This is a genomic window from Streptomyces sp. NBC_01257, from assembly GCF_035917255.1.
Lineage (GTDB): Bacteria > Actinomycetota > Actinomycetes > Streptomycetales > Streptomycetaceae > Streptomyces.
Window position 1 is genome coordinate 6209082 of the sequence record NZ_CP108472.1, and the last position, 461373, is coordinate 6670454.

Annotated in this window: 396 protein-coding genes, 7 tRNA genes, 3 pseudogenes and 1 riboswitch (2 of these 407 running past the window's edge); of the genes and pseudogenes, 279 read left to right on the forward strand and 127 right to left on the reverse strand. The window is 70.9% G+C overall.

Features of this window, described 5'->3' with window-relative positions:
• A protein-coding gene (locus tag OG408_RS27180; protein WP_326672453.1) for a hypothetical protein crosses the window boundary here: on the reverse strand, positions 1-933 show its 5' portion. It extends 567 nt beyond the left edge of the window; only the first 933 of its 1500 coding nucleotides appear in the window; it begins with the start codon at positions 931-933; the stop codon falls past the left edge of the window.
• 727 nt (positions 934-1660) lie between these two features.
• Here OG408_RS27180 and glyA (OG408_RS27185) point away from each other — a divergent pair.
• Positions 1661-2905 carry a serine hydroxymethyltransferase gene (glyA, locus tag OG408_RS27185; RefSeq protein ID WP_326674600.1) on the forward strand — a complete coding sequence of 415 codons (1245 nt, stop codon included), beginning with the start codon at positions 1661-1663 and terminating at the stop codon, positions 2903-2905.
• 15 nt (positions 2906-2920) lie between these two features.
• On the opposite strand, the gene OG408_RS27190 is transcribed toward glyA (OG408_RS27185), so the two are convergent.
• Positions 2921-3124, reverse strand: a complete 204-nt coding sequence (locus OG408_RS27190; protein ID WP_326672456.1) for a DUF397 domain-containing protein — start codon at positions 3122-3124, stop codon at positions 2921-2923.
• Positions 3121-4005 carry a helix-turn-helix domain-containing protein gene (locus OG408_RS27195; protein WP_326672458.1) on the reverse strand — a complete coding sequence of 295 codons (885 nt, stop codon included), beginning with the start codon at positions 4003-4005 and terminating at the stop codon, positions 3121-3123. The genes OG408_RS27190 and OG408_RS27195 overlap by 4 nt, the downstream gene beginning before the upstream one ends.
• A gap of 217 nt (positions 4006-4222) precedes the next feature.
• Between OG408_RS27195 and OG408_RS27200 the strand changes: the two genes are divergently transcribed.
• From OG408_RS27200 to OG408_RS27210, 3 genes are read left to right on the forward strand one after another with little or no spacing between them, the layout of a single operon-like run.
• Positions 4223-4873, forward strand: a complete 651-nt coding sequence (locus OG408_RS27200) for an ATP-binding protein (protein ID WP_326672460.1) — start codon at positions 4223-4225, stop codon at positions 4871-4873.
• On the forward strand, positions 4870-5127 hold the full coding sequence (locus tag OG408_RS27205; protein WP_326672462.1) for a type II toxin-antitoxin system Phd/YefM family antitoxin: 258 nt from the start codon (positions 4870-4872) through the stop codon (positions 5125-5127). Before OG408_RS27200 ends, OG408_RS27205 begins: the two co-directional genes overlap by 4 nt.
• On the forward strand, positions 5127-5501 hold the full coding sequence (locus OG408_RS27210) for a type II toxin-antitoxin system VapC family toxin (RefSeq protein WP_326672463.1): 375 nt from the start codon (positions 5127-5129) through the stop codon (positions 5499-5501). Before OG408_RS27205 ends, OG408_RS27210 begins: the two co-directional genes overlap by 1 nt.
• A 657-nt stretch (positions 5502-6158) precedes the next feature.
• On the opposite strand, the gene OG408_RS27215 is transcribed toward OG408_RS27210, so the two are convergent.
• Together OG408_RS27215 and OG408_RS27220 are read right to left on the reverse strand one after the other, a co-directional pair.
• Positions 6159-6356, reverse strand: coding sequence for a DUF397 domain-containing protein (locus tag OG408_RS27215; protein WP_326672465.1), 198 nt, complete (start codon positions 6354-6356; stop codon positions 6159-6161).
• 10 nt (positions 6357-6366) lie between these two features.
• Positions 6367-7220 (reverse strand): annotated as a pseudogene (locus OG408_RS27220) (helix-turn-helix domain-containing protein).
• Positions 7221-7347: 127 nt separating this feature from the next.
• Between OG408_RS27220 and OG408_RS27225 the strand changes: the two are divergent.
• Together OG408_RS27225 and OG408_RS27230 are read left to right on the forward strand one after the other, a co-directional pair.
• A complete protein-coding gene (locus OG408_RS27225) occupies positions 7348-7800 on the forward strand; it encodes an ATP-binding protein (protein ID WP_326672467.1) in 453 nt (150 codons plus the stop codon).
• A gap of 772 nt (positions 7801-8572) precedes the next feature.
• Positions 8573-9619 (forward strand): beta family protein, encoded by a 1047-nt coding sequence (locus OG408_RS27230; protein WP_326672469.1) that lies wholly within the window; start codon positions 8573-8575, stop codon positions 9617-9619.
• Between the two features lie 561 nt (positions 9620-10180).
• Here OG408_RS27230 and OG408_RS27235 read toward each other — a convergent pair.
• Positions 10181-10909: a CBS domain-containing protein gene (locus OG408_RS27235; protein ID WP_326674601.1), complete on the reverse strand. Its 729-nt coding sequence runs from the start codon at positions 10907-10909 to the stop codon at positions 10181-10183.
• A gap of 209 nt (positions 10910-11118) precedes the next feature.
• Between OG408_RS27235 and OG408_RS27240 the strand changes: the two are divergent.
• Positions 11119-12050, forward strand: a pseudogene (locus OG408_RS27240) (IS5 family transposase).
• Here the strand turns inward: OG408_RS27240 and OG408_RS27245 are convergent.
• Together OG408_RS27245 and OG408_RS27250 are read right to left on the reverse strand one after the other, a co-directional pair.
• Complete coding sequence (locus tag OG408_RS27245; RefSeq protein ID WP_326672471.1) at positions 11999-12646, reverse strand: restriction endonuclease; 648 nt, start codon at positions 12644-12646, stop codon at positions 11999-12001. The pseudogene OG408_RS27240 and the gene OG408_RS27245 overlap by 52 nt on opposite strands.
• Positions 12647-13211: 565 nt before the next feature.
• Positions 13212-13352, reverse strand: coding sequence for a hypothetical protein (locus tag OG408_RS27250; RefSeq protein ID WP_326672473.1), 141 nt, complete (start codon positions 13350-13352; stop codon positions 13212-13214).
• Between the two features lie 478 nt (positions 13353-13830).
• On the opposite strand from OG408_RS27250, the gene OG408_RS27255 reads away from it, so the two are divergent.
• The 5 genes from OG408_RS27255 (at position 13831) to OG408_RS27275 (ending at position 22359) form a co-directional block, all read left to right on the forward strand.
• A complete protein-coding gene (locus OG408_RS27255) occupies positions 13831-14505 on the forward strand; it encodes a restriction endonuclease subunit S (protein ID WP_326672475.1) in 675 nt (224 codons plus the stop codon).
• A 73-nt stretch (positions 14506-14578) separates the two neighbouring features.
• Positions 14579-17035: a type I restriction-modification system subunit M gene (locus OG408_RS27260; protein ID WP_326672477.1), complete on the forward strand. Its 2457-nt coding sequence runs from the start codon at positions 14579-14581 to the stop codon at positions 17033-17035.
• On the forward strand, positions 17028-18221 hold the full coding sequence (locus OG408_RS27265) for a restriction endonuclease subunit S (protein WP_326672479.1): 1194 nt from the start codon (positions 17028-17030) through the stop codon (positions 18219-18221). The genes OG408_RS27260 and OG408_RS27265 overlap by 8 nt, the downstream gene beginning before the upstream one ends.
• A gap of 75 nt (positions 18222-18296) precedes the next feature.
• Entirely contained in the window at positions 18297-21647 is a 3351-nt protein-coding gene (locus tag OG408_RS27270; protein WP_326672481.1) for a type I restriction endonuclease subunit R, read from the forward strand.
• The gene (locus OG408_RS27275; RefSeq protein ID WP_326672483.1) at positions 21640-22359 is read left to right on the forward strand and encodes a M48 family metallopeptidase; all 720 of its coding nucleotides are present in this window, start codon (positions 21640-21642) and stop codon (positions 22357-22359) included. Before OG408_RS27270 ends, OG408_RS27275 begins: the two co-directional genes overlap by 8 nt.
• Before the next feature lie 286 nt (positions 22360-22645).
• Here OG408_RS27275 and OG408_RS27280 read toward each other — a convergent pair.
• Positions 22646-23808 (reverse strand): IS3 family transposase gene (locus OG408_RS27280; protein ID WP_326672485.1). Its coding sequence is split into 2 segments (ribosomal slippage): positions 22646-23521 and positions 23524-23808, totalling 1161 coding nucleotides; the frame shifts between segments, so codons are not numbered across the junction.
• 203 nt (positions 23809-24011) lie between these two features.
• Between OG408_RS27280 and OG408_RS27285 the strand changes: the two genes are divergently transcribed.
• Both OG408_RS27285 and OG408_RS27290 read left to right on the forward strand, forming a co-directional pair.
• Positions 24012-24140, forward strand: coding sequence for a hypothetical protein (locus tag OG408_RS27285; protein ID WP_326672487.1), 129 nt, complete (start codon positions 24012-24014; stop codon positions 24138-24140).
• Positions 24141-24371: 231 nt separating this feature from the next.
• Positions 24372-25208: a recombinase family protein gene (locus OG408_RS27290; RefSeq protein WP_326672489.1), complete on the forward strand. Its 837-nt coding sequence runs from the start codon at positions 24372-24374 to the stop codon at positions 25206-25208.
• A gap of 8 nt (positions 25209-25216) precedes the next feature.
• Here the strand turns inward: OG408_RS27290 and OG408_RS27295 are convergent, their stop codons facing one another.
• Positions 25217-25831 (reverse strand): hypothetical protein, encoded by a 615-nt coding sequence (locus tag OG408_RS27295; RefSeq protein ID WP_326672490.1) that lies wholly within the window; start codon positions 25829-25831, stop codon positions 25217-25219.
• 273 nt (positions 25832-26104) lie between these two features.
• A tRNA-Arg gene (locus tag OG408_RS27300) sits at positions 26105-26176 on the reverse strand.
• A 228-nt stretch (positions 26177-26404) separates the two neighbouring features.
• On the opposite strand from OG408_RS27300, the gene OG408_RS27305 reads away from it, so the two are divergent.
• The 27 genes from OG408_RS27305 (at position 26405) to OG408_RS27435 (ending at position 53501) form a co-directional block, all read left to right on the forward strand.
• Entirely contained in the window at positions 26405-26818 is a 414-nt protein-coding gene (locus OG408_RS27305; RefSeq protein ID WP_266782852.1) for a response regulator, read from the forward strand.
• 55 nt (positions 26819-26873) lie between these two features.
• A complete protein-coding gene (gene nrtL / locus OG408_RS27310) occupies positions 26874-28004 on the forward strand; it encodes an ArgS-related anticodon-binding protein NrtL (RefSeq protein ID WP_326672492.1) in 1131 nt (376 codons plus the stop codon).
• Between the two features lie 26 nt (positions 28005-28030).
• Positions 28031-29422 carry a diaminopimelate decarboxylase gene (lysA, locus tag OG408_RS27315; RefSeq protein ID WP_266782856.1) on the forward strand — a complete coding sequence of 464 codons (1392 nt, stop codon included), beginning with the start codon at positions 28031-28033 and terminating at the stop codon, positions 29420-29422.
• A gap of 125 nt (positions 29423-29547) precedes the next feature.
• Entirely contained in the window at positions 29548-30849 is a 1302-nt protein-coding gene (locus tag OG408_RS27320; protein WP_266782858.1) for a homoserine dehydrogenase, read from the forward strand.
• A gap of 6 nt (positions 30850-30855) precedes the next feature.
• Entirely contained in the window at positions 30856-31926 is a 1071-nt protein-coding gene (thrC, locus tag OG408_RS27325) for a threonine synthase (protein WP_266782860.1), read from the forward strand.
• A 426-nt stretch (positions 31927-32352) separates the two neighbouring features.
• Complete coding sequence (thrB, locus tag OG408_RS27330) at positions 32353-33270, forward strand: homoserine kinase (protein ID WP_266782862.1); 918 nt, start codon at positions 32353-32355, stop codon at positions 33268-33270.
• Between the two features lie 387 nt (positions 33271-33657).
• Complete coding sequence (gene rho / locus OG408_RS27335) at positions 33658-35715, forward strand: transcription termination factor Rho (protein WP_266782888.1); 2058 nt, start codon at positions 33658-33660, stop codon at positions 35713-35715.
• A 335-nt stretch (positions 35716-36050) separates the two neighbouring features.
• A complete protein-coding gene (locus OG408_RS27340) occupies positions 36051-37151 on the forward strand; it encodes an LCP family protein (RefSeq protein ID WP_266782890.1) in 1101 nt (366 codons plus the stop codon).
• 166 nt (positions 37152-37317) lie between these two features.
• Complete coding sequence (gene rpmE, locus OG408_RS27345; RefSeq protein WP_123461667.1) at positions 37318-37542, forward strand: 50S ribosomal protein L31; 225 nt, start codon at positions 37318-37320, stop codon at positions 37540-37542.
• A gap of 149 nt (positions 37543-37691) precedes the next feature.
• On the forward strand, positions 37692-38768 hold the full coding sequence (gene prfA / locus OG408_RS27350; protein ID WP_266782892.1) for a peptide chain release factor 1: 1077 nt from the start codon (positions 37692-37694) through the stop codon (positions 38766-38768).
• Positions 38769-38819: 51 nt separating this feature from the next.
• Positions 38820-39665: a peptide chain release factor N(5)-glutamine methyltransferase gene (prmC, locus tag OG408_RS27355; RefSeq protein ID WP_266782894.1), complete on the forward strand. Its 846-nt coding sequence runs from the start codon at positions 38820-38822 to the stop codon at positions 39663-39665.
• A gap of 46 nt (positions 39666-39711) precedes the next feature.
• Positions 39712-40359, forward strand: coding sequence for an L-threonylcarbamoyladenylate synthase (locus OG408_RS27360; protein ID WP_266782896.1), 648 nt, complete (start codon positions 39712-39714; stop codon positions 40357-40359).
• Positions 40356-40997 carry an arsenate reductase/protein-tyrosine-phosphatase family protein gene (locus OG408_RS27365; RefSeq protein ID WP_266782898.1) on the forward strand — a complete coding sequence of 214 codons (642 nt, stop codon included), beginning with the start codon at positions 40356-40358 and terminating at the stop codon, positions 40995-40997. The genes OG408_RS27360 and OG408_RS27365 overlap by 4 nt, the downstream gene beginning before the upstream one ends.
• A gap of 119 nt (positions 40998-41116) precedes the next feature.
• Positions 41117-42382, forward strand: coding sequence for a serine hydroxymethyltransferase (gene glyA / locus OG408_RS27370; RefSeq protein ID WP_326672499.1), 1266 nt, complete (start codon positions 41117-41119; stop codon positions 42380-42382).
• A 123-nt stretch (positions 42383-42505) separates the two neighbouring features.
• Positions 42506-42874 (forward strand): hypothetical protein, encoded by a 369-nt coding sequence (locus OG408_RS27375; protein ID WP_326672500.1) that lies wholly within the window; start codon positions 42506-42508, stop codon positions 42872-42874.
• A gap of 198 nt (positions 42875-43072) precedes the next feature.
• Positions 43073-43318 carry a helix-turn-helix domain-containing protein gene (locus OG408_RS27380; protein WP_266782904.1) on the forward strand — a complete coding sequence of 82 codons (246 nt, stop codon included), beginning with the start codon at positions 43073-43075 and terminating at the stop codon, positions 43316-43318.
• A 189-nt stretch (positions 43319-43507) separates the two neighbouring features.
• Positions 43508-44899, forward strand: a complete 1392-nt coding sequence (locus tag OG408_RS27385) for an MraY family glycosyltransferase (RefSeq protein ID WP_266782906.1) — start codon at positions 43508-43510, stop codon at positions 44897-44899.
• Between the two features lie 259 nt (positions 44900-45158).
• Positions 45159-45596, forward strand: a complete 438-nt coding sequence (locus OG408_RS27390; protein ID WP_266782908.1) for a hypothetical protein — start codon at positions 45159-45161, stop codon at positions 45594-45596.
• A 226-nt stretch (positions 45597-45822) separates the two neighbouring features.
• Positions 45823-46644, forward strand: coding sequence for a F0F1 ATP synthase subunit A (atpB, locus tag OG408_RS27395; RefSeq protein ID WP_266782910.1), 822 nt, complete (start codon positions 45823-45825; stop codon positions 46642-46644).
• 67 nt (positions 46645-46711) lie between these two features.
• Positions 46712-46963 carry an ATP synthase F0 subunit C gene (gene atpE / locus OG408_RS27400; protein WP_266782912.1) on the forward strand — a complete coding sequence of 84 codons (252 nt, stop codon included), beginning with the start codon at positions 46712-46714 and terminating at the stop codon, positions 46961-46963.
• Between the two features lie 37 nt (positions 46964-47000).
• On the forward strand, positions 47001-47546 hold the full coding sequence (locus OG408_RS27405) for a F0F1 ATP synthase subunit B (protein ID WP_266782914.1): 546 nt from the start codon (positions 47001-47003) through the stop codon (positions 47544-47546).
• Positions 47543-48358: a F0F1 ATP synthase subunit delta gene (locus OG408_RS27410; RefSeq protein ID WP_326672505.1), complete on the forward strand. Its 816-nt coding sequence runs from the start codon at positions 47543-47545 to the stop codon at positions 48356-48358. Before OG408_RS27405 ends, OG408_RS27410 begins: the two co-directional genes overlap by 4 nt.
• A gap of 140 nt (positions 48359-48498) precedes the next feature.
• On the forward strand, positions 48499-50070 hold the full coding sequence (atpA, locus tag OG408_RS27415; protein WP_266782918.1) for a F0F1 ATP synthase subunit alpha: 1572 nt from the start codon (positions 48499-48501) through the stop codon (positions 50068-50070).
• Positions 50071-50073: 3 nt separating this feature from the next.
• Positions 50074-50988, forward strand: a complete 915-nt coding sequence (locus OG408_RS27420; RefSeq protein WP_266782920.1) for a F0F1 ATP synthase subunit gamma — start codon at positions 50074-50076, stop codon at positions 50986-50988.
• Positions 50988-52430: a F0F1 ATP synthase subunit beta gene (gene atpD, locus OG408_RS27425; RefSeq protein WP_266782922.1), complete on the forward strand. Its 1443-nt coding sequence runs from the start codon at positions 50988-50990 to the stop codon at positions 52428-52430. The genes OG408_RS27420 and atpD overlap by 1 nt, the downstream gene beginning before the upstream one ends.
• 109 nt (positions 52431-52539) lie before the next feature.
• A complete protein-coding gene (locus tag OG408_RS27430; protein WP_266782924.1) occupies positions 52540-52914 on the forward strand; it encodes a F0F1 ATP synthase subunit epsilon in 375 nt (124 codons plus the stop codon).
• A gap of 140 nt (positions 52915-53054) precedes the next feature.
• Complete coding sequence (locus tag OG408_RS27435; protein ID WP_266786450.1) at positions 53055-53501, forward strand: DUF2550 domain-containing protein; 447 nt, start codon at positions 53055-53057, stop codon at positions 53499-53501.
• 102 nt (positions 53502-53603) lie between these two features.
• Here the strand turns inward: OG408_RS27435 and OG408_RS27440 are convergent, their stop codons facing one another.
• The 3 genes from OG408_RS27440 to OG408_RS27450 all read right to left on the reverse strand — a co-directional run bounded on the left by OG408_RS27440 (position 53604) and on the right by OG408_RS27450 (position 57498).
• On the reverse strand, positions 53604-55475 hold the full coding sequence (locus tag OG408_RS27440; RefSeq protein WP_326672508.1) for a glycoside hydrolase family 18 chitinase: 1872 nt from the start codon (positions 55473-55475) through the stop codon (positions 53604-53606).
• 179 nt (positions 55476-55654) lie between these two features.
• Complete coding sequence (locus OG408_RS27445; RefSeq protein ID WP_266782927.1) at positions 55655-56305, reverse strand: response regulator; 651 nt, start codon at positions 56303-56305, stop codon at positions 55655-55657.
• Positions 56302-57498, reverse strand: a complete 1197-nt coding sequence (locus OG408_RS27450) for a sensor histidine kinase (protein ID WP_266786452.1) — start codon at positions 57496-57498, stop codon at positions 56302-56304. The genes OG408_RS27445 and OG408_RS27450 overlap by 4 nt, the downstream gene beginning before the upstream one ends.
• Positions 57499-57650: 152 nt before the next feature.
• Between OG408_RS27450 and OG408_RS27455 the strand changes: the two genes are divergently transcribed.
• Positions 57651-58220, forward strand: coding sequence for a hypothetical protein (locus OG408_RS27455; protein WP_285564673.1), 570 nt, complete (start codon positions 57651-57653; stop codon positions 58218-58220).
• A gap of 31 nt (positions 58221-58251) precedes the next feature.
• Here the strand turns inward: OG408_RS27455 and OG408_RS27460 are convergent, their stop codons facing one another.
• Genes OG408_RS27460 through OG408_RS27470 form a run of 3 tightly spaced genes read right to left on the reverse strand, consistent with a single transcriptional unit; the run spans position 58252 to position 60382 of the window.
• A complete protein-coding gene (locus tag OG408_RS27460; RefSeq protein WP_326672513.1) occupies positions 58252-58824 on the reverse strand; it encodes a cob(I)yrinic acid a,c-diamide adenosyltransferase in 573 nt (190 codons plus the stop codon).
• A gap of 13 nt (positions 58825-58837) precedes the next feature.
• Positions 58838-59587 (reverse strand): ABC transporter permease, encoded by a 750-nt coding sequence (locus tag OG408_RS27465; protein WP_266782933.1) that lies wholly within the window; start codon positions 59585-59587, stop codon positions 58838-58840.
• A 12-nt stretch (positions 59588-59599) separates the two neighbouring features.
• Positions 59600-60382: an ABC transporter ATP-binding protein gene (locus OG408_RS27470; protein WP_285564675.1), complete on the reverse strand. Its 783-nt coding sequence runs from the start codon at positions 60380-60382 to the stop codon at positions 59600-59602.
• Positions 60383-60464: 82 nt separating this feature from the next.
• Between OG408_RS27470 and OG408_RS27475 the strand changes: the two genes are divergently transcribed.
• The 4 genes from OG408_RS27475 to OG408_RS27490 all read left to right on the forward strand — a co-directional run bounded on the left by OG408_RS27475 (position 60465) and on the right by OG408_RS27490 (position 65363).
• Entirely contained in the window at positions 60465-61106 is a 642-nt protein-coding gene (locus tag OG408_RS27475; protein WP_266782937.1) for a TetR/AcrR family transcriptional regulator, read from the forward strand.
• Positions 61107-61238: 132 nt separating this feature from the next.
• Positions 61239-62087, forward strand: a complete 849-nt coding sequence (locus OG408_RS27480) for a 3-hydroxyacyl-CoA dehydrogenase family protein (RefSeq protein ID WP_266782939.1) — start codon at positions 61239-61241, stop codon at positions 62085-62087.
• 239 nt (positions 62088-62326) lie between these two features.
• Positions 62327-62650 carry an STAS domain-containing protein gene (locus OG408_RS27485; protein WP_018102617.1) on the forward strand — a complete coding sequence of 108 codons (324 nt, stop codon included), beginning with the start codon at positions 62327-62329 and terminating at the stop codon, positions 62648-62650.
• A gap of 250 nt (positions 62651-62900) precedes the next feature.
• Positions 62901-65363 carry an ATP-binding protein gene (locus OG408_RS27490; protein ID WP_326672517.1) on the forward strand — a complete coding sequence of 821 codons (2463 nt, stop codon included), beginning with the start codon at positions 62901-62903 and terminating at the stop codon, positions 65361-65363.
• 260 nt (positions 65364-65623) lie between these two features.
• Here OG408_RS27490 and nucS read toward each other — a convergent pair whose 3' ends face one another.
• Entirely contained in the window at positions 65624-66295 is a 672-nt protein-coding gene (nucS, locus tag OG408_RS27495; RefSeq protein ID WP_266782943.1) for an endonuclease NucS, read from the reverse strand.
• Between the two features lie 263 nt (positions 66296-66558).
• On the opposite strand from nucS, the gene OG408_RS27500 reads away from it, so the two are divergent.
• Entirely contained in the window at positions 66559-66951 is a 393-nt protein-coding gene (locus tag OG408_RS27500) for an SCO5389 family protein (protein ID WP_266782945.1), read from the forward strand.
• Between the two features lie 106 nt (positions 66952-67057).
• Here the strand turns inward: OG408_RS27500 and OG408_RS27505 are convergent, their stop codons facing one another.
• Complete coding sequence (locus OG408_RS27505) at positions 67058-68101, reverse strand: LLM class flavin-dependent oxidoreductase (RefSeq protein ID WP_266782947.1); 1044 nt, start codon at positions 68099-68101, stop codon at positions 67058-67060.
• A 210-nt stretch (positions 68102-68311) separates the two neighbouring features.
• On the opposite strand from OG408_RS27505, the gene OG408_RS27510 reads away from it, so the two are divergent.
• On the forward strand, positions 68312-68641 hold the full coding sequence (locus OG408_RS27510) for an ATP/GTP-binding protein (protein WP_326672519.1): 330 nt from the start codon (positions 68312-68314) through the stop codon (positions 68639-68641).
• 24 nt (positions 68642-68665) lie between these two features.
• On the opposite strand, the gene OG408_RS27515 is transcribed toward OG408_RS27510, so the two are convergent.
• The 7 genes from OG408_RS27515 to mce all read right to left on the reverse strand — a co-directional run bounded on the left by OG408_RS27515 (position 68666) and on the right by mce (position 78423).
• Positions 68666-69562 carry an ABC transporter permease gene (locus OG408_RS27515; RefSeq protein ID WP_266782951.1) on the reverse strand — a complete coding sequence of 299 codons (897 nt, stop codon included), beginning with the start codon at positions 69560-69562 and terminating at the stop codon, positions 68666-68668.
• The gene (locus OG408_RS27520; protein ID WP_266782953.1) at positions 69559-70758 is read right to left on the reverse strand and encodes an ATP-binding cassette domain-containing protein; all 1200 of its coding nucleotides are present in this window, start codon (positions 70756-70758) and stop codon (positions 69559-69561) included. The genes OG408_RS27515 and OG408_RS27520 overlap by 4 nt, the downstream gene beginning before the upstream one ends.
• Before the next feature lie 173 nt (positions 70759-70931).
• Positions 70932-71711, reverse strand: coding sequence for an ABC transporter permease subunit (locus tag OG408_RS27525; protein ID WP_266782955.1), 780 nt, complete (start codon positions 71709-71711; stop codon positions 70932-70934).
• 5 nt (positions 71712-71716) lie between these two features.
• On the reverse strand, positions 71717-72739 hold the full coding sequence (locus OG408_RS27530) for an ABC transporter ATP-binding protein (RefSeq protein WP_266782957.1): 1023 nt from the start codon (positions 72737-72739) through the stop codon (positions 71717-71719).
• A gap of 88 nt (positions 72740-72827) precedes the next feature.
• Positions 72828-73766, reverse strand: coding sequence for a cellulose-binding protein (locus tag OG408_RS27535; protein WP_266782959.1), 939 nt, complete (start codon positions 73764-73766; stop codon positions 72828-72830).
• Between the two features lie 185 nt (positions 73767-73951).
• Positions 73952-77749: a polarized growth protein Scy gene (gene scy / locus OG408_RS27540; RefSeq protein WP_266782961.1), complete on the reverse strand. Its 3798-nt coding sequence runs from the start codon at positions 77747-77749 to the stop codon at positions 73952-73954.
• Between the two features lie 245 nt (positions 77750-77994).
• Positions 77995-78423, reverse strand: a complete 429-nt coding sequence (gene mce, locus OG408_RS27545) for a methylmalonyl-CoA epimerase (protein ID WP_136328730.1) — start codon at positions 78421-78423, stop codon at positions 77995-77997.
• A 134-nt stretch (positions 78424-78557) separates the two neighbouring features.
• Between mce and OG408_RS27550 the strand changes: the two genes are divergently transcribed.
• Both OG408_RS27550 and meaB read left to right on the forward strand, forming a co-directional pair.
• Positions 78558-79760: an acetyl-CoA C-acetyltransferase gene (locus OG408_RS27550; RefSeq protein WP_266782964.1), complete on the forward strand. Its 1203-nt coding sequence runs from the start codon at positions 78558-78560 to the stop codon at positions 79758-79760.
• Between the two features lie 41 nt (positions 79761-79801).
• On the forward strand, positions 79802-80761 hold the full coding sequence (gene meaB, locus OG408_RS27555; RefSeq protein ID WP_266782966.1) for a methylmalonyl Co-A mutase-associated GTPase MeaB: 960 nt from the start codon (positions 79802-79804) through the stop codon (positions 80759-80761).
• Between the two features lie 85 nt (positions 80762-80846).
• Here meaB and OG408_RS27560 read toward each other — a convergent pair whose 3' ends face one another.
• Positions 80847-81446 carry a PepSY domain-containing protein gene (locus tag OG408_RS27560; protein WP_326672527.1) on the reverse strand — a complete coding sequence of 200 codons (600 nt, stop codon included), beginning with the start codon at positions 81444-81446 and terminating at the stop codon, positions 80847-80849.
• A gap of 121 nt (positions 81447-81567) precedes the next feature.
• Here OG408_RS27560 and OG408_RS27565 point away from each other — a divergent pair, with 121 nt between their 5' ends.
• Both OG408_RS27565 and OG408_RS27570 read left to right on the forward strand, forming a co-directional pair.
• On the forward strand, positions 81568-82227 hold the full coding sequence (locus OG408_RS27565) for a response regulator transcription factor (protein ID WP_326672529.1): 660 nt from the start codon (positions 81568-81570) through the stop codon (positions 82225-82227).
• Positions 82224-83693 (forward strand): HAMP domain-containing sensor histidine kinase, encoded by a 1470-nt coding sequence (locus OG408_RS27570; RefSeq protein WP_326672531.1) that lies wholly within the window; start codon positions 82224-82226, stop codon positions 83691-83693. Before OG408_RS27565 ends, OG408_RS27570 begins: the two co-directional genes overlap by 4 nt.
• Before the next feature lie 12 nt (positions 83694-83705).
• Here the strand turns inward: OG408_RS27570 and OG408_RS27575 are convergent, their stop codons facing one another.
• The 4 genes from OG408_RS27575 to OG408_RS27590 all read right to left on the reverse strand — a co-directional run bounded on the left by OG408_RS27575 (position 83706) and on the right by OG408_RS27590 (position 86336).
• The gene (locus OG408_RS27575; protein ID WP_148020767.1) at positions 83706-84182 is read right to left on the reverse strand and encodes a MarR family winged helix-turn-helix transcriptional regulator; all 477 of its coding nucleotides are present in this window, start codon (positions 84180-84182) and stop codon (positions 83706-83708) included.
• A 113-nt stretch (positions 84183-84295) separates the two neighbouring features.
• Positions 84296-85057, reverse strand: coding sequence for an AIM24 family protein (locus OG408_RS27580; protein ID WP_326672534.1), 762 nt, complete (start codon positions 85055-85057; stop codon positions 84296-84298).
• A complete protein-coding gene (locus OG408_RS27585) occupies positions 85054-85704 on the reverse strand; it encodes an AIM24 family protein (RefSeq protein ID WP_266782983.1) in 651 nt (216 codons plus the stop codon). The genes OG408_RS27580 and OG408_RS27585 overlap by 4 nt, the downstream gene beginning before the upstream one ends.
• Entirely contained in the window at positions 85704-86336 is a 633-nt protein-coding gene (locus OG408_RS27590) for an AIM24 family protein (protein WP_266786454.1), read from the reverse strand. The genes OG408_RS27585 and OG408_RS27590 overlap by 1 nt, the downstream gene beginning before the upstream one ends.
• A gap of 245 nt (positions 86337-86581) precedes the next feature.
• On the opposite strand from OG408_RS27590, the gene OG408_RS27595 reads away from it, so the two are divergent.
• The 10 genes from OG408_RS27595 to OG408_RS27640 all read left to right on the forward strand — a co-directional run bounded on the left by OG408_RS27595 (position 86582) and on the right by OG408_RS27640 (position 96908).
• A complete protein-coding gene (locus OG408_RS27595) occupies positions 86582-86932 on the forward strand; it encodes a DUF3817 domain-containing protein (RefSeq protein ID WP_266782985.1) in 351 nt (116 codons plus the stop codon).
• Positions 86929-87222 (forward strand): MTH1187 family thiamine-binding protein, encoded by a 294-nt coding sequence (locus tag OG408_RS27600; protein WP_266782987.1) that lies wholly within the window; start codon positions 86929-86931, stop codon positions 87220-87222. Before OG408_RS27595 ends, OG408_RS27600 begins: the two co-directional genes overlap by 4 nt.
• Positions 87223-87292: 70 nt before the next feature.
• Entirely contained in the window at positions 87293-88150 is an 858-nt protein-coding gene (locus OG408_RS27605) for a helix-turn-helix domain-containing protein (protein ID WP_326672537.1), read from the forward strand.
• A gap of 151 nt (positions 88151-88301) precedes the next feature.
• A complete protein-coding gene (locus tag OG408_RS27610; protein WP_326672539.1) occupies positions 88302-89390 on the forward strand; it encodes an iron-siderophore ABC transporter substrate-binding protein in 1089 nt (362 codons plus the stop codon).
• 47 nt (positions 89391-89437) lie between these two features.
• Positions 89438-90520, forward strand: coding sequence for a FecCD family ABC transporter permease (locus tag OG408_RS27615; RefSeq protein WP_326672541.1), 1083 nt, complete (start codon positions 89438-89440; stop codon positions 90518-90520).
• Between the two features lie 119 nt (positions 90521-90639).
• On the forward strand, positions 90640-91638 hold the full coding sequence (locus tag OG408_RS27620; protein WP_326674602.1) for a FecCD family ABC transporter permease: 999 nt from the start codon (positions 90640-90642) through the stop codon (positions 91636-91638).
• Positions 91635-92522, forward strand: a complete 888-nt coding sequence (locus OG408_RS27625; protein WP_442806069.1) for an ABC transporter ATP-binding protein — start codon at positions 91635-91637, stop codon at positions 92520-92522. The genes OG408_RS27620 and OG408_RS27625 overlap by 4 nt, the downstream gene beginning before the upstream one ends.
• Positions 92519-94177 (forward strand): ABC transporter ATP-binding protein, encoded by a 1659-nt coding sequence (locus tag OG408_RS27630; RefSeq protein WP_326672545.1) that lies wholly within the window; start codon positions 92519-92521, stop codon positions 94175-94177. Before OG408_RS27625 ends, OG408_RS27630 begins: the two co-directional genes overlap by 4 nt.
• Entirely contained in the window at positions 94174-96018 is a 1845-nt protein-coding gene (locus tag OG408_RS27635) for an ABC transporter ATP-binding protein (protein ID WP_326672547.1), read from the forward strand. The genes OG408_RS27630 and OG408_RS27635 overlap by 4 nt, the downstream gene beginning before the upstream one ends.
• The gene (locus tag OG408_RS27640; protein WP_326672549.1) at positions 96015-96908 is read left to right on the forward strand and encodes a siderophore-interacting protein; all 894 of its coding nucleotides are present in this window, start codon (positions 96015-96017) and stop codon (positions 96906-96908) included. Before OG408_RS27635 ends, OG408_RS27640 begins: the two co-directional genes overlap by 4 nt.
• A 10-nt stretch (positions 96909-96918) precedes the next feature.
• On the opposite strand, the gene OG408_RS27645 is transcribed toward OG408_RS27640, so the two are convergent.
• Complete coding sequence (locus OG408_RS27645) at positions 96919-97908, reverse strand: ArsR/SmtB family transcription factor (RefSeq protein WP_326672550.1); 990 nt, start codon at positions 97906-97908, stop codon at positions 96919-96921.
• A gap of 74 nt (positions 97909-97982) precedes the next feature.
• Between OG408_RS27645 and OG408_RS27650 the strand changes: the two genes are divergently transcribed.
• The 5 genes from OG408_RS27650 to OG408_RS27670 all read left to right on the forward strand — a co-directional run bounded on the left by OG408_RS27650 (position 97983) and on the right by OG408_RS27670 (position 103316).
• Positions 97983-99455, forward strand: coding sequence for an MFS transporter (locus tag OG408_RS27650; protein WP_326672552.1), 1473 nt, complete (start codon positions 97983-97985; stop codon positions 99453-99455).
• 10 nt (positions 99456-99465) lie between these two features.
• Positions 99466-99975: a MarR family winged helix-turn-helix transcriptional regulator gene (locus tag OG408_RS27655; RefSeq protein ID WP_148020771.1), complete on the forward strand. Its 510-nt coding sequence runs from the start codon at positions 99466-99468 to the stop codon at positions 99973-99975.
• Positions 99976-100041: 66 nt separating this feature from the next.
• A complete protein-coding gene (locus tag OG408_RS27660; protein WP_285564684.1) occupies positions 100042-100377 on the forward strand; it encodes a DUF3817 domain-containing protein in 336 nt (111 codons plus the stop codon).
• A gap of 80 nt (positions 100378-100457) precedes the next feature.
• On the forward strand, positions 100458-102158 hold the full coding sequence (locus OG408_RS27665) for an acyl-CoA mutase large subunit family protein (RefSeq protein ID WP_266782996.1): 1701 nt from the start codon (positions 100458-100460) through the stop codon (positions 102156-102158).
• Between the two features lie 84 nt (positions 102159-102242).
• Positions 102243-103316 carry an alpha/beta fold hydrolase gene (locus OG408_RS27670; RefSeq protein WP_266782998.1) on the forward strand — a complete coding sequence of 358 codons (1074 nt, stop codon included), beginning with the start codon at positions 102243-102245 and terminating at the stop codon, positions 103314-103316.
• An 8-nt stretch (positions 103317-103324) separates the two neighbouring features.
• On the opposite strand, the gene OG408_RS27675 is transcribed toward OG408_RS27670, so the two are convergent.
• On the reverse strand, positions 103325-103954 hold the full coding sequence (locus tag OG408_RS27675) for a TetR/AcrR family transcriptional regulator (protein WP_266782999.1): 630 nt from the start codon (positions 103952-103954) through the stop codon (positions 103325-103327).
• A 317-nt stretch (positions 103955-104271) separates the two neighbouring features.
• Here OG408_RS27675 and OG408_RS27680 point away from each other — a divergent pair, with 317 nt between their 5' ends.
• The 4 genes from OG408_RS27680 to OG408_RS27695 all read left to right on the forward strand — a co-directional run bounded on the left by OG408_RS27680 (position 104272) and on the right by OG408_RS27695 (position 108488).
• Entirely contained in the window at positions 104272-105246 is a 975-nt protein-coding gene (locus OG408_RS27680) for a tetratricopeptide repeat protein (RefSeq protein ID WP_266783001.1), read from the forward strand.
• A gap of 599 nt (positions 105247-105845) precedes the next feature.
• Positions 105846-106490: a DUF6230 family protein gene (locus OG408_RS27685; protein ID WP_266783003.1), complete on the forward strand. Its 645-nt coding sequence runs from the start codon at positions 105846-105848 to the stop codon at positions 106488-106490.
• 98 nt (positions 106491-106588) lie between these two features.
• Entirely contained in the window at positions 106589-107206 is a 618-nt protein-coding gene (locus OG408_RS27690; protein ID WP_266783005.1) for a DUF6114 domain-containing protein, read from the forward strand.
• A complete protein-coding gene (locus OG408_RS27695; RefSeq protein WP_266783007.1) occupies positions 107196-108488 on the forward strand; it encodes a hypothetical protein in 1293 nt (430 codons plus the stop codon). The genes OG408_RS27690 and OG408_RS27695 overlap by 11 nt, the downstream gene beginning before the upstream one ends.
• Before the next feature lie 218 nt (positions 108489-108706).
• On the opposite strand, the gene pyk is transcribed toward OG408_RS27695, so the two are convergent.
• The 3 genes from pyk to pta form a co-directional block, all read right to left on the reverse strand.
• On the reverse strand, positions 108707-110143 hold the full coding sequence (gene pyk, locus OG408_RS27700; RefSeq protein ID WP_266783011.1) for a pyruvate kinase: 1437 nt from the start codon (positions 110141-110143) through the stop codon (positions 108707-108709).
• 74 nt (positions 110144-110217) lie between these two features.
• Positions 110218-111456 (reverse strand): acetate kinase, encoded by a 1239-nt coding sequence (locus OG408_RS27705; protein ID WP_326672557.1) that lies wholly within the window; start codon positions 111454-111456, stop codon positions 110218-110220.
• Between the two features lie 8 nt (positions 111457-111464).
• Positions 111465-113537, reverse strand: coding sequence for a phosphate acetyltransferase (pta, locus tag OG408_RS27710; RefSeq protein ID WP_266783015.1), 2073 nt, complete (start codon positions 113535-113537; stop codon positions 111465-111467).
• 286 nt (positions 113538-113823) lie between these two features.
• Here pta and OG408_RS27715 point away from each other — a divergent pair, with 286 nt between their 5' ends.
• Positions 113824-114849 (forward strand): ATP-dependent 6-phosphofructokinase, encoded by a 1026-nt coding sequence (locus OG408_RS27715; protein WP_266783017.1) that lies wholly within the window; start codon positions 113824-113826, stop codon positions 114847-114849.
• 123 nt (positions 114850-114972) lie between these two features.
• On the opposite strand, the gene OG408_RS27720 is transcribed toward OG408_RS27715, so the two are convergent.
• From OG408_RS27720 to OG408_RS27730, 3 genes are all read right to left on the reverse strand, one after another.
• Complete coding sequence (locus tag OG408_RS27720; protein WP_266786456.1) at positions 114973-115596, reverse strand: helix-turn-helix domain-containing protein; 624 nt, start codon at positions 115594-115596, stop codon at positions 114973-114975.
• A gap of 174 nt (positions 115597-115770) precedes the next feature.
• Positions 115771-116445 carry a response regulator gene (locus OG408_RS27725; protein WP_326672560.1) on the reverse strand — a complete coding sequence of 225 codons (675 nt, stop codon included), beginning with the start codon at positions 116443-116445 and terminating at the stop codon, positions 115771-115773.
• Positions 116442-118118 carry a sensor histidine kinase gene (locus OG408_RS27730; RefSeq protein ID WP_326672562.1) on the reverse strand — a complete coding sequence of 559 codons (1677 nt, stop codon included), beginning with the start codon at positions 118116-118118 and terminating at the stop codon, positions 116442-116444. Before OG408_RS27730 ends, OG408_RS27725 begins: the two co-directional genes overlap by 4 nt.
• Before the next feature lie 130 nt (positions 118119-118248).
• Between OG408_RS27730 and OG408_RS27735 the strand changes: the two genes are divergently transcribed.
• From OG408_RS27735 to trxA, 3 genes are all read left to right on the forward strand, one after another.
• Entirely contained in the window at positions 118249-119610 is a 1362-nt protein-coding gene (locus OG408_RS27735) for a cation:dicarboxylate symporter family transporter (RefSeq protein WP_326672564.1), read from the forward strand.
• 101 nt (positions 119611-119711) lie between these two features.
• Complete coding sequence (locus tag OG408_RS27740) at positions 119712-120128, forward strand: MerR family transcriptional regulator (RefSeq protein ID WP_266783025.1); 417 nt, start codon at positions 119712-119714, stop codon at positions 120126-120128.
• Positions 120125-120469: a thioredoxin gene (gene trxA, locus OG408_RS27745; RefSeq protein WP_266783027.1), complete on the forward strand. Its 345-nt coding sequence runs from the start codon at positions 120125-120127 to the stop codon at positions 120467-120469. Before OG408_RS27740 ends, trxA begins: the two co-directional genes overlap by 4 nt.
• Positions 120470-120520: 51 nt before the next feature.
• On the opposite strand, the gene glgB is transcribed toward trxA, so the two are convergent.
• From glgB to OG408_RS27765, 4 genes are all read right to left on the reverse strand, one after another.
• Positions 120521-122980, reverse strand: coding sequence for a 1,4-alpha-glucan branching enzyme (gene glgB / locus OG408_RS27750; RefSeq protein WP_326672567.1), 2460 nt, complete (start codon positions 122978-122980; stop codon positions 120521-120523).
• Between the two features lie 81 nt (positions 122981-123061).
• Positions 123062-124459, reverse strand: coding sequence for a maltokinase N-terminal cap-like domain-containing protein (locus tag OG408_RS27755; protein ID WP_326672569.1), 1398 nt, complete (start codon positions 124457-124459; stop codon positions 123062-123064).
• A gap of 240 nt (positions 124460-124699) precedes the next feature.
• Positions 124700-126406, reverse strand: coding sequence for a maltose alpha-D-glucosyltransferase (gene treS / locus OG408_RS27760; RefSeq protein ID WP_266783033.1), 1707 nt, complete (start codon positions 126404-126406; stop codon positions 124700-124702).
• Positions 126403-128439: an alpha-1,4-glucan--maltose-1-phosphate maltosyltransferase gene (locus OG408_RS27765; protein ID WP_326672571.1), complete on the reverse strand. Its 2037-nt coding sequence runs from the start codon at positions 128437-128439 to the stop codon at positions 126403-126405. Before OG408_RS27765 ends, treS begins: the two co-directional genes overlap by 4 nt.
• A gap of 775 nt (positions 128440-129214) precedes the next feature.
• Here OG408_RS27765 and glgP point away from each other — a divergent pair.
• The gene (glgP, locus tag OG408_RS27770; RefSeq protein ID WP_266783037.1) at positions 129215-131818 is read left to right on the forward strand and encodes an alpha-glucan family phosphorylase; all 2604 of its coding nucleotides are present in this window, start codon (positions 129215-129217) and stop codon (positions 131816-131818) included.
• A 224-nt stretch (positions 131819-132042) separates the two neighbouring features.
• Positions 132043-133266 carry an alginate lyase family protein gene (locus tag OG408_RS27775; RefSeq protein ID WP_285567011.1) on the forward strand — a complete coding sequence of 408 codons (1224 nt, stop codon included), beginning with the start codon at positions 132043-132045 and terminating at the stop codon, positions 133264-133266.
• A gap of 87 nt (positions 133267-133353) precedes the next feature.
• Here OG408_RS27775 and OG408_RS27780 read toward each other — a convergent pair whose 3' ends face one another.
• The 3 genes from OG408_RS27780 to OG408_RS27790 form a co-directional block, all read right to left on the reverse strand.
• Positions 133354-135387: a M4 family metallopeptidase gene (locus OG408_RS27780; RefSeq protein ID WP_326672574.1), complete on the reverse strand. Its 2034-nt coding sequence runs from the start codon at positions 135385-135387 to the stop codon at positions 133354-133356.
• Positions 135388-135791: 404 nt separating this feature from the next.
• On the reverse strand, positions 135792-137699 hold the full coding sequence (locus OG408_RS27785; protein WP_326672575.1) for an ABC transporter ATP-binding protein: 1908 nt from the start codon (positions 137697-137699) through the stop codon (positions 135792-135794).
• Positions 137696-139567, reverse strand: a complete 1872-nt coding sequence (locus tag OG408_RS27790) for an ABC transporter ATP-binding protein (RefSeq protein ID WP_326672576.1) — start codon at positions 139565-139567, stop codon at positions 137696-137698. The genes OG408_RS27785 and OG408_RS27790 overlap by 4 nt, the downstream gene beginning before the upstream one ends.
• A 164-nt stretch (positions 139568-139731) precedes the next feature.
• Here OG408_RS27790 and OG408_RS27795 point away from each other — a divergent pair, with 164 nt between their 5' ends.
• The 4 genes from OG408_RS27795 to OG408_RS27810 are packed head-to-tail and all read left to right on the forward strand — an operon-like array spanning position 139732 to position 143450.
• Positions 139732-140670 (forward strand): ABC transporter ATP-binding protein, encoded by a 939-nt coding sequence (locus tag OG408_RS27795; RefSeq protein ID WP_266783047.1) that lies wholly within the window; start codon positions 139732-139734, stop codon positions 140668-140670.
• A 1-nt stretch (position 140671) separates the two neighbouring features.
• Positions 140672-141454, forward strand: a complete 783-nt coding sequence (locus tag OG408_RS27800) for an ABC transporter permease (RefSeq protein WP_285567021.1) — start codon at positions 140672-140674, stop codon at positions 141452-141454.
• A gap of 55 nt (positions 141455-141509) precedes the next feature.
• On the forward strand, positions 141510-142760 hold the full coding sequence (locus OG408_RS27805) for a sensor histidine kinase (protein ID WP_326672579.1): 1251 nt from the start codon (positions 141510-141512) through the stop codon (positions 142758-142760).
• 39 nt (positions 142761-142799) lie between these two features.
• Positions 142800-143450, forward strand: a complete 651-nt coding sequence (locus tag OG408_RS27810; RefSeq protein ID WP_266783053.1) for a response regulator — start codon at positions 142800-142802, stop codon at positions 143448-143450.
• Positions 143451-143474: 24 nt separating this feature from the next.
• Here the strand turns inward: OG408_RS27810 and glgX are convergent, their stop codons facing one another.
• Positions 143475-145739 carry a glycogen debranching protein GlgX gene (gene glgX / locus OG408_RS27815; RefSeq protein ID WP_326672581.1) on the reverse strand — a complete coding sequence of 755 codons (2265 nt, stop codon included), beginning with the start codon at positions 145737-145739 and terminating at the stop codon, positions 143475-143477.
• Positions 145740-145892: 153 nt separating this feature from the next.
• On the opposite strand from glgX, the gene OG408_RS27820 reads away from it, so the two are divergent.
• From OG408_RS27820 to OG408_RS27845, 6 genes are all read left to right on the forward strand, one after another.
• Entirely contained in the window at positions 145893-147125 is a 1233-nt protein-coding gene (locus OG408_RS27820; protein ID WP_326672582.1) for a L,D-transpeptidase, read from the forward strand.
• Between the two features lie 268 nt (positions 147126-147393).
• Positions 147394-148647 carry a L,D-transpeptidase gene (locus OG408_RS27825; RefSeq protein ID WP_266783059.1) on the forward strand — a complete coding sequence of 418 codons (1254 nt, stop codon included), beginning with the start codon at positions 147394-147396 and terminating at the stop codon, positions 148645-148647.
• A 249-nt stretch (positions 148648-148896) separates the two neighbouring features.
• Positions 148897-149664 carry an enoyl-CoA hydratase/isomerase family protein gene (locus OG408_RS27830; RefSeq protein WP_285567026.1) on the forward strand — a complete coding sequence of 256 codons (768 nt, stop codon included), beginning with the start codon at positions 148897-148899 and terminating at the stop codon, positions 149662-149664.
• 251 nt (positions 149665-149915) lie between these two features.
• Positions 149916-150431 carry an ATP-binding protein gene (locus tag OG408_RS27835; protein ID WP_266783063.1) on the forward strand — a complete coding sequence of 172 codons (516 nt, stop codon included), beginning with the start codon at positions 149916-149918 and terminating at the stop codon, positions 150429-150431.
• 395 nt (positions 150432-150826) lie between these two features.
• A complete protein-coding gene (locus OG408_RS27840) occupies positions 150827-151633 on the forward strand; it encodes a polysaccharide deacetylase family protein (RefSeq protein ID WP_326672583.1) in 807 nt (268 codons plus the stop codon).
• Positions 151633-152826: a YncE family protein gene (locus tag OG408_RS27845; RefSeq protein WP_266783067.1), complete on the forward strand. Its 1194-nt coding sequence runs from the start codon at positions 151633-151635 to the stop codon at positions 152824-152826. Before OG408_RS27840 ends, OG408_RS27845 begins: the two co-directional genes overlap by 1 nt.
• Positions 152827-152854: 28 nt before the next feature.
• Here OG408_RS27845 and OG408_RS27850 read toward each other — a convergent pair whose 3' ends face one another.
• Positions 152855-153493, reverse strand: a complete 639-nt coding sequence (locus tag OG408_RS27850) for a GNAT family N-acetyltransferase (protein ID WP_326672585.1) — start codon at positions 153491-153493, stop codon at positions 152855-152857.
• Between the two features lie 142 nt (positions 153494-153635).
• On the opposite strand from OG408_RS27850, the gene OG408_RS27855 reads away from it, so the two are divergent.
• Positions 153636-153845, forward strand: coding sequence for an EF-hand domain-containing protein (locus tag OG408_RS27855; protein ID WP_266783071.1), 210 nt, complete (start codon positions 153636-153638; stop codon positions 153843-153845).
• Here OG408_RS27855 and OG408_RS27860 read toward each other — a convergent pair.
• Positions 153811-154368: an STAS domain-containing protein gene (locus OG408_RS27860; RefSeq protein ID WP_326672588.1), complete on the reverse strand. Its 558-nt coding sequence runs from the start codon at positions 154366-154368 to the stop codon at positions 153811-153813. The two genes, OG408_RS27855 and OG408_RS27860, sit on opposite strands and share 35 nt — an antisense overlap.
• Positions 154369-154606: 238 nt before the next feature.
• Here OG408_RS27860 and OG408_RS27865 point away from each other — a divergent pair, with 238 nt between their 5' ends.
• Positions 154607-155569, forward strand: coding sequence for a CopD family protein (locus tag OG408_RS27865; RefSeq protein WP_326672589.1), 963 nt, complete (start codon positions 154607-154609; stop codon positions 155567-155569).
• Positions 155570-155630: 61 nt separating this feature from the next.
• Here the strand turns inward: OG408_RS27865 and OG408_RS27870 are convergent, their stop codons facing one another.
• Both OG408_RS27870 and OG408_RS27875 read right to left on the reverse strand, forming a co-directional pair.
• Complete coding sequence (locus tag OG408_RS27870; RefSeq protein WP_326672591.1) at positions 155631-157127, reverse strand: carboxylesterase/lipase family protein; 1497 nt, start codon at positions 157125-157127, stop codon at positions 155631-155633.
• A gap of 231 nt (positions 157128-157358) precedes the next feature.
• Positions 157359-158243 carry a terpene synthase family protein gene (locus OG408_RS27875; protein ID WP_442806070.1) on the reverse strand — a complete coding sequence of 295 codons (885 nt, stop codon included), beginning with the start codon at positions 158241-158243 and terminating at the stop codon, positions 157359-157361.
• 871 nt (positions 158244-159114) lie between these two features.
• Here OG408_RS27875 and OG408_RS27880 point away from each other — a divergent pair.
• The 4 genes from OG408_RS27880 to fxsT all read left to right on the forward strand — a co-directional run bounded on the left by OG408_RS27880 (position 159115) and on the right by fxsT (position 167533).
• Positions 159115-160395, forward strand: coding sequence for a hypothetical protein (locus OG408_RS27880; RefSeq protein ID WP_326672593.1), 1281 nt, complete (start codon positions 159115-159117; stop codon positions 160393-160395).
• A 69-nt stretch (positions 160396-160464) separates the two neighbouring features.
• Positions 160465-162066 carry a VMAP-C domain-containing protein gene (locus tag OG408_RS27885; RefSeq protein WP_285567039.1) on the forward strand — a complete coding sequence of 534 codons (1602 nt, stop codon included), beginning with the start codon at positions 160465-160467 and terminating at the stop codon, positions 162064-162066.
• Complete coding sequence (locus OG408_RS27890; protein WP_326672596.1) at positions 162063-163103, forward strand: AAA family ATPase; 1041 nt, start codon at positions 162063-162065, stop codon at positions 163101-163103. The genes OG408_RS27885 and OG408_RS27890 overlap by 4 nt, the downstream gene beginning before the upstream one ends.
• Positions 163100-167533, forward strand: coding sequence for an FxSxx-COOH system tetratricopeptide repeat protein (fxsT, locus tag OG408_RS27895; RefSeq protein WP_326672598.1), 4434 nt, complete (start codon positions 163100-163102; stop codon positions 167531-167533). The genes OG408_RS27890 and fxsT overlap by 4 nt, the downstream gene beginning before the upstream one ends.
• Here fxsT and OG408_RS27900 read toward each other — a convergent pair.
• From OG408_RS27900 to gcvT, 7 genes are all read right to left on the reverse strand, one after another.
• Entirely contained in the window at positions 167530-169281 is a 1752-nt protein-coding gene (locus tag OG408_RS27900; RefSeq protein WP_326672600.1) for an aKG-HExxH-type peptide beta-hydroxylase, read from the reverse strand. The genes fxsT and OG408_RS27900 overlap by 4 nt on opposite strands.
• A 501-nt stretch (positions 169282-169782) precedes the next feature.
• On the reverse strand, positions 169783-170850 hold the full coding sequence (locus OG408_RS27905) for an effector-associated domain 2-containing protein (protein WP_266783090.1): 1068 nt from the start codon (positions 170848-170850) through the stop codon (positions 169783-169785).
• 162 nt (positions 170851-171012) lie between these two features.
• A complete protein-coding gene (locus OG408_RS27910; protein WP_326672603.1) occupies positions 171013-171999 on the reverse strand; it encodes an alpha/beta fold hydrolase in 987 nt (328 codons plus the stop codon).
• A 148-nt stretch (positions 172000-172147) separates the two neighbouring features.
• Entirely contained in the window at positions 172148-173530 is a 1383-nt protein-coding gene (locus tag OG408_RS27915) for an L-serine ammonia-lyase (RefSeq protein WP_266783094.1), read from the reverse strand.
• Between the two features lie 236 nt (positions 173531-173766).
• Positions 173767-175026 (reverse strand): serine hydroxymethyltransferase, encoded by a 1260-nt coding sequence (gene glyA / locus OG408_RS27920; protein WP_266783096.1) that lies wholly within the window; start codon positions 175024-175026, stop codon positions 173767-173769.
• Positions 175027-175045: 19 nt separating this feature from the next.
• Positions 175046-175423: a glycine cleavage system protein GcvH gene (gene gcvH / locus OG408_RS27925; RefSeq protein WP_266783098.1), complete on the reverse strand. Its 378-nt coding sequence runs from the start codon at positions 175421-175423 to the stop codon at positions 175046-175048.
• A gap of 92 nt (positions 175424-175515) precedes the next feature.
• Complete coding sequence (gcvT, locus tag OG408_RS27930; protein WP_326672606.1) at positions 175516-176631, reverse strand: glycine cleavage system aminomethyltransferase GcvT; 1116 nt, start codon at positions 176629-176631, stop codon at positions 175516-175518.
• Between the two features lie 143 nt (positions 176632-176774).
• Positions 176775-176867: riboswitch (glycine riboswitch) on the reverse strand.
• A 167-nt stretch (positions 176868-177034) separates the two neighbouring features.
• On the opposite strand from gcvT, the gene OG408_RS27935 reads away from it, so the two are divergent.
• From OG408_RS27935 to OG408_RS27985, 11 genes are all read left to right on the forward strand, one after another.
• Positions 177035-177721: an AAA family ATPase gene (locus OG408_RS27935; protein WP_266783102.1), complete on the forward strand. Its 687-nt coding sequence runs from the start codon at positions 177035-177037 to the stop codon at positions 177719-177721.
• 189 nt (positions 177722-177910) lie between these two features.
• Complete coding sequence (locus OG408_RS27940; protein ID WP_326672608.1) at positions 177911-178681, forward strand: enhanced serine sensitivity protein SseB; 771 nt, start codon at positions 177911-177913, stop codon at positions 178679-178681.
• Positions 178682-178835: 154 nt separating this feature from the next.
• Positions 178836-179642 carry an enhanced serine sensitivity protein SseB C-terminal domain-containing protein gene (locus OG408_RS27945; RefSeq protein WP_326672610.1) on the forward strand — a complete coding sequence of 269 codons (807 nt, stop codon included), beginning with the start codon at positions 178836-178838 and terminating at the stop codon, positions 179640-179642.
• Between the two features lie 417 nt (positions 179643-180059).
• The gene (locus OG408_RS27950; protein ID WP_266783108.1) at positions 180060-181058 is read left to right on the forward strand and encodes an ABC transporter permease; all 999 of its coding nucleotides are present in this window, start codon (positions 180060-180062) and stop codon (positions 181056-181058) included.
• 69 nt (positions 181059-181127) lie between these two features.
• Positions 181128-182894, forward strand: coding sequence for an ABC transporter substrate-binding protein (locus OG408_RS27955; protein ID WP_266783110.1), 1767 nt, complete (start codon positions 181128-181130; stop codon positions 182892-182894).
• A 140-nt stretch (positions 182895-183034) separates the two neighbouring features.
• Positions 183035-184045: an ABC transporter permease gene (locus tag OG408_RS27960; protein ID WP_266783112.1), complete on the forward strand. Its 1011-nt coding sequence runs from the start codon at positions 183035-183037 to the stop codon at positions 184043-184045.
• On the forward strand, positions 184042-185136 hold the full coding sequence (locus OG408_RS27965) for an ABC transporter ATP-binding protein (RefSeq protein WP_266783114.1): 1095 nt from the start codon (positions 184042-184044) through the stop codon (positions 185134-185136). The genes OG408_RS27960 and OG408_RS27965 overlap by 4 nt, the downstream gene beginning before the upstream one ends.
• A 50-nt stretch (positions 185137-185186) precedes the next feature.
• Positions 185187-186410, forward strand: a complete 1224-nt coding sequence (locus tag OG408_RS27970; protein ID WP_326674603.1) for an ABC transporter ATP-binding protein — start codon at positions 185187-185189, stop codon at positions 186408-186410.
• Between the two features lie 18 nt (positions 186411-186428).
• The gene (locus OG408_RS27975) at positions 186429-187088 is read left to right on the forward strand and encodes a trimeric intracellular cation channel family protein (protein WP_266783116.1); all 660 of its coding nucleotides are present in this window, start codon (positions 186429-186431) and stop codon (positions 187086-187088) included.
• 73 nt (positions 187089-187161) lie between these two features.
• Entirely contained in the window at positions 187162-188028 is an 867-nt protein-coding gene (locus OG408_RS27980) for a thioesterase family protein (protein ID WP_266783118.1), read from the forward strand.
• 66 nt (positions 188029-188094) lie between these two features.
• Positions 188095-189087 carry a helix-turn-helix transcriptional regulator gene (locus tag OG408_RS27985; protein ID WP_326672615.1) on the forward strand — a complete coding sequence of 331 codons (993 nt, stop codon included), beginning with the start codon at positions 188095-188097 and terminating at the stop codon, positions 189085-189087.
• Here OG408_RS27985 and OG408_RS27990 read toward each other — a convergent pair.
• The gene (locus OG408_RS27990) at positions 189035-189898 is read right to left on the reverse strand and encodes an alpha/beta fold hydrolase (RefSeq protein WP_326672617.1); all 864 of its coding nucleotides are present in this window, start codon (positions 189896-189898) and stop codon (positions 189035-189037) included. The genes OG408_RS27985 and OG408_RS27990 overlap by 53 nt on opposite strands.
• A 43-nt stretch (positions 189899-189941) precedes the next feature.
• Entirely contained in the window at positions 189942-190583 is a 642-nt protein-coding gene (locus OG408_RS27995) for a TetR family transcriptional regulator (protein WP_326672619.1), read from the reverse strand.
• 134 nt (positions 190584-190717) lie between these two features.
• Between OG408_RS27995 and OG408_RS28000 the strand changes: the two genes are divergently transcribed.
• The 3 genes from OG408_RS28000 to OG408_RS28010 all read left to right on the forward strand — a co-directional run bounded on the left by OG408_RS28000 (position 190718) and on the right by OG408_RS28010 (position 192603).
• Positions 190718-190879, forward strand: a complete 162-nt coding sequence (locus OG408_RS28000) for a hypothetical protein (RefSeq protein ID WP_266783127.1) — start codon at positions 190718-190720, stop codon at positions 190877-190879.
• A 65-nt stretch (positions 190880-190944) separates the two neighbouring features.
• Positions 190945-191292: a DUF4190 domain-containing protein gene (locus tag OG408_RS28005; protein WP_266783129.1), complete on the forward strand. Its 348-nt coding sequence runs from the start codon at positions 190945-190947 to the stop codon at positions 191290-191292.
• A gap of 141 nt (positions 191293-191433) precedes the next feature.
• Entirely contained in the window at positions 191434-192603 is a 1170-nt protein-coding gene (locus OG408_RS28010; protein WP_326672622.1) for a cysteine desulfurase family protein, read from the forward strand.
• A gap of 24 nt (positions 192604-192627) precedes the next feature.
• Here OG408_RS28010 and OG408_RS28015 read toward each other — a convergent pair whose 3' ends face one another.
• The gene (locus tag OG408_RS28015; RefSeq protein ID WP_266783133.1) at positions 192628-193305 is read right to left on the reverse strand and encodes an N-acetylmuramoyl-L-alanine amidase; all 678 of its coding nucleotides are present in this window, start codon (positions 193303-193305) and stop codon (positions 192628-192630) included.
• A 61-nt stretch (positions 193306-193366) separates the two neighbouring features.
• Between OG408_RS28015 and mnmA the strand changes: the two genes are divergently transcribed.
• Entirely contained in the window at positions 193367-194497 is a 1131-nt protein-coding gene (gene mnmA, locus OG408_RS28020; RefSeq protein WP_266783135.1) for a tRNA 2-thiouridine(34) synthase MnmA, read from the forward strand.
• Between the two features lie 92 nt (positions 194498-194589).
• Here mnmA and OG408_RS28025 read toward each other — a convergent pair whose 3' ends face one another.
• The gene (locus tag OG408_RS28025) at positions 194590-195390 is read right to left on the reverse strand and encodes an alpha/beta fold hydrolase (protein ID WP_266783137.1); all 801 of its coding nucleotides are present in this window, start codon (positions 195388-195390) and stop codon (positions 194590-194592) included.
• Positions 195391-195497: 107 nt separating this feature from the next.
• Positions 195498-195833 (reverse strand): DUF427 domain-containing protein, encoded by a 336-nt coding sequence (locus tag OG408_RS28030; RefSeq protein WP_266783139.1) that lies wholly within the window; start codon positions 195831-195833, stop codon positions 195498-195500.
• Between the two features lie 77 nt (positions 195834-195910).
• On the opposite strand from OG408_RS28030, the gene OG408_RS28035 reads away from it, so the two are divergent.
• The 9 genes from OG408_RS28035 to gatB all read left to right on the forward strand — a co-directional run bounded on the left by OG408_RS28035 (position 195911) and on the right by gatB (position 206883).
• Entirely contained in the window at positions 195911-196450 is a 540-nt protein-coding gene (locus tag OG408_RS28035; RefSeq protein ID WP_285567073.1) for a TIGR00730 family Rossman fold protein, read from the forward strand.
• Positions 196451-196489: 39 nt separating this feature from the next.
• Positions 196490-197179, forward strand: a complete 690-nt coding sequence (locus OG408_RS28040; protein ID WP_266783143.1) for an SDR family oxidoreductase — start codon at positions 196490-196492, stop codon at positions 197177-197179.
• Between the two features lie 69 nt (positions 197180-197248).
• Positions 197249-198274, forward strand: a complete 1026-nt coding sequence (locus OG408_RS28045; protein WP_326672628.1) for a methionine synthase — start codon at positions 197249-197251, stop codon at positions 198272-198274.
• A 30-nt stretch (positions 198275-198304) separates the two neighbouring features.
• Entirely contained in the window at positions 198305-200515 is a 2211-nt protein-coding gene (gene ligA / locus OG408_RS28050; protein ID WP_326672630.1) for an NAD-dependent DNA ligase LigA, read from the forward strand.
• A gap of 270 nt (positions 200516-200785) precedes the next feature.
• Positions 200786-202936: a putative bifunctional diguanylate cyclase/phosphodiesterase gene (locus OG408_RS28055; RefSeq protein ID WP_285567079.1), complete on the forward strand. Its 2151-nt coding sequence runs from the start codon at positions 200786-200788 to the stop codon at positions 202934-202936.
• A 378-nt stretch (positions 202937-203314) separates the two neighbouring features.
• Entirely contained in the window at positions 203315-203611 is a 297-nt protein-coding gene (gatC, locus tag OG408_RS28060; RefSeq protein WP_003966094.1) for an Asp-tRNA(Asn)/Glu-tRNA(Gln) amidotransferase subunit GatC, read from the forward strand.
• Positions 203612-203616: 5 nt separating this feature from the next.
• Positions 203617-205119, forward strand: coding sequence for an Asp-tRNA(Asn)/Glu-tRNA(Gln) amidotransferase subunit GatA (gene gatA / locus OG408_RS28065; protein WP_266783152.1), 1503 nt, complete (start codon positions 203617-203619; stop codon positions 205117-205119).
• Entirely contained in the window at positions 205116-205358 is a 243-nt protein-coding gene (locus tag OG408_RS28070; RefSeq protein WP_266783154.1) for a hypothetical protein, read from the forward strand. The genes gatA and OG408_RS28070 overlap by 4 nt, the downstream gene beginning before the upstream one ends.
• A gap of 16 nt (positions 205359-205374) precedes the next feature.
• Positions 205375-206883: an Asp-tRNA(Asn)/Glu-tRNA(Gln) amidotransferase subunit GatB gene (gatB, locus tag OG408_RS28075; protein WP_266783156.1), complete on the forward strand. Its 1509-nt coding sequence runs from the start codon at positions 205375-205377 to the stop codon at positions 206881-206883.
• A gap of 81 nt (positions 206884-206964) precedes the next feature.
• On the opposite strand, the gene OG408_RS28080 is transcribed toward gatB, so the two are convergent.
• Positions 206965-207174 carry a hypothetical protein gene (locus OG408_RS28080; RefSeq protein ID WP_326672635.1) on the reverse strand — a complete coding sequence of 70 codons (210 nt, stop codon included), beginning with the start codon at positions 207172-207174 and terminating at the stop codon, positions 206965-206967.
• 150 nt (positions 207175-207324) lie between these two features.
• Between OG408_RS28080 and OG408_RS28085 the strand changes: the two genes are divergently transcribed.
• Positions 207325-209550: an MMPL family transporter gene (locus OG408_RS28085; protein ID WP_266783160.1), complete on the forward strand. Its 2226-nt coding sequence runs from the start codon at positions 207325-207327 to the stop codon at positions 209548-209550.
• 50 nt (positions 209551-209600) lie between these two features.
• Here the strand turns inward: OG408_RS28085 and OG408_RS28090 are convergent, their stop codons facing one another.
• Complete coding sequence (locus tag OG408_RS28090; RefSeq protein WP_326672637.1) at positions 209601-212069, reverse strand: helix-turn-helix domain-containing protein; 2469 nt, start codon at positions 212067-212069, stop codon at positions 209601-209603.
• Positions 212070-212304: 235 nt separating this feature from the next.
• Here OG408_RS28090 and OG408_RS28095 point away from each other — a divergent pair, with 235 nt between their 5' ends.
• From OG408_RS28095 to OG408_RS28120, 6 genes are all read left to right on the forward strand, one after another.
• Positions 212305-212532 (forward strand): hypothetical protein, encoded by a 228-nt coding sequence (locus OG408_RS28095; RefSeq protein ID WP_266783164.1) that lies wholly within the window; start codon positions 212305-212307, stop codon positions 212530-212532.
• A gap of 83 nt (positions 212533-212615) precedes the next feature.
• Entirely contained in the window at positions 212616-213851 is a 1236-nt protein-coding gene (locus OG408_RS28100; protein WP_326672639.1) for a serine hydrolase domain-containing protein, read from the forward strand.
• A 109-nt stretch (positions 213852-213960) separates the two neighbouring features.
• Positions 213961-215040: an alpha/beta hydrolase gene (locus OG408_RS28105; RefSeq protein WP_285567094.1), complete on the forward strand. Its 1080-nt coding sequence runs from the start codon at positions 213961-213963 to the stop codon at positions 215038-215040.
• A 35-nt stretch (positions 215041-215075) separates the two neighbouring features.
• Positions 215076-215777: a hypothetical protein gene (locus OG408_RS28110; protein ID WP_326672642.1), complete on the forward strand. Its 702-nt coding sequence runs from the start codon at positions 215076-215078 to the stop codon at positions 215775-215777.
• A gap of 233 nt (positions 215778-216010) precedes the next feature.
• A complete protein-coding gene (locus OG408_RS28115) occupies positions 216011-216190 on the forward strand; it encodes a hypothetical protein (protein ID WP_266783171.1) in 180 nt (59 codons plus the stop codon).
• Between the two features lie 58 nt (positions 216191-216248).
• Complete coding sequence (locus tag OG408_RS28120; protein ID WP_285567212.1) at positions 216249-219410, forward strand: helix-turn-helix transcriptional regulator; 3162 nt, start codon at positions 216249-216251, stop codon at positions 219408-219410.
• Between the two features lie 287 nt (positions 219411-219697).
• Here OG408_RS28120 and OG408_RS28125 read toward each other — a convergent pair whose 3' ends face one another.
• The 3 genes from OG408_RS28125 to OG408_RS28135 form a co-directional block, all read right to left on the reverse strand.
• The gene (locus tag OG408_RS28125; RefSeq protein ID WP_326672645.1) at positions 219698-219922 is read right to left on the reverse strand and encodes a DUF6191 domain-containing protein; all 225 of its coding nucleotides are present in this window, start codon (positions 219920-219922) and stop codon (positions 219698-219700) included.
• Between the two features lie 28 nt (positions 219923-219950).
• On the reverse strand, positions 219951-221132 hold the full coding sequence (locus tag OG408_RS28130) for a PQQ-dependent sugar dehydrogenase (protein WP_326672647.1): 1182 nt from the start codon (positions 221130-221132) through the stop codon (positions 219951-219953).
• 226 nt (positions 221133-221358) lie between these two features.
• A complete protein-coding gene (locus OG408_RS28135) occupies positions 221359-222315 on the reverse strand; it encodes an aldo/keto reductase (protein WP_285567213.1) in 957 nt (318 codons plus the stop codon).
• A gap of 113 nt (positions 222316-222428) precedes the next feature.
• Here OG408_RS28135 and OG408_RS28140 point away from each other — a divergent pair, with 113 nt between their 5' ends.
• From OG408_RS28140 to OG408_RS28175, 8 genes are all read left to right on the forward strand, one after another.
• Positions 222429-223391: a 2-hydroxyacid dehydrogenase gene (locus tag OG408_RS28140; protein WP_326672649.1), complete on the forward strand. Its 963-nt coding sequence runs from the start codon at positions 222429-222431 to the stop codon at positions 223389-223391.
• 336 nt (positions 223392-223727) lie between these two features.
• Positions 223728-226508, forward strand: coding sequence for a putative bifunctional diguanylate cyclase/phosphodiesterase (locus OG408_RS28145; protein WP_326674604.1), 2781 nt, complete (start codon positions 223728-223730; stop codon positions 226506-226508).
• A gap of 217 nt (positions 226509-226725) precedes the next feature.
• Positions 226726-228582, forward strand: coding sequence for an acetolactate synthase large subunit (locus OG408_RS28150; protein ID WP_266783177.1), 1857 nt, complete (start codon positions 226726-226728; stop codon positions 228580-228582).
• Positions 228583-228605: 23 nt separating this feature from the next.
• Positions 228606-229133: an acetolactate synthase small subunit gene (ilvN, locus tag OG408_RS28155; RefSeq protein ID WP_266783179.1), complete on the forward strand. Its 528-nt coding sequence runs from the start codon at positions 228606-228608 to the stop codon at positions 229131-229133.
• Positions 229134-229240: 107 nt separating this feature from the next.
• Positions 229241-230242 (forward strand): ketol-acid reductoisomerase, encoded by a 1002-nt coding sequence (gene ilvC / locus OG408_RS28160; RefSeq protein WP_266783181.1) that lies wholly within the window; start codon positions 229241-229243, stop codon positions 230240-230242.
• 277 nt (positions 230243-230519) lie between these two features.
• On the forward strand, positions 230520-232112 hold the full coding sequence (gene serA, locus OG408_RS28165; RefSeq protein ID WP_266783183.1) for a phosphoglycerate dehydrogenase: 1593 nt from the start codon (positions 230520-230522) through the stop codon (positions 232110-232112).
• 79 nt (positions 232113-232191) lie between these two features.
• Positions 232192-232800: a TetR/AcrR family transcriptional regulator gene (locus tag OG408_RS28170; RefSeq protein ID WP_326672652.1), complete on the forward strand. Its 609-nt coding sequence runs from the start codon at positions 232192-232194 to the stop codon at positions 232798-232800.
• 101 nt (positions 232801-232901) lie between these two features.
• The gene (locus OG408_RS28175; protein WP_326672654.1) at positions 232902-233429 is read left to right on the forward strand and encodes a hypothetical protein; all 528 of its coding nucleotides are present in this window, start codon (positions 232902-232904) and stop codon (positions 233427-233429) included.
• Positions 233430-233454: 25 nt separating this feature from the next.
• Here the strand turns inward: OG408_RS28175 and pdxR are convergent, their stop codons facing one another.
• On the reverse strand, positions 233455-234873 hold the full coding sequence (gene pdxR / locus OG408_RS28180; protein ID WP_266783189.1) for a MocR-like pyridoxine biosynthesis transcription factor PdxR: 1419 nt from the start codon (positions 234871-234873) through the stop codon (positions 233455-233457).
• A gap of 47 nt (positions 234874-234920) precedes the next feature.
• Here pdxR and OG408_RS28185 point away from each other — a divergent pair, with 47 nt between their 5' ends.
• Positions 234921-235409 (forward strand): carboxymuconolactone decarboxylase family protein, encoded by a 489-nt coding sequence (locus tag OG408_RS28185; protein WP_285567110.1) that lies wholly within the window; start codon positions 234921-234923, stop codon positions 235407-235409.
• 13 nt (positions 235410-235422) lie between these two features.
• On the opposite strand, the gene OG408_RS28190 is transcribed toward OG408_RS28185, so the two are convergent.
• Complete coding sequence (locus OG408_RS28190; RefSeq protein WP_266783193.1) at positions 235423-236565, reverse strand: PucR family transcriptional regulator; 1143 nt, start codon at positions 236563-236565, stop codon at positions 235423-235425.
• Between the two features lie 183 nt (positions 236566-236748).
• On the opposite strand from OG408_RS28190, the gene OG408_RS28195 reads away from it, so the two are divergent.
• The gene (locus OG408_RS28195) at positions 236749-237675 is read left to right on the forward strand and encodes a proline dehydrogenase family protein (RefSeq protein WP_285567113.1); all 927 of its coding nucleotides are present in this window, start codon (positions 236749-236751) and stop codon (positions 237673-237675) included.
• A gap of 38 nt (positions 237676-237713) precedes the next feature.
• Positions 237714-239345, forward strand: coding sequence for an L-glutamate gamma-semialdehyde dehydrogenase (gene pruA / locus OG408_RS28200; protein ID WP_266783197.1), 1632 nt, complete (start codon positions 237714-237716; stop codon positions 239343-239345).
• Positions 239346-239449: 104 nt separating this feature from the next.
• On the opposite strand, the gene OG408_RS28205 is transcribed toward pruA, so the two are convergent.
• From OG408_RS28205 to OG408_RS28215, 3 genes are read right to left on the reverse strand one after another with little or no spacing between them, the layout of a single operon-like run.
• The gene (locus OG408_RS28205; protein ID WP_326672657.1) at positions 239450-240655 is read right to left on the reverse strand and encodes a lysophospholipid acyltransferase family protein; all 1206 of its coding nucleotides are present in this window, start codon (positions 240653-240655) and stop codon (positions 239450-239452) included.
• Positions 240655-241515 (reverse strand): phosphatidate cytidylyltransferase, encoded by an 861-nt coding sequence (locus tag OG408_RS28210; protein ID WP_326672659.1) that lies wholly within the window; start codon positions 241513-241515, stop codon positions 240655-240657. Before OG408_RS28210 ends, OG408_RS28205 begins: the two co-directional genes overlap by 1 nt.
• Positions 241512-242084: a CDP-alcohol phosphatidyltransferase family protein gene (locus tag OG408_RS28215; protein ID WP_326672661.1), complete on the reverse strand. Its 573-nt coding sequence runs from the start codon at positions 242082-242084 to the stop codon at positions 241512-241514. The genes OG408_RS28210 and OG408_RS28215 overlap by 4 nt, the downstream gene beginning before the upstream one ends.
• Positions 242085-242184: 100 nt before the next feature.
• On the opposite strand from OG408_RS28215, the gene OG408_RS28220 reads away from it, so the two are divergent.
• The gene (locus tag OG408_RS28220) at positions 242185-242742 is read left to right on the forward strand and encodes a GNAT family N-acetyltransferase (protein WP_326672663.1); all 558 of its coding nucleotides are present in this window, start codon (positions 242185-242187) and stop codon (positions 242740-242742) included.
• Between the two features lie 49 nt (positions 242743-242791).
• Here the strand turns inward: OG408_RS28220 and OG408_RS28225 are convergent, their stop codons facing one another.
• Positions 242792-243802 (reverse strand): NADP-dependent oxidoreductase, encoded by a 1011-nt coding sequence (locus OG408_RS28225; RefSeq protein ID WP_326672665.1) that lies wholly within the window; start codon positions 243800-243802, stop codon positions 242792-242794.
• A gap of 113 nt (positions 243803-243915) precedes the next feature.
• Here OG408_RS28225 and OG408_RS28230 point away from each other — a divergent pair, with 113 nt between their 5' ends.
• Both OG408_RS28230 and OG408_RS28235 read left to right on the forward strand, forming a co-directional pair.
• Positions 243916-244800, forward strand: a complete 885-nt coding sequence (locus tag OG408_RS28230) for a LysR family transcriptional regulator (protein WP_266783209.1) — start codon at positions 243916-243918, stop codon at positions 244798-244800.
• A 259-nt stretch (positions 244801-245059) separates the two neighbouring features.
• Entirely contained in the window at positions 245060-245191 is a 132-nt protein-coding gene (locus tag OG408_RS28235) for a hypothetical protein (protein ID WP_261991728.1), read from the forward strand.
• Between the two features lie 19 nt (positions 245192-245210).
• Here OG408_RS28235 and OG408_RS28240 read toward each other — a convergent pair whose 3' ends face one another.
• A complete protein-coding gene (locus tag OG408_RS28240; protein ID WP_266783211.1) occupies positions 245211-246788 on the reverse strand; it encodes a purple acid phosphatase family protein in 1578 nt (525 codons plus the stop codon).
• Positions 246789-246918: 130 nt separating this feature from the next.
• Between OG408_RS28240 and OG408_RS28245 the strand changes: the two genes are divergently transcribed.
• The 8 genes from OG408_RS28245 to cimA all read left to right on the forward strand — a co-directional run bounded on the left by OG408_RS28245 (position 246919) and on the right by cimA (position 256773).
• A complete protein-coding gene (locus tag OG408_RS28245; RefSeq protein WP_266783213.1) occupies positions 246919-247959 on the forward strand; it encodes a 3-isopropylmalate dehydrogenase in 1041 nt (346 codons plus the stop codon).
• 242 nt (positions 247960-248201) lie between these two features.
• Positions 248202-249290 carry a branched-chain amino acid aminotransferase gene (locus tag OG408_RS28250; RefSeq protein WP_266783214.1) on the forward strand — a complete coding sequence of 363 codons (1089 nt, stop codon included), beginning with the start codon at positions 248202-248204 and terminating at the stop codon, positions 249288-249290.
• A 161-nt stretch (positions 249291-249451) separates the two neighbouring features.
• Positions 249452-250132: an urease subunit gamma gene (ureA, locus tag OG408_RS28255; RefSeq protein ID WP_326672668.1), complete on the forward strand. Its 681-nt coding sequence runs from the start codon at positions 249452-249454 to the stop codon at positions 250130-250132.
• Positions 250129-251817: an urease subunit alpha gene (locus tag OG408_RS28260; protein WP_326672670.1), complete on the forward strand. Its 1689-nt coding sequence runs from the start codon at positions 250129-250131 to the stop codon at positions 251815-251817. The genes ureA and OG408_RS28260 overlap by 4 nt, the downstream gene beginning before the upstream one ends.
• Before the next feature lie 14 nt (positions 251818-251831).
• Positions 251832-252845 (forward strand): agmatine deiminase family protein, encoded by a 1014-nt coding sequence (locus tag OG408_RS28265; protein WP_326672672.1) that lies wholly within the window; start codon positions 251832-251834, stop codon positions 252843-252845.
• Between the two features lie 3 nt (positions 252846-252848).
• Positions 252849-253457, forward strand: a complete 609-nt coding sequence (locus tag OG408_RS28270; protein WP_266783222.1) for a TetR/AcrR family transcriptional regulator — start codon at positions 252849-252851, stop codon at positions 253455-253457.
• A gap of 98 nt (positions 253458-253555) precedes the next feature.
• Entirely contained in the window at positions 253556-254887 is a 1332-nt protein-coding gene (locus tag OG408_RS28275; protein WP_266783224.1) for an MFS transporter, read from the forward strand.
• A gap of 278 nt (positions 254888-255165) precedes the next feature.
• The gene (gene cimA, locus OG408_RS28280) at positions 255166-256773 is read left to right on the forward strand and encodes a citramalate synthase (protein ID WP_266783226.1); all 1608 of its coding nucleotides are present in this window, start codon (positions 255166-255168) and stop codon (positions 256771-256773) included.
• Positions 256774-256834: 61 nt separating this feature from the next.
• On the opposite strand, the gene OG408_RS28285 is transcribed toward cimA, so the two are convergent.
• A complete protein-coding gene (locus OG408_RS28285) occupies positions 256835-258703 on the reverse strand; it encodes a lectin (RefSeq protein WP_326672676.1) in 1869 nt (622 codons plus the stop codon).
• Positions 258704-258993: 290 nt separating this feature from the next.
• Between OG408_RS28285 and OG408_RS28290 the strand changes: the two genes are divergently transcribed.
• The 9 genes from OG408_RS28290 (at position 258994) to OG408_RS28330 (ending at position 272449) form a co-directional block, all read left to right on the forward strand.
• The gene (locus OG408_RS28290) at positions 258994-259968 is read left to right on the forward strand and encodes a LacI family DNA-binding transcriptional regulator (RefSeq protein ID WP_266783230.1); all 975 of its coding nucleotides are present in this window, start codon (positions 258994-258996) and stop codon (positions 259966-259968) included.
• Positions 259969-260081: 113 nt separating this feature from the next.
• Positions 260082-261758: an ABC transporter substrate-binding protein gene (locus OG408_RS28295; protein WP_266783232.1), complete on the forward strand. Its 1677-nt coding sequence runs from the start codon at positions 260082-260084 to the stop codon at positions 261756-261758.
• Positions 261759-261797: 39 nt separating this feature from the next.
• The gene (locus OG408_RS28300; RefSeq protein WP_285567145.1) at positions 261798-262859 is read left to right on the forward strand and encodes an ABC transporter ATP-binding protein; all 1062 of its coding nucleotides are present in this window, start codon (positions 261798-261800) and stop codon (positions 262857-262859) included.
• Positions 262856-263836 carry an ABC transporter permease gene (locus OG408_RS28305; protein WP_266783236.1) on the forward strand — a complete coding sequence of 327 codons (981 nt, stop codon included), beginning with the start codon at positions 262856-262858 and terminating at the stop codon, positions 263834-263836. The genes OG408_RS28300 and OG408_RS28305 overlap by 4 nt, the downstream gene beginning before the upstream one ends.
• 5 nt (positions 263837-263841) lie before the next feature.
• Entirely contained in the window at positions 263842-264858 is a 1017-nt protein-coding gene (locus tag OG408_RS28310; RefSeq protein WP_326672680.1) for an ABC transporter permease, read from the forward strand.
• Positions 264855-265871, forward strand: a complete 1017-nt coding sequence (locus tag OG408_RS28315) for an ABC transporter ATP-binding protein (RefSeq protein WP_266783240.1) — start codon at positions 264855-264857, stop codon at positions 265869-265871. Before OG408_RS28310 ends, OG408_RS28315 begins: the two co-directional genes overlap by 4 nt.
• A 31-nt stretch (positions 265872-265902) precedes the next feature.
• The gene (locus OG408_RS28320) at positions 265903-267321 is read left to right on the forward strand and encodes a GH1 family beta-glucosidase (protein WP_326672683.1); all 1419 of its coding nucleotides are present in this window, start codon (positions 265903-265905) and stop codon (positions 267319-267321) included.
• Between the two features lie 55 nt (positions 267322-267376).
• Complete coding sequence (locus tag OG408_RS28325; RefSeq protein ID WP_326672685.1) at positions 267377-269251, forward strand: discoidin domain-containing protein; 1875 nt, start codon at positions 267377-267379, stop codon at positions 269249-269251.
• Between the two features lie 117 nt (positions 269252-269368).
• A complete protein-coding gene (locus tag OG408_RS28330) occupies positions 269369-272449 on the forward strand; it encodes a glycoside hydrolase family 3 protein (protein WP_326672687.1) in 3081 nt (1026 codons plus the stop codon).
• A 61-nt stretch (positions 272450-272510) separates the two neighbouring features.
• Here OG408_RS28330 and OG408_RS28335 read toward each other — a convergent pair whose 3' ends face one another.
• Both OG408_RS28335 and OG408_RS28340 read right to left on the reverse strand, forming a co-directional pair.
• Positions 272511-273179: a class I SAM-dependent methyltransferase gene (locus OG408_RS28335; RefSeq protein WP_266783248.1), complete on the reverse strand. Its 669-nt coding sequence runs from the start codon at positions 273177-273179 to the stop codon at positions 272511-272513.
• Between the two features lie 44 nt (positions 273180-273223).
• Positions 273224-273865: a TetR-like C-terminal domain-containing protein gene (locus OG408_RS28340; protein ID WP_326672689.1), complete on the reverse strand. Its 642-nt coding sequence runs from the start codon at positions 273863-273865 to the stop codon at positions 273224-273226.
• A gap of 126 nt (positions 273866-273991) precedes the next feature.
• Between OG408_RS28340 and OG408_RS28345 the strand changes: the two genes are divergently transcribed.
• The 3 genes from OG408_RS28345 to OG408_RS28355 all read left to right on the forward strand — a co-directional run bounded on the left by OG408_RS28345 (position 273992) and on the right by OG408_RS28355 (position 276932).
• Entirely contained in the window at positions 273992-274771 is a 780-nt protein-coding gene (locus tag OG408_RS28345) for an SDR family oxidoreductase (protein ID WP_266783252.1), read from the forward strand.
• Positions 274772-274835: 64 nt separating this feature from the next.
• Complete coding sequence (locus OG408_RS28350; RefSeq protein WP_326672691.1) at positions 274836-276245, forward strand: hypothetical protein; 1410 nt, start codon at positions 274836-274838, stop codon at positions 276243-276245.
• 90 nt (positions 276246-276335) lie between these two features.
• Positions 276336-276932 (forward strand): dihydrofolate reductase family protein, encoded by a 597-nt coding sequence (locus OG408_RS28355; protein ID WP_266783256.1) that lies wholly within the window; start codon positions 276336-276338, stop codon positions 276930-276932.
• Between the two features lie 60 nt (positions 276933-276992).
• On the opposite strand, the gene OG408_RS28360 is transcribed toward OG408_RS28355, so the two are convergent.
• Positions 276993-278606, reverse strand: a complete 1614-nt coding sequence (locus OG408_RS28360) for an adenosine deaminase family protein (RefSeq protein ID WP_326672694.1) — start codon at positions 278604-278606, stop codon at positions 276993-276995.
• Positions 278607-278781: 175 nt separating this feature from the next.
• On the opposite strand from OG408_RS28360, the gene OG408_RS28365 reads away from it, so the two are divergent.
• The 4 genes from OG408_RS28365 to OG408_RS28380 are packed head-to-tail and all read left to right on the forward strand — an operon-like array spanning position 278782 to position 281833.
• Positions 278782-279171: a GntR family transcriptional regulator gene (locus OG408_RS28365; protein WP_266783260.1), complete on the forward strand. Its 390-nt coding sequence runs from the start codon at positions 278782-278784 to the stop codon at positions 279169-279171.
• A complete protein-coding gene (locus OG408_RS28370; protein WP_326672696.1) occupies positions 279168-280058 on the forward strand; it encodes an ABC transporter ATP-binding protein in 891 nt (296 codons plus the stop codon). Before OG408_RS28365 ends, OG408_RS28370 begins: the two co-directional genes overlap by 4 nt.
• On the forward strand, positions 280055-281080 hold the full coding sequence (locus tag OG408_RS28375) for an ABC transporter permease (RefSeq protein ID WP_266783264.1): 1026 nt from the start codon (positions 280055-280057) through the stop codon (positions 281078-281080). The genes OG408_RS28370 and OG408_RS28375 overlap by 4 nt, the downstream gene beginning before the upstream one ends.
• Positions 281081-281137: 57 nt before the next feature.
• Positions 281138-281833 carry a class I SAM-dependent methyltransferase gene (locus tag OG408_RS28380; protein ID WP_326672698.1) on the forward strand — a complete coding sequence of 232 codons (696 nt, stop codon included), beginning with the start codon at positions 281138-281140 and terminating at the stop codon, positions 281831-281833.
• Here OG408_RS28380 and OG408_RS28385 read toward each other — a convergent pair.
• Genes OG408_RS28385 through OG408_RS28395 form a run of 3 tightly spaced genes read right to left on the reverse strand, consistent with a single transcriptional unit; the run spans position 281799 to position 284196 of the window.
• Positions 281799-283076, reverse strand: coding sequence for an outer membrane protein assembly factor BamB family protein (locus OG408_RS28385; protein WP_326672700.1), 1278 nt, complete (start codon positions 283074-283076; stop codon positions 281799-281801). The two genes, OG408_RS28380 and OG408_RS28385, sit on opposite strands and share 35 nt — an antisense overlap.
• A gap of 50 nt (positions 283077-283126) precedes the next feature.
• A complete protein-coding gene (locus tag OG408_RS28390) occupies positions 283127-283378 on the reverse strand; it encodes a DUF397 domain-containing protein (protein ID WP_326672702.1) in 252 nt (83 codons plus the stop codon).
• Positions 283375-284196 carry a helix-turn-helix domain-containing protein gene (locus tag OG408_RS28395; protein WP_326672703.1) on the reverse strand — a complete coding sequence of 274 codons (822 nt, stop codon included), beginning with the start codon at positions 284194-284196 and terminating at the stop codon, positions 283375-283377. Before OG408_RS28395 ends, OG408_RS28390 begins: the two co-directional genes overlap by 4 nt.
• 111 nt (positions 284197-284307) lie before the next feature.
• Between OG408_RS28395 and OG408_RS28400 the strand changes: the two genes are divergently transcribed.
• Genes OG408_RS28400 through OG408_RS28410 form a run of 3 tightly spaced genes read left to right on the forward strand, consistent with a single transcriptional unit; the run spans position 284308 to position 286472 of the window.
• Positions 284308-284778 carry an ATP-binding protein gene (locus OG408_RS28400; protein WP_326672705.1) on the forward strand — a complete coding sequence of 157 codons (471 nt, stop codon included), beginning with the start codon at positions 284308-284310 and terminating at the stop codon, positions 284776-284778.
• A 15-nt stretch (positions 284779-284793) separates the two neighbouring features.
• Complete coding sequence (locus OG408_RS28405) at positions 284794-285840, forward strand: NAD(P)/FAD-dependent oxidoreductase (protein WP_266783274.1); 1047 nt, start codon at positions 284794-284796, stop codon at positions 285838-285840.
• A complete protein-coding gene (locus OG408_RS28410; RefSeq protein WP_326672707.1) occupies positions 285837-286472 on the forward strand; it encodes an SAM-dependent methyltransferase in 636 nt (211 codons plus the stop codon). Before OG408_RS28405 ends, OG408_RS28410 begins: the two co-directional genes overlap by 4 nt.
• Positions 286473-286520: 48 nt before the next feature.
• Here the strand turns inward: OG408_RS28410 and OG408_RS28415 are convergent, their stop codons facing one another.
• Positions 286521-287672 (reverse strand): FAD-dependent oxidoreductase, encoded by a 1152-nt coding sequence (locus OG408_RS28415; protein WP_326672709.1) that lies wholly within the window; start codon positions 287670-287672, stop codon positions 286521-286523.
• A 213-nt stretch (positions 287673-287885) separates the two neighbouring features.
• Here OG408_RS28415 and OG408_RS28420 point away from each other — a divergent pair, with 213 nt between their 5' ends.
• Together OG408_RS28420 and OG408_RS28425 are read left to right on the forward strand one after the other, a co-directional pair.
• The gene (locus OG408_RS28420; RefSeq protein ID WP_326672711.1) at positions 287886-288506 is read left to right on the forward strand and encodes a TetR/AcrR family transcriptional regulator; all 621 of its coding nucleotides are present in this window, start codon (positions 287886-287888) and stop codon (positions 288504-288506) included.
• Positions 288507-288625: 119 nt separating this feature from the next.
• Positions 288626-289183, forward strand: a complete 558-nt coding sequence (locus OG408_RS28425) for a DinB family protein (protein ID WP_266783282.1) — start codon at positions 288626-288628, stop codon at positions 289181-289183.
• Positions 289184-289252: 69 nt separating this feature from the next.
• On the opposite strand, the gene OG408_RS28430 is transcribed toward OG408_RS28425, so the two are convergent.
• The gene (locus OG408_RS28430) at positions 289253-289783 is read right to left on the reverse strand and encodes a hypothetical protein (RefSeq protein ID WP_266783284.1); all 531 of its coding nucleotides are present in this window, start codon (positions 289781-289783) and stop codon (positions 289253-289255) included.
• Positions 289780-290025 (reverse strand): helix-turn-helix transcriptional regulator, encoded by a 246-nt coding sequence (locus OG408_RS28435; RefSeq protein WP_242585783.1) that lies wholly within the window; start codon positions 290023-290025, stop codon positions 289780-289782. Before OG408_RS28435 ends, OG408_RS28430 begins: the two co-directional genes overlap by 4 nt.
• 67 nt (positions 290026-290092) lie before the next feature.
• On the opposite strand from OG408_RS28435, the gene OG408_RS28440 reads away from it, so the two are divergent.
• Positions 290093-290611: a proline dehydrogenase gene (locus OG408_RS28440; RefSeq protein WP_326672718.1), complete on the forward strand. Its 519-nt coding sequence runs from the start codon at positions 290093-290095 to the stop codon at positions 290609-290611.
• A gap of 96 nt (positions 290612-290707) precedes the next feature.
• On the opposite strand, the gene OG408_RS28445 is transcribed toward OG408_RS28440, so the two are convergent.
• Positions 290708-291331, reverse strand: a complete 624-nt coding sequence (locus OG408_RS28445; RefSeq protein WP_266783291.1) for a YceI family protein — start codon at positions 291329-291331, stop codon at positions 290708-290710.
• A 226-nt stretch (positions 291332-291557) separates the two neighbouring features.
• Between OG408_RS28445 and OG408_RS28450 the strand changes: the two genes are divergently transcribed.
• Positions 291558-292079, forward strand: a complete 522-nt coding sequence (locus OG408_RS28450) for a hypothetical protein (RefSeq protein ID WP_266783293.1) — start codon at positions 291558-291560, stop codon at positions 292077-292079.
• A 69-nt stretch (positions 292080-292148) separates the two neighbouring features.
• Here the strand turns inward: OG408_RS28450 and OG408_RS28455 are convergent, their stop codons facing one another.
• Positions 292149-293378, reverse strand: a complete 1230-nt coding sequence (locus OG408_RS28455) for a glycoside hydrolase family 64 protein (RefSeq protein WP_266783295.1) — start codon at positions 293376-293378, stop codon at positions 292149-292151.
• 348 nt (positions 293379-293726) lie between these two features.
• Between OG408_RS28455 and OG408_RS28460 the strand changes: the two genes are divergently transcribed.
• The 9 genes from OG408_RS28460 to OG408_RS28500 all read left to right on the forward strand — a co-directional run bounded on the left by OG408_RS28460 (position 293727) and on the right by OG408_RS28500 (position 309643).
• Positions 293727-297602, forward strand: coding sequence for an endo-alpha-N-acetylgalactosaminidase family protein (locus OG408_RS28460; protein ID WP_326672722.1), 3876 nt, complete (start codon positions 293727-293729; stop codon positions 297600-297602).
• Positions 297603-297765: 163 nt separating this feature from the next.
• Positions 297766-300090 (forward strand): polysaccharide lyase 8 family protein, encoded by a 2325-nt coding sequence (locus tag OG408_RS28465; RefSeq protein ID WP_442806146.1) that lies wholly within the window; start codon positions 297766-297768, stop codon positions 300088-300090.
• A gap of 65 nt (positions 300091-300155) precedes the next feature.
• Positions 300156-301547 carry a S1 family peptidase gene (locus OG408_RS28470; RefSeq protein ID WP_285567197.1) on the forward strand — a complete coding sequence of 464 codons (1392 nt, stop codon included), beginning with the start codon at positions 300156-300158 and terminating at the stop codon, positions 301545-301547.
• Positions 301544-303841 carry a serine/threonine protein kinase gene (locus OG408_RS28475; RefSeq protein ID WP_326672724.1) on the forward strand — a complete coding sequence of 766 codons (2298 nt, stop codon included), beginning with the start codon at positions 301544-301546 and terminating at the stop codon, positions 303839-303841. The genes OG408_RS28470 and OG408_RS28475 overlap by 4 nt, the downstream gene beginning before the upstream one ends.
• 101 nt (positions 303842-303942) lie before the next feature.
• Positions 303943-305376, forward strand: a complete 1434-nt coding sequence (locus OG408_RS28480; protein WP_326672726.1) for a zinc ribbon domain-containing protein — start codon at positions 303943-303945, stop codon at positions 305374-305376.
• The gene (locus tag OG408_RS28485; RefSeq protein ID WP_285567203.1) at positions 305376-306401 is read left to right on the forward strand and encodes a hypothetical protein; all 1026 of its coding nucleotides are present in this window, start codon (positions 305376-305378) and stop codon (positions 306399-306401) included. The genes OG408_RS28480 and OG408_RS28485 overlap by 1 nt, the downstream gene beginning before the upstream one ends.
• Positions 306398-307636, forward strand: coding sequence for a carbohydrate ABC transporter substrate-binding protein (locus tag OG408_RS28490; RefSeq protein WP_266783307.1), 1239 nt, complete (start codon positions 306398-306400; stop codon positions 307634-307636). The genes OG408_RS28485 and OG408_RS28490 overlap by 4 nt, the downstream gene beginning before the upstream one ends.
• Before the next feature lie 153 nt (positions 307637-307789).
• Positions 307790-309373: an acyl-CoA carboxylase subunit beta gene (locus tag OG408_RS28495; RefSeq protein ID WP_266783309.1), complete on the forward strand. Its 1584-nt coding sequence runs from the start codon at positions 307790-307792 to the stop codon at positions 309371-309373.
• A gap of 66 nt (positions 309374-309439) precedes the next feature.
• A complete protein-coding gene (locus OG408_RS28500; RefSeq protein WP_266783311.1) occupies positions 309440-309643 on the forward strand; it encodes an acyl-CoA carboxylase subunit epsilon in 204 nt (67 codons plus the stop codon).
• A 216-nt stretch (positions 309644-309859) separates the two neighbouring features.
• Here OG408_RS28500 and OG408_RS28505 read toward each other — a convergent pair whose 3' ends face one another.
• The 8 genes from OG408_RS28505 to OG408_RS28540 all read right to left on the reverse strand — a co-directional run bounded on the left by OG408_RS28505 (position 309860) and on the right by OG408_RS28540 (position 320399).
• Complete coding sequence (locus tag OG408_RS28505) at positions 309860-310441, reverse strand: GTP-binding protein (protein WP_014048542.1); 582 nt, start codon at positions 310439-310441, stop codon at positions 309860-309862.
• A complete protein-coding gene (locus OG408_RS28510) occupies positions 310422-311057 on the reverse strand; it encodes a DUF742 domain-containing protein (protein WP_326672729.1) in 636 nt (211 codons plus the stop codon). Before OG408_RS28510 ends, OG408_RS28505 begins: the two co-directional genes overlap by 20 nt.
• Before the next feature lie 89 nt (positions 311058-311146).
• Positions 311147-311560, reverse strand: a complete 414-nt coding sequence (locus OG408_RS28515) for a roadblock/LC7 domain-containing protein (RefSeq protein WP_018551717.1) — start codon at positions 311558-311560, stop codon at positions 311147-311149.
• A 10-nt stretch (positions 311561-311570) separates the two neighbouring features.
• On the reverse strand, positions 311571-314789 hold the full coding sequence (locus tag OG408_RS28520) for a sensor histidine kinase (RefSeq protein ID WP_326672730.1): 3219 nt from the start codon (positions 314787-314789) through the stop codon (positions 311571-311573).
• 346 nt (positions 314790-315135) lie between these two features.
• Entirely contained in the window at positions 315136-315717 is a 582-nt protein-coding gene (locus OG408_RS28525) for a GTP-binding protein (protein WP_073738725.1), read from the reverse strand.
• A complete protein-coding gene (locus OG408_RS28530; RefSeq protein WP_073738726.1) occupies positions 315698-316105 on the reverse strand; it encodes a DUF742 domain-containing protein in 408 nt (135 codons plus the stop codon). Before OG408_RS28530 ends, OG408_RS28525 begins: the two co-directional genes overlap by 20 nt.
• Positions 316106-316235: 130 nt before the next feature.
• Complete coding sequence (locus OG408_RS28535; RefSeq protein WP_006127850.1) at positions 316236-316649, reverse strand: roadblock/LC7 domain-containing protein; 414 nt, start codon at positions 316647-316649, stop codon at positions 316236-316238.
• A 9-nt stretch (positions 316650-316658) separates the two neighbouring features.
• Entirely contained in the window at positions 316659-320399 is a 3741-nt protein-coding gene (locus OG408_RS28540; RefSeq protein ID WP_326672732.1) for a nitrate- and nitrite sensing domain-containing protein, read from the reverse strand.
• 577 nt (positions 320400-320976) lie between these two features.
• Between OG408_RS28540 and OG408_RS28545 the strand changes: the two genes are divergently transcribed.
• From OG408_RS28545 to OG408_RS28605, 13 genes are all read left to right on the forward strand, one after another.
• Entirely contained in the window at positions 320977-321168 is a 192-nt protein-coding gene (locus OG408_RS28545; protein ID WP_285574523.1) for a hypothetical protein, read from the forward strand.
• Between the two features lie 246 nt (positions 321169-321414).
• Positions 321415-322191, forward strand: coding sequence for a fumarylacetoacetate hydrolase family protein (locus OG408_RS28550; protein WP_266783324.1), 777 nt, complete (start codon positions 321415-321417; stop codon positions 322189-322191).
• Entirely contained in the window at positions 322184-323665 is a 1482-nt protein-coding gene (gltX, locus tag OG408_RS28555; protein WP_326672735.1) for a glutamate--tRNA ligase, read from the forward strand. Before OG408_RS28550 ends, gltX begins: the two co-directional genes overlap by 8 nt.
• A 120-nt stretch (positions 323666-323785) precedes the next feature.
• The gene (locus OG408_RS28560) at positions 323786-325312 is read left to right on the forward strand and encodes a type I restriction-modification system subunit M (protein ID WP_326672737.1); all 1527 of its coding nucleotides are present in this window, start codon (positions 323786-323788) and stop codon (positions 325310-325312) included.
• On the forward strand, positions 325309-326487 hold the full coding sequence (locus OG408_RS28565; RefSeq protein WP_326672739.1) for a hypothetical protein: 1179 nt from the start codon (positions 325309-325311) through the stop codon (positions 326485-326487). The genes OG408_RS28560 and OG408_RS28565 overlap by 4 nt, the downstream gene beginning before the upstream one ends.
• A gap of 143 nt (positions 326488-326630) precedes the next feature.
• Positions 326631-330287, forward strand: a complete 3657-nt coding sequence (locus OG408_RS28570; protein WP_326672741.1) for a DEAD/DEAH box helicase family protein — start codon at positions 326631-326633, stop codon at positions 330285-330287.
• An 18-nt stretch (positions 330288-330305) separates the two neighbouring features.
• On the forward strand, positions 330306-331025 hold the full coding sequence (locus tag OG408_RS28575) for an HAD family hydrolase (protein ID WP_266783328.1): 720 nt from the start codon (positions 330306-330308) through the stop codon (positions 331023-331025).
• Positions 331026-331110: 85 nt separating this feature from the next.
• Positions 331111-331182, forward strand: a tRNA-Gln gene (locus OG408_RS28580).
• A gap of 35 nt (positions 331183-331217) precedes the next feature.
• Positions 331218-331290, forward strand: a tRNA-Glu gene (locus OG408_RS28585).
• A 60-nt stretch (positions 331291-331350) separates the two neighbouring features.
• Positions 331351-331423: transfer RNA gene (locus OG408_RS28590), tRNA-Glu, on the forward strand.
• A 60-nt stretch (positions 331424-331483) separates the two neighbouring features.
• A tRNA-Glu gene (locus tag OG408_RS28595) sits at positions 331484-331556 on the forward strand.
• A gap of 12 nt (positions 331557-331568) precedes the next feature.
• Positions 331569-331640: transfer RNA gene (locus OG408_RS28600), tRNA-Gln, on the forward strand.
• 28 nt (positions 331641-331668) lie between these two features.
• Positions 331669-331741 (forward strand) — tRNA-Glu (locus OG408_RS28605).
• A 104-nt stretch (positions 331742-331845) separates the two neighbouring features.
• Here OG408_RS28605 and OG408_RS28610 read toward each other — a convergent pair.
• Complete coding sequence (locus OG408_RS28610; protein WP_266783330.1) at positions 331846-332487, reverse strand: MerR family transcriptional regulator; 642 nt, start codon at positions 332485-332487, stop codon at positions 331846-331848.
• A 90-nt stretch (positions 332488-332577) separates the two neighbouring features.
• Between OG408_RS28610 and OG408_RS28615 the strand changes: the two genes are divergently transcribed.
• Entirely contained in the window at positions 332578-333075 is a 498-nt protein-coding gene (locus OG408_RS28615) for a DUF4188 domain-containing protein (RefSeq protein WP_266783332.1), read from the forward strand.
• Between the two features lie 93 nt (positions 333076-333168).
• Here OG408_RS28615 and ndgR read toward each other — a convergent pair whose 3' ends face one another.
• Positions 333169-333885, reverse strand: coding sequence for an IclR family transcriptional regulator NdgR (gene ndgR / locus OG408_RS28620; protein ID WP_024490257.1), 717 nt, complete (start codon positions 333883-333885; stop codon positions 333169-333171).
• Positions 333886-334059: 174 nt separating this feature from the next.
• Here ndgR and leuC point away from each other — a divergent pair, with 174 nt between their 5' ends.
• From leuC to OG408_RS28640, 4 genes are all read left to right on the forward strand, one after another.
• On the forward strand, positions 334060-335484 hold the full coding sequence (gene leuC / locus OG408_RS28625; protein ID WP_266783334.1) for a 3-isopropylmalate dehydratase large subunit: 1425 nt from the start codon (positions 334060-334062) through the stop codon (positions 335482-335484).
• 5 nt (positions 335485-335489) lie between these two features.
• A complete protein-coding gene (gene leuD, locus OG408_RS28630; protein WP_266783336.1) occupies positions 335490-336083 on the forward strand; it encodes a 3-isopropylmalate dehydratase small subunit in 594 nt (197 codons plus the stop codon).
• A gap of 104 nt (positions 336084-336187) precedes the next feature.
• A complete protein-coding gene (locus OG408_RS28635; protein WP_266783338.1) occupies positions 336188-336415 on the forward strand; it encodes a hypothetical protein in 228 nt (75 codons plus the stop codon).
• Between the two features lie 143 nt (positions 336416-336558).
• Positions 336559-337230 carry an HU family DNA-binding protein gene (locus OG408_RS28640; RefSeq protein WP_266783340.1) on the forward strand — a complete coding sequence of 224 codons (672 nt, stop codon included), beginning with the start codon at positions 336559-336561 and terminating at the stop codon, positions 337228-337230.
• Positions 337231-337371: 141 nt separating this feature from the next.
• Here OG408_RS28640 and OG408_RS28645 read toward each other — a convergent pair whose 3' ends face one another.
• Positions 337372-337575 carry a hypothetical protein gene (locus OG408_RS28645; RefSeq protein ID WP_266783342.1) on the reverse strand — a complete coding sequence of 68 codons (204 nt, stop codon included), beginning with the start codon at positions 337573-337575 and terminating at the stop codon, positions 337372-337374.
• A 10-nt stretch (positions 337576-337585) separates the two neighbouring features.
• Positions 337586-338269: a 2-phospho-L-lactate guanylyltransferase gene (gene cofC / locus OG408_RS28650; RefSeq protein ID WP_285565777.1), complete on the reverse strand. Its 684-nt coding sequence runs from the start codon at positions 338267-338269 to the stop codon at positions 337586-337588.
• Between the two features lie 160 nt (positions 338270-338429).
• Here cofC and OG408_RS28655 point away from each other — a divergent pair, with 160 nt between their 5' ends.
• The 3 genes from OG408_RS28655 to OG408_RS28665 all read left to right on the forward strand — a co-directional run bounded on the left by OG408_RS28655 (position 338430) and on the right by OG408_RS28665 (position 341419).
• Positions 338430-339185, forward strand: a complete 756-nt coding sequence (locus OG408_RS28655; protein ID WP_266783346.1) for a lysophospholipid acyltransferase family protein — start codon at positions 338430-338432, stop codon at positions 339183-339185.
• Positions 339182-340192, forward strand: a complete 1011-nt coding sequence (locus OG408_RS28660; protein WP_266783348.1) for an NAD(P)H-dependent glycerol-3-phosphate dehydrogenase — start codon at positions 339182-339184, stop codon at positions 340190-340192. Before OG408_RS28655 ends, OG408_RS28660 begins: the two co-directional genes overlap by 4 nt.
• A 69-nt stretch (positions 340193-340261) precedes the next feature.
• A complete protein-coding gene (locus tag OG408_RS28665; RefSeq protein ID WP_266783350.1) occupies positions 340262-341419 on the forward strand; it encodes a D-alanine--D-alanine ligase family protein in 1158 nt (385 codons plus the stop codon).
• Between the two features lie 49 nt (positions 341420-341468).
• On the opposite strand, the gene OG408_RS28670 is transcribed toward OG408_RS28665, so the two are convergent.
• Both OG408_RS28670 and OG408_RS28675 read right to left on the reverse strand, forming a co-directional pair.
• Positions 341469-341957 (reverse strand): DUF3515 domain-containing protein, encoded by a 489-nt coding sequence (locus OG408_RS28670; protein WP_266783352.1) that lies wholly within the window; start codon positions 341955-341957, stop codon positions 341469-341471.
• Positions 341958-341977: 20 nt separating this feature from the next.
• Positions 341978-342211 carry an Lrp/AsnC family transcriptional regulator gene (locus tag OG408_RS28675; RefSeq protein WP_064070330.1) on the reverse strand — a complete coding sequence of 78 codons (234 nt, stop codon included), beginning with the start codon at positions 342209-342211 and terminating at the stop codon, positions 341978-341980.
• A gap of 308 nt (positions 342212-342519) precedes the next feature.
• On the opposite strand from OG408_RS28675, the gene OG408_RS28680 reads away from it, so the two are divergent.
• Both OG408_RS28680 and thiD read left to right on the forward strand, forming a co-directional pair.
• Positions 342520-343491, forward strand: a complete 972-nt coding sequence (locus OG408_RS28680) for a thiamine-phosphate kinase (protein ID WP_266783356.1) — start codon at positions 342520-342522, stop codon at positions 343489-343491.
• A gap of 10 nt (positions 343492-343501) precedes the next feature.
• The gene (gene thiD, locus OG408_RS28685) at positions 343502-344311 is read left to right on the forward strand and encodes a bifunctional hydroxymethylpyrimidine kinase/phosphomethylpyrimidine kinase (protein ID WP_266783359.1); all 810 of its coding nucleotides are present in this window, start codon (positions 343502-343504) and stop codon (positions 344309-344311) included.
• Positions 344312-344407: 96 nt separating this feature from the next.
• Here thiD and rpmB read toward each other — a convergent pair whose 3' ends face one another.
• The gene (gene rpmB, locus OG408_RS28690; RefSeq protein WP_003965989.1) at positions 344408-344593 is read right to left on the reverse strand and encodes a 50S ribosomal protein L28; all 186 of its coding nucleotides are present in this window, start codon (positions 344591-344593) and stop codon (positions 344408-344410) included.
• A 257-nt stretch (positions 344594-344850) separates the two neighbouring features.
• Here rpmB and OG408_RS28695 point away from each other — a divergent pair, with 257 nt between their 5' ends.
• The 9 genes from OG408_RS28695 to mutM all read left to right on the forward strand — a co-directional run bounded on the left by OG408_RS28695 (position 344851) and on the right by mutM (position 353926).
• The gene (locus OG408_RS28695) at positions 344851-346473 is read left to right on the forward strand and encodes a DAK2 domain-containing protein (protein ID WP_266783361.1); all 1623 of its coding nucleotides are present in this window, start codon (positions 344851-344853) and stop codon (positions 346471-346473) included.
• A gap of 63 nt (positions 346474-346536) precedes the next feature.
• On the forward strand, positions 346537-348741 hold the full coding sequence (gene recG, locus OG408_RS28700) for an ATP-dependent DNA helicase RecG (protein ID WP_285565764.1): 2205 nt from the start codon (positions 346537-346539) through the stop codon (positions 348739-348741).
• Between the two features lie 124 nt (positions 348742-348865).
• Positions 348866-349450 carry a 16S rRNA (guanine(966)-N(2))-methyltransferase RsmD gene (rsmD, locus tag OG408_RS28705; protein WP_266783365.1) on the forward strand — a complete coding sequence of 195 codons (585 nt, stop codon included), beginning with the start codon at positions 348866-348868 and terminating at the stop codon, positions 349448-349450.
• Between the two features lie 26 nt (positions 349451-349476).
• A complete protein-coding gene (coaD, locus tag OG408_RS28710) occupies positions 349477-349956 on the forward strand; it encodes a pantetheine-phosphate adenylyltransferase (RefSeq protein ID WP_187285416.1) in 480 nt (159 codons plus the stop codon).
• Between the two features lie 98 nt (positions 349957-350054).
• Positions 350055-351140 (forward strand): cell division initiation protein, encoded by a 1086-nt coding sequence (locus tag OG408_RS28715; RefSeq protein WP_266783367.1) that lies wholly within the window; start codon positions 350055-350057, stop codon positions 351138-351140.
• 214 nt (positions 351141-351354) lie between these two features.
• Positions 351355-351963: a YceD family protein gene (locus OG408_RS28720; RefSeq protein WP_266786473.1), complete on the forward strand. Its 609-nt coding sequence runs from the start codon at positions 351355-351357 to the stop codon at positions 351961-351963.
• Positions 351964-351965: 2 nt separating this feature from the next.
• Entirely contained in the window at positions 351966-352139 is a 174-nt protein-coding gene (rpmF, locus tag OG408_RS28725; protein WP_003965982.1) for a 50S ribosomal protein L32, read from the forward strand.
• A gap of 19 nt (positions 352140-352158) precedes the next feature.
• Complete coding sequence (rnc, locus tag OG408_RS28730) at positions 352159-352983, forward strand: ribonuclease III (protein WP_266783369.1); 825 nt, start codon at positions 352159-352161, stop codon at positions 352981-352983.
• 88 nt (positions 352984-353071) lie between these two features.
• Positions 353072-353926, forward strand: a complete 855-nt coding sequence (gene mutM / locus OG408_RS28735; protein ID WP_285565759.1) for a bifunctional DNA-formamidopyrimidine glycosylase/DNA-(apurinic or apyrimidinic site) lyase — start codon at positions 353072-353074, stop codon at positions 353924-353926.
• A gap of 1 nt (position 353927) precedes the next feature.
• On the opposite strand, the gene OG408_RS28740 is transcribed toward mutM, so the two are convergent.
• Positions 353928-354368 (reverse strand): winged helix-turn-helix transcriptional regulator, encoded by a 441-nt coding sequence (locus OG408_RS28740; RefSeq protein ID WP_285565757.1) that lies wholly within the window; start codon positions 354366-354368, stop codon positions 353928-353930.
• Positions 354369-354498: 130 nt separating this feature from the next.
• Positions 354499-355455 carry a CAP domain-containing protein gene (locus tag OG408_RS28745; RefSeq protein ID WP_285565756.1) on the reverse strand — a complete coding sequence of 319 codons (957 nt, stop codon included), beginning with the start codon at positions 355453-355455 and terminating at the stop codon, positions 354499-354501.
• A gap of 144 nt (positions 355456-355599) precedes the next feature.
• On the opposite strand from OG408_RS28745, the gene OG408_RS28750 reads away from it, so the two are divergent.
• From OG408_RS28750 to OG408_RS28765, 4 genes are all read left to right on the forward strand, one after another.
• Positions 355600-355881, forward strand: a complete 282-nt coding sequence (locus OG408_RS28750) for an acylphosphatase (RefSeq protein ID WP_266783377.1) — start codon at positions 355600-355602, stop codon at positions 355879-355881.
• A 439-nt stretch (positions 355882-356320) separates the two neighbouring features.
• Positions 356321-356533: a hypothetical protein gene (locus tag OG408_RS28755; RefSeq protein ID WP_018551753.1), complete on the forward strand. Its 213-nt coding sequence runs from the start codon at positions 356321-356323 to the stop codon at positions 356531-356533.
• A 348-nt stretch (positions 356534-356881) separates the two neighbouring features.
• Positions 356882-360673 (forward strand): AAA family ATPase, encoded by a 3792-nt coding sequence (locus OG408_RS28760; protein WP_326672756.1) that lies wholly within the window; start codon positions 356882-356884, stop codon positions 360671-360673.
• A gap of 209 nt (positions 360674-360882) precedes the next feature.
• Complete coding sequence (locus OG408_RS28765) at positions 360883-362301, forward strand: sugar porter family MFS transporter (RefSeq protein WP_266783381.1); 1419 nt, start codon at positions 360883-360885, stop codon at positions 362299-362301.
• A gap of 73 nt (positions 362302-362374) precedes the next feature.
• Here OG408_RS28765 and OG408_RS28770 read toward each other — a convergent pair whose 3' ends face one another.
• Both OG408_RS28770 and OG408_RS28775 read right to left on the reverse strand, forming a co-directional pair.
• A complete protein-coding gene (locus OG408_RS28770; RefSeq protein ID WP_266783383.1) occupies positions 362375-363340 on the reverse strand; it encodes an LLM class flavin-dependent oxidoreductase in 966 nt (321 codons plus the stop codon).
• 63 nt (positions 363341-363403) lie between these two features.
• On the reverse strand, positions 363404-364795 hold the full coding sequence (locus OG408_RS28775) for a purine-cytosine permease family protein (RefSeq protein WP_285565742.1): 1392 nt from the start codon (positions 364793-364795) through the stop codon (positions 363404-363406).
• 139 nt (positions 364796-364934) lie between these two features.
• Between OG408_RS28775 and OG408_RS28780 the strand changes: the two genes are divergently transcribed.
• Both OG408_RS28780 and ftsY read left to right on the forward strand, forming a co-directional pair.
• Positions 364935-365219, forward strand: coding sequence for a hypothetical protein (locus OG408_RS28780; RefSeq protein WP_285565739.1), 285 nt, complete (start codon positions 364935-364937; stop codon positions 365217-365219).
• Between the two features lie 84 nt (positions 365220-365303).
• Positions 365304-366515 (forward strand): signal recognition particle-docking protein FtsY, encoded by a 1212-nt coding sequence (gene ftsY, locus OG408_RS28785; RefSeq protein ID WP_266783388.1) that lies wholly within the window; start codon positions 365304-365306, stop codon positions 366513-366515.
• Between the two features lie 84 nt (positions 366516-366599).
• Here ftsY and OG408_RS28790 read toward each other — a convergent pair whose 3' ends face one another.
• Positions 366600-367259, reverse strand: a complete 660-nt coding sequence (locus tag OG408_RS28790; protein WP_266783390.1) for a bifunctional DNA primase/polymerase — start codon at positions 367257-367259, stop codon at positions 366600-366602.
• 421 nt (positions 367260-367680) lie between these two features.
• On the opposite strand from OG408_RS28790, the gene nsdA reads away from it, so the two are divergent.
• The 6 genes from nsdA to ftsH all read left to right on the forward strand — a co-directional run bounded on the left by nsdA (position 367681) and on the right by ftsH (position 377512).
• The gene (gene nsdA / locus OG408_RS28795) at positions 367681-369156 is read left to right on the forward strand and encodes a transcriptional repressor NsdA (protein WP_326672761.1); all 1476 of its coding nucleotides are present in this window, start codon (positions 367681-367683) and stop codon (positions 369154-369156) included.
• 408 nt (positions 369157-369564) lie between these two features.
• Complete coding sequence (locus tag OG408_RS28800) at positions 369565-370917, forward strand: ammonium transporter (RefSeq protein ID WP_266783394.1); 1353 nt, start codon at positions 369565-369567, stop codon at positions 370915-370917.
• Entirely contained in the window at positions 370914-371252 is a 339-nt protein-coding gene (locus OG408_RS28805; protein WP_136330688.1) for a P-II family nitrogen regulator, read from the forward strand. The genes OG408_RS28800 and OG408_RS28805 overlap by 4 nt, the downstream gene beginning before the upstream one ends.
• Positions 371253-371283: 31 nt before the next feature.
• Positions 371284-373737 carry a [protein-PII] uridylyltransferase gene (locus OG408_RS28810; RefSeq protein WP_266783398.1) on the forward strand — a complete coding sequence of 818 codons (2454 nt, stop codon included), beginning with the start codon at positions 371284-371286 and terminating at the stop codon, positions 373735-373737.
• 131 nt (positions 373738-373868) lie between these two features.
• Positions 373869-375422 (forward strand): signal recognition particle protein, encoded by a 1554-nt coding sequence (ffh, locus tag OG408_RS28815; protein WP_266783400.1) that lies wholly within the window; start codon positions 373869-373871, stop codon positions 375420-375422.
• Positions 375423-375595: 173 nt separating this feature from the next.
• Positions 375596-377512 carry an ATP-dependent zinc metalloprotease FtsH gene (gene ftsH / locus OG408_RS28820; protein WP_326672763.1) on the forward strand — a complete coding sequence of 639 codons (1917 nt, stop codon included), beginning with the start codon at positions 375596-375598 and terminating at the stop codon, positions 377510-377512.
• A gap of 63 nt (positions 377513-377575) precedes the next feature.
• Here the strand turns inward: ftsH and OG408_RS28825 are convergent, their stop codons facing one another.
• On the reverse strand, positions 377576-378415 hold the full coding sequence (locus OG408_RS28825; RefSeq protein WP_326672765.1) for a methyltransferase domain-containing protein: 840 nt from the start codon (positions 378413-378415) through the stop codon (positions 377576-377578).
• A gap of 582 nt (positions 378416-378997) precedes the next feature.
• Between OG408_RS28825 and OG408_RS28830 the strand changes: the two genes are divergently transcribed.
• The 17 genes from OG408_RS28830 to OG408_RS28910 all read left to right on the forward strand — a co-directional run bounded on the left by OG408_RS28830 (position 378998) and on the right by OG408_RS28910 (position 391924).
• Positions 378998-379591 (forward strand): hypothetical protein, encoded by a 594-nt coding sequence (locus OG408_RS28830; RefSeq protein ID WP_073739095.1) that lies wholly within the window; start codon positions 378998-379000, stop codon positions 379589-379591.
• A gap of 157 nt (positions 379592-379748) precedes the next feature.
• On the forward strand, positions 379749-380192 hold the full coding sequence (gene rpsP / locus OG408_RS28835) for a 30S ribosomal protein S16 (RefSeq protein ID WP_266783406.1): 444 nt from the start codon (positions 379749-379751) through the stop codon (positions 380190-380192).
• 2 nt (positions 380193-380194) lie between these two features.
• Complete coding sequence (locus OG408_RS28840; RefSeq protein WP_005311361.1) at positions 380195-380434, forward strand: RNA-binding protein; 240 nt, start codon at positions 380195-380197, stop codon at positions 380432-380434.
• A gap of 79 nt (positions 380435-380513) precedes the next feature.
• Entirely contained in the window at positions 380514-381110 is a 597-nt protein-coding gene (gene rimM, locus OG408_RS28845) for a ribosome maturation factor RimM (protein ID WP_266783408.1), read from the forward strand.
• On the forward strand, positions 381110-381931 hold the full coding sequence (trmD, locus tag OG408_RS28850) for a tRNA (guanosine(37)-N1)-methyltransferase TrmD (RefSeq protein WP_266783410.1): 822 nt from the start codon (positions 381110-381112) through the stop codon (positions 381929-381931). The genes rimM and trmD overlap by 1 nt, the downstream gene beginning before the upstream one ends.
• Positions 381932-382057: 126 nt before the next feature.
• The gene (rplS, locus tag OG408_RS28855) at positions 382058-382408 is read left to right on the forward strand and encodes a 50S ribosomal protein L19 (RefSeq protein ID WP_266783412.1); all 351 of its coding nucleotides are present in this window, start codon (positions 382058-382060) and stop codon (positions 382406-382408) included.
• Between the two features lie 45 nt (positions 382409-382453).
• Positions 382454-383224, forward strand: a complete 771-nt coding sequence (lepB, locus tag OG408_RS28860) for a signal peptidase I (protein WP_326672768.1) — start codon at positions 382454-382456, stop codon at positions 383222-383224.
• The gene (gene lepB, locus OG408_RS28865; RefSeq protein ID WP_266783416.1) at positions 383217-384299 is read left to right on the forward strand and encodes a signal peptidase I; all 1083 of its coding nucleotides are present in this window, start codon (positions 383217-383219) and stop codon (positions 384297-384299) included. Before lepB (OG408_RS28860) ends, lepB (OG408_RS28865) begins: the two co-directional genes overlap by 8 nt.
• Complete coding sequence (lepB, locus tag OG408_RS28870; protein WP_326674606.1) at positions 384196-385095, forward strand: signal peptidase I; 900 nt, start codon at positions 384196-384198, stop codon at positions 385093-385095. The genes lepB (OG408_RS28865) and lepB (OG408_RS28870) overlap by 104 nt, the downstream gene beginning before the upstream one ends.
• A gap of 49 nt (positions 385096-385144) precedes the next feature.
• Positions 385145-385894, forward strand: a complete 750-nt coding sequence (lepB, locus tag OG408_RS28875; protein ID WP_285565712.1) for a signal peptidase I — start codon at positions 385145-385147, stop codon at positions 385892-385894.
• Entirely contained in the window at positions 385884-386372 is a 489-nt protein-coding gene (locus tag OG408_RS28880) for an NUDIX hydrolase (protein WP_266783420.1), read from the forward strand. The genes lepB (OG408_RS28875) and OG408_RS28880 overlap by 11 nt, the downstream gene beginning before the upstream one ends.
• Before the next feature lie 63 nt (positions 386373-386435).
• Positions 386436-386744 carry a DUF2469 domain-containing protein gene (locus OG408_RS28885; RefSeq protein ID WP_003965949.1) on the forward strand — a complete coding sequence of 103 codons (309 nt, stop codon included), beginning with the start codon at positions 386436-386438 and terminating at the stop codon, positions 386742-386744.
• An 84-nt stretch (positions 386745-386828) separates the two neighbouring features.
• A complete protein-coding gene (locus OG408_RS28890) occupies positions 386829-387188 on the forward strand; it encodes a YraN family protein (protein ID WP_266783422.1) in 360 nt (119 codons plus the stop codon).
• Positions 387188-388813 (forward strand): YifB family Mg chelatase-like AAA ATPase, encoded by a 1626-nt coding sequence (locus OG408_RS28895; RefSeq protein ID WP_326672772.1) that lies wholly within the window; start codon positions 387188-387190, stop codon positions 388811-388813. Before OG408_RS28890 ends, OG408_RS28895 begins: the two co-directional genes overlap by 1 nt.
• Before the next feature lie 119 nt (positions 388814-388932).
• On the forward strand, positions 388933-390087 hold the full coding sequence (gene dprA / locus OG408_RS28900) for a DNA-processing protein DprA (RefSeq protein WP_326672774.1): 1155 nt from the start codon (positions 388933-388935) through the stop codon (positions 390085-390087).
• A gap of 290 nt (positions 390088-390377) precedes the next feature.
• On the forward strand, positions 390378-391214 hold the full coding sequence (whiG, locus tag OG408_RS28905; protein WP_266783428.1) for an RNA polymerase sigma factor WhiG: 837 nt from the start codon (positions 390378-390380) through the stop codon (positions 391212-391214).
• A 116-nt stretch (positions 391215-391330) separates the two neighbouring features.
• Positions 391331-391924: a TetR/AcrR family transcriptional regulator gene (locus OG408_RS28910; RefSeq protein WP_326674607.1), complete on the forward strand. Its 594-nt coding sequence runs from the start codon at positions 391331-391333 to the stop codon at positions 391922-391924.
• An 89-nt stretch (positions 391925-392013) separates the two neighbouring features.
• On the opposite strand, the pseudogene OG408_RS40200 reads toward OG408_RS28910, so the two are convergent.
• Positions 392014-392754: pseudogene (locus OG408_RS40200) on the reverse strand (murein hydrolase activator EnvC family protein); the annotation flags it as partial.
• 276 nt (positions 392755-393030) lie between these two features.
• Here OG408_RS40200 and rpsB point away from each other — a divergent pair.
• The 5 genes from rpsB to OG408_RS28940 all read left to right on the forward strand — a co-directional run bounded on the left by rpsB (position 393031) and on the right by OG408_RS28940 (position 397657).
• Positions 393031-393975, forward strand: a complete 945-nt coding sequence (rpsB, locus tag OG408_RS28920) for a 30S ribosomal protein S2 (RefSeq protein WP_326672776.1) — start codon at positions 393031-393033, stop codon at positions 393973-393975.
• Positions 393976-394074: 99 nt separating this feature from the next.
• Positions 394075-394911 (forward strand): translation elongation factor Ts, encoded by an 837-nt coding sequence (gene tsf / locus OG408_RS28925; RefSeq protein ID WP_148021168.1) that lies wholly within the window; start codon positions 394075-394077, stop codon positions 394909-394911.
• A 158-nt stretch (positions 394912-395069) separates the two neighbouring features.
• Entirely contained in the window at positions 395070-395846 is a 777-nt protein-coding gene (gene pyrH / locus OG408_RS28930) for a UMP kinase (RefSeq protein WP_266783434.1), read from the forward strand.
• A 168-nt stretch (positions 395847-396014) separates the two neighbouring features.
• The gene (gene frr, locus OG408_RS28935) at positions 396015-396572 is read left to right on the forward strand and encodes a ribosome recycling factor (RefSeq protein ID WP_266783436.1); all 558 of its coding nucleotides are present in this window, start codon (positions 396015-396017) and stop codon (positions 396570-396572) included.
• Complete coding sequence (locus OG408_RS28940; protein ID WP_266783438.1) at positions 396572-397657, forward strand: phosphatidate cytidylyltransferase; 1086 nt, start codon at positions 396572-396574, stop codon at positions 397655-397657. The genes frr and OG408_RS28940 overlap by 1 nt, the downstream gene beginning before the upstream one ends.
• Positions 397658-397761: 104 nt before the next feature.
• Here the strand turns inward: OG408_RS28940 and OG408_RS28945 are convergent, their stop codons facing one another.
• Positions 397762-398379, reverse strand: a complete 618-nt coding sequence (locus OG408_RS28945; RefSeq protein WP_326672779.1) for a hypothetical protein — start codon at positions 398377-398379, stop codon at positions 397762-397764.
• A gap of 259 nt (positions 398380-398638) precedes the next feature.
• On the opposite strand from OG408_RS28945, the gene rlmN reads away from it, so the two are divergent.
• From rlmN to OG408_RS28965, 4 genes are all read left to right on the forward strand, one after another.
• Positions 398639-399745 carry a 23S rRNA (adenine(2503)-C(2))-methyltransferase RlmN gene (gene rlmN, locus OG408_RS28950; RefSeq protein WP_266783442.1) on the forward strand — a complete coding sequence of 369 codons (1107 nt, stop codon included), beginning with the start codon at positions 398639-398641 and terminating at the stop codon, positions 399743-399745.
• A 258-nt stretch (positions 399746-400003) separates the two neighbouring features.
• Complete coding sequence (locus tag OG408_RS28955; protein ID WP_326672781.1) at positions 400004-401113, forward strand: thiamine ABC transporter substrate-binding protein; 1110 nt, start codon at positions 400004-400006, stop codon at positions 401111-401113.
• An 86-nt stretch (positions 401114-401199) separates the two neighbouring features.
• Positions 401200-402813 (forward strand): ABC transporter permease, encoded by a 1614-nt coding sequence (locus OG408_RS28960; RefSeq protein WP_326674608.1) that lies wholly within the window; start codon positions 401200-401202, stop codon positions 402811-402813.
• A 2-nt stretch (positions 402814-402815) separates the two neighbouring features.
• Entirely contained in the window at positions 402816-403841 is a 1026-nt protein-coding gene (locus tag OG408_RS28965) for an ABC transporter ATP-binding protein (RefSeq protein WP_285565694.1), read from the forward strand.
• 13 nt (positions 403842-403854) lie between these two features.
• Here OG408_RS28965 and OG408_RS28970 read toward each other — a convergent pair whose 3' ends face one another.
• From OG408_RS28970 to OG408_RS28990, 5 genes are all read right to left on the reverse strand, one after another.
• Entirely contained in the window at positions 403855-404982 is a 1128-nt protein-coding gene (locus tag OG408_RS28970) for an LOG family protein (protein WP_285565692.1), read from the reverse strand.
• Between the two features lie 46 nt (positions 404983-405028).
• Entirely contained in the window at positions 405029-406213 is a 1185-nt protein-coding gene (locus OG408_RS28975; RefSeq protein ID WP_285565690.1) for a hypothetical protein, read from the reverse strand.
• Positions 406195-406932: an ABC transporter ATP-binding protein gene (locus OG408_RS28980; protein WP_266783460.1), complete on the reverse strand. Its 738-nt coding sequence runs from the start codon at positions 406930-406932 to the stop codon at positions 406195-406197. Before OG408_RS28980 ends, OG408_RS28975 begins: the two co-directional genes overlap by 19 nt.
• Before the next feature lie 268 nt (positions 406933-407200).
• Positions 407201-408580, reverse strand: a complete 1380-nt coding sequence (locus OG408_RS28985; RefSeq protein ID WP_266783462.1) for an aspartate aminotransferase family protein — start codon at positions 408578-408580, stop codon at positions 407201-407203.
• Positions 408565-409056 (reverse strand): Lrp/AsnC family transcriptional regulator, encoded by a 492-nt coding sequence (locus OG408_RS28990; RefSeq protein WP_030928325.1) that lies wholly within the window; start codon positions 409054-409056, stop codon positions 408565-408567. Before OG408_RS28990 ends, OG408_RS28985 begins: the two co-directional genes overlap by 16 nt.
• Positions 409057-409234: 178 nt before the next feature.
• Between OG408_RS28990 and OG408_RS28995 the strand changes: the two genes are divergently transcribed.
• The 5 genes from OG408_RS28995 (at position 409235) to OG408_RS29015 (ending at position 417050) form a co-directional block, all read left to right on the forward strand.
• Positions 409235-410674, forward strand: coding sequence for a gamma-aminobutyraldehyde dehydrogenase (locus tag OG408_RS28995; protein WP_266783466.1), 1440 nt, complete (start codon positions 409235-409237; stop codon positions 410672-410674).
• Between the two features lie 230 nt (positions 410675-410904).
• A complete protein-coding gene (locus OG408_RS29000) occupies positions 410905-412068 on the forward strand; it encodes a polyamine ABC transporter substrate-binding protein (RefSeq protein WP_266786481.1) in 1164 nt (387 codons plus the stop codon).
• A gap of 337 nt (positions 412069-412405) precedes the next feature.
• On the forward strand, positions 412406-414181 hold the full coding sequence (locus tag OG408_RS29005; RefSeq protein ID WP_405405660.1) for a glycosyl hydrolase family 28-related protein: 1776 nt from the start codon (positions 412406-412408) through the stop codon (positions 414179-414181).
• Between the two features lie 245 nt (positions 414182-414426).
• Positions 414427-416352 carry a glycosyl hydrolase family 28-related protein gene (locus OG408_RS29010; RefSeq protein WP_442806071.1) on the forward strand — a complete coding sequence of 642 codons (1926 nt, stop codon included), beginning with the start codon at positions 414427-414429 and terminating at the stop codon, positions 416350-416352.
• Between the two features lie 152 nt (positions 416353-416504).
• Positions 416505-417050: a hypothetical protein gene (locus tag OG408_RS29015; protein ID WP_266783468.1), complete on the forward strand. Its 546-nt coding sequence runs from the start codon at positions 416505-416507 to the stop codon at positions 417048-417050.
• Positions 417051-417070: 20 nt separating this feature from the next.
• Here the strand turns inward: OG408_RS29015 and OG408_RS29020 are convergent, their stop codons facing one another.
• The 6 genes from OG408_RS29020 to OG408_RS29045 all read right to left on the reverse strand — a co-directional run bounded on the left by OG408_RS29020 (position 417071) and on the right by OG408_RS29045 (position 423027).
• Positions 417071-418288: a serine hydrolase domain-containing protein gene (locus tag OG408_RS29020; protein ID WP_326674610.1), complete on the reverse strand. Its 1218-nt coding sequence runs from the start codon at positions 418286-418288 to the stop codon at positions 417071-417073.
• A 152-nt stretch (positions 418289-418440) separates the two neighbouring features.
• On the reverse strand, positions 418441-419169 hold the full coding sequence (locus OG408_RS29025) for a response regulator transcription factor (protein ID WP_326672786.1): 729 nt from the start codon (positions 419167-419169) through the stop codon (positions 418441-418443).
• Positions 419166-420395, reverse strand: coding sequence for a sensor histidine kinase (locus OG408_RS29030; RefSeq protein WP_326672787.1), 1230 nt, complete (start codon positions 420393-420395; stop codon positions 419166-419168). Before OG408_RS29030 ends, OG408_RS29025 begins: the two co-directional genes overlap by 4 nt.
• Positions 420395-421201 (reverse strand): SAM-dependent methyltransferase, encoded by an 807-nt coding sequence (locus OG408_RS29035; protein WP_266783474.1) that lies wholly within the window; start codon positions 421199-421201, stop codon positions 420395-420397. The genes OG408_RS29030 and OG408_RS29035 overlap by 1 nt, the downstream gene beginning before the upstream one ends.
• 63 nt (positions 421202-421264) lie before the next feature.
• Positions 421265-421969, reverse strand: a complete 705-nt coding sequence (locus OG408_RS29040; RefSeq protein ID WP_266783476.1) for a glycerophosphodiester phosphodiesterase — start codon at positions 421967-421969, stop codon at positions 421265-421267.
• A 23-nt stretch (positions 421970-421992) separates the two neighbouring features.
• Positions 421993-423027, reverse strand: coding sequence for an adenosine deaminase (locus OG408_RS29045; protein WP_266783478.1), 1035 nt, complete (start codon positions 423025-423027; stop codon positions 421993-421995).
• Between the two features lie 123 nt (positions 423028-423150).
• On the opposite strand from OG408_RS29045, the gene OG408_RS29050 reads away from it, so the two are divergent.
• Positions 423151-423933, forward strand: coding sequence for a DUF4190 domain-containing protein (locus OG408_RS29050; RefSeq protein WP_266783480.1), 783 nt, complete (start codon positions 423151-423153; stop codon positions 423931-423933).
• A gap of 102 nt (positions 423934-424035) precedes the next feature.
• On the opposite strand, the gene OG408_RS29055 is transcribed toward OG408_RS29050, so the two are convergent.
• Complete coding sequence (locus tag OG408_RS29055; RefSeq protein ID WP_326672790.1) at positions 424036-424650, reverse strand: NADAR family protein; 615 nt, start codon at positions 424648-424650, stop codon at positions 424036-424038.
• Positions 424651-424857: 207 nt separating this feature from the next.
• Here OG408_RS29055 and OG408_RS29060 point away from each other — a divergent pair, with 207 nt between their 5' ends.
• The 8 genes from OG408_RS29060 to OG408_RS29095 all read left to right on the forward strand — a co-directional run bounded on the left by OG408_RS29060 (position 424858) and on the right by OG408_RS29095 (position 434537).
• Complete coding sequence (locus OG408_RS29060; RefSeq protein ID WP_326672792.1) at positions 424858-426372, forward strand: gamma-aminobutyraldehyde dehydrogenase; 1515 nt, start codon at positions 424858-424860, stop codon at positions 426370-426372.
• Between the two features lie 43 nt (positions 426373-426415).
• On the forward strand, positions 426416-427666 hold the full coding sequence (locus tag OG408_RS29065) for a polyamine ABC transporter substrate-binding protein (protein WP_266783486.1): 1251 nt from the start codon (positions 426416-426418) through the stop codon (positions 427664-427666).
• 57 nt (positions 427667-427723) lie between these two features.
• Positions 427724-428872, forward strand: a complete 1149-nt coding sequence (locus OG408_RS29070; protein ID WP_326672793.1) for an ABC transporter ATP-binding protein — start codon at positions 427724-427726, stop codon at positions 428870-428872.
• A complete protein-coding gene (locus OG408_RS29075) occupies positions 428869-429795 on the forward strand; it encodes an ABC transporter permease (protein WP_266783490.1) in 927 nt (308 codons plus the stop codon). Before OG408_RS29070 ends, OG408_RS29075 begins: the two co-directional genes overlap by 4 nt.
• Positions 429795-430595 carry an ABC transporter permease gene (locus OG408_RS29080; protein WP_266783492.1) on the forward strand — a complete coding sequence of 267 codons (801 nt, stop codon included), beginning with the start codon at positions 429795-429797 and terminating at the stop codon, positions 430593-430595. Before OG408_RS29075 ends, OG408_RS29080 begins: the two co-directional genes overlap by 1 nt.
• Positions 430596-430618: 23 nt before the next feature.
• Positions 430619-432034 (forward strand): NAD(P)/FAD-dependent oxidoreductase, encoded by a 1416-nt coding sequence (locus tag OG408_RS29085; protein ID WP_266783494.1) that lies wholly within the window; start codon positions 430619-430621, stop codon positions 432032-432034.
• Between the two features lie 136 nt (positions 432035-432170).
• Positions 432171-432620 (forward strand): hypothetical protein, encoded by a 450-nt coding sequence (locus OG408_RS29090; protein ID WP_266783496.1) that lies wholly within the window; start codon positions 432171-432173, stop codon positions 432618-432620.
• Between the two features lie 87 nt (positions 432621-432707).
• Positions 432708-434537, forward strand: coding sequence for a chitinase (locus OG408_RS29095; RefSeq protein WP_326672797.1), 1830 nt, complete (start codon positions 432708-432710; stop codon positions 434535-434537).
• Here the strand turns inward: OG408_RS29095 and OG408_RS29100 are convergent.
• A complete protein-coding gene (locus OG408_RS29100) occupies positions 434488-435306 on the reverse strand; it encodes a phosphatase PAP2 family protein (protein ID WP_326672799.1) in 819 nt (272 codons plus the stop codon). The genes OG408_RS29095 and OG408_RS29100 overlap by 50 nt on opposite strands.
• A 148-nt stretch (positions 435307-435454) precedes the next feature.
• Complete coding sequence (gene gabT / locus OG408_RS29105) at positions 435455-436795, reverse strand: 4-aminobutyrate--2-oxoglutarate transaminase (protein WP_266783502.1); 1341 nt, start codon at positions 436793-436795, stop codon at positions 435455-435457.
• A 246-nt stretch (positions 436796-437041) separates the two neighbouring features.
• On the opposite strand from gabT, the gene OG408_RS29110 reads away from it, so the two are divergent.
• From OG408_RS29110 to OG408_RS29170, 13 genes are all read left to right on the forward strand, one after another.
• On the forward strand, positions 437042-439489 hold the full coding sequence (locus OG408_RS29110; RefSeq protein WP_326672801.1) for an ATP/GTP-binding protein: 2448 nt from the start codon (positions 437042-437044) through the stop codon (positions 439487-439489).
• 130 nt (positions 439490-439619) lie between these two features.
• Complete coding sequence (locus OG408_RS29115; RefSeq protein ID WP_266783505.1) at positions 439620-441188, forward strand: PucR family transcriptional regulator; 1569 nt, start codon at positions 439620-439622, stop codon at positions 441186-441188.
• Positions 441189-441331: 143 nt separating this feature from the next.
• Positions 441332-442777: an aldehyde dehydrogenase family protein gene (locus OG408_RS29120; protein ID WP_266783507.1), complete on the forward strand. Its 1446-nt coding sequence runs from the start codon at positions 441332-441334 to the stop codon at positions 442775-442777.
• 231 nt (positions 442778-443008) lie between these two features.
• Entirely contained in the window at positions 443009-444970 is a 1962-nt protein-coding gene (locus tag OG408_RS29125; RefSeq protein WP_266783509.1) for an acyl-CoA dehydrogenase family protein, read from the forward strand.
• An 84-nt stretch (positions 444971-445054) separates the two neighbouring features.
• Positions 445055-446326, forward strand: coding sequence for a 3-phosphoshikimate 1-carboxyvinyltransferase (gene aroA / locus OG408_RS29130; protein ID WP_326672805.1), 1272 nt, complete (start codon positions 445055-445057; stop codon positions 446324-446326).
• A gap of 10 nt (positions 446327-446336) precedes the next feature.
• On the forward strand, positions 446337-446831 hold the full coding sequence (locus OG408_RS29135) for a nucleotidyltransferase domain-containing protein (RefSeq protein WP_266783513.1): 495 nt from the start codon (positions 446337-446339) through the stop codon (positions 446829-446831).
• 39 nt (positions 446832-446870) lie between these two features.
• Positions 446871-447638 carry a hypothetical protein gene (locus OG408_RS29140; protein ID WP_266783515.1) on the forward strand — a complete coding sequence of 256 codons (768 nt, stop codon included), beginning with the start codon at positions 446871-446873 and terminating at the stop codon, positions 447636-447638.
• Between the two features lie 82 nt (positions 447639-447720).
• Positions 447721-448974: a 1-deoxy-D-xylulose-5-phosphate reductoisomerase gene (gene dxr / locus OG408_RS29145; RefSeq protein WP_266783517.1), complete on the forward strand. Its 1254-nt coding sequence runs from the start codon at positions 447721-447723 to the stop codon at positions 448972-448974.
• Positions 448971-450281 carry a M50 family metallopeptidase gene (locus tag OG408_RS29150; RefSeq protein WP_266783519.1) on the forward strand — a complete coding sequence of 437 codons (1311 nt, stop codon included), beginning with the start codon at positions 448971-448973 and terminating at the stop codon, positions 450279-450281. Before dxr ends, OG408_RS29150 begins: the two co-directional genes overlap by 4 nt.
• Positions 450282-450465: 184 nt before the next feature.
• Positions 450466-451620 carry a flavodoxin-dependent (E)-4-hydroxy-3-methylbut-2-enyl-diphosphate synthase gene (gene ispG / locus OG408_RS29155; protein ID WP_266783521.1) on the forward strand — a complete coding sequence of 385 codons (1155 nt, stop codon included), beginning with the start codon at positions 450466-450468 and terminating at the stop codon, positions 451618-451620.
• 168 nt (positions 451621-451788) lie between these two features.
• A complete protein-coding gene (locus OG408_RS29160) occupies positions 451789-452634 on the forward strand; it encodes a GNAT family N-acetyltransferase (RefSeq protein WP_326672808.1) in 846 nt (281 codons plus the stop codon).
• 61 nt (positions 452635-452695) lie between these two features.
• The gene (locus tag OG408_RS29165) at positions 452696-453271 is read left to right on the forward strand and encodes a GNAT family N-acetyltransferase (RefSeq protein ID WP_266783523.1); all 576 of its coding nucleotides are present in this window, start codon (positions 452696-452698) and stop codon (positions 453269-453271) included.
• A 73-nt stretch (positions 453272-453344) separates the two neighbouring features.
• A complete protein-coding gene (locus OG408_RS29170; RefSeq protein WP_266783525.1) occupies positions 453345-455045 on the forward strand; it encodes a proline--tRNA ligase in 1701 nt (566 codons plus the stop codon).
• Positions 455046-455112: 67 nt separating this feature from the next.
• Here the strand turns inward: OG408_RS29170 and OG408_RS29175 are convergent, their stop codons facing one another.
• The 3 genes from OG408_RS29175 to OG408_RS29185 are packed head-to-tail and all read right to left on the reverse strand — an operon-like array spanning position 455113 to position 457147.
• A complete protein-coding gene (locus OG408_RS29175; protein WP_266783527.1) occupies positions 455113-456033 on the reverse strand; it encodes an aminoglycoside phosphotransferase family protein in 921 nt (306 codons plus the stop codon).
• 29 nt (positions 456034-456062) lie between these two features.
• Positions 456063-456608: a DUF4439 domain-containing protein gene (locus OG408_RS29180; protein ID WP_326672809.1), complete on the reverse strand. Its 546-nt coding sequence runs from the start codon at positions 456606-456608 to the stop codon at positions 456063-456065.
• Complete coding sequence (locus tag OG408_RS29185; protein ID WP_326672811.1) at positions 456605-457147, reverse strand: hypothetical protein; 543 nt, start codon at positions 457145-457147, stop codon at positions 456605-456607. Before OG408_RS29185 ends, OG408_RS29180 begins: the two co-directional genes overlap by 4 nt.
• Positions 457148-457324: 177 nt before the next feature.
• Here OG408_RS29185 and rimP point away from each other — a divergent pair, with 177 nt between their 5' ends.
• The 4 genes from rimP to infB all read left to right on the forward strand — a co-directional run.
• The gene (gene rimP / locus OG408_RS29190; RefSeq protein ID WP_285570670.1) at positions 457325-457822 is read left to right on the forward strand and encodes a ribosome maturation factor RimP; all 498 of its coding nucleotides are present in this window, start codon (positions 457325-457327) and stop codon (positions 457820-457822) included.
• Between the two features lie 2 nt (positions 457823-457824).
• Positions 457825-458865, forward strand: a complete 1041-nt coding sequence (gene nusA / locus OG408_RS29195; protein ID WP_266783535.1) for a transcription termination factor NusA — start codon at positions 457825-457827, stop codon at positions 458863-458865.
• A 182-nt stretch (positions 458866-459047) separates the two neighbouring features.
• The gene (locus OG408_RS29200; RefSeq protein WP_266783537.1) at positions 459048-459326 is read left to right on the forward strand and encodes a YlxR family protein; all 279 of its coding nucleotides are present in this window, start codon (positions 459048-459050) and stop codon (positions 459324-459326) included.
• A 147-nt stretch (positions 459327-459473) separates the two neighbouring features.
• Positions 459474-461373, forward strand: partial view of a translation initiation factor IF-2 gene (gene infB / locus OG408_RS29205; RefSeq protein WP_326672814.1) — the 5' portion only. 1241 nt of this gene lie beyond the right edge of the window; only the first 1900 of its 3141 coding nucleotides appear in the window; the start codon lies at positions 459474-459476; its stop codon lies off the right edge, out of view.

Consider the following 461373-nt stretch of genomic DNA (forward strand, 5'->3'; position numbering starts at 1 on the left):
GTCCCTGATCCCGCCGTCGGCCTGCGCGGCCAGCTTCGCGACCGCCTTGTCCGGCAACGACGCCGTCGCCGCGCGGAGCCCTCGCAGCTTCTCCGTCGCCGCGCAGGGACTGCCGCTGTCGCCCACCGCCGTCTTCTGCGCCGCTATCTCCTTCGAGACAGCGGGCCCGACCCGTCCGGCCTGCGGGGAGCCCGGGAACGTCCGCAGCAGATCGCCGAGCGCTCCGCCGTTCACCCCCGCCGCCCCGTCGTGCAACTGCGTGACCCCGCACGCGTACATCGATTCGGCCAGCGGCTCGTCGGGATACCGGACCAAGGCGCCGAGCAGCGCGGGATCGATCGCCTCGGGCACCGTCCGCAGATAGGTCAGTGGCTCGATGGCCTCGCAGTGCTTCTTCTGCCGGTACGGAGCCGCTATGGCCTTGTAGTACGCGTCCAGCCGCGCGGGCACGAGCTTTCCGGCCCGGGACCCGGCATGGTCCTCGCCCAGCTCGCGGTAGACGGCGAGCGCCGAACGGTAGTCCTCCCGGGCCGCGCCGAAGGCCTTGCCCGATGCGGCCTCGACCGTCCGGTCGCCCTCCTCCAGCCGGTCGAGGAGCATCCGCTCGACCGCCTCGTCCTGCGCGGAGCCGAACCAGACAGCACCGCCGGCGGGGACGGCCAGCAGCGCCAGGCCCGCAACCGCAGCCACCACCGGCCGCCACGACCCGCCCACCGCCGTGCGCCTCGCCGTCCACGCCCCGTCGGCCGCGGCGAGGGCCAGGACGAGGAGATAGCCGGTGACCAGGCCCCCGGACACTCCGCCGGGATCGGCGGGCAGCGCCGCGAACAGCAGCCAGCCCGTGGCGACCCAGCACAGAAGGGCCCGGAACCACCGCCCCAGCAGGACATAACCGAGCCCGAGACCACTGAGGTTGAGCAGGGCGGCAGCCACCGCACGCAGCGCCGCACCCGGCAGCACCTGCCCCGGCGGTCGCCCGGACCCCGGACCGCCCGGCGGCAACGGCGGACCCGGCGGTGGCGCTGGCTGTCCGGGCGGTGGCGGTGCCTGTCCGGCTGGTGGTGACGGTGGTTGGACCGGCCTGGCCGGCAACCCGTCCGGCCACACCGACGGTCCCTCGCGCCCCTGCGAATCCCCCCGCTGCTGATCCGGCGGCAGCCGATCCCACGGCTGCTGGTCCGGTGACTGCTGATTCCGCGCCCGCTGATTCCACGACCGCTGACCCTGATCCCCCGACTCCACACGGTCCCCCAACCGTCGAGCCACATTTCTGTCCCGGTGAATCTGCCCGTATCCCACCCCGCCCACTCGCCCGTGAAGGGGGATCAATCAGGACGGATGTTGACGCCCCAGCCACTTTGCCTGTCGGAGAGGGATGTCTACGGCCGCTGGGCACCGCCGCCCGGTAGGCTGCGGACTGCCGCGACTGGCGCGCGTCCCCCGCAGGGGGTGCTCAGTGGAATCGACCACGAGGGAGCGGCACACCCCGGGCCTGCCCGGGGGCGTCATCGCCGGAGAGCCGTCCGCCTGGGCATCCGGGTCCACGCCGCAGCAATGCGACCGACCCGGGAGGATCCCCGTGACCACATCCGTACCTTCGCCTTCTTCCGTACCTTCACCCTCCGCGTCCCCCGCGTCCTCGCGCCCCCGCCACCCCGCGCTGGCGGCCGCCGATCCGGAACTCGCCGCGCTGGTGGCCGCCGAGGAGCAGCTCCAGGCCGACACCCTCCGCCTGATCCCCAGCGAGAACTACGTCTCCGCCGCCGTGCTCCAGGCGTCCGGCACCGTCCTCCAGAACAAGTACTCCGAGGGCTACCCGGGCAAGCGGTACTACGAGGGCCAGCAGATCATCGACCAGGTCGAGACGCTCACCGTCGAACGGGCCAAGGCGCTCTTCGGCATGGAGCACGCCAATGTGCAGCCCTACTCGGGCTCCCCGGCCAACCTCGCCGTCTACCTGGCCTTCCTCAAGCCCGGCGACACCGTGCTGGGCATGTCGCTCCCCATGGGCGGCCACCTCACCCACGGGTGGGGTGTCTCCGCCACCGGGACCTGGTTCAACGGGGTCCAGTACGGGGTGCGGCGCGACACCGGACGCGTCGACCTGGACGAGGTGCGGGACCTGGCCCTCGCCGAGCGGCCCAAGCTGATCTTCTGCGGCGGCACGGCCGTCCCTCGCGAGATCGACTTCGCGGGGTTCGCCGAGATCGCCCGCGAGGTGGGCGCGGTCCTCGTCGCGGACATCGCCCACATCGCGGGCCTGATCGCCGGCGGCGCCCACCCCTCGCCCGCCCCGCACGTGGACGTCGTCTCCACCACCACCCACAAGACACTCCGCGGCCCGCGCGGCGCGATGCTGCTGAGCCGGGCCGAACACGCCCGCGCCCTCGACCGCGCCGTCTTCCCCGGCCTCCAGGGCGGCCCGCACAACCAGACCACCGCGGCCATCGGCGTGGCGCTGAACGAAGCCGCCACACCGGAGTTCCGCGGCTACGCACACGACGTGGTGGCCAACGCCCGCACCCTGGGCGAGGAGCTGGCGGCCCGCGGCTTCGACCTCGTCTCCGGCGGCACCGACAACCACCTGCTGCTCATCGACCTCACCGGCAAGGACGTCCCCGGCAAGACGGCGGCCAAGGCGCTGGACCGGGCCGGCATCGTCGTGAACTACAACACCGTTCCGTACGACCCCCGCAAGCCGTTCGACCCCTCGGGCATCCGGATCGGGACCCCCGCCCTGACGTCACGGGGCATCCCCGCATCGGAGATGGCCGCGGTCGCGGGGTGGATCGACCGCGTGGTCGGGGCGGCCCGCACCGGCGACGAAGCCGTGGTGACCGCGGTCCGCGCCGAGGTGAAGGACCTGATGGACGGCTATCCGGCACCGGGGCTGCCGGTGGCCTGAGCTGACGGGTGTCTGTCAGTCCAGCTCGCCGATGAACGTGCGCCAGGCGTCGGAGCCGAAGGCGATCACGGGGCCGGCGGGGCGCTTGCTGTCGCGGACGGGGACGAGGTGGGGCACGTTGTGCCCCACCTCGACGCACTCGTTGTTGCCACCGCTGTACGTGCTGGTGCGCCACCTCGCGCCCGAGAGGTCCGGCGTACTGCGGTGTGCGCTACTCATGCTCTGTGCTCCTTGGCCCGGCGATGGATGACAGCGCGGGACTCTGTCGGGGAGAGCGCGGACGTACGTGCGGCGTCGAACAGGTCCTGGTAGCGGGAGACGTCCGCTTCCCGTTCCAGCCACATGGAACCCGACGGGTTGTCAGCCAGTACCACGTCGAGCGCCCCCTCCTCGGGAAATCCCAGCACTACGTACGGGCCGAACATACTCGCATGGGCTCCACGGGAGAACGGCAGCACCTGCACGGTCAGGTTGGGGTTCTCGGAACTGGCCAACAGGTGCTCCAGCTGGGCGTTCATGACCTCAGCGCCCCCGACCTGCTGGAGGAGGACAGCCTCCGAAAGCACCGCCCACACATGCAACGGCTGTTCTTCCGTCAGGCGTTCCTGCCGTGCCAGGCGTACTTGGACGAACTTGTCGATCTCATCCGCGGTCTCCCACTGCCGGGAGGCTACGGTCACGGCCCGAACGTACTCGGGGGTCTGGAGCAGCCCGGGGACGAGCTGCGCCTGAAAGGTGCGGATGGAACCCGCCATCGCTTCCAGGGCGATGTAGTCCCGGTAGGTGTCGGCGAGGACCGACCCGTACTGGTTCCACCACCCCTCCCGACGTCTGCGGTTGGCCTTGCGGGCCAGTGCGCTCAGACGGTCGCGGATCTCCTGGTCGGATACCTCGTACGCATGCAGCATTGCGGTCAGGTCAGGCAGTCGGACCGCGACACGGCCGTTCTCGATGCGGCTGATCTTGCCCTTCGTGCAGTCGAGCGCGTCTGCCGCTTGAGCGGTGGTCAGCCTCGCGGTTTCCCGCAATCGGCGCAGCTCATCGCCGAGTTGGCGTCCAAGAACGGTTGATGGGGTAGCGGTGGTGCGCTTCGCAGGCATGAGAACACCTCTAGCAAAGTGACGGCTCGGAGGAGGCGAGGTTACTCGAAAGAGGGAATATCGGCATGATGTCGGTCGGCAACGTTGCCGATTCGCATGCTGCTCGTCCATTCTGTTGGCCACAGGGATGGCGCCGCACGACATGAACTGTCCATCCCTCCAGGGGATTCCGACCGATGTCGACCTTCTTGGGGCTGCCGTGACTACACCGAACGAAGTGACCTTCAGGCTCTCCCGCTGCCGCAGCAGCGTTCCCAAGGCGAGAGCCGCGCTCCGCGCCAAGCTGGGAGAGTGGCGGGCCGATCAGTCAGTGCCCGACGACGGGGAGTTGGTGCTGTCCGAGCTGGTGACCAACGCGGTGCGGGTGCCCGTCCCCGGTGACCGGCTGGTGGGCGTACGCATCGAGTGCCGGGGGAGGGGCGAGTTCCTTCGGCTGGAGGTGAGCGACGCGGGCGCGGGCCGCCCGGAGGTGCAACGGCCCGGCGAACTGGACAAGGGTGGACGCGGGCTCCTGCTCGTGCAGACCCTGGCGCACCGCTGGGGCGTGGACGAACGCCCGGCCGGGATCGGCAAGACGGTGTGGGCGGAGCTGCTGTCGCCGGGGGTCGCCCCCGCCGAGGCGCAGATCGCGGCGGTGTCCGTCCGGCCCGGCCAATGCGTACGGGTGTGGGGCGCCTGGCACACGGTCCGCGCGGTCCGGAGCGAGCGATACGCGTCCGGAGGGCCGGCGGTCGTCATCGTTCTGAGCGACGGAGGCCCGGCGTTACGGCTGCACGCGGCCGAGCCGCTGACCGTACGGACGGCCGCCGCGGCCGACCCGCTGACCGTACGAAACGCGGCCCTGACCGGTCCGGTGATCTCATCGTGAGGGCGCTGTGGAAGAGGCTCATCCGGCGCCGCCAAGTCCACGGCCAGGGGCCGCGATTCACCGGAACACTGGCACAGGTCGTCGGCGGCCGACCGGTCGTGATCAGTCAGGCGGGCCGGCCGGTGGAGAGGGCGCTGCCACCGCGCCCGCAGGTGCGGCGGCCGGGCCGGGGCTCGCTCCGGGGCCGTATCCGTATCCCTGCCGACTTCGACTACGCGCACGCCTCGGTGGCCGACGCTCTGGGGATGCGCTGATGCGGCTTCTGCTCGACACGCCCGTGGTGATGTGGTGGATCGCCGACTCACCGCAGCTTTCCGCCTCGTTCAAGGAACTCCTGGATACCGAACCTGCTGTGTACGTCAGCGCGGTGTCACCCTGGGAGATCACCGTCAAGCAGTTCCTCGGCAGCTTCGAAGGCCCCGGAGACCTGGCCGAGCAGGTACGGGATCTCCACTTCAGGAGCCTGCCCGTCACGGCCGCGCACGGGGTCAGGGCAGGCCGCCTGCCGATGGTGCACACCGACCCCTTCGATCGGCTCCTGATCGCGCAGGCACAGGCCGAAGGGATCACCCTGGTCACCCGGAACCGCTGGATCCCGCAGTACGACGTTCATGTCCTGGCGGTCTGAACAGCACGACCGTCCGGAATCGCGCCCTGTGGCGAGGCCGCCCTGCGGATGGCATCCGCGGAGTGATGTCGCGGCGTCTGACGGGGCGAGGAAAAGGGTGGTCGGGACGCCCTGTATGTCCGCGACATGAAAAGACCCTCTGCCTGGTGTTTCCACTGGCGAGAGGGTCTTTTTGGCACTTCCTGCGAAGTGCCCCCGGCGGGGGACGTGGGACGGGGGAATGGGTGAATCCGGTGGTCGGGGCTGGCCAGTTGGTGGTGGAAACGGTCGTCCCGCTGTCGCGGTAGACCGCCGGTTTCGGCCCACCGCCGAGGTGGCCGGCGCGTCCCGGGTATCGCCGGGACGCGCCGGCTCCACCACCTATGCGGCCACACTCTTCGGATCGCCGCTTCCCGGCATCCGTACGGTGTGATCCCCGAAGTCCGCCACGAGATCGAGGCGACCATCGAGGGCTTCGACGTAGCGTGCGAGCACGTCCAGAGCGGCCACCGAACGAGTGGCCGGGGCGGTGGTGAGGTGTGGCGGGGTATCCGCTCGGGCGGACACCCCGCGCCGGGTTGTTCCTAGGCTCCGGTAGATGTCGCGTACCGCTGTGGAGAAGTGGCTGGCTGACGGGCGAGGCTTAACGGTGCGGGGGGAGGCGATACGTGCGTCGCCTCACCCCGCACGACTCAACGGATCAGCAGCAGGCTCGGACGCGTACCGGGTGAAGGCGGACCACGTGCTGGGGGAGACGGAGAAGGGCCGGAGGGTGGTGTCCTTCGAGTCACGGACGCGGACAGCCTCGGTGTCCAGTGCGACCTCGATGCAGTTGTCGCCGTCCCCGCCGCTGTAGCTGCTCTTGAACCAGTTCATGTGGTGGTGCTCATAGCGCTCCTCGCATCTGTTCCAGCAAGCTCACCGTAGCCCGGCAGTCCAGGGCCTGGGAACGCAGCTTGCCATAGCGCTGAAGGAGGATGCTCACTTCGCTCGAAGCTGTGATCAAGGCGCTTGAGCGGTGTCCTTGGTGTAGCCGAACCACTGGGTGTCCGGGCTCTCGGCCAGGTACATCTGCCCGTCCACTCCGGTGTGGTCGTCCTGCCGGAGAGGCATTATCTGGATCTCGACGTTGGTGGAGCGACCGACGCTCAGCAGATGATCGATGACGGTCCGTGTCACCTCGGTCCCACCTACGTGGCGTTCAAGGATGCACTGCTCAATGATGAAGTTGAAGGCAGTGTTCGGGCGTTCGGTCAGGAGCTTCTGCCGTTCGGTCCGCGCCGCTACCTGCCGTCCGATTTGCTCCTCCGTGAGGGGTGGCAGTTGGCGTTCGAATACAGCCCTGCTGTACCCCTCCGGCTGCAACAACCCTGGAACTCCCCGACACTCATACGCGTACAGCGTGATCGCTTCCTCCTCGATCCCCGCCCACGGCAGGAACCACGATGCCAGCCCCGCCTTCCTCCGCAAGCTCCTTGCCGCCGAGGTCAGGACCTTGAACGCAACCGGCCCCAGCGTCTTTCGCGCCCGCTCGGGCAACTTGTCGGGCGGGAACCGCTTTCCCTGTTCGATCTTGGCCAGATAGGCGGCCGAGTAGCCTGCCAGCGGGGCGAGTTGCTCCTGGGTGGGGGCCGCGGACTCCCGCAGTGCCTTGAGGACCGAACCGTAGGTCTTGAGGCTGTCCGACAGTTCGGGTTCGCTGTTGGTCGCCGCCGTGCTGCCGTCCTGGTCCGCCGTCATCGCCGTACCGCCTCCCGTGCCGTGCGCAACCAATCCAGAGTTACGGGGAGTTACCCGCCCAGTCCAGGCGGATCTGTATGGGCGCCGTTCCTGTCGACGCACGGCGACCTGTCGGAACGCTGCACCTATGACAGCGCAGCAGGCTCAACAGGCCGTAACCGTAAGTGTGTTCACCCATCGGCTCCCCGCGACCCGGCGCGGCGCGAACCTCGCGCGACGGCTCGCCGTGGGGCAGCTCGGCGACTGGGGTATCGGGCCGGCCGCACCGCTCTGTGACACCGTGGCCCTGATCGTCGCCGAACTCGCCGCCAACGCCGTACTGCACGGCCGCGTCCCCGGCCGGGACTTCGAGCTGCGCCTCACGTACGAGCACGAGAGCGCGCACGTATGCGTGGAGGTGTCTGACACCCACCCCGGACGGCCCGAGCCCTCCACGTCCCGCGCGGGAGACGCGTTCGCGGACGGTGGTCGGGGGCTGCACCTCGTCGCGGCGCTCGCCCACCGCTGGGGCGTGAGCGAGCGGAACGGGCCGGGCAAGACGGTGTGGGCACAGACCGGTCCGATGAGGGAGAGGCGATGAGCGACACCGGTCCGCTACGTCGAGTACGCCTACGCCCAGCAGGCGTCCGAATCGGCCGCCGTACTGCGCGCCCTGACCGTAGGCGGCCGAGCCGCGCCAGCCGTCACCCTCTCCCGCGAGTCGAGGGCGGCGCTGCGCCGTACGTACGAGGACATCGAAGACTCCTCCGGAAGAATGGGCTTCGTCGCCGAGGGGCTCTCTGAGGCCAACGCGGAGCCTGCCGGACGGTCGCCCCGAGCTACGGACAGGGTGAGGCCGGTCCAACCGATAGCAGTCAAGGGCCCATTGCCGCGCTGCGGAGGTGCGGTCGGAAGGCGGCCGGAGATCGGCCAGGGCAAGCGTGAAGCCGAGCAACTTGAGGAAGCCGTCGGCGCGCCAAGTGACGAGGCCGCCTTGGCGGGGCAGGTAGAGGCCGACCTGGTTGATGCCGAGGGCGTCGTCGTAGTCGAGGCGACCCTGCCTTCCCCGTTCTCCGGGACGACCACGGCCGCCGCTCGGTAGACCGTGCCCTGCGGTCCTTTCCGCACCACCGGGTACAGACACGGCTGTCGAGTGAATTCTACCGAGCCCGCGAAACCGCCGCCTCCTACCACGAACACGGCCCCGGCACTCCGCCGTTGTAAGTGACCCCGCTCAGCCGGGGAGCTTTGCCCGTGACGCCGCTTTCGGACGTATGGCCTGTTTGGTGCTCTATGCGTATCGGACGCAAATGGTCACCCTGTCGACAAAGACGAACAGGCCAGGTTCGGGTTCCCCAAGACAGGGGGTGGCGGTGACCTACGTTCCGATACTCAAGGCGAAGTTGGGCGAGTTCCAAGCACTGCAGCATGCCGCAGCAGAAGTTCGCTCCCGGATGCGCCCCATCATGGAGCTGGTACCAGATCCCGAAGCCGCCAAAGATCCGCTTGAAACCTTCGCCAGCCGCGCAATGGATGCAGTTCCTCAGGGCCACACGCTCACCGTTGACGGCGCGGGATTGTCCAGCGCTGCAATGTCCCACGGTGCGGGGAGAGGCCCCCTCGCGAGGCTCAGTGAGTTGCTGGGGCACCGGGGGGTCCGTATGAGGCCGGTGGTTCGCACCGGCGATCCGGACGACATGTTGCGCGAGGGCGCAGGAGTGAACGATGAACATCAGGACGGCGCCTGCCTACGTGTGGCGATCCACTCGTACGACAACTCGTTCTTTGCGGGACGTATCAGTGAGGTGCTCCGCATCCTCCGCCTGGATCCTGAAGAAATCGATCTCCTCATCGATGCGGGACCCATGCCTCCAGGAGTAGTGCTGAGCGACGTCACGGAACTGGTCGTGGCAATCCGCGCGCAGCTGGCCCAATGGCCGTGGCGGAGTGAGTGTGTGGCCGCCGGTGCCTTTCCGAAGAACTTGACCGGTTTTCCACGTGGGCAAGCGACCTCCGTGGTCCGGCAGGATCTGGAACTGTGGAAGCGAGTGGTGCGCCGGAGCCATGGCAGGCCGCCGGACTTCGGGGACTTCGGCGTCACGCATCCCCACATGCCGATTCAGAGCAGGGGGACGCCGGACCCGAACATGCGGTACACGACACCAGTGGACTGGCAGGTCTTTGTGTATCGCCGTAAGCGACCGGGGAACGACGACTTCTTCAACCTGAGCCGCGACCTCGTATCCTCCCAGTACTGGCCACCGGCCGGCCGGAGGACCTCCTGGGGCGATGAGCAACTCCACGCGTGCGCTACGAGGCAGAGGCCGAAGGCGGGCGGGGGAACACAGTGGCGAGCCTGGGCTACCTCTCACCATCTGGCTGTGGTGACAGAAGGGCTCGCCCAGCTGGATGCCGCCTGAGCCCCGTTGAAAGCCCACGCGCCACTCACTTGCGATCAGCGGCGGACAACGACAAAGCGTCGGACCCACTGAGACTGGGGCTGGCTCTTTATGCTTGGCACTCCGGCTGGTCAGCGCGTTGACCACGCTGTGCGCCTTGAGTGCGCCCGGCGGGGACGTGGGGCGGGGAAACGGGGCGTCTCGCCGACCGGGGCGCTGGTGATCGAATCCGTCGTACGGCTCCAGCGGTAGAAGACGGCGACTCTTGGCCGCAGGTTCGAGCCTTGGGCGGGAGCCGCACAGCATGGCTGGTCATGCATACGGCGCTGATCTGCGTATTCGTGCGACGGTGCGGGTGGAGGGGCGGGCGCGGCTGGTCCCGATGCCCGCCGACGGTGCCGTGCCCAATGGGGCTGGCCCGCTGAACAGAAGCAGCCTGTGAAGTCGCCACGGGCTGGGTCGAGCGAATCGCTCTCGCCAACGCAGCAGTACCGGGCTGATCTCTAGAAGTTGAGAAGAACTGGGACGGACGGCAGTGCTCCGCGCTGGTCGATCAGCGCGGAGCACTGCCCCCTGTCCTTGCTAGGGTCGTAGATCGTGATCGATGAGCTTCAGAAGGCTCAGAAGCTGCTTGGTCTCCTCCAGTGCCTCGGTCTTCGTCTCAGGCGCGTCCATGTCCCAGTGAGCCAGTTCGTTCCGGTAGTTCTTGACGGCGGTGACGCGGCGGACGAGATCGTCCTGCTCGTACGGCCATCCCAGCTGGGCCCAGCAGGCATCCTCCTTGAGGACTTCCGGGTACTGGCCGAGGGTGAGGTACTTGTCCGCGGCACGCGTCTTGCGCACGCCCGAGCCGACGGGCAGATCGTCCACGGGCAGTCGGTCGGTTAGGCGGCGCAGCCGCCGTTCGGCCTCGCCGAGAAGGATGAACGGTTCGACCCGAAGCTTGAGTTGGTCGGCCAAGTCGGATGCGGTGAGGATGCCAAGCACGAGATTGTCGGCGTCGGTCACGATGAGGAATCCGTGGTGCTGGATGTCGTCGATGCGTACGAACAACTCTTCCTGCTCCTGAGCGGTGAGCGGATGAGGGTCCAGCGCTGCGGCTATGGTGTCGCCCCGGCGGCCCAGCTGGGCGCGGGCGATGCTCTCCCAAGTGACGACGCCCCGAAGCACATTGTTCCGGTTTACGACCGGCAGCTGGGAGAAGTCACCCTGGACCATGCGTGTGATGGCGCGACTGAGCGGTTCCTCGAAGCCGACCGTGACGACGTCGCGGGCGAAGGGGAGGCTGCCGATGCGCCAGTGGCGGCTCAGGTCCTCGCCCCCGACTTTCGCAGGCGTGTGACCGAGCTACGCTCCTGGGAGCTCCGGACTCGCCTCTCCCATCAGGGTGGTCTCTTCTGCGGAGACCGTGATCAGGCCGTCGAGCTGGACCTCTGTGAAGTGGGGGCCACCTGCAGACCTCTAGGCACTGTTTCCTGGATCTCCTGACGGGGGTGGGGTGTTGGGGTCAGGCTGGCTGTATGGGTCGTGGTGATCTGACGAATGCGGAGTGGGATCGGCTGGAGTCGTTCCTACCTCCTGGTGGTGCGCGGGGCGGTCGGTGGAGCGACCACCGCCGGGTGATCAACGGTGTTCTCTACCGGGTGCGGACCGGTGTGCAGTGGCGGGATCTGCCGGAGCGGTTCGGTCCGTGGGAGACGGTCTATAGACGGCATCGCCGCTGGTCAGCTGATGGGACTTGGCAGATGCTGTTGTCTCGCATCCAGGCAGCCGAGGACGCGGCGGGCGGGATCGACTGGGACGTGTCGGTGGACTCCACAGCAGTACGAGCCCACCAGCACGCCGCCGGCGCGAGGAAGGTGTCCCCGGCCACCGTTCCTCAAAAGGGGGCCGCGCGGGGGACGAACCAGGTCGATCCGGTACTGCGGAAACTGGCCGCCCGGCTGGAGGGGGTGGTCAGATCGGCGAGTGTCTGGGGCGTTCCCGCGGAGGGTTCACCACCAAGATCCACCTCGTCGCCGAGGGACGATGTCGGCCCCTCGCCTTCGTTCTGACACCCGGACACTACGGTGACGGACCCCAGCTCGAGCGGGTCCTGGAGCAGGTATCGGTGCCCCGCACCGGAGTCGGCCGGCCCCGCACCCGGCCCGACCGTGTCCTGGCGGACAAGGCCTATACCTCACGCAGAAACCGCCGCTACCTGCGACGACGGGGCATCCCGCACACGATCCCCGAACGTCTCGACCAGCAGAGACACCGCAAGAACCGAGGGTCCAGGGGCGGTCGGCCCACCGGTTTCGACAGCGAGCGCTACAGGAAGCGCAACACCGTCGAACGCACCATCAACCGCCTTAAAGGCTTCCGCGCCGTCGCCACCCGCTACGAGAAACGCGCCTACATCTACCTCGGCACCGTCACACTCGCGTCCCTCGCCATCTGGCTCAGGACATGATCCGAGAAACAGTGCCTAGCCGCCAGTTCCCGGTCGACGAGGCCGATGACGTCGACGGTGCGCCTCTGCCAGCCCCACAGGCCGATGAGGTCCCGGGCTGTCAGCTGCCGGGTTCCCTCGTCGCGCACGTCCTGCTCCAGCGCCTTGGGGTCCGTCGGCGGCTCCACAGCACCCTTGTAGCCCGGGTCGACGCCAGTCTGCGCCAGCGTCTCGACACGGAGTGCCGCGTCACGGCGTCGCAGCTCGCTCACGGTCAGGAAAGCACCGATGCTGTCGCGGAGGTCACCACTAATCGCGGCACGCTCGATCTGGGTGCGCACCCACTCCACCTTGCGCGTGTGTCGGAAGCCGGCAGCGGCCTCGCTCCGGTACTCGTACCCGCCTGTCAGCCGCCCGATGGCGACGACTTTCAGGAACTTGCGGGGCATCACGACCAGATCTCCGGTCTCCATCGTGATGAAGCGCCATAGCTGGTGCTTCCAGTTGTCCACCCTGCCAGGCAGCTCATCCGGATACGCCTGCGCCAGAACATCGCCCACATCGGCGATCGACGTGCACCCGCTCAGATCGCCGACCTCCTCCCAGCCGGCGATCACCGCGCCCTCGTCGCGCCTGCTCTTCGCGCTCTCCGTACTGCCCCCCGCGGACCGTCCAAGCCCTGACCATGGTTCCCCGCCCCGTGTAGCTCCTCAGCCGCATCTGCACCGCGCGGCTCGTGTCGGCGTCGAATCTACGTGCGTGTGGTGGCGAGAGACCAGGCCTGCATAAACGCCCGCCCCCGGTAGGACCCACCTATAAGGGTTGGTCTTGCCGCACCCCCTGCGACCTGTGGAGATTCACTTGCCGTGGAACGTTGGGGGTATGTGTCGAAGACGCGTGTCGACTGACGACTCGAGCGTCCACTGGTGGGCAGTGATAGAGCTGACGGTCTTCGCTGGCTCGATATCACCGTTGGGGAGGACCGCCCCTTGTTGCTCTGCCACGCTGCCCTCGGAGGTCAGCACGGGGGAGTTGTACGATTCGAATCGTTGTGCCGCCGGGGGTGAACTGGCCGTGCCATCGGTGGTCCGATTACGGTTGTACGTGGTGGTGGTCCCGCCGCTGGATACGGCGAGACCCACTTCGCGGCCGTCAGCCCCTATTACAGGTAGGGGCTGACGGTCACCACCACTGCGGAAGTTCTACAGCGAGCCGTCCCGTCCAGTAGACGGCCACTGCCACCGGACCCCACACGAGGGCGATCCGGCGGACCTTCCACCACCACGTGCGGCGCGGCGGTTTCTTGCGATGACGTCCGGACACGGACGCCCCCTTCCCCTGAGAGACCCGCGATTCGGGCCTCGGGCCCGGAGGTCCGACGGCTCTCAAGGGTGAAGTCGCCGAAACAGCCGTACCTTTGGCCCCTTCGGTGACCCGTCGAACGGTAGTGCGCCACTTCACAAGAAGCAAGGACGGGACCCCCTAGGGAATCTGGATACACAACAAGTTGAGGCGTCGGCGACACCCCCATGGGACTCCTTGGCGGAAAGAGTGGCAACTCGTTGTGTATCTGAATACCTAAGGGGGGATCATTGGCCCGGATTGTGGTAGCTTCTCCCATGCACCCCCGGGGGTTGGTGGGCGGCATGGCGGTTTTGGCTGGACCTGCCCCGTATTGATCGGTTTGCGCTTCAGCGTGATGGAAGTCACTCGGGGATGGGTGCTCCGCCGCTACGGTGCCGGGTTTCAACCCGCTTCCCACTGCCACTACGCGAGCTGCACGGTCTGGAGGAGGTGCACAGTGAACCACTCGTACCGGCTGGGTGATCTGTGCGAGATCACCCCCAGCCCTTCCAGTGATCTGTTCGTGGACCTTGCCGTCGAAGCGGAAGGTGTGCCGGTGATTTCGCCCGCAGACATTGCAGAGGGGCGGGTTGTCAACCAATCCCTGCTCAGGTGTCTGCCGCAGGAGTCAGCGGACACCATGGTGCGCTTCAAGGTCCTGCCGGACGATCTGGTTGTTGTCAGGCAGGGCGCGGTCGGCAAGGTGGCGCTGATCGAAGAGCGCAGCCGGGGCTGGATCTATCACTCCTCGTGCATCCGGCTGCGCCCCGATGTGCATGCGGTGCATCCTGCTTACCTGACGGCTTACCTTGCGCATCCGCCAGTGGTGGACCAGATGCTGGCGCGTACGCACGTGGGGACCGTGGCGACCATCACCGCAGGCGTGCTCGCGGAGCTTCCGGTCGCACTTCCGCCGCTGCAGGAGCAGCGGCTCATCGCCCAGGCGCTAGGGGAGGTGGATCTGCAGGTGGATGTCCAGCGTCGGCTGTTGGGACGGCTGGAGGCCCTGCGGCCCGCGCTCCTGAGCCAGATGCTCGGCGGCGAAGTCCCTGGGGATCGGACTGGGAAGCCCGTTGACACCCCTGTTGAGCGACGGCCGGGCAGAGTACGGCGAATGAACCGAATGTCATAGCTCGCCCCTAGTCTTGGGCGGCGGCGTACGTGACGCGTACGTCAGGTAAAACACGAAACAAGGAGAGGCGCGAGTGGCACAGCTGACGCTGCCGCAGCTTGAGCGGCATCTGTACGCCGCAGCGGACATTCTGCGGGGCAAGATGGATGCCGCGCAGTACCAGGACTACATCTTCGGGCTGCTGTTTCTGAAGCGCGCCTCCGACCAGTTCGACGTGGCGCGGGCCAAGGCCATCGAGCAGTTCGTCGCCTCCGGGATGGACCAGACGAAGGCGGAGATGCTGGCCGAGACTCGCAACGCGTACGCGTCGCACGAGTTCTTTGTGCCGGACGCCGCCCGCTGGTCGACGATCATGCGTGACTCCCGGAAGGATCCGGCCGAGGCGCTGAACGTCGCCCTTTCTCAGCTTGAAGGCGCCAACCACCAGGCTCTGGAAGGGGTCCTGGAATACATCGACTTCAAACGCGGCGCGGGCAACACCAAGCTGAGTAAGCCCGTACTGCAGGCGCTGATCGACCACTTCAACCAGTACCGGCTGAGCAACGACGACTTCGAGTTCCCCGATCTCCTCGGGTATGCCTACGAGTACATCATCGGTGAGTTCGCCGACGAAGGCGGCAAGAAGGGCGGCCAGTTCTACACCCCGCGGTCCGTCATCCGCATGATGGCCCGACTAGTCAAGCCCCAGGCCGGAATGTCTGTGTATGACCCGTGCTGCGGATCCGGCGGAATGCTGATCCTCAGCAAGGAGTACGTGCAGGAGCACGGCGGCGACGCGGCGCACCTGTCTGTCTACGGACAGGAGGACAACGGCAGCGCCTGGGCCATGGCCCGCATGAACCTGCTGCTGCACGGCGTAGCCGACGGCGTGATCCACCATGGCGACACCCTGGCGAGGCCGATGCACGTTGAGGACGGCGAGCTCCAGCGCTTCGACCGGATCCTCACCAATCCGCCGTTCGCGCAGAACTACCGCATCGCGGGGATGGAACACCCCGAACGTATGACGTACGGCTGGTGTCCTGAGTCGGGCAAGAAGGCCGACCTCATGTTCATCCAGCATGTCCTCTCCGTATTGGAACCGGACGGCATCGCCGCATCGGTCATGCCCCACGGTGTGCTGTTCCGAGGCGGCGTAGAGAAGGACATTCGGCAACGGATGATCGAAGAAGGGCGCCTGGAAGCCGTCATCGGTATTGGCCCCAACGTGTTCTACGGCACTGGTATCCCTGCCTGCATCCTCATCCTGCGCGGCCGTGACGGAGCCCCGCGGGGGCGCCGCGACGGAGTCCTCTTCATCAACGCTGACCGTGAGATCACTGCTGGCCGCACACAGAACCTCCTGGAAGCCCAGCATGCAGAGAAGATCGTCTCTGCATACAAGGGTTGGGAGAAGATCGACGGCTTCGCTCGCGTCGTCTCCTACCAGGAACTTGCGGACAACGACTTCAACCTCAACATCCGGCGGTACGTGGACAACACTCCAGCTCCCGAGCCGCAGGACGTGCGTGCCCACCTGCACGGCGGTGTCCCGAAGTCCGAAGTGGCCGCGCGGCAAGGCCAGTTCGAGAAATTCGGGATCAGCGCGGGCAATCAGCTCTTCCGTGAGCGGGACGTGGACTACTACTCCTTCTTGGAAGAGGGGTACGAGGCCACGGCGGCCCGCATCCCGGAGCTGGCGAGTGAGCGGGAAGCGACGCTCGGGGCTGCCTTCGACGCTTGGTGGAAGGAACACCGCAGCCGGCTGGACAAGCTGCCCGAGCACCAGCAGCTGTGGTCCACCCGTGAGGAACTACTCACCACCTTCACCGAGGCGCTCGAACCGGTGAAACTGCTGGACGAATACCAACTCTCGGGGACCATCGCAGCCTGGTGGTTTGACACCCGCAACGATCTGCGGAGCCTGGCGCTCAGCGGCTTCAAAGGCGTGGTCGACCGCTGGGTCGCCAGTATTGACTCGGCCTTCGCGGAACCCCCTGCCGACGCCGATGCCAAGACAAAGGCCCGCGTACGGGCCGCACAGCGCAAGGCACGTGAGCACCGCCTGGTGCCGGAACTGATCCCGTCCTACGTTGAGCGCCTAGAAGCAGCCGAGGCGCTCGTCGCGGAGCTGGACGCCCAGGTTAAGGCGAGCTCCCCGCCGAAGAAGATCAAGGGCACGGATGAGGACGACGAGGAAGAGGTCGACCTGTCGAACGTGCTGTCCCCGAAGGAGCTGCGCGCGCTCAGGAAGCAGCAGACGAATGCGAAGAAGACCCTGTCCGAACTGAAGGCGGCCTTCGTTGCGGAACTGAAGCATGCAGCAGCGCAGCTGACTGATAGCCAGGCGCAGGAGGTGGTCCTGGGATTCCTGAAGGCTGACCTACGTGCCCGTATGGACCGCTTCGTCGCGGCCGACCGGCGCGCCCTGGTTGCGACGTTCCGTAACTGGGGCGGTAAGTACGCGGTGACACTCGACGACTTGGAGCGGGAGCGCGAGGCGTCAGCGAAGCGGTTGCGGGGGTACCTGGAGGAGCTCGGATATGCATGATGGCTGGAAACGTGTCGCTCTCGGAGATGTGCTCAAGCTTCGTGCTGAACGGACCCACCAGGTGCCAACGCTGCTGTCGGTCACCGCTGACAGGGGGGTGATCCTGCAGTCGGAAAGTGGACGGCGTGATTCATCGAGTGCGGACAAGGCGTTGTACTGGGACGTGCAAGCGGGCGACGTCGTATACAACACCATGCGGATGTGGCAGGGCGTCTCAGGCGTAGCGAACGAGGGCGGAATCGTCAGTCCTGCGTATACCGTCTGTCAACCCACAGAGTCGGCGGATGGCGGATTTATTCGGCACCTCCTGAGGGAGCCTCGCCTTGTAGCTAAATTCCTCAACCGATCGCAAGGCCTTGTCAGCGACACCTGGAATCTCCGGTACAGCGACTTCAAGAAGGTTGAAGTTAATCTGCCGCCGATTTCGGAGCAGCAGCGGATTGCTGAGATCCTCGACGATATCGGCGCGCAGATTGAGCAAGCGACCGCGAGGTGCGGGAAGCTAGAGATTGTTGCAGCGGCCGAAACTACTGCGCTCATGCGAGCTGTATCCGAAGACTCCGGCGTTGAGTGGAGCACGCTCGAGAAGGTTGCTGTGATTTCCGCGGGCGTAACGCTGGGCAATGACGAAGCGGGTGATGGCTCGGTCACGCTGCCGTATCTGCGGGTCGCCAATGTGCAGGACGGTTACATCGATACCTCAGATGTGAAGACTGTGTCTGTCAGGCGGGCGGACATTGAACGATACCGACTCGAGGCGGGCGATGTGTTGCTTACGGAAGGCGGCGATCTTGACAAGCTTGGGAGAGGTGGGGTGTGGGACGGTCGTATTGCCCCATGTCTCCACCAAAACCATGTTTTCAAAGTCCGTTGCGATCCCGAGGTCTATCAGCCCCATTTTCTCGCTGCTTACCTAGCTTCGCCGCGAGGTAAGGGCTACTTCCTCAGTGTTGCCAAGCAGACGACTAATCTCGCGAGTATTAATTCGACGCAAGTGAAAAAGGCTCCTGTTCCGCTAGTTACCCTTCTTGACCAGGATCGAGTTGCCACCTCCATTGCGCAGTGGCGTGACCAGCTGGTGACGGCAGAGAGGGGCGTCGTGAAGCTGACCACGCTCAAGGAGGCAATCATGGACGACCTTCTCACGGGTGCGGTACGTGCGCAGACTGAGAGTGCTTTCACGTAGCTCACTCCATTCTGCTACCGGAATGGAATGGTCCCGCGCCGCAGTTACCCCATGATTCAGTAGGAGCAGCTTCGTATGTCCGTGTCCGGCCCCGAGTTCCGCTACGTCGAGAAGCCGCTCATCGACCAGCTCACTCACCCCAGCATGGGATGGCGGCATGTCCGGGGAACTGCGGATGCAGAGCTGCAGCCAGAGGGAGAGCCCGTCTACCGGCGTTCTGCCTTCGGCAGTGCCGTATTGGAAGAAATCCTCCGGCGTCGGCTGCGGAAACTGAACCGGCGGCCGGGCGGCTCCACTTGGGTGGATGAGGCGCGGGCCGCGCAGGCTATCTCAGCGCTCACCCGGGGTGCGGCCACGGCTGGGGGTGGCCTGGTCGCCGCCAACGAGGCCGCGACGAATGCTCTGTTGAACGGCGTTGACGTACCCGGGTTTGCTGACTGGGATGGTGGTCGCCGGCAGACTGTGAAGTTCATCGACTGGGATGACCCTGGGAACAACGACTTCCTCGCGGTTTCCCAGTTCCGCATGAGCATCCCTGGTAGTCAGGGGGACGTGATGATCGCCGACCTCGTGCTGTTCGTAAACGGTATTCCGCTCGTCGTCATCGAGTGCAAAAAGTTTGATGCTGTCGGGGGTGACATCAACAAGGCGATCCAGCAACTGCGCCGCTATGCCAATCAGAAGAAGGACACGGCTTCCCCTCAGGGAAGCGAACTTCTCTTTCGTACAGTTCAGTTGACTGTGGCGACCACGGGAGACCGGGCGCTGCTTGGCACGTTCACGGCGCGACCGCAGGATTATCTAGTCTGGCGTGATCCGTACCCCTTTATGACACATGAGATTGCTGCCCGTAGTTATAACCCGGATGACGTCGTCTTCAACGCGCAGAAGATTCTTGCAGCCGGTGTGCTGCATCCGCATCGCCTCCTCGACATTGTCAAGAACTTCGTCGTGTTCAAAGACGTCGAAGTGGCTGAGGGGCGTACAACCAGGGTGAAGATTGCGCCTCGATATCAGCAGTACCGGGCCGTCCACAAGGCCGTGGAGCGGTTGCAGCACGGCGAAACTAAAGCCGTGCACGGCAAGGACGATAAGCGGGGCGGCATCGTCTGGCACACCCAGGGGTCGGGCAAGTCACTGACGATGGTCTTCCTGGTTCGCAAGCTCCGTTCGACGCCTGGCCTGGAACACATCAAGGTCGTGGTGGTCACCGACCGGAAGCAGCTCCAGGAACAACTTGCGGAGACAGCAGCCATCACCGGAGAGAAGCCGGACGTGGTGACGCGGGCGGCCGATGTTCCGGGTGTACTGGGACGCCAGGGCGCCGGCCTTGTCTTTGTGATGATCCAGAAGCAACAGGACACCGAGAAGGCCCGCCAGAACGCTGGCGACTCGTTGGCCCATGAGCGGACGCCCGGCTGGGGCATGGTCAACTCGGACGAGGGGATTCTGATCCTCGTGGATGAGGCGCACCGCTCGCACGGATCCGCGCTGCATCAGAACCTCATGGAGTCGCTCCCCAACGCGGCCCGGATCGGCTTTACCGGCACACCGATCATCATGAACCGCAAGAAGCTAACCACCACGACCTTCGGTGATTTCATCGACAAGTACCGCCTTGAGGACGCCGAGGAGGACGGGGCGATTGTCCCGATCTACTACGAGGGGCACATCGCCAAGGGGGCCGTCACCGAGGGCGAGAGCCTGGACGAGAAGTTCGAGGACGAGTTCCCCGAGCTTACTGACGAGCAGTACGACGAACTTCAACAGCGATACGCGACCTCGGCAGCTGTGCTCAGCGCGGACGACATGATTCAGCGCAAGGCTAAGCACATGCTGCGCCACTACGTCGAGGGTGCCATGAAGGAGGGGTTCAAGGCACAGCTCGTTGCGCACTCCAGGGGAATCGCCGTGCGGTATCGCGACGCACTGCTGCACGCCAGGAGCGAGTTGGTCGCGGAGGTGGAGAAGGCCTCGCCGCGGGTTTTGGAGAAGGCGCAGGAGACGCCGGAGGAAGAGCGCACTGCGCGACAACGCCTGCTGGTCGCCGCGCACAGCCAGCTCGCTCTACTCAAGGCCATCGACTTCATACCAGTCATCTCCGCCGACCAGGAGGATGCCAAAGCCTGGCGGGCATGGACAGAGGAGAGTGCTCAGAAGAAGGCGGTCAAGTCCTTCCGTAGCCCTTTCCCCGAGGTGCGGGACTTGACACCCGACTCCAAGCCAGTTGCCTTCCTGATAGTGCGCACCATGTTGCTCACGGGCTTTGACGCCCCCCAGGAGCAGGTCATGTACCTGGACCGCAGGATGCGCGAGGCCGAGCTGCTGCAGGCGATTGCCCGCGTGAATCGCACAGCTAAGGGCAAGCAGGCTGGGTTCATTGTGGACTACGCCGGAGTCGCCAAGGCCCTCCTTGAGGCAATGGCTGCGTACGCCAGCGATGACCAGGAAGGCGTTCCCCTCGACCTCGAACAGGAGGAGAACAAGCTGGAGCGGCAGTGCGCGGCCCTGCGCCACCACTTCCGTTTGACCAAGGGCCTCATCAACCCCGATGACACGGAAGCCGTGCACGAACTCGTCAACACTCTGGAAGACGAGGAACGGCGCATCGAATTCCGACGATTGTTGCGGGGTTTCCTCAACACCATGAACCTGCTCATGCCTCGCCAGGCCACCCGTCCTTATCAGCCCGCTGCTCGGCTGTTCACTTTCATCGCGCAGCTCACCAAGCAGCGTTTCAGTGAGGAGTCCGAGGGCTTCGATCCGGCCGCGTACGGACATAAGGTCGCCGAACTCATCGACGAGCACGTTACGGCGCTCGGTGTGGCACGGATGATAGAACCGACCCGGCTCACCTCCGACGACTTCCGCACGAAGGTGGAACAGCTCCCCGGGGCCAGAGCCAAGGCGTCGATGATGAAGCACGCGATCCGCAACCACATCGAGCTTTACTTCGGCGAGAACCCGGTCGCTTACGAGAAGCTGCGCCAGCGTCTGGAAAGCGTCCTTAAGAAGTACGCAACCGACTGGGACGAACAGCTGAAGGCATTCAGCGCGCTGGCCGAGGAGATGCAGAACGTGCAGGAGGGCAAGGACGCCGGCCTTCCCGAAGACATCCGCAACCTCAGCAAGCTGGAACAAGCCTTGTACCAGCAGCTCACCACGGTAGTCACTGACGGCGTAGTCGGGGATGAGTTGCGGGGCGAGCTGGTGACTCTTGCCCAGCAGACCGTGAATCTCGCTGTGCGGCACAGCGTCAAACACGCTTTCTGGACCAACGCCGCCGCCCAGCACGACTTCCAGCGGGATATCTGGATGCTGCTCGTAGTGAACGCATACACCGGGGCAGACGCCGACAATCTAGCGGGAGCTCTGCGTGACATCGTCCAGCACAACCGGAATGACCTGAACCTCCACCATGCATGAGGCCCGAGCTGAGCCGCTGCTCCTCGGTGGCCTCGCAATCGACGTCGTCGCAGTACCTGGGCGCAAGAGCGTCCGAGTCACGGTGGAACGCGACGCCACCATCACCGCGGCCGTGCCGCCCGGCACGGATCACAAGGCCCTTGAGACGCTGCTTCGCTCGCGCCTCACCTGGCTTTACGCGAAAGTCGGAGACCGCCGAGCTGATGCCGCTGAGCGACCTACTCGTCGCTTCATCGACGGCGAGGGCTTTTACTACCTGGGACGCAGCTATCGCCTGAAGACTGTGAGAGAGGCTCCCCGTCCGTTCGCGCTCGTGGAAGGCCGGATGCGGCTGAGGCAGGACCGTCGGCCCACCGCTGCAGAGGACTTGATCGCCTGGTATGCGGAGCGGGGGCGCCAGTGGCTTCCGGCAAGGGTGGCCCCCTGGGCCGAACGTATGAAGGCCCCCATGACCGAACTCACGGTACGTACGCTCGGCTACCGCTGGGGCTCGTGCTCCCACGCTGGTGCCATCAACGTCCACTGGGCGGCGATGCAGCTCCCTTCCAGCCTGATCGACTACGTACTCGTTCATGAACTCGCGCACCTGCACCAGGCGAACCACTCGCCTGAGTTCTGGCAGGTCGTGAGCCGGGTGCTTCCCAACTTCGAGAGCCGACGGCAGAAGCTGGACGAGTGGGGCGCAGGGATTTGGCTTCCTGACAGTCCGTGATGTGGAAGGCCTATGGATTGGCCGCGTCTATTCGGAGCTCGGTGTGTGATGCGCGCGGAGCCGGTAGGGCGGGCGATGTGGGGTACCTGGTCGGCGGTCCGGTACGCGTTTTCCACCGGAGAGACGATCGGACCGGTTGTCCTCGGCGACGAGGGGACCTCGCTGCGCATGTACTTCCTGATGTCGGTCGGTACGGCGTCTGCCTGGCAGGTACCGGGCACCGTTCCCCTCGGAGCGAGGAGTCACCTGGGTCTGATGCAGGGTTGGGGTGACAGGTCAGGTGTGGTCACGCGGCCCTGAGGGCCGGTGTAGTCATGACAAACTCGAACTCGACAGGGGTCAGCCGGCCGAGCGAGGCTTGTCTGCGGCGTCGGTGGTAGGTCCGCTCGATCCAGGTCACGATCGCGATCCGCAGTTCCTCGCGGGTGGCCCACTGTCGGCGGTCGAGGACGTTGTTCTGCAACAGGCTGAAGAACGACTCCATGGCCGTGTTGTCGCCCGCCGCCCCGACCCTCCCTATCGAACCGGCCAGCTGGTGGCCGGCGAGCGCCCGGACGAATTTCCTTGATCGGAATTGCGATCCGCGATCGCTGTGGACAATGCACCCGGCGACGTTGTCGCGGCGGGCAACAGCGTTGTCCAGGGCCGCGACGGCCAGTCGGGACTTCATCCGGTCGTCGATGGCGTAACCCACGATCCTCTTGCTGAAGACGTCCTTGATCGCGTAGAGGTACAACTTGCCCTCTCTGGTGGAATGTTCGGTGATATCGGTGAGCCACAGCCGGTTCAGGCCCTCCGTCGTGAAGTCGCGGCGGACAAGATCGTCGTGCACCGGCGGGCCTGCCTTCTTGGCCCTGCCGCGCTTCTTCCCGAAGACGCTCCACCAGCGGTTGTCCCGGCAGATCCGCCACGCGGTCCGGTCTGACATGCCTGATCCCACGCCGCGGGCTTCGTCGGCCAGGAAGCGGTAGCCGAACTCCGGGTCCTCGCGGTGAGCGTCGAACAATGCGTTCGCGCGAGCAGCCTGCTCGAACTCGGCATCGGTCACGGGTCGATCGAGCCAGCGGTAATAGGGCTGCCTGGCGAGCTTGAGAACCCGGCACGTCACCGTGACGGGAACCGCGTCACCGGCAAGCTCTTTCACGAGCGGGTAGATCCTTTTCCCGGCAAATTCGCCTGCGACAGATAGGCCGCGGCCCGGCGCAGGACCTCGTTCTCCTGCTCCAGCAGCTTGATACGCCGACGTGCTTCTCGCAGTTCCGCACCCTCCTGGCTGGACGTTCCGGGCTTGGTCCCCTCGTCGATGTCCGCCCGGCGCATCCACTTCCACAGGGTCATTGCATGGACTCCGAAGTCGGCAGCCACCTGCTCGACCGTCACGCCCGGACCCCGGTTCCGCGCGACACGGACGACATCCTGGCGGAACTCTTCCGGATAAGGCTTGGGCACAGCGACATCCTTCCCACCCGCCCCGCAGGGCAAGCCAGTTCAGATGTCACCCGTTCGTGCGGCAGACCCAAACCCCCGGGCTTGACGACACATCCGAGACCGAGCGTCCATGGTCGTCGACCGCCCCCGACCCAACGGACGGAACGCCGACCCCGGCCGATAGAGCCGAGACCGACGTCCCGAACGAAGGGCTGCGAGTGGTCGTGGAGTACATCGTCATCGACGGCGAGGACGCTCATGCCCTGGCCCAACGCCAAGGAGCCGCGCTCCGCGAGGTGCTGCAATGGCTGCACGCCCATGCCAGCACCCCACCGGACACCGGTCGCACCTGAGCTCCCCGCCCCACCCGCGGGAAAAGAGCAACCACATGCCCAGCACCCCCCTCCAGCACCCCACCCCAAGCCCCCTTCGTCCCCAACCGCCCCTGGTCCACCCCCACCATCCCCGACCCCGCAGCCCTCCCCGTCACCGTCCCCGTCGCCTGGCTCGGCCGTACCTCCACCGAGGACGCCCAGGACCCCACCCTCTCCCTGCCGCGCCAACTCCGAAACTCCAGAAGCGCGTTGCCGCCCGGCTGGGTGATCGTCGCCCACTTCTACGACGTCGAGTCCGGCCGCAAAGAGCTGAGCGAGCGCGGCAACTCCCTCGCCCACCAGCAGTTCAACATCACCATTCCCCGCGACGGCAGCGTCAGCGACCTCCTCGAAGAAGCGCAACGTCCCGACCGCCGCTTCGCCGCCGTCATCTGCGAGTCCATTGAACGAGTGGCCCGCCGCACCTACTTCGGCACAAAGATCGAGTACGAGCTGGAGCAGGCCGGCGTCGCCCTCTGCGCCGCCGACGAGCCGATCGTCACCGGCCGCGGAGCCAAGCGCGCCACGCCCACCCTCACCCGCCGCGTCAAACAGGCCGTCTCCGAGTGGTACGTCCTCCAGATGCTGGAGCTCTCGTGGGACGGCTTCATCGAGCACACCACCCAGGGCTGGAACGTCGGTAAGCCGCCGTACGGCTACCTCGCCGAACGGGTCCCGCACCCGGTCCCGGCCCGCCGCGCCGAAGGCCGTACGAAACACCGGCTCACCCCGGACCCGTCCCGGGCCCCGGCAGTCACCCACATCTTCCAGCTCCGGGGTCTCGACAAGCTCGGCTACGACGCCATCGCCGACCGCCTGAACTTGGACCTCGCCGCATACCCGCCCCCAGAACCCGCCCGCCCCGGGATGGCGCTCGGTCGCTGGAGCGGCTCCTCCGTGCGCGAGATCCTGAAGAACCCCAAGTACACCGGCTACCAGGTCTGGAACCGACGGGCGACGAAGAGGGGTGGGAACCCAAGGACTGGGTCTGGTCACCGCAGCCGACCCACGAACAGCTCACCACCAAGGAGCTCTTCGACCTGGTGAGCGCCACCTCACGCAGGAATCAGGGCTCGCGGAGCGGATCCGGGCGCAACCGCCACCCCGACACCAAGCGCTCGTACATCCTCCGGTCGTTCATCACCTGCGACATGTGCGGCCACCGGATGCATGGCAAGTCTCGCCACGACGTCCCCTACTTCGCGTGCGAGCCGGACCCCAACGAGCACCGTGACCGTCCCTGGTTCGCCACCCACCCCAAGAGCCTGTGGGTTCGCGAAGAAGTCCTGCTCAAGGCCATTTCCGGCTTCTTCGCCACCCACGTCTTCGGACCCGACCGTCGAGCCCTCCTCCGTACGGCCCTCGAAGCCGCTCCAGGTGCCGACGACTCCGGCGCCCGCCTCGCGAAGGAACGCGACGACCTCACCCATGCGATCGCCGCCATCGAGCAGCGCCAAGCCCGACTCATCCGCACGCTCGCCGAAAGTGGAGGCGGGGACGGTTCGGCATTCGACGAAGAGCAGGAGCAGCAATTCCGGAACGCCGTCCGGCAGGAGCACGCCACCCTCGGCCGGCAGCGCAAGCCCCTCGCAGAACAGCTGGCCCGCCTCGACGAGCCGGTGCCCGCGGCCGACACCACCAACGAAGCCCTGCTTGACGCCCTGCCCCATCTCAACGTGAACCTCACCCACGTCCCCGAAGAAGTGCAACGCCGTCTCTACGCCGCGTTCAGCTTGGAAGTCCGCTACAGCCGTCCCCGCAAAGAGCTCGCCCTACGCGTGACGATCCCGGGCCACATGATTGACGGACTGGTGGCCGTCACCCGTGAGCTGGACCCATGGCATAAAAAATCGGGTGCCCGTACCGAAGTACGCACACCCGATCTTGACACTTGTCACATGCGAACCGGACAAAAAAACCCGATCCCGTTCCCATCCTTCAAGTGCCCCCGGCAGGATTCGAACCTGCGCACCCGGCTCCGGAGGCCGATGCTCTATCCCCTGAGCTACGGGGGCGTATCGCTGTGTTGCTCTGCGACGGGTGAAACACTACCAGCTTCCGCCCGGTGCCCGTGAACAGGTATTTCCGCGCCGCCCGCCGGGGCGGCGGCGACGCCGTCCAGCTGCTCGTACACACATCCGGCCACGCGTCGCGCCATCCGTCCGGGGGCGGAAGTGGGCAAAACCCGGACGCAGCCCCTCCGCCCCGCCTACTCTCGAAGGGTGTCAGGGGCGTGCGGCCGCGTGCTTGTTGTCGACGACAACAAGGTCATCCGGCAGTTGATCAGGGTCAATCTCGAGCTTGAGGGCTTCGAGGTCGTGACCGCGGCCGATGGTGTCGAGTGTCTGGATCTGGTGCATCGGGTCCGTCCCGACGTGATCACACTCGATGTCGTCATGCCCCGGCTGGACGGGCTGCAGACGGCCACCCGGCTGCGCTCCGATCCACGGACCAAGCATCTGCCCCTGGCGGTCATCAGCGCCTGCACGCCGTACGAGGTGGACAACGGCGTGGCGGCCGGCGTCGACGCGTTCCTGGCGAAGCCCTTCGAGCCCAGCGAGCTGGTGCGGCTCGTCCGGCAGTTGATGGAGTGCGGGCGGCCGTCGGTGCTCGACGGGCGGCAGGGGGCCGGGCGGGCGGAGAGTGCCGCCGGCTGACCGGATGGCGAAACGCGTTCGCGAAAGGCCCCCCTCCCTCGCCTACGCTTGTCCCGTGACCCCCGCCGATCTCTCCGCGACCGTGCTGCACGCCGTGCGCCGCGCCGTGGACGAGCACGTCCTGCGCGCGCCCGTGCCCGCGCGCGTGCGAGTGGAGAGGACCCGGCCCGGCGGCCGCGGCGACTACGCCAGCGCCGTCGCCCTTCAGCTGGCCGGACCCGCCGCACTGACCGCGCGGGAAGTGGCCGAGATCCTCCGGGACCGGGTGGCCGGTGAGCCCGGGATCGGGCGGGTCGAGATCACCGGCCCCGGATTCCTGAACTTCACCCTCGACGCCACCGCCGACGTGCACGGCGCGCTGGTGGCCCGGGTGCGCGCACAGGGCCTGCGGTACGGGCACGGCGACGCCCGCGCCGGGGAACCGGTGCGATTGCGCCACGCCCGTGAGGTCCGGGCCGCCGTCACCGCTCATGCGGTGGGGGCGCTCGTACGGTCACAGGGTGCGCTCGTGCACGTCGCCTGTGACGAGGCGCCCGATCCGGACTGGGTGCGGCTGGGCATCAGCTACGAGGCCGGGGCACCGTCCGCCAAGGAGATCGCCGAGGCCGCCGGGATACGGCCCGTCCCCGCCGGCGCCACCGCCGGTGAGCTGCTCGGCCGGTTCGGTCCCGACGCGACGCGCTGGGGGCTGCTCCGCCCCGCCGGCCACGACCGCGCCCCCCTCGGGGACGGCCTCCTCGTCCAGGGCGAGGACAACCCGCTGTTCCTTGTCCGCTACGCACACGCCCGTACCCACGCGCTCACCCGCGGCGCGGCGCTCCTCGGCTTCACGAGCGCGCCCGGCGAGGAGACCGCCGAAACCAGCGCCGCCGAAACCAGCGCCCCCGAAACCAGCGCTGCCGAAACCCCCGGCGCCGAGGCGCTCGCGCTTCTCGCTCTCCTCGCCGACCACCCCGCCGTGCTCGCCGCCGCCGCACACCACCGTGCCCCCGACCGGCTGGCCCGGCACCTCGAAGCGGTCGCGCAGGCGTTCTTCGACTTCCACGACGCCGCGTCCCCGCTCCCCGTCGGGGACGAGAAACCCTCGGCCGCCCACCGCACCCGGCTCGCCCTTGCCGAAGCGACCGGGACGGTGCTGGCAGGCGGCCTGTCCCTGCTCGGCATCGACGCGCCCCCATACCTCTGAGAGACCCGAGAGAGCAGAGCAACACGATGAGCCGATCCGCACACCCCGCCGGGCCCCGTCACGCCGACGTCATGTCGGAGGGCCACTACTCCGCCCCCGCCGAGGACCTCAACGTCCTCGACGAGAAGGTCTGGTCCCGCACCGTCACCCGCGACGAGCACGGCGCCCTGACCGTCGGCGGTATCGAAGTGGCCCGGCTGGCCGAGGAGTTCGGCACCCCGGCCTACTTCCTCGACGAGGCCGACTTCCGGGCCCGCTGCCGCGCCTGGGCCGACGCGTTCGGCCCCGGTGCCGACGTCTTCTACGCGGGCAAGGCCTTCCTCTCCCGCGCGGTCGTGCGCTGGCTCCAGGAGGAGGGGCTCAACCTCGACGTCTGCTCCGGCGGTGAGCTGACCACCGCCCTGGACGCCGGGATGCCCGCCGAGCGCATCGCCTTCCACGGCAACAACAAGACGGTCGACGAGATCGAGCGGGCCATCACCGCCGGTGTCGGCCGGATCGTCCTCGACTCCTTCCAGGAGATCGTCCGCGTCGCCCACATCGCGCAGCGGCTCGGCCGGCGCCAGCCCGTGCAGATCCGGGTGACCGTCGGCGTCGAGGCCCACACCCACGAGTTCATCGCCACCGCGCACGAGGACCAGAAGTTCGGCATCGCGCTGGCCGGCGGACAGGCCGCCGAAGCCGTTCGCCGGGCGCTCACCCTCGACGGGCTCGAGCTCATCGGCATCCACTCGCACATCGGCTCGCAGATCTTCGACATGGCCGGCTTCGAGGTCTCCGCCCGGCGCGTGGTGCAGCTGCTGGCCGAGGTGCGCGACGAGCACGGCATCGAGCTGCCCGAGATCGACCTCGGCGGCGGCCTCGGCATCGCGTACACCTCCGACGACGACCCGCGCGAGCCGTACGAGATCGCCAAGGCGCTCGGCGACATCGTGACCCGCGAGTGCGAGGCCGCCGGACTGGCCACCCCGCGGATCTCCGTCGAGCCGGGGCGCGCCATCGTCGGACCGACCGCCTTCACGCTGTACGAGGTCGGCACCATCAAGCCCCTGGAGGGGCTGCGCACCTACGTCAGCGTCGACGGCGGCATGTCGGACAACATCCGCACCGCGCTGTACGACGCCGAGTACAGCGTCGCGCTCGTCTCGCGCACCTCGGACGCCGAACCGATGCTCGTCCGGGTCGTCGGCAAGCACTGCGAGAGCGGCGACATCGTGGTCAAGGACGCGTTCCTGCCGTCCGACCTGGCCCCCGGCGACCTGATCGCCGTCCCCGCCACCGGCGCGTACTGCCGCTCCATGGCGAGCAACTACAACCACGCCCTGCGACCGCCCGTCGTCGCCGTGCGTGACGGCCGGGCGAAGGTCATCGTCCGGCGCGAGACGGAGGAAGATCTCCTGCGTCTCGACGTCGGCTGATGACTTATTTCCGGGGGGACACCCCCGGACTCCCGTAAACATCTCAGGATCCGGACGGGTGACAGAATCGCCCGTCCGGTGAGTGAGACTGGTTCACACATCAGATGTAAAGGAAACGAGGTCGGATGATGCGTACGCGTCCGCTGAAGGTGGCGCTGCTGGGCTGTGGAGTGGTCGGCTCAGAGGTGGCCCGCATCATGACGACGCACGCCGACGACCTCGCCGCGCGCATCGGCGCACCGGTGGAGCTCGCCGGAGTCGCCGTGCGCCGGCCCTCCAAAGTGCGTGAGGGCATCGACCCCGCACTGGTCACCACCGATGCGACCGCCCTGGTCAAACGGGGCGACATCGACGTCGTCATCGAGGTCATCGGCGGCATCGAGCCCGCCCGCACCCTGATCACCACCGCCTTCGAGCACGGCGCGAGCGTCGTCTCCGCCAACAAGGCGCTGCTCGCCGAGGACGGCGCGGCCCTGCACGCCGCCGCCGAGCAGCACGGCCGGGACCTCTACTACGAGGCCGCCGTCGCCGGCGCCATCCCGCTCGTCCGGCCGCTGCGCGAGTCCCTCGCGGGCGACAAGGTCAACCGGGTCCTCGGCATCGTCAACGGCACCACGAACTTCATCCTCGACAAGATGGACACGAGCGGCGCCGGTTACTCCGAGGCGCTCGACGAGGCCACCGCCCTCGGCTACGCGGAGGCCGACCCGACCGCCGACGTCGAGGGCTTCGACGCCGCCGCCAAGGCCGCCATCCTCGCCGGAATCGCCTTCCACACCCGGGTGAGGATCGGCGACGTGCACCGCGAGGGCATCACCGAGGTCACCGCCGCCGACATCGCCTCCGCCCGCCGCATGGGCTGCACCGTCAAGCTCCTCGCCATCTGCGAGCGCGCCGCCGACGGGCAGTCGGTCACGGCCCGCGTGCACCCCGCGATGATCCCGCTCAGCCACCCGCTGGCCTCCGTCCGCGAGGCGTACAACGCGGTGTTCGTCGAGGCCGAGGCCGCCGGGCAGCTGATGTTCTACGGCCCCGGCGCCGGTGGCGCACCGACCGCTTCCGCGGTCCTCGGCGACCTCGTCGCGGTCTGCCGCAACAAACTCAACGAGGCCCCCGGCCCCGGTGAGTCCGCGTACACGCGTCTGCCGGTGAGCCCCATGGGCGACGTCGTCACGCGGTACCACATCAGCCTCGACGTGGCCGACAAGCCTGGCGTACTCGCCCAGGTCGCGACGGTCTTCGCCGAACAGGGCGTATCGATCGATACGGTCCGCCAGCAAGGCCGACAGGACGCACGCGGCGAGGCTTCGCTCGTCGTCGTCACCCACCGCGCGCCCGACGCAGCCCTTTCCGGGACCGTCGAGGCGCTGCGCAAGCTCGACACCGTGCGCGGTGTCGCCAGCATCATGCGTGTTGAAGGGGAGTAAGGACCCATGACCACCAAGGGCACCCACCAGTGGCGCGGCATCATCGAGGAGTACCGGGACCGTCTGCCGGTCACGAGCACAACGCCTGTCGTCACGCTCCGTGAGGGCGGTACGCCGCTCGTACCCGCTCAGGTCCTCTCCGAGCGCACGGGCTGCGAGGTGCACCTCAAGGTCGAGGGCGCCAACCCCACCGGGTCCTTCAAGGACCGCGGCATGACGATGGCCATCACCCGGGCCAAGGAGGAGGGCGCGCAGGCCGTCATCTGCGCCTCCACCGGCAACACCTCCGCCTCCGCCGCCGCGTACGCGGTGCGGGCCGGAATGGTCTGCGCCGTGCTCGTGCCGCAGGGCAAGATCGCGCTCGGCAAGATGGGCCAGGCGCTCGTCCACGGCGCCAAGATCCTCCAGGTCGACGGCAACTTCGACGACTGTCTGACGCTGGCCCGCTCGCTCTCGGACAACTACCCGGTGGCGCTGGTCAATTCGGTCAACCCGGTCCGCATCGAGGGCCAGAAGACCGCCGCCTTCGAGATCGTCGACGCGCTCGGCGACGCCCCGGACATCCACGTCCTCCCGGTCGGCAACGCGGGCAACATCACCGCGTACTGGAAGGGGTACACGGAGTACGCGGTCGACGGCCTGTCCACGCACAAGCCGCGGATGTGGGGCTTCCAGGCCTCCGGCTCCGCCCCCATCGTGCGCGGCGAGATCGTCAAGGACCCCTCGACGATCGCCACCGCCATCCGGATCGGCAACCCGGCCTCCTGGCAGTTCGCGCTCAACGCGCGCGACGAGTCGGGCGGCTTCATCGACGAGGTGACGGACCGGCAGATCCTGTCCGCCTACCGCCTGTTGGCCTCCCAGGAGGGCGTCTTCGTGGAGCCCGCGTCGGCCGCGTCCGTCGCCGGTCTGCTCAAGGCCGCCGAAGAGGGCAAGGTCGACCGCGGCCAGCGGATCGTCTGCACGGTCACGGGCAACGGCCTCAAGGACCCGGACTGGGCCGTCGCCGGCGCCCCCCAGCCGGTCACCGTCCCGGTCGACGCGGTCGCCGCCGCGGAGAAGCTGGGCCTCGCGTAGCGACACCCGCCGCAGCGCGGCCGCGCCCCCGGACCGGACCACCGTCCCCGGGCGCGGCCGCGGACGGTTCGTCGGAAAGAGCTCAAACGCCCCTTTTCGGGGCGGAGAGCGCATCGGAGGCGTGCGACACGCATCGTGCGCCTCCTGTGCGCCCTATGTCGGAGGAGAACCTTCCTTCGATAAGCTGTACCCAACCCGCCCCGCCTCATATGCCGGGGTGTCAGGGTCGTTGCGGCCGTCGGCTCATTCCCGGGGTCAGGCAATACCCGCCGCCGCAATCACCCCGAAGAATCCCCAAGAATCCCCAAACGACCGCAGACCCCCGGAAACCGCAGTCCCAGCAGAACCCGAAGAGCCGCACAGAGCCCCGAATACCTCGCAGCTCCTCGAATTCCCCGCCGCCTCACAAGGAGAGTCGTCAGAGCGATGGCCGGTCCCGCCTTCCGAGCCGCCGCCGTCCGGGTGCGCGTCCCCGCAACCAGCGCCAACCTGGGCCCGGGTTTCGACGCCCTCGGCCTGTCGCTCGGCCTGTACGACGACGTCGTCGTCCGCGTCGCCGACTCCGGACTGCACATCGACATCGCCGGCGAGGGCGCGGACACGCTGCCCCGCGACGAGAGCCACCTGCTCGTACGCTCCCTGCGCACGGCCTTCGACCTGCTCGGCGGACAGCCCCGCGGCCTGGAGATCGTCTGCGCCAACCGCATCCCGCACGGGCGCGGCCTCGGCTCCTCCTCCGCCGCCATCTGCGCCGGCATCGTCGCCGCCCGCGCCGTGACGACCGGCGGTGACGCCCGCCTCGACGACGCGGCCCTGCTGGAACTCGCCACCGAGATCGAGGGGCACCCGGACAATGTCGCGGCCTGTCTCCTCGGCGGATTCACACTCGCCTGGATGGACGGCGGATCTGCCCGCGCCATCAGGATGGATCCCTCGGATTCCATCGTTCCGGTGGTTTTCGTCCCCGGCAAGCCGGTACTCACCGAAACGGCGCGCGGACTGCTGCCGCGCAGCGTCCCGCACGTCGACGCGGCCTTCAACGCCGGCCGCGCCGCGCTGCTCGTCGAGGCCCTGACCAGGCGCCCCGAACTGCTGCTCACGGCCACCGAGGACCGGCTCCACCAGGAATACCGCGCCCCGGCGATGCCGCAGAGCGTGGAACTCGTGAACCGGCTGCGCGCCGACGGCGTCCCCGCGGTCATCTCCGGTGCCGGTCCGACCGTGCTGGCACTGGCCGAGGCGGGTGCGGCCGACAAGGTCGCACGCCTGGCGGGCGAGGGCTGGGCGGCCAACCGGCTCACTCTCGACGCCCAGGGCGCGAGTGTGCTGCCGCTCGCCCCTTAGGCGAGAAGTGATTGCCGGTGAATGAGAGGGGGAATGTTTGTTGGAGCCGGTAGTGTTAACCTCAAGTCTGCAACCGACGTCTATGTGGCGCGTTGCTTCGTGTCCCTTTCCGGGACCACCATTTCTTCCGGGAGCCTCCCCAACTGCCTGAGCAGCCTGCCTGAGCAGTTGCGAGCACGCTCCGGAACCGGCACGACACCCCTCGCTTGTCCAGGAGTGGGCCGAGCAGGGGGATGCTCGCGCCGGGCCCATGCACACGTTCATCTCTCCGCCGTACCTACCCGGCGGACCACCGCCCCGGCACGGTCCGCACCGAAGACCGCAGTCGGACAGCACAACCGGTCGCCGAGCCAGAAGGCCGACGTCCGCTCCAGGGAAGGACCCTTCGTGAGCGACACCACCGATCTGATGGGCGTGACTGCCGACAAGAGCGTCGACAGCGCCGCGCCCGCCGAAGGTGCTGCCACTGGCACCACCGCACGGCGCCGCCGCTCCGGCACCGGCCTTGACGGCATGGTCCTGGCCGAGCTGCAGCAGGTCGCGTCCGGCCTCGGCATCAAGGGCACTGCGCGGATGCGCAAGAGCCAGCTGATCGAGGTCATCAAGGAGGCCCAGGCCGGCTCCTCCGCCCCCAAGGCCAAGGCCGCCGCGGCCCCCGCCGAAGAGGCGGAGACCAAGCCGAAGCGCCGGGCCACCTCCAAGGCGCGCACCGGCGCCGGGGACGACACCCCGGCCGCCGCTCCCGCCGAGAAGGCCGCGGCCCAGCAGCAGATCGACATCCCCGGTCAGCCGGCCAGCGACGAGCCGCCCACGGGCGAGCGCCGTCGCCGCCGTGCGACCGCGCAGGCGGGCAGCCCGGACACCAAGGCGGACACCAAGGCGCAGGCCAAGGACCGCTCGCAGGACGAGCCGAAGCACGAGGCCGCTGCCGAGGACCGTTCCGAGTCCAAGGCCGAAGCCGCCGCGGACAACGCCGAGGGCCGTCGTGGCGACCGTCAGGACCGCGGACAGCGGGGCGAGCGCGGTGACCGCCGCGAGCGTCAGCGCGACCGCCGCGGCAAGGGCGACGAGCAGGGCGGTGGCCAGGGCGGTCAGCGCCAGCGCCAGGGCGGTCAGGGCGGTGGCCAGGGTGGCCAGAACCAGGGCAACCAGGGCAACCAGGGGCAGCAGGGCGGCGGCGGACCGCAGGACGACGGCTTCGACGACGAGGGCGGTCGCCGTGGCCGCCGCGGCCGCTACCGCGACCGCCGTGGCCGTCGCGGGCGTGACGACTTCGCGAGCGACGCACCGCCGGTCACCGACGACGACGTCCTGATCCCCGTCGCGGGCATCCTGGACATCCTCGACAACTACGCGTTCATCCGGACCTCCGGCTACCTGCCGGGCCCGAACGACGTGTACGTCTCGCTCGCCCAGGTCCGCAAGAACGGCCTGCGCAAGGGTGACCACGTCACCGGCGCGGTGCGCCAGCCCAAGGACGGCGAGCGGCGCGAGAAGTTCAACGCGCTGGTCCGCCTCGACTCGGTCAACGGCATGGCGCCCGAAACCGGCCGCGGTCGCCCGGAGTTCCAGAAGCTGACGCCGCTCTACCCGCAGGACCGGCTCCGCCTGGAGACCGACTCCAACGTCCTGACGACGCGGATCATCGACCTGGTCGCCCCCATCGGCAAGGGCCAGCGAGGCCTGATCGTGGCCCCGCCGAAGACCGGTAAGACCATGATCCTGCAGGCGATCGCCAACGCGATCACGGTCAACAGCCCCGAGTGCCACCTGATGGTCGTCCTGGTCGACGAGCGTCCGGAAGAGGTCACCGACATGCAGCGGTCGGTGAAGGGCGAGGTCATCTCCTCGACCTTCGACCGTCCCGCCGAGGACCACACCACCGTCGCCGAGCTGGCCATCGAGCGCGCCAAGCGTCTCGTCGAGCTGGGTCACGACGTGGTCGTCCTGCTGGACTCGATCACCCGTCTGGGACGCGCGTACAACCTCGCCGCCCCGGCCTCCGGCCGCATCCTGTCCGGTGGTGTCGACTCGACCGCGCTCTACCCGCCGAAGCGCTTCTTCGGTGCGGCGCGCAACATCGAGGACGGCGGCTCGCTGACCATCCTGGCCACCGCGCTCGTCGAGACCGGCTCGCGCATGGACGAGGTGATCTTCGAGGAGTTCAAGGGCACCGGCAACATGGAGCTCAAGCTCGACCGCAAGCTCTCCGACAAGCGCATCTTCCCCGCGGTGGACGTCGACGCGTCCAGCACCCGTAAGGAAGAAATCCTGCTCGGCAGCGACGAGTTGGCGATTACCTGGAAGCTGCGCCGGGTGCTCCACGCACTCGACCAGCAGCAGGCGATCGAGCTCCTCCTGGACCGGATGAAGAAGACCCAGTCCAACGCGGAGTTCCTGCTCCAGATCCAGAAGACGACACCGGCCCCGGGCAACAACGACTAGTCGAAGCCCCCGCAGCCGTACCCAGGGCCGCCCCCGCCACTTCGGTGCCGGGGGCGGCCCTGTGCCGTTGCCGGTCCGAGACCTTCGCCACACGGGCGGCGGGCCGTGCGACGCCGGCCGGTTGCCTGTATCCGGCAAGAAACCGCAGGTGAGCGCCGGATCACCGGCTGTTCCCGCACCCCGCGCACCGGCCCGCCGCTTACCCGGAGGCCACGGGTCCCTGTGCAACCCTTCTTGTCGCCGCCGCGTCGTAACCCAAGAGCGACACAGCGGCACTCAGACCCGCACACCACAGCAGGGGGTAGCCGGGAGCAGCCGAGGAACGAGGGAGACGGATGACCGAGCAGAGCGGGAGCGCCAGCCGAATACGGGCCACCGGCAAGCGCCGGAGGAAGCCGTCCGGTCGCCGCAGGGCGACCGTCATAGCCGCCTGGAGCCTGGCCGGCGTGGTCGTCGTGGGCGGAGCGGGGCTCGGCTACGCGTACGTCCACCTCAACGGCAACCTCAAGGCCGTCGACATCAACAACGCGCTGGGCAAGGACCGCCCCGACAACGTCGACAACGGCTCCGAGGACATCCTCGTCCTCGGCTCCGACTCCCGTTCCGGTGCCAACTCCCAGTACGGCGAGGACCAGGGCGGCGCGCGCTCCGACACCGCGATGGTCGTGCACGTCAACAAGGGCCACAAGACGGCGAGCGTCGTCTCCATCCCGCGCGACACCCTCGTCACCCGGCCCGAGTGCACGGGCGACGAGAGCGGACAGCCCGTCGCCGGGGAGCAGCGCGCGATGTTCAACACCGCGTACGAGGTCGGCGGACCGGCCTGCGCGGTCAAGACCGTCGAGTCGATGTCGGGGATCCGGATGGACCACTACATCGAGGTCGACTTCACCGGGTTCAAGAAGCTGGTCGACAAGCTCGGCGGTGTCGAGATCACCACCAAGCAGGCGATCAACGACCCCAAGAGCCATCTGAACCTCGAACCCGGCACCCACACACTGAACGGCGAGCAGTCGCTCGGCCTGGTCCGTACCCGCAAGAGCGTCGGCGACGGCAGCGACCTCGGCCGTATCCAGCTCCAGCAGGCCTTCATCAAGGCGCTGATGGAACAGGCCAAGAGCGTGGGCATCCTGAACGGCACCAAGCTCTACGGCATCGCGGACACCGCGACCAAGGCCATCACCACCGACTCCGACCTCGGCTCGGTCAAGGAGCTCGCGTCCTTCGCGAGCGGGCTCAAGGGGCTCGGCTCGAACGACGTCCACATGGTGACCCTGCCCGTCGAGTACGACCCGGCCGACCCGAACCGTGTCATTCCGCAGGAGAAGGCCGGCAAGCAGGTGTGGACGGCGCTCCTGAACGACCGGCCGATCCCCGCCTCCGCCACCGAGAAGTCGGCGGGCGACAAGGGCGACGCGGGCCAGATCGTCCAGTGATCCCGGACCGGACCGCACGGTGATCCCGGACGCCCGGGAATACTGGGCGGCCGACCCCCGTTTTGGGAGATACGGCCAGTCCTGGCAGACTGGTACGTCGGCCCCGGTTCACGGACGCGCAATCCGCGCGTACGACCCGGCGCCCTCCCGAACCTAGGAGAAACCCTTGAAGCGCGAGATCCACCCCCAGTACGTCGAGACCCAGGTCAGCTGCACCTGTGGCGCGTCGTTCACCACCCGGTCCACCCTGGACAGCGGCGCCATCCGTGCGGACGTCTGCTCCGAGTGCCACCCGTTCTACACGGGCAAGCAGAAGATCCTCGACACCGGTGGCCGTGTGGCCCGCTTCGAGGCCCGCTTCGGCAAGGCCGCCGGCTCCGCCAGCAAGTAGCGAGCCACTGCGCCGGTCCTTGGCGCCCTCTTTCCGGGGGCGCCGAGGCCGGCGTTTTTTCCGGCCGGGGTACGGACACCCCGTATCCCGCCCGGTCAGGCATCCGCCTGCCGGCAGGCACGACGAGCGAAGAAACCAGGAGCCCGAAGATGTTCGAGGCGGTCGAGGAACTGATCGGCGAACAGTCCGATCTCGAGAAGAAGCTCGCGGACCCCGCGGTCCACGCCGACCAGGCGAACGCGCGCAAGCTCAACAAGCGCTACGCCGAGCTGACTCCGATCGTCGCGACCTACCGCTCCTGGAAGCAGACCGGCGACGACATCGAGACCGCCCGCGAGTTCGCCGCCGACGACCCCGACTTCGCGGCCGAGGTCAAGGAACTGGAGAAGGAGCGCGAGGAGCTCACCGAGAAGCTCCGCCTCCTGCTCGTTCCCCGCGACCCCAGCGACGACAAGGACGTGCTCCTGGAGATCAAGGCGGGCGCGGGCGGCGACGAGTCCGCCCTGTTCGCCGGCGATCTGCTGCGCATGTACCTGCGCTACGCCGAGCGCGTCGGCTGGAAGACCGAGATCATCGACTCCACCGAGTCCGAGCTCGGCGGCTACAAGGACGTCCAGGTCGCCGTCAAGACCAAGGGCGGCAACGGGGCCACCGAGCCCGGCCAGGGCGTCTGGGCCCGGATGAAGTACGAGGGCGGCGTGCACCGCGTGCAGCGCGTGCCCTCCACCGAGTCCCAGGGCCGCATCCACACCTCCGCCGCCGGTGTGCTGGTCACGCCCGAGGCCGAGGAGGTCGACGTGGAGATCCACGCCAACGACCTGCGGATCGACGTCTACCGCTCGTCCGGCCCCGGCGGCCAGTCCGTCAACACCACCGACTCCGCGGTCCGCATCACGCACCTGCCCACCGGTGTCGTCGCCTCCTGCCAGAACGAGAAGAGCCAGCTCCAGAACAAGGAGCAGGCCATGCGTATCCTGCGGTCGAGGCTTCTCGCCGCGGCCCAGGAAGCCGCCGAGCAGGAAGCGTCCGACGTACGCCGCAGCCAGGTGCGAACGGTCGACCGGTCCGAGAAGATCCGTACGTACAACTTCCCGGAAAACCGGATCTCGGACCACCGCGTCGGCTTCAAGGCGTACAACTTGGACCAGGTGCTCGACGGGGATCTGGACGCGGTCATCCAGGCCTGTGTCGACGCCGACTCCGCAGCCAAGCTCGCCGCCGCATAAGCCTGAGCCCCACAGCCCCGCACCGCTCGTGAACCCGTACGGAGAACCGCGATGAACCTGCTGCTCGCCGAGGTGGCCCAGGCCACCCAGCGGCTGGCCGACGCCGGTGTCCCTTCACCGCGATTCGACGCGGAGGAACTAGCCGCGTTCGTGCACGGCGTCAAGCGGGGCGAACTCCACAACGTGCCGGACACCGACTTCGACGCCCGCTACTGGGAGACCATCGCCCGGCGCGAGGCCCGCGAACCGCTCCAGCACATCACCGGACGCGCCTTCTTCCGCTATCTGGAGCTCCAGGTCGGACCCGGTGTCTTCGTGCCCAGGCCGGAGACCGAGTCGGTCGTCGGCTGGGCGATAGACGCCGTCCGCGCGATGGACGTCGTCGAGCCGCTGATCGTCGATCTCTGCACCGGATCGGGCGCCATCGCCCTCGCCATGGCCCAGGAGGTGCCGCGCTCGCGCGTGCACGCCGTGGAGCTGTCCGAGGACGCCCTCAAATGGACCAGGAAGAACGCCGAGGACTCCAGGGTCACCGTGCACCGCGGCGACGCCCTGACGGCCCTTCCCGAGCTCGACGGCCAGGTCGACCTGGTCATCTCCAACCCGCCGTACATCCCGCTCACCGAGTGGGAGTACGTGGCACCCGAGGCCCGTGACCACGACCCGGAGATGGCCCTCTTCTCCGGCGAGGACGGCCTCGACACCATCCGCGGCATCGAGCGCACCGCCCACCGTCTGCTGCGCCCCGGCGGCCTCGTCGTCATCGAGCACGCCGACACGCAGGGCGGCCAGGTGCCGTGGATCTTCACCGAGGAGCGTGGCTGGGCCGACGCGGCCGACCACCCCGACCTCAACAGGCGTCCCCGGTTCGCCACGGCCCGCAAGGCCATGCCGTGACCGGTGCAGACCACCCCTACCCGTACATGCTTGAGGAGGCCGGCTGATGGCACGGCGATACGACTGCAACGACGCCACGGACCGTACGACGGGTCTGCGCGAGGCCGCGTCCGCCGTCCGCCGCGGCGAACTGGTCGTGCTGCCCACCGACACCGTGTACGGGATCGGTGCGGACGCCTTCAGTTCCGAGGGCGTCGTCGACCTCCTGGCCGCCAAGGGCCGCGGCCGCAACATGCCCACGCCCGTCCTCATCGGCTCGCCGAACACCCTGCACGGCCTGGTCACCGACTTCTCGGAGCAGGCGTGGGAGCTGGTGGACGCCTTCTGGCCGGGCGCGCTGACGCTCGTGGCCAAGCACCAGCCGTCGCTCCAGTGGGACCTCGGTGACACCCGCGGCACCGTCGCGATCCGGATGCCGCTGCACCCGGTCGCCATCGAACTGCTCACGGAGGTCGGCCCGATGGCCGTCTCCAGCGCCAACCTCACCGGACACCCGTCTCCCGAGGACTGCGACGCCGCCCAGGAGATGCTCGGGGACTCCGTCTCCGTCTACCTCGACGGCGGCCCGACGCCGGGCATCGTCCCGTCCTCGATCGTCGACGTCACCGGCAAGGTGCCGGTCCTGCTGCGCGCCGGCGCGCTCTCCGCGGAGGAGCTGCGCAAGGTGGTACCCGACCTCGAGGTGGCCAATTGACCGCCCCTGAGGGGCGTGGCATAGCGGGGCAGACCGACACCTTCCGCATCCTCCACGTCAGCACCGGCAACGTCTGCCGCTCGCCCATCACCGAGCGGCTGACCCGCCATGCCCTCGTGGACCGCCTCGGCGACCCGCTGCAGGGCGGACTGATCGTGGAGAGCGCGGGCACCTGGGGGCACGAGGGCGCCCCGATGGAGGCCAACGCCGAGGTGGTGCTCGCCGACTTCGGCGCCGACGCCACCGGGTTCGTCGGCCGGGAGCTGCTGGACGAGCACGTGATCCGTGCCGACCTGGTGCTCACCGCCACCCGCGACCACCGGGCCCAGGTGATCTCGATGGGCCACTCCGCGGGACTGCGGACCTTCACGCTCAAGGAGTTCACCCGGCTGGTCCGGGCGATAGACCCCGCGACGCTGCCCGACGCGCGCGACGAGGGCGTCGTCGAACGCGCCCGCGCGCTGGTCCGCGCCGCCGCCGCGCTGCGCGGCTGGCTGCTGGCCCCGACCGCCGAGGCCGACGAGGTCTACGACCCGTACGGCGCGCCCATCACGTTCTTCCGGTCCGTCGGCGACGAGATCAACCAGGCGCTGGACCCGGTCGTCACCGCACTGACGGGCGTTTCGGCGCCGCGCTGAGGACCTGGCCGCCCCCGCCGCCCCGTACGGGCGCACGACGGCCCGCGACAGCGGGCAGCGGACCCCTCGCGGGCCTACATTGGAGCTGACGCCACCCCTCCCCAGGCCCGGAGCCCCCGATGCCGGTCACCACCGCTGCCGCACCCTCCGCCGTCGCCGCGCTGCCGCAGGACTTCGGCGCCCTGCTCCGGGAGGATCCGGAGATCGCCGACGTGCTGGCGGGGGAGTTGCGCCGGCAGTCCGAGACCCTTCAGCTGACCGCGGCGGAGAACTTCACCTCGCCCGCGGTACTGGCCGCCCTCGGCTCACCGCTCGCCAACAAGTACGCCGAGGGCTACCCCGGCGACCGCCACCACGGCGGCTGCGAGCAGGCGGACGCCGCCGAACGCATCGCGATCCGCCGCGCCACCTCGCTCTTCGGCGCCGAGCACGCCAACGTCCAGCCCCACTCCGGATCGTCGGCCGTCCTCGCGGCGTACGCGGCGCTGCTGCGGCCCGGTGACACGGTCCTCGCGATGGGGCTCCCGTACGGCGGCCATCTCACCCATGGCTCGCCCGCCAACTTCTCCGGCCGCTGGTTCGAGTTCATCGGTTACGGGGTCGACTCCGAGAGCGGTCTGATCGACTACGACCAGGTCCGCACGCTGGCCCGCACGCACCGCCCCAAGGCGATCGTCAGCGGCTCGATCTCCTACCCGCGCCACCCCGACCACCAGCTGTTCCGGGAGATCTGCGACGAGGTGGGCGCCTACCTCATCGCCGACTCCGCGCACCCGATGGGGCTGATCGCCGGGGGAGCGGCGCCGAGCCCCGTGCCGTACGCGGACGTGGTCTGCGCGACCACGCACAAGGTGCTGCGCGGGCCGCGCGGCGGCATGATCCTGTGCGGCGCGGAACTGGCGGAGCGGATCGACCGCGCGGTCTTCCCCTTCACCCAGGGCGGCGCGCAGATGCACACGGTGGCCGCGAAGGCCGTCGCGTTCGGCGAGGCTGCGGCGCCGGCCTTCGCGGGGTACGCCCATCGGGTGGTGGCCCACGCCCGGGTGCTGGCTGCCGGTCTGGAGGCCGAGGGCTTCGACGTGACCACCGGTGGCACCGACACCCATCTGATCGTCGCCGACCCGGCCCCCCTCGGCGTCGACGGCCCCACCGCCCGGGCCCGGCTCGCCGCCGCGGGCCTGGTGCTGGACACCTGCGCCCTGCCGTACGGCGACGCCCGGGGCATCCGGCTCGGGACCGCGGCCGTCACCACCCAGGGCATGGACGACGCCGACATGGCCCGGCTCGCCGTGCTGTTCGGGGCCGCGGTGCGCGAGGAGGGCGACGTCCGCGCGGAGGTACGGGAGCTGGCGGCGGCGCACCCGCCGTACGCGGAGTCCTCCTGAAGTCGTAGCCGCATCGGGCATCGCCTGAAGTGGCAATTGTCGTTCCTGCGCCTCTCGCAGAGGATGTTTTCGAACTGTTCGAAAACGACATGTGCCCATGGCATGGGCACAACAGGGGGAACGATGAGTCGCTGGAAGAACCTGTCCGCGGTGGCGATTTCCACCACCATGTTCTCCGTGCTGCTGGCGAGCGGCGCGCAGGCCGTGCCCCAGGACGCCGGGGCGAGCACCCAGGCGGTCAAGAGGGCGAGCATCAAGTGCACCAAGCCCGCAGGAAAGGTCACCAACTACTCCTGGGGCGACGGGAGCTACGACTCGGTCACGGTCTACTTCAACAACCACTGCAGCCACAAGGTCGGAGCCAAGCTCCACTTCCAGGCCGGCGGCGGCCAGAAGACCACCCGCTGTCTGACGACGAACGGTGGCACCAAGGGCAAGAAGAAGTTCAGCGTCACCCGCTACCACCTGAAGAAGATCACCAAGGGCTGCTGACACCCGCCCCGCACGAGGAGCGCCGACGGAGGCAATCCGTCGGCGCTCCTTTGCGGTTCGGGAAATGCAACAGCGCAATGTCGGACCCCTCACGTAGGCTGACGGCCGGAAATCAGCTACACGGACCACTGACCCGGTCTCTGACCAAGCCGGGTCCTTTGCCGAGGGGGATTGTTGAGGAACTCCGATATACCTGTTATGCCGGAAAAGTCGGTCACGGGATTACCGGAACGTGACCTCGATCTGTCACGGCTGACCGAGCGGGAGGCCGAGGTGTGGCTCCTGCTGGCCGACGGACAGCCGAACCGGATCCTGGCCCGCAGACTGGGTATCGCCGAACGGACTTTGCGAGCGCACATCACCAGTCTGACCAGAAAACTGGGCATCGGATCCCGTATCGAGGCCGCCCTGCTGGCCCTGCGTCACCGCGAGGGCGTGTCCTGAGCCCGGCCGGAGCGGCCCGGGCGGGGTGAGCCCGCACACAGTGGACGCGTCCCGGCCGGTCCCTCCGGAGCAGGCCGGACCGCTCCGGAGGGGCCGGCGCACGGTGAGGATGCGGTGCCCGTGGCCACCGTCCCGTCCTCGGCCCCTCCCGATGCGAATAGAGTGTCCGGGACCGACCGGCAACTTCCTGTGGGGCAGCCCGTGCGTGATTACCTGCTGACGCTCTGTGTCACGGCCGCGGTGACCTACCTGCTCACCGGCCCGGTGCGTAAGTTCGCCATCGCGGTCGGGGCGATGCCCGCGATCCGTGCGCGGGACGTCCACCGCGAACCGACACCGAGGCTCGGCGGCATCGCCATGTTCGGCGGGCTGTGCGCGGGACTGATCGTCGCCAATCACCTGGCCAACCTGGACGGGGTCTTCGAGCTCTCCAGCGAGCCGCGGGCGCTGCTCTCCGGAGCGGCGCTGATCTGGCTGATCGGCGTCCTGGACGACAAGTTCGAGATCGACGCCCTGATCAAACTGGGCGGGCAGATGATCGCCGCGGCGGTCATGGTCCTCCAGGGCCTCACGATCCTGTGGCTGCCGATCCCCGGCGTCGGCACCGTCGCGCTCACCCCCTGGCAGGGCACGCTGCTCACGGTCGCGCTGGTCGTCATCACGATCAACGCGGTCAACTTCGTCGACGGACTGGACGGTCTGGCGGCGGGCATGGTCCTCATCGCGTCGGCCGCCTTCTTCCTCTACACGTACCGGCTCTGGTACGGGCACATGATCGAGGCGGCGGCCCCCGCGACGCTGTTCACGGCGATTCTGATGGGCATGTGCCTCGGCTTCCTGCCGCACAACATGCACCCGGCCCGGATCTTCATGGGGGACTCCGGCTCGATGCTGATCGGCCTCGTCCTGGCGGCGGGCGCGATCTCGGTGACCGGCCAGGTGGACCCGGACACGATGAAGATCTTCGAGGGCAGTGAGCGCCAGGCGACCCACGCGATGCTGCCCGTCTTCATCCCGCTGCTGCTGCCGCTGACCATCATCGCGATCCCGGCGGCCGACCTGGTGCTGGCGATCGTGCGGCGTACCTGGAACGGGCAGTCGCCGTTCGCGGCGGACCGCGGCCATCTGCACCACCGGCTGCTGGAGATCGGCCATTCGCACAGCCGGTCGGTGCTGATCATGTACTTCTGGTCGGCCCTGATCGCGTTCGGCGCGGTCGGATACTCGGTGCACTCGGCGTCCATGTGGATCGTCCTGGTGATCGTGGGGCTGAGCGCGCTGGGGCTGATCCTGCTCCTGATGCCCCGCTTCACGCCGCGCGCCCCGCGCTGGGCGGAACGCTTCGTGCCGCCCCGCTACCGCCGCCGGCGCCGCCGTGGGGCCGAGCCCTCCGAGGCGGAGCAGATCACCGGCGAGGAGAGCCAACAGGGGGCCCTGGATGCCCAGATGGGGCAGGAGGGGCCGGAGCCGGCGCCGCAGGCCCCGATCGCGGCGGGGGTGTCCGGCGTCAACGGCGCGACCGCGATCGGCCCTCGTTCGCGTTTCGCGGACCGGCGGAAGGCCGGTTCGACGCGTCGATGATTCGGGCACCAAGGGGCATTACCAGACAAGTCGTTGAGTTGTCTTGCTCACACGCGCGGATTAGCTCTCACGTGTGACAGCAAGCACACTTTCTAGGTAAAGACCTCATCAAATAGTTTGTGATACCGTTCACGAACCCGGTGGCAGAGCCGAAGGACCTGAGTAGCACGGTCCCTTGGGCCCGAGGCATCGACTCGCACCGGGCCTACGCTCGTCCATGACGACACACTGCCCACCCCCAGCAAGCGGAGCTGCCGCCATGCCGTCCAACGACGTCCGGACTCTCCTCCAGACCGCCGTACCCACCGCTGTCGCCGGCGCAGTCGCCGCCGCGATCAGCGGAGGCGTCGCCGGTGGCAAGGGAGCCCTGGGCGCGATCGTTGCGACGATCGTGGTCATCCTCTTCATGGGGATCGGACTGGTGGTCCTGCAACGGACCGCCCGGTCCATGCCTCACCTCTTCCAGGCGATGGGGCTCGCGCTCTACACGGCGCAGCTCCTGCTCCTGTTCATCTTCGTCGCCGTATTCAAGAACACCTCGCTGTTCAACCCGAAGGCCTTCGCGATCACTCTGGTCGTGACGACACTCGTGTGGATCGGCGCACAGGCGCGTGCGCACATGAAGGCCAAGATCCTTTACGTGGAACCCGAGTCGGACAAGGGCGAAAAGCCCAAGAAGCCGGGGTCCGCAGCGTGAAGGGTAGGGGCGGAATAAGTGCAGGTTCACGACCCTGCTATCGTCCGGTTCCAACTGCGGCACTGCGGGCGCGGGCATGTGAGCTGACGCCTGCACGATCGCGAGGCTCAAATGCCTGACTGCCGCTCACACATCCGAAACACCAGTCCAGTGCCGAACCGCGGCTGCGCGCCGCGCCGACACAACGAGGTTGCCGTACCTATGCGCCACGCTGAAGGAGCCCGCGGTGAGTGCTGACCCGACACAGGTGCTCGCCTTCGAGACCGATTGCCACCTCTTCTCCGGATGTGGCTTCGACGCACCCGGCTTGCATTCGTTCCTGTTCGAACCCCTCTGGGGCGATGCGGACAGCAACTTGTACTTCAACAAGACGATGCTGCTGGCCCTGCTCGGCTCGGTCATCATCGTTGGCTTCTTCTGGGCCGCTTTCCGTAAGCCGAAGCTGGTTCCCGGCAAGCTCCAGATGATCGCCGAGGCCGGATACGACTTCGTCCGCCGCGGCATCGTCTACGAGACGATCGGCAAGAAGGACGGCGAGAAGTACGTCCCGCTGATGGTCTCGCTGTTCTTCGTCATCTGGATGATGAACCTCTGGTCCATCATTCCGGTTGCCCAGTTCCCCGTGACGGCGATCATCTCGTACCCGGCGGCCCTCGCCGCGATCGTCTACGTCCTGTGGGTCGTCCTGACCTTCAAGAAGCACGGCTTCGTCGGCGCCTTCAAGAACTTCACGGGCTACGACAAGAGCCTCGGCGGGGTTCTGCCGCTCTCGATGACCATCGAGTTCTTCTCGAACCTCCTGGTCCGGCCGTTCACGCACGCGGTGCGACTGTTCGCGAACATGTTCGCGGGCCACACGCTCCTGCTGCTGTTCACGCTGGCCAGCTGGTACATGCTCAGCGGCATCGGGATCGCCTACGCAGGTGTCTCGTTCGTGATGGTCATCGTGATGACCGCCTTCGAGCTCTTCATCCAGGCTGTCCAGGCCTATGTGTTCGTGCTGCTGGCCTGCAGCTACATCCAGGGCGCTCTCGCCAAGGGCCACTGAGCACCCACCTCCTGAAGCACCCGGTGGCCAACCCCCACCGGACCAAGAAAGAGAAGGAAGAACCGGCATGTCTGCTCTCCAGACCCTCGCCGCCACCAGCGTCGAACTCAAGGGCAACCTCGGCTCGATCGGTTACGGCCTCGCTGCGATCGGCCCCGGCGTCGGCATCGGCATCATCTTCGGTAACGGCACCCAGGCGCTGGCCCGTCAGCCCGAGGCCGCCGGCCTCATCCGCGCCAACCAGATCCTCGGCTTCGCCTTCTGTGAGGCGCTCGCCCTGATCGGTCTGGTCATGCCGTTCGTCTACCCGACCTCCTGACCGGTCGCGAACAGCCCATTCGACGGAAGGCACTGACGTGAACCCCCTGGTTCAGCTCGCGGCGGAGGAAGCGGAAAACCCGCTCATTCCGCCGATCCCTGAGCTCGTCATTGGCCTCATCGCTTTCGTCATCGTCTTCGGCTTCCTCGCCAAGAAGCTCCTCCCGAACATCAACAAGGTTCTGGACGAGCGTCACGAGGCCATCCAAGGCGGGATCGACGAAGCCGATGCGGCCCGGACCGAGGCCCAGAGCGTTCTTGAGCAGTACAAGGCTCAGCTCGCCGAGGCCCGCCACGAAGCCGCTCGTATGCGCCAGGAGGCGCAGGAGCAGGGCGCCGTGATCCTGCAGGAAATGCGGGCCGAAGGCCAGCGCCAGCGCGACGAGATCGTCGCCGCCGGCCACGCGCAGATCGAGACCGACCGCAAGGCCGCGGCGTCCGCGCTGCGCCAGGACGTGGGCAAGCTCGCCACCGACCTGGCCGGCAAGCTCGTCGGCGAGTCCCTCGAGGACCACGCCCGGCAGAGCGGCACCGTCGACCGCTTCCTCGACGACCTCGAGGCGAAGGCCGAGGCCGTCCGATGAACAGCGCGAGCCGCGAGGCACTGGCTGCCGCACGCGAGCGCCTCGACGCACTGACCGACTCCACGTCGGTCGACGCGGCGAAGCTCGCCGAGGACCTGGCCGGCGTCACGGCGCTGCTGCACCGCGAGGTGTCGCTGCGCCGGGCCCTGACCGACCCGGCGCAGGCCGGCGAGGCCAGGGCCGAGCTGGCCGGACGGCTGCTGAGCGGTCAGGTGGGCGGCGAAGCCGTCGACCTGGTCTCCGGCATGGTCCGCTCGCGCTGGTCGCAGTCGCGTGACCTGGTCGACTCGGTCGAGGAGCTGGCGAACACCGCCGACCTCACCGCCGCGCAGCGCAGCGGAGACCTCGACGACGTCGAGGACGAGCTGTTCCGGTTCGGCCGGATCGTGGCATCGGACACCGGTCTGCGCGCCGCGCTCACCAGCCGGACCGCGACCCCCGCCGCCAAGGGCGAGCTGCTGCGCAGCCTGCTCGGCGGAAAGGCGCGGCCGACCACCGAGCGCGTCATCGTGCGGCTTGTCACCCAGCCCCGGGGACGTAGCCTGGAAGCGGGACTCGATGCCCTCTCCAAGCTCGCCGCGGAGCGTCGTGACCGTACGGTCGCCATCGTCACCTCGGCGGTGCCGCTCAGCGACCGGCAGAAGCAGCGCCTCGGCGCCGCCCTGGCGAAGATCTACGGCCGGCAGATGCACCTGAACCTGGACGTGGACCCCGAGGTCCTCGGCGGGATCGCGGTGCGGGTCGGCGACGAGGTCATCAACGGCACCATCGCGGAGCGCCTCGACGAGGCGACCCGTCGCATGGCCGGCTGACAGCCGCGCGGCGCACAAACAGAACAGAGCAAGACCAGCGGCCCGGTTGGGCCGTGCAGAAATTGCAGAAGATTCCTGGGGGTCGGCCCCCAGACCCCCTTAAGAAACTTCGGGCCCAACAAGGAGAGCAGGGAACCCAGATGGCGGAGCTCACGATCCGGCCGGAGGAGATCCGGGACGCGCTGGAGAACTTTGTCCAGTCGTACAAGCCGGACGCGGCCTCGCGCGAGGAGGTCGGTACGGTCAGCGTTGCCGGCGACGGCATCGCAAAGGTGGAGGGCCTGCCCTCCGCCATGGCGAACGAGCTGCTGAAGTTCGAGGACGGCACCCTCGGTCTCGCCCTCAACCTCGAGGAGCGCGAGATCGGTGCGATCGTCCTCGGCGAGTTCAGCGGTATCGAGGAGGGCCAGCCGGTGCAGCGCACCGGTGAGGTGCTCTCCGTCGGCGTCGGCGAGGGTTACCTCGGCCGCGTCGTCGACCCGCTCGGCAACCCGATCGACGGTCTCGGCGAGATCGCGACCGACGGCCGCCGCGCCCTCGAGCTGCAGGCCCCTGGCGTCATGGTCCGCAAGTCGGTGCACGAGCCGATGCAGACCGGCTACAAGGCCGTCGACGCCATGGTGCCGATCGGCCGCGGCCAGCGTCAGCTGATCATCGGTGACCGTCAGACGGGCAAGACCGCTCTGGCCGTCGACACGATCATCAACCAGCGCGACAACTGGCGCTCGGGCGACGTGAACAAGCAGGTGCGCTGCATCTACGTCGCCATCGGTCAGAAGGGCTCCACCATCGCCTCCGTGCGTGGTGCGCTCGAAGAGGCCGGTGCGCTGGAGTACACGACCATCGTCGCCGCCCCGGCGTCCGACCCGGCCGGCTTCAAGTACCTCGCGCCGTACACCGGTTCGGCCATCGGCCAGCACTGGATGTACGCGGGCAAGCACGTCCTCATCATCTTCGACGACCTCTCGAAGCAGGCCGACGCCTACCGCGCCGTGTCGCTTCTGCTGCGCCGTCCGCCGGGCCGTGAGGCCTACCCGGGCGACGTCTTCTACCTCCACTCGCGTCTGCTGGAGCGCTGCGCCAAGCTCTCCGACGACATGGGTGCCGGTTCGATGACGGGCCTCCCGATCGTCGAGACCAAGGCGAACGACGTGTCGGCGTTCATCCCGACCAACGTCATCTCCATCACCGACGGTCAGTGCTTCCTGGAGTCCGACCTGTTCAACGCCGGTCAGCGTCCGGCCCTGAACGTCGGTATCTCGGTCTCCCGCGTCGGTGGCTCCGCCCAGCACAAGGCCATGAAGCAGGTTTCCGGCCGGCTCCGCGTGGACCTCGCCCAGTACCGCGAGCTGGAGGCGTTCGCCGCCTTCGGTTCCGACCTGGACGCGGCCTCCAAGGCGTCGCTGGAGCGCGGCAAGCGCATGGTCGAGCTGCTGAAGCAGCCCCAGTACCAGCCGATCCCCGTCGAGGAGCAGGTCGTCTCCGTCTGGGCCGGCACCACCGGCAAGATGGACGACGTCCCGGTCGAGGACATCCGTCGCTTCGAGAGCGAGCTGCTGGAGTACATGCGCCGCGAGCGCAAGGACCTCCTGACCAGCATCGTCGAGGGCGGCAAGATGTCCGACGACACGCTGCAGTCGATCGCCGACGCGATCGCCGCGTTCAAGCAGCAGTTCGAGACCTCGGACGGCAAGCTTCTGGGCGAGGGCTGATCGATGGGCGCTCAGCTTCGCGTTTACAAGCGCCGCATCCGCTCCGTCACCGCCACGAAGAAGATCACCAAGGCGATGGAGATGATCGCCGCCTCGCGCATCGTCAAGGCGCAGCGCAAGGTGGCGGCCTCGATGCCGTACGCCACCGAGCTGAACCGTGCGGTCACCGCGGTGGCGACCGGCTCCACCACCAAGCACCCGCTGACCACCGAGGCCGAGTCCCCGGCCCGGGCCGCGATCCTGCTCGTCACGAGCGACCGCGGTCTGGCCGGCGGTTACTCCGCGAACGCCATCAAGGCCGCGGAGAAGCTGACCGAGCGGCTGCGCGGTGAGGGCAAGGAGGTCGTCACGTATGTGATCGGCCGCAAGGGTGTCGCCTACTACAACTTCCGCGAGCGCAAGGTCGCGGAGTCGTGGACCGGCTTCACCGACAGCCCGACGTACGCGGATGCGAAGCGGGCCGCCGCCCCGCTGATCGAGGCGGTCACTCTGGAGACCGCCGAGGGCGGCGTGGACGAGCTGCACATCGTCTTCACCGAGTTCGTCTCGATGATGACGCAGAACCCGGTGGACAACCGGATGCTGCCGCTCAGTCTCGACCTCACGAAGGACGAGGACGGCAAGGGAGAGATCCTGCCGCTGTTCGACTTCGAGCCGTCGGCGGAGGACGTCCTCGACGCCCTGCTTCCGCGGTACGTCGAGAGCCGGATCTACAACGCGCTGCTGCAGGCCGCTGCTTCCGAGCACGCTGCCCGCCGCCGCGCGATGAAGTCGGCCACCGACAACGCCGGGGAGCTCGTCAAGAGCCTCTCCCGGCTTGCCAACGCGGCCCGCCAGGCCGAAATCACCCAGGAAATCAGCGAGATCGTCGGTGGTGCCAGTGCGCTGGCCGACGCGACCGCGGGGAGTGACAAGTAATGACGACCACAGTTGAGACGGCCGTTGCCACGGGCCGCGTCGCCCGGGTCATCGGCCCGGTCGTCGACGTGGAGTTCCCCGTCGACGCGATGCCGGAGATCTACAACGCGCTGACCGTCCAGGTGGCCGACCCGGCCGAGGACGGCAAGCTCAAGAAGCTGACGCTCGAGGTCGCCCAGCACCTCGGCGACGGCGTGATCCGCGCGATCTCGATGCAGCCCACCGACGGTCTGGTCCGCCAGGCCCCGGTGACGGACACGGGCAACGGCATCACGGTGCCGGTCGGCGAGATGACCAAGGGCAAGGTGTTCAACACCCTTGGTGAGATCCTGAACAAGCCCGAGGCCGAGGCCGAGGTCACCGAGCGCTGGCCGATCCACCGCAAGGCGCCCAGCTTCGACCAGCTCGAGTCCAAGACCGAGATGTTCGAGACCGGCGTCAAGGTCATCGACCTTCTCACCCCGTACGTCAAGGGTGGAAAGATCGGTCTGTTCGGTGGTGCCGGTGTCGGCAAGACCGTGCTGATCCAGGAAATGATCTACCGCGTCGCCAACAACCACGACGGTGTGTCGGTGTTCGCGGGCGTCGGTGAGCGTACCCGTGAGGGCAACGACCTCATCGAGGAGATGGCCGAGTCCGGCGTCATCGACAAGACGGCGCTTGTCTTCGGTCAGATGGACGAGCCCCCGGGCACCCGTCTGCGGGTCGCGCTTGCCGGTCTGACCATGGCGGAGTACTTCCGCGATGTGCAGAAGCAGGACGTGCTCTTCTTCATCGACAACATCTTCCGGTACACCCAGGCCGGCTCCGAGGTGTCCACCCTGCTCGGCCGTATGCCGTCCGCGGTGGGTTACCAGCCGAACCTGGCCGACGAGATGGGTCTGCTGCAGGAGCGCATCACGTCGACCCGTGGTCACTCGATCACCTCGATGCAGGCGATCTACGTCCCCGCGGACGACCTGACCGACCCGGCTCCGGCCACCACCTTCGCCCACCTCGACGCGACGACGGTTCTCTCCCGTCCGATCTCCGAGAAGGGCATCTACCCGGCCGTGGACCCGCTGGACTCCACGTCCCGGATCCTGGACCCGCGCTACATCGCGCAGGACCACTACGACACCGCCATGCGTGTCAAGGGAATCCTGCAGAAGTACAAGGACCTCCAGGACATCATCGCCATTCTCGGTATGGACGAGCTCGGCGAGGAGGACAAGCTCACCGTCTTCCGCGCCCGTCGCATCGAGCGGTTCCTGTCGCAGAACACCCACGTCGCCAAGCAGTTCACCGGCGTGGACGGTTCGGACGTGCCGCTCGAGGAGTCGATCACCGCGTTCAACGCGATCGCCGACGGCGAGTACGACCACTTCCCCGAGCAGGCGTTCTTCATGTGCGGTGGCATCGAGGACCTCAAGGCCAACGCCAAGGAGCTCGGCGTCTCCTGAGCCTCCGGCTCACCGAGGGGGGCGGGTGCGTCCCGTCCCCCTCACCACGCCCCGTAGAATTGACCCAACACCCGGCATGACCGCCGGGTGGTGACCCGAGGAGCCACCCTTGGCTGCTGAGCTGCACGTCGAGCTGGTCGCCGCGGACCGCAGTGTCTGGTCCGGCGAGGCCACCCTGGTCGTCGCGCGCACCACGTCCGGCGACATCGGCGTCATGCCCGGTCACCAGCCGCTTCTGGGTGTGCTGGAATCGGGCCCGGTGACGATCCGTACGAGCGACGGTGCGACCGTCGTAGCCGCTGTGCACGGCGGTTTCATCTCGTTCGCCGACGACAAGCTCTCGCTGCTGGCGGAGATTGCCGAGCTGGCGGACGAGATCGATGTAGAGCGCGCAGAGCGTGCGCTCGAGCGTGCGAAGTCGGACACGGACGGCGCCGCCGAGCGTCGCGCCGATGTGCGACTGCGTGCGGTGGCGGTGCACTAGCCACCCCGCGCGATGTCTTTACCCTCAGCCGCGGCCCGTGCTGGAGACCCCTCCAGACCGTGTCGCGGCTGAGGCGATGCAGGTGCAGATGCGTGTGTGGCGGTATCCGTTTACTCGACGATGCGAGGAGGTCGGTGGAGATGTTCCTCGCGCTGTGGGTGGGCGGGCTGGTCGTCGCACTGGTCGCGGTGGGTCTCTTCGTCTTCGGTCTTCGCCGGCGGCTGATTCAGCGCTCCGGCGGGACCTTCGACTGCAGCCTGCGATGGAATGTGCCCGTGGAGCCCGATCTGTCGGGCAAGGGCTGGGTGTACGGCGTCGCCCGGTACAGCGGCGACAAGGTGAACTGGTTCCGGGTCTTCAGCTACTCCCCGCGTCCGCGCCGGGTGCTGGAGCGCTCCGCGATCGAGGTCGTCACCCGCCGGCTGCCCGAGGGCGAGGAGGAGCTCGCGCTCCTGTCCGACGCCATCGTGCTCGGCTGTCTCCACCGGGAGACCCGCCTGGAGCTGGCGATGAGCGAGGACGCCCTCACCGGATTCCTCGCCTGGCTGGAGGCGGCGCCTCCCGGCCAGCGGGTCAACGTGGCCTGAGGCCCGGGTCCCTTACAGACGAAAACCGGGGAGACAGGGGGCGGACCTGTCTCCCCGGTGCTTTTCGGGGTTACGCGATGCTTGCCGAAGCGGTGGGGACCGCTACTTCAGACCGTTGTTCATCGCGCTCACGAGTTCACCGTTGCTGGTGTCCCCGCTGAACTCCCAGAAGAACGCGCCTCCCAGACCCTGGCTCTTCGCCCAGGTCATCTTCGACGCGATGGTGGCGGGGGTGTCGTAGCTCCACCAGTTGGTGCCGCAGTGCGCGTACGCCGTGCCGGCGACCGTTCCGGTGGCGGGGCAGCTGTTCTTGAGGACCTTGTAGTCCTCGATGCCCGCCTCGTACGTGCCAGGGGCCGCTCCGGTGGCGGTGCCGCCGGGAGCGTCCTGGGTGACGCCGGTCCAGCCGCGGCCGTAGAAGCCGATGCCGAGCAGCAGCTTGGACGCCGGGACGCCCTGGGTCTTCAGCTTGGCGATGGCCTCGGAGGCGCTGAAGCCTGCCTTCGGGATGCCGGTGTACGGGTTGAGCGGGGAGTGCGGGGCCGTCGGGCCCTTCGCGTCCCAGGCGCCGAAGAAGTCGTACGTCATCACGTTGTACCAGTTCAGCGACTGCGCGGCGCCCGCGTAGTCGGCGGCGTCGATCTTGCCGCCCTGGGAGCCGTCGGCCGTGATGGCGGCGGTCACCAGGTTGTTGCTGCCGAACTTGGTGCGCAGCGCGGACGTGAGGGACTTCAGTGCGGCCGGGCCGCTGGTGTCACAGGTCAGACCGCAGGCGTTCGGGTACTCCCAGTCGATGTCGATGCCGTCGAAGACATCGGCCCAGCGCGGGTCCTCCACCAGGTCGTAGCAGGACTGGGCGAAGGCGGCCGGGTTCTGCGCGGCCTGGCCGAAGCCGCCGGACCAGGTCCAGCCGCCGAAGGACCACAGGACCTTGATGTGCGGGTACTTGGCCTTGAGCTTGCGCAGCTGGTTGAAGCTGCCGCGCAGCGGCTGGTCCCAGGTGTCGGCGACGCCGTCGACGGACTGGTCGGCGGTGTACGCCTTGTCGTAGTCGGCGTAGGAGTCACCGATCGTGCACTTGCCGCCGGTCACGTTGCCGAAGGCGTAGTTGATGTGCGTGATCTTCGCGGCGGAACCGGAGGTGTCCAGGTTCTTGACGTGGTAGTTGCGTCCGTAGACGCCCCACTCGGCGAAGTAGCCCAGGTTGACCTTGGAGCCGGTGCCGGGGTCGGTGCCTCCGCCGCCGGTGGTGTGCACCTTGACCGCGCCGCTGACCGGACCGGTCTGGTCGGCGGTGTCCCGGGCCTGCACGGTGTACGAGTAGTCGGTACCCGCGGTGAGGCCGGTGTTCGTGTACGTGGTGCCGGTGACCGTGGCGACGACCGCGCCGTCCCGCAGGACGTCGTAGTTCTTGATGCCCTTGTCGTCGGTGGCGGCGCTCCAGCTGATCTTCGCCGAGGTGTCGGTGACGGCGCTCGCGGTGGGGGTGCCCGGCGCGGAGGGGGCGTTGTCACCGGGGACACTGCCGCCGTCGCAGGAGGCGCCGTTCAGCTTGCAGCCGGAGGGGGCGCCGGCGCCGGTGCCGTTGAAGCCGAAGGAGACGCTGGCGCCCGGTGCGACCGAGCCGTTCCAGCCGAGGTTCTTGGCGGTCCAGTGGGTCCCGGAGCTGGTGACGGTGGCGTCCCAGGCGGAGCCCACGGCGGTGCCGGAGGGGAAGTCCCACTCGATGGTCCAGGAGCTGAGGGCGGTGGTACCGGTGTTCTTCACCGTCCACTGGCCCTCGAAGCCGCTGCCCCAGTCGGACTTCTTGACGTACGTGGCGGTCGCGGAGGTGGCGGCTTCGGCGGGGGAGGCCATGCCGACCATCGCGGCGAGCGGAAGGAGCAGTGCGGTGAGGCCCGCGACGGCTCTGGATCTGGTGGCTTTTCCGGCCCCGAATCTGAATCGGGTCCGGCGGGGGGTCTCAGTGCTCAACGGTGCTCCTCGGGTGAGGTCCGGACAAACGGGGGTGGTCCGTGGACTGCTGACCCTGCGCCGCCCTGAGCGTGCCCCGTCAGGGCACCCTCACCGCAGTGTGTCCGGTGAGATTAGGAAGGTCTGGACCAATCGTCAAGAGGTCCAGACCAAAGATCGGAGTGGGGCGCGCTTAAACCTCAGACGCCCAACTCCTGTGCCAGCACGGCCGCCTGAACCCTGCTGCGCAGTTCCAGCTTCCCCAGCAACCGGCTGACGTGCGTCTTTACCGTCGCCTCGGCCATCGACAGCCGCTCCGCGATCTCCGCGTTCGACAGCCCTTCGCCCAGGCAGCCGAGCACCTCCCGCTCGCGCCGGGTGAGGGCGTCGAGGACCGCCCGGTCGGCTCCTCCCGCCTGCCGGCCGGGCGCGCTGCCGGCGAACTCCGCGATCAGCCGGCGCGTCACCGACGGGGCGATCAGCCCCTCGCCGCGCGCCACCGTCCGCACCGCGTCCAGCAGTTGGCGCGCCTCGGTGTCCTTCAGCAGGAAGCCCGAGGCCCCGGCCCGCAGCGCGCCGAAGACGTACGCGTCCAGGTCGAAGGTCGTCAGCACCAGCACGTCCGCCAGCCGCTCCGCGACCACCTGCTTCGTCGCCGACACCCCGTCCAGCCGCGGCATCTGAATGTCCATCAGCACCAGATCCGGGCGCAGTTCACGGGCCAGCCGCACGGCCTCCTCGCCGTCGCCCGCCTCCCCGACGACCTCGATGTCCGGGGCGCTGCCCAGGATGAGCACGAGCCCCGCCCGTACGGCCGACTGGTCCTCGGCGACCAGAACCCGGATCGTCATGACCTCACCTTGCCTTCCCCGACGGGCAGTTCCGCCCGTACGCGCCAGAACTTCGTCCCGTCCCCGCTCTCCACCGCGCCCGCAGTGAACTCCCCGCCGAGCAGCGCCACCCGCTCCCGCATGCCCACCAGGCCGGCCCCCGACCCCGGCGCCCGCGGCCCCGGCCGCTCCCCGAGCACGCTGCTCACCTCCACCGTCAGCCGCCCGTCGGCCTGCCGCAGCCGCACCACGACCGGGCCCGGCGAGGCGTGTTTGAGCGCGTTGGTGAGGGACTCCTGGACGATGCGGTACGCGGCGAGCTCGACCGGCGCGGGCAGCCGGCCCCGCTCGGTGCGGGCGTCGTCCAGCGTGCAGGTCAGCCCGCTGGAGGCGGCGTTCGTCCGGTGCTGCTCGATGAGGGCGTCCAGCGAGCCGAGCGTGGGCGAGCTGCTCGGCTCCAGGTCCGCCGCCCCGGTGCGCAGAAGACCGATCAGGCGGCGCATTTCGGCCAGACCGTCGACGCTGTTCTCCCGGATCACCCCGAGGGCGTCGCGGGAGGTCGCCGGGTCGTCGATGGAGAGCGCGGCGGTGGAGTGGATGGCGATCGCGGAGAGGTGGTTGGCGACCATGTCGTGCAGCTCGCGGGCCATCCGGGCGCGTTCGGCGGTCACCGCCTGGGCGCGGTCCATCTCGGCCAGCAGCGCCGTCTGGTCGGCGCGCAGCCGGGCGGTCTCGGCGGCGTCCCGGTGGTTGCGCACGCTCACCCCGGTGATGGCGGGCACGAACGAGATCAGTCCGGTGACGATGCCGATGAGGAGCGCCTCGGCGTCCCGGAACCAGGCCAGGAAACCGATCGTGACTGTGACCGTGATCAGGAGCGTGGTCACCGGGATCCGCCGGGCGGCGGCCGGGGTGCCGTACAGCACGGCCGCGTACATCAGGTCGGTGAACATCAGGACCGTCGCCAGGTTCCCGGGCGTGAACTGGTCCGCGATCAGCGCGAGCGTGCCGATGACCAGGGCCGTCTGCGGCGCGCTCCGGCGCATCAGCTCCAGCGCCGACATCACGGCGAGCGGCAGGAGCGCGGTCCAGGGGGCGTCGAGGAGCCGGCCGTTCTGCATGTGCAGACCGAGCAGGGACAGGACCGCTCCGCCGAGCAGTCCGATGACGGCGATGAGGACGTCGTCGCGGTGGGGGCGGGCCGGAGAGAACACCCACCCATCCAACACGTCCGGCCCGCTCCGGCACGTCCGTACCGGGAGCGATCCGTCAGTACATCGAAGGATGCAGTGGTCTTTCGTCACCGGGGGCGATGAACCGGGGCGGAGCGGCGGCGAGGCTGGAGGGGAGCGAAAGGAAACGGACCGTGATCGTCACACTGATCGTTCTCTGCGAGATCGCCTTCTGGGTGCTGCTGGCCGCCGGGCTCGCTCTGCGCTACGTGGCGGGGAAGCCGCGCCTGGGCGCCGCCGTGCTGCTGTGCGAGCCGCTGCTGGAACTCGTCCTGCTGGTGGTGACGGCCGTCGACCTGAAGAACGGCGCCGCCCCGGACTGGAAGCACGGGCTCGCCGCGGTGTACGTCGGCTTCACGGTCGGACTCGGGCACTCCACGATCCGGTGGGTCGACGCCCGGGTCGCGCACCGCTTCGCGGGCGGCCCGCCGCCGGTGAAGCCGCCGAAGTACGGGACGGCGCGGGCCGTCCACGAGTGGCGGGTCGCCGGGCGGTGGACGGTGGCCGCGGCGACGGCGCTGGCACTGCTCCAGGCGGCCGTCTGGTACGTCGGGGGAGACGGGGACGTGGCCTCGCTGCGGTCCTGGCAGCGGACGATGCTCTTCGTGATCGGCATCAACCTGGTGATCGCGGCGAGCTACACGCTGTTCCCGAAGCGGGACCCGCACGGCGGGGCGAAGCGGGTGCCGGGCCCGCCCGGGTGAGGCCTTGTCCCCGCTCCCGGGCGGGCCGCTCTCAGCGTTCGCCGCCCGGCACCCACAGCACGTCGCCTACCTCCTTGTTCGCCACCCGGGCCAGGATGAACAGCAGGTCGGAGAGCCGGTTGAGGTAGGTCGCCGTCAGCGGGTTCATCACCTCGCCGTGCACCTCGAACGCCGCCCAGGTCGACCGCTCCGCGCGCCGCACCACCGTGCACGCCTGGTGCAGCAGCGCGGCGCCCGGGGTGCCGCCCGGCAGGATGAAGCTGCGGAGCTTCTCCACCTGCTCCAGGAAGTGGTCGCAGTCCGCCTCCAGCTTGTCGACGTAGAACTGCTCGACGCGCAGCGGCGGGTACTCCGGTGCCTCGAGGACGGGCGTCGACAGGTCCGCGCCCACGTCGAACAGGTCGTTCTGCACGCGGACGAGGACCTTCACCACGTCCTCGTCCAGCTGCCCGAGCGCGATGGCCGTACCGATGACGGCGTTGGCCTCGTTGGTGTCGGCGTACGCGGAGATCCGCAGATCGGTCTTGGCGGTCCGGCTCATGTCCCCCAGGGCGGTGGTTCCCTGGTCGCCGGTGCGGGTGTAGATGCGCGTCAGATTGACCATGCGGTCAGCCTAGTTACGCACCCGCCCTCCTGAAGACGCGTGTGCCCACTGTCACGGCGAGTGCCGCGAACCCGAGGGCGACCAGGACGCCGTACAGCATGTGCGCGGTGGCGTACGAGCCGGTGTACGCGTCCCGTACCGCGTCCACCAGATAGCGCAGCGGCGTGAGGTGCGACAGCACGTCCAGCCAGCCGGGCCCCAGCGTCATCGGCAGCATCAGCCCGGACAGCAGCATGGCCGGCACGGTCAGCGAGTTGATCACCGGCCCGAACTCCTGCGGGGTGGTGACCTTCATGGCCAGGGCGTACGAGAGCGAGGCCAGCGAGACGGTCAGCAGGCCGACGAAGGCGAAGCCGATCAGCACCCCGGGCAGTGGCGCGCGCAGTCCCATGAGCACGGCGGTGAGGACCAGCAGCACCGCCTGGAACATGAACAGCAGCGTGTCGCGCAGGACCCGGCCCAGCAGCAGGGCCATCCGGCTGACCGGGGTGACCCGCATCCGCTCCAGGACCCCGGTCGACTTGTCGATGATGAGGGCGAACCCGGCGAACGAGGCGCCGAACAGGCCCAGCTGGAGCAGCAGGCCGGGGACCAGCACCTGCCAGGAGTCGCCGGCCGGTCCGAGCGGCAGCCCGGTGAGCAGCGGGCCGAAGAAGAGCAGGTAGAGCAGCGGCATGAGGATGCCGAAGAGGATCTGGAACCGGGAGCGCAGGGTCTGGCGGGCATACCGCCCGAAGACGAGCGCGGTGTCGTGGAGAAGCATCGGACTCGATTCCTAGACGGCGACGGGGGCGGTGTCGGCGGGGGCGGGGGAGCGTCCGGTGATCGCCAGGAAGGCTTCCTGGAGCGAGGCGGAGGCCGAGCCCGCGTACCGCTCCTTGAGTGCGGCCGGTGTGCCCTCGGCGACCACCAGGCCGCCGTCGACCACGACGAGGCGGTCCGCGAGCGCGTCGGCCTCGTCGAGGTAGTGGGTGGTGAGCACGACGGTGGTGCCGTACGTGTCGCGCAGCCCGCGCACCAGCTCCCACAGATCGGTGCGGCTGCCCGGGTCCAGTCCGGTGGTCGGCTCGTCGAGGAAGAGCACCGCCGGGCGGTGGGTGAGGCCCATCGCGATGTCGAGCCGGCGCCGCTGGCCCCCGGAGAGCGTGGCCGTCCGGCGGTCGAGCAGTTCGGAGAGGCCCAGTTCGGCGGCGAGCTCCGCGGCCCGGGCGACGGCCGCGGCCTTGCCGAGGCGGTAGAGCCGGCCCTGGGTGACCAGCTCCTCCCGGACGGTGATGTGCGGGTCGACGCCGCCCGACTGGGCGACGTAGCCGCACTTCTCCCGGACGCCCGCCGGGTCCGCGAGCAGATCGCAGCCGGCCACGGTCGCCGCGCCGCCGGTGGGGGCGAGCAGCGTGGTGAGCATGCGCAGGGTGGTGGTCTTCCCGGCGCCGTTGGGGCCGAGGAGGCCGACGATCTCACCCGGCGCGACCGTCATGTCGATGGAACGGACGGCCTCCACCGGGCCGGTCCGGGAGTCGAAGGTCCGGGCGAGCCCGGCCGTACTGATGATTGGCATAGCGACCACAAAAACAGAGTCACTGAAAAATTGCAATGACACCAAATATTCAGGAACCCCAGAGGCGCCCTACGATGGGGCCATGGCTGAGGGACTCAGGGAGCGCAAGAAGCGCCGGACCAGGCAGCACCTCTCGGACGTGGCCACCGGTCTCTTCCTGGAACGCGGCTTCGACGACGTCACGATCGCGGAGATCGCCCGCGCCGCCGACGTCTCGGTCAACACGGTCTACAACTACTTCCCCACCAAGGAGGAGCTCTTCCTCGACCGCAGCCGCGGCATCGTCGACCGTCTCTCGCGGTACGTCAGGGGCCGCGACAAGGGGGAGTCCGCGGCCGACGCCGTCCTGCGCGAACTGCGCATCCAGGTGGAGGGCGTGTCGCCGACCGTCGGCCTGATGGAGGGTTACGAGAGCTTCATGCGCGTCATCGAGGGCGCCGACAGCCTCAAGGCCCGCCTCTGGCACGTACAGCAGGAAGCCCTCCAGCACCTGGAGGCGACACTCCAGGAGGAGTGCGGGACCGGGCCCGGCGACCGGGCCCCGGTCCTGGTGGCCGGCCAGCTCTCCTGGGTGCACAGCACGCTCATGGCGTACATCGGGCGTGAGATGGTCGCCGGCCGCAGACCCGCCGAGGTGTCCCGGGACGCCCTCGTCCTGCTCGACGACATCGAGGACCTGCTGGGCGAAGCGGTGCTCAACTACGCCCGGCGCGCCACCGAATGAGGCATCCCGGTGTGATGTCCGTCATTTGAGACGTGACGCGCATCTCTTCACGGCCCCAGCGCCCCTCACGGGTACTAACCTCCGCCGGAGAGCATGGAGCAACAACCGCTGAGAGAGCATAGGGGTGCCAACGTGGCCAGGAAGCTTGCCGTCATCGGCGCCGGACTCATGGGGTCCGGTATCGCGCAGGTCTCCGCCCAGGCGGGCTGGGACGTCGTGCTGCGTGATGTCACCGACGCGGCCCTGACACGTGGCCGTGACGGCATCAAGGCCTCCTACGACAAGTTCGTCTCGAAGGGCAGGCTCGCGGCCTCCGACGCCGAGGCGGCGCTCGCCCGCATCACCACGACCACCGATCTCGACGCGGTCTCCGACGCGGACATCGTCGTCGAGGCCGTCTTCGAGAAGCTGGAGGTGAAGCACGAGATCTTCCGGACCCTCGACAAGATCGTCCGGGACGACACCGTGCTCGCCTCCAACACCTCCGCCATCCCGATCACCAAGATCGCGGCCGTGACGGAGCGCCCGGAGCGCGTCGTCGGTGTGCACTTCTTCTCGCCGGTCCCGATGATGCAGCTCTGCGAACTCGTCCGCGGCTACAAGACCAGCGACGAAACCCTCGCCGCCGCGCGGGAGTTCGCCGAGTCGGTCGGCAAGACCTGCATCGTCGTCAACCGTGACGTGGCCGGCTTCGTCACCACCCGGCTGATCTCGGCGCTCGTCGTCGAGGCCGCCAAGCTGTACGAGTCGGGCGTCGCGTCGGCCGAGGACATCGACATCGCCTGCAAGCTCGGATTCGGCCACGCCATGGGGCCCCTCGCCACCGCGGACCTGACCGGCGTCGACATCCTGCTGCACGCCACCGGCAACATCTACACCGAGTCGCAGGACGAGAAGTTCGCCGCCCCGGAGCTAATGCGCCGGATGGTCGATGCAGGTGACATCGGCCGCAAGAGCGGGCAGGGCTTCTACACCTACTGATCGTTTTCGGTCCCCGGTCGCCTGATCTGCCGTCAGTCAGGACCGGGGCTCCGGGGGCCGTCCTCCGGAACCAGTGGATCCACAGGGGGATCCGCGGCGGGCCCCAGTCACTCCACGGAGTGAATTCGGTATCGGTTCGCTTACAGACGGCAACTTCCCTGTCGTTGCCGCAGTCAGTTGGGGCAAGAGACAGTTTCAGACAGACCGACCGTGCCACGGAGCATTCCAGGGGAGCGCATATGCACATCAGGGGCGACCACGCCGAGCTGGTCGTCGGGGGCCGCCTCGATGTCCGAAGCGCGGCGGACGCCCGTACGGTCCTGCACTCGGCCCTCGACGACGGAGTCGGCGATCTGGTGCTCGACCTGACCGAGCTGGATTCGTGGGACGCCACCGGACTCGGCGTCATCATGGGCGCACACCGCCGGGCCGGCCGCGCCGGACGGCGGCTGGTGCTGCGCGGCGTACCGCCGCAGATGCAACGCCTGCTGGTGGCCACCCGACTCCACCGCATCCTGGCCATCGAGGGCGGAATCGCCGCCGAATCCCTGCCGCGCGTCTGAGGACGCCCGGCGGCGGGTGCCCGTAAGGGCGTCCGTCCGGGCCGCCGCCCGAAGCCGCACAATCCTCACGAGACCGTGATCTGTGGGGCGGCGCGGCACCCCGGATGTTCGTAGATACTGTGCGAAGGTTTAGGGTTCGGCCGTCTGCCGATTGACGGACCCACCTGGCGGACACCGGACCGGAAGCGACAGCTGGGCGTGTGAGGCCGGGAGGGGCAACCGTTCTCGACGCGTCTTGGGGGCTTTGGCGATGGACCCGACACACCGGGGGCCGGAAGAGTACGGCCACGACAGCAACGGCTTCGCCGAGGAAGCCGGCCGGCGCCGTCCTTCCCGGGATCCGCTGACTCCTGATTTCGGTCAGCAAACACCGCAACAGGTGCGCATCGTCCCGCTGATATCCGGCGACCTCCTGCTCACCGTCAACCCGGTCGACGGCAGCGAGGTCGAACCCTGCCCGCCCGGGGAGCAGCCCGCCGCACCGGTCCGGCGCACCCCCGCCGAGCGGGCCGACCGGGAGCGGGCCACCGCACCCCCCGTGCCGCCCGGCCCGCCCGTCCTCCGGCTCCCCCTGCTGCAGCGCGAGGAGATACGCGAGCAGCTCGTGCGCCTGCTGGCCCGCGGCCGCTCCGTACGGCTCACCGGACCGGCCGGTTCCGGCCGAAGCGCGCTGCTGAACGCCGTCGCCGCGGACTGTGCGGAACTCGCCCCCGACGGAGTCGTCCGGCTCAACGGCCACAAGCGGAACGTCACCGATCTCCTGTACGGACTCTTCGAGGCCGTCCACGACGCACCGCTGCACCGCCCGGACCGGGAGCTGCTGCTGGAGAAGCTGCGGTCCACCGGTGCCGTCGTCGTCCTCGACGACCTGGAGTTCGGCGGCGCCGCCCTGGACGAGCTCCTCGACGCGACGCCCGAATGTGCCTTCCTGCTCGCCACGACGCCCGACGTCGCCGCCCCCGGCCCGGACTCCCACCTCGAAGAGGTCCTCCTCGCCGGACTGGACCGGGCCGCCTCGATCGACCTGCTGGAGCGGGTGGTCGAGCGGAAGCTCACCGAGGAGGAGGCCAACTGGGCCGGAGACCTCTGGTTCGAGTCCGAGGGGCTGCCGCTGCGCTTCGTCCAGGCGGGCTCGCTGCTGCGCCAGCGTGACATGCTGCGCACCGACCCGACCGCGTACGACGAGTACGGCTATCTGGAGAACCGGCCCGCCGACGAGCCGCCGGCGGTGGAGGGCCCCGCCGACGCGGAGGCCACCGACGTACCCCTGCCCAGCCTCGGCGAGGGCGCCGCGCCCGCCGCCCTGCTCGCATCGCGGCTGAGCGGCGCCGCCCGCGACACCCTGCGCTTCGCTGTCGGGCTCGCCGGCGAGGTGCCGCACCAGGCGCATCTGCCGGCGCTCGTGGGGGACACCCACGCCGACGCCGCGCTCGGCGAACTGGCCGGCTGCGGGCTGCTGTCCCCGGCCGGCTCCCGCTACCGGCTGGCCGCCGGGGTGCTCGCCCAGCTGGAGGCCGCCGGATACGGCGAGGACGCCACGGACCGGGCCCGCACGGTCGCCCAGCACTACGCCTGGTGGTCCGGACACCCGTCGGTCACCCCCGCGCGGGTGGTGGCGGAGTCCGACGCGATCGTCGCGGCGATGGCCCAGCTGGTGCCGGGGGACGGGGCCGGACAGACCAGCGTCGCCGTCCTGCTGGCCCGCAGCGCCTCGCCCGCCTTCGCGGCCGGGCTGCACTGGAGCGCCTGGGAGCGGTCCCTGCGGATCGGCCAGGAGGCCGGCCGGATCGCCGGCGAGGTCGCCGAAGAGGCTTACTTCCACCACGAGTTGGGCGTCCTCGCCCTCTGTACCGGCAATCTCGACCGGGCCAGGGCCGAGCTGGAGACCTCCATCAGCATGCGCGGCGCGCTCGCCGACAAGTCCGGCGCGGTCGCCGGGCGGCGGGCACTCGCCCTGGTCGACGACCGCTCCGGCGGACCGGCGGGCGGTGCTCCGGCGGCCGACCTGATACCGGCGAACCCGTTCGAGCTGTCGCCGCCGCGCGGACTGCCGACCGTCATCCCCGTCTCGATGCCGCGGACGTTCCCGGACGAGCCCGCCGTCGTGTCCCGGCAGACCGCGCCGCTCGCCGCCGACACTGCGGGCGGCCGCTTCTCGGTCCTGGGCGGGGCCCGGCGCAATCTGGTCGCGGCCGGTGCGGGGGTGCTGCTGGCCGGTGTGCTCGGCACCGTGGTGACGCTCGGGCTCACCTCGAACAGTGACCCGCAGGGTGATCCCGGCGCCTCCACCGAGCAGTCGGTCACCGACGGCGGTGACACCGAGGAGGAGCTGCCGGCCGAGGAGCCGGCGGACGACGCGACGCCGTCCGCCAAGCCGTCGGGCTCGGCGTCCTCGTCCGCCCCCGGCCCCTCGGGCAGCGAGTCCGCGCCGGCGGGCGGAAGCGGGGCGTCGTCCCCGGGCACGACGGCTTCGGAGTCCTCTCCGTCGTCGCCGGGGGGCTCGTCCTCCGGTAAGCCGTCGCCCACGCGTACGACGACGAAGCCGACGCCGACGAAGTCGGAATCACCGCCGCCCAGCCCGTCGACGACGCCGCCGGATCCGAGTGATACGCCGTCGCCCACGGATCCGGAGACGACGGATCCGGCCGAGCCCGACTCGTCGGACTCGGCGAGCGGGCCCTCCGGGGCGAGCGCGAGTCCGTCGCTGACCTGAGCGGGGGCGCCCCGGTGGGCGCCTCGTCCTCAATCGCCGGACGGGCTTGATGTGCGTGCGTGCCCGTCCGGCAGGGCCCGGTCTCCGGGGAGAGGGTTCCGTCCTCAAACGCCGGACGGGCTTGAGGAGGCGTCCGTCCCCGGCCTTGAAGAGGCGCAGGACTTGAAGAGACGTCCGTCCCCGGCCTTGAAGACTCCCAGGACTTGAAGAGACGTCCGGACGGCCTCGACGGGCCGGCCGTCCGGCGTGAACCGAGTGGGTCAGAACAGTCGGAGTTTGTCGTCCTCGATGCCACGCATCGCGTCGTAGTCGAGGACCACACAGCCGATGCCCCGGTCCGTCGCCAGCACGCGGGCCTGCGGCTTGATCTCCTGGGCGGCGAAGATGCCCTTCACGGGGGCGAGATGGGGGTCGCGGTTGAGCAGTTCCAGATAGCGGGTCAGCTGCTCCACACCGTCGATGTCGCCGCGCCGCTTGAGCTCGACGGCCACGGTCTGTCCGTCGGCGTCACGGCACAGGATGTCGACGGGGCCGATCGCGGTGAAGTACTCGCGGCGGATGAGGGTGTATCCCTCGCCCAGTGTCTCGATCCGGTCGGCGAGCAGTTCCTGGAGGTGCGCCTCCACGCCGTCCTTGATCAGGCCCGGGTCGACACCCAGCTCGTGGGACGAGTCATGGAGGATTTCCTCCATGGTGATGATCAGTTTTTCGCCCGCCTTGTTCACCACGGTCCAGACACCTTCGGTGTCACCGGTGCCCTCCTTCAGGGTGCAGGGCGGCGACATCCAGTTGAGCGGTTTGTACGCCCTGTCGTCGGCGTGAATCGACACGCTCCCGTCCGCCTTCACCAGGATCAGACGGGGAGCGGAGGGCAGGTGGGCCGTGAGCCGGCCCGCGTAGTCCACGGAGCAGCGGGCGATGACGAGACGCATGGTCGGCAACGCTACTCGACGACGGGTGCTCGACGCGATTCACCCACCCGTCACTCCATCCCCGCCCCTGAGTGTCGCTTTCTGGCTTGCCCCTCTTTGAACCCCTTCGTTATTGGCCGGTTGTGTTCCCATTCTCCTGGTGCGGCCCGGACTGCGCCCTTAACGTGGATGCAGGAGGTCGCCGTGTGTGCACGCTGCGTCGCCGTCCTCCTTCCCTGCCCGTAAGGCCCCGGCTGTCCGTCGGGGTCGCGAGAGGAGAACCCATGTCGCTCGACGTCTCACCGGCGCTGTTGGAACAGGCCGAGCGAGGCGAGGTCGACGAAGCCGACTTCGTCGACTGCGTCCGGACCTCCCTGCCCTACGCATGGGAGATGATCAGCTCGTTGGTCGCTCAGCTGAAGGTCGACGGCGGGGAGTTCGCCGACAACCAGACGCCGCCGCCCACCGAGCAGGCACGTGGTCAGCTGCTGCGCGCGCTCGCGAGTGATGCGATACGCGGCGCGCTCCAGCGGCACTTCGGGGTGCGCCTGGCATTCCAGAACTGCCACCGCGTCGCGGTGTTCCCGCTGGACGCCTCGGTCGACGACCGACTGGCCAAGTTCACCTCGGTGAGGGGCCAGTTGCTCAACCAGTCGCCCGAACTACGGGACTGCTGAACGCTTCTGCTGCCGCTCCGGGCCGCGGGAGGTGCAACTGGTCCGGGGCGGCAGCTCCCGCGCGTACACCGTGAGACGCGTACACCGTGAAACCGGTTCGCGTGGTTCATTCCAGGAGCGGCAGTACCTCGGTGCCGAGCCGCGCTACGTTCTCCTCCGTGGCGACGAGATCTCCGGAACCCTCCACCAGGAGCGCGAAGCGGGTGATGCCCGTGCGCTCCGCCGTTGCCGCGAGACGGTCGGCCGCGAGCCGGGGCGGGCCCACCGGGTGAAGGTCGCACAGCAGCTCCGTATAGCCGACCGGGTCGCGCATCACCCGGTGCCGGCCGTCGACCGTCACATGGGCGTCGAGTCCCTGCCGCAGCCAGCCGGGCATCGCCTTCACGAGCGTCTCCCGGGCGTCCTCGGTGCGGTCCGCGATCTGCGCGACCCCGGCGGAGACGTGCCCGGCCTGCCGGACACTCTCCGGCGAACGGCCCGCGGCGAGCGCGCAGGAGCGCCAGAGAGCGATCATCTCGGCCTTCTCCTCGTCCCCGCAGTGCATTCCGAGCAGCATCGGCAAGCCGTTCTCGGCGGCGAGTTTCACGCTCTTCGGCGAGGTGCACGCGACGATCACCTCGGGGCCGCCGGGAGTCTCGCCGCTCTCCCCGCCGAGCAGTTCGTCGGCTCGGGGGACCACCGCCACCTCGCGGAAGCCGTAGCGCTCCCCGGTGCCCGCCACCCTGGCCTCGCGCAGCCAGTCGAGGAGCAGCCCCAGGGACTCGGGGAAGCCCTTCTCGTACGCCTCCAGGCCGCCGCCGAACACCTCCAGGTCGATCCACGGGCCGCCCCGGCCGACGCCCAGGGTGAACCGGCCGCCGCTGGTGAGGTGGAGCAGCGCGGCCTGCTCGCCGAGGGCGACGGGATGCTGCGTCGGCAGCACGCTCACCGCCGTGCCGACACGGATCCTGCGCGTGCGGCCGAGCAGCAATGCGGCCAGCGTCACGGCGGACGGGCACACCCCGTACGGCACGAAATGATGTTCGGCCAGCCAGACCGAGTCGAGGCCCGACTCCTCCGCGACCTCGGCGGACCGGATCGCGCGGTGCAGCGCTTCCCCCGGCCCCTGGCCCGGAAACTGGGCTGCCAGTACGAACGTTCCCACACGCATCGCCAATTACCTCCTTGCGGCCGACGCGGCTCTCCCCTACTGGCAACAACGTCTGACACGTGCCAAAGGCACGGTCCGACGGGAAGTTGTTGCGATTTTCCGCTAACCCGTCCCGTCCCGGGGCCCGCGACGGGCGGTGCGGGACGTGTACCCCGGCCGGATGGCCCTACGCTGGACGGGAACTGCCCAGCCTGCCCCGTGAGGTGTCACGTGTCCCCGCGCCGCAACCGCCCCCGAGGCGGCGAGAGTCCCACCGACAGCGCGAGCGTGGAGGGGGACCGGTACGGCGGCGGCGGGCGCGCGGAGCAGTGGCAGGGCGAGGAGTGGTCGGTCCGCCCCGTCAGCGGCGCGAGCGCGGCGGGCAAGCGTTACCGGTGCCCCGGCTGCGACCAGGAGATCCCCTCCGGCGTCCCGCATCTGGTGGCCTGGTCCGAGTACGGCGGGATCGACGACCGCCGGCACTGGCACAAGGCGTGCTGGAACGCGAAGGACCGCCGCACCACACGGGTGCAGCGGTCCAGGAACGCGCCTCGGTACTGAACGGCCCCGGGCAGGCCGCCGGGGTCAGACGTCGCGGTGGTTCATCACCAGGTAGGCGCCGCCCATCGCCACGGCGGTGAGACCGAGCATGATCCACAACGGGTCCCAGCCGGACGGGCCGCCGGACGAGCTGACCGAGTTGTCGTAGAAGATGCTGAGCTGGTTGGGGATCGAGTACTGCAGCAGCCAGTCCTGGAGCCACGACAGCGAGCTGGCGAACATGAAGATGGCCAGCACGAGCGGCAGCAGCACCACGCCGATCATGATCGTGATCGCCCCGGCCGAGTGCCGGATCAGCGCGCCGACCGCCAGCGAGAGCAGCCCCAGCGTCGCGATGTAGAGGCCGACGCCTACGGTGCCCTTCAGCCACTCCGCCCCGGTGGGCGCCTCGCCGTCCAGGATGGACGTCTGGATCAGGGCGACGACCGTGGTCATCACCGTGGTCAGGACGAAGGTCAGCAGGAAGAAGACGATGGCCTTCGCGCCGAACACCCGCGCCCGGCTCGGGCAGGCGGTCAGCGTCGTACGGATCATGCCGGTGCCGTACTCGGACGCGATGGTCATCACGCCGAGCGTGATCACGCAGATCGAGCCCAGGAGCACGCCGAAGAAGCCGAGGCTGAGCACCGGGGTGCCGCTCATGTCGGAGTCCGACGCGCTGACGGCGACCGCCGAGAGCACCCCGATGACGAGCAGCAGCACGATCATGACGCCGAGCGTCCACATCGTGGAGCGCACGGAGCGGATCTTGGTCCACTCCGAGGCGATGGCATCGCCGAGGGTGGCGGGGCGCACCGGGATCGGCGAGGTGTAGTAGCCGGTCAGCGGGCCCGGCCCGTGACCCTGGGGAGCGGGGGGCTGCTGGTACGCCTGCTGCTGGTACGGCGCCTGCGGCGTCGGCGGCGTGGGCGGCGTCGTCATCGGGGGTCCTCGCTGGTGTCGCGCTTGGTCAGGTCTGCCGGGGCCGCGGCGGGCGCCGCCGGGGCGGGAGCGGCGGCGGGGGCCGGGGGAGCGGCCGGGGCCACTGCCGGGGCCGCGGGTGCCGGGGTGCCCGCGTACGGGTTCTGTCCGGGCGGCGGCGGGGCGTACCAGCCCTGCTGCGGCACCTCCGGGGCACTCTGCTGCGGCGGGGCGTACCCCGCGGGCTGCAGCCCGTAGCCGCCGGGCGGCGGCGGGGCCTGCAGATGGGCCACCTGGTCCGCCGTCGAGCGGTAGTCCACGGCGCCCTGCGTCATCCGCATGTACGCCTCCTCCAGCGAGGCCTGGTGCGGCGAGAGCTCCCAGAGCCGGACGTCCGCCTCGTGGGCCAGATCGCTGATCCGGGGCAGCCGCAGCCCGGTGACCCGCAGGGCCCCGTCCGGCTCCGACATGACCTGGCCGCCCGCCTCGGTGAGCGTGGCGGTGAGCTTCTCGCGCTGCTCGGGCCCGTCGTCCGGGACCCGGATCCGGGCGAAGTCGGCCGAGTTGGCCGAGATGAAGTCGGTGATGCTCATGTCGGCCATCAGCTGGCCGCGGCCGATCACGATCAGATGGTCGGCGGTGAGGGCCATCTCGCTCATCAGATGGCTGGAGACGAAGACCGTGCGTCCCTCGGACGCCAGCATCTTCATCAGGTTGCGGACCCAGAGGATGCCCTCCGGGTCGAGGCCGTTGACCGGCTCGTCGAAGAGCAGCACCTGCGGGTCGCCCAGCAGGGCGGCCGCGATCCCCAGGCGCTGCCCCATGCCCAGCGAGAAGCCCCTGGACCGCTTCCGCGCGACGTCCTGGAGGCCGACGACCCCGAGCACCTCGTCGACCCTCGCGGCCGGGATGCCGGCGAGCTGGGCCAGTGAGAGCAGGTGGTTGCGGGCGCTGCGCCCGCCGTGCACGGCCTTGGCGTCGAGCAGCGCGCCCACCTGGCGCGGTGCGTTCGGCAGGCTGCGGAAATCGTGGCCGCCGACGGTCACCCGGCCGGCCGTCGGCCGGTCCAGGCCGAGGATCATCCGCATCGTGGTCGACTTGCCCGACCCGTTGGGACCGAGGAACCCGGTGACGGCGCCGGGCCGCACCTGGAAGGAAAGGTTGTACACGGCTGTCTTCGCGCCATAGCGCTTGGTCAGGCCGACTGCCTCGATCATGCTCCAGCCCCATCGACTTATCTGTCGTCGGGGCACAGGCCGTCGGGCCGTACGCCCCCCGTATGAGTGAGGAGGATATCCAGGCCTTGACGGTTCCGGCCAAGTCGTGGCCCGGGCGAGTCCTGTCGGCGCGGTGGACGGGTGCCGTGGACCGGGCGGTCCACGGCACCCGGTCAGGCGTCGCGCTTCTTGAGGAGGAGGAAGCCGCCGATCACCGAGGCCGCCACCCAGGCGACCATGATCAGCAGCCCGGCCCACGGGCCGTAAGGAGCCGGATCGCTGTCCATCGCGTCGGGCACCACCTGCATGATCTTGGAACCGGCCTGGTCGGGGAAGTACTGGGCGACGCTCTTGGCGCCCGGCACGGCCGACAGGATCTGCGACACCAGGAAGAAGAACGGCATCAGGATGCCGAGCGACAGCATGGAGCTGCGGAGCATCGCCGCCACCCCCATGGAGAAGACCGCGATCAGCCCCATGTAGAGACCGGCGCCGACGACGGCCCGCAGCACGTTGTCCTCGCCGATGCCGATGCTGTGGTCGCCCAGCAGGGCCTGGCCGAGGAAGAACGAGACGAAGCTGGTGATCAGACCGACCACCAGCGCCAGCACACCGGCGACCAGCATCTTGCTGAAGAGGAAGGTGGCGCGCTGCGGCACCGCCGCGAGCGAGGTGCGGATCATGCCGGAGCTGTACTCCGTACCGACCACCAGGACACCGAAGACCACCATCGCCAGCTGGCCGAGGATCATTCCCGAGAAGCTGATGAACGTCGGGTCGAAGGTCGCCCGCTCCGCGTCGGAGAGGTCGTCGAACTGGGCGTTCATCACCGCGCAGAGCGCGGCGCTCATCGCGACGGTGACGGCGAACGCGCAGATCAGCGTCCACGTCGTGGAGGAGACCGTGCGGATCTTGGTCCATTCGGAGGTCAGGACCGCGGGTACCGAAGCCATCGTCGTCACACCCCCTGTCCGGTGCCGGAACCGCCGGAAGCCCCGGGACCGGGGGAGCCGCCCGGCGGCTGGTTCCACTGGTCGCCCCAGTGCGGCCCGACCGGCGGCGGTTCCGCCCCCCGCTCGGAGTGTGCGTGGTACTCCACCGAGTCCGCCGTCATCTGCATGAACGCCTCCTCCAGCGAGGCCCGCTGGGAGCTCAGCTCGTGCAGCACGATCGTGTGCCGGGCGGCGAGCTCGCCCAGGTCCTCGGTGGTGGCGCCGTCGATCTCCAGCGTGCCGTTGCCCGACTCGACCGCGACGATGCCCTCGGCGTGCAGCACGTCGCGCAGCCGCTCCTGCTGCGGGGAGCGCAGCCGTACGTAACTGCGGGAGTTCTGGTGGATGAAGTCGGCCATCGAGGTGTCGGCGAGCAGCCGGCCCTGTCCGATCACGATCAGATGGTCCGCGGTCAGCGCCATCTCACTCATCAGGTGCGAGGAGACGAAGATCGTCCGGCCTTCCGCGGCGAGCGCCTTCATCAGGTTGCGGATCCAGTGGATTCCCTCGGGGTCCAGTCCGTTGACGGGTTCGTCGAACATCAGGATCTCGGGGTCACCGAGCAGCGCCGACGCGATGCCCAGGCGCTGACCCATGCCGAGGGAGAACCCCTTGGACTTCTTCTTCGCCACCGCGGTCAGACCGACGGTGTCGAGCACCTCGGCCACCCGGCTCTCCGGGATCCGGTTGCTCTGGGCGAGACAGAGGAGGTTGTTGTACGCGCTGCGGCCGCCGTGCATCGACTTCGCGTCCAGCAGCGCACCGATGTACTTCAGGGGTTCCGACAGTTCGCGGTAGTGCTTGCCGTCGATGCGCACCGTTCCGCTGGTGGGGTTGTCGAGATCGAGCATCATCCGCATCGTGGTGGACTTGCCCGCCCCGTTGGGTCCCAGAAAACCCGTCACCATCCCCGGCCGGATCCGGCACGACAACTGGTCGACGGCAGTCTTGTTGCCGAAGCGCTTGGTGAGGCCATCAAGCTCGATCATGCGCTCACGCTAGAACGACCGCGCGCCCGGCGCCACCACAAAGGCGGAACCGGGCGCGCAGGGATGACGACGGTGTCGTTCCCGGGCTTCAGCGGGTCTGCTGGGCCGGGACGCCGCGGGAGACGGGCTCCTCGTCGGCGGGGGTGCCGGCCGCGGCCACCGCGGCGCCGGTCAGCGTCGCCAGCATCTCGCGGACGTTGGTGAGCTGGGCGTTGATCGAGTCGCGGCGGTTGGTGAGCGCCGCCAGCTCGCGCTCCGACTCGCTGCGGATCCGGTCGGCCTTCGCGTTGGCGTCGGCCACGATGTCCTCGGCCTGGCGCTGAGCGGTCTCGACCGTCTGACGGGCGCGGCGCTCGGCGTCCGTGCGGAGCTTCTCGGCCTCCAGGCGGAGCTGCTCGGCGCGGTGCTCGATCTCGGCCAGACGCTTCTCGGCCTTGGCCTGACGGGACGCGAGGTCGCGCTCCGACTGGTCGCGGCGCTTGGCCAGGTTGGTCTCGAAGTCCGCGGCGGCCTGGGCGGCCTTGGCGCGGGTCTCCTCGAAGAGGGCGTCGGCCTCCTCGCGCTTCTGGGCGGCGTCCTTCTGCGCGTCCGAGCGCAGCGTGGTGGCCTCACCCTGGGCCTTCTCGACGATGCGGACACCGTCGTCCTCCGCCTTGGCCTTGCGCTCGGCGGCGAAGGTCTCGGCGTCGTTGCGCACCTGCTGGGCGGCGGACTCGGCGAGCTCGCGGTGCTGCTCGGCGGCGCGACGGGCCTCCTCGCGCAGGTCCTTGGCCTCCTCCTCGGCAAGGCGGAGGATCTTCTCCACGCGCGCGCCGAGACCCGCGTACGACGGCTCCGCGTCGTTCACCTGGGCCTGGGCGTTCTGCGTTTCGAGGTGGAGTTCCTCGATGCGCTTTTCCAGAGACGTGATGCGGGCGAGAGCACTATCACGGTCGGCGACGAGCTTGGTAATGCGGTCATCCACCTGACCGCGGTCGTAACCACGCCGCACGAGCTCGAAGCCGAAGGGGGAGGAAGGGTCACTCATGGGGTTCCTGTCGAAGTGAGACCGGTGAGGTGATAGGGGGAATCCTAGGGGCCAGAACGGCGTGTCATCGAGCAGATGCAGGTTTGATCTGGAGAATGACACCCCTTTTGAGTGGCTAACCCCCGTAACCCTTGCCACTCGGAGGGCTGAACGTCCTTGCCGAACCACGGGAGACCGCCGGATGACTACCCATCCGACGGCTTGCCACTCGAACGAGTGCCCGCAGCCGCAGTGGCCTTGACGTTGCCGGGCGGACCGGCACCCGCTCCCTTACCGCCGGCTCCGGGGGTCTCGAAAGACTCCAACGCCTCCAGGACGTCCTGGACACGGGAGATCTCCGTGTTGATGTCCTCGCGGCGGCGCACCAGGACATCGAGCTCGCGCCGGCCGTCGGCCACCGTCTGCTTCGCCTCGGCCTCCGCGTCGGCCCGGAGCTTCTCGGCCTCGCGCACCAGGGTGGCCTTCTTCTGCTCGGCCTCCTTCAGCAGCGACTCGGCCCGCTTCACGGCGGCGATCCGGACCTTGCTCGCCTCCGAGTTGGCGTCCGCCAGCAGGTCCTTGGCCTTCGCCGCGGCCTCCTCGCGCTGTTCGGTCGCCGCCTTCATCAGGTTGTCCACGCGCTCGCCGACCGTCTTGACCTGCTCGGCGGTCTCGCGCCGGGCCCGGTCGTGCAGCTCCTGGACCTCGGCCTCCGCCCGGGTCCTGAGCTCCTCGGCCCGCTCCCGGATCTGGGTGGCGTCCCGGCGCGCGCCGACCAGCAGCTCGTCCGCGTCCGTCCGGGCCCGCTCCACCAGGGAGTTGCCCTCGACCGTCGCCTCGGAGGTGATCCGCACGGCCTCCTTACGGGCCGCCCCGACCATGGTGTCGGCCTGCTCCTCGGCCTCGGTGGCGGCGCGCAGCGCCTCCTCCTGGGCCTTGTTGATCAGCTGGTCCGCCTGCTCGGCCGCATCGGCCCGGCGCTTCGACGCCGACTCGCGCGCCTCGTCCACCAGCCGGTCCGACTCCTCGCGCGCCTCGGCCCGCATCTGCTCGGCCGCCGCCTCGGCGTCGGCGCGCAGCCGCTCCGACTCCTCGCGGGTACGCGCCGCGTGCTCCTGCGCGGAACCGACGGTCGCCGCCGCCTCGGCCCGCAGCCGCTCCGCCTCGCCCGCCGCCTCGTCACCGAGCCGGGCCGCCTGCTGCGCCGCCTCCGTACCGATGCGCTCGGCCTCGCCGGTCGCCTCGGACACCAGCCGGTCCGCCTGGGACGCCGCGTCGACACGCATCCGGTTGGCGTCCTCCCGGGCCTCCGCCCGGCTGCGCGACGCGTCCTGCTCGGCCGACGCCAGGGCGTCGGACGCCTCGGTACGCATCCGCTGGCTGTACTCCGCGGTGTCGGCGCGCAGCCGCTCCGACTCCGTGATCGCGTCGGAGACGGTCCGCTCGGCCATCGCCTTCGCGGCCTCGGTCTCCTCCTTCGCCTCCCGGCGGACCCGGGCGGCGTCCTCGCCGGCCCGCTCCCGCTCCGCATAGGCGTCGGCGCGGACCCGGTCCGCCTCCTCCTGAGCCTCGGACCTCGTCCGCTCCGCGACATGCTCGGCGGTGGAGCGCATCCCGGCGATCTCCGCCTCGGCCTGCTCCTGCAGTCCGCTGACCGAATCCCGCACCTGCTGGGCGGTCTGCTCGGCCGCGGCGACCATCTCGGTCGCCCGGGCGTCCGCCTCCTCGACCAGGCGCTGGGCCTCGGCCTGCGCCTCCTCGACCCGCTTGCGGGCGGAGGCGAGGAGCTCCTCGCTCTGCTCGCGGGCCCGCTCGCGCTCCTGGTTCGCCTCGGTACGCGCCGCGTCGAGGGTCTCCTCCGCCTCGCGGCGGCGCCGGTTCGCCTCCTCCTGGGCGGCGGCCAGCGCCTCGGCGGCCTCCGCGCCCACGCGTTCGGCGGCGGCGGCCGCCTCCGACCGCACCCGGTCGGCACTCTCCTGCGCCTCGGACTTCAGCCGCTCGGCCTCGGCCGCCGCCTCACCGCGCAGCCGCACGGCGACGGACTCGCCCTCCGCACGGGACCGCGAGGCATCGGCCGCGGCCTCGTCGCGCAGCCGCTGGGCCTCGGCCTCGGACTGCTCCTGGAGCGTCCGCAGCCGCTCGGCGGCCTCGGCGCGCAGCCGCTCGGACTCCTCGTTCGTCTCGCGCCGGACGCGCTCCGCGTCGGAGCGGGCCTCGCCCAGCGTCTGCTCGGCGGTGGCCACCCGGGTCTCGGCCTCGGTGTGCAGCCGGGTCAGCTCGTCGGCCGCCTCCGTCCGCCGGGCCGCGACCGCGCGCTCGGTCTCCTCGCGCAGCTCCGTCGCGGCCTGCTCGGCGGCGGACGTCGTCGACCCCGCCAGCTCCTCGGCCTCGGTGCGCAGCTGCTCGGCCTCGGCGCGGGCCCGCTCCAGGGCCTCCTCCGCCTGCTTCTTCAGCGCCGCGGCGCGCTCGGCCGCCTCGCTGCGGACCCGCTCGCTGTCGGTGCCCGCGGCGCCGCGCAGCTCCTCCGCGTCCGCCTTGGCCTTGGCCAGCAGCTCCTCGGCGGTCTTCGCGCCCTCCTCGATCTGCTGGAGGGCCTCCCGGCGGGCCTCGCCGCGGATCCGCTCGCCCTCGGCGACCGCCTCGGAACGCAGCTGCTCGGCCTCGCCGCGCAGCCTGCGCGCCTCCTCCTGCAGCTCGACCGTCTTGGCCCGGTACTCCTTGGTGTCGTCCTTGGCCGCGCCCTTGAGCTGGTCGGCCTGCTCGGCGGCCTCGCCGCGCAGCCGGTCCGCCTCGGCCTCCGCCTCGCGGCGGATCCGGTCGGCCTCCTCGCCCGCGGCCCGGGTGGTCGACTTCGCGTCGTCGGACGCCTTGGTCAGCACCTCCTCGGCGGCCCGGGCCGCCTTGGCGAGCTGGGCCGCGGCGTCCTCGGCCGCGGCGGTGCGCGCGGTGTCGGCCGCCTCGGAACGGAGCCGGTCGGCCTCGGCGCGGGCGTCGGCGAGCGCCTGCTCGGCCTCCGCCTTCAGCGACTCGGCGTCCTTGGTGGCCTCGCCGACCAGCCGGGCGATCTCCGACTTGGCCGTACGGGTGCGCTGCTCGTTCTGCGACTCGGCGCCGGCCAGCCGCTTGACCGCGGCCTCCTTGGCCTCCGAGAGGACCTTCTCCGCCTCCAAGCGGGCCTCGCGCAGCTGCGTCTCGGCCTCCTGCATGCGCTGCTCGGCGGTCCGGTTCAGCTCGGCGGTCTGCTGCCGGGTCTGCTCGGTCTCGGCCGTCGTCGACGTCCGCAGCTGCTCGGCGTGGGTGGTGGCCTCCTGCGCCTGGCTGGACGCGGCGTTCAGCAGCCGCTCGGCGTCCTTGCGGGCACGCAGCAGGATCGACTCGGCCTCGGAACGGGCCGACTCGGCCTCGGACCCCAGGCGCTGGCGCGTCTCGTCGGCCAGCCGGGCGGCCTCGGCACGGGCGGCGCCCAGCGCCTGCTCGGCCTCGGTGCGGGACTCCTCCAGCAGCCGGCGGGCCTGGGACTCGGTCCTGGCCCGCAGCTGCTCGGCCCACGCCACGTTCTCGTTGACATGGGACTCGACGGTCTGGCGGCGCTCGGCCAGCTCCTGGTCGAGCCGCTGGCGCCGCTGCACCGCCTCGTTGTGCAGCTCGGCCTGCAGCCGCGCCTGGTGCTCGGCGTGCTCCTGAAGGATCCGCTGCGTCTGCGCACGGGCGTCGCGCAGCTCGCGCTCGGCGTCGTTGCGCAACTGGTCGGCCTGGACCTGGGCATTGCGGAGCAGCTGCTCCGCCTGGTAGCCGATGTCCGCGCTGTCGTAGGCGGGACGGGTCGCCAGACTGCGCCGGGCCTCGTGCAGCTTGGCGCGCAAGACCTCGACCTGGTAACCGAGGTCCTCGGCGTGCTGGACGGCCTTCTCCCGGTCGGTCTTCAGCCGGTCCATCTCGGCTTCGAACCGCGAGAGATGGTCGTCTTCAGCTCGGTGGCTCTCCTGGCGTTCGTAGCCCCGCACTGCGCGGTCCCATCCTTCCCCGAGCTCTCAACTTCTTCCCCAGGCTCTCGACTTCGTTCGAGCCGGGGATGCCCCACTGAGCAGGGGAGACCCCAACCCTGATCGTGAACTCCGAACGAGGTCCGTTCGCCGACGAACGGTCCCCCCCGGGGAATGGTGACAGATCAACGGCTGAGGACGCGTCGCGGCCCCGACCCGGCTCCGGCCCGGAACAGCCCACTCTACCGGGCCGGGTCTGCCTCGGGTCAGTGCTCCGTCCGGGACGTGACCAGTTCGGTGAGCACACCGTGGCAGTCCTTGGGGTGAAGGAAGGTGATCCGCGACCCCATGGAACCCGTCCTGGGCTCGTCGTACAACACCCTGACGCCCTTTTCGCGGATGTCCGCGGCGTCCGCGTCGACGTCCGCCGTACCGAAGGCGATGTGGTGCACGCCCTCGCCATTCTTGGCCAGCCATTTGCCCACGGCCGAGTCCTCACGGGTCGGCTCCAGCAGCTGGAGGTACGAGGCGCCGCCGTCGGACGTCTCGTTGATCTTGAGCATGGCCTCCCGTACGCCCTGCTCCTCGTTGATCTCGGAGTGGAACACCTCGAACCCGTAGGTCGAGCGGTAGAACTCGACGGTCTTGTCGAGGTCGAAACAGGCGATCCCGATGTGGTCGATTCGCGTCAGCATGGGAACAGTGCAGCGCCCGGCGGATGGTTACGCAACGTGCGCGCCGTCACACCCGCTGCCGGATGACGGGCGCGGTACTGCTCAGTACATTCAGGTAAACCCTCGTTCACTCCTATTCCAAGGGGCTGTGCCTCATGTCAGGAACGACCGGTACCACTTCGGTGATCGTCGCGGGCGCCCGTACGCCCATGGGCCGCCTCCTCGGCTCCCTGAAGAGCTTCTCCGGAGCCGACCTCGGAGGCTTCGCCATCAAGGCGGCGCTGGACCGGGCCGGCATCGGCGGCGACCAGGTCGAGTACGTGATCATGGGCCAGGTGCTCCAGGCCGGGGCAGGGCAGATCCCGGCACGGCAGGCCGCGGTCAAGGCAGGCATCCCGCTGAGCGTCCCGGCACTCACCGTCAACAAGGTGTGTCTCTCCGGGCTCGACGCCATCGCCCTGGCCGACCAGCTGATCCGCGCGGGTGAGTTCGACATCGTCGTGGCCGGCGGCCAGGAGTCCATGACGAACGCCCCGCACCTGCTCCCGAAGTCCCGCGAGGGCCACAAGTACGGCGCCATCGAGATGCTCGACTCGATGGCGTACGACGGTCTGACCGACGCCTACGAGAACATCCCGATGGGCGAGTCCACCGAGAAGCACAACACCCGCCTCGGCCTGGCCCGTGCGGATCAGGACGAGATCGGCGCCCTGTCCCACCAGCGCGCCGCGGCCGCCCAGAAGAACGGCATCTTCGAGGCCGAGATCACCCCGGTCGAGATCCCGCAGCGCAAGGGCGACCCGGTCCTCTTCTCCAAGGACGAGGGCATCCGCGCCGACACGACCGCGGAGTCGCTCGGCAAGCTGCGCCCTGCCTTCGCCAAGGACGGCACGATCACCGCCGGCACCGCCTCGCAGATCTCCGACGGCGCCGCCGCGGTCGTCGTCATGAGCAAGGCCAAGGCCGAGGCGCTGGGCCTGGACTGGATCGCCGAGATCGGCGCGCACGGCAATGTGGCGGGCCCGGACAACTCCCTCCAGTCGCAGCCGTCCAACGCCATCCGCCACGCCCTCAAGAAGGAGGGCATCGGGGTCGAGGACCTCGACCTCATCGAGATCAACGAGGCGTTCGCGGCCGTCGCCCTGCAGTCCATGAAGGACCTCGGCGTCACCTCGGAGAAGGTCAACGTCAACGGCGGCGCCATCGCGCTGGGCCACCCGATCGGGATGTCCGGCGCCCGTGTGGTGCTGCACCTGGCGCTGGAGCTCAAGCGGCGCGGCGGCGGCACCGGGGCGGCGGCGCTGTGCGGCGGCGGCGGTCAGGGCGATGCGCTGATCATCCGCGTTCCGGGCAAGTAGTACAGAACCACGCAGCGCGTGAGCGAGGAGGCGGAGCGGTGATGGTGGACGTCCCCACCCTGGTGGAGCAGGCCCGTGAGGGCAGGCCGCGGGCCGTGGCCCGGCTGATCTCCCTGGTGGAGGGGGCGTCGCCGCAGCTGCGCGAGGTGATGGCGGCCCTCGCGCCACTGGCGGGCAACGCCTATGTCGTCGGCCTGACCGGCTCGCCCGGTGTCGGCAAGTCGACATCGACGTCGGCACTGGTCACGGCGTACCGGCGGCAGGGCAAGCGCGTCGCCGTGCTCGCCGTCGACCCGTCGTCGCCGTTCTCCGGCGGCGCGCTCCTCGGGGACCGGGTCCGGATGTCGGACCACGCCTCCGACCCGGGCGTCTACATCCGCTCCATGGCCACGCGCGGTCATCTGGGCGGTCTCGCCTGGTCGGCCCCGCAGGCCATCCGGGTGCTGGACGCGGCGGGCTGCGACGTGATCCTGGTGGAGACGGTGGGCGTCGGCCAGTCGGAGGTGGAGATCGCCTCCCAGGCCGACACCTCCGTCGTCCTCCTCGCCCCGGGCATGGGCGACGGCATCCAGGCGGCGAAGGCCGGAATCCTGGAGATCGGCGATGTGTACGTCGTGAACAAGGCCGACCGGGACGGCGCGGACGCCACCGCCCGCGAGCTCAACCACATGCTGGGCCTCGGGGAGTCCCGTGGACCCGGCGACTGGCGGCCGCCGATCGTCAAGACGGTCGCCGCCCGGGGCGAGGGCATCGACGAGGTCGTCGAGGCGCTGGAGAAGCACCGGGCGTGGATGGAGGAGCACGGCGTCCTGGCCGAGCGGCGCGCGTCCCGCGCCGCCCGCGAGGTCGAGACGATCGCCGTCACCCGGCTCCGCGAACGGATCGGTGACCTGCACGGCGACCGCCGCCTGGACGCCCTGGCCGAACGCATCGTGGCGGGCCGCCTCGATCCGTACGCGGCGGCCGACGAACTGGTGGCGGGGCTCACCGGGGAGGCCTGACCGTCCTGTTCCCCGGTTCCGGTGCGGCGTGCGGGCCGCACCGGAACCGGGGAACGGCGGAACGCCGGACACCCGCGGCACGGAGTCAGTCGTCGTCGCCCCGGTCGTCCGCGCGGTCGTCGTGCCCGTGACCGTCGTCCGGCCGGTCCGCCGTGACGGCGGCCGACTTCGCGTCCACGTCCAGCTCGTGCCGGGTGCCGTCCTTGCCCCGTACGTCGACCTCCCAGTGCACCGCCGTACCGCCGCGGCCCTCCAGCTCGACCGAGGTCACCGTCCCCGGCGAGGCCTCCAGCGCGGCGGAGACCGCCGCGTCGAGCGTGACGGGGGCCGTGCGCGGGGCGTTCCGGCCGCGGTCGTCGTCGTTCGAAAGGTGCTTTCCGAGCACCTTGCCGTTGCCCGCGTCCACCGTCACGTCGTGCCACCCCTTGTCGGAGCCGTACACATCGAGCTCCCAGACCAGTCCGCCGTCCTCGTCGTCGAGCTCCGCCTCCGTCACCGTGCCCGGCACGGACCGGACGGCGGCCGCGGCCGCTTCGCCGGCGGTGACGCGGGCGGTGGCGCTGCTCGCCGTGCTGCTGCGGGCGGTGTCGTGACCGTCGTCGTCGGCGAAGGCCACGGCCGTCGCGGCCCCGCCGCCGACGAGCACGGCCGCGGTGACGGCGGCGATGGCGATCTTTCGCTTCATGAGGGTTCCTCCCCGGGTCGGATGATTCCGTTGCGATGACGACCACACTGCCGGGGCGATGCTGAACGCAGCCTGAAGCCACCTGAAGCCTTCTTCAGCTCCGGTTTGCGACGCTGTGCACATGCGCCTGTTGATCGTGGAGGACGAGAAGCGGCTGGCGGTCTCCCTGGCCCGGGGGCTCACCGCCGAGGGGTTCGCCGTGGACGTCGTCCACGACGGCCTCGAAGGGCTGCACCGGGCCTCCGAAGGGGCGTACGACCTCGTCGTCCTCGACATCATGCTGCCGGGGATGAACGGCTACCAGGTCTGCGCCGCCCTGCGCGCCGCGGGCCACGAGGTGCCCATCCTGATGCTGACCGCGAAGGACGGGGAGTACGACGAGGCGGAGGGGCTCGACACCGGCGCCGACGACTACCTCACCAAACCGTTCAGCTATGTGGTGCTGGTCGCCAGGATCAGGGCGCTGCTGCGCCGCCGGGGCGGCTCCGGCTCGCCGGTGGTCACCGTCGGCTCCCTGCGCATGGACACCGCCGCCCGCCGCGTCCACCTCGGCGACGACGAGATCGCGCTCACCGCCAAGGAGTTCGCCGTGCTGGAACAGCTCGCGCTGCGGGCCGGGCAGGTGGTGAGCAAGGCGGACATCCTGGAGCACGTCTGGGACTTCGCCTACGACGGCGACCCGAACATCGTCGAGGTGTACGTCAGCGCCCTGCGCCGCAAGCTCGGCGCGGCCGCGATCCGCACGGTGCGCGGCGCCGGCTACCGGCTGGAGGCGCTGTGAGATCCGTACGGGCCAGGGCGGCGCTCGGCGCCACCGTCGTGGTCGCGCTCGCGCTGGCCGTCGCCGGACTCGCCGTCCTGCTCGTCCTGCGCGCCAACCTCACCGACCAGGCGGGACTCCAGGCCGAGGTGGCGGCCCGGGAGGTCGCCGGGCAGCTGGCCCTCGGCACGCCGTACGACGAGCTGAAGACGGGCGACGAGGACGACCATCCGGTGCAGGTGACCGACGAGGACGGCCGGGTGGTGGCCGTCTCCAAGGACCTGGACGCGATCTCGGGGACCGGCACGAACCGGGTCACTCCTGTCCCGCAGCCCTCGCCCGCCCCCTCGGTCCCGGGCGACACCGACCGGCACGGCGGCGAGGACCGCGACGACGACGAGGACGACGACGGGGCGGCGGGCGCCGGCACCGGCCGCCAGGAGGTGTCCACCGACGACCCGGACTTCAGCAGCGGCACCGCCACGGTCGACGGCGAGCGCGCGGACTACCGGTTCGCGTCCGTCGAGGTCACCGACTCGGCCGGACAGACCCTGACCGTGCACGCGGGCGCCCCGCTCGCCGCGGAGCAGCGGGCCGTCGGCAGCGTGCGCGGCGCGATGCTCACCGGGCTGCCCGTCGTGCTGCTCGTCGTCGCCGGCGTGACCTGGCTGGTGACCCGGCGGGCGCTGCGGCCGGTCGAGGGCATCCGGCGCGAGATGGCCGCGATCACCGCGTCCGAGGATCTGAGCAGAAGGGTGCCGGAGCCCGGTTCGCGCGACGAGATCGCCCGCCTGGCCCGGACGACGAACGAGACGCTCACCGCACTGGAGACCTCCGTCGAGCGGCAGCGGCGCTTCGTCGCCGACGCCTCGCACGAACTGCGCAGCCCGATCGCGTCGCTCCGCACCCAGCTGGAGGTGGGCGCCGCGCACCCGGAGCTGCTGGACGTGCCGGGCGCGGTCGCCGACACCGTACGGCTCCAGGCACTGGCCGCCGATCTGCTGCTGCTGGCCCGGCTCGACGCGGGGGAGCGGCCCGCCGCCGCCCGGCTGGACCTCGGCGCACTGGTCCACGAGGAGGTCTCGCAGCGCACCGGTGACCGGATTCCGGTGGCGGTTTCGGTGCCGGAGGGCGGCGGCTTCGAGGTGACCGGTTCGCGCGGGCAGCTGGCCCGGGTGATCGGCAATCTGCTGGACAACGCCGAGCGGCACGCGCGGGACTCGGTCGCGGTCGCGGTGCGCCGGGAGGGCGGCGGTGTGGCCGTCCGGGTCGCCGACGACGGGGACGGGGTGCCGGAGGCGGAGCGTGAGCGGATCTTCGAACGCTTCGTACGCCTCGACGACGCCCGCACCCGTGACGAGGGCGGGGCCGGTCTGGGCCTGGCCCTGGCCCGCGACGTGGCGGAGCGGCACGGCGGCCGGCTGGCCGTGGTGGACGCGGGGGAGCGTGGCGCCCGGTTCGAGCTGTGGCTGCCGGACGCCCGCTGAGACCCCGGTGGGTCAGAGCTTGCCGCGCCGTCCGCGCAGGTGGTCGGCGACCGGGGTCAGGGCCGCGTGCAGCTGCTCCAGCGCCTCCGGCGTCAGCAGGTCCATGAAGTGCTTGCGGACCGACGCCACGTGGTGGGGCGCGACCTTGCGCATCGTCTCGGCGCCGGTCTCGGTGAGGACCGCGTACAGCCCCCGGCGGTCGGACTCGCAGTTCTCGCGGCGGACCAGGCCCGCGCTCTCCATGCGGGTGATCTGGTGCGAGAGTCTGCTCTTGGACTGGAGCGTGGCGCCGGCGAGATCGCTCATGCGCATGCGCTGGTCGTCCGACTCCGAGAGATTGACGAGGATCTCGTAGTCGTTCATGGTCAGGCCGAACGGCTGGAGGTCCTTCTCCAGCTGGTGCGTCAGCAGTCTGCCGACGTCCAGGTGGGTGCGCCAGGCGCACTGCTCCGCATCGCTCAGCCAGCGGGTGGCCGTCTCGGTCTCCATATATGGATTCTACCTAAGAAGTTGAAAGCCGGACGAAGTGGGGGCGTGTGACGCCCGGCACGCGCTCGCAGGCTGGGCGCAGACGTTCGACGTCACACTCCGCAGACTACCGTTCACAACCCGAAGCGACGCTGGAGGTCCCCCAGCTGGCCGGGCATGCGGGGTGCGGACCCAGGTTGACCACCGCCGGGGACGCCCGCCTGCTGCGGCACGGCCCCCGTCGGCTGTTCGGCCATCAGTACCTCGGTCGACTGGAGCAGCACCGTGCCCGCGCCGACGAACTCGAACTGGTGCTCCTCGCCGGACGCGCCCCCGATCCCGGTGAACGCCCGCAGCCCGCCCATCACGCCCGTCATGTAGCCGTGGTCGTAGTGGTGGCACGGCGAGGGGCAGTCCGCCCAGCCGACCAGTGCCTGCGGGTCGACGCGCAGCGGCGGCTCCATGAAGACCACCGGCCCGTTGGACGCGGCGACGAACTTCCCGGTGCCGATCAGCGTCAGGAACCCCGGCACGATCGACTGCTTCAGCGCCAGCGTCGGCTGGTAGGCCAGCAGGTTGCCGGAGCGGATCGTCAGATTGCCGTTGTCCAGGTCGTAGGAGTTCACATCGAAGGCCCGGTCGGCGAGCAGCATCTTGCCGCTGCCCTCGGCCACCACCCAGTCGCTCGCGTGCAGCGGCGAGTGGAAGCTCGTACGGATCAGCCGCTCGAAGCGGCCGTGGCCGATCCCGTTGAACTCGATCCGCCCGTAGTAGGCGATCATCTTGCCCTTCTGCAGGAACCACTGGCTCCCCTTGAGCTCCACGCAGAAGGTGTACGCGTTGACGTTGTCGTCCGACGGCAGCGTCATGGGGTCGAAGACCACGGGCGTGCTCACAGCTTCTCCTCCGACGCCTGGACGTACACCGCACCACTGCCGCTCAGCTCCAGCTGGAACGCCTCGCCGGAACCCCGTCCCACCATGTCGCGCCAGCCCAGCGCGGTGGAGAGCTTGTTGCGCACCTCGCCGTGGTGCGCGACGTACGCCTGCGGGTCCACATGCACGTCGCGCCCCGGCGTGATCGGCAGTTCGATCACCCCGCCGTGCGCCATCACCGCCACCGCGCCATGGCCCTTGAGGGTCGTGGTGAACAGGCCCTGCCCGGTCACCTGGCCGCGCACCATGCCCATCACGCCGCCCTGCGAGCCCATGAACATCGTGCCCTGCTGGAGCGTCCCGTCGAAGGCGAGCAGCCGGTCGGCCTCCACATAGAGGGTGTCCCCGGTCAGGGTGATCACCTGGATGTGATGGCCGCCGTGGCCGAACATCACCGTGCCGCTGCCCTCGACCGTCATCAGCGGGGTCGCCTCGTTCGCCATGCGGCGGCCGATCATCGACATCACCCCGCCCTGGCCGCCCTGGATGTTCGGCGTGAACGACACCTCGCCGCGGTAGGCCAGCATCGCCCCGCGCTGGCTGTACATCTTCTGGCCGGGGATCACCGTCGCCTCGACCATCTTCGAGTTGATCTCGCGGAACGGCATCAGACATCGCCCCCGATCGTGTTCCGCTCGCTGGGTTGGACGTAGACGAGTCCCTCGCCCTCGAACCGGATCTGGAAGGACTCGCCCGATCCCTCGCCCATCAGCGTCCGGAAGTTCACCCCGGACTGGAAGTGCTGCTGGAGGTTGCCCTGGTGGGCGATGTACGCGCCCGGGTCGACGAAGAGCGGGTACTGGGCGGAGACCCGCAGGACCACGGCCGAACCGTCCGACATGATCGCCGCCTGGCCCGTCCCCTCGACCGTGGTGGTGAACAGGCCGTTGCCCGTCGCGCCGCCGCGCAGCCCGGTGAACGTGGTGCCGGTGCGCAGCCCGGCGTCGGTGCAGAGCAGGTTGCTCGCCTCGACGAACAGCTTCTCGCCGCGCAGGGAGACCAGGTTGATCTCGCTCGCGCGGTCGGCGAAGAAGCAGGTGCCCTGCCCGGTCACCTCCATCACGGTCATCTGCTCACCGGTCAGCCGGCGGGTCACCATGCCGCGCAGACCCTCACCGCCGCCGGTCATCTTCTTGAACGTCATCCGGCCGTCGTAGGCGACCATCGAGCCGTTCTTCGCCTTGACGGCATCGCCGGTCAGGTCGACGGCGAGCGTCTTGCTGCCTTGGAGTCGGAACATTGCCACCCGGCGACGGTAGCGGCAGGGACCGCCGGCGGGACAGGGTCCGCGGCACGATCGGGCCCCTGAACCGCCCCTGATACGCATCCGGTACCGGACCCGGACGCAATCGGGACGTATCTCTTGCGGAGCGAGCGGCGCGGGCCCGCCCCCGCCGCCGGGCGCCGCGGGCGGCGATGCCACAATGGGTGGCGCTTGTGCCTGCGTTCACAAGCCGTCACCGTCCTCCCACCGAAGGTGCCCCCGTGGACATCAAGACCGCTACCGCCCTGCACCGGCTGCGCCTCATCTCGATTCCCGAGGCGCTCTCCTTCCCCGCGCTGATCCTCTTCGGCTCGGTGCTGAGCCGGGTCTCCGACATCGACTTCCTGATGATGCCGCTCGGCATGCTGCACGGCGTGCTCTTCGTGATCTACGTCGTCCTGCTGCTGGACGTCTGGAACAAGACCAAGTGGCCGCTCAAGCGGGTCGCGTTCTTCTTCCTGCTCTGCGTGCTGCCGTTCGGCGGTCTGTACGGCGACAAGGTGCTCAAGCGCTACGAGGCCGACGGCGTCATCGCCGCCCGGGCCCGCCGGGAAGGCACGGTCAGCGCATGATCGTCGCCTTCTCCGTCAGTCCGCTGGGTGTCGGCGAGGACGTCGGCGAGTACGTCGCCGACGCCGTCCGGGTCGTCCGCGAGTCCGGGCTGCCCAACCGCACCGACGCCATGTTCACCTCCATCGAGGGGGAGTGGGACGAGGTCATGGACGTCGTCAAGCGCGCCGTCCAGGCCGTCGAGGCGCGCGCCGGCCGGGTCTCCCTCGTGCTCAAGGCCGACATCCGTCCGGGTGTCACCGACGGTCTGACCTCCAAGGTCGAGACGGTCGAGCGCTACCTCGCGGACTGACGCCGCGTCCCGCCCGTCCTCGCGCTCCGGCGGACCGCCGGGCGAGGGCGGGTTAGGGTAACCTAAGTTCATGCTGGCTACAGTCCCGGTCCGCGAGCGCGGCGAAACGCGTCCGGCGGTCGCGCTCCGATGGGCCGAGCCGTCGGCGGGCGGCGCCGAGGTGACCGCCCCCTATCTGCTCACCACCGCCGTCTTCGACGGATCCCCGCCGGCCGTGCCCGTCGTCCCCGGCGTGCACACCCACTCCGACGGGCTCCTGGTCTGGCCGCACCACGGCTCGCTGACGCTGCACACCCGCGACACCGTGCGCCGGCTCGTGCCCGGCCAGGGGATCTGGCTGCCGCCCGGCACCCCGCACGACTCCTGGTCCGATCCGGGCAGCGTGAGCTGCTACACGTACGTGACCAGCGCGGCGATCCCGCCGCACTGGACCGCTCAGCGCCCGCTGCGGGTGCGGCGCGCCCTCCAGGAGATGCTGCTCCACCTCGACGCCACCCCGATGCCCGACGATCTCCGGCTGCGGACCCAGCGCGTCGTCATCGAGCTTCTGGAGGAGGACCCGTGTCCCGCCATCGACGTCCCCGTCCCGGCGGACGCGCGGATCCGCGCCCTGGCCGACGACGTCATGCGTGACCCGGAGAGCGAACTCTCGCTGGAGGCCTGGGCGGCGCGGCACGCGCTGAGCGTACGCACCGTCAACCGGGCGTTCGGCCGCGATGTCGGCATGTCCTTCGCGCGGTGGCGTTCGCTGGTCCGGATGTCCGAGGCGACGACGCTGCTGGCGCAGGGCCGCCCCGTCAACCTGGTCGCGCACCGCTGCGGCTACTCCACGACGAGCGCGTTCTCGGCCGCCTTCCGCCGGGTGACCGGCGTCAGTCCGACCGGGTATCTGCGCGAGCAGACGGTGCCGGCGCAGTCCGGCCACTGAGCACGTCCCCGGGGCAGGGTCCCGTCGATCCTGTACGTGGCCGAATCTCGACACATCATGGCCGGTCCGCGTCCCCTCCGGGCGGCCCGGTTCTTTAGTTTTCAGTTAGGTGAGGGTTACCTAACCGAACGCTGAAGAACCGAGGAGAAGCATGTCCCCTTCCATTCCGGCAGGACGCAGACCGGGCGCCGTGGCGCGCCTCGTGACGCTGACGATCGCCGCCGTCGTGGTGCTGGCGGGCTGCGGCAGCGGCGGGTCCGAACCGGACACGGCCAAGGTGCGGGCCGGTGCCGCCTCGGCCGCCTTCCCGGTGAGCATCAAGCACGGCCACGGGACCACGACGATCAAGGCGAAGCCGAAGCGCGTCGTCGCGGTCAGCTGGATGTCGCTCGACGTGGTCGCGGCACTGGGCACCGTCCCCGTCGGCGTCGACGAGCAGTGGGGCGGCGACAAGCAGGGCTACACCCCCTGGTTCCGCAGCACGGTCGAGAAGCTCGGCGGGCCGCTGCCCGAGACGCTGAACTACGGCGACGCGGGCGAGATCGACTTCGAACAGATCCTCTCGCTGAAGCCGGACCTCATCGTCGGCCTGTACTCCGGCATCTCCGACGTCGACTACAAGCGCCTCTCCGAGATCGCCCCCACCGTCCCGTACCTGAACAAGCCCTGGGACGGCGGGACCTGGCAGGAGATGACCCGCACCATCGGCAAGGCCATGGGCGAGACGAAGAAGGCCGAGGGCCTCGTCACCGACGTCCAGGGCCGGCTGACCGCGGTGACCCGGGAGCACCCCGAGTTCAAGGGCAGGACGTTCACGTACGGACTCGCCCTCACCCCCGGCTCGACGGAGCTCGGTCTCTACCTCAACTACGACGCCCGCGTCCGGCTGCTGACCGAGATGGGCTTCGAGAACACTCTGTCGATGAAGGCCATCGCGTCCACCGCGAAGGGCACCAACTGGTACGGCGGAGTCAGCCTGGAGAAGCTCGACACCATCGAGGCCGACGTCTTCGTCGGCTGGGCCAACGGCGCCGACGAGGTCCCGTACACGCTCAAGGACCCGCTGTTCTCGCGCTGGAAGCCGATCGCCGCGAAGAACTACGCGTTCGTGCAGGACCCGACCCTGGGCATGGCCACCAGCGGCCCGTCCGTGCTCTCCATCCCCTGGGCCCTGGAGCGCTACGTCCCGATGCTCGCCGACGCCGTCGCGGGCAAGGGCAGCACCGGCGCGGACTCCTGACCGCCGTCCGCCGCCTCCCCGGGTGACGCCCACTTCCAAGGACAACCATGACGACCGCCCCACCCACGGGTGACCCCACCACGGGTACGGCGCACGATGCGCCGGGCCCGCGCCGCGGCGCGGGCCCGGCACCGCGCACCCGGACCCGCCTGCTGATCCTGCTGACCGCGCTCGTGCTGCTGCTCGCCGTCGCCGTTCTCAGCGTGATGGTCGGCGCCCGGTCCATCGCCCCCGGCACCGTGTGGGACGCGCTGTTCCACTTCGACGACTCCGACGAACACGTGATGGTGCGCGAACTGCGCGTGCCGCGCACGGTGATCGGGCTGGTCGTCGGCGCGGCCCTCGGCCTCAGCGGCGCACTGATCCAGGCGTTCACCCGTAACCCCCTGGCCGATCCGGGCATCCTCGGGGTGAACGCGGGCGCGAGCCTCGCGGTGACCTTCGCCGTCGCCGTGCTCGGGTACACCGGCGCCGGCCAGTTCATCTGGTTCGCGCTGGCGGGGGCCTTCGGGCTGACCGTGCTCGTCTACACGCTCGGCTCGATCGGCGCCGACCGGGGCAGCCCGGTCAAACTCACCCTCGCGGGCGTCGCGTTCACCGCCGTGTGCGGCGGCTTCACCTCCGCCATGGCGCTCAAGAACACGACCACCTTCGACGTGATGCGGTTCTGGGGTGTCGGCTCCATCGGCGGCCGGTCCCTCGACATCCTCCCCATCGCCCTGCCGCTGATCGGCGCCGGGCTCGTCCTCGGACTGTGCAGCGCCGGCTCGCTCAACGCGCTGGCGCTCGGCGACGACCTCGCCCGGTCCCTGGGCACCCGGCTCGCGCTGACCCGGGTGGTCCTGGTCATCGCCGTCACCCTGCTCGCCGGGACCTCCGTCGCCGTCGCCGGCCCGATCTCGTTCGTCGGGCTGATGGTGCCCCACGTCGTGCGCTGGTTCACCGGACCCGACCAGCGGTGGATCCTGCCCGTCACGATCGTCGCCGCGCCCGCCTTCCTGCTGGCCGCCGACATCATCGGGCGCGTGGTCCTGCCCTCCGGCGAGATGCGGGTCGGCCTCGTCACCGCGCTCGTCGGCGCCCCCGTCCTCGTCGCCCTCGTCCGGCGCCGGAAGGTGAGCACCCTGTGACCACCGGAACAACGAACCCGCCCGCGACCGACGGGACCACCGCCCCGGCCGCGGACGAGCCGGCCGCACCGGACCGGGTCGACTTCGGCCGGCGGGTCTGGACCTGGCGGCGGACCGGCCTGGCCCTGCGGGTCGAGCGGCGCTCCGTCCTCGTCTGCGCCGCCCTGGCCGTCACCGTGGCCGCCCTCGGCGTCCTCACCCTCGCCACGGGATCCATCCGGCTCACCCCGGTCCAGGTGTTGTCCGCCCTGTTCGACCCGGACGCCGACCCCCGGGACCGGCTGGTGGTCGTGGACTGGCGGCTGCCCCGGTTGCTGTTCGCGATCGTCTGCGGCGCGGCACTCGCCATCAGCGGCGCGCTCTTCCAGTCGCTCACCAAGAACCCGCTGGGCTCGCCCGACGTGATCGGCTTCGCCTCCGGTTCGTACGCCGGCGCGAGCGTGGTGATGCTGCTGCTGGGCACCGCCGACTACCTGGCCGTCGCCTCGGGTTCGCTGATCGGCGGGGCGCTCACCGCACTACTGGTGTATCTGCTGGCCTACCGGGGCGGGCTGGCCCCCTTCCGGCTCATCATCGTCGGGATCGCCGTCGGCGCGTTCCTCTCGTCCCTCACCTCGATGCTCCTCCTGTCCGTCAACCCGCAGCAGGCCATGCTGGCGGCGACCTGGGGAGCGGGGTCCCTCAGCGGCCTCGGCTTCGAGCAACTGCGGGTGACGGCGGGCGTCTTCGTCGTCCTGCTGATCTGTTCGGCGGCGGTGGCGCGGCCCCTGGTCCACCTGGAACTGGGCGACGACGCGGCCGTGGCCCTCGGCGTCAGGGCGCAGCGCGCCCGGCTCGCGGCCACGCTCGTCGGAGTGGCGCTCACCGCGCTCGTGACCGCCGCCGTCGGCCCGATCTCGTTCATCGCGCTCGCGGCCCCGCAGATCGCCCAGCGGCTGACCCGCGGCTCCACCACGGTGCGGATCGTCCCGGCGGCGCTGACCGGCGCCGCGGTCCTGGCCGGCGCCGACTTCATCGCCCAGCGCGTCGACCTGCCGGTGGGCGTCGTCACGGTGTGCGTCGGCGGCGCCTATCTGGCCTGGCTGCTCGCCCGCCAGTACGCGGGACGGCGCGGATGACCGCAGCCGCCCCACCGTCCCGCCGCCCCGAGCCCGCCCATCCGCGAGGAGTACCCGTGACCATCACGACACAGCGCACCGGGACCCCGGTCCCGGCCCGTCTGGAGGTGCTCGACGCGTCCCTCGGCTACGGCCGGCGGCCCGTGTCGGAGCATCTGGACATCGCGATCCCGGACCGTTCGTTCACCGTGATCATCGGCCCCAACGCCTGCGGCAAGTCGACCCTGTTGCGTGCCGTGTCCCGGCTGCTGAAGCCCACCGCGGGAAAGGTCGTCCTCGACGGCCGGTCCATCGCGGAGTACGGCTCCAGGGAAGTGGCGCGCACCCTCGGGCTGCTCCCGCAGACCTCGCTGGCGCCCGACGGGATCACCGTCGCCGACCTCGTCTCCCGCGGACGCCACCCGCACCAGAAGCTGATGCGCCAGTGGACCCGGCAGGACGAGCAGGCCGTACGGGACGCCATGGCGGCCACCTCCGTCACGGAGCTGTCCGGCAGGCCGGTCGACGAACTCTCCGGAGGCCAGCGCCAACGCGTCTGGGTGGCGATGGTCCTCGCCCAGCAGACCCCGGTCCTGCTGCTGGACGAACCGACCACGTTCCTCGACATCGCCCACCAGATCGACCTGCTGGAGCTGTTCACCGATCTGCACCGCGCCGGGCACACCCTCGTCGCCGTCCTCCACGACCTGAACCACGCGGCCCGCTACGCGAGCCATCTCATCGCCATGCGCGACGGCCGGGTCGTCGCCGAGGGCACCCCGCGGGAGGTCGTGACCGCCGCCCTGGTGGAGGACGTGTTCGACCTGCCCTGCCAGGTCGTCCCCGACCCGGTCACCGGCACCCCCATGGTCATCCCGCTGGGCCGGCAGCGGGACACCCGGTGAGGGCGACCCGGGAGACCCGTCCCGCCGGGCTCGGGCCGAACTCCGTCACGGCGCTGTTCCGGGTGGCGCTCCTGCGCGACGGGCGCGGCCGCCGGCTCACCCTCGTCACCCTCGCGTTCATGGTCCACCAGCTGTGCGAGGCACTGGTCCCGGTGCTCATCGGCGTCGTCATCGACCGGGCCCTGGTGCCGTCGGACCGCGCCGCGCTGCTGGGGTGGCTCGGCGTGCTCGGCGTGGTCTTCGTCGTCCTGTCCCTGTCGTACCAGCGGGCGTCCACCGCCATGGTGGACGTCTACGGATACGGCGAACACGCGCTGCGGCAAAGGGTGATGACCCGGTTGCTCGACCCCCGCTCGCTGCGCCGCCGGCCGGGGCCGGGCGAGGCGCTCTCCCTGGTCTCGTCCGACACCTACCGGGTCGCCGGGGTCTCCTGGAGCGTCGCCCAGCAGGCCGCGACCGTCACCGCGATCCTCACGGCGTCGACGGCGCTGCTCGTGATCTCCGTACCCCTGGGCCTCGGCGTCATCGCCGGCACGGTCCTGGTGCTCGTCGTGATGCGCAGGGTCTCGATGCCGCTGGAGGCACGGGGCATGACCGAACAGGGCGCGGCGGCCCGGGCCGGCGAGGTGGCGACCGACATGATCACCGGACTCCGGGTGGTCATCGGCATGAACGCCCGTGCGGAGGCCGCCCGCCGCTACCGCGTCGCGAGCGGCGCGTCGCGGCGCGGCGCCGTGGCCGCCTCCCGCTCGGTCCTGGCCTACGGGAGCCTCAGCCTGCTCCTGTCGGGGGTGTTCCTCGCCGCGCTCGCGACGGCTTCGGGGTATCTCGCCCTCGACGGCAGCATCACCGTCGGCCAGTTGGTCACCGTCCTCGGACTCGCCCAGTTCCTCCAGGGCTCACTGGCCCATGTCGGCACGTTCGCCTCCAACTGGATCCACAAGCGGGCCTCCGCCCGGCGGCTGGGCGACCTGCTGGACGAACCCCCGCTGATCCCGCCCGTCGCGGCCCTCCCGGAGACCGCCGCCACCGCCGTGCCCGCGCTGCGCTGGCACCCGCCCGAGCACGGCACACCCCTCGACCTGCGGCCCGGCGAACTCCTCGGCGTCGTCCCCCGTCACCCCGGGCACGCCAGGGAACTCAGCGACCGGCTCGGCTACCGCGTCCCGCTCGGCCGCGGTGAACTCCTGCTGGACGGCGTCGACGCCGTCGACCTCGGCCCGGATCCGGTGCGCGCCCGGATCACGGCCCCGCCCCACCACGGCGCGGTGTTCTCCGGGACCCTGCGCGCAAACCTCACCCCGGCGGGCGAAGAGAGCGACCCGGCGGTGCTCGGGGCCGCCATGCTCGACGACGTACTCGAACGGATCGGGGGCGACCGGGCCGAGGTCGGCGAGCACGGCCGCAGGCTCTCCGGCGGCCAGCGCCAGCGCCTGCTGCTCGCCCGCGCGCTGCACAGCGGCGCCGACCTCGTCGTCCTCGACGAACCCACCACCGCGGTCGACCCGGTGACCGAACAGCGCATCGCCGCAGGGCTGCGCGGCCTGCCCGCCACGACACTCCTGATCACCAGCAGCCACATCCTGCTCTCCGCCTGCGACCGGGTCGTCGACCTCGGCGGCGCCGCACCCGAACCGAACGGAACCGCCAGGTGACCCCCGCGCACGGCCCTCTGCCCATCGCCGGCCCCCGCCGCACCCGGCGGGAACTCGTCCGCCGGCTCGGCGCGCACCGCGGCCGGCTCGCCCTCGCCCTGCTCACCCTGCTCGGCGGCACGGCCGTCACCCTCGCCACGCCCCCGCTCCTCGGCGGCCTCGTGGACACCGTCGCGGACGACGGCGGCCGGGGCCGCGTCACCGTGCTCGGCGTCGCGCTCGTGCTCGCCGCCGCCGCCGGGGCGGCGCTCGCGTACGCCGGCGGCCGGATGCTCGTCGTCCTCGTCCAGGGCGTGCTCGCCGCCCTGCGCGAGGACGTGTTCGAGACCGCGGTCCACCTTCCGGCGCGCACGCTGGAGTCCTCGGACAGTTCCGACGTCGTCTCCCGCGTGACCCGCGATGTCGAGGCGGTCTCCGAAGCGGCCTCCGAGGTCCTTCCCGACATCACCGCCGCGACCTTCACCATCGGCCTGAGCCTGGTGGGACTCGCGGTCCTCGACGTACGGCTGGCCCTGGCCGGCCTCGTCTGCCTGCCCGTCCACATCCTCGCCACCCGGAGCTTCCTCGCCCGCTCGCACCCGGTCTACGCGGACATCCGCCGGCTGGAGTCCGCCCGCGGCCAGTCCGTCATCGAGGCGGTGCACGGGGCCGAGACGATCCGCACGTACCGGACCCAGGACCGGCACCTCGCCGCACTGGCCGCACACAGCGAACAGGCCATCGCCCGCCAGCGCGACGGTGTCCGGCTGCGCAACCGGTTCACGGGGCTGCTCAACGCCGCGGAGTTCCTCGGACTCGCCGCCGTGCTCGGCACGGGCTTCGTGCTCCTCCGCTCCGGGGCCGTCTCGGTCGGCGCCGCCACGGCCGCCGCGCTGTACTTCCACCGCCTCTTCGGCCCGGTCGGAGCGCTCCTGGGAAGCCTGGACGACATCCAGCGGGCGACTGCCGGACTGTCCCGGCTCGTCGGCGTCACCGACCTGGGCCGGGACACCGGCACCGCGGCCGGCGGCCGGACCGGGGGAGCGGACCGGCCGCCGCGCAGCCCGGGCATCGACGTGAAGGGCGTCTCGTTCTCGTACGACGGCACCCGTCACGCCCTGCGCGACGTCTCCCTCCACGTGCCCCCGGGGACGAGCCTCGCGCTCGTCGGCGCCAGCGGATCCGGGAAGAGCACCCTGGCCCATCTGATCGCGGGCCTGGCCGTACCCGACCGCGGGGAGATCGACACCGGCGGACCGCGGGACGGCCGGACCCCGTCCCGTTATCTGGTCACCCAGGAGACCCATCTGTTCGGCGGCACCCTGGCGGACAACCTCCGGATCGCCCGGCCCGCCGCCACCGACGACGAACTCCGCCTCGCCCTGCACGAGACCGGGGCCGGCTGGGCGCTGGAGGCGGAGCCGGGGCTCGGCACCGTCCTCGGCGCCGGCGGCGTCGCCCTCGACGACGGGGCGCTCCAGCACCTCGCGCTGGCCCGCGCGCTCCTCGCCGACCCGGACATCGTCGTCCTGGACGAGGCCACCGCCCAGTCGGGCCCGCAGACCCGCACCCAGCTGCGGACGGCACTCGCACGCGTCACACGGGACCGCACCAGCGTGATCGTGGCGCACCGCCTGGAGCAGGCGCGCGACGCGGACCGCATCCTGCTGCTCCGCCGCGGCGAGGTCGCCGAGCAGGGCACGCACGACGAACTGCTCGCCGCCGCCGGTGAGTACGCCGCGCTCTGGCAGGCGTACACCGGCAATCGCGCCGCCACCGTGCCCCGTCCCGGCCCGGTTCCGGGCCCGGCCACGCACCCGATCCCGACCCCGACCCCGCACCTGAAGGAGCAGCACTCATGACCATTCACCGCGCCGTGGTGGCCCGCGTCCGGCCGCTCACCACGACCATGGTCCGCATCACGTTCCACGGCGAGGGCCTCGCCGCGTTCACCTCCACCGGCGTCGGCGACGAGTACGTCCGGCTGTTCCTCCCGCACGGCCCCGACCGCACCGACGTCTCCCTGCCCGACGCGACGGAGAACGGCGGCTGGCAGACCCCCGAAGGGCGGCCCGAGGCCCCGGTGCGCACCTACACCGTCCGTGCGGCCCGCCCGGAGACCGGCGAGATCGACATCGACTTCGTGCTGCACGGCCACGGGACGGCGTCCACCTGGGCCGCCGCCGCCCGCCCCGGGGACGTGATCGGCCTCAACTCCCCGACCGGCCTCTACAGTCCGCCCGACGACCTCTCCTGGCAGGTCCTCGTCTCCGACCTGAGCGGTCTGCCCGCCGTCGGCCGCCTCGTCGAGAACAGCCGGGGCCACATCACGACCCGGGCGGTCCTGGAGGTTCCCGACGCGTCCTGCGTGCAGCCGCTCCCGGACCGGCCAGGTGTCCGGGCGACCTGGACCTACGGCGGCAACGGCCACGGCCCCAGCCGGCTGGCCGAACTGGTCGCCGCCGCGGTCCCGCCCGGCACGGACCTGACCGGCGGCTACGTGTGGGTCGCCGGCCAGACGGACGCGCTGCGTGCCGTACGCCGCTATCTGCGCAGGGAACTCGGGCTGCCGGCGGGGCGCTTCAAGGTCGTCGGCTACTGGATGCCGGACGGCGACTCGTGGAGCCGGCGCTACGAGGCACTGCCCGCCGCCGTCCGGGCCGAGCTGGACGGCATGTGGGACCAGCCGGCCGACGAGCCCGAGGACCTCGCCATCCGCTACGAGGACCGCCTCAGCACGCTGGGCCTGTGACCTGCCGTGGCTACGGGTGCTGCGGCACGGCCAGCGCGATGCCGAGCGGCGTCCGTTCGTACAGCACCTGGTGGCCGTAGCGGCGCGACGTCAGCAGCCCGGACGCCCGCAGCACCGACAGGTGCTCCGACACGGAGGACGGGGCGAGGCCGAGGCGGTGGGCGAGGGCCGTGGTGCCCGCCGGCTCGTCCAGCGCGCACAGGACGTCGGCGCGCGCCCGCCCCAGCAGTCGGGCGAGCGTGTCCGGGGTGCTGTCGGCGGGCTCCGTCCACAGTCCGCCGATGCCGCGCGCCGGGTAGATCACCGCGGGCAGCCAGGGCGCCTCGAAGCCGCCGACCACGTTCGGCCAGGCGAACACGGACGGCATCAGCACCAGGCCCTGCCCGCCGAGCACCCGGGTGTGCCGTCCCGACGTGCGGGCGATGGTGAGCGTCGAGTCCGCCCAGCTCAGCTGGGGACTCAGCTCACCCAGCAGCCGTTCGAAACCGACCGCCGCCAGCCGCCGCGAGTGGTAGGCCACATCGGCCTCCAGCAGGGCGCGCAGCCGGGGCCAGTGGGGCTCGATCAGTGCCCGCCAGGCCCGCTCCAGCAGATCGGCCAGCTCCCGCACGGTCCGCGCGGGATCGGCCAGCAGCGCACGCCCGGCGGGGGAGTCCAGCGCGCCCGGCCGGTCGGCGAGCGCCAGCACCATGTCCTCCCGCGCCAGCGCCGGATCGACGGCCCGCACCCCCGCGATCTCCTCCTCGAAGGTGGTGAGGGGCCCCTGCGGCGGCGGGCAGAAGAAGTCCGGGCTGTGACCGCGCTCGTTCATCAGCAGCCACAGCGGGCCGAGATCGAGCCCGCCGGCCGCGTCCCTGATCCTGCGCAGCCAGGGCAGGTGGTAGCCCTGCCGCTCCGGCGATGCCAGTACCCGCACGGCGGCCTGGGTCTCCCCGAGCGGGGAGAGCGCGAACCGGCAGCGCAGCAGATCGCTCTCGTCGAAATGCAGATGGAAGGGCACGGGGGACCTCGGGGAAGATTCGGCCGGGACCGAAAGTCTACGGAGTGGGTGCCCCTCTCCCGCAGGCTGCGTCCATGCCGAGAGACACCGAGCCCGTGACGGGCGGCCCCGAAGCGACGGACACCCCAGGCGGCCGGCGGACCCCGCCGCCCGCCCCGCGCGCCACGGGTCCCGCCCCCGCCGGACCGGCCGCTCTCCCGGCCCCGCACCCGGAGCGCACAGGTCCCCCCGACCCGAGCGGACCGCCCGCGCTCCGGGCGCCAGCCCACGACGCACCCGCCGCCTCCCGCGGCTACCGCGCCGTCTTCGCCGTACGCGAGTTCCGGGCCGTCTTCGCCGCGCATCTGCTCTCGCTGCTCGGCGTGGTCGTCAGCGAGCTCGCGCTCACCGTCCTCGTGTACGACCTCACCGCCTCGCCCCTGCTCAGCGCCCTCACCTTCGCGCTCGGGATGCTGCCCTACCTCGTCGGCGGCACGCTCTTCGCCGGGATCCCCGACCGCTACCCGGCCCGCCGGGTCCTGGTCACCTGCGATCTGATCTGCGCCGGCTGCGTCGCCGTGATGGTGCTGCCGGGCACCCCGGTCGCCGGACTCCTCGTGCTGCGCTGCCTCGTCGCCGCCGTCTCGCCCGTCTTCACCGGGACCAGGATGGCCGCGCTCACCGACATCCTGGGCGAGGGCGACCTGTTCGTCCTCGGCCGCTCGCTGCTGCGGATCATCTCCCAGAGCGCCCTGCTCGCCGGCTTCGGCGTGGGCGGGCTGCTGCTCGCCGTGGTCACCCCGCGCGGCGCGATCACGATCACCGTCGTCACCTTCCTCTGCTCGGCCGCCCTGCTCCGCCTCGGCACCCGCGCCCGGCCCGCCCGCACCGCCGGCAAGGGCGGCGGCACCCTGCTGGGGGAGTCGCTCTCCGGCGCCCGGCTGGTGCTCGGCGACCGCCGGGTCCGGGCGCTGATGCTGCTCTTCTGGCTGCCCCCGATGTTCGTCGTGGCACCGGAGGCGCTGGCCGCCCCGTACGCCGACGAGATCGGGGTGGGCAGCGCCGCGCTCGGGCTGCTGATGTGCGCGATGCCGGTCGGCTCCATCGCCGCCGAGCTGTACGTGGGCGCGGCGCTCGGACCCCGTACCCGCTCCCGGATCGTCCTGCCGCTCGCCGCCGCCGGGCTGCTGCCCCTCGTGCTCTACGGCTTCCGGCCGGGCGTCGCCCTCGCGGCCGTCGCGCTGGCGCTGGCCGGTGCGGGATCGGCGTACGTGATCGGGCTCGACCAGTGGTTCGTCGGGGCCGTTCCCGACGAGCTGCGCGGCCGGGCCATGACCCTGCTCACGGCCGGACTGATGACGATCCAGGGCGTCGGCATGGCCCTGGCCGGTCTGGCCGCCGAGTTCTTCCCCGTGCACGGGGTGGTCGCCGGAGCCGGGGTCCTGGGCACCCTGTGCCTGCTGCTGCTCGTCGCCGAGGTCCGCCGGACGGCGCCCGCGTCCGCACCCGCGATCCGGATCCGGACCGAAGTTCGAGACGGTGAGGACCGGCAAGTTCCCCATGGGTAAGGTCGTGGCCGTGCCGAAGCCGCTCAGTCTCCCCTTCGATCCCATCGCCCGCGCCGACGAACTCTGGCAGCAGCGCTGGGGCCCGGTGCCCTCCATGGGGGCGATCACCTCGATCATGCGGGCGCAGCAGATCCTGCTCGCCGAGGTCGACGCGGTCGTCAAACCGTACGGACTGACCTTCGCGCGCTACGAGGCGCTGGTGCTGCTCACCTTCTCCAAGGCCGGTGAGCTGCCGATGTCCAAGATCGGTGAGCGGCTCATGGTCCACCCGACCTCCGTGACGAACACCGTGGACCGGCTGGTGCGCTCCGGCCTCGTCGACAAGCGGCCCAACCCGAACGACGGCCGCGGCACGCTCGCCTCCATCACCGACAAGGGCCGCGAGGTCGTCGAGTCGGCCACCCAGGACCTGGTCGCCATGGAGTTCGGACTCGGGGTGTACGACGCCGAGGAATGCGCCGAGATCTTCGCGCTGCTGCGCCCCCTGCGCATCGCCGCCCAGGACTTCGAGGAGATCTGAGAAGGCCCGTTCCGGGGGCCGGGGCCGCTGCAAGATCGCCCCGGGTGTCCGGTTACGCTCGATGGCATGAAACGCAGTGTGCTGACCCGCTATCGGGTGATGGCTTACGTCACCGCCGTCATGTTGCTGATCCTCTGCGTCTGCATGATCTTCAAATACGGCTTCGACAAGGGTGAGGGACTGACGCTCGTCGTCTCCCAGATCCACGGCGTGCTGTACATCATCTACCTGATCTTCGCCTTCGACCTGGGCTCCAAGGCGAAGTGGCCGATGGGCAAGCTGGCCTGGGTGCTGCTCTCCGGCACCATCCCGACGGCCGCGTTCTTCGTCGAGCGCAAGGTCGTCCGCGAGGTCGAGCCGCTGCTCGCGGACCCGGCCCCCGCCGCCACCGCGAAGGCCTGACCCGCACCCGAACCGCCCCGTGCCGAGCACCGGGCGGTTTGTCATCGACATTTACTAGGACGTCCTAGTAAATTGGTGGCATGGACGCAGACGCGATCGAGGAAGGCCGCCAGCGCTGGCAGGCCCGTTACGACAAGGCCCGCAAGCGCGACGCGGACTTCACCACGCTCTCCGGGGACCCGGTCGAGCCCGTCTACGGGCCCCGGCCCGGGGACGCCTACGAGGGCTTCGAGCGGATCGGCTGGCCCGGCGAGTACCCCTTCACCCGTGGCCTGCACCCCACGGGCTACCGCGGCCGCACCTGGACCATCCGCCAGTTCGCCGGCTTCGGCAACGCCGAGCAGACCAACGAGCGCTACAAGATGATCCTCGCCGCGGGCGGCGGCGGGCTGAGCGTCGCCTTCGACATGCCGACGCTGATGGGCCGGGACTCCGACGACCCCCGCGCGCTCGGCGAGGTCGGCCACTGCGGAGTGGCCATCGACTCCGCCGCCGACATGGAGGTCCTCTTCAAGGACATCCCGCTCGGCGACGTCACCACCTCGATGACGATCAGCGGCCCGGCCGTGCCCGTCTTCTGCATGTACCTGGTCGCCGCCGAGCGCCAGGGCGTCGACCCGGCCGTGCTCAACGGCACGCTGCAGACGGACATCTTCAAGGAGTACATCGCGCAGAAGGAGTGGCTCTTCCAGCCCGAGCCCCATCTGCGCCTCATCGGCGACCTGATGGAGCACTGCGCCCGCGACATCCCCGCCTACAAGCCGCTCTCCGTCTCCGGCTACCACATCCGCGAGGCCGGAGCCACGGCCGCGCAGGAGCTCGCCTACACCCTCGCCGACGGCTTCGGCTACGTGGAGCTCGGCCTCTCCCGCGGCCTCGACGTCGACACCTTCGCCCCCGGCCTCTCCTTCTTCTTCGACGCGCACCTCGACTTCTTCGAGGAGATCGCCAAGTTCCGCGCCGCCCGCCGGATCTGGGCCCGCTGGATGAAGGAGACGTACGGCGCGAAGACCGACAAGGCGCAGTGGCTCCGCTTCCACACCCAGACCGCCGGGGTCTCGCTGACCGCCCAGCAGCCGTACAACAACGTCGTACGCACCGCGGTCGAGGCGCTCTCCGCCGTCCTCGGCGGCACCAACTCCCTGCACACCAACGCCCTCGACGAGACCCTCGCGCTCCCCTCCGAGCAGGCCGCCGAGATCGCGCTGCGCACCCAGCAGGTGCTGATGGAGGAGACCGGGGTCGCCAACGTGGCCGACCCGCTGGGCGGTTCCTGGTTCGTGGAGCAGCTCACCGACCGGATCGAGGCGGAGGCCGAGAAGATCTTCGACCAGATCCGGGAGCGCGGCACCCGCGCCCACCCGGACGGGCGGCACCCCGTCGGCCCGATGACCTCCGGCATCCTGCGCGGCATCGAGGACGGCTGGTTCACCGGCGAGATCGCCGAGTCGGCCTTCCGCTACCAGCAGTCCCTGGAGAAGGGCGACAAGCGCGTCGTCGGCGTCAACGTGGCCCACGGCTCGGTCACCGGCGACCTGGAGATCCTCCGGGTCAGCCACGAGGTCGAGCGCGAGCAGGTCCGGGAGCTCGCCGGCCGCAAGGAGGGCCGCGACGACGCCAGGGTGTCCGCCGCGCTGGACGCGATGCTGGCCGCCGCCCGCGACGGCTCCAACATGATCGCGCCGATGCTCGACGCCGTCCGCGCCGAGGCGACCCTCGGCGAGATCTGCGGGGTGCTGCGCGAGGAGTGGGGCACCTACACGGAGCCGCCCGGCTTCTGACAGGTAGTTGGTAGTTACAGGTGTCACCTCCGGGGGTCCGGGTAGGCGCAGCCGCGATACCCGCACCACCCCTGGAGGAACACCGTGAGACTGTCCGGGAGAATCACCGCCGCGGCCGGCGCCGCACTCGCCGTACTCGGAACGCTGCTGGTCAGCGGCTCCACGGCGGTCAGCGCCGCACCGGCACCGAAGCCGGGGGTGCAGGACACCTTCGACTCGCTGGGGCCGGACGTGAAGGCGGCGGAGCTCTCCACCGGCCGGACCGCGCACTACATCGACGAGGGCCGCCGGGGCGGCACCCCGGTCCTCTTCATCGGCGGCACCGGCACGAGCGCCCGGGCGGCGCACATGACGGACTTCTTCCGCACCACCCGCGAGAACCTCGGCCTGCGCCTGATCTCCGTGGAACGCAACGGCTTCGGCGACACGGAGTACGACAAGTCCCTGGGCAAGGCCGACTTCGCGAAGGACGCCCTGGAGGTCCTGGACCGGATCGGCGTCGGCAAGGTCTCCGTCGTCGCGATCTCCGGCGGCGGCCCCTACGCCGCCGAGCTCGCCGCACGCGCCCCCGGCCGCATCAAGGCCCTCCACCTCGCCGCCGCGCTCCCGCCGTACGGCGAGAAGCCCGCCTACTGCGGCCTGAGCGACGACGCGCTGGCCGACGCGGTCAAGGACTCGATCGCCGACCCGCGCTCCTGGTGGGCCTTCCCCGACGACAGCGCCGTCAAGTCCATCCCGGGCTTCGCCGACACCGCGTACGAGGAAGGGGCCCGCACGTACAACCAGCGCGGCCAGAAGTCCGATCCGGCCCCGCAGGTGCACGAACAGCGGCTCTACTGCGAGCGCCCCGGCCCCGACCTGTCGAAACTGAAGGCTCCGGTGTACCTCTACGGCGGCGAGAAGGACACCACCGTCCCGCCGGCCACCCTCGCCACCTGGCGCGAGGCGCTGCCGGTCACCCCGGTGGTGCGGACGTATGCGGACTCCGGCCATGACGTCCAGTACCGCCACTGGGACCAGATCCTGGTGGACCTCGCCGGGCACGGGGACCGCACGGTCGTCTGCCACGGCGACCACACGAAGCTGATGGCACCGAAGCAGGCGGACCGCCTCGTCGCCTCCGGCCGGGCCACGCTGGGCAGTTGCGCCTGGCAGTGACGTAGCCCCTAGCCCGCGGCGGCCGCGCCCAGGCCCGCGAGGAGCAGCAGCGTGAAGCGCCGGGCCCAGTCCGCGTCGACGGGCTCGGCGCTCACCAGGGCCCGGTGCACCACCGCGCCGGCGATCACGTCGAAGATCAGGTCGGCCGTCAGGGCCGCCGTGGCCTCGTCCTGCTCGACGGGCAGTTCGCCGCGCTCCTGCGCCCGTTGCCGTCCCTGGAGGACGAGACGTTTCTGCCGGTCCACGATCGAGTCGCGGATGCGGGTGCGCAGCGCCTCGTCGCGGGTCGACTCCGCGACCACCGCCATCAGCGCGGTCTGGGTCTCCGGCCGCTCCAGCAGTGCGGCGAACTGCAGCACCACCGCCTGCACATCAGCGGACAGGCTGCCCAGGTCCGGCAGTTCCAGCTCGTCGAAGAGCACCGCGACCGCGTCCACGACCAGTTCGTTCTTGCCCGCCCAGCGCCGGTACAGCGTCGTCTTCGCGACCCCCGCACGCGTCGCCACGTCACCCATCGTCAGCTTCGACCAGCCGAGGTCGACCAGCGAGGCTCTGGTGGCTTCGAGGATCGCCTCGTCGGCCGCGGCACTGCGCGGACGTCCCGTTCGTGGGGCTTTGGGGTGGCTGCGGCTCAGCATCCCGTGACCATACCCGCCAGTAGCCAGAACCGGCCGACCCCGTTCGCCGTGAGACAGATCACCGAACACTCTTGTGCACCGGGGGCGGGTGCCAGTTACGCTACGGGTCGTAGCGTAAGGACGACGGCCGGGCCGTCGCCGCGCGACGAACGAGTGACAGCCACAGGCACCGGGTGGGGACCGGGTGCCGAAACCGGGTCTTCAGGGGCCCTCGGACCGTGTCTGTCCGTGCACCTCGCACACCGGCGGGGGCTGCGGACGGACGCGGTTCCCGTATCGCTTTCCGGATCAGTGCGCCGAGGGGGGAGGATGTACGCATGCAGCCTAGGAACATGTCCATGAGCGGCGTCGTCGACCTCGCCGCGGTGAAGGCGGCCGGTGAGGCCAAGGTGAAGGCGGAGCAGGCCCGTGCCGAGACCGCCCGGCAGGGTGGCCCCGCAGCCGTACCCCCGTCCTCCCTCGTGATCGACGTCGATGAGGCGGGATTCGAGAGCGATGTCCTGCAGCGCTCCGCCGAGGTCCCGGTCGTCATCGACTTCTGGGCCGAGTGGTGCGAGCCGTGCAAGCAGCTGGGCCCGCTCCTGGAGCGCCTGGCCCGTGAGTACAACGGCCGTTTCGTCCTGGCCAAGGTCGACGTCGACGCCAACCAGATGCTGATGCAGCAGTTCGGGATCCAGGGCATTCCGGCGGTCTTCGCCGTGGTCGCCGGACAGGCGCTGCCCCTCTTCCAGGGCGCCGCCCCCGAGTCGCAGATCCGCGAGACGCTGGACCAGCTGATCCAGGTGGGCGAGGAGCGGTTCGGCCTCACCGGCATCGCGGTCGACCAGGACGCGGCGGGCCCCGAGGCGGCGCAGGCTCCCGAGGTGCCCGCGGGACCGTACGACGCACTGCTGGAGGCGGCCGCGCAGGCGCTGGACGCCAATGACTTCGCCGGCGCCGTCCAGGCGTACAAGAACGTCCTCTCGGACGAACCGGCCAACAGCGAGGCCAAGCTGGGACTCGCCCAGGCGGAACTCCTGGCCCGGGTCCAGCAGATGGACCCGCAGCAGGTCCGCAAGGACGCCGCCGGGGATCCGGGTGACGTGGACGCGCAGATCGCGGCGGCCGACCTCGATCTGGTCGGCGGTCACGTGGAGGACGCGTTCGGCCGGCTCGTCGAGACGGTCCGCCGCAATTTCGGTGACGACCGGGACCGTGTACGGGTCCGTCTCCTGGAGCTCTTCGAGGTGATCGGCCCCGAGGACCCGCGTGTCGGCGCCGCGCGGACCGCACTCGCGCGCGTCTTGTTCTGATCTGACAACACGGCCGTGGCCCCCGGCGGGGGTCACGGCCGTTTTCGCGTTCCGGCGCTAAGAGATGGCTTCGCTTTACCAAATCTTGATAAAAGCATGCCCTGTTACTCGCAGTAAATCGATCATCGGGATCTGTCCGATTTCGATCGCCAATGACGCCATTCGTCTGCCCGGTCGGGGCAACCCTGTGTGGCCGGTCGGTGCCGCCCGGTCGTGGGTCGGTTATCGGGCCGTTACTAGCGAGTAACGAACCCCCTTGTGTCACGGCCGCGAATGGACCACGATCGGCCACGCTCGGTCCAATAACGCCAGTCCGGCTGCCAGTCGGTGCGGCGGCTCCGTTGGGTCCCCACCGAGTGGATCGGCGGCAGTGGCGCCGATTCCGGACAGGGGGGTTCCTGCTCACCGGCAGGGCCTGTCCGAACAGGTTGCGCGAACGCGTGGCCAGTGGTTGTCGCTCGGGGGTGATCGCCAGTGATTCGGACGCGGTTCACGTCTCCGTTTGCGGGCGCTCTCCTTTCCGAGGACGTAGCACTTCTCCCATCCCAGGTCGGGCAGGATGCCAGGCCGGAGATGTACGTCCGAGAAGGAGGAAAAGTATGAGTTCCCAGGTTCGCGGTGGCACGAGATGGAAGCGTTTCGCTGTCGTCATGGTGCCGAGCGTCATAGCCACCGCCGCGGTGGGTGTGGGTCTGGCACAGGGCGCGCTCGCCGCGTCGTTCAGCGTGTCCGGCCAGGAGTTCAAGGTCAGCGCGGATGAGCTGGTCGGCCATGACTTCGTGCAGTACGGCAGTGTGGCGACGGGCAAGGACCTCAAGGGCAAGGACCAGGCGGCCCCGGTCGCCGTGTCCGGGTTCAGCAGCGCCACCATCACCAACATGTGCCAGTCGGTCGTCACTCCCGACCTGCCGTTCGGTCTCGGCAACGTGACGCTCCAGCTCACCGCCGGTGACCCGGACAAGACCGGTGGCCGCAAGGTCGAGGCCAAGGACCTGTACCTCGACGTCTCGCAGCTCGACGCGGACGCGAAGTTCGAGGACCTCGACATCGGCGTCGCCGCCGGTTCGCTGAAGGGCCCGGGCATCCAGCCCGGCACGCAGGCCAACCCGTACGGCTTCTCGCAGCGGGCCAAGGTGGCCACGCTGAAGAAGGTCGAGCAGCGGGCATGGGCCACGACGGCCGGCACGTTCGAGCTGCCCGGTCTGTCGCTGAAGCTCCACAAGGGCGTCAAGGAGTGCTACTAAGCACTCGCCCGGGTGGCCGGGGTACGCCGTAGCGCGGACCCCCGGCCGCCCACCCTTCTCTTTCTCACAGCAGTACCGGTTCCAGGGAGCTGTTTTCCATGAGCCCCGAATCCCAAGGGCAGAACGAGCACTACCTCAGCGTCGTCCGGCGGCGCTTCCGCACCTGGCGGGGTAACCGGCCGTTCTGGGCGGGTCTGTTCACCATGCTGGGCGGTGTACCCATCGCGTACTTCCCGTACGCGAACATGCACCTCGGCAACATGACGCTGGCCATGTCCACCACCGCGGGCGCCGGATCGCTCATCATCGGGGTCCTGCTCGTCACGCTGGGCCTGACGATGTGGTTCCACCACATAGTCCGGGTGTTCGCGGGTGTCGCGGCGATCCTGCTGGCGCTGATCTCCATACCCGTCGCCAACATCGGCGGCTTCCTGATCGGCTTCCTGTTCGCCCTGATCGGTGGCGCGCTCTCCGTGTCCTGGGTCCCGGGCAAGCCGCAGCCGGACGAGGCCGCACCGGACCAAGGCCTGCTCGGCGAGGCCGACGAGCCGGTCCTCCTCGGCGATGAGGCGCCCGGCGCCCCCTCGTACGCGCAGGAGGAGCACGCCGCGGCGTACCCCGGGGGCGCGCTCCACGGGATGGGTGTCCCCGAGCAGCAGCCGGCGAAGTACGACACGACAGTTGAGGTCGACGGCGGGAGGCATCGTGCGGGGTGACGACAGTCAGGTGAACGCCTTGGGCGAGGGCGGGCTCCAGGAGCGAAGAGGGCCGCGCCACGCCGCCCCCAGGAAGTCGCTCCTGACGAAGCTGCACATGCCCGCCGGCAAGAAGGCGTTCGCACTGGCCGCGATGCCGACGGCCGTCTTCGTCGGGATGGGGCTCACGCCCAAGCTCGCGATGGCCGACGACAGCACGGACATCCCCTTCGCACCCGGCCCCTGCGTGACCCGCTCCGACGAGCCGAGCGAGTCGGCGGACCCGTCGCCCTCGGCGTCGAAGACGCCGTCCCCGTCTGCCACCGAGAGCGGCAAGCCCGCGCCGGACAAGAGCGACGAGGCGACCGAGAAGCCCACGGCCACCCCGTCGGCGAGCGCCACGGACGAGGCGAAGACCGAATCGGCCGAGAAGAGCGCCGACGCCCCGGCCGCGAGTGCGACACCCAGCCCCACGAAGTCGAAGAACCCGCTCGACCCGCTGGGACTCGGCGACGCGCTCAAGGACCTCTTCGACGGCCCGGACAAGGAGACGGCGAGCCCGTCCCCCAGCGCCACCACGGCGACCCCGGAGCCTTCGAAGTCCGCCACCGCGGAGCCCACGGACAAGGCCGCCGACAAGCCCGTCGAGAAGGCCACGGACGCGGCGAAGGACACGGTCGACAAGACCACCGACGCCATCCGTGACGCGGCGGACAAGGCCGGCAAGCCGGTCAAGGAGCTCGGCGAGGACGTCAAGGGACTCGACCCGAAGGCGGACGAGGACATCCCGGACGGCGCCAAGCCCTCCTTCCCGTGCCCGACCGCCGACCCGAAGGCCCTGGCCGCGGCCGATCTGGAGCAGGGCATCCCCCGCCTCCCGAACGACCCGTGGATCCTGGAGAGTTCGCTGCTCACCCTGAGCGGGCTCGACTACAAGGGCATCGTCGAGGTGGAGAAGGGCGACGGGACCACGAAGAAGGTCCTGAAGTTCACCTCCAAGTCCGTCGACATCAAGGACCTCCACCAGATGACGGTCGGCCCGCAGTCGGGCGTCACCGGCCATGTGAAGGCGCGGAAGGGCTCCACCTCCACCATCCGCGACGGTGAGGTGACGATGTACACGGAGGAGCTGAAGGGCAACCTCTTCGGCCTCATCCCGATCACCTTCAGCCCGGAGACCCCGCCGCCGCTGAACGTGCCGTTCGCCTTCTTCACGAACGTGAAGGTGACGCAGGCAGGCCAGTTCGGCGGGACGCTGACGGTGCCGGGTCTGCAGAACTACTTCACCAAGGGCACCGGCTGAGACCCGCACCGACCCGTCCGGGAGCCGCACAATGGCTGTGGGCCGTACCCCTCGGGGGTACGGCCCACAGCCTGTTATCCGGTGGCACGTGTCTCCGCGGGTGCCAGCCTTTCAGAGGTGTCTCAGGGCCCGGTAGCCCCAACGCCCGAGGGCGGTGCCCCGGTTCCGCTGGAACCGGGGCACCGCCCTCGCGTAGCGCGTACGGGACCGCTGCGCGGTCAGTCGCGGTCGCGCTCCTGGCCGCCCACGTGGTGCACGCGCACCATGTTGGTCGTGCCGGGGACGCCGGGGGGCGAGCCGGCCGTGATGACCATCGTGTCGCCGTTGCTGTAGCGGTCCAGCTTCAGCAGCTCCGCGTCGACCAGGTCCACCATCGCGTCCGTGGTGTCCACGTGCGGGACCACGTGGGCCTCGACGCCCCAGCTGAGGGCCAGCTGGTTGCGGGTGGACTCGTCCGTGGTGAAGGCCAGGATGGGCTGGGCCGCGCGGTAGCGGGAGAGGCGGCGGGCGGTGTCGCCGGACTGGGTGAAGGCGACCAGGGCCTCACCGTTCAGGAAGTCCGCGATCTCGCAGGCCGCGCGGGCCACCGAACCACCCTGGGTGCGGGGCTTCTTGCCCGGCACCAGCGGCTGGAGGCCCTTGGAGAGCAGCTCCTCCTCGGCGGCGACGACGATCTTCGACATCGTCTTGACCGTCTCGATCGGGTACGCGCCGACCGAGGACTCGGCGGAGAGCATGACCGCGTCCGCGCCGTCCAGGATCGCGTTGGCGACGTCGGACGCCTCGGCGCGGGTCGGACGGGAGTTGGTGATCATCGACTCCATCATCTGGGTCGCCACGATCACCGGCTTGGCGTTGCGCCGGCAGAGCTCCACGAGGCGCTTCTGCACCATCGGGACCTTCTCCAGCGGGTACTCGACGGCGAGGTCGCCACGGGCGACCATCACACCGTCGAACGCCATGACGACGCCCTCCATGTTCTCGACGGCCTGCGGCTTCTCCACCTTGGCGATGACGGGGACCCGGCGGCCCTCCTCGTCCATGACCTTGTGGACGTCCTTGACGTCACCGGCGTCCCGCACGAAGGAGAGGGCGACCAGGTCGCAGCCCATCCTCAGGGCGAAGCGCAGGTCGTCGATGTCCTTCTCGGACAGGGCCGGGACGTTGACCGCCGCACCCGGCAGGTTGATCCCCTTGTGGTCGGAGATCACCCCGCCCTCGATGACGATGGTGTGGACCCGGGGGCCCTCGACGGAGACGACCTTCAGTTCGACGTTGCCGTCGTTGATCAGGATCGGGTCGCCCTTGGCGACGTCGCCGGGCAGACCCTTGTAGGTCGTGCCGCAGATCGACTTGTCGCCGGGGACGTCCTCGGCGGTGATGACGAACTCGTCCCCGCGGACCAGCTCGACGGGACCCTCGGCGAACTTCGCGAGGCGGATCTTCGGGCCCTGGAGGTCGGCGAGTACGCCGACCGCCCGGCCGGTCTCGGCGGCGGCCTTGCGGACCCGGTCGTAACGACCCTGGTGCTCCGCGTGGGAACCGTGACTGAAGTTGAATCGGGCCACGCTCATGCCGGCCTCGATCAGAGCGACGAGCTGCTCATGGGAGTCGACGGCGGGACCGAGGGTGCAGACGATTTTGGAACGGCGCATGAGGCGGATCCTATCGGTTTGTTTCGCTGCGGAATATTCCGTCTGGTGGAAGATACAAAGGGGCGCGGGGGCGCTCAGTTGTCGACCAGGGCGAAGGTCTGGTTCGCGATCTCCAGCTCCTCGTCCGTCGGCACCACGGCGACCGCGACCCGTGCGTAATCCGGCGAGATCAGCCGCGGTGCGCCGGACCGTACGGCGTTGAGATCCGCGTCCACCACCAGGCCGAGCTCCTCCAGACCGGCGATCGCAGCCTCCCGTACGGGAGCCGAGTTCTCACCGACCCCCGCCGTGAAGACCACGGCGTCCACCCGCCCGAGGACCGCCGAATAGGCGCCGATGTACTTCTTCAGCCGATGCACGTAGATGTCGAAGGCGAGCGCCGCCCGCTCGTCGCCCTCGTCGATCCGGCGCCGGATCTCCCGCATGTCGTTGTCGCCGCAGAGGCCCACCAGACCGCTCTTCTTGTTGAGCAGGACGTCGATCTCGTCCGCCGACATGCCCGCCACCCGCTTGAGGTGGAAGGTGACGGCCGGATCGATGTCTCCGGAGCGCGTACCCATGACCAGCCCCTCCAAGGGGGTCAGTCCCATCGAGGTCTCCACGCACCGGCCGCCCGCCACCGCGGAGGCCGAGGCGCCGTTGCCCAGGTGCAGCACGATGACGTTGACGTCCTCGGGGGCGCGGCCCAGCAGCTCGGCCGTCTTGCGCGAGACGTACGCGTGCGAGGTGCCGTGGAATCCGTAGCGCCGGATCCGGTGCGCGTCGGCCGTCTCCACGTCGATCGCGTACCGGGAGGCGTACTCCGGCATCGTCGTGTGGAACGCCGTGTCGAACACCGCCACCTGCGGCAGGTCCGGGCGCAGCGCCTGGGCGGTGCGGATGCCGGTGATGTTCGCCGGGTTGTGCAGCGGCGCCACCGGCACCAGGCGCTCGATCTCCGTCAGCACCTCGTCCGTGATCACGGTCGGCTCGCTGAACCGGAGCCCGCCGTGCACCACCCGGTGGCCGATCGCGGCCAGTTCGGGGGAGTCGAGGCCGAGCCCGTCGGCCGCCAGTTCCTCGGCCGCCGCCTTGAGCGCCGCCTCGTGGTCGGGGATCCGGCCGGCGCGCTCCCGGCTCTCGCCGCCGCCACCGGTGAGCGGGGTGTGCACGAGCCGGGAGGTCTCCTCGCCGATCCGCTCGACCAGCCCGGCCGCCAGCCGGGAGTGGTCGCGCATGTCGAGGAGCTGGTACTTCACGGAGGAGGAGCCGGAGTTGAGGACGAGCACCCGGCTCGCTCCCTTGCCTGCTGCGGCACCTTCGGTGGTGGTCATGTCGCGGGTCACTCCTCGCCCTGTGCCTGGATCGCCGTGATGGCCACGGTGTTGACGATGTCCTGGACGAGTGCGCCCCGGGACAGGTCGTTGACGGGCTTGCGCAGTCCCTGGAGGACCGGGCCGACCGCCACCGCGCCGGCCGAGCGCTGCACGGCCTTGTAGGTGTTGTTGCCGGTGTTCAGGTCCGGGAAGATCAGCACCGTCGCCTGGCCCGCCACCTCGGAACCGGGCAGCTTCGTCGCCGCGACGCTCGGCTCCACCGCGGCGTCGTACTGGATCGGACCCTCGATCATCAGATCCGGGCGGCTCTCGCGCACCCGGTCCGTCGCCTCACGGACCTTGTCGACGTCGGCGCCGGTGCCCGAGGTCCCGGTCGAGTAGGAGAGCATCGCGATCCTCGGCTCCACACCGAAGCGGGCCGCGGTGACGGCCGACTGCACGGCGATGTCCGCGAGCTGCTCCGCGTTCGGGTCCGGGTTGACCGCGCAGTCGCCGTACACCAGGACCTTGTCGGCGAGGCACATGAAGAAGACCGAGGAGACGATCGAGGCGTCCGGCTTCGTCTTGATGATCTCGAACGCCGGCCGGATCGTCGCCGCCGTGGAGTGCACGGCCCCGGAGACCATGCCGTCCGCGAGCCCCTCCTGCACCATCAGGGTGCCGAAGTAGTTGACGTCCGAGACGACGTCGTACGCGAGCTCGACCGTCACCCCGCGGTGCGCGCGCAGCTGCGCGTACCGCTCGGCGAAGGCCTTGCGCAGCTCGGAGGTCTGCGGGTCGATCAGCTGGGTGCCCGCCAGGTCGATGCCCAGGTCCGCGGCCTTCTTGCGGATGACGTCGGGGTCGCCCAGCAGGGTGAGGTCGCAGACGTCGCGCCGCAGCAGTACGTCGGCGGCGCGCAGCACCCGTTCCTCGGTGCCCTCCGGCAGCACCACCCGGCGCCGGTCCGCGCGTGCCTGCTCCAGCAGTTCGTGCTCGAACATCATCGGCGTGACCCGGCCGCTGCGGGCGACCGAGATCCGGTCGAGGAGTGCGGCCGTGTCGACATGTCGCTCGAAGAGCCCCAGCGCCGTCTCGGCCTTGCGCGGCGTCGCCGCGTTCAGCTTGCCCTCCAGGGCGAAGAGTTCCCCGGCGGTGGGGAACGAGCCGCCGGCCACCGAGACCACCGGGGTGCCGGGTGCGAGCCGCGCGGCCAGTTTGAGCACCTCCTCGCCCGGCCGCTCGTTCAGCGTCAGCAGCACGCCCGCGATGGGCGGCGTGCCGGCACTGTGCGCGGCGAGCGAGCCGACCACCAGGTCCGACCGGTCCCCGGGCGTCACCACCATGCACCCCGGCGTCAGCGCCTTCAGCAGGTTCGGCAGCATCGCGCCGCCGAAGACGAAGTCCAGCGCGTCCCTGGCCAGGCCCGCGTCGTCGCCGAGCAGCACCGTGCCGTCCAGTGCCGCGGTGATCTGCGCGACCGTCGGCGCCGAGAGTGCCGGGTCGTCCGGCAGTACCGAACACGGCACCGGCAGCGTCGCCGAGAGCCGCTCCGTGATCACGTCGCGGTCCGCGGAGGCCACCCGGTTCACGATCATCGCGAGGACGTCGCAGCCCAGACCGGCGTACGCGCGGTACGCGTTGCGGGTCTCGGCCTTCACCGACTCCGCGTCCTGGTCCTGGCCGCCGACCACCGCGATCACCGAGGCGCCGAACTCGTTGGCGAGACGGGCGTTCAGCGCCAGCTCGTCGGGGAGCTGGGTGGCGGCGTAGTCGGTGCCGAGGACGAGGACCACCTCGTAGTCCGCGGCCACCCGGTGGAAGCGCTCGACGAGCCGGGAGACCAGTTCGTCGGTACCCTGCTCCGCCTGGATCGCCGAGGCCTCGTGGTAGTCGAGTCCGTAGACGGTGCCGGGGTCCTGCGAGAGCCGGTAGCGGGCCCGCAGCAGCTCGAACAGCCGGTCCGGGTCGTCGTGGACCAGGGGGCGGAACACCCCGACCCGGTCCACCTGACGCGTCAGGAGCTCCATGACTCCCAGGTCGACCACCTGACGACCGTCTCCCCGGTCGATCCCGGTCACGTACACGCTGCGCGTCACGCGTGCTCTCCCGTCGTCTCTTGTCCGGTATGTTGTCCGGTTCGGGTGGTATCGCCTGTTTGACGATACCTGCGGGGGCCGAGAGGCCGCCCGCCGGACGAAAGCCCCTGGTCGCGGTCGCCGGAGCCACCCTCGCGGCCGGTCCGGCCGCCCATGGAGCAGCCGAAAGCGCGAGGTACGGACCTGACGTGGGACAATCGTCTCGGCTTACGGTACGGGGGATCGCGCCGTTACCCCCGGCCTGCACGGCACAGGACAGGCTCTAGCGAGCAGGAGATACAGCAGGATGCGCATCGGAGTTCTCACCGCAGGCGGCGACTGCCCAGGCCTGAACGCAGTGATCCGCTCGGTCGTGCACCGTGCCGTGGTGGGTCACGGCGACGAGGTCATCGGGTTCGAGGACGGCTTCAAGGGCCTCCTCGACGGCCACTTCCGCCCCCTCGACCTCAACGCGGTCAGCGGCATCCTCGCCCGCGGCGGCACCATCCTCGGCTCCGCCCGCCTGGAGCGCGACCGGCTGCGCGAAGCGGCGGAGAACTGCGCCGAGCTGAGCCGCCGTTACGGCATGGACGCACTCATCCCGATCGGCGGCGAGGGCACCCTCACGGCCGCCCGGATGCTGTCGGACGCGGGAATGCCCGTCGTCGGCGTCCCCAAGACCATCGACAACGACATCTCGGCCACCGACCGCACCTTCGGCTTCGACACCGCCGTGGGCGTCGCCACCGAGGCCATAGACCGGCTGAAGACCACCGCCGAGTCCCACCAGCGCGTCATGGTCGTCGAGGTGATGGGCCGCCACGCGGGCTGGATCGCTCTGGAGTCCGGCATGGCCGGCGGCGCGCACGGAATCTGTCTGCCCGAGCGGCAGTTCCAGGTCGAGGACCTGGTCAAGATGGTCGAGGAACGCTTCGCGCGCGGCAAGAAGTTCGCCGTCATCTGCGTCGCCGAGGGCGCGCACCCGGCCGAGGGCTCCATGCCGTACGCCAAGGGCGCGATCGACCAGTTCGGCCACGAGCGCTTCCAGGGCATCGGCAACCGCCTGGCCGTCGAACTGGAGACCCGGCTCGGCAAGGAGGCCCGCCCGGTCATCCTCGGTCACGTCCAGCGCGGCGGCACACCGACCGCCTACGACCGGGTGCTCGCCACCCGCTTCGGCTGGCACGCGGTGGAGGCGGCCCACCGGGGCGACTTCGGGCGGATGACCGCGCTGCGCGGCAACGACATCGAGATGGTGCCGCTGGCCGACGCGGTCACCCAGCTCAAGACCGTTCCCGTGGCCCGGATGCACGAGGCCGAATCGGTGTTCTGAGCCGGCACCGGCTCTCATGGGGTGACCAGCGGGCCCCGGCGGTCCCGGGCGGGGCGGCCGGGGCCCGCCGCGCACTCCGGGCGCCGGCCCGTCCGGATGCTCCACCGCCCGCCCCCGGGACGACTACAGCTGCGTCGTCTCCCAGAACCGCTCCACGATCCCCGCCAGGAACGCCCGCCCGGAGTCCCCGGTGGCTCCGGCCCGCTCCGTGCCCGTACTGCTCCAGCTCAGCGTGGATACCATCAGCGCCTGGTAGTCGGAGTGCAGCCGCTCCAGCGCGCCCTGGATCAGCGCCCGGTCCAGGGGCGCGAGCTTCGCCACCGGGCGGACGTACGCCTGCCAGCGGGTCGTCATCGCGCTGCGCAGGAGCTCGGCCAGTTCCTCGTCCCGCCCGGAGACCGTCACGAACGCTGCGGGGCTCAGGCCGAGAGCCTCGCTGAGCGCGGCGGACTGGCGCTCGTTGCCGCGCCACCGGCCCGCCTCCTCCATCCGCAGATACGCCGACGCGGACATCCCGAGCCGGCCCGCCAGCTCGTCCGCGGTCAGCTCCCGGGCCACCCGGTGCTCACGCAGGGTGCGGGCGGCGGTGAGGAGTTCGCCCGGGGCGCACCACAACACCCCGGCCAGTGCGGTGAGTTCGTACTCGGTCGGCAGGGCGAGACCGCGCTCCCAGGCGGCTACGGTCTCCGCGCTGATCCGGAGTCCGTACTGGGCGCCGAGACCGTAGGCGACATGGCCGGGAGCCATCCCCAGGGCCTCGCGCAGTCTGCGCGCGGCGGGGGCGTTGAAAGGCGGGGAGGGGTGCACGGCCCCACCGTAGGAGGCCGGAGGCGGTCTGACTACGGTGTGTTCACACCGGACCACGGCTCGTAGGAACGTCCAGACGCCCGGGTGACCCCCTCGGCGCCGCTTCGTGCCTGGTCAGCGGCTTTCCGCCTGCCAGCGGTAGTGCAGTTCCGGGCGCCCGATCTGTCCGTACTGTGGACTGCGTACCGCCCGTCCCACCGTCACCAGGTGTTCCAGATAGCGGCGGGCGGTGATCCGGGAGATGCCGAGCTCCACGCCGGCCGCCGCCGCGGTCACACCGTCCGGGGCGGCCCGCAGTACCCGGGTCACCGCCTCCAGGGTCGGACTGCTCAGGCCCTTGGGCAGGCGGGCGGGCTGCGGGGCGCGCAGCGTGGCGAGCGCGCGGTCCACCTCGTCCTGGCCGCTCGCCTCCCCGGCCGCCGCGCGGAACTCGGCGTAGCGGACCAGCCGGTCGCGCAGGGTGGCGAAGGTGAACGGCTTCAGCACGTACTGGACCACACCGAGCGAGACGCCCTCGCGGACCACGGCCAGATCGCGGGCCGAGGTCACCGCGATCACGTCGGCGGTGTGCCCGGCCGCGCGCAGCGAACGCAGCAGGTGCAGCCCGTGCCCGTCGGGCAGGTACAGATCGAGGAGCAGCAGATCGACCGGGGTGCGGTCCAGCGCCCGCACCGCCTCGGCGCGGGAGTGCGCGACGGCCGCCACCGCGAACCCCGGGACGCGGTCCACGTACAGCTGATGGGCGTCCGCGGCGACGGGGTCGTCCTCGACGACGAGTACCTGGATCACGGTGTCCTCTCCCTCTCGGCTCCGCTGTGCCGCGCCAGCGGCAGCCGCACCGTGAACTCCGCGCCGCCGTCCGGCCCCTGCTCCAGCGCCACCGACCCGCCGTTGCGGTGCGCGGCCTGCCGGACGAGCGCCAGGCCGAGGCCCCGGCCCGCGCCGTGCGTCGACCAGCCGCGCCGGAACACCTCGGCGGCGTCGGCCGGTTCGACCCCGGTGCCGTTGTCGGCGACCCGCAGCAGGAGTTCGCATTCGCCCGCGAGCGCGGTGACGGTGACCCGGGCCCTGGCCGGTCGCGGGCCCGTCCGCTGGACCGGGATGCCGTCCGGGGCACCGGCGGGCGCGCCCGTCACCGCCTCCGATGCGGCGTCCACCGCGTTGTCGATCAGATTGCCGAGGATGGTCACCAGATCGCGCTGCGGCAGCGTCCCGGGCAGGGCCCCGTCGTCGATCAGGCTGTCGTCCGCCAGCACCAGCTCCACCCCCCGCTCGTTCGCCTGTGCCGCCTTGCCCAGCAGCAGTGCGGCCAGGACGGGTTCGGCGACCGCGCCCACGACGCGGTCCGTCAGTGCCTGGGCCAGTTCCAGCTCCGCCGTGGCGAAGCCGACCGCCTCCTGCTCCCGGCCCAGTTCGATCAGCGAGACCACCGTGTGCAGCCGGTTCGCCGCCTCGTGCGCCTGGGAGCGCAGCGCCTGCGTGAAGCCGCGCTCCGAGTCCAGTTCGCCGGAGAGCGCCTGGAGTTCGGTGTGATCGCGCAGGGTGACGACGGTGCCGCGCCGCTCCCCGCCCACCACCGGACGGGTGTTGACCACGATCACCCGGTCCGCCGTCAGGTGCACTTCGTCGACCCGCTCCTCGGAGGCGAGCAGCGCCCCGGTCAGCGGGGCCGGCAGATCGAGTTCGGCGACCCGGCGCCCGACCGTACCCGGTGCCAGGCCCAGCAGTTCCCGGCCCGCGTCGTTGATCAGCGCGATCCTGCGCTGCCCGTCCAGCATCAGCAGCCCCTCGCGCACCGCGTGCAGGGTGGCCTCGTGGTAGTCGTGCATCCGGCTCAGCTCGCCGGCGTTCATCCCGTGGGTGTGCCGCCGCAGCCGGGCGTTGATCACGTACGTGCCGAGGCCGCCCAGCGCCAGCGCCGCGCCCGCCGCCAGCCCCAGCGCGCCGAGTTGGGCCCGTACCTGCGAGGAGACCCGCTCGACCGTGATGCCCGCACTGACGAGTCCGACGATCCTGCCGCGGTCCCGGATCGGCGTGACGACGCGTATCGAGGGGCCGAGCGTGCCGGTGTACGTCTCCGAGAACGTCTCGCCGCGCAGCGCCCTGGCCGTGTGCCCGAGGAAGGTCGCGCCGATCTGGTCGGTGTCCGGGTGCGTCCAGCGGACCCGGTGCGGATCCATGATGGTGACGAAGGCGATCCCGGTGTCCCTGCGGACCTGTTCCGCGTACGGCTGAAGCACGGCCGACGGGTCCGGGGTGCGGATCGCCTCCCGTACCGACGGCGAACCGGCGATCGCCAGCGCGGCGGCCCGCACCTGCCGGGTCGCGGTCTCCTTGGCCTGGCCGCTGCCGGAGACGTACGCGAAGAAGGCGCACCCCGCCACCACGGCCGCGACCAGCACCACCTGCATGGCGAAGAGCTGGCCCGCCAGGCTGCGCGGGCGGGTACGGGGGAAGCGCATCTCCACAGTCTGCCTGGCCGAAAACCTATGAACGAAATGCACACAAGGGTGACCGGCGTCACAGGGGGCGGGATAGTCACCGGGGCCCCCAGGGACGGGGGAGGGACAAGGACGAGCCGAGGAGAACCCCGTGGTAGTGGCCGCCGCCAAGCGGGACCGTACGAAGTATCTGTATCTCGCCGTGATCGCGGCGGTGGGGCTCGGCATTCTGGTCGGCCTCGTCGCTCCGGACACCGCCGTCGAGCTCAAGCCGATCGGAACCGGCTTCGTCAACCTCATCAAGATGATGATCTCGCCGATCATCTTCTGCACGATCGTGCTGGGCGTCGGCTCGGTCCGCAAGGCCGCCAAGGTCGGCGCGGTCGGCGGTCTCGCCCTCGGCTACTTCCTGGTGATGTCGACCGTCGCCCTGGCCATCGGCCTGGTCGTCGGCAACATCCTGGAGCCCGGCTCCAGCCTCCACCTCACCGAGGCCGCCCGTGCCGCGGGCGAGGCGCAGGCGGGGGACAGCGAGTCCACCGCGGACTTCCTGCTCGGCATCATCCCCACCACCATGGTGTCCGCCTTCACCGAGGGCGAGGTCCTCCAGACCCTGCTCATCGCCCTGCTCGCGGGCTTCGCGCTCCAGGCCCTGGGCGCGGCCGGCGAGCCGGTGCTGCGCGGCATCGGGCACATCCAGCGCCTCGTCTTCCGCATCCTCGCCATGATCATGTGGATGGCCCCGGTCGGCGCGTTCGGCGCGATGGCGGCGGTGGTCGGCGAGACCGGCGTGGACGCGCTGAAATCCCTCGCGGTCATCATGATCGGCTTCTACATCACCTGCGCGCTCTTCGTCTTCCTGATCCTGGGCACGATCCTGCGCCTGGTCGCCGGTGTCAGCATCTTCGCCCTGCTGAAGTACCTGGGCCGGGAGTTCCTGCTCATCCTCTCCACCTCCTCGTCCGAGTCGGCCCTGCCGCGGCTCATCGCGAAGATGGAGCACATGGGCGTCAGCAAGCCCGTCGTCGGCATCACCGTGCCGACCGGCTACTCCTTCAACCTCGACGGCACCGCGATCTACCTCACGATGGCCTCGCTCTTCATCGCCAACGCGACCGGCGACCCGCTGAGCATCGGCGAGCAGATCTCGCTGCTCGTCTTCATGGTGATCGCCTCGAAGGGCGCCGCGGGCGTCACCGGCGCCGGTCTGGCCACCCTCGCGGGCGGCCTCCAGTCGCACCGCCCCGAGCTGGTGGACGGCGTCGGCCTGATCGTCGGCATCGACCGCTTCATGAGTGAGGCCCGCGCGCTGACGAACTTCGCGGGCAACGCGGTGGCCACGGTGCTCGTCGGCACCTGGACCAAGGAGATCGACAAGGAGCGGGTGGACCGGGTGCTGTCCGGATCGCTCCCGTTCGACGAGAAGATGATCAAGGACGAGGGCCCCGCCGAGCCGCACGTCCCCGAGGCCAGGGACGGCGACGGGGAGCAGCCCTCGCTCACGAAGGTGTGAGACCCGGCGGACGCGGCCGGCACGGGACTCCCGTGCCGGCCGCGTCCGCGTGCGGGCGTCGCCCTTGCCTTGACGCCCACGTCAAGGATTACCGTCGGAGCATGCGAATCGGGGAGCTGGCCGAACGGGCCGGGACGACGACGCGGACTCTGCGCTACTACGAGTCGCGCGGGCTGCTGCCGGCGCGGCGTGCGGAGAACGGCTACCGCACCTACGACGAGGGCGACCTGCGGCTGATCCAGCAGATCCGGACCCTTCAGGACTTCGGGTTCGACCTGGAGGAGACCCGGCCCTTCGTCGACTGCCTGCGCGCCGGCCATCCGGCGGGCGACGCCTGCCCGGCCTCGCTCGCCGTCTACCGGCGCAAGCTCGGCGAGCTGGACTCGCTGATCGGGCAGTTGCGGACCGTCCGCGCGGAGGTGGGCGCCCAGCTGGCCCGCGCCGAGCTTGAGGCGTCCGCGGAGCTGCCGGGCGGCCCCGAGCCACGATGTGAACTGAACTGGGAGGACGAAGGATGATCCACGCAGAAGGTGTCGCCGAGGTCACGGACACGACGTTCGACGCCGAGGTCCTGGCCGCCGGCCTGCCGGTCCTGGTCGAGTTCACCGCCGACTGGTGCGGCCCCTGCCGCCAGCTGGCCCCGGTGCTCGGCGCGATCGCCGAGGAGGAGTCCGGCCGGCTCAAGGTGGTGCAGATCGATGTGGACCACAACCCTGAGATCACCAGCCGGTACGCCGTGCTGTCGATGCCGACCCTGATGGTCTTCCAGGACGGTGAGCCGGTGAAGTCCATGGTCGGCGCCCGGCCCAAGCGGCGGCTGCTCCAGGAGCTGGAGGACGTGCTGCCGGCGGCGGTCTGAGGACTGCGGGGCCCGGCGGACGACGGTCCGCCGGGCCCCGCGTCCGTGCGCTCAGGCAGGCCTGAACCACACCGTCGCCAGCGGCGGCAGCGTCAGCGTGACGCTGGTGTCCCTGCCGTGCGCCCCCACCGCCTCGGGCTTCAGCGGCTCCTCGTTGCCGACGCCGCTGCCCCCGTAGCGCATCGCGTCCGTGTTCAGGACCTCCACCCAGGCCTCCGGCCCGTCCGGCACCCCGATGCGGTAGTCGTGCCGGACCACCGGGGAGAAGTGGGAGACGGCGATCAGCGGTGACCCGTCCGCGTCGTAGCGCACGAACGCGAAGACGTTGTCCTCCGCGGCGCCGCCGTCGATCCAGCCGAAGCCCTCCGGCACGGTGTCCCGCTGCCAGAGCGCGGGCGTCGCCCCGTACACCGTGTTCAGATCGCTCACCAGGGTCCGCACGCCCCGGTGGTCGCTCTCCGCCGCGTACGACGGATCCAGCAGCCACCAGTCCGGGCCGTGCCCCTCCGACCACTCCGCGCCCTGGGCGAACTCCTGCCCCATGAAGAGGAGTTGCTTGCCCGGGTGGGCCCACATGAAGCCCAGGTAGGCGCGGTGGTTGGCGCGCTGCTGCCACCAGTCGCCGGGCATCTTGCTGACCAGCGAACGCTTGCCGTGCACCACCTCGTCGTGCGAGATCGGCAGCACGTAGTTCTCGCTGTACGCGTACACCATCGAGAAGGTCATCTCGTTGTGGTGGTACTTGCGGTGCACCGGCTCCTTCGACACGTACTCCAGCGAGTCGTGCATCCAGCCCATGTTCCACTTCAGCCCGAAGCCCAGACCGCCGAATCCGCCGGGGCCCACATGGTGGGTGGCACGGGTGACGCCGTCCCAGGCGGTGGACTCCTCCGCGATCGTCACGACACCCGGATTGCGCCGGTAGACCGTGGCGTTCATTTCCTGGAGGAACGCCACGGCGTCCAGGTTCTCCCGGCCTCCGTGCTCGTTCGGGGACCACTCCCCGTCCTCGCGCGAGTAGTCCAGGTAGAGCATCGAGGCGACCGCGTCGACCCGCAGCCCGTCGATGTGGAACTCCTCGCACCAGTACGTGGCGTTGGCGACCAGGAAGTTGCGCACCTCGGTCCGGCCGAAGTCGAATTCGAGGGTGCCCCAGTCCGGGTGCGCGGCCCGCTGCGGGTCCGAGTGCTCGTACAGCGGCCGGCCGTCGAACTCGGCGAGTGCCCACTCGTCGCGCGGGAAGTGCGCGGGCACCCAGTCCACGATGACGCCGATCCCGGCCCGGTGCAGCGCGTCGACGAGGAAGCGGAAGTCGTCCGGCGATCCCATCCGGGACGTCGGGGCGTAGAAGCCGGTGACCTGGTAGCCCCAGGAGCCGCCGAAGGGATGCTCCGAGACCGGCATCAGTTCGACGTGCGTGAACCCCAGATCACGTACGTACGCGGGGAGTTGCTCGGCGAGCTGCCGGTAGGTGAGGCCGGGGCGCCAGGACGCCAGGTGCAGCTCGTAGACCGAGAGCGGCGCCTCGTGCACGGGGACGTCGCCGCGGTGGGCCATCCACTCCTGGTCCTGCCAGACGTGGTGCGCGGCCGCCACGACCGAGGCGTTGGACGGCGGGACCTCGGCATGGCGGGCCATCGGGTCGGCCCGCAGCGTGTGCGAGCCGTCCGGGCGGCAGACGTCGAACTTGTACAGCGCGCCCTCGCCGACCGCGGGCAGGAACAGCTCCCACACCCCGGTGGAGCCGAGCGAACGCATCGGGAAGCCCGTGCCGTCCCAGTAGTTGAAGTCCCCGGCGATCCTGACCCCGCGGGCGTTGGGCGCCCAGAGCGTGAACCGGGTGCCGGTGACGCCCTGGTGCACCATCGGCTGGGCACCCAGCGCGGTCCACAGCTCCTCGTGCCGGCCCTCGCCGATCAGATGCAGATCGAGATCGCCGAGCGCGGGCAGGAAGCGGTACGGGTCCTGGATCTCGATCTCGTTGTCCTCGTACGCCACCAGCAGCTGGTACTCGGGGACCGCGGGCATCGGCAGGAGCCCGGAGAAGAAGCCGTCGCCGTCGTCGTGCAACTGCGCCCGCAGCCCCTTGGCGAGCACGGTGACCGAGCGGGCGTACGGGCGCAGCGTCCGGAAGGTGACCCCGCCGCGGGCCTGGTGCGCGCCGAGCAGATCGTGCGGTGCGTGGTGCTCGCCTGCCAGGAGCCGGTGCCGGTCCCCGTCGTCGAGCGCGCGGGCCGGACGGACGCCCTGCCCGCCCCCGGCACGGCGGGGACGCGGCGGCGCCGCCGCCCGCTTGGCCCGCTTGGCGGGAGCGGCAGCAGGAGCGGCAGCGGCAGCGGGCTCGGGTGCGGCGACGGACTCGGCGGGCGGTGCCTCCGCCGCCACCGGTGCGAGGGTCCCGGTGGCCGGTCCGGCGGCGTCGGTGTGCTCGGCGGGGGCCGCGGAGAGGGGTGCTTCGGTGGTGGGCGGAGCGGGATCGGGCGCGTTGCGGGACGGCTTGCGGGCGGTCACAGGGACAGCCTCCTCGGAGGGTGTGGGTGGAGCACGGTGGGCGGGGCGGGGCGGAAGCGGGTCCGGGAGGGCCTGCCCGCGTCAGTCGGCGTCGGCCGCCAGACGGTGGATCGCGGCCATCGGGACGGGGAGCCAGTCGGGGCGGTGCCGTGCCTCGTACAGCACCTCGTAGACCGCCTTGTCGGTCTCGTGGGCGCGCAGCAGCTCCGGTTCGCTGCGGGGGTCGGTGCCCGCGGCATGCGCGTAGCCGTCGCAGTAGGCGGCCCGGCAGCGCGCCGCCCACTCGGCGTTCCAGGGCCGGTGCGAGCGGGCCGCGTAGTCGAAGGAGCGGAGCATGCCGGCGACGTCGCGCACCGGTGGCTGCGGGCTGCGGCGCTCGGCGAGCGGACGGGCCGGCTCGCCCTCGAAGTCGATCAGTGACCAGAAACCGTCGGTCCCGCGCAGCGTCTGGCCGAGGTGGAGGTCGCCGTGCACCCGCTGGGCGGGCCTGCTGTCTCCCCGGTGGCCCAGCGCGCTCACGGCGTCGAAGGCGGTGCGCAGCCCGGGGACGTACGGCACCAGGGCCGGGACCGCGTGGGCCGCCGCCTCCAGCCGCTGCACCATCGCGGCGGCCAGCTCTTCGGTCTCGGCGCGGCGCAGGGCCGGTGCGGGCAGGGCGGCGGCGAGAGCGGTGTGCACCTCGGCGGTGGCCCGGCCCAGGGCATGGGCCTCACCGGCGAAGTCCTGGCCCGTCGCGAGCGCGCGCAGAGCGAGCTGCCAGCCGTCCTGCGCGCCGCGCAGGAAGGGCTGGAGCACACCGAGCGTGAGGCGTTCCGGTGCGGTGGCCTCGAACCACGCGACCGGCGCGGGTACGCGTCCGCAGCCCTCGCGGGAGAGCGCGAGCGGCAGCTCCAGATCGGGGTTGGTGCCCGGGAACACCCGGCGGAAGATCTTGAGGATGTACGCGTTGCCGTACACGAGCGAGGAGTTGGACTGCTCGGTGTCCAGCACCCGGGGGGTCAGGCCGTCCGGGACCGCGTCCGCGCCCCGGTCGAAGCGGAGCGCGCCGAGCCGGCCGGGTGTGCGCAGCCGCTCCAGCAGCAGCGCGGCCAGGCGCGGGTCGTGCAGACCGTCGTAGACGGTACGGCCGGCCAGCGGACCGTCCGGCACGTGGCCGATGAGGGCGGGCGCCAGCCGCGGCGGCAGCGCGGACCGGACGCCGAGCAGCAGTTGGTAGCAGTCGGCGGGCGGCTGGGCGGGCATCGTGGGCTGATGGGCGCGCACCAGCAGATGGAGGAGTCCCGGGCCGGCGTCGGCCGTACCGACGGGGTCCACCGGCAGTATCTCGGTCGCCGAGACGAGCGAGAAGGCGGTGATGGGCCGCCCCTTGCCGGCGAACCACCGCTGCCGGGGCAGCCATTCGTGCAGCAGCGGTCCGAGAGACGGGAGCAGGGCTGTGCTGTTCGCCAGGGTGACCTGAGCGGATGCAGCCTCCGACATGGCATCGCGTCCTTTCCCCGGGCACACCACAGGATGCGAAGAGTGTCCCGGATTGCGGCATTGGCTGTCCGGCTGTGCGGGACGTGTCGGGTCAGGATGGTCCGTACGGACTCGACTCGGTGTGATCGAAACGCCAGGAGGATCCTGGAAGGGTCCTGAAGCGTTCGGTATGGGGGGAAGAGTGCCCCGTGCGGCGCGGCGGAAACCGTGCCGCACGGGGTGCCGGGAACCGGACCCGGCTCAGCTCGGCGGCGCGTCCTTGCGCAGCCGGAACCAGTAGAAGCCGTGTCCGGCGAGAGTCAGCAGGTAGGGCCACTGACCGATGGCGGGGAACCGCACCCCGCCGATCAGCTCCACCGGATGACGGCCGCTGAAGGACCTCAGGTCGAGTTCCGTCGGCTGCGCGAACCGCGAGAAGTTGTGCACGCACAGCACGAGGTCGTCCCCGTGCTCACGGGTGAAGGCGAGCACGGCCGGGTTGGACGACGGCAGTTCGCTGTAGGAGCCGAGGCCGAACGCCGGGTTCTGCTTGCGGATCTCGATCATCCGCCGCGTCCAGTGCAGCAGCGAGGACGGCGAGGCCATCGACGCCTCGACGTTGGTGACCTGGTAGCCGTAGACCGGATCCATGATCGTGGGGAGGAAGAGCCGCCCCGGATCGCTGGAGGAGAAACCGGCGTTGCGGTCGGGCGTCCACTGCATCGGGGTGCGCACGGCGTCCCGGTCGCCCAGCCAGATGTTGTCGCCCATCCCGATCTCGTCCCCGTAGTAGAGGATCGGGGACCCGGGCAGGGACAGCAGCAGGGCGGTGAACAGCTCGATCTGGTTCCGGTCGTTGTCCAGCAGCGGCGCGAGGCGCCGCCGGATGCCGATGTTGGCCCGCATCCGCGGATCCTTGGCGTACTCCGCGTACATGTAGTCGCGCTCTTCGTCCGTGACCATCTCGAGCGTCAGCTCGTCGTGGTTGCGCAGGAAGATGCCCCACTGGCAGCCCGCGGGGATCGCCGGCGTCTTGGCCAGGATTTCCGAGACCGGGTAGCGGCTCTCGCGCCGTACGGCCATGAAGATCCGCGGCATGACGGGGAAGTGGAACGCCATGTGGCACTCGTCGCCGCCGGCCTGGTAGTCGCCGAAGTAGTCGACGACGTCCTCCGGCCACTGGTTGGCCTCGGCGAGCAGCACGGTGTCCGGGTAGTTGGCGTCGATCTCCTTGCGGACCCGCTTGAGGAAGCCGTGGGTCTCCGGCAGGTTCTCGCAGTTGGTGCCCTCGCGCTGGTAGAGGTAGGGCACGGCGTCGACCCGGAAGCCGTCGATGCCGAGGTCCAGCCAGAAGCGCAGCGCGGAGATGATCTCCTCCTGCACCGCCGGGTTCTCGTAGTTGAGGTCGGGCTGGTGCGAGAAGAACCGGTGCCAGTAGTACTGCTTGCGGACCGGGTCGAAGGTCCAGTTGGACGTCTCGGTGTCGACGAAGATGATCCGGGCGTCCTGGAACTGCTTGTCGTCGTCGGCCCAGACGTAGTAGTCGCCGTACGGACCGTCGGGGTCGGTACGGGACTGCTGGAACCAGTCGTGCTGGTCGCTGGTGTGATTCATGACGAAGTCGATGATCACGCGCATGCCGCGCTGGTGCGCGGCGTCGACGAACTCGACGAAGTCGGCGAGGTCGCCGAACTCCGGCAGCACGGCGGTGTAGTCGGATACGTCGTAACCGCCGTCGCGCAGAGGCGACTTGAAGAACGGCGGCAGCCAGAGGCAGTCGACGCCCAGCCACTGGAGGTAGTCCAGTTTGGCGGTGATCCCCTTCAGATCTCCGATGCCGTCGCCGTTGGAGTCCTGGAAGGACCTGACGAGGACCTCGTAGAAGACTGCGCGCTTGAACCAGTCGGGATCGCGGTCCTTGGCCGGGGTGTCCTCGAACGTGTCGTGGACGGGCTCATTGACGATCATGGTGTGGGTGACCCTCCGGTCGGCGGGGACGGTCGCAGGACGGCGATGTGCGCGGGCGTGACGCCCGGCTCCAGACGCACATAGAAGGTCCTGCCCCAGTGATAGGAAGTGCCGGTGAGCTCGTCGCGCACCGGCACGCTCTCGTGCCGGTCGAGGCCGAGGTGCGGCATGTCCAACGAGACGGTCGCCTCCTGGGTGTGGTGCGGGTCGAGGTTGACGACCGTCAGAACGATGTTCGAACCGGAGCGCTTGCTGTACACGAGCAGGGCGTCGTTGTCGGCCGAGTGGAAGTGCACGTCACGCAGCTGCTGGAGCGCCGGGTGGCGGCGCCTGATCCGGTTGAGTGTGGTGAGCAGCGGGGCCAGCGACCGGCCCTCGCGCTCGGCGGCTTCCCAGTCCCTGGGCCGGATCTCGTACTTCTCCGAGTCGAGGTACTCCTCACTGCCGCTGCGGACCGGGGTGTTCTCGCACAGCTCGTACCCCGCGTACACCCCCCAGGACGGGGAGAGGGTCGCCGCGAGCACCGCCCGTGCCTCGAAGGCCGGCCTGCCGCCCTCCTGGAGATACCCGGGAAGGATGTCGGGGGTGTTCACGAAGAAATTGGGCCTCATGAAGGAGGCCGATTCACCGGACAGCTCGGTCACGTACTCGGTGATTTCCTGCCGGGTGTTGCGCCAGGTGAAGTACGTGTACGACTGCTGGAATCCGATGGCGCCGAGGGTCCGCATCATCGCGGGCCGGGTGAATGCCTCGGCCAGGAAGATCACATCGGGATCGGTGCGGTTGATGTCGGCGATCACCTTCTCCCAGAAGATCACCGGCTTGGTGTGCGGATTGTCGACGCGGAAGATGCGCACGCCGTGGTCCATCCAGAAGCGCAGGATGCGCACGGTCTCCGTGACGAGGCCCCGGAGGTCCTTGTCGAAGGCGATCGGATAGATGTCCTGGTATTTCTTGGGCGGATTCTCCGCGTACGCGATCGTGCCGTCGGCGCGGTGGTGGAACCATTCCGGATGCTGCTCCACCCACGGATGGTCGGGCGAGCACTGGAGCGCGAAGTCCAGCGCGATCTCCATGCGCAGGGTGCGGGCCGTCTCGACGAAGTGGTCGAAGTCGTCGAGCGTGCCGAGATCCGGGTGGACCGCGTCGTGGCCGCCGTCGGCGGAGCCGATCGCCCACGGCACACCCACGTCGTGCGCGGCGGGGGAGAGGGAGTTGTTGGGGCCCTTGCGGTGGGTGGTGCCGATGGGGTGGATGGGCGGCAGATAGACCACGTCGAACCCCATGGCGGCGACCGCGGGCAGCCGTTCGGCCGCGGTGCGGAAGGTGCCGCTGATGATCCGGGGCGGCTTCGGGGCCGGGGTCTTGCCCGTACGGCTCTTGCGCGGCGCCTTCGCCGGCTCGGTCCTGGCCCCTTCGGAGCGGGGGAACAGCTCGTACCAGGAGCCGTACAGCGCGCGCCGGCGCTCGACGAGGAGCGGGTGCGGGCGCGAGGCCGTGACCAGTTCGCGCAGGGGGTGGCGGGCCAGCGCGTCGTCCGCCTCCGGGGTCAGCGCGGCGGCCAGCCGGGCGGCGGCGGGCCTGGACGTGTCGCGCAGGGCGTCGACCGCGGCCAGCACCGCCTCGCGCCCGTCCTTCTTCGGCACCCCCTCCGCGGCCCGCTCGAAGAGCTCGGCGCCCTCCGCCAGGACCAGCGCGGTGTCGATCCCCGCCGGGATCTTGATCTGCGCCGCGTGCCGCCAGGTCGCCACCGGATCGCTCCAGGCCTCGACCGTGTACGTCCAGCGGCCCTCGGCGTCCGGCGTCACCTCGGCGCCCCAGCGGTCGGTGCCCGGGGCGAGTTCGCGCATCGGCGTCCAGGGGCCCCGGCGCCCGCTCGGGTCCCGCAGGACGGCGTTGGCCGCGACCGCGTCATGGCCCTCGCGGAAGACGGTCGCCGAAACCTGGAAGGTTTCACCGGCGACGGCCTTGGCGGGCCTTCTGCCGCAGTCGACGAGCGGACGGACGTCGAGGACGGGAATGCGACCGATCATGGAATCACCTGGGGACTGGAGCTCGGACTCGGCAGGGCGCGAGACGGGCGCGGAGGGCTGAACGCGCGCGCCGCGATGATGGGGTTCCGTCCTTTCTAGCTGCTCCGTGGATGACTGGTGGGGTGTGGGCATGGCCGCTCCTGTCCGCGTTCACTCGAATGGCACTCGAATGGATGGGGCGCGGGTGTGGTGCACGGGTGTGGACCGAATGCGTACATGACCCGTACCGATTGCATACGAACCATGAGCGGATCGCCGATGGACAGCGGGTTAACCGTGCGAGGGCCGGAGTGGGACGGCCTTCGGCTGTCGTCCGAATGCATTCGTTCCGGGTACCGGAGAAGCCTTCCCACGGATCTCGGTGGGCCAATCCGGTGGTTTGTTAACTACTCGGGCGTATCTGTGACGGTCTGAATGCGCCGGGCTCCGCCGCGCGTGCGCGGGATTGCGCGGAACCGGTGCACGCCGGTCGGTACGGGCGCCACAGGGCAGCTTTCCCTGTGGCGCGAAGGCCCACAAGGCCGCATGAGGGGAGGGAATCGGCCATAACGCCTGTGACGGATGTGTCTGGATCTGCGGACGGTGCTGACGGGATGCCAGTGATCCGGGCGTACGGGGCGGGCGGGGCGGACGGGATGTCAGGGGTCGCACACCGTGCACCGCCCGCGCGCCGTGGTTGCCGGGTGCCGCACCCCGCTACCGTCGAGGGTGACGGAGCGGCGCACACCGTGGTGCGTCCCCTCGGATTCGTACGTCCCCTGTAAAGGTGGAATACGTGAAGGCCATTCGTCGATTCACCGTGCGTCCCGTCCTCCCCGACCCCCTACAACCGCTCAGCGACCTCGCGCGCAATCTGCGCTGGTCCTGGCACACCGAGACCCGTGAGCTCTTCCAGGCCGTCGACCCGGTGGCCGGCCGGACGGCGGAGTGCGACCCCGTGCGCATGCTCGGCGCCGTGTCCGCCGGGCGGCTGGCCGAGCTGGCCAGGGACGAGCCGTTCCTGAGCCGGCTCAACGAGGTGTCCGCCGACCTCCGGGCCTACCTGGAGGGCCCCAGGTGGTACCAGGAACAACGCGCCCACGGCGACGGGCTCCCCGCCGCCATCGCCTACTTCTCGCCCGAGTTCGGCGTCACGGCGGCCCTGCCGCAGTACTCCGGCGGACTCGGCATCCTCGCCGGAGACCATCTGAAGGCCGCCAGCGACCTGGGCGTCCCCCTCGTCGGCGTCGGCCTGCTCTACCGCCACGGCTACTTCCGCCAGAGCCTCTCGCGGGACGGCTGGCAGCAGGAGCACTATCCCGTCCTCGACCCGAACGAACTCCCGCTCACCCTCGTCCGCGAGGCCGACGGGACCCCCAGCCAGGTCGTCCTGGCCCTCCCCGGCGGCCGCTCCCTGCACGCCCAGATCTGGCAGGCCCAGGTGGGCCGGGTGCCGCTGCTCATGCTCGACTCCGACGTCGAGGACAACGCCCCGGGCGAACGCGAGGTCACCGACCGGCTGTACGGCGGCGGCAGCGAACACCGGCTGCTCCAGGAGATGCTGCTGGGCATCGGCGGGGTCCGCGCGGTGCGGACCTACTGCCGGCTCACCGGCCACCCGGAACCCGAGGTCTTCCACACCAACGAGGGCCACGCCGGCTTCCTCGGCCTCGAACGCATCCGGGAGCTCTCCGGCACCGGTCTCGACTTCGACTCCGCGGTGGAGTCCGTCCGGGCCGGCACCGTCTTCACCACCCACACCCCGGTCCCGGCCGGCATCGACCGCTTCGACCGCGACCTGGTCGCCCGCCACTTCGGCGACGACGGCGAACTGCCCGGCGTCGCGGCCGACCGCATCCTGCGGCTGGGCACCGAGACGTACCCGGGCGGCGACCCGGGCGTCTTCAACATGGCGGTGATGGGACTCCGGCTCGCCCAGCGCGCCAACGGGGTCTCCACCCTGCACGGCGCGGTCAGCCGGGAGATGTTCGCCGGTCTCTGGCCGGGCTTCGACCCGCCGGAGGTGCCGATCACCTCCGTGACCAACGGCGTCCACGCACCCACCTGGGTCGCGCCCGAGGTCTACCGGCTGCGCGCCGAGTCCGGGGGCACCCCCGGCCGGTGGGACGCCGCCGCGCAGATCCCCGACCGGCAGCTCTGGGACCTGCGCCGGACCCTGCGCGAACAGCTGGTGACCGAGGTGCGGCAGCGGCTGCACGCCTCCTGGCGCACCCGGGGCGCCGAGTCCGCCGAACTGGGCTGGATCGACGGGGTGCTGGACCCCGACGTGCTGACGATCGGCTTCGCCCGCCGGGTGCCCTCGTACAAGCGGCTGACGCTGATGCTGCGCGACCGGGACCGGCTGCGGGGGCTGCTCCTGCACCCCGAGCGCCCGATCCAGATCGTCGTGGCGGGCAAGGCCCACCCGGCCGACGACAGCGGGAAACGGCTGGTCCAGGAGCTGGTCCGGTTCGCCGACGATCCGCGGGTCCGCCACCGCATCGTCTTCCTGCCCGACTACGGGATGGCGATGGCCCAGAAGCTCTACCCGGGCTGCGATGTCTGGCTGAACAACCCGCTGCGCCCGCTGGAGGCGTGCGGTACGAGCGGGATGAAGGCGGCGCTCAACGGCTGCCTCAACCTCTCGGTCCTGGACGGCTGGTGGGACGAGTGGTTCGAGCCGGACTTCGGCTGGGCCATCCCGACGGCCGACGGCTCCGCGCTGGACGAGGACCGGCGCGACGACCTGGAGGCGAACGCCCTCTACGAGCTGATCGAGGACCGGGTCGCGCCGCGCTTCTACGACAGCGGCGCGGAGGGGCTGCCCGGGCGCTGGATCGAGATGGTCCGCCGCACCCTGGGCACACTGGGGCCCAAGGTGCTCGCCGACCGGATGGTCCGCGAGTACGTGGAGCGGCTGTACGCCCCAGCGGCGCAGGCCAGGCGCGCCCTGGACGGTGACGCGGCCCGGGAGCTGGCCGGCTGGAAGGCCAGGGTGCGGGCGGCCTGGCCGCGGGTGGCCGTCGACCATGTGGAGGCGGTGACGCCCACCGCGGCCGGCGGTTCGGCCGAGCTGGGCGCCACCCTGGCGCTGCGGGTCCGGATCACCCTCGGGGTGCTGGACCCGGACGACGTGGAGGTGCAGGCGGTGGCCGGCCGCGTCGACTCCGCCGACACGATCTCGGACGCCCAGGTCTTCCCGCTGAAACCGGCGGGCGGCCAGGACCTGGAGGGCCGCTGGCTGTACGACGGCCCGCTCGCGCTGGACCGCACCGGTCCGTACGGCTACACCGTGCGGGTGCTCCCGGCCCACCGGCTGCTGGCCACCGGCGCCGAACTCGGCCTGGTCGCACAGCCGACGGAGGCCACGGGCGAGGGCGCGGGACTGCTGATGCGCTGACGGTCCGTGTCACGAGGGCCCGGCACCGCTGAGGTGCCGGGCCCTTCGGCTGCCCGGGTGCGGGTCCTTCGCTTTCTGAACACAAGACCTTGACGTGTCCATGGGATGGCTTTAGGTTCCACACTCATTGCAGAGTTCACAACCCGACCCAATGTTCACGGACATGAACTAGCCGTGTTTCGGGCCGCGTTGTGGACCTCCTCCGCACCGGAAGGCACCCCCACATGCGCACCGGAACCATCGGACGCGGCCTCGGCCTCGCCACCGCCCTCGCGGCCCTGCTCACCGGCATCTCCATGGCCCCGGCATCGGCCGTCCGGGCCGCCCCCGACGCCGCCCCGCCGGCCGCCCGGGCCGCCGCCCCCGCGGCCTTCACCCACCCCGGCGTACTCGTCAGCCGCCCCCAGCTCGACTTCGTACGCGCCAAGGTGCAGGCCGGGGCGCAGCCCTGGAAGGGCGCGTTCGACCAGATGATGGCGAGCAAGTACGCCTCGCTCGGCCGCACGGCCAAACCCCGCGCCGTGGTGGAGTGCGGCTCGTACTCCAACCCCAACTACGGCTGCACCGACGAGCGCGAGGACGCGATAGCCGCCTACACCCTCTCGCTGGCCTGGTACATCACCCAGGACAGCCGCTACGCCGCCAAGGCCGTCGAGATCATGGACGCCTGGTCGGCCGTGATCAGGGACCACACCAACAGCAACGCCCCGCTCCAGACCGGCTGGGCGGGCTCGTCCTGGCCGCGGGCCGCCGAGATCATCAAGTACACGTACAGCAGCTGGCCTAACTCCGGCCGCTTCGCCACCATGCTGCGCGACGTCTACCTGCCGAAGGTCATCAACGGCTCCAACAGCAACGGCAACTGGGAACTCAGCATGACCGAGGCCGCGATCGGCATCTCGGTCTTCCTGGAGGACCGCACCTCGTACGACAAGGCCGTCACCAAGTTCCGCGGACGTGTCCCCGCGTACATCTACGTGACCGCGGACGGCTCCCTGCCGAAGGCCGCACCGGGCAGCGGGCTGGACACCCGCGACAAGATCATCAACTACTGGCAGGGGCAGTCCACGTTCATGGACGGTCTCTCTCAGGAGACCTGCCGCGACCTGACCCACACCGGATACGGTCTCTCCGCGATCTCGCACATCGCCGAGACCAGCCGGATCCAGGGGCAGGACCTCTACCCGGAGATCGCCGACCGGCTGCGCCACGCGCTCGGTCTGCACGCCAAGTACCAGCTGGGGGCCGCCGTGCCGTCGTCGCTGTGCGGGGGATCGCTCAAGGACAGCCTCGGGCCGGTCACCGAGGTCGGCTACAACGCGCTGCACAACCGGATGGGCATCGCGATGACCAACACCCAGACCCTGACCGAGCGGCAGCGGCCGGCCGGGTCCAACAACCTGTTCGTCGCCTGGGAGACGCTGACCCACGCGGACAACCCGAACTGACCGCACACAGCCGCCCGGGAGGAGTGGTCTCCTCCCGGGCGGGGCCGTGGCCGATCAGTGGATCAGTGGATCAGGGGGATCAGCCGATCAGAAGGTCAGCTTGAAGCTGTTGATCTTCCCGGTGTCGCTCGCGTAGACGTCCTGGACCTTCAGCTTCCAGGTGCCGTTCGCGGCCTCCGACGAGGCGTTCACGGTGTACGTCGTCTTGACGTTGTCCGCCGAGTCGCTCGACGAGGAGTTCTTCAGGCGGTAGGCGCTGCCGTCCGGGGCGATGAGGTCGAGCACCAGGTCACCGCGGTAGGTGTGGGTGATGTCCACCCCGACCTTGAGGGTGCTGGGCGCGTTGCCGGTGCGGCCGGTGACGTTGACGGAGCTGGTGACGGCCGAGCCGGCGTCCGGGATGGAGACGACGGTGGTGTTCTCGAACACCGTGCCGCCGGGGTCGGTGCCGCCACCGGGACGGGTACCGACGTTGATGCCGGCCCACGCGTCGGCGACGGACTTGTACTCGGCGCTGGTCGTGCCGTACAGCTCACCGGCCACGGCCAGGGTGCCCGTGCGGGCGGCCGCGTAGTTGGTGGTGGAGGTGAACTTCGTGGAGAGCGCCTTGAACCAGATCTGCTCCGCCTTGGCGCGGCCGATGCCGGTCACCGGCAGGCCGTCGGAGGTCGGCGAGTTGTAGGAGACGCCGTTGATGGTCTTGGCGCCGCTGCCCTCCGAGAGGAGGTAGAAGAAGTGGTTCGCCGGGCCCGAGGAGTAGTGGACGTCGACGTTGCCGATGCCCGAGTACCAGGCGTCCTTGGACGCCCCGTCCCGGCTCGGCTTGTCCTGGTAGCGCAGCGGGGTGCCGTCGCCGTTGATGTCGATCTTCTCGCCGATGAGGTAGTCGCCGACGTCGGTGGAGTTGTTCGCGTAGAACTCGACGGCAGTGGCGAAGATGTCGCTGGTGGCCTCGTTGAGGCCGCCGGACTCACCGCTGTAGATCAGGCCGGCGGTGTTGGAGGTGACACCGTGGCTCATCTCGTGGGCCGCGACGTCCAGCGAGGTGAGCGGCGAGGCGTTGCCGCTGCCGTCGCCGTACGTCATGCAGAAGCAGCTGTCGTCCCAGAAGGCGTTGACGTAGCTGTTGCCGTAGTGGACGCGGGAGTACGCGCCGACGCCGTTGCCCTTGATGCCGGTCCGGCCGTGGACGTTCTTGTAGTAGTCCCAGGTCTCGGCCGCACCGTAGTGGGCGTCCGCCGCGGCGGTCTCGGCGTTCGAGGCGAGTCCGTTGCCCCAGACGTCGTCGGTGCCGGAGAAGAGGGTGCCGGTCCCCGACGTGCCGTGGTTCAGGTTGTACGTCTTGTGGTTGCCGCGCGTGGTGTCCGTCAGGTTGTACGACCCCGAGGTGTTCAGGGTGACCTGACCGCTGTACTCCGTGTTGCCGACGCCGTTCTCGATCGCCTGCCACTCGTAGAGCTTGGCGCCGGAGGTGGCGTCGGTGACGACGTGCAGCGCGTTCGGGGTGCCGTCCTCCTGGAGGCCGCCGACCACGGTCTCGTAGGCGAGCTGCGGTGTGCCCGAGGCCATCCAGACGACCTTGCGGGGCGCCTTGTCGGCCGCGGCCTTGGACGAGCCGTCCGCCTTGGCCAGGCCGAGCGCCTGCTTCTCGGCGGCCGCCGGGGCGATGTCCGCGGTCGTGTCGACGGCCTTGAGCTGCGCCGAGGTCGTCCTGGACGCCTTGGTGACGCTCTTGGTCGCGCCGGCCTTGGACTCCTGGACGACCAGGTCGCCGCCGAGGACGGGCAGTCCGCCGAAGGTGCGCTCGTAACGCGTGTGCGTGGTGCCGTCGTTGTCCTGGATGACGTCCCGGACGACGAGCTTCTCCTGCGAGCCGAGCCCCAGCTGCTTCGCCGTGGCCGCCCTGCTCGCGGTGGCCTCACGGATCAGCTCGGCGCGCTGCGAGGGGGAGAGCTGCCTGGGCAGCGCGCCCGGGTTGGCGCCGGAGGCGACGGGGGTGGCCTCGGCGGTACCGCCCGGTGTGGCGGTGGCTGTTCCGGTCTGGACTCCTACGGCGAGGAGTGCTGCTGCGGCTATCAGAGCGCCGGTCGCGGTGGTACGACGGCTGAGCGTGGATCTCACGCGGACTCCTTCTGCGAGGGGGGTACCGGCGGCTGGGTGAGCCGTCCGGGCAGAGCAAGCAGTGCGCAGAACGGGGTGAACAGTGTCAGCAGCAATGGCTCTCTGTCAGGACCGCGTCAACAAGTTGGCCGGAATTCGTCCGTTGCTGGATTGGTCATGTTCGTTAAGCGGACGTTTCGCCGATCATTGCCGCGATGTTGCCGAGGGCTCCGGAAGCCCGAAGGTGAAGAGTGCGTTGAGGTCGGAGCCGAAGGTGTCGTGTTCGAAACGCATGTGAAGAAGTGGCGGGGTCCCACCTGTCGAGACGGCTCCGCACTGTGGCTCGATCCGCGCCATCGCACCTTCGGCGGGTAGCCCGCCCGGCCATGTGGCGGCGCCCCGGTGCGGCGCCGCCACGGTTCCCCTCAGGCCAGGCTCTCCCGCCACGCACGGTGCAGGCCGGCGAACCGGCCCGTGCCGCCGATCAGCTCCGCCGGGGCGCCGTCCTCCACGATCCGGCCGTGCTCCATCACCAGCACCCGGTCCGCGATCTCCACGGTCGACAGACGGTGGGCGATGACCACCGCGGTGCGGCCGTGCAGCACGGTGTCCATCGCCCGCTGCACCGCACGTTCACCGGGGATGTCCAGCGAGCTGGTCGCCTCGTCGAGGATCAGCACCGCCGGGTCGGCGAGCAGGGCGCGGGCGAAGGCGACCAACTGGCGCTGACCTGCCGAGATCCGGCCGCCCCGCTTGCGTACGTCCGTGTCGTACCCGTCGGGCAGACCGGCGATGAAGTCATGGGCGCCGATCGCCTTGGCGGCCTGCTCGATCTCCTCGCGCGTCGCGTCCGGGCTGCCGATCGCGATGTTCTCCGCGACCGTGCCGGAGAACAGGAAGGCCTCCTGGGTCACCATCACCACCCCGCGCCGCAGTTCGGGCGTGGCCAGGTCCCGCAGGTCGGCGCCGTCCAGCAGCACCCGGCCCTCGGTCGGGTCGTAGAACCGGGCCAGCAGCTTGGCCAGCGTCGACTTGCCCGCTCCCGTCGAACCGACCACGGCCACCGTCTGACCCGCGGGAACGGTCAGATCGAAGCGGGGCAGCACCTCACCGCCCGTGCGGTAGGCGAAGCTCACCCCGTCGAACACCACCGCGCGGCCCGGGTGCCCGCCCGTCAGCGGCGGCAGCTCCCGCGGCTCCACGGCCTCGGGGACGGTGGGCGTCTGGGCCAGCAGCCCGGCGATCTTCTCCAGCGAAGCGGCCGCCGACTGGTAGGAGTTGAGGAACATGGAGAGCCGGTCGATGGGGTCGTACAGCCGGCGCAGATACAGCACCACCGCGGCCAGCACCCCGAGGGCGAGACTCCCGGACGCGACCCGGTAGGCACCCCAGAGAACGATTCCGGCCACCGCGGTGTTGGCGACCAGCCGGGACCCGACGACGTAGCGCGCGTTCTCCAGCATCGCGTCGCCGTTCGTCCGCCGGTGCGCGTGGTTCAGCTTCCGGAACACCCCGTCGTTGACGGGCTCGCGGCGGAAGGCCTGGACGGGACGGATGCCGTTCATCGTCTCCGCGAACTTCACGATGACCGCGGCGATCGCCGTCGACCGCGCGGCGAAGACCACGGCGGCCCGGCGCTGGTAGAGCCGCACCAGCAGATACAGCGGCACGAAGGAGAGCACCGCGACGGCGCCGGTGCCGAAGTCCAGCCAGAGCAGCATCACGGAGATGGAGACGAAGGAGAGGACGACACCGATCAGCTCCTGCAGCCCCTCGCTGAGCAGCTCCCGCAGCGACTCCACATCGGTGGTGGACCGGGAGATCAGCCGCCCCGAGGTGTACCGCTCGTGGAAGTCCACGCTCAGCGCCTGCGCATGGCGGAAGATCCGGCCGCGCAGATCGAGCAGCACCTTCTGGTTGACCTGGGCGGAGGCCAGGATGAAGGCGTACTGCATGGCGCCCGCGGCCGCCGAGCAGAGCGCGTAGCCGAGCGCCACGGCGATCAGCGGCCCGTAGTCCTCGTCCCGGAACGCGGGCACCCCGCTGTCGATGGCGTACGCCACCAGCAACGGACCCGCCTGCACCGCGGCCTGCTGGACCAGCAGGAACAGCGCGGCCACCACCACCCGGCCCCGCATCGGCCGCAGCAGCGAGACGAGCAGGGCGCGGGTGGCGCCGCGCGGGGTGGGCAGGTCGTCGCGGTCGAAGGGGTCACCCGGCCGCCGGCCGGACGCACCGACCGCTGCCTCAGGGGCCTGGGCGGGCGTGGTCCCCGCGCCCGCGTCGTCGCTGTCGCCCGGCTCGGTGGGGCGTCCGGTCGTGGTGCTGGTCATCGGGTGCTGCTCTCCTCGGCAGGGGCGTGCACGCCCGGAAGGTCATCGGCCGACGCGCCCGGAAGGGGCACGCCGGTGGGCTCACCGCCGTCGGTGACGCCCGCGCCCGACATCAGCCAGGCGTACTCGGCGTTGCCGCGCAGCAGTTCCTGGTGGGTGCCGACCGCGACGATCCGGCCCTCCGAGAGCAGCGCCACCCGGTCCGCGAGCATCACGGTGGACGGCCGGTGCGCGACCACCACCGCCGTGGTCTCCTCCAGCACCCGCCGCAGCGCGGCCTCGACCAGCGTCTCCGTGTGCACGTCCAGCGCGGAGAGCGGGTCGTCGAGCACCAGGAAGCGGGGCCGGCCCACGACGGCCCTGGCCAGGGCGAGGCGCTGGCGCTGGCCGCCCGAGAGGCTCAGGCCCTGCTCGCCGACCTGGGTGTCCACGCCCTGCGGCAGATCGTGGACGAAGTCGGCCTGCGCGACCGACAGGGCCCGTAGCAGCTCCTCCTCGCCCGCGCCGTCCGAGCCCATCAGCACGTTCTCCCCGACACTCGCCGAGAAGAGCGTCGGCTCCTCGAACGCCACCGAGACCAGCTCCCGCAGCCGTTCGCGCGGCATGGCGGTGATGTCCTCGCCGTCCAGCGTGATCCGCCCGGACGTGGCGTCGTGCAGCCGGGGCACGAGGGCGGTGAGCGTGGTCTTCCCGGACCCGGTGGCCCCGACCAGGGCCATCGTCTCGCCGGGCCTGATCCGCAGGTCGATCCGGGCCAGGACGGGCACGGAACCGTCCTCCGCGTCGGGATAGCGGAACTCGACGCCCTCGAAGACCATGCCGCCCGCCTCGGGGAGTCCGGTGGCCGCGCCGTCGCCGGACACCGAGGTGTCCGCCTCCTCGGCCACGTCCATCACCTCGAAGAACCGCTCGGTCGCCGTCGCCGACTCCTGGCTCATCGCCAGCAGGAAGCCGATCGACTCGACCGGCCACCGCAGCGCCAGCGCCGTCGAGAGGAAGGCGACCAGCGTGCCCGCCGACAGACCGCCGTCCGCGACCTCGATCGTGCCGAGCACCAGCGCGGCGCCGATCGCGAGTTCGGGAATGGTCGTGATGAGGGCCCAGATGCCCGCGAGCAGCCGCGCCTTGGTGAGCTCCGTGGTCCGCAGCCGCTGGGAGAGCGCCCGGAAGGCGAGCGCCTGGCTGCGGTGCCGGCCGAAGCCCTTGATGATGCGGATGCCGAGGACGCTCTCCTCGACCACCGTCGTCAGATCGCCCACCTGGTCCTGGGCCGTGCGCGCCACCACCGCGTACTTCGTCTCGAAGACCGAGCAGATGATCACCAGTGGCACGACGGGGGCGAGCAGCACCAGGCCGAGCGTCCACTCCTGGAGCAGCAGGATCACGAATCCGATCAGGATCGTGGTGGCGTTGACCAGCAGGAACGTCAGCGGGAAGGCGAGGAACATCCGCACCAGCATCAGGTCCGTGGTCCCGCGCGACAGCAACTGGCCCGAGGGCCAGCGGTCGTGGAAGGCCACCGGCAGCCGTTGCAGGTGCCGGTAGAGGTCGGCCCGCATCGCCGCCTCGACCCCGGCCAGCGGACGCGCCACCATCCATCGGCGCACCCCGAACAGCACCGCCTCGGCGATCCCGAGCAGCAGCAGGAACAGCGCCCCGAGCCAGACCCCGTCCGGGTCCCGCCCCGCGACCGGACCGTCGACGATCCACTTCAGTACGAGCGGGATCACCAGGCCCAGACAGGAGGCGGCCACCGCGATCAGGGCGGCGCCGAACAGGCGGGTGCGTACCGGCTTCACATACGGCCACAGCCGCAGCAGGGAACGCGCGGCGGACCGGTCCTTGGGCTCTGCATGTTCTTCGGGCATCAGGGGCGAGCCTACGTTTCACCACTGACATCGTTCATGTGGTTTTCGCCTCCCCGGTGCCCGCTGCGGGCAGGGTCGTAGCCCGGCATCAACCGATCGGCCGATGCCGGTCCGAGCGCGATGGCGGATGCCGCCGGAAGCCCTCGGCGCGGATGCTCACAGGCATGGCAATCATCGAAGTGAACGGGGTGCGCAAGACCTACGCCGGCCGCCCCGTGGTCGACGGGGTGAGCCTCTCCGTCGAGGAGGGGGAGATCTTCGGGATCCTCGGCCCCAACGGTGCGGGCAAGACCACCACCGTCGAATGCGTCGAGGGGCTGCGGATCCCCGACGAGGGGACGGTCCGGGTCGCCGGGCTCGACCCCGTCGCCGACCACGACCGGGTGACGCTCCTGCTGGGCGCGCAGCTCCAGGAGAGCGAACTGCAGCCGAAGATGACGGTGCGCGAGGCGCTGGAGCTGTACAGCGCCTTCTACCCGAACCCGGCCGACTGGCGGCCGCTCGCCGAACGGCTCGGCCTGCACACCAGGCTGACCACCCGGTTCGCCCGGCTCTCCGGTGGCCAGAAGCAACGCCTGTCCATCGCCCTCGCCCTCGTCGGCAGTCCCCGCGTCGTCGTCCTCGACGAGCTGACCACCGGGCTGGACCCACGGGCCCGGCGCGACACCTGGCAGCTGATCGAGGAGGTACGGGACAGCGGCGTCACGGTCGTGCTGGTCACCCACTTCATGGAGGAGGCCCAGCGCCTCTGCGACCGGGTCGCGGTGATCGACCGGGGCCGGGTCGCCGCCCTCGACACCCCGTCCGGGCTGATCGCGCGTGCGGGCAGCTCCACCGCCATCACCTTCACCCCCTCCGAACCGCTGCCCGACGCCGAACTGGCCCGGCTGCCCGGTGTCGCCTCGTGCGAGAACAGGAACGGGCGCCTCGTCATCAACGGCACCGACGAAACCGTCAACGCCGTCATCTCCGTGCTGGCCAGGCTCCGCATCACCGCGCACCGGCTCCGTGTCGCCGAGGCCACCCTCGACGACGCCTTCCTCGACCTCACCGAGCACCCCGGCCCTGCGGAAGAGCGCGGCCTGACAGAACGGGCAGCCTGAGATGGCCACAGCGAACACCGCCCCCGCGCCCCGCACCGCATCCGCGGGACCGAAGCTCGCGGTCCTGAGGTCCGAGGCACGGCTCTTCCTCCGCGAACCCGGCAGCCTGTTCTGGATCCTCGTCTTCCCGGCCGCGCTCCTGACGGTCCTCGGACTGATCCCGTCCTTCCGCCACCCCGACGACGGACTCGGCGGCCGCCGAGTCATCGATCTGTACGTACCCGTGGCGGTGCTCCTCGCCATGATCATGGCCGGTCTCCAGGCGATGCCGCCCGTACTGACCGGCTACCGCGAACGCGGCATCCTGCGCCGCATGTCGACCACCCCGGTACGGCCATCCGCCCTGCTCGGCGCGCAGATCGCACTGCACGGCGGGGCGGCGCTCGGCTCCACCGTCCTGGTCACGGCCGTCGGCCGGATCGCCTTCGGAGTGCGGCTCCCCGGGCAGCCGTTCGGCTACCTCCTGGCGCTGCTGCTCGCCGTCGCCTGTGTGCTGGCCCTGGGCGCGCTGGTCTGCTCGGTCTCCCGCACCACCAGGATCTCGGCCGCGATCGGCTCCGTCGTCTACTTCGTGATGATGTTCACCGCGGGCGTCTGGGTGCCCGTGCAGACCATGCCCGGCACACTGCGCCGCATCGTCCAGGCCACCCCGTTCGGCGCGGCCTCCCAGGCACTGGACCGGGCCTCCTCCGGCGCCTGGCCGAACTGGGCGTACCTCGGGGTGATGGCGCTGTGGACCGTACTCGCGGCGGCGGCCGCGATCCGTACCTTCCGCTGGGAGTAGACGTCAGGGCGAGGCGGGGGAGACTTCTCCCATGGACACGGGGGAGGGGGAATCCATGACCGGTGTGACGACGGCCGAGGAGTGGTGGGAGCGGTTCTTCCGGCACGGACCGTACGGACTGCTCGCCCTGGGCGCCGTGGTCTCGGCGGTGACCAGCGGGTTCATCATGTCCCGCGCGGACGTGTACGCCGCGGCCGCGCTCCTGCCGGCGGCGCTCGGCCTCCAGCTCTGGTGGAGCCGCACCTCGGTCCGGCCCGGATCGCGGGCGGCGCAGGCCTACTTCGCCGTCCGCACACTGCTGGCCCTCGGACTCACCTGGTGCAACCCGTTCTTCTCGATCTACACCGTGCTCGGCTACTTCGACGCCGGCCGGGTGCTCCCCCGAGGCGGCATGCGGGCCGGGCTGCTGGTCACCGCGGTCATCATGGCCGGAGCGCAGTCGGGCAGCGGACTGCCGCCCACCACCCTCATGAACTGGGTCGTCTTCGCCATCCTGCTGGCCGTCCACGGCTCCCTCACCATGATCTTCGCCCAGATCGGCAACCGGGAGGCCGAGCAGACCCGTACCCAGACCGACACCATCACCGCCCTGGAGTCGGCCAACGCCCGTCTCGAACAGGCCCTGGCGGAGAACGCCGGACTGCACGCCCAACTCCTGGTGCAGGCCCGCGAGGCGGGCGTCGCCGACGAGCGGAGCCGGCTGGCCGCGGAGATCCACGACACCATCGCCCAGGGCCTGACCGGCATCATCGCCCAGCTCCAGGCCGTCACCTCCACGGCGGAGAAGGACCCCGCGCTCGCCCGGGACCACCTCGTGCGCGCCGCCGCCCTCGCCCGGCACAGCCTCGGCGAGGCGCGCCGCTCGGTGCACAACCTCGTGCCCACCGCGCTGGAACACGACGACCTGCCCGGCGCCCTGGAGAAAACGGTCACCAGCTGGTCGCAACGGACAGGCGTGCGCGCCGAGTTCACCGTGACCGGCACCGCCGAACCGCTGCACGACGAGGTCGGCGCCACCCTGCTGCGCATCGCCGAGGAGGCCCTCGCCAACGCGGACCGGCACGCCGCCGCGTCCCGGGCCGGCGTCACCCTCTCCTACATGGGCGACGAGATCTCGCTCGACGTACGGGACGACGGCCGCGGCTTCGACCCGGCCGGGCTGCCGCCCTACCGGGGCGCGGGCGGCTTCGGCCTCGGCGGCATGCGGGCCCGGGCCGAACGCATCGCGGGCACCGTCGAGGTGGAGACCGGCCCCGGTCTCGGCACCGCGGTCTGCGCCCGGGTCCCGATGGTCCGTCACGACTGAGACACCGCACGGCAGCGCGGCACAGTACGGTGGACCGCCATGGACCGGGAACCCGCGCGCGTCATCACACTGATCGTCGTCGACGACCACCCCGTCGTACGGGACGGACTGCGCGGCATGTTCGAGTCGGCCGGCGAGTTCCGGGTGCTCGGCGAAGCGGCCGACGGGGTCGAGGGCGTCGACATGGCCGTCCGGCTCGACCCGGATGTCGTCCTCATGGACCTGCGGATGCCCGGCGGCGGCGGTGTCGCGGCGATCACCGAACTGGCCCGGCGCGGCGCCCGCTCCAAGGTCCTGGTCCTCACCACGTACGACACCGACTCCGACACGCTGCCCGCGATCGAGGCGGGCGCCACCGGCTACCTGCTCAAGGACGCGCCCCGCGACGAGCTGTTCACCGCCGTACGCGCCGCCGCCGACGGCCGCACGGTCCTGTCACCGGCGGTCGCCTCCCGGCTGATCTCCCGCGTACGCACCCCGGCCGCGCCCGGCAACGAACAGCTGTCCGCCCGCGAGCGCGAGGTGCTCGGGCTCGTCGCCCGGGGGACGCCGAACCGCGAGATCGCCGCCGAGCTGTTCATCAGCGAGGCGACCGTGAAGACCCACCTCACCCATGTCTTCGCCAAGCTGGGCGCCAAGGACCGCGCGGCGGCCGTCGCGGTGGCCTACGAACGCGGCATCCTCGGCTGACCGCCTCCCGGCCCCCGTCCCGCGTCAGGACCTCACCCGCAGCAGCAGGACCGACCGCGCCGGCACCGTGAGCGATGCGTCGCCCCGGTGGACCGTGCCGGGCGCGGCGGACTGGTCCTCCAGCGAGGTGTCCAGGACCAGTTCGTAGGCGTCCGCCCACGGCGGACCCGGCAGCAGGAAGTCCGCCGGCCGGTCCCCGGCGTGCAGGACCGCCAGGAAGCTGTCGTCGGTCACCTGCTCGCCCCGCGCGTCCCGGCCCGGGATGTCCCGCCCGGAGAGGTAGAGCCCGACCGTCGCCGCCGGCGCGTACCAGTCCTCCTCCGTCATCTCCGCCCCCTGCCGGGTGAACCACGCCAGGTCCCGCAGCCCGTCCGGGGCCTGCGCCCGCCCGGAGAAGAACGCCCGGCGGCGCAGCACCGGATGGGTGTGGCGCAGCTCCAGCACCCGGGCCGTCAGCTCGGTCAGCTCCCGCCACTGCGGCTGCTCCAGGAGCGACCAGTCCAGCCAGCTGACCTCGTTGTCCTGGCAGTAGGCGTTGTTGTTGCCGCCCTGGGTGCGGCCCATCTCGTCGCCCGCGACGAGCATCGGCACACCGGTCGACAGCAGCAGCGTGGTGAGGAGGTTGCGCAGCTGGCGGCGGCGCAGCGCGTTGACCGTGCCGTCGTCGGTCTCGCCCTCGGCGCCGCAGTTCCAGGCCCGGTTGTCCGACGTCCCGTCCCGGTTGCCCTCGCCGTTGGCCTCGTTGTGCTTCTGCTCGTAACTCACCAGGTCGCGCAGGGTGAACCCGTCGTGCGCCGTGATGAAGTTGACGGAGGCGTACGGGCGGCGGCCGCCCCACGCGTACAGATCGCTCGACCCGGTCAGCCGGTAGCCGAGATCCCGTACGTCGGGCAGCGCACCGCGCCAGAAGTCGCGGACGGCGTCTCGGTAGCGGTCGTTCCACTCCGTCCACAGCGGCGGGAAGGCCCCCACCTGATAGCCGCCGTTGCCGACGTCCCACGGCTCGGCGATCAGCTTCACCCGGCGCAGCACCGGGTCCTGGGCGATCACCGCGAGGAACGGGGACAGCATGTCGACGTCGTGCATCGAGCGGGCGAGCGCCGCCGCCAGGTCGAAACGGAATCCGTCGACCCCCATCTCCGTCACCCAGTACCGCAGCGAGTCCGTGATCAGCCGCAGCACGTTCGGCTGCACCACGTGCAGGGTGTTGCCGCACCCCGTGTAGTCCGCGTATCTGCGGGCGTCCGACTGGAGCCGGTAGTAGCCGCGGTTGTCGATGCCCCGCAGCGACAGCATCGGGCCCAGCTCGCCCGCCTCCGCGGTGTGATTGTAGACGACGTCGAGGATCACCTCGATGCCCGCGTCGTGCAGGGCGCGGACCATCCGCTTGAACTCGCCGACCTGCTGGCCGGCCGTGCCGCTCGCGGAGTATCCGGCGTGCGGGGCGAAGTAGCCGATCGAGTTGTAGCCCCAGTAGTTGTGCAGCCCGCGCCGCAGCAGATGGTCCTCGTGGGCGAACTGGTGCACCGGCAGCAGCTCCACGGCCGTCACCCCGAGGCGCTTCAGATGGCCGATGGCCGCGGGGTGCGCGAGCCCTGCATAGGTGCCGCGCAGCTCCTCGGGGATTCCCGGGTGGCGTGCGGTGAAGCCGCGCACGTGCAGCTCGTAGATGACGGAGTCCGCCCAGGGCGTCTTGGGGCGGCGGTCCTCGGCCCAGTCGTCGTCATCGTGGACGACCACTCCCTTGGGGACGTACGGAGCGGAGTCCCGTTCGTCGCGCACGGTGTCGGCCACCTGCTGCTGGGGCCAGTCCCTCACATGGCCGTACACCTCCGCCGGAAGGGTGAAATCGCCGTCCACGGCCCTGGCGTACGGATCGAGCAGCAGCTTCGCCGCGTTCCACCGGGCGCCCGTCCACGGATCCCAGCGGCCGTGCACCCGGTAGCCGTACCGCCGGCCCGGCCGCACCCCGGGCACGAAGCCGTGCCAGACCTCGTGGGTCAGCTCGGTCAGCGCGAGCCGCGTCTCCGTGCCGTCCTCGTCGAAGAGACAGAGCTCGACGGCCTCCGCCCCGCCGGCCCAGAGGGCGAAATTGGTGCCCGCGACCCCGTCGGGGCCCACCCGGAAGCGGGCTCCCAGCGGCATCGGGGCCCCCGGCCACACGGCGGGCGGCCGCTGTGCCGGCTCGGCGGACCGCCCGGTTCCGGCGGCGGGCGCCCGCTCCACCGCGGACCCGGCCGGTCGCGTCTCCGTCTTCGGCACTGCCTCCTGCTCGGCTGCGCTCGACACCTGCTCGCCTCCCGCGGCTCGTGGGACCGGCACCGAAAGGGGGGCGCGCGGCGTCCCGGCCGCGGCTCCCCGAGTGTGGTCGTCCCCTCTGTTCTGCCCACGACGGGGCCCGCACTCACGTTTCCCCCGGCCCGCCCCCGTCGTTGGGGGGACGTGAACCACGTAGCGAAGAAGGCAGGGGCGAGCCCGGCGACCGTGAAGGCCCGGTCGGGACTGCTCGCCGTACTGGCCGTACTGGCTGTTCTGACCGGCTGCTCGGGTACGGATTCGATCATCGGCGGGAAACCCCGCTCCCCGCAGCAGGCCATCCGGATCACCCCGCGGGACGGGGCCGAGGACATCGGGCCGGACGGCCGGGTGGAGGTGAAGGTGCCCGACGGGCGGCTGGAGAGCGTGCGGGTGATGCGGATCGAGGACGCCCAGCAGCAGGAGGTGCGGGGCCTGATCGCCGAGGACGGGCTGTCCTGGTCGCCGCAGGGGACGTCCGGCCGGCTCGGACTCGCCGCCAAGTACAGCGTCGACGCGGTGGCGGTGGACGGCTCGGGCCACCGCTCGGCCCGCCACACCACCTTCACGACGGTGGTCCCCGAGCACCGCTTCATCGGCTACTTCAAACCGGAGAACCGGTCGACGGTCGGCACCGGCATGATCGTCTCCTTCGCGTTCAACCGGCCCGTCACCCGCCGGGCGGCCGTGCAGCGGGCCATCCGGGTGACGGCCGATCCGGCGGTCGAGGTGGCGGGGCACTGGTTCGGCGACAAGCGCCTGGACTTCCGTCCCGCCGCGTACTGGCAGCCGGGCACCGAGGTGACCGTCGAGGTCGGGCTGCGTGACGTGGAGGGCGCGCCCGGGGTGTTCGGCAGCCAGCGCAAGACGGTCAGGTTCACCATCGGCCGGGAGCAGGTGTCCCGGGTGGACTCGGCGGCGCACACGATGGAGGTGCGCCGGGACGGGCAGCTGGTCTCCACCGTCCCGATCACCGCGGGTTCCCCGACGACGACCACGTACAACGGGAGGATGGTCGTCAGTGAGATGCACGAGGTGACGCGGATGGACGGCCGGACCGTCGGCTTCGGCGGCGAGTACGACATCAAGGACGTCCCGCACGCGATCCGGCTCACCGAGTCCGGCACCTTCCTGCACGGCAACTACTGGTCGGACGAGGACATCTTCGGCTCGACCAACGTCAGCCACGGCTGCATCGGGCTGCGGGACGTGCAGGGCGGCAGCGGCTCCACCCCGGCCGGCTGGTTCTTCGACCGGACGCTCATCGGGGACGTCGTCGAGGTCGTCAACTCCAAGGACAAGAAGGTCGCGCCGGACAACGGGCTGGGCGGCTGGAACCTGGACTGGAAGGCGTGGAAGGCGGGTTCCGCACTCCGCTGACACCCGGGGGCGCACTCCGGCGCGTACGGACGGCGCGGCCGCAACGGCCGCGCCGTCCGCCGTACCGGGGTCCGCGACGGCCGCACCGCCTGCGACCAGGTGAACTCCTGGGACCAGTTGGGACGGAACGGTGACATTACGGAGGAGATCTGCCCGCAGTCGGTGTGATTATCTTTCGCTGAGCGCGCACGTGTAGCGCGCGGGGGCGGGAGCCTGCACGCTCCCAGGGTCTTGGCGGGGCCAGGCCGTGCGAGGGGAGACGACCACATTGAACGGGCAGCCGATATCGGGGGCATCGGCCGGGGCCGACAGCAGGAGGCGGGGGCGTGGGGCCACCGGTCTGCTGGCTCTGGTGCTGGGTGCGCTGCTGTTGCTGGTGACGGCATGCGGCGGGGGCGACACCGACGGCGGGAGCAAGGGCGGCAAGGCCGCCGGGGCGAGGACCGACGACACCGCGGCCTCGCAGGCCGTCGTGAACATCGTGCCGAAGGACGGGGCCGACTCGGTCGCGACGAGCGGTGCGCTGAAGATCTCGGCCGAGCAGGGGAAGCTGGCCACGGTCAAGGTCTCGGACCCCAAGGGTGCCGAGGTCGAGGGGAAGATCGCGGCGGACGGCGCGAGCTGGGAGCCGGACCAGCATCTGGCCTCGGCCACCAAGTACAAGGTCCACGCGGTCGCCAAGGACACCAAGGGCCGTGAGTCGGCGAAGGACACCACCTTCACCACGCTGGTCCCGAAGAACACCTTCATCGGGCAGTACACCCCGGAGGACGGTTCCACGGTCGGCGTCGGCATGCCGGTCTCGATCCACTTCACCCGGGGCATCACCGACCCGGAGGCCGTCGAGAAGGCCATCAAGGTGACGGCCGAGCCCGCGGTCGAGATCGCGGGCCACTGGTTCGGCAACGACCGCCTGGACTTCCGGCCCGAGGACTACTGGGCCGCGGGCACCAAGGTGACCGTCAAGCTCAACCTCGACGGGGTGGAGGGACGCCCCGGGGTCTACGGCAAACAGGCCAAGACCGTGTCGTTCACGATCGGCCGCCGGCAGGTCAGCACCGTCGACGCGAGTTCGCACCGGATGAAGGTCGTCCGCGACGGCAGGCAGATCAAGGACATCCCGATCTCGGCGGGCGCCCCGGCCACCACCACGTACAACGGCCAGATGGTCATCAGCGAGAAGCTCCGGGTGACCCGGATGAACGGCGACACCGTCGGCTTCGGCGGCGAGTACGACATCAAGGACGTGCCGCACGCGATGCGTCTGTCCACGTCGGGCACGTTCATCCACGGCAACTACTGGGGCGGATCGGGCATCTTCGGCACCACCAACACCAGCCACGGCTGTGTCGGTCTGCAGGACGCGCGCGGTGCCGGTGACCCGAGCACCCCGGCTGCATGGTTCTTCAACAGTTCCCTGATCGGCGACGTCGTGATCGTCAAGAACTCCCACGACAGCACGATCCCGCCGGACAACGGCCTCAACGGCTGGAACATGTCCTGGTCGGAGTGGACCAAGTAGGTCCCACCCGTACGGAACAGGTAAGGGCCCGGTGCTGTGACCAACAGCACCGGGCCCCCGTGCGTTAGCGCCGGTTGAGACCGACCGGCAAGCGGGGGGCGGCGTCGCGGGGCTGGGCACGCGCATCTGCGGCGTTGTCGTCAATCAACAACGCTCCGCGTTGCCTCAATCCTCCGCCTTGCAGCTGCACGCGCCCAGCCCCGCTCCTTCTTCCGCCCCCCGCTTGCCGGTCGGTCTAACCTGCCTTCCATGACCGTAACCCTCGAAGTAAGCGGCGGCGTCGGCACGATCCGGCTGGACCGGCCGCCGATGAACGCCCTGGACGTCGCCACCCAGGACCGGCTGCGCGAGCTCGCCGAAGAGGCGTCGGGGCGCGACGACGTGCGTGCCGTGGTGCTCTACGGCGGCGAGAAGGTGTTCGCGGCCGGCGCGGACATCAAGGAGATGCAGGCGATGGACCACCCGGCGATGGTCGTCCGGTCCAAGGCCCTGCAGGACTCCTTCACCGCGGTGGCCAGGATCCCCAAGCCCGTCGTCGCGGCCGTCACCGGCTACGCGCTCGGCGGCGGCTGCGAGCTGGCCCTCTGCGCGGACTTCCGGATCGCCGGGGACAACGCGAAGCTGGGGCAGCCCGAGATCATGCTCGGGCTGATCCCCGGCGCGGGCGGCACCCAGCGCCTGGCACGTCTGGTGGGCCCCGCCAAGGCCAAGGACCTGATCTTCACCGGCCGCCATGTGAAGGCCGAGGAGGCCCTCGCCATGGGGCTGGTGGACCGAGTGGTGCCCGCCGCCGAGGTGTACGAGCAGGCGCACGCCTGGGCGGCGAAGCTGGCGAAGGGGCCGGCGCTCGCACTGCGCGCCGCCAAGGAGGCCGTCGACGCCGGACTGGAGACGGACATCGACACCGGACTCACGATCGAGCGGACCTGGTTCGCCGGACTCTTCGCCACCGAGGACCGCGAGCGCGGTATGCGCAGCTTTGTGGAAGAGGGTCCGGGCAAGGCCAAGTTCCTCTGACCGAACGACAGTTGGGAACGGCTACCGGAGCGTTCATCCGTGCGGGCGGATTAGCTGAGCCTTAAGGCAACCTTAAGGCTCGGCGTCCCGTCCGCACGGGCAAACCCGTTCGGGTGCGATGTCCGTGCAGGTCAGCGGGGGTGTCAGCAGGGGCATTCTGCCAGCGGCATATGCCTGAAGCCCCCTGCGGAATGATTGATTCCGGGTCGGGGATTCCTCGGGAACGGCCCCGGACGGCCTGCCGTGCGGCCATGATGGTGTCCATGGCGGGCCTGGAGGGTGTGGAGCAGCCGCGACAGCGCAGCAGCGCGACAGCGGCACGGAGGATGCCGGCCGTCGAGGACGAACAAGCGTTCAAAGCGCTGGAGTTGTTCGGAAATCCGACGGAGGACGAGGTCCGGCTGCCCTCCCGTCCCGAGTCCGCCGCCACCGCCCGCCGGCTCACCTCCTGTGTGGTGCTGCGTCAGTGGGCGCTCTCCCCGCAGACCGCCGAGCACGCCGTGCTCCTCGTGTCCGAACTGGTCGGGAACGCCGTGCGTCACACCGGCGCCCGCGTCTTCGGGTTACGGATGCTGCGCCGGCGCGGCTGGATCAGGATCGAGGTGCGCGACCCCTCGCGCGGACTGCCGTGCCTGATGCCCGTCCAGGAGATGGACGTCAGCGGACGCGGTCTCTTCCTGGTCGACAAGCTCTCCGACCGCTGGGGCGTGGACCTGCTGCCGCGTGGCAAGACGACCTGGTTCGAGATGCGGATCTCCGACCGCTGACCCGCTCCGACCGCCCCGGGATGCACAGAAGCCCCCGGATCGGCCGTGGTGCGGCGCTGCGGGGGCTTCTGTGTGGGGACCGTGAAATGGGGGGTGTGTTCACGGCCGCTTGTGACGACCTGGCCCGGGTCGATGGGGGTCGTGTCCCCGACTATGACAGACGGACGACTCCATCGCCAAAGCCGCAACGCGCACATTACTGGTCGTAACCAGACATTTTCTCAATGAATCATAGGTGTGCTGGGTCACTCGCCTGGAAAACAGTGAATATCCAGTGGATTACCCGGGTGATTCATTGATCGTCCGTGGGGTGGGTGTGCGCATCCGTGTGACCTCCTCGGTCGATAAGGGGTCAATTGTTATTTTCCTGACATCTCGCCCCTAATGTTCTGCACATGAACGCCTCCGACCGACCGGTGCACCGCCGCAGCGCCCTGCGCGCAGGAGCCGGGGCCGCCCTGGCGGCGGCCCTCGCCGCCGGCTGCGCGGACCCGGACGCCGCCGGTACACCGGCGAAGCCCCTCACCACCCCCGCGCCGAAGAAGCCGGCCGCCACCACCGGCGCCCACGCCCCCGCGCCCGCCCCCCACCGCATCCCCGGACAGCCGGCGCAGGTCGACCACGGCCCCCGGGACCGGGCGCGCGTGGCCCTCACCTTCCACGGCCAGGGCGACCCCGCCGTCGCCCGGACCGTCCTGGCCGAGGCCGAACGCGCGCAGGCGAGGGTCACCGTCCTCGCCGTGGGCAGCTGGCTCGACGAACACCCGGAGATGGCCCGCCGGATCCTCGACGGCGGCCACGACCTCGGCAACCACACCCAGCACCACGTCGACATCTCCTCGATGGGCGAGGAGGAGGCGTACGCGGAGATCACCGGCTGCGCCCAGCGGCTGCGCCGGCTCACCGGCTCCATCGGCACCTGGTTCCGGCCCTCGCGCACCCGGTACGCCACCCCCCTCGTCCAGCGGCTCGCCGCCCGGGCCGGATATCCGCACGTCCTCTCCTACGACGTGGACTCCCTCGACTTCACCTCGCCCGGCGCCGCGGCCGTCACCCGCAAGGTGACCGGGGAGATCCGCAACGGATCGGTGGTGAGCCTGCACTTCGGCTACGCGGACACGGTCGCCGCGCTGCCCCTCCTCCTCACCGAACTCGACCGCCGCGGACTGCGCGCGGTGACGACCACGGAGCTGCTGACCTGATGCCTCCCACCACCACACGCGCCGCGGCCCTGCTCGGGGGCGTCCTGCTCGCCGTACTCACCGGCTGCGGCACCGCCCCCGCGGACAGGGCGGCGTCGGACGCCCCCTCCGAGGCCGCCGCCCCGCCCGCCCGGCCGAGGCACGTCACCCCGCCCGCGCCGCCCGGACTGCCCGGCATGCCGCCGGTGCTCGACGCCCGGAACGTGTACGCGGCCGACGGCCCCGGAAAGCTGTCACCGGTCGTCAGGGACTTCCCGTCCCGGGTCTACGTGCCCAACACCAACTCCAACACGGTTTCGGTCATCGACCCCGCCACGTACAAGGTCATCGAGACGATCCCGGTCGGCCGGCAGCCGCAGCACGTCGTCCCGTCCTGGGACCTGAAGACCCTCTGGGTCAACAACGACGTCGGGGACAGCCTCACCGCGATCGACCCGGCCACCGGGAAGGCGGGGAGGACGGTCGGTGTCTCCGACCCGTACAACCTCTACTTCACCCCGAACGGCAAGTACGCCGTCGTGATGGCCTCCATGGACCGCGAGCTGGTCTTCCGCGACGCGCACACCATGAAGACCGTCAAGGCCGTTCCGGTCGGCTGCGCGGGGGTCAACCACGCCGACTTCTCGGCGGACGGCCGGTACTTCATCGTCTCCTGCGAGTTCTCCGGCGACCTGCTGAAGGTCGACACGGCGAGGATGAAGGTGGTGGGCCACCAGAAGCTGCCGTTCAAGGGCGCCATGCCGCAGGACGTGAAGCTGTCGCCCGACGGCAGCACCTTCTACATCGCGGACATGATGGCCAACGGCATGTGGGTGCTGGACGGGAAGAAGTTCACCGAGCCGAAGCTGCTGCCCACCGGCAAGGGCTGCCACGGGCTCTACGTCAGCCGCGACGCCAAGGAGATGTACATCTCCAACCGGGGCGAGGGCTCGGTCTCCGTGTTCGACTTCGCACAGAGGAAGCTGGCGAAGAAGTGGCACCTGCCGAACGGCGGCAGCCCGGACATGGGCGGGGTCTCCGCGGACGGCAAGGTCCTCTGGCTGTCCGGGCGTTACAACGCCGAGGTGTACGCGATCGACACCACCACCGGCAAGCAGCTCGCCCGGATCCCTGTGGGCAGCGGACCGCACGGCCTCGCGGTCTACCCGCAGCCCGGCCGCTACTCCCTCGGCCACACCGGGGTCTTCCGCTGAGCCCGGCCAGCCCCCGGCGGCCGGTGGCTCAGCCCGCGACGAACAGCGCCTCCGCGCCCACCGGCCGGTAGCCCGCCGCCTGGAACGTCCGCACACTGCGGGCGTTCCCCGGCGACTGCTGGGCCCACACCACCGCGTCCGGCACCAGTTGCCGGGCCGCCCGCGCCAGCCGCTCGCCGAGCCGCCGCCCGCGCGCCTCCTCGGCCACCTCGATCGCGGTCTCCCAGCGCCCTGCGACACCCCGGCCGAGGATCAGCACCCCGCCCTCGGTGCCCCAGACCCGCACCTCGTCACGGAACTTCATCGCCCGCGCCACCCGGGGATGTCCTGGATCGCGGATCTCCCGCAGCTCCAGCTCCGGCGCACCCGGCAGCGCGGGGGCGACCGTGAGCAGGTCGACCGTGTTCATGTGCCGGCCGGTCCGCGCCAGCAAGGCGCCCAGGAAGGACGGATTCATCGTCGCGGCGAGCGCGTCCCCGGGGGTGGCGGCCAGGGTGTCCCGGACCCACCGCGGGTCCTCGTCGGTGAAGACCACCGAGTGCGCGGTGAACGCCAGCACGCCCGCGTCCCGGGTGTTCGGCTGCCGCAGCACGGTCGTGGAGCCGTCCGGCGGCGGGAAACGTCCGTGCGCCGCTGCCTCCAGGATCCGGGCCAGTGCCTCGCTCATCGCGCCGTGTGCTCCCCGCTCGGGCCACCGGCCGCCGGGCGGCGGACGGCCCACCCATGATCGACTACCGGCCGCCGCGAGGGCCAGCCGTCACGCCCGATAATCTGGCTCCCGTCAGACAGTCATACGAAGGGGCGGTACAGTGGCGGACATCGAGTCGGCGCGCAAGGCATTCGAGCGGTTCGACCTGAACGGCGACGGGCTGATCTCGGCTGCCGAGTACAAGAGCGTCATGGCTCAGCTGGGTGACCCCTACGTCAGCGAGCCGGTCGCGCAGGCCGTGATCAACTCCCACGACGCGAACGGGGACGGGCTCCTCACGTTCGACGAGTTCTGGGCCGCACAGGGCTGAGTTCCCCGGACCCCCGGCCTGCGGGCCGGGGGGCGCGGGACAGCGCCGAAGGCGGGTGCGCGGGGCCGTGCTCCGTGCCCGGCCGGGAGCCGGTGGCCGCGGCGGACTCCGCCGCACGCGGGGCGTCGTCCGGGGCGGCCGCCCGGCGGAACGCCTCGTCCGGAGTGGCCACCGGACGGAACAGGTCGTGCAGCCGGCCCGCCCGCAGCAGACGCAGGATCCGCGGGCAGCCGCAGACGAGCCAGAACCGCCCGTCGCGGTCCAGCGCACGCCGGCGGGCCCGGCACAGCAGGTTCAGCCCCGAACAGTCGAGAAAGCTGACCTCCGTCAGGTCGACGACGAGCTGCGGTGTGTCCTGCGAGGTCGCCCCGTCCAGGGCCGGTCCGATGAGTGCGGCTGTCGCGATGTCGATCTCGTCGCGCAGTGCCACCACGGTGCGTCCGTCCCGGCGGTACACCCGGCCGCACGGTTCGGGCAGCGGGGCGCATACGGAGGGTGCCGTGGAAACCGGCGTCTCGGTCATTGATGCCTCTCCTCGCAGCGCCGGGCCTCGTGTGGGGGTACCCGGGGCCCGCATGACAGTCGGTGGGGTGACGGTCGGTGAGGTGACAGTCGGTGAACCTAGCCCGAGGGTCCCGCCGGGTGGTGGTGCAGAAACGTTCGCGCTTTCCCTAATGCCCTCTTCCGGGTGAAGGACTGGCGTTCCCATGGACAGCAGTCGGCGATTTGTGTGCTTGTCACTCAGGAAAGGGGGGTGAGTGGTGATCCCGTCCCGTGCCCCCCGACCGGCCCGCCGCGGTTCCGTGACGCTCGTACTCGTCGTCGCGGCGGCCTGCCTGCTCGCCGTGGCGGCCGCGCTGCTGGGCGCGACGGCCGTGGCGTACGGCACCGGCGAACTGCGCATCCCCGGCGCCGGAACCGCCACCCTGCTGCGCACCGCCCTCTTCGCCGCCCTCGCGGTGCACACCGGCGCCCTCGCGGCGGGCGCGCTCGTCCGCTCCGTGCCGGACCGCCCCCCGGCCGTCGCGCGCGACTGGGCGACCGCGGCCTCCGTCATCGGCGCGGCCGCGGCGGCGGGACAGATCGTCCGGCTCGCCCTGGTCAGCGACCTCGGCCCGGTCGGGACCTACGGGACGCGGGAGGGCGGACTGCTCCTGCTGACCGCCAACGGCTTCGCCCTGGCGGCCTGTTGCGCCGCGAGCAGGCGCCCCGCGCTCGCCGCCCTGCCGCTCGCCGTGGTCGTCGTCGCGGAGGCGCTGCGCGCCCACCCCGAGGCGTACAGCCCCCTGGCGGGCGCCGCGCTCACCACTCTCCACCTCGCGGCCGCTTCCCTGTGGACCGGCGGGCTCCTCCACGTCCTGCGCACCATGCGGCTGTGGCGGGCGTCCCCGGCCGCGGCCCGTGCCCTGCTCGGCCGCTACGCGCGCCCGGCCGCGTGGCTGTACGTGGCGCTGGCGGTGACCGGGACGTGCAGCGCCCTGCGCCGGCTGCCGCTGGACGTCGTCCTCACCTCGGCCTACGGACGCACCCTGCTGGCCAAGCTCGCACTGCTGGCCGTCGTGAGCGTGCTGGCGCTGGTGGCGCGACGACGGCTGGCGAGGGACGCGGACCCGGCGGGCGCCGAGCGGTCCGCGCGCCGCGAGGCGGCCGCCCTGGGAGCGGTCGTGCTGGTGTCGGCGGTGCTGACGGTCGTCCCCGACCCGCACTGGATCGGCACCCGCTGACTACGGCCGCCGTGGACGCTCTCGGGGAGCGTTCCGGAAGCCCAGGCGGCGTCCGGCACGTCTAAGGGCTGTACGGTGCCCAGCCGCGCCGTTCGTCCTCGCGCCGGGCGCGCACCACCCGCGGGGCGCCCGGGCCGAAGCGCATCACGGGGCGCGAGGCGTCCCAGGCGGGCCAGCCGGGGTCCCCGGTCTCCGCGAACCGCACCCATGCCGCGTGCATCGCGTCGGCCAGGTCCTGCGGGGCGTCCTCGCCGGCGAGCGCCACGGCGTCCGGTCCGGCCAGGTTGTCGAAGACGAAGCCGATCTCCAGCCCGTGGCAGGCGCCCAGCCGCAGCACGGGGGAGGGCCAGCCGAACTCGTAGAAGTGCGTGCTGCCCGCGGCGTCCTTCCGGGAGTCGGCCAGCCGGTTCAGCGGCACGCGCAGCAACAGGTCCGTGGCGAGCGCGCCCAGCAGTTCACCGGGGGTGGCACCGGGCCGGTTCGCCCGGTAGGTGCGGGCCGTCGCGCCCGGCACCCGGAACCTCCACAGCGCCAGCCGGAGTCTCGTCCGGGAGAGCCGTTCGGTCAGCCCGCTGGGTACGAACCAGAGCCGGTACTCCTCGGTGTTCGACCCCAGCAGCAGATCGACGCCGGACGCGGATCCGTCCCGCAGCGCCTCGGCCGGATCGCGCACCAGGAGTTCACCGTCCACGACGATCTGAAAGGAGTTGCCGCCGGTCAACGGGGAGCCTCCGGCGGTCACTTCGGTCTGTGCGGCCAGGAGCGCGGCCGGATCGACGGCGGCCAGATCCCGCGCCGTCGCCGCCACTCCGATCCGTTTCGCGATCAGTTCGGTGGTGCGTCGGCCCGCCGCCAGGGGTACCGCCGAGGGAGCCCCGCTCTGCAGGACGGCCCGGCGGACGAGACCCCGGGCCCGGTCCGTGGCGAGCAGGGCGGCGATGCTGATCGCTCCCGCCGACTCGCCGCACACCGTCACCCGGTCCGGATCGCCGCCGAACGCCGCGATGTTGTCCCGCACCCAGCCGAGGGCCGCGAGCTGGTCCAGCAGCCCCCGGTTGGCGGGCGCGTCCGGGAACACCCCGAAACCCTCCATGCCGAGGCGGTAGTTGACCGTCACGCACACCACACCGTCGCGGGCGAAGGCGGCGCCGTCGTAGAGCGGCACGGCCGACGAGCCGTGCAGCAGCGATCCGCCGTGGATCCAGACGAGGACGGGCAGCCCGGTGCGGGCGGGGTGCGGCGTCCACACGTTGAGGTTGAGGCAGTCCTCGCCCGCCACCTCGGGATCGGGCAGCAGCCGGTCCAGCGGCGGGGCGTACGGCCGCTTGGGTGCGGTCGGGCCGAAGCGCGCCGCGTCCCGCACGCCCTCCCACGGCTCCGGCGGCGCCGGCGCCCGGAACCGGTGGGCGCCCACCGGCGGGGCCGCGTACGGGATGCCGCGGAACACGGCGGCACCCCGCTCGTACGTGCCGCGGACGGTGCCGTGCGCCGTGCGGGCGAGCGGGGCGAGCGGGGCGGCCGGGCCGGCCCCGGATATCGGGGGAGGTGCGGTGGTCATGGGATGGCGCCGGCCCTTCCGCGAGTGTCGGGCGGGGCTACCAGCACAGCACGGCCGGGCGCGCCCGGCCACGCGTGGGCGACCGCGGTAGGCCCGTACGCGCCGGGACGGGCCACTTCCGGCCCGGAGGCTTTCCGGCCGCTCGGCGGCGGTCGGAGAGCCCCCGGGCGGCCGGACGGGAAATGTCCGGAAAACGCTGTCGCGGACGCGTGATTCTGTGGCGTGCGCCGGTCAGGCTGCGAAGTTCCGGGACATGGAGTCCTGTTCGTCGATCTCCATGAGGTCCGGACGGGTGTAGCGCTCCGCCCGTGCGTGGTAGTCGAAGTCCCCGCGTACGAGGCCCCGGTAGTCGCGGACGCACCGCTCAAGGGCGGCGCGCGGGAGACCCTCGATGCCGGCCGCCTCCAGCTCCTCGGCGAGCTCCTTCTCGGCCCGCTGTACCCGGTCGGCGATGCGTGCCAGCAGCATTCCGGCCTCGTCGACGGCCTCCTGGAGCGTGCCGCCGCGGTCCCGCTGGATCAGCCGGACCGTGTTGTGCTCATAACCGAGTAAGGCCTCCTTCTCGAAGGAGCAGATGTCATTGCAGAGACCCGAATGATCGGCCACCGCATTGCGCAGGGCGATATACGCGGGAAGGCTGCGGGCGGATTCCGGCAGATCGATTCCCGCGGTGATCTCGTGCAGATCGAGGAAGGGCTGCATGGCCACCGAGTCGCGGCGGTGCTTCACGAAGTCGGCGGTGCTCGGCACATGCCCCGCGGCCCGGTCGACCGCCTCCGCGTAGTACGTCCACAGCCAGGCCGCCGTATCGCGGCGGAACTGCCGGATCCAGCGCGCCGACCGGTCCGTGCAGGTGCGGACCAGGAGTTCGTCCAGTGCGTGCTCCATGGGACCGGCCGGCGCCCGGGCACCGTCCAGCACGTCCACCAGATGCGCGATCGCGCTCTCGCACACCCGCGGATCGCGGCCTGCCGGACCGTCGTCGAACTCGTCGTCGACCAGGAAGGCCCAGAAGAGCCACTGGCAGAAGAGGTCGAGGTGTTTCTGCGAGGCCTCGGGGAATATCAGGGATATCCAGAGTTCGGGCCGGGTCCGGATCATCTTCTTCCGGGCCACCGGTGACAGGACGAGGTCACTGGCTTCCGCCCATTCCCAAGCGGCCTGTTTGGTTTTCTCTACTCCCGGATGGCATCCGGCGCTCTCGAACGGCATATGGAATTCTGGAAGCGCGATCTTGCTCATGGTGCACCTCTTCGAGACGGTACGAACAGGGGGAGGGGATGCGCGAGGGGACCGCGCACGCACGGGGCCGGGACGGCGGCGGTGAACGCGGCTCTGCCGATCGGCGCCCCGGCAGAGCCGTGTCATCGGGGACAGCTGTCCGCACCGGCGCGGGAGATGGCGCGGCCGCGATCCGGCTGCGGCGGCGGACCGCCGCAGGGGTGGACTCAGAGCCGGCGGGGCGGGTGGTCGCTACGGGGAGGACGTGGCGGTCTTTGCCTGCCATGGCCGGGCCCGACGGCCGGATCCCGCCGACGAGGCGTCATGGGAGGGGCGGCTGTCATCGCTGTCCTCTTTCCTCCGCAGGGCCGGGCCGTCGGAGCCGGACCCCATGAGGCCCAGGGCAGCGGACCGCCTGACGTGCACGGCGATCGCGTCACCACTCGTCACGACCAGTGAACTCCCAGTATGCGGGCGTGTGAAGTCGCTTGTGACCGAAAATGTGTGATCGTCAGGAACCTCTGCTCGGTTATGAGCAGTTGGTGCACTCCTGGGTTCGGCCGGGCGATAGATGAGTGTGGTGGGGGATGGCCGGTTCGGCCCTTCGCGGCGCCGGCCCGGGTGCGCTCGCGTCCGCAGGACCCGGCCAGCCGGCGAGGCCGGACGGCGCCGCGGGCGCACGATCCGCCGCACGTGCGACCCCGGGGTCCGTAGAATCGTCAAGTGGCGTGAGTTGAAGGACAGTTCGAGCAGGGGGCAGCGGACGATGGTCACACTTCTCTTCGTGCACGGCACCGGCGTACGGGAGCCGTCCTACACCCAGGCACTGGAGGGCATCCGGGCCGGTCTGTCCGGGGTCCGGCCCGACGTACGGGTCGAACCCTGCGACTGGGGCTCCACGCTCGGGTCCTACCTGAGGGCGGGCGGCGTGTCGATCCCCGGCTACCCGGAGTACCTCGCGGCGGCCCGGGAGGCGCAGGAGGACGAGGCGGCGGCCGAGCCGGACCCGCCGTTCCCCGGCGGCTTCGAGGAGGACGGCGGAGCGGGCGAGGACCGGCTGCGCTGGGCGATGCTGTACGCCGACCCGTACGCCGAACTCGGCGTCTACGCCCTGTCGGGGAACGCGTCCACCACCGGCGCCCCCGCCCTCTTCACCCCGGGTGTGGTCTCCGGCGGCGACCGGCTCCTGGAGGCGCTGTCGCATCTGGCGGAGTCCGGCGAGGTGGCCGAGGCGTGGCGGGCGTTCGTGTCCGGCCCCACGGTCGCCGAAGCGGCCGCCGCCCTGCTGGCCGCCCCGGAACTGCGCCGGGCCGCCGCCGTCGCGCGTACCGAGGGCGAAGCCCTTCCCCGGCTCGTGGCCCGCGCTCTCACCGCCTGGGCGATGGCGCGGTCGTCCCGGGGGGCCGGCATGTTCCCGGTGCCTGAGCGGGACGGTCTCGTGGACCTCCTCACGTACGAACTCGGGGGCGACACAAAGGGGTTGAGCGAGGCCCTCGTCTCCGCCCTCGGATACTCGGCACGGCTCTTCGAGCGCTCCGTCGGCTCCCGCATGCTCGTCGCCAGGCGCGCCCGGCTGAGCCACGGCTCGGTGGGCTTCTTCGGGGACATCGTCAGCTATCTGGCACGGGGCCAGGCGGTGCGTGACCAGGTGGCCGCCACGGCGCGGACCTTCGCCGGCCGGGGGCCCCTGGTCCTGCTCGGGCACAGCCTGGGAGGGATCATCGCCTTCGACCTGCTGACGGCCGGGGCCCCGGCCCCCGTTGCCGACATGCTGGTGACCGTGGGTTCGCAAGCGCCGCTGCTGTACGAACTGGACGCGCTGCCGTCCCTTCCCTACGGCACCGGACTGCCCGAGGCGTTCCCCCGATGGCTGAACATCCACGACCGCCGGGACCTGCTCTCCTACCTGGCGGCCGAGGCCTTCGGGAACGATCCGCGCATCACCGATGTCCGGGTCGACAACCGGCAGCCGGTCTCCGCGGCCCACAGCTCCTACTGGGCCAACGCGGACTTCTACCGGGTCTTGGGCGATGCGCTTCCGGCCTGATCGCGGACCCCATACCCTGGGCCACCCCTTTCTGTTCGAACGCACGTGACGGCGAAAGCGAGGACGCACGTGAGCACGGGAGGATTCGACAGCGTCCAGCACCGTGTCCTGCGTGCGGTGATCGCGGCGCTGGAGGACCCGGCCGGGCGGCTCATCAACGACAGCAGCCGGGACCTGTGGCGTCAGATGGTCCACCAGCACATTCCGGGTCTGACGCCCGCGAGCTTCACCGTGACGCGCCAGGAGTTCGTCAGCATCGTCTACGGCTGCGCCCCGCTGGACGACGGCATGGACCGCCTCGTGGAGGCCACCTGCCTGGTCACGCCCGCGCTGGAGCCGGCGTTGCTCCTCCTGCTCGCGCAGTGGAAGGCGCGGCTGGCGTTTCCGGGACCCGACTGGGAGCCGCTGCGGCGCGTGCTGGATGTTCCCGTGGCCGAATTCGGCGCCCTGGTGGAGCGGGCCACCGACGGTCTGGCGCGCCTGCCGGAGAACTGCTCCACGCCCTGGGAGGCGTTTCTCCACCTGGCCGACCACAACGGCCGCCCCGGCGAACTGATGCCCGCCATGGCCTTTCTGGAACACCTCTCCCTCTTCCCCGAAGTGGCGTCGGGCGTAGGCGAGTTGCGCAGCTGGAACGATCACTTCGCCGAACTGTGGGACCTGGCGGCACCGCTGGCGACGCTGAGGGACGGCCTCAGGGACGCGGTCGCGCCCCGGGTCGAGGAGGCCGCCGACGCCCCGCGCGAGGGTCCCGGCGGCACGGCCAGACCGCTGATCAGGATCTACGTCAAGGTGGAGCCCGACCGCACGCCCCACAGCGGCGCGGGCAGGCGGCGGATGGTAAGGAGTCCGCGCTACTACGTGTCGGCCTGCGTCAGATATCCGGATTCGAACGCCCTCCAGCGAGATCCGCACACCGAACCGCTGGAACCCGTGACCCGATCTCAACTACCCTATGAAGTGGCCAAGTTGCTCACTCATATGACGCAGTTGCGCCACTCCCGCGCGGACAACGCCGCCTTGGAGATCTTTCTCCCGGCGGAGCTCCTCACGGAGCCCGTGGAGTGGTGGGACCGTGATCCCTCGCTGGGCTTCCCCAACGCCCTGCTGAGTCGATACCGGGAGATCATGCTGCACAGCCTGGAGCGCGTACAGCGTCCCACCTTCCACAACGCGTGGCGCGCCCGCTGGGCGCACTGGCGGACCGGTGGCGGCCAGGGGCAGATGCACGAATGTGCTCCGGAGGGGCTGACGGACGCCGAGCACCTGGCCCTCCTGGACGCCAAGATAGGGCGGGACGACGACGTGATCGGCATGGTGCTCAGCAGGCCGCCGCACCGCGAGAGCGAACTGGGGCTGCGGGAGCTGGGGCTCGCCCTGGACCTCGGGGTGCCGATAGTCGTCTACCACCGGGCGGATCCCGCGTCAGCGGTGTTCCGGAGCATTATTCGTGAAAGCTTGGCCAATGAGGGGCTGGCACACCTTCCCGGAAGTGCGCAACAGTGGAAGTCCGACGTTGCCGTCCGTTCCACGGTCGCAGACGAGTCAAGTGCGGTGCGGGAGCGCGATGTTGACGCGATCCGTTCGATGAGCATGATCTGGGACGACCCCGAGCATCTTCTTGAGGGCGGGCAGAACGCTCCCGCCACCTTTGTAGGGGGGACCGAGTGAACGCGGCGGACAACGACGGCCGGCTGTACCGGGGTACCGGAGACCCCTTACCGGACCAGCCGTACGAGGAGCGCACCTGGCCCGAGGGACCGCCCTGGCGGACCTTCCGCGGCACGGCGACGATGCCGCAGCCGCCGGACGACGACGAGGCCGACCGCCGGCTCGGCCCGCCCGGACGCCGGCGCGCCCCTCGCGCCGAGGAGCTTCGCCTGGTCAACGCCGCGCTCCTGCTGCGCAGACCTCTGCTGGTCACGGGCCGGCCGGGAGTGGGCAAGTCGGGCCTCGCCTACCGGATCGCCCGCGAGCTGAGGCTCGGACGGGTGCTGCACTGGCCCGTCACCAGCCGTACGACACTGAGTTCCGGCCTGTACGAGTACGACGCCATCGGACGTGCGCAGGCCACCCAGGACGGCGGCGAGGGCAGCGGCCGGCCAGGCATCGGCAACTATGTGCAGTTGGGGCCCCTGGGTACGGGGATGCTTCCCTACCGGCTGCCGCGCGTCGTCCTCATCGACGAGATCGACAAGTGCGACGCCGATCTGCCCAACGACCTGCTGACCCTGTTCGAGGACGCGTGGTTCGAAGTGCCACCCCTCGTACGGGTGAAACAGACGGAGGCGACGACCACCGTCCATACGGCTGATCCCGACCGCACCGCGATGGTCGAGAACGGTCTGGTCAGGGCTCATGTCTTCCCCGTGATCATCATGACGTCGAATGGCGAACGCGAGTTTCCCGAAGCGTTTATGAGGCGCTGCCTCCGGCTCGACATTCCGGACCCCGACGCGGAAACGCTGGGAGAACTCGTCTCCGGCCATTTCGGGGACCTCCTCGGGGACAGCCAGGACGCGCTGATCCGTGATTTCCTCCGGCGGAGCTCCCGGATGGGTGGGCTGGCCGCCGATCAGTTGCTGAATGCCGCGCATTTGGCGACATCGGGCCTCTACCAGCAGGACGGAAGCGACGCCGGCGAGTGGCAATCGGTCCTCGCCGCCATTTGGCATCCGCTGGGCGGTGAAGGGGCGGATTCGGGGTGACCGGGGATTCTTCGAGGGCCGCGGGCGCGGGTGCGCAGCACCGCCGCGACGGTCCGATGAGCCCGCCCGACGGCGGACCGCTGCCACTCGCCGCCCTGTATCCGTGGGAAGTGGCCGACTCGCTGTGGCTGGCGGCGAACCACCCCGGACTGGCAGCGGGCGAGGCGCCGGCGGACACCGACGGTGACGAAGGCGAACCCCCGGAGCCCGCCCCCGGGGGACCGGACGACAACCGTGTGAGCGAGCCGGAGCAGCCGGACCGGGAGGAGGAGCCGCAGCCCGCGGCACAGCAGCCGCCGGGGCCCGGGGCGCTGCCGTCCTCCGTGCAGGACGACGGACCGCCGCCTCTCGCCGGGCCGGATCCGGCCGAGCTGCCGGCGCTCGGACCCGGGGCCGGTCTGCCCGCGGCCTCGTACCTGCGGACAGCCGTCGCTCCCCGCGCGGGCGAACGCCCTCCGCGTGACCGGCTGAGCCTCGGCCGTGCCCTGCGACCGCTGCGCTCCTTCGTCGCGTCCGCCCACGCGGAGGTCCTGGACGAGGCCGCGACCGCGGAACGGATCGCGCTCGCCCCGTTCCTGCCGCCGGTGCTCACGCCCGAGCCGGAACGGCAGCGGAGCGCGGTTCTCGTGGTCGACAGTGCCCCGCACATGACCATGTGGCGACCGGCCGTGAAGCACTTCCGGACGATGCTGAGCCGGTACGGCGGCATGCGCGACGTGAAGACGGTGACGCTCGACACCGCCGACGCCGCGCGTCCGCTGCTGCGCGGCCACGGCCGGGCGTCGCACCCCCAGCCGCCGCGGAGTCTCGTCGATCCGACGGCGCGGCAGATCGTCTTCCTGGTGACGGACGGGGTCGCGCCCGCCTGGCGTTCCGGGGCCGCGCAGCGACTGGCGGCGCTCTGGGGCCGGCACCAGCCGGTCGTGGTGCTCCAACTGCTGCCGCAGCGCCTGTGGTCCAGCACCGGGCTCTTTCCCGTGCGGGTGCGCCTTCGCGCCCAGGGGCCGTGGTCCGCCAACGCGCAGATGCACTGGGAGCCCGCCGAGCCGCTGGCCGCGTCCCTCCCGCGCACCCCGTCCGACCAGGTCGTTCTCGTCCCGGTGCTGGAACTGGGCGCGCAATGGCTCGGCCCGTGGGCCCGGTTCGTCGCGGGGACCACCCCGCGCTGGGCGGACATGGCGGCGATCCTCACGAGTGCCGGACCGCTGTCCGCTCCCGAGCCGTCACCCGTTCAGAGGCTCACCGCCACCGAATTGGTGGCGCGGTTCCGCACCAAGGCTTCGGCGGAGGCGTTCGCGCTGGCCACCCGCCTGGCGGCCGTCCAACTGGACCTCGAAACCATGTCCGAGGTGAAGCGGCAGGTGATGCCGCGAGCCTCGCAGGCGCATTTGGCGGAGTTATTGATCAGCCCGCTCGTCGATCCGCTTCCCGGCTGCGACGGTACGTCCTACGTATTCGTTGACGGCGCACGCGAGGAGTTACTCGCGGCAGGAAGCAGAACGGCCACCGAGAGGGCACTGAAAAAGGCTGCGGAGTTCCTGGCCCCGCGCAATGAGGCGGCACGTGAATTCCTTGGCTACCTCCATGGATCACAGGAGTCGCCGCACCGTGAGGAAGCGCTCACGACCGTCGAGTCCACCACGGAGAATCTTCGCTTCCGGCAGGCCGAACATGCGGCGCTGCAAGCGATTTCCGGAAACCACCTGCACCGCGCCCGGCGCCTCGGCGAGCACATCGGCGCCGGTCCGCCGGCCGCCGCGAACACGCCCGGATCCGAGACCCCGCGCAACGCTCCGCGGCCTCCGCCCGATGAGACACTCCCCGACGACCCCGACAGTACGACCGCCCTTCCTGGAGGCTCAAACGTGACTACGGTCCCCCCCTCGCCGGTGACTCAGGTCCCGCCAGTACCGGCGGGAGGCGGTGCGCGGCCGCCCATGCCGGCCGTCTGGGGCAACATGCCACCGAGGAACCTCGTATTCACCGGACGCGAAGAATTGCTCATCAATCTGGAACGCGGCCTGCGTGACGGGCCGACCGCAGTGCTCCCGCACGCACTGCACGGAATGGGCGGCGTCGGGAAGTCGCAGCTCGCGCTGGAATACGTATACCGTCATGCCGCCGAATACGAAGTGGTCTGCTGGATCCCCGCGGAGCGGCCCACACAAATTCAGCAGGCGTTTGTCGAGCTGGCCAGGCGGCTCCACCTGCCGGTGAGCAGCGAGGCGATTACCGCGGTGCCGGCCGTCCTGGAGGCGCTGCGCACCGGAAATCCGTACGGTAAATGGCTTCTGGTGTTCGATAACGCCGAAAGTCCGGCCGCGGTGCAGGAATACTTCCCGAGCACTCCGCCGGGCGGACCGGTAGGCTCCGTAATCGTGACATCGCGTAATCCCCAGTGGAACACCTTGGCCCACCCGTTGGAAGTCGATGTGTTCGAGCGGGAGGAAAGTATCCAGCTGCTCCGGCGGCGCAACCCCGATCTGTCCACGGAGGACGCGGACATGCTCGCCGAGGTGCTCGGCGACCTGCCGCTCGCCGTGGAGCAGGCATCGGCGTGGCGTGCGGAGACGGGCATGCCTCCGGCCGAGTATCTGAGGGTGTTCGAAGAGAAGAGCGCTGAGCTGATGGCGGTCTCCCCGCCGACTCAGTACGAGAAGACCGTCGCCACCGCGTGGAACGTCTCCCTCGACCATGTCGAGGGAAAGAACGCCGGAGCCATCCAGCTCCTGGAGCTCTGCGCCTATTTCGCGCCGGAACCGGTCTCCAGGCAGTTCTTCGCCAACGCGGTCTCCGAACCGATCGCCCCGGAGCTGGACCGGATCTTCACCGACCCGATCCGGCTCAGCCGGGCCATCCGCGAGATCAGCCGCTACTCCCTGGCGAAGATCGACCACCGCACCAACTCGATCCAGATGCACCGGCTCGTCCAGGCCGTGCTCGAAGCCCGCATGGCGGAGGACCAGCGCCGCACGTTCCGGCACGGAGCACACCTGCTCCTCGCGGCGAACGCCCCCAGCGACCCGCGTGCCCCGCAGAACTGGACGCGCTTCGGCGAGCTCTACCCCCACGTCATCGCGTCCCAGGCGTCGCTCTCGCCCAACCGCAACGTGCGCCAGATGGTCTACAACGTCGCGGAGTACCTCTTCTACTGGGGCGATCACGAAGCGGCCCTGGACTTCTCCAGCGAGACGTACGAGCACTGGTGCCGGCTCTTCGGCGAGGACGACCAGCAGACGCTGATCCTGGGCCGCCACGTGCGCTACATCATGTGGACGATGGGCCGCTACCCGCAGGCCGCGGCCCTGGGCGAGCGGATGCTCGCCACGCTGGAGGAGGCCGGCCCGGACCTGGAGGAGGAGTACCTGCGCGTCAAGGGCCAGGTGTCCGGCGACCGCAGAGCGCGCGGCGACTTCCGGGGCGCGCTGGAGTTCGACGAGGAGGTCTACCAGCGGGCCGTCAGGTCGTACGGCGACGAGGACCCCGAGACCCTGCTCCACGCGCACAACCTCGCGGTGACCCGACGTGGCAACGGCCTCTTCCGCGAGGCCCGGGAGCTGGACGAGGCGAGCTGGCGCACCAAGGTGCAGATGTTCGGCGCGGACGCGCCCACGACGCTCAACTCCGAGGTCTGCCTCGCCCTGGACCGGCAGGAACTCGGGGAGTACGCCGCGTCGGAGAAGGCATGCGAGGAGGCGGTCGAGACCTTCCGCAGCACCTTCGGGGAGTTCCACCCCTCCGCACTGCGGGCGGTGGCGCGGCTCGGAGTGGCGCAGCGCAAGGCGGGCCACCACGAGGACGCGCAGGCCAGCACGGAGACCGCCAGGACCGCGCTCATCGACCGGTACGGCGAGCGCAGCCCCGACGGCCTGCAGGCCTCCCTCAACCTCTCCATCGACCTGCGGCAGAACGGCAGGCTCCAGGAGGCGCTGGAGCTCGGGGAGCGGACGAGGGCGCTGTACGCCGAGGTGTTCGGCAAGGACCATCCGCACACCGTCGCGGCCGACGCCAACCTCGCGGTCACCCTGCGGCTGCTCGACCGGGTGGACGAAGCGCGGAAGCTGAACGAGTCGGCGCTGGCCCGGTTCCGGGCACCGCTCGGCGACACGCACCCGCACACGCTCATCTGCGCCATCAACCTGGCCAATGACCTCTTCGCCCAGGGCGATGCCGCCGCGGCTCTGGAACTCGACCGGAAGACGACGGCGGCGCTGATCGAGAAGTTCAGCGAGTCCCACCCCACGGTGCTCGTGCTGCGGGGCAACACCGCCTCGGACCTGAGGGCGCTGGGCCGTACCGGCGAAGCGGAGGAACTGCACAGGAGCGCGGTGGACGCGATCAACGAGCAGCTCGGCCCGGACCACCGGGCCAGCGCGGACACGCTCGCCTGGCGCAGGGCCAACTGCGACATCGACCCCATGACGATCTAACAGCTGCCGGACGGACCGGTACCGCCCTGGCCGAGCCAATCGGCCAGGGCGGTCGGGTCCGGCGTACGCGACGAGATCTCCCGGACGGCGGAGTGGACGCCCGCGACCAGCTCGGGCATCACGGTCAGCGCCCTGACCGCCTCCGGCGAACGTCCGGCATCCGCCAGGGCCAGCCCCAGCCCCGTCCATGTCGCGGGACCGGCCGGCGCGTTCCGGATCTCCTGCGAGTAGAGCCGCCACGACGCGGTGAACTCGGCGCAGGCCCAGAGCACATCGGCGGGGCCTGCCCCTGCGAGCCCGGGCACGTGATCGCCCTGGCTGTCGCGCATCTTGTCGAGTGCCGCCGGGTCGGCCAGCCGGACACGCACCAGCATGGCCCGCGCGTCGAGGTGCCGCGCCCCCGACTCCCTGATCTCCGGGTGCGGCCGCGGCGGCAGCGCGGGCGGCCGCTTCCGGCCCGCACACCAGGCGGCCGACAGCACCGCCAGATCGTCCGGGTGAGGCCGTACGTGGGCGGCCCGCCAGGTCGCCCGGTGGTCGGCGGCCATCCGGCGCGCCAGGGTCACCTCGGCGCCCTCGCCGGTGCGGCCGTGCAACCGGACCACGGCGCCGTGCAGGGCCTGCAGGGCGTCCCGTCCCGCCGCGGTCAGCGCCGGGTCGGTGGCGAGAGCGGGCACGACCTCGGTCAGCCGGCCGAGCCACAGGGCGCTCTCGAAAGCGGCCAGGCCGCCGTCGGGCCCGGCGAGCCGGGCGGCGCAGGCACTCCAGAACCGCGCCACCGCCGTGAAGGCGTAGGCGCCCTGGAGCATGCCCCCGAGCGGTCGCGGGTCATCGCGCCAGGGAGCGTAGTAGAGCCGCTGCGGCGCGCCCGGAGGCGCGGGCTCGTGCAGCGGGTACAGATGCATCAGCGCGCTGAGCTTGCTGTGCTGCAGTTCGTGCGCCAGCGTGGCCGCGCAGAGGGGCGCCGTGTCGGGGACGGACGACGCCAGCCCGCCGACGCCGTGCCCGCTGCTGACGCTGCGCACCCGGAAGCGCTCGTGCGCCGACATCGGCTGGAGGGAGCGCAGCAGCACGGCGGCCGCGTCGGCCGTCGGCGGATCCATGGCGGCCAGCAGCGCGTACGACTCCTGGAGCAGCCTGCTCCAGGAGCCGTACGCGCTGTGCGTCAGCCGCTCGGCCGCACCGTCGGGCATCGGGGCGATGCGGTGGTGGCCGAGATCGTCCAGGGGGATCCGGCGGGCGGCCCCCGCGACGAGAGGCGACCGGCGCTGGGGCAGCCAGCCACTGGACGGGTGCTCCGGGACGGAGGGCAGCCGCAGCTGCCCGTACGCACCCACGAGCGTGATCCGGCCGTGCACCGACCGGACCTCGGCCACCGTCCACACGTTCCGGTGCCGGTGCGCCGAGGGCAGCCGGGCCAGCCCCAGGGTGGGCAGCCAGACCTTCTCCTGGAGGGCGGGGACGGGGAAGCTGAAGGTGAGGCCCGCCCGGGCGGCGGCCACGGCGGCCAGAGTGTGCAGATGTCCGGCCTCCGCCCACAAGGGCGTGTCAGCAGGGCCGTTGGAGCGCAGCCGGGTCAGCAGCCGGGTCAGCCACAGCCCGGTCTCGGGGAGCAGGAGCAACTCCTCGACCGCCGCCGGATCACGGCGCTGTGCCGCGGCGAGCAGATCCCAGGCACGTTGGGCGCCAGGAAGCCGGCCGGTCACGCCGTCCAGCGGACTGAGCGCGTCCATCAGGAGGTCGAACAACAGGAGGCGATGGCTGTATTCGGCACGTGACAGGGCGGCGAGTGTGGCGGGACTGCCTTCGCCGCGGGCGAGTTCGCGGAATTGCCGAGGTGTCAGTGAATGCCGCGACTCCACTTCGTGCGGTGAGTCAGGGCGCATATGCTCCCTCTGCCGTGGCACCGGATCGGAGCGGACCGGGGTGTCAGACGGTCCAGCTGTTCTCCCCGCCGGTGGACAGGCTTCTGGCCGACCGCCCGACTTCCTCCAGCAGCCGCTTCTTGGCGGCCGCTCTGTCGTCGTCCGGTCGAGCGCGCAACGCCTCCAGGGATGTGCCAGTGAGATCAGGCAGATCCGATATGGCGGCGCTTTTCGGCTTTGCCACTGCCGTGAAACCTCCCCCGAATCAGTGCGACGCGATGTTCGACCCGCTCTTACATGATGTCCTACGCATGGACCGCTGGAAACATCCTCAACCGGTCAGCCTGTGCCCGCGCGGGCCTGAAGTGGCTGAATCACGAAGCGTCAATTCATGTCCAGAGCAGGTGGAGTAAACCACTCCGGATATGCCCGGAAGACCTCCAGCAGATCATCGAGCGCGGTGGTCCCGGGATCGGCCAGGGACACCGCCGACCACAAGTGCGTCAATCCGTCACCGAATGCCAGACAGGTTTCGACGAGGTCCAGGATCTCCAGGAGCATGACTCCCGACCGGGCGACACTTCCCGCGATCTCGGGCGGCAGCAAGGCGATGACCTGGCTCCGGGACTCCGGCTGTCGCATGACCCCCACGGCTGCCAGCGCGTCCCGCAGACGGCGTTTGTCGGACAGATCGAGTTTCCGCCCCGGCACCTTGTGCTGGACGGCAGTCCTCCTGGCCTCCCCGTCCCCTTCGAACCAGAGCGAGGTCGTCGTCCCGAAGCGGCCGCGCAGCGCGTCGGCCAGCGGCCGGGGCGACAGCCGCCAGTCGGGGTGCTCGTGCAGCAGCCGCAGAGCCTCCGTGCTGAACACCCCGGCGTTCATTCCATTGCGCGTGGCTTCCCCCGGACCGCAGGCGAACAGCACGTGCTGGTCCGCCTGACGGCGCTCGGTCCAGCGGGGTATGGGGTCCGGCCGCAGGACTCCCGCCGTCGTCGCCGGGTCCGCGTACGTCTGGCAGGCGTCGAACAGCCAGAGCTGGCGCGGATGCCCCGGGGCCCCGTCGGAGCGGAACATGGCGAGCACGGCCTCGACGTCCAGGCAGCGCAGGTCCCGGTGGTGCGCATCCGAGTAGAGCAGCCTGCGGTTACGGTCGGCGTCGATGAGACCGTGCCCCGACCAGACGACGAACAGCCAGTCGCTGCGCTCGTTCGCCAGCTCCCGGGTCAGCACCTGGTGCACGGTGTTCCGGTCGGCCGGACGACAGGGCAGACCGCACTCGTCAGCGAGCCGCCGGTTGTGCTCCAGGGGTGAGAGGAGGAGCGTCAGCGAGTCGTCGCCCACCCCGAGTTCACGCAGCCACCGCGCGTACCCCAGCGCGTCACGTACCGGCCCGTCGAGGTTCCAGGCCGATCCCGCCTCGTAGGACTCCACCCCGACCACGAGTGCCCGCATGGGCGGCCCCCTTCGCTCGGCTGAGGGCCATTGTGGACCAAGTGACCTTTCAAGGAAGGCAGTCGGGGCAACCGGCGGGAAGTCGGACAGGGCGGATGACGGACGGACGACAGGACGGATGACGGGACGGCGCCGGCCGGTTCGGCCCCGTCCGGGGCGGGTTCAGCCCGGCAGCGACCCGAGCCAGTCCGTCAGGATCCGGTTGACCTCGTCGGGCCGCTCCTGCTGGATCCAGTGGCCGCAGCCGTCCAGGATGTGCGAGGAGAGCAGGCCGGGCAGCGTCGCGGGATAGGCGGCGATCGCCTCGGCCAGCCAGGTGGTGGACGCGTCCAGGGAGCCGCCGATGAAGAGCGAGGGCTGGGTGACGGGAGCTCCGTCGAACTCCGCCAGATCCTCCCAGTCCCGGTCCATGCTGCGGTACCGGTTGAGCGCGCCGCTCAGGCCCGTACGCTCGAACTCGCCTGCGTAGTAGTCGAGTTCCTCATCGCCGAGCCAGCCGGGCCGGGCCGCGGGGAACCGCTCGCGCAGGGTCCCGCCACGGGCGGCGAAGTGCGGGTCCGGGGCCTCGGGTGCGGGTATGGTGTCGGCGGAGAGCGCGGCGTAGAAGCCCGCGAGCCAGCCGCGGACGTCCGGTTCGATCTCCGCCTCCGCCCGGCCGGCCTCCTGGAACCGGGAGACGTAGAACTCCTCGTCCCCGCCCATCCGCGCGAAGACCTCGCTGGGCCGGGGACCGCCGCGCGGGGCGTACGGCACGCTGAGCAGCCCGACCGCCCGGAAGACGTCCGGCCGCACCAGGGCGGAGTTCGCCGCGATCGTCGCACCCCAGTCGTGCCCGACGATCACCGCACCGCTCTCGCCGAGCGCCTCCACCACGGCGACGTTGTCCTCGACCAGTTCGAGCATCCGGTACGCGGCGACGTCCGCGGGCCGGGAGGAGCGGCCGTAACCGCGCACGTCCACGGCGACCGCCCGGTAGCCGGCGGCGGCCAGCGCCGGGAGCTGCCGGCGCCAGGAGAACCAGGACTCGGGGAATCCGTGCACCAGCAGCACCAGCGGCCCCGTGCCCTGTTCGACCAGGTGGACGCGGCCGGCGGGCGAGGGCACCACACGGTGTGTGGGGCCGGGGGCGCGGTCGGGCTGCTGCGACATGCTTCTCCTCCATGGCGGTCGTCCGTCCGGCACCGGCAGGCATCGGACGTCCGGCCCGGACCCCGATCATGTGCCGCCCGCGGGAGCCGCCGCGAGTCCTGTTGCCGCAACGGCAAACGGACCGCCCGCGCGGCGGACGAGGCGGACCTCAGCACTCGATGATGTTCACCGCGAGCCCGCCGCGCGCCGTCTCCTTGTACTTGACGCTCATGTCGGCGCCGGTCTCCTTCATGGTCTTGATGACCTTGTCGAGGGAGACCTTGTGGCTGCCGTCGCCGCGCAGCGCCATCTTCGCCGCCGTGACGGCCTTGACCGCCGCCATGCCGTTGCGCTCGATGCACGGGATCTGGACGAGGCCGCCGACCGGGTCGCAGGTCAGGCCGAGGTTGTGCTCCATGCCGATCTCGGCGGCGTTCTCGACCTGCTCGGGGGTGCCGCCCAGGACCTCGGCGAGGGCGCCGGCGGCCATGGAGCAGGCGGAGCCGACCTCGCCCTGGCAGCCGACCTCGGCGCCGGAGATCGAGGCGTTCTCCTTGAAGAGCATGCCGATGGCTCCGGCGGCCAGCAGGAAGCGGACGATGCTGTCGTCCTTCTCCGCCTCGGTGGCGCCGCCGGCCGCGAAGTTCATGTAGTAGTGCAGCACCGCCGGGATGATGCCGGCCGCGCCGTTCGTCGGGGCGGTGACGACCCGGCCACCGGCGGCGTTCTCCTCGTTGACCGCCATCGCGTAGAGGGTGATCCACTCCATCGCGTGGGTCTGCGGGTCGCCCTCGGCGCGCAGCTGGCGGGCGGTGTTCGCGGCGCGGCGGCGGACCTTGAGGCCGCCGGGCAGGATGCCCTCGCGGGACATGCCGCGGGACACGCACGCCTGCATGGCGCGCCAGATGTCGAGCAGGCCGGAGCGGATCTCGTCCTCGGTGCGCCAGGCGCGCTCGTTCTCCAGCATCAGGGAGGAGATCGAGAGGCCGGTGTCCCGGGCGAGGCGCAGCAGCTCGTCGCCGGTGCGGAAGGGGTGCCTGAGTGCCGTGTCGTCGGGGACGATCCGGTCCTCGCCCACCGCGTCCTCGTCCACGACGAAGCCGCCGCCGACCGAGTAGTACGTCTTCTCCAGGAGCGGGGCGCCCTCGTGGTCGTACGCGAAGACGGTCATGCCGTTGGCGTGGTACGGCAGCCGCTTGCGGCGGTGCAGGACCAGCTGCTTGTCGGCGTCGAAGGCGATCTCGTGCATGCCGAGGAGGTTGATCCGGCCGGTGGAGCGGATCGCCTCGACCCGGTCGTCGGCCGTCTCGACGTCGACGGTACGGGGGGACTCGCCCTCCAGGCCGAGCAGGACGGCCTTGGGGGTGCCGTGGCCGTGGCCGGTGGCGCCGAGCGAGCCGAAGAGTTCGGCGCGTATCGAGACGGTGTGGGCGAGCAGGCCCTCGTTCTTCAGCCGGCGCGCGAACATACGGGCCGCGCGCATGGGGCCGACCGTATGGGAGCTGGACGGGCCGATGCCGATCGAGAACAGGTCGAAGACCGAGATGGCCACGGGTGACTCCTAAGGGGTTGGTAGACGCCGTTGTCTGCCGGGTGGTGCGGTACGGGCCGGGTCGCGGCCCGAAGAGCGGGGGCAAGGGGGTGTCTCGCCGGTCAGGGCCGGACAGGGGGCCGTGCCAGGCGTCGTGCCCCGGCCCTGACCGGCGAGACGCCCCTGGGGATGGGGCACCGCGCTCACTGTTCAGTGTGCGCGGTGCCCCTCCCCGATACGCAAACGTGCCGGTCGGACTACTTGAGACCGGGGTACAGCGGGAACTTCTCGGCGAGCGCGACGACGCGGGCCTTCAGGTCGTCCGCGTCGTAGGACGGCTTCAGCGCGGACGCGATGATCTCCGCGACCTCGGTGAAGTCCTCGGCCTGGAAGCCGCGGGTGGCCAGCGCCGGCGTGCCGATGCGCAGACCCGAGGTGACCATCGGCGGCCGCGGGTCGTTCGGGATGGCGTTCCGGTTGACCGTGATGCCCAGCTCGTGGAGCCGGTCCTCGGCCTGCTGGCCGTCCAGCTCGGAGTTGCGCAGGTCGACGAGGACCAGGTGCACGTCCGTACCGCCGGACAGCACGGAGACGCCCACCTCGGTGACGTCCGGCTGCACCAGACGCTCGGCGAGGATGCGGGCGCCGTCCAGGGTGCGCTGCTGGCGCTCCTTGAACTCCTCGCCCGCCGCGATCTTGAACGAGACCGCCTTGGCCGCGATCACGTGCTCCAGCGGGCCGCCCTGCTGACCCGGGAAGACCGCCGAGTTGATCTTCTTGGCGAGCTCCTGGGTGGAGAGGATCACGCCGCCGCGCGGACCGCCGAGGGTCTTGTGCGTGGTGGTGGTGACGACGTGGGCGTGCGGCACCGGGTTGGGGTGCAGGCCCGCGGCGACCAGACCGGCGAAGTGCGCCATGTCGACCATCAGGTACGCGCCGACCTCGTCCGCGATGCGGCGGAAGGCGGCGAAGTCCAGCTGGCGGGGGTAGGCGGACCAGCCGGCCACGATCAGCTTCGGCTTGGACTCCTTGGCCAGGCGCTCGACCTCGGCCATGTCCACGACGCCGGTGTCGTCGACGTGGTACGGGACCACGTTGTAGAGCTTGCCGGAGAAGTTGATCTTCATGCCGTGGGTCAGGTGACCGCCGTGCGCCAGGTTCAGGCCCATGATCGTGTCGCCAGGCTTCAGCAGCGCGAACATCGCGGCGGCGTTCGCCTGCGCACCGGAGTGCGGCTGGACGTTCGCGGCCTCGGCGCCGAAGAGCGCCTTGATGCGGTCGATCGCGATCTGCTCGACCACGTCGACGTGCTCGCAGCCGCCGTAGTAGCGGCGGCCGGGGTAGCCCTCGGCGTACTTGTTGGTCAGGACGGAGCCCTGGGCCTCCATGACCGCGACCGGAGCGAAGTTCTCCGAGGCGATCATCTCGAGGGTGGACTGCTGACGGTGGAGCTCGGCGTCGACAGCGGCGGCGACGTCCGGGTCCAGCTCGTGGAGGGAGGAATCGAGAAGCGACATCAGGTGGTCCCTTGGGGTCTCAGTTGCCGGAGAACGCGGTGTACTCGTCGGCGGAGAGCAGGTCCTCCGGCTCCGCCGCGACGCGTACCTTGAACAGCCAGCCGCCTTCGAAAGGAGCCGAGTTCACCAGCGACGGGTCGTCCACCACGTCCTGGTTCGAGGCGGTGACCTCGCCGGTCACCGGCGAGTACAGGTCGCTGACCGACTTGGTCGACTCCAGCTCGCCGCAGGTCTCGCCCGCGGTCACCGTGTCACCGACCTCGGGGAGCTGGGCGTAGACGACGTCACCGAGCGCGTTGGCCGCGTGCTCCGTGATGCCGATCGTGGCCACACCGTCCTCGACGGCCGACAGCCACTCGTGCTCCTTGCTGTACCGCAGCTGCTGGGGGTTGCTCATGACCTGAATTCTCCTGTACGCGGGGGAGTGCTGATGAACGGTGGTCTTACGGTGTGAGACGCGACTGCGTCACGTCCCGACGCGGGCGGCCGCTACTTCCGGCGCTTGTAGAACGGCAGCGCCACGACCTCGTACGGCTCGTGGCTGCCCCGGATGTCCACGCCGACACCCTCGGTGCCGGGCGTGGCGTGCGCTGCGTCGACGTACGCCATGGCGATCGGCCTGCCGAGCGTGGGCGACGGGGCGCCCGAGGTGACCTCGCCGATGACCTGGCCGTCCGCGACGACGGAGAAGCCGGCGCGCGGCACCCGGCGGCCCTCGGCCACCAGGCCGACGAGCTTGCGCGGCGGGGCGGTCTCGGCGCGCTCGGCGGCCGCCTCCAGGGCCTTGCGGCCTACGAAGTCGCCCTCCTTCTCGAACTTCACGACCCGGCCGAGACCGGCGTCGAACGGGGTCAGCGCGGTCGTCAGCTCGTGCCCGTACAGCGGCATGCCCGCCTCCAGGCGCAGCGTGTCGCGGCAGGACAGCCCGCAGGGGATCAGGCCGCGCGAGGCACCGGCCTCGGTGAGCGCCCGCCACAGCTGCTCGGCGTGCCGGGGAGCGACGAACAGCTCGAAGCCGTCCTCGCCGGTGTAGCCGGTACGGGCGATCAGCGCGGGGACCCCGGCGACCGTGCCGGGCAGCCCGGCGTAGTACTTCAGACCGTCCAGGTCGGCGTCGGTGACGGCCGCCAGGATGGCGGGGGACTCGGGGCCCTGCACCGCGAGCAGCGCGTACGCGTCGCGGTCGTCGCGCACCTCGGCGTCGAAGCCCCCGGCGCGGGCGGTCAGCGCGTCGAGCACGATCTGCGCGTTGCCCGCGTTGGCGACGACCATGTACTCGGTCTCGGCGAGGCGGTAGACGATCAGGTCGTCCAGGATGCCGCCGTCCTCGGCGCAGATCATCGTGTAGCGGGCGCGGCCCACCGAGACGGTGCCGATGTTGCCGACGAGCGCGAAGTTCAGCAGGTCCACGGCGGCCGGACCGGTGACGGTGATCTCGCCCATGTGGGACAGGTCGAACAGGCCGGCCTTCGTGCGGACGGCAATGTGCTCGTCGCGCTCACTGGCGTACCGCAGCGGCATGTCCCAGCCCGCGAAGTCGGTCATGGTCGCACCCAGCGAACGGTGCAGGGCATCGAGGGCGGTGAGACGGGGGGCGGTGCTCATGGATGAAGGCTCCCAGGGCATGACGACGAGGACGATCCCTCCCCATCTGTCATCGGAACCTGAGAGGTTCGCCGAGAGGCCCCGGAGGGGTTTCGGCTTGCACCTTGGGTGGAGCCGCAGCGCGACTCGCTTTTCAGATCTGCCTCATCCACGCGGTACGGGGCCTGAGAGATTCAAGGGAGGATCTTGCTCCTTCGGCGCCCGGCACGGGGCCGGGACTCTCCCGCGCGGATTCGAGCGGCCTTTATGCAGTTGACCGGGTCATCATCGCACGCATTGCGGGAGAGTGGGGTGCCGGTACCGATGGCGGTATCCCACGGGATCCGGCGGGTCGTACGGTTGTGCCGCATTACCTTTTCTTTACACTTCTTGGGCAGGTGGGTCAGCCGACAGGGGGAGGGCGATGACGTTGCAGCGGTACGCGACGACCGCGGGGGTCGCGCACGGCGCACTGCCCGCGCAGCCGGGTGCACCGGCCAGGGAGCGGGTGGGCCCGCACGCGCCCGTCGTCCGGGACCTGCGGGAGCGGGCCGGGCGCAGCCCGCGCGGCCTGCACTTCACGGCGGGCGACGTGGTGGTGGTCTCCGGACTGCCCGGCAGCGGCAAGTCGACCCTGATCGGGCGGACCGTCTCCGCCCGCGCCATCGACTCCCAGGACACCAGGGACCGCTGGGCCGCCCGGCTGCCCCGCTTACTCCCGTACGCCCTCTACCGCCCGCTCGTCCGCGTCGCCCACTACTGGGGGCTGTGGCGGGTGCTGCGCTCCGGCGCCTCCGTCGTCGTGCACGACTGCGGCACCCAGGCCTGGGTCCGGGGCTGGCTCGCCCGGGACGCCCGGCGGCGCGGCCGCATCCTGCACCTCGTGCTCCTCGACGTCACCCCGCAGGCGGCGCGGGAGGGCCAGCGCGAGCGCGGGCGCGGAGTCTCCGGATACGCGTTCGCCCGCCACCGCAGGGCCGTGGGACGGCTGCTGCGCGACACCGAGTCGGGTCTGCTGCCCCTCGGATGCGCCTCGGCCGTACTGCTGGACCGTGAGGCGGCGGGACTGCTGACGCGCATCACGTTCGCAGACGCACAGAGTGAGGTCTGAGACGGGGCCGTCCGATGGCTGGACAGCGCCGGTGCGGCGTTAACCTCTAGGTCCTGTCCGGAGCTCCCTGTCGTCCGCGCGGAGCGCGGGCGCAGCGGTGGCCGGTGCGAGCGTGCCGGGCGCCGGGGCGCGGACGGGGAACTACCAGACAGGACCTGCGGCCGCACGACACGGGGCGAGAGGGAGACAGTGGACATTCCGGCACCGGCCCGGACCCATCCGCAGGGCGGATGGCCGGCCAACGAGCTCGAAGAAGTGCTGAGCGCCTCGCTCGGCAGCCCGGAGGCGGGCGGCCGGCTGGTCGAGGTGCTCGGCCGCAGCCACCTCTGGGTGCCGCTGCCCAACGGCGGCGGTCCGGACGCCACCGACCTCGACCTGCCGACGCTCGACATCGAGGGCGCGCCCTACGTGCCCGTCTTCAGCTCCGAGCAGCAGTTCCTCGCCTGCGTCGGCTCCCACATGTCCTTCACCGTGGCTCCCGCCCGCGAGTTCGCCCGCGGCCTGCCCCCGCAGCTCGGCATCGCGGTGAACCCCGGCGGCGCGGTCGGCGTGCCGTTGCCGCCGCCCGCCGTGGCCGAGCTCTGCCGGGCCGGACGCACGCCGCTGGACGGACCGTCCAGCGGCGGCCGGGTCCGGCTGTACGAACCGGACTGGCAGGAGGAGCCCGTCGACTTCCTCTCCGCCGCCGCCGGAGAGTTCGAGGACAGCGGCGTCGTGCTCAGCGCCCGCCGCGCCCTGGCCAGCATCGAGGGCGGCGACCCCGTCCTCTTCGTCGGCATCGAGTTCTCCACCTGGGACGGAGCGGGCCGCAACGCCCCGATGGACGCCCTCGGCCGGGCCCTCGGCCGCGTCGAGGTGCCGTGGCCGGTCAATCTGGTGCTGCTCGACGTGGCCCAGGACCCGGTCGCCGACTGGATGCGCGCCCGGGTGCGGCCGTTCTATCAGCGCCCCGCCGAGTAACGGGCGGTACGAGGGCACCGGCCCGTGCCGTCAAGTCGGTGTCAGGGCCGCCGCATAAGCTGGTTTGATGGCTGGTGCCTCGGCACCGTGCCGTACCCGTGAGCCCCGGGAGCGGCAGGCCGACACAGTGGATCGAAGAGGGGCGGGACCCAGGGTGAGTGCGTCAGGCACCGCGGCGGCCGGTCAGGTCGAGCACATGCTGCGCCAAGTGACGCCCGGGCGCTACGACGCGTACGAGGCTCTCCTCCAGGCGCTGGCGGCCGACCGGATCTGGATGCTGCTCTGGCACGGCCGGGCCGGCTCGCCCGACGCCCAGTACGGCAACATGGAGATCGAGGGCCTCGGCTACGCCCCCTGCGTCACCTCCGCCCAGGAGCTCTCCGCCAGCGGCTGGAGCCGCGACCACGAGGTCGTGGGCGGCCGTGACATCGCCCGCGCCCTGTTCCCCGACGGCTGGGGCATCTGGCTGAATCCGCACGCGCCGGGCGGCGGCGTCGGCATTCCCTGGCTGGACCTGCGCCGGATCGCGACCGGCCTCGACCGGATGCCCGCCGGTCCGCTGCGGATCAGCGACCCCGCCATCGAGATCCCGCAGTTCTACGCCCAGCTCACCCAGCACGCCCACCACACCCCGGCGATCCGCTCGCTGCGCCGCGCCTGGGTGCAGCCGGCGCTCGGCGTCCCGTACCTCGCCATCGGCCTCGATCTGTACGACACGAGCCGGCCGTCCGTCGACGCCGTGCGGGCGATGATGCAGCAGTCCGTCGGCGCGGTCCCGGAGGGGCTGCCGGTCTCCACCGTCGCGATGGCCGACGAGTACGACCCGGTCGCGATGTGGCTGCGCGCCAACACCCGGCCGTTCTACGACCGCGAGCCGCACGCCCCGGCCGGCCGTGGCGCGGCCGTCGCTCCGGGTTACGGCTACCCGCAGACCCCCGGCCCCGCGCCGCGCGCCTACTGACCCCGCCCCGGCCCGTGCCGCGGACCGGACATACGGCTCCCCGGCGGACAAGACATCCGCGGTGGTCACCCAAATAGCCACCCAATAGCGCCCGTTGGGCGTCATGTCCGTTCTGGTGGATTAGCGGCGGAGTAGTCCGCTCACTCGATCAAGCTGTCCGGATAACGGAAGCTCACTGACCGCATCACGTTTGAGCAAACATTCCCCGCCAGGTCTGGCGGGTGATCGCAACCGCGTTGAAGACTCCCGGCTAGTGGGGATCGTCGGCCCTTTGTACGAGGTTGCACCGACGGTCGTTCCGCAGACGCATTCGCATCGAACACATCAGCCGCAGTAAGCGCCGCGGCTGACACGCGCCAGGCCGTTACCGCGGCGAGTAGGGGCCGGCCACCGCCGGCGGGAGGGGTCAAAGGCACTGTGACCGCACCGATCGAGACCACCGGATCGGCTGCCGAGGCGCAGCCGGAGGCAGTACTCACGGGAGTCAAACAGAGCCAGATCGAGGGCCGTTCGCTCGGACAGATCGCCTGGTCGCGCTTCAAGCGCGACAAGGTGGCAGTGGCCGGCGGCATCGTTGTCATCCTGCTGATCCTGCTCGCCGTGCTCTCCAAGCCGATCCAGGCCGTCTTCGGTCTGGACCCCAACGAGTTCCACCAGGACCTCATCGACCCCGCGCTGCTCGCGCCCAAGGGCGACTGGGGCGGCATCAGCTGGAGCCATCCGCTCGGCGTCGAGCCGCAGTACGGCCGCGACATCATGTCCCGCATCATCGAGGGCTCCTGGGTGTCCCTGGTCGTCGCGGTCGGAGCCACGCTGCTCTCCGTGGTGATCGGCGTCTTCTTCGGTGTGATCTCGGGCTTCTACGGCGGCTGGGTGGACACCGTCATCAGCCGCATGATGGACACCTTCCTGGCCTTCCCGCTGCTGCTCTTCGCGATCTCCATCTCGGCGGCGCTGCAGGACGGCGCGTTCGGCCTGGAGGGACTGCCGCTGCGGATCGCCGTACTGATCTTCGTGATCGGCTTCTTCAGCTGGCCGTACATGGGCCGTATCGTCCGCGCCCAGACCATGAGCTTGCGCAATCGCGAATTCGTCGAAGCCGCACGGTCGTTGGGTGCGCGCGGACCCTTCATCCTCTTCCGGGAGCTGCTGCCGAACCTGGTGGCGCCGATCCTGGTGTACTCGACGCTGCTGATCCCCTCGAACATCCTCTTCGAGGCGGGGCTCAGCTATCTCGGTGTCGGTATCGCGCCGCCGCAGTCCTCCTGGGGCGGGATGCTCACCAACGCGATCGACTTCTACCGGAACGACCCGATGTACATGATCGTGCCGGGCGTGGCCATCTTCGTCACGGTCCTGGCGTTCAACCTGCTGGGAGACGGGCTGCGTGATGCGCTCGACCCCCGTAGTAAGTAGTGCCCGGGCGCTCGTCACAACGACGTGCGACATGCCACGGCAACCATCGATTGAGGGGGATTTCCTCAGGTGAAGACCAGAAAAACGACAGCGTTGGTCGCCACGGCTGTGGTCCTGATGCTGGGAGCGTCCGCGTGCAACGGCTCCAAGGACGACAACGGCGGCGGCAAGGGCGGCAGCGGTGGCTCGGGAGCCACTGACGCCGCGTTGACCTCGATCGTCAACAAGTCGGACAAGAAGGGCGGTACCGTCAAGCTCGAGATGTCGGACGAGCCCGACTCGCTCGACCCGGGCAACACGTACTACGGCTGGGTGCAGAACTTCTCCCGCCTGTACGGCCGGACGCTGACGTCCTTCAAGCCGGCTGCCGGCAAGGAGGGTCTGGAGATCGTCCCGGACCTCGCCGAGAGCCTCGGCAAGGCGAGCCCGGACGCGAAGACCTGGACGTACACGCTGAAGAAGGGTCTCAAGTTCGAGGACGGGACCCCGATCACCTCGAAGGACGTCAAGTACGCCGTCGAGCGCTCCAACTTCGCGCCGGAGGCCCTGTCCAACGGCCCGACGTACTTCAAGGCCCACCTCGCCGGTGGCGACAAGTACAAGGGTCCGTACAAGGACAAGAACCCGGACGGCATCGCCTCCATCGAGACGCCGGACGACACCACGATCGTCTTCAAGCTGAAGGACGCCTTCGCGGACTTCGACTACCTTGCGACCTTCTCGCAGACGGCCCCCGTGCCGGCCGCGAAGGACAAGGGTGCCGACTACGTGAAGCACATCGTGTCCTCGGGCCCGTACAAGTTCGAGTCGTACGACGAGGGCCGCGGCGCGACCCTGGTGCGCAACACGAACTGGGACCCGAAGACGGACCCGATCCGCCCGGCCCTGCCGGACAAGGTGTCGGTCCGCTTCAAGGTGAAGCAGGAGACGGTCGACAACAACCTGATCTCCGACAACATCACCGTGGACGGTGCCGGTACCGGTGTCGCCCCGGCGACGCAGCCGGACGTGCTCACCAAGCCCGACCTGAAGAAGCAGACCGACAACTCGTACGCGGGCGCCACCTCGTACATCGGTCTGAACGTCAACGTCGCGCCGTTCGACAACATCCACTGCCGCAAGGCCGTGCAGTGGGGCATCGACAAGGCGTCGGTCCAGGCCGCGCAGGGTGGCGACCCCAAGGGTGACGTCGCCACGACGCTGCTGCCGCCGACCGTCAACGGCTACAGCAAGTTCGACCTGTACGAGTCCGCCGGCCACAAGGGCGACGAGGCGAAGGCCAAGGACGAGCTGAAGCAGTGCGGCAAGCCGAAGGGCTTCTCCACCAAGATCTCGGCCCGCTCCGACCGCCCCGCCGAGATGGCCATGGTCACCGCGGTGCAGGCCTCGCTCAAGAAGATCGGCGTCAACGCCGAGATCAAGAGCTTCCCGGCCGGCAAGTACTTCTCCAACTTCGCGGGCAACCCGAGCTACGTGCACGCGAACAAGCTCGGCATGATCATGAGCGCCTGGGGTGCTGACTGGCCGACCGGCTTCGGCTTCCTGGACCAGATCATCAACGGCTCGGCCATCAAGCCGTCCGGTGGCAACAACGTCCAGGAACTGAACGACCCGAAGATCAACAAGCTGCTCAACGACGGCATCGCCAACACCGACGACGCCGCCCGCGCGAAGGCCTGGGGTGACGTCGACAAGGCGGTCGCCGAGGGCGCGACCGCAGTGCCGCTGATCTACCGCAAGAACCTGCTGCTCCGCCCGAAGTCCGCGACGAACGTCACGGTCACCCAGGCATACCTCGGCATGTACGACTACGTGCTGATGGGTTCCGCCAAGTAGTTACGGTCCGCTCCCCGGGCCGCGCACGCGGCCCGGGGAGCGCATCCCCGGCCCCCGGAAAAATCCTGAAAGGCAGGTGAAGGCACGGTGTCGGCACGCACGGGTCACCCCCGGCGGACAGACACCGGCGCCGGATAGCTGTGGCTGCGTACATCATCCGACGCGTCTTCGGCGCGATACTGCTGCTGTTGATCGTCAGCGCAGTCACCTTCGCGATCTTCTTCCTCGTCCCCCGGCTCGCCGGGCAGACGATGGACCAGCTGGCGGCCCAGTACGTGGGCAAGGACGCCAATCCGCAGTCCATCCTCGCGGTCAAGCAGAACCTCGGCCTCGACCAGCCGCTCTACATCCAGTACTGGCACTTCATCAAGCAGATCTTCGTCGGCGCCGACTACACGTTCGGCCCCGAGGTCTCGCACTGCGGTGCCCCGTGCTTCGGATTCTCCTTCAAGAACCACGTCGAGGTCTGGCCCGAGCTGACCGCCCGTATCCCGATCACGTTCTCGCTGGCCATCGGCGCGGCTGTGATCTGGCTGATCAGCGGTGTCGCGATCGGTGTCGTCTCGGCGCTCAAGCGGGGCTCGATCCTCGACCGCTTCTTCATGGGTGTCGCCCTCGCCGGCGTCTCGCTGCCGATCTTCTTCACCGGCATGCTCGCGCTGGGTGTGTTCACCGTGCAGTGGCCCGTCTGGGAGAACATCACCTACGTCCCGTTCACGGACAATCCGCTGGACTGGGCCTGGAACCTGCTGATCCCGTGGTGTTCGCTGGCCTTCCTCTACTCCGCGCTCTACGCCCGTATCACCAGAGCCGGGATGCTGGAGACGATGGGCGAGGACTACATCCGTACCGCCCGCGCCAAGGGCCTCCGGGAGAGCCGCGTCATCGCCAAGCACGGTCTGCGGGCCGCGCTCACCCCGATCGTGACGATCTTCGGCATGGACTTCGGCCTGCTGGTCGGCGGCGCGGTCATCACCGAGCAGGTGTTCTCCTTCCAGGGCCTCGGCTTCTACGCCATCGACGGGGTCAGGGGCAACGACCTGCCCATCGTGATGGGCGTGACGCTCATCGCGGCCTTCTTCATCGTCATCTGCAATCTGCTGGTGGACCTGGTGTACGCCGCCATCGACCCCAGGGTGAGGTACTCGTGACCGACGTTTCCAAGTCACAGAACGCGGCGGTGGGCGAGTCCGTCCCCGCCCCGCGGGCCGGCGGGGACGACGCCTTCCTCTCCGTACGGGACCTGCGGATCCACTTCAAGACCGACGACGGTCTGGTCAAGTCGGTCGACGGGGTCAGCTTCGACGTGAAGCCCGGACAGACCCTCGGCATCGTGGGCGAGTCCGGCTCCGGCAAGTCCGTCACCTCGCTCGGCGTGCTCGGCCTGCACCGCACGGCCCCCAACGCCCGCATCTCCGGCGAGGTCTGGCTGGACGGCGAGGAGCTGATCGGCGCGTCCGACGACCGCGTGCGCGAACTGCGCGGCCGCAAGATGGCCATGATCTTCCAGGACCCGCTCTCCGCCATGCACCCGTACTTCACGGTCGGCGGTCAGATCGTGGAGGCGTACCGCGTCCACAACAAGGTCAGCAAGAAGGTCGCCCGCACCCGGGCCATCGAGATGCTCGACCGGGTCGGCATCCCCGAGCCGCACAAGCGGGTCGACTCCCACCCGCACGAGTTCTCCGGCGGTATGCGCCAGCGCGCCATGATCGCGATGGCGCTGGTCAACAACCCGGAACTGCTCATCGCCGACGAGCCGACCACCGCGCTGGACGTCACCGTCCAGGCGCAGATCCTGGACCTGATCCGGGACCTGCAGAAGGAGTTCGGCTCCGCCGTCATCATGATCACCCACGACCTCGGGGTCGTCGCCGAGATGGCCGACGAGCTCCTGGTGATGTACGGCGGCCGGTGCATCGAGCGCGGCCCGGCGGAGAAGGTCTTCTACGAGGCCCAGCACCCGTACACCTGGGGCCTGCTCACCTCGATGCCGCGCATCGACCGCGAGGAGACCGACCGGCTGATCCCCGTCAAGGGCCAGCCGCCGTCGCTGATCAACGTCCCGAGCGGCTGCGCCTTCAACCCGCGCTGCCCGTACGCGGACATCCCCAAGGACAACCTCACCCGCACCACGCGCCCCGAGCTGGAGCTGGTCGGCGACGGGCACTTCTCCGCCTGCCACATGGCGCAGGAGGAGCGGACCCGGATCTGGACCGAAGAGATTGCGCCGAAGCTGTGAGCGAGGCGCGTGAGGTGAGCGACGTGAGCGAGAAGAAGGATCCGCCGGTGCTGGAGAAGGACGCGAGGATTCCGGAGCAGGCGACCGCCGCGCGCGAGCCGCTGCTCCGGGTCGAGGGCCTGGTGAAGCACTTCCCGATCCGCAAGGGCCTGCTGGGGCGCCAGACCGCGGCGGTCAAGGCCGTCGACGGCATCGACTTCGAGGTGTACCCGGGGGAGACCCTGGGCGTCGTCGGCGAGTCCGGCTGCGGCAAGTCGACGATGGGCCGGCTCATCACCCGGCTGATCGAACCGACCGGCGGCAAGGTCGAGTTCGAGGGCCGCGACATCACGCATCTGTCCATGGGCAAGATGCGGCCGATGCGCCGTGACGTCCAGATGATCTTCCAGGACCCGTACTCCTCGCTGAACCCGCGGCACACGATCGGCACGATCGTCAGCGCGCCGTTCAAGCTCCAGGGCGTCGAGCCCGAGGGCGGTCTGAAGAACCACGTCCAGGAGCTGCTGTCGCTGGTCGGGCTCAGCCCCGAGCACTACAACCGCTACCCGCACGAGTTCTCCGGCGGCCAGCGCCAGCGCATCGGCATCGCCCGCGCGCTCGCCCTGCGCCCGAAGCTCGTCGTCGCCGACGAGCCGGTCTCGGCCCTGGACGTGTCGATCCAGGCCCAGGTGGTCAACCTGCTCGACGACCTCCAGGACGAGCTCGGGCTCACGTACGTGATCATCGCGCACGACCTGTCGGTCATCCGCCATGTCTCGGACCGCATCGCCGTCATGTACCTGGGCAAGATCGTCGAGCTGGCCGACCGCAAGTCGCTGTACTCGGCGCCCATGCACCCGTACACCAAGGCCCTGATGTCCGCGGTGCCGGTGCCGGACCCGCGGCGGCGCGGTGTGAAGAGCGAGCGCATCCTGCTCAAGGGCGACGTGCCCTCGCCGATCTCGCCGCCCAGCGGCTGCCGCTTCCACACCCGGTGCTGGAAGGCGACGGAGATCTGCAAGACGCAGGAGCCGCCGCTGATCGCGCTGAAGACCGGCCACCAGGTCGCCTGCCACCACCCGGAGAACGCCGAGGACCAGGCGCCCGGCGAGCAGGTGCTGGCCGCGGCCAGGGAAGCGGTCGAGCTCGTCGCGGTGGCGAAGGCGGAGGCGGCGCCCGCCGTCGGGCCGGAGTCCGGGACGGCGGCCGGTGCGGAGTCCGACGCGGTGGCGGAGCCCGACGCTCCGACACCCCCGAAGGCCCCCGAGGCCTCGGAGGACGGCACCAAGGAGTAATACCGGCACAATTGCCCGGTGCTCAACGAACTGTTCACGCCCTCCGTCCAGCATGCGCTCGACATCGTCGGGATCTTCGTCTTCGCGATCTCCGGCGCTCTGCTCGCCGTACGCAAGAACTTCGATGTCTTCGGCATCGCGGTGCTCGCCGAGGTGACCGCGCTGGGCGGAGGGCTGTTCCGTGACGTGATCATCGGAGCGGTGCCGCCCGCCGCCTTCACGGACCTCGGGTACTTCACCACCCCGCTGCTCGCCGCCGGTCTCGTCTTCTTCCTCCACCCGCACGTGGAACGCATCCAGGTCGGTGTCAACGTCTTCGACGCGGCCGGTCTCGGACTCTTCTGCGTCACGGGGACGGTGAAGGCGTACGACTACGGCCTGGGCCTCACCGCGTCGGCGGCGCTCGGCCTGACCACCGCGGTCGGCGGCGGTGTGCTGCGCGACGTACTGGCCAACGAGGTGCCGTCACTGCTGCGCTGGGACCGCGATCTGTACGCGGTGCCCGCCATCGTCGGGGCCACCATGATCGTGATCTGTATCCGTTTCGAGGCGCTCAACGCCTTCACCAGCGGCGCGGCCGTGATCACGGCGTTCGTGCTGCGCCTGCTGGCCCTCCGCTTCCACTGGCGCGCCCCCCGCGCCTACAACCGGCGCTCGGCCACGGCCGACGAGGGGTAGAGGGCGGTCGCCGTCATCTCCGCGACCTCAAAAAGCTACCGCTCAGTAATACATTCGGTGTACCGTGCATGCCATGGCACAGGCAGCAGAGCAGGCGGCACCGACCGCGCAGGCGACCGTCGGGGACAGCGAGTTCGACCGGGACACCGCCGTCACCCTCCGCGCGGAAGGCGTCTACGACGCCGAGCTCTCCGCGGGCTGGACGATCATCCACGCGGTCAACGGCGGCTATCTGCTGGCCATGCTCGGCCGCGCACTCGGCGAGGCCCTTCCGCACCCGGACCCGTTCTCCGTCTCGGCGCACTACCTCACCGCCTCCGTGCCCGGCCCCGCGGTGATCCGCACCCAGACCGTCCGCACCGGACGCACCCTCTCCACCGGCCAGGCCTCCCTCTTCCAGTACGCCGAGGACGGCACCGAGGTCGAGCGCATCCGCGTCATCGCCACCTACGGCGACCTCGACGCCCTGACCGACGACATCCGGACGTCGGCCAAGCCGCCGGCCATCCCGCCCCGCGAGCACTGCCTCGGCCCGGGCGACGGCCCGGCCCCGATCCCCGGCAGCTCCGCGATCACCGAGCGGCTCGACATCAAGCTCGACCCGGCGACGCTCGGCTGGGCCGTCGGACAGCCGTCCGGCAAGGGCGAGATGCGCGGCTGGTTCGGTCTCGCGGACGGCCGTGACGCCGACCCGCTCTCCCTGCTCCTCACCGTCGACGCGCTGCCGCCGACCTCGTTCGAGCTCGGGCTCAAGGGCTGGACCCCGACCATCGAGCTCACCACCCACATCCGCTGCCGTCCGGCCCCCGGCCCGCTGCGCGTCTCCATCACCACCCGCAACCTCGCGGGCGGCTTCCTGGAGGAGGACGCGGACGTCTGGGACAGCGCGGACCGTCTGGTCGCCCAGTCCCGCCAGCTGGCCCGCGCCCCGCGCAGCTGACACCGCGCACCGGCCGGCAGGGGAGACGCCGGTCCGGGGGGTGTCCGCCCGGGAGATGCTGGTGCGGTGAAATCCGACCGGCTGCTCTCGATCCTGCTGCTGCTCCAGACCCGCCGACTGGTGCCCGCCACCGAGCTGGCCGAGCGCCTCGACGTCTCCGTACGCACCATCTACCGGGACGTCGAGGCGCTCTCCGCGTCCGGCGTCCCCGTCTACGCCGAACGCGGCCGGCACGGCGGCATCGCCCTGCTGCCGGGATTCCGCACCGATGTCACGGGCCTGACCGCCGACGAGTCGCGCGCCCTGTTCGTCCTGGCGGCGGACGGCGCCCACGCCGCGCTCGGGCTCGACGAGGCGATCGGCTCGGCGCTGCGCAAGGTGATGGCGGCGCTGCCCGCCCCGTACCGCCCCGCCGCCGAGGCGACCAGCCGCCGGATCCTCGTCGACCCGGTGCGCTGGATGAGCGGCCCGCGCGCCGCAGTCGACATCGCCGACCTGCACGACGCCGTGTTCGCCGACCGCCGGCTGCGGCTGCGCTACCGGCACAGCGGCACGCGCAGCGCCCGCGGCTACACCGTCGACCCGTACGGCCTGGTCGTGAAGGCAGGCGTCTGGTACCTGGTCGCCGACCGTGACGGGGAGCCCCGGCTCTTCCGCGCCGACCGGGTGCGCGAGGCCGTCCTCACCGAGCACCCCGTGGTCCGGCGGCCCGGAGTGGAACTGGCCGCGGTCTGGGAGGAGCTGCGCCGGCAGGTCGAGGAGCGGCAGGGGGAGGTCACCCTGCGGGTACGGGTGCACCGCTCCCGGCTGGACCTGTTCCTGCGGCTCAACGCCGCCGCGCTCGCGGGGAAGCCGCGGCCCGAGAGCCCGGACGGGGAGTGGCTGCGCGCCGAACTCGCCGTGGAGTCGGTGGAATGGGCGCGCTCCCTGCTGTCGTTCGGCCCGAACGTCGAGGTCCTGGCCCCGCCGGAGGCCCGCACGGTCCTCGCCGCCCACGCGGCCGCGGTCATGGCGCTGTACGGGGATCCGGATCCGGGGGAGTCCGCAGGAACCGGCTGAGCGCGGCGGTCAGTTCGGCCGGGGCGTCCTCCTGCACGAGATGCCCGGCCCCCTCGATGATCCGCAGCTCGCAGCCCGGGACGAGCGCGGCCAGCTCATGGCCGCGGGCGACCGGGATCCAGCTGTCCTCGGCGCCCCAGCAGATCAGTACCGGCTCGTCGATCTCCCCGTACCGGTGCTGGATCTCGTCGGTGAACCGCTGGTCGTTCTGGCTGATCTGCCGGTAGAAGGCTGGCTGCCCGGCCTCGGTGCACCAGGGCGCGACGAGCCGGTCCAGGACGGCCGGAGCGGGTCCGCGGTGGCCGGCCGAGCTCACGTACTCCCGGACCAGTGCCCGGTGCAGCGCGGGCGTCAACTGCGCGAACACCTCGGCGTGTTCGCCGAGCAGCCGGTACGTGGGGGAGCCCCAGGGCGCCAGTGCCACCGGGTCGACCAGTGCGAGGCGGCGGTAGCGGGCGCCGTGCAGCAGACGGGCGCGCAGGGCGACGCAGCCGCCGAAGTCATGGGCGGCCACGGCCGGTTCGGGCAGCTCCCAGTGGGCGAGGAGCTCGGTGAGGACCCGCGCCTGGGAGCCGAGCGACACGTCCTGGCCCTCGAACTGCGCGGACTCGCCGTACCCGGGCAGGTCCCAGACGAACACCCGGTGCTCCTGCGCCAGCGCCCGGGCCACACCGCGCCAGACGTACGAGGAGAAGGGCGTGCCGTGCACCAGCACGACGGGCGGCGCCCCGGCCCGGCCGAGGGCGGCCCAGCGCACCTCACCGGCGGAGCTGTGGAACGTACGGTCCAGGACCCATGTCGCGTCGCTCATGCACGGCAGCCTAGGGGCTGTCCCGCGACCGGACCGGGACGGATCAGGTGGCGGCGTCCGGCGCGGGCCCGTCCAGCCAGTGCAGCCGGCCGAGGGTGACCAGCCGCAGCCGGTGCCGGGCGACCCGGGCCACCTGCCCGTCCCCGTCCGGGCCCGCGTCGAGCATCGCGGACGCGGTGATCACCATGTGGTCGACATAGAGGCCGCCGAGCATCAGGAGATCCTCCTCGCTCCAGCCCCGTGACTCCGGCTCCCCGGCGAGCGCCGCGGCCACCTCCTCGGCGAACCGCCGCAGCTGGGCGGCGATGGCCTCGCGGACCGGGCCGACCCCGCCGTGCTGCTCACGCGCGATGAACCGGAAGTGGGCGGGCTGCTCACGGACATGGCGCGTTATCAGCTCGACGCTGCGGTCGAGGCGGACCTCGCTGTCGCCCGTCTCGGCGAGGATCGCGCCGATCATCCCGTGCAGGCTCCCGAGCGTCTGCTCGACGAGCGCCACTCCGAGGGCGGGGATGTCCTCGAAGTGCCGGTAGAAGGCCGTCGGTGTGACGCCCACCGCGCGGGTCACCTCACGCAGTCCCAGGCTGCTCAGGCTCTGGTGCTCCAGCAGCCCGAGGGCGGCGTCCAGCAGGGCCTGGCGGGTCCTGAGCTTCTGGGTCTGGCGGATGCCGGCGGTGTGACTCATGCCATTCAGTAAACAACTGTTCTCCGGGACGGGGAAGGGCCGTGCGGGTCTAGACTCAGGAGTCAGTGAACAGTCGTACTCCCAAAGTGTGTGCACCGGAGCGGGAAAGCCCGGCGCATACGGAAAGGCCGGACATGATCGTCCTCGTCGTCGCCCTGCTCCTGCTGGGGATCGTGCTGGGAGCGGTCTCCCAGATCCCGCTTCCCCTGACCCTCGTCCTCGGCGCCCTGATCGGCTGCTGGCTGCTGGTCTTCGCCGTGCGCGAGCGCACGGGTGCGCGCCGCCGCCCGCAGTGACGCCGCCCGGCACCCAGGTCATCGACCGCCACCGATCCGCATCCCGATCCGAAGGAGTCCGCACCATGACGCTCACCGCATTCGCCCGCCGATCCGCCCCGGAGACCGCGGACGGCGATCCGCGGACGCCCCACGCCGCCGTGCCCCCGGAAGCCGCCCCCGCGGCCCGCCGCTCCACCCGGGACGCCGACGGTCTCGCCGTGGCCTCCTTCGTCCTCGGTCTCGTCGGCCTGCTGGTGATGAACATCCTGCTGGGGCCGGCGGCCATCGTGATGGCCCTCGTCTCCCTGAGCCGCTCCACCGCCCGTCGCGGCCGCGCCCTCCTCGGGCTCGCCCTCGGCATCGCCGACCTCGTGGTCCTGGCCTTCCTCGTCTCCGGGAACGGCGTCGTGGCCTGGAACTTCGGCGGCTGACCGGCCGCACACCGATGGCTCTCCCCGCCGGATCGGGCTCCGGAACGGGGTGGGTGGGACGCCGCCGTTCGCGGTGCGCGGGCCCGGGACACCATGCGCCCGCCGTACGCCCCGCCGCAGGCTCGTAGAATCGAGCCCACCATGGCTTACCTCGACCACGCCGCGACCACGCCGATGCTGCCGGAGGCGATCGCGGCGATGACCGCGCAGCTCGCTCTCACCGGCAACGCGTCCTCACTCCACGCCGCCGGGCGCCGGGCCCGCCGTACCGTCGAGGAGTCCAGAGAGACCCTCGCCGACGCCCTCGGCGCCCGCCCCAGCGAGGTGGTCTTCACCTCCGGCGGAACGGAGTCGGACAACCTCGCGGTGAAGGGCCTGTACTGGGCCCGCCGCGACGCCGACCCCCGCCGTACCCGGGTCCTGGCCAGTCCCGTCGAGCACCACGCGGTGCTGGACGCCGTCGACTGGCTCGCCGAGCACGAGGGCGCGACCGTCGAGTACCTCCCCGTCGACCGGTACGGCCGCGTGCACCCGGACGTGCTGCGCGAGGCGCTGGTCCGGGACCCCGACGATGTCGCGCTGATCACCGTGATGTGGGCCAACAACGAGATCGGCACCGTCCTGCCGGTGTGCGAACTGGCCGCGGTGGCCCGCGAGTTCGACGTACCCATGCATGCCGACGCGGTACAGGCCTTCGGGCAGCTCGAAGTCGACTTCGCCCGGTCCGGGCTGGCCGCGATGACCGTCAGCGCGCACAAGATCGGCGGCCCGTCCGGCGTCGGCGCGCTGCTGCTCGGCCGCGAGTACACCCCCGTGCCCGTGCTGCACGGCGGCGGGCAGGAGCGCCATGTGCGCTCCGGCACCCTGGACGTGCCGGCCATCGCCGCGTTCGCCGTCGCGGGGCGGCTCGCCGCCGACGGGCGCGAGGAGTTCGCCCGGGAGATCGGCGGACTCCGGGACGAGCTGACCGCGGCCGTCCTGGCGGTGGTCCCCGACGCCCTGCTCGGCGGCGACCCGGCACCCGGCGGGCGTCTGCCGGCCAACGCGCACTTCACCTTCCCCGGCTGCGAGGGCGACTCGCTCCTGCTGCTGCTGGATGCCCAGGGCATCGAGTGCTCCACCGGTTCCGCCTGCACGGCCGGGATCGCCCAGCCGAGCCACGTGCTGCTGGCCACCGGCACCGATCCGGACCTGGCCCGCGGCACCCTGCGCTTCTCGCTCGGTCACACCTCCACCAAGCAGGACGTCGAGGACGTCGCGCGGGTGATCGGCCCGGCGGTGGAGCGGGCGAGGACGGCGGGGCTCAGCTGACGGCGCCGCCCCGGCCGGCCGGTCTCAGGGTCTCGCCGCCCGGACCAGCTTCATGTAGCGGTCCCAGTCCCAGTGCTTCCCCGGGTCCGTGTGATCGGCTCCCGGCACCTCCACGTGCCCGATGATGTGCTCGCGGTCCACCGGGATGCCGTACCGCGCGCATATCGCCGCGGTCAGCCGGGCGGACGCCCCGTACATCGCGGCCGTGAAGCCCTGCGGGCGGTCCACGAAGCCCTCGTGCTCGATGCCCACGCTGTGTTCGTTGTACGAGCGGTTGCCCGCGTGGAACGCCACGTCCAGCTCGCGGATCATCTGCGTCACATGACCGTCCTTGCGCACCACGTAGTGCGCCGCCGCCCCGTGGTCCGGATCCTGGAACGCCCTGACCGCGCTGCTGAAGCTGCCCTGTGTGACGTGGATGACCACGCGCTCGATGTCGTAGTCGTCGGGGCGGTCGGCCCGCCGCCAGTTCTCCTCGGAGGCAGCTGTCCAGGTGGCACGGGCGTAGTCCACCGCACCCGGCGTGCGCGGCTTCTCCACGCCGGGCAGCCGCCACCAGGCCCGCTTCAGCCGGTCCCGCGCCAGCGCCGCCGTGCCCGCCGCCGTGACGACGCCGCCGATCAGCACCGCGCGCCGGCTGATGCCGGTGCCCGTCCCCGATCCCGCGGGGCCCTTGGCGCCCGCCGTCCCCTTGGTCCCCATGTGATCGACAACGCTTATCCGCGAGCTTTCGGTTCCCGCCGACCCGTACCCTGGTGGAGCTATGACTCAGACTTCCCAGCGCCCCCTCCGTGTGCTCGCCGCCATGTCGGGCGGTGTCGACTCCGCCGTCGCGGCGGCCCGTGCCGCCGAGGCGGGCCATGACGTGACCGGGGTGCACCTCGCCCTCTCCGCGAACCCGCAGTCCTTCCGGACCGGGGCCCGCGGCTGTTGCACCATCGAGGACTCCCGCGACGCCCGCCGCGCCGCGGACGTCATCGGCATCCCCTTCTACGTCTGGGACCTGGCGGAACGCTTCCGCGAGGACGTCGTGGAGGACTTCGTCGCCGAGTACGAGGCGGGGCGCACCCCCAACCCGTGCCTGCGCTGCAACGAGAAGATCAAGTTCGCCGCGCTGCTCGACAAGGCCCTGGCCCTCGGCTTCGACGCGGTGTGCACCGGCCACTACGCCACCGTCGTCCTCGGCGACGACGGCGGCCGTGAGCTGCACCGCGCCTCCGACATGGCCAAGGACCAGAGCTACGTCCTCGGCGTCCTGGACGAGCGCCAGCTCGCCCACGCGATGTTCCCGCTCGGCGACACCCTCACCACCAAGGACGAGATCCGCGCCGAGGCCGAGCGCCGCGGTCTCGCCGTCGCCAAGAAGCCCGACAGCCACGACATCTGCTTCATCGCCGACGGCGACACCCAGGGCTTCCTGGCCGACCGCCTCGGCGGCAAGGCGGAGGGCGACATCCTCGACGAGTCCGGTACGAAGCTCGGCACCCACGAGGGCGCCTTCGGCTTCACCATCGGCCAGCGCAAGGGCCTGCGCATCGGCCACCCGGCCGCCGACGGCAAGCCGCGCTACGTCCTGGACATCTCCCCGGTCGACAACACGGTGACGGTCGGCCCCGTCGAGGCCCTCGACGTGACCGCGCTCACCGCGATCCGGCCCCGCTGGTGCGGCACACCGCCGTCCGGACCCGGCACGTACACCGCCCAGCTGCGCGCCCACGGCGGCGAGACCGAGGTGACGGCGGAGCTGACCGACGGCACCCTGCACGTCTCCTTCAGCGAGCCGGTACGGGGCGTGGCCCCCGGCCAGGCGGTCGTGCTGTACGACGGGACGCGCGTGGTCGGCTCGGCGACGATCGCGACGACGGTGCGTCGGGAGACCGCGGCGGCCGGCTGACCGCCACCGCGGGTGCCCCGCGCGGGAACGCCCGACCCCTGTACGGGCGTGGCCGCGCGGGGTGTTCTCGGCCCCCCGGCCCGCCCGTGTGCTCAGGACGCCTGGTGTGCGTACACGTCCCTGGTGAAGAACTCCGCCAGCACCGGGGCGATCGCCTGCGGTGCCAGTTCCCCGGCCTGTCCCGTCAGCGTGCGGTGCCGGCCCCGGGGGAGCGCGTCCGCCAGCAGATGGGTCGAGGTCCTCGTGGCGGCGGGGCTGAAGCCGCCGCAGACCACCAGCGTCCGCGCCGTCACCGCGGCGAACCGGTCGGCCGGCACCGCGCCGTTGCCCAGCACCGCGTCGTCGTAGGCGAGTGTGTGTGCCACGGACTCCAGGGTCCGCCACAGCGGCGCACTCCGCATCCTGGCGATCATGTCGGCCGTGACGCCCGTCGCGGTCAGGAACAGCTCCACCGCCCCGCCGCGGTCCCCGGCGGACAGCAGCCGGTGCAGCCGGGCCGTGCAGCCGGCCTTGAACAGCAGGCCCGCGGCGCCTTGCGTGTACGGCGGCTCGTACACCGCGAGCCGCTCCAGCGGCAGCCCCGCCGCCTGGGCCTCCAGGGCCAGCGCACCGCCCGACCCGACACCGAACACCGACGGCCGGCCGCCCGTCACCTCCGCGATCGCGGCCAGATCCTCGGTCTCGCGCTCCACCGCGTACGGCGAACCGTCACCGCTGGCCCCCCGGCCGCGCCGGTCGTAGGTGACGACGTCGAAACGCGGGGCGAGGAGCCGGGCCAGCGGGGCCTCGGTCTCCGCGGTGCCCAGCGCCCCGCCCACCAGGATCAGCGGCGGTCCTTCGCCCCGGCGCCGGTACGCGATCAGGGTGCCGTCGCGGGAGAGAGTCTTGTCCATGTGGAGGTGGACTGCGGGGCGTGCGGAAACTCATCGCTCTCCGCGAGAACTTTCCGAACTTTCTCTTCTCCGCAGCTCAGAACGGTTGTTGACGGTGGGTCGAGCCGTTACGCGGCCAGGACCTCGGTGTCGTAGAAGCAGAAGTGGTCCTTGATCGCGGCCACTTCGTCCTTCGGCTCCGGGTACGCCCAGACCAGATCGGCCGCCTCCGGCCGCGACCAGTAGGAGGCATCCCCCTTGAACGGACAGTGGGTCCGGGTGTCCGACGCCGTCAGCAGTTCGGTGCGCACGTCATCGGGCGGCAGGTAGTAGCGGACCGGACAGCCCGTCTCGCGCAGCACGAGCGGGCGGCTGCTCTCGGCGAGCAGCACGCCGTCACGGACCACGCGCACATGGTCGGCGGACGGCTCGACGGTGATGAGGTGTCCTCGGGTGGCAGTCATGTCTTCCTCAGCCGCGTGGGCCGCCGGTTTCTTCCCCGGTTTCCGCCCATTCGGTGCCGGGCTCTACCGTGGCACCCATGAAGATCTGCGTTTTCCTCTCCGCCGCCGACCTCGACGACCGCTACACCGTGCCCGCCCGCGAATTCGCCGATCTCATCGGCCGCGGCGGGCACACCCTCGTCTGGGGCGGCTCGGAGAGCGGGCTGATGAAGGTCGTCGCCGACGGTGTGCAGGAAGCGGGCGGGAAGCTCGTCGGAGTGTCCGTGGACTTCCTCGCCGCGAAGGCGCGGACCAACGCGGACGAGATGGTGATCGCGCGCGACCTCGCCGAGCGCAAGGCCCTGCTCCTGGAGAAGTCCGACGCCGTCGTCGTCATGGTGGGCGGCACCGGGACGCTCGACGAGGCCACCGAGATCCTGGAGCTGAAGAAGCACGGAAAGCACGGCAAGCCGGTCGTCCTGCTCAACACGGCGGGCTTCTACGACGGTCTGCGCCAGCAGTTCCAGCGCATGGAGGACGAGGGCTTCCTGCCGCTCCCGCTGACCGAGCTGGTGTTCTTCGCGAAGGACGGCGTCGGCGCCCTCGCCTACCTGGAGGAGTGGGCCGGCCTGCAGTGACGTGCCGGGGGTGATGCGGCGGGTGCGACGATGGGGGGCATGTCCACTCACCTCATCACCGGTGCCGGTTCCGGCATCGGCGCAGCCGTCGCCCGCCGTCTCACCGAGCGCGGGGACGATCTCGTCCTGCTGGCCCGTGACGCGGGCCGCGCCAAGGAACTGGCCGCCCTCCACCCCGGCGCCCGCACGATCGTCGGCGACCTGTCCAACCCGGACCGGCTCTCCTGGGCCTTCGCCCAGCAGCCCGTGCCGGAGCGCCTCGACTCGCTGCTCCACATCGCGGGCGTCGTCGAGCTCGGCCGCGTCGGCGAGCTCACGCCCAAGGCGTGGCACGTCCAGCTCAACGCCAACCTCGTCGCCCCGGCCGAGCTGACCCGCCTCTTCCTGCCCCAGCTGCGCGTCGCCCAGGGCCACGTCCTGTTCGTCAACTCCGGGGCCGGGCTCGCCGCCCACGCCGAGTGGAGCGCGTACGCCGCGAGCAAGCACGGACTGAAGGCGCTCGCCGACTCGCTGCGCCACGAGGAGCACGGCAACGGGGTCAGGGTGACGTCCGTCTACCCCGGCCGCACCGCCAGCCCCATGCAGGCCAAGGTCCACCAGCAGGAGGGCAAGGAGTACGACGCCTCCCGCTGGATCGACCCGGAGTCCGTCGCCACCACGATCCTGATGGCGCTCGACCTGCCGCGCGACGCCGAGGTCAACGACCTCACGGTGCGGCCCGGCCACTGACGGCCCGGGGGCTCACCGTGCGCCCCGGCCGCTGACGGCCCGGGCGGCGGACCGCCGTAGGCTTCCCGCGTGAGCGAGAAGAGCAAGTTCAGCGGGTGCCCGGCCACCGGAATCGGTTCGATGCCCGGAGGGGACGCCCGGGAGGCGGCGAAGACCGTCACCGGCTCCTTCGGGGACGGCCAGGGCGTGCCGTACCTGGCGGAACTGCCCGCACGGGGACCCGGTGCGGACATGATCGGGCGGACCATCGGGCTGCTCGTCGAGATGTACGGACACGTCGAGCCGAGCGGCTGGCGCATCAGCGACCGGCCGGGCCGCGACACCCGCCGGGCCCGGTCCTGGCTCGGCGAGGACCTCGACGCCCTGGAGGAGTTCACCCAGGGGTACGAGGGCCCGCTCAAGGTGCAGGCCGTCGGCCCGTGGACGCTGGCCGCGGCCCTGGAGCGCCGCGGCGGCGAAGCCGTCCTCGGTGACCCCGGCGCCTGCCGCGACCTGGCGGGCTCGCTCGCGGAGGGGCTGCGCGACCACCTCGCCGAGGTGCGGCGCCGGATGCCCGGGGCCCGCGTGATCCTCCAGCTCGACGAACCGTCCCTGACCGGCGTCCTGCTCGGCCGGATCCGGACGGCGAGCGGCTACCGCACCTACCGGGCCGTGGACCGGCAGGCCGTGGAGGACACCCTGCGCGAGGTGCTGGGCGTGGCCGGCGAGGCCGCCACCGTCGTGCACACCTGCGCCCCCGACGTACCGTTCGCGCTGCTGCGCCGGGCCGGTACGGACGGGATCTCGTTCGATTTCTCGCTGCTCACCGAGCGTGAGGAGGAGGCGATCGGGGAAGCGGTCGAGGGCGGGACCCAGCTGTTCCTGGGAGTGGTGCCGGGCACCGACCCGGCCTCGGGCGGATTGTCCGACCCGGGCGGTAGCGTCATGGGTGTCAGGACGCTGTGGCGCAGGCTGGGGCTGAATCCGGGGACTCTGACCGAGTCCGTCGCGATCACTCCCTCGTGCGGTCTCGCGGGTGCGTCGCCCGCGTACGCACGAGCCGCGCTCGCCCACTGCGCCCGGGCCGCGAAATCGCTCGCAGACAACCCTGAGTAACGGGGCACTGGGTAACGGGAGGACGGGACGATGGCCGGCGAACAGCAGACGTCACTGCCAGGCGAACAGGACACGACGGTGCCGGCGGAGGCACGGGAGCGGCACGCGCTCCTCGCCGAGCAGATCGAGGAGCACCGCTTCCGTTATTACGTGAACGACCAGCCGGTCGTCAGCGACGCCGAGTTCGACCGGCTGATGCGCGAGCTGGAGGCGCTGGAGGACAGCCACCCGCCGCTGCGCACGCCCGACTCGCCGAGCCAGAAGGTGGCGGGGCCCTACCGGACGGAGTTCACGTCGGTCGAGCACCGCGAGCGGCTGCTGTCCCTGGACAACGCCTTCGACGACGAGGAGCTGGCCGCCTGGGGCGAGCGCGTCGCCCGGGACGTCGGCGCCACCGGCTACCACTACCTCTGCGAGCTCAAGATCGACGGCCTCGCGGTCAACCTCACCTACGAGCACGGGCTGCTGACCCGGGCCGCGACCCGCGGCGACGGCCGCACCGGCGAGGACATCACGCCCAACGTCCGGACGATCGCGGAGATCCCGCACCGGCTGAAGGGCGACCGCATCCCGGCCCTCGTCGAGGTCCGCGGCGAGGTCTTCTTCCCGATGGAGGGATTCGAGGAGCTGAACGCCCGGCTGGTCGAGGCCGAAGACAAGCCCTTCGCCAACCCGCGCAACGCTGCGGCCGGTTCGCTGCGCCAGAAGGACCCCAAGGTCACCGCCTCCCGGCCGCTGCACATGGTGGTCCACGGCATCGGCGCCCGCGAGGGCTTCGACATCGACTGCCTGTCGCACGCCTACGAGCTGCTCCACGAGTGGGGGCTGCCCACCGCCAAGTACAACAAGGTGGTGGACTCCCTCGCCGGGGTACGGGAGTTCATCGCCTACTTCGGCGAGCACCGGCACTCCGTGGAGCACGAGATCGACGGCGCCGTCGTCAAGCTCGACGAGATCCCGCTCCAGGGCCGGCTGGGCTCGACCTCCCGCGCACCGCGCTGGGCGATCGCCTGGAAGTACGCCCCCGAAGAGGTCAACACCAAGCTCGTCAACATCCGGGTCGGCGTCGGCCGCACCGGCCGCGTCACCCCGTACGCCCAGGTCGAACCGGTCGAAGTGGCGGGCTCCGAGGTCGAGTTCGCCACCCTCCACAACCAGAACGTGGTCCGGGCGAAGGGCGTCCTGATCGGCGACACGGTGGTGCTGCGCAAGGCCGGTGACGTGATCCCGGAGATCCTCGGCCCGGTCGTCGACCTGCGCGACGGCACCGAGCGGGCCTTCGTCATGCCCACCCACTGCCCCGAGTGCGGGACGGAGCTGCGGCCCATGAAGGAGGCCGACATCGACGTCCGGTGCCCCAACGCCCGCTCCTGCCCGGCGCAGCTGCGGGAGCGGGTCGCCTATCTGGCGGGCCGCAAGTGCCTGGACATCGACCACTTCGGCTATGTCGCGGCCGCCGCCCTGACCAGACCGCTGGAGCCCGCCGATCCGCCCCTGCGCGACGAGGGCGACCTCTTCGGGCTGACGGTCGAGCAGCTGCTGCCCATCCGCGCCTATGTCCTCGACATGGACAGCGGGCTGCCCAAGCGGGACCCGAAGACCGGCGAGGAGAAGATCGCGACGGTCTTCGCCAACCAGCAGGGCGAACCGAAGAAGAACGCCCTGGGCATGCTCGACGCCATCGCCGCGGCGAAGGAGGCACCGCTGGCCCGGATCCTCACCGGGCTCTCCATCCGCCATGTCGGACCGGTCGCCGCCCAGGAGCTGGCCCGTCAGTTCCGGTCCATCGACCGCATCGACGAGGCCACCGAGCAGGAGCTGTCCGACGCCGACGGGGTCGGCCCGATCATCGCGGCCTCCGTCAAGCAGTGGTTCGCCGAGGACTGGCACCGGGAGATCCTGCGCAAGTGGCGGGAGGCCGGGGTCCGGATGGAGGACGAGGGCGCCGGTGAGGACGAGGGGCCGCGCCCGCTCGAAGGACTCACCGTCGTCGTCACCGGCACCCTGACCGGGCACACCAGGGATGGCGCGAAAGAGGCCCTGCAGACTCGCGGGGCGAAGGTCACCGGTTCCGTTTCGAAGAAGACCTCCTTCGTCGTCGTCGGTGACAACCCCGGATCTAAGTACGACAAGGCGATGCAGCTGAAGGTGCCCGTGCTCGACGAGGACGGTTTCGCGGTGCTGCTCGAACAGGGCCCCGATGCCGCCCGCGAGGCCGCGGTGCCGCCCGAGGAGCAGTAGGAGGGGCGGCCGGCGGGGCCGCGGTGGCACGCCGGAGCGTGAGGAGGAGACGACACACGGTCGGATTCACCCGATCGGCGCATAGCAGATGCTGACGGACGGTCGGTTCGCATTCGGGCAAGAGCTGTAGACCGCTGCCCGTGGACGCCCTCCGCGGCCTACTGTTGGGAGATGCGCCCGCGGCACCCTGCCACCGCACGGGACGGGGCGCGCTGGCACGGAACGGAACCATCAGGTGACATCGGCACCGCCGGCTGTGAGAGGGACGGAATGAAACCGACCGAGAACGCCGCACCGGTGTCGCGGCTGCAAGGTTTCGTCGGCCTCACGCCCACCGTGGGTGCCGTCGTCGTGGCTCTCGCCACCGTCCAGCTCGCGGCCGGCTTCTACCGGACCGTGAGCGGCGGACACGCGCTCTTCCCGGACGGGACGGCCGGCTGGTCGCTCGCCGTCCTCACCGGAATCGTCGTCGGCCATCTCGTCGCGCTCGGCCGTGACCGCTGGTGGGGCGGCACCGGCTCCGGCGCGGCGCTCACCCTCGCCGTGCTCCTCCTCTACGGCTGGGTGCCCGCCGGACTGGTCAGCCTGGTCGTGGTCGTGCTCGTCGGGGTGGCCCGCAGGCACCGCTGGTGGCAGGGGCTGCTGCACGGAGCGGTGGACATCCTGGGCGTGGGCGCGGCGGCGCTCGTGATGGCCGCGTTCGGCGAGGTGCAGACCGTCGAATCGCCCTGGCAGCCACTCGACTGGGGCATCGACGCCGTCCCCGAGGTCCTCCTCGCGGCCTCCACGTATCTGCTCGTCACCCGGGTCCTGCTGTGGTACGCCCGGTCCACCCAGGGCGGCGGGCTGCCGACGGTCGCCCGGACCGCCCTGCTGCGCCAGGGCCTCGTCGCCGTCGCCCTGCTCGGCATCGCCCCGCTGATCTGCGTCGTGGCGATGGCCATGCCCGTCCTGCTGCCGCTCTTCGCGGTCCCGCTGATCGCGCTGGACTCCACGCTGTGGATCGCCCGGGCCCGGGCGGAGGAGCAGCTGCGGGACCCGCTGACCGGGCTGCCGAACCGGCAGTGGCTGCTGGAGCGCACCTGGACGGCCCTGGAGGAGGCCGAGAGCCTCGGCACCCGGGTCGGCCTCGTCCTGATCGACCTCGACCGCTTCCGGGCGGTCAACGACACCCTCGGCCACCTCGCCGGGGACCGGCTGCTGCTGCAGATAGCGGACCGGCTGCGGCTCGCCCTGCCGCGCGGCGCGGAGGCGGCCCGGCTCGGCGGCGACGAGTTCGCCGTCCTGCTGCCGACCGCGGACTCCACCACCAGCGCCCAGCGCGTCGCCCGCCATCTGGTCGCCGAGCTCTCCTCGCCGCTGGACCTCGACGGACTGACCCTGGTGCTGGAGGCCAGCGCCGGTGTCGCCGTCTACCCTGACCACGCGCTGGACGCCGAGGGGCTGCTCCGCCGGGCGGACGTCGCGATGTACCAGGCCAAGCGCGACCGGACGGGCGTGGAGGTGTACGAGTCCAAGCGCGACAGCAACACCCCGGACCGGCTCGGCCTCCTCGGTGATCTGCGCCGCGCGCTGGACGCCGGCGAGGTGGAGCTGCACTACCAGCCGAAGGTGCGCTTCGACGGCCAGGTGGCCGGTCTTGAGGCACTGGTCCGCTGGGTGCATCCGGAGCGGGGCCGGGTCCCCCCGGACGAGTTCATCGCCATCGCCGAGTCCTCCGGGCTGATGCCGCACCTCACGGAGTACGTCCTGGAGACGGCGCTCGCCCAGGTCGCCCGGTGGCGGGCCCAGGGGCTGTTCGTCCCGGTCGCGGTCAACGTGTCCCCGCGCGACGTGCACACCCCCGGATTCGCGGGCGGTGTCGCGGCCCGGCTGGCCCGGCACGGCGTCCCGGCCGGCGCGCTCCAGCTGGAGATAACGGAACACGTGCTGCTGGAGGACCCGCAGCGGGCCGCGGACACCCTCGCGGGGCTGACCGGGCACGGCGTGAAGATGTCCCTCGACGACTTCGGCACCGGCTACTCCTCCCTCGTCCACCTGCGCCGGCTGCCGGTCAGCGAACTCAAGATCGACCGCTCGTTCGTGGCCCGGCTCGCCATCGACCACGAGGACGCGGAGATCGTCCGCTGCACGATCGACCTGGCCCACTCACTCGGTCTGCTGGTGGTCGCCGAGGGCGTCGAGGACGACGAGACGTGGGAGCGGCTGCGGGACCTGAAGTGCGACGCGGTCCAGGGGTGGCTGGTGGCCGCCGCGATGCCGCCGCAGGAGACGACCGCGTGGCTGCGGGCCCGGGGCGAGCACGGCTGGCGGCGGCCCTCGGAGCTGGCGGCCGCGGCCGCGGCGGCGGTCGTGACGCCGCCCGAGCTGGAGCAGCGCCCGTCCGGACGGGCGGTCAAGTCGCGGCCGGCGACGACGTAGGGCGGGCCGGGGCGCGGGCCGCGGTGAGGTGGCCGCGGCCACCGGTGACCGTTTTGTCCTCAATCGCCGGACGGGCTCGCTCGCGCCGGCGGCGGCTGCGTCCCCGGGCGCGGGGCGGGTCTGCCCCGGGTGGCCGTACCCCGTTGTGAGGACCCCATAGGATTAGGGGGCCGGCAGCACATTTCCACCTGCCGCGCGACGCCTGGCACGCACGCTCGCCGCGTTGCCGAAACGCTCACGTGGCTCCGCCACGAGGGAGTTCCGGCGCCTTGCGATCGCACGCACCGGACGCCGCGCGGCCCGTCCTTCGGACGGACGGCGGAAATGGGCTGCCGGCCCACCAGCCAAAACCGCACACCAACCCCTGAGGATCGCTGCATGCCTGGCATCACGCGCGAGGAGGTCGCCCACCTCGCCCGGCTGGCGCGTCTGGAGCTGAAGGGCGAAGAGCTCGATCACTTCGCCGGTCAGCTCGACGACATCATCGGCGCGGTCGCCCGCGTCTCCGAGGTCGCCGACCAAGACGTACCGCCGACCTCCCACCCGCTGCCGCTGACCAACGTCATGCGGGCGGACGAGGTCCGTCCCTCGCTCACCCCCGCGCAGGCGCTCTCCGGCGCCCCGGCCCAGGAGCAGCAGCGTTTCAAGGTGCCGCAGATCCTGGGGGAGGACTAAAAGCCATGACGGACATCAGCACCATCATCAAGTACACCGCCGCCGAGATCGCCGCGAAGATCGCCTCGGGCGAGCTCACGGCCGTCGAGGTCACCGAGGCCCACCTGGCCCGCATCGAGGCCATCGACGAGAAGGTCCACGCCTTCCTGCACGTCGACCGCGAGGGTGCCCTCGCGCAGGCCCGCGCCGTCGACGCCAAGAAGGCGGCCGGCGAGAAGCTCGGCCCGCTCGCCGGTGTGCCTCTCGCGCTCAAGGACATCTTCACCACCGAGGACATGCCGACCACCGTCGGCTCCAAGATCCTCGAAGGCTGGGTCCCGCCGTACGACGCGACCGTCACCAAGCGGCTGAAGGCCGCCGACGTCGTCATCCTCGGCAAGACCAACATGGACGAGTTCGCCATGGGGTCCTCCACCGAGAACAGCGCCTACGGCCCGACCGGCAACCCGTGGGACCTCACCCGCATCCCGGGCGGCTCCGGCGGCGGCTCCTCCGCGGCCCTCGCGTCGTTCGAGGCCCCGCTCGCCATCGGCACGGACACCGGCGGCTCCATCCGCCAGCCCGCGGCCGTCACCGGCACCGTCGGCGTCAAGCCCACCTACGGCGGCGTCTCCCGCTACGGCATGGTGGCCTTCTCGTCCTCCCTCGACCAGGGCGGTCCCTGCGCCCGTACGGTCCTGGACGCGGCGCTGCTGCACGAGGCCATCGCCGGCCACGACCCGCTCGACTCGACGTCCATCGACGCCCCGGTCCCGCCGGTCGTCGAGGCCGCGCGCAACGGCTCCGTCCAGGGCATGCGCGTCGGCGTCGTCAAGCAGTTCTCCGGCGAGGGCTACCAGGCCGGTGTCGTCCAGCGCTTCAACGAGTCGGTCGAGCTGCTGAAGTCGCTCGGCGCCACGGTCGTCGAGCTGGACTGCCCGTCCTTCGACCTGGGCCTTTCGGCGTACTACCTCATCGCGCCGTCCGAGTGTTCCTCGAACCTCGCCCGCTTCGACGCCATGCGCTACGGCCTGCGGGTCGGCGACGACGGCACGAAGTCCGCCGAGGAGGTCACCGCGCTCACCCGCGAGGCCGGCTTCGGCGACGAGGTGAAGCGCCGCATCATCCTCGGTACGTACGCGCTGAGCTCCGGCTATTACGACGCGTACTACGGTTCCGCGCAGAAGGTCCGCACCCTGATCACGCGGGACTTCGAGAAGGCATTCGAGCAGGTCGACGTGATCGTCTCCCCGACCACGCCCACCACCGCCTTCCCGATCGGCGAGCGCGCCGACGACCCGATGGCCATGTACCTGGCGGACCTGTGCACCATTCCGACCAACCTGGCCGGCAACGCCGCGATGTCGCTCCCCTGCGGCCTGGCGCCCGAGGACGGCCTGCCGGTCGGGCTGCAGATCATCGCCCCCGCCATGAAGGACGACCGGCTGTACAAGGTCGGAGCCGCCGTCGAGGCCGCGTTCGTGGAAAAGTGGGGTCACCCGCTGCTTGAGGAGGCTCCGTCGCTATGAGTGCCATGGCTAAGAAGGCCAAGAACTTCAAGAAGTCCAAGACCGGCGTGTACGTCGCGCTCGGCAGCACCGCGTTCGGTGCGATCAGCGTCGCCAAGCAGGCGAAGCTCGCGCGCAACGACAACGACATGCTGCGGCTCGTCGACGCGGCTGTCTCCGCCGCCGCCATCGTCACCGGCCTCGCGATCCTCTATCGCGAACTGAAGCGTCTCGGCGACGACGACGTCCTGCTGGGCTGAGAGGGAAAGTTTCACCGTGACTGTCATCGACCTGGAGTCGTACGAGGACGCCCTCGCGACGTACGACCCCGTCATGGGCCTCGAAGTCCATGTAGAGCTCGGCACCAAGACCAAGATGTTCTGCGGCTGCTCCACCGAGCTCAAGCAGGACGCGAACTCGCAGACCTGCCCGGTCTGCCTCGGGCTGCCCGGCGCGCTGCCGGTCGTCAACGAGATCGGCGTCGAGTCCGCCATCAAGATCGGTCTCGCGCTGAACTGCGAGATCGCCGAGTGGTGCCGCTTCGCCCGGAAGAACTACTTCTATCCGGACATGCCGAAGAACTTCCAGACCTCCCAGTACGACGAGCCGATCGCCTTCGACGGCTATCTGGACGTCCAGCTGGAGGACGGGGAGATCTTCCGGGTGCAGATCGAGCGCGCCCACATGGAGGAGGACACCGGCAAGTCGACGCACGTCGGCGGCGCCACCGGCCGTATCCACGGCGCGTCCCACTCCCTGCTCGACTACAACCGCGCGGGCATCCCGCTCATCGAGATCGTCACCAAGCCGATCGAGGGAGCGGGGGCGCGCGCCCCCGAGGTCGCCAAGGCGTACGTCGCCGAGCTCCGCGAGCTCATCAAGGCGCTCGGCGTCTCGGAGGCCCGCATGGAGATGGGCCAGATGCGCTGCGACGTGAACTTGTCGCTGCGCCCGCACGGCCGCGAGAAGTTCGGCACCCGCTCCGAGACGAAGAACGTGAACTCGCTGCGTTCCGTCGAGCGGGCCGCCCGCTTCGAGATCCAGCGCCACGCCGCGGTGCTGAACTCCGGCGGCACGATCGTGCAGGAGACCCGGCACTTCCACGAGGAGGACGGCTCCACCACGGCCGGCCGCATCAAGGACAACGCCGAGGACTACCGCTACTTCCCCGAGCCGGACCTGGTGCCGGTCGCTCCGGCCCGTACCTGGGTCGAGGAGCTGCGGGGCGGCCTTCCCGAGCTGCCGCGGCTGCGCCGCGCCCGGCTCAAGGAGGAGTGGGGTGTCTCCGAGCACGACATGCAGTCCATCCTCAACGCGGGCGCGGTCGAGCTGATCGTCGCGACGATCGACGCGGGTGCGCCCGCCGACCAGGCCCGCAAGTGGTGGATGGGCGAGCTGGCCCGTAACGCCAACGAGACCGGCCGCGGTCTCGACGAGCTGGGTGTCACCCCCGCGCAGGTCGCCCGGGTGGCCGAGCTCGTCGCCTCCGGCGATCTCAACGACAAACTGGCCCGTCAGGTCCTGGAGGGTGTCCTCGCGGGCGAGGGCGACCCGGACACCGTCGTCGAGAAGCGCGGCCTGAAGGTCGTCTCCGACGAGGGCGCCCTGTCCACGGCCGTGGACGAGGCCATCGCGGGCAACGCCGCCATCGCGGACAAGATCCGTGGCGGCAAGGTCGCCGCGGCCGGTGCGCTCGTCGGCGCCGTCATGAAGGCCACCCGTGGCCAGGCGGACGCGGCCCGGGTGCGTGAGCTGATCCTGGAGAAGCTCGGCGTCGAGGGCTGAGTTCCTCCCGTACGACCCCGAAGGGGCGGCGCTCCCGGTTCCCACCGGGCGCACCGCCCCTTCGCGCACGACGCGACCGCGTCACCTCTTGAGCGTCGGGGCTCCGAGGATGAGGCTGCTCTCGCAGGAGTCGGCGGGGTCGGCGTACGAGATGCTCAGCCGGAACACACCGGTGACCGGGACCGTGATGCCATGGTCCGGCCGCCCGTCGCCATCGCGCCGCGCCGGGCGGGTGACCGTCCCCGTGGGGCGACTGCGCCCCCGCCGTACGGCGGTGCGCATGTCGCTCATATGTGGACCTGACCGCTGTGAGTAAGGCCACGAAACGGGCAAAGGATCACAGTTGGCTGTCAGAGTGACGGTTCTCAAGGTCATGCGTTCTCACACGGACGGTCCTGCCGGACGTCCGTGGAGGCCACGAACCCGCAGGGAGTACGTCCCTTGGCTGCCATCGCCCGCTGGTGCGTCACGCACCGCCTCCTCGCCGTACTCATCTGGCTGTGCGCCCTCGGCGGTACGGCGGCCGCGGCGGGATTCGCGGGTTCCGCGTACTCCAACGACTACGAGGCGCCCGGCACCGAGTCGGGCCGCGCGGCCGACCTGCTGAAGAGCGGCTTCACGGATCTCGGCGGCGACACCGACACCATCGTGTGGCACACCGACGACTCCACCGTGCGGGCCGCCGGGGTCACCCAGAAGATGACCGCGGTCCTCCACACCGTCGAGCGGCTGCCGGGTGTGGGGGCCGTGAGCAGCCCGTACACGGACGAGGGCGCCGCGCAGATCAGTACCGACGGGCACACCGCGTACGCCACGATCACCTTCGACCGGCAGGCGGACGACGTACCCGCCGGACAGGCGCAGGCCGTCGTCGACACGGCGAAGGCCGCCGCCGGCGACCACCTCCGGGTGGAACTGGGCGGCTCCGCCATAGCCCTCACCGAGGCACCGGCCGCGCACCTCAGCGAGGCCGTCGGGGTGGCCGTCGCCGCCGTCGTGCTCTTCCTCGCCTTCGGCTCGCTCGCGGCCAGCCTGCTGCCCATCGCGACCGCCCTCGTCTCGGTCGGCACGGCGTACGCGGGCATCGTGCTGCTCGGCCATGTGATGACCGTCGCCGACTTCGCGCCCATGCTCGGCATGCTGATAGGGCTCGGCGTCGGGATCGACTACGCGCTCTTCATCGTCACCCGGCACCGCAGAGGGCTGCGGCGCGGCATGACCGTCCCCGACGCGGCGCGGCACGCGGTCGCGACCACCGGACGTGCCGTCGTGTTCGCCGGCGCCACCGTCTGCATCGCCCTGCTCGGCATGCTGATCCTGCGGCTGAGCTTCCTCAACGGCGTGGCCATCGCCGCCTCGCTCACCGTCGTGCTGACCGTGGCGGCCTCCGTGACGCTGCTGCCCGCGCTGCTGTCCCTCATCGGGATGCGTGCGCTGAGCCGGCGCGAGCGCGGACGGCTGGCCGCGCACGGCCCGCAGCCGGAGACGCCCACCGGCTTCGCGCACCGCTGGTCCGCCTTCGTGGAACGGCACCCCAAGCTGCTAGGCGGCGTCGCCGTCCTCGTGATGCTGGTCCTCGCGCTCCCCACCTTCGCGCTCCACCTGGGCAGCTCGGACCAGGGCAACAACGCGAAGACCTCGACCACCCGGCAGGCGTACGACCTGCTGGCCGAGGGGTTCGGCCCCGGCGTCAACGGCCCGCTGACCATCGCCGCACAGCTGGACGGCGCCGACGACCGGCTCGCGATGGACGGGCTCCCCGCGACGCTGCGCGCCACCGAGGGGGTCGCCTGGGCCTACCCGGTGACGTACAACTCCAGCGGCGACACCGCGTACGTCACCGTCGTCCCCGACTCGGCGCCGCAGTCCCGGCAGACCAGCGAGCTCGTCGAACGGCTGCGTACGGACGTCCTGCCGAAGGCGTCCGCCAACACCTCGCTGGAGGCCCATGTGGGCGGGGTGACGGCCAGCTACGACGACTTCGCGCAGGTCATCATCGGCAAGCTGCCGCTCTTCATCGGCGTCGTCATAGGGCTCGGCTGTCTGCTGCTGCTGATGGCGTTCAGATCGGTCGGCATCCCGCTGAAGGCCGCGGCGATGAACGTGGCGGCGGTCGCCTCCTCGTTCGGTGTCGTCGTCGCCGTCTTCCAGTGGGGCTGGGGCAGCGAGCTGCTGGGTCTCGGCAGCGCCGGCCCCATCGAACCCTTCCTGCCGGTGATCATGGTGTCGGTGCTCTTCGGCCTGTCCATGGACTACCAGGTGTTCCTGGTGGGGCGGATGTACGAGGAGTGGCTGGAGACCGGCGACAACCGGCGCGCGGTCCGGGTGGGCCTCGCCGAGACCAGCCGGGTGATCAACTCGGCCGCTGTGATCATGATCTCGGTCTTCCTCGCCTTCGTGCTCAGCGGTGACCGGGTGATCGCCATGTTCGGCATCGCGCTCGCCGCGGCCGTGGCCCTGGACGCGTTCGTCCTGCGCACGCTGCTGGTCCCCGCCCTGATGCACCTGCTCGGCGGCGCGAACTGGTGGCTGCCGGGCTGGCTGGACCGGCGGCTGCCGCGCATCAGCATCGAAGCGCCCGACAGCGGAGCGCCCCGGGCGAAGATCCCGGGAGCGTACGCGCCGGAGAGCGACGAGACCGCTCCGGCCGCGCAGCGCGTCCACTGACGGCGGCGCGGGCCGGCCGGCCGACCGGAACGGAAGCGGCCGGCCCCGGCTCAGTCGTTCCGCAACAGCCTCGGGGCGTCCGTGCCGAACCGCGCCGGTGCGTACGTGCTCCGGTGCTCCCGGTACGTGCGGGCGAGGTGGTGCTGGAGCCGGATGTGGCGGAACTGGTACACCGCGCCGGTCTGGCGCAGCACGCCCCGGCGGTAGGCGTCGTCCAGGAAGGCCGCCGGGTCCCGGGGGAGCTGCCCGGTCAGGGGCAGCCAGACCCGCGACAGGACCAGCCACCGCCCCCAGGCGGTGAATGAGAGCGCGTACGCGCACGTGCCGCCGAGCCCGCCGGTCACACCGATGACGAGCCCGTCCCCGGCCCGCCAGATCAGCGTGCCGAGGGGGCCGTCGAGCAGTCCTGTGATCACCTCCCCGCCGAACGCGATCGCCAGCGTGAGCGCCGGGACGAGGACGAGCACCTGCCGGAGCACCGTCGCGCGGTTCGAGGCCAGCAGACCGGCGGGGGTCGCCGCGGAGGTGACGTCCAGAGGCGCTTCGAGCACCGCCATGACCCCGAAGACGAGTCCGGCGCCGACGCCGAAGATCAGGCCGAGGACCAGCATGTTGATGAGCGTGCCCCTGATCACCAGCTCGTCGGAGAGCGGGATCCCGTAGAACAGCCGGCGCTGGAGCGCGAGAGCGGCGGCGCAGCCGGCGCCCATCACGAATCCGCCCGGCAGCACCGCACCGAACCGGGCGGCGAACGTACGCACCGGTCTGCGTCCGGCACCGGTGCGCGCGCCCGGCAGCCGCAGCCGGACATGGGCGGGCTCGAAGGCCGCGGTGCCGAACCGGACCAGGATCGCGTGGACGCAGCCGAAGGCCAGACCGGCGGCCGTCCCCATCGCACAGCCCAGCATGAGGGCCTCGCCGACCGGGAACGGCAGATTGATCAGATTGACGCACCACACGGCGAGCGCGACGCAGAGGGCCGAGGACACCACCACCGACAGCAGCCGCGTGGACAGCCGCAACGACGCACCGATCCGCCACCAGGCGAGGTCCTGCTGGTCGCCGTCGAGCTGGGCCAGATGGTGGGCGAGGTAACTGAGCCAGTGCTCGGCGTGCTCCGGGTCCCGGTGCCGCTCCCGGCGGCCGGTCGCGCTCCGCTCGGCGACGCGGCGCCGGTAGACCGTCGGCACGAAACCCGCCAGCAGATGTTCCTCCAGGGCGTTCTCGTCGGGGAAGCGCTCGGCGTCCAGCAGCTCCACCGGATCCCTGTCGGGGGCCTCGCTGTACATCGTCCGCGCCAGGACGATCATGAGCGGGGTGCTCAGGACCCTGGCCAGCGGGGCGTCGGCCGCACCCTCGTGGGCGCGCAGCCCGTCCAGTACGGGGGTCCAGACGGCCGTCCCGTCGCGATCACCCCGCGGGACCGGCCGCGCAGTCCTGGGCAGGTAGCCGGCGAGGTCGTCGAGGGTCAGATCGGTGAGTTCGAGACCGGCGGCCCAGACCAGCGGGGTGCCCGTCTCCGCGACGGCTTCGGCGAACTCACCGCGCCGGCTGGTCAGGACGAGCGGGAGCGAGGTGCCGTTGAGCGTCTCCAGCGCGGTGCTCCGCAGCCCCTCCGCTATCTCGTCGAACCCGTCGAGGACCGGCAGCACGAGACCGGCGTCGACCAGTGCCGCGGCGAGCGTCGAACCGGACGGGGTCCGGCGGGTGAGATGCGGATGGTCCCGGACCAGGAGGTCGATCAGCCAGTCCCGTAACGCGACGGCCGTGGGGTCCCAGGATCCGAGGCTGAAGATGACCGGTACCCGGTCGTCGGGTGCCCGGGTCTCCAGGTGGTCCAGGACGAACCTGATCGTCAGCACCGACTTGCCGGATCCGGCCCGGCCGAGAACCACGAGCCGCCCGGACAGGATGCGCCCGTAGACCTCGGCCACGCTGCCCAGATCGCCGCTCAGGTCCACGCCGCCGGATATCGCGCCGGGAGGCAGCCGCTGGATGTTCTCCGAATGATCGGTGAGGGACGCGGGCGCGTCCTGCCAGCGCACGGGGAGCGGAAACGGGTCATGGACCCGCCGGTGTTCCTCCTCGCGCCGCCACCGACGTCGGATCTCCCGCGCCAATTCCGTCGCGGCGGAGGTGAGTTCGGTGAGTTCGGTGAGTTCGCCGTGAAGGGCAGCAGGCGTGGAACGCTCTTCCGGCCGGGAGGCCGGGGCGGAATCCGGTACGGAAAGGGGCGCGGAATGCGGGACCGCGAGTCCGCCCGGCGGTCCGGAATTCGCGGCGGCCGGGGCCGCCGCCGGACTCGCCAGCGTGGCCGCCAGCCACTGACGGTCCTCGGGCCCGGCCTCCAGGGCGTCCGCCAGCAGGTTCACCGTACCCAGCCGGTGATCGCTGGATCCGCCGGTCTCCAGCCTGCGGATGGTGCGCACACTCACCCCGGAACGCGCCTCCAGCTGTTCCTGTGTCAGCCCCGACCGCTTTCGCAGCCGGCGCAGCAACAAGCCGAGCTGATCCGTCACTTCGACATCCCCTCCGCAGCCGAGCGTGTGCGCCGGTGAGCCTATCGTGACGACCGGTCATATATGGCCGGTCGCTTGTCCTGTCCTGCGACCAGCGCGAACGCCACGATCAGTGGTGCCCGGTGCGCCGACACGGGGCGGCGCACCGTGCAGGGCATTCGAGAAGCAACCGGCGCGCAGCCGGACCGGACCGCCTCTCCCGGACTTCTCCTGCCACGACTGACGAGGAGTGGACATGGCCTATCGATTCTGGTGCGGCGAGTGCGGTTTCAAGACGCCGTGGATGGGCGAGTCCCAGGGGGCGCAGCGCCAGCTGGACCACTACCTCAAGCAGCATCCCGGAATTCCCGCCGGCGGTCATGTGCAGACCGACCGGAGGCGCCCGAAGGGAAGCATCGGATTCCTTCACATGGCGGGAATCGCGATTCTGCTGCTGATCATCGTCGTCGCGTGTCAGGGCTGACGCGCGACCGGAATGCGGCAGGACGGCCGCACCACACATCGGAAACGCTCGCTGACGACAAAGGGGACGGAATGAGAGTGAACATGCTCGATGTATTCGGGACAGGCTTCGCGGGGGAAAGGGAGAATGCGGCGGGCGCGGAGAGCGAGCGCACCGAAAGCGCCGCCCGGCAGCCCTTACGGAAGCGGAGGCACCTGCGCCGACTGCTGCCGGCCGCCGGGCTCGCCTGCCTCCTGCTGACCGCCGCCGCCGTCCCGGCGAACGCCGCCGGCCCGACCCCGGCGGACATCCTCCGGGCCGGAGCCCAGCAGGGCGTCGCCGACGGATACCCGGGTGTGATCGGCATGGTCAGGAAGGGCGACACCACCCAGTACGTGCAGGCGGGAGTGGGCGACCGTACGACCAAGGTCCCCGCGGACCCGAAGGCGCAGTTCCGGATCGGCAGCAACACCAAGGCGTTCATCTCCACCGTGCTGCTCCAACTGGAGGGCGAGAAGCGGCTGTCGCTGGACGACACCGTCGCCAGGTGGCTGCCGGGAGCGGTCGCCGCCAACGGCTACGACGGCTCCACGATCACGATCCGCCAACTGCTCAACCACACCTCGGGCCTGCCCGACTACCTCAGCGCCCTGCAGATCAACGGGCCGTACTTCCTCAACACCAACCCCCGGGAGGTCCTGCCGCCGCAGACGCTGGTCAACGTCGGCCTCGGACTGCGAGCGCCGACGTCCGCACCGGGGGAGAAGTTCGGCTACTCCAACACCAACTACGTCCTCGCGGGAATGGTGATCAAGGCCGTCACCGGTTCGGAACCGGCCGCGGAGGTCCAGCGGCGCATCATCGAGCCGCTCGGTCTGCGCGACACCACCTTCCCCACCGCCGACCCCGCGCTCTACGGCAACCACCTCCACGGCTACGCGATCCGGGCGATCTTCATCGGCGACGACACGGTCTCCAACGTGCAGGTCAGCGGGAGCGCCGGCGCGATCGTGTCGACCATGGACGACCTGGCCACCTTCACCCGGGCGCTGCTGACCGGACAGCTCCTGGAGCCCACGCAGCTGGCCGAGCTCAAGACCACCGTCCCGGTGACCGCCGACGCGGGCTACGGGCTGGGCATCGAGCACATGAAGCTGCCCTGCGGAAAGTGGGCCTGGGGACACAACGGTGCCGTGCTCGGCTACTTCAGCGAGTGGATCACCAGCGAGGACGGCGCCGAGCAGGTACTGCACGCCAACAACGAGTTCCACATGCTCGCCGGAACGCAGGGGCAGGCCCACACGGGCAAGGCCATGACGGACGCGTTCTGCGCGCTCTGAGAACCGCGACCGGAGGGGGAGCCCCGGCGGCCGGGCCGGTCCACGGCCCGGCCGCCGGGCCGGCTCTCCCCTCACCGTGAGAGCCACCCGCTCTCGGAGAGGACACCCGATGAGGACCCTGCTGACCTCCTGGCGAGGACGGACCCGGGCGGCGCTGGCCGCCGCCGCGCTGACCGCGGCCGCGACGCTCGCCGCTCCGCCCGTACACGCCGTGGGCGTCGCGCCCCCGGTGCTGCACGACGGCTTCGGCCTGACCCAGGTCGCCGAAGGCGCCGAGGTGCGCTCGGACACCGACTTCACGGTCACCGTGACCACCGGACAGGTCTCCGGCCCGCACCGGATCCGCATCTTCCTGCCGAGCGGCTACCGGGCGTCCCCGGACAAGCGGTGGCCCGTGGCGTACTTCCTGCACGGCGGTGGCGGAACCGTGGACGACGCAGGCGCCGCACCGGCACTGCATGCGGACTCGATGATCACCGTCGTACCGGACGCCGGCCTGAAGAGCTGGTACGCCGACTGGCAGATGCAGAACACCTCCGTGGGCGCCGCGAACTGGGAGACCTTCCACCTCGACCAGGTCGTCCCGTTCATCGACGCCAATCTGCGCACCCTCGCCGACAGGAGCCACCGGACCGTTGTCGGGCTGTCCATGGGCGGCTTCGGCGCACTGCACTACGGCGAGGCCCGGCCCGATCTCTTCGGCCACGTCGCCTCGCTGTCCGGCGGGATCGACTTCGGCATGGCGGAGGTCCGGGCGGCGGTCCTGGCCACCGAACTCAACGTCACGGGCGCCTGGTGCGCGGTGAGTACGTCCAGCCCGGCCGGCACCGGCCGGTGCACCGGATACGGGCCCACCGTCGACAGCGACGCGATCTTCGGCTCCCCGTACCCGGTCCTGGGCGCGGACCGCATCTGGAACGCGGTCGACCCCGCAGCCCCGGCCAACCTCGCCAGGCTGGAAGGAGCCGAGGTCACGCTCTACACCGGCAGTCAGGGGCCGATCGACCACTTCACCCGCATCGCCACGAAGAACGTCAAGGCGCGCCTGGACGCGCTCGGCCTTCCCAGCCGCCTCGTCGACTACGGCGACGGATCGGCGCTGGCCCCCACCTGTGACGGAGGGCACAACTACGGCTGCTGGGCACCGGCGCTCGCCGACTACATGGACCGGCTGGGACGGGCACGTTAAGAGGGTTCTCATCTGCCGCCCCTAGCGTGCGGCATATGAACCCCACAACTCCCACTACTCCCACCGCTCCCGTCGCCGAGGGCGACGACGAGCAGCAGAACGCCGCAAAGAACGCAAAGGACGCAAAGACGGCAAAGTCTGCTGACATCGCGAACACCGAGCAGAGGGACGGCACCGGCAGCACCGAGGACGCGGCGCCGCGGCTCGACAAGGCGCCCGCGTCCGACACCGGCCTGGACCAGGACACCGATCCGGACCAGGACACCGGCCCGGACCAGGACGCCGATCTGGAGCAGGAGCTGGACGACGAGGCCACCAAGGAGTCCTCCCGTCTCGCCGCCGCGGGCGCGGGCATCGTCTCCGTCGGACTCGGCATCGTCTCGCTCAGCGGGGCCTGGAGCGGCCGGGTCGCCGCCGAGCGCGAGACGCTGATCGGGCAGATCAAGACGTCGTCCGGCGGCTCCGCCGGACAGCAGATCTCCGAGATCTACGGCGACGCGTGGCACGCCACCGCCCTGGTCAACGGCCTCTTCGGGCTGGTCGCGCTGCTCGTCGGCAGCTACGTCCTGGTCCGGCCGGCGTTCGGTCAGCCGTCCGTGCACCCGCAGGCCGGCTGGGTCCGCGCCGTCGCCAAGGGCGGCATCGTCCTCGGTGCGCTGGGCGTGCTGATCGCCGTCGCCATGTACTTCGATCTCATCGTCGCCCTGCCGACCGCGCCGGCCGCACCCGCCGGCTAAGGGCTGTCCCGCCCTCAGGGCGTGCTTCGGGAGCCCCGCCGCCCGGTCTAAGGCATGTCCGGGCGCACTGCCCGGCCGCGTCGGGCGGCATGAGGCACTCCCTAAGGCCCCCGGGCCGTCACAGATGCGGCACACGCCCGATGTGGCGGCACCCCCTGGGGGACGAGAGTGGTGGCACGGCAGAAGCACTGCCGCCACCGAGGCCCAACGGGCCCGTCCCCAGGGGGAATCACATGTACGAGCTCGAACTCCACAAGGTCCTCTCGGCCGAACTCATCCGCCGTGCCGACCGCGAGCGACTCGTCCGGGAGGCCCGCCGGGCCCGCCGGGCGGCCCGCGGCAGTGCGGGCCAGGAAGCCGAGAGGACGGTGAGTGCGGACCAGGACCGGGAACGGTTCGCGCACGCCGCCTAGGGAACCGACGACCGTGCCCGTTCAGATTCCGGCGCTCACGCTGTCGGACCCGTGTGCGATGCTCGGCGACGTGGAGACCAGGTCAGTCAGTCCCGTGTTCGTCGGCCGCACAGGCGAACTCACCGCGCTCACGGACGCGCTCGCCCGCGCCACCGCCCGGGGCACAGCCCCGGCCGGCGGTGGCGGCGGCGAGCCGCAGGCGCTGCTCGTCGGTGGCGAGGCGGGCGTCGGCAAGACGCGCCTGGTCGAGGAGTTCCTCGCCGTGGCACTCCGCCGCGAGGCCGTCGTCGCCGTCGGCGGCTGCGTCGAGATCGGCGCCGACGGCCTGCCGTACGCCCCCTTCTCCACCGCCCTGCGCGCCCTGCGCCGCACCCTGCCCGACGAGATGGCCGCGGCCTGCGCGGGACAGGAGAGCGAACTGGCCCGGCTCCTGCCCGAACTCGGCGAGACCGGCCGGGACGCGGCCGACGAACACGGCACCGCCCGCCTCTTCGAGCTCACCGCCCGGCTCCTGGAGCGCATCTCGGCCGACCGCGCCGTCGTGCTCGTCCTGGAGGACCTGCACTGGGCCGACTCCTCCACCCGGCACCTGCTCGCCTACCTCTTCCGTACGCTGCGCAGCGGACGCCTCGTCGTGATCGGCACCTACCGCGCCGACGACATCCACCGCCGCCACCCGCTGCGCCCCCTGCTCGCCGAACTGGACCGGCTCCGCACCGTCCGCCGCATCGAGCTCTCCCGCTTCAACCGCGCCGAAGTCCGCCGCCAGCTCGCCGGCATCCTGGCCACCACCCCCGAACCCGCCCTGGTGGACGAGATATTCGAGCGCTCCGACGGCAACGCCTTCTTCGTCGAGGAGCTCGCCTGCACCCTGGACTGCGACGACCGGGCCGGACTCCCCGACTCCCTGCGCGACCTCCTCCTGGTCCGGGTCGAAGCACTCACCGACGACGCCCAGCGGGTCGCCCGCATCATCGCCGAGGGCGGCTCCGCCGTCGAGTACGAGTTGCTGGCCGCCGTCGCCGGCCTCGCCGAGGACGACCTCATCGAGGCCCTGAGGGGAGCCGTCGGCGCCAATCTGCTGCTCACCACCCCGGAGGGCAACGGCTACCGCTTCCGGCACTCCCTGGTCCGCGAGGCCGTCAGCGACGACCTGCTCCCGGGCGAACGCTCGCGGCTCAACCGCCGTTACGCCCAGGCCCTGGAAGCCGACCCCACCCTCGTCCGCGACGGGGAGCGGGCCACCCGCCTGGCCAGCTACTGGTACGGGGCGCACGACCCGGCCAAGGCGCTGCCGGCCGTCCTCAAGGCCTCCGTGGAGGCCCGCCACCGCAATGCCTACGCCGAACAGCTGCGGCTGCTGGAACGGGCGATGGAGCTGTGGGACGACGTCCCCGACGAGACCCGCGGCACGCTGCGCCCCATCGACTACGCCGAGGTGTATCCGGCCTGCGGCCGCGACGGTTCCGCCCCGCTGAGCCATCTCGACCTGATGGCCGAAGCCACCGTCGCCGCCCGCTTCGGCGGCGACCGCGAACGCGCCCTCACGCTCTGCAAGAAGGCCCTGCGCACCCTGGAGGGCGAGGACGACGCCCTGCGCTCCGCCTGGTTCTGGGTCCAGCGCTCCCGCCTGGTCCAGGACGTCGCCCGCGGCGACGGCTGGGACGAACTGGCCAGGGCGGAGGAACTGGTCCGCGGCCTGCCCCCGTCCGCCGTGCACGCGGAGGTTCTGATGAGCGTGGCCGGCTGGGGCGCCCTGCACCAGCCGGGCGCCGACACCCTCGCCGCGGCCGAGCGGGCCGTGGAGTACGCCCGGCTGGTCGGCGACGAGTACATCGAGCTGCACGCACGGCTCACCCGCGGCTGGCTCAACGCCGACGCCGGAGCCGTCGACGAGGGCATCGCCGAGATGTACGCCGTCCGCGACCGGGCCGACGAACTCGGCCTCGTCGGCATCATGGGCCGCGTCAGCATCAACCTCCCCTCCACCCTCGAAGCCATGGGCCGTTCCCTGGACGCGGTGGCCGCTGCCGACCACGGCATCGAGATCTGCCACAACCACGGTGTCGCGGACATGGAGGCCTGGGCCCGCAGCAACCAGGCCATGTCGCTGTTCTCCCTCGGCCGCTGGGACGAGTCCCTCGCCACCACCGAGGCGGCCGCCCGCAAGAGCCTGTCCCGCAAGTCCCACGGACTGGTGGCCGCGCGCCGTACCGAAGTGGCCCTGGCCCGCGGGGACCTCGCCGAGGCGGAGACTCAACTCGCGCTGACCAGGCGGAGCTTCGGGTCCAGCGATCCGCAGCCGCAGCACTTCATCAGCCCCGTCCGCCACGCCATCACCATCGCGGTGCAGCAGGGGCGGCTGCCGGAGGCGCGGGCCGCCTTCGAGGCCCAGGCGGCGGAGGGCTTCCCGCCCGGCACCCAGCGGTACGCCTTCCCCATGCTGCACGTCGTCGCGGCGGCCGAGGCCGACGCCCGCGGCCTGCCCGCCACCGAACCGGGCCGGCCGGGCATCCTCGCCCTCGTCCGGAGCCACCTCAAGCGGCTGCCGGCGCTCGTCCCCATCTGGGCCGCCTACGGGGTGCTGATCGACGCCGAACTGGCCCGTGCCGAGGGCCTCGACACCCCGGACCACTGGTCCGGCGCCGCCCGGGCCTTCGCCCCGCTGCACCGCCCGTACGAACTGGCGCAGATCCGCCACCGCTGGGCCGAGGCCCTGCTCATAGCCTCCGGCGACCGGACCGCGGCCACCACGCTGCTGCGCGAGGCCCACGGCACCGCCCGGCGCCTGGGCGCGCGCCCGCTGACCGAGACCATCGAGCTGCTCGCCGGCCGCGCCCGCATCACCCTCACCGACCCCGACGCCGCCCCCGGCCGGGCACCCGCCTCCGACGAGGCGATCCCGCTGGCCGTGACCGTCCCGGACCACGGCGAGGAGCAGGCCGGGGGAGGCCCGGACCACACGGAGGAGCAGCTCCGGGCCGCGGCGGCCGCCGCGGTGGAGTCCTTCGGGCTGACCCCGCGCGAACAGGACGTGCACCGGCTCGTCGCCGCCGGCCACACCAACCGCAGGATCGCCGAGGAGCTCTACATCTCACCCAAGACCGCGAGCGTGCACGTCTCCAACATCCTGGCCAAGCTCGGCGTCAACGGCCGCGGCGAGGCGGCCGCGCTCGCCCACCGGCTGCGGCTGTACCGGATGCCGAAGGACGCCGTCTAGGGTCTTTCGTTTGGATCAGGCTGGATCAGGGAGCGGGGTCCGGTGCGTGCGGCTGCAAGGCGGAGTAGGGAGTCGGATGGGGTCTCCCCTGCTCGAGCGAAGCCGAGAGCTTGGGGAAGGAGCATGGGCGACCGACGACAACGCGGGAGGGGGCCCCTCCCTGCTCGAGCGAAGTCGAGAGCTTGGGGGAGCGCGTGCCGGGGCCCGCGAGCCCGGCATGATCCGAACGAGAGGCCCTAGGGCCGCACTCCCGCGCCGGACCGGACCGGTCCTCGTCCGGCCCGGCGTCACGCCCCGTCGGCCCCGGTGTCCTCGGAGTCGCCGCCGTCACCGTCACCGTCGTCGCCGTCCCCGTCGCGACGGCGGACCACGACCTTGCCCGATGTGAGGTCTATCGGGCCGCGCGCCGGGTCCCCGACACCGAGGTCCACCCGGGTCAGCTCCAGCCGCTTCTGCTCCTCGGCGGTGTGCTTGCGGCCGGGTGCGAAGAGTTCCTCGAAGAAATTGAACACGGGCCGCGCACCCTTCCGCCTGGGGCCGCTAGCTCACCTCGGCCACCAGGATCCTGTCGTCTCCCGGCTTCGGTGAGCCGCGGCCGTCCGTCTCGTTCGTCACGAGCCAGAGTCTGTTGCCGCCCGCCGCGAGCACGGTGCGCAGACGGCCGTACTTCCCCTCCAGGAACGACTGGGGGGCCGCCAGAGGTTCCTTGCCCTCCGTACCGGACAGCGGGATCCGCCAGAGCCGCTCACCCCGCAGACCGGCCATCCAGATCGAACCCTTGACGAAGGCGATGCCGCTCGGGGACGCCTCGGACGTCTTCCACTGTGCCACGGGATCACGGAACCCCGCCTCGCCGGCCTTGCCCTCGGCCTCCGGCCAGCCGTAGTTGCCGCCCGGCACGATCCGGTTCAGCTCGTCCCAGGTGTCCTGGCCGAATTCTGCCGCCCAGAGCTGCTTCTGCCCGTCCCAGGCGAGACCCTGCACATTGCGGTGACCGTACGAATACACCACGGAATCGGCCTGCGGATTGCCGTGCAGCGGCTCGCCGTCCGGGGTCATCCGGAGGATCTTGCCGGCCAGTGACTTCTTGTCCTGCGCCAGACCGTCGTCCCCGGTCTCGCCCGTGCCCGCGTACAGCATGTGGTCCGGGCCGAAGGCGATCCGTCCGCCGTTGTGGATGGAGCCCTTCGGGATGCCCCGCAGGATCGTGTCCGGGGCGCCCAGCAGCTGTCCGGGGGTCGTCCCGTCCTCGTCGTACAGCATGCGGGCGATGCGGTTGTCCGAAGCGGTGGTGAAGTACGCGTACACCAGGTGGTCCGTGCCGAAGGTGGGGGAGACCGCGATGCCCAGCAGGCCGCCCTCGCCGGCCGGGGCCACCCCCGGCACGGTGCCCAGGAGGGTCTTCTTCCCGCTCTTCGCGTCGATCCGGGTGATCGTCCCCTTGTCGCGCGAGCCCACCAGCAGGTCGCCGTCCGGCAGCTCCGCGAGCCCCCAAGGGGAGTTCAGGCCCTCCGTGAGGGTCGACACCACCTTCACCGTGCCCTTCGCGGGCGGCAGGTCCGCCGCGGGACGCGAGGCCGAGGCGGACGGCGAGCCGGCCGGGCCCGTCGTCCTCGGGGAGCCGGACGGGGATCTCGCCCCCTGGCCCGCCGTGCTCTCCGCACCCTCCTGCGAGGAGCATCCCGCGGTGAGCATCAGGGCGCCGGCCGCCAGCACGGCCACGGCACCCCGCCGCGCACCACGGCCACCTCCGCGACGCGTCGCACGACGCCCCACCGGGTCCTGCTCAGATCCGAACACCGCACCGCGCACAGCACCGATCCCTTCGACGGCCGCCTGTCTACTGTTCTTACACCGCGGCCGGGCCCAGGGTTCCCGATGCCCGCGGACTTTCTCGCTCGGCGATCAATGTGCAGCGGCCAACGACCGGCGGCCGGTGTCCGGGCGCTCAGTCCCACGACTCCCGCGCGGCCGGCAGCCGGTCGATCTCCGCGAGGTCCTGCGGCGTCAGCGCCAGCGCGGCGGCTCCCGCGTTCTCGACCGCCCAGCGCTCCTGCTTGGTCCCCGGCACCGGAACCACCTGGGGCCCCTGCCGCAGAACCCAGGCCAGCGCCACCTGTGCGGGCGTCGCCCCGTGCCGCTCGGCGATCCGCCGCAGCCCCACCACCACCGGCTGGTTCGCCGCCATCATCTCGGCGGTGAACCGCGGATGCCTGGCCCGCAGGTCCGCCGGCTCGAATCCCTGCCCCGGAGTGAGCGTCCCCGTCAGATAGCCGCTGCCCAGCGGCATCGCCGCCAGCACCCCGACCCCGCGCGCCGTACACCACGGAACGAGCTCCTCCAGCGCCTGCGGCGACCACACGGAGAGCTCCGCCTGCACCGCGCTCACCGGGAAGACCTGCTGGACCCGCTCCAGCTGCCGGATCGTTTCGTCGTGCATCCGGGCCCCCGGCCGGCGAGCGGCCCTGGCACCGACCGCACACAGCCCGAGCGCCCGCACCTTGCCCGCGTTCACCAACTCGGCCATCGCGCCCCACGTCTCCTCGACGGGCACCTCGGGGTCGGCCCGGTGGAGCTGGTACAGATCGATCACATCGGTCTGCAGCCGCCGCAGCGAGGCGTCGCAGGCCCGTCGCACATAGCCGGGGCGGCCGTTGGCCACGATGTGCTGATCGCCCACCAGCAGACCGCACTTGGTGGACAGGAAGGCCTGCTCCCGGCGCCCCTTCAGAGCCCGGCCCACCAGCAGCTCATTGGTGAACGGGCCGTACATGTCGGCCGTGTCCAGCAGGTCGACGCCCGCGTCGAGCGCCGCGTGCACCGCGCGCAGCGCACCGTCACCACGCTGCCGCGAGGCGCTGTACGCCCAGCTCATCGGCATGCAGCCGAGACCGACCGCACCCACGGCGAGCGCCGCCGCACCGAGACTCCTGCGCTCCAACTCCCCGAACCCTCCCTCGCACCGCACCCCCAAAGCTAACCTCTGCACCCCGCCGGGCTTCGCATAGCCTCCTGACCATGACTTCCACCACGCATTCCGCCACGGTCCCTGACGTCTGGCTGCCCATTCCGGCCGACGAGATCGAGGGACTTCCCGAGGGCCTCAACTACCGTCTGTGGGACGGTGCCCAGGACTACCCCGCCGACCCCGCGCACTGCGCCTTCTACGTCGTCCCCTACATGAAGGGGCCCCGGATCGCGGTCCGTCCGCTCGGCGACATGAGCGGGGTCCGGGTCGTGCAGACGCTGTCCGCGGGCATCGACCACGTGGAGCCGGGGCTCGGCCTGCTGCCCGCGGGCGTGCAGTTGTGCAACGCCAAGGGGGTGCACGAGGCGTCCACCGCCGAACTCACCCTCGCGCTGATCCTCGCCTCGCTGCGCGGCTTCCCCGGGTTCGTGCACGGCCAGGACAAGGAGGAGTGGCGGTCCGGCTTCTACCCGGCGCTCGCCGACAAGTCCGTGCTGATCGTCGGGTACGGATCGATCGGCTCGGCCATCGAGGACCGGCTCGCGCCCTTCGAGTGCGCGCGGGTGGCGCGCGTCGCGCGCTCCGCGCGGACAACCGCACGCGGCCCCGTACACACACTCGACGACCTGCCCGCGCTGCTGCCCGAGGCCGACATCGTCATTCTGTCCACCCCGCTGAACCCGTCCACGCAGGGGCTGGTCGGCGCGGACTTCCTCGCCGCGATGCCCGCCGGGGCGCTGCTGGTGAACGTGGCCCGCGGTGGAGTCGTCGACACCAAGGCCCTGTTGTCCGAACTCGAGTCCGGCCGGCTGCGTGCCGCGCTCGATGTCACCGACCCGGAACCGCTCCCTTCCGGCCACGCCCTCTGGCATGCTCCGAACGTCCTGATCACCCCGCACGTCGGCGGCAGCACCTCGGCGTTCCTGCCGCGCGCCAAGCGTCTGATCGCCGGACAGGTCAGCCGTTTCGCCGCGGGGGAGCAGGTGCACAACGTCGTTCGCACCACCGGCTGAACACGCTGCGGACACGCTCCGTCCCCCTCCGTGGCGACAACTCCGCAGGTCGTCACGGAGAGTATAGGAACTATGTCCCTGTGTGACGAGTCTGGTGTATCGTCCCGAAAGGGGTGCTGCGCCGTGGCAGGGGCGGCGCCGGGGAGGAAGCCACACGCGAGGGGGGCGACGGGCGATGTACGGCCGATGGGTGAACGATCCGACACGACCAGGTGGCCGGCGGCGGCCGCCGGTGCGTCCCGCGCGCCGGCGCCGCAGCCGGCAGGCGACGTCCGGGGCGCCCCGGTGAGCGCCCCGGCGAGCACCCGCGGAGCGGTCGTGGCCCCTCGGCCGGCCATGGGCCCGACGCCCGCGCTGGTCCCGCAGGTCTTCCTCGGACTCGTCTGCGCCGGATACGGGGTGGGTGCCGCCACGGGCTGGGGATCGGCCCGACTCGCGCTGTTCATGGGGGACTTCGGGCTGAGCGCCGCCGCCCTGGTCGCCGCCGTCTCCTGCTTCCTGTTCGCCCGCTCCGCGGACAACAGGTTCCGGCCCGCCTGGCTGCTGTTCTCCGCCTCCTCGCTGATGGCCGCGGGGGGCAACGGGGTGTGGGGCTGGTACGAGGTCGTGCGGGAGGTCCCGGTGCCCAGCCCCTCCCTCGCCGACGTGTTCTTCCTCTGCTTCGCCCCGCCCGCCATCGTGGGCCTGCTCGTTCTCGCCAAGCGACCCGTCACCCGGGCCGGCTGGGTCTGTCTGGTCCTCGACTCCTGGCTGATCGGCGGATCGCTCCTCACGCTCTCCTGGAGCCTCGCCCTCGCGCACACCGCGCACATGGCGGACGTCGAGGGTGCCAGCGTCGCCCGCGCGGCCCTCTCGCTGGCCTATCCGCTGCTCGACATCGTGCTCGTCTCCATGGTCCTGGCGCTGCACTTCCGCCGCTCCAACGTCAACCGCGCCGCGGTGAACACCGCCATCGCCGCACTCGCCCTCACGGTCCTGTGCGACGCCCTGTTCACCTCGCCGCTGCTGCGCCAGACCTACCACTCCGGCCAGTTGCTCGACGCCGGCTGGTTCGCCGGGTCGCTGCTCCTCGCTTACGCCCCCTGGGGCGCCGGCCGGGAGGGGGAGGCCGTGAGCGGGGACGGGCAGCGGTCCGTGTCCCGCCCCATCGCCGGTTCGCTGGCCGCGCTGACGCCGTATCTCGCCGCCGCCGTCTGCACCCTGGGCATCCTCTACAACGTCATCGAGGGCCGCCGGGTGGACCGCGTCGTGGTCTTCACCGGGTGCACGGTGGTGCTCGCCCTGGTCGTCCGGCAGGGCATCATGCTCGTGGACAACATCGCCCTCACCCAGGAACTGGCGCAGAAGGAGAACCACTTCCGCTCCCTGGTGCAGGGCTCCAGCGACGTCATCATGATCGCCGCACCGACCGGCATACTCCGCTACGTCAGTCCCGCCGCCTCCGGTGTCTACGGGCGCGAGGCCGACGACCTCATCGGTGCCGAGCTCGCCTCCATCATCCATCCCGAGGACCTGGGGCGGGTGGTCCACGAAGTGCGGCGGTTCCTCGCCGCCCCGCCCGGCGAGGAACCCACCACCCGCATCGAGTGCCGCTTCCGCTCCGGCACCGGCGACTGGCTGAACGTCGAGTCCACCGTCAACCGCCACCAGGGCGGCCTGATCCTCAACAGCCGGGACGTGACCGAACGGGTCAGGCTCCAGGCCCAGTTGCAGCACAACGCGGAGCACGACCCGCTCACCGACCTGCCCAACCGGGCGCTGTTCACCGACCGGGTCCGCCAGGGGCTCGGCGGCCGCCGGGCGGGGGACGCGGGCACCGCCGTCCTCTTCATCGACCTCGACGGCTTCAAGGCGGCCAACGACCGCCTCGGCCACCAGGCCGGCGACGAGCTCCTGATCCAGGCCGCCCGCCGCCTCCAGGACTCCGTGCGGACGGGGGACACGGCGGCCCGCCTCGGCGGGGACGAGTTCGCCGCCCTCATCGTCGGCGACGGCGGGCGCGACCAGACGGCCCGCGAGTACCAGGTCCACGAGATCGCCGACCGGCTGCGCCTCACGCTCTCCCAGCCCTACCGGATCGGCGCCGGCGAGGTCCGGGTCACCGCCTCCATCGGCGTCGCCTTCGCCGAGCCCGGCATCACCCCCAACGACCTCATGCGCAACGCCGACCTCGCCATGTACCGCGCCAAGGCGGGCGGCAAGGACCGCGTCGAGCTGTACGCCCCGCAGATGCAGGCCGAGGTGGTGCGCCGCACCGAGCTGGCGGCCCGGCTCCGCACCGCCCTGCGCGACGGCGAGTTCGCGCTGCTCCACCAGCCCGTGGTGCACCTGGCCACGGGCACCGTCGCCGCCGTCGCCGCACAGGCCCGGTGGCGCTCCGCGCAGGGCATCCTGTTCACGCCCGCCGAATTCCTCCGCGTGGCCGAGGACAGCGACCGCACCGCGGAGCTGGGCCGCTGGCTCCTGGAAGAGGCCGTGGAGCAGGCCGCTGACCGGTCCAGGGCCGGTCATCAGGTCTCCGTCGCCGTCCGGCTCTCCGCCCGCCGGCTGCTCGACAAGGGCCTCCCGTTCGGCTCCGTCGAGGCCTTGCTGACCCGGTACGGGCTGCCGTCCGGGGCGCTGATGATCGAGGTCGCCGACAGCGACCCCCGGGTCTCCTTCGACGAGCTGGAGCAGCGCCTGGTCGCCCTGCGGAGGCTCGGTGTACGCATCGCGCTCGACGGCTTCGGCAGTGGGTACGCCGCGATCAACGCCCTGCGCCGGCTCCCCATCGACGTACTGAAACTGGACCGCGGACTGGTCGAGGGCGTCGTCGAGTCCGCCCGGCTGCACAAGATCACCAGCGGGCTGCTGCGGATCGCCTGCGATCTCGGCATGCAGTCCGTGGCCGACGGCGTCGACGTCCCGGAACAGGTCCTCGCGCTGCGCGCCATGGGCTGTACGCACGGCCAGGGCATGGCCTTCTCCGGGCCGCTGGACGAGTACCGGCTGCGCCGCGCCCTGGTCCGGGGCGAGTTCCCGGTGCCCGGTTCCCCGGCCGCTCAGCCGGTCCTGGCGGGCGGCTCGATTCCGCTGCTCACCGGATCACATGCTGAGACGCCCGTCCCACCCACTTGACACGCCGAGTGCGTCGGAGAGAGGGTCAATGCCATGCGCACCCGAATTCTCGTACTTGGAAAGCGCGTCGGCTGAAGCAGAGTTCCTCGATGACACTCTGCAGACCGCACCGGCGCGCTCCCCTCGCTTGCCTCACGGCACGAGGGGTTTTTTGTTGCACCGGCACCACGCAAACCATCGCAAAACACTCGCAAAAACCCTCAGCTTCGAGAAGAGAATGCCGATGACCGAGCAGGCCACCGGGGCCCACCATCCCCAGCCGCGGGCCCGTAACGGCGGATCGTCCACCGCCACCGTTGAGCACGTCACGGGTGCGCAGTCCCTCATCCGCTCCCTCGAGGAGGTGGGGGCCGACACGGTATTCGGCATTCCCGGCGGCGCCATCCTTCCGGCGTACGACCCGATGATGGACTCGCAGCGGGTCCGTCACGTGCTGGTCCGCCACGAGCAGGGCGCGGGCCACGCGGCCACCGGCTACGCACAGGCCACCGGCAAGGTCGGCGTCTGCATGGCCACCAGCGGCCCGGGCGCCACCAACCTGGTCACTCCGATCGCCGACGCGTACCTGGACTCGGTGCCGATCGTCGCGATCACCGGCCAGGTGGCCTCCGCCGCCATCGGCACCGACGCCTTCCAGGAAGCCGACATCTGCGGCATCACGATGCCGGTCACCAAGCACAACTTCCTGGTCACCAAGGCCGAGGACATCCCGCACACGATCGCCGAGGCCTTCCACATCGCCGCCTCCGGCCGTCCGGGACCCGTCCTGGTCGACATCGCCAAGGACGCGCTCCAGGCGAAGACCACCTTCAGCTGGCCGCCGGTGATGGACCTGCCGGGCTACCGCCCGGTGACCAAGCCGCACGCCAAGCAGATCCGCGAGGCCGCCAAGCTCATCACCCAGGCCAAGCGCCCGGTCCTGTATGTGGGCGGCGGCGTCATGAAGGCCGGGGCCACCGCCGAACTCAAGGTGCTGGCCGAGCTGACCGGAGCGCCCGTCACCACCACCCTGATGGCGCTCGGCTCCTTCCCCGACAGCCACCCGCTGCACGTGGGAATGCCCGGTATGCACGGTGCGGTCACCGCCGTCACCGCGCTGCAGAAGGCCGACCTGATCGTCGCCCTCGGCGCCCGCTTCGACGACCGGGTCACCGGCAAGCTGGACAGCTTCGCGCCGTACGCCAAGATCGTCCACGCCGACATCGACCCGGCGGAGATCGGCAAGAACCGCGCGGCCGACGTCCCGATCGTCGGTGATGCCCGCGAGGTCATCGCCGACCTCGTCCAGGCGGTCCAGGCCGAGCACACCGAGGGCCACACGGGCGACTACGCCGCCTGGTGGAAGGACCTCAACCGGTGGCGCGACACCTACCCGGTCGGCTACGACCTGCCGGAGGACGGCAGCCTCTCGCCGCAGCAGGTCATCCAGCGCGTCGGTGAACTGGCCCCGCCGGACACGATCTTCGCGGCGGGCGTCGGCCAGCACCAGATGTGGGCCTCGCACTTCATCAAGTACGAGCAGCCCGCCACCTGGCTGAACTCCGGCGGCGCGGGCACGATGGGCTACGCGGTCCCGGCCGCGATGGGCGCCAAGGCAGGCATGCCGGACCGCACGGTCTGGGCGATCGACGGCGACGGCTGCTTCCAGATGACCAATCAGGAACTCACCACCTGCGCGCTCAACAACATCCCGATCAAGGTCGCCATCATCAACAACGGCGCACTCGGGATGGTCCGCCAGTGGCAGACCCTGTTCTACAACCAGCGGTACTCCAACACCGTGCTGCACTCCGGCGCCGACACCGACGGCAACGCGGCGAAGGGCACCCGGGTGCCCGACTTCGTCAAGCTGTCCGAGGCCATGGGCTGCTACGCGATCCGCTGCGAGGACCCGGCCGACCTGGACAAGGTCATCGCCGAGGCCAACTCGATCAACGACCGCCCGGTCGTCATCGACTTCATCGTCCACGAGGACGCCATGGTGTGGCCGATGGTCGCCGCCGGCACCTCGAACGACGAGGTCATGGCAGCCCGCGGCGTCCGTCCCGACTTCGGCGACAACGAAGACGACTGAGAGACAGAGAGAGACCGACTTCCATGTCCACCAAGCACACGCTCTCCGTCCTGGTCGAGAACAAGCCCGGTGTCCTCGCCCGGATCACGGCCCTGTTCTCCCGCCGCGGCTTCAACATCGACTCGCTCGCGGTCGGTACCACCGAACACCCCGACATCTCCCGCATCACCATCGTCGTGAATGTCGACGACCTGCCCCTGGAGCAGGTCACCAAGCAGCTCAACAAGCTGGTCAACGTCCTGAAGATCGTCGAACTCGAGCCGTCCGCTGCGATCCAGCGTGAGCTCGTCCTGGTGAAGGTCCGCGCCGACAACGAGACCCGCTCCCAGATCGTCGAGATCGTCCAGCTGTTCCGCGCCAAGACCGTGGACGTCTCCCCGGAGGCCGTCACGATCGAGGCGACCGGCGGCGCCGACAAGCTGGAGGCGATGCTCAAGATGCTGGAGCAGTTCGGCATCAAGGAGCTCGTCCAGTCCGGCACCATCGCCATAGGACGTGGCGCGCGCTCGATCACCGACCGGTCGCTGCGCGCTCTCGACCGCACGGCATAAACCATTCCGGGTCCGCCGCGCCGCTCGTATGGCGAGACCCGAAAACGTAACTGACGCACCCCGCCGTACGGTGGGACGCAACACCTGCACACCAAGGAGAAGACCCAGTGGCCGAGCTGTTCTACGACGACGATGCCGACCTGTCCATCATCCAGGGCCGCAAGGTCGCGGTCCTTGGTTACGGCAGCCAGGGCCACGCCCACGCGCTGTCGCTGCGCGACTCGGGTGTCGACGTCCGTGTCGGTCTGCACGAGGGCTCCAAGTCCAAGGCCAAGGCCGAGGAGCAGGGCCTGCGCGTGGTGACCCCGGCCCAGGCGTCCGCCGAGGCCGACGTCATCATGATCCTGGTTCCGGACCCGATCCAGGCCCAGGTCTACGAGGAGTCCGTCAAGGACAACCTCAAGGACGGCGACGCGCTGTTCTTCGGCCACGGCCTGAACATCCGCTTCGGCTTCATCAAGCCGCCGGCCGGCGTCGACGTCTGCATGGTCGCCCCGAAGGGCCCGGGCCACCTGGTCCGCCGCCAGTACGAGGAGGGCCGCGGCGTTCCGTGCATCGTGGCCGTGGAGCAGGACGCCACGGGCAAGGGCCTGGAGCTCGCCCTCTCGTACGCCAAGGGCATCGGCGGCACCCGCGCCGGCGTCATCAAGACGACGTTCACCGAGGAGACCGAGACCGACCTCTTCGGCGAGCAGGCCGTTCTCTGCGGTGGCACCGCCGCCCTGGTGAAGGCCGGTTTCGAGACCCTCACCGAGGCCGGCTACCAGCCGGAGATCGCGTACTTCGAGTGCCTCCACGAGCTGAAGCTCATCGTGGACCTCATGTACGAGGGCGGCCTGGAGAAGATGCGCTGGTCGATCTCGGAGACCGCCGAGTGGGGCGACTACGTCACCGGCCCGCGGATCATCACGGACGCCACCAAGGCCGAGATGAAGAAGGTCCTCACCGAGATCCAGGACGGCACCTTCGCCAACGCCTGGATGGCCGAGTACCACAACGGTCTGCCCAAGTACAACGAGTACAAGAAGGCCGACAGCGACCACCTGCTGGAGACCACCGGCCGTGAGCTCCGCAAGCTCATGAGCTGGGTCAACGACGAGGACGCGTAACACCGGTGCCCGGAGGGGGCGGGCCACGGCCCGCCCCCTCCGGGCATCCGCCCTGTTTCATCCGCTGGAAGAGGCGGCGTCGTACGTGTGTACAAGTCGTCCAGCCTCATGTGGGTGATCCTTCCAACGGGGCGCAGTATGCGTCGTCGCGCATGACTACACTTCGGAACACATACACGCGTCAGGCCCACAGTGTCGTGCGTCTTCCACGCGGCAAGCCCCTCCACCGCCTGCGGCCGTCGGGACGGCCGTCCGCACTGGATCTGTGAGGACTCACGTGAGCTCGAAACCTGTCGTACTCATCGCTGAAGAGCTGTCGCCCGCCACGGTGGACGCCCTGGGACCGGACTTCGAGATCCGGCACTGCAACGGCGCGGACCGCGCCGAGCTCCTCCCCGCGATCGTCGATGTCGACGCCATCCTGGTGCGCTCCGCCACCAAGGTCGACGCCGAGGCCATCGCCGCCGCGAAGAAGCTGAAGGTCGTCGCCCGCGCGGGTGTCGGTCTGGACAACGTCGATGTCTCCTCGGCCACCAAGGCCGGCGTCATGGTCGTGAACGCCCCGACCTCCAACATCGTCACCGCCGCCGAGCTGGCCTGCGGTCTGCTCGTCGCCACCGCGCGCAACATCCCCCAGGCCAACACCGCCCTCAAGAACGGCGAGTGGAAGCGCTCCAAGTACACCGGTGTCGAGCTGAGCGAGAAGACCCTCGGTGTCGTCGGCCTCGGCCGCATCGGCGTCCTGGTCGCCCAGCGCATGTCGGCCTTCGGCATGAAGATCGTCGCGTACGACCCCTACGTCCAGCCGGCGCGCGCCGCGCAGATGGGCGTCAAGCTCCTCTCGCTGGACGAGCTGCTGGAGGTCTCCGACTTCATCACCGTGCACCTCCCCAAGACCCCGGAGACGCTCGGCCTGATCGGTGACGAGGCGCTGCACAAGGTGAAGCCCTCGGTGCGCATCGTCAACGCCGCGCGCGGCGGCATCGTCGACGAGGAGGCGCTCGCCTCCGCCCTCAAGGAGGGCCGCGTCGCCGGCGCCGGCCTCGACGTGTACACCAAGGAGCCCTGCACGGACTCCCCGCTGTTCCAGTTCGACCAGGTCGTCTGCACCCCGCACCTCGGCGCCTCCACGGACGAGGCCCAGGAGAAGGCCGGTATCGCGGTCGCCAAGTCGGTGCGCCTCGCGCTCGCCGGTGAGCTCGTGCCGGACGCGGTCAACGTCCAGGGCGGCGTCATCGCCGAGGACGTCCGTCCCGGGCTGCCGCTCGCCGAGAAGCTCGGCCGGATCTTCACCGCGCTCGCGGGCGAGGTCGCGGCCCGCCTCGACGTCGAGGTGTACGGCGAGATCACCCAGCACGACGTGAAGGTGCTCGAACTCTCCGCGCTCAAGGGCGTCTTCGAGGACGTCGTCGACGAGACCGTGTCGTACGTGAACGCTCCGCTGTTCGCGCAGGAGCGCGGTGTCGAGGTCCGCCTCACCACCAGCTCCGAGTCGCCCGACCACCGCAACGTGGTCACGGTCCGCGGCACCCTGGCCGACGGCCAGGAGGTCGCGGTGTCCGGCACGCTGGCCGGCCCCAAGCACCTCCAGAAGATCGTCGCCATCGGCGAGCACGATGTGGACCTGGCGCTCGCCGACCACATGGTCGTGCTGCGCTACGACGACCGCCCCGGTGTCGTCGGCGCGGTCGGCAAGATCCTCGGCGAGGCCGGGCTGAACATCGCGGGCATGCAGGTGTCGCGCGCCGACGTGGGCGGCGAGGCGCTCGTCGTCCTCACCGTCGACGACGACGTCCCGGCGTCGGTGCTGGCCGAGATCTCCTCGGAGATCGGCGCGGCCTCGGCCCGTTCGGTGAACCTGACCGACTGAGTTCCGCAGCTGACCAGCCGTACCCGGTATGTAGACGTGCGTCTTACACAAACGTCTGCATGCCGGGTACGCTGCTGATATGGGACATCGTGAGGATCTGCTCGAAGGCGCCAAGCGCTGCCTGCTGGAGAAGGGCTACGCCCGGACGACGGCGCGCGACATCGTGGCGGCCTCGGGGACCAATCTCGCCTCCATCGGTTACCACTACGGCTCCAAGGAGGCCCTGCTCAACCTTGCCTTCCTCAAGGTGACGGAGGAGTGGGGCGACGTGCTGTCCCGGGGCGACGAGCCCGCGAGCGGGGCGGAGGTGCCGTCCGCGCCGCTCGACCAGTTCCGGGAGACCTGGGAGCGGGTGATCGGGAGCTACGAGCAGACCAAGGCGGTCTGGCAGCTCCAGATGGAGGTCATCTCCCGGATCAACACCGACCCCGAGCTGCAGAAGGCCCTCGCGGGGCCGCAGCGCGAGGGCCGCGACGGACTCGCCGAGAACATGCTGGGCATCGACCCCGCCACCGACCCCGAGAGGGCGCGGGTGGCCGGTCTGTTCTGCCAGGCGCTGCTGGCCGGCGTCATGGTCCAGTGGCTGATGGACAGCGAATCGGCGCCCTCGGCGCAGGATCTGACGGACGGCCTGAAGGCCGTGCTGGAAGGCCGGGTCGCCCCAGCCGCCCCGGAGGACAGCCCTTAGCCTGGACCGTGCTCGCACGCTCGGTCACGTCGTCGGCGCAGGCAGGAGTTGGCACCCATGAGGCAGCGAATCCAGGAACCCCGCGGGAACGGCGGCCCGCGATGACCGCCCGGGCCGGGGAGACGTTCGACGTCGCACGGGCCGTCGCCGACATCGAGACCCTGCTCGCCTCGCCCCTGCCGGCCGCCGGCCCTGCCGTGGCCGAGGGGGACCCGGACACGGGGGAGTGGACGGTGACCGCGGGCGAGGGCTTCCGGATCGTCCCGCTCTGGGAGGGCGACGGAGACGACGACGCGGACGGCGAGGAGTGGGACGACGAGGAGGAGGCGGCCGAGGCGCGGCTGGCCTCGCTCGTCGGGGAACTGGAGGCCCGTTGGGGCGCCCACCACCCGGTGGCCGTCCACGGGGCGCTGCTCCTGCGGGAGAACGACGAACCGGTCCCGCCGCTCTTCGGGGCACTCCTCGACGAGGACTGCTACGGCGACCTGGCGGCCTGGGGGCCGGTGTCCGAGCGACGGCGCTGGGTCGGAGTGAGCGTGGGGCGCAGCGACGGGGACGCGCCCGTGGTCATGGCCGCCGTCGTCAGCGACCGCCCGATCGTCGCGCCCGACCCGCCGTCCTGGCTGTAGGCACCTTCGGCCGGGCCCGTGTCCGTCAGGCCGGCGGCAGCGCCCGGCAGAGCGCCTCCAGCGCCGCGCCGAACGCGTGGTCCGGCGGGGCGGCGTAGCCCACGACCAGGCCGTCCGGGGCCGTGGCCGGGGCTGCCGGGTGGCGGAAGCCGTCCAGCCCGTCCAGGGCGAGGCCCTGCCAGGCGGCGGCCTTGACCGTGGACTGCTCGGTGCCGGGCGGCAGCCGCAGGACCGCGTGCAGACCGGCCGCGATCCCGGTGGCCGTGATGTGCGGGGCGTGCTCGGCGAGCGCCGCGACGAGCCGGTCCCGGCGCTCGCGGTAGCTGCGGCGCATCCGGCGGACATGACGGTCGTACTGCCCCGACACGATCAGCTCGGCCAGGGTCAGCTGGTCCGGCACGCTCGCCCAGGCCTCGCGCTCGCCCTTCGCCGTCAGGACCTGCCCGACGAGCCGCTCCGGCAGCACCATCCACCCCAGCCGGATCGCCGGCGACAGGCTCTTGCTGACCGAGCCGGCGTACACGACCCGGTCCGGGTCCAGCCCCTGCACGGCACCCACCGGCTCCCGGTCGTACCGGAACTCCCCGTCGTAGTCGTCCTCCAGCACCAGCCCGCCCCGCGCGCGGGCCCAGTCGACGACGGCCGAGCGGCGCTCCGGACGCAGCGGCCCGCCGGTGGGGAACTGGTGAGCGGGCGTCAGCAGGACGCCCCGCACACCCGGCAGCCCGCCCAGTTCGTCGACGCGCGCACCGTCCTCGTCGAGCGCGAGCGGCACCGTGCGCACCGATGCGGCGTCCAGGACCGACCGGTGGAAGCCGAGCCCGTACGACTCCACCGCCAGCGGGCCGCGCAGGAGGCCGCACCCCGACAGCAGCCGCAGGGCATGGGCGAACCCGGAGCAGATCACGATCCGTCCGGGAGTGGTGCGGACCCCGCGCGAGCGGGCCAGATAGTCCGTCAGGGCGTGGCGGAGCTCGGTCCTGCCCTGCGGATCGCCGGGGCCGAAGGCGTCGTTGGGTGCCGCGTTCAGCGCGCGCCGGGCGGCGGACAGCCAGGCGGTACGGGGGAAGGAACCGGCGTCCGGCCGGCCCTGGCGCAGATCGTGCACGGGACCGGCCGGGGCGTGCGGCGCCCTCTTCGGGACCCGGGCGGGTGCCACGGGTGCGGCGCGCCGGGCGACCCGGGTCCCGGAACCCTGCCGGGCGGTCAGCCAGCCCTCGGCGACCAGTTCCGCGTAGGCGTCGGCGACGGTGTTGCGGGCCAGACCGAGATCGGCCGCGAGCGACCGGTAGGGCGGCAGCCGGGTGCCGGGGGCCAGCCTCCCGTCCCGTACGGCGTCGCGCAGCGCACGGATGAGGACGGCCCGGCGGCTGCCGGGCCCCGCCAGGTCGAGGAGCAGGTCACTGCCGATCCGCTCCGCGGAATTGACCCATGAATCCGACATGAAAGTGCACCCTACGCGAGGTCTTTGGGGCTCATAACGTAGAGGACATGACGAACAACGACACCGCAGTCAGCGCCGGCCGGGCTCCCCGCATCAACTTCGCCAAGGCCGCCCCGAAGGCCTTCAAGGCCCTCATCGGCTTCGACGCCGCCGCGCGCCAGGGCCTGGACCCCGCCCTCGTGGAACTGGTGCAGATCCGCTCCTCGCAGCTCAACGGCTGCGCGTACTGCCTGCACATGCACACCACCGACGCCCGCAAGGCGGGGGAGAGCGAGGAGCGGCTGCACATGGTGGCCGTCTGGCAGGAGGCCGCGCACTTCTTCACCGCCGAGGAGCGGGCCGCGCTGGCGCTCACCGAGGCCGTCACCCTGGTCTCCCACGGCGGGGTCCCCGACGACGTCTACGCCCGTGCCGCGGCCGTGTTCGACGAGGCCACGCTCGGCGGACTGCTGGCGCTGATCTTCACCATCAACACCTGGAACCGCATCGCCCTGTCCACCGCCAAGGTGCCGGGCACGGACGAGCGGGCCGCGTAGTCCCTCGGGTGCCTCAGAGCCGGGCGGACTTCAGCGCCATGTGCAGCAGCAGCCGGTCCTCGCCGTCGTTCAGGTCGAGGCCGGTGAGCTGCTGGACCCGGGAGAGGCGGTAGTACAGCGTCTGCCGGTGGATGCCCAGCTCGGCGGCGGTCCGGGACGCCTGGCCGGCGCAGTCGAGGAACACCTCCGCGGTGCGGGCGAGGTCCCGGTGCGACGGGGTGAGCAGGGGGCGGACCGTGTGGTCCGGCAGCGTGTCCGGGGTGAGCGCGGTCAGCAGCCGGTACGGGCCGATGGCCGACCACTCGGCGACCGGGCCGAACCGGGTCTCCGCCGCGGCCGCCCGCGCCGCGGCGGATGCCTCGTGCCAGGCGTCGGCCAGCTCGGCAAGACCGCGCCGGGGCACCGCGATCCCCGCCGTGGCGGCCGCCCCACCGGTGGTGCGCAGCCGGTCGGCGGCGGTGAGCGCCGGGTCCAGGACGTCGTGCGACCGCAGCCGGACCAGCGCGGCCAGTGCCGGCGTGCCGGGACCGCCCGGGAACGGGGCGGCGGACAGGGCCGCCGCGGAGGGCACCGCGCGCGCCGACGGCGGATCGTCCGGCCACGGCGTCACGCACACCACGGTGTGCAGCCCCTCCGCGTCCGGGCCGAGCGCCTCGGCGAGCGCGGCCACCGCCATGTCGCGCTGCCAGCCGCGCCCCGCCGTGAGTACCGCGCCGAACTCCCGGGACAGGTCCGTGCCCGCCCGCGCCTCGTCGGAGAGCAGGGCCCCGATCCGGGCCGCCACCTCCATCGCCGCGTCGAGCTGCGGGTCGGTGGGTCCCGGGTCGGCGTCCAGCAGCCATACGTAACCGAGCACGACACCCCGATGGCGTACCGGCAGACAGATCCGGTCCCGGTAGACACCGGCCTCCGGGGCGGCCGGGATGCGGACGGGGCCGGTGGCGCGGGTGATGCCGAAGTTCTCGAACCAGGCGCGGACCGCCGGGGTCGAGCGGCGGGTCAGGATCGACCGGGTGCGGACCGGGTCCATCGCCGTGTCGTCGTCGCTGTCGTGGGCGCCGAAGGCGACGAGGCCGAAATCCCGGTTCTCCAGCGTCGCGGGGACACCGAGCAGCGCGGAGATCTCGTCGACCAGCTCCTGGTAATCGCCCTTCACCCGGCCATTCTCGCACCCCTTCAGACATATGTCTGAGATCCAGGGCACGGATGCGTGACAGCTGTCGATGGCACAGGATCGGAGAGATCCCTAGATTTCACGGTGGTTCTCCGTGCTGTACCGCTTATGTTCGTCATAGAGCCGCGGTACGGCTTTCGTCCGTACTTTCCGTGGAGGTGCCCCGTGCTGGGTCCCGTGATTCTCGCCGCGTCACGCAGCGACAAGATGCGCCGTTTCATCTCGGCAGCCCCGGGCACGAAGCAGGTCGTCGACCGGTTCATCGCCGGTGAGACGGTCGAGCAGGTCGTCCCGATCATCGAGGACGCCGCAGACAAGGGCCTCGAAGTCACGCTCGACGTGGTCGGTGAGGACATCACCACGCCCGCGCAGGCCGCCGCCGCGCGCGACGCCTACCTGGAGCTCGTCGGCCGCCTCAAGGACCTCGGCCTGGGCACCAGGGCCGAGATGTCCGTCAAGCTCTCGATGTTCGGCCAGGCGCTGGAGAACGGCCACGAGCTGGCCCTCGCCAACGTCCGCCCGGTCGTCGAGGCCGCCGCCGCGATCGGCACCACGGTCACCCTGGACGCCGAGGACCACACCACCCTCGACTCGATGTTCGCCATCCACGAGGAGCTGCGGAAGGACTACCCGCAGACCGGATGCGTCATCCAGGCCTACCTCTTCCGCACCGAGGACGACGCCCGCCGCCTGGCCGCCGCCGGCAGCCGCGTGCGCATCGTGAAGGGCGCCTACAAGGAGCCCGCCTCCGTCGCGTACCAGGACAAGGCCGAGATCGACAAGGCGTACGTCCGCATCCTGAAGACCCTGATGGAGGGCGAGGGCTACCCGATGATCGGGTCCCACGACCCGCGCCTGATCGCCATCGCCCAGGAGCTCGGCCGCAAGGCCGGGCGCAAGCTCGACGAGTACGAGTTCCAGATGCTGTACGGCATCCGCAGCGACGAGCACATCCGGCTCGCGGCCGAGGGACACCGCATGCGTGTCTACACCGCGTACGGCACCGACTGGTACGGCTACTTCATGCGCCGCCTCGCGGAGAAGCCGGCCAACCTGCTGTTCTTCGGCCGCTCCATCCTCACCAAGGGCTGAGCCCCCTCCACCTCTCTACCCAAGGAGCCACGGAACCCATGGACGCTGTAACCCAGGTCCCCGCGCCGGTCAACGAGCCGGTCCACTCCTACGCCCCGGGCTCTCCGGAGCGCGCCCGCCTGGAGGCCAAGCTCAAGGAGATCGGCCAGAACCCGATCGACCTGCCGATGACCATCGGCGGCGAGAAGCGGATGGGCGGCGGCGAGCGTTTCGACGTCGTGCAGCCCCACAACCACAAGGCCGTCATCGGCACCTACGCCGGTGCCACGAAGCAGGACGCGCAGGACGCGGTCGACGCCGCCCTCGCCGCCGCTCCGGCCTGGCGCGCGATGGCCTTCGACGACCGCGCCGCGATCATCCTGCGCGCCGCCGAGCTGCTCTCCGGCCCCTGGCGCGAGACGCTGGCCGCCTCCACGATGCTCGGCCAGGGCAAGACCGCCCAGCAGGCCGAGATCGACACCCCCTGCGAGCTCGTCGACTTCTGGCGCTTCAACGTGCACTACGCGCGCCAGATCCTGGCCGAGCAGCCCCCGGCCAACTCCCCGGGCGTGTGGAACCGCATGGACCACCGCCCGCTGGAGGGCTTCGTCTACGCGATCACGCCGTTCAACTTCACGGCCATCGCGGGCAACCTGCCCACCGCCCCGGCCCTCATGGGCAACGTGGTGGTCTGGAAGCCGTCCCCCACGCAGACCCACGCCGCCGTGCTGCTGATGCAGCTCCTGGAGGAGGCCGGTCTGCCCAAGGGCGTCATCAACCTGGTGACCGGTGACGGCATCGCCGTCTCCGAGGTGGCCCTGAACCACCGCGACCTGGCCGGTATCCACTTCACCGGCTCGACCCCCACCTTCCAGCACCTGTGGAAGACGGTCGGCAACAACATCGCGAAGTACCGCACCTACCCGCGTCTCGTCGGCGAGACCGGCGGCAAGGACTTCGTCGTCGCGCACCCGTCGGCCGACCACGCGATCCTGAAGACCGCGCTGACCCGCGGCTCCTTCGAATTCCAGGGCCAGAAGTGCTCGGCGTCCTCGCGCGCCTACGTCCCGGCCTCCATCTGGAACTCCGGTTTCAAGGAGAAGTTCGCGGCCGAGGTCGACTCCATCACGATGGGCGACGTCACCGACCTGTCGCACTTCATGGGTGCCGTCATCGACGACCGCGCCTTCGCGAAGAACAAGGCCGCCATCGACCGCGCCGCGGCCGACCCGGCGTGCACGATCGTCGCCGGCGGCACCTACGACGACTCGGTGGGCTACTTCGTCCGCCCGACCGTCATCGAGTGCAGCGACCCCGAGAACGAGGTCTTCACGACCGAGTACTTCGGCCCGATCCTCGCGGTCCACGTCTACGAGGACGAGAACTTCGACGCGATGCTGGAGCAGATGGAGTCGGTCTCCGACTACGCCCTGACCGGTTCCGTCATCGCGAACGACCGCGCCGCGGCCGCGTACACGATGGAGAAGCTGCGGTACGCCGCGGGCAACTTCTACATCAACGACAAGTCGACCGGTGCCGTCGTCGGCCAGCAGCCCTTCGGTGGCGGCCGCGCCTCGGGTACGAACGACAAGGCGGGCGCCCCGCAGAACCTCCAGCGCTGGACCCTGACCCGGGCCATCAAGGAGACGCTGGTCCCGCCGACCGACTACACCTACCCCCACCAGGGCTGACCGCCCTCCGGGGCGCCGCCCTCCCGGCGCCCCGTCCCGAACTCCGCCTCCCGACCGGTTCCCCTGCCGGCCGGGGGGCGGTTTCCATGTACGGGTCCCGCGGTTCAGCTCCAGCCGTGCACGATCAGGGACAGCCCCGCCGCGAACCCGCCTCCCAGCAGCACCAGACAGCGGCCGTACCAACGGCGGTGGCGGCGCATCAGCAGCCCGAAGCCGGCGAAGGCGAGGCCCACCGTCAGGGTGCGGGAGCCACGGGCCGCCGCCGACGCGGCGAGCCAGTCGGACGCCGGGACACCGGCGCGGCCCGCCTCGGCGCCGTACACCTTGAACGGGATGCCGTTCCAAGGCTGGTGGCGCACCGCGGACGCACCCTCCAGCGCCAGTTCGTGCCGGACCTCCGCACGCATCCGGTCCGTGGTCAGCGGCGCCGGCAGGTGGACGCCCGCCGAGGCCAGGTGCAGCGCCAGCAGACCTCCCGCCAGGCTGCCGGCCAGCGCGCCCAGCGACATCTTCAGGGCCGCCCGCGGCACCGCCGCGCACACCGCGCCCAGCAGCAGCTCCGGCATCAGCGGCCAGCTCAGCGCCTCCGCGAACGCCCAGCAGAACGCCAGCGGAACACCCAGGCGCGAGGTGACGACCGCCGCCACCCGGCGCCGCGTCGCCGAGTCCCTCAGCGGCTCGGCCACCGCACGGGCGTGCAGCGCCACCACCGCGTCGCGCGCCTCATCCGGGGAGACGGCCGACGGCAGCGGCTCGCCGATCGTCACCCGGACCAGCGACGAACGCAGCCGCCCGTGCTTGGGCAGCAGCCGGTCCGTGCCCGCGATCCCCACCGGCACCACCGGCACTCCCGCCTCCTCGGCCAGCACCAGCGCACCGCGGTGGAAGGAGCCCAGCGTGCCGTCCTTCGCCCGGGTGCCCTCGGGGAACAGCACGACCGCCCGGCCCGCCCGCAGTTCGCCCGCCATCGTCAGCAGGTCCTCCATCCCGCCGCCGCCCCGGCGCACCGGGAAGCCCGCCGCCATCCTGCGGCAGATCCGCCGCCGCCAGGGGGAGGCGAACCAGTAGTCGGCCGCCGCCCCGATCGCCGGCGAGTGCCGGGCGTCCAGCGCCGCGAGGAGCGCCGCGGTGTCCGCGTGCGAGGAGTGGTTGGCGACCACGACACAGCCGCCGCGCGGCAGCCGGCCGCGCCGTTCGACCCCGCCGGTGAGGCTGAGGACGCCCCACCACAGTCCGCGCCGGAGCGCGGCGGCGACCCGGGAACGGCGGGGGAGGACGGTGCGGACCGGGGTGCTCAGGAGCGTACTCATCACGTCATCACCATCGCCAGGAGGAGGGCCACCAGCAGGGAGTCGATCCGGTCGAGCAGGCCGCCGAAGCCGGGCAGCCAGCTGCCCGCGTCCTTCACGCCCGACTCGCGCTTGACCATCGACTCGATCAGGTCGCCCAGGACACAGCCGCCTGTCACCGCCGCCCACAGCGGGAGGCTGAACTCGCCGAGCACCAGCAGCAGTACGGCCGTCGCGACGGCCGCGCCGAGCACGCCCGCCCACGTCTTGTTGGGGGAGAGCGGCGACAGGGGACGGGCCAGCGGGCCGCGCCTGCCCAGCGCCGTACCGCCGCACCAGGCGCCCACATCGCCGAGCGCCACCGCCAGTCCGATGGCGACACCCGTGTCGCCGAGCGTCACCAGGCCCGTCAGCGCGACTGGGATCCACAGCAGCCCGAACACGGTCCTGGCCGTCCGGGTGAAGCCCGTCCGGTCGTCCCCGGCCAGCACCGAGGGCAGCGCGGCCGCGATCAGCAGCAGCGCCGCGGCCCGTGCGTCCAGGAGGTGCGGCGCCAGCCAGGCCAGCGCCGGGAGGGCCACCGCGGCCGCCGCCAGCACGACATGGTCGCCGCGCCGCAGCTTCGCCATCCGGACGAACTCGCTCGCCGCGATCAGGCCGAGCCCTGCGGCCAGCGCGTACGTGCCGCCGCCGCCCAGGAAGTACGCCCCCAGGAACACCGGCGCCACCAGCGCCCAGGTCCGCCACCGCCGGCGCAGTTCGGCCCGCATCCGCACCTTCGAGGGAAGGACCGCGACCGCGACCCCGCCCGCCCCCAGCACACCCGCGACCAGCGGCACCGCCCGCGCGGCCGCCTCCTCGGCGATCAGTACGGTGCTCATGCCAGCTCCCGCCACAGGCCCGCCAGCCGGAGCGCCGCGGTGAGCAGCGAACCGGCGGCGATCACGATCAGGACGGGGACGGCCCAGCCGCTCGCCGCGGCGACCACGACCAGCAGGCACCGCTCGGTCTTGCCGACCGGCCCGCCGTTGCGCCGGGGCGCGCCGGCCGCTGCCCCGGCCAGCGACACCCAGGACGGCAGCGTCGCCGCGAGCGCGGCGACCGTCACCAGCCACAGCGGGGCGAGGGCCAGGAATCCGGCCAGCACGACCAGGTCCGCGACCCGGTCGCCGAGCTCGTTGAGCACCGCGCCGCGCCTGGTGGTGCGGCCCGTGTCGCGGGCCAGCGCACCGTCGAGGTTGGCGAAGGCGAGCCGGGCCGCGAGCAGCGGGGCGACCGCCAGGGCGGCGGTCCCGGCGGGCAGCCAGGCCAGCGAGGCTGCGGCGCCGGCCGCGGCGACGACGCCGGCCGCGGTGAGGGTGTCGGGCGACACCTCACGGCGGACCAGCGAGGCGCGGACACCGGAGAGCCGGTCCGCGTACCAGGGCTTGAGAGCATAGAGGCCGTTCATGGGGTCAACTCTCGTGCGCCGCACAGTTCTTCGACACGGCTTGGGTACTCAACCGGCGGCTGAGTACCCGGTGGGTGCGGTGCCTGGGAGGCTGGGGCGCATGACCGATCCGACCCTGCACACCGCGCACACCTGCCGGCTGTCCCCGGCCGCACTCGACGAGATCCACGCCTTCCTGGACACCGCGTTCGCGGGCACCTTCGACGCCGACGACTGGGACCACGCGCTCGGCGGCATCCACGCCTGGGTGCGCGACGCGAGCGGGCTGCTCGCGCACGGCAGTGTCGTGCAGCGGCGGGTGGTCCATGCCGGGCGTTCCCGCCGGGTGGGTTACGTGGAGGGCGTGGCCGTCCGCGCCGACCGGCGGCGCGAGGGCCTCGGCGGGCGGGTCATGGCCGCGCTGGAGGAGGTCGTCGACGGGGCGTACGTCTTCGGGGCCCTGTCCGCGTCGGCCGCCGGGGCCCCGCTGTACACCGCGCGCGGCTGGACGGTGTGGCCGGGACGGATCGCCGTGCAGGGGGCGCGCGGGGTGGAGCGGCTGCCGGACGAGGAGGGCAGCACCTATGTCCGGGGGGCCGGCGGTGCTCCGGTCCTGCCGGCCGGGGAAGCGGCCACGGACGTGCTGGTCTTCGACTGGCGGGACGGGGACGTGCTGTGACGGTGCTCGCGCTCAGTCGCCGGACGGGCCGGGAAGCGGGCCGTCGCGGCTACGCGCCCGTGCTGATCAGCATCTTGCCGGTGTTCTCGCCGCGCAGCATCCCCAGGAAACCGTCCACCGTCCGCTCGAACCCGTCGACGACCGTGACGTCCGGGGTGATCCGGCCGCTCCGCAGCTCCGGGACTAGCAGCTCCTCCAACTCTCCCTGCACATCGGTGTAGTTGCGGACCAGCACACCTTCGAGACGCAGGCTCTTCTCCACCATGTCGAAGAGGTTGCGCGGGGCGGCGGGCGGTCGGCCCGCCGAGTGGTACTGGGCGATGGCGCCGACCCAGGCGATCCGCCCGTGGTCGCGGAGCGCCGAGATCGCGGCCTCCAGATGGTCGCCGCCCACGTTGTCGACGGCCACGTCGATCCCGTCCGGGGCCGCCTTCGCCAGGAGTTCCGCGACGGGCCCGTCGTGGTAGTCGAAGGCGGCGTCGAAGCCGAGTTCACCGGTGAGCCGGGCGACCTTCGCGGCCGAGCCCGCGCTGCCGACGATCCGTCCGGCGCCGAGGAGCCGGGCGATCCGGCCCACCGCCGTGCCGACGCCGCCCGCGGCGGCCGAGACGAACAGGTCCTGGCCCGCCTCGAAGCGCAGCGTGCGGGTGAGCGCCACATACGCGGTCAGGCCGGTGCCGCCGAGGATCGAGAGGTGGGCGGTCAGCGGCACCCCTTCGTACGAGGGGAGCCCGCGGGTGCCGTACACCCCGGCGGTGACCAGGGCGTGGGTGCGCCACCCGTGCCGGTGGAAGACCAGGTCGCCCTCGGTGAGTGCGGGGTCGCGGGAGGCGGTGACCCGGCCGATGGCCCGGCCCTCCAGCGGGGTGTCCAGCTCCCAGCCGCTGTCCATCTCCTCGCGGTGGTACGGGTCCACGGAGAGGTAGAGGTTCTCCACCAGGGCCTCGCCGGGACCGGGGGAGGGGACCGGGGACTCGACCAGCGAGAAGAGATCGGAGGTGGGGAATCCCGAAGGGCGGGCGGTCAGGTGGAAGGTGCGGGCCGTGCGCGTCGTCGTCATGGCAGTGACCGTAGGAAGGAATCGAACGGCCCGGCAGTGGGTTGCGTCGATGGAAAGGCCGTTTCCATGAGCGGCGTTCATGGATCTTTCATGGGAACGAGGGGGATCACACCATGACCGACCTGAGCCCGCACGAGTTGCGGATCATGATCGCGGTCGAGAGGACCGGCAGCTTCTCCGGTGCCGCCGAGGCGCTGGGCATGACGCAGTCGGCCGTCTCGCACGCGGTCCGCACCAGCGAGGGCAGGATCGGCGCCGTCCTCTTCGACCGGGGCCGCAAGGGCGCCCGGCCCACCGCCGCGGGCGCGAGCGCCGTCGCGCACGCCCGCCGCGTCCTGCGGCTGCTGGAGCTGATGGGCGACGAGGCGCGTGCCGCGGCGGCCGGCCCGGGGGAAGCCGGCGTACCGGCAGGCCCGCTGCGGATCGCCGCCTTCCGCAGCGCCGCGCTCCATCTGCTGCCGCCCGCCCTGGAACGGCTCAGGGCCCGCCACCCCGGCATCGACGCGAGGGTCCGGGTGGTCCGGGAGGTCGGCCGGGGCACGGCGGGCGAGGTCCTGGACGGCCGCGCCGATCTGGGGATCGCGACGATCGGCGCGAGTTCCCCCGTACCGAAGGAACTGGTCGGGGGAGTGCTGCGGGAGGAGGAGTACTCCCTGGTGCACCCGGCCGGTCATCCGGCGCCGCGGACGCTCCCGCTGCTCGACTGGGCGGAGAGCTGCACCTCGTACACCCGGGACTGGTGGTCCGCCCAGGACTGGATCCCGCACGCGACGATGGAGGCCGAGGACGACGGAGCGGTGCTCTCGATGGTGTCCCGTGGTCTCGGGATGGCGATCATGCCCGGACTGTCCCTGGAAGGAGCACCGGACACCGTCGCGATCACCGCTCTCGGGCCGGACCGCCCGACCCGGTCCGTGGGCTACGTCACCACCCCTGAGCTGGCACGATCACTCGCCGTGCGGGCGCTCATCAGGGAGCTGAGAGTGAGCGGCGGGTGAGCGCGGGTAAACCTCCGTCTCAGATAGTAGGAAGTCCGAGTAATTGTGGAGACAGACCGGCTCGGCTGCCCTAGCTTTGTAGAAGCCGAACGTCTCGCTAGATCAAGCGACTGGCGGTCGTGAGCGCGCGCCCCGAAGCAGGCAACCCCTGCGGCGCCTGCTCCCCGCCCCTTCCGGCGCCTCGAAATCCCTGATCTCGACATCACGTTCACGATTTTTCGATCTCGAAATCCTCGCGATCTCAAGGAGTCGATCCACCATGGCCGAGACCACTGTCCGCCGCCGCGTCCGTCACACCCACCGCCCGACCGAGTCGGAGCGGCAGAATGCCGCCGCCGCCCTGCAGCGTGCTCTCGACCGCAGGGACAACGGCGGCTCCACCGGTCACTGACCGGAAGCCGTCACCGGGATCAGCCGCGGCTGATCTCGAAGTGGTCGATGCGCTCGCCGGACTCGGCGAGCGCGGTGACCTTCATGCGCGCGTGCCGGCCGGGCTCCACCTCCACCGCGAGGAACGAGAAGCCGGTGTAGCGCACCCGCGACCACTCCACGGTCTCGGTGGCCCTGCCGCCGCCCTTGACCACGTGGTACGTGTTCACGCTCTCCGCATCCGCGACGTGTCCCTCGTAGCTGTCGGGCGCCGGGAAGTCGTAGAGCGCCTTGCCCGCGCCGCCCGCGGTGACGTACACGATGCCGTCCCGCGTCGGGTCGGTGCGCTCGCCGATCGGCACCTTGCGCTGCACCGCGTTCTTCAGGATCGCGTCGGTGCGCTCGTAGACGTGGTTGTGCCCGTTGATGACCAGGTCCACCTGGTGCTTCTCGAAGAGCGGCACCCAGGCGTCGCGCACCCCGCCGTCCGAGGCGTGCGCGTTGGTCGTGGAGAAGGCGCAGTGGTGGAAGAAGACCACCAGGAAGTCCACGTCGTGCCGGGCCCGCAGTTCGCCCAGCCGCCGGTCCAGCCAGCGGGTCTGCTTGCCGCCGCTGATGCCGAAGTTGGCCGGGATCTCGTACGAGACGTCGTTGGCGTCGAGCGCGATCACGCCGACGTTGCCGTGCACGAAGGAGTAGGCGCCGGGCTGGTTCACCGGGTCCGGGCCGTTGTCCGGCAGGGTCCAGCGGGCGTTCTGCCCGCCGTAGCCGTCCGGCGAGTACCAGGCCTCCATGTCGTGGTTGCCGGTCGTCACCATCCACGGCACGGTCTTGGACACCGTCTCCGTCTGCGCCAGGAACTGGTCCCAGGTGCGGGCGTCGTAGGTGTCGCTGCTCTGGCCGGAGCCCGACGGGTCGGCGTAGCAGATGTCGCCCGCGTGCAGGTGGAAGGCCGGGTTCTGGCCCAGGATCAGCTGGTCGTTGCCGAGCGCGTGGTAGCTGACGCCCTGGTCGCCGAAGGCCGTGAAGGTGAACTTCTCCGCGCGCGAGGGCGCGGTGGTGAAGGTGCCGAGCGTGCCCAGGTTGCGGGTGTCGGCCGGGTCGAAGCCGTCGTGGCCGACGCCGTAGTAGTACGTCGTGCCGGGCTTAAGCCGCTCCAGGCCGGCGTGCACGTAGAACTGCTCGGCGGCCGCGATCTTGCCGTCGTTCAGCCGCGGTGTCGTCAGGTGGCGCACCTCGGCGTCGATCTTCCGGCTCAGCGCCCACGGCTTGAGGCCGATGCGGATGTACGGGCGGCGCACCGCGAAGGGGACCTGCCAGGAGACCGCCATCTGCGTCCTCGGGTCGGCGCCGTAGGCCAGGTGCCGGCCGAACGGCGCGACCAGCGAGCCGTCCACCCGGGTGGAGCTGCGCGAAGTGAGTGTCGTCGGAGCGGCATACGCCGGCGAGGCCGGGGAGACGAGCGAGGTGCCGAGGCCGGCGCCGGCCACGGCCGCGGTGGCCACGCTCGTGCGCAGCACCCCGCGCCGCGTCAGCCGGGTGCGGAGGTATTCGTGCTGCTCGGCCATGCTCATGCGGTCGGCGAGCTTCTCGGGGATGCCGAAACGGGGGATGTCCATGGGCGACAACCTCCACCCGTTCCCTGACGGCATTCCGTCGAGTAGGTGAACGGTACACGTACAGCTGCCCATGTGTCCGTATAGTGGACGTGACGTGTCATGGGGTGGGACGCGCAGTATCGTGCCGGACATGGCTCCCAGCATCAATCTCGCAGTGATCCCCGGTGACGGTATCGGCCAGGAGGTCGTGGCCCAGGGACTCAAGGTCCTCAACGCTGTTCTCCCGCAGGATGTGAAGCTGGAGACCAAGGAGTACGACCTCGGCGCCCAGCGCTGGCACCGCACCGGTGAAACCCTCCCGGACGCGGAGCTGGAGGCCCTCAAGGGCCACGACGCCATCCTGCTCGGTGCGATCGGTGACCCGTCCGTGCCCTCCGGCGTGCTGGAGCGCGGGCTGCTGCTGAAGCTGCGATTCGCCTTCGACCACTTCATCAACCTGCGGCCGTCGAAGCTGTTCCCGAACACGGACACCCCGCTGGCCGGCCGTCCGGAGATCGACTTCGTCGTCGTCCGCGAGGGCACCGAGGGTCCGTACACCGGCAACGGCGGTTCGCTGCGCACCGGCACGGAGCACGAGGTCGCCACCGAGGTCAGCCTCAACACGGCCTTCGGTGTGGAGCGCGTGGTCCGTGACGCCTTCGAGCGCGCCGCCGCCCGCCCCCGCAAGAAGCTGACGCTGGTCCACAAGAACAACGTCCTCGTCTACGCGGGCCACCTGTGGAAGAACACCTTCGACAAGGTCGCGGCCGAGTACCCCCAGGTCACCACCGACTACCTGCACGTCGACGCGGCGACGATCTTCTTCGTCACCCAGCCGGAGCGCTTCGACGTCATCGTCACCGACAACCTCTTCGGTGACATCCTCACCGACCTCGCCGCGGCCGTCTCCGGCGGCATCGGCCTGGCCGCGTCCGGCAACATCAACCCGACGGGCGCCTTCCCCTCGATGTTCGAGCCGGTCCACGGCTCCGCCCCCGACATCGCGGGCCAGGGCAAGGCCGACCCGACGGCCACGATCCTCTCCGTCGCCCTCCTGCTGCGCCACCTCGGCTACGAGGCCCAGGCCGTGCGCATCGAGGACGCCGTCTCCGCCGACCTCGCGGAGCGCGACGGGACCGCCCGTACCACCGACGAGATCGGCGACGCGCTCGCGGTACGCGTAGCGGGCTGATCCGACGACTCCCTCAAGAAGCCGCCGGGTCGCACACGCACCCGGCGGCTTCTCCTGTGCGGCCCCGGGTGTCACCATCGAACCCTGGACCGCATTCACGTCATTTCGTGCACGGCCACCCACGAGAGATAATCGAACGGGACCGTGGCTTGCCGCGAAGCTCGGACGTCCTAGCACCTGTCCGACAGGAGCTGGCGCGGGCGTGGTCCTACACACACAAAACCGGTGAAGGACACGCACTCATGACGACGCCCACGATCGAGCTCAAGCCCTCCTCGAACCCGCTGTCCGACGCGGAGCGCGAGGCGATCCTGGTCAAGCCCGGATTCGGCCGCTACTTCACCGATCACATGGTGACGATCAAGTGGACCGAAGGCCGCGGCTGGCACGACGCCCAGCTCGTCCCGTACGCGCCGCTGTCGATCGACCCCGCCAACATGACGCTGCACTACGGCCAGGAGATCTTCGAGGGTCTGAAGGCCTACCGCCAGCCCGACGGCACGGTCGCCACCTTCCGCCCCGAGGCCAACGCCGAGCGCTTCCAGCGTTCCGCGAACCGGCTGGCCATGCCGGAGCTGCCCGTCGAGACGTTCGTCGCCGCCTGCGACGCGCTCGTCCGCCAGGACGCGGCCTGGGTCCCGGAGCACGGCGGCGAGGAGTCGCTGTACCTGCGCCCGTTCATGATCGCGACCGAGGTCGGTCTCGGTGTGCGGCCGTCCAACGAGTACCTCTTCCTGGTCATCGCCTCGCCGGCCGGCGCCTACTTCCCCGGCGGTGTGAAGCCCGTCTCCATCTGGCTCTCCGAGGACCGCGTCCGCGCCGTCCCCGGCGGCATGGGCGACGCCAAGACCGGCGGCAACTACGCCGCGTCCCTGCTCGCCCAGGCCGAGGCCGCCGCGAAGGGCTGCGACCAGGTCGCCTACCTCGACGCCGTCGAGCACAAGTGGGTCGAGGAGCTCGGCGGGATGAACCTGTACTTCGTGTACGGGAACAAGATCGTCACCCCGGCCCTGACCGGCTCCCTGCTCGCGGGCATCACGCGCGACTCGCTGCTGAGGCTCGCCCAGGACCTCGGCTACGAGCCCGAGGAGGGCCGCGTCTCCATCGACCAGTGGCGCGACGACACCGCGAACGGCACCCTCACCGAGGTCTTCGCCTGCGGCACCGCCGCCGTCATCACCCCTGTCGGCATCGTGAAGAGCGCCGGCGGCGAGTGGACCCAGGGCGACGGCACGCCCGGCCCGGTCACGCTCGGGCTGCGCGAGCGCCTGCTGGACATCCAGCGCGGCACCGCCGAGGACGCCCACGGCTGGATGCACCCGCTCGGCTAGCCGCCACGCTCCACCCGCCCGCACAAGAAGGCCGCGCCCCCGGGGGCGCGGCCTTTTTTTGTCCGCCAGGACTTGGAGCGTCGCTCGAAACGCATCGTCAACGGTTTCATTTCCACCGGCCTCCTGGTTAGAGTGCTGCTCTAACCAGGAGGTGCGACGACGTGCGACTGACCCCGACCGAACGCGACCGGCTGCTGCTCTTCGGCGCCGCCGAGCTGGCCCGGGCCCGCCGGGCCCGCGGGCTGAGGCTCAACGTCCCTGAGGCCACCGCCCTGATCGCGGACACCGTCTGCGAGGCCGCCCGCGACGGGCGCCGGCTCGCCGAGGCGATCGAGGCCGCGCGCCGGGTGCTGGGCCCGGACGATGTGCTGCCCGGGGTCGCCGACGTCGTCACCGAGGTCCATGTGGAGGCCGTCTTCGACGACGGTTCGCGGCTCGCCGTGGTCTCCCGGCCGCTGGGCGAGGGCCTCGGCGACGAGGCGCCCGGCGCCGTCGTCCCCGGACCCGCGACGCCCGGGCCGGAGCCAGTGCTGCGGCTGACCGTCCACAACACCGCGACCGTCCCCGTCTCCGTGACCTCGCACTTCCACTTCTTCGAGGCCAACCCGCGGCTCGACTTCGACCGGGCCGCGGCGTACGGCATGCGGCTCTGCGTGCCCGCGGGCTCCTCCGCCCGCTTCGGACCGGGGGAGTCGGCCGAGGTGGGCCTCGTGCCCATCGGCGGCGACCGCGTCGCGATCGGGTTCGCCGGGCTGGTCGACGGACCGCTCGACGCCCCCGGCGTACGCGAGGAGGCGCTGCGGCGCGCGGCGGCCTGCGGATACCTGGGAGCGGCACGATGAGCATCGATCCGCACGAGTACGCCTCCGTGCACGGCCCGCGCGCCGGCGACCGGGTCAGGCTCGGTGACTCCGGGCTGATCGTCCGGGTCGAGTCGGACGCCCAGAAGCCGGGCGACGAGTTCCTCGCCGGATTCGGCAAGACCGCCCGCGACGGAATCCACCTCAAGGCCGCCGCCGTCCGGGAGACCTGCGATGTCGTGATCAGCAACGTGCTGGTCATCGACGCCGTGCAGGGCGTCCGGAAGGTCTCGATCGGTATCCGCGAGGGCCGCATCTCCTCGATCGGCCGGGCCGGGAACCCGGACACCCTCGACGGTGTGGACGTCGTCGTCGGCACTGGCACGTCCATCGTGTCCGGTGAGGGCATGATTGCCACGGCAGGCGCGGTCGACACCCATGTCCATCTGCTCTCGCCGCGGATCATGGAGGCCTCGCTCGCCTCCGGCGTCACCACGATCATCGGCCAGGAGTTCGGCCCGGTCTGGGGCGTCGGCGTCAACTCGCCGTGGGCCCTGCGCCACGCCTTCAACGCGTTCGACGCCTGGCCGGTCAACATCGGTTTCCTGGGCCGCGGTTCCTCCTCGCACCAGGCGCCGCTCGTCGAGGCGCTCGCCGAGGGCGGGGCCTGCGGCTTCAAGGTCCACGAGGACATGGGCGCGCACACCCGCGCCCTGGACACCGCGCTGCGCGTCGCCGAGGAGTACGACGTCCAGGTGGCCCTGCACAGCGACGGGCTGAACGAGTGCCTGTCGGTCGAGGACACCCTGCGCGTCCTGGAGGGGCGCACCATCCACGCCTTCCACATCGAGGGCTGCGGCGGCGGCCACGTCCCCAACGTGCTCAAGATGGCGGGCGTGCCGAACGTCATCGGCTCCTCCACCAACCCCACCCTGCCCTTCGGCCGGGACGCGGTCGCCGAGCACTACGGGATGATCGTCTCCGTTCACGACCTGAAGACGGACCTGCCGGGTGACGCCGCCATGGCCCGTGACCGGATCAGGGCCGGGACGATGGGCGCCGAGGACGTGCTGCACGACCTCGGCGCCATCGGGATCACCTCGTCCGACGCCCAGGGCATGGGACGGGCCGGCGAGACCGTCCGCCGCACCTTCGCCATGGCCGGGAAGATGAAGGCCGAACTCGGGCCGATGGAGGGCGACGGGCCGGGCGACGACAACGCCCGCGTGCTGCGGTACATCGCCAAGCTCACCGTCAACCCGGCCATCGCCCACGGCCTCGCGCACGAGATCGGTTCCATCGAGACGGGGAAGCTCGCCGACATCGTGCTGTGGCGCCCCGAGTTCTTCGGGGCGAAGCCGCAGCTGGTGCTCAAGTCCGGCTTCCCGGCGTACGGGGTCACCGGTGACCCGAACGCCGCCACCGACACCTGTGAACCCCTGGTGCTGGGGCCGCAGTTCGGCGCGCACGGGGCGACCGCCGCCGATCTCTCGGTCGCCTTCGTCTCGCAGGCCGCCACCCAGCTGGGCGCGGACGCCATGCCGACCCGGCGCCGGCGCGTGGGCGTCCGCGGCACCCGCGGCATCGGCCCCGCCGACCTGCGCCTCAACTCCCGTACCGGAGAGGTCGACGTGGACGCGCGCAGCGGGCTCGTCACCCTGGACGGCGACCCGCTGAGCTCGGAGCCCGCCGACTCGGTCTCCCTCAACCGGCTCTACTTCCTGTAAGGACCTGTGCTCCCATGACCTTCCGCATGCCCCCCGAGTGGGCCCCGCACGAACGCACCTGGATGGCCTGGCCCGGCCCCAACCCCACCTTCGAGACCGCGGCCGAACTCGACGAGGCCCGCCGCGCCTGGGCCCGCGTCGCCCGGGCCGTCCGCCGCTTCGAACCCGTCACGATGGTCGTCGGCCCCGGCCAGGAGGACAGCGCCCGCGCCCTCCTCGGCCCGGACGTGGAGCTGGCCGTGCGCCCGCTCGACGACGCCTGGATGCGCGACATCGGCCCCACCTTCGTCACCGACGGCAGCGAACTGGCCGCCGTCGACTGGACGTTCAACGGCTGGGGCGCCCAGGACTGGGCCCGCTGGGACCACGACCGGCACATCGCCCGCTCGGTCGCCGCTCTCGCCGGTGTCCCGGTGCACAGCTCGCCGCTGGTCAACGAGGGCGGTGCCATCCACGTGGACGGGGAGGGCACCGTCCTGCTCACCGAGACCGTCCAGCTCGGCAAGGAGCGCAACCCCGGCTGGACCCGCGAGCAGGTCGAAGCCGAGGTGCACGCGCGCCTGGGCACCGAGAAGGCGATCTGGCTGCCCCGGGGGCTGGCGGGCGACTACGGCACGTACGGCACCCTCGGCCATGTCGACATCGTCGCGGCCTTCGCCCGCCCCGGCACCGTCGTCGCCCACGTCCAGCCGGACCCGGCCCATCCGGACCACGAGATCACCCGGGAGACGGTCCGCGTGCTGCGCGCCGCGACCGACGCGAAGGGGCGGCCGCTGGAGGTCGTGGAGGTCCCGGCGCCCACCGTGCTGCGGGCCGGCGGGGAGTGGGTCGACTACTCCTACATCAACCACTACCTCTGCAACGGCGGCGTCGTCCTGTGCGCCTTCGGCGATACGCGCGACGAGCTCGCCGCCGGAATCTTCCGCCGCCTCTTCCCCGGCCGTACGGTGACACTCGTCGACGCCCGCGCGATCTTCGCCGGGGGCGGCGGCATCCACTGCATCACCCAGCAGCAGCCGAAGGTCTGAACCGTGCCCCCCGCCCCGCGCCGCCGCAACACCGCCCCGCCCCGCGAGGACGTGCTCGCCGCCGTCATGGCCACCGTCGCCGCCCGCGGCCTCGACGGCCTCACCATGGCCGGGCTCGGCCGCGAGGTCGGCATGAGCAGCGGCCACCTCCTCTACTACTTCCGCACCAAGGACGAGCTGCTGCTGCGGACCCTGGAGTGGAGCGAGGACCGGCTCGGGGCCGAGCGGCGCCGGCTGCTGTCGCGGCCGGGCACGGTCCGTGAGCGGCTCGACGCGTACATCGGTCTCTACCTGCCCGACGGCCACCGCGACCCGCACTGGACGCTCTGGCTGGAGGTCTGGAACCGCTCGCGCGACGCCGACGACGACGCCCGGGCCCGGCAGGCCGCGATCGAGGGGGCCTGGCACCGCGACCTGGTGGCGCTGCTCGCCGAGGGGGCCTCGCGCGGGGAGTTCCGCCCGGTGGACGCCGACCGCGTCGCCACCCGGCTGCGCGCCCTCCTGGACGGCTTCAGCGTCCATGTGGCGGTCGGCCTCCCGGGCACCGGCCGGGACCAGGCGCTGTCCCTGGTCCGGGAGTTCATCGACGACTCGCTGACCGCCGGCGGCTGAGCCTCACCTGTTCGTGAACGCAACGCACGTAAGTACGCGCGATCGTTGCGCCCTGCACCCTTGTTGGACTTCCGGCGGTTCGGGCACGGTGGCCAACCATGGGACGAGAGCAGTGGAAGAAAATCTGGGTCGGCTCGGCCGGCAACATGGTCGAGTGGTTCGACTGGTTCGTGTACGCGACCTTCGCGGTCTACTTCGCGGACTCGTTCTTTCCCGAAGGCAACGAGACCGCCAACCTCATGAACACCATGGGCATCTTCGCCGTCGGCTTCTTCATGCGGCCGGTCGGCGGCTGGCTGCTCGGCCGGATCGGTGACCGCAAGGGCCGCAAGGCCGCGCTCACCCTGACCGTCACCCTCATGTCGGCCTCCGCGATCCTCATCGCGATCGCGCCGACCTACGACGTCGCCGGGTACGGCGGCGTCGCCGTGCTGATGCTGGCGCGGCTGCTCCAGGGGCTGTCCGTCGGCGGCGAGTACGCGGCCAGCGCCACGTACCTCACCGAGGCCTCCGCGCCGGAGAAGCGCGGCTTCGCCTCCAGCTTCCAGTACGTGTCCATGACCGCGGGACAGCTCGTCGGCCTCGGCCTGCAGATCGTCCTGCAGCGCAACATGTCCGAGGCGGCCCTGCACAGCTGGGGCTGGCGCATCCCGTTCGTCGTCGGCGCGCTGGGTGCCGCCATCGTGTTCTACCTGCGCCGCTCCATGCTGGAGACCGAGGTGTACGCCGGGTCGGGCGCCGCCGAGCAGCAGGACCGCGGCACGCTGAAGGTGCTCTGGCAGCACCGGCGCGAGGCGTTCCTGGTGATGGCCCTGACCATGGGCGGGACCGTCGCCTACTACACGTACACGACCTATCTGACGAAGTTCCTCTCCAAGAGCGCCGGCATGGACAAGTCGACCGCCTCGCTCGTCAGCTTCTGCGCGCTGTTCGTCTTCATGTGCGTCCAGCCGCTGGCCGGGATGCTCTCCGACCGGATCGGCCGCCGCCCGCTGCTGATCACCTTCGCGGTCGGCTCGACCTTCCTGACCGTGCCGATCATGACGATGCTCAAGCACGCCGACACCTTCTGGCCCGCCTTCGGGCTCGCGCTGCTGGCGCTGCTGGTGATCACCGGATACACCTCCATCAACGCCTGTGTGAAGGCCGAGCTGTTCCCGACGGGCATCCGCGCCCTGGGCGTCGGTCTCTCGTACGCCGTCGCCAACGCGCTGTTCGGCGGCACCGCCGAGTATGTGGCCCTGTGGTTCAAGAACGCCGGGATCGAGTCCGGCTTCTACTGGTACGTGGCCGGCTGCGCCGCGGTCTCCCTGGTCGTCTACCTGACGATGCGCGAGACCCGCGACATCGACCTGAACCGGGTCGCCGCCGGGCGTTCCGGCGAGCAGGCGGCACCGGCCGGGGCGACGAGCGTCACGCCCGCATCCTGAGACGGGGCGGAGCACGGAGGCGGTCCTGTGCCAGACTGCCTCCGTGTCCTCGTTCGTCATGATTATTGGCAACAGGCGCGCCGGTCCGCAGTGACCGTCCCGTACCACCATGTACGGCACGGCCACCGTGCCCCAGGCCCGCGCGCAGACCTCTCGCACCCGCGAGGGGTTTTTTGTTTTCCGGCCCTCACCACGGACCGGGACGAGGCACGCGGGATGATGGGGGCAAGTGGAATCAGATCGTCCGGATCCACTCATCCGACAGGAGTCAGACCAGCATGACCACCAAGGCCAAGCCCAGCGACGACAGTTTCCATGTCTTCGACACCACGCTGCGCGACGGTGCCCAGCGTGAAGGCATCAACCTGACGGTCGCGGACAAGCTGACCATCGCCCGGCACCTGGACGACTTCGGCGTCGGTTTCATCGAGGGCGGCTGGCCGGGCGCCAACCCCCGCGACACCGAGTTCTTCGCCCGCGCGCGCCAGGAGATCGAGTTCAGGAACGCCGAGCTGGTCGCCTTCGGCGCGACCCGCCGGGCCGGCGGCAAGGCGTCCGAGGACCCGCAGGTCAAGGCGCTGCTGGAGTCGGGCGCCCCGGTGATCACCCTGGTCGCCAAGTCGCACGACCGCCATGTGGAGCTCGCCCTGCGCACCACGCTGGAGGAGAACCTGGAGATGGTCCGCGACACCGTCTCCCACCTCCGCGAACAGGGCCGCCGGGTCTTCGTCGACTGCGAGCACTTCTTCGACGGCTACCGCGCCAACCCCGAGTACGCCAAGTCCGTCGTCAAGGCCGCGTCCGAGGCCGGCGCCGACGTCGTCATCCTCTGCGACACCAACGGCGGGATGCTCCCCGCCCAGGTCCAGGCCGTCGTCGCCACCGTCCTGGCCGACACCGGCGCCCGCCTCGGCATCCACGCCCAGGACGACACCGGCTGCGCCGTCGCCAACACCCTGGCCGCCGTCGACGCGGGCGCCACCCATGTCCAGTGCACCGCCAACGGCTACGGCGAGCGGGTCGGCAACGCCAACCTCTTCCCCGTCGTCGCCGCGCTGGAGCTGAAGTACGGCAAGACCGTGCTGCCCGAGGGCGCGCTCGCCGACATGACCCGCGTCTCGCACGCCATCGCCGAGGTCGTCAACCTCACGCCGTCCACCCACCAGCCCTACGTCGGAGTCTCGGCGTTCGCGCACAAGGCCGGGCTGCACGCCTCCGCGATCAAGGTCGACCCGGACCTGTACCAGCACATCGACCCCGCACTGGTCGGCAACACCATGCGGATGCTCGTCTCCGACATGGCGGGCCGCGCCTCCATCGAGCTCAAGAGCCAGGAGCTCGGGATCGACCTCGGCGGCGACCGCGAGCTGATCGGCCGCGTCGTCGAGCGGGTCAAGGAGCGCGAGCTGAAGGGCTACACCTACGAGGCGGCCGACGCCTCCTTCGAGCTGCTGCTGCGCGCCGAGGCCGAGGGGCGGGTACGCCGGTACTTCCGCACCGAGTCCTGGCGCGCCATCGTCGAGGACCGCCCCGACGGGACGCACGCCAACGAGGCGACCGTGAAGCTGTGGTCCAAGGGCGAGCGGATCGTCGCCACGGCCGAGGGCAACGGCCCGGTCAACGCGCTGGACCGGGCGCTGCGCGTCGCCCTGGAGCGGATCTACCCCCAGCTCGCCAAGCTGGAGCTGATGGACTACAAGGTCCGCATCCTGGAGGGCCGCACCGGCACCGACTCCACCACCCGCGTCCTGATCACCACGGGCGACGGCACCGGCGACTGGGCGACCGTGGGGGTCGCCGAGAACGTCATCGCCGCGTCCTGGCAGGCGCTGGAGGACGCGTACACCTTCGGGCTGCTGCGCGCGGGGATCGAGCCGACCGAGTAGCACGGACGCACCCGGACCGCGGGCCGGCTCTCCGGCCCGCGGTCCAGGTGCGTGCGGGCAGCTACCCCAGGTGCCACTTCTGGTTGGCCGCCCCGGTGCACGTCCAGATCTGGGTGCGCGCCCCGTTCGCCGTCGACTGGCCGGTCACGTCGAGGCACTTGCCGGCGGCCGTGTTGACGACGTCGCCCGTTGAAGGGTTGTACGTCCAGCGTTGCGCGGCGGAGCCGTTGCAGGTGTACAGCTGCACCTTCGCCCCGTTCGCCGTCGAGCCCGAGGTCACGTCCAGGCAGGCGCCGAGCGAGCGGACCGAGCCGTCGCCCTGGACGGTCCAGCGCTGGTTGGCCGCTCCCGTGCAGTCCCAGATCTGCACGGGCGTGCCGTCGGCGCCGGTGTTGCCCGTCGCGTCCAGGCACTTGCCGCCGGAGCCGGACAGGGCGCCCGATGCGGACTGTGCGCCCGACTGCGTCCCCGACCAGGTGAAGGTCGCCGAAGTGCGCCCGGGCAGCGAGTAAGTGAACTTCTGGCCACCCCAGTTGACCGTCACCTGCTGGGCCTGGCCGCCGCCGTTGTACGCGATCAGTGCCTTCGAGCCGTCCGGGTTGCGCCAGGCGACGTTGGGCACGGTGGAACTGGCGGTGGAGGCGATCCGGGAGGCTCCCGGGCGGACGAACTTGGTCAGGTGGCCCATCGTGTAGTACTCGACGGTGTAGTCGACCTGCCCGCTCCGGCTGTCCCCGTCGTGCACGGTGATCAGCCCGTCGCAGGTGCCGCAGCCGCCGTTGTGCGGGCCACGGTTCTGATCCACCGCGAGGGACCACTTGGTCACCGACTTCGCCCAGTTGCGGGTGTAATCGATGATGTTGGTCATGTCCTCGCGCTGCTGGTCGGCGACCCAGGTGCCGCCGGAGTGCTCCGTCTGGAACGCGTCCGTCGTCGGGTACTGGTCGTGGACCGTCGTCTGCTTGGTGACGTCACCGCCGTAGCCGTGCCAGGCCACCCCGCCGAAGTTGGGGTGGTTGCGCACCGCCGCGTCGTCCACGGTGGCCGCGGCGTACGCGTCGTAGGTGTCCCAGTTCCAGTCGTGCGCCAGCACCTTGGTCGCCAGGCCGGCCGATGCCAGCTTGGGCAGCAGCTCGCTCTTGGTGAAATAGGCCAGGCCGGAGCCGTTCCAGCTCATCGAGGGGTAACCGCCGCAGCACGTCGGCTCGTTCTGCGCGGTGACGTAGTCGACCGGCACGCCCTGGTCCCGGTAGGCCTGGAGGTACTTCACGAAGTAGTCGGCGTAGGCGCCGTAGTTCTCCGCCTTCAGCCAGCCGCCGTTCAGCTGGCCGTTGTCCTTCATCCAGGCCGGGGCGGTCCACGGCGAGGCCACCGTCGTCAGCGCCGGGTTGAGCTGCCTGGCCTGTTTCGTCAGCGGCAGCACGTCCTCCAGATCGTGTGCGATCGAGAAGTTCGCCAGCGACGGGTCGCTCTGCCCGGCGGGCATGTCGTCGTACGTGTAGCCGTACCGCGCCAGGTCCGAACCGCCCATCGGATTGCGTACGAACGAGAGCCCGATGCCCTCCGTGGGGGAGAAGAGCTTCTTCATCGTGGCGTCCCGGGTCGCCTGGCTCAGCGCCCCGCTGCTCTTCATCAGGTACGCGGCGGTGTCGGTGAACGAGGCGCCGCCGCCGGTGAAGGTCTGGTAGGTGGTGTTCTCGTCGACCGTGATGTTCGTGCCGCCACCGCCGTTCCCCGCGCCGAAGGCGACCGGCGTCTGGGCCTCCAGGCCCCGGGTGACATGGCGGCCGCCCGCGTCGTCCGTGGTGGTCAGGGCGATGTTCACCGTCTCGCCCGCGGCCTGCGCGGTGCCGGACGAGAGTCCGGTGAGCCCGGCGGTCGCGAGCACGGCGGCGAGCAGCGCCCTCGCCGCCCTTCCTGATCGGATCATGGCTGATGCCTTCCTCGGCGGGAGCGTGGGGATCGTGCCGTCGGACGAGACGGGAGTGAACTGCTCTTACGTGCCCACGTCAAGAGGATGCGCGTTCAGGAATTGAACGCAAGGGCGTTCCTGGCCGCTCCGAGGATGGGTACGGACCAATCTCGACGTGAAGTATTGACGGCTCTGTTCCAGCGGGGTTAACTCACGCCACCAACGCCGGTACCGGTTCCGGAACCGGTTGCGGTACCGGTTCCACAGCCGGCCGTTCGCTCTGTCCGTTGTGTCCCTGGAGGCCCCCGATGCGAGTCACCATCGCTGATGTCGCCCGCGAGGCCGGCGTCAGCAAGACGACCGTGTCCCGGGTCATCAACACCAAGGGCGAAGTGGACGGTTCGACGGCTGCCCGTGTTCGTGAAGTGATCGCACAGCTCGGCTACGTGCCCAGCTCGGGCGCCGTCGGTCTGGCCCGCGGCAGCAGCCGCACGGTCGGCATGCTGGTGCCCTCGCTGACCTGGCCGTGGATGGGCGAGGTACTGCAGGGCGTCGTCGACACCGTCGAGGCCGCCGACTACGGGCTGCTGCTCTTCACCTGCAACCGCGGGGCCGAGTCCGTGGAGCGCTTCACCAGCCAGGTGTCGGCGCGCGCCTTCGACGGACTGGTCGTCGTCGAACCCGAGAACACCCTCGACCACCTCACCGCACTGCACCGCGGCGGCCTGCCGATCGTGCTGATCGACGATCGCGGCCACCACCCCGAATTCCCCTCCGTCGTGACCACCAACCACGAAGGAGGCGCGTCGGCCGCCCGCCATCTGCGGGCTGCCGGCCGCACCAGGCCGCTGGTCATCACCGGCCCCCAGGACTTCGGCTGCGTACGCGACCGGCTGGCGGGGTTCGTCTCCGTCCTGCCCACCGAGCTCGTCTTCCGCGGGGACTTCACCGAACGCTGCGGCCGCGTCGCCGTGGAGGAGCTCCTGGCCTCCGGCGCGGAGTTCGACTCGGTCTTCGCGCACAACGACATCACCGCGGCAGGTGTGCTGCGGGCGCTGCGCGCCGCGGGGCGCACCGTGCCCGGCGACATCGCGGTGGTCGGCTTCGACGACATCCCGATGGCCGAGCACACCGAACCGCCCCTGACCACCGTGCGCCAGCCCACCCGGCAGATGGGTGAGACGGCCGCACGGATGCTGCTCTCCCACCTCGGCGGCACACCGGTACCCGACGCACCGGTCGTGCTGCCCACCGAACTGGTCGTGCGCCACTCGGCGCCCTAGCGGCGGGCCCCCGGCCCGTCCGCACCCGCACCACCCGTACCGCCCGTACCCGGCGCGCCGAGCGCTGCCCGTTTCCGGATCTCCCAGACCCGCCAGTCCCTCCTGGAGTCGCCATGTCCGCACGCCGTCACCACACGCTCAGAGCGGTCGCGCTCGCCACCGCGGTGGTCGCGCTCGCCGCCGGATGCTCGTCAGCCAACTCGAACAACAAGAAGGGCGGCAGCGGCGCCTCCGGTGTCCTGAACATCGGCAAGCCGGACGGGCCGCAGACGAACAACAGCAACCCGTTCCTGAACACCTCGGCCGGCGCCACCCTCGGCTACCGCTTCATGATCTACGAGCCGCTGGCGATGGTGAGCCAGATCCGGCCCACCGCCAAGGCCGACCCGTGGCTCGCGTCGGACTGGCAGTGGGAGCTCAACTTCACCAAGCTCACCTTCACCCTGGACGGCAAGGCGAAGTGGGCCGACGGCAAGCCGGTGACCGCGGACGACGTGGCGTACACCTTCAACCTGCTGAAGAAGCACCCGGCGCTCAACGGTGACGGCATCGCGTACGACGGGGTCGAGGTCCAGGGCAAGAAGGTCGTTCTGACCTTCGAGGACTCGCAGTACGTCAACCAGAACAAGATCCTCCAGCAGTTCGTCGTGCCCAAGCACATCTGGGAAGGCGTCAAGAACCCGGAGACCTGGCCCAACCGCACGCCCGTCGGCTCGGGCCCGTACAAGCTCAAGACGTTCACCCCGCAGACCACCACGCTGACCGCCACGCCCACGTACTGGAAGGGCGAGACGAAGGTCAAGGAGCTGCGCTACAGCACGTACAACGACAACAACGCCGCCACCACCGCGCTGGCCAGCGGCAAGCTCGAGTGGTCGTTCGTCTTCATGCCGGACTACAAGAAGCTGTTCATCGCCAAGGACCCGAAGAACCACAAGCTGTGGTTCCCCTCCGGGCTCGGCATCCACGGCCTCTGGTTCAACACCACCCGTAAGCCGTTCGACAACCCGGCGCTGCGCAAGGCCATGGCGATGGTCGTCGACCGCAACGCCATCTACACCCAGGCCGAGGCGACGCTCTACCCGGAGATCACCAGCCCCACCGGCATTCCGCTGCCGGCCGGCCAGTCCTTCATCGCCCCCGAGTACAAGAGCGCCACGACGAAGCCTGACGTCGAGGGCGCCAAGAAGGTCCTGGAGAAGGCCGGCTTCACGCTCAGCGGCGGTGTGCTGAAGGACCCGAGCGGCAAGGCGGTGAAGCTCACCTTCACCGACCCGGCGGGCTGGAACGACTACATCACGGGCCTGTCGATCATCAAGGACAACATCAAGAAGATCGGCATCGAGGCCAAGGTCAAGACGCAGACCGCCGACGCCTGGGGCGCGGACGTCGCCAACGGCAACTTCGACGCCACCCTGCACTGGACCAACAGCGGCGCCACCCCCTACGACATGTACCAGAACATCATGGACGGCGCGCTGCTCCAGCCGATCGGCAAGGCCTCCCAGCTCGGCAACTTCGGCCGCTTCAAGAGCCCCGAGGCCACCGAGGCGCTCAAGGACTTCGCCAACGCCACGACCGACACCGCCCGCACCGCCGCCATGAACACCCTCCAGAAGATCATGGTCGAGGAGGCGCCGATGATTCCCACCGCCGCCGCCCCCATCGGGGCCGAGTACTCCACCAAGAACTGGGTGGGCTGGCCCACCGAGGCCGACCCGTACGCCGACCCGCAGCACACCCAGCGCTCGGCGCTGGAAGTCGTGCTGAAGCTCAAGCCGTCGAAGTAGGGCCGTCGGCCTCACACCCCAGGGATCCAGGTACCGGCCATGTCTGAACAGCTCGAAAAGAACCACGTCGTGCTCGAAGCACGCGGAGTCACCAAACACTTCGCCGTGCGGCGCACCGGCCGCGATCTCCTCGCGGGCAAGCGCCGTACCGTCCACGCCGTCGACGACGTCTCGCTGCAACTGCGGCGCGGCACCGTCACGGCACTGGTGGGGGAGTCGGGCTCCGGGAAGTCCACCGTCGCCAGACTGCTCGCGCAGCTGTATCCGCTCACCAAGGGCGAGATCCACTTGGGCGGCCAGCCGGTGAAGGCCGGACGTGGCCGGTCCTTCCGCAGTTACGTACGCCGGGTCCAGCTCATCTTCCAGGACCCGTTCGCCTCGCTGAACCCGGTGCACACCGTGCGCTACCACCTCACCCGTGCCCTGAAGATCCACGGCCGGGCGGGCAGCGGCGAGGCGGAACTGGAACAGAACCTGACCGCTCTGCTGAACCGCGTCCAGCTGACTCCTCCTCATCAGTATCTGGACAAGTTCCCGCACGAGCTGTCGGGCGGTCAGCGCCAGCGCGTGGCCATCGCCCGCGCGCTCGGCGCCGACCCCCAGGTCCTCCTCGCCGACGAGCCTGTCTCGATGCTGGATGTCTCGATCCGGCTCGGAGTGCTCAACCTGCTCAAGGACCTCAAGGACCGCATGCACCTCGCGATCCTCTACATCACCCACGACATCGCGTCCGCCCGCTACTTCGCGGACTCCACGCTCGTGATGTACGCGGGCCGGATCGTGGAGGGCGGTGACAGCGAGACCGTCACCCAGCGCCCCGCGCACCCCTACACCCAGCTGCTGATCGCCTCGGCTCCCGACCCCGACCGGGTCGTCGACGAGGAGGAGCAGGAGGAGACCGGCAGCGGCGAGCCCCCGTCGCTCATCGACCCGCCGGCCGGCTGCCGCTTCCACCCCCGCTGCCCCAAGGCGATGGAGCGCTGCCGCACCGAACTCCCGCCGCGCTTCGACCTGGCCGACGGCCAGTGGGCCGCCTGCTGGCTGTACGACGGCACCGGCGCCGCCCGCACCGACGACCACGAGAAGGAGGCTGCGAAGTGAAGTTCCTGCTCCAACGGCTCGCCTTCTACCTGGTCACGGCCTGGGCCGCCATCACGATCAACTTCCTCATTCCGCGCATGATGCCCGGTGACCCCGTCCAGTCGCTCATCGCCCGCTTCCAGGGCCAGCTGGACACCAACGCCATCGCCTCGCTCAAGGCCCTGTTCGGCCTCGACAAGAAGCAGTCGATCTGGGAGCAGTACACCGACTACTGGTCGCACCTGCTCCACGGCGACCTCGGGCTCTCCTTCACCTTCTTCCCGACGCCGGTCAGCGAGGTCATCGCCCAGTCGCTGCCCTGGACCCTCGCCCTCGTCGGCATCACCACGCTGATCAGCTTCGTGCTCGGCACCGGCATCGGGGTCTTCACCGGCTGGCGGCGCGGCTCCTGGATGGACAGCCTGCTGCCCGTCACCACCTTCATCTCCGCCATCCCGTACTTCTGGCTCGGACTGATCGCCATCTCGCTGTTCGCGGTGAAGTGGCCGCTGTTCCCGGCCGACGGCGGCTACGACAACTCGCTGGTGCCCGCCTTCGACTGGCCGTTCATCTCCAGCGCGCTGTACCACGGGGTGCTGCCCGGGTTCACGATCGTCCTCAGCGCCGTGGCCGGCTGGATCCTCGGCATGCGCAACATGATGGTGACGGTGTCCAGCGAGGACTACGTCATGGTCGCCCAGGCCAAGGGCCTCTCCGAGCGCCGGGTGATGTTCGGTTACGCGGCACGCAACGCCATCCTGCCCAACATCTCCGGCTTCGCCCTCTCGCTCGGCTTCATCGTCGGCGGCACGCTCCTGGTGGAGATGGTCTTCTCCTACCCGGGCATCGGCTACCAGCTCTTCCAGGGCGTCGGCGCCAAGGACTATCCCCTCATGCAGGGCATCTTCCTCATCATCACGCTCTCCGTCCTCGCGGCGAACCTCCTCGCCGACGTCCTCTACATGCTCCTCGACCCCCGTACCCGAAGGGAGGCCTAGGACACATGGCTGTCACCGCCACAGAGGTCGCCGTACTCGACGCGATCGAGACCCCGGCCGCAAGCAAGCGCAGGTTCCGCTTCCTGCGCGGACGCAAGACCGTCGTCGGACTGTGCATCCTGCTCTTCTTCGTGCTGATCGCCGTCATCGGCCCGTGGATCGCCCCGTACGACCCCGACACGATGGGCAAAGAACTGCTCCAGCCGCCCTCCGGATCCCACTGGTTCGGGACCACGCAGACCGGTCAGGACGTGCTCTCGCAGATCCTCGTCGGCACTCGCGGCGTCCTGGTCGTCGGCTTCATAGCGGGCATCCTCGCCACGATCCTCTCCGTGCTCATCGGGGTCAGCGCCGGCTTCCTCGGCGGCACCGCCGACGAGGTGCTCTCGCTGCTCTCCAACGTCTTCCTCGTCATCCCCGGACTGCCGCTGATCATCATCATCGCCAGCTTCGTCACCGACACCGGCGACCTCCTGATCGCGGCCGTCATCGCCCTCACCTCCTGGGCCTGGGGCGCCCGGGTGCTCCGCGCCCAGACGCTCTCGCTGCGCCGCCGGGACTACGTCGAGGCGGCCCGGGCCACCGGTGAGTCGACCTGGCGGATCATCCTCTTCGAGGTGATGCCCAACCTGACCGCCGTCATCGCCTCGGGCTTCGTCGGCACGGTCATCTTCGCGATCCTCTCCGAGATCACGCTCGCCTTCATCGGCGTCGCCGACATCTCGAACTGGAACTGGGGCACCGTGCTCTTCTGGGCGCAGTCCAACCAGGCACTCGCCCAGGGCGCCTGGTGGTGGTTCGTCCCCGCGGGGCTCTGCATCGCGCTGCTCGGCATGTCGCTCGCCCTCATCAACTTCGGCATCGACGAATTCGTCAACCCGCGCCTGCGTACCGAGACCGGCGGCTCCCGGAAGGTCCGCATGCGCGTCGGCTTCACCCCCGTGGCCCGTACGGGCACCTCCGAGGCCGGCTTCACCCCCGTGGCCCGTACGGGCACCTCCGAGAAGGAGCCCCGCTCATGAGCGAGCCCGTCCTCACCATCAGCGGCCTCAACGTGGACTACGGGACCGGGTCCGACGCCGTGCACGCCCTGCGCGACATCGACCTCACCCTGCACCGGGGCGAAGTCCTCGGCCTCGCGGGCGAGTCGGGCTCCGGCAAGTCCACCCTGGCCTACGCCGTCACCCGGCTGCTCTCCCCGCCCGGCGTCATCACCGGCGGCGAGGTCCACTACCACCAGCGCGACGGCCAGAAGCTCGACCTGCTGACCCTGTCGGCACCCGAGCTCCGCGCCTTCCGCTGGCAGGAGCTGTCGATCGTCTTCCAGGGCGCGATGAACTCCCTGAACCCGGTCCACACGGTCCACAGCCAGCTCACCGACGTACTCCAGGCCCACCGCCCGGAGATGCGGAAGGCGGCACGGACCGCGCGGGCCAGGGAGCTGCTGAACCTCGTCGGCATCTCCGCCGACCGGCTCGGCGCCTATCCGCACCAGCTGTCCGGCGGCATGCGCCAGCGCGTGATGATCGCGATGGCGCTCGCGCTGGAACCCGAGATCGTCATCATGGACGAGCCCACCACCGCACTCGACGTCGTCATGCAGCGCCAGATCCTGCGCCAGCTCGTCAGGCTCCGCGAGGAGCTCGGCTTCTCGGTCGTCTTCATCACGCACGACATCTCGCTCCTCATCGAGTTCTCCGACCGGATCGCGATCATGTACGGCGGCCGGATCGTCGAGGAGGCCGGCGCGTCCGAGATCTACCGCGACCCCCACCACCCTTACAGCGACGGACTGCTGCACTCCTTCCCCGCGCTGCACGGACCCCGCCGCGAGCTCAGCGGCATCCCCGGTTCGCCCCCGCACCTGTCCGCGATGCCGGCCGGCTGCGCCTTCCACCCCCGCTGCGCCAAGAAGGTCGAGGCCTGCGACAGCCACGTCCCGGTGCTCGCCGCCCCGGACGGGAGCGACGGCTCGCGCTCGGTGGCCTGCTGGCTCCACCGGGAGGCCCCGGCCCCCGCAGTCGCCCGTTCGTAGCGACATACGCACCGCACACCACAGGAGAACCATGAACCTCGTCACCCCCCAGGCCTACGCCCGCGAGATCGCCGCCCAGGCCGTACCCGGTCTGCCCGCCGACTTCCGCTGGGGCGTCGCCACAGCCGCGTACCAGATCGAGGGCGCGGCGGCCGAGGACGGCAGAACGCCGTCCATCTGGGACACGTACAGCAGGGTGCCGGGCATGGTCGTCCGCGGTGAGAACGGCGACGTGGCCTGCGACCACTACCACCGGATGCCCGAGGACGTCGCGCTGATCGCCGACCTGGGCGTCGACACCTACCGCTTCTCGCTGGCCTGGCCCCGCATCCAGCCGGGCGGCCGCGGCCCCGCCAACGCCAAGGGACTGGACTTCTACAAGCGTCTGGTCGACGAGCTCGACGCCAAGGGCGTCACCCCGTGGATCACCCTCTACCACTGGGACCTGCCGCAGGAGCTGGAGGACGCGGGCGGCTGGCCGGCCCGCGACACCGCCTACCGCTTCGCCGAGTACGCCGCCCTCGCCTACGACGCCCTGGGCGACCGGGTGAAGCACTGGACCACGCTGAACGAGCCGTGGTGCTCGGCGATGCTCGGATACGCCTACGGCGCCCAGGCCCCCGGCCGGAAGAACCTCGGCGAGGCGATCCACGCCGTCCACCACCTGCTGCTGGGCCACGGCCTCGCCTCGCAGTACCTGCGGGAGCAGGCCGACGCCCGCGGCAACGAGCTCGAACTCGGCATCACCCTCAACCTCGGGACCGCCACCCCGGAGACCGACAGCCACGAGGACGCCGAGGCGGCCCGCCGCGCCGACGGGCTCGGTGCCCGTCTCTACCTGGACCCCGTCGTCAAGGGCGCCTACCCCGAGGACATCGTCACCGACCTCGCCGCCCAGGGCATCGAACTCCCCGTCCACGAAGGCGACCTGGCCGTCATCGCGACCCCGCTGGACGTCCTCGGCGTCAACTTCTACCGCGGCACGCTGTTCTCCGGCGTGACCGAGGACGGCGCGACGACGGACGCCGAAGGGCTGCCCGTCACCCGGGTCGTGGAGCGCGAGCTGCCCCGTACCGCCATGGACTGGGAGATCACCCCCACGGCCCTCACCGACCTGCTGGTCCGTCTGGAGAAGGACTACGCCCTCCCGACGGTCATCACCGAGAACGGTGCCGCGTTCGACGACACCGTCTCCGCGGACGGCGAGATCCACGACGCCGACCGCACCACCTATCTCGCCGACCACATCGCCGCCGTCGCCGACGCCCGCGCTCAGGGGGCCGACGTCCGGGGGTACTTCGCCTGGTCGCTGATGGACAACTTCGAGTGGTCCTACGGCTACGACAAGCGATTCGGCATCGTCCGCGTCGACTACGACACGCAGGTGCGGACGCTCAAGGACAGCGCCAAGTGGTACCGCGACACCATCCACCTCACCCGCAACGCGTAGCCGCGCCCGCGCGCGTGGCCGCGCAGCCTCCTTGGATACGAACGGGAGCCCCACCGTGCCCTCTCGTACGACTCTGGCAGCCACCACCGCCGCACTGATCGCCCTCGCCGCTCCCATGGCCTTCGCCGCTCCGGCCGCCCCCCGGCCGGCGGCGCAGGCCGCGGCCTGGGACACCGACCGGGCGGCCGCCGCCCACACCGCCGACCCCGGCGCCGTCACCGCGTCCGGCAGCGAGAACGACGCCACAGGACCGGGGGCCGCCGCCGACGGCAACGGCACCACCCGCTGGTCGAGCAACACCGCCGACGACGCCTGGATCCGGGTGGACCTCGGCGCCACCCTCCGCATCAGCCAGGTCACCCTGGACTGGGAGGCCGCCTACGGCAAGAAGTACGTCCTGGAGGTGTCGAAGAACGGTACCGACTGGACCGCCTTCTACACCGAGGACGACGGCACCGGCGGCAGCGTCACCGCGCACACCTACCCGCAGGAGGTCACCGGACGCTACGTCCGGATGCGCGGCATCCAGCGCGCGACCGCCTGGGGCTACTCCCTGTACTCCTTCAAGGTGTACGGAGGGGAGCAGGCCCCCGCCTCCACGACCCGCACCAACCTGGCCCTGAACCACCCCGCGTACGGCAACCTCTACCAGCACGCCGGCAACTCACCGGCCTTCGTCACCGACGGCGGCTGGCCGGCCGACCTCAAGGCGGACCAGTCGCGCTGGTCCAGCGACTGGAACGCGGACCGCTGGGTCGGCGTCGACCTGGGCGCCACCTCCACGATCGACACCGTCGACCTGTACTGGGAGGCGGCCTACGCCGTCGACTACCGGATCCAGGTCTCCGACGACAACCGCACCTGGCGCACCGTCCACCAGCCGTCCGCCGCCGACGTCGCCGCCCGCCGCGCCGATGTGAAGGCGCCGGGCGAGGCCGCCGGACGCCATGACACGGTCACCCTGCCCACCCCGGCGACCGGGCGCTACGTCCGGATGCTCGGTGTCGAACGCCGCTCGTTCTACAACCCGGCGCCCGCCACCGCCCAGTTCGGCTACTCCCTCTACGAGTTGCAGGTCTGGGGTACCGGAGGCAGCGCCGACGCCGCCTACCCGGCCCTGCCCAAGAACCCCGGCGGCGCCTACAGCACCACCTTCTTCGACGACTTCACCGGCTCGGGCCTGGACCGCTCCAAGTGGCGGGTGGTGCGCACCGGCACGGAGATGGGACCCGTCAACGGCGAGTCGCAGGCCTACGTCGACTCGACGGACAACATCCGCACCGAGAACGGCGCCCTCGTCCTGGAGTCGAAGTACTGCAAGGCGTGCACCCCCACGCCCAACGGCACCTTCGACTTCACCTCCGGCCGGGTCGACACCAACACCAAGTTCGACTTCACCTACGGCAAGGTCAGCGCCCGTATGAAGCTGCCGGTCGGCGACGGCTTCTGGCCCGCCTTCTGGATGCTCGGCAGCAATGTCGACGACCCGTCCGTCTCCTGGCCCGGCTCGGGCGAGACGGACATCATGGAGAACATCGGCTACGGCGACTGGACCAGCTCCGCCCTGCACGGCCCGGGCTACTCGGCCGACGGCAACATCGGCAAGCAGCAGACGTATCCGAACGGCGGCCGCGCCGACGCGTGGCACACCTACGGCGTCGAGTGGACGCCCGAGGGCATGACGTTCACCGTCGACGACCGGGTCGTCCAGACGACCTCGCGCCAGAAGCTGGAGTCGACCCGCGGCCAGTGGGTCTTCGACCACAACCAGTACGTGATCCTCAACCTGGCCCTCGGCGGCGCCTATCCGGCCGGCTGGAACAAGGTCACCACGCCCTACTGGGGTCTTCCGCAGTCCAGCGTCGACCGGATCGCGCAGGGCGGCATCAAGGCGGAGATCGACTGGGTGCGCGTCGAGCAGAAGAAGTAACCGGCCCGTCCGGCAGAAGCACCCCCCGCACCTCAAGGTCACACCCGCACCCCGCGCGCGGCACGGCATCCCGCACCCCGCCGTGCCGCGCGCGGTCACCGTACCGAGGAGCCGCACATGCCACCACGCACCCGTCACCGCGCGAGACCCGCGACGGCCGCACTCGCCGCCGCCACCGTCCTCGCCGGCCTGCTCGCCGGCGCGGTCCCCAGCGCGGCGGCGCCCGCCGCGGCCGACGATCCGGCACCCGTGGCCGTCGACCGGTTCGAGGGCGAGGTCCCCTTCGCGAACCAGCCCGCCGAGGGCATCTTCACCTGGGGCGGCGACGCCGACGACCCGCCCGCCCTGGCACTGAAGGAACGCGCGGACGCGCCCGAGGGCGCCAAGGTCCTCGAAGGCACCTACGACATCAGCGGCTACGGCGGACTCAGCCACGACTACGCCGCCGACCGGCCCGCCCACGACTGGTCCGCGCACAGGGGCATCCGGTTCTGGTGGTACGGCCAGAACACCGCACCCCTGCCGCCCGGTTCGGGCAGGAAGATCAGCTTCGAGATCAAGGACGGCGGCGCCCACGGCGAGGCCTCCGAGCTGTGGACCACCTCCTTCACCGACGACTGGGAGGGCTGGCACCAGGTCGAGATCCCCTTCGCCGACTTCACCTACCGCGGCGACTACCAGCCGGTCGGCGGTATCGACCAGGTACTGGGCCTCAACGAGATGTGGGGCTACGCCCTCACCCTGCCGCCCGGCGCCCCCGGCAAGTTCGCCATCGACGGCATGGAGCTGTACGGCAAGGCGGACGCCGCCCTGAAGGCGAGCGTCGTCACGGACGCGGCCGTCCACCCCGTCACGCAGGGCGCCACCGCGGACATCGACCTCTCCGTCGCCACCACCGGCTCCCTCCCGCTGGACGAGCCCGTGACCGTCGCCTACGAGACCAAGGGCGGCAGCGCGGCATCCGGCACCGACTACACCCCGGTCAGCGGCACGTACACCTTCCCCGCCGGCACGGCTTCCGGCACCGCGCACCGCGTCTCCGTCGACACGAAGAAGATCACCGGAGCCGCCTCCGCGAAGACGGTCCCGCTCGAACTCACCGTCACCGGCGCCAGGCCGCCGAAGGAGAACCCGCAGGTCGTCATCGACGCCCACGGGCTGCCCTACCAGAACCCGAAGCTGCCGGTGAAGCAGCGGGTCGCCGACCTGCTCGCCCGGATGTCGCCCGCCGAGAAGGCCGGCCAGATGACCCAGGCCGAGCGCAACGCGCTCAGCTCCCAGGGCGACATCGCCACCTACGACCTCGGTTCGCTGCTCTCCGGCGGTGGCTCCGTCCCGACGCCCAACACCCCGGCCGCGTGGGCGAAGACGGTCGACTCCTACCAGCTGCGCGCCCAGGCGACCCGCTTCCAGATCCCGCTGATCTACGGCGTGGACGCGGTGCACGGCCACAACAACGTGATCGGCTCGACGATCATGCCGCACAACGTCGGTCTCGGCGCGACCCGCGACCCGCGGACCGTCGAGAAGACCGGCGCCGTCACGGCGAACGAGGTGCGCGCCACCGGTATCCCGTGGGACTTCGCCCCCTGCCTCTGCGTCTCGCGCGACGACCGCTGGGGCCGTGCCTACGAGGCGTACGGCGAGGACCCGGCGCTCGTGGAGTCGCTGGAGACGGTGATCCAGGGCATGCAGGGAGCGGCCTCCGGCAAGGACCTGGACCGCAACGACAAGGTGCTGGCGACCGCCAAGCACTACGTGGGCGACGGCGGTACGGAGTACGGCTCCTCCACCACCGGTTCGTACCCGATCGACCAAGGCGTCACCAAGGTCACCCGGCAGGAGCTGGAGGCCGTCCACCTCGCCCCGTTCACCGAGGCCGTCGAGCGCGGGGTCGGCACGGTCATGCCGTCCTACTCCTCGCTCGACATCCTCGGGGACGACGAGGGCCCGGTGAAGATGCACGCCAACGCCGCGATGATCAACGGCGTGCTGAAGGACCGGATGGGCTTCGACGGGTTCGTCATCAGCGACTGGCAGGCCATCGACCAGATCCCCGGCGACTACGCGAGCGACGTCCGCACCTCGGTCAACGCCGGCCTCGACATGATCATGGTGCCGACGGCGTACAAGGACTTCACGAGGACGCTCCAGGACGAGGTCACCGCGGGCCGCATCACCCAGGCCCGGATCGATGACGCGGTCTCCCGCATCCTGACGCAGAAGTTCAGGCTGGGCCTGTTCGAGAAGCCGTACGCCGACACCGCCAACCTCGGCAAGGTCGGCTCGGCCGAACACCGCGCCGTGGCCCGTGAGGCCGCGGCCAAGTCCCAGGTGCTGCTGAAGAACGACGGCGGCGTGCTGCCGCTGAAGTCCTCGCAGAAGGTGTACGTCGCCGGCTCCAACGCCGACGACATCGGTAACCAGGCCGGCGGCTGGACCGTCAGCTGGCAGGGCTCGTCCGGGAACATCACCCCGGGCACCACGATCCTTTCGGCCATGAGGAAGGACGCCGCCTCGGTCACGTACTCCAAGGACGCGTCGGCCTCGACGGACGGCTACGACGTCGGTGTCGTGGTGGTCGGCGAGACCCCGTACGCCGAGGGCATCGGCGACGTCGGCAACGGTCACGACCTGGAACTCTCCGCCGCCGACAAGGCCGCGGTCGACAAGGTGTGCGCCGCGATGAAGTGCGCCGTCCTGATCGTCTCGGGCCGCCCGCAGCTCATCGGCGACCGGCTGGGCGGCATCGACGCGCTGGTGGCCTCCTGGCTGCCGGGCACCGAGGGCGACGGCGTGGCCGACGTGCTCTACGGCAAGCGGGCCTTCACCGGACAGCTCCCGGTCACCTGGCCGAAGTCCGAGGCGCAGCTGCCGATCAACGTGGGCGACGCGGCGTACGACCCGCAGTTCCCCTACGGCTGGGGACTCACCACGCTGAGGAAGCCCCCGGCCGGCGGCGAGCTGACGCTCACCGCGCTGGCGCTGGCCGCCCAGGTGGCGGAGAGGACCGGTCTCGGCCGGACCGAGGTGGGCCGGACCATCGTCGGCCAGGCCCGGCTGCTGGTCCAGCAGAAGGCCGGCGGGAAGCTGACGGAGAAGGTGTCCAAGCCGTTCGCGGACGCCGATCACCTGCTGCTGACCGGTGACCTGACCGGTGCGGTGGCGAAGCTGAGGGCGGCCTACCGGGCCGTCTGAGACGGGGGAGCGGGCGGGCGGCACTGATGCCGCCCGCCCGCTCCCGTGTGCCGTCCGGCTCTCAGGCGGGCTTCCTGGCCATGACGACGACGCCGGGACCGGTGTGCTCGTCCGCGGGGATGCGGAGGTCGGCGACCGGGTGCAGTCCGGCCTGCTCGATCAGCTCCACGAACTGCTCCGGGCGCCACTTGTGCGTCGTCCAGCTGACGGGCACACCGCCGTAGGCCTCGGTGCGCACCAGGTCCTCGTCGCCGACATGGGTGGCGGTGATGAAGTGTCCGCCCGGCTTCAGGGCGCGCACGAACCCGGCGAGCACCTGGGGCAGCACGGCACGGGGCAGGTTGAACAGCGACCACCAGCCGAGCACACCGCCGAGCGACGCCTCGGCGAGGTCGAGGTCGGTGGCGGAGGAGACGCTGAAGCGGCACTCCGGGTGCAGCCGGCGCGCGTTCTCGATCATGCGGGGGGAGAGGTCGACGCCGGACACGTCGAGGCCGCGTTCGGCGAGGTAGGCGGTGACCGTTCCGGGGCCGCAGCCGACGTCGAGGACGGGTCCGAGGCCGGTCACGGTGTCGGCGAAGGCGTCGATCGACGCCTTGAGCCAGGGATGGCGGCGGATGTCCCCGATTCCCGTCGTCAGCACCATGTGGGCGTAGTTGTCGGCGACGCGGTCGTAGGACTCGCGGACGGTGTCGAGGTCGGCCGGGCGGTCGACGGAGTGGGCGCGCATCGGCCAAAGATAAGGGGTGGCCGCCCAGTCGGGGCCGCTCGCCCTCAACTTCCGGCCGGTCCCGGTGAGTCGGCGGCGGGGTCCGTGGCGACGCCCCGGAAGAGGTGGTCGACCAGCCGGTCGGCGAACTCCGTCGTCAGCGGCTGCGCGGGCATCAGCAGCCGGTGGTAGACGGCTCCCCAGAGCTGGTCGACGATCGTCTCCAGGTCGGCGTCGGCCCGGATCTGGCCCGCGTCGCGGGCGACTGCGAGGCGTTCGACGGCGAGGGCGCGGCGCGGGGTGACGTAATGCGTCGAGAGCGCATCGGCGAGATCGGGGTCGCCCTGGGCGGCCCCGATGATGCCGGCGACGACGGGACCGTTGCCGTTCAGGAGATCGATGAACGCGTGCAGCTGTGTCGTCAGATCACGCCGGATGTCGCCCGTGTCGGGGAAGGCGAGGGTGGCCTGAAAGGCGTTGAAGTACGCGTCGAAGGCCAGGGCCCCGGGGGAGGGCCACCACTTGTAGAGGGTCATCTTGCTGACGCCCGCGCGGGCGGCGACCTTGGAGAAGGTCAGGGCGCGGACGCCCTCGGCGAGCAGGAGATCGGCGGCCGCGGTCAGCGTCGCGTGCCGGACGTCCTCCGCCCGGCGCCGTCCGCGCCCGGGCGTGAGCGGGCCGGGTCCCCCGGCCGCTGTCCGTTCCATGCGTGTCCTCCTCGTCCGGCACGGCCCCCCGAGCCACTATATGGACACCTGGGCCACATATATATGGACCACTCGTCCACATGATGTTAATGTACTTATCGTCCACAAAATGAGAGGGAGGTCGCCATGACCACCACCGACGACAACGGCAACGGCACGACCACCGGCGAGCAGTCCGTGCCCCGGGTGGCGATCGTGACCGGGGGCTCGGGAGGGATCGGCGGTGCGGTCGCGCAGGCGCTGGCCGCCGACGGCATGCCGGTGGTCGTGCACTACTCCGGCAGCGCCGAGCGGGCCGAGCGGGTCGTCGCCTCGATCCGGGAGGCGGGCGGCACGGCCGTCGCCCTGTCCGGCGACGTCGCGGACGAGACGGCGATGACGGCCCTGTTCGACACGGCCGAGGAGCGCTTCGGCGGCGTCGACGTGGTGGTCAACACCGCCGGGATCATGCTGCTCGCCCCGCTGGCGGAGATGGCCCTGGACGCCTTCGACCGGATGCACCGGGTCAATGTGCGGGGCACGTTCGTCGTCTCCCAGCTCGCCGCCCGGCGGCTGCGCACCGGCGGCGCGCTCGTCAACTTCTCCACGTCCGTCACCCGGCTCCAGCAGCCGGCCTACGCCGCCTACGCGGCGACCAAGGGCGCGGTCGAGGCGATGACGCTGATCCTCGCCCGCGAACTGCGCGGCCGGGACGTCACCGTCAACGCCGTGGCCCCCGGACCGACCGCGACCCCGCTCTTCCTGGACGGCAAGAGCCCCGAACTGATCGAGAGGATCGCCGGTGCCTCCCCGCTGGAGCGCCTCGGCACGCCCGAGGACATCGCCGCCGCCGTCGCCTTCCTGGCCGGTCCGGGCGGCCGGTGGATCAACGGCCAGGTCCTGTTCGCCAACGGCGGCATCGCCTGACCCCGGGCCCCTGGCCGGCCTCGCTCGCCGGGCGCCGCTCACCCGAGTGGGCTAACTTCGAAGTATGAGGAACAGGGCGTTCCCTCACTTCCTGGTCCCGGCTTTCCTGGCGGGACTGCTCCTTCTGCTGTCGGCGGCCGCGCTGCTCGTGGCCCCCGCCGCGACCGCCGCGACCGGCGCCGCCGGCGTGGACGAGGTGGCGCAGGCGCTGCGCAAGAATCCGGTGTACGTCGACCCGGCCGCGTCCGGCCAGCTCTCCCGGGCCGAGGCCGACGCCCTGGCGAAGAAGATCAAGGACGCCGACAAGCCGGTCTTCGTGGCCGTGCTCCCGCGGACCTCCGCGTTTCCCGCGGACAGCGTCCTGCGGACGCTGCGCACCGACACCGGGATCACCGGTGTCTACGCGATCCGCCTCGGTGACGGCTTCAACGCGGGCGCCGACCCGCGGGTGATGTCCGAGCAGGCCGTCCAGAACCTCACCGCCGCCGTGAAGACGCCCGGCGCGGACACGGACGCCGCGACCCAGCTCAACGCCTTCGTCGACCGCGCCGTCGAGCAGGCCCGGGGCAGCGCCCCCAGTTCCTGGGGCGGCGCCTCCTCCGGCAACAGCTCGGCGACCGCGGGCCTGATCGCGGTGGGCGCGGTGGTGGTCCTCGGCGGCGCGGGCGCCTACACGGTCGTGCGCCGGAACCGGAAGCGCAAGGAGGCCGAGGAACAGGCCGCCCTCGACAAGCTCCGGGTCGTCGTGGACGAGGACATCACGGCGTACGGCGAGACCCTGGACCGGCTCGACTTCCACCCCTCGGAGCCGGGCGCCGACGACACGATGCGCGCCGACTACGAACGCGCCCTCGACTCCTACGAGAGCGCCAAGTCCCGGATGGAACACGCCCAGCACCCCTCCGACGTGCGCGGGGTGACGCAGGCCCTGGAGGACGGGCGCTACTCGCTCGCCGTCCTGGACGCCCGCCGCACCGGCGGCGAACTCCCCGCCCGCAGGCCGCCCTGCTTCTTCGACCCGCGCCACGGCCCCTCCGTGGCCGACGCCCGCTGGACCCCGTCGGGCGGCACCGCCCGCGAGGTCCCGGTCTGCGGCGCCGACGAGATACGGCTGCGCGACGGCGAGGACCCGATGAGCCGCACCGTCGACATGGGCGACGGCAGCAGGCGCCCCTACTGGGAGGCCGGTCCGGCCTACGGCCCCTGGGCGGGCGGCTACTTCGGCGGCGGCCTGCTCCCCGGCCTGCTGGTCGGCACCATGCTCGGCTCGATGCTCGCCACCCCGGCCTACGCGGCGGAGTACGGCGGCGGCGACTTCGGTTCGGGCGGCGACTGGAGCGGCGGCGACTTCTCCGGCTCCGACTTCGACTCGTCGGGCTTCGGTGGCGGCGGCTTCGGTGACGGGGGCGGCGGCGGGTTCGGCGACGGCGGCGGCTTCGGTGGCGGCGGAGACTTCGGCGGCGGCGGCTTCTAGCAGGCGCCCGGTCCGATGAGTTCCGGGCGGCGTGGCAGTCTCTCCTCCCGTACCCGTGATCCGGAGCAGGAAGTGCGAGGAGCGAGCCACATGCGCATCGTCATCAGCGAGTTCATCAGCCTGGACGGCGTCGTGCAGGCGCCGGGCGGTCCCGAGGAGGACACCGACGGCGGCTTCGCCCACGGCGGCTGGTCGCACCCCTTCTTCGACCCCGAGGTGGTGGGCGGCGCCTTCGACAGCGCGATGAGCTCCGCCCGGGCGCTGCTGTTCGGCCGCCGCACCTGGCAGACGATGGCGGCGGCCTGGCCCGATCGGGCCGGCGACCCGTTCGCCGACCGGATGAACGCCATCGAGAAGTACGTCGTGACCGGCACCCTGGGCGACTCCGACCTGACCTGGAACAACACCGAGCGCATCGACGGCGAGAAGTTCGTGGGGCGCATTCAGGAGCTGCGCGACAAGGGCGACGGCGATCTGCTGGTCATGGGCAGCCCCACCCTGGTGCGCGGTCTGCTGAGTGAGGGCCTCGTCGACGAGCTCAAGCTCGTGATCATGCCGGTGCTGCTCGGCGGCGGAAAGTCGATCTTCCCTGCGGACGGCGGCCTGCGCACCCTGGAGCTGGTCTCGACGACCGTCAGCGGCGCCGGAGTTCAGGTCTGCACGTACCGGCCGGTGGCCAGGGACTAGAAACGCGAGGGGTGCGGGATCTCTCGGCCCTGCACCCCGGCACGACGCTTACCGGAAGGGTCAGCCCCGGCCGCCGTGGGCGCGCTCGAAGGCGGCGAAGGCCGACTCCTGACGCCACTGCGTCGCGGCCTTCGGGCTGTCGGCCAGGAAGCGGGCGCAGCGCGTGCTCGGACGGTCGCCGGGCCGGCTGCCGAGGCAGGCGGGGACCGGGCGGTAGCCGGAGGGGGCGGAACCGGTGGCCCACAGGCTGCGGCCGTCGCGGAAGGCGTACTCCAGCGAGGCGCGGGCCAGGTCCTTCAGTTCGGTGTAGCCGAGGCCGTACGTCCGGGCGGCGTACTGGTACTCGTGGGTGACGTCGATCCGTGAGACGCCCGGGTCGTCGGTGGACAGGACCACCGGGACGCCGTAGCGGCGGTAGGCGTTGAACGGGTGGTCGTCGCCCGAGATGCCGAGGATCTGCTTGTTGCTGGAGAACGGCACCTCGACCGCGACCCCGCGCCGCGCCATCGTCCGGGCGAGCTGCCGCCAGTCGTCCTCGTGGACCAGGTCCACACCGTGCCCGATGCGTTCGGCACCGGCGACCAGGACGGCCTCGCGGATGTGGAAGGTCAGGTCCTCCGGCTTGACCAGACCGGGGGCCAGCTCACCGGCGTGCAGGGTGAGGTGGGCACCGGGGTACTGGCCGCGCAGGTACTTCAGCATCCGCATCTGGAGGCTGTAGTTGCTCAGCGAGCTGTCCCAGTCCTCCGGCTGGACCAGGTTGACCGCGACGAACCGCGGGTCGCGCTCGGCCAGCCGCATGCCGACCGCCATCTGCGTGAACACCCGGGCCGGGGAGCTGCCCCGGGAGACCTGGGAGATCCAGCGGACGGGGAGCCGGCAGCCGGGGTCGGGGCTGGCGGTGTCGCAGTGCGCGGTCGCACGGAAGTCCGCGTCGCCGTCGTCGGCCTCCTTGACCGCCTCGTTCACGACCCGGTCGAGTTGCCCGCCGGCCAGCAGCCTGCGGTGGAAGACGGCCAGGTCGGCGTCGTAACCCACCTCGTCGGCAAGCTTCTTGGCGCTGTCCGACGCGGGAGTGACCATGGTCTCCAGATAGAACTGGTTCTGCTTCACCACCGAGTTGGCCACATTGGCCAGCAGCTTGCCCCGGTCCCACGTCGCCAGGCCGAACTTGCCGAACGTGTCGAAGAAGTGGTCGTGCCCGGACTCGTCGGCCGGGAAGTCCTGCATGGACCAGGCCCGGATGATCTGCTGCCGGAAGTCCGCGTCCGTCCGCGCGTCGGCGGCCGGCCTCGTGCCCGTGCCGCAGGGCGGCGCGACGGCCGTCATCGTCGCGTCGATGCACAGGCCCCGGTCCATCGCGAGCTTGATCAGGTACTCGGTCGAGGCCGCGCCCGACAGGTGGTTGTGCAGGTCGCCGCCCTTGGGCAGCGCCCTGAAGAAGGCGTTCAGCCGCTCGGGCCTGCTCTGCGACGCGTCGAGGTACGCGGCGGTCCTGCGCTCGGCCGCGGTCACCACGCGGGGCGAGACGGACCGGACGCCCTGCGGCGACGCGTCGGCTCCCGGCGCGGCCTCGGCCGGGACCGCCGGGAGCAGGGCCAGCACGGCGAGTGAGCCGAGACCGGCCAGGAAGGGGTACTTGTGACGGCGTGCCGTCGGGGTGGTTGAGATCACCGCCGAATGATCGCGTCTGGTTCAGATGGATATCACCTGAATCGCGGCCGTGGCAGGGCACGTCCACTCGATCGAGTGGGGGACCGAATGATCTTCGCCTGCCCCGCGACGGCCCTTGACGTGACATACCGCCAGAGTCCTATAGTGCTAGGACCCTAGATGAATAGAGGAGACGGTGATCGAGTTTCACCTCGATGCCCGGTCCGGCGTCGCGCCGTACCTGCAACTGGTGCACCAGGTCCGACAGGCCATGCGGCTGGGGCTGTTGTTCGAGGGGGATCGCCTGCCCACGGTCAAGGACGTCGCGGCCAAGGTGGCGATCAACCCGAACACCGTGCTCAAGGCGTACCGGGAGCTCGAGTACGAGGGGCTGGTGTCCAAGAAGCCCGGCGTCGGCACCTTCGTGTCGAGCACTCTCAGTGACGCCTCTCTGTCCCAACACGAGCCCCTGCGGCAGGAGTTGCGTGGGTGGCTGGAGCGGGCCCGGGCCGCCGGGCTGGACGAGGAAAGCATCGAGGCCCTGTTCCTGAGCACGTTCCGTACGGCCACCGAAGAGGAGCAATGACCGCCATTCTGGAAGCCATCGGCCTGGGCAAGCGCTACGGCCGCCGCCAGGCACTCTCGGACTGCACGCTCAGCGTGCCCGCCGGCCGGGTCGTGGGCCTCGTCGGCCCCAACGGGGCAGGGAAGTCAACGCTCCTGCAACTCGCCTGCGGGCTGATCACCCCGACCTCGGGCACCATCGAAGTCGTCGGCGGACGGCCCGCCGCCGACGCGGCCCAGCTGGCCAAGGTCGGCTTCGTCGCCCAGGACACCCCCACGTACACCGGGCTGTCCATCGCCGACCACCTGCACCTGGGCGCCCGCCTCAACCCCACCTGGGACAAGGGCCTCGCGGAGGGCCGGATCCGGGACCTCGGCCTCGACCCCGCCCAGCGGGTCGGCAAGCTCTCCGGCGGCCAGCGGGCCCAGGTCGCGCTGACGCTCGCCGTGGCCAAGCGCCCCGAACTGCTGATCCTGGACGAACCCGTGGCGGCCCTCGACCCGCTGGCCCGCCGCGAGTTCCTTCAGGGACTCATGAAGCACGTCGCCGAGCACGGCACCACCGTCATCCTCTCCTCGCACCTGGTCTCCGACCTGGAACGGGTCTGCGACCACCTGATCTCCCTGGTCGCCTCCCGGGTCCAGCTCGCCGGAGATGTCGACGACCTGATCTCCACCCACTTCCGGCTGACCACGACCCGCCGTGACGCGTCGAGCCTCCCGGAGGGAATGCGGGTGCTCCAGGCCACGCACACCGAACGCCAGAGCACCTTCCTGGTGCGTGCCGACACCGCCGTTCACGACCCCGCCTGGGTTCTGGAGCCCCTCGATCTGGAGGACCTGGTCCTCACCTACATGGCCGAAGGCAGAACCACTGTCGCCACGATGACCCCGGAGGCACAGCGATGATCTGGCTGACCTGGCGCCAGTACCGCGTCCAGACCCTCCTGGCCCTGGCGGCGCTGGCCGCTGTCGGGATCGCCCTTGTGATCACGGGGACGCAGATGAGGACCTCGTACGACGGCGACGTGGCCGGCTGCTCCACCACCTGCGAAGCGGCCAAGAACGCGTTCGTCCACGAGTACGAGACCCTGGCCGCCCTCGTCACGGGACTGCTCGTCGCCGTACCGGGCGTCATAGGGATCTTCTGGGGAGCGCCGCTCATCGCCCGGGAACTGGAGGCGGGCACGCACCGGCTGATCTGGAACCAGAGCATCAGTCGCGGCCACTGGCTCGCCGTGAAGCTCACGGCCGTCGGCCTGTCGTCCGTCGCCGTCACCGGTCTGCTCAGCCTCATGGTGACCTGGTGGGCCCGGCCGCTCGACGAGATCACCAGCAACCGCTTCGACCCGCTGCTGTTCGACGGCCGGGGCGTCGCACCGCTCGGCTACGCCGCCTTCGCCTTCACCGTCGGAGTCTGCGCCGGACTGCTGATCCGCCGGACGGTCCCCGCGATGGCGGTGACCCTCGCCTTCTTCGCCGCGGTCCAGATCCTCGTGCCGTACGCGATCCGGCCGCTGCTCATGGAGCCGGTGCGGGCGGAGGTGGCACTCGCCGGCCTCGGCATGGCGGCGCAGGAGGGGAGGCCCGCCGAGGGCGCCACATGGAGCGCCACCGACATCATGCTGTCGGGCGACGGGGAGAACGCCCAGGTGAAGGTGGGCCTGTCCAGGTCCGGGGCCTGGGTCCTGTCCGACCTCGGCCCGGTACTGAACTCCGACGGCAAGGAAATGCGTGGCAGCGCGGGCTGTGCCGCACGGGAGACCGACCCGCTGCGCTGCTTCGCGAAGTCGGACTTCCATGTGGCGGTGGAGTACCAGCCCGGGGACCGCTACTGGACCTTCCAGTGGATCGAGACGGGGATCTTCGTCGCGCTCGCGGGCATCCTTTCCGGGTTCAGCGCCTGGTGGCTGCGCCGGCGCCTGGACTGACCGCACGCCGCTGCCGGTGCCCTCGGGCACCGGCAGCGGTACCCCTACATTGGTGCGATGGCTGACCCGCGACCTTCCCCGCCGGAGCCCGGCAGCACCGCCGACGTCGTCCGCACCTGGGACGCACGCGCCGCCCACTATCTCCGGCTGTTCCGCGACGAGTTGGACACCAAGCCCTTCGACCGCGAGATCCTGCACGCCTTCGCCGGGCGCGTCACCGAGGGCGGCAGGGTGTACGACGCCGGCTGCGGGCCCTGCGGCCATGTGACCGAACTCCTGGCCGCCCACGGCCTCGACGTGCTGGGCATCGACCTCTCGCCGCGCTGCGTCGCCCTCGCCCGGCAGGAGAAGCCCGGCTGCCGGTTCGCGGTCATGGACCAGCGGGACATCGCGGGGGAGCGGCTCGACGGCCTCGTCTCGTACTACTCGCTCCACGACCGGCCCAAACGGCATCTGGCCGCCACCCTGATCTCATGGGCGGCGGCGGTCCGCCCCGGCGGCCAGCTGCTGATCGTGGCGAAGGAGGGGACGGGCGACCACGTCGTCGACGATCCGCTCGGCAGCGATCTGCGGGTGTACTGGGCGGAGTTCACGCCGTACGAGCTCCGCAGGGCGGCCCGGGACGCGGGCTTCCGCGTCGACGGCTGCACGGTCCGCGAGGCGTACGACGACGAGATCCCGACCCGCCGCATCTACCTCACGGCCAGTCGCGCGGGCCTCACACCGCCACCGCGCCGATCCCCGTGTCCGTGACCACGTACAGCCTGCCGCCGGCGACCAGCGGGACCCGGGCCGCGCCCGTCCTGCCCGCCACGCGCCAGAGCCGCGCCCCGGTCCGGGCGTCGTAGGCCCAGATGTGCGAGCCGTGGGCCAGCAGCACCGACCGGCCCGGCACCAGGGCCGGAGCGGAGGTGCAGTCGTCCGACGTCGTACGCCACAGCCGCTTCCCGTCGGACGCGGCCCGTGCGGTGACATAGCCGTCCGGCTCCTTCCCGCCACTGGAGCGCGACCCCCGGAAACCGTCACTCGTCGCCAGGAACACGGCGGACCCGCCCGACGCCGCCTCGGGCGTCACCGGCGAATCGACGGTCACGCGCCAGCGCCTGTCGCCCGTCGCCGTGTCGTACGCGTACACGGCCCCGGTCCCCGCCTCGCAGGCGTAGACCGTGCGCCCGTCGTCGGAGACGGTGACCCGCGCACCGGGGGAGCGGCCGGACTCCCTGGGCGGCGCGGGGGACCTCCAGAGCCGCGCACCGGTGGCGAGGTCGTACGCGACGACCTCGTTGGCCTTCCCGGCCCCGGTCGCGTACATCACCTTCGCCCCGAGTGCCACGCTGTCCTGCCGCGGCAGCGACCAGCGCGCGTCACCGGTGTCGGCGTCGAGCACGGACACCCGGTCGCCGTCCCGGCTCTCCGCCACGAGTTGTCCGCGGGGCCGGTCCGCGAGCAGCAGCCGGTTCCCTCCGGTGCGCCACTTGGTACGGCCGCTCGCCGCGTCCAGCCCGCACAGCACTCCCTCGACCAGGGTGTGCGTCGAACCGGCGTTGTCCGCCACCTTCTCCGTCTCCATCAGCACACACACCGTGGAGCCGATCACCACCGGTGCCACCGGAGGCCCACCGCCCAGTGCCCCGCTCGCCCAGCGCCGGCTGCCGTCGCCGGCCGCGAGGGCGTTGACCTGCCCGCCCTCGGCCGCGACGTAGAGGTTCGACCCGACGACCGCCACCGGCCCGAGCCCTGCTTCGGCCTTCACCTCGGCCACCCACCGCCCACGCCCGCTCGCGGCGTTCACCGCATGCACGGACGGCGGGCCGTCGGCTGTGGCGTAGAGGGACCCGCCCGAGACGCTCAGGCTGCTCAACGCGCCGGAGGCCCCGGCCATCGCGTACGACCAGGTGCGGGGCCGCTCGGGCGGTGCGGGTACGGCCTCGCGCGAGTCGCCGAACACCCGCCAGGCCACCAGCGACCCGGCCCCCACGACTCCGGCCCCGAGCACGGCCCGGCGACCGACGCGTTGTCCCTGACTGCCTGGGAGCCTGCGTGCCCTCACACCGTCGCGTCGAGAAACGCGGACCAGGCGTGCGGGGGGACGGTGAGGACGGGACCGTCGGTGACCTTGGAATCCCGGATGTGCACGGCGGCGGGGTGCGCGGAGACCTCGACGCAGTTGCCGCCTTCGCTGGCGCTGTGACTGGACTTGCGCCAGTCGTAGGCGACTTCGAGGCAGGCCCCGCCCTGGTCGCTGCTGTAGCTGGACTTGAACCAGCTGAGGCCTGTGCGGTGTGCTGCGCGGGTCATGTCTCTCCAAGCAGGTCATCCAGTAGGCGCACGCTCTTCTCGGGGGAGAGCGCCTGCGATCGGAGCATCCCATATTTCTGGTGGAGGACGCTGACCTCACCGAGATCATCGACGAGGAAGCTCACGCGCTGGCCCTCGATATAGGCGAGTTGATCGTGCTGGGGCGTCTCCAGCAACACCATCGGGCCATCCAGAGCCGCGTGCGCCTCGCGCCTGGTCTCCATGATCTGGAGACCGAGAAAGGGGAGCTCGGCGCACTGCCGGAGGTGCTGGATCTGCTCGCGCAACACCTGGCGGCCGCCTAGCGGCCGGTGCAGGATGACCTCTTCGAGCAGGAAGTTCATCATCGGCCTCGGTTTGCGTTCCAGGAGCCTTCGACGCTCCAGACGTGCGGCGACCCGCTCGTCCACCTCCTCCGATTCCAGGGGAGGATAGAGCGAGTTGAACACCGCCCGCGCGTACGCCTCGGTCTGAAGCAGCCCCGGTACGACCTGGTTCTCGTACGAGAGCAGCGTCAACGCCTCCTGCTCGTACTCCACGAAGTCCTGCACGAACGCCGGGAACCGCTCCTTCTGCGGGACCCTCGTCACGGCGACCTGTAACGCCCCCTTCGTGTCCAGGAGTTCGTCCAGCCGGCCCGCGAGATCGAACTGGAGGGGCCGCCGCCCCTGCTCGATCGACGCGATCGTGTCCTCGCCCACGCAGAACTGATCCGCGAGGGCCGCCTGGGTCATCCGGGCCGCCTTGCGGAAGGTGGCGAGCTGGGCGCCGATCACGTGCCAGGACGTGACGCGCTTGTTCCTCTTTGCGGACTGCATGGAATACCTCTCCCCGTCACGGCCCCCGGATGACCCGTCAGAGGTCGTACAGCCGCGTTGTACGACCTGACCCACTGATCAAGCGTAGTGACGGTGTGTGACCTTCGTCTCATGGATGAGACAACTCAACTCCCGTGCTTCCGTGAGGCGTTCTACCGGCGCGAACGCAGGTCGATCCCGCTCGTACGGAGGTTCGCGCGCGAGGCGCTCGTCGAGTGGGCGTGCGGGGTGGAGGCGGCGGACGTCCTGCTCTGTGTGAGCGAGCTGGCCACCAACGCGCTCGTGCACGGGGTGCCGCCGGGGCGCGGGTTCCGTATGCACCTGTACTGGGAGCGGGCCGAGGGCAGGCTCCGTGTCGAGATGCACGACAGCGGCGACGGCGAGGTGCCGGCCGACCCGGTCGCCCGTGGCGCGGAGCCCGATGCGGAGGCCGAGGGCGGGCGGGGGCTGCTGCTGGTCTCGGCGCTCGCGGATGCGTGGGGGGTGGCGGAGCGGGACCCCGGGAAGATCGTCTGGTGCGAGTTTGCCGCTTCGGCAAGGAACTTTGCCGGATCGGGACCGGATGCGCACCATCTTCCGTAGATGGAGGTGTTTCGCATGAGCGACATGACGCAGACGTACGACGTGGTGGTGATCGGTGGCGGGGCCGCCGGTCTGAGCGGGGCGCTGTCCCTGGCGCGGGCCAGGCGTTCGGTGCTGGTGATCGACGCGGGCAGCCCGCGCAACGCACCCGCGTCCCACGTGCACAACTACCTGGGCCGGGAGGGCACCCCGCCCGCGGAGCTGGTGGCCGTCGGCCGCAAGGAAGTGGCCGGATACGGGGCCGAGGTCGTCGAGGGCGAGGTCGTGTCGGCCGGGCCGCTGCCGGGCGGGGCCGGATTCCGCGTCGTACTGACGGACGGCACCGCCGTGACGGCGCGCCGCCTGCTCGTCACCACCGGGCTGGTCGACGAGCTGCCGCCGATCGAGGGCCTGGCCGACCGCTGGGGCCGTGACGTGCTGCACTGCCCGTACTGCCACGGCTGGGAGGTGCGGGACGCGGCGATCGGCATCGTGGCGCTGTCCCCGATGGCCGTGCACCAGGCGCTGCTGTGGAGGCAGTGGAGCGCCGACGTCACTCTCTTCCTGCACGACGGGCCCGAGCCGGGCGACGAGGAGTACGAGCAGCTGGCGGCTCGGAACATCGCCGTGGTGGACGGGGAGGTGACCGGGCTGGAGGTGGGCGGCGACGACCGTCTCACCGGGGTGCGGCTGGCCGGTGGCCGGGTCGTTCCGCGCGAGGCCGTCGTGGTCCAGCCGCGGTTCACGGCGCGCTCGGGGGTGCTCGACGGGCTCGGGCTGCGCGCCACCCCGCTGGAGATGGGCGGGCACACGCTGGGCACGTACATCGCGGTCGACCCGGTCGGGGCGACGGAGGTGCCCGGGGTGTGGGCGGCCGGTAACGTCGCCAGCCTGATGGATCAGGTCATCGGAGCCGCTGCCGCGGGGCTGAAGGCCGGCGCCGCCATCAACGCGGACCTCGTCGCCGACGACACCCGCCGCGCGGTCGGGGCCCGCCGCGCCCCCTTCTCGGCCGAGGCCGAGCGCCAGGTCTGCGAGAAGGCCCTCGGAAACCGCCGTCACGGACTGCAGGAGACACGATGACCCACGACAGCACCTCGGCCGCATCGGACGCCGAACTCTGGGACGAGCGTTACCGCGAGAGCCACCGCATCTGGAGCGGGAACCCCAACACGATGCTCGTCCGTGAGGTGGAGGGCCTGAAGCCGGGGCGTGCCCTGGACCTCGGGTGCGGCGAGGGGGCCGACGCGGTCTGGCTGGCCCGCTGGGGCTGGCAGGTCACCGCCACCGACATCTCGCGCGTCGCGCTGGCCCGGGCCGCCGAGCACGGGGCCGAGGCGGACGTCGCCGACCGGATCGACTGGCAGTTCCACGACCTCGGGGTCTCGTTCCCGGAGGGGGAGTACGACCTGGTCTCCGCGCAGTTCCTGCACTCCATGGGTGACCTGCCGCGCGAGGAGATCCTCCGCCGGGCGGCCGCGGCGGTGGCCCCGGGCGGCGTGCTGCTGATCGTCGGCCACGCGGGATTCCCCGCCTGGGAGCACGACCACGCGGACATGGAGCTCCCCACCACGGACGAGGTGCTCGCCTCCCTCCGGCTCCCGGAAGGGGAATGGGAGGTGCTGCTCAGCGCGGAGCACGAGCGCGTGCAGAACGACCCGGACGGCAACCCGACCACCCGCACGGACAACGCGCTGAAGGTCCGTCGGCTCTGACGGCCGGTGCGACGGGGGCGGCGGGAGCGGAGAACGGACGCCGGAGCCTCAGTTGCTGTCGCTGTTGCTGTCGCTGTCGTCGGTCGCGAAGTCGGGCAGTTCGGCGGACAGCAGTTCCTCGGCGCCGTGGTCGAGCAGCTGCTGCATCTTGTGGGAGCGGGACAGCATGGTCCGCTCGTAGGTGCGGATCGCGTCGTCGACGGTGCCGGTGCCCGCCACGGCGAGGGCCAGTTCGCAGGCGTCGAGCATGGCGAGGTTGACGCCGACGCCGAGCGGGGGCATGAGGTGGGCCGCGTCGCCGAGCAGGGTGACGGTGGGGTCGTGTTCCCAGCTGTGGGGGACGGGCAGGGCGAGGATGGGCCGGTCGACGTAGCGGCCGTCGTTGTCGGTGAGCAGCCGGCGCATGCGGGGTGACCAGTCGCGGTACTGCTCCACGAGGTGGGCGCGGAGGGGGCCGGTGTCCTGGACGGTGAGGCCGTTCGCGGTGATCCAGTCGGCGGGGACGCGCTGGATGATGTAGACGCGGATGTGGTCGCCGCTGTTGCGCTGGGCGAACAGGCCTCGCTCGCCGTCGGCCGCGGCGGCGCTTCCCCGGCCGACTAGTCCGGCGATGTCGGGGTGCCGGTTCTCGACGTCGTGGAACCACGCTTCGAGGAAGCTGACACCGCTGTACCGGGGCGTGGCGGGGGAGACGGCGCGTCGCACCTTGGACCAGGCGCCGTCGGCGCCGATGACGAGGTCGGCCTCGACGCTGGTGCCGTCGGCGAAACGCAACAGGCGGGGGCCTTCGGAGGGGCCGTCGACGGACGTGAGGGTGTGTCCCCAGCGCACGGTGCCGGGCTCCAGGGAGTTCAGGAGGAGATCGCGCAGGTGGCCGCGGTCGATCTCCGGCTTGAAGCGTTCGCCCTCCTCCGGGGTGTGGTGGAAGAGGACCTTGCCGCCCGGGTCCAGCTGGCGCATCTCCTGCCCCTCGGGGCGGGAGAGCCGGAAGAACTCGTCGAGGAGCCCGGCCTCGCGCAGGGCGATCTGGCCGTTGTCCTCGTGCAGGTCCAGGGTGCCGCCCTGGTTGCGGGACCCGGGACCGGTCTCGTGGTCGTGAACGGTGGCGGTGATGCCGTGCCGCTGGAGGATGCGGGCGCAGGTCAGGCCGCCGGGTCCGGCGCCGATGATCGCGATGCGGGGAGGGGGTGCGGTGGTCATGGTGGTGCTCCGTTCGTGTGGGTGGCGCCGCGTCGCGGTGAAGGGGGCGTCAGCCGGCCGTGCCGGCGAGCATCACGCCCGGCAGCACCGCCTCATCCGATGGACGGTGGGCGGCGGGCCGGGCCCTGCGGCGCCATTCCAGAAAAACACACTCACCAAAAAAGTGCAACGGTGCAACTTTTGCTATCAGGCACTTTTGCGTACGATGACTGCATGACGACTCCGACTCCGCCCGCGGCTCCCGTGGGGCGCCGCGAACGCAAGAAGGCCGCCACCCGCCGGGCGCTCGCCGACGCGGCCCTGGATCTCTTCCTCGCGCGCGGGTACGACGCGGTGACCCTGCACGAGATCGCCGAGGCGGCCGACGTCTCCACCACCACGCTCCTCAAGCACTTCCCCGGCAAGGAGGCCCTCGTCTTCGACGAGGACGCCGACCAGGAGGCCGGGCTCGTCGCCGCGGTCCGTGACCGCGCCCCAGGCGCGACCGTCCTCGATGCGCTGTGCGCGCACGTGAAGAGCGTTCGCCTCCGCCCGGCGGACTCCGACCCCCGCTACGCCGACTTCTTCGACCTGGTGGCGAACACCCCGGCTCTCGGCGACTACGCCCACCGCATGTGGATGCGCCACCAGGGCGCCCTCGCCCGCGCCATCGCCGATGACGCCGGCGCCCCGCCCGGCGATCCCCGTACCGCGGCCCTGGCCCGCTTCGTCCTGGAGACGTCGGCGCTCGCCCACCGGGCCGAGGATCCGGAACGCGCGGTCGACGCCGCCTTCGACCTGCTCGAACACGGCTGGAACGGCACCGCGGCCCGACGGTCCGACGCCGGCCGTTGAGCCTCGTCCGGGCAGACAACGGAGTTCAGGCCGGCAGCGGAATTCAGGTCGGGAACTGACCTATACGGTCTCTAGTGTCTTCCTCGACCGGCCCACAGGAACGACAGAAGGCGGACATCATGACTGTCAGCGAGGCGACCACCCGCGACGTGACCGAGGCCCCGGCCGCCACCGGCGAGCGTGCCGACTGGCTGGAGGCGCTGGCCAAGCAGCGGCACTTCCTCCGCTTCACCACCCGTGACCTCACCGACGAGCAGGCCGGGATGCGCACCACGGCGAGCGAGCTGTGTCTGGGCGGGCTCATCAAGCACGTCACGGGGGCCGAGCGGGGCTGGGCGCGCTTCATCGTGGACGGTGCGTCGGTCATGCCGGACTTCACCGCGATGACCGAGGCCGACTGGGCGCAGCGCGCCGACGAGATGCGGATGCTGCCCGGCGAGACGCTGGCCGGGGTGCTGGACGACTACGCCGAGGTGGCCCGCCGCACCGACGAACTGGTCGCCGGCCTGCCCGACCTGGACGCCACCCAGCAGCTGCCCAGGGCGCCGTGGTTCGAGGGTGACGTGCGGTGGTCGGCGCGACGGGTGCTGATGCACATTGTGAGCGAGACCGCCCAGCACTCCGGGCACGCCGACATCATCAGGGAGTCGATCGACGGCGCGAAGAGCATGGGCTGACCGCGGTCTGCCGATGGACGATGAACAACGGGCGGCGGGCGGCCGACGACGAGCGGCGGGGGAGTCGGCTCAGAACAGCTCCGATTCCGGTTCCGGCTCGTCCCGGACGGTCAGCCCCGCCACCCACAGCGGCATCAGCCAGTGCGCGACGAACACCGTGGCCAGCACGGGGACGAGCAGCGTCCCCGCCTCGGCCCGCCCGGTCCAGTCGCCGCCGGCGACGACACCGAGGGCGACCGCCAGCAGGAATGTGGTCAGGCGGTGCGCCCGGGCCCGCACCCGGTCCCGCTCCGCCACCTGGCGCTCGTCCAGGACGGGCGTCCGCAGTTCGAGCAGACCGCGGGTGGCGGCGTTGAGCACGCCCGTGGCCATGCACCACGGAAGGACCACGGCGAGCAGGGCGAAGGCGGGCCAGACCCGGTCGCTCGCGTAGGCACCGGTGCCCGCGGCCAGGCCGGCCGCGGTGAGCGTGACGTGGGCGGCGACGGCCGTGCGGCGGCGCGTGGCCGTCGCGTACAGCGCACTCGCCCGGCGGTCGTTCATGAGGGCGAACATGCGCCGGTCGTACCGCGTGGGTCCCGCCATGCGTGTGGTGGTCATTGCTTCCTCCCGTAGACCTCGTCCGTGAGCGGGCGGAACGGCCGGAGGGAGAAGAGTGCTTCCACCGGCAGTCCGAAGAACTCGGCGATGCGCAGGGCCAGATCGAGGCTCGGGTTGTACTGCCCGCGCTCGATGTATCCGATGGTCTGGTAGTGGGCGCCGACCGCTTCGGCCAACGCCTGCCGGGACACCTTGCGTTCCGCGCGCACCATCGCCAACCTGTTGTGCACCTGCTCGCTCATGTATAAGAAGTACTACATTCCATGGTGGTACGACAACAGGTTCGACGGGCGGCGGCACAATGCGTCCATGGACGCAGAAGTTGCCGCGCTGCTCGGAGCCGCCGTCGGCTCGCTCGCCACGCTCGGCGCGGCGTTCGTGACCGGACGCGCGGCGGCGCGCTCGCAGTTCGACCAGTGGCGCAGACAGCACCGCAGGGACGCCTGTGTGTCCTACCTCGGCGCCCTGCACGACCGTGACATCGCCATGGACGCCGTGTTCGAGGCGCTGCGGCCGGACCGTCCCGACCTGGCGCAGGTCGAGGAGCGGGTGGGGCGCTTCGTCGGTCTGGCGCGTGAGGTGCACCGCGCGGCCGAAGTCGTCATCCTCGAAGGGCCGCCCCCTCTGGCGAAGGCCGTGGGCCGGCTGGGCCGGGCGTCCGGTGAACTCGCCGAGGTCATGCGGCGCATGGTGAAGGACGCGCACGCGGGGGACACCGCGGGCAAGGCGGCGGACACCGCCCTGGCCACCCTGCGGGAACGCGCCCTGCATCAAGAGGTGAAGAGCTTCCGCTCGGCCGCCGCCGACGTCTTCCGCAAGCCGCGCTGACGGGCGCCGGAACGCACCCCGCCGCCCCGGACGCCGAGCGCCCGCCGTCCTCCCCCGGAGGGGCGGAAGGCGGGCGCGCTCGGTTCAGGGGGTCGCTCAGGCCTGCGGGGCGGCGGCCTTGATCGCGGAGATGTCGAAGTTCAGCTTGACCTTGTCGCTGACCATCACGCCGCCGGTCTCCAGCGCCGCGTTCCAGGTCAGGCCCCAGTCGGAGCGCAGGATGTCCGCGCTGCCCTCGAAGCCGACGCGCTCGTTGCCGTACACGTCGGTCGCGGAGCCGTTGAACTCCAGGTCGATGGCGAGCGGACGGGTGACGTCCTTGATCGTGAGGTCGCCGGTGACGCGGTACTTGTCGCCGCCGAGCTGCTCGGCAGCCGTGGAGCGGAACGTCATGAGGGGGAACTTCTCGGCGTCGAAGAAGTCGCCGCTGACCAGGTGGCCGTCGCGGTCGGCGATGCCGGTGTCCACGCTGGCGATCCTGACGTCGATCGTCGCGGCGGAGTTGGCCGGGTTGCTGCCGTCCAGCGTCAGGCTGCCCTCGTGCTCACCGAAGGAGCCGCGCACGTTGGTCACCATGGCGTGGCGCACGGTGAAGCCGATGCTGCTGTGGGCCGGGTCGATCGCGTAGTCACCGGTGAGGGCGGCCAGGGCGGGGTCGACGACGACGGTGGTGGCAGCGGCGGCGGGGGTGTCGTTGTTCCGGCGGTTGAACAGAGCCATGGCTCCTCCTCGGGGACGTGATCGAGCGGGGCCCGACCTAGTTGTTTAACCTTCAACGAGATTCACTGTAGACCCATCTTGTTCAAAGTTCAACATCTAGGTTCGCGACTGTTACGGGCGACGCCGGGTGTTCACGACGCCGTTACACCGGGCCCTCTGGCGGACGCGCGTAGAACTCGGGCACTATCTCCTTGCCCACCTTGTCATGCACAGGAGGAGTCCCCCCATGGTGTCCCGTATGACGCTGCGCCCCGTCCTGACCGTCCTCGCCCTGGTCCTGGGCGTCCTCTTCGCCCCCGGAATCGGTGTCGTCACCGGTACGACGGACGCCTACGCCGTCACCAAGCTCACCCACAGCCAGGCGACCGCCAGATTCAGCTCGTCCGGCGTGACCTGGTCGTCCTCCGGCGGCTGCTCCAACCGGAACGTCGCCACCTGCACCTCCTTCGACCAGCTCAACCTGCCGACCGCCCAGGGGGCCCAGACCCTCAAGAGCGCCACCGGCTGCGCGCTCAACATCACCGGCGGCACCGAGACCGGGCACGCCGGTGGCACGTACTCGCACTGGAACGGCTACAAGCTCGACTTCGGCAAGACCACCTGTCTCACCAACTACGTGCACGGCGTGTTCAGTTACATCGGCCTGCGTGGTGACGGCGCACCCCAGTACAAGTCCGGCTCCGGCAACATCTACGCGGACGAGGGCAACCACTGGGACGTGACGTACTACAACTGCGGCGGCTGCTGATCCCGTCATCCGCCCCCGGACATGCCTGTGCCCCCGTCCCGCCCGGACGGGGGCACAGGGGCACCAGGGTCAGGAACCCACCGACACCGTGAAGCGCCGCGGGTTGCCGTCGTTGGCGGCGCCCGAGACGTCCGGCTCCCCGTCGGGGCGCACGTCGTCGTACGGGAAGGCGTAGCCGATCGGGCTGTTGGCGTGCACGATCCGCGACCAGTGGTTGGTCACCGCGCCCTGGTAGTAGTCCGCCACCGTGGTGCCGTTCGGCTGGTCGGGGTGGCTGAGCATGATCGACCGGTTGAAGCCGGCCGCGAGCCGGGCCAGCAGGCCCTTCTTGTCGTCGGAGTCGCCCGGGTTGTTGGTGAACGGCCCGTGGTTGCAGGTGAAGATGTCCTTGGAGACGGGCTTGGTGAAGGTGTGCCCGCCGTTGAAGGTCAGCGTGTCGCCGCTGACCCGCCCGGTGAAGACACCGCGGCCGCCCTGGAGGTCGATCCGCAGATCGGTCGAGCGGTACTTGTCCCAGACCTCGTCGATCTGCGCCGTGAACAGATCGCGGAACGGCATCTGGTCCGGGCGGTCGAAGAACGGCGCCATCAGGTTCTGCGGGGAGATGACCCGCAGCACGCCGCCGTCCGAGCCGCGCGTCACCAGCTGGTCCCACGGCTGCCCGTCGGCCGCGGCCTGGGCGGTGAGACCGTCGGCGATCCTCTGGACGGCGCCGTCCGGGAGCGGGGCCACCGTGTGTGTGGCGTCGCCCTCCAGCGTCAGGCCGATCGGCAGTGCGGTCACCAGGTCGACGTAGCTGATGTTCGCGTACAGCTGCTGCGGGTTGAAGGTGAACTCGCAGAACGACCAGGTGCGCCCGTAGTTCGCGTCCGTGGACGTGGCGAAGGCCGGCTCGACCAGGGAGGGGCCCGGGTTGAGATAGAAGTCCAGGGTGTCGTCGCGGACGAAGTAGACCCGCGCCCCGTACATCTGGGGAAGCGTCACCACGACCGGTGCGCCGCCCGCCGCGTTCAGCGGGATGGCGCAGTCGACCGGCAGCGGGGTCTGCGGCGCGGCGGGGGAGTCCGGGCGGTAGACGCTGCCGTCGGCCCGGAGCAGGATCCAGCGGTCGGTGCCCTGTTCGTGACCGGTGACGTACGCGTTGACCCGGCCCGGCAGGGACTTGTTCTCCAGGGCCAGTTCGCAGGTCGCGGCCGCGGCCGATGCGCTCGGGCTCAGCGTGCTCCCCCAGAGGGGGTAGGTGAGCGCGGTCGCGGAGGCGGCGACGCCGCCGGAGAGGAACATTCTGCGCGAAATCATGAGGCGACTCCGAGACTGTGGGGGGTCGCGGACGGGGTATCCGTGCGGGGAGGTGGAGCGGATCCGTCCGCGGTGCGCACCACTCTTGCGAGGGGCGGCGCGAGCGTCAAGACTTGTGACTGAGAGCGCTCTCAAAAAAGAGAACTCTTCACAACCCGACACATCCGAACGGCACTTGGCGGCTCGGGCGGCCCGTCCCGCGAACACCGTGATCAGGAACTGAACGCGGCGGCCGCGATGACCCGCACACCCCTCACTTGGACTTACGCGGAGCGGTTGTTGGACTGGAGGAGCCCTCGGGACCGTACGTCGTTGACGGTGTCCGGACACGGCGACTACGCAGAGCACATGTCGCCAAGATTCGCTTCGGTGGGCGCCGCAGCCGCCGCCTCAGCCGCCGTCCTGGCTCTGGTGGGGACCGCCCTCCCCGCCTCAGCCGCCGCCCCCTCTCCCGCCGGTGCGGCGCAGACCCCCGCACCGGCCGACGCCCGCGTCATCGGATCGCCGCAGCTCTCCGTCGCCGTCGCCGACGACTTCCCGCGCGTCCTCTCGTACACCGACCTGGCCTCCGGGAACCAGCTGGCGGGCAGCACCCGGCCGGTCACCGCCGTCACCCTGAACGGCACCGCGCACCCCGTGCACCTCAAGGGCGCCCCCGCGGTCACCGGGTCGGCCGCCCGCTACACGCTCGTCTTCGACGACCTGCCCGGTGTCGAGATCGACGCCTCGCTGTCCGTCTCCGGGCGCGCCACCACGTTCAGGGTGACGGCGGTCCGGGACACCGAGGCGTTCCGCGTCGGCACCATCGACATCCCCGGCCACGACCTGGTCTCCGTCGCGAGCACCGACACCGGAGCCGCGACCGCCTTCACGAAGCTCGACCCCGACTCGACGAAGACCGCCGACGTCTTCGCGAAGGTCACCGACGCCACCAAGGCCGACGCGGCACCCGTCGGCGGCACCTACGCCATCGTGAACACCGGTGCGCTCGCGGCCGCCGTCGAGTCCAACTCCTCGTACGACAAGCCCGCCGGCGCCACCGGCGGCGACGACGCCCGCTTCTGGCACCAGGCCCGCAAGGACGACGACGGCACCACCCGGGTCGGCGTCTGGTCCGGCCAGTGGACCTACCGCGGCGAGGGCGCGCCCAAGCCGGAGAGCGGCGACAGCCTGCCGTGGGCCAAGGTCGTCGTCACGCCCGACGCCAACGGCGACAAGACCGTCGACTGGCAGGACGGCGCCGTCGCCTTCCGCTCCATCGGCGTGGTCGCCCCGGGCAGCGAGGACACCGCGGACCGGGTCGTTACCCACATCCCGTTCAACTTCGCCAGCCAGGCCACCCACCCCTTCCTGCGCACCCTCGACGACGTCAAGCGGATCTCGCTCTCCACCGACGGCCTCGGCCAGCTCGCGCTGCTCAAGGGCTACGCCTCCGAGGGCCACGACTCCGCCCACCCCGACTACGGCGGCAACTACAACAAGCGCGCCGGCGGGCTGAAGGACCTCAACGAGCTGCTCAAGGACGGCAAGAAGTGGGGCGCCACCTTCGGCGTCCACGTCAATGCCACCGAGGCATACCCGGAGGCGAAGGCCTTCGACGAGAAGCTCGTCGACAAGACGAAGCCCGGCTGGAACTGGCTCAACCAGAGCTACTACATCGACCAGCGCCGCGACATCAACAGCGGCGACCTGGCCCAGCGCTTCCAGCAGCTGCGCGACGAGACGGACAGCAACCTCAGCATGCTGTACATCGACGTCTACTACACGCACGGCTGGATCGCCGACAAGACCCTCCAGTCCCTCCAGAAGCAGGGCTGGAACGTCTCCAGCGAATGGGCCGACAAGTTCGAGCGCGGCTCGCTCTGGTCGCACTGGGCCAATGACCTCGACTACGGCGGCGCCACCAACAAGGGCCTGAACTCGCAGATCATCCGGTTCATCCGCAACGGCGAGAAGGACGTCTGGAACAACGACCCGGTCCTCGGCCAGAGCGCCATCGACGAGTTCGAGGGCTGGACGGGCGAGACCGACTGGAACGCCTTCTACGACAACATCTGGCAGCGCAACCTGCCCGCCAAGTACCTCCAGCAGCAGAAGATCACCCGCTGGGACGGCAACGACATCACGTTCACCGGCGGGGTGAGCGGCACCGTCGAGGACGGGAAGCGCACCTTCTACGACCACGGCCGCAAGGTGCTCAGCGGCACCGATTACCTGCTGCCGTGGGACGGCGGCAAGAAGCTGTACCACTACAGCAAGTCCGGTGGCACGAGCAGCTGGGCGGTGCCGTCCAAGGGCGCGTACACCGTCTACGAGCTCACCGACAACGGCCGGGTGAAGACCGGCACCGTGCGTCCCGTGGACGGGAGGATCACGCTGACGGCCGAGGCCGGACAGCCGTACGTCCTCTACCCGGACAAGGCCCCGAAGGCCGCCGACGCCAAGTGGGGCGAGGGCACCCTCGTCGACGACCCCGGCTTCAACGACGGCAGGCTGGCCGACTGGTCGCGCACCGGCACCGCCGCCCGCGACACCGACGGCCAGGGCCGCAACAGCGCGAAGCTGTCCGGCACCGGCAAGGCCGCCCTCTCCCAGTCCATCGGCGGACTGAAGCCCGGCGCGCGCTACACCGCGTCCGCGCTCATCGAGGTCCAGCCGGGCAAGACCCGGCACACCGTCCTCTCGGCCGGCGGGACGTCCGTCGCCGTGGACCGCTCCACCGCGAAGGACCAGGTCGCCGCGTCCGACTGGCACGGCACCTACTTCCAGCGCGCGAAGGTGAACTTCACCGCACCGGCCAACGGGCGCACCACCCTGCGCATCGAGGCGGCCGGCGGCAGCGCGGCGACCGTCCGCGCCGATGACGTACGCATCGTCGCCAACGCACCCGCCACCAGGAAGAACACCGTCGTCCACGAGGACTTCGAGGACGTCGACCAGGGCTGGGGTCCCTTCCTCAAGGGCGACGCGGGCGGTGACACCGACCCCCGCACCAGCATCTCCCAGCTGCACGCCCCGTACACCCAGGCCGGCTGGAACGGGAAGCTGATCGACGACGTGCTCGGCGGCAAGGAGTCCCTCAAGGCCCACGAGGAGAACGCGGGCATCGTCTACCGGACCGCGCCCTGGACCGTCCCGATGACGGACGGCCACCGCTACAAGGTCGAGTACGACTACCAGTCCAGCCACGCCGGTGCCTACGAGTGGGTCGACGGCTACGACCGGATCACCGCGGACGGCGCACCCGACTCCGTCGAGACCCGGAACACCGCGATCGGCGCCCAGCACACCACGGGCCACTTCACCGAGACCGTCACGGCGGGCTGCGGCGACACCTGGACCGGGCTGCGCAAGCGCGGCGACGCCCCCGAGGGCGCCGACTTCGTCCTCGACGGCTTCACCGTGACCGACCTCGGCGCGGCCCCCGCCGGTGAGCAGGCCGCCTGCGGCACACTCACCGTCGCGCCGGCCGCGGAGACCCTGGAGCCGGGCGCGGCCAACACCGTGAAGGCGAGCTTCACCAACTACGAGGCCACCGCCGCCACCGGCGTCTCGGTCGGCCTCACCGTCCCCGAGGGCTGGCGGGCGGAGCCCTCGGGCGCCGTCACCTTCGACTCGGTCGCCGCCGGTGCCAAGGTCACCGCGAGCTGGCAGGTCACCCCGCCGGTGGACGCCGAGTACCGGACGTACGGCCTGAGTTCCGAGGCCGCCTACACGGTCGGCGGTGCGCGGCGGACGCTCGGCGCGCAGACCTCCGTACGGACCCTGCCGCCGCCGCCCACCACGGACAGCTGGGCCAGCGACCTCGACTGGACGGCCTCCGAGAACGGCTGGGGACCGGTCGAGCGCGACCTCTCCAACGGTGAGACCGGCACCGGCGACGGCACCGCGCTGACCATCGGCTCCACGGTGTACGAGAAGGGCCTCGGCAGCCACGCCCCGGCGAAGGTCCGCTACTACCTGGGCGGCAAGTGCACCTCGTTCACCGCCGAGGTGGGCGTGGACGACGTGCAGAAGAGCGCCGGCAGCGTGCAGTTCTCCGTGACCGCCGACGGCACCGAGAAGGTGAAGTCCCCGGTCCTCAAGGCCGCCGACTCCGCCTGGTCGCTGACGGCGGACGTCACCGGCGCGAAGTACGTCGAGCTGATCGCCGGTGACGGCGGCGACGGCAACGGCAACGACCACGCCGACTGGGGCAGCGCCCGCTTCCACTGCGGAAGCTGAACGGCTCCATGAGGGAGGGGGGCGGGCCGTCATCGGTCCGCCCCCTCTCCCGTCGGGGCGGACCGTCGTCGTCCGCCCCCTTCCCCGTCGTAGTAAGCGCGTGCTAGACCAACTCCCGACCGGTCTAAACCACTTGTCCACCGGAGGTAGTCCCGTGTCACTCCTGCCCGCCTGGTCCCGCCGTGCCTTCCTCGCCACCGGCAGTGCCACCGCACTCGGCCTGGCGCTCGCCCCGACGGCCCGCGCGGCGCAGGACGAGTTCGAGACGCTCCGGCTGCGCTGGAACGACCTCTCGCTCGGCACCGGCTACGACCCCGCCGCCGAGCCCTACGCCGCCAAGCTGGCCGAGACCGGCGAACTCGCCGCGGAGTTCCGCTCGACGATGGCCCCCGCCGCCGGCTCCCTCTGGGACGGGCACACCTTCGACCCGCCGTCCGGCATCACCTGGAGCTACGGCCGGCTGTGGACGATGACCCAGGCGTACGCCCAGCAGGGCACCGGCCACACCGGCGACGAGGGCCTCCTCGCCGACATCCTCCGCGGCCTGGACCACCTCTCCGCGACGGTCTACAACACCACCACGGCCCGGTACGGGAACTGGTGGGAGTGGCAGATCGGCAGCCCGCGCCTGCTCATGGACATCGTCGCCGTCCTCCGCCCCCACCTCGGCGAGGAGCGCGTCGCGGCCGCCTGCGCCGCCGTCGACCACTTCATCCCCGACACCATGCTCACCGACTACAGCGGCACCTCGACCGGCGCCAACCGGGTCGACCTGTGCCGCTCCGTCGCGCTGCGCGGCATCCTCGGCCGGGACCCGGCGAAGACCGCGCTCGCACGCGATGCCCTTTCGCCCGTCTTCCCGTACGTGACGACGGGCGACGGGCTCTACGCCGACGGCTCGTTCGTCCAGCACACCTGGGTCGCCTACTCGGGCACGTACGGCCAGGTCATGCTCGACGGCCTCGGCCGGCTCTTCGCCCTGCTGGCCGGATCGACCTGGGCGGTCACCGACCCCAACCGGCAGATCATCCTCGACAGCGTCGAGCACGCCTACGCCCCGCTCATCCACGACGGACTGATGATGGACAGCGTCAACGGCCGTGCCATCAGCCGGGGCCTCCTCAAGAGCGACGAGCTCCGCATCATGCGCAGCGACCACTTCCACGGCCAGGGCCTGATCGCCGCCGTCGCCCTGCTCGCGGGCGGCGCCTCCGCCGCCGAACGCGACCGGTGGAACGGCATGGTCAAGGGCTGGATCGAACGCGACACCGTCAGCCCGGTCCTCGCCGCCCCGCAGTTCGGGGTCGCCGACCTGTCCAGGCTCCAGGCGGCGGCCGACGCCCCCGTACCGGCAGCGCCCGAACCCGTCGGGCACACCCTGTTCGCCGCGATGGACCGGGCCGTGCACCGCCGCCCCGGCTGGGTCGCGAACGTGTCCATGGCCTCGGAGCGGATCAGCGCCTACGAGTGCGGCAACGGCGAGAACCCGCGCGGCTGGCACACCGGGGCCGGAATGCTCTACTGGTGGGCCGGACCGGCCGGCGGCGGCCAGTACACCGACTGGTTCTGGCCCACCGTCGACTGGTACCGGCTGCCCGGCACCACCGTCTCCACCAAGCGCCTCGCCGACCGGGCCGGCGGCGAATGGGGCGAACCCCGCCCGGCCGTGCAGTGGGTCGGCGGTGCCCACGACGGCGAGTTCGCCGCGGTCGGACAGCACGTGAAGGGCCTCGGCTCCACCCTGGAGGCCCGCAAGTCCTGGTTCTGCGCCGCCGACACGGTCATCTGCCTCGGGGCGGGCATCACCGCGGCCGACGGGGTCCCCGTCGAGACCGTCGTCGACAACCGCAACCTCGGCCCGGACGACAGCCAGGCCCTCACCGTCGACGACCGCGAACGCCCCCGCTGGGCCCATCTGGAGGGCCACGGCGGCTGGGTGCTCCCCGGCGGCGCCGAGCTGCACACCCTGCGCGAGGCCAGGACCGGCGCCTGGTCCGACATCAACACCACCAGCTCCACCGAACAGCAGACCCGCCACTGGCAGACCCTCTGGCTCGACCACGGCACCGACCCCGCCGACGACGGCTACCTCTACCTCCTGATGCCGGGCGCGTCCCGGCGCACCGTCGCAGCCCGCGCCGCCGACCGGCACTGGCTGACCGTGCTCGCCAACACCGCCGCCGTCCAGGGCGTCGCCGTGCGCTCGCTCGGGCTGACCGCCGCCAACTTCTGGCAGCCCGGCACCGCCGGACGGCTCTCCTCGACCGGTCCGGCCAGTGTGCTCGTACGGGAGGGCCGGGGCGCCACGACGGTCAGGATCAGCGGGCCCGACCGCAGCGGCACCCCGTTCGACGTGGTCTGGGACCGTCCGGTGCGCGAGGCCCTCCCGGCGGACCCGGGCATCGAGGTCCGCGCCACCGGCCGCCGCCTCGTGCTCCGCGTCGACCCGGGAACGGCCGGCGCCACCCTGCGGTGTGACGTCCGGTAGCCCGTTGGACGGACTGTGCGCGCGGTCTGGGAACCATGCGTGGTGCACGCGTACTCTCGGTAGCTATGGGGGAGTTGAGAGCGGACTGGCGGCTCCGGTTGCGCCGCGGCGGAGCGGACGGACCCGTGTGCGGGGCCGGTGTGCTCCTCACCCAGGACCGGGCGCTGACCTGCGCCCATGTCCTCGGTGAACCGGGCGCCCGGATGTGGGTCGAGTTCGCCGAGAGCCCCGGCATCCCGCCGGTCGGCGCCCGGGTCGCCCCGGACGGCTGGCTGCCGGGCCTCGACGGGGCCACCGGCGAGGACATCGCCGTGCTCGCCCTGGACAGCCCACGCCCGCAGGCCGCGCCCGCACCGCTGGCCCGCCGGCTGGAGCGCGGCCGGGAGGTGTGGATCGGCGGCTACGCCCAGGCCTACGACGACGGGATGTGGCTCAGCGGCCGGATCAGCGGACTGCACGGTGACTGGGTGCAAATCGCCTCCGGGTCCGAAGCCGAGGCGGTGCGCCCCGGGTTCAGCGGCGCCGCCGTCCAGACCCGCGGCGAGCTGCCGGGGACGGAGGAGGTCGTCGGCCTCGTCGTCAGCTACCGGCCCGGTACGGACCCGGCGCCGCCCGGCGGGCACGGCCTGGCGATCTCGTACATGATCCCCGTCGACCGCATCGCCGCCCTCGTGCCGCTCGTCGCCGAGCTCAGCGGGCCGGACGGCTGGGACCGCGGCCTGGAGCGGCGGCTGCGGCAGTGGTTCGCGGGCGGCGAGGAGCCCGGCGTGCGGTTCGGCGTCGTCGCCCGCGGCAGCGGCCGCGACCGCGCCCTGCAGCACCAGCTCCACCGGGCCCACCTCGTCTGCCGGGGCGGCAGCACCCGGCCCGAGGAACTCGTCGACACCCTGGTCGCGCAGCTGCGCCCGCCCCGCTACCAGCGCAACGCCTACCGCGACTGGCTGCTGGAGGGCGGCAGGGCACCGGACCGCTCGGACGGCGGCCGGCCCGCCGGATCCGGTCCGGTGCTCGCCGTGATCGGCCTGGACGAGGACCCCGACCCGGCCGCCCTGGTGCCGCTCCTGGCCCGGGTGCGCACCCTCGGATTCCGGCTGCTCGTCATCTTCCGCCGCAGCGACGGCGAAGGGCTCACCGAGGTGGCGCGGCAGCTCCTGGTGCCCGCCCTCCAGGAGCGCGCGGACGTGCTGGTGCGCCGGGTCGAGCGCATCGAACGGGAGTGGACCGGACTGCGCGGCATGGTGGAGTCGGCCTCCCTCGTCCCGCGGCCCGCGGTCGAGGCATCGGTCCGCCGCCACCGGCTGCACGAACTGAGTCTGCTGGCCGACCCGCAGGACCAGCTGACCGAACTGAAGCAGCTGCTGCGCGAGTTAGGCGGCGACCTCGACCGGTCGCACCGGTCCGGGCAGCCGGATCTGCCGGGCCAGCGCGGCGGACCCGGCCCGGCGGAGCGCCGATGAGGATTCCCTGCCCGCACCGGCGCTTCACCGGCGCCCCCTGCGGCGGCGGCGTACTCACCACCGGGTACTGCGACACCTGCGGCCGGGACGAGACGGCCCGCGGACTTCCGCCGCTGCCCGCCGAACCCGAGCGCCAGGGCCCCGCGGGACTGCTCGAACTGCCGCTGCTGGACCCCGGCACCCCCGCCGAGCGGCTCGCCGCCGCCGAACGCCCGGTGCGCATCGTGATGACGTGTTCGGCCGAGGCGTGCGACACCGCGTTCGTCCCGCCCCACACGGCCGCCCCGCCCCCGGACGCGGGGTACTGCCCGCAGTGCGGCGCCCCGTACTCCTACCGCCCGGAGCTGACGAAGGACGGGCCGCCGCTCCAGGACCAGTACCGCATCCGCGGCCCGATCGCCCACGGCGGCCAGGGCTGGGTCTACCTGGCCGAGGACACCCACCTGGAGGACTTCGTCGCGGTCAAGGGACTCCTCAACCGCTACGCGGAACGCGGCGCCGCCCAGGCCGGCGAGGAACGCCGCAGCCTGGTCGCCATCCGGCACGAACGCATCGTCCAGATCCGCGACTTCGTCAGCACCCGCAACACGGACGGCACCGTCTCCGGCGGCTACATCGTGATGGAGGACGTCGGCGACCGGACGCTGTCCGCCGTCGTGGAGTCGACCCGGCAGGGCGCCTTCGTCCTCGACATCGAGCACGTCATCACCTACGGCTGCCAGATCCTGGAGGCCCTCGCCCATCTGCACGGCATGGGCTTCCTGTACGGCGACATGAAGCCGTCCAACGTGATCCACCACCTCGACGGCATCAAGGTCATCGACCTCGGCGGGGTCCGCAAGGCGGGGGCCACCGACCCGCCGCCCGTCATCACCCCGTGGTTCGCCGCCCCCGAGATGGACGGCAGCAAACCCCTCACCGTCGCCCACGACGTCCACACGGTCGGGGTCACCCTGGCCGAACTGGCCGGCTGGGCGGTCGGCGACGACGTGCCGGGGCTCGGCACCAGCTCCTTCCGGCTGGTCGTGGAGCGGGCCACGGCCCACGACCCGGAGCGCAGATTCGGCTCGGCCGAGGACATGGCCGGCCAATTGCGCGGCGTGCTCCGCGAGATCCGGGCCCTGCGCGGCAAGCGCGACCAGCCCGAACCCTCCGACTACTTCACCCCGTCCACCGAACTGCTGGGCGCGCGGCTGGGCTCGGTGCCCGGCTACGCGCACTGGCTGAGCCGCCCGCTGCACGGACGCCGGGCGACGCCCCAGGCACCCGCGCTCGACACCGGACGGCCCACCCCGACCGAGATCGCCCGCAGGCTGCCGGTGCCCCGCCCCTATCCGCGGGACCCGCAGGCCGCCCGGTTCGGGGTCAGCAGCTACGACCCGGCGCAGCCGCTGACCCAGCCCGCCGAGGGGGAGCCGTCGGTGGAGATCTGTCTGCACAACGCCCGGCTGCTGCTCGGCCAGGACGGGGACGAGGCGCTGTCGGCGGCCAGGGAGCAGGTCCAGGCCGCCGCCGCCATACCCGGCCCCGGTCCGGTCCGGCAGTGGCGGCTCAGCTGGCACTGGGGACTCGTCGCGCTGCGCAGCGCCGATGTGCTGGACGACCGGCAGCCGATGCTCGAAGCGGCCCTGGAGCACTTCTCCGCCGTGCACCGGGCGCTGCCCGGCGAGTACGCGGCCAAACTGGCGCTGGCCTACTGCGCCGAGCAGCTCGGCGAGGACCGGCCGGACACCGCGGGCCCCTCCGCGTACGAACTCTTCCGGGCCGTGCACGCCCGCAACCCCTCGCACGTCGGCGCGGCACTCGGACTGGCCAGGCTCGCTCTCGCGCGCGGCGACCGGGCCGCGGCGACCGAGGTCCTGGACCAGGTGCCGGACGAGTCGCGGGACCACACCGTCGCCCGGATCGCCGCCCTCCGCATCCGGGCGGCCCGGCTCGCGACGGGGGAGCGGCCGCTGCCCGACGAGACGGAGATCGACGCCTGCCTCGCCGCGCTCGCACCCGTGCGGGGCGCGCCGGGTCCGGTGGTCACGGGGGACGAACCCGCCTGGCTGCTGCGGACCGAGCTGTACGAGTGGAAGCTCGACGCCGTCCGGGACGCGCACCCGGTCCCGCGGCCCCGCGGCGGCCGGCTGCGGATCGGGCTGCCGCCCCCGGCCGTGCCCGGTGAGCGGGCCGTGCGGGCGGAGCTGGAGCGGTGCTACCGCTGGCTGGCCCGGCAGCGGCAGAGACAGGCCGAGTACGAACGGCTGATCGACCTCTCCCACGCGGTCCGCCCGCAGACCGGCTTCTGACCGGCCTCCGGCCGGTCCGTGACGGACGAGTCCGACGAGACCCGGGAGACCGGGGCCGTGTCCCACCCGCACCCCCGCCCGTAACCGCTGGAGGCAGTCCCATGGGCGCTACCGCCCCGTCGTCCGGGCTGGAGTTCAAGGTGTCCGTCGACGTCCGGCGCGACCAGCAGCCGCACCACGACGCCCGGATCGACGCCCATCTGCGGGTCAAGGCCACCGGCATCGGCCCCCGCGACCAGGTGCCCGCCGTCGAACTCGCCGTCGTCATCGCCCTGGACGTCGCCGCGGCACGCCGGGAGAGTGCGGCTGCCGCCCTCGCCGCCGCGCTGCGCGCCCTGCCCGACGGGATCTCCTTCGCCGTCCTGGGCGGCGCCGGCGCGAGCGGGGAGCCGACCCGCTGCTACCCGCTGCGCGGACGCTGGGCGCTGGCCGACACCATGGAGAAGCGCCGGGCCGCGTTCAGCGCGGGCCGGGTCGCCCCCGCCACGGACGAGCACCCGCCGCCCGGCTACCCGGCCTGGCTCGCCGCCGCCCGCGCCCTCTTCGCGGAACGCCCGCTGCCACTGCGTCACCTGCTGCTGATCACCGACGGCAGCGGCCACGACCCGGCGGACGCCGACGATGCGGACGCCACCGGCACGGACGGCGGCGCGCTGCGGGCGGAACTCGCCGACTGCGCGGGCGCGTTCACCGCGGACGTGATCGCGTTCGGCGCGGACTGGGACCCCGCCCCCCTGCTCACCGTCGTCGAGACCCTGCACGGCGCCGCCGAGCACGCCCCCGACCGCTTCGGCCCCGCCGTCACCGAGGCGCTGCGGCGCCAGCGCCGGGTCCGCAGCCCCGAACTGCCCGTCGTGGTCGCCGCCCGCCCGGCCGTGCACGCCGTCGAACTGACCGAGACCGCACCCCGCCAGCAACGCCTCGCCCCCGAACTGCGGCCGCGGGAGCCGCACCGGATCGGCTTCCCCACCCACCAGTGGGAGCCGGGCACCCGTGACTACCTCCTCACCCTCCACGTCGACGCGAGCACCGACCCGCTCGGCGTGCTGCTGCAACTGGCCACCGTCTCCGTGGGCGACACCACCGCCCCGCTGCTGACGCGCTGGCTGCCCCCCGGCGTCGCCGTGGGCGCGGGCGCGACCGGTGACGGGGGCGGCACGCTCCAGGCGATGAACGTCGCCACCCAGATGCGCACGGCCCTCAACCGCGGCTACGCCGCACTCGACCCGATGAGCCGCGAGGAGGCCGAGCAGCAGTTCGGCCTGGCGGTCCGGCTCGCCACCGAGATCGGCGCCGGCTGGGTCCTCCAGGACGTGCGCCAGGTCGCCGACATCGTCGACGGCCCGCGCGGACTGGTCCGGGTCGGCCCGACCGTCGACCGGGGGACCGTGCGCCGGGGCCGGCTGCACATCGCCTCGGGTCACCGGCTCGAACTGCCCGAGCACGCCGCCGGGAAGCCGGTCACCTGCCCGCACTGCCGCCATCTCGCCGGACCGCACGCCCGGTTCTGCATCGCCTGCGGGAGGAGCCTGTGATGACCCGGCCGACCCGATGGACCCGCCCCCTCCTGACCCGCCGGCCGCCCGGTTCGCACACCCGACGGCTGCTCGAACGGCACCTGGCGGTCATGGCGGTGACCGCGGTCGTCTCGATGACCGCGCTGCTCGTCTCGTACTGGAGTGTGCAGACCGCCGCGGGCGAGATGCGCACCCGTGCCGCACCCGCCGTCCAGCTCGTCGCCTCCACCCAGCTGGCGCTGCTGCGCGCCCACGAGGAGGCAGAGCTCTCGGCCGACCGGCGGATCGACCAGGTGGTGGGCGCGGGCGCGCGGTACGAGAACCAGCTGTCCGCCGCCGACCAGGGCCTGTCCCGGCTCTCCGACGTACAGATCGACGGGGAACGCGGCCGGGGCGTCCTCAATACGGCCAGCGCCCTGCTGACCTCGTACAGCAGCTCCATCACACCCGGCGCGGTGAAGTACGTGCGCGACGAGGACGACCTGATGCAGAAGGAGAAGTTCACGGAGGCCGAGACCCTCCTCGTCCGGCCGGGCACCGGCGTGGTGCCCCGCCTGGACGTCCTCCAGGACCACCAGATGCGGCGCATGGACCGGGTCAGCTCCCTGGGCACGCTCCAGCAGAGCGGCTGGGCCGTAGCCGAACTGGGCCTGCTCGTCCTGGCGGTGACCGCGCTCAGCGCGCTGTGGGTACTGCGCACCCGCTGCGGCCGCAGCCGCGACCCCTGGCTGCTGGCGGCGCTGCTGGTCACACTCGCCCTGGCGGTCGTCCCGCTGTGGGCCACCGTCCACACCCAGGAACGGCTGGACACCGCCCGCCACCGGCTGGTCGCGATCGAGGAACGGGCCCACGACGAAACCGACCTGGCGGAGTCCCAGCGGGACGTCACCGACAAGTCCACCGACCTGCGCGGCGTACTGGCCGCCCACCGCTGGCAGAGCGGCACGTACTACGGGGCGCTGGGCGGGGCCGTGCTGATCGTCCTGCTGCCGGCCGTCGGCATCGTCCGGCGCCTCAACGCCGACTACTGGAGGGCCGGATGACCCGGCACACCCGCGCAACTCTGCTCGTCCTGGCCCTGCTGATGACCGCGGCCGGCTGCGGACTCGCGGCCCCCGGCGGCAGCGACGCCGAACCGAAGGTGACCATCCTCGGCCCGTGGACCGACGAACAGGAGCGGCAGTTCAAGGACGTCCTGGACGGGTTCGGAATCCCGTACACCTACCAGGGCACCGCCGCCACCCGCGAGGTGCTGCTCGCCGAGGTGCAGGCCGGCGACCCGCCCGACATCGCGATCCTGCCGGGCGTCGGCGAACTCGTGGAGTATGCGGACGAGAGACGGCTGCGCTCGCTGGAGGGGCTGTACGAGCCGCAGCAGTACGGCAACCCCTGGCGGCCCCGGGCGGACGGCATCCCCGGCGATCTGTGGTTTCCGCTCAAGGCCGACCTCAAGTCCATCGTCTGGTACCGCGAGGGCACGCCCCCGGCACGCGGCCCGGCACCGCTGGCCTCCTGGTGCATCGGCATGGTCGACGACGGCGCGTCGGGCTGGCCCGGCAGCGACTGGATCGAGGACCTCATCCTCCAGCGCGCCGGCCCCGGGCTGTACGAGCGCTGGGCGACCGGCGACCTGGCGTGGACCGACGACCGGGTGGTCGCCGCCTGGACCGCCTGGGCCGGGATGCTCGCCCAGGACAAGGGGACGGCCGAGGACATGCTGATGGCCGACCACCGCGGCCCGGCCGGGGGCCACGGGCTGCTCTTCGGCGGCGGCTGCGACCTGGAACACCAGGGCTCCTTCGCCCGCGCCTTCTACGGGGACCGCGGCGGCCGGGCGGTCTTCGAGGACTCCGCTCGCCTGCTGCCCGGCGGTCCCTACCGGGTGAGGGCCCACGAGGTGTCGGCCGACTTCGCCGCGCTGTTCGGCGGCAGCGGCGCTGCCCGCGGCCTGATCCGGCGGCTGGCCTCCCTGGACGCCCAGGAGGACTGGGGCCGCAAGGGCGGGGTGTTCTCGCCGAACGCCGCGGTCCCGCCCAAGACGGGCCCGGTCGACAAGGAGGTGAGCCGGCGGCTCACGGGCCAGCAGGTGCCGCTCTGCCTGGACGCGTCGGACGTCATGCCGGCGGCGGTGCGGGATGCTTTCTACGAGGCCGTGCTGCTGACCGTGGCGCACCCCTCCGATCCGGTACGGGACCGGCTGGCGGACGTCCAGAAGGTCCAGGACACCCAGCGCTCGGAGACCCCCCGGCTGAGGGGGGTGTGCGGCAGACCACAGTGAACCCTTGTGGAACCCCCACAAACGAATGCGGGTACGGGCTGGTACTTCGCCTGCATGGACCCAGGGTTCTGTCAGGCTCCACCAGGAAACCGGGCAGGAGACTGTACAGAGTCGACGGCAGGATTTTCTTGGTCGGGTTCGTAGGGTCGATACATGACCGTTGTGGACGAAACCCAGGGCGAGCCGAGCGACACCCGTGGCCGTGTGGCGGAACTGCTGGCACTGCGCGAGCAGGCCCGGCGCGGGCCGAGTGACCGGGCGACCGAGGCGCAGCACGCCAAGGGCAAGCTGACGGCGCGCGAGCGCATCGAGCTGCTCCTGGACGAGGGTTCGTTCAAGGAGGTCGAGCAGCTCCGCAGGCACCGCGCCACGGGCTTCGGCCTGGAGGAGAAGAAGCCCTACACCGACGGTGTCATCACCGGCTGGGGCACCGTCGAGGGCCGGACGGTCTTCGTCTACGCACACGACTTCCGGATCTTCGGCGGCGCGCTGGGCGAGGCCCACGCCACGAAGATCCACAAGATCATGGACATGGCCATCTCGGCCGGTGCCCCGCTGGTCTCGCTGAACGACGGCGCCGGCGCCCGTATCCAGGAGGGCGTCTCGGCGCTCGCCGGCTACGGCGGCATCTTCCAGCGCAACACCCGCGCCTCCGGTGTCATCCCGCAGATCAGCGTGATGCTCGGCCCGTGCGCGGGCGGCGCCGCCTACAGCCCGGCGCTCACCGACTTCGTCTTCATGGTCCGTGAGACCTCGCAGATGTTCATCACCGGACCGGACGTCGTCAAGGCGGTCACCGGCGAGGAGATCACGCAGAACGGCCTCGGCGGCGCCGATGTGCACGCCGAGACCTCGGGCGTCGCGCACTTCGCGTACGACGACGAGGAGACCTGCATCGCCGAGGTCCGCTACCTGATCGGGATGCTGCCCTCGAACAACCGGGAGAACCCGCCCACCGTGGCGAGCGACGACCCGGCCGACCGCCGCGGCGACGTCCTGCTGGACCTGGTCCCCGCCGACGGCAACCGTCCGTACGACATGCACAAGGTCATCGAGGAGCTCGTCGACGACGGCGACTTCCTGGAGATCCACGAGCGCTGGGCCCGCAACATCATCTGCGCGCTGGCCCGCCTGGACGGCCAGGTCGTCGGCATCGTGGCCAACCAGCCGCAGGCCCTGGCGGGCGTCCTGGACATCGAGGCGAGCGAGAAGGCCGCCCGCTTCGTCCAGATGTGTGACGCGTTCAACATTCCCATCGTCACTCTTCTGGACGTACCCGGCTTCCTGCCCGGCGTCGATCAGGAGCACGGTGGAATCATCCGGCACGGAGCGAAGCTGCTCTACGCCTACTGCAACGCGACGGTCCCGAGGATCTCCCTGATCCTGCGCAAGGCCTACGGCGGCGCCTACATCGTCATGGACAGCCAGTCCATCGGTGCGGACCTCACCTACGCCTGGCCGACGAACGAGATCGCGGTGATGGGCGCCGAAGGTGCCGCCAACGTCATCTTCCGCCGGCAGATCGCCGACGCCGAGGACCCGGAGGCCATGCGGACCCGCATGGTCAAGGAGTACAAGGCCGAACTGATGCACCCGTACTACGCCGCCGAGCGCGGCCTGGTCGACGACGTCATCGACCCTGCCGAGACCCGCGAGGTCCTGATCGCCTCGCTGGCGATGCTCCGCTCCAAGCACGCCGACCTGCCGTCCCGCAAGCACGGCAACCCCCCGCAGTAGTCCGCGGCCCCGCAGCAACCCTGCAAGGCCCCCGCGAAGACCTGCCGAGAAGACGGAGAGACACCCATGAGCACTGCCGCCGAGTCCGTGCTGCGCGTCGAGAAGGGTCTTGCCGACCCCGAGGAGCTGGCCGCCATAACCGCGGTCCTGCTCGCCCGCGCCGCCGCCCAGCCGACCGACGCCCCCGCCCACCGAGGCCGCGACACCGCCGGCTGGCGACGCCTGGAGCGCACCCCGGGCTTCCGTGCCCCCCACAGCTGGCAGGGCTGACGTCCAAGCCCCACAGATGCGGCCACACCGATGCGGTGTGGCCGCATCGTGCTGTTGCAGGCCCAGCCACTTCGATCAAGGCCTGCGCCGGCCGAAATCGAGCCCGTCCGGCGATTGAGGACGAAGCACGGCCGAAGCCCGGGCGCCCCGGACGAAAGGCCCCGCACTCCCAACAGGGAGTGCGGGGCCTTTCGTACATCCGGGCCCGGCAGGGCCCTACCGCAGGCGGGCCATCAGCGCGTGCTCCACCAACGTGATCAGCGCACTCTTCGCATCCGCCCGGTGCCGCGCGTCCGTCGTCAGGATCGGGGTGTCGGGTCCGATCTGGAGGGCTTCGCGGACTTCGTCGGGGGTGTAGGGCTGGTGTCCGTCGAAGCCGTTGAGGGCGATGACGAACGGCAGTCCGCTGTTCTCGAAGTAGTCGACGGCGGGGAAGCAGTCGGCGAGGCGCCGGGTGTCGACCAGGACGACGGCGCCGATGGCGCCGCGTACGAGGTCGTCCCACATGAACCAGAAGCGGTCCTGTCCGGGTGTACCGAAGAGGTACAGGATCAGGTCCTGGTCCAGGGTGATGCGGCCGAAGTCCATGGCCACCGTCGTGGTGGTCTTGTCCCCGGTGTGCGTCAGGTCGTCGATGCCCGCGGAGGCGGACGTCATCACGGCTTCGGTACGCAGCGGATTGATCTCCGAAACGGCACCGACAAACGTGGTCTTACCCACGCCGAAGCCCCCTGCCACCACGATCTTCGCCGAGGTAGTGGAGCGGGCCGCTCCGCCGCTAGAGCTTGCGAAGTCCACTGAGCACCCTTTCGAGCAGTGTCACATCTGGCTGGCCGCCGGCGGACTCGTCGCCGCCGGGCTGGTGGATAGCGACGAGTCCGGCCTCAGCCAGGTCGGCTACGAGGATCCGGGCAACGCCGAGGGGGATCGAGAGCAGGGCCGAGATCTCGGCCACCGACTTGATCTCGATGCACAGCCGGCAGATCCGCTGGTGCTCGGGCAACTGCCCTTGCAGCCGGGACGGATCGGCCGTCGTACTGACCAACGCCTCAATGGCGAGTTGGTAGCGCGGTCGGGTCCGTCCACCTGTCATGGCGTACGGACGGACCAGCGGATTGTGAGCGGCGGGCGCGGCCGGCTCGGGGGCCCGCCGCGGCTGCACCGGCTGAATGCGGGGCGGCTGCTGCGGGGAGTCGTACCGGTGCGGGCGCTGCGGCCGGTTCGGCTGCTGCGGCTGCTGCGGCCAGTCCGAGCCCCGGACGTGCTGCGGCGGCTGCGGCTGCCGATACGGCTGGTAAGGCTGCTGCGCGCCCTGTCTGCCGGGTGTGGAGGGGAACCCGTAACCATGGTCCCCGTGCTCACCCGGTACCTGCTGACCACCGTTGAACTGGTGCCCGCCTGGGGGTGTACCCACGATTCCTCCTCCGCCTGCCGGTCCCGATCCCAGTGGGTCCGCGCCACCGCACCTTATGGCGCGGTGACGCGAAACGCACTGTCTGTCTACTAGTTAAGAAGACTTCCCTGAAGCTCGGCACGGAGGTCCGGGGTGAGGACACTGCCGGCACGGTCGACAAGAAGGGCCATTTCGTACCCAACCAGACCGATATCGGCGTCCGGGTGTGCGAGAACGGCCAACGAAGATCCATCGGAAACGGACATGATGAAGAGGAATCCTCGCTCCATCTCCACAACCGTCTGATTAACGGCGCCGCCCTCGAAGATCCGCGAGGCACCCGCGGTCAGCGAGGTCAGACCGGAGGCGACAGCCGCCAGCTGGTCGGCGCGGTCACGCGGAAATCCCTCGGACATCGCCAGCAGGAGTCCGTCGGCGGAGACCACCACCGTGTGCGACACCCCAGGGGTGTTGTCCACGAAGTTGGTGATCAACCAGTTCAGATTCTGCGCCGCCTGGCTCATCGGGCTCACACTAACGCTCCTGGTTGTAGGTATTACTGGTGTCCGAACCCGCGTTACGTCCCCGCAGCACGCCACGTCGCAGGTTGCTCAACCTGCCACGCACGTCCTCCGGGGCGCGGGAGACCTGGGGGCCGCCCTGCTGGGTCTGTTCGGCCGTGCCCTCGACCAGGTTGGCCTTGGGCACGCGCCGGGGAAGACCGGAGGGGGTGACCCCGCCCGCCTTCGGCTCCCGGAGCTTCTCGGCCCGCTCCCAGCGCTCGTCGTTCGCCGAGCGCCAGTCCTCGGTGCCCTCGGTTCCGCCGGTGCCGTCGGCGTCCCGCTGCGCGGGCGTCGGCTGCTGCGGCGGTTCCTGCTGCTCCTGCTGCGGGGCCGCGGGCCGCTCGTTCCCGCGGCCGGTGGGCTGCCAGTGCTGCTGGCCGCCGCGGCGGGGCAGACCGGCGTTGGTCAGCTCGTGGCCGGAGTTCGGGACGGGTCCCGAATGGTCGAAGCCTACGCGTTCGCGGGGTTCCGCGGGTGCGCTCGGACGAGATTCCGGTTCGGCCTGCGCCACCGGCTCGAACGCGCCCTGGTACGTGCCCTGATCAGCCCACTCTGCCTGCTGGGGCTGGGCGGCGTACTGCTCGTCATAGGCCGGCCCGGACGCCTCGGGCGTCCCGTAAGCCGCCTCCGGATAACCGTTCTGGCCATTGTCGTAGCCGGTCTGCCCGGCATAGCCGGTGTCACCGCGGTACGGGTCGTAGGTGCCTTCGTACGAGGGCTGCTCGTACGTCTGCTCCTGCGGGGCACCCTGCTGCGGTTCCTGGGCGTACTGCTCCGGAGCGTAGGACGTCTCGCCGTACCCGGCCTCGGCGTAGGGCTGCTGCTCCTGCTGCTGCGGGAACGGCGGGCGCTCGCCGCCGGTCTGCGCCTCCAGCGCGGCCCGGCGCTCCTCACGCATCAGCGAGCGGCCCACCGGGTCCAGCTGCGGGGCGTCCGCGGACGGGTCCTCGTAGCGGGAGTCGTCGAAGCCGAGCTCCGCCGCCGTACGCAGCTGCGGCTGCTGCGGCACCGGCTCGAAGGCCTGCTGCTGCTGCGGAATGATCGAGGAGACGGTGAAGTCGTCCTGGGCGGGGGCGTCGCCGCCACCGCCGTGGGTGATCGCGTCCGGCAGCATGACCAGGGAGGTGGTCCCGGCCTGCTCGCCCGAGGGGCGCAGCTGGACCCGGATGCCGTGCCGGTCGGCGAGGCGGCCGACCACGAACAGGCCCATGCGCTGCGAGACCGCGGCGTCCACCGTCGGCGGGTTGGCCAGCTTGTGGTTGATGTCGGCGAAGTCCTCGGCGGTGAGGCCGATGCCCTTGTCGTGGATCTCGATCATCACGCGGCTGTCGGGCAGCCGGGTCGCGGTGACCCGCACCTTGGTCTGCGGCGAGGAGAACGTGGTGGCGTTCTCCAGCAGCTCGGCCAGCAGGTGCACGAGGTCGGTGACGGACTGGCCGTGGATCTCGGTCTCCGGGACACCGGAGAGCTCGATGCGCTCGTAGGACTCCACCTCGGAGGAGGCGGCCCGCAGCACGTCCACCAGCGGCACCGGCTGGTTCCAGCGGCGGCCGGGCTCCTCGCCGGCGAGGACCAGGAGGTTCTCGCCGTTGCGGCGCATACGCGTCGCCAGGTGGTCCAGCCGGAAGAGGCTCTCCAGCTGGTCCGGGTCGGCCTCGTTGTTCTCCAGGTCGGTGATGAGGGTCAGCTGGCCCTCGATGAGCGACTGGTTGCGGCGCGAGAGGTTGGTGAAGATCGCGTTGACGTTGCCCCGCAGCATGGCCTGCTCGGCCGCGAGCCGGACCGCCTCGCGGTGCACCTGGTCGAAGGCGCGGGCGACCTCGCCGATCTCGTCCTGGCTGTTGATCGGGATCGGCTGGACGCGGGTGTCGACCCGGCCCGGGTCGGTCCGGGAGAGCTGGTCGACGAGCGAGGGCAGCCGCTGCTCGGCGATGGAGAAGGCGGCCGTACGCAGCCGGCGCATCGAGCGGCTCATCTGGCGGGCCACCAGACCGGCCAGCACGAAGGCGGCCAGCAGGGCGATGATCACGATCGCCGCGTTGACGATGGCGTCGGTCCGGGCGCTGGAGGAGATCTCCGCGGCCTCGGTCACCGCCTTGTCGACGAGCTCGTCCTCGACCGTGGTGTAACCGTCGAACTTCGCGGTGGCGGCGGCCGTCCAGGTCTCGGGGGTGATCCCCTTCGCCTTCAGCGCACTGGGGTTCTGGCCCTGGCCGATCTCCTGGGCCATGCCGTCGTAGACGGAGCCGTCGACGGTGGGCGGCGTCACGAACGGCACACCGGCCGCGTCGGCCTGCTCCTTGGCGGTCTTGAGCTTGGCGGCGCCCTCGGCGGCCTTGCCGGCCATGACCTGCTTCAGCCGGGCGGCGTCGGCCTCGGTGCCACCGGAGACGAACTCACCGAGGGCGATCTGCTCCAGGTAGTTGTACGAGCCGAAGGCCTTGACCTGGTCGTTGAACTTGCCGTTCTCCTGGCTGGGCCGCACCAGGAGGTGCATGCCGATGGAGCGCTGAAGCGATTCTGCAGCCTTGGCCAGCTCGATCGCGTAGACGGTACGGCCGTAGCTGGTGATGTTCCCGGTGCCGAGGCCGAGTTCGTTGCAGAACTCCATGAGGGAGTGCTGGACCTGGGTGTAGCCCTCTTCGGTCTTCACCGGGTCCATAGCGGCGGTGTAGGCGGCCTTGCGCAGCTGCGGGAGCTTGGGCTCCTCCAGCTTGAACAGCTTGAGGCGGCGCTCCAGGCCCTGCTTGGACGGCATGTCCTGCACGGCCGCGTCGAACTTCTTCGCCGCCGCGTCGGTGGTCGCCCGGACCTGCGTGACGACCTCGTCGTCGCGCTTGTTGGACAGCAGCGGCTGGGCGCTGAGGTCGCGCTCGTTGAGCAGTGCCTGTCCGTACTCGGCGGCCGCACGCACGATCAGCGCGGTCTTCTCGGCGCTCTGGGCTTCCTGCCAGGTGTCGACGGAACCCTTCACCTGGAATCCGCCCATGACCAGGCCGACGAGCACCGGGATCAGGAGGATCGCGTTCAGCCGGGTGGCCACCCGCCAGTTGCGCGGGGACAGCCGGCTGGTACTGCCACCGGCCGGTATCCCTTCGGACACCTCGGCGGACGGCGCCGCGGTGCGCGGCGGCGGGGTGAAGTTGCCCCGCTCCGTCTGCCCCGTGGAGCCCTCGCTGTTACGCCTCACTCGACCAACAACCTCTCGGCGTCGGCACCTACGTTGTGCCGTGTTTGTTCAGGGCCGTACTACTCGGGAGTTCGTCGAATTGCAGCACGGCTACCGGCCGCCTTCCAAACAGTCGGAATGGGCGATTCCGAGTGGCGCAGACCTCAGATAAAACGGGCATAAAGAACGAGCCCCGCCAAAAGGCGGGGCTCATGTGAGCACAGTGGTACCGATCGTGTGCATCGGGTGCTGACCGTGGGGCAATTCTCTTTCGAAACGTTATGAATACGGGGGTGGATCGTGTCAAAGGACACAGTCCACCCCCGTGTGACTACTGTAATTGCCGTACGGCAATACCGACTTGTGCCTACTTGAGCCGCGCCATCAACGCGTGCTCCACCAGCGTGATCAGGCCGCTCTTGGCGTCACCGCGATGCCGGGCATCGGTGGTGATGATCGGGGTGTCGGGTCCGATCTGGAGGGCTTCGCGGACTTCGTCGGGGGTGTAGGGCTGGTGTCCGTCGAAGCCGTTGAGGGCGATGACGAACGGCAGTCCGCTGTTCTCGAAGTAGTCGACGGCGGGGAAGCAGTCGGCGAGGCGCCGGGTGTCGACCAGGACGACGGCGCCGATGGCGCCGCGTACGAGGTCGTCCCACATGAACCAGAAGCGGTCCTGTCCGGGCGTACCGAAGAGGTACAGGATCAGGTCCTGGTCCAGGGTGATGCGGCCGAAGTCCATGGCCACCGTCGTGGTGGTCTTGCCGCCGGTGTGCGTCAGGTCGTCGATGCCCGCGGAGGCGGACGTCATCACGGCTTCGGTACGCAGCGGATTGATCTCCGAAACGGCACCGACAAACGTGGTCTTACCCACGCCGAATCCGCCCGCCACCACGATCTTCGCCGACGTGGTGGCCCGGGCCGCACCGCCACTAGAGCTTGCGAAGTCCACTGAGCACCCTTTCGAGCAGTGTCACATCCGGCGCGCCGCCGGCCTCTCCATTGCCCGGCTGGTGGATGGCCACCATGCCGGCTTCCGCCAGGTCCGCGACGAGGATCCGGGCCACACCGAGCGGCATCGACAGCAGGGCCGACACCTCCGCCACCGACTTGACCTCACGGCAGAGGTGGCAGATCCGCTGGTGCTCGGGGAGCAGGGTCCCCAGGTGCGCGGGGTCGGCCGTGGTGCTGACCAGCGCCTCTATCGCTAGTTGGTAGCGCGGTCGGGTCCGGCCGCCGGTCATGGCGTACGGACGGACCAGCGGCTGGTCGCCTTCACCTTCGTACGACGCGTGGTTCAACGCGCCGTACGGATCGGGTGAGGCGGGTGGCGGGGTCATGAATCCTCCGGGCGTGACAGCAGGGTGTCGGCTTGCCGTCTGAAGGGGCCGGTGGGGGGCTGTAAGCGGCCGGACGGGCGAGTGATGAGTGCGGTCTTGCTAATCGTCTGTGTCACCGGTTCACGGCCGCCTAATGGAGCAGGCTGCCCTGGAGCTCGGCGCGGAGGTCCGGGGTGAGGACGGTTCCCGCCCGGTCCACCAGCAGCGCCATTTCGTACCCGACCAGACCGATGTCGGCGTCCGGATGGGCCAGCACGGCCAGCGAGGAGCCGTCCGAGATGGACATCAGGAAGAGGAACCCGCGTTCCATCTCCACCACGGTCTGGCTGACGGCGCCGCCCTCGAAGATCCGGGAGGCACCCGCGGTCAGCGAGGTCAGACCGGAGGCGACGGCCGCCAGCTGGTCGGCGCGGTCGCGCGGGAAACCTTCGGACATCGCCAGCAGCAGGCCGTCTGCGGAGACCACCACCGTGTGCGACACCCCGGGGGTGTTGTCCACGAAGTTGGTGATCAACCAGTTCAGATTCTGCGCGGCCTGACTCATCGGGCTCAACTAACGCTCCTGCTGGTGAGTGGGGCCGATAGGGAAACTGCCGGTCGACGGGCCGTTGTTGGCCTGACGTCCCTGCTGGATGCCCCGGCGGAGATTGGTCAGTCGCCCGCGCACATCATCGGGCGCACGCGACACCTGGGGACCGGACTGGTGGTTCTGCTGCTGGGCGGTGCCCGGCACCAGATTGGCACGCGGGACCCGGCGAGGCAGACCGGACGTGGTTATTCCGCCTGCTGCGGGCTTCTTCACCCGCTCCGCCTGCCGGACGAGTTCGTCGTTCGGCGAGGCGCGCCAGGAGCTTGTGACGCCGTTGGTGTCACCGGCACCGCGCTGCGGTGCGGCGGGAGCGGGACGCTCCTCGGCGGGCTGCTGGGGGAAGGCAGGTGCCTGCGGTGCGGCGGGCGGCTGCTGGCCACCCTGCTGCGGTCCGTGGAACCAGTTCGTCTCCAGCGTGTCGTACAGCGGGGTGCGGCCGTCACCCGGACCGGCCGGCGGCAGCTCGGACTGCGGCTGCTGCGGCTGCTGCGGCAGGGCGGGGCGGTACTCCCCGCCGGGGGCCGGCGCGACGGGCGGACGCGGAGCACCGAAGTCCCCGTTCTCACGGTCGCGCTGGCGCGGGGCGGGCTGCCCCTGCGCGGGCTGACCGAAGTCCGGGCGGGCGAACTGCGCGGTGCTCGCCGGGTCCGGCGCCTGCTGCTGCGGCACCGGCCGCTGCTGCGGCGGCGGCCCCGAGAAGTCCGGGCGGGCGAACTCGGCGGTGGAGCCGGGCCCCTGCTGGTTGTCCATCGGCTGACGCGGGCTGAGCGGCGGCGGGTTCAGCGGACGCTGGAACTGTCCGGTGGACTCGGGCTCCTCGTGACCGCGGGGCGCGTCGAGCGGGGAGCGCCGCGGTGCGGGCGGCTCCTCGTTCGAACCCCAGCTGGTGGTCTGCGGGCGCTGCGGCTGGGGGTTGCCACCGGGAAGCTCCGCACGCGGACCGCCGACCGGAGGCAGCTGCCGGCTGTTCTGGCCGGGCTGCTGGAAACCGCCCTGGCCGGGCTGCTGGAAACCGCCCTGGCCACCCTGGTTCTGGTTCTGCTGCTGGGGCTGCGGGGCCTGCCGTCCGGGACCGTTCTGCTCCGGGCGCTTCTGGTCGAACAGGCTCGGCTGACCCGAGTCCGTACGCCCGCCGTCACCCTGGCCGCGGGCACCCAGCCGGGCACCGCCGCCGAAGGCGCCGGAGAGGCCGCCGCCCTGACGCGGCGGCTCGGGGCGCGAGGCGTCCGGCTGCCGGCCCTGCGGACCGTCGGCCGGGAACCCGGGGCTCTGGAACGCGGAGTTCTGCTGGCCGTTCTGCTGACCCGGCTGACCGGGCTGGCCCTGCTGGTTCTGGGGCCGGCCGGCGCCGCCGTCGCGGGCCGGCAGGGCCGCCCGCGGACCGGAACCCGCACCGACCTGGCCACGCGTGGCACCGGGACCGGCGGCGAGCCGCCCGGCCGGGGCCGAGGACGCGCTGTCGAGACCGGGACGGGGCGCGTTGCCGCCGGCCAGGAGCCCGCCGGGGGCGGGGGTCTGCTGACCCGGGGCCTGCTTGGGGATCGGCTGCTTGCCGCCGTGCGCGACGTCGACCGGGAGCATGACCAGCGCGGTCGTGCCACCGGAGTCGGACGGGCGCAGCTGGATGCGGATGCCGTGACGCAGGGACAGCCGGCCGACCACGAACAGACCCATGCGGCGGGAGACCGAGACGTCCACGGTGGGCGGCGAGGCGAGCCGCTCGTTGATCGCCGCGAGGTCCTCGGGGGAGAGGCCGATGCCGGTGTCGTGGATCTCGACCAGCACCCGGCCGTCGGGCAGCGCGTGACCGGTGACCCGGACCTTCGTCTGCGGCGAGGAGAACGACGTGGCGTTCTCCAGCAGCTCGGCGAGGAGGTGCACGAGGTCGTTGACGACCCGGCCGGCGACCTCGGTCGCGGGCACCGCGGCCAGTTCGATGCGCTCGTACTGCTCCACCTCGGACGCGGCGGCACGGAGCACGTCGACCAGCGGCACCGGACGGGTCCACCGGCGGCCCGGCTCTTCGCCCGCGAGGACGAGGAGGTTCTCGCCGTTACGGCGCATACGGGTCGCGAGGTGGTCGAGCTTGAAGAGCGAGGACAGCTGGTCCGGGTCGGCCTCGCGCGACTCCAGCTCGGAGATGAGCGAGAGCTGACGCTGGATGAGACCCTGCGAACGGCGCGAGAGGTTGGTGAACATCGCGTTGACGTTGCCCCGGAGGAGGGCCTGCTCGGCGGCGAGACGAACGGCCTCGCGGTGCACGTCGTCGAAGGCCGCGGCCACCTTGCCGATCTCGTCACGGGAGTGCACACCGACCGACTCGACGGAGGTGTCCACATCCTGCGGGTCGGCCTCGGACAGCTGCTTGACGAGCTCGGGCAGCCGGTCCTGGGCGACGCGCGTGGCCGTGTCCTGCAGCCGGCGCAGCGAGCGGATCATGGACCGGGCGACGACGAAGGCGCCGACCAGCGAGACACCGAGCACGAGCAGGATCAGCGCACCGGAGATGATCGCCTCGCGCTGGGACTCGTCGCGCAGTTCGCGCGCCTTGCCCTCCATGTCGCTGAGGAGCGTCTCCTCGATCTGCTTCATGGCCTGGATCTTGGTGGAGTCCTGGTCGTACCAGTCCATGTACGAACGGCGGGCGCCGGGACCGGCCATGCCGTTCGCGTTGTCGAGCACCTTCTTGGCGTAGGTGTCGGCGGCCTTGATCTCGGGCTGGCCCTCGTCGAGCGTGGAGGTCAGCTCGTCGGCGCTCTTGCCCGTGGTGGTGTAGATCGCCTCGAAGGAGCGGCGGGCCGCGTCCTCCTTGCGCTGGGCCGCCAGACCGAACTGCTGGTCGTTGCGGTCGAGGTGGGGCTGCTTGTCGTTGCCGCCCGGCAGCGCGGCGGCGATGATCGCGCGCTGGACCGAGGCGTACTCCTTGGCGGAGGAGAAGGCCGCCAGGGCACGGGTCCGCTTGATCATCTCCGGGCTGCTGGTCGCCTGCGCCATGTCCTGGGAGAGGCTCAGCAGCGAGGTGATCAGCTGGCTGTAGGCGTCGACGGTCTGGAGACTCGGACTGTCCTTCGCGTACGCCTGCTTGCGGATGTCGCGGATGGAGCCGAGCTGCGAGGCGATCTGCTGGATGCTGGAGTGGATGCTCTCCAGCGCCTCGTCACCGGTGGTGTCACCGATGTCGTTCGTCGCGTTGAAGAACGCCTTCTTCGCACGGTCGGTCTTCTTCCGCGGCTCCGTGACCTTGAAGTCGTCCGCCGGCACGCCGTTGGACAGCGGTCCCGCCGACCGGTCGCGCTCCTCCTGGAGCGCCTGGGCCAGCGAGGTCGCCTGCTTCGTCATCCGGGTCAGCAGCTGCATGTGCTCCAGCTGCTGGATGTCGTTCATGGAGTCATTGATACGGAGACCACCCAGCGTGGTCGCGGCGACCACGGGGAGGGCGAGCAGGGAGACCAGGCGCGTGCTGATGCGCCAGTTGCGGAGAGCTACCCGGGAGCCGGTGTTGACCGGGCCCCGCGGCTTGAGCGCGGACACCGGATCGGACCCACCGCCCGTCGCCGGGCCGGGCCGCCGCTCGCGGTCGCTGTTGTCGCCGGCCGCGGCCGGTCCGGGGTTCTGGGCGTGCTGGGGCGAGGAACCGCGGTCGGTCCCGCCGCGCGGCTCCTGTTCCGCCGCAGCGCTGCCATCCCTCTTGAAACGTCCCTGCACTAGCGTCGCAACCTCTGGACCAGGCGTTCTTCCGTCATGGACGGATGAACGGTGTCGGCGTCGTGGGGCGTTGTACCGCCCCATGGTGGTCGTGAGTGACCGGCGCTCTTCCCCTTCCCGCCGCCACTCGGCGCTGCGTTGCGCCCCTGCGCGCCGGCTTGAAACCCGCGGCGGTGCGTGGAATTCCAGCACAGTGGCGGATCTCCAACAAGGGCCAGGTACCGGGCTGTGACCTGCGTGACACGTTGTGATGGAGGGGTAACAAGCCGTGGAGACCCTTCCCTGACATAACGGACGATCACGGGTGAATCAGATGGGGGTGGAGGGTGTCCCAGTCGACATGATCAGGAGCGGAATGGTGGATTCAGGGATGCAATGACCGTTTCGTCCACCCACGCGAGCCGCCCGAATTGGAGTAATTGTCGGCTGCTTCGTGAGCAAACTCACATGATGATCGCCGTCTCTTCACGACCTTCGGAGGGAATTGGATGTTTAGCCTGACGCTTTACAGGGATGGCAGAACCGACAACCGGCGCCCCCGCGAGTGGCGCCCCTACCGACAGGGTCCGTACGGCAGATGAAGACGACGATGATGTTCCGCAACATTGCCAACCCCCGGCGCACCACGCTGGCGCACCTCAAGGACGCCGAAGCGCTGCGGACGCCGGAGCAGCCGGAGCACGCAGTCGCCCTGCCGACGCAGACGGCCAACCCGCGCCGCACCATCCTCATGACGGCCCCCGCGGCCGTCACCGCCGCCGCGGAGTAATCCGCGCAGCGTCACCCCTCACCCGCGCCAGCGCCTCGCCCGGCGAGGTTTGCCCCGTCGCGCCGCCCGGCACACGCGCTCGCGGCGTTGCCGAAACGCCCACGTGGCTCCGCCACGAGGACGCTCCGGCGCCTTGCGATCGCACGCACCGGACGGCGCTCCTAACGGGGCAAACCTCGCCGGGCGAGGCGCTAGCCTGGAGCATCAGTCTTCAGCCACCCAGCAAGTGAGGGGCGACAGCTTCCCGTGCGCATCGCCAGGTTCTCCATCGACGGCAATGTCGCCTTCGGCGCCGTCGAGGGCGACGGGCCCGATGGTCTCGTCCTCGACATCATCAAGGGCATCCCGTACGCCGACTTCGAGCTCTCCGGGACCAAGGTCCCGCTGAGCAAGGTCCGGCTGCTGCCGCCCGTGCTACCCAACAAGGTCGTGGCCATCGGCCGCAACTACGCGGAGCACGCCGCGGAACTCGGCAACGAGGTCCCCGACGTCCCGGTCGCCTTCTTCAAGCCCACCACCTCGGTGATCGGCTCCGGCGACGCCATCGAGTACCCCTCCTTCTCCGAAGAGGTGCACCACGAGGCCGAGCTGGCCGTGGTCATCGGCCGGATGTGCCGCGAAGTGCCGCGGGAGCGGGTCAAGGACGTCATCTTCGGCTACACCTGCGCCAACGACGTGACCGCCCGCGACGCGCAGAAGCGCGAGAAGCAGTGGGCCCGGGCCAAGGGTTTCGACACCTCGTGCCCGCTCGGCCCCTGGGTGGAGACCGACCTCGACCCCGCCGACCTCGCCATCCAGGCCACGGTCAACGGCGAGCAACGGCAACTCGGCCGGACGAGCGAAATGATCCGCTCGATCGAGGACCTGGTCGTCCACATCACGGAAGCCATGACGCTGCTCCCGGGCGATGTGATCCTCACCGGTACTCCCGCAGGGGTCGGACCCCTCCATGTCGGCGACGAGGTCGCCGTCACCATCGAAGGCATCGGCACTCTCACCAACAAGGTGATCAAGCGTGGCTAACACCGACGTACGCGTACGTTTCTGTCCCTCCCCGACCGGCAACCCCCACGTGGGCCTGGTCCGGACAGCCCTCTTCAACTGGGCCTTCGCCCGCCACCACCAGGGCACCCTGGTCTTCCGCATCGAGGACACCGACGCGGCGCGCGACTCCGAGGAGTCGTACGAGCAGCTCCTCGGCGCGATGCGCTGGCTCGGCCTCGACTGGGACGAGGGCCCCGAGACCGGCGGCCCGCACGCCCCGTACCGCCAGTCGCAGCGCATGGACCTCTACAAGGACGTCGCCGAGAAGCTCCTCGCCGCCGGCCACGCGTACCCCTGCTACTGCACCACCGAGGAGCTCGACGCCCGCCGCGACGCCGCCCGCGCCGCAGGCAAGGCGTCCGGGTACGACGGCCACTGCCGCGACCTGGGCGCGGAGCAGAAGGCGGCGTACGAGGCCGAGGGCCGCACCTCCATCGTCCGCTTCCGGATGCCCGACGAGGCCATCACCTTCACCGACCTGGTCCGCGGCGACATCACCGTCCAGCCGGAGAACGTGCCGGACTACGGCATCGTCCGCGCCAACGGCGCCCCGCTCTACACGCTGGTCAACCCGGTCGACGACGCGCTGATGGAGATCACCCACGTCCTGCGCGGCGAGGACCTGCTCTCCTCCACCCCGCGCCAGATCGCGCTGTACCGGGCGCTGATCGAGCTGGGCATCGCCAAGCAGACCCCCGCGTTCGGCCACCTGCCGTACGTCATGGGCGAGGGCAACAAGAAGCTCTCCAAGCGCGACCCGCAGGCCTCGCTCAACCTCTACCGCGAGCGCGGCTTCCTGCCGGAGGGGCTGCTCAACTACCTCTCGCTGCTCGGCTGGTCGATCGCCGAGGACCGCGACATCTTCGACATCGACGAGATGGTCGCCGCGTTCGACATCAAGGACGTCAACGCCAACCCGGCCCGCTTCGACCTCAAGAAGTGCGAGCACGTCAACGCCGAGCACATCCGCCGGCTCGACGTGAAGACCTTCACCGAGGCCTGCGGCCCGTGGCTGAAGGCGCCGTTCGCCCCCTGGGCCCCGGAGGCCTTCGACGCGGACCTGTTCGCGGCGATCGCCCCGCACGCCCAGACGCGCGTCACGGTCCTCTCCGAGATCACGGCCAACGTCGACTTCCTCTTCCTCGACGAGCCGGCGACCGACGAGGCGTCCTGGGCCAAGGCCATGAAGGAGGGCTCCGACGCCCTGCTCGTCACGGCCCGCGCCAAGCTGGCCGACGCCGAGTGGAACGCGGACGCCCTGAAGACCGCCGTCCTCACCGCCGGTGAGGAGCACGGCCTCAAGCTCGGCAAGGCCCAGGCCCCGGTCCGCGTCGCCGTCACCGGCCGCACGATCGGCCTGCCGCTCTTCGAGTCCCTGGAGATCCTCGGCCGCGAGAAGACGCTGGCCCGGGTGGACGCGGCACTGGCGAAGCTGGCGGCGCAGCGGTCATAGGTACGCCGTAGGCCGGGCTGCCCAGTGGGTGGCCCGGCCTACGGCGTTACGCGAGCGGGCAGTACGCGTAGCCAGAACGGACTGGCCCCTGTTGTCAGTGGGTGGAAGTAAGCTCGCAAGGTGATTACCGGTGATCTGAAGAGCAAGGTGGGGCGTGTCTGGGACGCGTTCTGGTCGGGTGGCATCTCCAATCCGCTGGAGGTGATGGAGCAGATCACCTACCTGCTCTTCATCAAGCGGCTGGACGAGCTCCAGACGGTCAGGGATCGCAGGGCGAACGCCACGGGCACACCTGACCCCGACCCGTTCTTCGACACGGACCAGCAGGACCTGCGCTGGCAGAACTTCAAGGTCCGCGACCCCGAGATCATGTACGGGCTCGTCGCCGAAGGCGTCTTCCCGTACCTGCGCCGTATGGGCGGGGACGACTCGACGTACTCGCACCACATGAAGGACGCCCGCTTCACCATCCCGAACGCGAACCTCCTCGCGAAGGTCGTCGACCTCCTCGACGACCTCGGCATGGACAAGAGCGACACCAAGGGCGACATCTACGAGTACCTGCTCGCCAAGATCGCCTCAGCCGGTCAGAACGGCCAGTTCCGCACGCCTCGGCACATCATCGACCTGATGGTCGAGATGACTCAGCCCGGACCCGGGGATGAGATCTGTGACCCGGCCTGCGGCACGGCGGGCTTTCTGGTGCAGACGTCGTCGTACGTCAAGCGCACCCATCGGGAAGCGTTGCTCGGGAGGGAACAGCGCAAGCACTTCAACGAGTCGATGTTCCACGGCTTCGACTTCGATTCCACGATGCTCCGCATCGGCTCGATGAACATGCTGCTCCACGGCGTGGAGAACCCGGACATCCGCTACCGTGACTCCCTCGCGGAGTCGGCGGCCGGCGAGTCCGAGAAGTACTCCCTGATCCTCGCCAATCCGCCCTTCGCGGGCAGCCTGGACTACGAGTCGACGGCGAAGGACCTCCAGTCGATCGTCAGGACCAGGAAGACGGAACTTCTCTTCCTCGCCCTGTTCCTCCGGCTCCTCAAGCCCGGTGGCCGCGCGGCGGTCATCGTTCCCGACGGTGTCCTCTTCGGTGCCTCGAAGGCTCACAGGGAACTCCGCCGCATGCTGGTCGAGGAGCAGCGACTCCAAGCGGTGGTCAAACTCCCGAGCGGCGTCTTCAAGCCGTACGCCGGAGTCTCGACGGCCATCCTCTTCTTCACCCGCACCGACAGTGGCGGCACGGACGACGTCTGGTTCTACGACGTCAAGGCCGATGGGCTGTCTCTGGACGACAAGCGCAACGAACTCCTTCCCGAGGGCCGTCTCGGCGTCCGCCCGACACCTGCGGACATGCCTCTGACCGCGGATGAGCACGAGAAGAACAACCTTCCGGACGTCCTGACCCGTTGGTTCAAGCGAGACACCTCGGAACGCGACCGTGCGAGGACCGAACAGAGTTTCTGTGTCCCCAAGGCGGACATTGCCGCCCAGGGATACGACCTGTCGCTGAACCGCTACAAGGAAATCATCCACGAGGAGATCAAGACCCGGTCCCCCCTCGAAATTCTCGCCGACCTCGAACATTTGGACGCCGAGATCACCAAGGGGACGGATGAGCTCAAGGGGATGATTTCGTGACGGATTATTCGATGCTGCGCCTCAAGGAGGTAATGGTTTCCCGTGGAGGAACCATCGACCCGTCCCGATTCGCGGATGAGAGGTTCACTCTTTACAGCATTCCGGCATTCGACCGGGGAACGCCGGACAGCGTACTCGGGGCGGAGATCGGGTCATCGAAGCAAGTAGTGAGCCCTGGGGATGTTCTTCTCTCGAAGATTGTTCCCCATATTCGACGTGCCTGGGTAGTGAGTGATGGGCATGCGGACAGGGTGATCGCTTCCGGGGAGTGGATCGTGTTCCGCGGGGAGAAGCTCCATCCCCCGTACCTCAGGCAGATTCTCCTGAGTGATCCGTTTCATCGCCGGTTCATGGAAACGGTGGCGGGAGTCGGCGGTTCGCTGATGCGGGCGCGCCCGGCTCACGTGGCCGATATCTCGGTTCCGTTCCCCCCGCTAGCGGAGCAGCGTCGCCTTGCCGTGGTCCTGGACCAGGTGGACACCCTCCGAGGCAAGCGCCGCGAGGCCATCGCGCTCCTCGACGATCTCGCCCAGGCCATTTTCCTGGACATGTTCGACCCCGAAGACACGGGCACTCCGGTTGTCAGCATCGATGAACTGTGTTCGCTGGTGGTTGACTGCGTGAACCGGACCGCCCCGGTCGTTGACAGGGCGACTCCCTTCAAGATGATTCGCACGACCAACGTGAAGAACGGGCGAGTCGACCTCCGTGTCACCCGATATGTGGAGGAAGACGTATTCCGGCGCTGGAACAGACGGGCTACGCCTCGCCGGGGTGACGTACTGCTGACCAGAGAAGCCCCGGTGGGGGAGGTCGGCGTTCTCGCCACGGATGATCACGTATTCCTGGGCCAGCGCCTCATGCTCTACAGGGTGGATCCCGATCGTGCCACGCCTGAGTACTTGTCGGCGGCACTTAGAAGCCCGTACCTGAAGGGGCAATACGAGCGAAGCGGTTCCGGGAGCACGGTGAAGCACCTGTCTCTGCCCACTTGCCGAAGTCTGAGGGTGCCCGCACCGGATGTTTCCGCACAGCGGCAGTTCGCGGCAAGGATCGCAAAACTCGACGAGTTGAAAGCTGATCACAACCGTCACCTAGTCGCCCTGGACGAGCTATTCGGGTCTCTCCAGCAGCGTGCCTTCGCCGGCCGGCTCCGGAATCATGAAGCCGCGTAACCCGTAACGCCGTACACGAACCACCGCATCACCACGCCGACCGCGCCCGGTCTGGGGAGACCCGGGATGCGGTCGGTGCTGCCGCATCACGTAGCTCACGGCCGCGTACAGCGACCGGCACAGGGGAGAGGGGCGCCACAGCGATGGCCAGCAACCGAGGGAACGACGGCAACCGAGGGCACGACGGCTTCGGCGACAGCAGTGGCAAGGCGGAACGGCCCAAGCCGGGGCCGCGCCCCACCCCCGGCCCCCCGACGCCGCGCCCATCCCCCGACGATGCCGCCGCCCACCACATCACCCGCCCCGCGGGAAACTTCGCCTTCCTCCGTGCCGAATGGCCCGCCCTCCACGAGGAAGCCACCCGCGCCGAGCGCTTCGTGTACACCGACCCCAGGGCCGCCTGCTTCTACGCCCGTCGGGCGATCGAGCTGGCCGTGCACTGGATGTACGACAAGGACACCTCGCTCCGGGCCCCGTACAAGATGGACCTCAACGCGATGCTCCACGAGCCGTCGTTCCGGACGCTCGTCGGGCCCGCCGTGAACGCGAAGATGGACATCATCCGCCGCCAGGGCAACCACGCGGTCCACAAGCAGACCCCCGTGCCTTCGCAGACCGCCGTCGCGAGCCTGCGCGAGCTGTTCCACTCGCTCTACTGGTTCGCCCGCACCTACACGGGCCAGGCCCACGACCTCCCCACCGCGGGCATGGAGTTCGACTCCACCGCCATCCCGCGCCCGCTCTCTCCCGAGGCACGTCTCAAGAAGCAGGCGGAGCTGCGCAAGCAGGCGGATGAGGACCAGAACCACTACCAGCAACAGGCGGACGAGCTCGGCAAGGCCCGTGCCGCGAGTGAAGACCTCGCAGCGCAGCTTGCCGAACTCCGGGCCCAGGTCGCCGCGGCCAAGGCCGCGAACCAGAGGGTTCAGGACACCCACGACTACGACGAGCGTGCCACCCGGAACACGTTCATAGACCTCCTTCTCAAGGAGGCCGGCTGGGATCTGGCGGGCACCGGGGCCGATCCGGCGGGCAAGTACACCGTCGAGCGCAGAGTTACCGGCATGCAGACCGTCTCCGGCAACGGTGCCGTTGACTACGTCCTGTGGGGCGCCGACGGCAAGCCCCTCGCCGTCGTCGAGGCCAAGCGCACCCGCCGCGACCCCCGCGACGGCCAGCAGCAGGCCAAGCTGTACGCGGACGCCCTCGAAGCCGAGTTCAACCGCCGCCCGGTGATCTTCTACACCAACGGCTACGAGATCCACCTCTGGGACGACGGCCTGCGCTACCCGCCCCGCCGGATCCAGGGCTTTCTTACTCATGACCAGCTCCACTGGCATGTACGGCAGCGCGCGGGCCGCCTCTCGCTGACCACGACCCCGGTCAACGAGCAGATCGCCGGCCGCCCCTACCAGCTGCGTGCCATCAAGCGCGTCGGTGAGACGTACGAACGCGACCGCCAGCGTCAGGCCCTCCTCGTCATGGCGACCGGCACCGGCAAGACCCGTACCACCGTGGCCCTCGTCGACCAGCTGAAGAAGGCCGGCTGGGCTCAGCGCGTGCTGTTCCTCGCCGACCGCGAAGCCCTCGTCATCCAGACGATGAAGGCGTTCAAGGAGCACCTTCCTAATACCCCCGTCGCCAGTCTCCTGGATGACAAGTCCGCGTCGGCGCACGTCTTCGTCTCCACCTACCAGACGATGATGAAGCAGATCGACGTAACGGACAGCACGGGCCGCCGCCGCTTCGGTCCCGGGTACTTCGACCTCGTCGTCATCGACGAGGCCCACCGTTCCGTCTATGCGAAGTACGGTGCGATCTTCCGCTATTTCGACTCGCTCCTCCTCGGTCTGACCGCCACCCCGAAGGACGAGATCGACCGCAACACGTACAAGCTGTTCCAGCTGGAGGACGGCGTCCCCACTGATTCCTACGGTCTGAACGAGGCGGTCGGGGAGGGATACCTCGTGCCGCCGAAGGCCGTGAAGGTGTCGCTGAAGTTCATGGAGCACGGCATCCGCTACGAGGAGCTCTCCGAGGAGGAGAAGGCCGAGTGGGATGCCAAGGAGTGGTCGGAGGACGGTGACAAGCCCGACGCCGTCAGCCGTCACGAGATGAACAGATTCCTGTTCAACGATGACACCGTCGACAAGATGCTGGAAGTCCTGGTCACCCAGGGCCACCGGGTCGAGGGCGGTGACCGCCTCGGCAAGACGATCATCTTCGCGAAGAACAACGAGCACGCCCGGTTCATCGAGGCCCGGTACAACGCCAACTATCCCAAGGGCGCCGGCCACCAGGCGCGCGTGATCACGTACAAGGAGACCTACCGCCAGTCCCTGATCGAGGACTTCTCCGCAGCGCGCAAGGAACCCGACATCGCGATCTCCGTCGACATGCTGGACACGGGCATCGACGTGCCGGAGGTCGTCAACCTGGTCTTTGCCAAGCCGGTCTTCTCCAAGACCAAGTTCTGGCAGATGATCGGCCGCGGCACCCGGCTGCGCCCGGCCCTGTTCGGGCCGGACGAGACGAACCCCGATCACGCCAAGCAGAACTTCCGCGTCTTCGACTTCTGCGGCAACATCGACTTTTTCAACAGCGACCTCGATGGAGTCGAAGCCCGTCAGGCGCCCGCCCTCACAGAGCGCCTGCTCGGTCTGCAACTAGACCTGCTGCGCAGCCTCGACCGCCGGGACCAGCCGGACCCGGCCCGAGACGGCGGCCCCGACGCCATCGCGACCGAGCCGTCGGTCAGGTGGGCCCTGGCTCATCGCCTGCACGCCACCGTGGCCGGGATGAACCTGGACAACTTCCTCGTCCGGCCGCACCGCCGTGACATCGAGACGTTCGCCGACTTCCGGACCTGGCACCGCATCGACGAAGACGCCGAACACACGGTCCGCGAGAAGCTGCTCCACCTGCCCAGCGATCACGAACCGGACCCGGACGAGACGCGCGAGGAAGCCAAGCGCTTCGACCTCATCGCCTTCCGTCTCCAGCTCGCGGCGCTGGACGGCGGCAAGGAGTACGCCAAGCTGCGCCAGAAGGTCCGCGAGCTCGTGGAGAACTTGCTCGGGAAGACCAACATCCCGGCCGTCTGCGAGCAGCGGGAGCTGCTGGAGGCGGCAGCGGGCGAGGAGTGGTGGCAGGGCGTCACGCTGCCGATGCTCGAAGACCTGCGCAGGCGGCTGCGAGGGCTGGCCAAGCTGGTGGACCCCAAGGCCAAGCGGAAGATCGTCTACACCGATTTCGAGGACGAGTTCGGCGAGATCTCCGAGGCGGATATCAAGGACATGCCGACGGGCACGGACGAGCAGAGGTTCCGCCAGAAGGCCCGCGCCTATCTGCTGCGTCACGAGGACCAGCCGGCCGTACACAAGCTGCGTCACAACGAGCAGATCACCGAAGACGACCTGGCCGGTCTGGAGGAGATCTTTCTTGCCGAAGCAGTAGCCTCGCCCGAGGATTTGGACGAGGTGCGGGCCACGGGAGGTCTTGGCCTGTTCGTCCGTGCTCTGTGCGGACTGGACCGGCAGGCCGCACAGCGGGCGTTCGAGGGTTTCATCGCAGGGAAGCAGCTGAGCGCAGCGCAGCTGGACTTCGTCTCACTCACGGTCGACGTGGTCACCAAGCGCGGTGTGCTCGACCTCGGCGATCTGTACGAAGTAGGCAGCCCGTTCCACGACCGGGCGCCCGGCGGGCCGGATGATCTGTTCTCCCTGGAGGAAATCGACGACCTGAAGATCGTCTTCATCGGCCTGCACAGCACGGCAAAGCCCACCATGCTGGCCGCGTAGGCGCCTACGCTGGTGTGCATGCCGATCAGGGCCGTCCTCTGGGACATCGACGACACGCTCTTCGACTACACGAGCGCCGCCGCCGCCGGAATGACCCGGCACCTCGCGGCGGAGGGCCTGCCCGGGGGGTACGCATCGGCGGACGAGGCCCTCGACGCCTGGCAGCGGCTCACCCGGGAGCACTGGGCGCGGTTCGCCGCCGGTGAGACCGACTGGCAGGGCCAGCGCCGGGACCGGGCCAGGGACTTCCTCGGCCGCCCGCTGGACGACGCCGAGGCGGATGCCTGGTTCGACCGGCACATCGCCCACTACGAAGCGTCCTGGGCACTCTTCCCGGACACCGTTCCCGTGCTCGACGCCCTGGCCGGGACCCACCGGCACGGCGTGCTGTCCAATTCCGCCCTCGAACAGCAGCACCACAAACTGACCGTGCTCGGTGTGCGCGACCGCTTCGAGACCCTCCTGTGCGCTGCGGAGCTGGGCATCTCCAAGCCCGCCCCCGAGGCCTTCCACGCCGCCTGCGAGGCGCTGGACCTGCCGCCCGCGGAGGTCGTGTACGTGGGGGACGAACCCGACATCGACGCCCGGGGTGCGGTGTCCGCCGGTCTCGCGGGTGTCTGGCTCGACCGCCGCGGCCGGGGCGGACGGCCCGAACTCGTCCGGATCACGGCCCTCGACCAGCTTCCCGGCCTGCTGGCGGGCAATACCCGTTTTGGAGCGCCGGACACCTTCAGGTAATGTTCTTCCTGCGCCGCCCGAGCGGGACGAAAGATCCGGACGGGAAGTGCAGACAGGAACAAGGCCCCGAGGGGTTGCGTTTCAGTGGGCTATGGTGTAATTGGCAACACTACGGTTTCTGGTACCGTCATTCTAGGTTCGAGTCCTGGTAGCCCAGCGCAAGACAGCAAGACCAGCAAGTTGCAGGAACAAGCCCCCGTTGTGTAGCGGCCTAGCACGCTGCCCTCTCACGGCAGTAGCGCCGGTTCGAATCCGGTCGGGGGTACAGATCCTTCCCGCGAGAACATCTGGGTCGCACCCACGTTCTTGATGCAGGATCGCTAGGGCCCCCGTTGTGTAGCGGCCTAGCACGCTGCCCTCTCACGGCAGTAGCGCCGGTTCGAATCCGGTCGGGGGTACAGATCCTTCCCGCGAGAACATCTGGGTCGCACCCACGTTCTTGATGCAGGATCGCTAGGGCCCCCGTTGTGTAGCGGCCTAGCACGCTGCCCTCTCACGGCAGTAGCGCCGGTTCGAATCCGGTCGGGGGTACTTGTAACACCATGGGCTATGGTGTAATTGGCAACACTACGGTTTCTGGTACCGTCATTCTAGGTTCGAGTCCTGGTAGCCCAGCGCAAGACCAGCAAGTCGCAGTATCCAAGCCCCCGTTGTGTAGCGGCCTAGCACGCTGCCCTCTCACGGCAGTAGCGCCGGTTCAAATCCGGTCGGGGGTACAACAGAGCATCAGGCGAAGGCCCTTCACTCCGGTGAGGGGCCTTCTGCTGTGTGTGCGCGGGGCGTTGGGACCCGGGCGGCCGCCTGAGTCCGCGCGCCGCGCTCACAGGCCGTACCGCCTGGCCGACTCCTCCTCCTGGGCCAGCCGTCGCAGGGCGGTGAGCACCGGTTCGTACAGCACCGCGGAGGCGACCGCCATCTCCACCTGTTCCGACTGTGTGGGGTACGTCTCCATCATGTCCAGGTCGCGGGCCGCCGCCTCGTGCATGAGGCGGGCGTGGTCCGCCAGATAGTCGTCCCGGAACGGGTAGCCGAGCCGGATCAGGGTCGCCAGGGACGCCACCAGCGACCGGTGGGAGGGGGAGAGGGGGCCGATCTCCCGGGCGGTCGTCCAGCCCAGCCGGTCCAGCAGGCGGTCCACCTCCGCGGTGGCGGCCGCCGTCTCCGGCGCCTCCGGGTCCGCGTCCGGGCCGTGCGGCAGCGACCAGAGGGCCGCGCCCAGCCGGATCGTCCGGCCGAGGGACTCGTCGTCGGCGTGGCTCAGCACCTCCCGGGCCGTGGCCACCGGGAGCCGGCCCACCTGGAGGAGGGCCCGGACCAGTCGCAGCCGGCGCACATGGCTCTCGTCGTACTCGGCCTGCGTCGCGCTCACCCGCTGCCCCGGCGCCAACAGCCCCTCGCGCAGGTAGTACTTGATCGTCGCCGTGCTGACGCCGCTCTGCTCGCTCAGTTCCGAGAGTCGCATTCCGCCCCTTCCCTTGCGCCGCCCGCCGGGCGGTGCCACGATCCAACCATTGGATAGTTCCACTCTCCAACAAGGTGCCAGGGGGCCCGCATGTTTGCGAAACCGATTCCGGGACGGACGACCGCCGCGGCCGAGGGTGATGTGGTGGTCCTGCTGATCGGCATGCGCATCAACCACTTCCGGGGAGTGCACCACTGGCTTCCCGTGCTTCTCGCGATGCCGCGCATGCTCCGGGAGTTGAGGCGGGACAGGAGCAGGGGCCTGCTCGGCTGCACCCTGCTGTCCGGGTCGCCCAGGACCTACTACGTCGTCCAGTACTGGGAGTCGAAGGAGAAGCTGTACGCGTACGCCGCCGCGCCCGACATGTTCCACCGCAGGGCGTGGGCGATGATCAACCGCAAGGAGAAGAAGTCCCGGCAGCACGTGGGGCTGTGGCACGAGACCTATGTGGTGCCCGAGGGCGGCTACGAGTCCATCTACGCCGACATGCCGTTGTACGGACTGGCCGCGGCGACCGGTTCGCTGCCGATCGAGGGGCGGGGCCGCCGTGCGGCGGACCGTTTCGCACATCGCTCGTCGGCCGGGTGAGGCCCTGAGGGGCGGGCGCGGAGGGGCCGGAGAAGGAGAAGGGGCCGCCACGACGCTGGGGCGGCTGCTGGGGGAAGCGGGACGGGCGCCGGTTCAGCCCGTGCGGCGCAGCGCCTCGCTCAGCCGGGCGGCCGAGTCGATGATCGCCTGGGCGTGCATCCGGCCCGGGTGGCGGGTCAGCCGCTCGATCGGCCCGGAGACCGAGACCGCCGCGACGACCCGGTTCGAGGGGCCGCGCACCGGAGCGGAGACCGAGGCCACGCCCGGTTCGCGCTCACCGATCGACTGGGCCCAGCCCCGGCGCCGTACGCCGGAGAGCGCCGTCGCCGTGAAGCGGGCGCCCTGGAGGCCGCGGTGCAGACGCTCCGGCTCCTCCCAGGCCATCAGGATCTGGGCGGAGGATCCCGCCTTCATGGTGAGCGTGGAGCCGACCGGCACGGTGTCCCGCAGTCCGGACAGCCGCTCCGCCGCCGCCACGCAGATCCGCATGTCGCCCTGCCGGCGGTAGAGCTGGGCGCTCTCGCCGGTGATGTCGCGGAGGTGGGTGAGCACCGGTCCCGCCGTGGCGAGCAGCCGGTCCTCGCCCGCCGCCGCGGCGAGCTCCGACAGGCGGGGGCCGAGAATGAAACGGCCCTGCATGTCCCTCGCCACCATGCGGTGGTGTTCCAGTGCCACGGCCAGTCGATGGGCCGTGGGTCGTGCGAGCCCGGTCGCCGCTACCAGCCCGGCGAGGGTGGCAGGCCCGGACTCCAGGGCGCTCAATACCAGAGCTGCCTTGTCGAGAACGCCGACGCCGCTAGAGTTGTCCATACGACGATACTCGCGTCTCACTCTGTGAAACGCAAGTTCAATTTTCCGGGGAAGTTGCGAACCTGTAGGGGCGGCCGCACAACGGCCCGTAGCCACCGCCCCGTACGGGGGTCCGGACGGGGGCGCACCGAATCTCTAGTTGGGCCGGCGAAGACGCCGGCCGGAGGGAAAGCGATGGGTAGGACACTCGCGGAGAAGGTTTGGGACGACCATGTCGTCCGGCGCGCCGAAGGTGAGCCCGACCTCCTCTTCATCGATCTGCACCTGCTGCACGAGGTGACCAGCCCGCAGGCCTTCGACGGTCTGCGGCAGGCCGGACGCCCGGTGCGGCGCCTCGACCTCACCATCGCCACCGAGGACCACAACACCCCGACCCTCGACATCGACAAGCCGATCGCCGACCCGGTCTCCCGCGCCCAGCTGGAGACCCTGCGCAAGAACTGCGCGGAGTTCGGCGTCCGGCTGCACTCGCTGGGTGACGTCGAGCAGGGCGTCGTGCACGTGGTCGGCCCGCAGCTGGGGCTGACCCAGCCGGGCACCACCGTCGTCTGCGGCGACTCCCACACGTCCACGCACGGCGCGTTCGGCGCCCTCGCGTTCGGCATCGGGACCAGCCAGGTCGAACACGTGCTGGCCACCCAGACGCTGCCGCTGGCCCGTCCGAAGACTATGGCGATCACCGTCGAGGGCGAACTGCCCGACAGCGTCACCGCCAAGGACCTGATCCTCGCGATCATCGCCCGGATCGGCACCGGCGGCGGCCAGGGCTACATCCTCGAATACCGCGGCTCCGCCATCGAGAAGCTCTCGATGGAGGCCCGGATGACCATCTGCAACATGTCGATCGAGGCCGGGGCGCGGGCCGGGATGATCGCCCCCGACCAGGCCACCTTCGACTACCTGCAGGGCCGCGACCACGCCCCGCAGGGCGCGGACTGGGACGCCGCCGTGGCGTACTGGAAGACCCTGCGCTCGGACGACGACGCGGTCTTCGACGCCGAGGTGGTCATCGAGGCCGCCGAGCTGGCGCCGTTCGTCACCTGGGGCACCAACCCCGGCCAGGGCGCGCCGCTGTCGGCCAACGTCCCCGATCCTGCTTCGTACGAGGACGCCTCGGAGCGCAACGCCGCCGAAAAGGCCCTGGAGTACATGGGGTTGACCGCCGGCCAGCCGCTGCGCGACATCAATGTCGACACCGTCTTCGTAGGCTCCTGCACCAACGGCCGGATCGAGGACCTGCGCAACGCGGCCGCGATCCTGGACGGCCGCAAAGTCGCCGACGGCGTACGGATGCTGGTCGTCCCGGGCTCCGTCCGGGTCGCCCTGCAGGCCGTCGAGGAGGGCCTGGACAAGGTCTTCACCGCCGCCGGCGCCGAATGGCGGCACGCGGGCTGCTCGATGTGTCTCGGCATGAACCCCGACCAGCTGGCCCCCGGCGAGCGCTCCGCCTCGACCTCGAACCGTAACTTCGAGGGCCGGCAGGGCAAGGGCGGCCGTACGCACCTGGTCTCCCCGCAGGTCGCCGCCGCCACCGCCGTGCTGGGCCATCTGGCCTCGCCGGCCGACCTGTCCGACGACCGCACGCCCGCCGGAGTCTGAGAATCATGGAAGCTTTCACCGCACACACCGGCCGGGCCGTCCCGCTGCGCCGCAGCAACGTCGACACCGACCAGATCATCCCCGCCCACTGGCTGAAGAAGGTCACCCGGGACGGCTTCGAGGACGGGCTCTTCGAGGCCTGGCGCAAGGACGAGAACTTCGTCCTCAACCGCCCGGAGCGCAAGGGTGCCTCGGTCCTGGTGGCCGGCCCCGACTTCGGCACCGGCTCGTCCCGCGAGCACGCCGTCTGGGCCCTGCAGAACTACGGCTTCAAGACCGTCATCTCCTCCCGGTTCGCCGACATCTTCCGCGGCAACTCGCTGAAGAACGGTCTGCTGACCGTGGTTCTGGACCAGCAGACCGTCGACGCGCTGTGGGACCTGACCGAGGCCGACCCCACGGCCGAGGTCACCGTCGACCTGGAGAAGCGGCAGGTCCTCGCCGAGGGCATCACCGCCGACTTCGAGCTCGACGAGAACGCCCGCTGGCGGCTGCTGAACGGTCTGGACGACATCAGCCTCACCCTTCAGAACGAAGCGGACATCGCGGCCTACGAGGCGGCCAGGCCGGCCCACAAGCCCCGTACAATTAACGCCTGAGCAGCGCTTTTCCAGTACTGCGCCCCCTGCCATCTGGTAGGGGGCGCAGTCGCTTGTTGAGCCCCCGTCGGGCGACAACTCGCCCCAGATGGCACAATCGGTGCATGGAACGCGACAGCCAACTCAAGCTTTACGGCCAAGTCGCCGACCGATTGAAGGAAGCGCACTCACAAGTGCGTGCACTGCAAGTCCCGGAGGGCGTACGGATGGCGCTGAACCGGAAGCTGTTGGTCGTCACGGCCGCGGCGAAGCACGATCTCCCAGATGCAGCAAGGCGTCTGGACCGGTTGATGAAGGACCTCGATGAGGGCCGATTCCCCGAAGGTGACTGACTCTGCGGAACTGCGCAGCGGTCGACTTCGTTGCGGCACTAGGGTGATTAGCCCGTTTCGTGTTTGATTTGCGGTATATATCTGCCTAACGTGCGAAAAAGCCTGAACAGTTTCGTTCTGGCAATGTCTCCGAAGGGGAAGACGTGAACAAGGCGCAGCTCGTAGAAGCGATTGCCGACAAGGTCGGCGGCCGTCAGCAGGCCGCGGACGCCGTCGATGCGGTGCTCGACGCGATCGTTCGTGCGGTTGTCGCAGGTGACCGGGTTTCGGTCACCGGCTTCGGCTCGTTCGAGAAGGTCGACCGCCCGGCCCGTTACGCCCGCAACCCGCAGACGGGTGAGCGCGTACGGGTCAAGAAGACCTCGGTGCCCCGCTTCCGTGCGGGACAGGGCTTCAAGGACCTGGTGAGCGGCTCGAAGAAGCTCCCCAAGAACGACGTGGCCGTGAAGAAGGCCCCCAAGGGCAGCCTCTCGGGAGGTTCTTCCACCCGGACGACGGCCAAGGCCGCCGCCAAGAAGGCCACCGCGAAGAAGGCCGTGGCGAAGAAGGCCACCGCCAAGAAGACCGTGGCAGCGGCGAAGAAGACCACCGCCACCGCCAAGAAGACCACCGCGAAGAAGACGTCCGCGGCGGCGAAGAAGACCACGGCGGCCGCGAAGAAGGCGACCCCCGCGGCGAAGAAGACGACGACCGCCAAGAAGGCCGTCGCCAGCAAGACCGCGCCCGCCAAGAAGACCACGGCGAAGAAGGCGCCCGCGAAGAAGACCACGGCGCGCAAGACCACGGCCAAGAAGGCCACTGCACGCAAGAAGTGAGACCGGGCCGCACAGGCTCCTCACACGCGCCGGGCCGGGCTCCCCTCGGGGGAGCCCGGCCCGCGGGCTGTCCGGGGGAGTGGCGGCCGGGCTGTCCCGGGGAGGGCTTGCGGGGCCGTTCCGGGTCGGCGGCCGCCGGGTTCAGAAGGTCTGCAGCGTCACCAGGGTGATGCGCAGTCCGCCGCCCTCGCCCTCGCCCTCGATCCGCACCCGTTGCCCCGGACGCAGCAGCCGCAGCCCGCCGGCGTCGAAGGCCGGGGCGTCGAAGTCCACCGGGGTGCCGTCGTCGAGCAGCACGCTGCCGGTCCGGGTCTCGGGGTCGTACGTGTACGAGGTCGCCTGCATGAACGGCAGCCTATCGGTCCATCGCGGGGACGCCCGCGGCCCAGCGCCCCGCCGTGTACGGGCCCACGCCCAGGGCCAGCGCCGCCCGCAGGTCCGCTCCGGTGTCCACGTCCCGGCGCACCGAATCGATACCGGACAGGGTGATCTCCGCCGCGCCCGAAGCGAGATGCCGGGCCCTGGACGGACCGCCGAAAGCGGGCCGCAATTCCACTCCCGGCCCAGCGGACAGAAATGTTGTTCCGATTCCCGCGGCGTCGGCCACAAAAGCCCGCGGAAAAGCGGCAGAAAATTCGAGTACGCGGGACAATTCCGCCGGACGCAGCGCGGGCAGGTCGGCGTTGAGCGCGGCGACGGCGGCCCGGGGCCGGACCGACCGCACGGCATGCTCACCGTGGGCGAGGGCCGCGTTGAGCCCGGCGGCCGGGGCGTCGGCCACGACCCGGGCCCCGAGCGCCGCCAGTGCGGCACCGGCCGCCGTGTCGTCCGTGACGACCACCACATCGGCCACCTCCGGGCAGGCCAGTGCGGCGGACACGGTGTCCCGGGCGAACGCCAGGGCCAGCCGGGGCCGCAGCAGGGCGCCCGACGCGGGCATCAGCCTGCTCTTGGCCCGCGCCAGGGGCTTCAACGGGACGACCAGCGACCAGGGGCCGGTCGGGTCGGTGTTCGTGGCGGTCTCCCCCTCGATGCGCATGGCCGCCTATTCTCGCCTGCCGGTGGGACAACCCGGAGGGTCGGTCCCGAAGGCGAGGCGTACGGTGTTCTCGACAGAGCAGGGGCCTGGGGCGAGACTTGACCGTCGGTAGTCAGTCAGCAGTCGGCTCCGCAGTCAGGTCCTAGAGGAAGGTGTCCGAGTGTCCCGCCGCAGAATCGGCTTCTGGTACCGCCTGGCGGCGGTCATCGCAAAACCGCCGCTGGTGGTTCTGTTCAAGCGCGACTGGCGGGGAATGGAACACATTCCGGCCGACGGCGGATTCATCACCGCGGTCAATCACAACTCGTATCTGGACCCGCTTTCGTACGGGCACTTCCAGTACAACACCGGACGGGTGCCGCGGCTCCTGGCCAAGGCGGGACTCTTCAAGACCCCCTTCGTCGGCATGATGCTGCGCGGCACCGGCCAGATCCCCGTGTACCGCGAGACCACCAACGCGCTGGACGCCTTCCGGGCCGCCGTCGACGCCATCGAGCGCGGCGAGTGCGTGGCCTTCTACCCGGAGGGCACGCTCACCCGCGACCCCGCGATGTGGCCGATGGCCGGCAAGACCGGTGCCGCCCGCGTCGCGTTGATGACCCGCGCTCCCGTCATCCCCGTCGCCCAGTGGGGCGCCAACCTGGCGGTGCCGCCCTACGCCACGGAGAAGAAGGTCCGGCTCTTCCCCCGCAAGACCCTCCAGGTCCAGGCAGGACCGCCGGTCGACCTCACCCGCTTCTACGACCGGGAGGCGACGCCCGAGGTGCTGCGCGAGGCGACCGAGGTCATCATGCTCGCGGTCACCGCGCAGCTGGAGGAGGTGCGCGGCGAGAAAGCGCCCGCCGAGCTCTACGACCACCGCAAGGCCCGTGCCGAACAACGGCGCAAGGCTGCCGAAGGAGAGGGACCCAAGTGACACACCCCGTGAAGGCAGCCGTCTTCGGAACCGGCTCCTGGGGTACGGCCTTCGCCATGGTCCTCGCCGACGCGGGCTGCGAGGTCACCCTCTGGGGGCGCCGGGCCGAGGTCACCGAGGCCATCAACACCACCCGGACCAACCCCGGCTACCTGCCGGGCATCGAGCTCCCCGCATCGGTCCGGGCCACCACGGACGCCGCCGACGCCCTGCGCGGCGCCGACTTCGCGGTGCTCGTCGTACCGTCGCAGACCCTGCGCGCCAACCTCGCCGACTGGGCCCCGCACCTGGAGCCGCAGACGGTGCTGGTCTCGCTCATGAAGGGCGTCGAACTCGGTACCGCGAAGCGGATGAGCGAGGTCATCGAGGACGCCACCTCGGTCTCCGCCGACCGCATCGCCGTCGTCACCGGGCCCAACCTCGCCAAGGAGATCGCCGAACGCCGCCCCGCCGCGGCCGTCGTCGCCTGCCGGGACGAGGCCGTCGCGCGCCGCCTCCAGGCCGCCTGCCACACCCCCTACTTCCGCCCGTACACCAGCACCGACGTGGTCGGCTGCGAACTCGGCGGCGCCGTCAAGAACGTCATCGGGCTGGCCGTGGGCATCGCCGACGGCATGGGACTCGGCGACAACACCAAGGGCTCGCTCATCACCCGGGGCCTCGCCGAGACCATCCGGCTGGGCGTCGCCATGGGCGCTGACCCGCTGACCTTCTCCGGACTCGCCGGTCTCGGCGACCTGGTGGCGACCTGCTCGTCGCCGCTCTCGCGCAACCACACCTTCGGCACCAACCTCGGCCGCGGCATGACGCTCCAGGAGACCATCGCGGTCACCAAGCAGACCGCCGAGGGCGTCAAGTCGTGCGAGTCGGTGCTCGACCTGGCCCGCCGGCACGGCGTCGAGATGCCCCTCACCGAGACGGTCGTCGGCATCGTTCACGAGGGCAAGCCGCCGATGGTCGCGCTCAAGGAGCTCATGTCGCGCAGCGCCAAGGCCGAGCGGCACTGACCCCGTTCGGCCCCGGGCGGCCCCGGCCGCGCTGACGTCACCCGTACCAGCAGGTACGCTCATCGCGATATGAGCAGCGAGAACCTCCCCCAGAGCACGGAGCAGCAGCTCCGCAAGCCGCGTGTGGCCGTCGTGTTCGGCGGCCGCAGCTCCGAACACGGCATTTCGGTGGTCACGGCCGGTGCGGTCCTGAACGCGATCGACCGGACGAAGTACGACGTCCTGCCGATCGGCATCACGACGGACGGCCGCTGGGCGCTCACCGCCGACGCACCCGAACGCATGGCCATCACGGACCGGAAGATGCCGGACGTGGCGCAGCTGGCCGAGTCCGACGAGGGCGGCGTGGTGCTGTCCGTCGATCCCGGCAGCCGTGAAGTGGTCTACAGCGAGCCCGGATCGGTCCCCAAGGTGCTCGGCGACGTCGACGTCGTCTTCCCCGTCCTGCACGGCCCCTACGGTGAGGACGGCACGCTCCAGGGCCTCCTGGAGCTCTCCGGTGTGCCGTACGTCGGCGCCGGTGTGCTCGCCTCGGCCGTCGGCCAGGACAAGGAGTACATGAAGCGGGTCTTCACCTCCTTCGGACTCCCGGTCGGCCCGTACGTCGTCGTGCGCCCCCGCGAGTGGGACAACGACCCGCAGGGCGCCCGCAAGCGGATCGTGGACTTCGCCGGAGACCACGGCTGGCCGCTCTTCGTCAAGCCCGCCCGGGCCGGCTCGTCCATCGGCATCACCAAGGTCGAGGACCCCGCCGGACTCGACGAGGCGATCGAGGAGGCCCGCCGCCACGACCCCAAGTTCCTCGTGGAGTCACTGCTGCGGGGCCGCGAGATCGAGTGCGGGGTACTGGAGTTCGAGGACGGACCGCGTGCCAGCGTGCCGGCCGAGATCCCGCCGGTCACCTCGCACGACTTCTACGACTTCGAGGCCAAGTACATCGACGCGGCGTCCGGGATCGTGCCCGCGCCGCTCACCGACGAGCAGACCGCCGAGGTCCAGCGGCTCGCGGTCGACGCCTTCGAGGCCGCCTCCTGCGAGGGCCTGGTGCGCGCCGACTTCTTCCTCACGGAGGACGGCGGCTTCGTCATCAACGAGATCAACACCCTGCCGGGCTTCACCCCGATCTCCATGTACCCGCGGATGTGGCAGGAGAGCGGCGTCAGCTACCAGCAGTTGGTGGACCGGCTGATCCAGGCGGCGCTCGACCGGCCGACCGGTCTGCGCTGACACCCCGCCGACGCGGCCGAGGGCGTGCGCTCCGCACCGGAGCGCACGCCTACAGGCTGCTGGGAACCGTCTTCTTCACCGCCGGGGCGAACGCCGCCAGCGGGGTCGCGTCGTGCTCGTACGCCTTCGAGAGCGTGACCTCGACATACGCCTTGCGCAGGGTCGTCGTGAAGCGCGGCCCGTCGCCGTCCCGCTGCTCCAGCATCCAGTTGACGCCGTTCGCCTCGGCGGCCTTCGCCTGGGAGTCGTCCATCTTCGCGGGGCGCGGAACACCGCAGCGCAGTACGATCGCCCCGTCACCCCACCCGGCGGTCAGGTCCGAACGGGGCGCGGGATCACCGCGCTCCAGACCGGCGACGGAACTCGGCAGTTCCCTGTGCAGCGCACGGCAGTAGGCTGCGGCTTCCGAGGACGGAGTGGGCACCGTGACCGATGCCGACGCGTCCGTGGAGGTGCAGCCCGCCGCGGCCATGAGCACCAGGGCTGCGGACGGACCGAGGAGCACGGGGTGGGGGAGCCGGCGGCGGGAAGACGTCACCGGCCCAGCGTAGACGGGGGCTACAGGTGAACGACCGGGCAGGTCAGGGTTCGGGTGATGCCGTCCACTTGCTGGACCTTGGCGACCACCATGCGTCCGAGCTCGTCGACCGTGTCGGCCTGAGCACGCACGATCACGTCGTAGGGACCGGTGACGTCCTCTGCCTGGATCACTCCCGGAATCTTGGCGATGGTCTCGGCGACGGTCGACGCCTTGCCCACCTCGGTCTGAATAAGGATGTACGCCTGTACCACGGAACCTCCAGGGCGGCCACGAGGATCATGTGGGGGAAAGGGACGCCACGGTATCGCGTTGCCGCGGGCCGCGGGGAGACCTGTGGGCCGGATGACGCCCACAGCGTGGCGTACAGAACACACAAGTTGACGTATCTCTTGACAGTACCGACAGCAGTGACGGCCCGCGACCGCAAGCTCAGTGGCGCGGACGGGGGACAGGCGGTGCGGGCGTGCCCGTGACCACCAGGGCGGCGCACGGTCCGGGCGCCCGGCCGCTGAAGCAGGCCGGACGCCCGTCCGGCCCCATAGATGAGAGGTGAGACTCGGTGAAGGGAACCGTGGGCGAGTTGGGGGAGTTCGGGCTCATCAGGGAACTGACGTCCCGGCTCACCACCACTCCGGCGGTACGGCTGGGGCCCGGCGACGACGCCGCGGTCGTGACCGCCCCCGACCGCAGGGTCGTGGCCAGCACGGACATCCTGCTGGAGGGGCGGCACTTCCGGCGTGACTGGTCGACGGCGTACGACGTCGGCCGCAAGGCAGCCGCGCAGAACCTCGCCGACATCGCCGCCATGGGCGCCGTGCCCACCGCGCTGCTCCTCGGCCTCGTCGTCCCCGCCGAACTCCCGGTCACCTGGGCCGGGGAACTGATGGACGGCATCCGTGACGAGTGCCAGGTCGCGGGGGCGGCCGTCGTCGGCGGCGACGTCGTGCGCGGCGACACCATCACCGTCGCGATCACCGCGCTCGGCGATCTGCGCAACCACGAACCCGTCACCAGGGCGGGCGCCCAGCCCGGCGACGTCGTCGCCGTCACCGGCTGGCTCGGCTGGTCCGCCGCCGGGTACGCCGTCCTCTCCCGGGGCTTCCGCTCGCCGCGCGCCTTCGTCGAGGCCCACCGGCGTCCCGAACCGCCGTACCACGCGGGCCCCGCGGCGGCCGGTCTCGGCGCCACCGCGATGACCGACGTCAGCGACGGGCTCGTCGCCGACCTCGGCCACATCGCCGAGGCCAGCAAGGTCCGGATCGACCTGCGCTCCGGGCTCATCGACATCCCCTCCCAGATGTCCGACATCGGGCAGGCCGTCGGCGTGGACCCGCTGCAGTGGGTGCTCACCGGGGGCGAGGACCACGCGATCGTCGCGACGTTCCCGCCCGACGTGAAGCTGCCGGCCCGCTGGAAGGTGATCGGCGAGGTCCTCAACCCCTCGGCGCTGCCCCAGGTGACGGTCGACGGGGCGCCCTGGACCGCCAAGAGCGGGTGGGACCACTTCGGCGACATCGAGGACGCCCAGTAGATTGCGGCGTATGCCCATACCTTCCGCCGTACCGCCCCGAGTGCTCACCGTCGCCGGATCCGATTCCGGCGGCGGTGCGGGCATCCAGGCCGACCTGAAGACGATGCTGGCCCTCGGCACTCACGGCATGAGCGTGCTGACCGCCGTGACCGCCCAGAATTCGCTGGGCGTGCAGGGTGCCTGGGAACTGCCCGCCGAGGCCGTGCGCGCCCAGTACCGCAGCGTCGTCGACGACATCGGCGTGAGCGCCGTCAAGACCGGCATGCTGTCGTCCGCGCTGCTCGTCGAGACCGTTGCCGCGCTCCTCGCCGGGACGGACGCCCCCGTCGTCGTCGACCCGGTCGGCGTCTCGAAGCACGGAGACCCACTGCTGGCTGCCGAGGCGCTCGACTCGGTCCGTACGAAGCTGCTGCCCGTCGCGACCGTGGCGACCCCGAACCTCGACGAAGTGGCGCAGCTCACCGGCATCACCGTCACCGACGAGACCGGAATGCGCCGGGCTGCGGCCGAACTGCTCGGCTTCGGACCCCGCTGGGTCGTCGTCAAGGGCGGGCACCTGCCGGGCGAACCCGTCGACCTGCTGACGGACGGCACCGAGGAACACTGGCTGCGCGCCCCCCGCCACGACAACCGCCACACGCACGGCACGGGCTGCACCCTGGCCTCGGCGATCGCCTGCGGACTGGCGCTGGGCCAGGACGTGCCCACGGCGGTCCGGGCCGCGAAGACCTACGTCACCGGGGCCATCGCGGCCGGCTTCGCGCTGGGCGCGGGGATCGGCCCGGTCGACCACGGGTGGCGGCTGCGGGACGCCCGCTGAGCCGCCCGGCGCCCTGTCCGGGCACAGCAAAAAGCCGGTCCACCGAGGTGGACCGGCTTTTTGGGCAACCGGTAAGGCTGCGCTACGACGGGAACGTCAGCGCGCGACCTTGCCGGCCTTGATGCACGAGGTGCAGACGTTGAGCCGCTTCGGCGTCCGCCCGACCACGGCACGCACGCGCTGGATGTTGGGATTCCAGCGACGGGACGTACGGCGGTGCGAGTGCGAAATGCTGTTGCCGAAGCTCGGCCCCTTGCCGCAAACGTCGCAGTTGGCAGCCACGGGTCACTCCAAAACTTCAGATGCACTTACAGTGAATTCCGGCACGCCGGAATCATTGACTGAAGTGGCGGTACCGGGGGAATGTCCCGACTCTCGTCGGGCAACCGAAGCAGCATACAACGGCTGCGTCGGAGATACGAAACTACCATGGGTTCCACAGCCGCCCGCCCCGCCCCGGGGCCCGTCCCACCGGCCGGCCGGGGCTACTCTGCGGGGCAGCCCGCCGCCCCGGTACGCGTTTCGAGGAGGACCATCAGGTGCCGCAGACCGCCGACGACCTGGACGCCGTCGCGGTGCGTACCTGGTGCTCACTGGCGCTGGACGCACTGGGCCGGGAGCGCGAGGCCATCGACGCGATCAACGTGTATCCCGTCGCCGACGGCGACACCGGGACCAATCTCTACCTGACCGTGGAATCCGCGGCCGCGGCCGTCGAAGCCGTCTTCGCCGCCCATGAGACCGGCACCTCCGCGCCTTCCACCGCCGACGCGGTACGCGCCATGGCGCACGGCGCGCTCATCGGGGCCCGCGGCAACTCCGGCACGATCCTGGCCCAGCTGCTGCGCGGCATGGCCGGGGTGCTGGCGGAGGGAGCCGGCCCCGGCCGGCTGGCCCCGGCCCTGGCCTTCGCCGCGGCATCGGCCCGTGAGGCGGTCGCCCGTCCGGTGGAGGGCACCGTCCTCACGGTGGCCGCCGAGGCCGCCGCAGCCGCCGGACGGGTGGCGGAGGGCGCCGGAGCGTCCACGGTGGTACGGGCGGCGTACGAGGGGGCGCGGACGGCCCTGGACGCGACCCCGGGACAGCTCGCTGTCCTCGGCCGGGCCGGAGTCGTCGACGCCGGCGGACAGGGACTGGTGGCCGTGCTCGGCGCCCTGGTCGAGGCCGTCTCGGGCCGGGCCCCGGAACGCGCGCCCGCACCGTCCGCCGCCCCGTCCGCCGTCGTGGACTGCCCCGCGTCCGACGCCCCCCAGGACGGTCCGGCCTTCGAGGTCATCTACCTGCTGGAGGCCGAGGACCCGGCCGTCGAACGGCTGCGGGCCCGCCTCGACACCCTGGGCGACTCCCTCGTGGTGGTCGGCGGCGACGGGCTGTGGAACGTCCATGTGCACGTCGACGACGCGGGAGCGGCGGTGGAGGCCGGGGTCGAGGCCGGACGGCCGTACCGCATCCGCATCACCCACTTCGCCGCTGACCGGCTCCACGCCCGCCCCGAACCCGCCCAGCGCGCCGTCGTCGTGGTCGTCCCGGGCGACGGCCTCGGCGGCCTGTGCACGGAGGCCGGCGCGACGACCGTGCTCGCGCGGCCCGGGGAGCCGCCCGCCAGCGGCGAACTCGTCGACGCGATCCGCCGCGCCCACGCCCGCGAGGTGGTGCTCCTGCCCAACGACGGGGACCTGCGCCACACCGCCGCGGCCGCCGCCGAGCAGGCCAGGACCGAGGGCGTCCGGGTCGCCCTGATCCCGACCCGCGCCGCCGTCCAGGGCATAGCCGCCCTGGCCGTACACGAACCGGACCGCAGCTTCGACGAGGACGTGGTCGCGATGACCGCGGCGGCCGGCGCCACCCGGTACGCCGAACTGGCCGTCGCCGAACGGCAGTCCTGGACCATGGCGGGCATCTGCCAGGCCGGCGACATCCTGGGCCTGATCGACGGCGATGTGGCCGTCATCGGCGAGGACGTCCCCGAGACCGCCCGCAAGGTGCTGGACCGCATGCTCTCGGCGGGCGGCGAACTGGTCACGCTGGTCCTCGGCGAGGACGTCCCGGACACCCTCGCCGACGCCCTGGAGGAACACGTCCGCGAGGGCTACCTGGCCGTGGACACGGTGGTGTACCGCGGCGGCCACCAGTGCGCTCCGCTGCTCATCGGGGTGGAGTAGCGCCCGCGGACTTCGGGCGCTCCGGTGGCGCCCGCCGGACAACTGTCAGTGCCGTGGTGTGCAATGGACCGCGTGTCTGCGTTCGACGAACCCCTCAAGAAGCTGCTCGGCGGCCCCACCGCGAAGGTGATGGCCGAGCACCTCGACCTGCACACCGTCGGTGATCTCCTCCATCACTACCCGCGGCGGTACGAGGAGCGCGGCCGTCTCACGGCACTGACCGACCTCCCGCTGGACGAGCACGTGACGGTCGTCGCCCAGGTCGAGGACGCCCGCGTGATGATGTTCAACGGCGGCCGGGGCAAGCGCCTCGAAGTGACCCTCGGCGACGGCCACGGCCGCCTCCAGCTGGTCTTCTTCGGCCACGGCGTGCACAAGCCGCACAAGGAGCTGCTGCCGGGCCGGCGCGCCATGTTCGCCGGCAAGGTCTCCGTCTTCAACCGGAAGATGCAGCTCGCCCACCCCACGTACCAGCTGCTCGACGACGAGGCCGGGGCGACCGAGGCCGTGGACGCGTTCGCCGGCAAGCTGCTCCCGATCTACCCGGCCTGCAAGCAGCTCGACTCCTGGCGGATCGCCAAGGCGGTCGACACGGTGCTGCCGAGCGCCCAGGAGGCCGTCGATCCGCTGCCGGCCGCGCTGCGCGAGGGCCGGGGGTTCACCTCGCTCCCCGAGGCGCTGCTGAAGATCCACCGGCCACAGACCAAGGCCGATGTCGCGGCGGCCAGGGACCGGCTGAAGTGGGACGAGGCCTTCGTCCTCCAGGTCGCCCTGGCCCGCCGCCGGTACGCGGACACCCAGCTCCCCGCGGTGGCGCGGCGGCCCGTCCCCGGCGGGCTGCTGGACGCCTTCGACGCCAAGCTGCCCTTCACCCTCACCGACGGCCAGCTCAAGGTCTCCAAGGAGATCTTCGACGACCTGGCCACCGAGCACCCGATGCACCGGCTGCTCCAGGGCGAGGTCGGCTCGGGCAAGACCATGGTCGCGCTGCGCGCGATGCTCGCCGTCGTCGACGCGGGCGGGCAGGCCGCCATGCTCGCGCCCACCGAGGTCCTCGCCCAGCAGCACCACCGGTCCATCACCGAGATGATGGGCGAGCTCGCGGAGGGAGGCATGCTCGGTGGCTCCGACCAGGGCACGAAGGTCGTCGTGCTGACCGGCTCCATGGGTATGGCCGGCCGCCGTCAGGCGCTGCTCGACCTGGTCACAGGCGAGGCCGGGATCGTCATCGGGACGCACGCCCTGATCGAGGACAAGGTGCAGTTCCACGACCTGGGACTCGTCGTCGTCGACGAACAGCACCGCTTCGGCGTGGAACAGCGCGACGCCCTGCGCTCCAAGGGGAAGCAGCCGCCGCACCTCCTCGTCATGACCGCCACCCCCATCCCGCGCACGGTCGCCATGACCGTCTTCGGCGACCTGGAGACCTCCGTCCTGGACCAGCTGCCGGCCGGCCGTTCGCCGATCGCCAGCCATGTCGTCCCCGCCAAGGACAAGCCCCACTTCCTCAGCCGCGCCTGGGAACGGGTCCGCGAGGAAGTGGAGAACGGCCACCAGGCGTACGTGGTCTGCCCCCGCATCGGTGACGACGAGGACGACGCGAAGAAGAAGGGGAGCGGGAAGAAGAAGGCCGCCGACGAGGAGGGGGACAAGCGCCCGCCGCTCGCCGTCCTGGAGATCGCCGAGCAGCTCGCCAAGGGGCCGCTCGCGGGACTCCGCATCGAGGTGCTGCACGGCAGGATGCACCCCGACGACAAGGACGACGTGATGCGCCGCTTCGCCGCGGGCCAGGTGGACGTCCTGGTGGCCACCACCGTCATCGAGGTCGGGGTCAACGTCCCCAACGCCACCGCGATGGTGATCATGGACGCCGACCGGTTCGGCGTCTCCCAGCTCCACCAGCTCCGCGGCCGGGTGGGCCGCGGCTCCGCGCCCGGACTCTGCCTGCTGGTCAGCGAGGCCCACGAGGCGAGCCCCGCCCGCGCCCGGCTCTCCGCCGTCGCCGCCACCCTCGACGGCTTCGAGCTGTCCCGGATCGACCTCGAACAGCGCCGCGAGGGCGATGTCCTCGGCCAGGCCCAGTCCGGCGTCCGCTCCTCGCTCCGGGTGCTGAGCGTCATCGACGACGAGGAGGTCATCGCCGCCGCCCGCGAGGAGGCCGTCACGGTGGTGGCCGCCGACCCGGACCTGGAGCACCTGCCCGAGCTGCGCATCGCCCTGGACGCCCTGCTCGACAAGGACCGCGAGGAGTACCTCGACAAGGGATGACCCGCGGGGCACGGGAGACGGCGGGGGACCGCCGCGGGCGCCCCGGCCGCCCCGACGCCATATCGTGGGAGGCACGGCGCCCGCAGCACCCTGCGCGCCGCCCCGACCCGAGGACCAGACACCCATGACCCGCGTGATCGCCGGCTCGGCCGGCGGACGCCGCCTGGCCGTCCCGCCCGGCACCGGCACCCGCCCCACCTCCGACCGCGCGCGCGAGGGCCTGTTCTCCACCTGGCAGGCGCTCCTGGGCACCCTCGACGGCATCCGGATCGCCGACCTGTACGCGGGCTCCGGGGCCGTCGGCCTCGAGGCGCTCTCCCGCGGCGCGGTCCACGCCCTGCTCGTCGAGGCCGACGCGAAGGCCGTCCGCACCGTCCGGGACAACGTCCGGACCCTGGGCCTGCCCGGCGCCGAGGTCCGGGCCGGCAAAGCGGAGCAGATCGTGACAGGACCGGCGCCCGAGGATCCGTACGACGTGGTCTTCCTGGACCCGCCGTACGCCGTCACCGACGACGATCTTGGCGAGATCCTGCTCACACTCCGTACCCAGGGGTGGCTCACGGGCGATGCGCTCGTCACGGTGGAACGCAGCACCAGAGGCGGAGAATTCAGCTGGCCCAAGGGTTTCGAGCCATTGCGGGCCCGTCGCTACGGCGAGGGAACGCTTTGGTACGGTCGCGCCGCCGCTACGTGCGAAGACGCACGATGACCGGACCGGAGAGCGAGGGAAACAAGTTGCGCCGCGCCGTCTGCCCGGGGTCGTTCGACCCCATCACCAACGGACATCTCGACATCATCGGCCGTGCCTCGAAGCTGTACGACGTCGTACATGTCGCGGTCATGATCAACCAGTCGAAGAAGGGCCTGTTCACGGTCGACGAGCGGATCGAACTGATCCGCCAGGTCACCGCGGACTTCGGCAACGTCCAGGTCGAGGCCTTCCACGGCCTGCTGGTCGACTTCTGCAAGCAGCGCGACATCCCGGCGATCGTGAAGGGCCTGCGGGCCGTCAGCGACTTCGACTACGAGCTCCAGATGGCCCAGATGAACAACGGGCTCTCCGGCGTCGAGACGCTCTTCGTGCCGACCAACCCGACCTACAGTTTCCTGTCGTCCTCGCTGGTCAAGGAGGTGGCGACGTGGGGCGGAGACGTCTCGCACCTGCTGCCCCCGCTGGTCCACGAGGCCCTGACCGAACGCCTCGCTCAGCAGTGAGGCGCTGACAGTCCGTCACCAGGTGTCGGGCGGGCGCCGACTGGCCGTACAGTCGTCCCGTCCGTCTCCAATCGGCAGTAGAGAGTGGCGAGCACACGGTGGACGTGCAGAAGAAGCTCGACGAGATCGTCGAAGCGGTCGGGAACGCCCGGTCCATGCCCATGTCGGCATCCTGCGTGGTCAACCGCGCCGAACTCCTCTCCATGCTGGAAGAGGTGCGCGAGGCCCTGCCCGGCTCGCTCGCCCAGGCCGCGCAGGTCATCGGCGGCCACGAGCAGCTCGTCGAGCAGGCCCGCCAGGAGGCGGGGCGGATCATCGAGACCGCCCACGCCGAGCGAGGCACCCTCATCTCCGAGACGGAGATCGTCCGGCGCTCCCAGGCCGAGGCCGACCGGGTCCTCGGCGAGGCCCGCAAGGACGCCGACGAGATCCGCGCCGAGGCCGACGAGTACGTCGACAGCAAGCTCGCGAACTTCGAGGTCGTCCTCACCAAGACCATCGGCTCCGTCGACCGGGGCCGCGAGAAGCTCCTCGGCCGCGGCCAGGGCTTCGACGAGCAGGGCTACGAGGACCCGGACTTCGCCGAGGCCCCCGAGCGCAGCGCCGACCCGGCCACGCTCCAGCGCCGGGCCGACGAATACGTGGACACCAAGCTCGGCGCCTTCGAGGCGGTGCTCGCCAAGACCCTGGAAGCGGTCGGCCGGGGCCGGCAGAAGCTGCACGGCCGGGTCGCCACCGACGACCTCGGCGCACACATGGCCGCGCAGGACGCCGCGGGCAGCCAGGGCCACACCAGCGACGAGGACCACTGGGCGGGACTGGCCGAGATCGCCACCCCGGAACCGCTCCAGGTGCCCCAGCAGCAGACGGAACCGCAGTACCCCGTCCAGACGGAGCCGCAGTACGCGCAGACGTACGGGTACCAGGACCAGCCGCAGCAGGACGTGTACGGCTACCAGCAGCAGCCCGACCCCTACGCGGCGTACCAGCAGCAGGGCTACGACCCGAACCAGGGCCAGGTCCCGATGCCCGCGCAGGGTTACGACGCCTGGCAGCAGCAGCCCGCGCAGCCCCAGCAGGAGCCCTACCCGCAGCACGGCGAGGGCGCCCTGGACGAGACCAGCCTGTTCGACACCGGCATGATCGACCTGGATCAGCTCCGCCGGTACGAACAGGAGCGCTGACCGGTCCCGGGGCCCTGCCCCGGGGCGGATCAGGGGCGGATTGGGAGCTGGGCGATGTGTCCAGTATCCTGGCTCTTCGGTCGCGCGTATGTCCGCGATCCCGGCTGCCCGCTTCGGCTCCGAACCGGTCGGCCCACTCCCCACCACGCGTGATGCGCATGATTCGAAAGCAGGAAAAGCCCTGAACGGCCACCTCGACCACCGAAACCCTCTCGTGTTCGATACGCACGAGCTGGGTCGGCGTCCCGGTGCCCTGAAGCGGCTGACCCGCTCCGCGGAAGCTCCCAAGGACCTCGGTATCGACGGGGTCATCGGTGTGCCGGAAGGCGCACCCGTGGAGCTGGACGTCCGCCTCGAATCGGTCATGGAAGGTGTGCTCGTCACAGGCACCGCCCGTGCATCCGCCGAGGGGGAGTGCGTAAGGTGTCTGGAGCCGGTCGACCTCCAGGTCGAGGCGGACTTCCAGGAAATGTTCTCGTACCCTGACGCCGATGACCGGAACCGCAGCAAGACGGCGGATCCGGTCGACGACGCCGAGGACGACGAGGACAGGTTCTTCCTCGAGGACGGCTTGTTCGACCTCGAGTCGGTGCTGCGTGATGCGGTGGTGCTCGCACTGCCGATGCAGCCGGTGTGCAAGGAGACCTGTGCCGGTCTGTGTTCCGAATGCGGAATCAGGCTGGACGAGAATCCGGGCCACCACCACGATGTCGTCGATGCTCGTTGGGCGGCATTGCAAGGACTCGCCGAGACCGTTCAGGACGGCGAGAAGGACAACATGGGCGGCGCCGGTCCCGGCGTCGACGAGAAGCAGGAGAAGTAGCCGTGGCTGTTCCGAAGCGGAAGATGTCGCGCAGCAACACGCGCCACCGCCGGTCGCAGTGGAAGGCTGCGGTCCCCACCCTGGTTTCGTGTGAGCGTTGCCAGGAGCCGAAGCTGCAGCACATCGCGTGCCCCAGCTGCGGCACGTACAACAAGCGCCAGGTCCTCGAGGTCTGAGCGGCTGGTGAGAGGCCCGATGTCTGAGTTGTCCCACGCCAAGAAGCAGGCAGACAACGTCAACACAGCCTCGTCCCACACGCTTCTGGAAGGGCGGCTCGGGTACCACCTCGAGTCCGCCCTTCTGGTGCGTGCGCTGACCCATCGTTCGTACGCGTACGAGAACGGCGGTCTGCCCACCAACGAGCGGCTCGAATTCCTCGGGGATTCGGTGCTCGGCCTGGTGGTCACGGACACGCTGTACCGCACTCACCCCGACCTGCCTGAAGGCCAGCTGGCCAAATTGCGGGCCGCGGTGGTCAACTCGCGTGCGCTTGCGGAAGTGGGCCGCGGCCTCGAACTCGGCTCCTTCATCCGGCTCGGCCGCGGTGAAGAGGGCACGGGTGGCCGGGACAAGGCGTCCATCCTCGCCGACACCCTGGAAGCGGTGCTCGGTGCGGTCTATCTCGATCAGGGCCTCAGCGCGGCCTCGGAGCTGGTTCACCGGCTCTTCGACCCGCTGATCGACCGGTCCTCGAACCTCGGCGCCGGCCTGGACTGGAAGACCAGTCTCCAGGAACTCACCGCGAGCGAGAGCCTCGGAGTCCCCGAGTACCTCGTCACGGAGACCGGCCCGGACCACGAGAAGACCTTTACTGCTGCCGCTCGCGTCGGTGGTGTCTCGTACGGCACCGGCACCGGCCGTAGCAAGAAGGAAGCGGAGCAGCAGGCGGCTGAATCCGCCTGGCGTGAGATCAGCGCCGCCGCGGAGGCGCGGGAGGCTGCGGCGAAGGCCGCTGCCGACGGAGGGGCCGCCGACACCCCTGCCGACCCGTCGTCGTCCACGGACGTCGCTCCGGCCTGACCCGGAAACCCCTCGGTGCCCTGGCACCGGGGGGTTTTCCCTGTCCGGAACCGCCATCACATCCAGATCCAGATCCAGGAGCGACACCGTGCCCGAGCTGCCCGAGGTCGAAGTCGTCCGGCGCGGTCTCGAACGCTGGGTCACCGGGCGCACGGTCGGCGAGGTCGAGGTCCTGCATCCGCGGGCGGTCCGCCGGCACCTCGCGGGCGGTGCGGACTTCGCTGCCCGGCTTGGCGGCGTCCGCCTGGGCACGGCGATGCGCCGCGGCAAGTACCTGTGGGTGCCGCTCGACGAGGAGGCCACCTCGCTCCTGGGCCACCTCGGGATGAGCGGCCAGCTCCTCGTACAGCCCGAGGACGCACCCGACGAGAAGCACCTGCGGATCAGGATCCGGTTCGACGACTCCACCGGCACCGAGCTGCGCTTCGTCGACCAGCGCACCTTCGGCGGCCTCTCCCTCCACGAGAACACCGCCGAGGGACTGCCCGACACCATCGCGCACATCGCCCGCGACCCACTGGACCCGGCCTTCGACGACGCGGTGTTCCACACCGCGCTGCGCCTGCGCCGTACGACGGTCAAGCGCGCCCTGCTCGACCAGTCCCTGATCAGCGGCGTCGGCAACATCTACGCGGACGAGGCGCTCTGGCGGGCGAAACTGCACTACGACCGTCCGACCGCGACCCTGACCCGCCCCAAGTCGGCCGAGCTGCTCGGCCATGTCCGCGACGTCATGAACGCGGCGCTGGCGCAGGGCGGCACGAGCTTCGACAGTCTCTACGTGAACGTCAACGGCGAGTCCGGCTACTTCGACCGCTCGCTCGACGCCTACGGGCGCGAGGACGAGCCGTGCCACCGCTGCGGTACGCCGATGCGGCGCCGCGCCTGGATGAACCGGTCCAGCTATTTCTGCCCGCGCTGCCAGCGCCCGCCCCGCGTCTGACTCAGACCCCGCGGACCGCGTGGGACTCGTCGTAACGCCCCCGGGCCACCAGGACCTCGGACATCCGGCCCTCGACGAGGTGGATCAGACCGAGCAGCTGTTCGGCGACCTGCCGCCCGAGGGGTGTGAGTTCGTAGTCGACGCGCGGCGGATTGGTCGGCTGGGCCTCGCGGTGCACCAGTCCGTCCCGCTCCAGCGCGTGCAGCGTCTGCGAGAGCATCTTCTCGCTCACCCCGTCGACCCGGCGGCGCAGCGCGTTGAACCGGAGGCTCTCCTCGTACAGGGCGCCGAGTGTCAGGCTGCCCCAGCGGCCGGTGACGTGTTCCAGGGTGCCGCGCGAGGGGCACTGCTTGGAGAACACGTCGAAGGGCAGGTCGCCGTTCGGACAGCCGCCGTCCGCAGCGTTGCCGTCGAGGTGTCCATTGCCGCCGGTCTCGTCCATGAAAACCAGCGTACGCCCGCACAGCGCCCTCCACGGGATTGCGCAATCCGTGAGTGAGCGTGTGGGGCGTACGGGGATGGAGCGGGTGGTGATGCGGGACGGGCGGGGCTCAGCAGGAGCCCCGTGGACCTCAGAAGCCGAAGTCCTGGGTCCACCAGGGGCCGCCGGCCCCGAGGTGGACACCCACGCCGAGCGTCTTGTAGTCGCAGTTGAGAATGTTTGCTCGGTGGCCTTCGCTGTTCATCCAGGCCTCCATCACGGCCTCGGCGTCGGCCTGGCCGCGGGCGATGTTCTCCCCGCCGAGTCCGGAGACACCGGCCGCGGCGGCACGGTCCCACGGGGACTTCCCGTCCGGGTCCGTGTGGTCGAAGAACCCGCGGGCCGCCATGTCGTCGCTGAAGTTCTGGGCGAGCGATGTCAGCGAGGAGCTGGTCGTGACCGGGCTGCAGCCGACCTTGGCGCGCTCCTGGTTGACCAGGGCGAGCACGGCGGCCTGGGTCGAGGCGGGCGCGGCCGGCGCGGTGGACTTGCGGGCGGCCGGGGCAGAGGCCGAGGCCTTGGTGGAGGCCGGGCTCGACGTCTTCACCGGGGCCGAGGAGCTCTTCGTGGCCTCCGCCGTCGGTGCCTTGGCGGAGGCGGACGGCTTCGTCCGCTCCTTCGCGGGGCTCTTCGACGGCGCGGAGGTCTTCGACGGGGACGCCGACGCGGAAGGGGAACCGGCCTTGGGGGAGTGCGACTTCGTGGGCGCCTTCGCGCGCTCGGTACCCCGGCTGGCCTGGGCCGACGCGGATGCGCGGTCGGGCGGCGGGGTGGTGGAACCGCCCTGCGTCAGCAGGTCCGGGGCCGCCTCCGAGCGCACCTGGTCGGCGGCCGGACCGCCGCCCACGTTGTAGTTGTCGCCGCCGGGCAGCAGACCGGAGGCGACGGCGACGGCGCCGACGGCCATGGCGGCGGAGACGCCGAGCAGTCCCGTGCGTACCGGTATGCGCGACCGCTTCCTGCGGCGCGAACCCTGGTCCCGGCCGTCGGTCCCCTCCGCGTACGGTTCAGCGGCGGGAGCTGCGGCGGAGCGTCGATGGCGTCCCATCTGCTGTGCCCTTCTGACGATCTGGACGCCGTTGTCGGCGCACCTTTGCTCACCCGATCGAGTGAAGCTATTGCGAGGGGACTGTACGCCATCGCGAATCGGCGAGAAGTGCTCAGAGAGCAATTGGCCGGTTAGCGTTCGGGCATGAACGAAGATGTGCGACTCACCGCTTGGGTACGCGGCCGAGTACAGCAAGTAGGGTTCCGCTGGTTCACCAGGGCAAACGCTTTGGAGATCGGTGGTCTCACCGGATTCGCCCTCAATCTCGACGACGGCCGGGTGCAGGTCGTGGCCGAGGGGCGGCGTGACAATTGCCACCGTCTGCTGGATTGGCTGCGTTCGGACGACACACCCGGCCGCGTTGACGGCGTCACTGAGATCTGGGACACGCCGCGAGGCGGATATGAGGGATTCGCGATCCGCTGATCCGGCTCCCGGGCGGGGTGGAAACACAGCCCGTGTTCGGAATGTGTTCGAGGCGCGGCGCGGGGTGACGGCGAGGGGTGCGGTCATGCCTACACATGAAATGACCTGCGGAGGGACCCGGCGGTTGCCAAGATTCGGTTGCCATGCCAGGCTGCGGCAGTAAGGATGATCTCCGTGCCCCTGAGGGCCCCGCTGGAGAGTCGCGCCGCATGATCGTCAAGCCGCGCGCCCCCGGGACGCCCGCCTCTACAGGGTGTGATCGTGTTGACCGTCAAACTTTTTGGTGAGACGCTGAAAACCCCGCGCACCTTAGCTGTTCGGCAGAGCTGTTTGGCAGCAGAACAGCAGTGAACACAGAGCACTGCCGAGCACCGCGGGTGCGATTCCCTCACGACCCACACCGCATCGGTCGGTCACTCAGTGTGGAGGACCATCCATCATGGCAAAGGCGCTTCTCGGTTACGTCGGCGGTTCCGACCCGCGACTCCTCGCCGAGATGCGACGGCTTCAGCAGCGCGTCCAGGATCTTGAGTCCGAGCTCGTACGGATTCAGGACGAGAACGACGCGCTCAACGCCGCCGCCCAGCACCAAGAGTCGCTGCTCGACAGCATCGACATCGACGTACCTCAGGCGGAGCCGGCGCTGACCTGACCGATGGCCCCATGGGGCCGGTCGGGCTGCACGCGTCAGCCGCACGGGATCATCGCCGGATCGTCACCGGATCATTGAAGATCAATTCACTCTTGGTCTGCTTCTCCATCTGCCTTGTCACTGATCCGGCACGCGCGCCTTCATGGAGGCCGCGGATCCGCAGACACAGCACCGCACACGTTTTGTCGGCATGCCACAAGATTTGCAGGGGACGCTTCGGCGTCCCTTCTTTCTTTTCCCCTCCGGCCTGCGCAGGTCCCGCCCCGGACATGCACCCCTTCCCTTACCGTCTGATGTGCCCTGCACCTTCATCAGCGAAACCGAGAGCGAAAGGTAGAGTCCGGCGGCGTGCACCTCAAGGCCCTGACCCTGCGTGGTTTCAAATCGTTCGCCTCCGCCACGACCCTGCGGTTCGAACCCGGGATCACCTGCGTGGTCGGTCCCAATGGATCGGGCAAGTCCAATGTGGTGGACGCGCTCTCCTGGGTCATGGGGGAGCAGGGCGCCAAATCCCTGCGCGGCGGCAAGATGGAGGACGTCATCTTCGCCGGTACGACCGGGCGTCCGCCGCTCGGCCGGGCGGAGGTGTCGCTGACCATCGACAATTCCGACGGTGCACTGCCCATCGAGTACGCCGAAGTGACGATCACTCGGATCATGTTCCGCAACGGCGGCAGCGAATACCAGATCAATGGTGACACCTGCCGGCTGCTGGACATCCAGGAACTCCTCTCGGACTCCGGTATCGGCCGGGAGATGCACGTCATCGTCGGCCAGGGCCAGCTGGATTCCGTGCTCCACGCGGACCCGATGGGGCGCCGCGCCTTCATCGAGGAGGCCGCGGGCGTCCTCAAGCACCGCAAGCGCAAGGAGAAGGCGCTGCGGAAGCTGGACGCGATGGGGGCCAATCTGGCCCGGGTGCAGGACCTCACCGACGAACTGCGGCGGCAGCTGAAACCGCTCGGCCGGCAGGCGGCCGTGGCCCGCCGCGCCGCTGTCATCCAGGCCGACCTGCGTGACGCCCGGCTGCGGCTCCTGGCCGACGACCTGGTCCGGCTGCACACCGCGCTGCGGGGCGAGATCGCGGACGAGGCGGCCCTGAAGCAGCGCCGCGAGGCGGCCGAGACGGAACTGAAGGCGGCCCTGGCCCGCGAGGCCGAACTGGAGGACGAGGTACGACGGCTGACCCCGAGGCTCCAGCGGGCCCAGCAGACCTGGTACGAGCTGTCGCAGCTGGCCGAACGGGTGCGCGGCACCATCTCGCTGGCCGACGCCCGGGTGAAGAGCGCCACCGCGCCCGCCGAGGAGGAGCGGCGCGGGCGCGACCCCGAGGACATGGAGCGCGAGGCGGCCCGGATCCGCGAGCAGGAGGCGGAGCTGACCGCCGCGCTGGAGGCGGCGGAGCACGCACTGGAGGACACCGCGTCCCACCGGTCCGAACTGGAGCGGGAGTTGGTGGCCGAGGAGCGCCGGCTCAAGGACGCGGCCCGGGCCCTGGCGGACCGCCGCGAAGGGCTCGCCCGGCTGAACGGCCAGGTCAACGCGGCCCGCAGCCGGGCCGGTTCGGCGCAGTCGGAGATCGACCGGCTGGCCGCATCGCGCGACGAGGCCCAGGAGCGGGCGGTCGCGGCCCAGGAGGAGTACGAGCAGCTGAAGGCCGAGGTCGACGGCCTGGACGCCGACGACACGGAGCTCGGCGAGCGGCACGAGGCCGCACGGCGCGAGCTGAAGGAGGCGGAGGGGGCGCTGTCCGCGGCCCGGGAGGACGCCACCACCGCCGAACGCGAGCGCGCGGCGGTCGCGGCCCGTCATGACGCACTGGCCCTCGGGCTGCGCCGGAAGGACGGGACCGGGGCGCTGCTCGGCGCCCGGGACCAGCTCGCGGGCCTGCTCGGGCCGGCCGCCGAACTGCTCACGGTGGCCCCGGGTCACGAGATCGCGGTGGCGGCCGCACTGGGTGCGGCGGCGGACGCGGTGGCGGTGACGGACCCGGCCACGGCCGCCGAGGCGATCCGGCTGCTGCGCAAGCAGGACGCGGGACGAGCGGCGCTGCTCCTCGGCGGCCGGCGCGGGGGCGCCGGCCCCGCGGGGCCGGATGCGCGGGGCCACGTACCCGGGCAGGGCCCGGAGGCACAGCCCGCGCCAGGGGCCGGTGTCGCACACCTGCCCGGACAGAGCACGGAGCCCGCGCACGACGGCACGGGCCCGGAGCCGGCCGTATCCCTCGCGGGTCAGCGGCCCGCCGGGACCGGAGCAGGAACCGGCCCCGCCGGGACCGGGGCCGAGAGCGCCGGGCACCCGGCAGCCCTGGCGCTCGCCGGCGGCCGGAGGGTGCCCGCCGTCGCCGATCTCGTCAGCGGTCCCGTCGAACTGATGGCCGCCGTCCGCAGGCTGGTCCGGGACATGGTGGTCGTCGGGACACTGGAGGACGCCGAGGACCTGGTCGCCGCCCACCCGGAGCTGACCGCCGTCACCGGCGAGGGCGACGTCCTGTCGGCGCACTTCGCGCACGGGGGTTCCGCGGGGGCGCCCAGCCTCCTCGAAGTCCAGGCGTCCGTGGACGAGGCGGCGGCCGAACTGGCCGAGCTGGCCGTGCGGTGCACGGAGCTGGCCGGCACCCAGCGGCTCGCGGCGGAGCGGCGCGGGAGCTGCGCCGCGCTCGTCGAGGAGCTGGGGGAGCGCCGCCGGGCCGCCGAGCGGGAGAAGTCCGGGGTGGCCCAGCAGCTCGGCCGGCTGGCCGGGCAGGCCCGCGGCGCCGCGGGCGAGGCCGAGCGGATGGCCGCGTCCGCCGCCCGCGCCCAGGAGGCGCTGGAGCGCGCGACCCAGGAGGCCGAGGAGCTGGCCGAGCGGCTGCTGGTGGCCGAGGAGGCGTCGGAGGACGGCGCGGACGAGGAACCGGACACCGCCGTGCGCGACCGGCTCGCCGCCGACGGGGCCAACGCCCGCCAGACCGAGATGGAGGCCCGGCTCCAGGTCCGTACCCACGAGGAACGCGTCAAGGCGCTCGCCGGCCGCGCCGACTCCCTCGACCGGGGCGCCCGCGCCGAGCGCGAGGCCCGCGCCCGTGTCGAGCAGCGCCGCGCCCGGCTGCGTCACGAGGCCGCGGTGGCCTCGGCCGTCGCGTCCGGCGCCCGTCAGCTGCTGGCCCACGTCGAGGTGTCCGTCGTACGGGCACAGGAGGAGCGGGCCGCGGCCGAGGCGTCGAAGGCCGAGCGCGAGCGGGAGCTGGCGGCCGAGCGCCACCAGGGCCGGGAACTCAAGGGCGAGCTCGACAAGCTGACGGACTCGGTCCACCGGGGCGAGGTGCTCGGTGCCGAGAAGCGGCTGCGCATAGAGCAGCTGGAGGCGAAGGCGCTGGAGGAGCTCGGCGTGGAGCCGGCCGGGCTGGCCGCGGAGTACGGACCCGACCAGCTCGTGCCGCCGTCGCCCGCGGCGGAGGGCGAGGAGCTGCCGGAGGATCCGGAGCATCCGCGCAACCAGCCGAAGCCGTTCGTCCGGGCCGAGCAGGAGAAGCGGCTGAAGTCGGCCGAACGGGCGTATCAGCAACTCGGGAAGGTGAATCCGCTCGCTCTTGAGGAGTTCTCCGCGCTGGAGGAGCGGCACAAGTTCCTCTCCGAACAGCTGGAGGACCTGAAGAAGACCCGGGCCGATCTGATGCAGGTCATCAAGGAGGTCGACGAGCGGGTCGAGCAGGTCTTCACCGAGGCGTACCGGGACACGGCGCGGGAGTTCGAGGGCGTCTTCTCGCGCCTCTTCCCGGGCGGCGAGGGACGGCTGATCCTGACCGATCCGGACAACATGCTGGCGACCGGCGTCGACGTCGAGGCCAGGCCGCCGGGCAAGAAGGTCAAGCGGCTCTCCCTGCTGTCGGGCGGCGAAAGGTCGCTCACGGCCGTGGCGTTGCTGGTGTCGATCTTCAAGGCCAGGCCGAGTCCGTTCTATGTGATGGACGAGGTCGAGGCGGCTCTCGACGACACCAATCTGCAGCGGCTGATCCGGATCATGGAGGAGCTCCAGGAGAGCTCGCAGCTCATCGTGATCACGCACCAGAAGCGGACGATGGAGGTCGCCGACGCGCTCTACGGCGTCTCGATGCAGGGCGACGGAGTCTCCAAGGTCATCAGTCAGCGGCTGCGCTGAGCCTTTACCCAATCTTCAAAGCTTCAACGCACCTTTTGGGTGTTCCTGGGTAGATGTCAGACCGGACCCCGAGATTGACTTCATAACTTGAACGCATAGTCTCTGCAACGTCGTTTTTACCTTCAAGTGGTGGCAGAGATGAAGTTGTGCGCCACTGAGAAGAGCTCGCCCCCCACGCCTGACGTTGCGGCCAGGCCCGAGGAGTTCACGTGACCAGCACATCGCAGGGACCAGAGTCCGGAGCCCGAGGGGCCCATCCGGACCATCTCGGCCATGTCATCTTCATCACCGCTGCAGCCGCGATGGGTGGCTTCCTCTTCGGCTACGACAGCTCCGTCATCAACGGTGCCGTCGAAGCCATCCGCGACCGGTACGACATCGGGTCCGGAACCCTCGCCCAGGTCATCGCCATCGCCCTGATCGGCTGTGCGATCGGCGCCGCCACGGCCGGCCGGATCGCCGACCGCATCGGCCGCATCCGCTGCATGCAGATCTCCTCGGTCCTCTTCACCGTCAGCGCCGTGGGCTCCGCGCTCCCGTTCGCGCTCTGGGACCTGGCGATGTGGCGCATCATCGGCGGCTTCGCCATCGGCATGGCGTCGGTGATCGGCCCGGCCTACATCGCCGAGGTCTCCCCGCCCGCCTACCGGGGCCGTCTCGGCTCCTTCCAGCAGGCGGCGATCGTCATCGGCATCGCCATCTCCCAGCTGGTCAACTACGGCATCCTGCAGATCGCCGACGGCGACCAGCGCGGCAAGATCGGCGGGCTCGAGGCCTGGCAGTGGATGCTCGGGGTGATGGTCCTGCCCGCGATCCTGTACGGGCTCCTCTCGTTCGCGATCCCCGAGTCGCCGCGGTTCCTGATCTCGGTCGGCAAGAAGGACCGGGCCCGGAAGATCCTCGAAGAGGTCGAGGGCAAGGGCGTCGACCTCGACGCCCGGGTCACCGAGATCGAGACCGCGATGCACCGCGAGCACAAGTCGACCTTCAAGGACCTGCTCGGCAGCCGCTTCGGCTTCCTGCCCATCGTCTGGGTCGGTATCGGCCTGTCGGTCTTCCAGCAGCTCGTCGGCATCAACGTGGCGTTCTACTACTCGGCGACGCTCTGGCAGTCCGTCGGCATCGACCCGACCGACTCGTTCTTCTACTCGTTCACGACCTCGATCATCAACATCATCGGTACGGTCATCGCGATGGTCCTGGTCGACCGGGTGGGCCGCCGCCCGCTGGCCCTCGTCGGCTCCTGCGGTATGGCCGTCGCCCTCGCCTTCGAGGCATGGGCCTTCTCCGCCGACCTGGTCGACGGCAAGCTCCCCAACACCCAGGGCGTGGTCGCCCTCGTCGCGGCCCACGTCTTCGTGCTCTTCTTCGCCCTCTCGTGGGGCGTCGTGGTCTGGGTCTTCCTCGGCGAGATGTTCCCGAACCGGATCCGCGCCGCCGCACTCGGCGTCGCCGCGTCCGCGCAGTGGATCGCCAACTGGGCGATCACCGCGAGCTTCCCGAGCCTCGCCGACTGGAACCTGTCGGGCACGTACATCATCTACGCCTGCTTCGCCACGCTCTCGATCCCCTTCGTCATCAAGTTCGTGAAGGAGACCAAGGGCAAGGCGCTGGAGGAGATGGGCTGACCCCCGCTGCCCCGCTCTCCTCGACGTCGTACGGCCCCGGCCCGCATCCGCGAACCGGGGCCGTACGCGCGTCTCACCCCCCGGTCGCCCCGCAGAACAACCGCAGGCTGCGCCACCCCTCCTCGACCGGCATCCCGCCGCACAGCGGGTGCAGCACCAGGCTGTCCAGCTCCCCGGCGAGGCCCGCGCACGCCTCCGGGGTGACGATCCGGTAGACGCCCTCGTCCCGCAGTTCCGCCACCGTCGTCGCCGCCGAGCGGACGGCCGAGCGGATGTCCTTGGACTGCCAGGAGGCGTACGTACGCGCCTCGTGCAGGAAGTGCTCCCCGTGCTCCGCCCACGTCCGGTCCGGGTCCTCGGACACGTGCAGCAACGGCGTCTCGGCCGACGGCATCATGCAGAACCCCTCCGTGCCGTGCACCGCGCGCTGCTCGTGGTAGTACGCCTCCAGCTCCGGCAGATGCGCGCTCGGGAACAGCGGCAGCCCCAGCCGGGCCGCCCGCCGCGCCGCCGCCCGTGAGCTGCCGCCCACCAGCATCAGCGGATGCGGCCGGGTGAACGGCCGGGGGGTGACCGTGACCGTCCGGCCGCGGAACTCGAACGGCTCCCCGGTCCACGCCTTCAGCAGCGTCTCCAGCAGTTCGTCCTGGAGCCGTCCGCGCCTGCCCCATTCGACGCCCGCCCGTTCGTACTCCTCCGGCCGGTAGCCGATCCCCGCGACCGTCACCAGCCGGCCCGCGCTCAGCAGATCGAGCACCGCGATGTCCTCGGCCAGCCGCAGCGGATCGTGCAGCGGCCCGATGACCGCGGAGACCGTGACCGCGATCCGGCGGGTGGCCCCGAAGACGGCCCCCGCGAAGGTGAAGGGGGACGGCAGCCAGGAGTTGACGGCCCCGTGGTGCTCCTCGGTCTGCACGGTGTCGACGCCGTGCTCGTCCGCGTACGCGGCCATGTCCAGCGCCGCTCGGTAGCGGGCCGAGAGGGAGTCCGGCGTGGCTGCCGGATCGACGAGGTTGAACCGGACGACGGTGAAGGCCATGACGCTGTCCCCCTGGGTCCTGTCTGGCGGGCTGGGCGAGGCCGGACCTTAGCTGACGCAGCGTCAGAAGTGTAGGGATGCGGACCGCCGCCGTGCCCCGTGCCGCGGCAGCACCGCGTACAGGCCGCCGGAGACCACGACCGTCGCGGCCCAGCCGAGCCCGTTGCGCCCGGTCCAGGTCGTGGCGAGCGGGCCGGTGAACCACTCCACGGCGGTGAACAGCAGCCCCACCACCAGACCCGTGGCCCACGCCGCCACGGCGCTCCACGCGAATCCGCCGCGGTACCAGTACGCACTGGTCGCGGTGGTGTCCATCAGTGCCGCCGGGTCGTAGTCGCGGCCCCGCAGCAGATCCACGGCGAAGACGCCGATCCACGCCGAGAACGTCACCGCGAGCAGATTGAGAAAGGAGATGAACGAATCGATGAAACTGTTCGCCACCAGCATCAGCAGTGATCCCAGGAAGAGGCTGATCGCGGCATTCACCCCGACGGCCCAGGTGCGCGGGACCGTGAATCCCAGGGTCTGCGCGGTGAATCCGGCCGAATACATCGACATCGCGTTGATCAGCACCATGCCGAGCACGGCGACGGCCAGATAAGGAACGGAGATCCAGTCGGGCAGCAGTTCGCCGATGAACGAGACCGGATCACGGGTGACGGCGAGCCCCGGCGTACCCACCGCCATCACGGCCCCCATCAGCACCATCGGCACGATCACCAGCCCCGCGCCGCCCACGGTCGCCGCCACCATCGCCCGGCCCGACGCGGTGCGCGGCAGATAGCGGGTGAAGTCCGGCCCCGTGGGTGCCCAGCTGATGCCGCCGGCCGCCAGGGTGCCGATCCCGGCGATCATCAGCGACGTCGGCCCGGCCGGCCGGTCCAGCACCGCCCGCCACGCCGTCGTCCCGGCCAGGTGCACCAGGACCAGGACGCTGAACCCCCCGAAGAGGTACGCCGACCAGGTGCAGCACAGCCGCAGGGCCCGGGCGCCCAGGCCCGACAGCAGGAAGCTGCCCGAGACGAAGGCGAACAGGGTCACCACGATCAGGGCCGAGGTGCTGCGCACCCCGAAGAGCAGGCCGAGCACGGCCAGCAGGGCGTACGACCCGGTGACCGCGTTCACCGTCTCCCACCCCCAGCGGGCCACCCAGATCAGCGCCCCGGGCGCCAGGTTGCCCCGCTGGCCGAACACGGCGCGGGACAGGGCCATGCCGGGGGCGCCGCCGTCGCGGCCCGCGACCGAGATCAGTCCGACCATCCCGAACGAGACGGCCGGTGCCACGGCCGCGACGACCAGCACCTGCCAGAAACCCAGCCGGTCGAAGACGACGAGTCCCGCGCCGATCGTCAGCAGCAGCACCGTCATGTTGGCCGCGACCCAGGTCGGAAAGAGGGACCGGACCCGGCCGGTGCGCTCGCTGTCGGGCACGGGCTCAAGCCCACGGGTCTCCACGACCTGGATCGTACCTTTCCCGGCATACGGGGCGTAACGACCGGCGGAATTCGGAGGCGCCACCGACCCCCGACTGCCACACTGACCGGGCTCCGGGCGGTGGACGCCGGCCGGACCGGACGCGGAGGACGCCGTGGAGATGACCCTCGCCCGTGTGGTGCAGACCTGCTACGGGTGCCCCTCCCAGTGGGACGCCTGGACGACCGACGGCCAGTACCTGTACCTGCGCTACCGGCACGGCAACGGCTCGGTCGAGCGCCAGGAGGGCCCGGACACCGACACCTGGCTCGACCACCCGGACCAGATCGTGACGGAATGGGACGACGACACCCTGCTCGGTGAGATCGAGCTCGACGACTTCCTCGCCCGGGCCGGGCTGCGGCTGGCCCCGGGGGCCGAGGTCGTCCGGGGCTGGGTGTCCTGACGCCACCCGTCGGGCGCGCACGCAGCCCGCTGCGGCCCGCGCATTCGCCGATTGCCGTCGCACGTGACTGATACTGGGTGGGTTATGGAATTCGTCATCCTTGCTGTAGTCATCGCCCTGGTCGCGGTCGGCGTGATCAGCGGGCTCGTGGTCAGCAGCCGCAAGAAGAAGCAGCTGCCCCCGGCACCGTCGAGCACGCCGACCCTCACTCCTCCCGCCGAGCCCCATGTCGGCGAGGAGGCCGAGACGCCGCGCGACGCATCGCGCCGCACCATCGAGGAGGTCGGCCTTCCGCCCGCCGGGGAGGCCGCCGGGCAGGCCCCGGAGACCGTCGAGCCGGAGGCGCCCGCCGCCCCCGCGCTGGACGTCCCCGAGCCCACCGCCGGCCGTCTGGTCCGGCTGCGGGCCCGGCTCGCCCGCTCGCAGAACTCCCTCGGCAAGGGGCTGCTCACGCTCCTGTCCCGGGACAACCTCGACGAGGACACCTGGGAGGAGATCGAGGACACCCTCCTCACCGCCGACGTCGGCGTCGCCCCCACCCAGGAGCTGGTCGAACGGCTCCGGGAGCGCGTCCGCGTCCTCGGTACCCGTACCCCCGAGGACCTCCGCGCGCTGCTGCGCGAGGAACTCCTCACCCTGCTCGGCACCGACTTCGACCGTGCGGTCAAGACCGAGAGCGGCGTCGACACCCCCGGCGTCGTGATGGTCGTCGGCGTCAACGGCACCGGCAAGACCACCACCACGGGCAAGCTGGCCCGGGTGCTCGTGGCCGACGGCCGCAGCGTCGTGCTCGGCGCGGCCGACACCTTCCGCGCCGCCGCCGCCGACCAGCTCCAGACCTGGGGCGAGCGCGTCGGTGCCCGCACCGTGCGCGGACCCGAGGGCGGCGACCCGGCGTCGATCGCCTTCGACGCCGTGAAGGAGGGCATCGCCGAGGGCGCCGACGTCGTCCTCATCGACACGGCGGGCCGGCTGCACACCAAGACCGGGCTGATGGACGAGCTCGGCAAGGTCAAGCGGGTCGTCGAGAAGCACGGACCGCTCGACGAGATCCTGCTCGTCCTCGACGCCACCACCGGGCAGAACGGCCTGGTGCAGGCCCGGGTGTTCGCCGAGGTCGTCGACATCACCGGCATCGTCCTCACCAAGCTCGACGGCACCGCCAAGGGCGGCATCGTCATCGCCGTCCAGCGCGAGCTGGGCGTACCGGTGAAGCTGATCGGGCTCGGCGAGGGGCCGGACGATCTGGCTCCGTTCGAGCCGGAGGCGTTCGTGGACGCCCTGATCGGGGACTGAACCCCCGCAGCCACGGCGAGGAGCCCGGACGCACCCACGGTGTGTCCGGGCTCCTCGCCGTTTCGGGGGGTGTCCGCGGGACGCTCAGCCGCAGAGGGCCAGCCGGTGGCAGACGTACGCCAGCGTGCCCAGCAGCAGACGCGCCTCGGGGGGTGCCGCCGCGGTGTCCAGCGCCGGCGGCAGCAGCCAGCGGACCGGGCCGAGACCGCCCTGGTCCGAGGGCGGTGCGGTGATGTGGCAGCCGGCGCCGAAGGCCCGCAGGTCCAGGTCCGCGTCGTCCCAGCCCATCCGGTAGAGCAGCCGGGGGAGTTCGGCGGCCGCGCCCGGCGCGACGAAGAACTGCGCCCGGCCGGCCGGGGTCACCGCCACCGGGCCCAGCGGCAGCCCCATCCGTTCCATCCGCACCAGCGCCCGGCGTCCGGCCGGCTCGGCGACGTCGAGCACGTCGAAGCTGCGGCCCACCGGCAGCAGCATCGAGGCGCCCGGCACCTCGGACCACGCGCGCGCCGCCGTGTCGAGCGTCGCCCCGGCGGGCACCTCCCGCGCGAAATCCAGCGGATGAGCCCCGGGGGAGGGGCAGCGGGTGTCCCCGCACGAGCAGCGGCCGTCCGCGGCGCGCGCTCCCGGCGCCACCGCCCAGCCCCACAGTCCCGTGTACTCGGCCACCGCGGTGCCCTCGGCCGCACGGCCGCGGCGCCGTGAGCCGGATCGCATCTCACGGATGCCGCCGATCGTGAAGCCCATGCCCCCTCCAACGGGTCCAACTCGCCGGTGGTTACGAAACGGAGCGCTCCCGTGACGCTCCGTCGTTCCTTGCGGTCGGGGCGGGTGCGGGCGTGCCCCGGGGTGTGCGCGCCCTTCCGCGCGCCCCTGAATGCATCCCTGCGCCTACCGCTGATCGCTGTCTGTCAAGTGAATCGCGCCCGGCCGTGGTGGCGTTCATTCGAAGGGGTGGCGAATGGTGGCGTTTCCGCAATCGCCCTCGCCGGACGGGTGATCGTAGGATTACCGTCGGTACACGAACCATGGGAGTATGTGCGCTCGTGGGTATGCCGGAGGCAACCCGATTTTCTGTTCGATGGTGCGCAACGTGCATACGGACGGGGTCGGTTCACGGCATTCTTGTGGTTCGCGCGACGGTATTCGGCGGGATGGGGGCGTTCCAGTGAGTGGCAGCGGCGCAGGCGATACGCATGCCGGTAAGCGCCCCAACGGGCAATTGGGATCCTGGTTCGTGCGCAGCGGCTGGTCGAAGGGCGAGCTGGCCCGCCAGGTGAACCGCAGAGCGCGCCAGATGGGTGCCCACCACATCAGCACCGACACCTCCCGGGTGCGGCGCTGGCTGGACGGCGAGCAGCCGCGCGAACCGATCCCGCGCATCCTGTCCGAGCTGTTCTCGGAGCGCTTCGGCTCCGTCGTCGCCGTCGAGGACCTGGGGCTGCGCGCCGCCCACCAGGCGCCCTCCGTGGCCGGCGTCGACCTGCCCTGGGCCGGACCGCAGACGGTCGCCCTGCTCAGCGAGTTCTCCCGCAGCGACCTGATGCTCGCCCGCCGCGGATTCCTCGGCAGCTCGCTCGCCCTCGCCGCCGGACCCGCCCTCATCGAACCCATGCAGCGCTGGCTGGTGCCCGTCGCCTCCGCCGGGCCGGTGGAGCCGGAGTCGGACGCCGCCGACCGCCGCCCCTCCCGGCTCTCCGGCCCCGAGCTCGACCTGCTGGAGTCCACCACCGCGATGTTCCGCCAGTGGGACGCCCAGTGCGGCGGCGGACTGCGCCGCAAGGCCGTCGTCGGCCAGCTCCACGAGGTCACCGACCTGCTCCAGGAGCCGCAGCCGGCCGCCACCGCCAAGCGGCTGTTCCGCTGCGCGGCCGAACTGGCCGAGCTGGCGGGCTGGATGAGTTACGACGTAGGCCTCCAGCCCACCGCTCAGAAGTACTTCGTCCTCGCCCTGCACGCCTCCAAGGAGGCCGGTGACAAACCGCTCGGCTCGTACGTGCTGTCCAGCATGAGCCGGCAGATGATCCACCTCGGCCGCCCCGACGACGCGCTCGAACTGATCCACCTCGCGCAGTACGGCAGCCGCGACTGCGCCACCCCGCGGACCCAGGCCATGCTGTATGCGATGGAGGCCCGCGCCTACGCCAACATGGGCCAGCCCAGCAAGTGCAAGCGGGCGGTCAGGATGGCCGAGGACACCTTCCTCGACGCGGGTCTCGACGGCGAGCCCGAGCCCGACTGGATCCGCTTCTTCTCCGAGGCCGAGCTCAACGGCGAGAACTCCCACTCCTACCGCGACCTGGCCTACGTGGCCGGCCGCAGCCCCACCTACGCCTCCCTCGCCGAACCCGTCATGCAGAAGGCGGTCGAGCTCTTCGGCGACGACGACGAGCACCAGCGCTCGTACGCGCTCAACCTCATCGGCCTCGCCACCGTGCACCTCCTCAAGCGCGAGCCCGAGCAGTCCACCGTGCTGGCCGAGAAGGCCCTGCGCGTCGCCAAGAAGGTCCGCTCCGAGCGCGTCAACACCCGGCTCCGCAAGACCGTCGACACCGCGGCCAGGGACTTCGGGGACATCCCCGAGGTGGCCCGGCTCACCGATCTCCTCACCGAGCAGCTGCCCGAGACCGCCGAAGCGGTCTAGAGCCCCGTCCGGCGGAAAACCGCCGGTCAGGGCGCTTGACGGCACCCTCTGCCCCGGCCACGACGGCCACCCCGCACGGACCGACTTCGGCTCCCCCGATTGCCAGGTCAGCGGGTGGTCGCCGTGGCCGGTTCGTGTGGTCGTTCCCCTGCCCGTGCGTCGCAACCGCACCGTATGCGGCTCCGGCCGCAGAGTAGGCCCGAGCGCGGGTACGGCACGGGCGGTTCATGGGGACGTAACACGGCAGTCCTCTTAGTCACTGTGGCGAAACATCGTGTGGCATCGGCGGAAACGGCGCTGGGCGAATCTCATGGCGCATAACGGCCCGCACCTTTTCCCCAGTGGTCCCGCACGTGGTTGTACCCCCACTCGCCCGCACGCGGCCGCACCGACGACGAGGAGACGCCGATGCCCCCAGGCATCACGACGCTTGCAGCAGACGCCCCGACGCTGTCTGCCGCCAACACCGGGTTCATGCTCATCTGCTCGGCCCTGGTGATGCTCATGACCCCGGCCCTGGCCTTCTTCTACGGAGGCATGGTCCGCGTCAAGAGCACCCTCAACATGCTGATGATGAGCTTCATCAGCCTCGGGATCGTCACGATCCTGTGGGTGCTCTACGGATTCAGCCTCGCCTTCGGCACCGACGCCGGCTCGATCATCGGATGGAGCCAGGACTTCGTCGGCCTCAGCGGGATCGGCGTCACCGAACTCTGGGACGGCTACACCATCCCGGTGTACGTCTTCGCCGTGTTCCAGCTGATGTTCGCCGTGCTCACCCCGGCCCTGATAAGCGGTGCGCTCGCCGACCGGGTCAAGTTCACCTCGTGGGCGCTCTTCATCACCCTCTGGGTCACCGTCGTCTACTTCCCGGTCGCGCACTGGGTCTGGGGCGCGGGCGGCTGGCTCTTCGAGCTGGGCGTCATCGACTTCGCCGGCGGTACGGCCGTCCACATCAACGCGGGTGCCGCGGCCCTCGGCGTGATCCTCGTCATCGGCAAGCGCGTCGGCTTCAAGAAGGACCCGATGCGGCCGCACAGCCTGCCGCTCGTCATGCTCGGCGCCGGTCTCCTCTGGTTCGGCTGGTTCGGCTTCAACGCCGGCTCGTGGCTCGGCAACGACGACGGCGTCGGCGCGGTCATGTTCGTCAACACGCAGGTCGCCACCGCCGCCGCGATGCTCGCCTGGCTCGGCTACGAGAAGCTCCGCCACGGCTCCTTCACCACCCTCGGTGCCGCCTCCGGCGCCGTCGCAGGACTCGTCGCCATCACCCCGGCCGGCGGTGCGGTCAGTCCGCTCGGAGCCATCGCCGTCGGTGCCATCGCCGGTGTGCTGTGCGCCATGGCCGTCGGCCTCAAGTACAAGTTCGGCTATGACGACTCCCTGGACGTCGTCGGCGTCCACCTCGTCGGCGGTGTCGTCGGATCCCTCCTCATCGGCTTCTTCGCCACCGGCGGTGTCCAGTCCGACGCCAAGGGCCTCTTCTACGGCGGCGGACTCGACCAGCTCGGCAAGCAGGCCGTCGGTGTCTTCGCCGTCCTCGCGTACTCTCTGGTCGTCTCCGCGATCCTCGCCTTCCTGGTCGACAGGACGATCGGGATGCGGGTCGAGGAGGACGACGAGGTCTCCGGTATCGACCAGGTCGAGCACGCCGAGACGGCGTACGACTTCAGCGGCGCCGGCGGCGGTTCGACCGCCCGCTCCACGGCCCCCGGGCCCGGCACCACGGCAGCCCCGACGAACAAGAAGGTGGACGCATGAAGCTCATCACCGCAGTCGTGAAGCCCCACCGGCTTGACGAGATCAAGGAGGCCCTCCAGGCCTTCGGCGTCCAGGGCCTCACGGTCACGGAAGCCAGCGGCTACGGGCGTCAGCGCGGCCACACCGAGGTCTACCGGGGCGCCGAGTACACCGTCGACCTCGTCCCGAAGATCCGCATCGAGGTACTCGTCGAGGACGAGGACTCCGAACAGCTCATCGATGTCGTGGTCAAGGCCGCCCGGACCGGCAAGATCGGTGACGGCAAGGTCTGGAGCGTCCCGGTCGAGACCGCGATCCGGGTACGCACCGGGGAACGCGGCCCTGACGCACTCTGACCGACTGTTCCGCACACGGAAAGGCAGCTGGGTGACGAGCACCGAAGTGACCACCGAATCCGAGGAATCGGGACCCAGCGGCTACGCGGCGGCCCGGCTGCGCCTTCTCCAGGAGAAGGCGCAGTCCGGGCCGCCGCGCCGTGCGGCCCTCGCCGCCCTCACCGACGAGTGGCTGACCGCCCTCTTCGCCGCGGCGGCCGAACACGCGGGGGTCCGCGGCGCCGCACTCGTCGCCGTCGGCGGCTACGGCCGCGGCGAACTCTCCCCGCGCAGCGACCTCGACCTCCTGCTCCTGCACGACGGCAGCGCCGACGCCGGAGCGGTGGCCGCACTCGCCGACCGCATCTGGTACCCCGTCTGGGACCTGGGCCTCGCCCTGGACCACTCCGTACGCACCCCGGCCGAAGCCCGCAAGACGGCCGGCGAGGACCTCAAGGTCCAGCTCGGCCTGCTCGACGCCCGGCCCGTCGCCGGGGACCTCGGCCTCGTCGCCTCGCTGCGCACCGCGATCCTCGCCGACTGGCGCAACCAGGCCCCCAAGCGGCTGCCCGCACTCGACGAGCTCTGCCGCGAACGGGCCGAGCGCCAGGGCGAGCTCCAGTTCCTCCTGGAACCCGACCTCAAGGAGGCCCGCGGCGGACTGCGCGACGCCACCGCGCTGCGGGCCGTCGCCGCCTCCTGGGTCGCCGACGCCCCCCGCGAGGGACTCGCCGAGGCCCGCCGCGTCCTCCTCGACGCCCGCGACGCCCTGCACCTCACCACCGGCCGCGCCACCGACCGCCTCGCCCTCCAGGAACAGGACCAGGTCGCCACCGCCCTCGGCCTGCTGGACGCCGACGCGCTGCTGCGCCAGGTCTACGAGGCCGCCCGCACCGTCTCGTACGCCACCGACGTCACCTGGCGCGAGGTCAACCGGGTGCTGCGGGCCCGCTCGGTCCGCCCCCGGCTGCGCGCCATGCTGGGCGGCGGCAGGCCCCCCGCCACCGACCGGACCCCGCTCGCCGACGGCGTCGTCGAGGCCGACGGCGAGGTCGTGCTCGCCCGCACCGCCCGCCCGGAACGCGACCCGGTCCTCGTCCTGCGCGCCGCCGCGGCGGCCGCCCAGTCCGAACTCCCGCTCTCCCGGCACGTCGTACGCCACCTCGCGACCTCCGCCAAACCGCTGCCGGTGCCCTGGCCGTCCGAGGCCCGGGAGGAACTCGTCACCCTCCTCGGTGCGGGCGAGGCCACCGTCCCCGTCTGGGAGGCACTGGAGGCCGAAGGGCTGATCACCCGGCTGCTGCCCGACTGGGAACGCGTCCACTGCCGGCCCCAGCGCAACCCCGTCCACACCTGGACCGTCGACCGGCACCTCGTCGAGGCGGCCGTCCGCGCCTCCACCCTCACCCGCCGCGTCGGCCGCCCCGACCTCCTGCTCGTCGCCGCGCTGCTGCACGACATCGGCAAGGGCTGGCCCGGCGACCACTCCGTCGCCGGTGAGGTCATCGCCCGCGACATGGCCGCCCGGATCGGCTTCGACCAGCACGACGTGGGCGTCATCGCCACCCTCGTACGCCACCACCTGCTGCTCATCGAGACCGCCACCCGCCGCGACCTCGACGACCCGGCGACCGTCCGCTCCGTCGCCACCTCGGTCGGCACCGCCTCCACGCTGGAACTCCTGCACGCCCTCACCGAGGCCGACGCCCTCGCCACCGGGCCCGCCGCCTGGTCCACCTGGCGCGCCTCTCTCGTCACCGACCTGGTCAAGCGGGTCGCGGCGCTCCTGGCCGGCGAGGCACCCGAGGAGCCCGAGGAGGCGGCGCCCAGCGCCGAGCAGGAACGCCTGGCCGTCGAGGCCCTGCGCACCGGCGAACCGGTCCTCGCCCTGCACCCCCAGACGGAGACCCCGGTCGAGGAGGGCGCCACCGAGCCCGTCGGCGTCGAACTCCTCATCGCCCTCCCCGACCGGCCCGGGGTGCTCCCGGCCGCCGCCGGGGTGCTGGCCCTGCACCGGCTCACCGTCCGTGCCGCCGACCTGCGGGCCGTGGAGCTCCCCACCGAGCTGGGCGAGCGGGCCGACCTGCTGCTGCTCAGCTGGCGGGTCGCCGCGGAGTACGGCTCCCTGCCCCAGGCCGCCCGGCTGCGCGCCGACCTCGTCCGGGCGCTCGACGGATCCCTGGACATCCGGGCCCGTCTCGCCGAGCGCGAGGCCGCCTATCCGCGCCGCCGCGGGGTGAAGGCCCCGCCGCCGAGGGTGACGGTCGCCGCGGCCGGCTCCCAGCTGGCCACGGTGATCGAGGTACGCGCCCAGGACGCCCCGGGGCTGCTGCACCGGATCGGCCGGGCGCTGGAACAGAGCGCGGTACGGGTCCGCAGCGCGCATGTGTCGACGCTGGGGGCGAACGCGGTGGACGCCTTCTACGTCACCGACGCGGACGGCGAGCCACTGCCCGCCGAGCGGGCGGCCGAGCTGGCCCGGGAGGTCGAGAAGGCGCTCGGCTGAGCCGTGCGGCCACGCGAAAAGGCCCTCGTCCGTCACGTATACCGGGCGAGGGCTTTGCGTTCCCCGGCGTCCGGATACCCTGGGGGACGACTACCCGACCCCGCCCCCGACCCTGAGGACCGACGAGCGCCGTGTTCGATACTCTCTCCGACCGCCTTGCCGCGACTTTCAAGAACCTCAGGGGCAAGGGCCGCTTGTCCGAGGCGGACATCGACGCCACGGCTCGCGAGATCCGTATCGCCCTGCTGGAAGCCGATGTCGCGCTCCCCGTCGTCCGGTCCTTCATCGCCAACGTCAAGGAGCGGGCGCGCGGCGTCGAGGTCTCCCAGGCGCTGAACCCCGCACAGCAGATGATCAAGATCGTCAACGAGGAGCTCGTCTCCATCCTCGGTGGCGAGACCCGGCGGCTGCGGTTCGCGAAGACCGCGCCCACCGTGATCATGCTCGCCGGCCTCCAGGGTGCAGGTAAGACGACCCTCGCCGGAAAGCTCGGCGTCTGGCTCAAGGGCCAGGGCCACTCCCCGCTGCTCGTCGCCTGTGACCTCCAGCGCCCCAACGCCGTGAACCAGCTGAGCGTCGTCGCCGAGCGCGCGGGCGTCGCCGTGTACGCGCCGGAGCCCGGCAACGGCGTCGGCGACCCGGTCAAGGTCGCCAAGGACTCGATCGAGTTCGCCCGGTCCAAGCAGTTCGACATCGTCGTCGTCGACACCGCCGGCCGCCTCGGCATCGACCAGGAGCTGATGCGGCAGGCCGCGGACATCCGCGACGCCGTCAGCCCCGACGAGATCCTCTTCGTCGTCGACGCGATGATCGGCCAGGACGCGGTCAACACCGCGGAGGCCTTCCGCGACGGCGTCGGCTTCGACGGCGTGGTGCTCTCCAAGCTCGACGGCGACGCCCGTGGTGGTGCTGCCCTGTCGATCGCCCACGTCACGGGCAAGCAGATCATGTTCGCGTCGAACGGTGAGAAGCTCGAGGACTTCGACGCCTTCCACCCCGACCGCATGGCGTCCCGCATCCTCGACATGGGTGACCTGCTCACCCTGATCGAGCAGGCGGAGAAGACCTTCAGCCAGGAAGAGGCCGCTCAAATGGCCTCCAAGCTGGCGTCCAGCAAGGGCGGGAAGGACTTCACGCTCGACGACTTCCTGGCCCAGATGGAGCAGGTCCGGAAGATGGGCTCCATCTCCAAGCTGCTCGGGATGCTGCCCGGCATGGGGCAGATCAAGGACCAGATCAACAACATCGACGAGCGTGACGTCGACCGCACCGCCGCGATCATCAAGTCGATGACCCCGAAGGAGCGCGCCGAGCCGACGATCATCAACGGCTCGCGCCGGGCCCGTATCGCCAAGGGTTCCGGTGTCGACGTCAGCGCCGTGAAGAACCTGGTCGAGCGGTTCTTCGACGCCCGCAAGATGATGTCGAAGATGGCGCAGGGCGGCGGCATGCCGGGGATGCCCGGGATGCCGGGCATGGGCGGCGGCCCCGGCCGGCAGAAGAAGCAGGTCAAGCAGGCCAAGGGCAAGCGCAAGAGCGGTAACCCGATGAAGCGCAAGGCCGACGAGCAGGCCGCGGCGGCCCGCCGCGAGCAGGCGGCCCAGGGCGGCGCACTCGGACTGCCGGCCGGCCAGGAGGACAAGAACTTCGAGCTGCCGGACGAGTTCAAGAAGTTCATGGGCTGACCGACGGTCTTCGGCAGTACGTCCCGGAGGGGGCGCCCGCTTCACGGCGGGCGCCCCCTCCGGCGTGCGGGGCCGGCGGGTCCCTCCATGGGCCCAGCGGGCCGCTCCTCCGAGGGCTTCGCCCGCCTTTCTCCCTTAATGTCGGCTCAACGGCAGTCGGCAGAGGAGAGCGTGTGACCAGTCCCGTACCTCCCCGCGACCGCACCGACCAGCCCTGGCGGTCCGAAGGCGCACCGCCGCCCCCGCCGCCGGGCCGGAAGATGCCGGGAGGCTGGGGCGGACTCCTGCTGACCGCCCTGGCGGTCTATCTGATCGCCAACCTGGTGCTCTCCTTCTTCAACGGGGACGAAGAGCCGACGATCGCGTACACGGAGTTCAGCAAGCAGGTCGCCTCGGGCAACGTCTCCAAGATCTACTCCAAGGGCGATGCCATCCAGGGGCAGCTGAAGAAGGAGGCGAAGGTCCCGGGCAAGGACGACAAGTACACCAAGTTCGTCACGCAGCGGCCCGCCTTCGCCGACGACAACCTCTGGGCGGAACTGGTCAAGGACGACGTCACGGTCACCGCCGAACCCGTCGTCAAGGAACGCAGCTTCCTCGCCAACCTGCTGATCTCGCTCGCCCCGATGCTGCTGCTGGTCCTGCTCTGGGTGTTCATCGCCCGCCGGATGTCCCGCGGGGGCATGGGTGGCGGCATGGGCGGCTTCGGCCGCAAGGCGCCGCCCAAGCCGGTCGAGCTGGAGGGGAGCCGGCGCACGACCTTCAAGGACGTGGCCGGCATCGACGAGGTCGAGGGCGAGCTCAACGACGTCGTCGACTTCCTGAAGAACCCGGACGCCTACCGGAGGATGGGTGCCCGGATGCCCGGGGGAGTGCTCCTCGCGGGCCCTCCCGGCACCGGCAAGACGCTGCTGGCGCGGGCGGTCGCGGGAGAGGCGGGGGTACCGTTCTTCTCCGCCTCGGCCTCCGAGTTCATCGAGATGATCGTCGGGGTCGGCGCCGGCCGGGTCCGCGAACTCTTCGCCGAGGCGCGCAAGGTCGCCCCCGCCATCGTGTTCATCGACGAGATCGACACCATCGGGCGGGCCCGCGGCGGCGGCTCCGGCATGGGCGGCCACGACGAGCGCGAACAGACGCTCAACCAGATCCTCACCGAGATGGACGGCTTCTCCGGTTCGGAGGGCGTGATCGTCCTCGCCGCCACCAACCGCGCCGACGTCCTCGACCCGGCGCTCACCCGGCCCGGCCGCTTCGACCGGATCGTCCAGGTCAGCCCGCCGGACAAGAACGGCCGGGAGGCCATCCTGGAGATCCACACCCGGCAGATCCCGATGGCCGGTGACGTGGACCTGGCCCAGGTGGCCCGCACGACTCCCGGGATGACCGGCGCCGATCTCGCCAACCTCGCCAACGAGGCGGCGCTGCTCGCCGTGAAGCGGGGGCAGCCGGAGGTCGACGGGGCCGACTTCTCGGACGCCCTGGAGAAGGTCCAGCTCGGCGCGGAGCGCTCGCTCGTGATGTCGGACGAGGAGCGCCGCAGGACCGCGTTCCACGAGAGCGGGCACGCGCTGCTGGGGATGCTCCAGCCGGGCGCCGACCCGGTCCGCAAGGTCACCATCGTGCCGCGGGGCCGGGCGCTGGGCGTCACGCTCTCGACGCCGGACGCGGACAAGTACGCGTACACCGAGGAGTACCTGCGCGGCCGGATCACCGGAGCGCTCGGCGGGATGGCCGCCGAGCAGGTGGTGTTCGGCGTCATCACGACCGGCGCGGAGAGCGACCTGGAGCAGGTCACGAGTCTGGCCCGGGGGATGGTGGGCCGCTGGGGCATGAGCCACCGGGTGGGACGCCTGACGGCGATCCCGGGCGACGCCCAGCAGGCGTACGGTCTGTCGGCCGCGCCCGCGACGCTGGACGCGGTGGACGACGAGATGCGCCGGATCGTCGACGAGTGCTACGAGGAGGCGTGCCGGCTGCTGCGCGAGAACCGGGACCGGCTGGACTCGCTGGCCACGGCGCTGCTGGCGAACGAGACGCTGGACGAGGCGGACGCCTACCGGGCGGCGGGCATCACCCGGCTGGCCAAGTAGCGCCCGCGGCCCGCTTCCGCCGCCCGGAACGGGGCCGGTCCGCGCCGGCCGGCCCGGCGGGGCCTACGTCGTGCAGACGAGATAGCGGAACACGTTGGGCATCCAGACCGTGCCGTCCCGGCGCAGATGCGGATGCAGGGCCTCCGCGACCTCCTTCTCCACCTGGGAGCGGTCGGTCGCCCGTACCGCCGCGTCGAAGAGCCGGGTCGACAGCAGACCGCGTACCGCGCTGTCCAGGTCCGCGTAGCCGAACGGGCAGGCCACCCGTCCCGAGCCGTCCGGCTTCAGCCCGGACCGGAACGCCACGTTCTCCAGATCGTCCCGCCGGGCTCCCCTGGGCACGTCAGGTCCCTCCGCGAGCCGGGTCGCCACCTGGAGCACCGCGTCGGTGGCACACCGCTCGGGCGGTCCCCAGCCGGTCAGGACGACGGTGCTGCCCCGGCCCGCCATGGGCACCGCGGCACCGAGCGCCCGCACCAGTTCGTCCCCGTCGCCGGCCGAACAGCCGATCGGGGTGAACGCGGTGATCAGGTTGCAGGAGCTTCCGGCGGCCGCGGTCGCCGGCAGGGACTCCAGGAGCTGCGGCTCGGCGGCGGCAGGCCCGCCCTCGCCCTCCGGGCCGGGCAGCAGCCGGACCCGCGCGAGCGCGAGACGCTCCGGGTCGGCGTCGACTCCGGTGACGCGCGCTCCGCGGCCTGCCGCGATCAGCAGTGCGAGCCCGGAGCCGCAGCCGAGCGAGAGCATCCGCGTGGCGGGGCCCACTTCGAGCCGCCTGTACACCGCCTCGTACAGCGGTGCGAGCATCCGCTCCTGGATCTCGGCCCAGTCACGGGCACGGGAACCGGTGTCCACGGGGGCGGAAGGCTCCGCCTGCCTGTGGTGCCGGACGAGCGTTGGTGTCATGGAATGCGCCCCAATCCGCCGAGATGCCGGTCATGCCGGTCGGTCGTGCCTGAATGGACGGTTTCCCCGTGGTCGTGCGCGCTTCCCCCGTATGCCAGAGAACTGCGCATCCGCCGCCGCGTCCAGGGGTCTACGGGCAAATGGTTGCCCGCGGTGGCGCCCGGCGATGCGCGCGGGGACCGGAACACCCGCGGAACACGGGTGCCCGGAGGTTCCGTGCCCCGCACCGGGGTCCCAGTCTCACCCGGCGGGCCGGGGCGGGCACGTCGAGCGCTCCGGCCCGGGTCGCGCGGGGTGTGCGCGGGGGTGCGGGATGCCGCCCGGTAGTGTCGGTGTCCGCGCCCCCGCCCACAGCCCCTCCGGGCACCCGGGCCCGCCCGGCCGACGGGGGCGTACGGCCCGTCTACGCGCCCGGGCGTACACGGCGCTACGTACCACCTTGGTGTGAGCTGTGAGACTTCTCCGCAGATCAGCGCACCCGCCCTCGTCAGGACGCATGAACGGCAACTGACTGGTACGTGCAAAATATTTGGGATGGCCCGGAATCGGAACACCGAGGGCCCCGCGCTCGTTGGTCACGACGTGAGCACGACACCACCTGTACTTGCCGCAGAGCTGGCACAGGCGTGGGCCGACATTCAGCGGTACCACCCCGAGCTGCCCGATCTTGCCGCGCCCGAGTCCCTGATCGGAGAGTCCTCGTCCGCCTGTGGCGCCGAACTCTCCTTCGAGCGACTGCTCCACGAGGCAGTCCACGGCATCGCCGCCGCCCGAGGTGTCCGAGACACCTCGCGCGCCGGCCGCTACCACAACCGTCGATTCCTCGCGATCGCCGAGGAGCTGGGCCTCGATCACGCCGAGGAACCCCACCCCAGCAGTGGCTTCTCCCTGGTCACGCTCAACCCCGAGGCCAAACGCCGGTACCGGCCGACGATGGAACGGCTCCAGCGCGCCCTCAAGGCGCACACCGTCGCCACCGCCGCCGACACCAAGCGCTCGTTCCGCGGCCCCGCCGCCCGGCACGGCTCCTCCGGAGGGGGCGTGCGGGTCAAGGCCGTCTGTGACTGCGGTCGCAACGTCCGCGTGGTCCCCTCGGTCCTCGCACAGGCCCCGATCGTCTGCGGCGGCTGCGGAAAGCCGTTCCGGATCCCGGAGGCAGTGGTCGCGGTGGGGTGAGGCGATGTGGTGTGGCACAATGGCTAGCTGTACTCGACAGTCGCATAGGACCCCTCTCTCCTCCGGCTGACGCGTCCATCGGGCACTCCGAGTACCGCAACCCCACGTGGCATCTTGTTGTGCCCAACCACGTCATAGACCAGGAGACACCACTTCCGTGGCAGTCAAGATCAAGCTGAAGCGTCTGGGCAAGATCCGTTCGCCTCACTACCGCATCGTCGTCGCCGACTCCCGTACCCGCCGTGACGGCCGGGCCATCGAGGAGATCGGCCTGTACCACCCGGTGCAGAACCCCTCGCGCATCGAGGTCAACGCAGAGCGCGCGCAGTACTGGCTGTCCGTCGGCGCCCAGCCGACCGAGCCGGTCCTCGCGATCCTGAAGCTCACCGGTGACTGGCAGGCGCACAAGGGCCTCCCGGCCCCCGCGCCGCTGCTGCAGCCGGAGCCCAAGGCTGACAAGCGCGCCCTGTTCGAGGCCCTCACCAAGGACGCCGGCGAGGAGTCCAAGGGCGAGGCCATCACGCAGAAGGCGAAGAAGGCCGACAAGAAGGCGGACGACGCTGCTGACGCAGCTGCGCCCGCCGAGTCGACCGAGGCCTGAGCATGCTCGAGGAGGCTCTCGAGCACCTCGTGAAAGGCATCGTCGACAACCCCGACGACGTGCAGGTCGCCTCGCGCAACCTGCGTCGTGGTCGCGTGCTCGAGGTTCGGGTCCACCCCGATGACCTCGGCAAGGTGATCGGCCGCAACGGCCGCACCGCACGCGCGCTGCGCACCGTCGTGGGCGCCATCGGCGGCCGTGGTATCCGCGTCGACCTCGTCGATGTGGATCAGGTTCGCTGACAGAGTTGAACACCGGCACGGGCCGGGGAGGGCCATGCGCCCGCCCCGGCCCGTCGTCGTACGACAGGAGAGACACAAGGTGCAGTTGGTAGTCGCGCGGATCGGTCGCGCCCACGGCATCAAGGGCGAGGTCACCGTCGAGGTGCGCACGGACGAGCCGGAGCTCCGGCTCGGGCCCGGCGCCGTACTGGCCACCGAGCCGGCCTCGACCGGGCCGCTGACGATCGAGACCGGCCGGGTGCACAGCGGCAGGCTGCTGCTGCGCTTCGAGGGCGTACGCGACCGTACGGCCGCCGAGGCGCTGCGCAACACGCTGCTGATCGCCGACGTCGACCCGGCGGAGCTCCCGGAGGACCCCGAGGAGTTCTACGACCATCAGCTGATGGACCTCGACGTGGTGCTCGCCGACGGCACCGAGATCGGCCGGATCACCGAGATCACACATCTGCCGTCCCAGGACCTCTTCATCGTGGAGCGTCCCGACGGCACCGAGGTGATGATCCCGTTCGTCGAGGAGATCGTCACCGAGATCGACCTGGAGGAGCAGCGCGCGGTGATCAACCCGCCGCCGGGTCTGATCGACGAGAGCCAGGCGGTCGTGGTGTCCACGCGCGACGAGGAGGCCGCCGCCGGTTCCGCGCGGGACGGCTCCGACGAAGCCGGGAAAGACGCCTGATGCGCCTCGACGTCGTCACGATCTTCCCCGAGTACCTGGAACCGCTGAACGTCTCGCTCGTCGGCAAGGCCCGCGCCCGCGGCCGCCTCGGCGTGCATGTGCACGATCTGCGGGAGTGGACGTACGACCGCCACAACACGGTCGACGACACCCCCTACGGCGGCGGTCCCGGCATGGTCATGAAGACCGAGCCGTGGGGCGACGCGCTGGACGAGGCCCTGGCCGACGGATACGAGTCCGGGGCGCACTCCCCGGTGCTCGTGGTGCCCACGCCGAGCGGCCGGCCGTTCACCCAGGAGCTCGCCGTCGAGCTGTCCGAGCGGCCCTGGCTGATCTTCACCCCGGCCCGCTACGAGGGCATCGACCGGCGGGTGACGGAGGAGTACGCCACCCGGATGCCGGTCGTCGAGGTGTCCATCGGCGACTACGTGCTCGCCGGCGGCGAGGCCGCGGTGCTGGTGATCACGGAGGCGGTGGCACGGCTGCTGCCCGGCGTGCTCGGCAACGCCGAGTCGCACCGGGACGACTCCTTCGCCCCCGGCGCGATGGCCAACCTCCTGGAGGGCCCCGTCTACACCAAGCCGCCCGAGTGGCGCGGCCGGGGCATTCCTGACGTGCTGCTCAGTGGCCACCACGGCCGGATCGCACGCTGGCGCCGGGACGAGGCCTTCCGCCGCACCGCGCTCAACCGGCCCGATCTGATCGAGCGCTGCGAGGCGGCGGCCTTCGACAAGAAGGACCGCGAGATGCTCTCCATCCTGGGCTGGTCCCCGGAGCCCGGCGGCCGATTTTGGCGCAGGCCCCAGGCCGTGGAAGAATAGGCCGCTGCTGTACGTCCGCGTGCGCCCCTGCCACAGGGGGAACGACGCCCGTCCGACGCGATCAGCACCCCGAACTCATCACTCTCCCGTCGATGACCTGTGGCATCGGCGAAGAAAGCAGACACCATGGCTTCCCTGCTCGATGACGTCAACGCCGCATCGCTGCGTACCGACGTCCCGGCGTTCCGCCCCGGCGACACCGTCAACGTCCACGTCCGCGTGATCGAGGGCAACCGCTCCCGTATCCAGCAGTTCAAGGGCATTGTCATCCGCCGCCAGGGCGCGGGCATCAGCGAGACCTTCACGGTCCGCAAGGTCTCCTTCCAGGTCGGCGTCGAGCGCACCTTCCCGGTGCACAGCCCGATCTTCGAGAAGATCGAGGTCGTCACCCGCGGTGACGTGCGTCGCGCCAAGCTGTACTTCCTCCGTGAGCTGCGCGGCAAGGCCGCGAAGATCAAGGAGAAGCGCGACCGCTGAGCTGATTCCCTGGTCCACAGGACGGCCGGATAAGCTCTGGCCCCGATGGACACGGAACCACAGCACATGGAGCGCGACCGCTCCTCCGCACCCGCTACGGGTCCGGAGGAGGGGTCGCGCTTCTCGCGTATCCCGAGCCGGTTCGCCACCTCGATGTCATGGCGGCGCACGCTGGCGCTCGGTGCCGTCTGCGCGGCCGCCGTGCTGCTCTTCAGCAACTTCGTGGTGCAGCCCTTCCTGATCCCGAGTGGCTCGATGGAGTCCACGCTGCAGGTCGGGGACCGGGTGCTCGTCAACAAATTGGCGTACCGTTTCGGCTCCGTACCCCAGCGCGGCGACGTGGTGGTCTTCGACGGCACCGGCTCCTTCGTCCAGGAGAGCCCGCCGGAGAACCCCGTCACCGGGCTGCTGCACGGAGCGGCGGCTTCCCTGGGGCTCGCGGAGCCCGCCGAGACCGACTTCGTGAAGCGGGTGGTGGGCGTGGGGGGTGACCGGGTGGTCTGCTGCGACAAACGCGGGAGGGTCGAGGTGAACGGCCTGCCGGTGGACGAGGACTACCTGTTCGCGGGCGACGTGCCGTCCCGGGTCCCCTTCGACATCGTCGTCCCCGACGGCACGCTGTGGATGATGGGTGACCACCGCTCCAACTCCCGCGACTCCCGCGACCACCTGGGCGAACCGGGCGGCGGCATGGTGCCCGTCGACAAGGTGATCGGCCGGGCCGACTGGCTCGGCTGGCCCCTCGGCAGGCTGGGGTCGGTGCCGGGCACCGGGGCCTTCGACGGCATACCGGCGCCGGGCGCCACCCATGGGTAACCGGGGGCGCGGCCACGGCGCCGCGGATCCCGCGATTCCGCTGCCCACCGGCACCCGGCCGACGGCCGCGCGCTCCCTGCCCACCCGGGCGGAGCGGCGCAAGCTCGCGCGCAAGGTCAAGCGGAGGCGGCGCAGGTCGGCGGTGAAGGAGATCCCCGTCCTGATCACCGTGGCGCTGCTGATCGCCCTGGTCCTCAAGACCTTCCTGGTGCAGGCCTTCGTGATCCCGTCGGGCTCCATGGAACAGACCATCCGGATCGGTGACCGGGTCCTCGTGGACAAGCTGACGCCCTGGTTCGGCTCCAGGCCGCAGCGCGGCGACGTCGTCGTGTTCAAGAACCCCTCGGACTGGCCGCCGCCCAATCCGGTGGATGCCGGCGGGTCGGACTCACCGGTGGTCATCAAGCAGGTGAAGGAAGCACTGACCTTCATCGGGCTGCTGCCGTCGGACGACGAGCAGGACCTGATCAAGCGCGTGGTCGCCGTCGGCGGCGACACGGTGAAGTGCTGCGAGAAGGACGGCCGGCTCATCGTCAACGGGGTGGCCGTCGACGAGCCGTACATCTATCCCGGCGATTCGCCCTCCACGATCAAATTCGAGGTAAAGGTTCCGGCCGGGCGAATCTTCGTCATGGGGGACCATCGTTCCAATTCCGCTGATTCGCGGTTCCATCTGGACAAGACGGCCGACGGCACGGTTTCCGAAGACGCGGTAGTGGGACGGGCTGTGGTGATCGCCTGGCCCTTCGGACACTGGAGCCGGCTGGAGGAGCGTTCGGCGTTCTCCTCGGTCCCGGACGCGCGCGCCGGGACGGCTGCCGCCCCCGGACCGTCGAATAGTGTGTCCCAGGATCCCAACGGAATGATCCGGCTCCCGACCCCTGCGGAACTCCCGCTCGTTATGGGAGTGGTGGGCCTGCACCGGCTAGGGCGCAGGCGGTGGCACGGAATAAGGAGTGGATGTGGGGGATTTGGCGGTCGGCGCACGATCCGGACACGACGAACCCGAGGACCGGCCGGACACTGTGGGGAATGCCGAGCCCGCCGGGACGACGGCGGACTCGACGGAGAGTGACGGCGGCTCCCCGGGCAGTGGCAGCACGGCACAGAAGAAGCCCCGCTCCTTCTGGAAGGAACTGCCCCTGCTCATCGGCATCGCGCTCATTCTCGCGCTGCTGATCAAGACATTCCTGGTGCAGGCGTTCTCGATCCCGTCGGACTCGATGCAGAACACGCTCCAGCGGGGCGACCGGGTGCTGGTCGACAAGCTGACGCCGTGGTTCGGCTCCGAGCCCGAGCGTGGCGAAGTGGTCGTCTTCCACGACCCGGGCGGCTGGCTGGAGGACACCCAGGCACCCGACCCGAACGTGGTGCAGAAGTTCCTGAGCTTCATCGGGCTGATGCCGTCGGCCGAGGAGAAGGACCTGATCAAGCGCGTCATCGCGGTCGGCGGTGACACGGTGCAGTGCAAGAAGAACGGACCGGTCACGGTCAACGGCAAGGCGCTGGACGACAAGTCGTTCATCTTCGAGGGCAACACCGCCTGCAACGACGAGCCGTTCGGACCGATCAAGGTGCCCAAGGGCCGTATCTGGGTGATGGGCGACCACCGCCAGAACTCCCTCGACTCCCGCTACCACCAGGAGCTGCCGGGCGGCGGCACCGTCTCCAACGACGAGGTGGTCGGCCGGGCCGTGGTCATCGCGTGGCCGGTCAACCGCTGGGCGACACTGCCGGTCCCCAAGACGTTCGACCAGCCGGGGATCAACGCCGCGATGGGCCTGGCTCCGGGAGCACTCGGTGTAGCCGGAGCGCTGCCCCTCGTGTTCTGGCGCCGGCGGAGGCTGACCGGCGGGCGTACCGCCGGGTAGGGTGCCGACTCGGATCAGCGATTGTCGATCTCCGATGGGGGACGCTGCGATGAGTGGATCAGGACGTACGGGTGACGGCCACGGCCGGCTCGGCAGCAAGCTGTCGGGGCTGGCCGTGGCCGTCGGCTGTGTGCTCTTCCTCGGTGGCTTCGCCTGGGGGGCCGTGGTGTACCGGCCGTACACGGTGCCGACCGAGTCGATGACCCCGACGGTGAACGCGGGTGACCGGGTCCTCGCGCAGCGCGTGGACGGCGACGAGGTGCGCCGGGGTGACGTGGTGGTCTTCACCGATCACGCCTGGGGCGACATGCCGATGGTGAAGCGGGTCGTCGGGATCGGCGGCGACAAGATCGCCTGCTGCGACAAGGGCGGCCGGCTCAAGGTCAACGGCATACCCGTGGCGGAATCGTATCTTCAGGCGGGGGACCCCGCCTCGGCGACAAACTTCACGGCCGAGGTGCCGCAGGGCAAGCTCTTCCTGCTGGGTGACGACCGCAGGTCCTCGCTGGACTCCCGGGTCCATCTGGAGGAAGGCGGACAGGGCTCGGTGCCGCGCAGCGCCGTGCAGGCCCGCGTGGACGCCGTGGCCTGGCCGCTGGGCGGCATGATCGGACGGCCGCAGGCCTTCGCCGCACTGCCCGGCGGGGTGTCCTCCGAAGGGCCGCTGAAGCTCCAGCTCGGGGCCATGGCCGCGGGTGTGGTGCTCATTCTGGGCGGCGCCGTGTACGGGCCTCTCGCGGCCCGGTCCGGCAGGTCGAAGCGGAACAAGCAGGGGAAGGTGCCGGCCGGTGTCCGTTGAGAAGCGGAAGGTCTCCCGCCTGGTGCTCCTCGATCCGGACGACCGGATTCTGCTGATGCACGGCTTCGAACCGGAGGACCCGTCGAGCACCTGGTGGTTCACCCCGGGCGGCGGCCTGGAGGGCGACGAGACACGGGAACAGGCCGCCCTGCGCGAGCTGGCCGAGGAAACCGGGATCACGGACGTGGAACTCGGTCCCGTGCTGTGGCAGCGGATGTGCTCCTTCCCGTTCGACGGGCGGCGCTGGGAACAGGACGAGTGGTACTTCCTGGCCCGCACGACACAGACCGCGACGGACACCAGCGGTCTGACCGGACTGGAACGCCGCAGTGTCGCGGGTCTGAGGTGGTGGACCTCCGCCGAACTGTCGGCGGCGCGTGAGACGGTGTACCCGACCAGACTCGCCGGGCTGCTGCGCACGCTGCTCGACGAGGGTCCTCCGCGTACGCCGCTGGTTCTCGCCCCCGAAATCGCCTGAGCGACCGGGGCGCCGGAGCCTGGCGCACAATGGGGGAACGCACGGCTGAAGGGGAACATGCCAATGAGCGCCGAGGACCTCGAGAAGTACGAGACCGAGATGGAGCTGAAGCTCTACCGGGAGTACCGCGATGTCGTCGGTCTGTTCAAATATGTGATCGAGACCGAACGGCGCTTCTACCTCACCAACGACTACGAGATGCAGGTGCACTCGGTCCAGGGCGAGGTGTTTTTCGAGGTGTCCATGGCGGACGCCTGGGTCTGGGACATGTACCGGCCCGCACGGTTCGTCAAGCAGGTACGGGTCCTGACGTTCAAGGACGTCAACATCGAGGAGCTCAACAAGAGCGATCTCGAACTTCCGGGTGGCTGAGTTCTCCACAACGGCCGAGTTGTCCACCAAGATCCACTAGGGGAGGGCGGACGCGGCAGAGTCGGTGCCGGAGGTGGTGCCGATATGAACGCACGGGGGGCACTCGGGCGGTACGGCGAGGATCTGGCGGCACGGTTGCTGACGGACGCCGGAATGTCCGTGCTGGAACGGAACTGGCGCTGTCGCGCCGGTGAGATCGACATCGTCGCGAGGGACGGTGACGCGCTCGTCATCTGCGAGGTGAAGACCCGCAGGGCGGGCGCGTTCGAGCACCCGATGGCCGCGGTCACCCCGGCCAAGGCGGACCGCCTGCGGCGGCTGGCCGCACTCTGGCTGTCCCGGCACGGCGGCCCGCCGCCCGGCGGGGTGCGGATCGACCTGGTCGGCGTGGTGCTCCCCAGGCGCGGGGCACCCCTGGCCGAGCACGCCCGGGGGGTGGCCTGATGGGGTTCGCGCGTGCCTGCTCGGTGGCACTGGTGGGTGTCGAGGGCGTGGTGGTGGAGGTCCAGGCGGACCTGGAGGCCGGGGTCGCGGCGTTCACCCTGGTGGGTCTGCCGGACAAGAGCCTGGTGGAGAGCCGGGACCGGGTCAGGGCGGCCGTGGTCAACTCCGGGGCGGAGTGGCCGCAGAAGAAGCTCACGGTGGGGCTGTCACCGGCCTCGGTCCCCAAAGGAGGTTCGGGTTTCGATCTCGCCGTCGCGTGTGCGGTGCTCGGCGCCGCCGAGCGGATCGATCCCGCGTCCATCGCCGACGTGGTGATGATCGGGGAGCTGGGACTGGACGGCCGGGTGCGGCCGGTGCGCGGGATCCTGCCCGCCGTCCTGGCCGCGGCGGAGGCCGGGTACCGGCAGGTGGTCGTGCCCGAGCAGACCGCAAGCGAGGCCGCCCTGGTGCCCGGGGTCTCCGTGCTCGGGGTGCGCAGCCTGCGGCAGCTGATCGCCGTGCTCTGCGACGAACCGGTGCCCGAGGAGACGGCGCCCCACGACCATGGCCGCCCCGACACGATGCTGGCCGGGCTGATGGTGCCCGGTGCCGGAATGGGAACGGGGATCGCCCGGGGCTCGGCGCACGGCGAGGGCGGCTGGCCGGACCTGGCGGACGTCGCAGGTCAGGAGCGGCCGCGCAAGGCACTGGAGGTCGCCGCCGCGGGCGGCCACCACCTGCTGCTTTCGGGACCACCGGGAGCGGGCAAGACCATGCTCGCCGAACGGCTGCCCGCCATCCTGCCGCCGCTCACCCAGCCGGAGTCCCTCGAAGTGACCGCGGTCCACTCGGTCGCGGGCATCCTGCCACCCGGCGAACCCCTCGTCTCCCGGCCGCCCTACTGCGCGCCGCACCATTCGGCGACCATGCAGTCGCTGGTCGGCGGGGGCAACGGGCTGCCGCGCCCCGGCGCGGTCTCGCTGGCTCATCGAGGAATCCTCTTTCTGGACGAGGCGCCGGAGTTCTCCGTAAGGGCGCTGGACGCCCTGCGTCAGCCGCTGGAATCGGGTCACGTGGTGGTGGCGCGCAGCGCCGGGGTGGTGCGGCTGCCGGCCCGGTTCCTGATGGTGCTCGCCGCCAACCCCTGCCCGTGCGGGCGGCACACCCTGAGCGGGGCCGGGTGCGAGTGCCCGCCCTCGGCGGTCCGGCGCTACCAGGCCAGGCTCTCCGGGCCGTTGCTGGACCGGGTGGACCTGCGGGTGGTCGTCGACCCGGTCCGGCGCGAGGACCTGATGGGGCAGGGAGGCCGGGGCGAGTCGACCGCGGAGGTCGCCGCCCGGGTGCTCCGGGCCCGGGCGCGGGCCGCGGAGCGGCTTGCGGGCACCCCGTGGACGACCAACAGCGAGGTGCCGGGGCACGAGTTGCGGACCCGGCTGGTCGCGGCGCCGGGTGCGCTGATGGTGGCCGAGCGGGACATGGAACGGGGCATGCTCACGGCGCGCGGTCTGGACCGGGTGCTGCGGGTGGCGTGGACCGTCGCGGATCTGCGGGGCGCGGACCGGCCGGACGGCTCGGACGTCGCGGTGGCCCTGGAGATGCGGACCGGAATTCCGCGCGGGGTCGCGATGGAGGCGGGGAGTTCATGACGGGGCACGGGGCCGAAGGACGGGCGAACGCCCCTGGGGGAGCGGGGCGGACGGGAGGCCTGCCCGGCCGGACCGCGGTCCAACGGGGAACGGGGGCCCGCTCCGGCACCTGCGGCGGCGTGAGTGACCGGGAGCGGCTGGCCCGGGCGGCCCTGACCCGGGTGCTGGAACCGGGGGACGTGCGCGGCGGGCGCTGGCTGCGGGAGTGCGGCGGTGCGGAGCTGATACGACGGATCACGGTCCCGGACGGCTCGGCCGAGCGGCTGAGCGGGATGACGGCGAAACGGCTGGCCGGGTACCGGCTGCGGGCCGAAGGGACCGAGCCCGAGAAGGACCTGGCGGCGGTCGCCGCGGCCGGCGGGCGCTTCGTCTGCCCGGGCGACCGGGAGTGGCCGAGCCAGCTGGACGATCTGGGCGACGCCAGGCCGACGGGACTCTGGGTGCGGGGCAAGCCCGATCTGCGGCTCTGGGCGCTGCGCTCGGTGGCCGTGGTCGGGGCCCGCGCCTGCACACCGTACGGGGCGCACATGGCCGCGACGCTGGGCGCCGGGCTCGCCGAGCGGGGGTGGGTGGTCGTCTCGGGAGCCGCCTTCGGGGTCGACGGTGCGGCCCACCGCGGCGCCCTCGCGGCCGGCGGCGCCACGATGGCGGTGCTGGCCTGCGGAGTGGACGTCGCCTACCCCCGCGGTCATGCCGAACTCATCGGACGCATGGCCGAACAGGGGCTCGTCATCGGTGAACTGCCACCGGCCGAACACCCCACCCGCAGCAGATTCATCCTCCGGAACAGGGTGATCGCCGCGTTGACGCGCGGAACGGTCGTCGTGGAGGCCGAGTACCGCAGTGGCTCCCTGGTCACGGCGCGCGCCGCCCAACGGCTCGGCCGCTTCACCATGGGTGTACCGGGACCCGCCACCAGCGGACTGTCGGCAGGCGTCCACGAACTCCTCCGAGGCGAGGGCGTGCTGGTCACGGACGCCGCCGAAGTGGCCGAACTGGTGGGGGACATCGGCGACCTGGCCCCGCCCCGGCGCGGCCCGTTGCTGCCCCGCGACCAGCTGGATCCCCTCTGCGGAAGGGTCCTTGACGCACTGCCGGCCCGCGGCTGCGTCAACGGACGCGAGGTGGCACGCAGCGCCGGAACGACCTCCGACGAGGCGCTCGGCAAGCTGTACGAACTGCACTCACTGGGGTTCGTCGAACGCGATGGCGAGGGATGGCGGTTGACGCGGAGGCCGATATGCAATGGCGACGCGCGGCGAGGCGGTTCTTGACCTGGAGCATTCGGGTGAAAAGGTGATGCCGATGACCTCGGCGGATCCTTCAGCGGCCTCTCCGGGGCCGGCGCACGAGGCGACGGCCCCGGACATCCGTCATGTCCTCGCTCAGGTGCGCTGTCATGTCCGCCGCCGCAGCCGACTCCATGCCCGTGCGCCCGGAAGCGTGCGGCATCGATCCCTTATCCTGCGCGCACCGCGACCCTTCAGTCACGCTACGCTCACAAGGATTCCGGCCCAGACACTCGTCCCCCGGCACTTCACGGCAGAACGGCTCAAGGCACCACATGCCCCAGCACACCTCCGGGTCTGACCGCGCGGCAGTACCACCGGCTGCGCGTGGCACTGTGCGCCCTCCCGCCCCCTCCTCGCTCGACGAGTTGTGGCGTTCGTACAAGACCACGGGCGACGAGCGGCTGCGGGAGCAGCTGATCCTGCACTACTCGCCCCTGGTGAAGTACGTCGCGGGCCGGGTGAGCGTGGGTCTGCCGTCCAACGTCGAGCAGGCCGACTTCGTCTCCTCGGGCGTCTTCGGGCTGATCGACGCCATCGAGAAGTTCGACATCGAGCGCGCGATCAAGTTCGAGACATACGCGATCACCCGCATCCGGGGCGCGATGATCGACGAACTCCGTGCCCTGGACTGGATCCCGCGCTCCGTACGCCAGAAGGCTCGGGCGGTGGAACGCGCCTACGCCACCCTGGAGGCCAAACTGCGGCGCACCCCGTCGGAGGCGGAGGTCGCCGCCGAGATGGGCATCGCACTGGAGGAACTGCACGCGGTTTTCAGCCAGTTGTCGCTGGCCAACGTTGTCGCGCTGGAGGAGCTGCTCCATGTGGGCGGCGAGGGCGGCGACCGGCTCAGCCTGATGGACACGCTGGAGGACACCGCCGCCGACAACCCGGTGGAGGTGGCCGAGGGCCGCGAGCTCCGAAGACTGCTCGCCCGCGCGATCAACACCCTCCCGGACCGGGAGAAGACGGTCGTCACGCTCTACTACTACGAGGGCCTCACCCTCGCCGAGATCGGCAACGTCCTCGGGGTCACCGAGAGCCGGGTCAGCCAGATCCACACCAAGTCGGTGCTGCAACTCCGCGCCAAGCTGGCCGACGCCGGACGCTGAGACCGCCCGCAGGGGCCGCCGGCAGGAGCGCTTCGGCCAGTGATCCGGGCCGCCCGCCCCCTCGCGAACACCGGCCGCCGTAGAGTGGAGCCGTGCCCAGGATTCGAGCGGCCTCCGTGGCCGAGCACCGGACCATGCAGCGCGGCGCCCTCCTGGACGCAGCGCGCTCCCTGCTGTCCGAGGGAGGCACGGAGGCCCTGACCTTCCCCGCCCTCGCCGAACGCACGGGCCTCGCCCGGTCCTCCGTCTACGAGTACTTCCGCTCCCGCGCCGCCGTCGTCGAAGAACTCTGCGCCGTCGACTTCCCCGTGTGGGCGGCCGAGGTCGAGGGCGCGATGGAACGGGCGGGGACGCCCGAGGAGAAGATCGAGGCGTACGTCAGGCGGCAGCTCGATCTCGTCGGGGACCGGCGGCACCGGGCCGTCGTGGCGATCTCGGCGAGCGAGCTGGACGCCGGTGCGCGCGAGAAGATCCGGGGGGCGCACGGCGGTCTGATCGCCATGATCGTGGAGGCGCTCGCCGATCTCGGACACGAGCAGCCGCGACTGGCGGCCATGCTGCTCCAGGGCTCGGTGGACGCCGCGGTTCGGCGGATCGAACTGAGTGTGGCGGAGGAGCCCGGCGTGATCGCGGACACCGCCGTCGCCATGATTCTCAACGGGGTCCGGGACGTCCGGACTGACGGGGCGGATCCGGCCGACCCGGCCTGAAGCCCCCGCGCGCCCGGCTGCGCCCGCGCGCCCGTGGTGACGGGGGCTGGGACGGATCCGGGATCGCGCTCGGGCTCGCTCCCTGGTTCCGGTTCGGGCACCCCGGACACCGGCAGCAGCCGGGACGGTCCGCGCCGCAGCATCGAGGGCGGCAGCAGGGACAACGGGTCCAGATACGCCTCCGCACGGCGCAGGCCCCAGTGCAGACAGCCGGACGCACAGTGGAACGGTCCCGCCGCCATGACCGCCACCACCTGGCCCGCCCTGACCTCGTCGCCCTTCGCGACCAGCGGGCGCACCGGCTCGTAGGTGGTCCGCAACGGCGGATCGCCCGTCCCCGACAGCTCGATGGCGACCACCCCGCGCCCCGCCACGGCGCCCGCGAAGGACACCCGGCCCGACGCGGCGGCGAGCACCCGCGCACCCGGCCCGGCGGCGAGGTCCACCCCGCGGTGCCCGCGCCCGTAATCGGTGGCGGGCGGCTCCCATCCCCGCAGGACCGCCGGCCGCCCCTCCAGCGGCCAGCCACGCTCCCCGTCCGGATTCGCCGGGGCGGGAGCCGGAGCAGGCGGCGGGGCCTGTGCGCGGGCAGCTGCACGTACGGGGGCAGGGGAGGCCCCGGCTCCCGCCCCGCCTCCCACGGCGTCCGGTGGCGGTCGCTGCGCGGCCAGGGCCCAGAGTCCGCCGCACGCCGTCGCGAGCAGCCCGGCAACCAGCCCCGCCGCCAGCCTTGTCACCAGCCCCGTCACCCACCCCGCGGTGGGCGCCGGCACGTCACCGGCGCGGTTGCGGCGGGTCGGGGAACAGCCCCGGTCAGAAGTGATTCGCATGGCACAACCGTCCCCCGCGGCGCCGCTCCGCGGGGATCATGGACCGGATCTGTGGACTACCGGCCGGTTGTGGACAGCGCCGTCACCCGGCACCCGGCGGGTCCCGTACACTTCTTTTGGCGATCCGGGTCACCGGGTCGACTTCGCACGCCCCGCCATCTCCCTCTCTTCGGAGGTGGCCGCGCTCCTCGGTCCCTCGTGGCACGGCGCGTCGGGGCGTCAGGCGCGACAGCAATCCTGCGGTCGCGATAACCGAGTACCTCAAGGAGTACGGCCATGGCCGTCGTCACGATGCGGGAGCTGCTGGAAAGCGGCGTCCACTTCGGTCACCAGACCCGTCGTTGGAACCCGAAGATGAAGCGCTTCATCTTCACGGAGCGCAACGGCATCTACATCATCGACCTGCTCCAGTCGCTGTCGTACATCGACCGCGCCTACGAGTTCGTCAAGGAGACCGTCGCCCACGGCGGCTCCATCATGTTCGTGGGTACGAAGAAGCAGGCGCAGGAGGCCATCGCCGAGCAGGCGACGCGCGTCGGCATGCCGTACGTCAACCAGCGTTGGCTCGGTGGCATGCTCACCAACTTCTCCACCGTCTACAAGCGCCTTCAGCGTCTGAAGGAGCTCGAGCTCATCGACTTCGAGGACGTGGCCGCCTCCGGCCTCACCAAGAAGGAGCTCCTGGTTCTCTCCCGCGAGAAGGCCAAGCTGGAGAAGACCCTCGGTGGTATCCGCGAGATGCAGAAGGTGCCGAGCGCCGTCTGGATCGTCGACACCAAGAAGGAGCACATCGCCGTCGGTGAGGCGCGCAAGCTCCACATCCCGGTCGTCGCGATCCTCGACACCAACTGTGACCCCGACGAGGTCGACTACAAGATTCCGGGCAACGACGACGCGATCCGCTCCGTCACCCTGCTCACCCGCGTGATCGCCGACGCCGTCGCCGAGGGCCTCATCGCCCGCTCCGGCGCTGCGACCGGCGACTCGAAGCCGGGCGAGAAGGCTGCCGGCGAGCCCCTCGCCGAGTGGGAGCGTGACCTGCTCGAGGGCGACAAGAAGGCCGACGCCGAGGTCCAGACCTCCGCCGAGACCGAGAAGGTCGCCGACGCGGAGGCCGCTGAGACCCCCGCCGAGGCCGCTGCCGCTGAGGCCCCCGTTGCCGAGGCGCCCGCCGCCGAGGCCGAGGCTCCGGCCGCCGACGCGGACGCCGAGCAGGCCTGACACCCGTCACGGCTGAAGACGGCGGGGGCCGGTGCCACAGGCACCGCCCCCGCCGTTCACCCGTAGATCTTTCAGACTTCGAGAGAGAAATACAGACTCATGGCGAACTACACCGCCGCTGACGTCAAGAAGCTCCGTGAGCTCACCGGCGCCGGCATGATGGACTGCAAGAAGGCCCTCGACGAGGCCGACGGCAACGTCGACGGAGCCGTCGAAGCCCTCCGTATCAAGGGCCAGAAGGGCGTCGCCAAGCGCGAAGGCCGTTCTGCCGAGAACGGCGCGGTCGTCTCCGTCGTCTCCGAGGACAAGACGTCCGGCGTCCTGCTCGAGCTGAAGTGCGAGACCGACTTCGTCGCCAAGGGTGACAAGTTCCAGGCCGTCGCCAACACGCTCGCCGCTCACGTCGCCGCGACTTCCCCGGCCGACATCGAGGCGCTTCTCGCCTCCGAGATCGAGCCCGGCAAGACCGTCCAGGCGTACGTGGACGAGGCCAACGCCAACCTCGGCGAGAAGATCGTCCTGGACCGCTTCGCGCAGTTCCAGGGTGCCTTCGTCTCCGTGTACATGCACCGCACCATGCCCGACCTGCCCCCGCAGATCGGTGTTCTGGTCGAGCTGGACAAGGCCGACGCCGACCTGGCGAAGGGCATTGCCCAGCACATCGCCGCCTTCGCGCCGAAGTACCTGTCCCGTGAGGACGTCCCGGCCGAGGTCGTCGAGGCCGAGCGCCGCGTCGCCGAGGAGACCACGCGCGCCGAGGGCAAGCCCGAGGCCGCGCTCCCGAAGATCGTCGAGGGTCGCGTCAACGGCTTCTTCAAGGAGGCCACCCTTCTTGGCCAGCCGTACGCGCTGGACAACAAGAAGTCCGTCCAGAAGGTCCTGGACGAGGCCGGTGTCACCCTGAAGCGCTTCTCGCGCATCAAGGTCGGCATCTGAGTCCGTCCGCGAAAAACGGTGGACCCCGATAGGGTCTGGTGCAGTCGACGGCCGCACACCGCCGTACGACCGCAGATCTGACGAGGAGGCCATTGCCGCTGAGGGACACCAGACCCACCGGCAATGGCCTTCTTCGTATGTGCACGAGGAGAATCTCCATGAACAAGGGCGCGGACGCCGCAACAGGTGACCACAAGCGCGACGACGGCAAGGTTCCCGGACGCTTCATGCTGAAGCTGTCCGGAGAGGCGTTCGCCGGCGGCGGGGGTCTCGGAGTCGACCCCGACGTCGTACACGCCATCGCCCGCGAGATCGCGGCAGTCGTCCGCGGGGGCGCGGAGATCGCGATCGTCATCGGCGGCGGCAACTTCTTCCGCGGTGCCGAGCTCCAGCAGCGCGGCATGGACCGGGCCCGGTCCGACTACATGGGCATGCTCGGCACCGTCATGAACTGCCTCGCGCTCCAGGACTTCCTGGAGAAGGAAGGCATCGACTCCCGCGTCCAGACGGCCATCACCATGGGCCAGGTCGCGGAGCCGTACATTCCGCTGCGTGCCGTACGGCACCTGGAGAAGGGCCGCGTCGTCATCTTCGGCGCCGGCATGGGCATGCCCTACTTCTCCACCGACACCACCGCGGCACAGCGCGCCCTGGAGATCGACGCCGCGGGGCTGCTGATGGGCAAGAACGGCGTGGACGGGGTCTACGACTCCGACCCGAAGACCAACCCCGGCGCGGTGAAGTTCGACGCACTGGAGTACAGCGAGGTGCTCGCCCGCGACCTCAAGGTCGCCGACGCCACCGCCATCACGCTCTGCCGTGACAACCAGCTGCCGATCCTCGTCTTCGAGCTGACCACCGCGGGCAATATCGCCCGCGCGGTCAAGGGTGAGAAGATCGGCACGCTCGTGAGTGACCAGGGCACCCGGGCCTGACAACCGGGGGACACGGCCGGGGAAGCCCGGCGGTGTCCCGGGGCCCACGGGACGGCCCCGAAGGATGGACAACGGCCTGCCGGTCGGACACCGTGCAGGTGAGGACGCGACGCAGGACCCGCCGGGCCCGAGCACGCCGGGCCCACTCAAGACACGCAGGAGCACGTGGTGATCGAAGAAACCCTCCTCGAGGCCGAGGAGAAGATGGAGAAGGCCGTCGTGGTCGCGAAAGAGGACTTCGCCGCGATCCGCACCGGCCGTGCGCACCCGGCGATGTTCAACAAGATCGTCGCCGACTACTACGGCGCGCTGACCCCGATCAACCAGCTGGCCTCGTTCTCGGTGCCGGAGCCCCGTATGGCCGTCGTGACGCCGTTCGACAAGAGCGCGCTGCGCAACATCGAGCAGGCCATCCGCGACTCGGACCTCGGCGTCAACCCGAGCAACGACGGCAATATCATCCGGGTGACCTTCCCCGACCTCACCGAAGAGCGCCGTCGCGACTACATCAAGGTCGCGAAGACCAAGGCCGAGGACTCCAAGATCTCGATCCGGGCCGTCCGCCGCAAGGCCAAGGAAATCCTGGACAAGCTGGTCAAGGACAAGGAGTCGGGCGAGGACGAGGTGCGCCGCGCCGAGAAGGAGCTCGACGACACCACCGCGAAGTACGTCGCGCAGGTGGACGAGCTGCTGAAGCACAAGGAAGCCGAGCTGCTCGAAGTCTGATGAACGACTCCTCCTGGGGCGCCCCGCAGGGCGCAGGCCACCGGGCCGCGCCCGAGATGCGGGCCGTTCCGGCGGGTCCTGCATACGATGTGCATGGCGCCCAGCACACTCGGCCCATGCCCATCGTGCCGGACGTTCCCGACGCAGGTAGAGACGCTGACGACCGTGATGACCGGGACCAGGGGGCCGGACGCCTGAACGGCGGCCCCCTGTTCCGCGACGAGAAGCCGCAGGAGCCCATGTCCACCGCGCCGCCGCCCCCGCAGAAGAAACGTGCGGGCCGTGATCTGGGAGCCGCCATAGGGGTCGGCGTGGGGCTCGGTGCCGTCGTCGTCGCCTCGCTCTTCATCGTCAAGGCCGTCTTCGTCGGTGTGATCGTGGTCGCCGTCGTCGTGGGCCTGTGGGAGCTGACCTCCCGGCTGGAGGAGCGCAAGGGCATCAAGGCGCCCCTCGTACCGCTCGCGATCGGTGGCGCGGCCATGGTCGTGGCCGGTTACGCGCGGGGTGCGGAGGGTGCCTGGATCGCCATGGCGCTGACCGCCCTGGCGGTACTCGTCTGGCGGATGACCGAGCCGCCGGACGGCTACCTCAAGGACGTCACGGCCGGAGTCTTCGCCGCGTTCTACGTGCCGTTCCTGGCCACCTTCGTCGCCATGCTGCTGACCGCCGACGACGGACCCCAGCGGGTCCTGACCTTCCTGCTGCTGACCGTGGTCAGCGACACGGGCGCGTACGCCGTCGGCTGGCGCTTCGGCAAGCACAAGCTCGCCCCGCGCATCAGCCCCGGAAAGACGCGCGAGGGGCTGTTCGGAGCCGTGGCCTTCGCGATGGTGGCCGGCGCGCTGTGCATGCAGTTCCTGATCGACGACGGCACCTGGTGGCAGGGCCTGCTGCTCGGCCTCGCGGTCGCCGCCAGCGCCACCCTCGGCGACCTGGGCGAGTCCATGATCAAGCGGGACCTCGGCATCAAGGACATGGGCACGCTGCTGCCCGGTCACGGCGGAATCATGGACCGGCTGGACTCCCTGCTGCCGACCGCGCCGGTGGCGTGGCTGCTGCTGGTGATCTTCGTCGGCTCCAGCTGAGACGTACGTTCCGGATCTTCGGGAGTGAGGGTCCGCTGCCCACGGGGCAGCGGACCCTCATTGCTGTGTGCGGCGCCCGGCCCCGTGCTCGGTGACCGGCTCAGTCAGTCGAACCAGACGACCAGGCGGACACCCTCGTCGCCGTGCAGTCCCGCCAGCGTGCGCATGACCGACCACACGGCCCCCCAGTTGCTGTCCGGAACGGCATCCTTCCGCCGGAGACGGCCGATACGGAAGAGCCGGTCGCCGTCCGGCCACTCGGTGCCCTCGGGGTGGATGCTGCCCGCCCGGTACAGGGCATGGGGGTCGTTGATGCCGGCCAGCTCGGCGAATCGGGTGAGGTCGGTGTTCTGACCGTGCATCTCCCAGCTCCCGTCGGACCTCCGGCGGTACTCGTGAACGCATGCATCGACCTCGTTCGCGGCCTCCTCCCAGTCCGCCGTCAGCAGCTCCGCCCAGGTGATCCACGACGCGCCGTGCAGGTCGGACCAGGGTTCGAAATCGGCGCGGGCCTCCTGGGATGCGTCGGGAGGCAGGCCTCGGTGATCGGCCAACGGACGGAACGAGGTGGTATCCCGGACACCGAACAGGGCGCCGAAGCCGACGTAGGAGCGCCCGTTGTAGAGGTGCGAGAGGCTGATGGCCGCCGTCCAGCGGCGGTCCTCCTCGTCCAGCCAGCGATCCCAGCGGCACTCGATGAATCCGTACATGTCACTCCCCATGCCTGGATTGTTCTCCGTGGATGCGCCGAAGGCGACGGCATTTCCCACGCATCGCGGCCTGGTGGACGGCCCGGAATTTGGGTCCGTTTCGGTGTGATCCATCACGAAAGCGCGGCCTGCCTCGACGGCCCTCGAGCGCGTCGGGGCAGGCCCGCGCAGGGCACTGCCGGCCTGTGACGGTGCGCGGCAGCGGTAGGGGCTCCGGCGGAGCAGGCGACGGCCACGAGGACCGTGGCGTGTCTGCGACACTGGAGGAACCATGCCTAAGCCCGGAGAACTCACTTTCGTCGCGCCCCGCGGAGCCAAGAAGCCGCCGCGGCACCTCGCCGACCTCACGCCCGCCGAGCGCAAGGAAGCGGTCGCCGCGATCGGCGAGAAGCCGTTCCGCGCCCAGCAGCTCTCGCAGCACTACTTCGCGCGGTACGCGCACGACCCGGCGGAGTGGACCAACATTCCGGCCGGATCGCGGGACAAGCTCGCCGAGGCGATGTTCCCCGATCTGATGTCCGTGGTGCGGCACATCAGCTGTGACGAGGACACCACCCGCAAGACGCTGTGGAAGCTGCACGACGGGACGCTCGTCGAGTCCGTGCTGATGCGCTACCCCGAGCGCGTCACGATGTGCATCTCCTCGCAGGCCGGCTGCGGGATGAACTGTCCGTTCTGCGCCACCGGGCAGGCAGGGCTCGACCGGAACCTGTCCACCGCGGAGATCGTCCACCAGATCGTGGACGGCATGCGGGCGCTGCGTGACGGCGAGGTCCCGGGCGGGCCGGCGCGGCTGTCCAACATCGTCTTCATGGGCATGGGCGAACCGCTCGCCAACTACAACCGGGTGGTCGGCGCGATCCGTCGGCTGACCGACCCCGAGCCGGACGGGCTGGGCCTCTCGCAGCGCGGGATCACCGTCTCCACCGTCGGCCTCGTGCCCGCGATGCTCCGTTTCGCGGACGAGGGCTTCAAGTGCCGGCTCGCCGTCTCGCTGCACGCCCCGGACGACGAGCTGCGCGACACGCTCGTGCCCGTGAACACCCGGTGGAACGTCAACGAGGTCCTGGACGCCGCATGGGAGTACGCGGAGAAGTCCGGCCGCCGCATCTCCATCGAGTACGCGCTGATCCGCGACATCAACGACCAGGCCTGGCGGGGTGACCGGCTCGGCCGGCTCCTCAAGGGCAAGCGGGTCCACGTCAACCTCATCCCGCTGAACCCGACGCCCGGCTCGAAGTGGACCGCCTCGCGGCCCGAGGACGAGAAGGCGTTCGTCGAGGCGATCGCCGCCCACGGGGTGCCGGTGACCGTCCGGGACACCCGGGGCCAGGAGATCGACGGGGCCTGCGGACAGCTGGCGGCATCCGAGCGCTGAGGCCGAAATCGGGCGTGTAGCCTGGGCTGGAAAGACAGGTTCACCGCTCGAAACCAACTTCATATTCCGACAGGGGAGCGCCACAGCGCTGAGAGTGCGGCACCAAGGACAGGTTGGCCGCAGACCCTCTGAACCTCGCCCGGGTCATTCCGGGTAGGAAGTTCGGACCTTACTCAAGCTGTTGCGCCCTGCCCGCATCCGGTTTCCACCGGCGCGGGCAGGGCCGCGTCTCTTCCTGGTCATCCCAGGAGGAATCACATGAGCACCACCAGGAAGATCGCGGTGACGGCCGTCGCCGCCGCGCTCGGAGCCACCGCGCTCGCCGGATGCGGAAGCTCCGACAACTCGGCCGCCGGCACCGGCTCGGGCGGCACCAAGGGCTCCGGCTCCAAGACCGTCACCCTCGTCAGCCACGACTCCTTCAACGCCTCCAAGGGCGTACTGAAGGAGTTCACCCGGGAGACCGGCTACACCGTCAAGGTGCTGAAGAGCGGGGACGCCGGCGCCGCCCTCAACCAGGAGATCCTCACCAAGGGCTCGCCCCGCGGTGACGTGTTCTTCGGCGTCGACAACACCCTGCTCTCCCGCGCCCTCGACAACGGCCTGTTCACGCCGTACGCCGCCAAGGGCATCGGCCAGGTCGCGGCCGATGTGCAGCTGGACGCCGAGAAGCACCGGGTGACGCCCGTCGACACCGGCGACATCTGCGTCAACTACGACAAGAAGTACTTCGCCGACAAGAAGCTCGCGCCGCCGAAGACCTTCGACGACCTCGCGAAGCCCGCGTACAAGAACCTCCTCGTCACCGAGAACGCCGCGACCTCCTCGCCCGGCCTCGGCTTCCTCCTCGGCACCGTCGCCACCTACGGCGAGGACGGCTACCAGGACTACTGGAAGAAGCTGAAGGACAACGGCGTCAAGGTCGTCGACGGCTGGGAGCAGGCGTACAACGAGGAGTTCTCCGGCTCCGCGGGCGGCAAGAAGGCCAAGGCCGACCGGCCGCTCGTCGTCAGCTACGCGTCCAGCCCGCCCGTCGAGGTGCTGTACGCGGACCCGCAGCCGAAGACCGCCCCGACCGGCGTCGCGACCGGGACGTGCTTCCGGCAGATCGAGTTCGCCGGTCTGCTCGACGGGGCGAAGAACGAGGCGGGCGGCAAGGCCCTGCTGGACTTCCTGATCGGCAAGAAGTTCCAGGAGGACATGCCGCTCAACATGTTCGTCAGCCCGGTCACCAAGGGCGCGAAGGTGCCGGACCTCTTCACGGAGTTCGGCGCCACGGTCGACCGGCCGACGACCGTCGCCCCGGACACGATCGCCAAGAACCGTGAGCAGTGGGTCCAGTCATGGTCCTCGCTCGTAGTGAAGTAGCGAAGACTCCCGTACGCGGACCGGGCGCGCGCGGGAAGGCCGCGCGCGCCCGGTCGCTGCGCGGGGGCGCGCTGCGGCTCGGTCTGATGGCCGTGCCCGTCGCGTTCTTCGCGCTGTTCTTCGCCTACCCCGTCGTCGCGATCGTCGGACGCGGGCTCAAGGACGGCGGGGTGTGGCAGTTCGGACGGATCGGCGAGGTGCTGAGCCGGTCCGACATCCAGGACGTCCTCTGGTTCACCCTCTGGCAGGCGCTCGCCTCGACCGCGCTGACCCTGCTGATCGCCCTGCCGGGCGCGTACGTCTTCGCCCGGTTCGACTTCCCCGGGAAGCAGCTGCTCCGGGCCGTCGTCACGGTGCCGTTCGTCCTGCCGACCGTCGTCGTCGGCACCGCGTTCCTCGCGCTGCTGGGCCGCGGCGGCTTCCTCGACGAGCTGTGGGGGGTCCGGCTCGACACCACGGTGTGGGCGATCCTGCTGGCCCATGTCTTCTTCAACTACGCGGTCGTCGTCCGTACCGTCGGCGGCCTCTGGTCGCAGCTCGACCCGCGGCAGGAGGAGGCCGCGCGGGTCCTGGGCGCCGGACGGTTCGCCGCCTGGTGCCGGGTCACCCTCCCCGCGCTCGGCCCCGCCGTGGCCGCCGCCGCGCTGATGGTCTTCCTCTTCACCTTCACGTCCTTCGGAGTCGTACAGATCCTCGGCGGCCCCGGCTTCTCCACGCTGGAAGTGGAGATCTACCGGCAGACCGCGCAACTGCTCGCCCTGCCGACGGCCGCCGTGCTGACCCTGGTGCAGTTCGTCGCCGTGGGCGCCGTCCTCGCCGTGCACGCGTGGACCGTACGGCGCCGGGAGACCGCGCTGAAGCTCGTCGACCCGGCGCAGACCGCCCGCAGGCCCCGCGGCGCGGGCCAGTGGGCGCTGCTCGGCGGGGTGCTGCTGACCGTCCTGGTGCTGATCCTGCTGCCGCTCGCCGTCCTGGTGGAGCGGTCGCTCGACGTGTCCGGCGGCCACGGCTTCGCGTACTACCGTGCGCTCGGATCGGCGGAGGGCAACAGCGGTACGTTCCTGGTCGCGCCCCTCGAAGCGATCGGGAACTCGCTGCGTTACGCCGTGGTCGCCACCCTCATCGCGCTGGTCGTCGGGGGACTGGCCGCGGCGGCCCTGACCCGGAAGGCGGGCCGGCTCGTCCGGGGCTTCGACGCACTGCTGATGCTGCCGCTCGGGGTCTCCGCCGTCACCGTCGGCTTCGGCTTCCTGATCACCCTCGACAAACCGCCGCTGGACCTGCGGACCTCCTGGATCCTGGTGCCGCTCGCCCAGGCGCTCGTCGGCGTGCCCTTCGTCGTACGCACCATGCTGCCGGTCCTCAGAGCGGTGGACGGCCGGCTGCGCGAGGCGGCCGCGGTCCTCGGCGCCTCGCCGCTGCGGGCCTGGCGCGAGGTGGACCTGCCGCTGGTGCGCCGGGCACTGCTGGTCGCGGCGGGCTTCGCGTTCGCCGTGTCACTCGGCGAGTTCGGCGCCACGGTGTTCATCGCACGGCCCGACAACCCCACGCTCCCGGTCGCCGTCGCCCGGCTGCTGGGACGGTCCGGGGAGCTCAACTACGGGCAGGCGATGGCCCTCAGCACCATTCTGATGCTGGTGTGCGCGGTGTCGCTGCTGCTGCTCGAACGTATCCGCACCGACCGATCCGGGGAGTTCTAGGGATGCTGACACTCGAATCGGTCACCGTGCGCTTCGGCGACCGCCCGGCGCTCGACGCGGTGGACCTGGAGGTCGCCGAGCACGAGATCGTCTGCGTGCTGGGGCCGAGCGGCAGTGGCAAGTCCACTCTGCTGAGGGCGGTCGCGGGCCTTCAGCAGACCGACGCCGGACGGGTGCTGCTCGACGGCGCCGACCAGGACGGGGTGCCGGTGCACCGGCGCGGACTCGGCCTGATGTTCCAGGACCACCAGCTGTTCCCGCACCGGGACGTCGGGGCCAACGTCGCCTTCGGGCTGCGGATGCACGGCGTGAGCCGGAGCGAGCAGCAGCACAAGGTCGCCGAACTCCTGGACCTGGTGGGACTTCCCGGCGCCGGACGCCGCGCCGTGGCCGCGCTCTCGGGCGGCGAGCAGCAGCGCGTCGCCCTCGCCCGGGCGCTGGCGCCCCGGCCCAAACTGCTGATGCTGGACGAACCGCTCGGCCAGCTCGACCGCAGCCTGCGCGAACGCCTCGTCGTCGAACTCCGCACCCTCTTCGCCCGCCTGGGCACGACCGTGCTCGCCGTCACCCACGACCAGGGCGAGGCCTTCGCACTGGCCGACCGGGTCGTCGTGATGCGCGACGGACGCATCGCCCAGGTGGGCACCCCCCTGGAGGTCTGGCAGCGTCCCGCCTCGGCGTTCGTCGCCCGCTTCCTCGGCTTCGACAACGTGGTGGAGGCGACGGTCACCGGCGAGGCCGCCGACACGGACTGGGGCAAGGTGCCGGTACCCGCCGGATCGCCGCAGGGGGCCTGCGATCTGCTGGTGCGCCCGGTGGGCGTCCGGATCGGCGCCCCGGAGGACGGCCTGCGCTGCACAGTTGGCGCCCGGACCTTCCGCGGCAACCACGTCGCCGTGAAGCTCCACCCCGAGCACGGCCCGGTCCTGGACGCGGAGTGCCCGCTGAACGGCACGCCGGACGAGGGCGCGCGAGTCGGGGTCACCTTCGACGCGGCGGAGAGCGTCGTGCTGCCTGCCGTCTTCTGACGGGTCGAGGGCGCTACGCCCCCGACATCCGCGCGAGCGCCTCCGGCGCCTCCTCCACCGAGTCGACGAGCGCGATACGGGACTCCATCGGCCGGCCCGCGGCGAGTGCCCGGAGCAGGGGCCATGCGGGCAGCTCGTGTGTCCAGTGGTCGCGTCCCACCAGCACCATCGGCGACGGTTCGCCGCGCGATCCGTAGTAGTTCGGGGTGGTGCTGTCGAAGATCTCCTGCACGGTGCCGGCCGCTCCCGGCAGGAATATCACGCCCGCGGTCGAGCGGGCCAGCAGGCCGTCCTCCCGCAGGGCGTTGGCGAAGTACTTGGCGATGTGGTCGGCGAACGGGTTCGGCGGCTCGTGGCCGTAGAACCAGGTGGGGATCGCCACGGACCCGCCGCCGTCCGGCCACCGCTCGCGCACCGCGAACGCGGCCAGCGCCCAGTCGGAGACCGAAGGGGTGAACGAGGGGACCGCGGCCAGGAGTTCGCAGGCCTTGTCCAGCATCGGGTCGGGGTGCGGAGCCGCGTAGGCGCCCAGGTTGGCCGCCTCCATCGCGCCCGGGCCGCCGCCCGTGGCCACCGTCAGGCCGCTGCGGGCCAGGGTCCTGCCGAGGCGGGCAGCGGCGGCGTACGAGTCGCTGCCGCGGAGTGTCGCGTGGCCGCCCATGACGCCGACCACCCGGGCGCCGGTGAGGAGTTCGTCCAGCGCGTCCGAGACCGCGTCGTCGTGAAGTGCGCGCAGCATCGAGGCGAACGCGTCGCCGTCCGAGCGCGTCCGCTGGAACCAGCGGTAGGCGCGGGCGTCGGGCGTCGTCTCGTAACCGCCCCGCGTCAGCCCGTCGTAGAGCGTGTCGGGGGAGTAGAGCCGGCCGCGGTACGGGTCGAAGGGGAGACCCGGCACCGGGGGGAAGACGAACGCGCCTTCGGCCCGCACCTTCTCGGCCGCTGCGGGTTCCATCCGGCAGCCGAAGAAGACGGCGCCTGACGCGTCGGTGGCCAGCAGGGCCGCGCTGCGTTCCGTCAGGTCGACGGACTGGACGCGCTGTCCGGCCAGCGGACCGGCGGCGACCGCCGCGTCGAACTCGGCGAGCGACTCGATCTCGGTGCCGGGTGCGGGGGTGATGTCGGTGTCGTCGGAGGTCTCCACGCCGTCATGCTACGGACCGGCCGGGGACACCCCTCGGCCGGTCCGTTCAGGCGGTCAGCGGGAGTGCGGCCAGCTCGGCGATCACCCAGGTCAGCGGGGCGAACACGAGCAGCAGCGCGGCCGCGCGCAGGGCGGTCGCCGCACGCAGCGCCGAGGCCGGTGCGCCGAGCCGCAGCAGCGCCCGCGCCGTCTCGGCGCGGGCCTGCTTCGCCTCCAGGGCGGAGGTCAGCAGCGTCGCGGTGGTGCAGCCGATGACGAGCAGCGCGCCGAGTGCGGTGAGCGGGCCGAAGGGCCGCGGCCCGGTCCCGTACAGCGCGAAGACGGCGATGACCGCGGAGAGGACCGCGCAGACGACCCCCAGCGGGCGGCCGATCCGGCGTGCCTCGTCCATCAGGACCCGGCCCGCCAGCAGGCGTACGGCGCCGGGGCGCACCACCTGGAGCAGCCGTCCGGACAGGTGGGTCAGGCCCGGACCCGCCATGGCCAGGCCGACTGCGGTCAGGGTCCATCCGACGAGCACCCAGGCGGGTGTGGAGTCGAGCTTGCCGGGGAGCGGGAAGGGGCTGCCGGGTGCGCCCCGACTGGCGTACGCCTCGACCGCGAGACCGGCGGCCGTCAGGGCGACGCCCCACGGCAGCCCGGTCGGCGGCGCCGCCGGGGCCGGGATCCGCTCCTCGGGCACCAGGTCGTCGGCGTCCTCCGAGGTGCCGGCGGCCCGCACCGGCCTGGTGCGCAGCGCCAGCGCGCTCGCGATCGCCGCGGCCGCGGGCACCAGGGTCAGCAGGACGAGGACGGCGGCCAGGGGCAGGGGTGCCTCGGCGCCCAGCAGCCCGGCCGCCGCACCGTCGAACGGCATTCCGGACAGATCGCCGCGCAGATGCAGGAAGAAGAGCAGCGCCACCATCGAGCCGAGCGTGCAGGAGACGGCGGTGGAGACTGCGGCGAGCACGCTGAGCCGCACCGGGCCGAGGCCCACTGCGGACAGCCCCGAGCGCGGCCGGGTGCTCGGGTCCGTACGCGCCACCGCGACCGCGAACTGCACCGTGGCGGCCAGCGGCACGAAGCACCACAGCAGCCGCAGCACGGATCCCGTGGAGTGCGCCGGGTGCCCCGAGGCGTAGCCGAGCGTGCAGAGCAGGAGGAAGCCGACCCCGGCGGATGCGGCCGCGACCAGCAGCCGCCGCATCAGGACCAGTGGATGGGAACCGCGGGCTAGACGGAGAGCGAGCACGCCGCGCGGCCCTCCGTATCGGCCTCGGCGGGCAGGGCGACAGTGGCGACCCGGCGTCCGTCCAGCAGCGGCACCACGCGGTCGGCGAGTGCGGCGATCTCCGCGTCGTGGGTGGCGAGCACCACCGTGATGCCGTGCGAGCGGGCCGCGCTGGTCAGGGTGCGCAGCACATGGGCGCGGTCGGTGCGGTGCAGTGTCGCGGTCGGCTCGTCGGCGAAGATCACCGCGGGGGCGGCTGCCAGGGCGCGGGCCACCGAGATCCGCTGCCGCTGGCTCTGCTGCAGGGTGTGCGGACGCTTGCGGGCGCACATGCCGATGTCGAGGCGCTCCAGCCACTCCATGGCGGCCTTCTTGGCCTCCCGGTGCGAGGAGCCGCGCAGCAGCAGCGGCAGGGCGGTGTTCTCCCAGGTGTTCAGCTCGGGGACGAGCTGGGGCTCGGGGGCGATCCAGCCGAACTTGTCCCGGCGCAGCCGTTCGCGCAGCCGCGGGCCCATGGTGTGGACGGGGACGCTGTTGAACCACACCTCGCCCTGCTGGGGCACGAGCTGGCCGGAGAGGCAGTGCAGCAGGGTCGTCTTGCCACTGCCGCGGGGGCCGGTCACCGCGAGGATCTCGCCGTCGCGGATGCCCAGGGAGACCCCGCCGAGTGCGGGTGAGCCGTTGTGGGAGTGCTGCAGGGAACGCGCCCAGATCACGTCGTTGTCCGGCGGGGCCACCATGGCGTACACCTCGGTTCAGATCAGATATCCCGTTCCCCCGTACGGGGGAACGAAGGCGGGGCCGATCGGTCACTCGGCACCGTAAGGATTCCGGTCACGGTGTGCGCACAGCACGCGGCCCGGGTGCGCTTCTTCCCACTCGAATGGGCGCATCCGGGCCGCGTGGACCGTATGAAATGACCGCTGGAGGGTCCCTCGCGGGACGGTCAAGCGGTGGTCAAGCCTGGGCCGAACGGGCGTCCCGTTCGGAACCTGCCCGGGCCTGGGGTCAGAGCTTCGTCCAGGCCTCCGTGAGGACGGACCGCAGGATGCCCTCGATCTCGTCGAACGTGGACTGGTCGGAGACCAGCGGCGGGGCGAGCTGGACGACCGGGTCGCCGCGGTCGTCGGCCCGGCAGTACAGGCCGTTGTCGTACAGCGCCTTGGAGAGGAAGCCGTACAGGACGCGCTCGGTCTCCTCGTCGGTGAACGTCTCCTTGGTGACCTTGTCCTTCACCAGCTCGATGCCGTAGAAGAAGCCGTTGCCGCGGACGTCGCCGACGATCGGCAGGTCGTGCAGCTTCTGGAGCGTGGTGAAGAAGGCGTTCTCGTTGTCGAGCACGTGCTGGTTGAGGCCCTCGCGCTCGAAGATGTCGAGGTTGGCGAGGCCGACCGCCGCGGAGACCGGGTGGCCGCCGAAGGTGTAGCCGTGCAGGAAGGTGTTGTCGCCCTCGTAGAACGGCTCGGCGAGCTTGTCCGAGATGATGCAGGCACCGATGGGGGAGTAGCCCGAGGTCATGCCCTTGGCGCAGGTGATCATGTCCGGCACGTAGCCGAACTTGTCGCAGGCGAACATCGTGCCGAGGCGGCCGAAGGCGCAGATGACCTCGTCGGAGACGAGCAGCACGTCGTACTGGTCGCAGATCTCGCGGACCCGCTGGAAGTACCCGGGCGGCGGCGGGAAGCAGCCGCCGGCGTTCTGCACCGGCTCCAGGAAGACGGCGGCGACGGTGTCCGCGCCCTCGAAGAGGATCTCCTGCTCGATCTGGTCGGCGGCCCAGCGGCCGAAGGCCTCCGGGTCGTCGCCGTGGATCGGGGCGCGGTAGATGTTGGTGTTCGGCACCTTGTGCGCGCCGGGGACCAGCGGCTCGAAGGGGGCCTTGAGGGCCGGCAGGCCGGTGATGGACAGGGCGCCCTGCGGGGTGCCGTGGTAGGCGACCGCGCGCGAGATGACCTTGTACTTGGTCGGCTTGCCCTTGAGCTTGAAGTACTGCTTGGCCAGCTTCCAGGCGGTCTCGACGGCCTCGCCGCCACCGGTGGTGAAGAAGACCTTGTTGAGGTCGCCCGGGGCGTAGTCGGCGAGGCGCTCGGCCAGCTCGACGGCCTTCGGGTGGGCGTAGGACCACACCGGGAAGAAGGCGAGCTCCTGGGCCTGCTTGTACGCGGCCTCGGCGAGCTCGTGGCGGCCGTGGCCGGCGTTGACCACGAACAGGCCGGACAGGCCGTCGAGGTAGCGCTTGCCCTGGTCGTCGTAGATGTAGGTGCCCTCGCCACGCACGATGGTGGGAACGGGCGCGTTCTCGTAGTCCGACATGCGGGTGAAATGCATCCACAGGTGGTCGTACGCGGTCCGGCTGAGGTCCTTGCTCACGGCTATCGGGTTCCCCACATATAGGTCTGCTTCTTGAGCTTGAGGTAGACGAAGCTCTCGGTGGAGCGCACACCGGGAATGGCCCGGATGCGTTTGTTGATCGTCTCCAGCAGGTGGTCGTCGTCCTCGCAGACGATCTCCACCATCAGGTCGAAGGAGCCCGCGGTCATCACCACGTACTCGCATTCGGCCATGGCCGACAGGGCTTCCGCGACGGGGTCGAGGTCGCCCTCGACGTTGATCCCGACCATCGCCTGCCGCCGGAACCCCACGGTGAGCGGGTCCGTGACGGCGACGATCTGCATCACGCCCTGGTCGAGCAGCTTCTGTACGCGCTGGCGCACGGCCGCCTCGGAGAGGCCCACGGCCTTGCCGATCGCGGCGTACGGACGGCGCCCGTCCTCCTGGAGCTGCTCGATGATTGCGAGGGACACGGCATCGACCGCTGGGGACGATCCGTTCCCGGTCCTGGAGTCTGCGCTGCGACTGGCCACGGAGCCACTCTGCACCGGGACTCGTCCGTCTCGCAACCCTCAATCGATGAAATTCGTTGTTGAAGGGCTCTAATCTCACCGAATCCGAAGTTGACGGCGGTTGGGTATGTCGAAACCGTTACCCATGCGACTAGGCTGGATGTCTCACCCATTGGACGTGTCGACAGGAGGGGTGGTTGTGACCACCGAGGTGCGCCGTCTGCGCAACTACATCAACGGAGAGTTCCGGGACGCCGCCGACGGGCGGACCATCGACGTGGTCAACCCGGTGACGGAGGAGGTCTACGCGACCTCGCCGCTCTCGGGCGAGGCCGATGTCGATGCCGCCATGGACGCCGCCGCCGCTGCCTTCCCCGCCTGGCGCGACGCCACGCCCGCCGAGCGGCAGCGCGCCCTGCTGAAGATCGCGGACGCCTTCGAGGAGCGCGCCGAGGACCTCATCGCGGCCGAGTCCGAGAACACCGGCAAACCGGTCGGGCTGACCCGCAGCGAAGAGCTTCCGCCGATGGTGGACCAGATCCGCTTCTTCGCGGGCGCCGCCCGGCTGCTGGAGGGCCGCTCGGCCGGCGAGTACATGGAGGGTCTGACCTCCATCGTCCGCCGCGAGCCGGTCGGGGTCTGCGCGCAGGTCGCGCCGTGGAACTACCCGATGATGATGGCCGTCTGGAAGTTCGCCCCGGCCCTCGCCGCGGGCAACACCGTCGTCATCAAGCCGTCCGACACCACCCCGGCGTCGACCGTGCTGATCGCCGAGATCATCGGGCAGATCCTGCCCAAGGGCGTCTTCAACGTCATCTGCGGCGACCGTGACACCGGCCGCGCGATGGTCGAGCACCGGACGCCGGCGATGGCCTCCATCACGGGTTCGGTCCGGGCGGGCATGCAGGTGGCCGAGTCCGCGGCCAAGGACGTCAAGAGGGTCCACCTGGAGCTCGGCGGCAAGGCGCCCGTCGTCGTCTTCGAGGACACCGACATCGCGAAGGCCGTCGAGGACATCTCGGTCGCCGGGTACTTCAACGCCGGACAGGACTGTACGGCCGCGACCCGCGTCCTGGTCCACGAGTCGATCCACGACGAGTTCGTCACCGCGCTCGCCAAGGCGGCGGCCGACACGAAGACCGGGCAGCCGGACGACGAGGACGTGCTCTACGGCCCGCTCAACAACGCGAACCAGCTCGCCCAGGTCAGCGGCTTCATCGAGCGGCTCCCGGCCCACGCCAAGGTCGAGGCGGGCGGCCACAGGGTCGGTGACAAGGGCTACTTCTACGCGCCGACCGTCGTCTCCGGCCTCAAGCAGGACGACGAGATCATCCAGAACGAGGTGTTCGGTCCGGTCATCACCGTCCAGTCGTTCACCGACGAGGCCCAGGCGCTGGAGTGGGCGAACGGCGTCGACTACGCCCTCGCCTCCTCGGTGTGGACCAAGGACCACGCCCGCGCCATGCGGATGTCCAAGAACCTCGACTTCGGCTGCGTGTGGATCAACACCCACATCCCGCTCGTCGCCGAGATGCCGCACGGCGGATTCAAGAAGTCCGGCTACGGCAAGGACCTCTCCGCCTACGGCTTCGAGGACTACACCCGCATCAAGCACGTCATGACCTCGCTCGACGGCTGAAACCCGTCGGCGGAGCCTCGCTCCATGGACACGGATACGGCCCCCGGGCGCACTGTGCGAGTGCCCGGGGGCCGTATCCGTGTCTCCGGGGGCGGTGTCCGCGCCCGGAGGGTCCGTCCGCCCTCGACAGGGTGTGCGCGGCGGGCGGGCACCGCTGGACGGTTGGTCCATTGCCCGCCGCACCGGCGGACCGGCATCCTGCGCAGGTGCGAGCGATCCCGAACCACCCCATGTCCCGCCGGTCCCTGCTCCGCGCCCTCGGGGCGGGAGCGGCCGGTGCCACGCTGGCCGGCTGCGGAGTGCCCGCCGCCTTCGTGGAGCCGGGTGACCGGGCCGGACGCGACTACTCCGCCGGCGACCACACCCTGCACTTCGCCAACTGGCCGCTGTACATCGACACCGACGACGAGGACGAGTCGAAGCGGCCCACCCTCGACGCGTTCAGCAAGCGGACCGGGATCTCCGTCACGTACACCGAGGAGATCAACGACAACGACGAGTTCTTCGGGAAGATCAGCCCGGCCCTGATGAACCACCAGCAGACCGGCCGCGATCTGATCGTCATGAGCGACTGGATGGCGGCGCGGTTCGTCCGGCTCGGCTGGGTCCAGGAGATGGACCGGGCCAAGCAGCCCAACGTGGCGAAGTACCTCGACCCGCAACTGCGCTCGCCCGCCTTCGACAAGGGCCGGACGCACAGCGTGCCCTGGCAGTCCGGGATCACCGGCATCGCATACAACCGCAAGAGGCTCGGCCGCGAGATCAAGCACACGAGCGATCTGTGGGCGGACGATCTGCGCGGCAAGGTGACGCTGTTGTCGGGGCTCGACGAGTCGTTCGCGCTGCTGATGCAGGGCAACGGCGTCGACATCACCCGCTGGACGGCCGACGACTTCCATGAGATCTGCGACCAGGTGGAGAAGCTGGTGAGGTCGAAGCACATCCGCCGCTTCACCGGCAACGACTACATCAAGGACCTCTCCACCGGCGACGTGCTCGCCTGCCAGGCCTACTCCGGCGATGTCATCCAGCTCCAGGCGGACAACCCCGAGATCGAGTTCGTGGTGCCGGAGGAGGGTGCCGAGCTCTGGGCGGAATCGCTCATGATCCCCAACCTCGCCCGCCACAAGCGCAATGCGGAGAAGCTCGTCGACTTCTACTACGAGCCCGAGGTCGCCGCCGAGCTCGCCACCTGGGTCAACTACGTCTGCCCGGTGCCGGCCGCGCGCGAGGTGCTCGCCTCCTCCAAGGACGAGGAGACCGCCGCGCTCGCCGAGGACCCGCTGATCTTCCCCGACGACGCCATGCGCAAGCGGCTGGCGATCGCCCGTGACATCACCTCCGAGGAGCGCGCCGGGTTCGCCAAGAAGTGGAATTCCATCGTCGGACTGTGAGCACCTGCCCCTGTCGTCCGTGACGAGGGCTTTCGACGGAGACCGAAGAGGACAGCCGGCACCACGCGGAACGCGCGGGGTGCCGGTTTTTCGTGGGCCGGTACGGCCCTCCCCGGCGCCGCCGCTGTCCTGAGTCCTCCGGTGCGGAGGGGTGCGGCGCCAGGTTCCGTTCGGCCTGCGTCTCCGCGCCAGTTGGTTGTTTCACCTTGCTGTCGAAAATTTTCAATATCTGAGCGACATCTTGTGTTCATGTGTTCGTGATGCTTGAGTGTCAGGCGCTTCCCTCTCCCCCCACCTCCCCCACGAGGAAGCGCAGTCCCACAAGAATCGGAGTGTCATGCGCATGTCAGCCCCCACGCGTCATTCGTACGTCCTCGCCGTCGCGATCGCCCTCGTGGGCACGGTCGTCGGCGTCACCGGTCAGGCCTCCGCCCGGCCGGCTCCGGCCCCGGCAGCGGCCGAGGCGGCCGCCGTATCGGGCGCCACCCTTCCCTTCACCTCCGCCGAGGCGGAGTCCGCCGCCACCACCGGCCAGAAGATCGGCCCCGACCACACCCAGGGCACCCTCGCCTCCGAGGCGTCCGGCCGGCAGGCGGTACGCCTGAGCAGCGGGCAGAGCGTGGAGTTCACCCTCGACGGCGCGGCCAACGCCGTGAACGTCGCGTACAGCGTGCCCGACGGGCAGAGCGGTTCACTCGCCGTCTACGTCAACGGCACGAAGCTCGACGCGTCCCTGCCGGTCACCTCCAAGTACAGCTACGTCGACACCCCCTGGATCGTCGGCGCCAAGACGCACCACCTCTTCGACAACGCACGCCTCCTGCTGGGCCGCGACCTGGCGGCGGGTGACAAGGTGAGGCTGGAGGCCGCCGCCACCGAGGTCACCGTCGACGTCGCCGACTTCGAGCAGGTCGCCGCGCCCGCCGCCGCACCGTCCGGCGCGGTCTCCGTCGTCGACAAGGGCGCCGACGCCACCGGTCAGCAGGACTCCACGCAGGCCTTCCGCGAGGCGATCACCGAGGCGAAGGCGGCCGGCGGCACGGTGTGGATCCCGGCGGGTGACTTCAAACTGGACTCCGAGCTGAGCGGGGTCGAGAACGTCACGATCCAGGGCGCCGGCAGCTGGCACTCGGTCGTGCACGCCTCGCGGTTCATCAACCAGAGCAACTCCGCCGGCCAGGTCACCATCAAGGACTTCGCGGTCATCGGCGAGGTCACCGAGCGGGTCGACAGCAACCCGGACAACTTCGTCAACGGCTCCCTCGGCCCCGGCTCCCTGGTCAGCGGCATGTGGCTGCAGCACCTCAAGGTCGGGCTCTGGCTGACCGGCAACAACGACAACCTGGTCGTCGAGAACAACCGGATCCTCGACACCACCGCCGACGGCCTCAACCTCAACGGCAACGCCCACGGCGTGCAGGTGCGCGGCAACTTCCTGCGCAACCAGGGCGACGACTCCCTCGCGATGTGGTCGCTGAACGCCGCCGACACCGGCTCCACCTTCGCGAACAACACCATCTCCCAGCCCAACCTGGCGAACGGCATCGCCATCTACGGCGGCAGCGACATCACCGTCAAGGACAACCTGATCAGCGACACCAACGCGCTGGGCAGCGGCATCGCCATCTCCAACCAGAAGTTCGCCGACCCGTTCTTCCCGCTGGGCGGCACCATCACGGTCTCCGGGAACACCCTCGTACGCACGGGAGCCCTCAACCCCAACTGGGGCCACCCGATGGGTGCGCTGCGCGTGGACGCCTACGACAGTGCCATCGAGGCGAACGTCAACATCACCGGCACCACCATCAAGGACAGCCCCTACAGCGCCTACGAGTTCGTCTCGGGCGGCGGTACGGGCAACGCCGTCAAGAACGTCACCGTCGACGGTTCGGCCGTGGACGGGGTCGGCACAGTCGTCGTCCAGGCCGAGACGCCCGGAGCGGTGACGATGTCGAACGTCACCGCTACCGGGGTCGGCGCGGCCGGTGTCTACAACTGCGCCTACCCCGAGGGCTCGGGCACCTTCACGCTCACCGACGGCGGCGGCAACTCCGGCTGGGACAGCACCTGGGACGACTGCTCGGCATGGCCCGAGCCGGGCAGCGGCAACTAGGGCCTCTCGTTCGGATCATGCCGGGCTCGCGGGCCCCGGCACGCGCTCCCCCAAGCTCTCGACATCGCTCGAGCAGGGAGACCCCATCCGACTCCCTCCTCCGCCTTGCAGCCGCACGCACCGGGCCCCGCTCCCTGATCCGGCCTGATCCAAACGAAAGACCCTGGCGGGAGCGAGCGGGCCAGGCGCATTCCCCGGGCCCCCTCTGCGCCTCATCCACTTCCTGCACCCTTCTGTATCCCCCCATGGATCCCACATCCCCCCACATCGAGAGGAACGCTGTGACAAGGAGAGACTGGAGCCGGCGGAGCATCGCCCTCACGCTCGGCGCCGCACTGACCGCCACCTGGCTGCTGCCGGCCGCCGCCCACGCGGGACCGGTGGCCCCCGAGACGTCCGCCGCCGCGGCCGACCGGGGCGCCTCTGCCCCCTACGCGGAGTACGAGGCGGAGGCCGGCACGTACGACGGCACCCTGCTGGAGACGGACGCCACGCGCACCTTCGGGCACACCAACTTCGCCACCGAGTCCTCGGGGCGCAAGTCGGTACGCCTCGACTCCACGGGCCAGTACGTGGAGTTCACCTCGACCGGCAGCACCAACTCCATCGTCGTCCGCAACTCCATCCCCGACGCTCCGGGCGGCGGCGGCCAGGAGAAGACCCTGAGCCTCTACGCCGACGGTGCCTTCGTGCAGAAGCTGGACCTGTCGTCCAGGCACAGCTGGCTGTACGGCAACACGGACCAGCCGGAAGGCCTGACGAACAGCCCCGGCGGTGACGCGCGGCGGCTGTTCGACGAGTCGCACGCACTGCTCGACAAGACCTACCCCGAGGGGACCACCTTCCGGCTTCAGCGCGACGCCGGTGACGACGCCGCGTACTACGTCGTCGACCTGGTCGACCTGGAGCAGGTGGCGCCGCCCGCGAGCAAGCCCGCCGAGTGCACCTCGATCACCGAGTACGGCGCGGTCCCGGACGACGGGAACGACGACACGGACGCGATCCAGGACGCCGTCACCGCCGACCAGAACGGTGAGATCGACTGTGTGTGGATCCCTGCCGGGCAGTGGCGGCAGGAGCAGAAGATCCTCACCGACGACCCGCAGGACCGCGGGCAGTACAACCAGGTCGGGATCCGCGACGTCACGATCCGCGGCGCCGGCATGTGGCACTCGCAGCTCTACACCCTCACCGCGCCGCAGGACGCGGGCGGCATCAACCACCCGCACGAGGGCAACTTCGGCTTCGACATCGACGACAACACCCAGATCTCGGACATCGCGATCTTCGGCTCCGGCACCATCCGGGGCGGTGACGGCAACGCCGAGGGCGGCGTCGGTCTCAACGGCCGCTTCGGCAAGAACACCAAGATCAGCAACGTGTGGATCGAGCACGCCAACGTCGCCACCTGGGTCGGCCGCGACTACAGCAACATCCCGGAGCTGTGGGGGCCGGGTGACGGACTCGAGTTCACCGGGATGCGCATCCGCAACACCTACGCGGACGGCATCAACTTCACCAACGGGACCCACAACTCCTCGGTCACCGACTCGTCCTTCCGCAACACCGGGGACGACGCACTGGCGGTGTGGGCGAGCAAGTACGTCAAGGACCCCGCCGCGGACATCGGCCACGACAACGTCTTCAGCAACAACACCGTGCAGCTGCCCTGGCGTGCCAACGGGATCGCCGTCTACGGCGGTTACGGCAACAAGATCGAGAACAACCTGGTGTACGACACCATGAACTACCCCGGCATCATGCTGGCCACCGACCACGACCCGGTGCCCTTCTCCGGGGAGACCCTGATCGCGAACAACGGGCTCTACCGCACCGGCGGAGCGTTCTGGAACGAGGACCAGGAGTTCGGCGCCATCACCCTGTTCGCGCAGGGCTCCGACATCCCCGGCGTCACGATCCGTGACACCGACATCCAGGACTCGACGTACGACGGGATCCAGTTCAAGACCGGCGGCGGCGCGATGCCGGACGTGCAGGTCAGCAATGTGACGATCTCCGGATCCACCAACGGCTCGGGCATTCTCGCCATGGGCGGCGCACGGGGCAGTGCGACGCTCACCGGCGTGACCATCAGCGGTTCGCGCGACGGAGACGTCCTGGTCGAGCCCGGATCGCAGTTCGTGATCAACACGGGTGCGGCACGGCAGTGATCTGCTGAGTGCCCTCTGCGCACCGCCGCTTCTGCGGGCCGCCCGGATCCGTGTCCCGGATCCGGGCGGCCCTTCCGCCGTGCGCGGAGGCTTCCGGACGCCGCCCTCGGGCCGGTGTAAAGAGCCCGTAAACCCCGGCGTACGCTGCCGATATGAGCGAGCGACGCGCCTTGCGAAGGCGTATACGCGTGTGGTTGGTCGTCTTCATCGTCTGTCTGGTTCTGAGCGGGCTCACCGCCTTCCCGCTCGTCCACGAACTGCGCTGGGCCGAGGACCTGCTGAGTTCCCCGGCCTCGCCCGTCCCCGAACACTTCCCCGCCCTGATGGAGTGGATCACCCGGGTCCGGACCGGCATCGACACGGCCGACGCCGAGTACCCCTTCGTCCTCTACGGCACCGACTGGCTGGCCTTCGCGCACCTCGTGATCGCGGTCGCCTTCTACGGCCCCTACCGCGACCCGGTCCGCAACATCTGGGTCATCGAATTCGGCATGATCGCCTGTGCCGGGATCATCCCGCTCGCCCTGATCTGCGGACCCATCCGTGACATCCCCTTCTGGTGGTCGGTCATCGACATGTCGTTCGGTGTCTTCGGCGTGATCCCGCTGCTGATCGTGCACCGCAAGATCAAGCGGCTCGAGGCCATGGAGCGGACCCCGGAACCGGTGCCCGCGCCGGAGGCCGCCCCGGCGGTCTGAGCCGGCCGCCGGACTCCGGGTCAGCCGGCGGACGGGGCGCCGAAGGCGGCCACCACGATGCCCATCGCCGTGGGGTTCATGTCCTTCCCCTTCGCGTCCGTCGCGTTGACGTTGTAGACCAGGGTCCTGGAGAGATCACGGGTGGCCGCGACGGCCGTGTTGTAGCCCCAGCGGCCACCCGTCTTGCCCCAGACCTCGCGTCCGCCGAGCGTCATCACCGAGAGACCCGCGCTGTAGGCGGCGGGCGCGCCCGTCCCGTACTCCCGTACCGACGCGTCGGGCAGTGTGAACATCTCCTCCAGCAGCGGGCCGCGCACCACCCGTCCGCCGAACAGCGCCCGGGTGAAATGCTCCAGATCGGCGGTGGTCGATATCAGGTCACCCGCCGCCCACGCGTCGCTCGCCCCCCACACCGTCACGTCGCGCAGCTCACCGGCCGTGCCGAAGAGCTGGTAGCCGTGGTTGTGCGGCCCCCGGATCGTGGGGTCGGTGCCCGGGAAGCCGGTGTCCCTCAGGCGCAGGGGCTCCAGAACGCGCCGCGAGACCTGCGAGGCGTACGTGTCGCCGGTGACGCGCTCGATCAGCAGGCCCGCCACGGTGTAGCCGATGTTGGCGTAGTGCTGCTGGGTGCCCGGCGCGAAGTCCGGCCGGTGCGCCGTGGCTTCGCGCACGACGTCCGCCGGGTCGATCAGGTCGAAGCGGTGCGCGTACGCACCCTCCGGCGTGTCGGTGCCTGCCGGTCCGACGGAAGGGAGGCCGCTCGTGTGGTTCAGCAGCTGGCGCACCGTGACCCGCCCGTACGCCGCCGGGATCAGGTCCGGCAGATAGTGCCGGGCCGGCCGGTCCAGGCTGATCCTGGCCTCGCCGGCCAGCTGGAGCACAACGGCCGCCGTGAAGACCTTGGTCACCGAACCGGCCCGGAAACGTCCGTCCGGGTCGGCCGGACGCCCGGAAACCAGATCGTGCACACCGGCGCTGCCCCGCCAGCCGCCCGCGGTGCCCGAGACGCGCACCAGCGCTGCCGTGGCGTCGTCCTTCGGCAGGCCGCCGATCGCGGCCCGCAGCGCCGCGGCGTCCGGCGCCCCGGTGTCCGGTGTCTCCTGAGCGGGGGACCGCTGTGCGGCCGGGGCCGCCGCCACCGGGGATGCGGTCGCCGCCAGAGCCGGTGGGACGGGGCCCGCGGCGATCCCGAGGAGCAGGACGGCTGCGAGGACGGAGCGGTGCGTACGGGCGTTCATGTCCGGTGCCTCCTGGGCGTGGAATCCGGTGAGATCCATGAGATCCGTTGGATCAGCGAGATCCAGCGAGATCCAGTGAGATCCGGTTGGGATCGGGTGAGGACCTCAACTGCTGTCGGATTCCATCCTGTTGATCCACGCGCCCGGACGGATCACCCGAGCGGGGGTTTCCCCGGGGGAGGCTTCCTCCCCTGAGCGGGGGAGGCGGCGACCGGTCCTCCCTCCGCGGAGGGAGAGACGACACCGCACTCGTACGCGCAGATCACCGCCTGGATCCGGTCGCGCAGGCCCAGCTTGGACAGCACGTTGCCGACATGGGTCTTCACCGTGTGCTCGCTGACGACCAGCGCTGCCGCGATCTCCGCGTTCGACAGTCCGCGCGCCAGATGCAGCAGCGTCTCGTGCTCCCGCACCGTCAGCACGTTCAGGCGCGTCGACGGTTCCACGGCCGCAGCGGGCGGGCGCGAGGTGTACTCGGCGATCAGCCGGCGGGCCACCGAAGGCGCCAGCAGCGAGTCCCCGGCCGCCACCACCCGTACCGCGTGCACCAGATCGTCCCGGCGGACGTCCTTGAGCAGGAAGCCGCTCGCGCCCGCGTGCAGTGCCTCGTATACGTACTCGTCCGAGTCGAACGTCGTCAGCATCACCGTCCGGCAGTCGCTCCCGGCCGTGATGGTGCGGCAGGCCTCGATGCCGTCCGTGCCGGGCATCCGGATGTCGAGCAGCGCCACCTCGGGCGCCAGCCGCCGCACCGCGTCGACCGCCGCGCCCCCGTCGCCCGCCTCGGCAACCACCTCGATGTCCGGCTGCGCGTCCAGGATCATCGCGAAGCCGCTGCGCACCAGCTCCTGGTCGTCGGCCACCACCACGCGGATCGTCACTGTCCCACCCCTGTCCGTTGTCCCGGTTCCGGTTCCCGTTCCGCTTCCGGCCGGGGGCGCGGGTGCGGGATCGTCACCCCGACCCGGAAGCCCCGGCCGTCGGGGCCGGGCCCCGTGCGGGCCGTGCCGCCGTGCGCGGCTGCGCGTTCCCGGATTCCGGTGAGCCCCAGTCCCGATCCGCCCCCGGGGCCGCGCCCGTCGTCGGTGACCGTCAGTGTCAGCGCGTCGGGCCCGTGCTCCAGCCGCACCCGGACCGAGGCCGCCTCCGCATGCCTCACCACGTTCGTCAGGGCCTCCTGCACGATCCGGTAGACCGTGGCCTCGACCGCCAGACCCGGCGACCCGGCCTCGCCCGTGACCTCGTACGAGACGTCGGGACCGCCCGCACGGACCCGCTCCACCAGGCCGGGCAGCCCGTCCAGCGAGGGCTGCGGTTCCCTCGGAGCGCCCGAGCCGCCTCCGTCCTCGCGCAGCACACCGAGCATCCGCCGCAGCTGCACCATCGCGTCGCGGCCCGTCTCCGAGATCGCGTCGAAGGCCGCCTCGGCACGTTCGGGAGCCGTACGGACCGCCACCGGGCCGGCCTCCGCCTGCACGATCATCAGGCTGACCGCGTGGGACAGGATGTCGTGCATCTCCCGGGCGATCCGGGCCCGTTCCCGCGCGGCCGCCTGCTCGGCCTCGATGCGGTGCGTCAGCTCCAGCTGGCGGGCCCGGTCCTCCACCGCCCGCAGATAGGCCTTGCGCGTCACGGCCAGTCGGCCGAAGGCATAGGCGGCGGCGAACACGAAGACGGAGAAGAGCAGCTCCCGCATCGCGTCGCTGTCCAGGCCGACCGAGACCAGCACGCCGAGCGCGGTGAGCACCGAGACCCCGATCCGCTTCGGCGCGGAGGAGAGTTCGGCCACCGTGTAGAACGCCACGAGTCCGGTGTACGGGAGCGGCTGGCCCGGTCCGTCGATGGTGAAGCGGTACAGGCCGCCGGCCGCGAGCACGGCGAGGAGGACGGCCACCGGCGCCCTGCGGCGGGCCACCAGCGGCACCGTCATCAGGGTGGTGATGCCGTATGCCGTCCAGGTCGCGTCCGGCAGATCCGGGGCGCGCGGCACGACGAACGGCATGGTCACGGCCGCCTGGACCAGCAGCGCGATGAGGAGGTCGACGGTGCGCGGGCCGGCCCCGAGCGCCTTCGCCGTCACGTCCCGCAGACGCGTCGGACGGCGCATCAGGGCTTCCGCGCCACCGCGCCGAACTGGGCGACCTCGACACCCGCCGGCCCGGGCGCGGGACGCCAGCGCGCGCACGAGACGATGCCCGGATCGAGGATGTCCAGCCCGTCCAGGAACGCGGCGACCTCGAAGCGCCCGCGGGCGGTGATCGCAGGCGTGGCGTTCTCGTTCCAGAACCGCATCGCCGCCTCGTTGCCCTCGCCGCCCAGTTCCAGCGTGGGGTGGGTGAGGACCAGATGGCTGCCGGACGGCACCGCGTCCATCAGCTGCCGCACGATGCGCAGCGCCTCATCGGTGTCGGGGACGAAGTTCAGGATGCCCAGCAGCATGACCGCGACCGGCCGTTCCAGATCGAGGGTCGGCTGCGCGGCCCGCAGGATCCTCTCCGGGTTCCGGGCGTCCGCGTCGATGTACTCGGTCGCGCCCTCCGGGGAGCTGGTGAGAAGCGAACGGGCGTGCGCCAGGACGATCGGGTCGTTGTCGACGTACACGACGCGGGCGTCGGGCGCGGTGTGCTGGGCGACCTCATGGGTGTTGTCCCCGGTCGGCAGGCCGGTGCCTATGTCCAGGAACTGGCCGATGCCGGCGTCACCGGCCAGGTACCGCACCGCGCGCCCCAGGAACTCCCGGTCGGCCCTGGCCACTTCGCCGATGCTCGGATACATGCCGGTGACCTGGTCGCCGACGGCGCGGTCCACCGGGAAGTGGTCCTTGCCGCCGAGCCAGTAGTTCCACACCCGGGCGTTGTGGGCGACGTCGGAACGGATGCGGGCGGGGAGGGCGTTGTTGCGGGGGACGGTCACGTCTGCTCCTTGGCGCCGGCCTGGCGTCGAAACGATGAGGTGCCGTCCATGATGCCGGACCGATCAAGAGCCGTCGCGTGCGCTGGAGTTCACGGCCAGCTTGTGCAGTACGTCGATCCGGTTGGTGGTGATCGAGTCCACCCCGTCCCGGATCAGCCGGCGCATCGTGCGCCCGGTGTCCGCGGTCCACGCCGACACCAGCAGCCCGTCCCGGTGGTTGCGGTCCGTCAGCTCCCTGCTGACCAGCCCGAAGCGGTAGTTCAGCCAGCGCGGCCGCACCGCCTCCAGCAGTCCCGCCCGGGGCGGCGCGAGCGTCGTCCAGGTCATCGCGATCTCGGCGGCCGGGTCGGCGGCCCGCACCCGCAGCATGGCCTCGGGCCCCGCGCAGTAGTAGGTGCGCTCGCCGGCCCCGCACTCCCGCACCACGCCGACGATCCTGCGGACCGATGCGTCGGTGGAGCCGGGCAGGTCGACCATGAGGCGGTGTGCCCCCGCGGCGAGCAGGGCCTCGCGCAGGGTCGGCACACCGCCCTCGGTCAGCTCGGTCAGCTCCTGATGGCTGAGCCGGTCGAGCCGCAGGTCATGGCCCCACAGCCGGTCCAGCGTGGCGTCGTGCAGCAGGACCGGGACGTCGTCGCGGGTGACCCGGACGTCGACCTCGACCGCGTCCGCCCCCCGTTCGAGGGCGGAGCGGATCGAGGGGAGGGTGTTCTCGCGGACACGGTACGGATCGCCGCGATGGGCGACTGCGGTGACAGGGGTGGCCATGGGGCCATTGTCACCGCGGGAGGTCACCGGCCGGTGCGTGCCAGCCAGTCCGTCGTGTACGTGTCGATCTCGGCGGCGAGCGTGCGCTTGCCGGCCGGGTCGAGGAAGGAGGCCTCGACGGCGTTCTTCGCGAGCGCGGCGAGACCGCGCTCGTCGAGGTCCAGGAGGCGGGCCGCCACCCCGTACTCGTTGTTGAGGTCGGTGCCGAACATGGGCGGGTCGTCGCTGTTGATGGTGACCAGGACACCGGCCCGGACCATCTCGCGGACGGGGTGCTGCTCGATGTCCTTCACCGCCCGGGTCGCGATGTTGGAGGTGGGGCAGACCTCCAGCGCGATGCGGTGCTCGGCGAGGTGCTCCAGGAGCTTCGGGTCCTGCACCGAGCTGGTGCCGTGGCCGATGCGCTCGGCGCGCAGCGAGGTCAGGGCGTCCCAGACCGTCTGCGGGCCCGTGGTCTCCCCGGCGTGCGGCACGGAGTGCAGGCCCTCGGCGATCGCCCGGTCGAAGTAGGGCTTGAACTGCGGCCGGTCCACACCGATCTCAGGGCCGCCGAGCCCGAACGAGACGAGCCCCTCCGGCCGCAGGTCCACGGCGAGCCGGGTGGTCTCCTCGGCGGCCTCCAGACCTGCCTCGCCCGGAATGTCGAAGCACCAGCGCAGCACGACCCCGAGCTCGGACTCGGCGGACTTGCGGGCGTCCTCGATGGCCTCCATGAAGGCCTGGTCGGGGATGCCGCGGCGGGTGGACGAGAAGGGGGTGACGGTCAGTTCCGCGTAGCGGATGTTCTGCCGCGCCATGTCGCGGGCAACCTCGAACGTGAGCAGCCGGACGTCCTCCGGGGTGCGGATCAGGTCCACGACCGAGAGGTACACGTCGATGAAGTGGCCGAAGTCGGTGAAGGAGAAGTAGTCGGCCAGCGCCTCGGGGGCGGTGGGGACCTTGGAGTCGGGGTGGTGCGCGGCCAGTTCCGCGACGATGCGGGGCGAGGCCGAGCCGACATGGTGGACATGGAGCTCGGCCTTGGGCAGCCCCGCGATGAAGGGGTGCAGATCGGTCATCGGATCCTCCGGGGGCAGGGGTGGTGCGGGGCCCGGGTACGTCGGGGAACCGGGCAGGGGACGGGAGTCATCGTAGGACGGGAGCGGCCCGTAGCATGACGGGCATCACGATGGGGGAGGCCCATGTCAGACAACACAGAACGGCCCGCGGACGGGGCCGCGCCGCGCGATCCGTGGGCTCCGCCGGACACCAGGGTGCCGCTGGACAAGAACACCGGGGACCCTCGCCCGCAGCCGGACGCGGACCAGGGGAATCCCGGGCCGCCGCCCGTGCACGACCAGCAGACGGTCACGTCGATGCCGGGCGTCGGGACGGGCCCGGTTCCCACGGCCGGTTTCGGAGCCCCCGACCAGGGGCAGCACGGCGCCGGTGACTGGCACGGCTCCGGGTCGGTGCCGCCGCCGCCCGTCGGACCGAACGGTCCGGGGCAGGCGACCCCGCCGCCCATGGGGCAGTACGGCTACCCGGCCCAGGCCCCGCCTGCGCAGTACGGCTACCCGGCGCCGGGACAGCCGCCGCAGTACGGCGACTACGCGGGCTATCCCGGCTACGGCCAGAGCGCCTGGGGCGGGCCCGGACCCGCGAACGGGATGGGTATCGCCTCCCTGGTGCTCGGCATCATCTCGGTGGCCCTCTTCTGCATGTACGGACTCGGCGTCATCCTCGGCGTCCTCGCGCTGATCTTCGGTCTGATAGGCCGCGGCCGGGTCAAGCGGGGCGAGGCCAACAACTCCGGGGTGGCGCTGGCCGGGGTCATCCTCGGCTCGATCGGCATCGCCATCAGCGCGGCGTTCCTGGGATTCATCATCTGGGCCATCACCACCGACGAGTTCGACGACGACACCTCGGTCTACGAGCCGGCCTCGTTGTCCCTGGTCGTCGAGGGGGCGCACGCGCACCCGTAGCACCCGGCCCCGGCGACGACGGCCGGCCACGGCCGCCTGCCCGGCGTCATGCACATCCGGCCCGTGGGGCGACGGGATTCTCCCGCCGCCCCACGGGCCGTTTCATATGCCCTCCGTGCCCTCCGTGCCGTCCGCACCGTGTGCGCCGACCGTGCCGTCCCGCAGCGCGGCCCGCGCCTCCATCAGTGCGAAGCCGAGCAGATTCAGGCCCCGCCAGGCCGCCGGGTCCTCCGCGCGCGGATCGTCCGCCGCCAGCCCGATGCCCCAGATCCGGTCCATCGGGCTCGCCTCGACCAGCACCCGGTCGCCCGTGCCCAGCAGGAAGCCGCCCAGCTCCGGGTTCTGGCCGAACTTGTGGACGCTGCCCGCCACGACCAGGCCGAACCGCTCGCGCTCCCAGACGGTGCCGTCGAAATCGCGGACCAGCCGGCCCACCTTCTTCGCCTCGGCCGGGGTCCTGGCCGCCACCGCACGCTCCGCGGCCTCGGCGTCACCGAACAGCCGCGCCTTGCCGGCCATCATCCAGTGCTCGGCCGACGCATAGGTGACCCCGTCGGCCGCGAAGGGCGCGGGCCACCACTGGCTGAGACAGCTCGCACCGATCCGGCCGTCCGGACGCGGCCGGTGCCCCCAGAAGAGCAGGTACTTCACTCGGTCGCCCCGATCGCCCCGCGACACGAGCCCTCGTACATCCCGGATGTCCCCGATGTCTTCCATGACACGCGAGTCTGGCATCCGCCACTGACACTACGTACGGGGAATTCCGCACCGACGCGACACATGGTCGACAGATTCCGTCGCGTAACCAAAAGGCAACAACGGAATCACTTGTTGGGATGGGTCCCCTCTGTCAGGATCGGCACTCAAATCGAGCAGAAGCTACGCCGCCCCCGGTCTGCGGGGACAGCGGCGGAGGAGAGCGTGATGGGCAACAGCTTCCAGGTGCAGGACCGCTTCGCGGACGGCGCGCAGTACATCGGCGGAAGGCTGCGGCCAGGAACCTCGGGGCGCACGCACGAGGTCGTGAACCCGGCGACCGGCGCCACCGTCTACACGTACGAGCTGGCCGGCACGGCCGATGTCGACGCGGCCGTCGCCGCGGCGCGCGAGGCCTTCCCCGGCTGGTCCGGGGCCACCCCCGGCGAGCGGTCCGATGCGATGCACCGCTTCGCCGCCGTCCTCGCCGAGCAGGCGGACGACTTCGCGTACGCGGAGTCCCTCCAGTGCGGCAAGCCCGTCAAGCTCTCCACCGAGTTCGACGTCCCGGGCACGGTCGACAACACCTCCTTCTTCGCCGGCGCCGCCCGCCATCTGGAGGGGAAGTCCGCCGGTGAGTACTCCGGCGACCACACCTCACACGTACGGCGTGAGGCGATCGGTGTCATCGGCTCCATCGCACCCTGGAACTACCCGCTCCAGATGGCCGCCTGGAAGGTCCTCCCGGCCGTCGCCGCGGGCAACACCATCGTGCTCAAGCCGGCCGAGATCACCCCGCTGACCTCGCTGATGTTCGCGCAGGCGGCCACCGAGGCGGGCATCCCGGACGGTGTGATCAACATTGTCACCGGCGCGGGCAAGGACGCCGGCGAGCACCTCGTCGGCCACCCGGACGTCGTGATGACCTCCTTCACCGGCTCCACCGCCGTCGGCAAGCGCGTCGCGGAGATCGCCACCTCCACCGTCAAGCGGCTCCACCTCGAACTCGGCGGCAAGGCCCCCTTCCTCGTCTTCGACGACGCCGACCTGGAGGCCGCGGTCAACGGAGCCGTCGCGGGCTCCCTGATCAACACCGGCCAGGACTGCACGGCGGCCACCCGCGCCTACGTCCAGCGCCCGCTGCACGACGCCTTCGTGCAGGGCGTCGCCGCGCTGATGGAGACCGTCCGGCTCGGCGACCCGTTCGACCCGAAGACCGACCTCGGCCCGCTGATCAGCCACGCCCAGCGCGACCGGGTCGCCGGTTTCGTCGAGCGCGCCCGCGCCTACGCCACCGTCGTCACCGGCGGCGAGGCCCCCGGCGGCGAGCTGGCGGACGGCGCCTACTACCGGCCGACCCTGGTCGCCGGTGCCGCCCAGGACAGCGAGATCGTCCAGTCCGAGATCTTCGGCCCGGTCCTGGTCGTGCTGCCCTTCGACACCGACGACGAGGGCATCGCGCTGGCCAACGACACCCCGTACGGACTCGCCGCCTCCGCCTGGACCCGCGACCTGTACCGGGCGGGCCGCGCCACCCGCGAGATCAAGGCGGGCTGCGTGTGGGTGAACGACCACATTCCGATCATCAGCGAGATGCCGCACGGCGGATACAAGGCCAGCGGCTTCGGCAAGGACATGTCGTCGTACTCCTTCGAGGAGTACACGCAGGTCAAGCACGTGATGTACGACAACACCGCGGTCGCCCGGAAGGACTGGCACCGCACGATCTTCGGGGACCGATAACCAGGCCGGACCGGCCGCATACCCACCCGAAAGGGCAACGCGTATGGAGCAGTACGAGCCCGAGCGTCTCTCCGCGGCCCAGCTGGCCGCGATGCGCCGGAGTCTGACCAACGGCAGGGGAGCCCTCACCCGCCGGTCGCTGTTGCGCGCCTCAGGTCTCGGCGCGCTCGCGGCCGGCGGCCTGGGGACACTGAGCGCGTGCGGCATCCCGCCCGCCAAACGGGAGGGTGACGCGGCGGCGGCCTCGGACGACCACTCGGCCAAGGAGAAGCGGGTCAACTTCTCCAACTGGACCGAGTACATGGACGTCAGCGAGGACGAGAAGCACCGGCCCACCCTGGACGCGTTCACCGAACGCACCGGGATCAAGGTCAAGTACACCGAGGACATCAACGACAACGTCGAGTTCTTCGGGAAGATAAAACCGCAGCTCGCGGCCGGCCAGGACACCGGCCGTGACCTGATCATCGTCACCGACTGGCTGGCCGCCCGCATCATCCGGCTCGGCTGGGCCCAGAAGCTCGACCCGTCGAACCTGCCGCACGCCTTCGCCAACCTCTCGGCCCAGTTCCGCACCCCCGACTGGGACCCCGGCCGCGCCTACTCCTACCCCTGGACCGGCATCCCGACCGTCATCGCCTACAACTCCAAGGCGACCGGCGGCCGCAAGGTCGACTCGGTGACCCAGCTGCTCGACGACCCCACCCTCAAGGGCCGGGTCGGTTTCCTCTCCGAGATGCGCGACTCCGTCGGGATGACCCTGCTCGACATGGGCAAGGACCCGGGGAAGTTCACCGACGCCGACTACGACGCGGCGATAGGCCGGCTCCAGAAGGGCGTCGACAAGAACCAGATACGCCGCTTCACCGGCAACGACTACACCGCCGACCTCGACAAGGGCGACATCGCCGCCTGCGTCGCCTGGGCCGGCGACATCATCCAGCTCCAGGCCGGGAACCCGGACATCAAGTTCGCCATCCCGGCCGCCGGATACATCACCTCCAGCGACAACATGCTGGTCCCGGCCAAGGCCCGGCACAAGACCAACGCCGAGAAGCTCATGGACTACTACTACGAGCCCCCGGTCGCCGCCCAGCTCGCCGCGTACATCAACTACGTCTGCCCGGTCGACGGGGTACGCGCGGAACTCGCCAGGATCGACAAGGCGATGGCCGCCAACACGCTGATCCTCCCGGACAAGGCGATGGCCGCCAGGTCGCACGCCTTCCGCTCCCTCACCTCCAAGGAAGAGACGGCGTACGAGGAGAAGTTCGCCAAGCTCATCGGCGCCTGACGACGCCACGCCCTTCCTCTCCCTGATCTCCCTCTGACACCACTGGGACTGCGATCCATGACACAGCAGCAGACAGGCGGCGACGTCCGCCTCACCGGGATCAGCAAGACGTACGGCTCCTTCGCCGCCGTCCGACCGCTCGATCTGACCGTCCCGCAGGGCTCCTTCTTCGCGCTGCTCGGCGCGTCCGGCTGCGGCAAGACCACCACCCTGCGGATGATCGCGGGGCTGGAGGAGGCCACCACCGGCACCGTCACCCTCGGCGGCCGCGACATCACCGGCCTGCCGCCGTACAAGCGGCCCGTCAACACGGTCTTCCAGAGCTACGCGCTCTTCCCGCACCTGGACATCACCGAGAACGTCGCCTTCGGTCTGCGCCGGCGCGGCATCAAGTCGGTGAAGAAGCAGGTCGACGACATGCTGGAGCTCGTCCAGCTCGGCGACTTCGCCAAGCGCAAGCCCCATCAGCTCTCCGGCGGCCAGCAGCAGCGCGTCGCCGTCGCCCGCGCCCTGATCAACCACCCGCAGGTCCTGCTGCTGGACGAACCGCTCGGCGCCCTCGACCTCAAGCTGCGCCGCCAGATGCAGCTCGAACTCAAGCGCATCCAGACCGAGGTCGGCATCACGTTCATCCACGTCACCCACGACCAGGAGGAGGCCATGACCATGGCCGACACCGTCGCGGTGATGAACGCGGGCCGGGTCGAACAGCTCGGTGCCCCCGCCGATCTGTACGAGAACCCGCGGACCACCTTCGTCGCCAACTTCCTCGGCACCTCGAACCTGATCGAGGGCGAGGTCGTCTCCGCGGGCACCGACATCGTCGTGGCGGCCGGCGGCGGCAAGCTCCGGCTGCCCGCCGACCGGTGCGCGGGCCCCACCGACAACGGCGGCAAGCTGCTGCTCGGCATCCGCCCGGAGAAGATATCGCTCGCGCGCGCCGACGACGCCGACGCGATAGCGGACGGACGCAACCGCGTCACCGGCCGGATCGTCGACTCCAGCTTCATCGGCGTCTCCACGCAGTACGTGGTCGAGAGCCCGGCAGGCAAGGCGCTGCACGTCTACGAGCAGAACATCGAGTCCCGCACCGGCCTCACCCCGGGAGCCGAGGTCGTCCTGCACTGGAACCCGGCGCACACCTTCGGCCTGGATGCCTCCCAGGACATCGACGCCGGTGTGGAGACGGTGGAGGACGCGGCGTGAGCCTCACCAAGGAGGCACCACCGGCCCCCGCCACCGAGCCGGTCCTGCGCAAGCCCTCCACCCGCAAGCGCCTCGTCCCCTACTGGCTGCTGCTCCCCGGCATCCTGTGGCTCGTCGTCTTCTTCGCGCTCCCGCTCGTCTACCAGGCCTCGACCTCCGTACAGACCGGGTCCCTGGAGAAGGGGTTCGAGGTCACCTGGCACTTCCAGACGTACTGGGACGCGCTGACCGACTACTACCCGCAGTTCATCCGGTCCCTGCTGTACGCGGGCACCGCGACGATCCTGTGCCTGCTGCTCGGCTACCCGCTCGCCTACCTCATCGCGTTCAAGGCGGGCCGCTGGCGCAACCTGGTGCTGGTGCTGGTCATCGCCCCGTTCTTCACCAGCTTCCTGATCCGTACGCTCGCCTGGAAGACGATCCTCGCGGACGGCGGCGCGGTCGTCGACGTACTGAACACGCTGCACGTCCTGGACGTCACCAGCTGGCTCGGCTGGACCGAGAACAACCGGGTGCTGGCCACCCCCATGGCGGTCGTCTGCGGCCTCACGTACAACTTCCTGCCGTTCATGATCCTGCCGCTCTACACCTCGCTGGAGCGGATCGACGGCCGGCTGCACGAGGCGGCCGGGGACCTGTACGCCACCCCCGCCACCACCTTCCGCAAGGTCACGTTCCCGCTGTCCATGCCGGGTGTCGTCTCCGGGACGCTGCTCACCTTCATCCCGGCCAGCGGTGACTACGTCAACGCGGAACTGCTGGGCTCCACCGACACCAAGATGGTCGGCAGCGTCATCCAGACCCAGTTCCTGCGCGTCCTCGACTATCCGACGGCGGCCGCGCTCTCCTTCATCCTCATGGCGGTCGTCCTGATCATGGTCACCGTCTACATCCGCCGCTCCGGGACGGAGGACCTGGTCTGATGCCCGTACTGCGCTGGCTGCGACGCCATCTGATCGTCATCGCGGGTCTGCTGACCCTCGCCTACATGATCCTGCCGAACATCGTCGTGATGGTGTTCTCCTTCAACAAGCCCAACGGCCGCTTCAACTACTCCTGGCAGCGCTTCTCGGTGGACGCCTGGAAGGACCCCTGCGGCGTCGCCGACATGTGCGGCTCTCTCTCGCTCTCCCTCCAGATCGCCGTCTGGGCCACGGTCGGCGCCACCGTGCTCGGCACGATGATCGCGTTCGCCCTGGTCCGCTACCGCTTCCGGGCGCGCGGCGCGATCAACTCGCTGATCTTCCTGCCGATGGCGATGCCCGAGGTCGTCATGGCCGCCTCGCTGCTCACCCTGTTCCTCAACATGGGCGCACAGCTCGGCTTCTGGACGATCCTCATCGCGCACATCATGTTCTGCCTCAGCTTCGTCGTGACGGCCGTCAAGGCGCGCGTCATGTCGATGGACCCGAGGCTGGAGGAGGCGGCGCGCGATCTGTACGCGGGACCGGTGCAGACCTTCGTGCGGGTGACCCTGCCGATCGCCGCCCCCGGAATCGCCGCGGGAGCGCTGCTGGCCTTCGCGCTCTCCTTCGACGATTTCATCATCACCAATTTCAACGCGGGCTCCACGGTGACCTTCCCCATGTTCGTCTGGGGTTCGGCACAGCGCGGCACTCCCGTGCAGATCAACGTCATCGGTACGGCGATGTTCATCATTGCGGTACTGGTGGTTCTCGCCGGCCAGCTGATCGCGAACCGGCGGAAGAACGCACGACCCTGAAAGTCCCGAAGGAGTTGGAAACCATGGCCCCAGCTGCCATGCGTACTGCCGCACAATCACTCTCCGACGCGAAGCCGGTGTCGTTCTGGCTGGACGACCCCGGCCGGCCCGACGCGCTGCCCGCGCTCACCGGCGACGAGCACTGCGATCTCCTCGTCATCGGCGGCGGCTACAGCGGACTGTGGACCGCACTGCTCGCCAAGGAACGCGAACCGGAACGCGATGTCGTCCTGATCGAGGGGCACGAGACGGGCTGGGCCGCCTCGGGCCGCAACGGCGGATTCTGCGCCGCCTCCCTCACCCACGGACTGCCCAACGGGCTGGAGCGCTGGCCCGACGAGATCCGGAAGCTGGAGGAGCTGGGCGCGCGCAACCTCGACGCCATCGAGGAGGCCGTGGCCCGCTACTCCATCGACTGCGAGTTCGAGCGCACCGGCGAGATCGATGTCGCCACCCAGCCCCACCAGCTCGAAGAGCTGCGGGAATGGCACCGGGAAGCCGAGGGGCACGGCTTCGGCGGGGTCGAGTTCCTGGACCGGGACGCGCTGCGCGCGGAAGTCGACTCACCGACATTCCTGGGCGGCCTCTGGGACCGCCGCGGTGTCGCGATGCTGCACCCCGCCAAGCTGGTCTGGGGTCTGAAGCAGGCCTGCCTCGACCTGGGGGTGCGGATCTACGAGCACACCCGGGGCCTGGAGCTGGCCCGAACCGGAACCGGAATGGCGGTCCGGACGCCGTACGGCAAGATCCTCGCGCGCCGGGTCGCGCTCGGCACGAACATCTTCCCCTCCCTCGTGAAGCGGGTGCGTCCGTACACCGTCCCGGTCTACGACTACGCCCTGATGACCGAGCCGCTGACCGCTGACCAGCTCGCCGCCATCGGCTGGAAGAACCGGCAGGGACTGGGCGACAGCGCCAATCAGTTCCACTACTTCCGGCTTTCCGCGGACAACCGGATCCTGTGGGGCGGATACGACGCGATCTATCCGTACGGGGGCCGGCTGAGTGCCGATCTCGACCAGCGTCCCGAGACGTTCCTGAAACTCGCCGGGCAGTTCTTCGAGTGTTTCCCGCAATTGGCGGGCGTGCGGTTCAGCCATGCCTGGGGCGGTGCCATCGACACCTGTTCCCGGTTCTCCGCATTCTTCGGAACGGCCCATCAGGGCCGGGTCGCCTATGCCGCCGGATTCACCGGGCTCGGCGTCGGGGCCACCCGGTTCGGGGCCGATGTGATGCTCGACCTCCTCGCGGGCGAGCGGACCGGGCGCACCGCGCTGGAGATGGTGCGCAGCAAGCCGATGCCGTTCCCGCCCGAGCCGTTCGCCTGGGCCGGGATCGAGCTGACGAAGCGGTCGCTGGCCAGGGCCGACGACAACGGCGGCCACCGCAATCTGTGGCTGCGGACCATGGACCGGATGGGCCTCGGCTTCGACAGCTGAACCGTCCGGCGCGGGGCGTGACCCAGTTCACTACCGATTGGTAGCCGAACCCGCGTAATGGATCGGCCCCACCCCGCTCTCTCCCGTGAACGCCCCGGCAACTCCCTGCCGGGGCGACACGGAATGGAGGCCGGCCATGACTGGCTCGGGGGTCAAGGCAGCAGTCGAGTGGCTCGCATCGGTGGCACCGGATCCCGACGCCTGCCGGTGGGAGTGGGAGCGCAATCCGCGGGGGATCGCGCTCCTGCCCGCCGGCCGGCGCTGGGACGTGCTGATCCTTCCGGGTCGGCTGGGCTATCCGACGCTCGACGTGCTCACCCGTCTCATCGACCGGCCCGGGCCGGTCCTCTCCGACTTCGGTGACGCCCGCATGGGCTTCTTCGTGCCGCCGGGCACCGTCACCCGCTGGATCGGGACGGGGGTGCGGGGGGCGGGCCAGGGCACCTGGATCGTGGTGCCCCACCCCGGGCGGGCGGCAACCGGCGGGGTCCGCTGGCTGATTCCGCCGGACGGCTCGGGCACGCTCACCGACGCCACGCTGCTGGAACTGGCGATGCACGAGGCCGCGGCGGGGAGCCGGGAATAGCGAGGTGGCTGCCAGAGGTCTTGACAACCTGATTGGTCTGGACCATGTTGTGCGCCACACTCAATTCCCCCCTGCACGGAGGCCGTTGTGGAACGCACGGGACCCCCCGCCCGCATGACCGGACTTCTGGCCGCTTTCTCGGCCGCCCTGCTGGCCGTCGGCGGTCTGGCGGCCACGGCGCCCGGCGCCGCCGCGGCCGACGCCGATCTGGCGCGCAACGGCACCTTCGAGGCCGGCCTGACCGGCTGGAACTGTTCGGGCGGCAGCGGATCCGCCGTCAGCACCCCCGTACACGGCGGCACTTCGGCGCTGAAGGCGACCCCGGCCGGCAGCGACTACGCCAAGTGCTCCCAGACCGTGACGGTCAAGCCCGGCTCCGCGTACACGCTCAGCTCCTGGGTGCAGGGCGACTACGTCTACCTGGGAGCGGAGGGCACCGGCACGACCGACGTGTCCACCTGGGCACAGTCCTCCGGGGCCTGGAAGCAGCTCTCCACCTCGTTCAGGACGGGCGCGTCCACCACGTCCGTCACCGTGTACACGCACGGCTGGTACGGCACCCCCGCCTACTACGCCGACGACCTCACCCTCGTCGGACCCGGCGGCGACCCGGTCGCGCTCCCCGCGGTCCCCGCGGGGCTCAAGGCCGGCACGGCCACCGCCTCCTCGGTCGCCCTGTCCTGGACCGGTTCCGCGGGCGCCACCGGCTACAACGTCTACCGGGGCGGTACGAAGGTCCTCTCCGCCACCGGCACCTCGGCGACCGTGACGGGCCTGACCGCGTCGACCGCGTACAGCTTCCAGGTCAGCGCCACCAACTCCGCCGGCGAGTCCGCGAAGTCGGCCGCCGTCTCCGCCACCACCACGACGGGCGGCAGCGGGGGAGAGGGCGGCTCGGAGCTGCCGGCCCACGCCCTGGTCGGCTATCTGCACTCCAGCTTCGCCAACGGCTCCGGCTACACCCGGATGGCGGACGTGCCCGACTCCTGGGACGTCATCGACCTGGCCTTCGGCGAGCCGACCTCCGTCACCTCCGGCGACATCCGGTTCTCGCTCTGCCCGGTGACCGAGTGCCCGAACGTCGAGTCCGTCGCCGAGTTCAAGGCGGCGATCAAGGCCAAGCAGGCCGCGGGCAAGAAGGTGCTGATCTCCATCGGCGGCCAGAACGGACAGGTGCAGCTCGCCACCACCGCGGCCCGTGACACCTTCGTCTCCTCGGTCAGCAAGATCATCGACGAGTACGGTCTGGACGGCCTGGACATCGACTTCGAGGGCCACTCGCTGTCGCTGAACACCGGAGACACCGACTTCCGCAGCCCCACCACACCGGTGATCGTCAACCTGATCTCCGCGGTGAAGACGCTCAAGGCCAAGTACGGCGCAAAGTTCGTCCTCACGATGGCCCCCGAGACCTTCTTCGTGCAGCTCGGCTACCAGTACTACGGATCGGGTCCGTGGGGCGGCCAGGACCCGCGCGCCGGGGCCTACCTGCCGGTGATCCACGCCCTGCGCGACGACCTCACCCTGCTGCACGTCCAGGACTACAACTCGGGCTCCATCATGGGTCTGGACAACCAGTACCACTCGATGGGCGGCGCCGACTTCCACATCGCGATGACCGACATGATGCTGACCGGCTTCCCGGTGGCGGGTGACCAGACCAAGGTCTTCCCGGCCCTGCGGCCCGACCAGATCGCGATCGGCCTGCCGGCCTCCACCCAGGCGGGCAACGGCCACACCTCACCGGCCGAGGTCACCAAGGCGCTGAACTGCCTCACCAAGAAGACCGACTGCGGTTCCTACGCCACCCACGGCACCTGGCCGGGGCTGCGCGGACTGATGACGTGGTCCATCAACTGGGACCGCTTCAACAACGGGGAGTTCTCGAAGAACTTCGACGCCTACTTCGGCGGCTGACCGACCGGAGCACCACCAGCAGCACTCCGCACAGAAACCAGCTGCCGGCCACGTCGAGCGGCCAGTGGTAACCGCGGAGCACCAGACCGATGCCCGTCGCCGCCGTCATCAGGACAGCGGCGACGGGCATCATCCACGCACGCGCGAGGTACGGGGCCAGCAGCATCGCCGCCGCCCCGTACGCCACGGCGGCGGTCGCCGCATGGCCCGACGGGTAGTAGCCGGTGGCATCGGTGAGCGGCCCCGGGCGGGCGATCCAGTCCTTGAGCGGCACGACCAGCAACGGCACCGCCGCCATGGCCGCGGCCGCGGCGAGCGGCGCCCGGCGCTCCCCGCGCAGCAGGCACCACACGAGCGCGCAGCCGAGAACGGGGAGCGCGACCTGCATGTTGCCGAGATCGGCGAGGAATTCGGTGAACCGGTCCGGGCCGTGCCCGACCAGGGCCCGGCCGACGCGCTCGTCGAGGCGGCGCAGCGGCCCGTCGGCGGCGATCTGCCACGTGGTGAGCGCGAACAGGGCCGACAGGCCCGACACCACGGAGAGGAAAAGGGCCGTCCGCCCCGGAACAGGGGGGGTTGTTCCGGGGCGGACGGTGGGACCGGTTTGCCGCGCGCCCCGGGGGGTGTGGGGCGGGCGGCCATCCGATCGGTGAGGAGTTCCGGAGCCGGAGGCTCCAGTGGTGTGCGCGAAGGCACAACCAGGACGGCGCTGGGGAAGCTCCGACCCGGTATCGCCCGCAGTCCCCTGCGGGCGGGGTGTTTCTCTCATCTGCGGAAACCGTACGTCAGGCAGTGGGGGGCCGACAACGGGAACGGAGACCCGCCATCGCCCCCGCACACCTTCTTCACAGGCCCTCACGCGGGCACCGGGCATCCCCGGAGAAAACGCCGTGCGCCGTCCCCGGGGCCGCACGGGGTCAGACCCCGGCGAACGCCTGCTCGATCACGTCGAGGCCCTCGTTCAGCAGGTCCTCACCGATCACCAGCGGCGGCAGGAAGCGCAGCACGTTGCCGTACGTGCCACAGGTGAGGACGAGGACGCCCTCGGCGTGGCAGGCCTTCGCGAGCTGCGCGGCGGCCTCCGGGTTCGGGTCCTTCGTGCCCGCCCTCACCAGCTCGATCGCGATCATCGCGCCACGGCCGCGGATGTCCCCGATGAGGTCTCCGTTGGGCAGCTTCGACTGCATCTCGGCGAGCCGGCCCTTCATGACCTCCTCGATGCGCTTCGCCTTCCCGTTCAGGTCCAGCTCGCGCATCGTCTCGATGGATCCGAGAGCGCCCGCGCAGGCGACCGGGTTTCCGCCGTACGTGCCGCCGAGGCCGCCGGCGTGCGCCGCGTCCATGATCTCGGCGCGGCCGGTCACGGCGGAGAGCGGAAGGCCGCCCGCGATGCCCTTGGCGGTCGTGATCAGGTCCGGGACGATGCCCTCGTCCTCGCAGGCGAACCACTGGCCGGTGCGGCAGAAGCCGGACTGGATCTCGTCGGCGACGAACACGATGCCGTTGTCCTTGGCGAACTGCGCGATCGCCGGCAGGAAGCCCTTGGCCGGCTCGATGAAGCCGCCCTCGCCGAGGACCGGCTCGATGATGATCGCGGCGACGTTGTCCGCGCCGATCTGCTTGGTGATCTCGTCGATGGCCTGGGCGGACGCCTCGGCACCGGCGTTCTCGGCACCGGTCGGCCAGCGGTAGCCGTACGCCACCGGTACGCGGTAGACCTCGGGCGCGAACGGGCCGAAGCCCTGCTTGTACGGCATGTTCTTCGCCGTCAGCGCCATCGTGAGGTTGGTCCGGCCGTGGTAGCCGTGGTCGAAGACGACGACGGCGGTGCGCTTGGTGTAGGCGCGGGCGATCTTCACCGCGTTCTCGACGGCCTCGGCGCCCGAGTTGAACAGCGCGGACTTCTTGGCGTGGTCGCCCGGGGTGAGCTCGGCGAGCTGCTCGCAGACCTCGACGTAGCCCTCGTACGGCGTGACCATGAAACAGGTGTGGGTGAAGTCGGCGAGCTGCGCGGAGGCGCGGCGCACGACGGCCTCGGCGGAGGCGCCGACGGACGTCACGGCGATGCCGGAACCGAAGTCGATCAGACGGTTCCCGTCCACGTCCTCGATGATCCCGCCACCGGCGCGCGCGGTGAACACCGGCAGGGTGGAGCCCACCCCTGCGGCGACCGTCGCCAGCCGGCGGGCCTGCAGCTCCACGGACTTCGGGCCGGGGATGGCAGTGACGACGCGGCGCTCCTGCGGAATAGCGGTCATGCGGGGCTCCTGGGGGTGTTTCGGACGCTTCCTCTTTCTGCAGGCTAGGGGCGGGGACGGGGCGCGGGCATGCTCCGATCGGGAGTGGTGGAGGGCGTGTCCTTGTCCGCGAAGGACAGAAGGGGCTGCCGGGGCGGTGCGGTGCCGGGCCCGTCACTATCCGGGCGCCTTGCTGAACTCACCGTGTCCGCGCACTAGATTGACCGGTGCAGCGGTCGGACCTGGCTGGTCAGGGGGCAACGGTTCATGGACAACGAAGGCACGCACGGCACCCGGGGCACGTGGGGTGCGCAGCCGCCCGACGGCCGGCCCGGGAGCTCCGTGCCCCATCCGGCCGGACCGCCGCCCGCACAGCCGCCGGCGTTTCCTCCCCCCGCCGTGCCGCCGCCCACCGTCCCGAAGCCCCTCACGGCCGTCCCCGGGCAGCCCCGCACGGCGGGTGCGCCGCCGGCCCTGGCCGAATGGCTGAACGCACCACGGCCCGAAACCGGCCCGGGCATCTGGCGGTACGCCCATGTGCCCCGGGCCGCCGAGCGCCCGCCGCGCCCCTCACTGGTGGGGCCGGCCGCCACGCTCGTCCTGTGGCTCCTGCTGTGGCTGCTGCTCTCCGAGCGCGCCGTCCCCTACGTGTTCAAGCCGATCGAGATCATCACCGGGCCGCAGTGGTGGTCCTTCGGCGGTCTCCGGAGCGACGCACCGGACCTGGTGGTCAACTCGACCACGCTCTACTACCAGGTCCTGGTGCTGATCCTGGGCTTCTGGGCCGCCCGGATCGGCGGCTGGGCCCAAGTCGCCCACTACTTCGCCGGCGCGCGCCTGGAACGCGTCCGGCTGACTCTCTCCGCGGCCGCCGCACTGGTGCTGCTCTGGCTGGCCTGGACCCCGAAGGTGCCGCTGCTGCTGGTGCTCATGGGATCGGCGGACGGGTGGTTGCGCAGCGGGAACCAACTGAAAGCCACAGCGGCCGCCTACGGCTGCTACGCGCTGACCGTCGCCATCGTCGTATGGCCCATCGCCCGGGCCGCGCGCTGGGAGACCGCCCTCCGGGCCCTGCGGCCCCGGAGCGCGCGGGGCCCGTCGACGGCGCCCGCGCAGCCCGGCGCCACCCCCGCCGCGGCGGCCGGCCCCCTGCGCGCCCAGTGGCCCGACCTGCGCGCCGCCGGCAGCACCGACGCCGCCGACGCGCTGACCGCCGCCGTGCACGCGGGCCGGCTGAACGACGTGGACTGCGTACGGCTGCGCCACGCCTGGGGTGCCGCCTGTACCCGCCCCGACCGGCGCGCCTCCTTCACCGAGACCGTGCTGCGCAAGGGCGCCGACGCCTACCTGCACCCCTCCGGCCGCCGGGATCTGCCCCTGCGCACCGCCCTGCACGACCCGCTCACCGGTCAGGTCCGGATCGGCGACTGCGCCGACGACCCGCGCAACCCCTACGCCCGCCGCGGCTCGGGCATGGCGCTGGAGCCCGCCTCGCTCGGCACCTCGCTGCTCGTCGTCGGACCGCCCGGCTCGGGCAAGACGGAACGGGTGGTCCGACCCGTCGTCGAGTCCCTCGCCCTGCGGGCGCTCACCGGCCAGGCCGCCGTCCTCGCCGTCGGCGGCGCGGGCGACCGGCTCGGCCCGGACAGCGCCTACGACGTCGTCGTCAGGATCGGCGACCCCGCGTCCGTGCACGACTTCGACCTGTACGGAGGCACCACCGACCCCGACGAGGCGGCGGCCGCCCTCGCGGAGGGTCTGGCCGGCGACCTCCCCGCCCTGGACACCCGGCGCGCGGCGACCGCGCTCGGCCAGCTGCTCGGCCCCTACCGCGCCGTCCACGGCACGTTCCCCCCTGTACCCGAGCTCCGCGAACTCCTCGAAGGCTCCGCCGCCGTGCTGGAGGGCCTGCGCCAGGCGCTGGAGAGCGCCGGCCACCACGCGATGCTGCGGGAACTGGAGGCCCGGCGGCGCCAGGCGCAGAGCGCCGGCGATCCGGCCGCCGTCCTCGCCGACCGGATCGCCGTGCTCGACCGGCCCGCCTTCGCCGGCTTCTTCGCCACCGGCCCCGAGGCCCGCCCGTTCTCGCTGCGGTCCCTGGAGCAGCACCCGCTGCGGGTGCGCGTCGACCTGCCGGAGCGCGCCCATGCCGAGGCGTCCCGGGTGCTGGCCCGCCTGATCCTCGCCCAGTTCAACGCGGTCGCCGCGGCCCGCGCCGACCGCTCCCTCTTCGTCTGCCTGGTCCTGGACGACGCCACCCACACCGTCACCGCCGACACCGTCCGGGGTATCCGCAGGCTGCGCTCCGTCAACGCCGGGGCGGTCCTCGCCCTGCGGACCCTGGACGACGTGCCCGAGGAACTGCACACCCCGCTGCTCGGCGCCGTCGGCTGCACCATGGCCTTCCCCGGCGTCACCACCTGGGACGGCAAACGCTTCGCCGAGGCCTGGGGCAAGGAGTGGGTGGAGGTCCGCGAGGTCGCCCAGCACGGCGTCTTCGCCGACCAGCCGCTCACCCGCGCACTGCACGCCCTGCGGAAGATGGCCACCGGCAAGGCCGTCACCACGGACGCGGTCACCGTGCGCCAGGTGGAACGGGAACGCTGGTCGGCCTCCGGGCTCGCGTACGAACTGCCGGCCGGTCACGCGGTGCTCTCCGTCACCACGGTCGACGGCGAGCACGCGCCGCCGCTCCTGGTCCGGCTGGGGGCGTGAGGGTTACCCCGAAGTAGCGGTGCGGGCAGTCCGCCCGCGGTGACGGGGAATCTGCCACCCTGGCAGAATCGATGCGAGCCGTTCATACGGGACGGCGAAATCGCCCCCTCCCAAAGGTCCCCCGATCCCCATGCCCCCCACTCTCGCCTCGCTCGTCCAGCACTCGGCGCTCAAACTCACGGTGCGTGCGGGGGCGGACCGGCTCGACGCGCCCGTGCGCTGGGCGCACGCCAGCGAGCTGGCCGACCCCGTCCCCTACATGGAGGGCGGTGAGCTGCTGCTGATCACCGCGACCAATCTCGACGCCGAGAACCCGGAGGCCATGCAGCGGTACGTGCGACGGCTGGCCGGGGCCGGAGTCGTCGGGGTCGGCTTCGCGGTCGGCGTCACCTACGACGACGTACCGCAGCCCCTGGTCGACGCTGCCGAGGAGGCCGGGCTGCCGCTGCTCGAAGTGCCGCGCCGCACCCCCTTCATCGCCATCGCCAAGGCCGTCTCCTCGGAGATCGCCGCCGATCAGTACCGGGCGGTCACCGCGGGCTTCGAAGCCCAGCGGGAGCTCACCCGGGCGGCGCTCGCCGGCGACGGACCCGGCGAACTCCTCACCCGGCTCGCCGCGCACGTCGACGGCTGGGCCGCGCTGTACGACACCTCCGGCGCCGTCGTCGCCGCCGCACCGGACTGGGCCGCGCGCCGCGCCGCCCGGCTCACGCCCGACGTGGAACGGCTGCGGGAGCGCCCGGCACCGGCCAGCGTCGTCGTCGGCGACACCGAGGACCGGGTCGAGCTCCAGTCCCTGGGCACCGGCCGCAGGGTCCGCGGTGCGCTTGCCGTGGGCACCGGTTCCGCGCTCGGCACCGCGGAGCGGTACGCGGTGCACTCGGCGGTCGCCCTGCTCACCCTCACCACGGCCCGCTCCCGCTCGCTCCAGGGCGCCGAACAGCGGCTCGGCGCCGCGGTGCTGCGCATGCTGCTGGCCGGCCAGCCCGACCACGCGCGCGGCGTCGCCGGAGATCTGTACGGCGGGCTGCTCGACGCGCCCTTCCGGCTGCTCATCGCCGAGGCCGCCGAACCCTCGACCACGGCGCAGCTGGCCGAGGCCATGGAGACCGCGGCCGCCCGCTCCGGCGAGACGCTCCTGATGGTGCCCGAGGGCGAACGCCTCGTGGTGCTGGCCGCCGACGGCGGGGCCGCGGTCGCCGCCTGCGCCGCCTACGCCGACGCGCAGGAGGACGCACCGCCGCGCGAGGCGGCCGCGGAGGAGAGCGACGTGGTCGTGGGTCTCTCCGCCCCCGCCGGGCCGATCGCCGTCTCCGCCGCGTACAAGCAGGCCGAGCAGTCCCTCTCGGTGGCCCGCCGCCGCGGCAGGGCCCTGGTCGAACACGAGGAACTGGCCTCCGGCTCCGTACTGCCGCTGCTCGCGGACGACGCGGTGAGAGCCTTCGCCGACGGCATGCTGCGCGCCCTCTACGAGCACGACGCCAAGGGCCGCGGCGACCTCGTCGCCTCGCTGCGGGCGTGGCTCGCGCACCACGGCCAGTGGGACGCGGCCGCCGCCGACCTGGGCGTCCACCGGCACACCCTGCGCTACCGCATGCGCCGGGTGGAGGAGATCCTCGGCCGCTCGCTGGACGACCCGGACGTCCGCATGGAGCTGTGGCTGGCCCTCAAGGTCGCCAACCCGCCGACGGCGTCCTGAGGGCCGTCCCGCACACGTCACCCGCATCCGACAAACCGGCGTACCCCGGCACGCCTCTGCTCCATGCCGGACAAACGCCGGGCGGAGGGTGCGGCCCTACGGTGGGGACGGAACACCCACGACATCGAAGGGCCGGAACCTCCATGACCTCCACCCACGCCTTCTGGCTGGCCGGCCGCGAGGCCACCGGCGAGGAAAGCTTCGACGTCACCAACTCCTGGGACGGCCGCCTCGTCGGCACCGTCAGCGTGCCCACCGAGGCCCAGGTCGAGGAGGCCGTCGCCGCCGCTCACGCCGTGCGCGACGAGTTCGCCGCGACCCCGGCCCACGTCCGCGCCGCCGCGCTCGACCACGTGGCACGGCGCCTGACGGAGCGCACCGAGGAGATCGCCCAGGTCATCTCCGCCGAGAACGGCAAGCCCATCAAGTGGGCGCGCGGCGAGGTCGGCCGGGCCGTCTCGGTGTTCCGCTTCGCCTCCGAGGAGGCCCGTCGCTTCAACAGCGGTGACGCCCAGCGCCTGGACACCGACGCCGGCGGCACCGGCCGCCTCGGCCTGACCCGCCGCTTCCCGCGCGGCACGGTCCTCGGCATCGCACCCTTCAACTTCCCGCTGAACCTGAGCGCCCACAAGGTCGCCCCGGCCATCGCCGTCGGCGCCCCGATCATCCTGAAGCCGGCCCCGGCCACCCCGATCTCGTCCCTGATCCTGGGCGAGCTGCTGGCCGAGACCGACCTGCCGGCCGGATCCTGGTCCGTGCTGACGGTCCCCAACGACCGGATGCCCGCCCTCGTCCAGGACGAGCGGCTGCCCGTGATCTCGTTCACCGGCTCCGCCCCGGTCGGCTACTCGATCATGGACTCGGTGCCGCGCAAGCACTGCACCCTGGAGCTCGGCGGCAACGGCGCCGCGGTCGTCCTCGGCGACTACGCCTCCGAGAAGGACCTGGACTGGGCCGCGACCCGCATCGCGACCTTCTCCAACTACCAGGGCGGCCAGTCCTGCATCTCGGTGCAGCGCGTCATCGCGGACGCCGCGGTCTACGACCGGCTGCTGCCGAAGATCGTCGCCGCCGTCGAGGCCCAGGTCACCGGCGACCCGTCCGACGCCACCACCGACGTCGGCCCGCTCGTCGACGAGAACGCCGCCAAGCGCGTCGAGTCCTGGGTCGACGAGGCCGTGCAGGCCGGCGCCCAGCTGCTCGCCGGCGGCAAGCGTGACGGGGCGACCTACGCGCCGACCGTCCTCGCCGACCTCCCCGACGGCGTCACCCTCTCCCACGAGGAGGTCTTCGGACCGGTCCTCTCGGTGCAGAAGGTGGACGGCGAGGCCGCGGCCTTCGCCTCCGTCAACTCCTCCAAGTACGGCCTCCAGGCAGGCGTGTTCACCCACGACCTGCAGACCGCCTTCCGCGCCCACCGCGCCCTGGAGGTCGGCGGCGTGATCATCGGCGACGTCCCCTCGTACCGCGCGGACCAGATGCCGTACGGCGGCGCCAAGCAGTCCGGCGTCGGCCGCGAGGGCGTGCGCTACGCCATGGACGACTACACCTACGAGCGCGTCCTGGTCCTCACCGGCCTCGCGCTGTAGGACGCGGACGAACGGCTGGGGCCCCACTGTGCGGGGGCTCCAGCCGTTTCCGCATGCCGCACGCGACAGCGGGCACTGGAGTGGTGGCCGACCCGATCGGCGCCCCGGGGCTGGTGAGGGCGACCGGAATCGGGTACATACGGACGAGTAGAGCCGACAGGTGCACAAGGGCCCAACGCCCCCGGACCTGCCGGATCCGCCCATCCGACGAAGCGGCGAGGTGAGCTCCTCATGTCCGCACCATCCGCACAACGACCGTCCGCACCGCGGACCACGCCCAAGGTCACCGAGCGCGAAGCGCGACAGGTGGCCGAGGAGGCGCGCGAGCAGGACTGGCGCAAACCCAGTTTCGCCAAGGAACTCTTCCTGGGCCGCTTCCGGCTCGACCTGATCCACCCGCACCCGCTGCCCGCCGCCGAGGACGTCCGGCGCGGCGAGGAGTTCCTCGCCCGGCTCCGCGCGTTCTGCGAGACCAGCATCGACAGCGCCCTGATCGAGCGCGAGGCCAGGATCCCCGACGAGGTGGTCAACGGCCTCAAGGAGCTCGGCGCGCTGGGCATGAAGATCGACGTGAAGTACGGCGGCCTCGGGCTGACGCAGGTCTACTACAACAAGGCCCTCGCCCTGGTCGGCTCCGCCAGCCCGTCGATCGGCGCCCTCCTCTCCGCGCACCAGTCCATCGGGGTCCCGCAGCCCCTGAAGATCTTCGGCAGCCAGGAGCAGAAGGACACCTTCCTGCCCCGGCTGGCCCGTACCGACATCTCCGCGTTCCTGCTCACCGAGCCGGACGTCGGCTCCGACCCGGCCCGCCTCGCCACCACGGCCGTCCCGGACGGGGACGACTACGTCCTCGACGGCGTCAAGCTGTGGACGACCAACGGCGTCGTCGCGGACCTCCTGGTCGTCATGGCGCGGGTACCGAAGGCGGAGGGCCGCAAGGGCGGCATCACGGCCTTCGTCGTCGAGGCCGACGCCCCGGGCATCACCGTGGAACACCGCAACGCGTTCATGGGCCTGCGCGGGCTGGAGAACGGCGTCACCCGCTTCCACCAGGTGCGCGTCCCCGCCGCGAACCGCATCGGCCCCGAGGGCGCCGGTCTCAAGATCGCACTCACCACCCTCAACACCGGCCGGCTCTCCCTGCCCGCCATGTGCGTCGGCTCCGGGAAATGGTGTCTGAAGATCGCCCGCGAGTGGTCGGCCGTCCGCGAGCAGTGGGGCCGCCCCGTCGCCCGGCACGAGGCGGTCGGCGCCAAGATCTCCTTCATCGCCGCGACCACCTTCGCCCTCGAAGCCGTCGTCGACCTCTCCTCCCAGATGGCCGACGAGGACCGCAACGACATCAGGATCGAGGCGGCGCTCGCCAAGCTGTACGGCTCCGAGATGGGCTGCCTGATGGCCGACGAACTGGTCCAGATCCGCGGCGGCCGCGGCTTCGAGACCGCGGAGTCCCTCGCCGCCCGCGGCGAACGGGCCGTCCCCGCCGAGCAGATGCTCCGCGACATGCGGATCAACCGGATCTTCGAGGGCTCGACGGAGATCATGCACCTGCTGATCGCCCGCGAGGCCGTCGACGCCCACCTCAAGGTCGCCGGCGACATCATCGACCCCGACAAGCCGCTCTCCGCCAAGGCCAGGGCCGGTGCGAACGCGGCCGGGTTCTACGCGAAGTGGCTGCCGAAACTGGTCGCCGGACCCGGGCAGCTCCCGCGCACCTACGGGGAGTTCCACCCCGCGGGCCACCCCGACCTCTCCGCCCACCTGCGCTACGCCGAACGCTCCTCCCGCAAACTGGCCCGCTCCACCTTCTACGCCATGTCCCGCTGGCAGGGCCGGATGGAGACCAAGCAGGGCTTCCTCGGCAGGATCGTCGACATCGGCGCGGAACTCTTCGCGATGAGCGCCGCCTGCGTCCGGGCCGAACTCCTGCGCGGCGAGGGCGACCACGGCCGCGAGGCGTACCAGCTCGCCGACACCTTCTGCCGCCAGTCCCGCATCCGGGTCGAGGAACTCTTCACCCGGCTCTGGTCCAACACCGACGACCTCGACCGCAAGGTGGTCGACGGTGTCCTCTCGGGCACGTACACCTGGCTGGAGGAGGGCATCGTCGACCCGAGCGGCGACGGCCCGTGGATCGCCGACGCCACCCCCGGCCCCTCGGACCGGGAGAACGTCCACCGGCCGATCCGCTGAGCCCGTGAAGCCGGAACGGCGGGGCGCGTCCACCCGGTGGACGCGCCCCGCCGCCGCGCGGACGGCACGGCAGGATGAGGACTCGTGACCGTCATCCATGTCCCCGGTTCCAAGTCCGTCACCGCGCGCGCCCTCTTCCTGGCCGCCGCCGCGCACGGCACCAGCACCCTCGTACGTCCGCTGCGCTCGGACGACACCGAGGGCTTCGCCGAAGGGCTCACCACCCTGGGCTACGAGGTGGTGCGGGAGGCGGACGCCTGGCACCTCACGGGCCGCCCCTCCGGGCCCGGCGCCGCCGAGGCCGACGTCTACTGCCGGGACGGCGCGACGACCGCCCGGTTCCTGCCGACCCTCGCGGCGGCCGGCGCCCGCGGCAGCTTCCGCTTCGACGCCTCCGCCCAGATGCGCCGCCGCCCGCTCGCCCCGCTCACCGAGGCGCTGCGCACCCTCGGTGTCGACCTCGTCCACGAGGACGCCGAGGGCCACCACCCGCTGCGCATCGAGGCCGCCGGCATCAAGGGCGGCGAACTGACCCTGGACGCCGGGCAGTCCAGCCAGTACCTCACCGCGCTGCTGATGCTCGGACCGCTGACCGCGGAAGGGCTCCGGATCACCGTCACCGATCTGGTGTCGGCGCCGTACATCGAGATCACCCTGGCGATGATGCGCAGCTTCGGCGCCGAGGTCACCCGCGAGGGCCCCGACGGCACCGTCTTCTCGGTGCCGCCCGGCGGCTACCGGGCCACCTCCTACCCCGTCGAGCCCGACGCCTCCACCGCGAGCTACTTCTTCGCCGCGGCCGCCCTCACCGGTCGTGAGGTCACCGTTCCCGGCCTCGGACAGGGCGCCCTCCAGGGCGATCTGCGGTTCACCGACGTCCTGCGCCGCATGGGCGCCGAGGTGCGCACCACGGCCGACGCCACCACGGTCCGCTCCACCGGCCGCCTCACCGGCATCACGGTCAACATGCGCGATATCTCCGACACCATGCCGACGCTGGCCGGCATCGCCCCCTTCGCCTCGGGCCCGGTCCGCATCGAGGACGTCGGCAACACCCGCGTGAAGGAGTGCGACCGGCTGGAGGCGTGCGCGCGGAACCTGCGCCGGATGGGCGTCACGGTCACCACCGGACCCGACTGGATCGAGATCCTGCCGGGCACCCCGGAGCCCGTCGAGATCGAGACCCACGGCGACCACCGCATCGTCATGTCGTTCGCCGTCACCGGCCTGCGCACCCCCGGCATCACCTTCGACGACCCGGGCTGCGTACGGAAGACCTTCCCCGGCTTCCACGAGGCGTTCGCCGGATTCGCCGGTCTCCCCGACGGACGGACCCCGGCCGGTACGGGGCGATAGGCTCCGCGGCATGATCTCCGCCGCCGACGTGCTGTCCGTCCTCACGCTCCTGCGCGAGGCCGGCGCCGACGTCGTGATCGCCGGCGGCTGGGGCATCGACGCCCTGACCGGCGAGGAGACCCGCGCCCACGGGGATCTCGATCTGCTGCACCGCGAAGAGCAGGAACCGGCCGTGGTCGCCGCGCTGACGGCGGCCGGCTGGGCCCAGACCCTGGACCGGCGTCCCGTGCGCTTCGTCCTCAGCCACCCCTCCGGGTCCGACCTCGACCTGCATCCGCTGCGGTTCGCCCCCGACGGGTCGGCGGTCCAGTCGTCGCCCGACCCGCGGGAGCCGTTCCACTACCCGGCGGAGTGCTTCGTCACCGGCACCATCGGCGGGACACCGGTGCGCTGTCTCTCGGCGCGGCAGCAGATCGACTTCCACCAGGGGTACGAGCCCCGCCCGCAGGACCTGCACGACATGGCGCAGCTCCGGCGGGCGTTCGGCGTGACCACGCACTTCTGACCACCAGCACATCGGCACACCAGGGGATTGGGGACAGGCATGCACGGGGTGAGGTACCAGCGGCGCCGATGGCGCGGGATCGCGGCCACCGGGATCGCGGCCGCGACGCTCCTGGGCGCGACCGCCTGCGGCGGTGACGACGGCGGCCGGGCCGCGGCGGATCAGGACGCCAAGGCGTCCGCGGCGCCCTCGGCGAAGCCCGCTCCCGGGGCCCTCGACGAGGCCCGGCTCAAGGCCGCCTCGTTCACCGACGGTGAGAAGGTCGGCCCGTACACGGCCTCCGAGTACGTACTCGACGGGCCGCTCGGCGACGCGTACACCGCCGCCCCGACCGGCTGCCAGCCGCTCGTCAGCCTCGCCGGCGAGGTCAGCGACCCCGACCCGGCCGCCCAGGTGCAGCGCAAGGTCGACGTCCCGGACGAGATGCTCGGCCTCACCGTCGACGTCACCCTGCGCAGCTACGGGAACGGCGGCGCGGCCACCGTCATGAAGGCCCTCGGCACGGCGGGGCGGGACTGCGCCGGCGGATTCACCGAGGAGCGGGCCGTGGCCCGCGCGAAGTACCTCAAGGCCGAACCCGCCGAGGCACCCGCTTTCGCCGCCGAGGCCGACGAGTCGAAGGCGTACCGCTTCACCATCCTCGACGTGAAGGGGAAGGAGAAGCTGTACGAGTACCTCACCGTGGTCCGCTCCGGCTCCACCACCCTCGCCTTCCGTGCGGAGATCACCGGCACGAAGGACATCGGCGGAGTGCCGCCGGAGGTCATGGCCGCCCAGTGGGCGAAGTTCCGTGCGGCGAAGGGCTGAGACCGTGATGAGCGAACAGTCGGCACGCGGCGCGAGGGACGCCCTGTCCACACGCACAGCGGATGCGGCAACAATGGGGGGCATGAGCGAAAGCCCCGCCCCACTCGCCGACCCGCACCTCGTCTTCGACGCCGTGGAAGGCCGCCGGGATCTCGTCATCCTCGGCTCCACCGGGTCCATCGGCACCCAGGCCATCGACCTGGTGCTGCGCAACCCCGACCGCTTCCGCGTCACCGCGCTCTCCGCGGCGGGCGGCCGGGTCGCCCTCCTCGCCGAGCAGGCCCGCCGTCTCGGCGTGCGCACGGTCGCCGTCGCCTCTCCCGAGGCGGTGCCCGCCCTGCGCGAGGCGCTGCGCGCGGAGTACGGGGCGGGGGAGCAGCCGCCCGAGATCCTGGCCGGACCCGACGCCGCCACGGAACTGGCCGGCAGCGACTGCCACACCGTGCTGAACGGGATCACCGGCTCGATCGGCCTCGCCCCCACCCTGGCCGCGCTCAAGGCGGGCCGCACCCTGGCGCTGGCCAACAAGGAGTCGCTGATCGTCGGCGGCCCGCTGGTCAAGGCGCTCGCCGCCCCCGGGCAGATCATCCCGGTCGACTCCGAGCACGCCGCGCTGTTCCAGGCGCTCGCGTCCGGCAAGCGCGCCGACGTGCGCAAGCTCGTCGTCACCGCGTCGGGCGGCCCGTTCCGGGGACGTACCAGGAGCGAGCTCGCGGACGTCACGAAGGACCAGGCGCTCGCGCACCCGACCTGGGCGATGGGCCCGGTCATCACGATCAACTCGGCCACCCTGGTCAACAAGGGTCTCGAGGTCATCGAGGCGCACCTCCTCTACGACATCCCGTTCGACCGGATCGAGGTCGTGGTCCACCCCCAGTCGTACGTTCACTCCATGGTGGAGTTCACCGACGGGTCCACCCTCGCCCAGGCCACCCCGCCCGACATGCGCGGACCGATCGCCATCGGCCTCGGCTGGCCGCAGCGCGTCCCGGACGCGGCCCCCGCCTTCGACTGGTCGAAGGCCTCGGCCTGGGAGTTCTTCCCGCTCGACACCGAGGCCTTCCCGTCCGTCGGGCTCGCCCGGCACGTGGGCACGCTGGGCGGCACCGCACCGGCGGTGTTCAACGCGGCGAACGAGGAGTGCGTGGCGGCCTTCCTCGACGGACGGCTGGCGTTCAACGGCATCATGGACACGGTGACGGCCGTGGTCGCCGAACACGGAACGCCTCCGGCGGGAACTTCGCTGACGGTCGCGGACGTCCTTGAAGCGGAGGCCTGGGCACGGACCCGGGCCCGGGAACTCTCGGCCAAGGCCACCGCGGAGGCACGCGCATGAGCATGACGACGATCCTGCTGACGATTCTCGGCATCGCGGTCTTCGCCTTCGGCCTGCTGTTCTCGATCGCGTGGCACGAGCTGGGCCACCTGTCGACCGCCAAGCTCTTCGGCATCCGCGTCCCGCAGTACATGGTCGGCTTCGGCCCGACCATCTGGTCGCGGAAGAAGGGCGACACGGAGTACGGCATCAAGGCCATTCCGGCCGGCGGCTACATCCGCATGATCGGGATGTTCCCGCCGGGACCGGACGGACGGCTGGAGGCACGGTCCACCTCGCCGTGGCGCGGCATGATCGAGGACGCCAGGTCCGCCGCCTTCGAGGAGCTGGAGCCGGGCGACGAGAAGCGCCTCTTCTACACGCGCAAGCCGTGGAAGCGCGTGATCGTCATGTTCGCCGGACCGTTCATGAACCTGGTCCTGGCCGTGGCGATCTTCCTCGGTGTGGCCATGACCTTCGGATTCCAGACCCAGACGACCGATGTCGCCGGCGTCCAGAAGTGCGTGATCTCCCAGAGCGAGAAGCGGGAGACCTGCAAGGCGTCCGACCCGGTCTCGCCCGCGCAGGCCGCAGGCCTGAAGGTCGGCGACAAGATCGTCGCCTTCAACGGCCAGAAGATCGACGAGTGGTCCACCCTCTCCGACCGGATCCGCGACACCATCGGCCCCGCCACCATCACGGTCCAGCGCGACGGGCAGGAGAAGACCCTCCACGCCGTGCTCAAGAAGAACGCCGTGGCGCAGAAGGACTCCGACGGCGAGGTGGTCCCGGGGAAGTTCGTCTCCGCCGGCTACCTCGGCTTCGCGGCGCAGACGGAGATCGTCCCGCTCTCCTTCGGTGACTCGGTCGTCCGCATGGGCGACATGATCGAGAACGGCGTCGACTCGATCATCGCGCTGCCGTCCAAGATCCCGGCCCTGTGGGACGCGGCCTTCGACGGCGGCGAGCGCGCGGACGACTCCCCGGTGGGCGTCGTCGGCGCGGCCAGGATCGGCGGCGAGGTGATGACGCTGGACGTGCCGGCGCAGAACCAGATCGCGATGATGCTGTTCCTGCTGGCCGGCTTCAACCTCTCGCTGTTCCTCTTCAACATGCTGCCGCTGCTGCCGCTCGACGGCGGTCATATCGCGGGGGCCCTGTGGGAGGCGCTGCGGCGGAACGCGGCGCGGCTCTTCAAGCGCCCCGACCCGGGCCCGTTCGACGTGGCGAAGCTGATGCCGGTCGCCTACGTGGTCGCCGGTGTGTTCATCTGCTTCACCCTGCTCGTCCTGGTCGCCGACGTCGTCAACCCGGTCAAGATCTCCTGACCCGTCCCACACGAACGCCTTATGTACCCCGAGTGACGGCCGGTACGCACGATGCGTCCGGGAGCCCACATTTTGAGTGGCCCCCGGACGCGGTGTGCCCCACGCCGTGCTCGGTGCCGTAACCTCGAAGGCCGGAGCCCGCCGAACTCGGGACCTTGATCCACACCTTGGGGATGCTCAGCGCATGACTGCGATTTCTCTCGGAATGCCCACCGTTCCGACCCAGCTCGCCGTACGGCGGGTCAGCCGCAAGATCCAGGTCGGGTCGGTGGCGGTCGGTGGGGACGCGCCGGTCTCGGTGCAGTCGATGACGACGACGCGTACGTCGGACATCGGTGCGACGTTGCAGCAGATCGCGGAGCTGACGGCGTCGGGCTGTCAGATCGTGCGGGTGGCGTGTCCGACGCAGGACGACGCGGACGCGCTCGCGACGATCGCCTCGAAGTCGCAGATCCCGGTGATCGCGGACATCCACTTCCAGCCGAAGTACGTGTTCGCGGCGATCGATGCCGGGTGCGCGGCGGTGCGGGTGAACCCCGGGAACATCAAGCAGTTCGACGACAAGGTCAAGGAGATCGCGCGGGCGGCGAACGACGCCGGCACGCCGATCCGGATCGGCGTCAACGCCGGTTCGCTCGACGCGCGGCTGCTGAAGAAGTACGGCAAGGCGACGCCCGAGGCCCTGGTGGAGTCTGCGCTGTGGGAGGCGTCCCTCTTCGAGGAGCACGGCTTCCGGGACATCAAGATCTCCGTCAAGCACAACGACCCGGTCGTGATGGTGAACGCCTACCGGCAGCTCGCCGCGCAGTGCGACTACCCGCTGCACCTGGGCGTGACCGAGGCCGGCCCCGCCTTCCAGGGCACGATCAAGTCGGCCGTCGCCTTCGGCGCCCTGCTCAGCGAGGGCATCGGCGACACGATCCGCGTCTCGCTCTCCGCGCCGCCGGCCGAGGAGGTCAAGGTCGGACTCCAGATCCTGGAGTCGCTGAACCTGAAGCAGCGGCGGCTGGAGATCGTGTCCTGCCCGTCGTGCGGCCGTGCGCAGGTCGACGTGTACAAGCTCGCCGATCAGGTGAGCGCGGGCCTCGACGGCATGGAGGTCCCGCTGCGCGTCGCCGTGATGGGCTGTGTCGTCAACGGTCCCGGTGAGGCCCGTGAGGCCGACCTGGGTGTGGCGTCCGGCAACGGCAAGGGCCAGATCTTCGTCAAGGGCGAGATCATCAAGACGGTGCCCGAGTCGAAGATCGTCGAGACCCTCATCGAAGAAGCCCTCAAGATCGCCGAACAGATGGAGAAGGACGGCGTCGCCTCCGGCGAGCCCGAGGTCTCGATCAGCTGATCCCATGACACCCACGACAGCGCCCCGCCGGAGGAACACTCCCCGCGGGGCGCTGCTCGTGAGCGAGGTCACCGCCCTCCGCGGAAGCTGTTCACGGCCACGAGCGGCGCCTCCGGGCCTCTTTGGGTACAGTGCGGAAATCAGCAGACCGCATGGTGAGGCCCCCTCGTGTTGACGCAGACCACCACCCGGGTCCTCGAACCCAGCGACCTCGGCGCCGCCCTCGCGGTGCTGGAGAGCGAACCCGTAGCGAACGCCTTCGTGACCTCCAGGGTCCAGATCGCAGGCCTCGACCCCTGGCGCCTCGGCGGCGAGATGTGGGGCTGGTACGCGGACGGGCAGCTGCGCTCCCTCTGCTACTCGGGAGCCAATCTCGTCCCCATCTGCGCCACCCCCGAAGCCGTCCGGGCCTTCGCCGACCGCGCCCGCAGGGCCGGCCGCCGCTGTTCCTCGATCGTCGGCCCCGCCGAGCCCACCGCACAGCTGTGGCGGCTCCTCGAACCGGGCTGGGGGCCGGCCAGGGAGGTCCGCGCCAACCAGCCGCTCATGGTCACCGAGAGCCCCTCCGACGCCGTGGCAGCCGACCCGCTGGTCCGCCGCGTCCGCAAGGACGAGATGGACGTCCTCATGCCGGCCTGCGTGGCCATGTTCACCGAGGAGGTCGGCATCTCCCCCCTCGCGGGCGACGGCGGACTCCTCTACCAGGCCCGCGTCGCCGAGCTCATCGGCGCCGGCCGCTCCTTCGCCCGGATCGAGGACGGCAAGGTCGTCTTCAAGGCGGAGATCGGCGCCACCACCGCCCAGGCCTGCCAGATCCAGGGCGTCTGGGTCGCCCCGGAGTTCCGCGGCCGCGGCCACTCCGAGACCGGCATGGCGGCCGTCCTGCGCTACGCGCTCGCCGATGTCGCGCCGATCGTCAGCCTGTACGTGAACGACTACAACACCCCCGCGCGCAAGGCCTACCGCCGCATCGGCTTCCGCGAGACCGGCGCGTTCATGAGCGTGCTGTTCTGACCCGGCAGCGGACAGTGCCGGCCCGTACCCCGCACCCCGCCACGGACAGTAGGGTCGGCTCATGGCAGCAGCTTCCGGGGACGGCCCCCACACCTCCAGCGTCCGGATCGGACCGATCGATCTCGCCGCCCGCGTGGACGAGGCGCTCGCCGTACAGGCCGTCGCCTTCGGTCTCGGCCCCGAAGAGATCGAAGTGCGCCGCCACATCGTCCTCAGACACCTCGACCACCCCTGCGCCCGCGCCCTCGGCGCCATGACCGCCGGCGGCGACCTCGTCGGCTTCGTCTACGGCATGCCCAACGAGCGCGGCCACTGGTGGTCCACCGTCGTCGAGCCCTGTCTGCGGGCCACCGGCTCGGAGGGCTGGCTCGACGACTCCTTCGTGATCACCGAGCTCCACGTCCTGCCGGAGTACCAGAACCGCGGCATCGGCCGCACCCTGATCACCACCATCACCGACGGCGTCGGGCAGCCCCGGTCCATCCTCTCGGCGATCGACACGGAGAGCCCGGCCCGCGGTCTGTACCGCTCGCTCGGCTACCGGGACCTGGCCCGCCAGGTGCATTTCCCCAGCGCGCCGATGCCGTACGCGGTCATGGGAGCACCACTTCCACTGCTCCGCCCCGGGCATCCCTGAGCGAATCGATTTCCGCCCGCCCCCGCCGCCCGGCTAACCTCCTGCACATCACCCTTCCGAGCAGGAGTTCATCATGGCCCAGGTCCAGCGCATGTCCCGATTGATGATCAAGACACTGCGCGACGACCCGGCGGACGCCGAGACGCTCAACCACAAGCTCCTCGTCCGCGCCGGTTACGTACGCCGCACCGCGGCCGGCATCTGGTCCTGGCTGCCGCTCGGCAAGAAGGTCCTGGAGAACATCACCCGCGTCGTCCGCGAGGAGATGGACGCCATCGGCGGCCAGGAGGTCCTGCTCCCCGCGCTGCTCCCCAAGGAGGCGTACGAGGCGAGCGGCCGCTACGACGAGTACGGCGACCTGCTCTTCCGGCTCCAGGACCGCAAGGGCGCCGACTACCTCCTCGGCCCGACGCACGAAGAGGTCTTCACCCAGGTCGTCAAGGACATGTGCTCGTCCTACAAGGACCTGCCCGTGATCCTCTACCAGATCCAGACCAAGTACCGCGACGAGGCCCGCCCCCGCGCCGGCGTGCTGCGCGGCCGCGAGTTCCAGATGAAGGACTCGTACTCCTTCGACACCACCGACGAGGGTCTCGCCGAGGCGTACCAGCTGCACCGCGGCGCCTACATCCGGATCTTCGAGCGGCTCGGCCTCGACCACCGCATCGTCTCCGCGGTCTCCGGTGCCATGGGCGGCTCCGCGTCCGAGGAGTTCCTCGCCCCCGCGCCCGCCGGTGAGGACACCTTCGTCGACTGTCCGAACTGCGACTACGCCGCCAACACCGAGGCCGTGACGTTCAACGCCACCCCGGCCGACGGCTCGGCGACCGGCCCCGTCGAGGAGCTGGACACCCCCGACACCCCGACCATCGAGACCCTCGCCGCCCACCTCGGCGTCCCGGCCTCCGCCACCCTGAAGAACCTCCTGGTCAAGGTCGACGGCGAGATCGTGGCCGTGGGCGTGCCCGGCGACCGCGAGGTCGACCTCGGCAAGCTCGGCGAGCACCTGACCCCCGCCGTCGTCGAGCTCGTCACCGCCGAGGACTTCGTGGGCCGCCCCGACCTGGTCCGCGGCTACGTCGGCCCGCAGGGTCTGGAGAAGGTCCGCTACATCGCCGACCCCCGCGTCGCCGCCGGCACCGCCTGGATCACGGGTGCCAACAAGGAGGGCAAGCACGCGAAGAACGTCGTCGCGGGCCGCGACTTCGAGGTCGACGACTACCTCGACGTCGTCGTCGTCGAGGCGGGCGACCCCTGCCCCAAGTGCGGCACCGGCCTCCAGGTGGACCGCGCCATCGAGATCGGCCACATCTTCCAGCTCGGCCGCAAGTACGCCGACATCTTCTCCCTCGACGTCCTCGGCCAGCAGGGCAAGCCGGTCCGCGTCACGATGGGCTCCTACGGCATCGGCGTCTCCCGCGCGGTGGCCGCCCTCGCCGAGCAGACCGCCGACGACAAGGGCCTGTGCTGGCCCCGCGAGATCGCCCCGGCCGATGTGCACGTCGTCGCCGCGGGCAAGGCGCTCCAGACCGAGCTGGCCCTCGACGTCTCCGAGAAGCTGAACGCGGCCGGCCTGCGCGTCCTGGTCGACGACCGCCCGGGCATCTCGCCCGGCGTCAAGTTCACCGACTCCGAGCTCATCGGCGTCCCGAAGATCCTGGTCGCCGGCCGCCGCTCGGCCGAGGGCGTCCTGGAGCTGAAGGACCGTCGCACCGGCGAGCGCGAGGAGCTCACGGTCGACGAGGCGATCGCCCGCCTCACCGAGCAGGGCTGACCGCCCGGCCACATGCCGAAGGGCCCCGCACGGAGATCCGTGCGGGGCCCTTCGGCATGCGCGGCGGCTACAGCCAGCCGGCGAACTCCAGTGTCACTTCGCCCTCCTCGCGGCGCCCCGCCGCGAGCGCCCGGGTGCCCGACTCCACCGCGCGGAACAGCGTCCAGCCGTGCAGCCGGTCGTGGTTCACGTCCAGCGCCTCCGCGAGCTTCTTGACCCGGCGCCGGGCCGTCACCGCACCGCCGGGCGAGGCGATCAGGTCCTCGACCCGGTCCCGCACCAGCCGCGCCAGATCGTAGGCGCGTTCGCCGACGACCGGCTCGGGACCGACCGTCAGCCAGGGCGCGCGCTCGCCCGAGAGCACCTTGCTCTGGCGGAAGTTGCCGTGCAGCAGCAGGGTCTCCGGGGAGTCCGCGAGGAGCTCCTCGCGCGCCGCCAGAGCCGCCGAGACCAGGGGCTCCAGCACCGGATCGGCCGCCGCGGCGGCCTGCATCGGGGCGGTCCGCAGCCCGGTCCGCCCGGCGACCGTCTCGAACGCGTGCCCCTCGGGCGGATCGACCCAGAGCCGCCGCACCGTCCCGGCCGCCTCCAGCAGCGCCTTCGCCTCCGGCAGCGAACGCAGCGACACCTCCGGGTGCAGCCGCTCCAGCAGCAGCGCCTCACCGGAGTCCGCCCCGTCCGGGGGGCCGGCCAGCCGCACCGCACCCCAGCCGTTCCAGTGCGCCAGCGCCGCACGCTCCAGCTCCGGCGCCGCCCCGGCCGGGGAGAGCTTCAGCGCCGCCGGGGTGCCGTCGGCGTCCCGGACCAGCAGGACCAGGCTGCTGCGCCCGCCCGGGGCGGCGACCCGTTCCACGGTCAGTTCCCGGCCGGCCGCGGTGAGCGCCCGCTCGGTCAGTCCGGGGAGCCGCGCGAGCCATTCCCCGGCGGCCGTATCCCCGTACGACTCGCCGAGCGCTCGCACCAGACGCTGCGGCGGTTCAAAACCCATACGTGCCGTGTTCCCTTTCAGAGCTTCTCTCAGTGCGTCGCGCCGGTACCGGCCTTCGCATCGGACCCGGCCTTCGCATCGGACCCGGCCTTCGCGCCGGCCCCGGCCGTCTCGTCCTTCCCGGCCGTCCCGCCGACGAGCGACCCGTCGGCGGCCCGCTCGGCGAGCCCGGGAAAGGGTACGCCGCTGCCGCGCCAGCGGACGGCCCGCACCGCGGCCTCCCGCAGCGCGTCCGCCGCCGACCGCCGCAACGGCCCCTCCGAGGCCCGTACGAGGTCGGAGTAGACGTCCGCGACCCGGTCCTCCAGCACCGCGGCGAGCCGCACGGCCGCGGCCGCGTCCGGTACCGCGAACGGCAGAGCGTACGCGGGACCCGATGCCACCGGTTCACCGCCCAGGTCACGCACCGTCCGCACCAGCGCGTCGCGCCGGGCCCGGTGCGCGTGGTGCGCCGCGGTGGCCTCGGCACGGCGGGCTGCGGCGACCCGGCCGCCGGCGACCCCGTACCCGTACACGGCGGCGTGTTCGGCGGCCAGCGCCGCCTGTGCGGCCTTCAGCGTTGCGTCGTCGCTCATGCCCGCGTCTCCTTGGCCAGTTCGGTCAGCAGATAGGCGTGGGCGGAGGCGGCCGCGGCGACCGAGGCGAGCAGCCGGGCGAGTTCGGGCGGGGCCTTCAGCAGCGCCTCGGTGTGCGAGGCCGCGGCACGCCGCTCCGCGGCCGCCAGCTCCCGGACCGCCGCGGCGGCGTCCCCGGTGCCGGGGCGCGTGCGGACGAAGCCGAGCGAGCCGCCGCCCTTGCCTAGAGCGGTGAGGTGGGCGCGGACGGCGTCACGCAGCGGAGCGAGTCCGGCCGCGGTCGCCGGATGGTCCCGGGCCACCTGCTCGTACCCGGCGAACAGTGAGGCGCTCACTCCCGCGGCCGCCGACCGCAGTGAGGCCTCCGCCCGGTCGGCCGACGAGCGGTCGGCCGCGGTCCGTGCGCCGGCCCGGGCGGAACCCCGGCTTCCGGAGCTCTCGTCATCGCCACCGCTCCCGCAGCCGGCCAGCACCGCCCCCATGGCGATCGCTCCCGTCGCGGTGAGCGCGCCCCTGCGCGTCGTCCCCGTGCGCCGCACTTGTTCTCCTTCGGGCCTGGACCTGTTGTGACTGGATCTGTCCGGAAGTGATCACCGTTGGCGAGCGTACCCGCGCCCAGGGGGCCGGCGGACAGCAACACCCCTTGGGACCGGATACCCTTTGACCAGACACGCGACGATCCCCACAACAGCACACGCGGCCGAGGAGTCACCCGGATGAGCACCACCCAGAGCGAGAGGCTGCGCGGGCTGGTAGAACCGCTCGTCAGCGCCGAGCAGCTGGATCTGGAAGAGATCGAGGTGTCCCGGGCAGGCCGTCGCCGGGTGCTGCGGATCATCGTGGATTCCGAGGAGGGCGTGGAGCTCGACGCCTGTGCGGATCTGAGCCGCGCGATCTCCGCCAGGCTCGACGAGACCGACGCGATGGGCGAGGACGAGTACGTCCTGGAGGTCAGCTCTCCCGGTGCCGACCGTCCGCTGACGGAGCACCGCCACTACGTACGTGCCACGGGCCGGCTGGCCAGGATCACGCCGAACGAGGGCGCCGAGCTGGTGGCCCGCATCATCGCGGTCGACGAAGAGGGCCTCGATCTCGAGGTGCCGGGCGTCAAGGGCCGCAAGCCCACCTCCCGCCGGATCGCCTTCGCCGACATCGCCAAGGCGCGCGTGGAGCTGGAATTCAACCGCAAGGACAAGAAGGAAGAGGAGGCGTAGCCGTGGACATCGATGTGAAGCTTCTGAAGGGCTTGGCGCAGGACAAGGAGATCCCGTTCGACGTGCTCGTCGAGGCGATCGAGTCGGCCCTCCTCATCGCGTACCACCGCACCGACGGCAGCCACCGCAGGGCCCGCGTGGAGCTGGACGAGCGCGGCCACGTGACGGTGTGGGCGAAGGAGGACCCGGCCGATCTGGAGGAGGGCCAGGAGCCCAAGGAGTTCGACGACACCCCGTCGGGCTTCGGCCGGATCGCCGCGACCACCGCCAAGCAGGTCATCCTCCAGCGTCTGCGCGACGCCGAGGACGACCGGACGTTCGGCGAGTACGCGGGCCACGAGGGCGATGTCGTCACCGGCGTCGTCCAGCAGGGCAAGGACCCGAAGAACGTCCTGGTCGACATCGGCAAGCTGGAAGCCATCCTGCCGGTGCAGGAGCAGGTGCCCGGCGAGGAGTACACGCACGGCCTGCGGCTGCGCACCTACGTCGTCCGCGTCGCCAAGGGTGTCCGCGGCCCGTCCGTGACGCTGTCGCGGACCCATCCCAGCCTCGTGAAGAAGCTCTTCGCGCTGGAGGTCCCGGAGATCGCCGACGGTTCCGTCGAGATCTGCGCGATCGCCCGCGAGGCCGGCCACCGCACCAAGATCGCGGTCCGCTCCACCCGTTCCGGTCTCAACGCCAAGGGCGCCTGCATCGGTCCGATGGGCGGACGTGTGCGCAATGTCATGGCCGAGCTGCACGGCGAGAAGATCGACATCGTGGACTGGTCGGACGACCCGGCCGAGATGGTCGCCAACGCGCTGTCCCCCGCACGGGTGAGCGAGGTCGAGGTCGTTGACCTCGGAGCGCGCTCCGCCCGGGTCACCGTGCCCGACTACCAGCTGTCGCTGGCGATCGGCAAGGAGGGCCAGAACGCCCGCCTGGCCGCCCGCCTGACGGGCTGGCGCATCGATATCCGCCCGGACACCGAGACCGACGCCGAGCGCGATGTCGCGGACCGCGAGCGGGCCGAGCGGGCCCGGGAGCGCTCCGAGCGGCGCTGACCCGACGGGGGATCGCGGCGTGGATCGCACTGCGCCGCGGACCTGGGCCGGAGCACTCCGGCCACCGGTCCGGCAGGGCCGACCAGGAATAGATCGAGGCGGCGCGCCGCTGAGATCACGACAACATCCGTTCGATTTTTGCCCCAAAGGGGTGAGGTCGGTACGGGGAGGTAGACTTAAACGTGTCTGGCCGGACGCAAGCCCGCGCTTGCCCCGAGCGCACCTGTGTGGGATGCCGGGAGCGGGCGGTCAAGAGCGAGCTGCTGCGCATCGTGGCGGACGGGGACGCATGCGTCCCCGATCCACGCGGTACGCTGCCCGGCCGGGGTGCCTATGTACACCCCGTCTCCGTCTGTCTGGACCTGGCGGTTCGCCGCCGGGCATTCCCCCGGGCCTTCAAGGCCAAGGGGCCGTTCGACCCCGCCGCGGTAGAGCGGTTCGTCGGACGGGCGACACCGTAAGAAATGAACGGCACGGGACCCCGTGCGGTCAGGTACCTCGCGAGTTGGAAGTAGGTCGAGATTGCGATGAGCACTCGATGAGTACGCGATGAGTACGCCCATGAAGTAGCGACGGTCCGGCGGTAACCCGGACCTAAAAGGAGCGAAGTGGCTAAGGTCCGGGTATACGAACTCGCCAAGGAGTTCGGGGTTGAGAGCAAGGTCGTCATGGCCAAGCTCCAAGAACTCGGTGAATTCGTACGTTCGGCGTCCTCGACGATCGAGGCGCCGGTTGTACGCAAGTTGACTGACGCACTGCAGGGGCCCGGCGGCAACGCCGGCAAGTCCGCTGCCAAGCCCGGCGCGCCCCGCAAGGCCGCGCCCGTGAAGCCCGCAGCGCCCTCCCCGGCCGCTGCGGCACGTCCTGCTGCCCCGAAGCCCGGCGTTCCGGCCCCCAAGCCGGCCGCTGCCGAGGCCCCGGCGAGCAGCACCCCCGCTGCACCCTCCGCGCCGTCCGCCGGCCCGCGTCCGGGCCCCAAGCCCGCGCCGAAGGCCGCTCCGGTCACCCCGGTGCCCGCAGCCGAGTTCTCGGCTCCGGCCCCGGCCCAGCCGGCAGCGCCGCAGCAGCAGGCCCCGCGTCCCGCGGGTGCCACCCCGGGACCGCGTCCTGCCGGTGGCCCTGCCCGTCCGGCTCCGGCCGGCGGTCAGCGTGACGGTGGCCGCGACGGTGGTCAGCGCGACGGCGGCCGCGGTGGAGAGCGTGGCGCCGAGCGCCCCGCACGCCCCGCGGGCCAGGGTGCCCCGCGCCCCGGCGGCGCCCGTCCGGCCGGTCCCCGTCCGGGCAACAACCCCTTCACCTCCGGTGGCTCGACGGGCATGGCCCGTCCGCAGTCGCCCCGTCCCGGCGGCGCCCCGCGCCCCGGTGGCGGTCAGGAGCGCCCCGGCGCCCCGCGTCCGCAGGGCGGCCCCGGCGGCGCCCCGCGCCCGCAGGGTCAGGGCGGCGCACGTCCGTCTCCGGGCGGCATGCCTCGCCCGCAGGCTCCTCGTCCCGGCGGCGCCCCCGGCGCCGGCGGTGGTAACCGTCCCAACCCGGGCATGATGCCGCAGCGTCCCGCTGCCGGCCCGCGTCCCGGTGGTGGCCCCGGCGGTGGCCGTGGTCCCGGTGGCGGCGGCGGTCGTCCCGGCGGCGGTGGCGGCGCAGGCCGTCCCGGTGGCGGCGGCTTCGCAGGCCGTCCGGCCGGTCCCGGTGGCGGTGGCGGCGGTTTCGCCGGTCGTCCCGGTGGCGGCAGCGGTGGCGGCGCAGGCCGTCCCGGCGGTGGCGGCGGCTTCGGCGGTCGTCCCGGCTTCGGTGGCCGTCCCGGTGGTCCCGGTGGCCGCGGTGGCACACAGGGCGCCTTCGGCCGTCCCGGTGGTCCCGCGCGTCGTGGTCGCAAGTCGAAGCGGCAGAGGCGCCAGGAGTACGAGGCCATGCAGGCCCCGTCGGTCGGCGGCGTCATGCTGCCTCGCGGCAACGGACAGGCTGTCCGGCTGTCGCGCGGTGCCTCGCTCACCGACTTCGCCGAGAAGATCAACGCCAACCCGGCGTCGCTCGTCGGCGTGATGATGAACCTCGGCGAGATGGTCACTGCCACGCAGTCCGTCTCCGACGAGACGCTGAAGCTCCTCGCGGACGAGATGAACTTCGTCCTCGAGATCGTCAGCCCCGAGGAGGAGGACCGCGAGCTGCTCGAGTCCTTCGACATCGAGTTCGGCGAGGACGAGGGCGGCGAAGAGGCCCTGGTCTCCCGTCCGCCGGTCGTGACCGTCATGGGTCACGTCGACCACGGTAAGACCCGACTGCTGGACGCGATCCGCAAGACGAACGTCATCGCGGGCGAGGCCGGCGGCATCACGCAGCACATCGGTGCCTACCAGGTCGGTGCCGAGGTCAACGGCGAGGACCGCCGCATCACCTTCATCGACACCCCGGGTCACGAGGCGTTCACCGCCATGCGTGCACGTGGTGCGAAGTCCACCGACATCGCGATCCTCGTGGTGGCGGCGAACGACGGTGTGATGCCCCAGACGA

Bases quoted from the DNA above. Each gene is read 5' to 3' on its own strand.
- OG408_RS27190 (WP_326672456.1), bottom strand. From the start codon at position 3,124: ATGAGTAGCGCACACCGCAGTACGCCGGACCTCTCGGGCGCGAGGTGG.
- OG408_RS27195 (WP_326672458.1), bottom strand. From the start codon at position 4,005: ATGCCTGCGAAGCGCACCACCGCTACCCCATCAACCGTTCTTGGACGC.
- OG408_RS27210 (WP_326672463.1), top strand. From the start codon at position 5,127: ATGCGGCTTCTGCTCGACACGCCCGTGGTGATGTGGTGGATCGCCGAC.
- OG408_RS27215 (WP_326672465.1), bottom strand. From the start codon at position 6,356: ATGAACTGGTTCAAGAGCAGCTACAGCGGCGGGGACGGCGACAACTGC.
- OG408_RS27225 (WP_326672467.1), top strand. From the start codon at position 7,348: ATGACAGCGCAGCAGGCTCAACAGGCCGTAACCGTAAGTGTGTTCACC.
- OG408_RS27265 (WP_326672479.1), top strand. From the start codon at position 17,028: ATGCATGATGGCTGGAAACGTGTCGCTCTCGGAGATGTGCTCAAGCTT.
- OG408_RS27270 (WP_326672481.1), top strand. From the start codon at position 18,297: ATGTCCGTGTCCGGCCCCGAGTTCCGCTACGTCGAGAAGCCGCTCATC.
- OG408_RS27275 (WP_326672483.1), top strand. From the start codon at position 21,640: ATGCATGAGGCCCGAGCTGAGCCGCTGCTCCTCGGTGGCCTCGCAATC.
- OG408_RS27295 (WP_326672490.1), bottom strand. From the start codon at position 25,831: ATGGGGCAGGGCGTCAAGCAGGGCTTCGTTGGTGGTGTCGGCCGCGGG.
- lysA (WP_266782856.1), top strand. From the start codon at position 28,031: ATGAGCCGATCCGCACACCCCGCCGGGCCCCGTCACGCCGACGTCATG.
- OG408_RS27320 (WP_266782858.1), top strand. From the start codon at position 29,548: ATGATGCGTACGCGTCCGCTGAAGGTGGCGCTGCTGGGCTGTGGAGTG.
- thrC (WP_266782860.1), top strand. From the start codon at position 30,856: ATGACCACCAAGGGCACCCACCAGTGGCGCGGCATCATCGAGGAGTAC.
- thrB (WP_266782862.1), top strand. From the start codon at position 32,353: ATGGCCGGTCCCGCCTTCCGAGCCGCCGCCGTCCGGGTGCGCGTCCCC.
- OG408_RS27340 (WP_266782890.1), top strand. From the start codon at position 36,051: ATGACCGAGCAGAGCGGGAGCGCCAGCCGAATACGGGCCACCGGCAAG.
- prfA (WP_266782892.1), top strand. From the start codon at position 37,692: ATGTTCGAGGCGGTCGAGGAACTGATCGGCGAACAGTCCGATCTCGAG.
- prmC (WP_266782894.1), top strand. From the start codon at position 38,820: ATGAACCTGCTGCTCGCCGAGGTGGCCCAGGCCACCCAGCGGCTGGCC.
- OG408_RS27360 (WP_266782896.1), top strand. From the start codon at position 39,712: ATGGCACGGCGATACGACTGCAACGACGCCACGGACCGTACGACGGGT.
- glyA (WP_326672499.1), top strand. From the start codon at position 41,117: ATGCCGGTCACCACCGCTGCCGCACCCTCCGCCGTCGCCGCGCTGCCG.
- OG408_RS27375 (WP_326672500.1), top strand. From the start codon at position 42,506: ATGAGTCGCTGGAAGAACCTGTCCGCGGTGGCGATTTCCACCACCATG.
- OG408_RS27380 (WP_266782904.1), top strand. From the start codon at position 43,073: ATGCCGGAAAAGTCGGTCACGGGATTACCGGAACGTGACCTCGATCTG.
- OG408_RS27390 (WP_266782908.1), top strand. From the start codon at position 45,159: ATGCCGTCCAACGACGTCCGGACTCTCCTCCAGACCGCCGTACCCACC.
- atpE (WP_266782912.1), top strand. From the start codon at position 46,712: ATGTCTGCTCTCCAGACCCTCGCCGCCACCAGCGTCGAACTCAAGGGC.
- OG408_RS27410 (WP_326672505.1), top strand. From the start codon at position 47,543: ATGAACAGCGCGAGCCGCGAGGCACTGGCTGCCGCACGCGAGCGCCTC.
- atpA (WP_266782918.1), top strand. From the start codon at position 48,499: ATGGCGGAGCTCACGATCCGGCCGGAGGAGATCCGGGACGCGCTGGAG.
- OG408_RS27420 (WP_266782920.1), top strand. From the start codon at position 50,074: ATGGGCGCTCAGCTTCGCGTTTACAAGCGCCGCATCCGCTCCGTCACC.
- atpD (WP_266782922.1), top strand. From the start codon at position 50,988: ATGACGACCACAGTTGAGACGGCCGTTGCCACGGGCCGCGTCGCCCGG.
- OG408_RS27435 (WP_266786450.1), top strand. From the start codon at position 53,055: ATGTTCCTCGCGCTGTGGGTGGGCGGGCTGGTCGTCGCACTGGTCGCG.
- OG408_RS27445 (WP_266782927.1), bottom strand. From the start codon at position 56,305: ATGACGATCCGGGTTCTGGTCGCCGAGGACCAGTCGGCCGTACGGGCG.
- OG408_RS27460 (WP_326672513.1), bottom strand. From the start codon at position 58,824: ATGGTCAATCTGACGCGCATCTACACCCGCACCGGCGACCAGGGAACC.
- OG408_RS27465 (WP_266782933.1), bottom strand. From the start codon at position 59,587: ATGCTTCTCCACGACACCGCGCTCGTCTTCGGGCGGTATGCCCGCCAG.
- OG408_RS27470 (WP_285564675.1), bottom strand. From the start codon at position 60,382: ATGCCAATCATCAGTACGGCCGGGCTCGCCCGGACCTTCGACTCCCGG.
- OG408_RS27475 (WP_266782937.1), top strand. From the start codon at position 60,465: ATGGCTGAGGGACTCAGGGAGCGCAAGAAGCGCCGGACCAGGCAGCAC.
- OG408_RS27485 (WP_018102617.1), top strand. From the start codon at position 62,327: ATGCACATCAGGGGCGACCACGCCGAGCTGGTCGTCGGGGGCCGCCTC.
- OG408_RS27490 (WP_326672517.1), top strand. From the start codon at position 62,901: ATGGACCCGACACACCGGGGGCCGGAAGAGTACGGCCACGACAGCAAC.
- nucS (WP_266782943.1), bottom strand. From the start codon at position 66,295: ATGCGTCTCGTCATCGCCCGCTGCTCCGTGGACTACGCGGGCCGGCTC.
- OG408_RS27500 (WP_266782945.1), top strand. From the start codon at position 66,559: ATGTCGCTCGACGTCTCACCGGCGCTGTTGGAACAGGCCGAGCGAGGC.
- OG408_RS27505 (WP_266782947.1), bottom strand. From the start codon at position 68,101: ATGCGTGTGGGAACGTTCGTACTGGCAGCCCAGTTTCCGGGCCAGGGG.
- OG408_RS27515 (WP_266782951.1), bottom strand. From the start codon at position 69,562: ATGACGACGCCGCCCACGCCGCCGACGCCGCAGGCGCCGTACCAGCAG.
- OG408_RS27520 (WP_266782953.1), bottom strand. From the start codon at position 70,758: ATGATCGAGGCAGTCGGCCTGACCAAGCGCTATGGCGCGAAGACAGCC.
- OG408_RS27525 (WP_266782955.1), bottom strand. From the start codon at position 71,711: ATGGCTTCGGTACCCGCGGTCCTGACCTCCGAATGGACCAAGATCCGC.
- OG408_RS27530 (WP_266782957.1), bottom strand. From the start codon at position 72,739: ATGATCGAGCTTGATGGCCTCACCAAGCGCTTCGGCAACAAGACTGCC.
- OG408_RS27535 (WP_266782959.1), bottom strand. From the start codon at position 73,766: ATGAGTGACCCTTCCTCCCCCTTCGGCTTCGAGCTCGTGCGGCGTGGT.
- mce (WP_136328730.1), bottom strand. From the start codon at position 78,423: ATGCTGACGCGAATCGACCACATCGGGATCGCCTGTTTCGACCTCGAC.
- OG408_RS27550 (WP_266782964.1), top strand. From the start codon at position 78,558: ATGTCAGGAACGACCGGTACCACTTCGGTGATCGTCGCGGGCGCCCGT.
- meaB (WP_266782966.1), top strand. From the start codon at position 79,802: ATGGTGGACGTCCCCACCCTGGTGGAGCAGGCCCGTGAGGGCAGGCCG.
- OG408_RS27560 (WP_326672527.1), bottom strand. From the start codon at position 81,446: ATGAAGCGAAAGATCGCCATCGCCGCCGTCACCGCGGCCGTGCTCGTC.
- OG408_RS27565 (WP_326672529.1), top strand. From the start codon at position 81,568: ATGCGCCTGTTGATCGTGGAGGACGAGAAGCGGCTGGCGGTCTCCCTG.
- OG408_RS27575 (WP_148020767.1), bottom strand. From the start codon at position 84,182: ATGGAGACCGAGACGGCCACCCGCTGGCTGAGCGATGCGGAGCAGTGC.
- OG408_RS27585 (WP_266782983.1), bottom strand. From the start codon at position 85,704: ATGCCGTTCCGCGAGATCAACTCGAAGATGGTCGAGGCGACGGTGATC.
- OG408_RS27590 (WP_266786454.1), bottom strand. From the start codon at position 86,336: ATGTTCCGACTCCAAGGCAGCAAGACGCTCGCCGTCGACCTGACCGGC.
- OG408_RS27600 (WP_266782987.1), top strand. From the start codon at position 86,929: ATGATCGTCGCCTTCTCCGTCAGTCCGCTGGGTGTCGGCGAGGACGTC.
- OG408_RS27605 (WP_326672537.1), top strand. From the start codon at position 87,293: ATGCTGGCTACAGTCCCGGTCCGCGAGCGCGGCGAAACGCGTCCGGCG.
- OG408_RS27610 (WP_326672539.1), top strand. From the start codon at position 88,302: ATGTCCCCTTCCATTCCGGCAGGACGCAGACCGGGCGCCGTGGCGCGC.
- OG408_RS27615 (WP_326672541.1), top strand. From the start codon at position 89,438: ATGACGACCGCCCCACCCACGGGTGACCCCACCACGGGTACGGCGCAC.
- OG408_RS27625 (WP_442806069.1), top strand. From the start codon at position 91,635: ATGACCGCAGCCGCCCCACCGTCCCGCCGCCCCGAGCCCGCCCATCCG.
- OG408_RS27640 (WP_326672549.1), top strand. From the start codon at position 96,015: ATGACCATTCACCGCGCCGTGGTGGCCCGCGTCCGGCCGCTCACCACG.
- OG408_RS27650 (WP_326672552.1), top strand. From the start codon at position 97,983: ATGCCGAGAGACACCGAGCCCGTGACGGGCGGCCCCGAAGCGACGGAC.
- OG408_RS27660 (WP_285564684.1), top strand. From the start codon at position 100,042: ATGAAACGCAGTGTGCTGACCCGCTATCGGGTGATGGCTTACGTCACC.
- OG408_RS27665 (WP_266782996.1), top strand. From the start codon at position 100,458: ATGGACGCAGACGCGATCGAGGAAGGCCGCCAGCGCTGGCAGGCCCGT.
- OG408_RS27675 (WP_266782999.1), bottom strand. From the start codon at position 103,954: ATGCTGAGCCGCAGCCACCCCAAAGCCCCACGAACGGGACGTCCGCGC.
- OG408_RS27680 (WP_266783001.1), top strand. From the start codon at position 104,272: ATGCAGCCTAGGAACATGTCCATGAGCGGCGTCGTCGACCTCGCCGCG.
- OG408_RS27685 (WP_266783003.1), top strand. From the start codon at position 105,846: ATGAGTTCCCAGGTTCGCGGTGGCACGAGATGGAAGCGTTTCGCTGTC.
- OG408_RS27690 (WP_266783005.1), top strand. From the start codon at position 106,589: ATGAGCCCCGAATCCCAAGGGCAGAACGAGCACTACCTCAGCGTCGTC.
- pyk (WP_266783011.1), bottom strand. From the start codon at position 110,143: ATGCGCCGTTCCAAAATCGTCTGCACCCTCGGTCCCGCCGTCGACTCC.
- OG408_RS27705 (WP_326672557.1), bottom strand. From the start codon at position 111,456: ATGACCACCACCGAAGGTGCCGCAGCAGGCAAGGGAGCGAGCCGGGTG.
- OG408_RS27715 (WP_266783017.1), top strand. From the start codon at position 113,824: ATGCGCATCGGAGTTCTCACCGCAGGCGGCGACTGCCCAGGCCTGAAC.
- OG408_RS27720 (WP_266786456.1), bottom strand. From the start codon at position 115,596: ATGGCTCCCGGCCATGTCGCCTACGGTCTCGGCGCCCAGTACGGACTC.
- OG408_RS27730 (WP_326672562.1), bottom strand. From the start codon at position 118,118: ATGCGCTTCCCCCGTACCCGCCCGCGCAGCCTGGCGGGCCAGCTCTTC.
- OG408_RS27740 (WP_266783025.1), top strand. From the start codon at position 119,712: ATGCGAATCGGGGAGCTGGCCGAACGGGCCGGGACGACGACGCGGACT.
- trxA (WP_266783027.1), top strand. From the start codon at position 120,125: ATGATCCACGCAGAAGGTGTCGCCGAGGTCACGGACACGACGTTCGAC.
- OG408_RS27755 (WP_326672569.1), bottom strand. From the start codon at position 124,459: ATGTCGGAGGCTGCATCCGCTCAGGTCACCCTGGCGAACAGCACAGCC.
- treS (WP_266783033.1), bottom strand. From the start codon at position 126,406: ATGATCGTCAATGAGCCCGTCCACGACACGTTCGAGGACACCCCGGCC.
- OG408_RS27765 (WP_326672571.1), bottom strand. From the start codon at position 128,439: ATGATCGGTCGCATTCCCGTCCTCGACGTCCGTCCGCTCGTCGACTGC.
- OG408_RS27775 (WP_285567011.1), top strand. From the start codon at position 132,043: ATGCGCACCGGAACCATCGGACGCGGCCTCGGCCTCGCCACCGCCCTC.
- OG408_RS27785 (WP_326672575.1), bottom strand. From the start codon at position 137,699: ATGACCAGCACCACGACCGGACGCCCCACCGAGCCGGGCGACAGCGAC.
- OG408_RS27790 (WP_326672576.1), bottom strand. From the start codon at position 139,567: ATGCCCGAAGAACATGCAGAGCCCAAGGACCGGTCCGCCGCGCGTTCC.
- OG408_RS27795 (WP_266783047.1), top strand. From the start codon at position 139,732: ATGGCAATCATCGAAGTGAACGGGGTGCGCAAGACCTACGCCGGCCGC.
- OG408_RS27800 (WP_285567021.1), top strand. From the start codon at position 140,672: ATGGCCACAGCGAACACCGCCCCCGCGCCCCGCACCGCATCCGCGGGA.
- OG408_RS27805 (WP_326672579.1), top strand. From the start codon at position 141,510: ATGACCGGTGTGACGACGGCCGAGGAGTGGTGGGAGCGGTTCTTCCGG.
- OG408_RS27810 (WP_266783053.1), top strand. From the start codon at position 142,800: ATGGACCGGGAACCCGCGCGCGTCATCACACTGATCGTCGTCGACGAC.
- OG408_RS27830 (WP_285567026.1), top strand. From the start codon at position 148,897: ATGACCGTAACCCTCGAAGTAAGCGGCGGCGTCGGCACGATCCGGCTG.
- OG408_RS27835 (WP_266783063.1), top strand. From the start codon at position 149,916: ATGATGGTGTCCATGGCGGGCCTGGAGGGTGTGGAGCAGCCGCGACAG.
- OG408_RS27840 (WP_326672583.1), top strand. From the start codon at position 150,827: ATGAACGCCTCCGACCGACCGGTGCACCGCCGCAGCGCCCTGCGCGCA.
- OG408_RS27845 (WP_266783067.1), top strand. From the start codon at position 151,633: ATGCCTCCCACCACCACACGCGCCGCGGCCCTGCTCGGGGGCGTCCTG.
- OG408_RS27850 (WP_326672585.1), bottom strand. From the start codon at position 153,493: ATGAGCGAGGCACTGGCCCGGATCCTGGAGGCAGCGGCGCACGGACGT.
- OG408_RS27860 (WP_326672588.1), bottom strand. From the start codon at position 154,368: ATGACCGAGACGCCGGTTTCCACGGCACCCTCCGTATGCGCCCCGCTG.
- OG408_RS27870 (WP_326672591.1), bottom strand. From the start codon at position 157,127: ATGACCACCGCACCTCCCCCGATATCCGGGGCCGGCCCGGCCGCCCCG.
- OG408_RS27880 (WP_326672593.1), top strand. From the start codon at position 159,115: ATGGTCACACTTCTCTTCGTGCACGGCACCGGCGTACGGGAGCCGTCC.
- OG408_RS27905 (WP_266783090.1), bottom strand. From the start codon at position 170,850: ATGCGGGCACTCGTGGTCGGGGTGGAGTCCTACGAGGCGGGATCGGCC.
- OG408_RS27910 (WP_326672603.1), bottom strand. From the start codon at position 171,999: ATGTCGCAGCAGCCCGACCGCGCCCCCGGCCCCACACACCGTGTGGTG.
- glyA (WP_266783096.1), bottom strand. From the start codon at position 175,026: ATGTCGCTTCTCGATTCCTCCCTCCACGAGCTGGACCCGGACGTCGCC.
- gcvH (WP_266783098.1), bottom strand. From the start codon at position 175,423: ATGAGCAACCCCCAGCAGCTGCGGTACAGCAAGGAGCACGAGTGGCTG.
- gcvT (WP_326672606.1), bottom strand. From the start codon at position 176,631: ATGAGCACCGCCCCCCGTCTCACCGCCCTCGATGCCCTGCACCGTTCG.
- OG408_RS27935 (WP_266783102.1), top strand. From the start codon at position 177,035: ATGACGTTGCAGCGGTACGCGACGACCGCGGGGGTCGCGCACGGCGCA.
- OG408_RS27980 (WP_266783118.1), top strand. From the start codon at position 187,162: ATGGCACAGGCAGCAGAGCAGGCGGCACCGACCGCGCAGGCGACCGTC.
- OG408_RS27990 (WP_326672617.1), bottom strand. From the start codon at position 189,898: ATGAGCGACGCGACATGGGTCCTGGACCGTACGTTCCACAGCTCCGCC.
- OG408_RS27995 (WP_326672619.1), bottom strand. From the start codon at position 190,583: ATGAGTCACACCGCCGGCATCCGCCAGACCCAGAAGCTCAGGACCCGC.
- OG408_RS28000 (WP_266783127.1), top strand. From the start codon at position 190,718: ATGATCGTCCTCGTCGTCGCCCTGCTCCTGCTGGGGATCGTGCTGGGA.
- OG408_RS28005 (WP_266783129.1), top strand. From the start codon at position 190,945: ATGACGCTCACCGCATTCGCCCGCCGATCCGCCCCGGAGACCGCGGAC.
- OG408_RS28010 (WP_326672622.1), top strand. From the start codon at position 191,434: ATGGCTTACCTCGACCACGCCGCGACCACGCCGATGCTGCCGGAGGCG.
- OG408_RS28015 (WP_266783133.1), bottom strand. From the start codon at position 193,305: ATGGGGACCAAGGGGACGGCGGGCGCCAAGGGCCCCGCGGGATCGGGG.
- mnmA (WP_266783135.1), top strand. From the start codon at position 193,367: ATGACTCAGACTTCCCAGCGCCCCCTCCGTGTGCTCGCCGCCATGTCG.
- OG408_RS28025 (WP_266783137.1), bottom strand. From the start codon at position 195,390: ATGGACAAGACTCTCTCCCGCGACGGCACCCTGATCGCGTACCGGCGC.
- OG408_RS28030 (WP_266783139.1), bottom strand. From the start codon at position 195,833: ATGACTGCCACCCGAGGACACCTCATCACCGTCGAGCCGTCCGCCGAC.
- OG408_RS28035 (WP_285567073.1), top strand. From the start codon at position 195,911: ATGAAGATCTGCGTTTTCCTCTCCGCCGCCGACCTCGACGACCGCTAC.
- OG408_RS28040 (WP_266783143.1), top strand. From the start codon at position 196,490: ATGTCCACTCACCTCATCACCGGTGCCGGTTCCGGCATCGGCGCAGCC.
- ligA (WP_326672630.1), top strand. From the start codon at position 198,305: ATGGCCGGCGAACAGCAGACGTCACTGCCAGGCGAACAGGACACGACG.
- OG408_RS28055 (WP_285567079.1), top strand. From the start codon at position 200,786: ATGAAACCGACCGAGAACGCCGCACCGGTGTCGCGGCTGCAAGGTTTC.
- gatC (WP_003966094.1), top strand. From the start codon at position 203,315: ATGCCTGGCATCACGCGCGAGGAGGTCGCCCACCTCGCCCGGCTGGCG.
- gatA (WP_266783152.1), top strand. From the start codon at position 203,617: ATGACGGACATCAGCACCATCATCAAGTACACCGCCGCCGAGATCGCC.
- OG408_RS28070 (WP_266783154.1), top strand. From the start codon at position 205,116: ATGAGTGCCATGGCTAAGAAGGCCAAGAACTTCAAGAAGTCCAAGACC.
- OG408_RS28080 (WP_326672635.1), bottom strand. From the start codon at position 207,174: ATGAGCGACATGCGCACCGCCGTACGGCGGGGGCGCAGTCGCCCCACG.
- OG408_RS28095 (WP_266783164.1), top strand. From the start codon at position 212,305: ATGGCCTATCGATTCTGGTGCGGCGAGTGCGGTTTCAAGACGCCGTGG.
- OG408_RS28100 (WP_326672639.1), top strand. From the start codon at position 212,616: ATGCTCGATGTATTCGGGACAGGCTTCGCGGGGGAAAGGGAGAATGCG.
- OG408_RS28105 (WP_285567094.1), top strand. From the start codon at position 213,961: ATGAGGACCCTGCTGACCTCCTGGCGAGGACGGACCCGGGCGGCGCTG.
- OG408_RS28110 (WP_326672642.1), top strand. From the start codon at position 215,076: ATGAACCCCACAACTCCCACTACTCCCACCGCTCCCGTCGCCGAGGGC.
- OG408_RS28115 (WP_266783171.1), top strand. From the start codon at position 216,011: ATGTACGAGCTCGAACTCCACAAGGTCCTCTCGGCCGAACTCATCCGC.
- OG408_RS28120 (WP_285567212.1), top strand. From the start codon at position 216,249: ATGCTCGGCGACGTGGAGACCAGGTCAGTCAGTCCCGTGTTCGTCGGC.
- OG408_RS28140 (WP_326672649.1), top strand. From the start codon at position 222,429: ATGACTTCCACCACGCATTCCGCCACGGTCCCTGACGTCTGGCTGCCC.
- OG408_RS28145 (WP_326674604.1), top strand. From the start codon at position 223,728: ATGGGCCCGACGCCCGCGCTGGTCCCGCAGGTCTTCCTCGGACTCGTC.
- OG408_RS28150 (WP_266783177.1), top strand. From the start codon at position 226,726: ATGCCGATGACCGAGCAGGCCACCGGGGCCCACCATCCCCAGCCGCGG.
- ilvN (WP_266783179.1), top strand. From the start codon at position 228,606: ATGTCCACCAAGCACACGCTCTCCGTCCTGGTCGAGAACAAGCCCGGT.
- OG408_RS28170 (WP_326672652.1), top strand. From the start codon at position 232,192: ATGGGACATCGTGAGGATCTGCTCGAAGGCGCCAAGCGCTGCCTGCTG.
- OG408_RS28175 (WP_326672654.1), top strand. From the start codon at position 232,902: ATGACCGCCCGGGCCGGGGAGACGTTCGACGTCGCACGGGCCGTCGCC.
- pdxR (WP_266783189.1), bottom strand. From the start codon at position 234,873: ATGTCGGATTCATGGGTCAATTCCGCGGAGCGGATCGGCAGTGACCTG.
- OG408_RS28185 (WP_285567110.1), top strand. From the start codon at position 234,921: ATGACGAACAACGACACCGCAGTCAGCGCCGGCCGGGCTCCCCGCATC.
- pruA (WP_266783197.1), top strand. From the start codon at position 237,714: ATGGACGCTGTAACCCAGGTCCCCGCGCCGGTCAACGAGCCGGTCCAC.
- OG408_RS28205 (WP_326672657.1), bottom strand. From the start codon at position 240,655: ATGAGTACGCTCCTGAGCACCCCGGTCCGCACCGTCCTCCCCCGCCGT.
- OG408_RS28210 (WP_326672659.1), bottom strand. From the start codon at position 241,515: ATGAGCACCGTACTGATCGCCGAGGAGGCGGCCGCGCGGGCGGTGCCG.
- OG408_RS28215 (WP_326672661.1), bottom strand. From the start codon at position 242,084: ATGAACGGCCTCTATGCTCTCAAGCCCTGGTACGCGGACCGGCTCTCC.
- OG408_RS28220 (WP_326672663.1), top strand. From the start codon at position 242,185: ATGACCGATCCGACCCTGCACACCGCGCACACCTGCCGGCTGTCCCCG.
- OG408_RS28225 (WP_326672665.1), bottom strand. From the start codon at position 243,802: ATGACGACGACGCGCACGGCCCGCACCTTCCACCTGACCGCCCGCCCT.
- OG408_RS28230 (WP_266783209.1), top strand. From the start codon at position 243,916: ATGACCGACCTGAGCCCGCACGAGTTGCGGATCATGATCGCGGTCGAG.
- OG408_RS28235 (WP_261991728.1), top strand. From the start codon at position 245,060: ATGGCCGAGACCACTGTCCGCCGCCGCGTCCGTCACACCCACCGCCCG.
- OG408_RS28240 (WP_266783211.1), bottom strand. From the start codon at position 246,788: ATGGACATCCCCCGTTTCGGCATCCCCGAGAAGCTCGCCGACCGCATG.
- OG408_RS28245 (WP_266783213.1), top strand. From the start codon at position 246,919: ATGGCTCCCAGCATCAATCTCGCAGTGATCCCCGGTGACGGTATCGGC.
- OG408_RS28250 (WP_266783214.1), top strand. From the start codon at position 248,202: ATGACGACGCCCACGATCGAGCTCAAGCCCTCCTCGAACCCGCTGTCC.
- OG408_RS28260 (WP_326672670.1), top strand. From the start codon at position 250,129: ATGAGCATCGATCCGCACGAGTACGCCTCCGTGCACGGCCCGCGCGCC.
- OG408_RS28265 (WP_326672672.1), top strand. From the start codon at position 251,832: ATGACCTTCCGCATGCCCCCCGAGTGGGCCCCGCACGAACGCACCTGG.
- OG408_RS28275 (WP_266783224.1), top strand. From the start codon at position 253,556: ATGGGACGAGAGCAGTGGAAGAAAATCTGGGTCGGCTCGGCCGGCAAC.
- cimA (WP_266783226.1), top strand. From the start codon at position 255,166: ATGACCACCAAGGCCAAGCCCAGCGACGACAGTTTCCATGTCTTCGAC.
- OG408_RS28285 (WP_326672676.1), bottom strand. From the start codon at position 258,703: ATGATCCGATCAGGAAGGGCGGCGAGGGCGCTGCTCGCCGCCGTGCTC.
- OG408_RS28290 (WP_266783230.1), top strand. From the start codon at position 258,994: ATGCGAGTCACCATCGCTGATGTCGCCCGCGAGGCCGGCGTCAGCAAG.
- OG408_RS28295 (WP_266783232.1), top strand. From the start codon at position 260,082: ATGTCCGCACGCCGTCACCACACGCTCAGAGCGGTCGCGCTCGCCACC.
- OG408_RS28300 (WP_285567145.1), top strand. From the start codon at position 261,798: ATGTCTGAACAGCTCGAAAAGAACCACGTCGTGCTCGAAGCACGCGGA.
- OG408_RS28310 (WP_326672680.1), top strand. From the start codon at position 263,842: ATGGCTGTCACCGCCACAGAGGTCGCCGTACTCGACGCGATCGAGACC.
- OG408_RS28315 (WP_266783240.1), top strand. From the start codon at position 264,855: ATGAGCGAGCCCGTCCTCACCATCAGCGGCCTCAACGTGGACTACGGG.
- OG408_RS28320 (WP_326672683.1), top strand. From the start codon at position 265,903: ATGAACCTCGTCACCCCCCAGGCCTACGCCCGCGAGATCGCCGCCCAG.
- OG408_RS28330 (WP_326672687.1), top strand. From the start codon at position 269,369: ATGCCACCACGCACCCGTCACCGCGCGAGACCCGCGACGGCCGCACTC.
- OG408_RS28335 (WP_266783248.1), bottom strand. From the start codon at position 273,179: ATGCGCGCCCACTCCGTCGACCGCCCGGCCGACCTCGACACCGTCCGC.
- OG408_RS28340 (WP_326672689.1), bottom strand. From the start codon at position 273,865: ATGGAACGGACAGCGGCCGGGGGACCCGGCCCGCTCACGCCCGGGCGC.
- OG408_RS28345 (WP_266783252.1), top strand. From the start codon at position 273,992: ATGACCACCACCGACGACAACGGCAACGGCACGACCACCGGCGAGCAG.
- OG408_RS28350 (WP_326672691.1), top strand. From the start codon at position 274,836: ATGAGGAACAGGGCGTTCCCTCACTTCCTGGTCCCGGCTTTCCTGGCG.
- OG408_RS28355 (WP_266783256.1), top strand. From the start codon at position 276,336: ATGCGCATCGTCATCAGCGAGTTCATCAGCCTGGACGGCGTCGTGCAG.
- OG408_RS28370 (WP_326672696.1), top strand. From the start codon at position 279,168: ATGACCGCCATTCTGGAAGCCATCGGCCTGGGCAAGCGCTACGGCCGC.
- OG408_RS28375 (WP_266783264.1), top strand. From the start codon at position 280,055: ATGATCTGGCTGACCTGGCGCCAGTACCGCGTCCAGACCCTCCTGGCC.
- OG408_RS28380 (WP_326672698.1), top strand. From the start codon at position 281,138: ATGGCTGACCCGCGACCTTCCCCGCCGGAGCCCGGCAGCACCGCCGAC.
- OG408_RS28390 (WP_326672702.1), bottom strand. From the start codon at position 283,378: ATGACCCGCGCAGCACACCGCACAGGCCTCAGCTGGTTCAAGTCCAGC.
- OG408_RS28395 (WP_326672703.1), bottom strand. From the start codon at position 284,196: ATGCAGTCCGCAAAGAGGAACAAGCGCGTCACGTCCTGGCACGTGATC.
- OG408_RS28400 (WP_326672705.1), top strand. From the start codon at position 284,308: ATGGATGAGACAACTCAACTCCCGTGCTTCCGTGAGGCGTTCTACCGG.
- OG408_RS28405 (WP_266783274.1), top strand. From the start codon at position 284,794: ATGAGCGACATGACGCAGACGTACGACGTGGTGGTGATCGGTGGCGGG.
- OG408_RS28410 (WP_326672707.1), top strand. From the start codon at position 285,837: ATGACCCACGACAGCACCTCGGCCGCATCGGACGCCGAACTCTGGGAC.
- OG408_RS28415 (WP_326672709.1), bottom strand. From the start codon at position 287,672: ATGACCACCGCACCCCCTCCCCGCATCGCGATCATCGGCGCCGGACCC.
- OG408_RS28420 (WP_326672711.1), top strand. From the start codon at position 287,886: ATGACGACTCCGACTCCGCCCGCGGCTCCCGTGGGGCGCCGCGAACGC.
- OG408_RS28425 (WP_266783282.1), top strand. From the start codon at position 288,626: ATGACTGTCAGCGAGGCGACCACCCGCGACGTGACCGAGGCCCCGGCC.
- OG408_RS28430 (WP_266783284.1), bottom strand. From the start codon at position 289,783: ATGACCACCACACGCATGGCGGGACCCACGCGGTACGACCGGCGCATG.
- OG408_RS28435 (WP_242585783.1), bottom strand. From the start codon at position 290,025: ATGAGCGAGCAGGTGCACAACAGGTTGGCGATGGTGCGCGCGGAACGC.
- OG408_RS28440 (WP_326672718.1), top strand. From the start codon at position 290,093: ATGGACGCAGAAGTTGCCGCGCTGCTCGGAGCCGCCGTCGGCTCGCTC.
- OG408_RS28445 (WP_266783291.1), bottom strand. From the start codon at position 291,331: ATGGCTCTGTTCAACCGCCGGAACAACGACACCCCCGCCGCCGCTGCC.
- OG408_RS28450 (WP_266783293.1), top strand. From the start codon at position 291,558: ATGGTGTCCCGTATGACGCTGCGCCCCGTCCTGACCGTCCTCGCCCTG.
- OG408_RS28455 (WP_266783295.1), bottom strand. From the start codon at position 293,378: ATGATTTCGCGCAGAATGTTCCTCTCCGGCGGCGTCGCCGCCTCCGCG.
- OG408_RS28460 (WP_326672722.1), top strand. From the start codon at position 293,727: ATGTCGCCAAGATTCGCTTCGGTGGGCGCCGCAGCCGCCGCCTCAGCC.
- OG408_RS28470 (WP_285567197.1), top strand. From the start codon at position 300,156: ATGGGGGAGTTGAGAGCGGACTGGCGGCTCCGGTTGCGCCGCGGCGGA.
- OG408_RS28475 (WP_326672724.1), top strand. From the start codon at position 301,544: ATGAGGATTCCCTGCCCGCACCGGCGCTTCACCGGCGCCCCCTGCGGC.
- OG408_RS28480 (WP_326672726.1), top strand. From the start codon at position 303,943: ATGGGCGCTACCGCCCCGTCGTCCGGGCTGGAGTTCAAGGTGTCCGTC.
- OG408_RS28485 (WP_285567203.1), top strand. From the start codon at position 305,376: ATGACCCGGCCGACCCGATGGACCCGCCCCCTCCTGACCCGCCGGCCG.
- OG408_RS28490 (WP_266783307.1), top strand. From the start codon at position 306,398: ATGACCCGGCACACCCGCGCAACTCTGCTCGTCCTGGCCCTGCTGATG.
- OG408_RS28495 (WP_266783309.1), top strand. From the start codon at position 307,790: ATGACCGTTGTGGACGAAACCCAGGGCGAGCCGAGCGACACCCGTGGC.
- OG408_RS28500 (WP_266783311.1), top strand. From the start codon at position 309,440: ATGAGCACTGCCGCCGAGTCCGTGCTGCGCGTCGAGAAGGGTCTTGCC.
- OG408_RS28515 (WP_018551717.1), bottom strand. From the start codon at position 311,560: ATGAGCCAGGCGGCGCAGAATCTGAACTGGTTGATCACCAACTTCGTG.
- OG408_RS28530 (WP_073738726.1), bottom strand. From the start codon at position 316,105: ATGACCCCGCCACCCGCCTCACCCGATCCGTACGGCGCGTTGAACCAC.
- OG408_RS28535 (WP_006127850.1), bottom strand. From the start codon at position 316,649: ATGAGTCAGGCCGCGCAGAATCTGAACTGGTTGATCACCAACTTCGTG.
- OG408_RS28545 (WP_285574523.1), top strand. From the start codon at position 320,977: ATGAAGACGACGATGATGTTCCGCAACATTGCCAACCCCCGGCGCACC.
- OG408_RS28570 (WP_326672741.1), top strand. From the start codon at position 326,631: ATGGCCAGCAACCGAGGGAACGACGGCAACCGAGGGCACGACGGCTTC.
- OG408_RS28575 (WP_266783328.1), top strand. From the start codon at position 330,306: ATGCCGATCAGGGCCGTCCTCTGGGACATCGACGACACGCTCTTCGAC.
- OG408_RS28610 (WP_266783330.1), bottom strand. From the start codon at position 332,487: ATGCGACTCTCGGAACTGAGCGAGCAGAGCGGCGTCAGCACGGCGACG.
- OG408_RS28615 (WP_266783332.1), top strand. From the start codon at position 332,578: ATGTTTGCGAAACCGATTCCGGGACGGACGACCGCCGCGGCCGAGGGT.
- ndgR (WP_024490257.1), bottom strand. From the start codon at position 333,885: ATGGACAACTCTAGCGGCGTCGGCGTTCTCGACAAGGCAGCTCTGGTA.
- leuC (WP_266783334.1), top strand. From the start codon at position 334,060: ATGGGTAGGACACTCGCGGAGAAGGTTTGGGACGACCATGTCGTCCGG.
- leuD (WP_266783336.1), top strand. From the start codon at position 335,490: ATGGAAGCTTTCACCGCACACACCGGCCGGGCCGTCCCGCTGCGCCGC.
- OG408_RS28635 (WP_266783338.1), top strand. From the start codon at position 336,188: ATGGAACGCGACAGCCAACTCAAGCTTTACGGCCAAGTCGCCGACCGA.
- OG408_RS28645 (WP_266783342.1), bottom strand. From the start codon at position 337,575: ATGCAGGCGACCTCGTACACGTACGACCCCGAGACCCGGACCGGCAGC.
- cofC (WP_285565777.1), bottom strand. From the start codon at position 338,269: ATGCGCATCGAGGGGGAGACCGCCACGAACACCGACCCGACCGGCCCC.
- OG408_RS28665 (WP_266783350.1), top strand. From the start codon at position 340,262: ATGAGCAGCGAGAACCTCCCCCAGAGCACGGAGCAGCAGCTCCGCAAG.
- thiD (WP_266783359.1), top strand. From the start codon at position 343,502: ATGCCCATACCTTCCGCCGTACCGCCCCGAGTGCTCACCGTCGCCGGA.
- recG (WP_285565764.1), top strand. From the start codon at position 346,537: ATGGACCGCGTGTCTGCGTTCGACGAACCCCTCAAGAAGCTGCTCGGC.
- rsmD (WP_266783365.1), top strand. From the start codon at position 348,866: ATGACCCGCGTGATCGCCGGCTCGGCCGGCGGACGCCGCCTGGCCGTC.
- rnc (WP_266783369.1), top strand. From the start codon at position 352,159: ATGTCTGAGTTGTCCCACGCCAAGAAGCAGGCAGACAACGTCAACACA.
- OG408_RS28740 (WP_285565757.1), bottom strand. From the start codon at position 354,368: ATGGACGAGACCGGCGGCAATGGACACCTCGACGGCAACGCTGCGGAC.
- OG408_RS28745 (WP_285565756.1), bottom strand. From the start codon at position 355,455: ATGGGACGCCATCGACGCTCCGCCGCAGCTCCCGCCGCTGAACCGTAC.
- OG408_RS28750 (WP_266783377.1), top strand. From the start codon at position 355,600: ATGAACGAAGATGTGCGACTCACCGCTTGGGTACGCGGCCGAGTACAG.
- OG408_RS28755 (WP_018551753.1), top strand. From the start codon at position 356,321: ATGGCAAAGGCGCTTCTCGGTTACGTCGGCGGTTCCGACCCGCGACTC.
- OG408_RS28770 (WP_266783383.1), bottom strand. From the start codon at position 363,340: ATGGCCTTCACCGTCGTCCGGTTCAACCTCGTCGATCCGGCAGCCACG.
- OG408_RS28780 (WP_285565739.1), top strand. From the start codon at position 364,935: ATGACCCTCGCCCGTGTGGTGCAGACCTGCTACGGGTGCCCCTCCCAG.
- ftsY (WP_266783388.1), top strand. From the start codon at position 365,304: ATGGAATTCGTCATCCTTGCTGTAGTCATCGCCCTGGTCGCGGTCGGC.
- OG408_RS28790 (WP_266783390.1), bottom strand. From the start codon at position 367,259: ATGGGCTTCACGATCGGCGGCATCCGTGAGATGCGATCCGGCTCACGG.
- OG408_RS28800 (WP_266783394.1), top strand. From the start codon at position 369,565: ATGCCCCCAGGCATCACGACGCTTGCAGCAGACGCCCCGACGCTGTCT.
- OG408_RS28805 (WP_136330688.1), top strand. From the start codon at position 370,914: ATGAAGCTCATCACCGCAGTCGTGAAGCCCCACCGGCTTGACGAGATC.
- OG408_RS28825 (WP_326672765.1), bottom strand. From the start codon at position 378,415: ATGACACCAACGCTCGTCCGGCACCACAGGCAGGCGGAGCCTTCCGCC.
- OG408_RS28840 (WP_005311361.1), top strand. From the start codon at position 380,195: ATGCTCGAGGAGGCTCTCGAGCACCTCGTGAAAGGCATCGTCGACAAC.
- trmD (WP_266783410.1), top strand. From the start codon at position 381,110: ATGCGCCTCGACGTCGTCACGATCTTCCCCGAGTACCTGGAACCGCTG.
- rplS (WP_266783412.1), top strand. From the start codon at position 382,058: ATGGCTTCCCTGCTCGATGACGTCAACGCCGCATCGCTGCGTACCGAC.
- lepB (WP_326672768.1), top strand. From the start codon at position 382,454: ATGGACACGGAACCACAGCACATGGAGCGCGACCGCTCCTCCGCACCC.
- lepB (WP_266783416.1), top strand. From the start codon at position 383,217: ATGGGTAACCGGGGGCGCGGCCACGGCGCCGCGGATCCCGCGATTCCG.
- lepB (WP_285565712.1), top strand. From the start codon at position 385,145: ATGAGTGGATCAGGACGTACGGGTGACGGCCACGGCCGGCTCGGCAGC.
- OG408_RS28885 (WP_003965949.1), top strand. From the start codon at position 386,436: ATGAGCGCCGAGGACCTCGAGAAGTACGAGACCGAGATGGAGCTGAAG.
- OG408_RS28890 (WP_266783422.1), top strand. From the start codon at position 386,829: ATGAACGCACGGGGGGCACTCGGGCGGTACGGCGAGGATCTGGCGGCA.
- OG408_RS28895 (WP_326672772.1), top strand. From the start codon at position 387,188: ATGGGGTTCGCGCGTGCCTGCTCGGTGGCACTGGTGGGTGTCGAGGGC.
- whiG (WP_266783428.1), top strand. From the start codon at position 390,378: ATGCCCCAGCACACCTCCGGGTCTGACCGCGCGGCAGTACCACCGGCT.
- rpsB (WP_326672776.1), top strand. From the start codon at position 393,031: ATGGCCGTCGTCACGATGCGGGAGCTGCTGGAAAGCGGCGTCCACTTC.
- tsf (WP_148021168.1), top strand. From the start codon at position 394,075: ATGGCGAACTACACCGCCGCTGACGTCAAGAAGCTCCGTGAGCTCACC.
- pyrH (WP_266783434.1), top strand. From the start codon at position 395,070: ATGAACAAGGGCGCGGACGCCGCAACAGGTGACCACAAGCGCGACGAC.
- OG408_RS28940 (WP_266783438.1), top strand. From the start codon at position 396,572: ATGAACGACTCCTCCTGGGGCGCCCCGCAGGGCGCAGGCCACCGGGCC.
- OG408_RS28945 (WP_326672779.1), bottom strand. From the start codon at position 398,379: ATGGGGAGTGACATGTACGGATTCATCGAGTGCCGCTGGGATCGCTGG.
- rlmN (WP_266783442.1), top strand. From the start codon at position 398,639: ATGCCTAAGCCCGGAGAACTCACTTTCGTCGCGCCCCGCGGAGCCAAG.
- OG408_RS28955 (WP_326672781.1), top strand. From the start codon at position 400,004: ATGAGCACCACCAGGAAGATCGCGGTGACGGCCGTCGCCGCCGCGCTC.
- OG408_RS28960 (WP_326674608.1), top strand. From the start codon at position 401,200: ATGGCCGTGCCCGTCGCGTTCTTCGCGCTGTTCTTCGCCTACCCCGTC.
- OG408_RS28965 (WP_285565694.1), top strand. From the start codon at position 402,816: ATGCTGACACTCGAATCGGTCACCGTGCGCTTCGGCGACCGCCCGGCG.
- OG408_RS28980 (WP_266783460.1), bottom strand. From the start codon at position 406,932: ATGGTGGCCCCGCCGGACAACGACGTGATCTGGGCGCGTTCCCTGCAG.
- OG408_RS29000 (WP_266786481.1), top strand. From the start codon at position 410,905: ATGTCCCGCCGGTCCCTGCTCCGCGCCCTCGGGGCGGGAGCGGCCGGT.
- OG408_RS29005 (WP_405405660.1), top strand. From the start codon at position 412,406: ATGCGCATGTCAGCCCCCACGCGTCATTCGTACGTCCTCGCCGTCGCG.
- OG408_RS29010 (WP_442806071.1), top strand. From the start codon at position 414,427: ATGGATCCCACATCCCCCCACATCGAGAGGAACGCTGTGACAAGGAGA.
- OG408_RS29015 (WP_266783468.1), top strand. From the start codon at position 416,505: ATGAGCGAGCGACGCGCCTTGCGAAGGCGTATACGCGTGTGGTTGGTC.
- OG408_RS29020 (WP_326674610.1), bottom strand. From the start codon at position 418,288: ATGAACGCCCGTACGCACCGCTCCGTCCTCGCAGCCGTCCTGCTCCTC.
- OG408_RS29030 (WP_326672787.1), bottom strand. From the start codon at position 420,395: ATGCGCCGTCCGACGCGTCTGCGGGACGTGACGGCGAAGGCGCTCGGG.
- OG408_RS29040 (WP_266783476.1), bottom strand. From the start codon at position 421,969: ATGGCCACCCCTGTCACCGCAGTCGCCCATCGCGGCGATCCGTACCGT.
- OG408_RS29045 (WP_266783478.1), bottom strand. From the start codon at position 423,027: ATGACCGATCTGCACCCCTTCATCGCGGGGCTGCCCAAGGCCGAGCTC.
- OG408_RS29050 (WP_266783480.1), top strand. From the start codon at position 423,151: ATGTCAGACAACACAGAACGGCCCGCGGACGGGGCCGCGCCGCGCGAT.
- OG408_RS29055 (WP_326672790.1), bottom strand. From the start codon at position 424,650: ATGGAAGACATCGGGGACATCCGGGATGTACGAGGGCTCGTGTCGCGG.
- OG408_RS29060 (WP_326672792.1), top strand. From the start codon at position 424,858: ATGGGCAACAGCTTCCAGGTGCAGGACCGCTTCGCGGACGGCGCGCAG.
- OG408_RS29065 (WP_266783486.1), top strand. From the start codon at position 426,416: ATGGAGCAGTACGAGCCCGAGCGTCTCTCCGCGGCCCAGCTGGCCGCG.
- OG408_RS29070 (WP_326672793.1), top strand. From the start codon at position 427,724: ATGACACAGCAGCAGACAGGCGGCGACGTCCGCCTCACCGGGATCAGC.
- OG408_RS29080 (WP_266783492.1), top strand. From the start codon at position 429,795: ATGCCCGTACTGCGCTGGCTGCGACGCCATCTGATCGTCATCGCGGGT.
- OG408_RS29085 (WP_266783494.1), top strand. From the start codon at position 430,619: ATGGCCCCAGCTGCCATGCGTACTGCCGCACAATCACTCTCCGACGCG.
- OG408_RS29090 (WP_266783496.1), top strand. From the start codon at position 432,171: ATGACTGGCTCGGGGGTCAAGGCAGCAGTCGAGTGGCTCGCATCGGTG.
- OG408_RS29100 (WP_326672799.1), bottom strand. From the start codon at position 435,306: ATGAGAGAAACACCCCGCCCGCAGGGGACTGCGGGCGATACCGGGTCG.
- gabT (WP_266783502.1), bottom strand. From the start codon at position 436,795: ATGACCGCTATTCCGCAGGAGCGCCGCGTCGTCACTGCCATCCCCGGC.
- OG408_RS29110 (WP_326672801.1), top strand. From the start codon at position 437,042: ATGGACAACGAAGGCACGCACGGCACCCGGGGCACGTGGGGTGCGCAG.
- OG408_RS29115 (WP_266783505.1), top strand. From the start codon at position 439,620: ATGCCCCCCACTCTCGCCTCGCTCGTCCAGCACTCGGCGCTCAAACTC.
- OG408_RS29120 (WP_266783507.1), top strand. From the start codon at position 441,332: ATGACCTCCACCCACGCCTTCTGGCTGGCCGGCCGCGAGGCCACCGGC.
- OG408_RS29125 (WP_266783509.1), top strand. From the start codon at position 443,009: ATGTCCGCACCATCCGCACAACGACCGTCCGCACCGCGGACCACGCCC.
- OG408_RS29135 (WP_266783513.1), top strand. From the start codon at position 446,337: ATGATCTCCGCCGCCGACGTGCTGTCCGTCCTCACGCTCCTGCGCGAG.
- OG408_RS29140 (WP_266783515.1), top strand. From the start codon at position 446,871: ATGCACGGGGTGAGGTACCAGCGGCGCCGATGGCGCGGGATCGCGGCC.
- dxr (WP_266783517.1), top strand. From the start codon at position 447,721: ATGAGCGAAAGCCCCGCCCCACTCGCCGACCCGCACCTCGTCTTCGAC.
- OG408_RS29150 (WP_266783519.1), top strand. From the start codon at position 448,971: ATGAGCATGACGACGATCCTGCTGACGATTCTCGGCATCGCGGTCTTC.
- ispG (WP_266783521.1), top strand. From the start codon at position 450,466: ATGACTGCGATTTCTCTCGGAATGCCCACCGTTCCGACCCAGCTCGCC.
- OG408_RS29165 (WP_266783523.1), top strand. From the start codon at position 452,696: ATGGCAGCAGCTTCCGGGGACGGCCCCCACACCTCCAGCGTCCGGATC.
- OG408_RS29170 (WP_266783525.1), top strand. From the start codon at position 453,345: ATGGCCCAGGTCCAGCGCATGTCCCGATTGATGATCAAGACACTGCGC.
- OG408_RS29175 (WP_266783527.1), bottom strand. From the start codon at position 456,033: ATGGGTTTTGAACCGCCGCAGCGTCTGGTGCGAGCGCTCGGCGAGTCG.
- OG408_RS29180 (WP_326672809.1), bottom strand. From the start codon at position 456,608: ATGAGCGACGACGCAACGCTGAAGGCCGCACAGGCGGCGCTGGCCGCC.
- rimP (WP_285570670.1), top strand. From the start codon at position 457,325: ATGAGCACCACCCAGAGCGAGAGGCTGCGCGGGCTGGTAGAACCGCTC.